Raw genomic sequence first — 331,266 nt, forward strand, 5'->3', positions numbered from 1 at the left:
CCAGGATCGTCCCCGCCATCCGGATCGACGCCACCATCAGCGATCCACCCATCTCGTCGAACTGCTCACGAGTGGTGGGCCACTCCACACCGCGAGCCCAGAACGAGGTGGCCTCGCCGCCGTCGATGCGGCTCACGTCCTCGGGGATCTCACCGACGTTCGAGCAGCCCACCGACTTGTCGACGCCCTGAGCCATACCGCCGAGCCGGCGCAGCAGGCGCTTGGAGGTCAGCGGGATCAAGGGCAGCGGCGCGATCAGCTTGTTGCTTTCCTTCTCAAGGCTCTTGAACCCTTCGCGGACGCTGGTGCGCAGACCGGTGAGGCTGGTCGTCACCTCGTCGGGGTTGCCTTGGATGGTCATCCCGGTCAACGCGTTGGCCCGGGTGTCGGTCAGGGTCCGCTCGCTGACCGGGAAGTTGATCGTGACCAGGCCGTCGGGTCCGATCCGGCCGCGCGCCTTGCCCAGCCGGGTGGCGACCGCGGCCACCAGGGAATTGCTGGTCCCGCCGAGGCTCGCGGCGTGGGCGTCCCACACCTCACAGGGCACGTAAGCGGCCACCGTCGGGATGATGGTCAGGTCTTTGGCTCCCGGCGAGTGGTCTACCGGCGGCTTCTCGCCGGGTGCCGGCTTGGGCCCCGAGCTCTCTTCGCGGCCCAGCTTGATCGCCGCACCGAGGGCCGTCTTCATCTCCGGCAGGGCTCGGACGATCTCGCGGAGGTCCTCGCGCAGCGCACGCCCGCGGGGGCGGGATCGCGGCGGCGGGTATCCCAGATCGATCTTGTGGCCGTGCAGCGCCGCCACGACGGACAGCACCGCCGCGCTCCCGTCGGCCACCGAGTGCGACACGATCAACGTCACCGCACCGCCACCGTCGGTGAACGGCAGGACCGCCATCCGCCAGGCCGGGCCGTGCTCGGGGTCGATCGGCTTGTACATCTGCTCGTCGAACCAGGCCAGCATCTCCTCGCGCGGCCTGGGTGCGGGCGCGACGTCGAGGTCGGCCTGGTGCGCTGCGGCCACCCAGCGATGCCGCCCGAACGGCAGCGGCGAGCGCTCGATCAACCGGCCGAGCAGGGTGTAGCCGAGATTGGCGTGCAGGCGGCGCAGCGCGTCGATATCAATGGGCCGGTCGTAGATCCAGCAGAACTGCTCCTGCGGGCTGTGTCCGAGGGCTCGCAAGCCCAGAAAGGACGCCTGATCGATGTAGGCCAGCTGGTTGTCCACCGGATCATGCTAGACGCCGGTCGGGCCAACTCGGCTCAATCACCACCGCTTCGGCGCCGCACCGAAACCCCCAGCTCGTCGGGCGGTACCGGATGCCCCTGCGCACAGCGGATTTCGACGGTGGCCTCGGCGCCGCAGCCGACGTGGGTCAGATGCAGCCGGGTGTCGTCGGGCAGATGGCGCTTGCCCCACTCGAACATGCCCCACACCACCGGCATCAGATCGGTGCCCGCCTGGGTCAGCACGTATTCGTCACGCACCCGCTGGCCCGGCTCGCGGTAGGGCTGCCGGGTCAGCAGACCGGCCTCGACGAGCTCGGTCAGTCGTGCGGAGGTGGCCGCCTTGGTGATGCCGACCCGGCGGGCGAAGTCGTCGAAGCGGGTGGTGCCGTAGTAGGCCTCCCGCAAGATCAGCATCGCCGATTTGGTGCCGACGACAGCCATGGTCTTCTCGATCGGGCATCGCCCCACGGCCGACCAGCTGGCCCGGTCGGTCAGGGGCCCTTGCAGGACTGTCACCGACGTCACCTTTCGTCTGGGTTGTTCGAAGTATACCTAGGTGGTATAGCTAGGTATATAACACAATACTCAGCGAAGAGTTTCAGGAGGACCTCATGACCGGATCGTCAGGACGCGACGCCGTCATCGTCGCCGCGGTGCGCACACCGGTGGGCAAGGGCAAGCCCGGCGGGGCACTGCACGGTGTCCTACCCGCCGACCTGCTGGCGCACAGTCTCACCGCGCTGGTGACCCGCGCCGGGCTGGATCCGGCCGAGGTCGACGACGTCATCGCCGGCGCGGTGACCCAGGTCGGCGACCAGGCGGTCAACATCGCCCGCAACGCACTGCTCGGCGCCGGGTTCCCGGAGTCGGTGCCCGGCACCACCGTCGACCGTCAGTGCGGCAGCAGCCAGCAGGCGATCAGCTTCGCCGCCCAGGGCGTGATCGCCGGCGCCTACGACATCGTGATCGCCGCCGGCGTGGAGTCGATGAGCCGGGTTCCGATGGGATCCTCGGTCCTGCCGGGCAGCGACCCGTTCGGGGTCGGGTTCGCCCACCGCTACTCCGAAGGCCTTGTACCCCAGGGCATCAGCGCTGAGCTGATCGCGGCGCGCTGGAACCTGTCCCGCGCCGAACTCGACGAATTCTCGGCGGCCAGCCACGACAAGGCCGCCCGCGCCACCAAGGACGGGCTGTTCGACAACGAACTGGCACCGGTTGCCGGCCTGCAGACCGACGAGATCATCCGCCCGGGAACCACCGTCGAGACGCTGGCCGGACTCAAGCCGGCGTTCTACAGCGAGGCGGTGGCCCAGCGGTTCCCGCAGATCGGCTGGAACATCACGCCCGGCAACTCCTCTCCCCTGTCCGACGGCAGCGCCGCGGTGCTGATCACCACCAGCGAGGTGGCGCGGTCACACGGGTGGAAACCGTTGGCGCGCATCCACACCACCACGGTGGTGGGCTCCGATCCGCTCTACATGCTCACTGGGGTGATCCCGGCGACCGAGAAGGTGCTGGCGCGGGCCGGACTCACGATCGCCGATATCGACCTGTTCGAAGTCAACGAGGCCTTCGCCCCCGTGGTGCTGTCGTGGGCCCGCGACACCGGTGCTGACCTCGCCAAGACCAACGTCAACGGCGGGGCGATCGCGATCGGACATCCGTTGGGCGCCAGCGGCGCCCGCATCATGACAACCCTGGTCAACGCACTCGAACAGCGGGGCGGTCGCTACGGTCTGCAGACGATGTGCGAGGGCGGCGGCATGGCCAACGCCACCATCGTCGAACGGCTCTAAGGCGCGACTTCGGCGCGCTTACCGTCGCCTGGCGACGGTAAGCGCGCCGAAATCACCCGCCCATCATCGAGCGCACGGTCGGCCCGGCGGTCCAGCCGCCGTCGACGGCGATCTCCGATCCCGTGGTGTAGGTGGCGTCGTCGGACAGCAGGTACGCGACCGCGCCGGCGACCTCCTCGGCAACACCCACGCGCTCCATCGGCGCACCGGGAAAGTTGCCCTCCCCCACCTGAATTCCGATGCCGGACGTCATCGGCGTGTAGACCATGCCGGGGTGCACCGAGTTCACCCTGATGCGGTCGGGGCCCAGCTCGACGGCGGCCACTTTGGTCAGGCCGCGCACACCCCACTTGGAGGCGCCGTATCCGGCGGTCAGGGCCAGGCCCATCAGGCCAGCGGCCGAGGAGATGTTCACGATCGACCCGCCACCGGCCGCGCGCATCGGTGCGATGACGGCCTGCATTCCGTTGAACACACCCACCAGGTTGACCTCGAGCACCGACCGGAAGTGGTCGACCGGTTCGTGTTCGATGAACTGCCCCGTCGACACCCCGGCGTTGTTGACCAGCCCGGTCAACGACCCGAACTCGGCGAGGGTGAAGTCCACCACGGCCGTCCAGCGCTGCCGGTCGGTCACGTCGAGGCTGATGTAGCGGGCCGCCGATCCCAGCTCCGCGGCGGCTGCGGCGCCGTCGTCGTCGAGGACGTCGGCGATCACCACCTGACCGCCGCGGTCGACCACCGTGCGGGCGAAGGCGGCGCCCATCCCCCGCGCACCGCCGGTGACCACGACGACCTTGCCGTGCAGTGTGTCGGTCATTGAGTCCCTTCCTCTGTGCCAGCTTCTCTGTTCGAGCGATGCCCACCTGCTCAACCCTCGGCGCCGGAGGCGACTCGGTGAGACGAGGACCGGCGTTTCATGTGACAGCGCCCACATCCCATGCTAGAACTATATGACTAATAGTCATATACCTATCGGGTATGTCTCGGACACTGGGAGGACTGATGACAACGGCTGTCGACAAGGCTGGCGAGACTCCGAGCGCGGTCATCGATCGGATTTCGCTGGTGCTCGAGTCCTTTGACGGACCGGGACGGCTGACCCTGGCGCAGATCGTGCGCCGCACCGGCTTGCCCCGGTCGTCGGCACACCGGATGCTGGAACGCCTCGTCGCCTTGCGCTGGCTACGTCGCGACGGCCGCGACTACGAACTGGGGATGCGACTGGTCGAGCTGGGTTCCTTGGCGCTTCACCAGGACCGCATTCACCGCGCAGCCATTCCGCTGCTGCGCGATCTGCACCGGGCGACCGGATTGGTCGTGCACCTGGCGGTGCTGGATGGGTCCGATGTGGTCTACCTGGAGAAGATCGGCGATCAGCTGGGAACCGCGATCCCGACCCGCGTCGGCGGCCGTCAGCCGGCGCACTGTACGGCGGTCGGCAAGGCCATCCTCGCCGACAAAGAGATCACCGACGTCGACCTGTCCGACCGCAAGACGCGATTCTCGATCGCGACGACCGCCCAGCTAGCCCTCGAGTTGCAAAAGGTCCGCGCGCACGGGGCGGCCTTCGAGCGGGAAGAGTCGTTGCCCGGTTTCGGTTGCGTGGCCGCGCCCATCGGTCCGGCAGGAAAGGCGGTGGCCGCCGTCTCGGTCTGCGGCCCGATGCGACGGATGGCGTTCGAGAGCCTGGTGGCGCCGGTACGGATGACCGCGATGGGGATCTGGCGACGAGCACAGGAAGGTCCCGGGCGCGTCGCACCGACCCTTCAGCCACTGCGACCGCTGGCACCCGGGCCGCGCCCCATCGGCCCGCGCCAGCCGGCGACCCTGCAACCGGCGTGACGCTCGATCCTCAGATCGCCGGCCTGCTGGAGAACCTCGACTCGGGTTTCCCCCCGGTGCACACGATGACCGGCGCGCAGGCCCGCGCGACGATCCGCGGCCGCTTCGTCCCCAACCCGAACCCAGAACCCGTGTTCGAGGTCAGCGACCACCGGGTCGGTGTCGCCGGCGGCAGCATCGGCGTCCGGACCTACCGCCCCAGCTCGACGGAGAAACTGCCGATTCTCGTCTACGCACACGGCGGCGGCTTCGTCTTCTGCGACCTCGACAGCCACGACGGGTTGTGCCGCAGCCTGGCCAATCTCGTTCCCGCCGTGGTGGTCTCGGTCGGATACCGGCTTGCACCCGAGCACCGCTGGCCCACCGCAGCACAGGATGTCCTCACTGCCACCCGATGGGCCGCCGAGCACGCTGACGCACTCGGCGGCGACGCCACCAGGATTGCCGTTGGCGGAGACAGCGCCGGCGGCAACCTCGCCGCGGTGACCGCGGTGATGGCGCGCGACCAGGGCGGCCCGGCCCTCACCGCACAGATGCTGCTCTATCCGATGATCGCCGCCGACTTCGACACCGCGTCCTATCACCGCTTCGGACAGGGCTACTACAACCCACGCCCGGCCCTGCGGTGGTACTGGGATCAGTACGTGCCTGCGGTCGACGATCGTCGCCATCCCCATGCCTCCCCGCTGGAGGCGGACCTGACCGGACTGCCGCCGGCTGTCGTCGTGCTGGCCGGCCACGACCCGCTCCGTGATGAGGGCATGACGTACGCGGATGCGTTGACGGCGGCCGGAGTACCGACCAACATCAGCATGTTCGAGGGCGGAATCCACGGATTCATGACAATGCCCATCCTCGACATCGCTCACCAGGCCAGGCGGCAAGCCGCCCAGGCGCTCCGCGACGTATTCGACCGACCATGACCGAGGTGTTCGTCATCGATCGCGTGGTCACCGCCCCGGGCTGCGCGCGGGAGTTCCTCGACGCGTATCTGACCGGCTATGCACCGGGCGCACGCGATCGCGGGATGGACTTACGCGATGTCGTGGTGAGCCCACCGATACTGGCCGGCGAGCAACCGAACACCGTCACCATCACGTGGTCGCTACCCAGCCCGCAGGCCTGGTGGCAGATGACGTGGCAGGCTCGCCCCGATCCGGCGGTAGCGCGCTGGTGGCAGGACATCTCAGGACTTGTGCTCGAGCGCAACCGCAGTGTTGCCTCCCGCGCCGCGCATCTGGATACCGAGACACCCCAGGTGAATCTGCCGGACTCCGCCGGCACCACCACGGTTGGGATCACGCGGTTGCTCGATGTCGTCGAGTCCGAGCGTGGCCGGGTACTAAGCGCGCTCACCGACGCCGCCGCGGCCAGTGGTTCACTGCGCGCCGTGGTACAGCCGACGCTGCCCGGGTCACGCAACGGCGGCGATATTCTTGTCCACCTTCGCTTTTCCGACCAGAACAGCTGGGCTGGCAGCGGATTCGACGCCGCCTTGCGTGATCCGGCGATCACGAGGGCCAATGGGGTCACCTATCGGGGAACACCCCGGCGCCGTGGTGTCGGCAGCGTGTACCGGACGCTGTTGCTGCGAGTACCGCCGGAGGTGCCGGCTGCCAATCTCGCTGCCTTCGAACGCGAACTGGGAATGATGCCCGGCTATGTGCCGACGATCCAGGCATGGCAGTTGAGCCGGGTCGACGAGGCGATCGGTGCGACGCAGTGGACCCACGTCTTCGAACAGGAATTCACCGATGTCGACGGTCTGATGGGCCCTTACCTGATGCACCCCATCCACTGGGCGGTGGTGGATCGGTGGTTCGATCCCGAGACGACGGACATGATCGTGCGGGATCGGGTGTGCCACAGCTTTTGTGACGCACCCGCCGCGGTGCTCTGAGAGCGGCCGGTCACAGTCCCGCGGGCAGGATGTTCGGATTCGCCGTCGACGGCGGCTCCAACGGCGGTAACTCGGTCAGCCCGTCGAGCGTGTGCACCGAAATCCCCTGCGCCCAGGGGAAGTGCAAGCTGAAGGCCACCAGACCGGTCCGCTGCTCGGCCGGTAGATGACACATCGCCAGGACCGTCTCGGCCAGGTACTCCACGGGTTCGGTGGGAAATGTCTCCGGTATCAGTGCCGCAGCACCGGGAGTCCGCACGGCCGTTGACGGTCCGACACAGTTCACCGCGATGTTCGCGTCGAGCAGTTCGGCGGCGACACCTTGGGTGAAGCGGTGCAGGGCCGCCTTGCACGACGCGTACACGACGTCGCCGGCGGTCTTGTTGTAATCGCGGTACGGCCGCACCGGGGCCACCCCTGTCACCGAGCCGATGTTGACGATCCATCCCCCGCCCTGTCTGCGCATATGTGGCACAGCTCTTTTCGTTAGGACGAACGGTGTCTTCAGATAGTGCTCGACGGTCCTGTCGAAGGTCTCCAGCGACATGTCTTCGACCAGTCCGTAGTCGGCAAAGCCGGCGTTGTTGACGACGATGTCGATGCGGCCGGTGCGTTCCACCACCGCATCGATCAGACCGGCGCGGGCCGCGTCGTCTTCCAGATCGGCTGCCAGACCGAATGCTTGGCCACCGGCGGCTTCGATCAGCGCAATCGTCTCGGCGATGGTGCCCGGCAAGGCACTGCTGAGCCCGTTGCGCAGCGACGGAGACGGGGTATACGCCCGTGCCGTCACCGCGACGGTGGCGCCTTCGGCGGCGAGTCGCTGGGCAATCGCGCGCCCGATACCTCGACTACTTCCGGTGACCAATGCCGTTCGCCCGGCGAGTATGCCGCTCATTGGAGAATGAAGTCCTCTTCGACGGGAGCGCGGTGCGCTCGCCACAGATCCACCAGCCGGTACGGCGTGGACACGACAACGCGGCCCGACGCCGATCGGTAATAGGTGTGGGCGTTCGGAGTGTGGCACCACACGGTGCGCGCCATCGCCTCGTCGATTCCGGCGACGTAGTCGTCGAATGCCTGCTGGGTGACTTCGATCGACGTGGCATCGCGTAATGCCATGAGCTGCAGGCATTCCACGATGTAGTGGGCCAGGACTTCCATGGAGAAGTTGGCGCCTGCGCCGTGTCCGGGGCTGTAGTTGGGCGCCGAAGTGATGAACAGGTTCGGGAATCCGGGCACGGTTCCGCCCCGATAGGCCCGCGGACTGTCACCCCACTCCTGCGCCAAGGTCTTGCCGTTTCGCCCGCGGATATCGACCGTCGACAGGAAGTCGAGATGGTAACCGGTCGCGTACACGATGACATCGAGGTCGATCTGGCGGCCGTCGGCAGTGCGGATACCTGCGGCGTTGACCTCGGCGGGCTCACTGGCTTCCACATCGACGTGGTCGCGGGTGAGCGCGGCGTAGTAGCCGCCGGGGTCCCGGATGATCCGCTTGCCGTACGGCGCGAAGTCCGGGGTGACCTTGCGCGCCAACTCCGTTCCGCTGCCGAACATGCGATCGATGTACTCCAGGCACATCTGCAGCAGCACATCGTTGGCCGGCGAGATCGACAGGTGCGTGTGCGCCCACTCCGGATCCCGCAGGATCACCGGGTAGTTGTTATCGGCGGTGGCCCAGTACGACTTGAGCCGGTGCCACATCGCGTAGAACGGCAGCACCCGTCCCAGATAGCGGCGGTGCTCGGGCACGTCGTCGGAAAGCCGCTTACGCGGTGCCACCCAGTGCGGTTGACGTTGGAACACCGTGAGGTGCGCCACCTCGTCGACGCAGGCGTCCACGATCTGGACCGCGGTGCAACCCGCTCCGATCACCGCCACCCGTTTGCCGGCCAGGTCCAGCTCCGGGTCCCACTGCGCCGAATGAATGCTGGTTCCGGAGAACGAGTCTCGGCCCTTCAGGTCAGGGAATCGGGGCCGGTTCAGGTAGCCGGCGGCAGTGACCACAACACTGGCGTAGTCGACGCTGCGAGTGCCGTCAGCCGAGCAGGAGTGGATCTGCCACTGCTGGCGCGGCTCATCCCACCACAGTGCTTCCACCTCGGTACCGAACCGGATGTGGCGACGCAGGTCGTGCTTGTCGGCCAGCGCCACCAGATAGGCCTGGTACTCCGCGCCGGTCGGGTAGTAGCTCGACCAGTCCGGGTTCACCTCTCGCGACAGTGAGTAGTACGCCGACGGGGTGTCCACCCCGATTCCGGGATACTTCGTGGTCAGCCATGTCCCGCCGACCTCGTCGTTGCGGTCGAAGATGGTGAACTGAACCCCGCTTTCGGCCGCGCTCAACGCGACGGCGATCCCGGCGATCCCGGCGCCGATGATCGCCATCGTCGTGGTCGGCGGAATCGGAGCGGTTCTGGGCAAGGTCGGCTGTGAGGGCCGGAACCCGCCCTGCTCGAGCAGCAGGTCCACCTGCTCGTCATCGACATCCGTGCCGAGTGCGATCGGCAGCAACCTGACGAACAGCTCGCGGTCGTCGGGAGCGGTCGCGCCGGCGGGCCGCGGCCGGCCCAGTGCGGCCACGATCTCGTCGGCGAGCGCTTCGGCGGTGACCGGGTTGGGTGGTGCCCGCCTGTTCCGGTGGGTCGGGGACGCGCTCCGTCGCGGGACCCGGCCACGATCTCGTCGGCGAGCGCTTCGGCGGTGACGGGATCGGTGGTGCCCGCCTGTTCCGGTGGGTCGGGGACGTGCTCGATCGCGGGACCGTAGCGATCGATGACCGACTCATCGCCGGTCAGCTGTGCCAGCACCGCCACCAGCACACCGGGATCAGCCCGGAGCAGGTGCTCGCGCAGCACGTTCTTGTCGACCTCGGTGGTCTGCGCAACGGCAGATGGTCCCATGCTCATGGCACCCGAGTATGGGAGCGCGTCCCAACCCCGGGGATGCTGTTGTCTACTCAGCGGGAGATCCGTCGTGGGCTATCGGGGCGCGATCTACAGTCCCGCCATGCAGCGCGTGCACCACAACGACGATAAACGTGGGTTCGCCGACCTGGTTCGCTCCGCCCGCGGCCATGGTCTCGGCGACATTCCGCGGCGCTCCGCCCGACGCTATCCGGACAAGGTGGCGATCATCGACGGCGAGGTGAGGTTGACGTTCGCCGAATTCGAGCAGCTTGTCGACCGCGCGGCGGCAGCGCTGAGCGACAACGGATTGCGGCCCGGGGACCGCGTGGCGCTGCTGGCACGCAACTGTTGGCAGTACGCGGTGCTCGCGTTCGCCACGGCCCGCGCAGCGGTGGTGCTGGTGCCGCTGAACTTCATGCTCACCGCCGAAGAGATCGCGTATATCTTGAGCCACTGCCGCGCAACGGGATTCATCGTTCAAGCCGAGCTCGCCGCCGCGGCCGAGCAGGCCATGGTTCACAGCGGCGACATCGCGACGCGGATCGCGATCGCCACCGAAGGACTGGCGGCGCCACCGGGATGGACTGACTTCGAGCACGCTCTGAGCACCGCGTCACCCGCGCCGACACCGCAGGTGGACGACGACCAACTGCTGCGAGTCATGTACACCAGCGGCACCGAGTCACGCCCCAAGGGCGCCATGCACACCAGCCGCAGTCTGATGTGGCAGTACGTCAGCACGATCACTGCCGGGTCCATGAGCGCTGAGGACGTCGAGATCCATTCGCTGCCGCTGTACCACTGCGCGCAGCTGGACAACTTCCTGGCCACCGATCTGTACCTGGGCGCGACCAGCATCCTGTTGCCTCGCCCCGACCCGGAGGTGGTGTTGCGCACGATCGAGCGTTACGCGGTGACCAACTACTTCGCCCCGCCGACGGTGTGGATCAGTCTGCTCCGCAGCCCGGTTTTCGATGAGGTCGATCTGTCGAGCCTGCGCAAGGGGTACTACGGGGCCTCCGCGATGCCGACGGAGATCCTGCACGAACTTCGGCGTCGGCTACCCAACCTCCAGCTCTGGAACTTCTACGGCCAGACCGAGATCGCTCCGTTGGCCTCAGCGCTGGGGCCGGCTGATCAGGAGGACCACGCCGGTGCCGCGGGACGCCCGGTACTCAATGTGGAGACGGTGATCCTCGACGAGGACGACACACCGGTGGCACCCGGGACGATCGGCGAGATCGCCCACCGCAGCCCGCATCTCATGCTGGGTTACCTTGACGACCCGGCCAAGACGACCGAGGCGTTCCGCGGGGGCTGGTTTCATTCCGGAGATCTCGGCTTCTACGACGACGCCGGGTTTCTGCGCGTGGTGGACCGCAAGAAGGACATGATCAAAACGGGCGGGGAAAACGTCGCCAGCCGCGAGGTCGAGGAAGTCCTCTACCTGCACCCCGGAGTCGAGGAGGTGGCGGTATTCGGGCTCGCGCACCCGGTGTGGGTGGAAGCTGTCGTGGCCGCGGTGGTCCCCCGTGCGGGTGCGGAGTTGAGTGCCGAGGAGGTGCTCGCCCACTGCCGGCAGCACCTCGCCGGGTTCAAGACGCCCAAACACATCTTCTTCGTCGACCAGCTGCCGAAGAATCCCAGCGGCAAGCTCCTCAAACGGGACCTTCGTACCCACTTCAGTCTGCCGACCTGACGGTTCCAGTCCCGTGTTCCACTCACCGGGCGGCGGCGTTCCGGCCCCGGGTGGAGCCGGGTTGACTGCGGCCATGAGCAACGAGATCGCCCTGAGCGAGATTCAGGAGTTCATCGCGGGATTCTGGTATCACTACGACCAGGGGCATTTCGACGAGGTCGGCGCCCGTCTCGGCGAGGAGATGGAGTACCTGAGCCGCTCCGACTCCGGCAACTGCCCGTTCGAGCACCTGCTGGCCGCGGAGTTGCACGGCAAAGCCGACACTCTCGCGTGGCTGATCGCTCACCGCAACGAGAACCCGTATCCCTGTCGGCACCACGCCACCAACGTTTTCCGCACGGGCTCCGACGTTAACGTGACGACCGCGCGGTTCTACCTGTTCGTCAACCAGATCACCAACAACGTGCCGTTCGCGGTGTCCAGCGGTGTCGTCGACGCCGGTATCCGGCGCTCGGCAGACGGGCTGGTACTCACCGCACTGACCGTGGTGCTCGACGCTGAAGACTCGGTGCCGTTCGCGCAGCACGCCGCCACGACCCTGACGTGAGCGCGCGCGAGACGTTCGCGGGCGGCGTCGCGGTCATCACCGGAGCCGGTGCGGGAATCGGCGCCGGCCTGGCCCGCCACGCCAGTCGACTGGGCATGACGGTCGTGTTGGCCGATATCGACGCGGTCGCCGTATCAGCTCTGCGCGACGAGCTCACTGCCGCAGGGGGTTGCGCGATCGACGCCGTGTGCGATGTGCGCGACCCCGACGCCGTCGAGGCACTGGCCGAGCGCGTCTACCGCGAGGTGGGCGAGGTGAGACTGTTGGTCAACAATGCCGGTGTCGAACAATTCGGCTATCTCTGGGATACCCCCGTCCGCAACTGGCAGCGTGTCGTCGACATCAACATCACCGGTGTCTTCAACGGAATCCGGGCCTTCCTGCCCCGCATGATGGCGACTGACGCGCCGGCGTGGGTGTGGAACATGTCCTCGATCGGCGGGGTCGCGGTGGTCCCCCTGCAAGCGCCCTACATCATGAGCAAGCACGCCGTGCTCGCTCTGACCGAGTGCCTGCATCTGGAAGTTCAATCCGCCGGCCACGCCCACCACATTCACGTTCAGGCGGTGCTCCCCGGCGCGGTGAAATCGAACATCTTCGAATCCGCCGGCGGTGTTCAGTCCGGTGACACCGGCGCCGCCGAGGCTCAGCGGTCCGCCATGCTGGACATCAAGGCCGACGCCATGGACCCGCTGACCGCTGCCGAGGTGGTCTTCGAACAAGCCACCAGCCGCGACCGGTTCTACCTGATCACCCAACCTGACTACGTCGGGTCGGCCATGGTGGAGCGCGCCCAGGTGTTGACCGCGCAGGAAGCGCCGCGGCTACGAACCCGGCGCCGATTCGATCCCACCTCGAGCTGACATGCACGGTCCCGACCTCGACCCCGACGCAGCCCGCCGTGTCGCTTCCTTCGGTGAGCTGACGCCGATGCGGGTCCGGGGATTGGCTGCCGTGCGGGCCGGACTCGAGTCTGCGCCACATCCCGACCTGCCAGCCATGGCCGATATCGAGGATCTGACAGCCCCGGGCCCGGCCGGACCGATCCCCCTGCGTCTCTACCGACCCACCGCCGAGCCGTGCCCGCCGGTGGTGGTGTACCTCCACGGTGGCGGACTCGTGATGGGAAGCAATCACTCCTTCGAGCCACTGGCGCGCGAGCTGGCACACGCCACCGCGGCCGCGGTGGTGGCCGTCGACTACCGGCTGGCCCCGGAATCACCGCCGCCCGCGCAATTCGACGACGCCTACGCGGCCACCGAATGGGTTGCCGCCCAGGCCGATACCCTCGGCCTCGACCCGCAACGCCTCGTGGTTGCGGGCGACAGCGCGGGCGGGTCACTGGCCGCGGCCGTGGCACTGGCCGCCCGCGATCGCCGCGGACCGCGGATCTTCGCGCAGGTATTGCTCTACCCCGGCCTCGACCGGGACATGGGCGCCGCGTCGATCACCTCGATGCCCCAGGCCCCGATGCTGCGTCACGACGACATCCTGTTCATGCACGAACTGGTCGACGGCGCGGTGGGACCGCCTCGAGACCCGTACCAGGTCCCGGCCTACGCGCGGGATCTGCGCGGACTGCCGCCCGCCATCGTGGTCACCGGCGAGTGCGACCCGATCCGGGATTGGGCAGAACGCTATGCGAGCCGCCTGCGCGACGCGGGGGTGCAGACGACGGTGACGCGTTATCCGGGCATGTACCACGGATTCTTGATGCGGTCGGATACCACCGCGCGAGGCCGGCTGGCCATCGCGGAAGTGGGCGCGCTACTGCGGGCAAAGTTCGCCCACCCGCTGAACTTCAGCGAGCCTCCCGATCACCGGACAGTCGCCGGCTCGCCGACCACACTGCCCACCACAATCGAGAGCCTCACCACCGAAGGAGACCATCATGCTGACTGACCAGCAGCGTCTGGAACTGTCCGACATCCTGCGCCCGGTGGCTCCCCCGCGGGAGATCAGCAACGTCTACACCGCCGATCAGCGGCAACGACTGCTCGACGTGGTGCACAACAACGGTCCGTGGAAGCTCATCATCGCTCAGCATTTCGCATCGGCCGACGAACTGATGGCCACCATGAGCGGAGCGTTTCCCGAGGGTTTCACCCCGTCGCTGGATCTGTTCCTCACCCCGACGTTCCGCGGCTATCTGGCCAACTACGGCACCGTGCTCTACCCCGAACTGCACGACTGCTTCTACAACTCGGACTTTCTCGAGCACGCCAAGAGCTACTGGAACGCGCAGTACGCCAAGCCGGAGATGATGCTGTTCAACATCAACGGTCCCTGCGCCAACCGCGACCCCGGTCACCTCGACTCGCCGAGTTTCCGCGGGGTGCGCCACGAGAACGCGCCCACCTGGCTGTGCAGCGTGATGGGCAAGTCCGGACTGTTCACCGACTACCTGATCAAGATGGCTCAGGTGATCACCTGGTTCTCACTGGACGAGGGGTCCGGCTTCACCTACTGGCCCGACGGCCCGCTCAAGCCGCCCGCACGAGTTCTGCCGCCCATCAACAACCGCGCCGTCGTGGTGCAGAACGAGATGATGGTGCATCGCGGCGAGGCCAATGGCCCACTCGAGCAACAGGTTCCCGCCGGCCTGCAATTCGACACGGTCTTCGCCGGGGATCCGGACGACCCTGATCGCTGGCTGTTGAAGAACGGCGAGGACGTCATTGCGCGGCACCACACCGACGAGTTGCGATTCCTCGTGCACTGGTCGGCGGAGGTGTTCAGTGACTTCGACGAACTGAAGAAGAACATGGACGGCACCGACGACATGACGATCGAGCGGGCCATCGGCATGATGGTCGACGATCTCAAGGGCAAGGGCATTGCGCTCGACGTCCCGGGCGAGCCGTTGCACGATCCGCAGTTCATCGCCGCACTGAACGCTGCCTACGATCTGGGCGGGCCGGCCAGCTATCCCGATGACGCGCCGGTGAGTGCCTTCCAATTCGCATAATGACTCCGTGGATTCAGACTCTCTGACGCAGTTGGTTGACGAACGTGCCATCGAGCGCGCGCTGATTCTGTTCGCGCGCGCGATGGACGACCGCGATTGGGCGACGATGGAGCGGATCCTCGCCGAAGACGCCGAAGGCGACTTCGGGACGGGTCGAGTGACGGGTCGCCCCGCCATCATTGAGCTCATCCGTGGCTATCTGGACCACTGCGGTGCTACCCAGCACCTGCTCGGCAACATCGTGATCGAGGTTTCGGGCGAGCGGGCCGTGAGCCGGTCCTATATCCGCGACGTTCACCTTGACTCAACCAACGATCCGATCCGGCGCTTGTACACACTGGGCGATTACCGTGACGTCTGGCGGCGGGCAGCTGACGGATCCTGGCACTTGATCGAGCGGGTCAAGATCAATCGTGGATTCGTTGGCTCTCTCGAGGTGTTCGACGGGACATCTCGCTGAGCTCTCCCCCTCATTCCGACACCGTCACATCCATCAGCGGAATGCGCTTCGTAGCAGTCGCGCGCGGATCCGGCGCTGCCGCGGCCGCCGCGTGGTTGTCTTCACCGCGGGTGTAGGTCCACACACAGAAGGGTTCGCCCTTCGCGAAGGCAAAATCCTTGGGCGGCAGGTTGATTGCGAGCTTGCAGCCCGGGAAGAACGGCGCGGAGATGCGTTGCTCGAAGGTGCAATTCATCCACGCCCGCGCCGGCGGGTAAAGGCCCTCATCGGTGTACTTCTGCAGTACCTCGCAACGACGCATGTTCAGTACCACGTGGTCCGGGTTGTAGACGATGTACTCGCCGCCATAACCGAGGGTGCCGTCGATGCTGAGTACTGCCAGCTTGAGGAAGTCCACCACGTGCACGGGCTCGATCTTGAAGACTTTGGCCAGCTTCGGGTACTGGTAGTCGATGATCAGCTGGTACATGTCCGGCAGTCCAAGCCACACCTCCTCCTCGGGGATGAGCTTGGTCCACTGATCGATGAAGTAGTTGTGCCCCTTCAGGTATTGGTCCCAATACGTCTTGATGAGCCGAATCAACGCCGGCTTGGTCAAGTCCTCGGTCTGAACGTCAAACGGAATGGCCTGGTACTGGGCGTCTTTCCAGTCCCAACCGGGAGGTGCGATGAACCGACCCATGGGCATGACCTGTCGCATTCCCGCTCTCGACACCTCGGCCGCGACATCCATGGCCGCGTTGATGCCGACCTTCTCTGAGTAGATCTTGACGTGGGCGTACGGCATGAAATTCAAGACGTCTTCGAAAACGCGGGCCAGCCCGGCGAGGAAGTCGGGAGAGAAGTCCTGGATGTTGCCGACCTTGCCCATGAAGTCGTGGGTGTAGTCGTCGTAGTTCAGCTCCTCGGCGTTGGCGTCGGGTTCATTTGTGGCGGTAGACACTGGTTCCTCCCAGCAGCGTTGGACTGTCCGGCATTGTCAGATTCAGCCTGTGTGGCAGAATCTGACAAAACGGTAGGAGCGGTGCACCTCACTTCACGGCGGGGTTCCCGGTCACCGGGAGATCAGACATCGGATTGGGGACGACAGCTTGGCACCGACCGGTAGACCGGCCACCCTGACGGCACGGCGCGCTGACGACTTGCGACTCGAAGTCGCTATCGCGGCCAGGGACATCTTCCTCGCCGAGGGGTCCTTCTCCGCCACGGTCGAACGCATCTGTGAGGCCGTGGGCATTGCGCCTCGAACCTTCCACCGCCACTTCCCCGTCAAGGAGGACGTCGTCCTGCCACTCTTCGGGAAGTTCGGCAGCCTGAGCCTGCAGGTGCTGACCGAGGCAGAGCCAGACAGTGACCCCGTGGAGGTCCTGGTCCAGGCGTTCGGCAGCGAAATCCCCAAGCGCGACCAATACGACGTGGACCGCGCATTCATGGCACTGGTGCTCGCCGACCCGCAGTATCGGCTGCGATGGCTGGACTGGGGTCAAGACCTCGTTGGGCCGGTCACCAGTTTCCTTGAAGCCAGGTTCGACGTCGGAACAGACACCTTCTCACGAGAATTGCCGGCTCAGTTGGTGATTCAAGCGTGCAGACATGCCTACGTGCAATGGGTTGAACACGGCGACTTCGTCAACCTGCAATCCGCACTGAGGGTTGCGATGCAGATGATCATCGGATCGCTGGACGCGAAACACAGCTGACGCGTGAAGGCGATGCTCAGACCGAATCGTCCAACACGGTTAGCGTCCCCGCCTTCACCGCCTCGACGATCGAATCGCTCAGCGCCGAGCAGGACAGGAACAGACCTCTGTCGGTGCGGCCGGCCAATTGGGCTGCCGTACAGCGTTCTTCGCAGCGCTCCCAGGCCAGTCGCGTCCATTGCACACTGGTCTGGCTCCAGCTGCTCTTGCGCACCTCGACCACCGCACCACAGCGGCCACAGGACACCGGCGCCATCGGCGCGTCGTCGAGCCGGTTGTCCGAGCGGACCGCCATCGTCACCCCACCGGTCCGGATGCCGATGTCCGAGCCGCCAGATTGGCTTCCACCTCTTTCATCCACGCCTCGGTGGGGCGGGTTGTGTCGAGTTCGAATTCGAAGCGGTCCACCATGTCCGGTGCGACATCGGCGACATCGACGTAGAACTGCTCATACCAGCGCCGCAGCTGATACACCGGCCCGTCCTCTTCGACCAGCAGCGGGTTGTCGATCCGGGTCTTGTTGCGCCAGATCTCGACATCCTGCTCGAAACCCATCTTGACGAAGTCACCGAGACCGATCGCCGTCTGCATGGCCAGATCATCGGGCAGCTTCTCGGACTTCTTGACGATGATGCCGTATTGCAGCACAAAGGAATTGGCGTCGATGGGATAGTGGCAATTGATCAGCACGGTGTGGTGGTCGACGTCGGTGTAGTGATAGGTCAGATCGTCGATCATGAAGGACGGGCCGTAGTAGGACGCCACCGACGTGGTTCCCAGCATCTGGGTTTCACCGGGCTCGCCGATATCGGGGCGGCCCGCGCTGTTCATGTACTGCGTGGCGACGTGGCCCTCGAAGATGTTCTTGAACTGTGTGGGCAGCGATCCGTGGATGTAGAAGAAGTGCGCCATGTCGACCACGTTGTCGATGATCTCCCGGCAGTTGGTGTGCACCACCGTGGTGTACCAGTGCCAGTCGGTCCAGTCATCGCTTTCGGCGCCCTCGATGCGCGGGATCGTCACGTCCGCCGGCGGCGGGTTGCCTTCCGGGTCGTTCCAGATGAACAGCATGCCGTCCTGCTGCAGCGTGGGCCAGGAGGCTGTGCGGGCCAGTCGCGGGGTGCGCTTGCTGTACGGCACCAGCTTGCAGCGGCCGTCGCCGCCCCAGCGCCAGTCGTGAAACGGGCACGCGATCTCGTTACCCTTCACCGTTCCCTGGGACAGGTCCCCACCCATGTGCCGGCAGTAGCCGTCGAGCACATTGACGGCACCGTCCGCACTGCGGAACACCACCAGCTTCTTGCCGAACGCATTGATCTGGTGTGGCTTGCCGTCGGCGAAGTCACGCACCAGCCCCACGCAGTGCCAGCCCCGGGCGTAGCGGGTGGGCACCGCACCGGCCTCGATCACTCGAATCTCGTCGGCCCCGGATTGTGTCGTCATGTCGGTCCTTCGGTCGATGGCCTGGTGGCTGTCACTCCATTGAACTGCGCAGCGCGGCCGGGAGAAGCGCCACGTTCCGCTCAAAGGGATATCGGAATCGCACGCCCCGCATCCGGCCCTATCGTTCGGAGTTGTGACCGTCACCAGCCACGACACCGTGCCCGCCGGACTACATGTCGCCGACACCGAGGTGGATCTTCTCGTGATCGGTTCGGGCTGTGGCCTCGCGGCTGCCCTGGCCGCCCACGAGCGTGGTCTGTCGGTCCTGGTCGTCGAGAAGTCCTCTCATGTCGGCGGGTCGACCGCCCGATCCGGCGGTGCGTTGTGGCTGCCGGCCAGCCCGGTCATCGCCGAGGGCGGCGGCCTCGACACCGCAGCCCGAGCCCAGACCTACCTTGATGCCGTCGTCGGGGGCTCGGCCCCCCGGGAGCGATCGGCCGCCTACGTGGCGAACCTGCCGGCGACCGTGCAGATGCTGCGCCGTACCACCCCGATGAAGCTGTTCTGGGCCAAGGAGTACTCCGACTACCACCCCGAGGCGCCAGGAGGATCCGCGGCGGGCCGCACATGCGAATGCCGTCCACTGGATACCGCAATTCTCGGCGAGTATCTGCCTGATCTGCGCCCCGGCATCATGGAGGCGAAGTTCCCGATGCCGACCACCGGCGCGGACTACCGCTGGATGAATCTCGTGAGCCGGGTCCCGCGCAAGGGAGTGCCCACCATCGCCAAGCGGCTGGCGCAGGGACTCGGCGGGCTTGCCCTCGGGCGACGTTATGCGGCCGGCGGTCAGGCACTGGCCGCCGGCCTGTTCGCCGGCGCAATCCGGGCCGGAATACCGATCTGGCTGCGCACTGCGCTGGTCGAACTGGTCACCGATGGCGCGGCCGTAACCGGGGCGGTCGTCGAGCATCTGGGCCAGACCGTGACCGTCACGGCCCGGCGAGGTGTCGTGCTCGCCGCCGGCGGTTTCGATCACAGCATGGAGATGCGCTGGAAGTTCCAGTCCGAATCCCTGGCCCGCGATGCCAGCCTCGGTGCGGAATCCAACACCGGTGACGCGATCCGGATCGGCCAGGACGTCGGCGCCGCGATCGCGCTGATGGATCAAGCCTGGTGGTTCCCCGCGGTGGCCCCGTTGCCCGGCGCGGCTCCCGCCGTCATGCTCGCCGAACGGTCGCTGCCGGGATCGTTCATCGTCGACCAGAACGGCCGCCGATTCGCCAATGAATCAGCAGACTACATGACCTTCGGTCAGCGCATTCTGCAGCTGGAGGCCGCCGGGACACCGGTGGAGAGCATGTGGATCGTTTTCGACCAGCACTACCGCAACAGCTACGTCTTCGCGGCCGACCTGTTCCCGCGCATGCCGATCCCCCAGGCCTGGTATGACGCCGGAATCGCCGTTCGTGCAGACGATTTCACTGACCTTGCGGCGAAGATGGGGGTACCTGTCGACACCTTTTCCTCGACCGTGGCCGTGTTCAACGAGCATGCCTTCGCCGGCGAGGATCCCGACTTCGAGCGCGGCCGAAGCGCCTATGACCGGTACTACGGCGATCCGACGGTCACGCCGAACCCGAATCTGCGGCCGCTGGTCAAAGGTCCGTTCTACGCGGTGAAGATGGTGCTCAGCGACCTCGGCACCTGCGGCGGTTTGCGCGCCGACGAGCACGCCCGCGTCCTGCGCGAGGACGGCACCGTCATCGAGGGGCTCTACGCGATCGGGAACACCGCGGCGAACGCCTTCGGCAACACCTATCCGGGCGCGGGAGCGACGATCGCTCAGGGCCTCGTCTACGGCTACATCGCCGCCCAGGACGCGGCCGACACGACCGCGCGGCGGTGACCGGAGTCAGCCACCGTCTTCGGCGTCGGCCTTGCGCTCGATCTCGTACCAGAACGCCGGTTCGGGCCACGGGATCTTGGCGCCCTCACTGACTTTCGGGAATGTCGACTCAGCTTCGTCGAGGTCTTTGATCATTCGCAGCGTGAGTTCACGCTCGGATGTGTAGTACCGCTCGGCCCACTCCAGCGCGATCTTGGCGTAGGCCCACGAGGGGTCGGCAGCGGCCCACCGTGCTTCCTTGGCGGCCTCACGCTGCATCTCGTCGATGTAGGAAAGATGGTCCTGCAACATCTGTTTGAGCGTCGCCGGATCACTCAGATGCCCGAACGTCACGCGCAGGATTGCCGGGTGCTTGATCGAGGGCGGATCTACCGGGGCTTCCCGCGCCCACCGGGTGACGGCGTCCATACCGTCATCAGTGATCTTGTAGAGCCTGCGATTACGCGTGCCGGTGCCGTCCACCCGTGAGGTCAGCAGACCCATCTTCTCCAGCTTCTTGAGCTCGGAGTAGATCTGACTGAACGCGGGGCTGCCGTAGTAGTGCCGCATGCTCCAGCTGATCCACTTGCGGATGTCGTAGCCGGAGAGCTCCGTCTCGTAGGAGAGCATGCCGAGCAGGGCCCACGCAGTCGCCGACAGCGACGGGTTGACCTGCGGCTCGGGCTCTGTCACGAAGCCAAGGGTAGCAATCGCGGTATCCGGTTCGGGTGGATCAACCGCTGGCCGGGAGACCGCGCCGGACCGTGCCCGGACAGCTGAGACCGGCGATCAGCCCTTCGCTGCGGCCCGCCCGGCCCGCCGGCCGTAGAAGCTGCCGTCACCCAGCGAAACCCCGCTGGCGTAACCCCAGGCCGCCAGTCCGGCCGCCGCGCGGCCGGCGGCGAACAGTCCGGGGATCGGTTCGCCGCTGACGTGCAGCACCTCGGCGTCCAGGGTGGTCAGCAGGCCGCCCAGGGTGAAGCCGCCGGTGTGGCCGCGCAGATCCAGGGCCCCGATCGGTGAGCCGATCGGGCGCAGCCACTGGGGCTTCTTGAACAGCAGCGGGTCCTCCCCACGGGCGGCGCCGTCGTTGTAGGCCGCCACGGTCGCCTGCAGCGATCCCGGCGCCAGGCCGATCTCGGCCTCGAGTTCGGCGACGGTCTCGCAGACCCAGGTGGGCGGGGTCTTGAAGAACGGGGTCGAGGAGGTCGACGCCATCGCCTCCTCATGGGCCTGGGCGTCGAAGACCAGGTACACCGTGTCGTCCTGGTGGTACAGCGACAGCTGCCCGATGCGGCCGGGGTAGGTGTCCTCGGGGACGTAGCGCTGGCCGCGGCCGTTGACCAGGATGCCGCGCGCCACCAGCTGCGGTTCGGCGAAGAACGCCACCTCGGTGGCGTCCATGTGCGCGAGGTCGGCGCCGAGGGCCTGGGCCATCCGGATCGACTGTCCGTCATGCTCTTCCACCGAGGCGGCCGGTTTTCCGGCGATGCGCGGGGCGTACTGGGCGATCATGGCGTCGTTGTAGGCGAAGCTCCCGGTAGCCAGCACCACGCCGCGTCGGGCGCGCACCCGAACCGGGTTGCCGTACTGGCGGGCGGCGATCCCGATCACCCGGCCGTCGGAGGCGGTGAGCAGTTCGTGGGCGCGCACGTCGTACACCGAACGCACCCCGAGTGCGGTCGCCGTGTCGACCAGTGGCTTCATCAGCATGTAGCCACCGCCCTTCTCGCCGGTGACCTTGCCGGTCATCTGCGGCACGTGGCCGCGCGGGGCCGGAGCGGCGATGGTGTTGAACGGATAGGAGTTCTCCCCGCCGGTGTACATCAGGCCCTGATCGCCCGGCGGCTCCCAGCCCGGCTCGCCCCAGAACTCCGGCTTGAACGGCACCCCGCACTCCACCAGCCAGTCGAAGTGCTCGAGGCTGCCGTCGCAGTAGTCTGCGATCCGGACCTCGTCGGCGCCGGGCCCCATCGCCGCGCACAGGAACGCCCGCATCGCCTCGACGGAATCCTCGAAGCCACAGGCCTTTTGGATCGGAGTTCCGCCACCGAGGTAGACGAACCCGCCCGCCAGTGCGGCTGCGCCGCCCCAGCCACCGGCCCGCTCCAACACCAGAACGTCGGCCCCGGCCCGGGCGGCTTCGATGGCCGCGGACACCCCGGCGATGCCGTAGCCGGCGATCACCACGTCGGCTTCGTAGTCCCACTGTTCGGATGCGCTCACTGTCGATTCCTCTCTCAGGCCGGCCCGGCGGCGGCCAGGTTCTCAGCGACCTCGGCTTCCCAGTTGGCCACGGCACGGTCGGTGTCGATCTCGTACTCGAACCGGTTGGTCATGTCCTCGGTGATGTCCTCGACGTCGACATAGAACTGCTCGTACCACCGCCGCAGCTGATATACCGGCCCGTCGTCCTCGGTCAGCAACGGGTTGTCGATCGGCGCCTTGTGCTTCCAGATCTCGACGTCCTGCTCGAAGCCCACCGCGACGCCGTCGGCGAACTGCTCGGCCATGGCCTGCGCTTCCTCGTCACTGACGCCCTGGGGCTTCTTGACGATCGCACCGTACTGCAGCACGAAGGAGTTGTCGGTCACCGGATAGTGGCAGTTGATCAAGACCGTCTCGACGGTGCCGCCGTTGACGTAATTGCACAGCTTGTCGATCATGTAGGACGGTCCGAAATACGAAGCATCCGAGTGCAATTCGGAGTTCGGATCATCGTAGGCGGTGCCGACCATGACGTCTCTGCGCGGGGTCGAGCGCATGTACTGGGTGGCCACGTGACCGTGGAAGATGTTCTTGAAGTACTTCGGGAAGGCGTAGTGCACGTAGAAGAAGTGCGCCATGTCCACCACGTTGTCGATGATCTCGCGGCAGTGCGAACCCTCGACGAGGATCGAGTTCCATTTCCAGTCAGTCCACTCCGGGGTGCCGTAGCCCTCGATATGCGGGATCGTGACGTCCTCGGTGGGCTGGCTGCCCTGCGGGTCGTGCCAGACGAACAGTTGGCCGTTGCGTTCCAGCGTCGGCCACGAGCGGGTGCGGGCCACCCGCGGAACCCGCTTCGCGTACGGGATACCGGTGCACCTGCCGTCCCCGCCCCATCGCCAGTCGTGGAACGGGCAGGCGATGGAGTCACCCTTGACGGTGCCCTTGGACAGGTTGCCGCCCAGGTGCCGGCAGTAGCCGTCGAGCACGTGCAGTTCGTTGTCGCTGTCGGAACGGAACACCACCAGCGTGGACCCGAATGCGTTGATCTGGTGCGGTTTTCCGTCCCGGAAATCCTGGGTCAGCCCGAGGCAGTGCCAGCCGCGCGCGAAGCGGGTCGGCGCCGCCGCCGCCTCGATCTCCCGGACGGCGGTGGCTTCGTCGGTCATGGTCACCCCTGCAAGTCGACATACCTATTCGAATCGTCGTCACCACCCACCCCGGCGGCGAGCCGCCGTCCCGGTGAGCGGACAAATTGCGACCTGCGACCGGATCGGCGGACCTAGCGTCGCTGCCATGGGTGAGCGGATGCGGGACGCGGTGACGGCGGTGACCGGCGCAGGGTCAGGGATGGGCCGATCGCACTGCACGCGGTTGGCTGCCGAGGGCAGCGCGATCCTGGCGATCGACCGGGACCCCGACGGCTTGGCCGGCACGGCCGAGGAGGTCCGGGCACTCGGGGTGCGGTGCGTGACGGCGGTCGCCGACGTGCGCGACCCGGCGGCACTGGCCGCGGCGTTCGGCGCGGGCGTCGCCGAGCTGGGCCGCCTCGACGTGGTGGTGGCCAATGCGGGCATATACGCCGACCTGGCGCCGTCGTGGGAGCTGACCGAGGAGGCCTGGCACCGCACCCTGGATGTGAACCTGACCGGGGTGTGGCACACCGTGCGGGCGGCCCTGCCGGTCTTGGCCGACGGCGGGTCGGTGGTGCTGATCAGTTCCACCAACGGTGTACGCGGCGGCGCGAGTACCGCCCACTATTCGGCCAGCAAGCACGGGGTGATCGGGCTGGGCCGGGTACTGGCCAACGAATTGGGGCCGCGCGGAATCCGGGTCAACACCGTGCTGCCCGGCGCGGTGGCCACCGCGATGGTCATCAACGACACCGTGTTTGCCCGGCTACGACCAGATCTGGAGTCGCCCACCGAACAGGACGCGGCCGCCGTGCTCGGCACGCGCACCATCCTTCCGGTGGCCTGGGTGGACCCGGTCGACGTCAGCAATGCGGTGCTGTTCCTGGCCTGCGACGAGTCCCGCTATGTGACCGGCACCCAGATTGTGGTGGACGCCGGCCTGACCGAGAAGGTGTGATTTCGGCGCGCTTGTCGTCGCACAGCGACGCTCAGCGCGCCGAAATCGCTAGACGCGCTGCAGTTCGAACAGCGGGATGACGCGGCTGGTGTTGGCCTGGTAGTCGCCGAACGTCGGTGCCAGTTCGACGATCTTCGGATAGGTCGCGTCGCGCTCGTCGGCGGGCAACTCGCGGGCCACTACGTCGTAGGCGTCGGTGCCGACCTCGATATGCGCGCGCGGGTTGGCCCGGAGGTTGTGTACCCAGGCTGGGTTGGTGTCGGCACCGGCCTTGGAGCCGACGATGATCATCTTGTCGTCGATGGTCAGGTAGGCCAGCGGGCTGAGCCGGGGCTGACCCGACTTCGCACCGGTACTGGTCAGCAGCAGCAGGGTGGCTCCGGCGAACGGGCCACCGACCACGCCCTTATTGGCGCGGAACTCCTCAATGATGGGCTGGTTGAACGCGTCCAGAGAGGCCTTCGAAGTGTCCATGACTCTTGAAGCTACTCCGGCTTGGCGTCTATTCCGGATTCCTTGCGCTGCTGGGCGGTGATCGGCGCGGGCGCATCGGTCAACGGGTCCACGCCGCCACCGGACTTCGGGAAGGCGATGACGTCGCGGATCGAGTCCGCGCCGAACAGCAGCGCGGTGATGCGGTCCCAGCCGAACGCGATACCGCCGTGCGGCGGGGCGCCAAAGGTGAAGGCGTCCAACAGGAATCCGAACTTCTCCTGCGCCTCGGCATTATCGATGCCCATCACCGCGAACACCTTCTCCTGGATGTCGCGGCGGTGGATACGTATCGAGCCGCCGCCGATCTCGTGGCCGTTGCACACGATGTCGTAGGCGTCGGCCAGCACCGCGCCGGGGTCGGTGTCGACGGTGTCGGCGTACTGCGCCTTGGGCGAGGTGAAGGCGTGGTGCACGGCGGTCCAGGCACCGGAGCCGACGGCGACGTCACCGGCGGCGGTGGCATCGCCGGCGGGTTCGAACAGCGGCGGGTCGACGATCCAGGTGAACGCCCAGGCGCACGGGTCGATCATGTCCAGCCGGCGGGCGATCTCGCCGCGCGCAGCCCCTAGCAGCGCCCGCGACGTCTTGACCGGGCCGGCCGCGAAGAACACGCAGTCACCCGGGTTGGCACCGACGTGGGCGGCCAGGCCGGCTCGTTCGGCGTCGGAGAGGTTCTTGGCGACGGGGCCGGACAGCTCGCCGTCCTCGCCGACCAGCACGTAGGCCAGACCCTTGGCGCCGCGCTGTTTGGCCCACTCCTGCCAGCCGTCCAGGGTGCGGCGGGGCTGCGAGGCACCGCCGGGCATGACGACCGCGCCGACGTAGGGCGCCTGGAACACCCGGAACGGGGTGTCGGCGAAGTACTCGGTGCACTCGACGAGTTCGAGGCCGAACCGCAGATCGGGCTTGTCGGAACCGTAGAGCCGCATCGCGTCGGCATAGGTCATCCGCGGGATGGGCCGCGGCAGTTCGTAGCCGATGAGGGCCCACAGCGCGGCCAGGATCTCCTCGGCCACCGCGATGATGTCGTCGGAGTCGACGAAGCTCATCTCCATGTCGAGCTGGGTGAACTCGGGCTGGCGATCGGCGCGGAAATCCTCGTCGCGGTAGCAGCGGGCGATCTGGTAGTAGCGCTCCATGCCCGCCACCATCAGCAGCTGCTTGAACAGCTGCGGGCTCTGCGGCAGGGCGTAGAAGGAGCCGGGCTGCAGCCGGGCGGGCACCAGGAAGTCACGCGCCCCTTCCGGAGTGGACCGGGTCAGCGTCGGGGTCTCGATCTCGACGAAGTCGTGACCGGCCAGCACGGCACGGGCGGCGGCGTTGGCCTTCGAGCGCAACCGGATCGCCTCGCCCGGGCCGCCGTCGCGGCGCAGGTCCAGGTAGCGGTACTTCAGCCGGGCTTCCTCGCCGGCCGGCTCGTCGAGCTGGAACGGCAGCGGGGCGCTCTCCCCCAGCACGGTCAGCGAGGTCGCGTTGACCTCGATCTCACCGGTGGGGATCTCGGCGTTGGCATTACCTTCGGGACGGATCTCCACCACGCCGTCGACGGCGACGCAGAACTCCGCGCGCAGCCGGTGGGCCTGGTCCAGCACCCCGGCGTCGCGGAACACCACCTGCGTCACGCCGGTGGAGTCGCGCAGGTCGATGAAGATCACGCCGCCGTGGTCCCGGCGACGGGCGACCCAGCCGGCCAGAGTGACCTTCTGTCCGGCGTCGGTGGCCCGCAACGAACCTGCGGCGTGAGTGCGCAGCACTGGCTGACTCCTGGGATAGGGAATGGGAAACCGGGTGATCAGTCTATGAGGTCGAGCGGACCACACAGTCGACGCCTCAGTGTATGGTCAGCGCGGAGGTGCGCCCGTGACCACGATGTATCCCTGTGAGCTCGTCGATCTGAGCTTCATCAAGAACGCCAAGTACCGCTACTCCAACAGCGTCGACCTGGCCATCACGCCGGAGCAGGTGTTCGAGGTGCTCGAGGACGCCGAGTCCTGGCCGCAGTGGGCCAAGGTGATCACGAAGGTGACCTGGACCAGCCCCAAGCCCTACGGCATCGGCACCACCCGCACCGTCGACATGCTCGGTGGTCTGGTCGGCGACGAGGAATTCCTGGCCTGGGAGCCCTACAGCTATCTGGCCTTCCGCTTCAACACCTCGTCGAACAAGGCGGTCGCCGCGTTCGCCGAGGAGTACCGGGTGGAGAAGACCCCGGGCGGCAGCCGGCTGACATGGACCGTGGCCCAGAAGCCCAACGGCGCGGCCAAGTGGGGACTGATCCTCGGCGGGCCGGCGATGAACCTGGCGTTCAAGTGGTTCCTGTCGAACCTGCGCCGCTACACCGATAAGCGGTACGGCTGATCAGTACAGCCCCGACCACGCCTGGCGGCGCATCGCATCGGGGTCGTCGACGCTGACGTCGCGGGCCGAGCCGATGATGCGGGTTGCCCGCCGCGGGGTGTCGTAGCGCGGCCAGTCCTCCAGACCGTCGCCGGTGGCGAACCGCAGCCAGGTGCGCTGCATACGGCGGCCGACCGAGGGCAACACCCGGCGTCCCAGTGGGTGCAGTTTGCGCCCGATGAACGAGCCGTAGCTGTGCTGGATGTGCACGATCTCGCTGCCGTGAGTGGCACCCAACCCGATGGCCCGCAGATGCCAGGCGGCGTGGTCGAAGCGGTAGACGTGGGTGAGCGCATGCGCGCTGTAGGCGTCGGCGAACGCCCATGTCGGAGCGCCGAACATGACATCGGAGCCGACGGCGATCAGGGCCTGCCGGCGCGGATAGCCCGGGTAGGCGGCCAGCACCCGGTCGCGGGCCGCCGGAGCCACCCGGGCGAAGTAGGCGTCGATCCCGGCGACCGTGGTGGGCAGCATGGGCGGTTTGGACCAGGCGAACATCGAGGCTTCGTGGGTGTTGGTGCCGACAATGAGCGGCACCGGGTTGAGTTCACCGCGCCGCGCGGCCTCGATCGGGTGGTGCGGCAACAACTCGCTGCCGAAGGTGAGACCGTACGCCAGTGTCGGCGTGGACTCCGCGCTGCGGCGCTGGATCTCCCCCGCCGCACGGCGCAGCACCCGCTGCGGCAGACCCGCCAGTTCGGTGGGGCTGGCGCCGACGAGGTCGAGGAACTCGTGCGCGCGGCGGGCGCGGGTGTCGCGGTCGGCGATCAGCGGTAGCGCCGGGCTCTGCGCGATCGCCCGGGCGAACAGGCCGCGCGAGGCCGGGCTGGCCAGCAGCGCCAGCACCGAGGTGGCGCCGGCGGATTCGCCGAAGATGGTGACGCACCGCGGATCTCCACCGAAGGCGGCGATGTTGTCACGCACCCACTGCAGAGCGGCGAGCTGATCGCGCAGACACAGGTTGTCGACGAAACCTTCACCGAGATCGCCGAGTTCGAAGCCGCCGAACACCCCGAGCCGGTAGGTCACGTTGACCACGACCACATTGCCGTTGGCGGCCAGCCGGGACCCGTTGTAGAGCTGGAGCTGCCCGGCGCCGTAGACGAACGCCCCGCCGGGAATCCACACCATCACCGGCAGCAGCGTTCCGGGCTCACGCCGCGGCGACCACACCGTGACGGTCAGGCAGGCCTCGTCGCGGATCTTCGGATCATCACGGCCGCCGCCGACGAACGAGCGGCCCTGGGGTGGGACCGGGCCGTGCTCGACGGCCTGCCGCAGTCCCGACCAGGGTGCCAAGGGTTCGGGAGCCCGGAACCGGCGTTCGCCGACGGGTTGCTCGGCGTAGGGGACCCCACGCCACACGTGGACCTCGCCCTCGGTGGTGCCGCGCAGGGCGCCGGAAGACGTGTGCGCCACGGTCGACGGATCTGCGACGACAGCCACCAGCGAATCGTAGTGTGGCAAGCTGAACGCGACTGGTTGCCAGCCTGAACGGTCCATCTCAAGGAGCGGCGATGACCTTCAACGAAGGTATGCAGATCGACACGAGCACCACCTCGACCGGTGGCGGCGGTGGTGGCGGTCGCGGTATCGCCATCGGCGGCGGTGTCGGCGGCCTGGTGATCGTGTTGCTCGCCCTGTTCCTCGGGGTCGACCCGGGCCGCGTCATCAGCCAGCAACCGGCCCTTCCGCCAGGCGCCGAGCAGTCCGAGTCCTACGACCTGAGCAAGTGCAAGACCGGTGCCGATGCCAACAAGTACGTCGAGTGCCGCGTGGTGGCGACCGGCAACTCGGTGGACGGGGTGTGGGAGCAGCTGTTGCGCGGCTACAGCCGGCCGAAGATGAAGCTGTTCAAGGGGTCGGTGCAGACCGGCTGCGGTCCGGCCACCAGTGATGTAGGCCCGTTCTACTGCCCCGTCGACCGCACGGCGTACTTCGACACCGACTTCTTCGACGTTCTCAAGACGCAATTCGGTTCCAGCGGTGGACCTTTGGCCCAGGAGTACGTGGTCGCCCACGAGTACGGCCATCACGTGCAGAACCTGCTCGGGGTGCTGGGCCGGGCTCAGCAGGGCGCTCAGGGTGCCACCGGTAACGGCGTGCGCACCGAGCTGCAGGCCGACTGCTACGCCGGCGTGTGGGCGCACTACGCCGCGATCACCAAGCAGCCGGGCACTGACGTGACCTACCTGGAACCGTTGAGCGACAAGGACATTGCCGACGCGCTGTCGGCCGCGGCATCCGTCGGCGACGACCGGATCCAGAAGCAGGCCACCGGCCGGGTGAACCCCGAGCAGTGGACGCACGGCTCCTCGGCCGAGCGCCAGAAGTGGTTCACCGTCGGCTACCAGACCGGTGACCCGAACCAGTGCGACACCTTCAAGGCGCGCGATCTGAATTAGATCCTGGCCTCCACCGCCACCGCGGTGTCCACCGCCCGCATCGGCCGGATCAGGCCGTCTTGGGTGAATGAGGCAAGCAGTTCGCCTTCTTCGGTGTGCACCGCACCGCGGATGTAGGTCATCCCGGCGCCGGCCTGGGTGCTCTCGTGGGTGTAGAGCAGCCAGCCGGTCCAGCTGACCGGCTCGTGGAAGCTCACCGTCACGGTCATCGGCGCGGTCGAGACGGTGATGTGCGACAGCGCGGTGCCGATTCCCTCGTGCGGGCGCATGCTCGTCGAGATTCCCAAATGACCGGTGAAGTAGGCGATCAGGGCCTTGGCCAGATCATCGCGGGTCGGGACCGGGTCGTAGTGCAGCCAGGCGTACACCTCGGGCGGACCGAGTTCGTCGGGGCTGTTGATGTCGACGACATCGACGAGCTTGATTTCCCTTCCCGCCATGGGCATTTCGCAGACATTGGCCTCTCCCGGGCCGGGCACTTGGGGACGGGGCAGGTGGTGGCGGATCACGTCCGGGCTGGGCACGTCGCAGAACACGGTGAACGTCATGCACCGCTTGTCGTTCTGCGAGGCGTTGATGATCGCGGTGGCGGTGCTGCGCCCCTCGGAGACCACGTCGACGTCGAGGATCACCGGCGGCCCGACCAGCACCGCGCGGGTGAACACCGAGTGCACCGAGCGAACCGACTTGTCCGGGAAGCGTTTAGCCGCCGCCACGATGGCCTGGGCGAGCACCTGGGTTCCCTCCACGACCTGGCGTTCGTCGGAGGCGGCGAGGCCAGACCTGCCGACGAACCGGTCCGGTCCGTCGGACTCGACGTCGAAGAGGTCCAGCAGCAGATCCAGCGTCCACGGCGTGCACTGGTCGGTCATGGCTCCTCCTGGTTAATGCGGATCGGCGGATGTGCTCAGTGCTGTTCTACCAGAACGGTAACGTCATTCTCCACCGGATGGTAGGACGATAAGGTGTGTCCATGGCCAAGGCCGCCGACGAGTCACCCGTGCGCGCCGACCCGGAGTCCCGGGTCGGTCGCTTCATGCGCTCCGCGCTGTCGATCCTGGCCGAGACCGGCCGCACCGACTTCACCGTCCTGGAGGTCGTCGAACGTTCCAAGACCTCGCTGCGCTCGTTCTACCAGCACTTTTCCACCAAGGATGAGCTTCTGCTGGCGTTGATCGACACGATCATGACCGAGTCGACGAAGACCTGGCGCACCGAGACCGAGTCGCTGCCCGCCGCCGAGGCGATGCACGTGCTCATCGAGCGGATCTGCACGCCGGCCGAAACCACCAAGCAGGACAGCATCAACCGCGGCCTGACCTACTACAACGACCACCTCGCCGAGAGCCTGCCGCAGGAATACGCCCGCGTGCTCTCCCCACTGCACGAATTGATCGGCGAGATCCTGCAGCGCGGGATCGGCGAGGGCGTGTTCCGGGCCGACCTCGAAGTCCAGACCACGGCCGCGCTGATCATGCAGGCGGTCCTGGGCGCGATGCGATTGCGCAGTCTCGGCGTCGAGCTCAACGGCGTGCCGATCACCGGCGAGCACATCTACGACTTCTGCGTCCGCGGCCTGCTTCCGCCGCCCGGCGCCTAGCCGTTCGCCCAGGTAGACGCACTCCCCACGACGTCACAAATCCGGTGGTGTTTAGCCTGCTCATCCCGTGGTAACGTCATTACCGCTACCGACCAAGCACACTTCCAGGAGGCGGAGATGCCCTCGCGCGAGCTGCCCTACCCGGTGTTCGATGCCGACAACCACTTCTACGAGCCGCAGGAAGCGCTGACCCAGTTCCTGCCCGAGAAGCGCAAGGGCGTCATCGACTACCTCGACGTCCGCGGCCGCACCAAGATCGTGGTGCGCGGACACATCAGCGACTACATCCCCAACCCGACCTTCGAGGTCGTCGCGCGCCCCGGTGCGCAAGAGGAGTACTTCAAGCACGGCAGCGGCGGCAAGAGCTACCGCGAGGTGATGGGTAAGCCCATGAAGGCCATCCCCGCGTTCCGCAATCCCGAGGCGCGTATCGAGGTGATGGACGGCCTCGCGCTGGACTACACGATCATGTTCCCGACGCTGGCCAGCCTGGTCGAAGAGCGCCTCAAGGACGACCCCGAGCTGATCCTGGACATCGTCCATGCGCTCAACCAATGGATGTATGAGACATGGCGTTTCGACTACGAGGGCCGGATCTTCTCGACGCCGGTGATCAACCTCAGCATCGTCGACCGCGCGCTGGAGGAACTCGAGTGGTGCCTGGAGCGCGGCGCCAAGACCATCCTGGTGCGGCCGGCACCGGTGGCGGGTTTCCGGGGCACCCGGTCGATGGGCCTGCCCGAGTTCGACCCGTTCTGGGATGCCTGCGTCAAGGCCGGCATTCCGGTCTGCATGCACGCCTCAGACAGCGGGTATGCGCAGTACCTCAACGACTGGGAGCCCGCTGAGGAGTTCCTGCCGTTCAAGCCGACGGCGTTCCGGATGGTGGCGATGGGTAAGCGGCCCATCGAGGACACCATGGCCGCGCTGGTCTGCCACGGCGCGTTCACCCGCAATCCGGGGCTGCGCATCCTGTCGATCGAGAACGGCGCCTCCTGGCTGCCCTACCTGTTGCACCAGTTCGAGGATGTGTTCGCCAAGCTCCCCCAGGAGTTCCCGGAGGATCCGGTGACGGCGTTCAAGCGGGGCGTGTATGTGGCCCCGTTCTGGGAGGACAACTTCAAGCAGATGGCCGACCTGATCGGCATCGACCGCATCATCTTCGGATCGGACTGGCCGCACCCCGAAGGCCTGGCCAACCCGATCAACCTGGTCGACGACCTCGTCGCGCAGGGCCTCAACGAAGAGGAACAGCGAAAGGTGATGGGCGGCAACCTGGTTGACCTCTTCGGAGTGCCCAACGTCTCGGTCCATAAGCCCGACGTACCCGCGCTCGTCATCGCTTGAGCGAATCCGATCGTCAGAGTGGACGTGCGCGCCGGGTCACCGGCGCGCACGTTCTTTCCATGAAAGCGAGAACGGCGTCATGACCGCTTCCCCCGAGATCCAGCTGTTCGCCTCCACCACTCAGTCGTTCCTGGACAAGGAAGTTCCCCTGAGCCGGATCCGCGAACTGCACCACGACGGGCTGTCCTTCGAACGCGACTGGTGGCAGCGGGCCGCCGAACTCGGCTGGGCCAGCCTGCTGGTCCCCGAGGAACTCGGCGGCGGCAGCGTGTCCGGTGACGGCGTGGCCGACCTGGCCCTGGTGGCCGAGCACACCGGCAAGACGGTGGCCCCCGGACCGCTGCATCCGGTGAGCATCGTGCTGGCCGGCCTCGCCGACGCCGAGGACGCCGACCGGCACACCGAGACCATCGAGGCACTGGTGTCCGGCGAATCGGTGGCCTCGTGGGCCGTCTACGAGCCCGGATCACCCTGGAATCCGTTGCAGCCTACAGTGACTGCGACAGCGTCAGGAAGCGGTTTCCGGATCGACGGCGTCAAGGACCGGGTGGAGGCCGGTGCCGACAGCGACATCCTGCTGGTGGTGGCCGACGTCGACGGCGCCGCCCGGCAACTCCTGGTGCGCACCGACTCCCCGGGTGTCACCGTCGAGCCGCAGCGCTCGGTGGACCTGGTCAAGTCCTACGCCCGGGTCACCTTCGACGGGGTCGAGGTCGACGAGTCGGCGGCGGTCGGCACCGCCGAGCAGACTGCGGCAATGGTGGCCCGCCAGACACAGATCGCCTTGATCCTGCAGTGCGCCGAGACCGTCGGCATTCTGCAGACCGTCTTCGATATGACCGTGCAGTGGGGTTTCGACCGCCATTCATTCGGCCGGCCCCTGGTGTCGTATCAGGCGCTCAAACACATCTACGCCGACCTCAAGATCTGGCTGGAAGCCTGCCGGGCCACCACCAAGACCGCTGTCGCAAAGGTGGGTGAGCGGGAGCCCGACGCCGACTTCGCGGTCAGTGTGGCCAAATCCTATGTGGCCGAACATGCCCCGGACATGGTGCAGCGCTGTGTGCAGATGCACGGCGGCATCGGTGTCACCTGGGAGCACGACCTGCATCTGTATCTGCGACGGGTGACCCTGTACCGCTCGCTGTACGGCACCCCCGAAGAACACAACCTCCTCGTGTACCGGATGACCAAAGAGCTGGAGTCCGCCTGATGACCACGACCACCGCCACCCAGACCGAATCGGTCGTCGAGTTCGCCGCCCGCGCGCGCAAATGGCTGTCGGAGAACATGCCCTCGATCGACCCCAACAATCCGCCGGAGGCCGACCGCGGCGAGGAGGGCCCCTGGCTGCGCGCCCGGGAACTCCAGAAGAAGCTGTGGGAGGGCGGTTTCGCCGGCATCTGCTTCCCGCGGGAGTACGGCGGGCTGGGCCTGCCCATCGAGTATCAGCGGGCCTTCGACCTCGAGTCGCGCACCTACGAGATGCCGATCATCCTCAACACCCCGACGTTCACCATCTGCGCGGCCACCATCCTGGACATGGGCAGCGAAGAGCAGAAGCGCCAGCACATCGGTGGGGCGCTGCGCGGCGACGAGGTTCTGGTGCAACTGCTCTCCGAGCCCAACGGCGGCTCGGATCTGGCCGGAGTGATCACCCGCGCTGACCGCCGTGGCGACAAGTGGATCGTCAACGGCGCAAAGACCTGGAGCACCAGCGCTTTCGCGGCGGACTACGGGCTGATGCTGGCCCGCACCAACTGGGACGTGCCCAAGCACGAGGGTCTGACGATGTTCCTGGTGCCGATCAATTCACCGGGTATCACGTTGCGCCGCATCAAGCAGGTCAACGGTTCGATCGAATTCTGCGAGGAGTTCTTCGACGGTCTGGAACTCGGCGACGATGCCGTGGTCGGTGCGGTCAACGACGGCTGGGCGGTGGCCTCCCGCCAGCTCTACCACGAGCGGCGGGCCGTCGGCGGCGGCTCGGAGTTCTCCAGCGGCATCGGCGCCGAAGGCAAGACCGACAAGCCGGTCGACTATGGCGCACTGCTCGAGCAGACCGGCCAGGCCGACAACACGCACCTGCAGGAGCTGGCCGGCCGCGCGCTGGTGCACCGCGCCGTGCAAGAGCAGTTGATCGACCACGTCTATCACGGCGTCAACGATGGATCGCTGCCGCCGGCGGCGGGCTCGATCATCCGGATCTCCCACGCCGAGACCCTCAACCTCGAACTCGACACCACGCTGGCGATCACCGCCAGCTCCGGGGTGATCGACACCGGGGATGATCTGTTCGAGATCGGCAACCGCTACCTGTCCCGGCAGACGGCGTCCCTCGGCGGCGGCACCACCGAGGTGGCCCGCAACGTGATCGGTGAACGGGTGCTGGGCTTTCCGCGCGAGCTCGCCGCCGACAAGGGTGTGCCGTTCAATCAGGTCAAGCGCGGCCGCAGCTAGCTTCGGGCGCCACTGTGGGTGCTGTGCACACCTTTTCGCCGTTTCCCGTGCATATCCCCCACACTCGCCGCAGCTAGAACAGGCTCAGTTGCGGCTCGACTGGCACAGGCTGCGGCACGGGGGCGGCCGACCGGAACGGCCGGTGGTCTCCGGTGAGCCGGTACTTGGCCACCAGGGGCGCCGCCCGCTGACGCAGCATCTCCCGGTAGTCGGCGGGCAGGTAGGCGCTGCGCCGGTACAGGTTTCGGTAGGTCGGCACCAGCTCGGGATGGGAGCGGGCCAGCCAGCTCATGAACCACCCGCGGGTCGAGCTTCGCAGGTGCAAACCGAACACCGTGACACCGGTGGCACCGGCGGCGGCGATCTGGCCCAGCAGGCTGTCGAGATGCTCCTCGGAGTCGGTGAGATGCGGCAGTACCGGTGCAACCATCACGTGGCAGTCCAGTCCGGCGTCGCGGACTGCCGAGATCAGGCCGAGGCGCGCAGTCGGTGACGGCGTGCCGGGCTCGACATCGTGGTGCAGCTCAGGGTCGGCCACTGCCAGTGAGATCGCCACCGACAGCGGAACCCGTTGTGCCACCTCAGCGATCAGCGGAAGATCACGGTGTAGCAGGGTGCCTTTGGTCAGAATCGACATCGGCGTCCCGGAATCGGCGAGCGCGGTGAGGATGCCGGGCATCAGTTGGTAACGTCCCTCGGCCCGTTGATAGGGATCGGTATTGGTGCCCAGCGCGACGGTCTCCCGACGCCACGACGGCCGGGCCAGTTCGCGCCGCAGCACCTCGACGATGTTGGTCTTGACCACGATCTGGCTGTCGAAGTCCCCGCCCGGGTCGAACTCCAGATACTCGTGGGTGGGGCGGGCGAAGCAGTACCGGCAGGCGTGTGCACACCCGCGGTAGCCGTTGACGGTGTACTGGAACGGCAGCATGGCCGCCGACGGGATCTTGTTCAGCGCCGACTTGCACAGCACCTCGTGGAAGGTCACCCCGTTGAACTGCGGGGTGCGCACGGTCCGGACGAACCCGATGCGCTGCAGTCCGGGCAGCGCTCCGTCGTCGACCCTGATCCCCTGGTCCGACCACCGCACCCCACCATTCGAACGCGTGTTCGATGATCTGTCAACCCCGGTTGTCGGACATCCATGGACCCGCCGGCTGTGGTCGGCCGAGATAGAAGCCCTGACCGTATTCAACGCCCAGACCGATCAGCGTCTGCACCTGATTTGCTGTCTCGACAACCTCGGCCACGGTGATGGCGTTCAACTCCGACGCCAGTGCGTTGAGGGCGGTGGACAACGCCCGTTTGGCGGGATCGGTATCGATGTCGGTGATCAACTCACCGTCGATCTTGATGACGTCGGGGTGCAGCCGCAGTATCTGGGTGAAGCTGGCGTAGCCGGCACCGGCATCGTCGACGGCGATCCGGATGCCGCGATCGCGTATCCGGGTGAGACTCTCGGCAAGGTCGTCGGGGAACGGTTCATGCTCGGTGAGTTCGACGACCAGAGGCCGGTCCTGCGATAGCAGCATGTCCTGAATCGCCGGCTCGCACGCGGCTCCCGGGCTCAGGTTGACGGTGACGGGCCAATCGCCGGGAATCCGGGGGGCGGCGGTCAGGACAGTGTGTAGCGCGGCGTGTTCGAGGTCGATACCGCGGCCAACCCGGCGGGCAGCACCAAACCACTGCATGGGTGTCAGGTCCGGCGAAGCGGGAAACCGCGTCAGGCCTTCGTAGGCGACCGTTGCGCTACTGGGCAGATGGACGATGGGCTGGAAGACCGCACTGAGAGCGTCAGGCTGCATGAGCAGGGCATCGAGCTGGTCCTGCAGCCCTTGGGCCTCCACCACTTCCGGCAACAGAATCGAAGCAACGAATCTCGCTGTGAGGGTGCGCTTTCCGGTCTCATCAACGTCCGCCATCGCGTACGTCACGGCAGAAACGAACTCGCTGATCTCAAGCATGAGATCGACGTCTGATTCGTCGAAGGCATGTGGTGCCCGGGCGACCAGGAGCAGCGATCCGAAGGGCTGATCGCCATGCACCAGGGGAATCACCGCCCATGACCGGGTTCCCCACTGCTGGTTCATGGCGCGTACGCGCGGCGACAACCGCGAGTCGACCCTGGCGTCATCCACCAGCTGGGGCTTTCGCTCGCTGGCCGCCAGGCCTTGCAGGCTGTTGTCGCTGGGCACGGCGAAACCTGTCGTCGCCGCCGCCACCACCCCGTAGGCGGAGACGGTGACATACGCGTCATCGGAGGCACGAAGTAATGCGACGGCTGCTCCATCGGCTTTCGGCATGAGGGCACACGCCTGCTGGGCTATTCGGCCCATCAACGACGCTGGATCCATCACGGTCGCCAGCGCCGGAACCAACTTGTCCACGTGCCCCCTCGCCACGAGCTAACGCGATGGAACTTGTCGCCGCAAATTGACGATACCGATGTTTCGGCGCTACGAGCGCTTATTTGCCGGTGCTAGCCGCGACCGTCGGCGATTCCTCGAGTGCGCCTGGGCCTCGCATGGCGCAATGTAGGGCGCTACCCGTCGACTAACGCCGCGCGGCTTGCGTGAAGGCGTACAGGGCATTCATCGTGGCCATCGCCGAGGGTATCGAGGGAATGATCCAGTACCGCAACGATGTTTGCGCTCGGCCCGCAAGCGGCCGGCACAATTCCAACGATCTATCCACGTCCCTCGAGGGGTCAACGCGGGGCACCCGCCACCGGGTGAATAGCCCGGTTACTTCTTGCGCCAGACAAACTTGAGGCCGGAATACACCTCTGATACGGCGCACACCTTGACGTCGACAAGTCCGGTCGGAAGCAATACGTCGCGCAGCGTCTGTTCGGTGACATCAGTGGGAATCTTGGACGCTTTCTTGGGCCATGAGATCCAGAACATCTGCTGTGGTTGCTCCAGCTGCTGGACTCGCTCGGCAATGTCAACGAGTTCAGAGCTCGTCGAAATGAAATAGTGCAGATAGTTCGCACACCGTTCGTCGGTCGTCACTGTCGTGTCGTTCTGCACATCGCCGAGTTCCGCCCACACGTCCGGCGGCATGTTGGAGACGTACACCTGCATGCCGGGTTTGATACCGAGTTTGTCGCGAAGGGAACGGTGCGAATAGCCGGCCATCGGGAAATTATGCGGCGCGCTCAACAGAATGGTGAACGCTCCCTGGGGCGCTGCCCACTCAGTCGTCCAACTCCCCCGCGATCCCCCGCTCCAACGCCCCGCGCGTTCGGTCCGGCAGCACCACCAGCCCGTCGAGTTCACCGCGGGCCAGGTCGTAGGCGCGCTCGCGTTCCTGCGGCGTGGCCCCCCGGTCGGCGGCCACCCGCAGCAGGCTCTGCGCACGGGTCAGGCGCTGCTGGTCCTCGCGGCTGAAATCGCTGCGCCGCCGGCGCACCGCCTCGGCTTCGGCGGCCTGGAACGCCGTCGCATAGGCCTCGACAGCATCGAGGTACTCGCGCGCGGCCTCGGGATCGTCCAGCAGGTCCTCGGCCTTGGCCGGCCGCAGCAGATCCGCCCGCAGCTTGGCCCGGTGAAACGCCACCGTCAGCGGCTCACGCATATCGGTCATCACCGGGAAGTCCAGCAGTTTGGCGGCATCGAGTTCGTAGTCCAGCCACCGCGAATCGGTACGGCTGTGCTGGTCGAGCACCCGGGTGATGGTGCGCCATTGCGCGGCTTGGCTTTTCGGCTCGGAGCGCACCACAGTCGGCGCCTCCACCTCCGGCGGCGACTGGCCCTGGCGCCGGTTGATCGCGCTGACACCCTTGACCGCGGCATAGATCGCGCCCGCCAACGGCACCAGGATGAGCAGCAGCTCGGCCAACCGGAAGATCATCCCCACCACTTCAGCATGCCACCACAGGGTATTGGCATGATGCCCATCATGTGATTAGCATGATGAACATCATGCGAAAAGCACCGTCTCGCCGGCAGCTCGGCAAGCAGCAATCACTGGACCGGATCCTCGACGCGGCCGCCCGCCGACTGCGCGAGGAGGGCCTGGAGGGCACCGCGATCGTCCCGGTCATGCAGGACGCCGGGCTTACCCACGGAGCCTTCTACTCGCACTTCGACAACAAGCGCGAACTCGCCGACGCCGCGTTCGCCCACGCCATCACCACCGGGCGCTCGCACTGGATCAAACCGGGACCGAAGGAACCCTGGAACGAGCGGCTCACACGCCTCGCCCGGCGCTACCTCACCCCCGCCCACCGCGACGACCTGGGCACCGCCTGCGGCTTCGCCGCGCTGAGCTCGGATGCCGCCCGCGCCCCGAACAGCTTTCGCGAGACCTATCAGCGGGAACTGGAGAAATCACTGGCCGCCGTCTGCGACGGCGACGAAACGCCGGAGCGCATGGACGACGCCATCGCGCTGGCCATCATCTGCTTCGGCGGGATCGCCCTGGCCCGCGCGGTCCCCGACGACGAGTTCTCCGCACGCGTCCTTCGGATCGCCCGTCAGACCGCCGCGACCTACGCCGACCACTCCCGACACGAAGGAGACCGATGACCAACGCCAAGCCCTACGGCCACACCCAGTACGCCGAGGTTCTCGGGCGCAGGATGGCCTACATCGACGAGGGCGCCGGTGATGCGATCGTCTTCCAGCACGGCAACCCCACCTCGTCGTATCTGTGGCGCAATGTCATGCCGCACCTCGAGGGCGTCGGCCGGCTCGTCGCGTGCGATCTGATCGGAATGGGCAATTCCGACAAGCTGCCCGACTCCGGTCCCGACAGCTACCACTACCAGCAGCAGCGCGAGCACCTCTTCGCGCTCTGGGATGCCCTGGACCTGGGTGACAATGTCATTCTGGTGCTGCACGACTGGGGCACCGCACTCGGTTTCGACTGGGCCAACCAGCACCGCGACCGGGTGGCGGGCATCGCGTTCATGGAAGGTATCGCCACACCGATTAGCTGGTCGGACTTCCCCAACCGGGTGCGCCCGGTGTTCCAGGGCTTCCGCTCCCCCGAGGGCGAGCAGATGGTCCTGACCGACAACATGTTCGTCGAGGGGGTGCTGCCCGCCTCGATCCTGCGCACACTGTCCGACGAGGAGATGGACCATTACCGGCGGCCCTTCGCCACCCCCGGTGAGGACCGTCGGCCCACACTGTCCTGGCCGCGCAACATCCCGGTCGACGGCGAGCCCGCCGAGGTCGCCCGCGTGGTCGCCGACTACGCCGCCTGGCTCGAAACCAGTGACGTGCCCAAACTTTTCGTCAACGCCGAACCGGGCGCGCTGATGCGCGGCAAGGTCCGCGACTATGTGCGCACCTGGCCCAACCTCACCGAGGTCTCAGTCCCCGGCATCCACTTCATCCAGGAGGACAGCCCCGACGAGATCGGTGCGGCCGTCGCGCAATTCGTCCGCACGGTGCGCGCTGGGCGATGATGGCCGTCATGGCCACCAGTGAGCTGCTCTTCTCCTACGGCACCCTGCGCCAGCGCGAGGTTCAGCTGGCCACCTTCGGACGCGCACTCGACGGCGAACTCGACGCCATCGCCGGCTACGAACTGGACTATGTGACGATCACCGACCCGCACGTCATCGAAACCAGCGGCAGTGACCGCCACCCGATCCTCAAACCGGCCGACGCCGACGCCGCGGTTGAGGGCACCGTCTTCGCGATCACCGAGGCCGAACTGGCCGCTGCCGACGACTACGAGGTCGACGACTACGTGCGGGTGGAAGTGCCGCTGCGCTCAGGGCGCACGGCGTGGGTGTACGTCTTCGCGGGCTAGCGCGTCACCACTGCGAGCCGAAGCACTGCGGGCTGTAGGGCGCGTCCTGGGCGATGGCGACCGCGCCGTCGACGTTGATCTCGCAGTGTGCGTTCGGCGCAGCCTGCCCACCCCGGGTGGTGCTGCTGACCTGCAGGAAAGCCCACTGCGGGTCGTCGAGCGTGGTGGTGAAGACCCACGGCGCGTCCGGCGCGACGGTGATGGTCTCGCGCTTCATGAAGGAGTACGAGTCGGCGTTGTAGGCAGCCTTGCTCGGCGGCTGGGCGGTCAGGTAGGTCACGGTGAACTCGTAGGTGCCACCGGTGGCCAGTGTGTAGGTCACCTGATGCCCGGCGGGCGGCTCAGCCGCGGCGATGGCGTGAGTGCCGGCAACACCGGCGGCCGCCAACACCAGCGCCGCCCCAACCCTTGCTGTCACTGTTCGCATATCGGCCATATCGGCCACCGTACCCAGACCGTTACGCCGTGCGGCGGCCGGATCGGCCCAGCGAAGTAGATAGCACGTTAATACGTTCGTCACATACAGACATTTCACAGAAACTTCTTCGCTCTAACGTCCGGTGTCTATATCGCCGTGAGTCCCGTCTGCTTGACCGCCGTCGGGACTCAATGATTTTCACCTACAACAGGAAAGGGCATCCATGCACCTTCGACGATCCGCATTGAACCGATCGGCTCTGGCCGCGGGAAGCGTCCTTTTCGCGACGAGCCTGGTGCTGGCCGGCTGCGGCAGCAAGGCCAGTGAGACCGATTCAGCAAAGTCGGAATCGTGCGTGGACACCTCCGGATCCAGCATCAAGGTGGGCTCGCTGAACTCGCTGTCGGGAACGATGGCCATCTCCGAGGTCACGGTGCGGGACTCGATCAAGCTGGCCGTCGACGAGATCAACGCCAAGGGCGGTGTGCTGGGCAAGCAGATCCAGATCGTCGGTGAAGACGGTGCCTCTGACCCGGCCGTTTTCGCCCAGAAGGCCGAGAAGCTGATCAAGGACGACTGTGTGGCCGCGGTGTTCGGCGGCTGGACGTCCTCGAGCCGCAAGGCCATGCTGCCGGTCTTCGAGAGCAACAACTCGTTGCTGTACTACCCGGTCCAGTACGAGGGCCTGGAGTCGAGCAAGAACATCTTCTACACCGGCGCCACCACCAACCAGCAGATCGTCCCGGCGCTGGACTACCTGAAGGAGAAGGGCGTCAAGTCCCTCTACCTGGTGGGCAGTGACTACGTCTTCCCGCAGACTGCCAACCGCATCATCAAGGCCTACTCGGCGGCCAACGGTATCGAGATCAAGGGTGAGGACTACACCCCGCTGGGCTCCACCGACTTCTCCACGATCGTCAACAAGGTCCGGGCGTCCAATGCCGGCGCGGTGTTCAACACCCTCAACGGCGACTCCAACGTGGCGTTCTTCAAGGAGTACACCAACGCCGGCCTGACCGCGCAGAAGATGCCGGTGGTCTCGGTGTCGATCGCCGAGGAAGAGGTCCAGGGCATCGGTGCGCAGAACATCGAGGGCCAGCTGACCGCCTGGAACTACTACCAGACCATCGACACGCCGGTGAACAAGGCGTTCGTCGAGGCGTTCAAGGCCAAGTACGGCGCCAACCGGGTCACCTCGGATCCGATGGAAGCCGCCTACGTCTCGGTGTACCTGTGGAAGAACACCGTCGAGAAGGCGAAGTCGTTCGACGTCAAGGCAATTCAGGACAACGCAGGCGGCGTGACCTTCGACGCCCCGGAGGGCCTGGTCACCATCGACGGCGAAAACCACCACATCACCAAGACCGCGCGCATCGGTGAGATCCGTCCCGACGGCTTGATCTACACGATCTGGTCCTCCCCCGGGCCGATCACCCCGGATCCCTACCTGAAGTCCTACCCGTGGGCCAAGGGCCTGTCGGGCTAGAAGGGGCGAGCGAAGCGACGGGGAATTAACACCGGGGCGAGCGAAGCGACGGGAAAAGACTCAGTATGGATGTCCTTGTCGGGCAGCTGGCGACGGGATTGAGCCTCGGCTCAATCCTGTTGCTGGCCGCACTGGGACTCTCACTGACCTTCGGTCAGATGGGCGTCATCAACATGGCGCACGGCGAATTCATCATGGTCGGCTGCTACACCGCCTACGTGGTGCAGAAGGTGATCGCCAATGCCGGTGCCTCCCTGCTGGTTTCCCTCCTAGTCGGCTTCGTGGTCGGCGGACTCCTCGGTGTGCTGCTGGAGGTCACGCTGATCCAGCGGATGTATGACCGCCCGCTGGACACCCTGCTGGTGACCTTCGGTGTCGGGCTCATCCTGCAGCAGGCCGCCCGCAGCATCTTCGGCGCACCGGCGGTCAACGTCACGGCCCCGTCGTGGCTCTCGGGTGGGGTGGAGATCCTGGGCGCCGTGGTGCCCAAAACCCGTATCTTCATTCTGTTGCTGGCCGTGGCCGCGGTCGCCGCGCTGACCGTGCTGCTCAAAACCAGCCCGCTGGGCCGGCGCATCCGGGCGGTGGTACAGAACCGCGACTTGGCCGAAACCAGCGGCATTTCCAGCCGCAAGACCGATATCACCACATTCTTCATCGGCTCGGGTCTGGCCAGCGTGGCCGGTGTGGCGCTGACGCTGATCGGATCCACCAGTTCGACGATCGGACAGAGCTATCTGATCGACGCGTTCCTGGTGGTCGTGGTCGGCGGGCTCGGTCAGATCAAGGGCACCGTGATCGCGGCGTTCGCGCTCGGCCTGCTGAACTCGTTCATCGAGTACAGCACCACCGCGTCACTGGCCAAAGTCATCGTCTTCGTGATCATCGTGATCTTCCTGCAGGTTCGCCCGCAGGGCCTGTTCACGGTCCGGACCAGGAGTCTCGTATGAGGACCGTCATCGGCCGCTGGCAGACCTGGGCCGGATTCGCGGTCGCCGCCGCGGTCCTGTTCGGCCTGGCGCCCGCGGTGCTCAGCAGCTTCCGGCTGGGCCTGCTCGGCCAGTACCTGTGCTTCGCGATCGTGGCCGCCGGCATCGGATTGGCCTGGGGCCGTGGCGGAATGCTCACCCTGGGCCAGGGCGTGTTCTTCGGCCTCGGTGCCTACATGATGGGCATGCACCTCAAGATCGCCGACGCCGAGATCCGCAAGCAGGCGGTCCCCGACTTCATGCAGATCGCGGGAATCCCTGTGTTGCCGGCCTATTGGGAGCCGTTCTCCTCAGCGGCGTTCACGTTGTTCGCGATCGTGGTGATCCCCACCGCGATTGCCGCCCTGCTCGGCCTGGGCGTGTTCAAGCGCCGGGTCAAGGGCGCCTACTTCGCGATCCTGTCCCAGGCACTGGCCGCCGCCCTGGCCATCCTGCTGGTCGGGCAGGCCACTCTCGGTGGCAGCAACGGGCTCAACGGCTTTCGCACGTTCTTCGGGTTCAAGCTGTCCGACCCGGTGAACCGGCAAATGCTGTACTTCATCGCCGCCGGCACCCTACTGGTGGTCGTGGCGGTGGTGCGTCAGCTGATGCACAGCCGCTACGGCGAACTACTGGTGGCGGTGCGCGACGGCGAGGAACGGGTCCGCTTCCTCGGGTATGACCCCGCCAACATCAAGGTGGTGGCCTACACGCTGGCCGCGCTGTTCGCCAGCATCGCCGGCGCCCTGTTCGCCCCGATCATCGGGTTCATCACCCCGGCGCAGGTGGGTGTGGTGCCCTCGATCGCCTTCCTGATCGGGGTGGCGATCGGCGGGCGCACCACGCTGCTGGGCCCGATCCTCGGCGCCATCGGTGTGGCGTGGGCGCAAACCGCGTTCTCCGAACGCTTTCCGTCGGGCTGGACCTACGCGCAGGGCCTGCTGTTCATCGTCGTCGTCGGGTTCTTCCCGGCCGGCCTGGCCGGCCTCGGCGCACTGCTCAAGCGACGCAAGCGCGCCGCCGAACCGCCCAGCCCCGACCCGGATCCGCTCGACGAAACCGAGAAGGTGGGGGCCGCGTCATGACGGTGGCCGAACCGATCGCCGGCGGCAACGCCGGCATGGGCAGCGAATACCTCGAAGTCCGCGATCTCACCGTCGATTTCGACGGCTTCAAGGCCGTCAACGGTGTGGACCTCACCCTGTTCCAGGGTGATCTGCGGTTCCTGATCGGACCCAACGGCGCGGGCAAGACCACCGTGATCGACGCCATCACCGGCCTGGTGCCGGCCAGCGGCTCGGTGAACAAGTCCGGCGCCGAACTGCTGGGCAAGAAGGTCCATCAGATCGCCCGACTCGGTGTGGGCCGAACCTTCCAGACCGCCAGCGTTTTCGAACAGCTCACCGTGCTGCAGAACCTCGACATCGCCGCCGGCGCAGGCCGTTCCTGGTGGACACTGCTGCGCCGGCGCAACGGTGTGCTGCCGGCCATCGAGGAGGCCCTGGAGACCATCGGCCTGACCGATCTGGCCGACCAGCCGGCCGGGGTGCTGGCCCACGGGCAGAAGCAGTGGCTGGAGATCGGCATGCTGCTGGTGCAGAACGCCGACGTGCTACTGCTCGACGAGCCCGTCGCGGGCATGAGCGGCGAGGAACGTGAGGAGACCGGAAACCTGTTGCGCCGCATCGGATCATCGCGCACCGTCGTGGTCGTCGAACATGACATGGACTTCATGCGGGCCTTCGCCACCTCGGTGACCGTGCTGGCCCGCGGCCAGGTGATCGCCGAAGGGTCGGTGGCCGAGGTGCAGGCCAACCCGAAGGTGCAGGAGGTCTACCTGGGCACCGCGGCAGCGGGCACGGCGGACCTGGAGGGTGGCGAATAATGCTGGAGCTCATCGATGTTCGGACCGGCTACGGCCGCTCCCAGGTGATCCACGGCGTCAGCGTCGAGGTGCCCTCCGACGGCGTGGCCGCCGTCATGGGTCACAACGGGGCCGGTAAGACCACCCTGCTGCGAGCGGCGGTCGGACTGCTCAAATGCACGGCGGGCAAGGTGGTGCTCGGCGGAGAGGACGTCACCAAGCTGCGGCCCAGCGCCCGGGTGGCCCGCGGGCTGGCCTATGTGCCGCAGGGTCAGCAGTCGTTCGGCCAGCTGACCACCGCCGAGAATCTGCAGGTGGTAGCCGACGGCCGCAAGAACGGCAAGCAGCTCATCGACGAACAGCTCGACCTGTTCCCCGCGCTCAAGGAGCTACTGAGCCGGCGGGCCGGTCTGCTCTCGGGCGGCCAGCGCCAGCAGTTGGCCATCGCCCGCGCGCTCATCACGACACCGAAGATCCTGATCCTCGACGAGCCCACCGAAGGCATCCAGCCCTCGGTGGTCGCCGAGATCGAGGCCGCCATCACCGCGCTGACCCAACGCGGGGATATGGGTGTCCTGCTCGTCGAGCAGCACATCGGTTTCGCGCTGGAATCCGCCCAGAAGTACTACATCCTGGAAGCGGGACGGGTGACGTCCAGCGGCACCGGCGGATCGGCCTCGGAGGCCGATGTGCGCGCCGCGATGGCGATCTAGGGACGGCATGCCGCCCGCGGTGGCAGACTCCCCCGGCATGGACTCCCCCGAACCCCGCATCCTGCGGGAGGTCGGCGGTCTGGTGATCGCCGAGGACGGTCCGCTGGTGCTCGTGATCGACCGCGGCAACGGGCCACCGGCGATTCTGGCGTTCGTGACCGGTGTCCTCGCGCTGGTGTTCGGCGGGTTCGGCGCCGTCAGCCTGATAGCCGTCGCAACCGGCCACGGCGCGGGCCTGCCGGCATGGTTGTGTGCCGCACTGCTGGCCGTCGGGCTGCTCGCCGCCGCGATCAGCGCCGTCGTCGTACGCCGAATCCGGGCCAGCCGCGCGATACCGCTCAGCCGGTACCGGCCGGTGGCGGTATTCGACCGCGCCGCACGCATCTATCGCGGCGCCGACGGGCGCCCGATCGCCCCGCTGGATGCGGTCAGCTTTCACCGCCGGGTGCAGATGGGGTCGAGTTCGCTCAAGCTGGTGGCCCAGACTCCCGACGCCGCCTACACCCTGGTGCGTGGCAATCCCTTCACCGGCGGACTGGGCGATCTCGCCGCGGTGCTGACAAGCGCCGTCCACGGCGCGCCGCGCTGAGGCATCATGGCCTGATGCGCGCGACACGGCTGTTCGCGGCGGTCCTGCTGGCTGCCGGAATGCTGATCGGCAGCCCCGGTGGCCCAGCCGGGGCCTGTGCCTGCGGCGGCATCGTCAGCCCTGATCTGGATGCCAGGGTCACCGGTGAGCAGGCGCTCATCGCCCGCACCGGCGGCAAAGAAACGATCGTCATGGCCCTGGACGTCGAGTCGATCGCCGACAACGCCGGGCTGATCGTTCCCACCCCGGCGCCGGCCACCGCCAGCAGCACCGACCCGGGGATTTTCGCCGAACTGGCGCGGCTCAGCGCACCCCGGGTGGAACCCGGTGCCGCCTTGGGATCGGGTCTCGACGAGGCCGGCGCCCGGCCGGGCGGCACACCCACCGTCGTCGCGCAGGTCCAACTCGGCCCGCTGGAGGCCACCACGCTCACCGGCGGCGACCTCAGCGGGGTGCGCGGCTGGCTGGACGGGCACGGCTACCGGATGCGCCCCGAGGTCACCGCCCAACTCGACCCGTATCTGCGGGAGGGCTGGTCGTTCGTGGCGATGCGGCTCACCGGCACCAAACCGCTGAGCGGACAACTGGATCCGGTGCGACTGGACTTCGACTCCGATCAGCTGGTGTACCCGATGCGAATGTCGGCCGCCGCCAAGGACACTCAGCGCGTCGTGGTGTACACGCTGGCCGATCACCGGATGCAGCGCACCGACGCCGACGCCAACCGCCAGGCGGTCCGGGTGGACTACGCCGGGCCGATTCAGGGGCGCACCAGCGACCCGACGCTCACCGCGCTGAGCGACGGCAATCCCTACCTGACGAAGATCTCGACCACGATCACCGACCCCGCGGCCATCGGCACCGATTTCACGTTCGGGCCGGCCCCCTCCGACGATCCCTATCAGCAGGTGATCCGCAACGGCGAACCCGAGGACAACACCGCCCTGCTGGCGGCGGTGGGTGCCACGGTGCTCGTCGCCGTGGCGGCCGCCCTCATCGCCGTCGTGTGGATCCGACGCCAACGCAGGGCTGCGCGCTAGCGGTCAACCCGCGTCGAGTAGATGCGACGTGTCACCGGGCGTCGCACTGACCGAGGCCTTCAACCGGCCGAACAGATCGATCGCCGACTGGATGCTCTGGTCGACGACGGTCCCGAAATCGACACCGGCAGCGGTGCTGTAGCGGCGCTCGGCGACGACCCCGACCAGGCGCGGATCCGAGGACGCGAACACGGTCGCCGTCACCGGCGGGGAGGTCTCGTTCCACTGAGTGGCCAGCGCGGCCACCTTGGCGCGTGCGACGGCCGGGTAGTACCGCTCGGCGGTGATGCTGATCTTCACCATGCGGCGGTCCGGGCCGCACGGCTCGAGGTGCACGTGCAGCCGACCGTGATAGGCGTTGACGAGGAAGAAGTACTCATCGTCGTGGTGGCCGCGGAAGTACCGCACCTGCCGGGTGTGCAGGTAGCGCTCGATCAGTTCAGCACCGAACTCGATGGTCATACCCAGCAAACGTGTCGCGGACCGCCCGCAGTTCCCGAAAACACCAAGGTAGAGCGAAGAATCTGGTGAGAATTCGATAAGTCTACGGCCGCGACGGCGCGCTAGGTCAACCGCGAAAGCACCTCGGCGACAACCGAATCCGCGGACACATCGACCTGATCGCCGGTGGCCAGATCCTTGATCCCGACGGTGCCGGCCTCGATATCCCGGTCCCCGGCCACCAGGGCAAACCGAGCGCCGGAGCGGTCAGCGGCGCGCATCGCACCCTTGACCCCCCGATCGCCGTAGGCGAGATCGACGCGCACCCCGGCCGCGCGCAGCGCCGCACCCACCTTGGCCAGCTCCAGCTTGGCCTGCTCCCCCAGCGGGACGCCGAACACGTCGCAGCGTGTGGTGTTGCCGACCGTCTTGCCTTCGGCGCGCAGGGCCAGCACGGTGCGGTCCACGCCGAGGCCGAAGCCGATGCCGGAGAGGTCTTGGCCACCCAACTGCCGCATCAACCCGTCGTAGCGGCCACCGCCACCGATCCCGGACTGCGCGCCCAGGCCGTCGTGGACGAACTCGAAGGTGGTCTTGGTGTAGTAGTCCAGCCCGCGCACCATCCGCGGGTTGATGACATACGGGACACCGAGCGCGTCGAGGTGGGTCAGCACCGTGCGGAAGTGCTGCTCAGCGGAGCGTGACAGGTTCTCCAGCATCACCGGGGCGTCAGCTGTCATCTCCCGCATGTGCGGGCGCTTGTCGTCGAGCACCCGCAGCGGGTTGATCTCGGCGCGCCGGCGGGTGTCCTCGTCGAGGTCGAGCTTGAACAGGAACGCCTGCAGCAGTTCGCGGTACTGCGGGCGGCAGGTGTCGTCACCGAGCGAGGTGATCTCCAGCCGAAAACCGTCCAGGCCCAGCGAGCGGTACCCGGCGTCGGCGATGGCGATCACCTCGGCGTCCAGGGCGGGATCGTCGACGCCGATGGCCTCGACCCCGACCTGCTGGAGCTGGCGGTACCGGCCGGCCTGCGGGCGTTCGTAGCGGAAGAACGGACCCGAGTAGCAGAGCTTGACCGGCAGCGCGCCGCGGTCCAGGCCGTGCTCGATCACCGCGCGCATCACCCCCGCGGTGCCCTCGGGGCGCAGGGTCACCGACCGCTCACCGCGGTCAGCGAAGGTGTACATCTCCTTGGACACCACATCGGTGGACTCGCCCACGCCGCGGGCGAACAGCGCGGTGTCCTCGAAGATCGGCAGCTCGACGTCGCCGTAGCCCGCGCGGCGGGCAACGGCCAGCAGGCCGTCGCGCACGGCGACGAACTCGGCCGAGTCAGGCGGCAGGTAATCAGGGACACCCTTGGGTGCCTGGAATTCGCTCACAGGGGCAGACCTTCGAGGAACGGGTTGGTGCGACGTTCGAGACCGATGGTGGTGGAGTCACCGTGTCCCGGTAATACCAGAGTGTCGTCGTCGAGCACCAACAGTTTGTTGACGATGGACCCCAGCAGCGCGTTACCGCTGCCGCCGGGCAGATCGGTGCGGCCCACCGACTGTTTGAACAGCGTGTCACCGGTAAACGCATGATCTTGAACCCGGAACACCACCGAACCCCGGGTGTGTCCGGGGGTGTGGTCGACGGTCACGGACAAACCCGCGAAGTCCAGCACCGCGCCGTCGGTGTCGAGTTCGACGACCTGCTTGGGCTCCCGGAACAACGCCCCGAAGGCGATCTGGCCCAGTCGCGGGCCGAACCCCTTGATGGGGTCGGACAGCATGAACCGGTCCTCGGGATGGATGAAGGCCGGGCAGCCGAAGGTGTCGGCCACCTTCTGGGCCGACCAGATGTGGTCGATATGCCCGTGGGTCAGCAGCACCGCCGCCGGGGTCAGCCGATTGTCATCGAGAATGCGCCGCAGGGTCCCCATCGCGCGCTGACCCGGGTCGACGACGATGGCGTCGGTCCCAGCGCGCGGGGCTAGCACGTAGCAATTGCATGCCAACATGCCGGCCGGGAACCCGGTGAGCAACATGTGCACCAGTTTCCCATCCCCTGTTCGTGAGGGTCGCAGCCCCTGGTTTCAGGATGAACTGGCACACTCGGTGCCGACTGATCCACACGAGGACACGGAGGCTTCCCGCGGTGCCCACCAACGAACAGCGTCGTGAGACGGCCAAGCGCAAACTCGAGCGACAGCTGGAGCGCCGCGAGCAGCAGGCCAAGCGCCGCCGGCTGCTGGCCATCATCGGTGGCATTGTCGCGGTCGCCGCTGCGGTCGCCCTCGTCGTCACCTTCGTCCTGACCGATAAGGACAAGAAGAACGACACCACGGCCAGCGCGGCGCCGAGCAGCACGGCCGCCCCGGAGCCCTCAGGGTCGACCACCCTGGTCCGCGGCGGTCCCGGCCAGCTTCCGGCGTTCAAGGCTCCCGCTGATCTCGGCGCGAACTGCCAGTACCCGGCCGCCCAGCCGGCCAGCAAGCCGGTCGAGGCACCCAAGACCGGCAAGGTGCCCACCGACCCGGCCACCGTCAGCGCCAGCATGGCCACCAACCAGGGCAACATCGGCCTGCTGCTGAACAACGGCGAGGCGGCGTGCACCGTCAACAGCTTCGTCAGCCTGGCCCAGAAGGGCTTCTTCAACGACACTCCCTGCCACCGGCTGACCACCTCGCCGTCACTGGGTGTCCTGCAGTGCGGTGACCCGACCGGCAGCGGCTCGGGCGGGCCCGGCTACGAGTTCGCCAACGAGTACCCGACCAACCAGTACGCCAAGAACGACCCGGCACTGCAGCAGCCGGTGCTCTACCCGCGTGGCGCCCTGGCCATGGCCAACGCCGGCCCGGACACCAACGGCAGCCAGTTCTTCCTGGTCTACAAGGACTCGCAGCTGCCGCCGAACTACACCGTCTTCGGCACGATCGATGCCACCGGCCTGGCCACCCTGGACAAGATCGCCGCCGCCGGTGTGGCAGGCGGCGGCCAGGACGGCAAGCCGGCCACCGACGTGACGATCAAGTCGGTGCTGCTCGACTAGGCGGCGATGACCCAACCTCCGTACTACCCGCCGCCACCCGGGCCCTACCCGTATCAGCCGCCGCCGACCACCAACGGAATGGCGATCGCGTCGCTGATCTGCGCGTTCCTGTTCGCCCCGCTGGGCATCGTGTTCGGCCACATCTCGCTGTCGCAGATCAAGCGCAGCGGCGAGGAGGGCCGCGGCCTGGCCATCGCGGGCCTGGTGATCAGCTACCTGGTGACGGTGCTGACGATCCTGGCGGTGATCGCCGGTGTGGTGTTGTTCGGGTGGGCAGCCAAAGTGGTGCGCGAGGAGGCCGCCCGCAACGGCGGGGCGGGTATTCCCAGTGCGCCCGGCCCGGGCGGTACCCAGTTACCGCCGTTCAAGCCGCCGGCCGGGTTGGGTGCCAACTGCACCTATCCCGCGACGGTCACCCCGGCCGACAAAGCGGTGCGCCCGCCGCGACCCGGCAAGGTGCCCACCGTTCCGGCCACGGTGAACGCGACGATGACGACCAACGCGGGCGTGATCGGCCTGATGCTGGACAACGCCAAGGCGCCGTGCACGGTCAACAGCTTCGTCAGCCTGGCCCAGCAGGGCTACTTCGACGGCACTCCGTGCCATCGGCTGACCGCTTCGGCCGCACTCGCGGTGCTGCAGTGCGGGGACCCGACGGGCTCGGGGCAGGGTGGTCCGGGGTACCGGTTCGCCAACGAGTACCCGACCAACCAGTACCGGCCGTTCGACCCGGCGCTGCAGCAGGGCATCGAATACCCGCGCGGCACACTGGCCATGGCCAATTCCGGGCCGGACACCAACGGCAGCCAGTTCTTCATCGTTTATCGGGATTCGCTGCTGCCGCCGACCTACACGGTGTTCGGGCGGGTGGACGAAACCGGACTGGCGACGGTGGATGCCATCGCCGGTGAAGGCATCACCGGCGATCCCGACGACGGCCGCCCGAAGAACAAGGTGATCGTCAGCTCGGTCCGGCTGGACTGAGCTACCCGCTGCGTGGCGGCAGGCCCAGGATGTCGGCGGCCTGATCGGGGGTGGCCACCGCACGACCGGCCTGCGCGCACAGTTCGACGGCCTCGTTGACCAGTTCGACGTTGGTCGGGGTGCGCTCACCGCCGTAGAACTCCAGCCCGACATGAAGATGCCCGCCGTGTTCGAGCGCGAGCGTGGCGACGCGGTTGGCGCACAGGTCACCACCGACCACCGAGACCGCCCACGGAACATCGCATCCCTCAAGCAATTCCAGGTAGGCCTCGAAGGCCCGCTCGGTGGGCGGCAGGCCGAACGGGGCACCCATGTATCCGCGTTCGGTGGAGAAGTAGAGCTTGATCATCGAGCCGCGCGGCAACCGGCCCGCCCGCCACCACGCCAGGGTGGCACGCAGGAAGCCGGGCTCGTAGATCGCCAGGCTCGGGCCGACTTTCGCGGTGTGGCAGATGTCGAAGGCGTGGGCGATGGTGTCGAAAGAGTTGCGGTACACCATCGGCCCGGCGGGCAGTCCGTCGGCGTTGGTGTAGCCCAGGTTCACCGACCCCGGGTCGGTCACCCCCAGGCGCATGCCGCGCCCGGCCAGCGGTACCAGATGCTCATAGGACGGCGAGAAGGTGCTGTCGAGGTGAATCGTGGGATACAGCAACGCATCCGGGCGCTGCGCCAGGATCGGTTGCCACGCTTCGACATACCGGTCGGCGGCCTCGTCTACGCTGATCCCGACCCGGTCGATGTGATTGTGGATGATCGCGGCACCGGCCTGCATACAGGCCAGCGCGTCCTCGACGATTTCCGCCGGTTCGATCGGCACATGCGGGTTGGTCTTCTTGGTGGTGACACCGTTGATCGCGCATTCGATGATGACCGGTTTCATCTGCGCTCCTCTCCGTCAGCCGCGAGCAGTCCCAAAATCGCATCCCGCGGGCGCATTTGTGCGACTTTGCCTCTACTCGCACCTGAGCCGTCCTATCGTTCTTGACGTAAGCGTCAGTAACGACGGACACCGCGGGGGTCAGCATGCGGAACCGTACACATCTCATCGGCGCGGCGGTGGCGGCCGCGGGACTGTTCGCCACACTCATCACCGGGCCACCCGCCGGGGCCGCACCCGGGCAGTGCCAGAACACCGCGTTCGCCGGTTTCGGGGGCGGGTACTGCGATCAGGCCGCCGAGGCCGACGGCAGCTTCAACCACTGCGAGACCTACACGGCGTTCGGGTTCAGCCAGCAGAACTGTTACCAGGCCTGCCTGGACGGCGGTGGGCACCCCTTCCCCACCGACATGGACTTCACCACACCCTGCTGAGCGCGCTCAGGTGTGGCAGGCGCCGCCCTTGGTGGTCGGCGGGGCGTCGATCGACGGGTTCTGGTCGAAGAATCCCGATGGCTTGAGCCAGAACGACACCGTGTCGACCGACATGATCGGCCACTCCTCCACCCGGGTGATGTGGTTGATGCCGAAGACGTACCACAGCACCACATCCGTGTTCTCCAGCGGCGCATCGTCTTTGATCCACTCGGTCATCCCGGCGCAGGCCTCGGACTGGGTCGGGTACGCACCGGCGGGCCAGCGTTCGTCGGCACTGTTGGCCGTCACCCACAGGGTGTGCCCGATCACCGGCGCCCGAAGATATTGCGGCGTCGAGGGATCCATCAACACCGGGAAGCTGGCGGTCGGCACCAGCTTGTAGGACACCGGGGTGCCCAGTCTGTTGGTCTTGTTGGGGTTCACCACCTTCCACGACCGCTGGGTGGCCCAGTCGAAGTCACGCGCAGCCTCCGATTCCGAGCGGATCGGCGTCGAGCGGGTCACCATCGCCAGACCGTAGGGGTTCTCCGGGGAGACCGGCGGGGCCACCGAGTCGACCTCCATCACCGTGTTCTGATCGCCGTCGACATCCATGTCGAGCCGGGCGACCAGGAAGTGCTGATGGAACGGGGCGTAGGTGTTGGTGTCGACCAGCGTGCCGTACGGCGGGGCCTGCTCGCCGTCGGGGAACGGCGTGGTCACCATGATGCCGGTGGCCCGGATCTCACATTCGATGTTGCCGTCCTGGTAGAACCGCCAGTACACCAGGTACTCGTAGTTGGCCACCGTGGCGTGAACCGAGATCACCAGCCGGCGCTGGCGGCGCACCTCGGCCCCGGTCTTGTGGTCGACGTGCTTCCACAGGACGGCGTTGTCCTCCTCGTGCAGACAGATCGCGTTCTTGACGGTGTAGGGCTCACCCTTGGTGTCGGGCAGGACGGCGTCGACGTAGACGATCTCACCCAGGCAGTCGCAGCCCAGTTCCAGCGAGGTGGTCATGAAACCGAGCCCCCACTCGCCGATGTCGTAGGCGGTGCGCCGGTAGTGGTCGAAGCTCGGATCGCGGTAGGGCACCACCATCTCGGCCAGTGACATCCGGTAGGCCACCTCGCGGCGGGTGCCGCGGTCATCGAAGCTCACCTGGTAGAGCACCGGGCCCTCGCGGTAGTTGAAGCCGAGCCGGATACTCCAGTTCTGCCAACGCAATTCGGTGCCGTCGAGGGTCAACGACGTGCCTTCGGGCTGAGTGATGTGAAGTGGCTTGAGATCGTCGCGCGGCGGGATCCCGCGCACCGACGGCACGTACTCGGAATCGACCTCGGGATGGCCGTAGTCGTGATTCTGCTCGATCTCCACCAATTCCAGGGTGTTCATGTCGACCAGCAGCTTGATCCCCGAGATCGGATGGCCGTAAGGGTTACCGTCCGGGGTCTCGCGCGCCCACAGGTCACACCAGCCCAGCCGCCGGTGCCGGTGCTGTTCGGGCATCAGCGCTTTGCCGTAGGTCCACACGTCGATGAGGATCAGGTCCATATCGGTGAACCCGCGCTGCGCCAGGGCGGCGATCACCTCCGGGTGCTCGCGCATCGCGTGGTCGACATCGTGGAATTCGTCGACGGTGAAATTGGGCATCACGCCGGGGATGTGCTCGACCGAGACGACGGCATCGCCGGTGAGGTCGACGGTGGCCTCGTAGGTCTTGTTCTCCTTGCGGTCCAGCAGCACCGCGAACGACGTCCTGGGGATCGCGTCGCCAGGCCGCCAGGCCTTCACCTCCGCCTTGGGCGGCTCCTTCAGCTCGATCGAGGTGAACCGGTAGCCGTCGTCGACGTGTCCGTCACGGCGCAGGATCTCGGCGGTCTGCCGGAACTCCTCTGCGCTGAGCGGCTCAAGTGGATGCTGGGCCATCGCTACCTCCTGGGTCGAGAGCATTAGTCAACCGTTTGGCAGTCATCTTTGTCTCCGTCATGACACAATTCGCCGCGAGGCAGATGTGAGTGAACGACAGAGCTTGATATCACGAGTCTTCGGATCCCGCGGGCTGAAGGGGATCTCGGAGATCCGGACATTTTTCCGGACCAACGAGCAACCGATTTTCTTCATCGGTCCCACGGCCTTCAATCTGCTCGGAATCGACCGCTGGGTACGGGGTTTCGAGTACATCGTGTACTACGACTCCTGGGACGGCGCGCATCCGCGGGTGTTCGCCCCGACCAGCCGACCCTATGTTGAATTCAATTCCAGCGAGGAGATCAACAACTACCTGCTGCGCGATGCCGAGGTGCAGCGGTTCATCGAGAAGCGCTGCGCCCCGCACAAGGTGCGCCCGATGGTCGCGATGGTGTTCTTCGACGAAGAGACCGAAGAGATCTGCGCCGAACTGGACTACGACCTGATCCTGCCGCCGGACTCGCTGCGCCGGCACCTGGACTCCAAGATCGTCACCACCAAACTCGGTGAGGAGGCCGGCGCCCCGTCGGTGCCCAACGTCCTGGACCGGGCCAGCACCTACGCCGAACTCACCGAGCTGGCCAGCAAGGCCGGTCTGGGTTCGGACCTGGTGGTGCAGACGCCGTACGGCGACTCGGGCAAGACCACATTCTTCATCACCAACGAGTCCGAATGGGATCGCGACAGCGAGGACATCATCGGCCAGGACCTCAAGATCATGAAGCGGATCAACAACCACGCCGTGGCGGTCGAGGCCGTCAACACCCGGCACGGCACCGTCGTGGGCCCGTTCATGACCGACCTCACCGGCTACCCGGAGCTAACCCCCTACCGGGGCGGCTGGTGTGGCAATGACCTGTTCCCCGAAGCACTTTCGGAGGAGCACCGCGCCACCGCCATCCGGCACGTGCAGCGGCTGGGTGACCGGCTGCGCAAGGAGGGCTACAAGGGCTTCTTCGAGGTCGACGTCCTGGTGGACCTCGACAGCGAGGACGTCTACCTCGGTGAGCTGAACCCGCGGATCTCGGGTGCCTCGTCGATCACCAACGTCACCGCCGGCGCCTACTCCGACATCCCGCTGTTCCTATTCCACCTGCTGGAGTTCATGGACGTCGACTACACGGTGGACGTCGACGAGATCAACGAACGCTGGCGTGAACTGGCCGCCGTTGATGTCTGGGCGCAGCTGATCATGAAGGAGCCCAACGACTCCGTCGAGCGCATCCTGGCCGCCCCGCGCACCGGCCGCTACCGCCTCGACGAGGACGGTGCGCTGCACTTCGTGGCGGTGACCAACGACTGGCATGACGTCACCCACGAGGACGAGTGCTTCTACATGCGGGTCTACGGGCCCGGTGACTACCGCTTCAAAGGGGCTGATCTGGGCATCCTGGTCACCAAGGGCCGGATGCAGACCAGTGATGGCCTGACCACGCGGTGCCGCCAGTACATCGACGGGATCCGGTCGATGTATCAGAGCGAGGCACTGGCCGAACCGCCGACGGTGATCCCGATCGGCTACGTGAAGTAACCCGGCTCAGCCGTGGCCGCGTTCGCGGCCCTCGACCACCCCGATCGGCCCGCTGAGGTTGGCCCGATGCCGGCCCACGCTCGGCAGACCGGCCGCATGCTGACCCGCGGCGACGAACGCGCGCACCGTGTCGAGCAGGTACACCGGGTTCTGTGCGGTCGGCCAGGTGGACAGCTTCACCGAGACCGTCCGGGTGGCACGGTCCACCAGCACCATCTGACCGTGGATGCCCAGGCACAGTTGCAGATCGCCGAGCACCCCGGGCATGAACCAGAACTGGTTGCGGTACCAGCCGCCGGTGAGGAACGGTTCGGAGTCCGAGGACGCAAACGCCGCCCTGATGTCCGGGTCGATGGTGCGCGCCTGGGTCAGCCACGCTTTGGGCACCACCTGCTTGTCGCCGACGAGCCCGTCGTCGAGCACCAACTGACCGAACCGGGCCAGATCCCGGGCCCGGGCCGACATCCCGCCGTCGTGGATCGCCGAACCCACGGCGTCACAGGTGATTTCAGCGTCGAACTCGGCGCCCAGCGGCTGCCAGATCAGTTGGGAGATCAGGTCGGCCATCCGCACGCCGGCGGCGCGCTCGCAGACCCAGCCCAGCATGTCGGTGTCGGCCGAGCGGTAGACGAACGGCCCGCCGTGCGGCGAGGACGTCGCCAGCGTGGTCAGGTAGGTGTACATGCCGCGGCCCTCGTCGCCGTTGGACCACGGCCGCCAGCCCATGTAGCGCTCCATCACCCGGACCTCGGCGTCGGGGTCGGTGTACTCCTCGCGGAACTGCACACCGCTGCGCATGTCGAGCAGGTTGCGTACGGTGGCGCCGTCGTAGCCGGACCCGGCGACCTCGGGCACGTAGGTGGTCAGCGGCTTGTCGGGGTCCAGGTGACCGTCGGCGGCCAGGATGCCGGTGATGCAGCCGACGAACGACTTGGTCACCGACATCAGCAGGTGCGCGCTGTCCGGGGCCATCGCGCCGTAGTAGTTCTCCAGCACGATGCGCCCGTCGTGGACGATCACCACGGCGTCGGTCCAGGTGTCGGCCAGCACGTCGGCCAGTGTCCCGGTGGCGCCCTCGAGGCGCTGGACCGCGACGGCCTGCGGCACCAGCGGATGCTGGTGGTAGTCCAGGCGGCGCAGCGGGCCCCAGCCGCGGGAGATGCGGTGGGTGGGGATGACCTCGCGCAGGTGCTGGAACGCCCACCGGTTGAACGGGGGGTCCTGCCAGTTCGCCAGGGTCACCTGCGACGGCTCAGCCGGGGGGAATCCGGCCATCAGAGACACATCCGCCATGGAAGAAGACCCTACAGGGACAGGCCCCGGCGATCGCCGGTCAGCCCTTGCCGCCCATCAGCTTGCCGGTCACCGTGATCAGCAGCCGCCGCGGCGCGATCCGGGTCAGCAGGTGGGCGGTGACCGCATTGGCCAGGCCGTCGACGAAGCTGGGCTTGCCCCCGTCGAGTTCCCGTAGCGTGCGCTCGACGACCTGGCGGGCGGTGCGCTTCTTGCCCAGTGCCGCTGATTCGCCTGCGATGTCGAAGAATTCGGTGTCGGTGGCGCCGGGGCAGACGGCCAGCACCCGGATGCCGTGCGGCTTCTCCTCGGCCCATAGCGCCTCGCTGAACGACAGCACGAACGCCTTCGTCGCGCCGTAGACGGCCATGTGCGGCACCGGCTGGAATCCGGCGGTGGAGGCGATGTTGATGATCGTGCCCCGCCCGCGGGTGCGCATCCCGGGTAGGTAGCGCACGGTCAGGTCGACCAGGGTGGCGCAGTTGAGCTGGATCTCGTCGGCCATCCGCTGCGGATCGGCGTCGATGAGGTCGCCGTGGGTGCCGAAGCCGGCATTGTTGACCAGCACGTCCACGCTGATACCTGCGGCGTCGGTGGCCGCGACCAGCTCGGCGCCGGCCGCCGCGGTGGCCAGGTCGCGGGCCAGCACGGTGACGGTGACGCCGTGGGCCGATCGCAGTTCCTCGGCCAGCGCCTCCAGGGACTCCTGGCGCCGGGCGACGAGGACCAGGTCGTGGCCCTTCGCGGCGAACGCCCGCGCGTATTCGGCGCCCAGTCCTGCTGATGCTCCGGTGATCAGTGTCGCCATGGCTATGCCGCGCTTGTCACTCGATAGACGTCGTACACGCCTTCGACATTACGCACCGCATTGAGCACATGACCCAGGTGTTTGGGGTCACCCATCTCGAAGGTGAAGCGGCTGATGGCAACCCGGTCGTTGGAGGTGGTCACCGACGCCGACAGGATGTTGACCCGCTCGTCGGCCAGTACCCGGGTGACATCAGAGAGCAACCGGTGCCGATCGAGTGCCTCGACCTGGATGGCCACCAGGAACACCGACGTCGGGGAGGGCGCCCAGTGCACCTCGATGATGCGCTCGGCCTGCTGCTGCAGGGAAGCCGCGTTGGTGCAGTCGGTGCGGTGCACACTGACCCCGCCGCCGCGGGTGACGAAGCCCATGATGTTGTCGCCGGGTACCGGGGTGCAGCACTTGGCCAGCTTGGTCAGTGTGCCCGGCGCACCGGGCACCGCCACCCCGGTGTCGTCGGTGCTGCGCTGACGCACCGGCATGGTCGCAGGCGTATACCGTTCGGCCAGTTCATCTTCGGCGCTGTCGGTGCCGCCGAGCTGGGCCAGCAGCCGCTGCACCACGTGCCGTGGCGAGACGTGCCCCTCGCCGACGGCGGTGTAGAGCGCCGAGACGTCGGCGTAGCGCAACTCCTGGGCCAGCGCGGCCATTGCCTCGCCGTTGACCAAGCGCTGCAACGGAAGTCCGCCGCGGCGCACCTCCCGGGCAATGGAGTCCTTACCGGCCTCCAGCGCCTCCTCGCGGCGCTCCTTGGCGAACCATTGCCGGATCTTGGCCTTGGCGCGCGGCGAGACCACAAAGCTCTGCCAGTCCCGCGACGGTCCGGCGTTGGGGGCTTTGGAGGTGAAAACCTCCACCACTTCCCCATTTTCGAGCTTGCGTTCCAGCGCCACCAGCCGGCCGTTGACCCGGGCGCCGATACAGCGGTGGCCGACCTCGGTGTGCACGGCGTAGGCGAAGTCCACCGGGGTGGACCCGGCGGGCAGCGTGATCACGTCCCCCTTGGGGGTGAATACGAAGATCTCCTGGACGGCCAGGTCGTAGCGCAGCGACTCGAGGAACTCGCCCGGGTCGGCGGCTTCCCGCTGCCAGTCGAGAAGCTGGCGCATCCAGGCCATGTCGTCGATCTCGGCGGCGGCGTGCGGATGCGGAACTCCGTTGCGGCCCTTGGCTTCCTTGTAGCGCCAGTGGGCGGCGATGCCGTACTCGGCGGTGCGGTGCATGTCGCGGGTGCGGATCTGCACCTCCAGCGGCTTACCCTCCGGGCCAACGACGGTGGTGTGCAGCGACTGGTACACCCCGTAGCGGGGCTGGGCGATGTAGTCCTTGAACCGGCCCGGCATCGGCTGCCACAGCGAATGCACCACGCCCACAGCGGCATAACAGTCGCGGATCTCGTCGCACAGGATGCGCACACCCACCAGGTCGTGGATGTCGTCGAAGTCACGGCCCTTGACGATCATCTTCTGGTAGATCGACCAGTAGTGCTTGGGCCTGCCCTCGACGGCGGCGCTGATCTTCATCCCGGACAGCGCGGTGATGATCTCGGCGCGCACCTTGGCCAGGTAGGTGTCGCGCGAGGGCGCCCGGTCGGCGACCAGGCGCACGATCTCGTCGTAGCGCTTGGGGTGCAGGATCGCGAAGGACAGATCCTCCAACTCCCATTTGACGGTGGCCATTCCGAGCCGATGAGCAAGGGGGGCAATGACTTCCAGCGTCTCGCGGGCCTTGCGGGCCTGCTTCTCCGGCGGCAGGAACCGCATGGTCCGCATATTGTGTAGCCGGTCGGCGACCTTGATGACCAGCACCCGGGGGTCGCGGGCCATCGCGATGATCATCTTGCGGATGGTCTCGCCCTCGGCGGCGCTGCCGAGCACCACCTTGTCCAGCTTGGTCACACCGTCGACCAGGTGGCCCACCTCGTCGCCGAAGTCGGCGGTCAGCGCCTCCAGCGTGTAGCCGGTGTCCTCGACGGTGTCGTGCAACAGAGCGGCCACCAGCGTGGTGGTGTCCATCCCGAGTTCGGCGAGGATGTTGGCCACCGCCAGCGGGTGCGTGATGTAGGGGTCACCGGAGCGACGCAGCTGGTCGGCGTGCTTGGCCTCGGCCACGTCGTAGGCCCGCTGCAGCAGCGCCAGGTCGGCCTTCGGGTAGATCTCGCGGTGTACCGCCACCAGCGGTTCGAGCACCGGGTTGAGGGTGCTGCGCTGGGAGGTCATCCGGCGGGCCAGCCGGGCGCGCACCCGGCGCGACGCGCTGCTGGTGGTCTTCGGGGTGTCGACCCGCGGTTCGGCGGGTGGGATGTCGGCGACCGGCATGGGTTGGACCGCCGCGCTCCGGCCCGGTTCGTCCGCCATGGTCACCTCCTCGCGCTCGCCCCCGTAGAGCGAGGATATCGCCTCAGATGCTGCGCAAGCTGCGCACCGGCAACGGGGCCACCTTCTCGCGTCCGCCCAGCGCGGACAGTTCCAGCACCACCGCCGCCACCGGCACCTCGGCGCCGCCGGTGACCAGCAGATTGTGCGCAGCGGCGATGGTGCCGCCGGTGGCCAGCACGTCGTCGATGATCACGACCCGCCGGCCGCGCAGGTCGATCCCGTCGGCCGGGATCTCCAGCGTGGCAGTGCCGTACTCGAGGTCGTAGGTCTGGCTGTGCACCGGCGGCGGTAGCTTGCCGCCCTTGCGGATGGCCAGCACCCCGATACCGAGGCGGTGCGCCACCGCGCCGCCAAGCAGGAACCCGCGGGCGTCGATGCCGGCGACCAGGTCGGCCCCCGCCGAGATCTCGGCCAGCGCCGAGGTGACCACGGCGAAACCGTGGGTGTCGGCGAGCACCGGGGTGAGGTCCTTGAACTGGATGCCCGGCTCGGGGAAGTCGGGGACCTCGCGGGTCAACCCGGCGATCACGTCGGCGACGGATTCGGAACTCACTGCTCGTACACCCATCGGTCCATGTTCCAGCCCGCGCCCCACTTGGTCGGATTGCCTTCCACGGCATACATCTTCTTCGACGCCATCACCGTGCGCTGCTGACGGTACAGCGGCAGTGTCGGCATGTCGCCCCACAGGATCGGCGAGCTGTCCCCCAGTAACCGGGCCTGTTCCTTCGGATCGGTGGTGACGGCCAGTGCCGAGATGATGCCGTCGATCTGCGGGTTGGAGTAACCGGGCAGGTTGTTGCCGTTGCCGCTGAAGAACGTGTACGCGTCCATCGCCGAGGAACCGGTGGAGCCACTGCCGGTCGCCCCGCCGGTACTGGCCAGCAGCACGTCGATCCCACCGTCGCGCAGGGTCTGCGGGCCGGTGGTGTCGGAGGTGGCGTCGACCACGGTGATCCCGGCGGCCGCGCACGATTTGGTGATCGCCCCGACGGTGGCGGCCAGCCGCGGGTTGGGTGCCTGATAGCCGATCCGCACGGTCAGCGGCTGACCGTTGATCGAGGCCCGCGCGGCATCGGGGTTGGCCGCACCGAACTGGCCGACGACGGCCGCACCCTCGACACCGCTGAAGGCGTTGTCGTCGGCCGGGTTGAGCCGGGCGTTGGAGATCGGCGCCTCGGCGTTGAGCGCGATCAGGTCCCGCGGCGTGCACAGTGCGACCGCGCGCCGGGCCGGCGGGCCGGCCAGCGGGCCCTGGGACGCGAAGATCAGCTGCTCCACACCGCCCGACGGGATCTCCGAGCGGTCGTAGTCGTCCGGGGTGGTCAGGGTGCCCGAGGATCCGGTGGCCACGTCGACCACCTGGAACGAGCCGTTGTTGAGCCGGTCCTGCACATCGACCCCGCGCGGCCACACGGTGATGCGCTTGGTGATCGGTTTGGCCCCCCACCACCGGTCGTTGGCGGTCAGCACCACCGCGCCCTCGGGCAGCACCGAGTCGATCTTGTAGGGACCCGACGACGGGAACTTCTTCAGATCGTCGCCCTTCATCCCCGGCTTGAGATCCCAGGTGGTGTTCCAGGCCTGGGCGATGCGGTCGACGGCAGCGGGATCCCCGGCCTGCAGTGTCTGCGCGACGCTGAGGCCGAGTTCGTCGTCGAGAACGTGCGAGGGCATCAGCGAGGTCGCGGTGAACAGCTGCAGGTAGTCCACGACAGCGCGGCCGGGGGCGAAACTCACCCGCGCCTTCTTCTGGCCGGGCTGGCATTCGACGTTCTCGATGTCGATGTAGCCGGCCCGGCTGGCCGCGGCGAACGCCGGGAAGCGGCCGGACTGGGCGGCCCACGCCAGCACCATGTCGTCACACGTCACCGGTTTGCCGTCGGAATACACCGCGTTATCGGCGATCTGGTAGTCCAGCACCAGCGGGTCGCGACCCACCACCGACACCGACCCGAAGTCGTGGTCGGCGAGCGGCTGCCCGTCCGGGCCGTGGATGGTGAAACCGGTGAGCACCCGGGCGAAGGCTTGCGGACCTGCCGAGGCGGCCCCGCTGACGGTGTTGGTGTTGTAGCTGATCAGCCGGCCGTCAACGGCGTAGTTGACCTGCTCGGCCGCGCTACCCGTGCACGCTGCCAACACCCCGGGCGCGAGGATGCCCAAGACGGCCGCCACTGAGACAGCGGCGGCGCGCCTGCGCCGGACAGCCATGTCGCGCTAACGCCCTCGGGTACTGCGCTTGCCCGTCGGCCGGCCCGCGCGGGAGCCTGACGGCCGCACCGGGCGGGCACCGGGCGCCGGCTTGTTGCCGGCGGCCACCGGCACCGGTTCGGCGTCGTCGCTGCCGTCGGTGACCTCCGCGGCGGTCGAAGCCGGCTTGCGCCGGTTGAGCACCCGGCGGGTGTGGGTGCGCACCTTGTCGGTGCGCTCCCGCATGCTCACCAGCAGCGGCGTGGCGAAGAAGATCGACGAGTAGGTGCCCACGATGACGCCGACGAGCTGCACCAGCGCCAGGTCCATCAGCGTGCCCACACCCAGCAGCCACACCGCGACCACGATCAGCGCGAGGATCGGCAGCACCGAGATGAGGCTGGTGTTGATCGAGCGCATGAAGGTCTGGTTGACCGCGAGGTTGGCCTGTTCGGCGTAGGTGCGTCTGGTCGTGTGCTCGAAACCGTGGGTGTTCTCCTCGACCTTGTCGAACACGATGACTGTGTCGTAGAGCGAGAAGCCCAGGATGGTCAGCAGACCGATGACGGTCGCCGGGGTCACCTCGAAGCCGACGATCGAGTACACGCCCGCGGTGACCACGAGGTCGAAGACCAGCGTCACCAGCGCCGAGATGGCCATGTACTTCTCGTAGCGGAAGGTGATGTAGATGGCCGCCAGGACCAGGAACACCACTAGGGCGATCAGGGCCTTCTGGGTGATCTGGCCACCCCAGGTTTCCGAGACCGCCGAGTCGCTGATCGCCTTCTCACTGGGCTGGCCGTCGGAACCCTTCGGCTTGAACGCGTCGAACAGCGCGGTGCGCAACTGCTCGGTCTGCGGGTTGGTCAGGGTCTCCGAACGGATCTGGATGGTCGCCGTCGCCCCGTTACCGACCTGGACCACCGACTCCGGGCTCTTGCCCAGGGTCTTGCTGAAGACGTCCTCGACCTGCTGGGTGGTGGCGATGCCGGTGGCACCGTTCACCGGCAGCGACATCTTGGTGCCGCCTTCGAAGTCGATGCCGAAGGTGAAGCCCTTGACCACGATGCTGATCACCGCGGCGGCCACGATCAGACCGCTGATCGCGTACCACATCTTGCGCCTGCCGATGACCTCGAAGGCGCCGGTGCCGGTGTAGAGGCGGACGAAGAAGTTGTGCTTGGGCGCAGCGGACTCGAGGTTGGGCGCCTCGACGGCGCTGGACTCGGTGTCCTCGGCGATGTCGGTGTCGATGTCGGTGTCGTCCTTGGCCATGGGCTTACCCCCGTCCCGTCACAGAAGCGGCAGCGCGACGTTCCCGGGCGATCTGCTGCACCGCCCCGAGACCGTTGAGCGACGGCTTCGCCATCGTCGGCGACTTCGACGCCAGGTAGATCAGCGGCCAGGTCACCAGGAACACCACGACCACGTCGAGGATGGTGGTCAGGCCGAGGGTGAAGGCGAAGCCCTTCACCTGGCCGACCGCCAGGAAGTACAGCACCGCCGCGGCCAGGAACGTCACCGCGTTACCCGACAGGATCGTCTTGCGGGCGCGCGCCCAACCGCGTGGCACCGCCGAGCGGAACGACCGGCCTTCGCGGATCTCGTCCTTGATGCGTTCGAAGAACACCACGAACGAGTCGGCGGTGGTACCGATACCGATGATCAGACCGGCGATACCGGCCAGGTCCAGGGTGTAGTTGATGTATCTGCCGAGCAGCACCAGGATGCCGAACACCATGGCACCGGAGGCCACCAGCGACAGCGCGGTGAGCACACCGAGCACCCGGTAGTACAGCAGCGAGTACACCAGCACCAGCGCCAGACCGATCGCACCGGCGATCAGGCCGGCCCGCAGCGAGGCCAATCCCAGTGTCGCCGAAACGGTTTCGGCCTCCGACGATTCGAACGACAGCGGCAGCGACCCGTACTTGAGGACGTTGGCCAACTGCTTGGCGGTCTCCGCGGTGAACGGCGGGTTGCCGCCGCTGATCTGGGTGCGCCCGCCCGGGATGGCTTCCCGGATCTGCGGAGCGGAGACCACCTGCGAGTCGAGGGTGAACGCCGTCTGGGTGCCGATGTTGGCGGCGGTGAAGTCAGCCCACGTGGTGGCGGCCTGCTCCTTGAACTCCAGGTCGACGACGTAGGCGCCGCTCTGGTTGTCCAGCCCGGAGGTGGCGTCCTTGATCTGATCGCCGCTGATGATCGACTTGTCCAGGACGTAGACGTACTTGTGGTCTTCCGAGCAGGTCACCAGCGGCAGGTTCGGGTCGTCGTTACCGGCGAGCACGTCTTCCTGGTCGCAGCGGCCCGCCATGTACTGCACAGCCAGCAGCAGCAGGTTCTGGTTGGTGCTCTGGCGCAGTTCCTTTTCGAACTTGATGCGCGCCGCAAGATCCTTGCGCGGGTCCGGCGGACCGGGCGGCGGGGCCGGCTGACCCGGCGCGGGAGCAGGTCCGGCGCCCGGCGGTGCGGGCGCGGCGGGCTGACCGGGGGCCGGCTGAGCGCCGGGCGGCGGTGCGCCGGCGCCGGGACGCTGACCGGCCTGGGCCTTGATGGCCTCGACAGGGATGGGCTGACCGATCACCGGGCGGACGTAGAGCCGCGCGGTCTGGCCCAGGTTGCGGGCCTCGTTGCCGTCGTTACCCGGAACGGTGATCACCAGGTTGTCGCCATCGATCACCACCTCAGAGCCCGACACACCCAGCCCGTTCACACGCGCGCTGATGATCTGCTGCGCCTGATTGAGGGCATCGCGGGTGGGTTTGGAGCCGTCCGGGGTGCGCGCGGTGAGCGTGACGCGGGTACCGCCCTGCAGGTCGATGCCCAGTTTGGGTTTGGCCTGCTTGTCGCCGGTGAGGAAGACGAGCAGGTAAACCCCGATGAGCAGGACCAGGAACAGCGTCAGGTATCGGTACGGATGCACCGGCGCCGAAGACGATGCCACGTTGTTGTCTCTCCTAGGTGTGTGCCGCGATCCGCTCCGCAAGGTGCCTGCGAGATCCGCCGTCGGTTCTCGGTAGAGGGTACGGGGTCAGCCTGGCGATCAGTCTTTGGTCAGGCGGTCCGCGTCGCTTTCGGTGATTTCCGCAGCTCCGGACGCCGAATCCTCGACCTCGGGTGTTTCGGGCTCGATGCGATCCCGGATCGCCAGTTTCATCCAGGTGGTGATGACGCCGGGAGCGATCTCCAGGTCGACGTAGTCGTCGGTGATCCCGGTGATGGTGGCCTTCAGACCGGAGGTGGTGTGCACACGGTCGCCGACCTGCAGCGACTCGTGCAGGTCGATCGTGGCCTGCATGGCCTTGCGCTGACGGCGCGAGGCGAACCACATGAACGCGCCCATGATGATGATCAGGGGCAAAAAGACAACTAGATCCATGACTGCACTTTCATATCGGGTGCGGGGGTAACGCTCCGGGGCCGACCGGCCCCGGGCCTCATAGCTGACCAGTCTGCCATTGCGCGGTTGCCGCTGTGACCGCCACCGTGTTGATTCCCCGGTCGCTTCGCTCTGCCCGCCGTGCCGATTCCCCGGTCGCTTCGCTCTGCCCGCCGTGCCGATTCCCCGGTCGCTTCGCTCTGCCCGCCGTGCCGATTCCCCGGTCGCTTCGCTCTGCCCGCCGTGCCGATTCCCCGGTCGCTTCGCTCTACGCACCGCCGGGAGAAAATGGCCGGATGGACCTGATCGAGACGCTGCGCAGCACCGGCACGGTGCGTGAGTTCACCGACGAACCGGTCGAGGACGCGGTGCTGGCGCGGGTGCTGGACACCGCCCGGTTCGCCCCCAGCGGCGGCAATGCGCAGGCCTGGCGGGTGGTTGTCGTCAAGGACCCCGAAATCCGTACCCGACTGCGTGACCTCTATCTCCCCGGCTGGGCCGACTACCTGACGATGAGCGCGGCCGGCCTGCGCCCGTGGTCGCCGGTCAACGATCCGGCCGCCGAACGCGACGCGCTGGCCACCGGCGCCGGGCAGGCCGCCGCAGCCCAGGGGTTCGCCGCCCACCTCGACACCGTCCCAGTGCTGCTGACGGTGTTCGCCGACCTCGCCCAACTGGCAGCCGTGGACCGCGACCTGGACCGCTACACCTTCGCCGGCGGCGCCTCGGTGTACCCGTTCGTGTGGAACCTGCTGCTGGCTGCGCGGGCCGAAGGCCTGGGCGGGGTGCTCACCACGATGCTCATCCAGCAGGAGGACGAGGTGAAGCGGCTACTCGGGGCGCCCGAGCAGCTGGCCCTGGCCGCCGCTGTCGCACTCGGCCATCCCGTGCACCAGCCGACGAAGCTGCGCCGCGGCGCGGTGGCGTCGTTCACCACGGTTGACCGGCTCGACGGGGCGCCGTTCCCGACATAGTGCAACTGATATCGTTGATAACGAGTGTCAGGACGACGTAATCCATTACATCTAGCGCCTTCGAAGCGGGTTTTCAGTTGAACCGTGTGCTCGCACCGATAGGCTCTGATCGCCCGCCTCGTGCCGCGCCGCATCGCCTAGGAGAACAGCTGTGACCACCCTCGAGCAGAGTCGCAAACTCGTCACCGAGATCCCCGGACCCGCGTCGATCGAACTGTCCAAGCGCCGCGTGGCCGCGGTGTCGCACGGCGTCGGCGTCACCATGCCGGTGTTCGCCGCCCGTGCCGGCGGCGGGATCATCGAGGACGTCGACGGTAACCGACTGATCGACCTCGGCTCGGGCATCGCCGTGACCACCATCGGCAACTCCTCCCCCCGGGTGGTCGACGCCGTGCGCGCCCAAGTCGCCGAGTTCACCCACACCTGCTTCATGGTGACGCCCTACGAGGAGTACGTGGCAGTCGCCGAGCACCTCAACCGGCTCACCCCGGGTTCGTATGAGAAGCGCTCGGCACTGTTCAACTCCGGCGCCGAGGCGGTCGAGAACGCCATCAAGATCGCCCGCGCCTACACCCGCAAGACCGCGGTGGTGGCCTTCGACCACGCCTACCACGGCCGCACCAACCTGACGATGGCACTGACCGCCAAGTCGATGCCCTACAAGAGCGGGTTCGGCCCGTTCGCGCCCGAGGTCTACCGCGCGCCGATGTCCTACCCCTACCGCGACGGCCTGATCGACAAGGAATGGGCCACCGACGGTGAACTGGCTGCCGAGCGGGCACTGACCGTCATCGACAAGCAGATCGGTGCCGCCAACCTCGCCGCGGTCATCATCGAGCCGATCCAGGGTGAGGGCGGCTTCATCGTTCCCGCACCTGGCTTCCTGCCCGCGCTGCGCGCCTGGTGCTCGGACAACAACGTGGTGTTCATCGCCGACGAGGTGCAGTCCGGATTCGCCCGCACCGGTGCGATGTTCGCCTGCGAGGACGAGGGCATCGAGCCCGACCTGATCGTCACCGCCAAGGGCATCGCCGACGGTCTGCCGCTGGCCGCGGTGACCGGTCGTGCCGAGATCATGGACGCGCCGCACGTCTCCGGTCTGGGCGGCACCTACGGTGGCAACCCGGTGGCGTGTGCGGCAGCACTGGCCACCATCGAGACCATCGAGCTCGACGGGCTGCTCGACCGGGCCAAGCACATCGAGAAGGTGATGAAGGACAAGCTCGGCCGAATTCAGGCCGACGACGACCGCATCGGCGACGTGCGTGGCCGCGGCGCCATGATCGCCGTGGAGCTGGTGAAGTCCGGCACCTCCGATCCGGATCCGGATCTGGCCAAAACCCTTGCCGCGAAGGCCCATTCGCAGGGTGTGCTGGTTCTGACCTGCGGCACGTTCGGCAACATCCTGCGTTTCCTGCCGCCGCTGACCATCAGCGACGAGCTGCTGGTCGAGGGCCTCGACGTGCTGGCCGGCATCCTCGCCGAAATCTAGGGGGCCCGCGGTGACGACCGTCCGCAACTTCATCGGCGGCGAGCTCGTCGATTCGGTCAGCGGTGCCACCATGCCGGTCGTCGATCCGTCGACCGGCGAGAAGTACGGCACCGCACCGGTGTCCAACGAACAGGACATCGACAACGCCTACGCGGCGGCGGCCACGGCGTTCGCCGACTGGAAGCGCACCACGCCGTCGCAGCGGCAGAAGGCGCTGCTGGGGTTTGCCGACGACGTCGAGAAGGCGGCCGCCGAACTCGTTGCGGCCGAGGGCCGTAACACCGGCAAGCCGAATCATGTCACCGCAGCCGAAGAGATCCCGCCGATGGTCGACCAGATCCGGTTCTTCGCCGGCGCGGCCCGCATCCTGGAGGGCAAGTCGGCCGGCGAGTACCTGGAGAACCACACCTCGTGGATCCGCCGCGAGCCGGTCGGGGTGATCGGTCAGGTGGCGCCGTGGAACTACCCGATGATGATGGCGATCTGGAAGTTCTGCCCGGCCATCGCGGCGGGAAACACGGTGGTGCTCAAGCCCAGTGACACCACCCCGGTCTCCACCGTGATGCTGGCCGAGATCGCCGCCAAGCACTTCCCGCCCGGTGTGCTCAACGTGGTCTGCGGCGACCGGGTCACCGGTGCGGCGGTGGTGGCGCACCCGACCCCGCAGATGGTGTCGATCACCGGCTCGGTGGCGGCTGGACGTGCCGTCGCGGTGAGCGCCGGCGGGCATCTCAAGCGCACCCACCTCGAACTCGGCGGCAAGGCCCCCGTCATCGTCTTCGACGACGCCGATATCGCCGCGGCCGCAGAGGGTATCGCCACGGCGGGCTACTTCAACGCCGGGCAGGACTGCACCGCGGCCACCCGGGTCCTGGCCCATGCCGGGGTGGCCGAGGAGTTGACCGCCGCGCTGGCCGAGCAGGCCGCCGCCGCGGCAACCACGTTCGGCCGCGCCCCCGGTGACGAGGACGCCTGGGTGCCGCCAGTGAACAATGCCAATCAGTTGGAGCGGGTGCTGGGCTTCCTGTCCGACGTGCCGGCTCATGCCACCGTCGCAGCCGGCGGAAACCGGCAGGGCGACAAGGGTTTCTACATCGAGCCGACGGTGATCGGTGGGCTGCGCCAGGAGGATCGGCACGTCCAGGAGGAGATCTTCGGCCCGGTGATCACCGTGCAGTCGTTCTCCGACGAAGACGAGGCGGTCACCTGGGCCAACGGCGTCGAGTACGGCTTGGCTTCCTCGGTGTGGACCAAGGATGTGTCGCGGGCGCTGAGGGTCTCGGCCGCATTGGATTTCGGGTGCGTGTGGATCAACACCCACATCCCACTGGTGGCCGAGATGCCGCACGGCGGCTACAAGTCCTCCGGGCACGGCAAGGACCTGTCGATGTACGGCTTTGAGGACTACACCCGCATCAAGCACGTGATGGCCTACATCGGCTGAGCCACTCCCCCGCGCGGTGCAGGGTCGCAGGACTCAGCCGAGTCGGGCCTGCACGGCCTCGACCGTCTCCACCACCGCCGCCGGGTCGTAGAGCATCACGTTGTGTCCACTGTCGGCGATGACCCGGTTGGTGGTGCGCAGTGCGTCGGCCAGCATGTCGTTGGCCCGGTGGATCTGGGCCTGGGTGTAGTTCTCCGGCGTGAGCATCTGCGGCGGGAAGAACTTGCCCGAACTCAGCACTGCCGCAGGGACATTCGGCAGCGGCGGTGCATTCCGGACGATCGCGAAGGCGTCGTCGAACAGCACGCCTTCCCCATCAGGAGTGGCCGGCACCCGCCCGTCGCGGTCGAACGCGGCGTTCTGCGTGGGACTGCCCACGGCCGGCAGGAACTCCGACACCGGGTCCACCATGACCAGGGCCGCCACCAGTTCGGGGTGAGTACGCGCGAACAGGTCCGCAACAAGACCGCCGTAGGAATGCGCCACGACCACGAACGGGCCGGACAGCCGTGCCGCACCGATCAACGCCACCAGGTCGTCCACATCATCGGTGATGTGGTGGGGTTGCGCGACCGACGTTGAGCGATCGGTCCCGTCGGGACGCGTATCGGGCCGATCGTAGGCACACACCATGGTGTGTGCGGCCAGAGTCGGCTGCACCGCCTGCGGACTGGGTCCGAGCCGGGCCTGCTCGATGATGTCGTACGGCGAGGACCGGATCGGGTCGTCGGGCGGGACCACGACGTTCCACGCCTCGGCGTAGCTGCCCTTCCCGGGAATGATGAGCACCGGCGGCGACCCGTTGCCCTGGCAGTCCAGGAACAACGAGCGACCGTCACCGACCGCGAACAGACCGTGCGGGGGCTTGTCGGCGCGGTACCCACACCCGGCCGCGAGCATGACGGTCGCCGCGGCCAGGGTGGCGAGGCGACGCGACGTCATCCCGCGACGCTACGCCGCCGCGACGCCTCCGCGGGCCTAATGCGCCACGGGTGTGCGCGGCCGCGTTCCCCTCAACCGGTCCCGCCAGCTGCGCTTGGGCTCCGGCTCGTGCGTCACCGGCTGTGCCGCAACGGGTTCGGCGGCCACCGGCGCGGTCGCCATGACCGGACGCTGGGCGTAGCGGACGTCGCGCAGGCTGCGCACCGACAGCCGGCCCAGGGCCGCAGCACCCAAGAAGATGATCACCGCACCGAGTCCGCTGAAGAACGTCAGCTCCAGCGCGATCTGCCCGGCCATCGTGTCGGCCACCGGCGCACCGACATCGCCGAGGCCCCACGGCCCGGCGAACAACCGGCCCACCACAAACCATGCGCCGGCGACGACGCTGATCCAGCCGCCGAGCATCGCGGTCGCCCGATTGCCCGACACCAGCAGGAGTAATCCTCCGAGCACAGTGAGCAGGCCCGGTAGTACCTCCAGCCAGCCCCTCCCGGTGGTCCATGTCCACGGCGTGTCCGGGTCGTAGGCAAAGGCGAAGTACGGGCCGATGAACGGGATGAGCGCACCCCACAGGCCCAGCAGGATGAGCAGAAAACCACTGGCCGCACCGCGGGTACGCGGAATGTCCAACCGTCCGGCGCGAGTGTCCACGTCAGTCATGACGCCTCCTGTCGTTGCCCAGCGCGGCGCGCTGGTGATGCACGTCGCATACCCGCCCGGTCGCGGGCCCTAACGCCACGAACTGACAGCAACCTCACAGCCCCGAGCAGGCGCAATGTTGAACGCGCCGGGAATATCGTTAGCCTCGCTAACGTCATTCCGGTCGGGCGCAGCGTGGCGTCCCGACAGATTCCGATACGTAATTCTTGGAGATTCGCCATGCCGCTTGATACCCGCGAAGACCGATTTAGCCGCCGAATCGCCGACCTGTACGCCACCGATTCACAATTCGCCGCCGCGAGGCCACGGCCCGAAGTCAGCGCCGCCGCACGTGATCTGCCCCTGCCCCACATGATCAAGGCCGTGTTCGACGGCTATGCCGACCGCCCCGCGGTGGGTCAGCGCGCCACCCGAGCGCAGCGCGACCCCGACACGGGCCGCAGCATCCGAGTCCTGGAGCCGGCCTTGGAGACCCTGACCTACGCCCAGCTGTGGGATCGCGTCGATGCTGTCGCCGGCGCCTGGGCGGCGCTGGTCCAGCCCGGCGACCGGGTGGCCGTGCTGGGATTCACCAGCATCGACTACACCGTGGTGGACCTCGCTCTGACCCAACTCGGCGCGGTGGCCGTGCCGCTGCAGACCAGCGCCGCGCCCGCTGCCCTGGCCCCGATCGTCGCCGAGACCGAACCCACCCTGATCGCGGCAGGTGTCGACTACCTCGACGACGCCACCCAGCTGGTGCTCGGCGGTCCGGCCCCGAAACGGTTGGTGGCCTTCGACGTTCACGCCGACGATGACGGGCACCGTGAAGCCCTCGAGTCCGCGACGACCACCGTGGCCGGCACCGGAGTCACGGTGACGACCCTGACCGACGAGATCGGCCGCGGACTGCGCCACACGGCTGCTGCACCGACCGACCCGGATGCACTGGCACTGCTGCTGTACACCTCGGGGAGCACCGGCGCACCCAAGGGCGCGATGTACCCGCAGCGCAAGGTCGCCGACATGTGGAATGCCGCCGCCGCGCACTGGGATGCCGAGCACGGCAGCTTCCCGGCGATCGTGCTCAGCTTCATGCCGATGAGCCACGTGATGGGCCGCGGTGCCCTCTACGGTGCGCTGAGCACCGGTGGCACAGTCTATTTCGCCGCGCGCGCCGACCTGTCAACCTTCCTCGACGATCTCGCCCTGGTGCGCCCGACCCAGCTCAGCCTGGTGCCCCGGGTATGGGACATGATCCATCAGGAAGTGCAGCGCGACGTCGACCGCTCCGGCGCCGAGGAAGATGCGGTGCTCGCCGAGAAGCGGCAGAGCCTGCTGGGTGGCCGGTACGTCACCGCGATGAGCGGATCTGCCCCGATGGCATCGGAACTCAAGGACTGGGTGGAGCGCTTCCTCGACATGCACCTGGTCGAGGGGTACGGCTCGACCGAGGCGGGCGCGGTGTTCGTCGACGGTGAGATCCGTCGCCCTCCGGTCATCGACTACAAACTCGTCGACGTCCCCGAACTCGGCTACTTCGGCACCGATCTCCCCTACCCGCGCGGTGAACTGCTGGTGAAGTCCGAGCAGTTGTTCCCCGGCTACTACCGCAGGCCCGAGGTCACCGCTGAGGTGTTCGACGCCGACGGGTTCTACCGCACCGGTGACATCGTGGCCGAACTCGGCCCGGACCGGGTGCAGTACGTCGACCGCCGCAACAACGTCCTCAAGCTCTCCCAGGGCGAGTTCGTCACCGTCTCCACGCTGGAGGCGGCGTTCACCGCCAGCCCGCTGATCGCCCAGATCTACCTGTACGGCAACAGTTCCCGGCCTTATCTGCTGGCCGTGGTGGTGCCCACCGAGGAAGCCCAGTCGGGCCGGACCGAAGCCGAACTCAAGGCCGCCATCGCCGAGTCACTTCAGGAGGTGGCCCAGACCGCGGGCCTGCAGTCCTACGAGATTCCCCGCGACTTCCTCATCGAGACCACACCGTTCAGCCTGCAGAACGGTCTGCTGACCGGGATCCGCAAGCTGGCCTGGCCCCGGCTCAAGGAGCGCTACGGAGCCGCCCTCGAACAGCGCTACACCGAGCTGGCTCAGGCGCAAGCAGACGAACTGCGAGCGATCCGGCTCAGCGGAGCAGACGGCCCGGTGCTGCCGACACTGATCCGTGCCGCCGCAGCCCTGCTGGGGACGGCGTCCAGTGATCTGGACGCCGAAGCCCACTTCACCGATCTCGGCGGAGACTCGTTGTCAGCGTTGAGCTTTGCCAACCTCCTCAACGAGATCTTCGACGTGCAGGTGCCGGTCGGGGTGATCGTCAGCCCGGCCAGCGACCTGCAGTCGTTGGCCCGGTACATCGAGACGGAACGCACCTCGGGCACCACCCGGCCGACCTTCGGGGCGATCCACGGCGCACAAGCGACCGAGGCACACGCCAAAGATCTGACGCTGCAACGGTTCCTGGACGCCGACACGTTGGCTACCGCGCCGTCGCTTCCGGGACCGGCCACTCAGATCCGCACCGTGCTGCTCACCGGGGCGACCGGCTTCCTCGGCCGCTACCTGACGCTGGAGTGGCTGGAACGGATGAGCCTGGTCGACGGCACGGTGATCTGCCTGGTACGCGCCCGCTCCGACACCGAAGCCCGGGCCCGGCTGGACGCCACCTTCGACAGCGGCGATCCCGCCCTGCTGGCCCGCTACACCGAACTCGCCGCACAGCACCTCGAGGTGATCGCCGGCGACAAGGGTGAGCAGAACCTGGGACTGGACGCGCACACCTGGCAGCGACTGGCCGACACCGTCGACCTCATCGTCGACCCGGCCGCACTGGTCAACCATGTGCTGCCCTACCGGGAGCTGTTCGCGCCCAACGTGTTAGGGACCGCCGAGTTGATCCGCGTCGCGCTGACCACCCGGATCAAGCCGTTCGTCTACGTCTCGACCATCGGGGTGGGGGCCGGCATCACGCCGGGCCGGTTTGTCGAGGACGCCGACATCCGGCAGATCAGCGCGACCCGCGCGGTCGACGATTCCTACGCCAACGGCTACGGCAACAGCAAGTGGGCCGGTGAGGTGTTGCTGCGTGAAGCTCACGACCTGGCGGACCTGCCGGTCTCGGTGTTCCGCTGCGACATGATCCTGGCCGACACCTCCTACGCCGGTCAGCTGAACCTGCCCGACATGTTCACCCGGATGATGCTGAGCCTGGTGGCCACCGGCATCGCTCCGGTGTCGTTCTACCAACTCGACACCCAGGGCAACCGGCAGCGCGCACACTACGACGGTCTGCCCGTCGAATTCGTCGCCGAGTCGATTTCGACGCTGGGTGCGCTGGTGACCGCCGGGTTTGAGACCTATCACGTGATGAATCCCTACGACGATGGCATCGGTCTGGACGAGTTCGTCGACTGGCTGATCGAGGCGGGGTATCCGATCCAGCGGATCGCCGACTACGGCAGCTGGCTGCAGCGGTTCGAGACCGCGATGCGGGCGTTGCCGGAACGGCAACGGCAGTACTCACTGCTGCCACTCCTGCACAACTATCGGCGCCCCGAGCATCCGGTGCGGGGGTCGATCGCACCGACCGACCGGTTCCGCGCCGCCGTACAGGAAGCGAAGATCGGCCCGGACAAGGACATCCCGCACGTGAGCGCCGAGGTGGTAGCCAAGTACGCGAGCGACCTGCAGCTGCTCGGGTTGCTCTAGTCCAGTTCGCGACATCGTCACCAGGGCTGCCGCCAAAGTGGACAAACGACCCTGGTGACGATGTCGTGGCCCGCCGATAGGATTGGCCGAGGCGGTCAATCCTCGGGGGGGATGCACAGGGACGTGGGGTTAACGGCCTCGCTGAGGCACTGGTGGGCGCAGCCAGATCAGTACCACTGGTTCTCGGAGTACCTCGCCTCACGGCAACTGCAGGGATTCGCCCGCGGCATGGCAGCGTCCACCGTCGCTTTCCTCGGGGTGGTGCCGATCGTGATGCTGTGGAGCCCGTCCGGCCCGCAAGGCCGCGTCAACACCGCTGCCGCCATCGGGATCTCAGTGCTGTGCACCGCCGGGGCGATTCTGTGGCTCGCGCGCTGGCCGAGCCAGCGCCAGTCGGCGCTGTTCGCGATCGGCGCCAACGTCTGCGTGACCACCAGCTGTCTGATTGCGGGAAGCCCGGTGACCGGTCTCCTGGCCTGCACCACCTTCGCGCCGCTGGCCGGGTATGTGGCGCTGTTCCACTCCAGCCGGCTCTTGACGGCCACCCTGGCCAATGCGGGCCTGACGACGGTGTGGTCGGCGGTCCGGATTGCTGCCGACGGTGATATCGCCTTGGCGGCAGGGCATTTCGTTGCCGTCGCCGTCGCCGTGCTGGCCGTCCCCTTCGCCGCGCAGGTGCTGCTGCACCTGATGACCGTGGACGCGTTGATGTCGCACACCGATCCACTGACCGGCCTGCGTAACAGGCGCGGCTATGACCGGTCGGCGGCCCAGCTGATCGCCACCGCAGGCGGTGGCATGATCCCGCAGTGCCTGGCGGTAACCCTGATCGACCTCGACGGGTTCAAACAGATCAACGACCGCCACGGCCACGGCTTCGGCGACACGGTGCTGATCGCCGTCGCCGACAACTTGCGGCGGGCGAGCGCGATGAACGCGGTGGTGGCCCGGTTGGGCGGCGAGGAGTTCCTGGTCGCTGAACTCACCGCACCCGACGAGCCGGCCGCCCGCGCCGAACTCCTTCGCGAAGCGGTGGCCTCGACGGCGGGCGGCGTGACCGCGAGCTTAGGGGTGGCGTCGGTACTACTGACCGACGCCGAACTGGGTGCCGCCCACCAGGTGATCCGGCACCTGGTGGAGGAGGCCGACGCGGCCATGTACGAGGCCAAACGGGCCGGTGGCGACCAGGTGCGGCACCGGCCGACCCTGAGCCCGCTGAGCGGCTGAGGCTTACAGCACCGCGATCGCGAGCAGTACGACAGCGATCAACGGGAACGCGCCCTGGGTGATCGCAGCCCGCGCCTTGTCCGGTGAGGCGGCCAGCAGCACGACCGCCGCGGCCAGCATGGAGCCCACCCCGGCGAACACCAGCGCGGCACCGACAGCCTTGTGCCCCAGCGCAATTGCGGCAATACCGATACCGCTGACGATGGCGAGGAACAGGTTGTAGAAGCCCTGATTGAAAGCCAGCAGCTTGGTGGTCTCGGCTTCCTCAACGGTGGTGCCGAACACCTTCCTGGTGCGCGCCGAGGTCCAGGTGAACGACTCCATGACGAAGATGTAGACGTGCAGCAGCGCGGCCAGCGCGGCGAAAACCAATGCGGCAGCAGTCATGTGGTGCTCCGTTCGTCAGTGCGGTGGTTCACTCGAAAAGGCCGGGCTGCCCGAGGCCGCTGGCCCGCGGCGGCGGCACCATTCCGAGGTGCGTCCAGGCTAATGGGGTGGCGACCCGGCCGCGGGGCGTTCGGGCGATCATGCCCGCGCGCACCAGGAACGGCTCGCACACCTCCTCGACCGTGGTGGCCTCCTCGCCGACGGCCACCGCCAGCGTCGACACACCCACCGGTCCCCCGCCGAAACTCTTGGTGAGCGCGGTGAGCACTGCCCGGTCCAGCCGGTCCAACCCGAGTTCGTCGACGTCGTAGACCGCCAGCGCCGCTTTGGCGATATCGCGGGTGATGACACCGTCGGCCCGGACCTCGGCGTAGTCGCGCACGCGGCGCAGCAACCGGTTGGCAATGCGTGGGGTGCCGCGGGACCGGCGGGCGATCTCGGCGCCGGCCTCAGCGCCCAGTTCGATACCGAGGATGCCCGCGGAGCGGCCCAGCACCCGTTCTAGTTCGGCGGGTTCGTAGAAATCCATGTGGGCGGTGAACCCGAAGCGATCGCGCAGCGGGCCGGTCAACGCACCGGACCGGGTGGTTGCGCCGACGAGGGTGAACGGTGCGACCTCCAGCGGAATCGACGTGGCGCCGGGGCCTTTGCCCACCACGACGTCGACGCGGAAGTCCTCCATCGCCAGATAGAGCATCTCCTCGGCGGGCCGGGCGATGCGATGGATCTCGTCGATGAACAACACATCGTGCTCGACAAGATTGGACAGCATGGCGGCCAGATCACCGGCGCGTTCCAGCGCCGGGCCCGAGGTGACCCGCAGCGAGGAGCCCAGCTCAGCGGCGATGATCATCGCCAGCGATGTCTTGCCCAGGCCGGGCGGCCCGGACAACAGGATGTGGTCCGGGGTGCCACCGCGGTTTTTCGCACCTTCGAGCACCAGCTGCAGCTGCTCGCGCACCCGCGGCTGGCCGATGAACTCCCGCAGCGAACGCGGCCGCAGGCTGGCGTCGATATCGCCCTCGCCGACGCTGAGCATCGGTGAGACGTCGCGCTCGAAATCCTCGGCGGCGTCGTCGTCCTCGAACCGGCTCACTTGGTCTTCCCCAGCAGCGACAGCGCGGCACGCAGGGCACTGGAGGTGGTGGCGTCGGGATCACCGGCCAGCACCTTGTCGCAGGCCTCCTCGGCCTGCTTGATCGCAAAGCCAAGTCCGACAAGGGCTTCCACCACCGGCCCGCGCACCGCGTGCCCGACCGCCGAAGCCACCCCCGCCGAACTCGACACCGGGCCGATCTTGTCGCGCAGTTCCAGCACCATGCGCTCGGCACCGCGTTTACCGATGCCGGGCACCCGGGTCAGCGCGGTGACGTCGCCGTCGGCCAGCGCCTGGCGCAGCGCGTTGGCGTCGTAGACCGCCAGCGTGGCCAGGGCGATCTTGGGCCCGACCCCGGACACTCCGAGCAGCGTCAGGAACAGGTCGCGGGCATCGGCGTCGGCGAATCCGTAGAGGGTCTGGGAGTCTTCGCGGACGATCATCGCGGTGATGAGCCGGCTTTCGGCGCCACGGCGCAGTGTCGCCAGCGTCGACGGGGTGGCCATCACCTTGTAGCCGACTCCGGCCGCTTCGATCACGGCATGGTCCAGGGCGATGTCGATGACTTCACCGCGCACCGAGGCGATCATCTGGCCGCCTTCAGCTTGGCCGCATAGAGGCGCTTCTGTTCGGCGGCCATGGCCTCGGCCTTGGCCATCCGCGCGATCATCGGCGCCCGCCAGCAGTGGCAGATCGCCAGCGCCAGCGCGTCGGCGGCGTCAGCGGGGGTGGGCTTCTGCTGCAACTGCAGGATCCTGGTGACCATCGCGGTGACCTGAGCCTTGTCGGCACGGCCATTGCCGGTGACGGCGGCCTTGACCTCGCTGGGGGTGTGGAAATGCACGTCGATACCGCGGCGGGCAGCGGCCAGCGCGATCACCCCACCGGCCTGCGCGGTGCCCATCGCGGTGTTGGCGTTCTGGTTGGCGAACACCCGCTCGATGGCGATCACGTCCGGGTGGTGGGTGTCCATCCAGTGGTCGACGGTGTCGCTGATGGTCAGCAGCCGGCGTTGCAGCGGCTCATCGGACGGGGTGCGCACGACGTCGACATCCAAGGCGATGACCTGCCGGCCACCGCGCCCCTCGATGACCGAGAGCCCGCAGCGCGTCAGCCCTGGGTCGACACCCATCACCCGCACGGATCGCCTTTCGCCTACGAACAGCTGTTCGATACCTTAGCGGCTGCGACCGACAGCGCCGCGCAGCGACATACCCCTCAGCGTTCCAGCACCACCGCGTTCAGCGCCGGGTCCGACGGGCCGTCGGAATGTCCGGGCACCGGCCGCCAGATCAGGGCTGCCGCCAGCAGCACCACGAGCACGGCCCCGGAGGCCACCACGAACGGCAGCCACACGGCGTGGGCGAACAACGCCCCGGCCACGCTCGCCCCGACCGCGATAGCCGACATCTCACTGACCCCGAACAGCGATTGCGCCCGGCCCGAGACGGCGGCCGGCACACTGCGGGACAGCAGGGACAGCGCCGCCGGGTAGGCGACGGTGAACCCCGCTGCTTCGAACGCCCCGAGCGCGATCAGCAGCAGCGGGCTGTCCAGGAACGGATAGACGGTCAGGAAGGTCGCCGACAGGGCCAGCGCCGCCAGCGCCAGCACCCGCTGGTCGTAGCGGTCGACGAGGCGGCCGGAGAACGGCGCGACCACGATGAACGGGATGGCGTAGGCGGCGAAGGACAAACCGATCTGGAACGTCGAGGCGCCCTTGCTCTGCAGCAGCAGCGACCAGCACGCCTCGTACACCCCGGCGCACAAGCCACCGGCGAGCCCGGCCAACATCGCCCCCTGCAGTCCCCGGCGGCGCAGCAGATCTACCACCGTCACCGAATCCGTTGGGGCCGAATCACTCTCATGGTCAGCGATCCGGATGAACACCATCGGTAGGCAGGCCAGCACCGAACAGACCGCGGTGCCGATGAACATCGCGTCGACGTGGCGTTCCGGCACCAGGCTGCCCACCACCGGACCGATCGCCATGCCCGCGAGCTCACTGGAGTACAGCCAGGCGAACCCGACCCCGCGCCGTTCGGGGGCGATACAGCGGCCGACCATGCTCAGCGCCGCCACCCGCACCGCCCCGGATCCGAAGCCCTGCAATGCGCGCAACAGCGCATAGACCCCGCCGGCGTCCACCAGCACGAAGGCCACGCTCGCAGCGCCGTAGAGCAGCAGTCCGGCGACGATGACCGGCCGATGCCCCCACCGGTCGGCAGCCCAGCCGCTGGGGTACTGGGCGAGCACCGCCGCGGCGAAGTAGGCGCCCATCACGATGCCGACGGTGCCCACCGACACGTCCTGGTGAACGAGGAACAGCGGCAGGATCGGCAGGATCGCGGTAGCACCCAGGAACTGCAGGCCCATGGTGGCGGCCAGGCTGCCGAGCAGGAGACGCTCGGAGCGCCGGGTGTCAGTAGATGACGGCACCGGACTCCGCTTCGGGGCTGCCGTGCCGGCGCGCCTCGGCCATCATCTCGGCCATCCGTTCGCCCGAGGCCGTCCAGCCTGTGACCTTTTCCCGGTGGATCTCATCACCTTTGCGTTTGACCACGATCGTCCACGGCGCGCCGAGGAATCGGGCGAGCAGCCAGAACGGCCAGATCACCACCAGCGGCAGGGTCAGCAGCATGCCCAGAGCGAACAGCCAGTCCCAGTCCGGAAGGTTGAGCATCCAGGTGCCGAACGGCCACCAAACACGGCGGACCGTCCACCGGGTGTTGGTGGCGTCGCGGACCGCCGGCATGTCAGTCCTCCCCCATGGACCGACTCCTCCTCGCCGCTCGTACCTCGCAGCGCATCGTCGTCAGTCTTCCCCCCATCGACCGACTCCTCCTCGCCGCTCGTACCTCGCAGCGCATCGTCGTCAGTCTTCGTCGAGCTGCGCGGCGACGTCGTCCGGGATGTCGATGTTGGTGTAGACGTCCTGGACGTCGTCGCTGTCTTCGAGTGCGTCGACGAGCTTGAGTACCTTGCGGGCGGCCTCGAGGTCGACGGGCACGGTCACCGACGGCTGGAAGCTCGCCTCGGCGGAGTCGTAGTCGATGCCGGCATCCTGCAGGGCGGTGCGCACGGCGACCAGATCAGTGGGCTCGGAGATAATCTCGAAGCTGTCGCCGAGGTCGTTGACCTCCTCGGCGCCGGCCTCGAGCACGGCCAGCAGGACGTCGTCCTCGGTCAGGCCGTTCTTCTCCAGGGTCACCACACCCTTGCGGGAGAACAGGTACGACACCGAGCCCGGGTCAGCCATGTTGCCGCCGTTGCGGGTCATGGCGACGCGGACCTCACCGGCGGCGCGGTTACGGTTGTCGGTCAGGCACTCGATGAGCACGGCGACGCCGTTGGGGCCGTAGCCCTCGTAGGTGATGTTCTGCCAGTCGGCGCCGCCGGCCTCTTCACCGGCACCGCGCTTGCGGGCCCGCTCGATGTTGTCGTTGGGCACCGAGGACTTCTTGGCCTTCTGGATGGCGTCGTACAACGTCGGGTTGCCGCCCGGGTCCCCGCCGCCGACGCGAGCAGCGACCTCGATGTTCTTGATCAGTTTCGCGAACATCTTGCCGCGCTTGGCGTCGATGACGGCTTTCTTGTGCTTGGTGGTGGCCCACTTGGAATGGCCGCTCATCGGGTTCTTCCTCTTCCTCGAACATCTCGCGCCGAAGCCTCGTAACCCGACGAGTCTACGTGCTGGGGTCGAGGTCACCGTCGACATAGTGCTGCAATACCGGGGTCATCGCGGCCAGCACCTGCTCTTCGGTCATGGAGGCCAGCGGTTCGATCTTCCAGACGTAGCGCACCAGCGCGAAACCCATCAGCTGGCTGGAGATCAGGCTGCTGCGGGTGAGCCGCTCGGCCTCGTCGTCACCGAGGGTCGATTCGCCGATCAGACTGCGTTCGACGATGGTGCGCAGCTTCTCCCGGGTGGTGGGTTCGTGCGCCGCGGTGAGGACGACGGCCCGCAGCGTCGGGCCGATCTCGTCGTCCGCCCAGCTGCTCATCACCGTGCGCAGGAGTTGGGCGGCCAATTGGTCGCGCGGCGTGGCCCAGGTGGCCGCGACCTTCTCGAGCCACCGCGGTGGCGGTGCGGTGGCGGCGTCGAGCAGCCCGTCCTTGGACCCGAAGTAGTGGTAGACCAGCGCGGGGTCGACGTCAGCAGCCCGCGCTACGGCCCGGATCGTGGTCCCTGCGGAGCCGTGTTCGGCGAACGACTCCCGCGCCGCAGCCAGGATGCGCGCGGAGAGAACCCCGCGTTCATCGCGCGGACCTGGGGCGACGGACTTGGCCACCCCGGAAGCATACCCGGAGATTCACGTTGCGTTGAAACTAGTTTCATCGTACGGTGAAACTGTCTCAACAGAGCGTGAAACAGGAGCCGCCATGCCGACCGCATCCGGAACCGAACCCGGCCAGCGCCGGCTCAACGGTCCCCAGACCACCGGGCGCACCTACCGCAACCTCAGTGACCCGACGCACCGGATGCGACACGACCGCAACATCGCGGTGCGGATGCGCGACGACGTCACGCTGCTGGCCGACGTGCACCGACCCGATGACGACGGGCGCTTCCCCGCACTGATCGCCGCCTCCCCCTACCCCCGGCAGATTCAGGATCTCGGCGCCCCGATGGGCTTCATCGAGGCCGGCGCCACCGACTTCTGGGTACCGCGCGGCTACGCCCACGTGATCGCCAACGTGCGCGGCACCGGCGGCTCGGGTGGCGAGTTCGGGTTCTTCGACGCCCAGGAACGCCGCGATATGTACGACCTCGTCGAGTGGGTGGCGGCCCAGCCGTGGTGCGACGGCACCGTCGGGATGATCGGCATCAGCTACTTCGCCATGACCCAGTTGGAGGCCGCGGTCGAACGCCCACCGCATCTTCGGGCGATCTTCCCGGTGGCGGTGACCGCCGACCTGTACGAAGCGGCCTCCCATCACGGTCTGTTCAGTTCGTCGTTCGTCTCCCCGTTTCTCGCGCTGACCGGCATCACCGCCGAGCGTGGTGACCGGTTCTGGCGCAGCCTCCCCTTTCAGGCAGCCCGCTCCGTCCTGAAAACCCCGGCAGTACACACCAAGTTCGCCACCCTCAACGGTGAGGCGGCACTGACGGTGGTCAAGGCACTGGCCCGCGCCCCGCACGATCCGCAGCCGTGGGATCAGTTGTGGCTCGACGCGGCGGTACGCCATCCGCTGCGCGATTCCTGGTGGGATGAGCGCGATCTCACCGCCCTGCTGCCCAACGTCGACATCCCCGTCTACCTCGGCTGCGACTGGCAGAACGTGCCGCTGCATCTGCCGTCGACCTTCACCGCCTGGCGGCACCTGACCCACAGTCCGTGTGTCCGGATCGGCATGCTCGACGAGTACGGGCTCACCTGGCCGTGGGAAAGCTTGCATGTCGAAGCGCTGGCCTGGTTCGACCACTGGCTCAAGGGCCGCGATACCGGCATCCTCGACGGACCGCCGGTGCGCTACGTCGTGCCCGGTGAAGGTCAGTGGCACGAGTCCGAAACCTGGCCTCCACCAGCCCAACTCACCGAGTTCGCACTGCGGGCCGACGCCGGATTGGCCATCGAGGAGGGCACGCCGGGCAGCCGGGATCTCCTGGTGCTCGGCGCCGGCCTGAACCGGGCCAAGGCCAGCCCACTCGATCCCCCGTCACAGCTGACCTGGACCAGCGATCCCCTGACCGCACCGCTGGATGTGGTCGGCGAGATCGAACTGCGACTGGTGGCCGCGGCCACGGCCAGCGACACCGCCTGGATCGTGACGCTGTCCGATGTGGCTGCCGACGGGTCGAACACACCGGTGACCGCTGGGTGGCTGCGGGCCAGTCTGCGGGAGGTCGACGAGGGGGCCAGCCGGCCGGGGGCGCCGGTACTGTCGTGCCGACACGCCACGGCGGTACCAATCGGCGAGGCCGTCGAATACCGAATCCCATTGGTGCCCAACGCTCGCCGGTTCGCCGCCGGACATCGCATCGCCGTCACAATCACCAGCGACGACCAGAACCCCGACACCCCGGCGATCATGAACTTCCGGCACGCCAGCGTGGGCACCAGCAGTATCAACACCGTCGCGTCTGCGTCGCGGCTGGTGTTGCCGGTCGTGGGCTAGAGCGCCCGCCACCACCCGGTGGGCTTGATCGCGGCATCGCCCTGCCAGGGCAGCTGCACCACGCGGCGGGGTTCACGCACATCGCGGGCATGACGGGCCCGCCGACCGAACCAGATTCGTGAAAACATCACGACCTCCGTCCCTCGCCGCGAACCTCGGACCCGGCCAGTATGGCCGCCGTTCACGGCAGGACGTGACTGCCCACATTGACGTCGGGTAAACGTCCATGGACAACTTGGTGGGCCGAATCGGCCTCAGAGGGCGCCTGCGACGATGTCAGCGAACAGCTTGTGCACCCGCCGGTCACCGGTCATCTCCGGGTGGAAAGCCGTGGCCAGCACCGCTCTCTGGCGGACGGCGACGATGTGCTCGTCGGCACGGGCCAGCACCTGCACGTCGGGCCCGACCCGTTCCACCCAGGGCGCCCGGATGAACACCGCGTGGGCCGGGCCGTCGAGGCCCTCGAAGTCGATATCGCCTTCGAAGGAATCCACCTGGCGACCAAAAGCATTGCGCCGCACGGTCATATCGATGCCACCCAGCGGAACGGCCTCCCGGCCCGGCGCTCCCGCATCGAGAATCTCACTGGCCAGCAGGATCATCCCGGCACACGAACCATAGGCCGGCATCCCGCCCGCCAGGCGCTCACGCAACGGGTCGAGCAGGTCGAACGCCCGCAGCAGGTGACTCATCGTGGTGGATTCCCCACCGGGAATCACCAAACCGTCGACGGCGTCGAGTTCGGAACGCCGCCGCACCGTCGAGGCGTCCGCACCGGCCTCGCGCAGCGCAGCCAGATGCTCACGGGTGTCGCCCTGCAGGGCCAGCACACCGATGCGAAGGCTCATTGACCGTCCCGGTAGCCCCGCTGGTAGCGGGTGAGCCCCTCCTGCATGACGGCGGCCACCATTTCCCCGTACTGGTTGAAGATCCGGCCGTGGGTCAGCGCGCGGCCGCCGCACGCCGAGGGCGAGGACTGGTCGTAGAGCAGCCACTCGTCGGCCCGGAAGGGGCGCATGAACCACATCGCGTGGTCCAGCGACGCGACGTTGAGGTGCTTGCGCTCCTCGGCGTGGTGCACCTGCGCCGAACCCAGCAGCGTGAGATCGCTCATGTAGGCCAGGGCACAGATGTGCAGCACGTGGTCATCGGGCAGCGGGTCCCGGTGCTTGAACCAGACCTGCTGCTGGGACACCTTGCCGGGGTGCGTCGTCACCTGATCACGCGGGACGATGCGCACATCCCACTCGGCGAACTGGGAGAACCCGGCGTCGTCGAACACGCCACCCTTGGCGGTGAAGCCGGGCAGGTCGTCGGGCGGCGGGGCCTCGGGCATGGCGTCCTGATGCTCGATGCCGCTCTGGTCGGTCTGGAACGACGCCGACATCGAGAAGATGGTCTGACCGTGCTGGACGGCGTTGACCCGGCGGGTGACGAACGAGCCGCCGTCACGCAGCCGCTCGACGATGTACACCGTGGGCTTGGTGGCATCGCCGGGACGCAGGAAGTAGCCGTGCAGCGAGTGCACCTGGAAGGCCGGTTCGACGGTGCGCACCGCGGACACCAGCGACTGGCCGGCGACGTGACCGCCGAAAGTGCGCTGCAGGAAACCGGATTCGGGGCTGAACACGCCACCGCGGTAGATGTTGACCTCGAGCTGCTCGAGATCGAGGATCTCTTCGATCGCCACCCGGTCTACCAGCCGCGCTCGGCGAGCCGGTGCGGCTGGGCGATGTCCTCCACGTTGATGCCGACCATGGCCTCACCCAGGCCACGCGACACCTTCGCCAGAACGTCAGGGTCGTCGTAGAAGGTGGTGGCCTTGACGATGGCGGCCGCACGCTCGGCCGGGTTTCCGGACTTGAAGATGCCGGAGCCGACGAACACGCCCTCGGCGCCGAGCTGCATCATCATCGCCGCGTCGGCGGGGGTCGCGATACCGCCCGCGGTGAACAGCGTCACCGGCAGCTTGCCGGCCCGGGCCACCTCGACCACCAGGTCGTAGGGCGCCTGCAGGTCCTTGGCCGCGACGTAGAGCTCGTCCTCCGAGAGCGACGTGAGACGGCGGATCTCGCCGGCGATGGTGCGCATGTGGGTGGTGGCGTTGGACACGTCACCGGTGCCGGCCTCGCCCTTGGAGCGGATCATCGCCGCGCCTTCGGTGATGCGGCGCAGCGCCTCACCGAGGTTGGTGGCACCGCACACGAACGGAACGGTGAACTTCCACTTGTCGATGTGGTGGGCATAGTCGGCCGGCGTCAGCACCTCGGACTCGTCGATGTAATCGACCCCGAGGCTCTGCAGGATCTGCGCCTCCACGAAGTGCCCGATGCGGGCTTTGGCCATCACCGGGATGGTGACGGCCTCGATGATGCCCTCGATCATGTCCGGGTCGCTCATCCGCGACACCCCGCCCTGGGCGCGGATGTCAGCGGGAACGCGCTCGAGTGCCATGACCGCGACGGCGCCGGCGCCCTCGGCGATACGCGCCTGTTCGGGGGTGACGACGTCCATGATGACGCCGCCCTTGAGCATCTCCGCCATACCGCGCTTGACCCGGGCCGTACCGGTCTGCGCGTGGCTGCCCGTGCCGTTACGTCCAGCTGCGGTATCCACAGTCGATCCCTTCTTTTGATACGGATCCAGTGTAAGGGAGGCACCCAAACTGAATATCTCCGCGGTTAAGCGCTCCGTCGACCACGCTTCCGCCCGCTGGGGGCGGGTCGGCCGGACCCTTCGGAGGCAGATCGCCGATGGCGTGAATCTACCGCAACGGCCGAGGGTGACGCCCCGCCAGGGACGGCGCCCGCAGCCGGTACTGCACTGCGTTAGTCGGTGAACTGGATCCGTACCGACACCGGGGTCGTTTCCAGCGCCTTGACGACCCGGGAGCCGAGGCGGCCGAAGCCGCGGGCGCGGGCGACGACGTCGTCATCAGGCCTGAACTCGGCCACTCCGGTGCGCCAGCGGTCACCCTGGCGGATACGAACAGCGGCGTTGGCCGTGATGTTGCTCCCCCACCCGGACCGGCTGCCGTGCTGGCAGATCACCCAGGCACCGGCGCTGTCGAACTGGGCCGATACCGGGACCCGCCGCAGCTGGCCGGTCTTGCGGCCGACGGTCTCCAATTCGGTGGCCAAGGTGGTGCGCACACCGACCTTGCTCAGCCCCTTGACCACCGGATTGAGCAGATAGCGGCCGATCAGCCGCTCTCTGCGGAACTTCCGCAGCGTCTTGTCGTCACCGGTGATCGCCATATCGGCCACCGTAGTAGACCAATCGGTATACTTCAAGGGGTCCACTGCCGGGAAAGGTGCCGAAGATGTCCGCACGAGATGTCCTAATCACCAGCGTTACGGGTTTGGTGCGCCGGCGCGGGGTGGCCGGAACCGGCCTCGCCGCCCTCTTGGAGGACAGCGGTGTTGCCCGCCGAACGCTGTATCTGAACTTTCCTGGTGGTAAGGCCGAGCTTGTCGCCGAAGCCACCCGGCGTGCCGGCCAGGACCTGGCCGCCGCGCTCCGCGCCATCGACGGCGGTGACGCGGCGCAGGCTGTGCAGACGTTCATCGATGGCTGGAAGGCTCAGCTCCAGACCACGCACGTCCAGGCGGGCTGCCCGATCGTCGCCGCGATCCTCGGCCGGTCCGAGGCTCCGGCCGCCGCGCAGGCGGCCAGCGCGGCGATCCGAGAATGGCAGGACATCCTGGCCGATCGGCTGATCGACGGCGGCACGGACCCGGGTTCGGCGCGCTCGCTGGCGACGCTGATCGTCGCGGCGATCGAAGGCGCGGTGATTCTCGCGATCGCGACGGAGTCGACCGATCCGCTCGACGATGTCGGCCCTCACCTGCTCGAGGTCATCAGGCTGCATCTGCCGGGCGCCTGACGATGACGCGCGCGGCTCCTCAGTGGATCGGGTGGAACACCGGCAAGGCGCCGCCCTCGATCTCAAGGAAGCTCACCTCGACCGCCATGCCGACCCGCACCTCATCGGGATCGCAGTCGACGATGTTGGTCATCATCGACCAGCCTTCTTCGAGGTCGACCACCGCCAGAACGTAGGGCGCCTCGAAGTCCGGTGACGGCGGCCGCGTCACCACCGTGAAGGTGTAGACCGTCCCGACACCTGAACTCGCGGCATATTCCCAGTCGGTGCTCGTCGTGCCGGGGACACAGCGCTCCGGCGGAAAGAAGTAGCGCCCTGAGCTAGTGCACCGCGGCGCGACCAGGCGGTGCTCGGCAGCCGCAGCCCAGAACGGGGCGGACAGCTCGGACGGTTCGGTTGCAAGGCGACGCATGGCGACCTAGACCCCCAAAACCGCGATCTCGTAGTGTCCGGCAGCCGAACCGGCGTTCGCAGCGATCGCCACCTCGACATTGGCAAGCTGGTTGACCGCAGTACCCCGAATCTGTCGGACGCACTCGACTGCCTTGAGCGTCATCTGCTGGGTTCCGTTCCACGCATAGGACAGACACCCGCCGTCGGGATTGACCGGATGCGCACCATCGAGGGCGATGTTGCCGTCGGCCACGAAAGGTCCACCCTCACCCTCAGCACACAGACCGAGTGCCTCGACCTGGCGGATGATCTCGAAGGAGTTCGGGTCATAGAGGTTGAACACGTCGATATCGGCGACGCCGACGCCGGCCATAGCGAGCGCCCGTGTCGCACTGTCAGCACCGAGGCGGCCGACTTCGCGGTATTGCGGCGGCGAAACATAGGGTGCGCCACTGAACTCCATCGCGCCCCCCAGCACGCGCACCGGGATATGCGGTAGATCGCGAGCGCGCTCGACAGTAGTGAGCACGACGGCGGCCCCACCCTCGCCGGCCAGGCATATCTCCAACCGGTGCAGCGGTGAGGCGATCATGGGCGAGGCCAGTATGTCCTCGACGGTGTACGGACCCTTTCCGTACATCACGGCTTCGGGGTTGACGTGGCCGTTGTTGCGGATCGTCGCCGCGGCCGTCGCCACCTGTTCGGCGGTGGTGCCGAACTCGTGCATGTGGGAGGTGGCAACAAGGGCGAACAACGGCACCACGTAAGCGCCCCAGACATCGGTGAATTCGATGGCCTGCAGGCTGCCGCCTACGGACCCGCCACGGAACATGCCGGCCATTCCACCGCCCACGACCGCGGTGTGGCACAGACCCGCGTCGATCGCCGCTGCCGCTTTCAGGATCCCGCGGCTGCCCGCGGCGTCGAGCATGCCGTCATTGATCCACCGCAACGGATGACCCAGCACCCTGGCCCAGGACGCCGGTTCCCCCGGATGCCCGCCGGGCCCCGGCCAATCCGCCGCGACACCGTCAATGTCGGCCGGCGTCAGCCCGGCGTCGGCGATCGCACCGAACACCGCTTCCTGCGCGAGTTCGAGACCCCCGCGATCGGGAAACATCCGACGCTGGTCGGTGGCGTAGACACCGACGATTGCGACGTCACGCAGCGCCATCGAACCTCCCGTCCCTAGGATCGCATGCTCGTTGAACTGTGTCAGCCATCACGCTACAGTACAAATCATTGCACTATTTAAACGCTCATCCTCAACCAGCGGTCCACCAGCCAGGAAAGGCACCACATGGCTTCCTCATCCCCCGAAGGCCGACTCTTCATCGACGGCGAGTTCCGAGAAGCCAAGTCCGGCAGTCGGTATGAGGTCATTAATCCCGCCGACGACTCGATTGTGGGCACCGCGGCCGATGCCGCACCCGAGGACGTCTACGACGCCATCACCGCAGCGCGACGCGCCTTCGACGACACATCCTGGGGCACCGACCACAAGTTCCGGCGGCATTGTCTCGAGCAACTGCAGGCGGCACTTCGTGAGGAGCGGGAGAGCTTTCATGCGCTGATCACCGCCGAGGCCGGGGTGTGCGCGTCGGTGCATCCAACCCACGTCGATCTGATGATCGAAGGCATGGACTACTGGAACGAACTCACCACCTCATTCGACTGGGAACGCGACCTCGGGCCCTACACCATCCTCGGCATGCCCAGCGATCGTCGGGTGCGCTACGAACCCTACGGCGTGGTCGGTGCCATCACCCCGTGGAACGCGCCGTTCATGACCGCGATCTGGAAGGTCAGCCACGCCTTGGCCACCGGAAACACGGTGGTGCTCAAAAGCGCACCCGATACCCCGTTCACCGGGGCGCGGATGGCCCAGATCGCCGCCGAGAAAACCGACATCCCGCCCGGTGTCTTCAATGCAATCAGTTCCGAGGACAAGGCGATTGCCGGCGATGCCATGACCGGTGACCCCCGGGTGGACCTGTTCCACTTCACCGGTTCACCCGGTGTCGGCCAGCGCATCATGGAACGGGCCGCCACCGGAATTCGGAAAGTGGTCCTCGAATTGGGCGGCAAGTCGGGCAACCTCCTGCTCCCCGATGCTGACCTGGATCTGGCCTGTGGACTGGGCACGATGATGTGCATGTCCAGCAGCGGGCAGGGGTGCGCCCTGGCCACCCGGATGATCGTCCACGCCGATATCTACGACGATGTGGTGGCCCGACTCGAGGCGCTGATCGGCGGGCTGCCGTGGGGAGACCCAAGCGATCCGGTCAACCTTGTCGGTCCGATTATCCGCAAGGAACAGGTGGACCGGATGGCCGGACTCGTCGAGCGGGCGATCGATGCGGGCGCGCGCCTGGTGGTCGGCGGTAAGCGGGCCGATCGCGACCGCAAGGGCAATTGGTATGAGCCGACCCTGCTCGCCGATGTCGACGAGAACGCCGAGATCGCCCAGACCGAGGTGTTCGGTCCGGTGCTGTCGGTGGTGCGCTACGACGGCGACGACGACGAAGCGGTGCGAGTGGCCAACAATTCCCGGTACGGGCTGGCCGCCTATGTCCAGTCCAGCGATCAGGAGAGGGCGCTCCGGGTAGCCAACAAGCTTCGCGCAGGCACCGTCAACATCGGCCCGGCGTTCTATCTGTCTCCCGACGGCCCGTTCGGCGGCTGGGGCATCAGCGGCGTCGGGGTGGAGCACGGTATCGACGGCTTCCGGGAATACCTGCGTATCAAGACGATCGCGACGCCGCACACGTGAGCGACTTCGACTACATCGTGGTCGGCGCCGGGTCAGCCGGCTGCGTGCTGGCCAACCGGCTCTCGGCCGACCCCGCCAACCGGGTGCTCCTCGTCGAAGCCGGCCCCAAGGACAGCAGTCCCCTGGTCCGGATCCCCAAAGGATTCGGCAAACTGATCGGCAGCCCAACTCTGGCCTGGCACTTCCCCGTTCGACCGATCGGTCCGTCCCATGTGGTCGAACAGTGGACCCGGGGCCGACTGCTCGGTGGTTCCAGCGCGATCAACGGAATGGTCTACAACCGCGGCTCGGCGGCCGACTACGACGCCATCGTCGAATTCGGCAATCCGGGCTGGGGGTGGAGCGACATCCTGCCGATCTTCCGCGCGATGGAGAACCACAGCCTGGGCGCCAGCCCGACCAGAGGCGCAGGCGGACCGCTGGATGTGTCCATTGACACCGCGCAGCCCGAAATCTGTCGGCAATTCATCGACGCCGCCGCCAAGATCGGGATGTCGGCCACCGACGACCTCAACGCCGACGACACCGAGCGCGTCGGGCCGGCGACCCGCACTATCAGCAACGGACGCCGGATCAGCGCCGCTTGGGCCTTTCTCCGGCCGGTCCGCCACCGGCCCAACCTGACCGTCGCGGTGGACACCACGATCGACAGGGTGACCTTCGAGGGCGACAAGGCCACCGGTGTGGTGGGCAGGTCCAAAGGCCACGCAGTCAGCTTCACCGCCGCATGCGAGGTGATCCTCTCGCTGGGCAGCATCGCCACCCCGAAACTGTTGCAACTCTCCGGCATCGGCGAGGAATCCCTGCTGCGCCGCCTGGGCATCGACGTCATGGTGGACAGTCCCAATGTTGGCGCGCGCATGCGCGAACACCGTTGCGTCGCAGTCCAGTACCGGCTCAAGCGCAACATCGGCTACAACCGCAAGTTCTCGACACCGTTACGGCAGGGCTTGTCGGGCATCGAGTATCTCGCCACCCACAAGGGCCCGATGTCGACCTCGGCGTACGACGTACTGGCCTTCTTCAAGACCTCGCCACAGCTGCCGAGGCCGGATGCGCAGCTGTTGATGGCCCCGTTCTCGGCCGCGCCCTTCGAACCGGGGAAGGATCTCGGTGTCGAACGCCTGCCGGGAATCCAGGCCATCGGTTACGTCCTGCGGCCCGACAGCGAGGGCACCATCGCGATCACCTCCCGCGAGCCCGACGCACCGCTGGACATCGACCCCAACTTCTTTGCCACACAGCATGATCGAACGGCATTGGCGGAGCTGACCCGAACCATCAGGGCCGTGTTCGCGCAGTCGCCCATCGCCGGCGAACTCGCCGAGGAGACCCGACCGGGGGCCGGGGTGCTCACCGACGACGAGATCGTCGACTCCGCACTGGACGAGGGCTATTGCGGCTACCACGCGATCGGCACCTGCGCGATGGGCCCGAATTCCGACGATGTGGTGGACCCGACACTTCGAGTGCGCGGAGTGGACAACCTCCGCATCATGGATTGTTCGGTGATGCCGACGATGGTGTCGGGCAACCTCAACGGTCCGGCGATGGCGATGGCCTGGCGGGCGGCTGACCTGATCGCGGCGGACCGCTGAACGGCTCACACCTTGGTGGCGCCCATGTCCAGCGTCAACTGTGTTCCGGTGACGGTTCGGGACAGGTCGGATGCCAGCCACACCACCGCATCGGAGATGTCATCACTGTCGGCCAACGGAATCCCGGTCAGGATGTTGCCGAAGGACACCAGATAGTTCGGATGGGCGCCCAGGAACTCCTGCATGCTGGCATCTTCGGTGGCCATCGGGGTCGCGACGCCCCACGGGTGGATGGAGTTCACCCGGATGCCGTACTCCCCCAGTTCGATCGCAGCCGACTTGGTCAGGCCGACGACGCCGTGCTTGGCTGCGCTGTAGTGCGCCTGGCCGCCCAGAGACTTCAGTCCCGCGACTGAGCTCACCGTGATGACGGACCCGCCATGTCCCGCCGCGATCATGTGCGGGACTGCGGCTTTGAGCGTCCGCCAGACACCGGTGAGGTTGATGTCGAGGAGGGTCTGCCACTGCTCGTCCGGCATCTCCCAGAACCGGCCCCAATTCACGATTCCAGCGTTGGCGACCACCACGTCCAGGCGGCTGCCGAATCTGTCGACGGCAGCAGCCAGCACCTCTTCCAGCCCAGGTGAATCCCGAACATCGACCTCCGCCACCATGTGGGACGGACCCGTGCCGGCCAGTAGCCGTTCGGTCTCCCGCAGATCTGCCACGCTGGCAGGCGGGTAACCGTTGAAGTCCGACAACGGTTTCGCGGCGTCGACAGCGATGACCGCCGCGCCTTCGCGGGCCAGCCGCAGGGCGTGACTACGTCCCTGACCGCGTGCCGCACCGGTGACGAACGCCGTTCTACCCTCCAGCAATCCCACCGTGAACTCAGAGATCGAAGGTCACAGAAACGCCCAGTGGAGTCTGGGCGCCCCACCGGCCCTTGATGCCGGTTCGAATGTCGGTGAAGGTGTGGGCACGGTCGCCGATGGTCGACACCAGAAGTTCGCCCTCGACAGCTCCGGGCGCCCATTCATCAGCATTGACTACGGCATCCGCACCCGGTGTTCCCATCGCCAGGGCCGGCCCCAGCGGTACGAACGGCATCGCCGTCACACCCATCTCAGCAAGCCGACCCAGCGCGTCGTGGCGGGCCCACACCAGCTCGATTCCACCGAGCAATTCGGTGGCGTCCCTACCCAATCCGGCAAGCCCGTCGAGGGTTTCGGCGCACAGTCCGATGAAGATTCGCGGCCTCATCGAATCCACGAGGTGAGCGACGCGGCGCGCGTCCCACGAGTAGTGCTCGGCAGGTAGGTACACCACGCCACGATCACGCAGTGCCCGGATAACCGGATTCCCCCACGGCAGTTCCCAATTAGGCAGGGTGATCAGGGCGCGGTCGCCGGACCGCACGCCCGACGCCTCGAGAAGTGACGCGGCCCAGGCGGTGTCGCGCTCGATCTCGGGCCAGCCGATTTCGAAGTCCCGCACCTCGGTTCCCACCCGGCAGGCTCCGATACCGAACAAGGGTGCACGTGGGAGGGCGCTCGCAGTGTCGGCCATCGTTGCGCGGCTCATGCTTTCACCGTCCTGGGGAACTTGGCGACACTGGTGGAGGACTCGAGAATCTTGTCGACTGCCAGCAGCTCGGCGTCGACCGGGACCCCTAGTGCGGTCTCGAGTTCTACGGTCGCCCGTTTGCTCAGTTCGTCGATGTCGGCCGTGCGATCGGGTGCGTAGCCGATCCTGATCCGCAACCTGTCCATGGCGTCGGCATACTTCACCACCTGAAACAGTGCATCACTGCATTCAGGCTGGGCCTCGACCGCTTTCCAGATATCGGCCAGCACCAAGGATCTGTCCGCAATTCTCAGTTCGTCTCCAACTCTGCCCAGCACCCACATACGAGCATGGGTCCGCCCACTCGGTGCGGGTGCCCGGCTGACGCGAACCAGATCCTCGGAGCGGAACCGGATGTAGGGGGCGGCCGCGTTGTCCAGGTCGGTGGCCACCAATTCACCCACCTCACCGTCGGCGATCGGCAGACCCGTTGCAGGATCGAGAAACTCAGGGAAAACCGTGTCCTCCTGGAGGTGGTAGCCGTCGTGATCGGCCGACTCCCACGCCAGGCCGGTGTCGCCGGCACTGGTGTAGGTGAAGAGGTTGACGCCCCAGTCCTCGCGGACCTTGCGTGACAGTGCGGCACCGAGAGGCTGGCCGGCGAAGGCCGCGCCCTTGAGCGAGGACAGCATGGCGCGAACGTCGTACTTGGCTTCCAGTGCCTCGAATTCCATCACGGTGGGGAGGAACAGTTGAAGGTAGGCGATACGGTGGCGTTCGATTGTCTGCAGGATCTCTTCACCCTGGCCGATCCAGCAGTCGGTGAAAACCGGAACGAGGCCGAGCATGTGGCAGAAGGAATCCCAGTAGTTGCGAAACGAACCGGAGGGAACCAGGACCCGGTCACCGGGCCGCAGGCCGATCTCCCATAGCGCCCGTGCCCCCATCATCGGGAGCGGCGGAGCGACATCCCAGACCTCGGGCAGCGGCTCGGGCAATGACGTGGTGCCCGAGGTCGACGTGATCGAGGTCAGCTCGGCAGGATCGACGCACAACAGCCCGGCGAAGGGATCACCGGTGCGATCCCGGTAGGCCTTGAGGTCCGACTTGGAGAATGTCGGCACGATGCTGGTGAAGTCGTCCAGCGAGCGGATCGCGGAGGGATCGACACCTGCGCTGCTCCACAGTTCGCGATAGAACGCTGATCGCTCCCATGCGTACGGCACCAACTCCAGGATGCGCCGTTCCTGCCAGCCCGTGATCTCCGCACGACGTGCGGTCTCGATGCCTGGCTCGAAAAATCGGCGTCCGAGATCGTCCTGTCCGGCCACTACTCTCCTTTGAGTCCTTGCTGAATCACCCTGTGGTCAAAGGCTGTGTGGGGTGAACCTGATGGGCAGACTGGTCGCGCAGCGAACCGCGACGTTGTCATAGGTGAGCGGCTCCTGGGAGTCGATCTCATAATCCGGGACTGCGGCCAGTAGTTCCTCGACCGCAATCCGCAGCTCCAGTCGCGCCAGATGCGAACCCAGACAGCGATGAGTGCCGCTGGCGAACACAATGTGGTTGGTGCGTCCTCGGTCCAGGTCGACGGTCAGCGGATTCTCGAACGTTGTGGGGTCAACATTGGCGGCCGCCCAGAACGCATGCACGGCCTCGCCGGCCCGAATCACGAGTCCGTCGCCCAGGTCGATGTCCTCCTCGGCGTAGCGCATCCCCGACGGCACCGGCGATTCGAACCTCAGCAGCTCCTCGACCGCCACCGGGATCAGTGACGGGTCGGCCACCAGCCGGTCGCGCTCCTGCGGATGCTGACCCAGCCAGGCGAAGATGCACGACAACGACGAGGTGACGGTGTCCAGCCCGGCGAACATGAACAGGAACATCACGTTGTAGAACTCTTCGTCGGTGATCGGCCTGCCGTCGACGTGAGAGTGCAACAGTGTCGAGACGACATCGTCCTTCAGTTCGGTCTCCGCGCGGCGCTCGGCCAGGAACCCGACGAAGTACTCCAGGATCTTGGCGCCGGCGATCGCCATGTTGGCGTTCATCTCATCGACGGTGTCGCCCTCGGGATGCACCACGCCGTCCTTGAACTCCAGGAAGAAGTCGAGCTTGTCCACCGGCGCGCCGAGCAGGCGGAGAAACGTCAGGCACGGCAGCGGCACGCAGAACGAGTCGTGCAATTCGGCGCGGCCGGTGCCGGCGAAGTCGGCGATCAGTTCGCGAGCCAGCGCCCTGATCTGGTCCTCGAGGAATGCGATCTTCTTCGGCGCGAAGATCGGGTCGAGTAGCCTGCGCCAGGCCCGGTGGGCCTCACCGTCGACCTCCAGCGGGATGAGTGCGGCATCCTGGCCGAAGCTGCCACCCCGCCCGCCGTTGCCCAGCACAGCGGGATGGCGGTTGACCGCGGTGATGTCGCTGTGCCGGTAGAGCACCACGACCCCGTCCTCGGATCGCTCAAATCGAACGTCGGCCGCCTTCTGCGCGTAGACCCGCTGTGGGTGCGGGTCATCTTTGAGCTGCAGGGTCAACGGGGCGATTCGAGGGTCGTACTGGGTGGTCTGGGACATCTAACCTCGCTTGCCGTGGGTGCCGGTGGCTTGCCGTCACAGTACCAAAGCCGAGGCTAAACAGTAAGATGATTTATCTTGAAATCATCCCTCCAGGAGAAGGGCCCGCTCCGGGCAGGCGGCGACACCCCGCCGGGCCACCTCTTCGTCGCCCGGATTCACGACGTGCGGTTCGAGGATGCAGTAGCCGGCGTCGTCGATGGGGAACAACTCGGGGTCGACGGCGTGACACTGGGCATGGCCCACACACTTTCCTGCGTCGAGGCTGATCTTCATTCGCTCACCTTTCGAATCGTGGAATCACCCTGTGGCTCAGCCATTCTGATCCTGGGCTGCCAGCCACTGCTGATGACGCGTGAAGTGCGACCGGTCGCGCGCCACCCAGATGCCGGTAGCTCGCGCCAGCACGCTGCAGCCCGGCAGTAAGGTCAACTCGCCCGACACGAACCACTTCGAGCCCTCCACCTTGTCCACCCAGGCCCGGGCCCGCAACGGCCGTTCGATGGGGACAGGCCGGACGAAGTCGACGGTCAGGGTTGCCGTCACAGAGAGTTGGTCATGGTGCAGCGGCAGGTGCCCCAGCATCTCGTCCATGACCGCGGCCGTCCAGCCTCCGTGCGCCACCCGGGGGCCGCCTTCCTGGCTGGCCGGGCACATCAGATCCGAGGTCACCACACCGTCGGCCATGACCTCCTGGTGCACTCCTAGCCGGCATTGTCCGGCCAGGCGGCAGGCACCGCACAACGGGACGCCACCGTCGCTCTTGGGCATCGCCTGGAAATCCGATCCCACCCAGGCCAGCAGGCCCGCTTCATCTGCGTTGTCATTCATTTCGCAATACACACTTCCCGGCGCCCGGTTCACGGAGTACTTCTGAAGCGGGGGCAGCACGTCGCTGCACCCAGCGCCTTACAGTGTAAACTTCACCCGGCTGCCATGCCGGCACCGGTGGCCGATCATCGATTCGTCGAGGAGATCCATGCCCGACCTGACGCTGTCTGATATCTGCGCCGAGCACCGCAGACGCTTTCCCGACCGACTTGCGGTCATCGACGGCGACACTCGGCTGACATGGCCGCAGTTCGACGACCGGGTGAACCAGGCCGCACGACTACTCGCCGACCGCGGAGTGGGCCGAGGCGACCGGGTGTTGTGGCTGGCCCAGTCCTCGTCACGTTTCCTCGAGTTGATGCTCGCCTGTGCACGACTGGGTGCGATGATCTGTCCGGTCAACTGGCGGCAGTCCGGCGATGAATTGGCCTTTGTCATAGAGGATTTCGATCCGGCGGTCATCGTCTGGCAGGAGATGGAGATCGGCGAGCAGGTATCTGCCGCCCGCAGCCTGGCAGGTGCCGAGGCACACTGGATCCAGCACGACTCCGATGAAGCCGACGGCTACGAGCAACTGCTCGCCGGCTACAGCCCAGACCCGGTGGCGACGGTCGCAGAACGCCACGATGCCGTCCTGGTGATCTACACCGCGGCCATCATCGACCGGCCCGCGGGATCGATGCTCTCCCATCACAATCTGCTCTCCATGGCGATGCTGACGGGGCGCGCCACCGAGGCGGACCACGAAAGCGTGTTCATCAACTCCGGTCCGCTGTTCCACATCGGGAACTTCCAGTTCGATTCCTTGCCGGTATTCGTCATGGGCGGGACCAACATCTACGTTCGGCGGGTCGACGAGGCAGAGTTGCTGAATCTCATCGCCGAGGAGAAGGTGACGTCGGCGTTCCTCATGCCGCCCACGATCTTCGCGATGTTGGAGATGAACAAGACTGCCCAGCGGGACATTTCGTCGTTGAAGGCCGGCCCCTTCGCGCCGGTGTGGGGCGATGCACTGCCGCCGGACACCCGACCGTGGGCCAGGTACACCGGCGGCTTCGGGCAGACCGAGGTGACCGGCCTGTCGCTGTTGAACGCCTGGGGTGGCGGCGGGATCGGCAACGCGGGCCGGCCCTCTCCCTTGTGCCAGGTTCGCATTCTCGCCGCTGACGGCACCGAGGTACCCGACGGCACCGCCGGCGAGATTGCGGTCCGCGGCGACACGGTGCACCTGGGCTACTGGAACAGGCCTGCGGTCAACGCCGAACGCTTCCAGGACGGTTGGTGGCTCACCCGCGATCGGGGCCGCCGGGAAGCTGATGGAACGATCGAGTTCATGGGCACGTTGACCAGAATGATTAAATCGGCGGCCGAAAACATCTATCCACCCGAGGTCGAGCGCTGCCTGCTGTCGCATCCCGCTGTCCGGGATGCCGCCATCATCGGAGTGCCTGATCCACAGTTCGCCCAGTCGGTCAAGGCGATCCTCGTGCTCGAACCCGGCCAGGAACTGCGCGCCGAGGACGTGATCGACTACTGCCGCAGCCGGATCGCCTCGTACAAGAAGCCGAAGTTCGTCGAATTCGTCGACGAGATCCCGAAGGTCAACGGCCGAGCCGATTATGACCTTCTTGACGAGCGGTTCGGCGGTGGCGGATATCCGGGCGGAGCCAACGTCGCCCGCTGATCGCTAGAGCGCCGAGTACCAGCCGACCAGCCTGTCCCACAGCAACTTTCGGGTGGACGCGAAGTTGTGCATGTGCGCCATCTGCGGGCAGATGTAGAGCGTTACGTCGCTCGATGAGATATAGGCGCCCGGCTCCGCGTGTGACCTAGGTGCCGTATCGCGCTCACCGAGACCTACGAAGACCGGACAGCGCACCGCCGCCGCTTCCTCGGCCACTACTCCTTCGGTGAGGAGGGTGACCGCGCACGCCGGGACGGTGGCGCTGCCGAATACCGGCGCATCCGCGCGGATCGGGTATCCGCCCTCGGTGTCGGCCCGCAGGATGTCCGGCGGAATGTCCGACCAGAAGAAGGGGTAGAAGAAGTCCGGTATCAACGCCGAGGCCTGCGCCACGGCGGAAGCCGACAGGCCGACGGATGTGGCTGACTGCTCCACACGTTCGGCAACCAATGTCGCTTCGGCCATGTCGGGGAAGGGCAGCACAGTGTGGATCCCGCTGAAGCCGAGGACTGCGATCGCGTCGTAGGTGTTGTGTCTGGCGGCCATCACGATCGTGACGCCGCCGCCCATGGACTGGCCGATGCCGATGCGGCGGCCAACGACGATCGCCGGATATCCGGGCACGGCGGTGCCGGTCTCCAGGCGCTCACTGATCCGCTCCACTGCGGCATGGTTGGCGGCGGCGATCTGTTCGACGGTCAGCTCGTTGCAGACCTCCGGCGTGCTCTCGCCGACGCCGAGATGGTCGATGGCGACAACCGCGTACCCACGCTCTGTGTGGTGAGCGGCCTGCGAGTAATCGGTATGCCCGTCAAAGTGCATGTCGTAGTAGCCACGGCTGTAGCCTCCGCCGGGCAGCGCGAAAACGACTGTGGCAGAGGGAGGAAGCCGCTCAGGCGGCGGCAGGAAAACCGTGGCCGCGATATCCAGCCGACCGGCGATCCCGCAGCTGCCCGAGACGTCGACCCATAGCTGCGCGCTCTGCACGCTTACCCGGTGGTCTGCGTGCTCAGGTGCTCAACACTCGGAACTTCGAACAACTCCTCGAAGCTGCCGCGCAGCACCCGATCGGTGATCCGAGGATCCACGCCATCAAAGACGTGATGCAACGTCTCCTGGGTATGGCCGTAGGTACCCTCGAGATGCGGGTAGTCGTCACCCCACAACACGTTGTCGTAGCCGGTGTTCTCGATGATCTGCACAGCGCTGATGTCGTGCTGGAACGAGGCGTACACCTGTGCGCGAACGATCTCGCTTGGCAGGCGGCCCAGCTGCGGCCGGACAAACATCCCGTGCTGACGGTATGCCTCATCCATTCGATCACCGATGGCCGGTACCCACCCTGCACCACCCTCTGCCATCAGCACTTTCAGCTCAGGTCGACGATCCAGGGCACCACTGGCCACCAGATGGGAAACCACCCTCATGCCGGGGTAGGTCGTCTCCATGTAGTTCACCACAGCGCCGCCGGGTCCCCGGTAAACGACGGTCTCCGCGCCGGTGCCGATGTGGTAGGCCAGCACCATCTTGTTCGCCACCGCGGCATCCCACAGCGGTTCCCAGATGTCCAGACCCCATTCCTTGTCTGCCGACATTCCGCACGGGAGGAACACCGCCTGAAAGCCGTTCTCCGCAGCCCATTCCAACTCACGCACACTGTCGGCGACCTCTACTAGTGGCAGGATCGCCGTGGCCATGATGCGATTCTGCCGGCTCATGATGTCGTCACGAGCCCATTCGTTCCACGCGTGCGCAACCGCTCGGGACAACTCGGCATCGACGATGTTGGCGCTCCAGAAGCCGATCGACGGGAAGGCCAGCTGGCAGCGGACGCCCTCGCGGTCGAGATCACTGAGCCGAATGTCCAGGTCCCTCATCCCCGGCGGCCGCATGGCGTCCATGAAATCGTTGAGTTGCCGACTCATGCTGTGGCCGTCAACGGAGATGATCTCGAACTTCTCACCGCGCTCGGTGCGAGGGGCGCGATCCGCCAATGCCTTCGGAAGCCGCGAGGTCCACAGATCGTCCGGCTCCATCAGGTGCGAGTCCGCCGAGTGCGCCCAGATCTTGGCTCGCGCGTCCGCCGCGCTTGCGGCCGAGGACGACATCGTTTCGGTCATGTCATGACTCCTTTGGCTTCGCCATGGGGGTTGCGCGGCTGGGTATTCAACGCTCCTTCAACTATACGTTGTAATGTTGACGGTGTACAGGCCTTCCGACATGCGGTTTCAGAAACCTCAATCGGAGGGAACCGCAGCCCACGTCCGCATCTCGGCAACCAACTCAGCCAGGTCGGCAGTCGATGGGGCGCTACGACCCGGCTGCCCGAATGTCGTGGCGAGAAGCGCCCCAACGAAGGCCCGCACCAACCAGGTCACGTCCCCGCTTCGCACCTGGCCGGACTTCTGGGCAGCTTTGAAGGCTCGGGTCAGGGCGTGGGACATCGGCCGCTCCACCCGGCGCTGAAGCTCCGCGTAGATCTCCGGATGGTCGAAGGCGTCGGCCGTCACCCGGAGCTGGAGATCCAACGCACCCGACTCCAAGCCCGAAATGAACAGTGCCCCAAGCTCCATGAGATCACTCGCAAGATCCCCGGTCGGTTCAAACTGCAGTTCGTCGATAGCTCCGAGAGCGGCCCGAAGCAGTTCCTCGGCGTTCGACCAGCGCGCGGCTACCGCCTTGCGCGTAACGCCGGCTCGCTGCGCCACTTGACGGATGCTGAAGTTGTCGACGCCCGCGATGGCGAGCTCCTGGCGGGCCGCCTGCAGAATCCGCTGCGTTAGTGCGCCATCCCGCGGTCGGCCGACGCTCGGACGGGTCGCATGGTCGGCAGTGCCCACGCCCGAAGCATCCCACCCCTTGACGCCCGCGCCAACTCTCGACATCATTAGGGGACCATACTGGACCCTTAATTGATTCGAGCGACCCGATGACCGGATGCCCTGAGTACAACCCGTTCGACCCCGACGTGCTCGAGGATCCGTTTCCCCGCTACGCCGCCATGCGGGCGGCCTGCCCGGTGCACCGATTCACCGACCACGAACCGCCGTTCTACACCGCGTTCAGGTACCAGGACGTGGTCGAGGTCGTGATGAATCGAGATGACTGGACAGCCCGCTACGGTCTGTCCCCACAGTTTCAGCGCGGAGTGGGCTTCAACAATGACGGTCCCGAGCATCTGAGATTCCGGCGCGCAGTCATGGCGGGTCTCACGCCGAAGGCCGTGGAGGCGCTGACGCCAACCATCACCGCATTGACCGACGGCTTGGTCGCTGACATGCGCGCCCACGGCCCGGGTGACTTCCACGACCTGTTCGCCTCGCCCCTTCCGGTCGCGGTGATCGCGAAGCTACTCGGTGTCACCGGCGACACCGTCCAGTTCAAGGAGCTGTCCGATTCGCTGATGGTGGAAGGGATGAACAGTACCGACACCAGCGAATTCCACCGCATCGTCGGTGAACTCGAGAACTACTGGAACCAACAGCTCGCTCCTCGCAGGCAAGTGCTGGCATCAGTCGACAACCCGGGGCCCGAACATCTCGGCACTGTGGTTCCCGACGACTTGATGTCAACCCTGCTGGTCTTCCAGGCAGACGACGGTCGGCGGCTGACGGATTTCGAGGTCAGCAACTCGTTGATGAACCTCCTCCTCGCCGGCAACGAGACGACGACGTCACTGCTGACGAACCTCATCTGGCGGCTCCTGGAGGTACCGGAGCGGTGGGCGACACTGGTGGCCGACAGATCGCTCATCGACACGGCCATCGAGGAGAGTCTGCGCTTCGACGCGCCGGTGCTGGGTATGTTCAGAACCAGCGTGCACGACGTCGAACTGGATGGTGTTGCGATCGCTGCGAAGTCGAAGATCCAGGCCAATTACGCTGCGGCCAACCGGGATCCGGAGATCTTCTCAGATCCAGATGAGTTCCGGCTGGACCGGTCACCTGAGGAGTTGCGTCGCCACATCGCTTTTGGGCGGGGCGCGCACGTGTGCCCGGGCGCTCAGCTTGGCCGCCTCGAGACGCGGGTGGCACTCAGTGCTTTGCTCGAGAGCTTTCCGACGCTCAGGCTTGACGGAACTCCCGAGCGGATTGCGCCCTTCAACTTCTGGGGCAGGCGAGCAGTCCCAGTCTCGTGGTGAGAAAAGCCGCTCAGGCCGCGGGTTGACCGTAGACCGCAACCACGACCGTGCGGTCAAGGCTGTTCTCCGACCACACCCCGATAGCCGTGTTGCCGCAGTCCTGCATGATCGCCAGATAGGCGGGGTTGTCGTTCCACTGTCGCAGTAGTTCAAGACCACTGATTGCCAAGGCGGGATTGATCGCCACGGTCTCAGCAACGACACCGCGAAATCCAGCAGCCTGCGCGCGCTGTTGAGGAGCCGATCCGTCCGACCCGATGTCCCCGTCGAGGCTTCGGTTGGCCATCATGTCGTTCGTGTGCCATTGCGCCGCAAGCTGAAGCTGTGGGTTCACCTTGATGGTGTCGGTGCAGCCGGCCTGGTGCTGGATCGTGTACACATTCGACACAATCCCTGCGTTGAGCCGCTTGTTGTCGGCGTCGGCGTTCGGCGCTCCAACGATCATCGTGATCATCGCCGTCGCCACGATGCTCACAGCAAGGCTCAGTGACCTAGACGCCCAGCGGCCTGGCAGGCGGTAGTAGTCCAGCGACTGACGACTCTGACCTATATGGGCAGGCACTGCGCCCTCCTTGCGTCGACGACCAGGCAGCCACGGAGACACGGCGCCCTTCAACTATGTCCACACCACGCACGATATAGATTAATTGTATATCTGTTTATGTCGCCGGTGGCTCGTAGCCGACTTCGATGTATTGCCCGCAAGTTCCGCCGTCGCGAGGCGGGCGCCATGGCAGTGGGCGTCATTCTTCCCCGAAGCCACAAACCCACTCCGGGCAGTCCGACAATTAGATAAATAATTGTTCGCTAACGAGCACTGGTCGGCGCCGCCGTCCGGGCTGAGTCCGCCCCATCACGACCGACAGCCACTTAGTGAACCCGGCACTAGCGTGCGGTTTTGTCCCGTCAACCGCGCCCGTGCAGCAAGAAGCGCCGGGCGCAGGTCACGACAAATCGGGGCCGAAGAGAGCAACTCTGCACTTTGCTGAACACATGGTGCAACCATTTCGAACGAGACCGTGCAGATCGGCGCGCATTGCTTGAAATGACGAAATCGATTCGGCAAAACCGTGGAGGCTCAACACGCTTATTTGAATTTGCTGGAAAACATTCCACTACCAATCTCTAGGAAACACCATCGCGTCCGAGTGGACTGCGTATGGCAAATACTAGTGCAGCTGCCCGCAAGCCGGATTCGCTCCCGAAGGCCCACTGTCTCACACAGTATTCGCACCTCATAGGGCAGAAACGCCACTGCGTCTTCAGCTTCGGAGGCCACCCCGTGGCCTCACCACAGCTAACCAATTGGAAATCTGATAACCGCGATTCAACACGCGCTGACACGCGTTCCGATAGGGTTGCTCCACGCGAATTGGATGGTGTAGCGTCCATCCGCATCCGGGATGTGGTTGGCGTCACTACACGGATTGCGCCGGAAAGCGCATCGATGACTCAGGAGAAGGAGGGCTCAGCGCGTTGGCCGCTTCAGACATTGCCCTCAAGCCCGTACGAAGTGTGGGTGAGTTCTTCGCAATGACGCTCGACACCTTCGTCGCGATGCCACAGCCCCCGTTCGCGTTCCGGGAGTTCATCCTCCAGACATGGTTCGTCGCCCGGGTGTCCCTGCTGCCGACGATGCTGCTCGCGATCCCCTTCACGACGCTCGTCGTCTTCATGCTCAACATCCTTCTCGGCGAGATCGGTGCTTCCGATGCATCCGGAGCCGGTGCGGCGCTGGGTACCGTCAACCAGATCGGTCCGATGGTCACCGTCGTGGTTGTTGCCGGCGCAGGCGCCACCGCGATGTGCGCGGACATCGGCGCACGCACCATCCGTGAAGAGATCGATGCGATGAAGGTGCTCGGAATCGATCCGATCCAGCGGCTCGTCGTGCCGCGAGTACTGGCAGCCACGATCGTTGCGCTGATGCTGAACGCCATCGTGACCCTGGTGGGATTGGTCGGCTCGTTTCTGTTCTCGGTCTACGTCCAACACATCACCCCGGGAGCCTTCGCGGCGAGCCTGACCCTCATCGTCGGCTTGCCGGAAGTGGTGGTCGCGATGATCAAGGCCATGCTGTTCGGCCTCGCCGCGAGCCTGATCGCCTGCTACAAGGGATTGTCGGTGGGCGGCGGCGCACAGGGTGTCGGCAACGCCGTCAACGAGACGGTCATCTACACCTTCATGGCCCTGTTTGTGATCAACGTCGTCGTCACGGCCATCGGAATCAAGGCGGCACCGCATTGACCGCGGGAGCGCCGAGCCATCTCGGTGGCCGGGTGTCGGGCTGGTGGCGAAACATTGTCGACGGCTGGAATCGGCTGGGCCTACAAAGCCAGTTCTATGCCAAGACGCTGCTGTCCACCGGCGACGTCCTCAAGAACTACCGCATCGAGCTGATCCGTGCGGTCGCCGGAATGAGTTTGGGTACAGGCGCATTGATTCTCATCGGCGGCACCGTTGTGATCGTCGGCTTCCTCACACTCTTCGCCGGCGCTGTCGTCGCGGTGCAGGGCTATAACGCCCTCGCCGACGTCGGCGTGGAAGCCCTGACCGGGTTCACCGCCGCGTTCATCAACACTCGTCTGGCTGCACCGCTGATCGCCACCGTCGGCTTAGCAGCGACCATCGGCGCCGGCGCCACAGCGCAGTTGGGAGCGATGCGGATCAACGAGGAGATCGATGCGCTCGAGGTGATCGGTGTCCGTTCGGTGGCCTACCTGGCGTCCAGTCGCGTTGTGGCCGGCGTGATCGTCGTCATCCCGCTGTTCTGCGTGGCCGTGCTGACCTCATACTGGGCCGCGAAGTTCACCACGATCCTCTACGGCCAGTCCGCCGGTGTCTACGACCATTACTTCAACACGTTCCTGAATCCAACAGATCTTCTGTGGTCGTTCCTCGTGGTCATCGTGTGCGCGGTGGTCATCATGCTCGTGCACACCTACTACGGCTACAACGCCACCGGTGGGCCTGCGGGCGTCGGCGAGGCCGTCGGCCGAGCTGTTCGCGCCTCCCTGGTTTTTTCAGTTTTCGTCAATCTGTTTGTGTCCCTGGCCATCTACGGTCCAACCGGCAACTTCCACCTTTCAGGATGAACGAGTGAAGCCACGGAAGGGAGAAACGCGCATCACACCCGCCTGGTCCGCGCTGATCATGGTGACGGTCCTCATCGGCGGAGTCGTCCTGTCATGGCTGGTGTACAACAGGGCCTTCACCCACTACGACACGATCACACTGACCTCTGACCGGGCAGGCCTGATGATGGAGCCCGGCAGTGTGGTGAAAATGCGCGGTGTTCAGGTCGGCAAAGTGGCGGCGGTGGTCGGCGAGAGCCAGCGCGTCAGTCTCCAGCTGGACATCTCCCCCAGTCAGCTGAAGTACATTCCGGCCAACGTCGAGGCGCAGATTACCGCCAGTACCGCATTTGGGCCGAAGTACGTCGAGTTCGTCACTCCGCAGGATCCGAGTAGTCAGCCACTTGCCGCGGGCGCGGTGCTGAGGTCCAAGAACGTCAGCACCGAGGTCAACACGGTGTTCCAGAACCTGGTTGAACTGCTACATCAAGTTGACCCTGCGAAGTTGAACGGCGTGCTCACAACACTGTCAGACGGCCTGCGGGGCAAGGGAAACGCCATCGGCACGGCGATCACCGACAGCAATGACGTTCTGGACTCACTGAACTCACGCAGCGACACTCTCACGCGCGATTGGCAGTCCTTCGCCGGATTCACCGAGACATACGGCGCGGCGGCGGGAAATCTACTCGCAACCCTAAGGTCAGCGACCATTACGAGCCAGACCATCACCCAACACGCCGGTGACCTCGATGCGTTACTGCTCAACACCATCGGTCTGGGCCAGTCGGGCGTGGAACTTCTCGCACCGGCCAAGGACACCATCGTCAAGGCGATCAACGTTCTCGACCCCACCACCAGCCTGCTCATGAAGTACAACCCCGAACTCACCTGCACCCTGGTCGGCGCCAAGTGGTGGCTGGACAATGGCGGCGCGTCATCCAGCGGCGGCAACGGCAAATCGACGATTGTCGATTCTGGGCTGCTCCTCGCCAACGATCCGTATGTCTTCCCTGACAATCTGCCGATCGTCGCCGCCAAGGGTGGACCCGGTGGAAAGCCCAGCTGCGGCTCACTCCCGGACGCCACGAAGAATTACCCGGTCCGCCAACTCGTCACGAACACTGGATGGGGCACTGGCATGGACCTCCGCGACAACGTTGGGCTCGGCCACCCATGCTTCGCCAACTACTTCAATGTGACACGCGCCGTACCCGGACCCGACACATACCGCTGCGACGGCCCGCCGTCGCCGGGCCTGGTGCTACCCGCCGAAGGGCCTCTGCCCTTCGCTGGACTACCCGGAGCGCCCCCACCATGACAGTCAGCGATACGAGGTGCCGACGATGAGAGAGAACCTGCGAGGCACACTGTGGCGTGTCGCAGCGTTTCTCACGCTGTGCGCAGTAGGCATATTCGCGATCGTTGCCGTGTTCGGTCAGCTTCGCTTCGAGCGCCAACAGACCTACAACGCCCTCTTCAGCAATGTGAGCGGTCTCAAGGGCGGCAACTTCGTCCGCATCGCCGGTGTCGAAGTGGGCAAGGTCAAGAAGATCACGGTCCGCGACGACTCCACGGTCGATGTGGTTTTCGGCGTTGACAACTCGGTCGAACTGACCGAGGGCAACCGAGCAGTCATCCGGTACCAGAACCTGACCGGTGAACGCTATCTCGCGCTCGAGGAGGGCCCCGGCGGCGTAAGGCGGCTGCAGCCGGGCCAGACGATCCCCTTGGACAGAACACAGCCGGCATTGGACATCAACGCACTGATCGGCGGTTTCCGCCCGCTGTTCCGCGCCATCGACCCTGAACAAGTCAACGCGCTGTCCAATCAACTGATCCAGGTATTTCAAGGTCAGGGAGACGTGATCAATTCCTTCCTTGACCAAACCGCCGCTTTGACCAACACCCTTGCCGATCGCGACCAGTTGATCAGCCAGGTGATCGACAACCTCAATACGGTGCTGGACTCCATAGGCGGCCAGGCAAAGCAACTCGACAAGGCCGTCGACTCGGTCAGCCAACTCGTTCGGGGTCTCGCTGACCGCAAGAGTGACGTCGCCAACGGCATCGCCTACACCAACGCGGCAGCCGCGTCGGTCGCAGACCTGTTGGCCACCAACCGCGCACCGCTCAAAGAAGTTGTCCACCAGACAGACCGGGTGGCCGGCACCACCATGTCGGACAAGGATTACTTCGACCATCTGCTAGATGACCTGCCGAACAAGTATCAGATCTTGTCCCGGCTCGGCCTCTACGGTGACTTCTTCAGCTTCTACCTTTGCGACCTGATCCTCAAAATCAACGGCAAGGGCGGTCAGCCGGTATTCGTCAAGGTCGCCGGACAAGACACGGGGCGGTGCGCACCCAAATGAAGCGGTTCTCCGAACGTAACCCCATCGTCATCGGCGCCGTCGGCACGGCTGTGACGGCCGCACTGGTGCTCGGCGGCCTGACGTACGACAAGATTCCACTATTCGCCCAGGCCGAGACCTATCACGCTTACTTCGCCGATGCCGGCGCCTTGAAAACCGGTGCCGATGTCCAGGTCTCCGGTGCCAAAGTCGGCAAAGTGACCGGAATCAAGCTCGACGGGGCGAAGGTTCGCATCGACTTCACTGTCGACGACGGTATCCGGTTGGGTGACCGGACCGAAGCCGCCATCAACACCGAGACGCTGTTGGGAACGAAGATCGTCGCGGTCACGCCCCGCGGCGAGGGGCGGCTGTCGCAACCCATTCCCCTCGAGCGCACGACCTCGCCATACCAGCTTCCCGAAGCACTGGGCGAGCTGACGAACTCGATCCGGGATCTCAACACCGACACGCTCTCCACGTCATTGCAGACGCTGGCAGAAACCTTCAAAGACTCCCCACCCAAACTTCGGATGGCGGTCGACGGGATTACCCGCTTGACCCGCGCGGTGAACAGCCGCGACGAACAACTCCGCAATCTGCTGGCCAATGCGAACAAGGCGACAGGAGTGTTCCGAGAGCGAAGCGATCAGGTGGTGCGCCTGATCGGGGATGCCAACTCCCTACTACTAGCTTTGCAGTCGCAGAGCGGTTCCCTCGACGAGATCTCGAACAACATCTCGGCACTCAGTGAGCAGTTGTCGGGCTTCATCGCCGAGAACAGAGACCAAATCGGACCGGCGCTGGACAAACTCAATGGCGTCCTCTCCATCGTCGACAACCGCAAGGAGCGGGTGCAGAAGTCGCTCAAACTGCTGAACATGTATGCAATGTCGCTGGGCGAGTCGGTGGGATCCGGCCCGTTTTTCAATGCCTACATCGTCAACCTGTTGCCGGGGCAGTTCGTCCAGCCGTTCGTCGACGCTGCGTTCTCCGACCTCGGCCTGGACCCCAATGTGTTGTTGCCGTCGCAGTTACACGATCCCCAGGTGGGCCAGCCGGCGACTCCGGCACTGCCGTCGCCATTCCCGCGTACCGGCCAGGGTGGAGAGCCGAGATTGACTCTGCCCGATGCGATCACGGGCAATCCGGGTGACCCTCGCTATCCCTACCGGGAGCCGCCCCCGGCGCCCGCGCCCGGTGGCCCACCCCCCGCCGCCCACGCCGACGCCGGTTTATCAGCCGGCGCCAGGAGAGGTGCCGCCGAGTTCACCCGTACCCAATGACCCGGAGGCCGGCCGATGAGGATCTCGCGGACTGCTCGAATCCTGCTGGGGCTCATGCTTACTGGAGTGTTGGTCGGCGGCAGCGTTCTCGCGCTCCACTCAGTTCAGCGTGCTGACCAGACCCGCATCGTCGCGTACTTCGAGAACACCAACGGCGTGTATGTCGGCGACGATGTGATGATCCTCGGAGTGCCTGTGGGCAAGATCGAGAAAATCGAACCTTTGCCGATGGACGCCAGGGTGACGTTCAGCGTGGATTCACAGTACAAAGTGCCAACCAATGTCAACGCTGTCATCATCTCGCCCACTCTGGTGACTGCCCGCGCCATCCAGCTGACCCCCGCCTATACCACCGGCCCCACCATCGGCAGCGGTGACGTCATCCCCAAGGAACGCACCGCAGTCCCGGTCGAGTACGACGACTTGCGTGCCCAACTGCAGAAGCTCACCGACGCACTGCAACCGACCGAGCCAGGCGGGGTGAGCACGCTCGGCTCGTTCATCAACACTGCTGCCGACAACGTTCGCGGCCAGGGCGCTCAGATCCGTGAAGCCCTGATCCAGATGTCACAGACCTTCTCAGCTCTCGGCGATCACAGCGGCGATCTCTTCGGCACGATCAAGAGCCTCTCCACGCTGGTCAAGGGCCTGCAGTCGAGCACCGATCTGATGCGCCAGCTCAACGTCAACCTGGACACCGTGACAGGCTTACTGGCCAACGACCCCAGCGAAGTCGACCGGGCGATCGGCGACCTCAACGCGGTCGTCGCAGATGCCACCACCTTCGTATCCCAGCACCGGGAAGCTCTCGGAACGACAAGCGACAAGATCGCGTCGATCAGTCAGGCGCTGAACAACAGTCTCGACGATCTCAAGCAGACACTGCACATCACCCCGACCGCCTTCTCGAACTTCATCAACATCTACGAGCCCGCGTCGGCGTCCATCACGGGTGCGCTCGCCTTCGCGAACTTCGCCAATCCAATCTCGTTCATCTGTGGCGCCATCCAAGCCGCATCTCGCTTGAACAATGAACAATCGGCCAAGCTGTGCGTGCAGTACCTGGCGCCCATCGTCAAGAACCGGCAGTGGAACTTCCCCCCGATCGGCGGTAACCCCATCGTCGGCGCCGAGGCCAGGCCCAATGAGGTGACCTTCAGCGAGGACTGGCTGCGCCCCCTCACCGAAGCCGGCCGGGTGAGAGATTTCTATGAAGGTGTCTATCCCGCGCCGGGGCCGGGCGAGCCCGCCGCCGCTCCCACGGCCGGTGCACCGCTTCCCGCCGAGGCCGCGCCGGCTCCCGCGGTCACCGATCCCGCCGCCGGGCTGCCCGGACTGATGGTTCCGCAGGGAGGCGGATCATGAAGGTCAGCAGAGTGATTCGCTTGTTCGCAACCGTGCTGTCTGCGGTAGCGGTGCTGGCCACGCAGGGCTGCGAATGGCGCGGCGTGAACTCGCTGCGGCTGCCTGGCACAGCGGGCGGTGGCCCGGGCTCGTTTACCATCCAAGTGCAGTTGCCAGATGCCATCAACATCGAACCGAACTCCCGGGTCCGGGTCGCAGACGTGACGGTCGGCAGCATCACCAAGGTAGAGCGGCAGGGTTGGCATGCCCTGGTGACGGCACGCCTTGCCGGCGACGTCAACCTTCCGGAGAACGCCACCGCGAAGATTGGTCAAACCAGCCTGCTCGGCTCGCTTCATCTCGAACTGGCACCGCCACTTGCGGCCGCGCCCCAGGGCAGACTGCACGAGGGATCGTTCATCCCGCTGTCCTCGACCGGGGTGTATCCGACCACGGAACAGACACTTTCGGCGGTCTCGCTCCTGCTGAACGGCGGCGGAATCGGCAAGGTCCAGGACATCACCGAGGCGCTGTCGACGGCAATGCGGGGCCGAGAGCAGGATCTGCGGAACCTCATCCAGCAGATCGACACATTCGTCGCGAAGCTCAACGATCAGTCCTCCGATATCATCCACGCCAACGACAGCCTCAACAATCTCGCGGGGCAGTTCGCAGCGGACAAGCCGACACTCGACGGTGCCCTCAAGACGCTTCCCGACGCGCTTGCGGTCATTAATGAACAGCGGAACAACCTCACAGATGCGCTGACCCGGCTGGGCCAGTTCAGTGCCTTGACCACCGACACCGTCAACCAGACCAAGGACAGTCTTGCCTCCGAGCTCAGGAGTCTGGGTCCGGTGTTGGACTCCTTGGCCAACGCGGGACCGGCACTCACTCGTTCCCTCGGCGTCCTGGCGACCTATCCGTGGCCGCAGGAGAATCTCGAGAACTGGGTCCGCGGCGACTATGCGAACCTGACCGCCGTTCTGGACCTGACGCTCAGTCGGATCGACGCCACGATCTTCACCGGAACCCGTTGGGAGGGAAAGCTCACCGAGCTCGAGATGCAGTGGGGACGCACCATCGGCATGCAGCCCACGCCCTACACAGCGGGCAATCCCCTCGTCATTCCCTACAGATGGGATCAAGGACCGTAGACGATGGACCAGCTGACGAAGACAGTCAAGATTCAGATCGTGATGTTCACGGTGGTCGCCCTGGCGGCGTTCCTCGCGGTCGGTATCGGCTACATCGGCCTACCGGCAATGCTTTTCGGCGTCGGCCGTTATACCGTGACGCTGGAACTTCCCTCGTCGGGCAACCTGTACCCGACCGCCAATGTGTCCTACCGGGGCACAGAGGTGGGCCGGGTGGAGTCTGTAGACCTGACGCCCACCGGGGTGATGGCCACGCTGTCCATGGATTCGGGTGTCAAGATCCCGTCGAATCTCGACGCCGCGGTTCACAGCCAGACGGCGATCGGCGAACAGTACGTCGCCCTGACCCCGCGCGACGCCACATCTGCTCCACTGCGCAATGGCGACGTCATCCCGGAGAGCAGAACGAACGTACCGCCCAGTCTGAACTCATTACTCGACGCGACCAACAAAGGCTTGCAGGCCATCCCGAACGACAGCGTCAAGACCCTCATCGACGAGAGCTACACAGCGCTGGGCGGTCTCGGACCGGAATTCTCCCGATTCGTCACCGCGGCAACGACGTTGGCCAGTGGCGCCAAGCAGAACCTGAACGATATCAACGCGCTCATCGACGGCTCAGCGCCGGTTCTCGACAGCCAGACCCAGACGGGTGACGCGATCTCAGACTGGACGTCGCATCTGGCCACCATCACCGGTGAACTCCGTGACCGGGACACCGCGGTGGCCGGTCTGCTGCACAACGGACCCGCGGCAGCCGACGCCGCCCGGCAGTTACTCGACCGACTCAAGCCGACCCTGCCGGTTCTGATGGCGAATCTGGCGAGCGTCGGTGACGTGGCCGTGGTCTATCAGAACGACATCGAGCAGTTGCTGGTGCTGCTGCCGCAGGGTGTGGCTAACCTGCAGGGCAGCCTGATTCCCAATCTGAATACGCCCTATGGCTACAAGGGCAGCTTCCTGAGCTTCAACACGATGAACCAGAATCTGCCTCCCCCATGCTTGACAGGCTTCCTTCCTGCGCAGCAACGGCGCACTCCGGTTGAGGTCGACGCCCCCGACCGGCCCACCGACGACCTCTACTGCCGACGTCCGATGGACTCGCGCTGGAATGTGCGCGGGGCGCGCAACATCCCGTGCGAGACACGCCCGGGCAAGCGGGCCGCAACCGTCAAGATGTGCGAGAGCGATGAACCATACGTGCCGCTCAACGACGGGATGAATTGGAAGGGGGACCCCAATGCGACGTTGTCGGGCGGGGACGTACCCGCCCCCCGCTCAACGACGGGATGAATTGGAAGGGGGACCCCAATGCGACGTTGTCGGGCGGGGACGTACCCGCCCCCCAGCCCGGCTCAGCCCCGGCTCCCCCTACCCTGGTCCCGGCTTTGGCTGCGGCCGAATACGACCCGGCCACCGGGGCGTACGTGGCACCGGACGGCAACACGTACTACAACGCCGACCTCGCCAAGGGGACCGACAAGCCCACCCTGCAATCCATGCTGATGCCGGGTGCCGAATGATCCGTGTTCCGCTGCGTACCTCGGCAGCCGGCTACCGGCCGCCACGGCCATGAGGAGGAATTCGATGCGCGTGTTCAACTCCGCCGCAGACATCACGGCGGCCGTCGGCGAGGAACTCGGCGTCACTGACTGGTTGACGATCACGCAGGATCGAGTCAACACATTCGCCGACGCCACCGGTGATCATCAATGGATTCACGTCGACGTCGAACGAGCGGAGAAGGAGTCACCGTTCGGTGGCCCCATAGCGCACGGCTACCTGAGTCTGTCGCTGTTGCCCATGCTGGGCTGGCAGATCTACACCATCGATGGCGCGAAGATGGGCATCAACTACGGCTCCAACAAGGTTCGTTTCCCGGCCCCTGTACCGATCGGTGCACGGGTACGGTTGCGCTCGACGCTGCAGGCTGCCGACGTGCTGCCCGACGGCGCGGTTCAGATGGTGGTCAGCCAGGTCTTGGAGATCGAGGACCATCCCAAGCCGGCGTTGGTGGCCGAGACTCTCAGCCGTGTCGCATTCTGATGGCGCGGAGGCGCTTCCTCGTCCCGAACATCAGTAGCGCATATGGGAACCTGCGGCGACGTTGAGGATCTCACCGGTAGTCGCCCGAGACTGATCCGAGATCAGGAACGCCGCCGCCGCGACGATATCGTCGACATTCGGTAACACTCCCATCGGCGATTTCGCGCGCTCCAGTTCTTTGAGATCGGGATGCAATGCATCGATGAACCGGGTACCGGTCACCGCGCCCATGGTCAGTGTGTTGACCCGGATCCCGAACGGGCCACCCTCGTGCGCGCAGCTTCGGGTCAAGACGTTGAGTCCCCCCTTCGACACCGCGTAGGGAGCTTCGATACCCAGTCCCCCCACGTCCGGCGCATAGGTGGAGACGTTGAGGATTACCCCACCATGGCCGGCGTCGCGCATCTGACGCATCGCCTGACGTGACAGCATCCACGGCCCGCTCAGATTCACGGCAAGCACCCGATCCCAATCGGCGGGGTCGTAGTCGAAGATGGGTCCGATCACGTTGTGTGCCGCATTGTTCACCAGGATGGCAATCGGCCCCACCTCGTCGAGCACCCAGTCGGTGACTTCCACGATCTGGTCCCGGACGCCGACGTCCAGGCAGCGGGCGTATACCGTCGCCCCCGTCTTGTCGGCAATCTCGTTGGCAGCGCTCACAACCCGGGTCGGATGGGAGTCGGTGACCACGACCGTGGCGCCGTCCTCGGCCAGCCGCGTCGCGATTGCCTTGCCGATTCCCTGCCCAGCAGCGGCAGTGACAAGGGCAACCCGACCCTGATGTTCCCTGGGCTCGCTCATCGGTCGAATCTATCCGATAAATGATTGAGTGTGTTTTCGGGCACGCTTCGTGATGCCGTCCACCGCGAACCCACGTTGCTATCGTCAATGACCAGCAACACCGGCCACAGACGAGAGTGCACATGACATCCCTGCGCGAGCGGAACCGCTCCCGTACCAAGCGGGAGATCGAGGCGGCCGCCATCGAGTTGTTCGAGTCCGCCGGATATGCCGCGACCACGGTCGAACAGATCGCGCGGAAAGCCGGGGTGTCCAGCGCTACGTTCTTCCGATACTTCGGATCAAAAGAGGAGGTCCTGTTCACCAATGAACAGGACGCCGTCGACGAGATGGTGGCGCTTGTTGCCGCGCGAGAGGACCGCGCCGCCACCCTGGCGGCTTTGAGCGAACCCATCGCCTGCTTCGCGGAGGGCTATCTCGACGATGCCGATTCCGAGACCCAGCGAGTCACGCGCCTGGTGATGACCACGCGCGACGTGGAATCGCGCAGTATGCGGATGCGGCTGCGCTGGGAGCACGCCGTCGCTCACCAGCTCGCCGACGAGCGCGGGGGCGACATCGAGCCCGGGGATGTGTTGATCGCCAATCTGGCCATCGCGTGCTTGACTGCCGCGCTCTGGCAATGGCAGTCCGCTGCGCGTCCCGCAGCGATCGGTCCGGTGGTTCGACGGATGTTCGCGGAGGCGGTTCGCCAATAGTTGTGCGAGAGTCTCTCAATTTGATAGCGTCTCGCCAAAGACGCTCTGATGAAGGAGAGGCCATGGCGCTCATTCCAAACTCGGTAGGCACCCTGCCCTATCACATGGCGGACTTCGACCAGCACGCCCAGGAGACCGAGGATGCGTTCACCCGGTTCATGCCGAAGGCGAAGCTCCATACCGCGGTCCGACCGGTCAACGTTCCCGGATATGCGCACAAGATGCTGCTGGCAAACGATCGCCTGGTGACCGCGCTGGAGAACGACCTCGACATGGCCTACGTCCCGGGCTCACTGGTAGAGATGCTCAAGCAGCGCGCCTCGGGAGATGCTGCAGAAGCGGAGCGCTTTTTCGAACCGATCCAGGAGGAGTATCTGGATCGCGACAAGCGTCTGCTCCAGCTCGAGGAGCAACAGATCGACAAGGCGATCATGTATCCCAGCGGATGGGGCCTGCTTGCCGAGGCGTACCTCAACGACTCCGAGGTGCTCTATGACAATCTCACCGCATTCAACAAATGGATTGAGGAAGATTGGGGTTTCGCCTACAAGGACACCATCTACGCGCCCGCGATGCTGTCGATGCGAGACCTGGGCCGGGCGTGCGCAGAACTGGACCGAGTGCTCGACGCGGGTGCACGTTTCATCCTCCTTCCCGCTGGCCCCGCGTACGGCCGCTCGCCAGGTGACCCCTACTTTGATCCGTTCTGGGCACGAATCAATGAGGCCAAAGCCGTTGTCTGCTACCACATCACCGAGTTCTACTACCAGGAGAACGTCGCTGCGGACTGGGGCTGGAAGCTCTGCCCGCCGTTCGGCTTCTCAGCGTGGCAGTGGCAGAACTCCTACGGCGAGCGGCCCATCACCGACACGCTCTCGGCGCTCATTTTCGATAACCTCTTCGGCCGGTATCCGAACATCAAGGTGCTGGCGAGTGAATTCGGCGCGGAATGGATCCCGCACTTCATTCGCCACATGGACAAGAGCCGGGGAATGGCACGCGGCGGCACCTGGCTCGGCGGCCAGCTGAGCGAGCGGCCCAGCACCATTTTCAAGAACCACGTTCGGGTGGTCCCGTATCCGGAAGACAATGTTCCCGAGCTAGCCGATCGCCTGGGGACCGTGGACTGCTTGGTGATGGGCTCAGACTGGCCGCACGCCGAGGGGCTGCGGGAGCCGGCCGAGCTGTTCTCTCGGGTTGCCGGGCTGGGTGACGATCGGCGCAAGGCTTTCCTGCGCGACAACGGGGTTGCCCTGGTCGCGGGGACCTAGGAGAGGACCTCGACCAACGTTGAGTCAGACTCTCCCACCATGAATTTTTCGACGGCCTCAAGATGGCGACGCCAGTGCCGCTGGGCGGCCTCGGTGTCGCCGTCGGCGAGGAGTTTGACGAGCCGAACGTAGGCTTTCTGTGCGGTGACGTTCGCCTCGGCCTCGAAGCCTTTCGGGTGTGCAGCGATGAAGACGGCGTTGTGGGCGTCGATGATCTCGAACAACATCTGGCCCAGTGTCGCCATGGTCGCGCTTCCGGTGGCCCGGACGAGTGCCAGATGGAACTTCACGCTGTAGTGCGCGAACTTCTCTTCGTCCTCGGTCAGGCCGTCACCTTCCTGAATCAGCTCCTTGAGTTCACGGATCGCCGACTTGCTGCGGCTATTGCCTAACAAGCCCACTGCGGAGACCTCGATCTCGGTGCGGGCCCGGTAGACGTCGCTGAGCGGTGTTCCCTGATACTGCAACAAGATTCCCACGTATCGAGCGGCCACGGAGCCGTCCGGCTCGAGGACCCGACCGCCGCCACGCGCGCCGCGCAACACCGTGATGATGGCCTCGGATTCCAGGATGCGGAACGCCTCGCGCAGCGTCGGGCGTGAGACACCAAACTCCTGCATCAATGCGGCTTCGTTGGGCAGCAACTCGCCCGGTTTGAGATCTCCCGTGACGATGCGACGGCGTAAGTTGGCCGCGACCAACTCGCTGGCCTTGGGAACCTTGACCAACGAGGACTTCTGCATGTGCGGTGCCGTGTTTCTCTTCAACGAATCGTCTAGTTCATTGATTGTAACTGTTTAGATGATGAAGGCACGGTTCAGGCTCCAATCGCTAGGTTGGGCGCCGGCGCGCTTCCGCGCGGTCGATCATCTGTTGCACCAATTGCCCGTGCTCGTCCGACTGCACACTGTGACGTTCGGCGGCGATCGCCTGATCGAGGACTCCGGCCAGCGTCCGCAACGGCAGCGCGTTCATCAGCCGTTTGGTGTCCTGCAACGCCCGCTGCGGTATCGCGGCGAGCCGCTGCGCGATCTCCATCGCGGTGTCGACCGTCTTGTCCTGCGGGACAACCCGACTGACCAGACCAAGCTCCATCGCCCTGGTGGCACTGATGCGCTCGCCCAGGAACACCAGCTCCTTGGCCCGCGCGAGGCCGACCAACAGCGGCCAGAGCATGGCGGCACCATCGCCGGGGACAAGTCCGACGCCCAGATGCGGGTCGGAGAGGAACGCCGTATCGGCAGCCACCGCGATATCGCACAGCGCGGCCAGACTCGCGCCTAGCCCGACCGCGGGACCATTGATCGCCGCAACCAACGGCTGTGGAAGGTTCAGCATGCTCATCACGGTGCGCCGGGCTTCCTCGAACACGGTATGGCCGACGGCTGGGTCGCTGCGGGTGGCAACCATGAGCGAGAAGTCACCGCCGGCGCTGAACGCCTTTCCGGCCCCGGTCAGCACCACAGACTTGATCGTGTGGTCGTTCGCGATCTCGTCCCATACCTCCGCAAGCCGGCGGTGCAGAGCCGCATCGGCGGCGTTGGTGTGCTCGGGCCGGTTCATGCGCACCAACGCGACTCCACCATGCCGTTCGACCACAAGTACGTCGGTCATTGCCATCCTTCCGTCAGATGAGCCCGTCGCGGCGCCACTGTGTGATGCGGTTGTCGCCGAACCCGAGTTCCTTCAGCAGAACCGTGGTGTCCGCGCCCAGCGTTGGGGCAGGGCCGCGAACGTAACCGGGGCTGTGCGACAAACCGACTGGGAAGTCGGCGATCGGCGCGGGAACTGGAAGCCCCGGATAGGCAACGCCGACCAGATGACCGCTGGCGCGCACGCGCGGATCCTCAAGAAACTCCCCGGGACGCAACACGGGGGCCGCAGCAATACCGGCTTCCTGCAGTTCGGCCATGACATCGACGTTGGCGCGGGTCGAACACCAGTCCCCGAAAATCCGGGATAGTTCTACGCCGTTGACACCCCGATCGGTGTCCGTGGCGAACCGCGGATCGTCAAGGAGATCGGGCCGACCAACGAGTTCGCACCACCGTTGGAATTGCCGGTTGCCGACAACCGAGGCCATCACGTGGCCGTCCTTGGTGGCCAACACGTCGAACGGCCCCGACGTCTGACCCCGGTTCCCGGTCGGCTCACGTTGGACACCACGCACCCGGGCTTCCACCGTCTCCCTGTTCGTCATCAACAGCCCGGTCTTGAGCAGCGAGCCCTCCACGTGTTGCCCCACACCGGTGCGGTGCCGATCCAGAAGAGCCGCAAGAGTTCCCATAGCAAGAAGACTTCCGGTGGTGAAGTCGACGTAGGGCACCCAGCATCGTGTCGGTGCTCCAGGCTCACCGGTTAGGGCGATGGCACCGCTGAGCGCCTGAATGGTCCCGTCGAAACCGATCTGGTCGGCGTAGGGACCCCCCTCGCCGAACGCCGTGGCGGTGACGAGCACTGTCCTCGGATGACGCGCATGCAACGCGGCCCACTCGATGCCCATCCGCGTGCGGGTCTCAGCGGGCAGATTGGCTACGACCACATCGGCGGTGCCCAACAGGGCATCGATGATCTCGGACGCCTCGGGCCGGTGCGCCTGCAGCGTCAGCGACCGCTTGCCACGGTTGCAGACGAGATACATTGCGCCCGAACCGTCTTCGGCCACCGGCGCGATATAGCGATCGTCGCCGCCGGACGGTCGCTCGATTCGGATGACCTCCGCGCCGAGGTCGGCGAGCAATGCCGCGCACCACGGCCCGGCGACGTGTTTGCCGAAGTCGAGCACCCTGGTGCCCGAAAGCACGCCGTCGCCCGCCGTCGTCGATGCCACGTCAGACCAGCTGGACCAGACGGGCAATCCTCTCCCGATGAACCGACGGCGAACCGAACAGAACTTCCGAGGACTTCGCCCGTTTGAAGTACAGATGCGCCGGATGCTCCCAGGTGAAGCCGATTCCGCCATGCATCTGGATGCTTTCCGCGGCAACGTGGTAATACGCCGTGGAGCAGTACGTCTTGGCGATGGAGGCCGCCGTCGATACGTCCTCGGCGCCCGAGGCCACCGCGGCGCTGGCATAGCCTGCGGCCGACCGGGCCGACTCGAGTTCGACCAGCATGTCGGCGCACCGGTGCTTGATCGCCTGGAACGACCCGATCGCCCTACCGAACTGCTGGCGCACCTTGAGGTAGTCGATCGTCGACTCCAGGACGAAAGCCGCACCTCCGACCTGCTCGCATGCCAGCGCAACCAGGGCGCGGTCGAAAACCTGCGACAAGGTCCGCCACCCATCACCGTCGGCACCGACCAGCGCGGCCGATACGTTGTCGAGACGCACTGTCGCCAACCGCCGGGTCAGGTCCATCACCGGCAGGTTGGTCGTCGTCAGGCCGACAGCATCGCGTTCTACGGCGAACAGCGACACCCCGGCGTCCGTGCGGGCCGCAACCAACATCAGCCCGGCCTGCGATCCGTCCAGCACATAGTTTTTCGTACCATTGAGCACCCAGCTGTCCCCTGCGCGTTGAGCGCTGAGCTGGATGTCGCTGTCGGACCATTCGGCGGTGCTTTCGGTCACGGCGACGGTAGCGGTCAACGTACCCTCGGCGATCGCAGGCAGATAGCGCTGGCAGGCCTCGTCGTCACCCGAGAGGAGCAGAGCGCCGGTGGCCAGCGCCACCGTCGACAGCAGCGGGCCGGTGAACAGGCAGCGACCTGCTTCCTCCATCACCACTGCCAGTTCGTCAAAGCCGTAGCCGGCTCCCCCGAGCTCCTCGGGGATGATCAGCGACTGCAGGCCGATCTGTTCGGCGGCGGTACGCCAGGCGTCAACGTCATAGCCCAACTGCGAGTCGATTTGTTCACGAACCTGCTCCTCGGCGGAGTACTTGCGCAGGAAGGCACGCATCACGTCACGCAGGGCCTCCTGCTCGGGGGTGGTGATCAGCGCCATACAAGTTCCTGAGGATCGTGCCAGAACAATGGGAGGTTAAACAGTAACATATTTATACTCATTGGGGATCAGCGCGGCAGCCCGAGCACCCGCTCTGAGATGATGTTGCGCTGGATCTCCGAGGTGCCGCCGTAGATGGTCTCCGCCCGCGACAAGAGGAAAAGCTTGCGCGCGTCCTCAGCCGAGCGCTCGGTGGCTTCGTAGACCGCCTCCACACCGTGGACGTCCATCGACAACTCCCCGATCCCCTGGTGCAGTACCGAGGCGAACAGCTTGGAGACCGTCGCCGCGGCCGCCGTAGCCGCACCCGGCGCCGGACTATCCTCATCGAGGAGGTCCGCGACGATCCGCAGGTTGGTGAATCGCATCAGGTTGACTCCGATGTAGGCGTCGACCAGGCGCCGACGCAGCCACGGATCATCAACGGCGCCGCTTCTTTTCGCAGTCGCAATCAAATCGGAGACTTCCCGCTGCATGGCCAGCTGCATGGGCATCAGCGCACTGCCGCGTTCCATTCCCAACGTCGCCATGACGACCCCCCAGCCCCGGCCCACGCCACCGACAACCATATCGGCGTCGGCCCGAGCGTCGTTGAAGAAGCACTCACTGAACTCTTTTGAGCGCGCGAGGTTCTCGATCGGACGGATATCCACGCCGGGTTGATCAACCTCGACCAGCAGCAGGCTCAAACCCTTGTGCCGCAGGGTGATATCCGGATCGGTGCGGCACAGAACATACAGCCAATCGGCATGGTGCCCGAAGGTGGTCCACACCTTCTGGCCGTCGATGTGCCAGCCGTCGGCGTCGAGCGCCGCTTTGGTGCGGACCGCGGCGAGGTCCGATCCCGCGCCGGGTTCACTGAAACCCTGTCCCCACATCTCCTCGACGGCCAGGATTCTGGGCAGGAAGCGTTGCTTCTGGGCCTCGGTGCCGAATTCCAGCAGGGTCGGGCCGAGCAGTTCCAACGCCTGCGTGTTGACCCGGGCGGGCGCGGCGGCGCGCGCGTACTCGTACTCGAAGATGATTTCCTCGGCCAGGCCGGCGCCCCGGCCGCCGTACTCCCGCGGCCAGGTCAGGCCCAGCCAATTGCCTTCAGCCAGTTCCCGTTCCCAGGCGACACGCACGTCCCATGCGGTGTCGTCGGTGGGACTTCCCACTCCGCCATGCTCGGCGAACTCACCCACGAGGTGCTCGGCCAGCCAGGTGCGGACTTCATCGCGGAAGTCGGCATGGCCCGGTGCGATATCGATGTCCATGGTTCTCTTCAGAAGTTCAACGGTGAGTAGGGCGGGAACCTGGGCGGCCGCTTCTCGGTCAGACTGGCCACCCCCTCGGTGAAGTCCGGTTGGGCCTTGGCCAACGTCAAGAGATACTGGGCTCGCACCCTCGCGGCGTCCATCGTCGACTCACTGTCGTGCCAGATCTGCGACTTGATCATCGCCATTGCGACCGGTGACACCGTGGACGCCAACCGATGTGCGAACTCCATCGCGTCGGCGACGACATCGGTGCTTGAAACATGTTGGACCACACCAAGGTGTTCGGCCTCCTCGGCGAGAAATATCCGGGCGGACGCCAGCAGGTCGAACGCGTGGGCCGGCCCCACGAGTCGCACGAGCATCCAGGCCGTGGCGTCCTCGGCGGGTAGCCCGCGTTTGGCGAAGGCGGTGCTGAATTTTGCTCCGGCGGCGGCGAACCGGTAGTCGAAGGTGAGTGCCTGAGCAAGTCCGATCCCGGCACAGGAACCGTTGATGGCGCCGATGATCGGCTTCGGGATGGTGGTGGCGTAGGTCTGGGGTCGCCGGTTGGCCGTGTATAGGGCGCCGCCCTGGACGTCGGCAAGCACCTGGGGGTCCAGTCCGGGAACGAACGAGTCACCGGCACCTGTCACCACGATGACGCGTACTCGATCGTCGGCAGCGGCGCGATCCAGCGCGTCGTAGAACTCGGCCTCCATCTGCGCGGTCCACATGTTGCGCCGCTCCGGACGGTTCAGCGTCAGCAGAACGGCTCCGCCGTCGTCGACCTGGTAGAGCACGGTGTCAGTCATCGCCGGTCCAATCGCCGCTGAACTCCGGTAGTTGGGCGTACTTCGGCCCGCTGAACCGCGGAGCCCGCTTGCCGAGAAAGGCTTCCACTCCTTCGGTGGCGTCGGCCTGGCGGCCGGTCCACCGGAACGTTTGCCACTCTCGGCAGAACGCGGCCTCGCGATCGGTGTCGCTGAGCATGGCGTAGAGCATCTGCTTGGTGATTCCCACCGCGGCGGGTGCGGTGTTGTCGGCGATGTCCTGAGCGATCTCGCGGGCTCTGGCAAGCACGCCATCACCCGGCACAGCCTCGTGCGCGACTCCGAGTTCCTTTGCTTCAGCACCGCTGAACAGCCGCCCGGTAGTCAGCAGCTCGACTGCCTTGCCGATGCCGATCAGCCTGGGCAACAGCCACAGTGAGTTCTGTTCGGGGATCAATCCCCGCCGGGTGAACACGAAGCCGTACTTGGCGGTCTCGTTGACCACCCTGATGTCCCATTGCAGGGGAAAGGTGAGGCCGATTCCCACCGCCGAGCCGTTGAGCGCCCCGATGATCGGGGTGCGTAGCTGCCACGGGCGGGGCCGGGCAGCCATGTCGGCTTTGGCCCGCCGGTGCTGCTCCGGATCGAAGGCGAAGTTGGTTCCGCCGGGCTCCATGTCGGCGCCGGCCGAGAACAACTTTCCCGCGCCGGTCACGATAATGGCGCGAACCGTGTCATCGCGGTCGAGCCTGTCGAGTTGGCGGTGCAGTTCGACCTGCATGGCAGATACGAAGGCATTCCCCCGCTCCGGGCGATCAAGCCAGACCGTACCGATGCGACCGTCGACATCCACCCGGATGCCGTCGACGATGTCAGGCACGGGGCTTACCGGACCCGTCGGAGTTAGGTCGCGCCTGCGCGAGCAGACTGGGGATGACCTCGCCGAGTTCGGCTGGGTCCCAGCGGGCCTCGCGGCTGATGCCCGGGCCGGCCACCCATCCTTCGGCCACCGAGATCCCGCCACCCTTGACGTTGAACACCCGGCCGGTGACCTCTGCCGCTTCGGGCGAGGCCAGCCAGACGACCAACGGTGAAATGTTGGCAGGCGATCCGGCGTCAAACCCGGTGCGCTCTTTGATCTCCGCCATCGCCGCGACGTAGGCATCCAGACCCTGTGTCATCTGGGTCAGCGCGCTGGGCGCGATCGCATTCACCGTGATGCCCAGCCGAGCCAACTCGTCGGCGAGGATGACGGTGAACGCCGCAATCCCGGCTTTGGCTGTGCCGTAATTGGATTGGCCGACGTTACCGTATAGCCCCGAGGGCGAGGAGGTGTTCACGATCCGGGGGTTGTCGACAGGATCCCCGGCCTTGTGCCGTTCCCGCCAGTAGCTCACCGCGTGCTTGGTTGGGGCGAACGTCCCCCGCAGATGCACCTTGATGACGGCATCCCACATGTCGATATCCATGTTGACGAACATCTTGTCGCGCAGGATGCCTGCGTTGTTCACCAGCACGTGCAGACCGCCGAACTCGTCCAGCGCGGTCTGGATCAGGCGACCTGCACCATCCCAGTCGGAAATGTCGTCGTTGTTCCCCACCGCCTGACCACCGGCCGCGACGATCTCGTCGACGACCCCTTGTGTCGGCCCCAGGTCGTTGACGACGACCTGGGCGCCCTGGCGGGCGAATTCCAACGCGTGTTCGCGGCCGATACCGCCGCCGGCACCGGTGACGACGACGACCCGTCCGTCATGCAGGCCCATCTGATCCCCTTCCTCTGATGTCTCTAGCGAGGCGGTCCGAAGACCGCGCGGGCGTTGGCGCCCAGGTATCCGGTTCGGGACTCACCCGTCAGCGCTAGCGCCGCACCCTCGGTCACCGTGCGATCGAACGGCAGGATCGGGTAGTCCGAGGCCCACATCAACTTGCGGGGGTTGCGCTTCTGGGCGAAGCGCAGGATGTCGTCGGGGATGTACTTGGGTGCCCACCCGGCGGTCATCGCGTACACGTTGGGATGTTTGATCAGCATCGCGACGGTTTCGGAGATCCACGGGTCGCCGAGGTGGCTCATCACGATCTTCAGATCCGGAAACGCCAACGCGACTTCGTCGATGAGAATGGTGCGTTGCAGTTTGGCCGGTTTCATCGGGCCGGGGACGCCGACGTTGATCGACACCACCGCCCCCTCGTCACAGGCCGCGGTGTACAGCGGATAGGCCAGCTTGTCGTCGATGGCGATGCCGGTGAACATCGGGATGATCCGTAAACATTTGATGCCGTACTCGCGCACCGCGATTCGGACATGGCGGGCCGCCTCGTAGGCCAGCCGCGGATCGATGCCCACCGAGGTGACGAATCGGCCCGGGTATTCGGCCTGGATCCCGGCGAGCCGTTCACAGGTCTCCCGTAACACCACCTCACCGGTTTTGGTGCCGTGCACGTACGGTGCGGTGATATCGCGGGGCGCCTTGGACAGCACGCCGCCGGCGATGCCGAGCCGATCCATCTCGGCGATCACGTCGGCCATCGTCTCGCCGCCTTCGTAGGCGGAGTTACCCCGCTTGAAGCGCGCCACCACCGACGGATCGGGAGTCACCTCACCGGGCAGGTACGGCAGATTGATCCAGGCATCGAAGATGTCCGGTGCGGCGTCTGTGGACACCTGCTGAACTCCTATCGGCCGATGTAGTGGGGAGGGCGCTTGTCGGTCATGGCGGCCAACGCCTCGGCGGCGTCCTCTGTGGCGGCCACCACGGCGAAATGCGACGAGATGAGATCCAGCGCGGTACGAAGGTCGGTGTTGGCCGACTGGTAGGTGGCCCGCTTGATCATCCGCACGGTAACCGGGGCTTGATCGGCGATCGAGCGGGCGAACCTCATGGTCTCGGCTTCGAGTTGTTCGGGCTCGGCCAGCCGATTGACCAGGCCGATCCGCAATGCCTCGTGAGCGTCGATGAAGTCGCCGGTCAGAAGGAGTTCGAGCGCCTTGGACGTGCCCACGATGCGGGGCAGGTAGTACGCCCCGCCGTCGCCTGGCGTCAGGCCCACCTTGACGTAGCCCTCCGACACCCTGGCCGAGGTGGACATGATGCGAAGGTCGCACATCAGGGCCATGTCCAGTCCCGCCCCGACGGCCACCCCGTTGATCGAGGCGATCACCGGTTTGTCAAGATCCGCCAGCGCAAGGGCCACCTGATGAATCTCGTCGTGCAATTGGCTCTTGCGCTGCAGCGGGGTCAGGTCGGGGTTGGCGTTCGATATCGACGACAGGTCGACACCGGAGCAGAATGCTTTGTCTCCCGTTCCGGTCAGCACGACGACCCGGACCGAATCGTCATTCTTGGCGTCCCGGATCAGCTGCGCCCAGCGGTGAATCATTGGGAATGTGAAGGCATTTCGCGCCTGCGGGCGGTTGAGCCGAATGGTCGCAACCCCATCCTGCACCGACCACAACAGTTCCTCCACGGGGAACCTCCTTGCCGGCGGCGACGGGACGGCGAGACCGACCTGGACAGGGGCTCGCTTTAATCAGCTAACTGATTGTACTATACGACACATGCCCGCTCCGATGGACAGCATTGCCTCGCTGCCGCTGTCGCCCGACGACCTCGAGTTCCGCGACGAGGTCCGCACGTGGCTCGACGAGCACCTGGTGGGCGAGTTCGTCGGGACGGCCGACCGTGGTGGGCCCGATGACGACGACAACTGGGAGCTGCGCAGGGACTGGGAGCGCCAACTCGCCGCCGGCAACTGGCTGGGACTCTCGTGGCCGCGGGAGTACGGCGGCCGAGCGGCGACGATGACGCAGGAGATCATCTTCGCGATGGAATGCGCCGCCGCCCAGGCACCGCCCAGGGCTGCCTTCCACGGCGAGACGCTGATGGCACCGACCGCGCTGGTCTACGGCACCGAAGAGCAGAAGCAACGGCTGCTGCCACCGATGGCTGCCTCCGAGGTGGTCTGGTGCCAGGGCTACTCCGAGCCCGGCGCCGGTTCAGACCTGGCCAATATCTCGACGCGCGCCCACCGCGACGGTGACGAGTGGGTGGTGTCCGGCCAGAAGATCTGGACTACCTTCGCCCAGCATGCGGATTGGATCTTCGCGATCGTGCGCACCGACGCCGGCTCGGTACGTCACGCCGGGTTGTCCTATCTACTGATCCCGCTGGACCAACCCGGCGTGGAGGTGGTGCCGATCCGCAGCATGCTCGGCGACAGCGGGTTCAACGAGGTGTTCTTTGACGAAGCCCGCACCTCGGTCGACAACATCCTGGGTGCCCAGGGTGACGGATGGAACGCCTCGATGACCACCCTGGGCCACGAGCGAGCCACTTCGGTGCTCAACTATCAGTTCTCGTTCGGCCGGGAGATGAACCAGCTTCGCGCCCTGGCCAAGCGCCGCGGCGCCGTGGAAGACCCGATCATTCGCCACCAGTTGGTGGACTCGTTCATCGGCCTGGAGATCATGGCCTACAACAACATGAGAACCCTGTCGGCGGCGCTACGGGACGGCAAGTTCGGCCCGGAGGCGTCGCTCGGCAAGTACTACTGGTCACGGTGGCACAAGGAATTCACCGAGATCGCGATGGACATCCTGGGTCCCGATGCGCTACTGGGCACCGAGTGGACAACCGGACCCGACACCGAGTCCGAGGCGGTACGGCGCGGGTTCATCCGGGCCCGCGCCGAGACGATCTACGCAGGCACCAGTGAGATCCAGAAGAACATCATCAGCGAACGTGTCCTCGGGCTGCCCCGAGAGCCGAAAGTCACCGCGTGAGCGGCCCGCTCACCGGTGTCCGGGTGCTCGATCTGAGCCGAATCCTGGCTGCTCCCCTAGCTTCTCAGTTGCTCGGCGATATGGGCGCAGATGTCATCAAGGTGGAGCGCCCCGGCGCCGGGGACGATGCGCGTCAGTACGGCCCACCTTTTCTCGGCGACCCCGGCAACAACCAATCTGGCTTCTACCTGAGCGCCAACCGCAACAAGCGGTCGATCACTATTGACCATGCCACCACCGAAGGGGCGGCGGTCATCGCCGAATTGGCGGCCCGATCCGACGTTCTCATCGAGAACTTCCGCAGTGGTGTGCTGGCCAAGTACGGCCTGGACGAGAAGAGCCTGCGGGCCGCCAACCCCAGGCTGGTGTACTGCTCGGTGACCGGCTTCGGCCAGGACGGCCCGTACGCGATGCGGGCCGGCTATGACGGCGTATTCCAGGCGATGAGCGGGATGATGAGCGTTTCGGGCCTGCCAGACGGAGAGCCGGGCGCAGGCCCGATGAAAGTCGGGGTGTCCATGGTCGACGTCCTGACCGGACTGTATGCCGCCTCGGCGATCCTGGCCGCGCTGCACCACCGTGACACCGTCAGCGGCCGTGGCCAGTACATCGACCTGGCACTTCTGGACTGCGGGCTGGCCTCGCTGTCGCACTACGCCCAGAACTACCTGATCTCCGGTGTCGCCGCACCGCGACGGGGCAACGGTGGCTTCGGCGGGATTCCCTCGCAGGCCTTCCGGTGCGCCGATGCCGAGATCTTCGTGGTCGCTTCGACACCGAAGCAGTGGGCTGGCCTCAGCGCCGCGCTGGGCCGCCCAGAACTGGCCGACGATCCCCGATTCGCCACTGTTTCGGCGCGGATCGCCAACCGCGACCTGGTGCTGGAAACCCTCGACGAGATCTTCGCCCGCCACGACGCGCAGTACTGGGTGCGCCGCCTGGAGGAGGCCGACGTCCCGGTCAGCCCGGTCAACACGATGGATGGTGTCTTCGCCAATCCCCAGATTCGGCATCGCACCATGCGCTGGCACGTGAACGCCGCCGACGGGGAGCCGCTGGACCTACTCGCCAATCCGATCCGTTACTCCGACACACCGATCGACTCGTACACACCGCCGCCCCGACTCGGGCAGCACACCGACGAAGTGCTCGAAACCGTGCTGGGCAAGTCCGAAGCCGAAATCGAACTGCTGCGGAAGGCACACGCGATATGACCCACCTCCAGGAAGGACCATCGATGGTCAGCACCAAGTTCCCCGATACCCGCAGCGCAACAGGGACATTTGACCACACGGCCATCGCCTCCGGACGCCGCTTCGACGCCCGCGAATTCGTCGAGAACACACCGGTTCTGGGCCTCGAGCGCGAGGCGGGCTACATCTGGGGGACGCTACGCGACGATGAGGGCACCCTATACAGCACGATGCGTCGGATCGCCGCAACCCCACCGGAAGCGACCGCGGACGGCCGGCAATCACTGGGTGGCAAGCACATCGTCGTCTCGAGCGGAACCGGTGAGCCCGGTCTGCACTTGCGCCGCGAGCCACGCGGCGCCGTCGACAGCGCCCACATCAGCGCGACCCTGACCGACGAGGACACCGTCACCTACGCGTCGGCGCCGGGCGTCGACGGTAGGCCGATGCGACTGAGGTTCAGCGAGGATGATTTCTCCTACAGCGAAGCCGATGTCCTGGAAGCCAGCGGATACATGGTGGCACCGCCGCTGCAATGGTTCCTGCCTGGTCGCGACGCCGCATTGCTCTACATCACCCAGACCTTTCTGGTCGACGGCATCATCGCAGGCCGCCCGATGCGGGGATTCCTCTTTTGGGAGGAAGCATGGATGTATCCCGGCGGACGGCTGTACCGGGACAAGGATCCGCTACACGACGCGGAATACCTCACGTGGTACTCGTGGGCCAATCACTACGACGATGGCAGCTGCGAGATCGGCCACTTCCTGTTCGGCCAGCAGAACTACCACGTCGGCGTGACCGCGCACAGCGATGGCACCGTCACCTCGGCCCGCCAAATGGACGCCGTGATCACCCGCGCACCCGACGGGCACTGGCATGACGGGATTTCCTACGAGCTCGACGGTGTGCGCTGGGTCTGTGAACCCGACCCCGAGGGCCATATGCGGGGCCTGGGCCCGATGCCGAATCCCCAGCAGGAAGGCAGAATTCACCGCGTCGATGACCTGCGCGTCCCTGATGTGTGGATGGCTTGGGGTGAGACCGTCCCCGGCAACGGCAATGCCAGGCGGCGGTAGCCTGCGCTCATGATCAGCAGGCCGGTCGACGGTTATGCCGGCTATCTCACGCGGGCTGCCGCCCGCTGGCCGGCCAGGGTCGCCTTGCGATTCGAGGGCGCCACGTGGACCTACGCCGACCTGGATTCCACGGCGTCTGTGGCAGCGCGGCGCCTAGCGGCCGCGGGGATCACCACCGGGACCCGGGTACTGCTGCTGGTCGAGAACTGCCCGGAATACTTGATCGCGCAGTTCGCTCTTGCTCGGCTTGGGGCCGTCTTCGTCACCCCCAACCCGTATTGGACCGACACCGAGGTAAGCCATGCCATCGGCGCATCGGGGGCCACGGCAGCGATCCACACACCACGCTTCGACTCGGCGGTATCGGGGTTGGACGTCACGATCCCAGTCGACACGCTCGTCGACGATATGCCGCCTGCAAGCACGGAACACGCTGCGCAACAAGATGATCAGCCCAGCTACATCCCGTTCTCCTCAGGAACCACCGGTATGCCCAAAGGCGTGGTGCACACCGTCGGCAGTCTGTGCGGCGCAGTGGAGCAACTGCGCCATCACCTGGCCCTCACCGACCGGGACCGGCTACAGATATCGCTGCCGCTATGCCACATCTTCGGAACCACGATGAGCGGAGCAGCGATCAGTGTGGGCGCCGAGATGACCCTGTTCCGGCGCTTCGACCTCGACCGTGCACTCGCTCACATCCGCCAGGCGGGTGTGACAATCTGGCCGCTGGCCGGAGCCGTCGCCCACCAACTGGCCGAACGGACCGATCTACGTCCGGAGGACTTCACGTCGTTATGTTTCTTCATGTGGGGCGGTAGTGCCGTCCCGACCGCACTGGCCGACCAGATCACCGTCCGGACGGGGGTGCGGTTCCTGTGCTCCTACGGCATGACCGAGGCCATGACGGTCGCCTTCAATCCGGTCGACGAGCCCGCGCAGTGGCGACTGGACTCCCCTGGTTACCCCACCCTGGGCACCCAGCTGCGGCTGGCGGACAACGGTGAACTCGAAGTCCGTGGACCCAGCGTGGCCAGCGGGTACGCCTCGGGTGAGTCATCGGCTTTTGGCGCCGATGGTTGGTTTCGCACCGGTGATGTCGCCGCCATCGATGACGACGGCCGAGTCCGAATCATCGACCGCGCCAAGGACATGCTCAAGGTGTCCGGATTCCAGGTGGCACCGGTCGAGGTCGAGCAGGCGCTCATGGAGCATCCCGGCGTGATCGATGCCGCCGTCGTGGGTCGCAGTGACGAACGCGCCGGCGAGATACCGGTGGCGTTCGTCGTGAGCTCCGACCCGGCCCTGACGTCGACCACGTTGGACGGCTGGCTCGCCGGGCGGCTGGCCACCTATAAGCGGCCCCGGGAGTACCGATTCGTCGAGTCACTACCCCGCACCCCGGGTGGCAAGATTCGCCGCGCCGAGTTGCGCCCCCCCGGTTGATCGATCAGCCGATGCGTTCGTAGATCGTGGCATTGGCGGTGCCGCCGCCCTCGCACATCGTCTGCAATCCGTAGCGAGCGCCAGTGCGGTGTAGGTGATGGATCAGCGTGGTAGCCAACCGCGCGCCGGACGCACCCAATGGATGCCCGAGGGCAATGGCCCCGCCCACCGGGTTCACTCGGTCCCGGTTCACCCCGGTCGCGGCCTGCCACGCCAACGGTACCGACGCGAACGCCTCGTTCACTTCGAAGAATTCGATGTCGTCGATGGCGAGCCCGGATCTCTTCAGCGCCAACGCGGTAGCGGGGATCGGACCGGTCAGCATCTTGACCGGGTCGTCGCCGGTGACAACCGCAGTATGGATCCGGGCCAGGGGGGTCATGCCGAGTTCGGCTGCACGTTCGGAGGTGGTGATCAGCACGGCGGCGGCGCCGTCGGAGATCTGCGAGGCGTTGCCTGCAGTGATGACACCGCCATCGAGGAAGGGTGTCTTCAGCACGGCCAGTTTCTCGATCGTCGAACCGCGCCGGATTCCCTCGTCGACCCGCACCTCACCAGACCCCGTCTGAATCGTGAGGATCTCGTCGAGGAACAGACCGTCGTCCTCCGCCGACCCGGCCCGCTCGTGGGACTCGATGGAGTACTCATCGAGTTGGGTGCGGCTCAGGCCGTACAACGACGCAATCAGCTCGGCGCCGGCGCCCTGGTTGAATCGTCCGTTGAAACCGGGGGCTTCGGCCAGAACGTGGTGGTAGCGCGCCACCGCCGGACCACCCATGTCCCCGGTGCCGGGTACCGATGCGGCTCCCATCGGCACCGCCGACATCATCTCTACGCCGCCGGCCACGATGATGTCGGCCTGCCCGGAGATTACTGCCGCGGCAGCCGTCGAGATGGCCTGTTGGGAGGAGCCGCACTGCCGGTCGACGGTGAAGCCGGGCACTGACTCCGGCCAGCCCGCGCCGAGCACCGCCATGCGGCCGATATTGCCGGACTGCTGGCCGATGCTGATCACGTTGCCCCAGTGCACATCGTCGACAACGACGGGGTCCACACCCGCGCGGCGCACCAGTTCGTTGAGGACCGCTGCCGACAGTTCCACCGCATGGGTACCTGCCAGCCCACCGTTCCGTTTGCCAATCGGCGACCGAACAGCCGCAGTGATCACGGCATCACGCATGCTCCACCTCATCCTCGATACAAGACCGGTCACAAACCTCGTCGCTAATCCGCTTAATATATAAGCTATATTGATTGAATCCGATCTGGTCCGCCTGAACTGTCACGAAGGGCTGTTGGTGATCCGTTGAGCATCCAACTCGTTCCCCCCTACCGGCCACTGCCGGCGGCCACCGCGCAGTTGCGAGGACAGGTTCGCGATTTCATCGCCGCAGATCGGGCAGAGTTCGGCTGGCTACCACGGGTGGATTCCTGGATCTCGTCGTGGGATCCTGCGTTCAGCGCGCGACTGGCACGTCGCGGCTGGGTGGGCATGACCATTCCTCGAGAGTTCGGTGGCCGCGGGCTCGGGCACATCGACCGGTTCGTCGTCATCGAGGAACTCCTTGCGGCGGGGGCTCCGATCGCCGCGCACTGGGTAGCCGATCGTCAGGCGGGGCCCTCGCTGCTCAAACACGGGACCGATGAACAATGTCGGCGCTTCTTACCCGCGATCGCAGCCGGCGAGTACTTCTTCGCCATCGGAATGAGCGAGCCCGAGGCGGGCTCCGACCTGGCCGCAGTGCGAACGCGCGGCGTCAAAGTGGACGGCGGCTGGGAGTTAACCGGAACAAAGGTATGGACGTCAGGAGCCCACCACGCCCATGCCTTCTTCGTTCTCGCCCGGACCACTGGACTGGAGGAGTCCGCACGCCATCGCGGACTCAGCCAGTTCATCGTGCCCTTGGATTCAGCTGGTATCGAGATCCGGCCGATCCAGCTGCTGACCGGCGCCCACCACTTCAACGAGGTGGTGTTGTCCAAGGTATTCGTGCCCGACGAGATGGTGCTCGGCCAACCGGGAGACGGCTGGGCGCAGGTGACCTCGGAATTGGGCTTCGAACGCAGCGGGCCGGAGCGGATACTGTCCACCCAGCCGCTGCTCGACGCCTATCTAGAGCAGCAACGCGGACACGATGTTTCGGCGGCGACCACTGTGGGCGACCTCATCTCACAGCTGACCACCCTGCGCCAGCTGTCGGGCTCCATCGCCGCCGCGCTGTCCGAAGGCGATGAGGTCGGCATTGCGGCCGCCCTGGTGAAAGACTTGGGCACCCGCTACGAGTCCGCGGTGGTCGATGCGGTGGCGACCTCGAGCGACATTGTGCCGCAACCAGACTCCGAGGATCCGTTCTCGCGCCTACTGGCCGAAGGCATACTGCACGCACCCGGCTTCACGCTGCGGGGCGGAACCAACGAGATCCTCAGCGGCGTGGTGGCCCGCGGACTAGGACTGCGCTGAACATGACAACAGAGACGGGCGCATCCGCCGATCTGCTCGCCCTACGCGAGCTCGCCGACGACATCTTCGATGCCGCGACCGAGCCCATCCTCGACGCTCAACAGGTCGCCCTCCCCTATGACACCAAGCTTTGGGTGACGTTGTCGGAGTCGGGCCTGACTCTGCTGACCACACCGGAGTCCCTGGGCGGCAGCGGAGCCGGGATCCCCGAACTTGCAGTAGTGCTGGAAAGCGCCGGCTACCACGGTGCAGCGGTGCCACTGGCGGAGCACGACCTGCTGGCAGCATGGCTGCTCCGGATGTCCGGCCAGGAAATCCCGCAGGGGCCCATGGTGGCCGCCGCCGCGCCCGATAACGGCGATGGGCCGCCGACTGTAAACGGGCTGTCGTGGGCCGACGTGGCCGAGACCCTGGTGCTCCTCGGCGACGGCCTCGTCACCGCAGTGCCCCGCGAGCAGTGGACGATCATCGACGAGACTCATGACATCACCGGCCAGACGCGAGCGACGGTGCGCATCGAGACCACGCTGGATACCGGCCATCCTGTCACCGACGACGTGAGTGGTGAGTTCCGACTGCGTGGCGCGCTTGGCATCGTTCTGCAAACGTGCGGAGCGCTGGCGCGCGCCCTCGACCTGTCCCGGGAGCACGTGCAGAAACGTGAACAATTCGGGCGGCCTATCGCCAAGTTCCAGGCGGTCCAGTCGCTGCTCTCATCCGCGGCCGGCGCACTGGCTATGGCCAAGACTGCAGCGGCGTTCGCCACTGAAGTGACGGCCGAGCAGGGATTCTCCACCACAGCGGGGCAGTTCGCCATCGCGGTGGCCAAGATCGAGTCGGCTCGAGCCGCGACGGTCGTGGCGCGCAACGCCCACCAGGCTCACGGAGCGATCGGGTTCACCCTGGATCACCGGCTGCGGCATTTCACAAACCGAGCCCTGGCCTGGCGATCGGAATTCGGAAGCCAGCGCTATTGGCAGGAGTACCTGGGCCGGCTCGCCATCGAGTCCACAGGCACCGCCTGGGATCTGGTGACCGCGCTGAGTTCAGCTTCCTCACAACATGATTCAGGATAGGAAAGACCGTGCGCAGAGACATCTTCGAAGCAGAACACGACGAATTCCGCGCCTTGGCGCGGTCATACTTTGAAACCGTCTGCGTTCCGCACGCCGACGAATGGGAGGAACGCGGCTACGTCGACCGCGAGGCCTGGCTGGAGGCCGGAAAGCTCGGACTCATCGGCTGGGAGATGCCCGAGGAGTACGGCGGGGCGGGCATCAAGGACTTTCGGTTCAACGCGATCGTCGACGAAGAGTACTGGCTCACCGGAACGGTCGGTATCGGGCTGGGTGTTCAGAACGATATCCTGGCGAGCTATTTCTCCGAACTGACCACCGACGAGCAGAAGAAGCGCTGGCTGCCCGGATATGTGTCTGGTGAGTTGATCACCGCCGTCGCGATGTCGGAACCGGGCGCCGGCTCCGATCTGGCGAACATCAAGACCTCGGCCCGGCGCGACGGCAGCGACTACATCGTCAACGGGGCCAAGACGTTCATCTCCAACGGCCTGCTGGCCGACCTCGTCGTCGTGGTGTGCCGCACCAACCCCGATGCCGATAAGCCGCACAAGGGCATCAGCCTACTGGTGGTCGAAGAGGGCATGGCGGGATTCTCCCGTGGCCGCAAACTGGACAAGATCGGCCAGAAGTCCGCCGACACAGCAGAACTCATCTTCGAGGACGTCCGTGTCCCAGCCGAGAACCTGATCGGTGTGGAGAACCAGGGCTTCTACCACCTGATGCGCAATCTGCCGGCTGAACGCCTCGGCATCGCCGTGCACGCCGTGGCCTCGGCGCGCCGGGCGGTAGACCTCTCGCGCCAGTATGCGGGTGATCGCAAGGCATTCGGCCAGGCAATCGGCACCTTCCAGGTCAACCGGCACGCCCTTGCGCAGATGCAGACCGAGGTCGATGTGATGCAGGCCTACGTCGACAAATGCATCATGGCGGTCAACAGTGGCGAACTCACCGCCGACGAGGCTGCCGGCGCCAAGTGGTGGTCGACCGAAACCCAGTGGCGCATCATCGACCGGTGCCTGCAGTTGCACGGCGGCTACGGCTACATCAATGAGTATGAGATCGCCCGCTTATGGCGGGATGCCCGTGTGCAGCGGATCTACGGCGGTACCAACGAAATCATGCTCGACATCGTCGGCAAGGGAATGGGCTTCTGAACCCCGCCTACTCCATAAGGTCGATGACCTTATCGGCCACCCCGGTTCGCCGCAGCTGCTCGCCGGTGGCGATGATCTGGCGGCGCCACAGCGCCTCGGCCTTGCCCGCGTCCTTGGCCTCGATGAGCTCGACGAGCTTCTCGTGAGCCCGGATTCCAGCGTCGGAAGCCGGAATTCGGTCCTCGGCGCGCAGGGTGGGGCTACCGAGGTAACGGCGAGTAGCGACCTCGATGATCTGGCGAACCACGTCGCTGAGCACCCGCAGCGTGTTGTTGTCCACGAGTTCGACAACGAGGCGGTGAAAATCGTTCTGCAGCTGCAAGAGTCGGTCAGGGTCGTCGCGGGCATCACGTTCGGCGGCGACAGCCTCCCTCAGCCGCTTGAGGTCTTTGGCGCTGCGCGACCTGGCCAGCATCGCCGCACACGGGGCTTCGATAGCCGCCGCCGCAAGGAACACATCCGCCGTCGTCGCCTGCCGGTATTCCAGGACCAGACCCGCGTAGTGGGCCGCCGTCGCGATTCGGGGCACAGCGACTTCGATACCGCCACGCGATCCACGCTTGACCGTCACCAATGACTCGGACTCCAGGACGCGGATAGCCTCTCGCATGGTCGGCCGCGACACTCCGAATTCGAGGAGCAACTGCTGCTCGCTGGGAAGCAGGTCGCCTTCGGCCAATTCGCCGCGCACGATGCGACGACGGATCTGGTCGGCAATCACGGTAGCGGCCCTGCCTACCTGGCCTTCGCTGGCCTCCGCACCCAAGGACATCGCTCTACAGTAGCGACTGCGGCGCCGAACGCAGGGACATCGTCCGTCAGCGGGACAGGATCGACACCGCAGAGGCACCGGGCGCGCCATAGAGATGGGTGTAGCCCACCCGCGGCGAGTTGGGCACCTGCCGTTCACCGGCGCGACCCTGCAGTTGCAGAACGATCTCGTAAACCTGCCGAAGTCCGGACGCACCGATCGGCTCACCGTTGGCGATCAGTCCGCCATCGGTGTTCACCGGCAGCCGGCCGCCGATCTCGGTCATCCCGTCGGCGATCCACTTCTCCTGCTCGCCGTCGGCACAGAAGCCGTTCTCCGCCATGTGAATCAGCTCTGAGCCGGCATCGGTGTCCTGGAGTTGGGCGACGTCGACGTCCGATGGTCCCAGGCCCGCCGCCTCGTAGGCGGCCTTTGACGCATCCACGGTAGGACTCGGCGCACTCTGCAGTGGTAGCGACGGGCTCTGCACCTCAAATGCGCCGTCACGGCGGCTGCGCAGTTCGGCGGCGCGTACGAATACCGGCGTGGAGGTGAACTGCCGGGCCAGATCGGCTCGGCACAGCACGAGGGCCGCGGCGCCCTCGTCCGGCCCGCAGTACATGTAGCGAGTCAGTGGATAGTTGACCATCTCCGAGGACAGCACCTGCTCGACCGAAACCGGGGTCCGACGCCACGCGTGCGGGGTGATCGAACCGTTGCCCAGGTTCTTGGCCGCGATCCGCGCCAGACTCTCGTGGCTGATGCCGTGCTCGTGCATGTAACGATTGATCTTGGTCCCGAAGAAGTGCGTCGTCAGGAACATGCCGGTTTGGCCGTACCACTGCGGCAGGCCCACTACCGATGGGTCGGCGGCGAACGCTCCGCGCGGATGCTTGTCCATGCCGATTGCCATCGCGATGTCGGCCTCACCGTGTCGGATCGCCTGGACTGCCATCTGCAGTGACGTACCCCCCGTCGCACAACCGTTGAAGACGCCGCGCACCGGGATCCCGGTCAGGCCCAACCAACTCACCACGGCATCCGGGTTGGACACCTCGTAGCTGCCCACGTAGGCGGACTGCACCTGCGCCCAGTCGAGGCCGGCATCGGTCAGTGCGAACTGCGCGGCTTCGGCACCCATCTGAAGGCACAGCTTGTCGCCGTAACGACCGAACGGGTGCAGACCCACGCCGACGATTGCGACTTCGGTCACGACGGTTCTCCTTCTACTGGCGCGAACATGTAGGTCAGGACTTCGGTCCCGTCCGACCTGGTGGTGTACGGCAGAATGCGCAGTTCCATCGGCTGGCCGATCCGGAGCCGGGCCGGGTCGGCTTCAGTGAACCGCGCCTGCACGAGCAGGTAACCGGGCAGTTCGACGTAACCCACGGCATACGGCCGAAACGTCTCGGGCGTGTCGTCACCGTCGTAGGGCGGCGACGGTGGGCGGAACTGCTGGGTGGTGAAACCCCAGAGGGTCCCGCGCCGAGGCAGTGGAATCTGCTCTTCACCCAGCCGGGCCGGAAAGGAGAACCGGCCATCACGAACCGAACCGAGCAGGTGCGGCTCCTCGGTCGGCCAAGTGAACAGCCCTTCGGCGACCGGCGCCTGCTTCGGGGTCATGGCGACACCCCTCCCCAAATCGATAAATGATTAAGATGACTCGCCGACCACTATAGACCGTGAGATTACGGTGTAAAGCGCGGCCCCGTCGGCATGGGGCCGCGCCGCGGCCGACCGTCACATACCATCGGATGACTGACAGTCGATGGGAGTGGACGATCGCCGCCGCCAATGCCTCGACAGCCCAGGGTGACAAACCCGCTCGGCGGGCCAAGCAGCCTCCGCTGACCGAGGACCAGATCGTGGATGCCGCGCTGGCGGTGATCCGCAGCGAGGGTCTCGATGCGCTCTCAATGCGCCGCCTGTCCCGGGAACTGGGCCGGTCCCAGATGGCCGCCTACTGGTACGTGGCCGACAAGGGCGAACTGCTGGACCTGGTGGCCAGACGGCTGCTGGCCGAGGTGTCGATACCGGCGCCGGAGGACGGCGGGTGGGACAGCCGGCTGCGGACGCTGCTGACCGACATCGACGCCCGCCTGCACGATCATCCGGGGATCGCCGGCATCCTGCTCGAGCGCATGCGCAGTACCGACCGCGGGCTGATGAGCGCAATCATGGAGATCCTGATCGGCGCAGGGTTCGACGACGCCGATGTGTTGCTCGCCTACGCGATGATCCACACCTATCTGTTCGGCCGCTACCAGGTGGTGTTGCAGGGTGAGGACACTCCCGACACCGACGACCTCGAGGACAGCGTCACCCGGTTGCTACCGGTTCTGGAGACGCTGCGCGGCCGGGATTTCTTCCGGTTCGGAGTCGACACGATCATCGAAGGATTGCGGGCGCGGCTGCCGGCCCGGTGAAACTGATTTAGAGCTGTCAGTGGATTGGGTGCAGTTCGGGGCGCCCGGCCCCGGCATCGGCCATCGCGGCGGCCTCGGCGAGCAGCTCACCGAGCTGCAGCGGGTAGACCGTCTGCCCGCCGGCCACCAGGGCCTCGATCGTGGCGGTGTCGCACCAGCGGTGGTCGTGGATGTAGCGCAGTTCCAGTTCGGTGCGCCCGGTGACGACGGGCTCGAACCGGCGGGTGCGGTGCACGAAGTAGAACTCCTGGCTCTGCACCACGGTGCCGTTGAAATCGATGACCTTGTCACGCCGCCATACCGGGCCGACCATTGCCGCCGGGTCCACGCGCAGCCCGGTCTCCTCGGCGATCTCCCGGACGGCCGCGTCGATCAGCCGCTCCCCCGGGTGCGCCTGCCCGCCGACGGTGAACCACCACCGCGGCGCGGTGCCGTCGGTGATGGCGGGATCCGAGCCGCAGAACAGCAGCACCGCACCGGACTCGTCGAGCAGCACCACCCGCGCCGAGGTGCGCCGGTCGACGGCCTCGGCCGCCACCGGCGCGGCTTGACCAGCCCGCTCGGCGATCTCGAAATAGCTTGGTAGCGGCGCGGTTCCGCCCAGACGCAGCCAGCGCACCGGCCGTCGCTCGCGCAGCGCCAGTGTGTCGCGGACGGCGTCGTTGTGGAAGCGCCGCGCCAACAGCACCCGCGCCTCGGCGTCGGCCATCTCGGCGACCAGTGCCACCGGGATGGCTGACGGGTCAACCGTCGCCAGTGCGGTGGACAGTTCGTTCTCGGCCGCCTCGCGCGACGACCGCGGGGCGCGTTCGGCGGCATCGGCCAGCGCTGCCAGCCGCCTGCCTTCAGGGCGCCCCCGGTAGGCGTCGGCGGCCACCGCCCGGGCCACCACCGCGCGACGGCCCAGCGCGCTGTCGAGGGCCTGCCAGGACAGGTCGTAGCGCACGTGCAGCCGGTCCAGCCGGTTCGCGGTTTGGTACGCCCACGCCGCACTGAGCACCAGAACGAGTACCAGGACGGCGGTCAGTGACCAGTACAGGGGCCCCGACATTTAACTAGCCACCTGCACTTTGACCCCCGAGCCCGCGACCGTCTCATACACCCGCATGATCTGGTCGGCCACCACCGACCAGTCATAGCGGCGCACCGCCGCCTTGGCCGCCTTCACGTAGCCGGCCCGCAGCTTCTCGTCGTCGAGGACGGCGATCAGGCCCTGCGCCAGCGCGTCGGAGTCGTCGACGGTCACCAGTCGGCCGGCCTTGCCGTCGACCAGCACCCGGCGGAAGGCGTCGAGGTCACTGGCCACCACCGCAGTGCCGGCCGCCATCGCCTCCACGAGGACGATGCCGAAGCTCTCACCGCCGGTGTTCGGGGCGCAGTACACGTCGGCGCTGCGCATCGCCGAGGCCTTGGTGGCGTCGTCGACCAGACCCAGGAACCGCAGATGGCCCGCCAGCGCGCCGGCCTTCTCCCGCAGCTCGTCCTCGTCACCGCGGCCAACGATCAGCACCTCGACATCGGCGAACCGCTCGACCAGTGCGGGCAGCGCACCGAGCAGCACGGCCATCCCCTTGCGGGGCTCGTCGAAACGGCCCAGGAACAACACCGTCTTACCGGCCCTGGGGTAGCCGTCAAGCAGGGGCGCATCGGCGAACGACGCCACGTCCACACCGTTGGGAATCTCCACGGCATCGGAGCCCAGCGCCTCCATCTGCCAGCGCCGGGCCAGGTCCGACACCGCGATCCGGCCGACGATCTTCTCGTGGAAGGGTCGAAGAATTCCCTGAAAGACGCTGAGCGTCAACGACTTTGTGGTCGAGGTGTGAAACGTCGCCACAATCGGGCCCTCGGCGGCCTGCAAGGCCAGCATGGACAGGCTCGGGGCATTGGGCTCATGCAGGTGCAGGACGTCGAAGTCGCCCTGGGCCAGCCACTTCTTGACCTTGCGGTGGGTCGCCGGGCCGAAACGCAGCCGGGCCACCGAGCCGTTGTACGGGATCGGCACAGCCTTGCCGCCGGAGACCACGTACTCGGGCAGGTCGACATCCGCCGATGCGGGTGCCAGCACGCTGACGTCATGCCCCCGTTCGCGCATCACCTCGGCAAGCTGCAGCACGTGCGACTGCACCCCGCCGGGAACGTCGAACGAGTACGGGCAGACCATGCCGATGCGCATCAGCTCGGGTCGTCCCCCTGTATTCGGGCCCGCCGCTCGGCCGACAGGTCGGCGAGCCACTGCGGTTGCAGCATGTGCCAGTCCTCGGGGTGGGCGGCGATGTTCTTCCCGAACTCGTCGGCCAGCAGCTGGGTGATGACGCCGACGTCGCCGCTGGAGCAGTCCAGCGGAGCGCCGATCTGCACGACGCAGTCCGGCCCGTCGTAATAGACATGCGCGGGCAGCAGCACCGCACCGGTCTTGATGGCCAACTTGGCCGGGCCGCCAGGCATTCTGGTCGGCTCACCCAGAAGATCCACCTGCACACCGGATCTGGTCAGGTCGCGCTCGGCCATCAGACACACCGCGCGGTTGGCTTCGAGGCGTTCGGCGAGCACATCCATCGGCGGGCGCTCGCCGCCGTTAAGAGGCAGCACCTCGAATCCCAGACTCTCCCGGTAGTCCAGGAAGCGGCGGTAGAGCGATTCGGGCTTGAGTCGCTCGGCCACCGTGGTGAAGGTGCCGCTGTGGTGCACCAGCCAGACCCCGGCCATGTCCCAGTTCCCGCTGTGCGGCAAGGCCAGGATGACGCCGCGACCGGCCGCGTACCCGGCATCGACGTGTTCGGCGCCGATCACCACCGCGTCGAGCCGCTCCGCCAGAGCTTCGAGATCCATCGTCGGCAACCGGAACGCCTCCCGCCAATACCGCGCGTAGGAGGCCAGCGAAGCACGGATCAGGGAATCCGGCACCTCGGCGGGCGTGGTGCCGATCACCCGGGCCAGGTTCTTGCGCAGCTGCTCGGGTCCACCGCCCAGCGCGGCGTAACGGGCGCCGGCGTCGAAGGCGTTGCGCGCGAAGAACTCCGGCATGGTGCGGACCACCCGCCAGCCGGCGGCGTAGCCCCAATCCGCCAGGTTGTCCCCGGACGGCAATCGTTTCAGAGGCGCGCGCAGCAGGTCGGTCGGCCTGGCGATCACTGCTCGGTGCTTCCGGTCTCGGCGGCGGGTTCGATCTTGTCCATCGCCCCCGGCGAACTGCGCACCGAGTGCACCCGCTGGCCTACGGTGACCAGGCTGGCCACCGCGAGCAGCCACATCGCGATGTGCAGCAGGATCGGCATCGGGAAGAACGGCAGGTCGGACAGACCGGCACCGACCAGGACGATGATCAGGCGCTCGGGCCGTTCGATCAGGCCACCGCCACCGTTGAGGCCGCTGGCCTCGGCGCGGGCCTTGATGTAGGAGATCACCTGCGAGGTGACCAGGCAGATGAGCGTCGCGACCACGAGCGAGGAGCTGTGCAGCCCGAACGCCGCCCACCACAGCAGGCCGCAGAACACCGCGCCGTCGCTGATCCGGTCACAGGTGGCGTCGAGCACCGCACCGAACCGGGTGCCGCCGCCGCGCTGGCGGGCCATCGCCCCGTCGAGCATGTCGGCGAGTACGAAGAACCAGACCGCGACCGCACCCCACCACAGCTGCCCGATCGGGAACAGCGTCAGCGCCGCGAGCACCGACCCGGCGGTGCCGACGATCGTCACGATGTCGGGGGTCAGACCGATCTTGAGGGCCGCCTTGGCCACCGGCGTACTGAGCTTGGTGTACGCCGCGCGGGTCATCAGGTAGAAGTCGCTCACGGCTGGCCGGCCCACTCGGTGGCCAGCAGCGCGCGCGTGTCGCGCAGCAGCTGCGGGATGACTTTGGTCTCACCCACGATCGTGATGAAGTTCGCGTCGCCCGACCACCGCGGGACTACATGCATGTGCAGGTGCTCGGCCAGCGACCCGCCGGCCGACTTGCCGAGGTTGAGGCCGACATTGAAACCGTCCGGGCTGGAGACGGCCTTGATCACCCGAATCGCCTTCTGGGTGAACGCCATCAGCTCGGCGCTCTCCTCGCCGGTGAGGTCTTCGAGCTCCGAGACCCGCCGGTAGGGCACCACCATCAGATGGCCCGGGTTGTACGGGTAGAGATTGAGCACTGCGTAGACCTGCTCACCGCGGGCCACCACCAGGCCCTCTTCGTCGGACAGCGTCGGGATGTGGGTGAACGGCTGTGCGGGCTCGGCGGACTTCTTCTGGGCGGGGACGTCGACGATGTAGCTCATCCGATGCGGGGTCCACAACCGCTGCAGGCGGTCCGGCTCCCCCACCCCCCGATCGGTGATGGCCTCGCGGTCGTCAGTCACTGTCGACCTTCACCAATTCGGCTGTCGGAACGGCGTTTTCCCGTTCGGCGATCCATTTGAGGATGGCGGCCGCCGCCTGTGCCCGCGGCACCCCGTTGATCTGGGTGCGGTCACCGAACCGGAAGCTCACCGCACCGGCCTCGACGTCGCGGTCACCGGCGAGCAGCATGAACGGCACCTTTTGGTTGGTGTGGTTGACGATCTTCTTGGCCATCCGGTCGTCGCTGGCGTCGACCTCGACACGCACGCCCTGGGAACGCAATTCGGCGGCCACGTCCTGCAGATAGGGCACGTGATCGTCGGAGACCGGGATGCCGATCACCTGCAGCGGGGCCAGCCAGGCCGGGAAGGCACCGGCGTAATGCTCGGTGAGGATGCCGAAGAACCGCTCGATGGAGCCGAACAGCGCGCGGTGGATCAGCACCGGCCGCTGGCGGGTGCCGTCGGCGGCGGTGTATTCCAGCTCGAAACGTTCGGGCATGTTGAAGTCGAGCTGAATGGTCGACATCTGCCAGCTGCGGCCCAGCGCGTCACGCACCTGCACCGAAATCTTCGGGCCGTAGAAGGCCGCGCCACCCGGATCGGGAACCAGGTCCAGCCCGGAGGCCTCGGCGACCTCGCGCAGCGTCTCGGTGGCCTCCTCCCACACCTCGTCGGAGCCGACGTACTTATTGGGGTCCTTGGTCGAGAGCTCCAGGTAGAAGTCGGACAGGCCGTAGTCGGCGAGCAGGTCGAGCACGAACCGCAGCAGTGAGGCCAGCTCGTCGCGCATCTGCTCGCGGGTGCAGTAGATATGCGAATCGTCCTGGGTCATGCCGCGCACCCGGGTCAGGCCGTGGATCACACCGGACTTCTCGTAGCGGTACACCGTGCCGAACTCGAAGAGCCGCAACGGAAGTTCACGATAGGACCGCCCGCGCGACCGGAAGATCAGGTGGTGCATCGGGCAGTTCATCGGCTTGAGGTAGTAGTCCTGCCCGGGCTTGCGTAGTGCGCCGTTCTCGTCGAACTCGGCGTCGATGTGCATCGGGGGGAACATGCCGTCGGCGTACCACTCGAGGTGACCCGAGGTGATGTAGAGCTGTTCCTTGGTGATGTGCGGGGTGTTGACGAACTCGTAGTCGGCCTCGATGTGCTTACGCCGCGAGTATTCCTCCAACTCGCGGCGCACGATGCCGCCCTTGGGGTGGAAAACCGGTAAGCCCGAACCGAGTTCGTCGGGAAAGCTGAACAGGTCCAGCTCCACGCCCAGCTTGCGGTGATCGCGGCGCTGGGCCTCCTCGAGCAGTTCGAGGTGCTTGTCGAGAGCCTCCTGCGACTCCCAGGCCGTGCCGTAGATGCGCTGCAGGCTGGCGTTGTTCTGATCACCGCGCCAGTACGCCGCCGAGCTGCGGGTGAGCTTGAAGGCGGGGATGTACTTGGTGGTCGGGATGTGCGGACCGCGGCACAGATCGCCCCAGACCCGTTCGCGGGTGCGCGGATTGAGGTTGTCGTAGGCGGTCAGCTCGTCGCCGCCCACTTCCATGATGTCGGCGTCGCCGGACTTGTCGTCGACGAGTTCGAGCTTGTAGGGCTCGCTGGCCAATTCGGCGCGCGCCTGGTCTTTGGAATCGTAGACCCGGCGGGCGAACAGCTGGCCTTCCTTGACGATGGCGCGCATCCGCTTCTCGAGCTTCTCGAGATCCTCCGGGGTGAACGCCTCCGGCACGTCGAAGTCGTAGTAGAACCCGTCGGTGATGGGCGGGCCGATGCCGAGTTTGGCCTGCGGGAAGAGTTCCTGCACGGCCTGGGCCAGGACGTGGGCGGCGGAGTGCCGGATGACGCTGCGCCCGTCCTCGGTGTTCGCGGCCACCGGCACCACCTCGGCATCGGCGTCCGGCGCCCAGCTCAGGTCGCGCAGCTTGCCCTCGACATCGCGCACCACCACGATCGCGTCGGGCTCGCCGCGACTGGGCAGGCCGGCGTCGCGGACAGCCGCACCCGCGGTAGTCCCGGCAGGAACCCGGATCGGGGCTGCTGGGGCGGTCGTCGCGGGGGCGCTCATCACGGGTGCTCTTTCGGGTGACGGGGACAGGGATGACCGCCACGAGGACTCGCGGTCGGTCGCGACCATGCTATCGGGGCGACGGTCAGGCTCCGAGGCCGATGGGGCTGTCCAGTGCCGGGTGATCCAGACCGAACAGGCCCGCCGTCCACCCCACCGCGCCGACCAGCCACAGCGTGGCCACCACGACAGCCGCGGTGAAGACCGCCCCGAGCGCCTGCACCCACCAGCCCTGCCGCTTGAACCACGCCATCGCATTGTTGTAGTGGCCGCGGGTGAACGTCAGGGTGCGATGCGCCCAGTAGAACTCGGTGGCCAGGATCGCCAGGCCGACGAACAGGATGGCCCAGCCCGGCCCGGGGTACGGGATGGCGACGATGCCGATGAGCAGCACGGTAACCCCGACCACCCCGACGGCGACGCGGTAGACGAAGTCGGCCACCGGACGGTCCCGGAGCCCGTCCCGTTTGCGCGCCCACACGCGCGCATAGCGCTTCACGGTTGCCCCGGTTTGAGCAGCACGAACAGCCCCTCCCCGTCAGCCAGGACGGTGTCGCCATCGGACAGCCGGATGTCGACGAAGATCTTGCGGCCCTCGGTGCGCAACACACCGGCCTCGACCTGGAGTTCCTTCTCGATGGGCACGATCTGGCGGTAGTTGACGTGCAGGTAGGCCGTGCGCTGGTAGGGCCCGCCGGTGAGTAGGAACGACGTCTTGCCCAGCACGCTGTCGAAGAGGTGGGCGATGATCCCGCCGTGCACGGCGCCGTTGCGGCCCAGGTGGAACCGGCGGAAGCGGGCCCAGCCGCGCAACCGGCCGTCCTCGCAGGGGTCGACCTGATTGGGGATGCTCAGGATGTTGCCGCGCATCGGCACGTCGGTGCGGCGGCCTGACGGGGTGGTCCATTCGTCGACGTCGTAGGGAGCCAGCAGAGCGCAGGCTTCCTCGATGAGAGCGGCAGCGCGGGTGACGACGTCGTCGGGCGCGTCGGCGGCGCGGGCGTGGTCCTGCAGATCGCGGACGGCGTCGATGAACCGGCCGTAGTCCGGCCCGCCTTTGGCGGTCGGTACGGGTGGGTTGAAACCGCCGCCGGGGTGGGTCGTGCCCATCACGGTCATGTCGTCTGCCACCTGGTTACCGTATGCCGCCGGGTTGGCGGCCCTGCCTACGACGGTACGTGTGTCGATGGCATGGTGGATCGGGTGAAGCTCAGCGACCTGGCCGGCCGGCCGTTGACGTACACCGAAGTGGGGGCGACGGCAGGTCAGCTGCCCCCGGGCTATCACCACGTCCGGTTGTCAGCGCCCATCGGCCACGGCCGAGACCGTTTCGAGCGCGCCGCCGCATCCGTAATGCGCTACGGCATGCTGCGCGGCGCAGGATTGCGGGTCACCGCCAGCACGGACGTCGCCGAGGTCGGCACCGACGTGCTGGGCAAGCTGGGCCCGTTCGTCGCACCCTGCCGGGTGGTCTACGTGGTCGATGAGCACAACCGCCGCGGTTTCGCCTACGGCAGCCTGCCCGGCCATGCGGTGGCCGGTGAGGAGATGTTCGGCGTGCGCTTCCAACCGGCCGACGAGTCGGTGCACGCCGAGGTGGTGGCGTTCTCGCGCCCGGCGACGTGGTGGAGCCAGATCGGCGCGCCGGTGGCCTCGGTGGTGCAGCGGGTGATCACCCGGCGGTATCTGTCCGTCGTGTGAGTGTGCCCGTCGGCCCCGAGTGTGTGGCCAGGGCGACGAGTGTGTCACCAGGGCGGCGAAACGCCGAAAAGCCCGCCGTCAGCGCACTCTCGGCGCCCACGATTCACACTCGTCCTGCGGTCATGGTGAGCCGCCATCGGTCTGCGTGGCCACGTCGACCTGGTACGACAGGATGGCCAACCCGAACAAGCCGATGGACAGCGTGATCAGCGCCGCGAACCCTTCAGTGGCGAAGTCCACCAGCGCGGTCAGGAAGGTGAAGACCAGCGCCGCACTGCGCAGCAGCCGCAAGGGCCAGACCTTGGTGGTGCGCCGCAGGGCGATCATCGCCGGCCGATCTGGGGGTATCCGGTCAGCCGCAGGTAGAGCCGGGTCACCAGGATGGTCACGATGGCGACGATGACGAAGGCCTCCGCCGAGTTCGGGCCCAGCGCGTTGCGGGTGATCGGGCCGCGGCGGGTCCTGGTCTGATCAGTCACCGAATCTCACTCGCTTCCGATGTTGAGCCGCCCGCGGTGGCGGGTATGGCACAGCCATGTCGGTCGATGATGGCCCAGACCCTGTCGATGCGCCCGTTCGCATCGCCGAAATCGCCCGCCGGTTGTATCAGCGCCGCGGTGTCCACGGCGGCGTGGTCGCCGAACTCGTCGAGCACGCGGCCGCGGAGTTACCGGGCGTCGACTACGCCAACGTGACGGTGACGGCAGGCGCCTCGGCCATCGACACCCCCGCGGCGACCCACCCGTGCGCAATCCTGCTCGACGACATCCAGCGCCGGCTCTGCGAAGGTCCGTGCCTGTCCTCGGCGTGGCACAACAAGACCGTGCATGTCGAGGACCTCGACAGCGAGAGCCGTTGGCCCCGGTTCAGGGCCGAGGCGCTGTCCAGCACCCCGGTGCGCAGCATCATGGGCTTCCAGCTGTTCGTCACCGGCAAGTCGATGGGGTCGCTGAACGTGTTCGCCGAGCGGCCGCACGCCTTCGACGCGAAGACCCGCAGACTCGGTTCACTGTTCGCCACGCACACCGCGCTGGTGTGGGACGCCGCCCGCCGCGAAGTCCAGTTCCAGGAGGCGCTGGCCAGCCGCGACATCATCGGCCAGGCCAAGGGCATGATCATGGAGCGCTATCACCTCGACGCCGCCCAGGCCTTCGACATGCTGCGCACGCTGTCCCACGACACCAACACCGCACTGGCCGACGTGGCGGCGCGCATCATCGAAGCCGCGCAGTCCGACTCGGGATGAGTGGGGGCCGCTCGATCCTGTCAGGGCGCTGCCACGCTCGGCATTCACGACTTGGAAGTGACTGGGAGAGCGGCCTTCCCCTGCGGAAAATCCCTACCTACATGACTACCGGCTGTGCAGCAGCGCCCAACGCTCTGCAGAACACTGCTCCCTCGGCAGCACGGACCTACCCTCGAAACACAGCGTCGTGTTCGACGAGAGGAATAGAGAATGAGGACAACACGGATCACCGGTGCGGTAATCGGCAGTGCGACAATCGCTCTGATGGGCATCGCATCTCTGATGGAAACGAGTTCGGCAGCACCGGCGACCGCCGTCGCCGGCAAGGGCCCCTACGTGTCCTTCCCGACGCCCAGCGCGTCCGCGGAGGCGGTAGTGTCCACGACGACGAGTACCGCTGTGCCACTGGTGAATACGACAGGGCACTGATTCATCATCGACTAGACGATCGACGCGACCGGCTGATCGGAGATGGGCGAGATGAAGGCGGTTCGAGGCTGTACTGGTCGAGGTAGGCGCAGACCGCATCGGCCAGTACCGCCAGCTCGCGGCTGGTATCCACCGGGACCGACATGATCAGCTGCGAGATCACCAGACCGCGCATGGTGGCCCAGATCAGCTCTCCGATCGCCGCAGCGTGCGGATTGTCCAGATCACCGGCGATCTCACTACTGAGATCGGTGATCGCGCTGTGCAGTTCGACGAGGTGCCGGGTGCCGCGCTTATCTCGCATCGCGCGGGTTCCGATGAGAATCTCGAGGGAGGCGCGGGAATTCTCACTGGAGAACACCCGCCACGCTTCGTCGACCAGAAGTTGGACCCGCTCACGGCGGGCCAGTGCGCCAGACGGCGGCGGCAGGGCGCGCAGCGATTCGAGCAGTTCGCCGAATCCCCGGTCCACCACCGCCATCAGCAGTCCGTCGCGGTCACCGAAGTGGTACTGCACCACACCCCAGGTCACCCCGGCCCGCTCGGCGATGTGCTTGGCGCTGGCCGCGGCGAACCCCTCCTCCACCACGCAGCGCACGGTCTCGTCGAGGACCCGGTCCCGGGTCCGGTCGGCGCGAACCTGACTACCACCCGGCGGTCGTCGCGGCTCGACCTTAGGCGCCACCGACGCTCACCACATCACGTTGTCGGCATGTGCGGCAGGCAGATCCTTGACCGCCAGCAGACCCGGCGGCGCCGCACACACATCGTGAATCGCGTTGACCGCCCGCGCGGCGGTCGAGATCACCCCGCCCTGGTTGTGGTCGACGCCGTCGAGGCCCAGGTGGGTGTTGATCTCCACGCCCGGGTTGCCGCGCACCACCACCCGGTGCACCCCGGGCCGGTTGTCCGGCGGGCAGGGCCAGTCCGGTGCCGCCGCGGACGTGAGCCGGTTGACGTGCTCCATGGTGATGACGGGTTGCCCGTCACGCATTCCCTCGACCGCGAACCGCACCGCGGCCACATGCCCGGGCGGAACGGTCATCATGGTGCACTCGATCTGTTCGGGGGTGACCCAGCTTTCGTGGCGTTCGCGCACCTCGTCGAGGGTGATGCCGAACAGCGCGGCCAGAGACCGGACCTGGCCACCCCACAGCGAGGACAGCACACCCGGGGCGAACATGATCGGGGTGTGATCCGGCGTGGTTCCGAAACCGAAACTGACACCGGTGAATTCGGCGTCATCGTAGGTGCCGTAGTCGCAGATCTCCGAGACGGTGACCGAAGTGGCACGCCCGGTGAGCGACAGCGCGGTGTAGACGAGGCTGTCCCCGGAGAAGCCCGGATCGACCCCGTTGATGTAAAGCGAGGTGCCGCCGGCCTCGCACGCCTTGGCCAGCGGGGCGCGCATCCACTCGTCGGCCTGGTAGGGCGCCACCAGCCAGACCATCGAGGTGCCAACCACATTGGTGCCCGCGCGCAGGAACCGGGAGATCTCCTCGATGGCCTCCTGCGGGCGCATCTCGGCCTGCGAGGTGTAGACCACGCAGTCGGCGTCCAGTGCCAGCAGTGCGTCGATGTCGTCGGTTGCCAGGACGCCGGTCGGTTCGGACAGCCCGCACAGTTCGGCGGCGTCGCGCCCGACTTTGTCCGCACCGTGGGCATGTAGGCCCACCAGGCGCAGATCGGGGCGCTCGATGATCATCTTCAGCGCGTGGATGCCGACGTTGCCGGTGGAGAATTGGATGACATTTTTCATAGCAGGTCCGTAATCGTCTTGAGGCCCGCCTCGTAGAGCACGCCGGGAAGCATCCCGCCGTCCATCTCGATGGTCGTGCCGTTGATGAAATCGGCTGTGCCACTGCACAGGAACACCACTGCGCGGCCCACCTCGGCCGGCTCACCGGCGCGGTGCAGCGGAACGTCGCGGAAGTACCTCTCCCCCGTCGGATCATCCTTGGGGAGAACGAACGACTGGAAGTTGTCGGTCATCGTCGGGCCCAGCGCCAGACAGTTCACCCGAACCTTCGGTCCCCACTCCTCGGCCAGCGAGCGCGTCATGTGGTTGAGACCGGATTTCGCCGCCCCGTAGGACACCAGGGTCGGCGAACCGGCCGGGTGCCCGGCCCCGCTGGAGATGTTGACGATCGACCCGGTGCCGTCCTGCTCGCGCATCTGGCGATACACCCGGATGGCGAACCACAACGGGCTGGTCAGATTCATCTGAATGGCGAACTGGTGGAACAACACCGTGCGTTCGAAGTCGTCGGCCGCCGCGGGCGCTCCCTGGATACGTGCGACAAGCGCGGGGACGTCCTCGACATGCGGTGTGGGCACCGTGCCGCCGGCGTTGTTGACCAGGATGTCGATGCGGCCGTAGTCGGCGACCACCCCGGCGACGAACTCGTCGACCGCGCGGAAGTCACCTTGGTCGCAGACACGTTGCGAGGAGCGCGCCAGCCACTCGGGGTTCTCGGCCGCCCCGGGCAGGGCGTCCAGTGGCCCGCGCGAGCAGCCGATGACGGTGGCACCCGCGCGCAGTAGTTCTTGGGCGATCCCGAGGCCGACACCTCGAGACGTTCCGGTCACGACGGCGACTTTGCCGTCCAGTGGTGAGACATCGCTCACAATGGTGGACCCTTTCCCGGACGACGATTTTCATAGAGCGCTCAATATGATTACATGCTCAATGTTCTTGGGCAATTACGGAAGGGCTGCCATGGGTCTTCGAGGGGATGCCGCAATCGTCGGGTACACCGAGATGCCCTCCACCAAGCGCCCCACCGGCCCGCTGCTCTTCAGCCTCGAGCACTGGGCCAAGCTGGCCGCCGCAGCACTCGACGATGCGGGCCTGTCGGCCACCGACGTCGACGGCATCTGCACCACGTATCTGCAGGAATCGCAGATCTTCGCACCGTCCACCGTCATCGAATACCTCGGCATCAAGGCCAATTTCGCCGAGATGGTCGACCTCGGCGGCGCCAGTGCGGTGGCCATGGTGTGGCGGGCGGCCGCGGCCATCGAGCTGGGGTTGTGCAACGCGGTGCTATGCGTGATCCCCGGTACGCCGATGTCCCCGGTGACCGAGAAGCGCCCGCCTGATTTCGGCGACATGCTCTACTTCGGTGCCTCGAGCAACCGCTACGGCTCGCCGCAGGCCGAGTTCGAGATCCCCTACGGCAACCTCGGACAGAACGGCCCCTACGGCCAGGTCGCCACGCTGTACGCCGCCACCTACGGCTACGACGAACGGGCGATCGCCAAGATCAGCGTCGACCAACGCGTCAACGCCAACCACACCCCCGGCGCCATCTTCCGCGACACGCCGATCACCGTCGACGACGTGGTGAACAGCCCGGTGATCGCCGCACCGCTGCACATGCTCGAGATCGTCATGCCGGTGATGGGCGGAGCAGCCGTGGTGGTAACCAACGCCGAACTGGCCCGACGCGCCAAGAACCGGCCGGTGTGGGTCAAGGGATTTGGGGAACGGGTGCCCTACAAGACCCCGACCTACGCCCAGGAGCTATTGCAGACCCCGATGATCAAGGCGGCGGCGTCGGCGTTCTCGATGGCCGGGCTGGCGCCCGCCGACATGGACATGGTGTCGATTTACGACTGCTACACGATCACCGCGCTGCTCAGCCTGGAGGATGCGGGCTTCTGCGAGAAGGGCAAGGGGTTGCAGTTCGTCGCCGAGCATGACCTGACCTTCGGCGGCGACTTCCCGATGAACACCTCGGGTGGCCAACTCGGCTACGGCCAGGCCGGTACCGCCGGCGGCATGCACCACGTGTGCGATGCGACCCGCCAGATCATGGGCCGCTCGGCGGCCACGCAGGTGGCTGACTGCAACCGGGCCTTCGTCTCGGGCAATGGCGGCATCCTGTCCGAACAGACCACTCTCGTGCTGGAGGGCGACTGAAATGGCCGCGTTCGCCAAACCGATGCCGATCCCGACGCCCACCGCGCAGCCGTTCTGGGATACCTTGCTGGAGCATAAGATTCGCATCCAGTACTCGCCGTCGGCCGACAGCTACGTGTTCTACCCGCGCGTGCTGGCACCGGGAACGCTGGCCGATGATCTGCAGTGGCGGGAGATCAGCGGCGAGGGCACGCTCTACACCTTCACCGTGGCCTACCGCCCGGTGGCACCGCATTTCGCCGACGACGTGCCGCAGATCCTGGCCGTCGTGAAATGGGATGAGGGCCCGCACTTTTCCACTGAGATCGTCAACGCCGACCCGGCAACGCTGTCGGTGGGGATGCGGGTGAAACCGGTGTTCTTCGACTACCCCGACGACGGGGTCACGATGCTGCGGTACGAACCGGCCTGACAGTTAGGCGTTGACGTCGGCGGGCTGCAGAGCCGGCACGCTGTCGAATCGCAGGCATACCGTGGTGCCCAGGGCCGAAGTGTCGATAGTGACGTCATCGGCCAGTGCCCGCATCAGCGGGATACCGCGGCCACGGATGCGGCCCTGTTTGGCAGGGTCGGGCTCACGCCAGCACCCCTGGTCGGCGATCGTGACGGTCAACGTGTGGGCCGCGCGGTTGTGCACGGCCTCCACGTCGAGGGCCCCGGATCCGCCGCGCTGGAGATAGGCGAATTCCGCCGCGTTGGCCAAGGCTTCGTTGACGGCGAGCAGGATGTCGCTGAACCGGATGTCATCGAGTCCGGTATGCGCGCGCAGCCAGCGGGCGAAATCGTCGCGCACTCGGCCAGCGTTGCGGGCGTTGGCGTCAACTCCGCTGTCAGCGAACCTGTCGCCATCTTCTGGGACGTGATAACTCGGATTCGTCATGGCAAATGTCGTATACCCACCTGAGCGGGTTTACTCACCCACTGCCGCGCGCGCCTCGTCCAGAGTCGGATACAGGCCGATGATGTCAGCCAATCCCACGAGCTTGAGCGGCCTGCTGGTGGCCGGTCCGCTGGCGACGACACCGAAGCCGACGTCCGGTCCGGCGTGATCGCGGACAGCGACCAGCACGCCCATGCCCGCCGAGGCCAGGAACTCCACCTCGGTCATATCGATGATGACGGCTGCCGGGTTCTTGTCCAGCGACGTCATGATGCTGGCCTCGAGCTGGGGCGAGGTGAGCATGTCGATCACCCCGGAAGCCGAGACCACTACTGTTCGGCCGAACCACTCTTCACTGATCAGGCACCCGGTGTTGGCCGTGGTGGTGGTCACGCTGTTGGTGGCGATGGCTTGTTCGTCCAAGATTCACACCTCACTTGACGCACCACACGTGGCGCGCCTCGAGTTAGGTCAAGCACTGCAAGGCTTCTGTCTGAACCTGGCAAGAACTCACTGCAGTTACGCGCCGATCTGCTTGCGGCGCCGCGTCGACGCTCCGGTCAACGGGCTGCGTGACCTCTCCAGGTTAACCCACATCAACCGCAGACGCGGATTCCGCCGTCATCGCCGGCAGTGCCACGTCATCGCCGGGGCGACGTTCAGCGACCGGTGCGGCCTCGCCGATCGGTCGGGCCGCGCCTACCCCGCCAGTCCCTCGAGCACCGCCAGCAGGGTGGTCGTGGCCGGCTCCAGAAGGTCGGTGGCGGCCTGGCCGGCCCGCTGCGGATCGCCTGCCTCGATGGCATCGATGATTGCCAGGTAGGCATCGGATCGGCCGACTTCATCGGCCATCACCGCGCTCAGTGCGGCCAGCGCGGGTTCGTAGGTGGTGCGCAAGGTGTTGTACATCAACCGGAAGACGATGGAGTCCGCACCGTCGACGACGTGATCCCAGAACGCCAGAGCCAGTCGTTGGCGCTGCACCGGGTCGGACTCAGAATCCATGGCGTGCACCGACTCTCGCAATGTCGCAACGAGGTCGGGCCGACGGCGCTCGGCGGCCAGCGCGGCAACCTTGGGGCCGTTGTGCAGCCGGGTCTCCAGGATGCTGCGCACCACCTCAACATCGAGCTGGCCACCGCGAATCACCAACCGCGGCAGCAGATCCAGGCCCGCGTGCCGGCGAAAGTCGCGCACCGTGGTGGCGTCACCCTGACGCACCTCGATGAGTCCTGCGGCGAGCACGCCACGCAGGGCTTCGCGCACCGCCGGCCGGGACACGCCCAGCAATTCGGCGAGCTGACGCTCGCTGGGCAGCACGTCACCGGGCTGCATCTCACCGCTGAGCACGTCGGCGATGATCTGTTCCACGACTTCCTCCGGAACGGATTTGCGTTGCACCGGTTGAAGCGCCATGGGCCGATGATGACCGCCGCGCACAGCAGACGTCAAGTGGTCAGACCAATTCGGCGTGGCGGTCGAGGATGGCTCGTATGCTGGCGTTATGACCGAAGCCGCGTCGGCAGCGTTGCCGCCCGGACCTCCCCTGCCCCCCGCCATCCAGGCCGCCGTGCTGTGGCGCTACTGGCCACGATTCGTCGCCGCCTGCCGACGTCGCTACGGCAACGTCTTCACCTTGCGGGTGGCGGGACTGGGCACCATCGTCTACCTGTCCGATCGGCCGGAGATCAAGAAGGTGTTCGCCGGTGATGCCGCGACTTTCCATGCGGGAGAAGCGAATTCGATGCTGACCGGACTGCTGGGACCGGCGTCGGTGCTGGTGGTCGACGAAGAGGTGCACCGCGACCGACGCAAGCTGATGCTGGAGCCGTTCACCCGAGACGCCGTGGCGCGCCAGACCGCGATCATGGCCGAGGTCGCCGCCGCCGATATCGCGTCCTGGCCGGTGGGCAAGCCGTTCGCGGTGGCACCGCGGATGTCGCAGATCACCTTGGAGGTGATCCTGCGAACGGTGATCGGGGCAACCGACCCGGCCCGGTTGGCCGCCCTGCGCGCGGTGATGCCGCGGCTACTCAACCTCTCGGCGGTCCAGCTGCTGGCCATCGCCTCACCGCGGTTGCAGAGCCGGTTGCCCTGGCGTGGGGTGCGCCGCCGCATCGAGGAGGCGGATCGGCTGTTGTACGCCGAGATCGCCGAACGTCGCGCCGACCCCGACCTGGCGTCACGCACGGACGCGCTGGCCATGCTGGTGCGCGCCGCCGACCAGGACGGCCGCACCATGACCGACGCCGAACTGCGCGATCAGCTGATGACCCTGCTGGTCGCCGGACACGACACCACCGCCACGGGGCTGTCCTGGGCCCTGGAACGGTTGACCCGCCACCCCGCGGCGCTGGCCAAGGCGGTTGCGGCTGCCGAGGCCAGTGCCGCCGGTGACCCGGCCGGCGATGAATACCTGGATGCGGTGGCCAAGGAGACGTTGCGCATCCGGCCGGTGGTGTTCGACGTCGGCCGGATCCTGACCCGCCCGGTCGACATCGCCGGCTACCACCTGTCGGCGGGCATGATGGTGGCCCCCGGGGTCGGACTGGTGCACTCCGATGGGGAGGTCTATCCCGACCCGGATCGCTTCGACCCCGATCGGATGGTGGGCGCCAGCCTGAGCCCGACGACGTGGTTGCCGTTCGGCGGCGGCGCCCGCCGCTGTTTGGGGGCCACCTTCGCGATGGCCGAGATGAGAGTGGTGCTGCGCGAGGTGTTGCGGCGCACCGAGCTGGCCACCACCACCGCCGCGGGTGAGCGTCAGCGGGTCAAGCACGTCATCCTGACGCCGGCGCGCGGTGGCCGGATCCAGGTGAATCGCATTCGGGTGCCATCGGATTCGGCTCCCGCGGTCAGTGCGCAGGCCGACGCTGCTCACCCACCGTCATAGCCGTTGTCGCCGTTGGCCTTTCACTCAGGGCGGGTGGGGCGTCGATAGAACCCCGGTGTGACGTCGACGCGAATCCTGGTGAGCGTGCGAGAGCTGATGAGCCATCGTCCGTCGACGTTGCGATAGGTCTCGTGGTAGTGACCCCAGCCGTGTAGGTGTTCTTCCACATCGCCGTTGGTCCACCACAGCCGGTCCTCCATCGCCCACACAGCCCGGGCCGTGGTGTCGGAGGTGAGTTCGATCTGTGGGGTGTGGCCGTGATGGACCGAGGTGATCGGCACCGGTCCGTCGAGGGTGGCGCGGATGGCCGCCACCAATGCCTGCCGGCCGGTCACGACCGGCGCGGGGCCGGTGCGGCGGGCGTCGCGCCAGGTGTCGCTGACGATGTCGTCGGTGTGGAAGTCGCCGTAGTGGTCCCAGTCCTTGGCGTCCATGCACCGCAGCCGCCCGGCAAAGACGGACTTGATCTCCTCGAGGGCGAGGAGTTGTTCGACGGGGCTCAGGGTGACAGGTGCGCCGCTCATGGGCTGGATCGTCGGTGGTGTTGTGGCCCGCCTCAAGGGCGGGTCCCGATCACTGGCGAGATCACGCCAGTCCGAGGGCGATGAAGATACCGCCCAGGATGACGCCCGCGGACGCCACGATGCCCGTCTTGCCCAGATTGGCCCCATCCAGCGGCTTGATCGGCAACAACGTCGAACCCGCCATGATGATTGCGGCGATAGCCAGCGCCAGGGTCAGCGGAACGCCGAGCCAAGCAGCTTCGACGAACAGCACCACACTGAGGGCGGCGAGCGCCGCCGGCGCCGCTAGGTGCACATGATTGGATTCGGCGTCGGTGTTCGCCACCGGCAGCGGCGCCCACGGCGTCCCAATGGCTCCGGTGACCAATCCGAGCGCCAGACCGGGCGGCCACGCACCTTGCGTCACGACAACGTCGCGGCGATCCGCGACGACCTTCCGGGCATGCAGAGCCAGACCGGCGATCACTGCCACCCCGACGGCGTAAGCCACGATCTCCGTCGGTCCACTGGTATGACGGAAGTAGGTCATCAGGAAGGCCAGGACCGTGACGATCATGGCCACTGCGGCCCGGCGCAGCCAGTGGGGTCCGCGAATCTTGTTGAGCCGCTCCGAAAGTGGTTCGAGCCACTGTCGGGCCAGATCACCGCCGCCACCGCCCGAGGACCGAACAAGACCAAGTGCGATGAGGGCGGCGGCAAGTAGTCCGACGCTGGCGACGGGCGCGGTCTTCTGGGATTGCGCCAGGCTCCATTGCGGTGGCAGCGGCTTGGACAGGTCGAGCGCGGTCCGGTAGACGGAGTCGTCGATGAGCAGTTCGCGGCGCCGGTCCTTGAGGCTGGGGTCGAGCCGAAACGCGCGCGCGAACGCACCCTGGGATGTCAGCAGGTGTAACGGTCCTCGCCGGCTTTCCACGACGGCGAGGTTGAACCAGCCCAGCGCATAGTCGGGTTTGGCCCCGACGGCTTGCTGCAGGGCCGCCGCGGCGGCACCGTTATCGTGGCTACGGGCAAGCTGTACGCCGAGATCGTTGGCGGCGGCGAACGCTCCGGGGTCGGACATCAGCGCGGCGCGGTTGTCCCCGATTGCTCTGCCGGTGTCGCCAGCACGCTCGGCCACGAAGCCTGCCGACATCAGGAACACCGGGTTCTTGGGATCGGAGTCGACGGCCTTGGCGATGCTGGCCTGCGCGTGTTCGATATCTCCCAGGCCCAGGTAGGCCAGGGCGAGGTTGTTGTGGACGACCTCGGGTCTGATGCCCTTGTCGAGGAGTTCGGACGCCACGGACAGCGCCGCCCTGTAGTTGTCGACGGCGCCGTTGAGATTGCCGGTGGCGCTTTGATGATCGGCCAGCTGTACCGACGCGTGGTAGACCAGCGCGGCGAACTCGCCCGCCGTGTCGCGATTGCCGCGCGACATCTGATAGGCGTAGCCCCTGGTGCCGTTCTGCTGGAGCTCGACGAGCAGCGGCACGGCCTCGTCGTTGCGGTCTGCTTTCACCAGCGCGGCGGCCCGACCGAGCTGTGCCCGGCTCACACTCAGATCGTCGTTCCAGTCCGCCAAGCGGGCCAGACGGGCCGCATCGCCGAAACTCGCTGCGGCCTCGTTGTAGTGACCGTCCAGGAACTCCACTTCGCCCAGTCGAAGCAGTGGCAGCGAGCTCTTCTCGCCGACCTCGATCTCCCAGCGCGCGATGGCCTGCCGTGCAGCTCCCAGATCCCCCGCCCAGCGCAGCAGGTTCTGCCAGCTGTCGAAGGCTTGATCGGTGGTGATGTTCATCGACACATTCGACGTAACCGGTTGCCCGGCAGCGACTTGCGCGACAGCGAAGACAGGAGCGTCGTTTCCAGGGCAACCACCACCCGCCGCCAGGTTCGGTCTGCTGGCCGGAAAGACCTGGGGCCAACGCCGAAGCACCTCCGCGGCGCGGCCCGCGGCGATCGCATCCCGTCGCCACGCCAGCGCCGGACACAGCGTCAGGGTCGCCGTCACCGGTCCGTCGTCGCGGTACTGCGGGATGAAGGACAGATCCTGCACCGCGCCGCCCGCGCCGCCTCTGGGCACCAGGAGCACCTGCAGGGGCGCCAAGGTGTCCGCGCCCGCCGACAGGGGAACACTTGCATCGAACGGCAGGCCGCGGTCCCAGGATTCCAGCACCGGGAGGAATTGTGCCGCAGGCGGATACGCGGAGACGCCAGCCCGCTCGAGCCGACGCGCGGCATCCTCGGCCGCTGGCATGTCGTGATCAGCCTGCTGTGCGCTGAGCAGAACCTCCATGGCCACGCCGGGACGCCGTGACTGCACCGCGCTGTCGGCGAGCTCGACCGCACGTTCGGGTTCGCCGAGACCGATGAAGGCGCGGGCCCGGCCGAGGTCGGCGCTGAGTGGGTCACCGAGTTCGGCGACCCGGTTGTATTGCCGAAGGGCCTGCCTGAGGTAGTCGCGGGCGGTGAACGGCTCGCTGTAGAGCAATCGCAGGCCGGTGCGCAGGTAGGCGTCGCCGAGGCCGCTGCGCACCCAGGCGTCGTCGGGGAACCGTTGGGCGAGTTGCTCGAAGGTGCGGCGCGAAGCTGCCAAGGCGCCGCGGGTCCGAGAGTCGGTCTGGGAAGGGCGCGGGTCTGAGTCGGCGATCTGTCCGCGCAGCTGCGTCTGCCCGACAATCCATGCCGGTGTCGGGTCATCGGGACAAGCCGCCTCAGCGCTGCCCAGTTCGTCGGCGAGGATCCTCGCCGACGTACTCGGATCCGAGGCCACCAGCAGCAGCAGGTTCAGCGCCGTCTCACAGCCACCGGTCGACCGGGTGCGATCGAGAACCGCGTACGCCGCGCGTGCGGCATTAGCGGCGGTGGACTCCGCGTTCGGTTCGCCCGCCAGTTTGATCAGCGCGGCTGCCAGTTGTGTTGCGTTACTGCGTAATTGGTCCGGCGGTGCATTGGTGAGGATCGCGTCGAATGGAGCGTAATGGTAGGGGTAGGCGAAGTCGAGCGACGATTCCGGATTGGCTCTCGTCAGCGGGTAGATCTCGTCGTTCGAGGAGAGCAGATCCGTGAGCTCCGTGGCACCCGGAAGTCCCAGTGCGGCAACGGCATGGGGCTCGATGTCCTGGACCCGGCTGACGGTCACATCGGCTGATAGTCCGATCGGCAGGGTACGGACAGCGGTCGCATCGGCACGTGGCGCGCCCGCGATCACCCTTGGAGTCGGATCGACCGGCTTCACGGGTAGCAACGTGGCGGCCAGGCACGCCAGCGGGGCGAACGCGACGAGCAGCACGGCGCCGAGGGCGGCAAGCGCTATCGCCCCGCGTCGGCTTGAGGCGACGGCCGGCGGCGTCGGCCCGGTCGGGGGTGTCTGCCCAGGCGGGGGCACCACAGCGCAAGTAAATCGCAAGTCAAGGATGTTTGCGATCGACATCGACCGAATGGGGTCGGTGACGAGATGCAAGCCTGAGCGGCGAACTCCTGAAGTGGTCCCGGCTGGGATCGAACCAGCGACCTTCCGCGTGTGAGGCGGACGCTCTCCCGCTGAGCTACGAGACCAAGTGGCAGACCGCCCTGAGGCGGCGGTGACGCCGAGGAGGAACACTAGCACGACCCGGGGATCGGCTCGGAATGCGCTCGTCACCGGACGTGACCATAGGGATTTGTGTGGCTTCGGTTGCGTCGACTATTGTCGTGCATCGCACCGAGTGACGATCTCATTCGGAGCACGCGGATGTAGCGCAGTTGGTAGCGCATCACCTTGCCAAGGTGAGGGTCGCGGGTTCGAATCCCGTCATCCGCTCGAAGGTGCAACTGGCATCAGACCCAACGGTGGAGTGGCCGAGTGGTGAGGCAACGGCCTGCAAAGCCGTGCACACGGGTTCGATTCCCGTCTCCACCTCCAAAGGATCTAACGATCTACCCGCGCGATTAGCTCAGCGGGAGAGCGCTTCCCTGACACGGAAGAGGTCACTGGTTCAATCCCAGTATCGCGCACCAGAGCGACCCGACGAGCCCGGCTTCGGCCGGGCTTGTGTCGTCTTGGGTCACCGAGCGGCGTTGCACGCGAGCACGACGCCGACCCCGAACTCCACGTCAACTCCGGCGGCCGATCGTAGACTCGACTTTGCCGGTGATCCTCGTGCCGGCCGGGGATGGGGGTCCACCGTGGCAGTGCAGGCCCGGGCTGAGGCAACGCGCCAGAAGATCGTCGAGTCTGCTGTAGACCTGTTCGACAGCGTCGGCTACGGCGATACCGGCCTGGCCGACATCATGTCCCACGCCGAGATCACCAAGGGCGCTTTCTACTACCACTTCAGCAGCAAGGATGCGGTGGCCAGCGCCATCATCGAGCAGTCCGAGGACGACTTCCGCGAGTCGATGATCCGGATCATTAGTGCCACCGACTCCCCCGCACTCGACAATCTGATGCGCGCCACCTTCGCGGTGGCCCACATGCACACCCGAGACCCCCTCACCCGCGTCGCCAACCAGCTGCGGCAGTCGCTGTCCCAGGTCACCGAAACCGGCGCCGAGGTCTACACGCGCCGCCAGTCCGAGATCTTCGGGGTGATGACCGACGCCATCCGCCGCGGCATGGAGGCCGGCGACCTCACCGAGGATGTCGATGCCGACGCAGTGGCCCGAACCCTGTGGGCGGCGTCGCTGGGCAACCGCATCCTGTCCGATGCCCTCGGTGACGACATCTTCGCCCACCTGTCGCACATCTGGCAGGTGCTGGTGCGCGCGATCGTGCCTACGACATCGGTGCGGTATTTCCACGAGCTCGCCAGCCGCATGGGGCAGCAGTACGCAGATCACGGGATCGACCGATCAACCCGGTGAGCTGATTTAGGCTGGGGCTGGATCCCGGTACTTGAGGGGGTGAATGGGTGGCGCAGGCCAGAGCCGAGGTGACGCGTCAGTCCGTCGTCGATGCGGCCATCAGCCTGTTCAGCAAAAAGGGTTACGGCGAAACAACTTTGGCCGAAGTGCAACAGCTCGCCGGGGTGACCAAAGGCGCGTTCTACTACCACTTCGACTCCAAGGATGCGCTGGCCGCCGCCGTGATCGCGGAGTTCCACGACAAGATCCGCACCGCGTTCCGACAGGCCATCGACCCACCCGCGCAACCGACGATGGAGAACATCATCCGCGGCACCTTCGCTGTCGCCGAGTTGATGCAGAACGACGAGTCGGTTCAGGTGGGCAACGAGCTGTCCCAAGCCCTCGGCCAGGTCAGCGATGCCGGCCGAAAGATTTTCGCCCAGACCACGGTGGCGTTCGTCGGCGAGGTCGCGAAGGCCTTCGCCGGCAGTGATCTGCGCTCTGACGTCGACCCTGCCGACGTGGGCGAGTGCATCTGGGTGGGTGTGATCGGCTGCCAGTTCCTGGCCGCGGCCCTCGGCGATGACCTCGTGGACCGACTCGCCCGAGCCTGGCGCGTTCTGCTGCGGGCGATCGTTCCTGCCGAGTCGCTGCCCTACTTCGACGAGGTGCTGCGCCGCGCTGCCGCCGAGCGCGACTGCTAGCACGCCAAGTCTTACCTTGTCGTCAATTTTGTCGGCCGAAGCGGCCCCGAGTGGGACGGTAGTGGCGTAAATTTTCGCGAGGTTGAGAGAACAGCCGATCTGCCGGTTCTGCGCCGACGCGCCGCGAGGAACGCGACCGCGAACCGCCACATGCAGGTCTCCAGGGGCGGGACATCGTAGCCATCCCCTTGCGCTATGCGCGCCCGCCTCTGGAGACCATCTGGACGGCTGCCGGTTCGCCGGCCGGGGGGACGAGATGGACGGGGTACCGGGCGCGGCGCTGACCCAGCGCGTCATCACGGCGGCGAACGAGGAACTCGCTCTACGCGGCATCGACAACTTCACCATTGAGGGTGTGGCCGCGCGGGCAGGTGTCGACGCCGACTCGATCAAGCAGGTCTGGGGTGATCGACGGATACTGCTGATGGACGCGCCTCTGCGCGGCGCGGAGAAGACCGTGCCGATCCCCGATACCGGTTCGCTGCGCTCCGATATCGCGATCTACGCCCACTTGGTGACGGCAGCATCACGCAATCCGCGGGCGCGGGCGGTGTTCTTCTCCCTGATTCCACCGAGCAGGGATTGGGACCCCACCGAGGTCAGATCGGATTACTGGGACATCCGCTTCCAGGAGCTGGCCACCATCCTGCACCGGGCCGCCGCACGCGGGGAACTGCGCAGTGACGTGGACCCGCTGGAAGCGGTGCGGTTGTTGAGCACTGCCCTGCACCACGACGTCTTCTTCGCCGACAGCCCCATCCGCCCGGAATACGTCGAGCAAGTTCTCGACATCTTCATCAGAGGGATTGTTCGAGAAGACGGAAATCACAAGGCATTTCATACCTTCGGTCTTTTGCCCCGGATTGCCGCCACCGCGCGCTCGAAGCGGTTTATCGTCGAATCGTGGACATGGCCGAAAAGGCTGAACAGATTCGCATTCACGAGGCGCTGGAGGATGCCGAACGTGATCGCGGATGGACCCGCACGCGCGAGGCGTTAGACGAGCTGGCACCGGAGGTGGTCGCCGAGTGCGCGCGGCGACACGTCAAGAAGACCCGTCTGGGCCGGCTGAGAGCAGCCAGCGGTTGGGTTTTCACCCTGTGCGCCGACCACCGTCCCGGCGAACCCCACATCTGCATGCATGTGGCGTTCCACCCCAACGCCACATGGACGCTCCTGGGATGCCATGACGGAGTGTGCATTACGCCTGTCGATACGAACGGACCGTTTCATCCGGGGCTACGACAGGGCTTCGTCTACGACAAGTACCGCCACGAGGCCGACGTTGTCGTGAGCTTCACCCGGGACGAACTGCGCCAGCGCATCCTGGGCCAGCTTCCGCCGGGGGGCAGTGCTTAGGTTCCGGCCGAAAACCCTTGCGGGGCGAACGACGCCACGGCGGTGACCGCCAGGGCTGTCAGGATCACGCTGGTGAGGATGACTGCCAGGATCATCTGAGTGCTGAGGTGAAAGCTGGGTTCCGGCGCATCCTCGACCTCGTCGCTGGCCTCAGTCTCGTCGGCGACCTCGGCGACGGCGGTGTCGGCAGGTGCCTCGGCAACCGTAACGGTGGGGAGCTCCGGGATCACGAACAGCGTGTGAATGGTCTGCGCGGACGGCGCATCGACGGGAGCGTCGACTTCAGCTGTCAAAAGGTTCATGTCGGTGCCTTGCTGAGGGGGAGCAGTTAGGGCCCCTTCATTAGCGCACTTATGACAGCAAATTTCTAGAGGTTTGCGGAAATTTGTTACCTAAACCACACCATCAGCGGATGGCAAGCTGAGAGGCTATCAGTCGTTGAGGGATATTTCCGCAGCTAGATCAAGATCATTCCCTGAGAAGTGACAGATTCTGCCAATTGGAATCCGCAGCCAGAGTGGGCATCCATCGAGGTTCGATCGACTGATTTTCCCGCTCGTGCAGTTTCAGCAAATCCTTAGTGGAGCTTCTTAAAAATCGACTCGGAAGCCACCCGCGGTGAGGACGTCACCGGGCCCGAGCTGGCTCTTGTCCAGATCGCGAAACAACACCCCGACGTTGTCGCCCGGTCCCGCTTCGTCGACCGTCTTGCGGAATTGCTCGATGCCGTCGACGCGCACCTGCTGGCCGCCGTTGATCTGCACCTCATCGCCGACACGCAGTGAGCCGGACTCGACCCGACCGGTCGCGACCAGACCGCGATTGCGAATGAAGAACACGTCCTGCACAGTCAGGCGAAACATGTCGCATGAGGCTACTCGCCAGGGCGGTCGGCGCCTACCAATCGAAGCCGAATCCAGAATCCTTGGCCCACAGGCAATCACCGGCCAGGCTCACCGTGAAGAGCTTCGGTAGCAGCTCGACCGGGAGCGGGACACCCGGCTCGCCCTGCGCGCGCTGTGGTGGGGCGAGCACCCCGGCGCTGACCACCGTGACCTGCTCGGCGCTGCAGACGGTGTCGGGCTCCAGCGGAGTGGCCGTCCACTGCCCGGAGCGCAGGTTCGGGTTGCGGAACCCCTGACCGTGCAGGGTGATCGCCGGCCCGTAGCTCAGCCACGCATCGTGGGGGTCGAACGGCGTCACGACCGGACTCCAGCGGTTGGCGCCGTCGGGGCCGGCCTGGCACACCAGGTAGTCGCTGCCGCCGGGAAGCTGGGTCATGACGTCAGCCTGTTCGGCGGGGCAGTCTGCCCCGGCCTGCGGCGTCGCCGTGTCTGCGGACGCGACGCCCGAGGCGAGCAGCAGCGCCGCTACGGCCACAGGGACGGCAGCTCGCTTGACCATCTTCACTCCCCCACCATCGCGCCAGCGTTCTGCAAGGTTACGTCCAGCTTTTCTGACGATGCCGTTAATACCGCGGCGCTACGATCCGCCTGACTGGGGATATGTGGGGGGCGTCATGTCGTTCGTGAAGTTGCTGCTGTCGTTCGCGCCCTGGATCGCGTTTCTGATCATCGCCAGGGACACCCTGGCGCGGGTGGAGATCGGTCTGGTGGTGGCACTGGTGCTCTCCGGCGTGATGGCGGTGCTCAAACTGCACCGCGGCATCATCATGTGGGTCGGCTTGGTCTTCTTCAGCCTCGCCACGGTCGCGGTGCTGGGTTTCCACGACATGTGGACTGTGCGTCACCTCGGCGTGCTGGCCAATGGGGCGCTGGCCCTCGGCGCCTGGGTGACCCTGGCGATCGGCAAACCGTTCACCCTCGAGTACGCCCGCGCCCACACCGACCCGGCCAAGTGGAACGACCCGTTGTTCATCCGGGTCAACGTGCTACTCACAACGGTGTGGGCCGCGGTGTTCAGCCTCAACACCGCGCTGGCCTGGGTGCAGATGAAACATCTGCTGCCCGAATGGGCCTGTCACACAGCCAGTTACGCGGCACTCATCGGTGCCGCCGCCTTCACCTCGTGGTATCCCACGCTGGTTCGCCGTCGAGCGCAGCGCGCAGCGCAATCCTAGGCGTACAGCTCGTCGAGGTTGTCGTGGAAGTTGTCCACCACTGCCTTGCGCTTGAGCTTGAGGCTGGGGGTCAGATCACCGGCTTCGACGGTCAGCTCGCGGTCGATGATGGTGAAGCGCTTGACCTGTTCCCACCGGTTGAGGTGCTTGTTGAGCTGGTCGACGTACTCCCCGATCATCTCCCGCGTCTTGTCGTCACGGGCGATCTCGGCGAAGGACTTGCCCTCCAAGCCGTTTCGGTCGGCCCACTCCCGGATCGCCTCGCCGTCGAGGCTGACCAGCGCCACACAGTAAGGCTTGCTCTCGCCATAGATGATGATCTCGCTGGCGAACGGGCACAGGCCCTTGAACGTCGCCGAGATCGCCGAGGGCGCGACGTACTTGCCCTGCGAGGTCTTGAACATGTCCTTCTTGCGGTCGGTGATCCGCAGAAAGCCCTCGGCGTCGAGCTCGCCGATATCGCCGGTGTGGAACCAGCCGTCGGGGTCGATGGCCTCGGCCGTCGCCTCGGGCAGGTCGTGATACCCGCTCATCACGCCGGGACCCTTGAGCAGGATCTCACCGTCCTCGGCGATCTTGACCTCGGTGTAGGGGAACGTCCACCCCACCGTGCCGAACCGGTAGGCCTGCGGGCGGTTGAGCGACGACGCCGCGGAAGTCTCGGTCAGGCCGTAGCCTTCCAGCACGATGGCGCCGACGGCGTCGAACCACTGCGCGACGTCGCGGTCCAGTGCCGCCGATCCGGAGATGAAGAACCGCAACCGGCCACCGAATCGCTCGCGAATCGTGGTGAACACCAAGCGGTCTGCGATCTTGTGCTGCAACGCCAGCAGCGGGCCCACCCGGTGACCGGCCTGCTTGGCCCGCGACACCTGCAACCCCACGTCGATAGCCCAGTCGAAGAGACGCTTCTTGACTCCGCCTTCCTCGGCCATCATCTCGGTGATCCGGCCATGCACCTTCTCGAAGATGCGCGGGACAGCACCCATGAACGTCGGTCGGATGATGGCCAGGTTCTCGACGATCTTGTCCACGCGGCCGTCGATCACGGTCGGGAATCCGATCACCAGCGGCAGCGCCAGCATCACCTTGCCGAACGAGTGGGCCAGCGGCAGCCACAGGTAGTTCAGGTCCTTGTCGCTGAGCACGCCCAGCGAGTCCAGCGCCGTCGCGGTATAGGTCCACGCCTCGTGATTGAGCCGCACGCCCTTGGGCTTACCCGTGGTGCCCGAGGTGTAGATCAGGGTGGCCAGCTGCTCGGGGCGGATCGCGTCGATCCGTTCGGTCACCGCGTTGGGGGTGTCGGCCAGCAGTTGCTTGCCGCGCTGCTCGAGTTCGTCGAGGGTGATCACCCAGTCGCCATCAGCGGCGCCGTCGATGATCACCACCTTCTCCACCGCGGGCAGTTCCGAGCGGTGCGCGATGAGCTTGTCCACCTGGGTCTGGTTCTCGGCCACCACAACCCGACTGCCCGAGTTGGCGACGATGAACGCCACATCCTCGGCGTTGGTGGTCGGATACACCGTCGTCGTGGCTGCCCCCGCCGACAGGATGCCGAAGTCGACGGCCACCCACTCGTACCGGGTCCCCGAGGCCAGCGCCACCCGGTCCTCGGCGTTGATTCCCAACGAAATCAGCCCCGCGGCGATCAACTCGACGCGATCACCGACCTGCTGCCAGGTGACACCGGTCCACCCGTCGTTGTCGGGGTAGCGGAATGCTTCCGCGGTGGGCGTGGCCGCGACACGGTCAAGGAACATCCGCGGCACCGACGGCGCCCGGTTGTCGATCTTGCTGATGTCGGGCCGCTCTTGGGATTTATGCAGGCCTGCCATGGTCGCGAGTTTATGAAGGCCGCACCCCTGCCGGTGGCGGAATGGGCAAGCCGACCGTTCGCGCTACGCGAATTCTCCCGGATCGCGCTGCTCGGCGAGGTTGGCCAGCCGCCACGTGCATTCCTTGTTGCGCGGCCAGACCCCGGCCAGCTGCAACCGGTCCGGCACCAACCGCGTCGGGCCCTCGACCGCCACCTCGGCCATCTCGAGCCGGCATCCCTCCGGAATATCGCTGAGCCGCAACGTAATCCGAGCGGCACCGAGGGGTCCGAGCCGGGCCAGCAATACCAGCTCCTCGTGGGGCGTGCAGCGCAGCACCACCGTCTCGTCGTTGATGACAGCGGGCCACACCCCGATCGAATGCAGGATGCGGGTGCCGGCGGCCGGCCAATCGGAGTCCACCGCCCGCATCCGGCTGTTACCGACCACCCATTGGGAGTAGGTCCAGCCGTCGGCGAGCACCTCCCACACCCTGGCGCGTGGCGCGGCGATGTCACGAGTGACGCTGGTCGGCATGGATCTCCCCGTCTGTCGGCTATCCAGCCGGGGTACCCGGGCGCCGCCGGATCACACGCCGGGCGTCACATCTGCGGAATCTGCGGCGCCTGCGGGATCTGCGGGGACAACGCCGGCGGCGGCACCCCGGGCGGGGCCACGCACGTATCGCTCTCCCCGTCGTACAACATCCCGGCCGGGCATTCGTGCACGCACTGCCAGCGGTCGGCATCGTCGGCGGCTTCGCCGCTGGGACAGTCATCAGCGGCGAACGGCGCGGATACGGGCATCGTCGCCGCGACGGGTGCGCCCGCACCGAATGCGACGAACAGTGCGGCCGCCCCGAGTCGCAGCCCGCTCTTCGCCCCCACCGGATGCCTCCCCTCCGCGGCTGGTCGCCGCAGCGAGCCTAACGCCGGGGTCCGCCGCTGCCCTGTATCCGCGGAGGCGCGCCGAGACCGACCTGGCCACCATGCTGGCCGCGATCACGTCCACGTCGCAGGACCGCACAATGGAGCCGTGACGCTGTCGATCGGACCCGCCACCGCCGCTGACGCCGCCGAACTGGCGCAGGTGGCGGCGGCCACCTTCCCGCTGGCCTGTCCCCCGTCATCACCCCCGGACGACGTCGCCGCCTTCATCGCGGCCAACCTGTCGAATGCCCGGTTCGCCGACTACCTCGCCGACCCGGCGCGGACCGTGCTGGCCGCACGGGAGGACGGCGCGATCCTGGGCTACGCGATGCTCGTGCGCGGCGCCGGAGACGACCCGGACGTCACCGCCGCCGTGACCCTTCGGCCCGCGATGGAGCTGTCCAAGATGTACGTGCTGGCACACCGGCACGGCGCCGGGGTGGCCGGTTCGCTGATGAAGCACGCGATCCAGTACGCCACCGACTCCGGAGCCCAGTGTGTGTGGCTGGGCGTCAATCAGCAGAACCAGCGCGCGCAGCGCTTCTACGGCAAGCACGGCTTCACCGTCGCCGGAACCAAGACCTTCACGTTGGGTGCGCACACCGAACACGACTACGTGATGGTCCGTCCACTCTGAGCGCCGACCAGCCCACTGTTTGCCGAGCGCCACGTAGGGTTACTTATGGGCTGACCGCTCGACGCTGAGTTCGGGGGTGTTTGCCGCCCGACGCCGAGTCGGGTCACGGCGAAAGGACACTTGGTGGGCGAGCGGGTCTTCGGCGCCGACAGCGAGGTCGGCGGTGATCTCTCCCGGGTGGATTGGTCGGCGACCCCGCTCGGGCCCCCGCGCGACTGGCCGCAGAGCCTGCGCACCGCCGTCAGCATCCTGCTGTCCACCCGATTCTCGATGTGGATGGGCTGGGGCCCCGACCTGACGTTCTTCTGCAACGCCGCCTACCGCCGCGACACCCTGGGGCGGAAGTATCCGTGGGCACTGGGCCGGCCGGCCAGCGAAGTCTGGGCGGAGATCTGGGACGACATCGCCCACCGCGTTGACCAGGTGCTCACTACTGGCACAGCGACCTGGGATGAAGCGCTCATGCTGATCTTGGAGCGGTCCGGCTACCCCGAGGAGACCTACCACACGTTCTCCTACAGCCCGCTGCGCGACGACGATTGGCAGGTTGTCGGACTGCTGTGCGTCGTCAGCGAGGACACCGACCGCGTGATCGGCGAGCGCCGGATGACCACCCTGCGCGACCTCGGATCAGACCCCTCGGTGGTGCGCACCGAGGAGGAGATGCTGGCTTTCGCCGCGCGCCAACTGGGCCGCAACGCCCGCGATCTCCCGTTCACCCTGACCTACCTGTTCGACGACGACGGCAGCGCGCGGCTGGCCGGCCTCAGCGGGATGGCTCCCGGCCATCCCGCCGCACCGCCCTGGCTGGCGGGTACCGGGCCCTCGGTGTGGCCGCTGGAGGCCGCCGCCCGCGGCGAGTCGGTACTGGTCGGGCTTGATGGGCCGCCGTTCATGGACCTGCCCACCGGAGACTGGGCCGAGCCGCCGCAGGGCGCCCTGGTGACGCCGTTGCCGGTTCAGGGCGGCGCGCCATGCGGATTCCTGGTGGCCGGGTTGAACCGCTACCGGCCGCTGGATGACGAGTACCGGGGATTCATCGACCTCGTCGCCGGGCATATCGCCACGGGCATCAGCAGCGCGCGCAGCTACCGCGCCCAGCAGCGCCGCGCCGAGGAACTCGCCGAGCTCGACCGCGCCAAGACCGCGTTTTTCTCCAACATCAGCCACGAGTTCCGCACCCCTATCACGCTGATCCTGGGACCGGTCGGCGAGCTGCGTGATCGCGCCGAGGGCGTCGACGACCACGCCCGTCAGGAACTCGACGTGGTGCACCGCAACGGCCTGCGGCTGGCCAAGCTGGTCAATACGCTGCTGGACTTCTCCCGGATCGAGGCCGGCCGGATGCGGGCCCGCTTCGAGCCGGTCGACCTCGGCGAGGTGACCGCGGAGCTGGCCAGCGTGTTCCGGTCGGCGATCGACCGGGCCGGACTGCACCTGGTGGTGGAAACCGAGCCGGTGGAACAGCCGGTCTATCTCGACCGCGACATGTGGGAGAAGGTGATCCTCAACCTGCTGTCCAACGCGCTCAAATTCACCTTCGACGGCGCGATCACCGTGCGCGTCGCCGCCGAGGACTCGCACGCCGTGGTCAGCGTGGGCGATACCGGCATCGGGGTCCCTGAAGCCGAGATGCCCCGGCTGTTCGAACGATTCCACCGCATCGAAATGGCCCGGGCCCGGTCCACCGAAGGCAGTGGCATCGGGCTGGCTCTGGTGCGCGAACTCGTCGGGCTGCACGGCGGCACCATCACCGCCGAGAGCGCCGAGGGCACCGGCACCACCTTCACGATCCGGCTGCCGCTGGGTGCCGGTCATCTGCCCGCCGACGCCGTCAGTACCGCGGGCTCGAGCTGGACGTCCTCCGGCGCCGAACCGTTCCTGCAGGAAGCCTTGCGCTGGCTGCCCGGTGACGGGCGGCCCGGCGGCGACACCGGCCAGTTGACCGCCCTGGCCGGGCCGGCGGGGCAACTCGGCTCACCGGCGCGGGTCCTGGTGGCCGACGACAACGCCGATATGCGCGAGTATCTGGTGCGGTTGCTGCACAACGCCGGCTACCAGGTCGACGCCGTCAACGACGGGCGGGAAGCGCTCGAGCGGATCCGGTCCGATCTGCCCGATTTAGTGGTCAGCGACGTGATGATGCCCCGCCTGGACGGCCTGTCCCTGGTGACGGCGCTGCGGGCCGAGGCACGCACCGTTGCGGTGCCGGTGCTGTTGCTCTCGGCACGCGCCGGGCAGGAGGCCTCCATCGAGGGGTTGCAGGCCGGGGCCGACGACTATCTGGTCAAGCCGTTCGCCGCGGCCGAACTGCTGGCGCGGGTGCGGGCCAACATCGAACTCGCCCGGCTGCGCAACCACCACAGCCGGTGGCGTACCGCTCTGGTGGAATCAATGCAGGAGGCGTTCTTCGTGGTCGACGAGCGCGGGGCGGTGATCGAGATCAATGCCGCGTTCACCGACATCCTCGGCTACGGGCCGGAAGGGCTGCCGTATCAGCCGATGCACCCGTGGTGGCCGGACGCCGGAGCCGAACCGGAGGCCAACCGGCAGATCGTCACGGCGTTCGCCGGCATCCCCGACGATCCGGACGGCACCTACACGGTGCCGGTGACCCACTGCGACGGGCACCGGCTGTGGATCACCGCCAACATCGCTCACGCCGAGGATCCCGACACCGGGCGCTCAGTCATGGTCGGCACCTTCCGCGACGTCACCGCCGAGCACTACGCCGTACAGCGCCAGACCGCACTGGCAACGCTCAATGCTCAACTGGCACAGGCAGATACCGTCGAGGATGCGCTGCACTCCGCACTCGATCAACTATGCCGGCAATGGTCGGCGGTGCGGGTGCTAGCGGCGACGTTCACCGCCCAGGGCGTCACCCCGGACGGCCAGGCCGAAGTACCGGAACTGATCAGCACACCCACCGACGCCCAATGGTCGGCCCTGTCCGAGCAGACCCGCGACCGGATCAGTGCGCTGGCCGACAGCGGGAGCCTGCTCACCGTGGACACCGGCAGCGCGGGATCGGCGGGCATCGCACTGCAGCATCCCCAAGGGATTCTCGTGGTGTGGATCGACCTGCCCGAGCAACGGCCGTACACCGCCGAGGACCAGACCCTGCTCAGCGTGCTCGCCGGTCGCCTCGGCCAGGGATTGCAGCGCGTCCACCAACTTGACCAGCAGCGCGAAACCGCACTGGCACTGCAGCATTCGATCCTCGGGCCAGCGGACCTGCCCGAGGGTTTCGCGGTCCGCTACCAGCCGGCGTCACGGCCGCTGCAGGTCGGCGGCGACTGGTACGACGTCGTCGACCTCGAGGACGGCCGGATCGCACTGGTGGTGGGTGACTGCGTCGGCCACGACCTCACTGCCGCCACGGTGATGGGCCAGTTGCGCAGCGCCTGCCGAGCACTCCTGCTCGAAAAGTCAAGCCCGGCAGCCACCTTGGCGGGCCTGGACCGTTTCGCCGCGAGGCTGCCCGGAGCACAGTGCACCACGGCGTTCTGCGCGGTGCTCGATCCGGAGACCGGCGAGCTGACCTACTCCAGCGCAGGCCACCCGCCACCGATTCTGGTCGACATCGACGGCCGGACAACCCTTCTCGAAGACGGTCATTCGATCTCGCTGGGTATCCGGCCGCAACAGGTCCGCCCCCAGGCCCAGGTGACGGTGCCCGCCCAGGCCACCCTGCTGCTCTACACCGACGGGTTGGTGGAGCGCCGGCGCCGGTCGCTGGACGACGGGATCACCGACGCCGCCGACCTGATCCGCGCGGACAGCGCACTGGACCTCGATTCGCTGGCCGACCGGATCATGTCGAAACTAGCGCCGTCCGGCGGCTATCAGGACGACGTCGCACTGCTGCTCTACCGCCATCCGGCACCGCTGCAGGTCAGGATCCCCGCTGACGCGACGCACCTGGCACCCGCCCGCGCGGCCTTGCGAAGCTGGTTGATCGCGGCCGGGATCGATCACGAGCAGGCCCAGGACGTCCTCGTCGCGGCGGGCGAAGCCGTGACCAATGCGATCGAACACGGCTACCGCAACGCCGACGGGGAAGGCACCATCACCCTGCACGCCATCTCGGAAGTGGACCAACTCCACCTGACCATCACCGATGGCGGTACCTGGAAGCCGAAGGACTCACCCGCCCAATCTCACCGCGGCCGGGGCATCCAGATCATGCGCGCGCTGATGGAAGATGTGGATATCCTTCCCGAGACCACGGGCACCACCGTCCGACTCTCCACAAGGATCCGCCGTTGAGCACGCCGTTGACCGTTCACACCCGACGTGACGACGACGTCATCGTGTTGCAGGCTATCGGCGAGATCGACGCCAGTAACGTCACCCGGTTCGCCGAAGCGCTCGACACCGTGGCATCGCAACGGGCCGCTGCACGCGTCGTCGACCTCAGCGCGGTGGAATACCTCGACAGCGCGGCGATCAATGTGCTTGTCCCGCATGCTGAATCGCTGCAGATCGTCGCCAACCCGCTACTCCTGCGCGCGTTTCAGGTCAGCGGGCTGGACAAGCTGACCACGGTGCGCACCGACCCGGCGAGCTGATCAGAGGCCGCCCTGGCGGCTCAGTGCGAGCAGTCGCGAGGTGGCGCGCAGGTACTTCTTGCGGTAGCCGCCGGCCAGCATCTCCTCGGTGAACAACGTGTCGAGCTTCGAGCCGGAGGCCACCACCGGGATCCCGGCGTCGTAGAGCCGGTCGGTCAGCGCCACCAGTCGCAGGGCGACGTTCTGGTCGTCGAGGGGATGCACGCCGGTGACATAGACCGCCGACACTCCTTCAATGAGGGTCAGGTAGCGCGACGGATGCATGGTGGCCAGATGCGCGCACAGCGCGTCGAAGTCGTCGAGCGTGGCACCAGGAGTGGCCGCCGCGCCCGCGGCGACCGCGTCGTCGGACAGCGGATCGGGCGCCGGCGGCAATCCGCGATGGCGGTAGTCCGGGCCTTCGATGCGGACTGTGGTGAAAATGCTTGCCAGCGTGTTGATCTCACGCAAGAAGTCCTGGGCGGCAAACCTGCCCTCACCGAGTTGCTCGGGCAGCGTGTTGGACGTCGCGGCGATCGACACCCCCCGCTCGACCAGTTGGGACAGCATCCGCGAGATCAACGTGGTGTTGCCGGGATCGTCGAGTTCGAACTCGTCGATGCAGAGCACCACATAGTCGGCCAGCAGGTCGATGCACTCCACGAAACCGAACACCCCGGCCAGTTGGGTCAGCTCGCCGAAAGTGGCGAACGCCCGGGGATGCTCGCTGGACTTCGGCAGTTCCCGGTAGGTCGATGCCAGCAGGTGCGTCTTGCCGACACCGAACCCGCCATCGAGATAGATGCCCACCCCCGGCAGCGTCTCGCGCTTGCCGAACATCTTCTTCTTGCCGGCCCGGCGCTGCTGCGCCTGCACACAGAACGCCCGGCAGGCGTCGAGCGCCGCGGCCTGGCTGGGCTCGGCAGGGTCGGGCCGGTAGGTGGCGAAGGTGACATCGGCGAAGGTGGGCGGCGGAACCAGTTGGGCGATCAGGCGCTCCGGCGAGACCGTGGGATGCCGATCGACGAGATGGTCAAGCCCCGGTACCGAATTGGCTTCGGCTGGGCGGCGGTCCATGGACGAACTGTAACGACGTGTTGGAATCGTTGACATGGCATGCCCACCCCACGACGGGCCGGATGGGACGTACTTCACATTGCTGGGCCCGGCGGGCCCGGTGGATGACGACGGGCTGTACGGGCTGTACGCCTATCCCGCCGACGTGGCGCAGTGGGTGCGCGGAAACATGATCAGCAGTCTCGACGGCGGGGCCGCGACCGACGGGACATCGGGCGGCCTGGGCGGATCGGGTGACCGGCGACTGTTCAACGTGTTGCGGGAGCTGGCCGACGTGATCGTGGTGGGAGCCGGGACGGCGCGCACCGAGAACTACTCGGGTGCGCAGATGACCGTCGCGCAGCGGCGCAATCGGCAGCACCGCGGTCAGACCGAGATCCCGCCCATCGCCCTGGTGACCCGATCCGGGCGCCTGGACCACGATCTGCCCGTGCTCACCCGCACCGAGGTTCCACCGTTCGTGCTCACCTGTGCCGATGCCGCCGAGCAGTCCCGCGCGCTGTTGGGGTCGGCGGCCGAGGTGATCGCCTGCAGTTCCGACGATCCGGCGCAGGTCGATCCGGCGGTGGCGGTGGCGGCGCTGGCACAGCGCGGCCTGCCGCGGATTCTGTGCGAGGGCGGCCCGAGCCTGATGGGCACCTTCCTGGCCGCGGGACTGCTCGACGAGATGTGCCTGACCAGCGCCCCGGTGCTGGTCGGCGGTGACGGGCCCCGCATCACCGCCGGGGCGGCACAGGCACTGACCCGGATGCAGCGCGCCCATCTGATCTCCGACGACGAGGGTTACCTCTACGCCCGGTACACGCGCGTGCGCTGAGCGGACATCGCCGGGCCGGTCGCTACTGTGGTGGGCATGCGTGATCGCCGGGTGCTCGCCGCGGTCGGCGTCGGGACCGCGGCGCTGACGGCTCTGCTGACCGGGTGCGCCCCCTGGCTGGCGGCAAACCCGCAGTTCGCCAGCGATTCGGCGCACAATCCCGGCAGCGCTCCGACTTCTGCCAAACCGGCGGGCGGCCCGCCGGACATCGCGGCTCCCAAGAATGACCTGGCGTGGAAGGACTGCACGTCGAAGGTGTTCGGCGACGCCGGCACACCGGCCGCGCCCGGCGTGGTCCTGGAATGCGCCAACTACGACGCCGACCTGGATCCGATCGCCGGGGCGACGGGCACCATCAGCATCGGCGTGGTGCGCGCCCGATCCGTGCAGACCCCGCCCGACGCCGGCCCGGTGGTGTTCACCACCGGCACCGACATTCCATCTTCATTGCAGCTGCCGATCTGGCTGAGCCGGTCGGGAGCCGACGTCCTCAAGACCCATCCGATCGTGTCGGTGGACCGCCGCGGTATCGGCCTGTCCAGCGCGGTGGACTGCCGCGACGCCTTCGACCGCCAGGAGATGCGCGACCAGGCGCAGTTCGAGTCCGGTGACGACCCGGTGGCCAATCTCGGTGCGATCACCATGACCGCTACGACCGGCTGCACCGACACCATCGCACCCGGCGACTCGGCCTATGACAACGCCCGCGCCGGCGAAGACCTCGAGCGGCTGCGCAGCACCTGGGACGTGCCGGCGCTGGCGATCGTGGGCGTGGGCAACGGTGCGCAGGTCGCGCTGGCCTACGCCGGATCCCACCCGGACAAGGTGGCCAGGCTGGTGCTCGACTCCCCCGTCCCGCCCGGAATCAGCGCCGAGGCCGAAGCCGAGGACCAGGTCAAGAGCCAGCAGGGCGCCCTCGACGCGTTCGCCGCACAGTGCATCGCCGTCAACTGTGCGCTGGGGCCCGACCCGAAGGGCGCCGTGGACTCGCTGCTGTCGGCGGCCCGGGCCGGCCGCGGCCCCGGTGGGGTGTCAGTGGCCGTGCTGGCCAACGCGATCGTCACCGCGCTGGGCTACCCCAGCGGCGATCGCATCGGCAGCACGGTGAACCTGGCCAATGTGCTGGCCGCTGCCCGCACCGGCGACAACAACCCGCTGAACAACCTGATCACCCAGGCTGAAGCCACCCGCGACACCGACGGCCAGTTCGTCAACTCCTGCAGCGACGCGCTGAACCGGCCCACTCCCGACCGGGTCCGCGAACTCGTCGTCGCCTGGGGCAAGCTCTACCCGCAGTTCGGCACCGTCGGCGCGCTCGATCTGGTCAAGTGCCTGAACTGGCCCAGCGGCGCCGCGCCGAAGGAACCCAAGAACCTCAAGGTCAACGTGCTGCTGATGGGTGTGCAGAACGACCCGATCGCCGGCGGCCAGGGGGTCGCGGCCTCGGCGGCCACCATCATCAACGCCGGCGCGGCCAGCAAGCGGGTGATGTGGCAGGGCATCGGCCACGGCGCCAGCATCTACTCGGCCTGCGCGCTGCCGCCGATGCTGGGCTACATCGACAGCGGCAACCTGCCGCCCACCGACACCTACTGCCCCGCCTGATCGGTCCCGGCGCGCCGTCGGTGTACGGTGCGGACGTGGCGGTAGCTGACTCCCTTCGTTCCGGCCTGCGACAGGCGTTCGCCCCCCGAACCGGCCCGGCCAGTGCTGCCTCGGTGCTGCGCTCGGCGCTGTGGCCCATCGCGATCATGTCGATCATCCACCGCAGCTATGTGCTGTCGTCCAACGGCTACATCACCGACGACTTCGGACCGGTCTACCGGGCGGTGTCGAACTTCCGGCGCGGACTGGACATCTACAACGAGCACTTCGACCACGTCGACCCGCACTACCTGTACCCGCCCGGCGGCACCCTGCTGATGGCGCCCTTCGGCTACATGCCGGTGTTCGCCTCGCACAACTGGTTCGTGTTCTTCAACACCGTGGCGATGATCGTCGCGGCCTGCCTGATCGTGCGGCTGTTCAACTTCTCGCTGACCTCGGTGGCGCTGCCCGCGCTGCTGCTGGCCATGTTCTGCACCGAGTCGGTGACCAACACGCTGGTGTTCACCAACATCAACGGCTGCATCCTGCTGGCCGAGGTGCTGTTCTTCCGCTGGCTGCTCGACGGGAAGGTCAGCCATCAGTGGCTGGCCGGTGTGGCGATCGGGCTGTCGCTGGTGGTCAAACCACTGCTGGGAGTGCTGTTGCTGCTGCCGCTGCTCAACAAGCAGTGGCGGGCGCTGGTGGCCGCGTTCGTGGTGCCACTGGTGTTCAACATCGCCGCCTGGCCGCTGGTGTCCGACCCGATGAACTTCGTGCGCCGCACGCTGCCCTACATCTTCTCCACCCGGGACTACTTCAACTCCTCGGTGCTGGGCAACGGGGTGTACTACGGCCTGCCGATGTGGCTGATCCTGACCCTGCGGGTGGTGTTCCTGGCACTCGCGGTGGCCAGCCTGTGGCTGCTGTACCGCTACTACCACCAGCGCGATCAGCTGTTCTGGATGCTGACGTCCTCGGGCGTGCTGCTCATCACCTCGTGGCTGGTGCTGTCGTTGGCCCAGGGCTACTACTCGATGATGCTGTTCCCGTTCCTGATGACGGTGGTGCTGCCGAACTCGGTGCTGCGCAACTGGCCGGCCTGGCTGGCGACGTACGGGTTCCTGACGATGGACCGGTGGCTGATGTGGCGGTGGCCGACGACGGGCCGGTTCCTGGAGTACATGAAGATCACCTACGGCTGGTCGCTGATGCTGATCGTGGTGTTCTGCGTGCTCTACTTCCGCTACTCCGACGCCAAGGCCGACGGCCGGCTCGACGAGGGTATCGACCCGCGCTGGATGCGCGAGGACGCCGCGGCCACAGCGCCGAACGCCACGCCCGCGTGACGCCGGGCGCCGAGAGTCGCTCCGGCGTGACGCTCGGCGGCGGGTCGCGCGCACGCGGTACCGTGAACGTATGAGTTCGACTCCCGCCCCGAAGCTGGAACTGACCGACGACGAGTGGCGCACACGGCTCACCCCGGCCGAGTATCACGTGCTGCGGCAAGCCGGCACCGAGCGTCCCTTCACCGGCGAATACACCGACACCAAGACCGAAGGCATCTACCAGTGCCGGGCCTGCGGTGCCGAATTGTTCCGCAGCACCGAGAAATTCGAGTCGCACTGCGGCTGGCCGTCATTCTTCGACCCCTCGCATTCCGACGCGGTGATCCTGCGCCCGGACGACACGCTGGGCATGCACCGGGTGGAGGTGCTGTGCGCCAACTGCCACAGCCACCTGGGCCACGTGTTCAGCGGCGAGGGCTACCCCACCCCGACCGACCAGCGCTACTGCATCAACTCGATCTCACTGAAACTGGTGCCTGACGCCTGAGCAGGTCGAGTAACTGCTCAGCGGTCACCGGCCTGCTGAAGTAGAAGCCCTGCCCGATATCGCTGCCGTACTCGCGGACCTTCGCGGCGGTCTCCGCGTCCTCGACGCCCTCGACCACGGTGACCAGACCGAGCACATGCGCCAGACCGACGACCGCCTCCACCACCGCGGCGGCGCGCTCGTCGGTCAGGATCGGTTCGATGAACGTGCGATCGAGCTTCACCTCGTCGATCGGCAACTCGCGCAGATACGACAACGCTGAGTAGCCGCTGCCGAAGTCGTCGATGGCCACCCGAATCCCGTTGTGCCGCAACTCTTCCAAGACGGCTCGGGTCCGATCCAGGTGATCGAGGAACATGTCTTCGGTGATCTCGACAGTGATCGTCGCCGGGTCCAGGCCGCGCTCGGCGAGCGCCTGGCTGATCTTGGCCGGGATGCCCAGGTTGGCCAGCGACGGTGCGAACAGGTTGACCGCGACCGGGATGTCGAACGACGCCCGCTGCCACACCAGGGCATCGTCGAGAGCCCGGTTGATGACGAAATCGGTGACCGGACCCATCATTCCGTGCCTTCGCACCAGCGGCAGGAAGTCGTCGGGGGTCAACACCTGACCGTCCGGCCGCGGCCAGCGTAACAACGCCTCGGCACCCACGATGCGCGCGGTGACCAGCTCGAACTTCGGTTGGTAGACCAGAGTGAGGTCGCCGTTGGCGATCGCGTGTCGCAGATCCCCGAGCAACTGGATCGCCAGCACCCCATCGGATTCCCGGGCCGCCGCCGACTCGCTGAGCAGCTGGGCGTCGACGGCCTCGTCGGCCAGTTTGAGCTCCGGGTCATAGCTCTGCACGTTGCGGCTGCGCGACCGCTTGGCGGTGTACATCGCCGCGTCAGCGCGCCGCACCAACTCCTCGGCACTGAGCAGAGGCTCCTCCCCGTCCGCGACGGCCAAACCGACGCTGGGCCGCACCAGCAATTCGTGACCGGCCAGCACGAAGGGACGCTCGAACGCGTCGACCACCCGGTGGGCGACCAGATGCGCGGCGTCGACGCCGCCCCACACCAGGATGGAGAACTCGTCGCCGCCGAGGCGGGCCACCGTGTCACCGCCGCGCACACAGTTGCCCAGCCGGTTGGCCACCCCCACCAATAGATCGTCTCCCACGGGGTGACCGAGGTGATCGTTGACGAGCTTGAAGTCGTTGAGATCCAACGTGATCACCCCCACCGCGATACTGTCGCGCTCCCTCAGGGCCATGGCGGCATCGAGCCGCTCGTTGAACACCGCACGGTTGGCCAGACCGGTCAGCGGATCACGCAGGGCCTGCTCGGCGACCGTCGACAACAGCTGGCGATTCTCGCTGACCGCCAGGAACTGGCGTGCCAGCACCGCGATCACCAGAAGCCCGGCGATGATCTCGACCGGCTGGGATCGCAGCAGGTTCGGGGGCTTGGCGGCCGCGACGATACCGGCCAGCAGCAGCGGGGCATACGGCAGCCAGATCGAGGCCCAGCCGGGGAGTTCCGGGGTGTCGGAATCGTCCCGCGTGGACTGCCGGCTCGCCGCCGCGGCCACGGCGATGAGCAGCAGACCGGCGGCCCAGCCGATGTCGATGACGTCCCCGCTGGCGTACTGGTTCTGCACCGTCAGATACGTCCACACGCTGTCCGACAAGGCAATACAGGCCACCCCGACGGTCACCAGCGTGAGAGCCAGCCGGTGCTCGGTGCCGGACCGGACCAGGACGACGGCGGCGACCGTGAGCACCACCAGATCCGATCCGGGATAGGCCAGCGAGACGAAGAACGACAGCTGATCGGTACCGCCGCCGGCGTACAGCGGTCCCAGGACGGTCACCCAGCTCACCAGGAACAGCGAGCCGGCGATGATGAGCCCGTCGAGGAACACCCGCCCACGAAAGGGCCCGAAGTGCTCGGTGGGCATCAACAGGAGTCCGACACACGCACCGACAGGAAAGATCAGGTACGCGGCATCAGCCGGTGACGGGAACGGCGTGCGGTCCAGCACCAGCTCATAGAACGACCCGATCGCCTGGCCCACGGTCCAGCCCAGCAGGCCCACGGTGATACCGAGCCAGGCCGCCCGCAGCCGGCCGCGCGCGGATCGGGCCGCCAGGGCGGAGAACACCGTGGCCGCCGCGGCGGCGGCGAACAGCGCGACGTCGGAGACGGCCAGCCGCACCCGGCCCGACGCCCAGTCGCCGAGCACCCAGACGGCAAAGGCGAGGAAGAAGGCGCCACACACCGTGGCGACGCGTCCAGTCCTCGGCAACCCAGTAACCCCCTACGACTCGTGTGCACCGCAGCCGGCGGGCGAATCATTGGCCAGCAACGCCGTCAGCGTCGCCGAAGCCAGCGGTGGGCTGAGGAAGAACCCCTGTCCCACCTGGCAGCCGTGATCGCGTAGCCACGCCACGGTCTCGGCGTCCTCGATCCCCTCGGCGACGATGGACAGGCCCAGTTCGTCGGCCAGCGATATCACCGCACGGACCACCGCAGCCGCTCGCGGATCCACCAGGATCGGCGCGATGAACGTGCGATCCAATTTCACCTCGTCGATCGGCAGGTCACGCAGGTAGGACAGCGCCGAGTAGCCGCTGCCGAAGTCATCGATGGCGATCCGAATACCGTTGTGCCGCAACTGCTCCAACACATTCTTGGTGCGTTCAAGGTTGTCCAGGAACAAGTCTTCGGTGATTTCGACCGTCACCGCAGCGGGGCTCAGGCCCCGTTGACTCAAGGCGCGGCTGATCATCGCGGGAATCCCGAGGTTGGCCAGCGACGGCGCGAAGAGGTTGATCGCGACCGGCAGGTCGATCGACGCCGCATGCCAGGACTTCGCGTCGTCGAGCGCGCGGTTGAGCACGAAATCAGTGATCGTCCCCATCAGTCCGTGCCTGCGCACCAGCGGCAGGAACTCCTCCGGGGTCAGGATCTCCCCGCCGGGGCGGGGCCAGCGCAGCAGGGCTTCCACGCTGACGATCCGCGACGTCATCAGATCGAACTTCGGTTGGTAGACCAGGGTCAGGCTGCCATCGGCAATGGCCTGGCGCAGGTCGGCAAGAAGCTGGATCGCCGCCACCCCGCCGGGCTCGGTCGTCGTGGCCGTCTGGACGAACATGTCGGCGGGCACGGTCAGCTGCATCTCGGGGTGATAGGTCTGCACGCCATGCAGCCGCGCCCGCTTGGCGGAATACATCGCCGTGTCGGCGCGGGTCAGCAATTCGTCGGCGGTCAGGGTGGCCTCGTCGGGTTCGGCGACCGCCAGCCCGATGCTGGGCCGCATCAGCAACTCGTGGCCGGCGATACGGAACGGCAGGTCGAAGGACTCCGACACCCGATGTGCCACCAGATGGGCGGCGTCGGCGCTGCCCTCGACCAGAACCGAGAACTCGTCACCGCCGATCCGGGCCACCGTGTCCCCGGCGCGGATCGAGTTCATCAAGCGGTTGGATACCCCGACCAGCAGTTCATCACCGACGGGATGGCCCAGGTTGTCGTTGACGAGTTTGAAGTCGTTGAGGTCCACCGCGACGACGCTGACGGTGGTGCCGTCGCGCTCCCGCAGTTCCATGGCGTGGTCGAGGCGCTCGTTGAACAGCGCGCGGTTGGCCAGCCCGGTCAACGGGTCCCGCAGCGCCTGCTGGGCGACGGTGGCGAGCAGCCGCCGGTTCTCCCGCACTGCCAGGAACTGCCGGGCCAGCACCGCCACCACCAGCAGCACCGCCACCACTTCGACCGGTGCCGATTTCAGCAGCGGCACCGGCTGCGCCGCGGCGATGATCCCGGCCAGCAACAGCGGCGCGTACGGCAACCAGATCGAGGCCCAGCCCGGCAGCTCGGGCGCGTCGGTGGCCTCGTGGGTGGTCTGTCTGCTGGCCGCCGCCGCCACCGCGATCAGCAGCAGACCGGCTGCCCAGCCGATGTCGATGACGTCTCCGCTGGAGTATTCACCCTTGGCCGCCAGATAGGTGAACAGGCTGTCCGACAACGCAATACACGCCAGCCCGACGGTCAGCAGGGTCAGTGTCAACCGGTGCTCGGGGCCGGCCCGGACCAGCACGACCGCCGCCAGGGTCAGGACGACGACATCGGAGACCGGGTAGGCCAGTGAGACCACGAACCCGAGCCGGTCGGTGCCACCCGCGAAGTAGAGCGGGCCCAGGATCGTCACCCAGCTCACCAGGAACAGCGAGCCCGCCACGATCAGTCCGTCGAGGAACACCCGGCCGCGGAACGGTCCGGCATGTTCGCTGGGGAATAGCAGCAGCGCCGCGCAGGCGGCGACCGGAAAGACCAGGTAGGCAGCGTCGGCAATGGAGGGGAACGGCACCTGGTCCAAGACCAGTTCGTAGTAGGTCCAGATCGCTTCGCCGATCCCCCAGGCCACCAAGCCGACCGTGATGGCCAGCCAGGCCCGGCGCAACCGGCCTTGCGCGGAGCGGGCCGCGATCGCCGAGAAGAACGCGGCCGGCAGCGTCAGGACGAGCAGGACGATGTCGTCGATGGTGGCCAGCGCCTTCCCCTGGGACACTCCGCTGAGGATCCAGACGACGAAGGCGACGAACACCGCACCGGAGACGGCAGCCACATGCGCAGCCTTGGGCACTTCACCGCCCCCTCCCCTAGGCCGCCGCGGTGTGACGACGGGAAAAGCTTAACCGAGGACACCCCTGCCGGTATGCGTCTCGCCGTACTCCGCGGAGCGCCGTGCCAGCAGAGACAGCAACTCCTGCGAAGTCAGCGGCGGGCTCAGGAAGTGGCCCTGGGCCAGCCGGCAGCCGTTCTGGCGAAGCCAGGATTCAGTCTCGGCGTCCTCTACCCCCTCGGCGACGGCCGCCATTCCCAGCCCATCGGCCAACCCCAGTAGCGCACACACCACGGTGGCCGCACGCGGGTCGGCGACGACGGGTGCAATGAAGTGCCGATTCAGCTTCACCTCGTCGATCGGTAACTCCCGCAACAGCGGCAGCGCCGAGTCGCCACTGGCGAAGTTGTCGATCGCGATGCGAATACCGTTGCGGCGCAGGTCGTCCAGCACCGCGCGGGTGCGCTCGACATTGTCGAGGAACACCTCTTCGGTGACCTCCACCGTCAACGCCTGCGGTGCCAGTCCGCGCTCGGTCAGTGCTGCCATGAGCTTGTCGGGGATTCCGCGGTTGGCCATGGACGCCGCGAACAGGTTCACCGCGACCGGGATGTCGAAGGACGCGGCATGCCAGGACACCATGTCGTCGAGGGCGCGGTTGAGGACGAACTCGGTGACGGGCCCGGTCAGGCCGTGCCGGTGCACCAACGGCAGGAAGTCCCGCGGCGTCACCACCCTGCCGTCGGGCCGGTGCCAACGCAACAAGGCTTCGACACCGACGATGCGCTCGGTGATCAGGTCGAACTTGGGCTGGTACACCAGGGCCAGCTCAGCGTTGGTGAGCGCGCCGCGGAAGTCACCGAGCAGGGCGATGGCCGCCACCCCACCGGTTTCCGACTCGGCGGGGACCTGGGCGAACATCTGCCCGCCGTCGGCGTCGGTGGCCAGGTGCATCTGCGGGTCATAGGTGACCACGCCGCGATTGCCCGACCGCTTGGCGGCATACATCGCGGTGTCGGCGCGCTCCATCAGTGCATCGGCATTCAGCGCCGGCTCACCGGTATCGGCGATCGCCAAGCCGATGCTGGGCCGCATCGGCAGTTCGTGACCGGCGATCACGAACGGCTGATCGAAGGCCTGTGCCACCCGGTCGGCGACCAGGTGCGGGGCGTCGGCGCCGCCGGAGACCAACAGGCAGAACTCGTCACCGCCGGGCCGGGCCACGGTGTCCACCGACCGCACCGCGTGGCGCAGGCGCTCGGCGACACCGATGAGCAGCTCGTCACCGACCGAGTGGCCGAGATTGTCGTTGACGAGCTTGAAGTCGTTGAGGTCCAAGGAGATCACGCCGACCGACGAGCCGTCGCGCTCGCGCAGTCGCATCGCGTGCTCGAGACGCTCATCGAACCGGGCCCGGTTGGCCAGACCGGTCAGCGGATCGCGCAGGGCCTGCTCGGCGACCGCCGTCACCAGCATCCGGTTCTCGCTCACCGCGAGGAATTGGCGGATCAGGACCGCGACCACCAGCAGGCCGGCGACCATCAGGATGAGGTGATGCCGGAACAGGTCGGGCGGGTTGGCGGCTGCGACGATGCCGGCCAGCAGCAACGGCACATAGGGCAACCAGATCGAGGCCCAGCTCGGAAGTTCCAGGACGGTCCTGTTCTCCCGGGTGGTCTGCATGCTGGTGACGGCGGCGATCGCGATGAACAGCAGGCCTGCCACCCAGCCGATGTCGACAGCCCGGCCACTGTTGTACTCGCCCTTGGCGGCCAGGTAGGCGAACGCACTGTCCGACAATGCAATACAGGCCACACCCACCGTCGCCAGGGTCAGCGGAAGCCGGTCGCGGGCTCCGGAGCGGACCAGCACGACGGTGGCCATCGTCAGCACCACCACATCGGAGAGCGGGTAGGCCATCGCGACCACGAACGCCAGCCGGCTTGTTGCGCCGCCGGCGTAGAGCGGACCCAGCACTGTCACCCAGCCGACCAGGAACAGCGACGCCGCCACGATGAGCCCGTCCATCAGCACCCGGCCGCGGAACGGTCCGGTCTCCTCGCCGGGCAACACCAGCAGCGCGATACAGGCCGCGACCGGGAAGACCAGGTAGGCGGCATCCGCCAGGGACGGGAACGGGCTCGTCTTCGCGATCAGCTCGTAGTAGGTCCACAGCGCCTCGCCGATGGACCAGCTGATCATGCCGACGGTCAGCGCCGCCCAGGCCAACCGCACCCGCCCGCGCGCGACGCGGGCGGCCAGCGCGCTGAAGATCACGGCGGGCACCGTGAAAACCAGCATCACGATGTCGGAGACGGCCGCCAGGGTGGTGCCGCGCGACACGCCGCCCACGATCCAGACGGTGAACGCGACGAAGAACGCCCCGGCGACGACGGCCACGTGCGAAGCCTTGGGCACAGCACCTCCCGGCTCGGGCTCGACAGGGCGGACAGTAATTGACGCTGGTGGAACTTTAGCGGAGGCTTCCGGGCGGGACGGGTCCGTCGCCGACCCGATCTACCAGGACGGCGTGGGTCCGAGCGCGGCGACGTGGTGCGGCCGGGCGCTGCTGGCGGCACACCGGCGGAACAGATCGATCAGCTTGTCCGAGGACACCGGCGGGCTCAGGAAGAAGCCCTGCCCGATGGTGCAGCCGTGCTCACGCAGCCAGTTGGCCGTTTGCACGTTCTCAATCCCTTCGGCGACGGTGGACAGCCCCAACTCGGCGGCGAGGTCGATGACGGCCCGCACCACGGCGGCGGCACGCGGGTCGCCGAGCATCGGCGCGATGAAGTGCCGGTCGAGTTTGACCTCGTCGACGGTGAGTTCACGCATGTAGGACAGCGCCGAGTAGCCGCTGCCGAAGTCGTCGATGGCGATCCGGACGCCGCGTTCGCGGAGCCGGGCCAGCACCAGCTTGGTGCGTTCCATGTTGTCCAGGAAGAGGTCCTCGGTGATCTCCACCGTCAGGATCGAGGGATCCAGTCCCCGGTTCCCCAGGGCGAGGCTGATGGTGTCGGGCAGACGCAGGTCGGCCATCGAGGGGGCGAACAGGTTGATGGCGATCGGAGCGGGGATGGCGGCAGCACGCCACTCCAGGACGTCGTCGAGCGCCTTGTTGACCACGAAGTCGTTGACCCGGCCCATCAACCCGTAGCGGCGCACCAGCGGCAGGAACTGATCCGGTGCGAGCACACCCCGGTCGGGGTGCGGCCACCGGACCAGTGCCTCCACCCCGACGATCGCCCCGGTGCGCAGGTCGAACTTCGGCTGGTAGACCAGGGTCAGCTCGAAATGGTCGATGGCCTGGCGCAATTCGCCGAGCAGGCGGACTGCCTCGGCGCCGCGCCCGCGGGTGGCCGACACCTGCTTGTCGAACAGGTTGCTGTCGGGTGATTCGGCCAGCAGCATCTCGGCGTTGAAGGTGTGGACACCGCCGGTGCGGGACCGCTTTGCCCGGTACATGGCGATGTCGGCGCGCTTGAGCAGTTCCACCGCGGTGACGTCGGGGTCGTCGGCGTCGGCGACAGCCAGCCCGACACTAGGCCGCACCAACAGCTCCTGCCCGTCGACCAGGAACGGCCGGTCGAACGCCTCGACGACGCGATGCGCGATCAGCTGGGTCCGGTCGTCGCGGCCCTCCAGCAGCACCGCGAATTCGTCGCCGCCCAGGCGCGCCACGGTGTCGCCGTCCCGGACGCATCCCGAGATCCGCTCGGCGACCAGGTTGAGCAGTTCATCGCCGACCGGGTGCCCCAGGGTGTCGTTGACGACCTTGAAATCGTCGAGGTCCATGGCCAGCACGCCGACGGTCAATCCATCACGCTGGCGCATCTGCATCGCGTGGTTGAGATGATCGCGGAACACGATGCGGTTGCCGACCCCGGTCAGGGGGTCGCGCAGGGCTTGTTCGGCGACCGCGCCGAGGAGCCTGCGGTTCTCGCTCATGGTCAGCAACTGGCGGCCCAGGAACGCCACGACGAGCACGATGCTGGGGATCAGGATCTGCGGCTGGCGCACCTCCTCCGGTGGCTCGAGCAGCGCGACCACACTGGCCGCCACCACCGGGATGAATGGCAGCCACACCGATGCCGACGAAGGTGGTTGCGCCACAATGGTTTCCCGAAGCGTGAACGTGCGCCCGGCGACGGCCGCGGCGGCCATCAACACCAGCCCGGCCAGCCAGCCCAGATCGAGAAGTTCGTTGGTGTCATGGCGTTGGGTGGCCGCCAGATACACGAACATCGAGTCCGAAACCGTGATGCACGCCATCGCCGCCGTCAGCAGCACCAAGGTTCGGCGCTGGCCGGGTAACGCGCGAGCGAGCACCAGGATGGCGATGGCCATGACGGCGGCATCGAGCACCGGATACGTCAGCGACACCGCAATCTTGAACTGGCTGGGGCTGTCCGCGCGCAGCACCTCGTCAAGCACGACGACCCAGACCACGATGGTGAACGACGCCGCGACGATGAGCCCGTCGAGTAACAGCCGCGTCCGCGACGTACGGGTCAGACCGGTGGCCAGCAGCACCAGTGCCAGGCCCGCCGCCACCGGCAGGATGAGGTAGGCGATGTCGGCGACCGAGGGGAACGGCGGCCTGAGGCCCTGCACTTCGTAGTAGCGCCAGATCGCGGCCCCGACGGTGAACCCGGTCAGCCCGACGGTCATCGATAACCACGCGGCCCGGACCCTGCCCCGGGTGACCCGGGCACTGACCGCACAGACGAACGCCGCTCCGGCAGCCAGCACCACCAACAGAGTGTCGGAGTCGAAGATCAGGGACAGCGTCTCGGTGGTCGGGCGTCCTGACAGCAACCAGCCGAAGTAGCCGACCAGAACGAGGCCGACTGCGGCAGCACTCAATCCCACCTTCGGTGTCGCCTGAGGTTGACCCACCCGGCCCCCGATCGTCGTGGCATTACTCGCCCAAAATTGACCGCAGCAAAAATCGTAACGACATCGGGCGCTCCACGAGCGATTTAGGGCAGCTTGGCGACGAGTTCCTCTACGCCGACGCGCGGCCCGGTGAAGAAGGGAATCTCCTCGCGCACGTGCCTGCGCGCTTCGGTGGCCCGCAGATCACGCATCAGATCGACGATGCGGTGCAGCTCAGGGGCTTCGAAGGCCAGGATCCACTCGTAGTCGCCGAGTGCGAAAGCCGGCACGGTGTTGGCGCGGACGTCCTTGTAACCGCGTGCGGCCATCCCGTGATCGGCGAGCATCTTGCGCCGCTCTTCGTCAGGCAGCAGGTACCAGTCCAGCGAACGGACGAACGGGTAGACGCAGACGTAGTTGCCCGGCTCCTCACCGGCCAGGAACGCCGGCACATGGCTCTTGTTGAACTCCGCGGGGCGGTGCAGCGCCACACTGCTCCAGACCGGCTTGCTGGCCCGGCCCAGGGTGGTGGTGCGGCGGAAATCGCTGTAGGTGGCCTGCAGCGACTCGATGCGCTCGGCGTGGGTCCAGAACATGTAGTCGGCGTCGGCGCGCAGCCCGGCCACGTCGTAGATGCCGCGGAAGACGACCCCGCTCTCCTCCTGCTGCTTGAGGAAGGTGGCGGTCTCGTCGACGACGGCGGCGCGGGCGTCCTCGTCGTAGCCCAGCGCCCCCTGTTCCACGGCGAATGCCGAGAACATGACGTATCGGATGGTGGCGTTGAGCTCGTCGTAGTCCAGTCGTGCCATGGCACCATCGTGCCACGCGGACCGGGGCTTATCGGCGCGTGGTGGCGTCCACCACAGCGGCGGCCGCAGCGCCGGCGACCGCCAGGCAGGCGGGCACGCCGATGCCGTCGAGATAGTTGCCCGCCAGGGCCAGTGTCGGCGGCAGATCGGCCCGCAGCCGGGCGGCCAGCCCGGCGTGGCCCGGGCCGTACTGCGGCATCGCGTCGAGCCAGCGGTGCACCAGGATCTCGACCGGATCGACGTCGATACCGAACACCGTCTTGAGGTCGGCCTCGGCCCACGCCTGCAGCTCGGTGTCGGAGGTCACCCGCGCCGGGTTCTTCTCGCCATCACCGAAGCGGCCGAACGACATCCGCAGCAGCTCGCAGTTGCCGCGCGCGCCCCACTTGCGGCTCGACAGCGTAATGGCCTTGGTGTGCAAGCGTTCTCCGGTCGCCACCAGCACACCGGACTGCGGCGGGAACGGAGTGCCGCCGGGTGCGGCCATCGCTAGCACCGCAGCCGAGGCGACCGGGATGCCGGCCGCGACCGCGGCCGCACCCGGTGCGATATCACCGATCAGGGCGGCCAACCGCGACACCGGGACAGCGACGATCACGGCGTCGGCGTACCACTCGGTACCCTCGTCGTCGCGCAGCGACCAGCCCGCGCCGTCGGCCGCGATGTGATTGACCGTGGTCTGGACCCACTGCAGCCCGCTGCGCTGGATCAGCGCGTCGAGCAGGACCTGATAGCCGCCCTCGATGGCTCCGAACACCGGGCCCCGGCTTCCGCCGGGCAGAGCCCGCCGGGCCGCTTCGGTGAGGCTGGTCGCCCCGGCATCCAGCGCCGCGGCGACGGTCGGGGCCGCCGCGCGGATGCCGATGGTCGCCGCCGACCCGGAGTACACCCCGGTCAGCATCGGGTCGACCGAGCGGGCCACCACCTGCTCGCCGAACCGGTCGGCCACCAGCGCGCCGACGGACGGGTCGGCACCGGCCTGCCACTGGATCCGGCGATGCGGTTCGGCGGCCATCTGGGCGATCGTCGCGTCATCGACCAGACCGGTCACCGAGGCCGCCGAGGTCGGGATGCCGTTGACGGTGTCGGGCGGCAGCGGATGAATCCGGCCCTGGCTGTAGATCGTCGGGCGCACCCCGGTGGTGGTGATCTGGCGGCCGGCCAGGCCGAGTTCGGCCAGCAGCGCGGGCACCTCGGGGCGACGGGCCACAAAGGCCTCGGCGCCGATGTCGACGGGTTGGCCGCCGAGCCGTTCGGTGCGCAGGATGCCGCCGAGCCGGTCGGCCGGGTCGAACAGGGTGATGGTGGCTTCCGGACCGACCGCGGCGCGGATGCGATAGGCGGCGACGAGTCCCGAAATACCGCCGCCCACAACGCAATAGGAGCGAGCTGTCACAGCGAGTGCACCAGGGCCACCAGATCGGTCAGCAGCTGGGGGTCGGTCGCGGGCAGCACCCCGTGACCGAGGTTGAAGATGTGCCCGGCCGCACCGACGTCGATCGCCAGGCGGCCGTCGTCGACCACGTTGCGGGCGGCCTTCTCGACCACCGGCCACCCGGCCAGCAGGGTCACCGGATCGAGGTTGCCCTGCAAGGCGATCCCGGGGCCGACCCGGGTCGCGGCATCGGCCAGCGAGGTGCGCCAGTCGACCCCGACCACGGCGGGTGCCCCGTGTCCGGACACCGCTTCGGCCATCGCGCCCAGCAGTTCGGCGGTCCCGACCCCGAAGTGGGTCATCGGCACGCCGTAACCGGCCAGCGCGGTGAACACCCGGGTGCTGTGCGGCAGCACATGGGTGCGGTAATCGGCCAGCGACAACGTTCCGGCCCAGGAGTCGAACACCTGGATGGCGTCCACCCCGGCGTCGAGTTGCACCGTGAGGAAGGCGATCGTCAGATCGGTCAGCACACCCATCAGCGCGTGCCAGGTATCCGGCTCGCCCAGCATCATCGCCTTGGTGCGCTCGTGCAGCTTGCTGGGCCCGCCTTCGACCAGGTAGGAGGCCAGGGTGAACGGGGCTCCGGCGAACCCGATCAGCGGCACCTCGCCCAACGCGCCGACCAGCATGCCGACCGCGTCGGACACCGCACTGACCCGCTGCAGCTCAAGGCCTTTCAGTGCGTCGACGTCGGCTGCGGTGCGCACCGGGTTGGCGATCACGGGACCGACGTCGGGCACGATGTCCAGGTCGATGCCCGCCCCGCGCATCGGGACGACGATGTCGGAGAACAGAATCGCCGCATCGACATCGTGCCTGCGCACCGGCTGCAGGGTGATCTCGCAGATCAGCTCGGGGTCGAAGCAGGCCTGCATCATCGTGTTCTTGGCCCGCAGCGCCCGGTACTCGGGCAGCGAACGGCCGGCTTGGCGCATGAACCACACCGGGACACGGCTGGGTTTACGGCCCGTGGCGGCGGCCAGAAAGGGGGCCTCGGGCAGTGCGCGACGCGTACTCATCGCGTCCATGCTGCCACGCTGGGCGGAGCCCGGAACCAGCCGCTGGTACGAATTCGGCGCGCCTGCCTCCCCGACCTCGCCGATGGGGCTAGCGTCAATCGACGTGACCACTGCGGAACCGGCGCAATTCCGCGAGGCGGTGGCGGCGATGAACGCCGCAGAGGTGCGGTCCGAGATCGAACTGGGGCCGATCCGTCCACCTCAGCGTCTCGCGCCATACAGCTATGCGATCGGCGCCGAGGTCAAGCACCCGGAGACCGACATCATCCCCGAGCGTTCCGAGGGCGACGCCTTCGGACGGCTCATCCTGCTGCACGATCCGGACGGCTCGGAGGCCTGGGACGGCACCATGCGGCTGGTCGCCTACATCCAGGCCGATCTGGACTCCAGCGAGGCCGTCGACCCGCTATTGCCCGAGGTGGCGTGGAGCTGGCTGGTGGATGCCCTGGAGGCCCGCTCCGAGCACGTCACCGCGCTCGGCGGCACCGTCACCGCCACCACCTCGGTGCGCTACGGCGACATCTCCGGTCCGCCGCGTGCCCACCAGCTGGAGCTGCGGGCGTCCTGGACGGCCACCTCCCTGTCGCTGGAAACTCATGTGCAGGCCTTCTGCGAGGTCCTCGAGCATGCTGCCGGACTACCGCCGGTCGGGGTCACCGATCTGAATTCCCGCACCCGCGCCTGAGATGGATTTTGACGACGAGGGCGCCGCGGCGCCCGACACCCCTGACGAGGACGTCCCCGAGGCCACGCCGCTTCTGGAGCCCGCCGAGGGCGTGCCGCCACTGTCGATCAGCGTCACCGAGATCGCCGAGGCCGCCGAGAAGCTGGCCGCGGGCCGCGGGCCGTTCGCCATCGACGCCGAGCGCGCGTCGGGGTTCCGGTACTCCAACCGCGCCTACCTGATCCAGATCCGGCGCTCCGGGGCGGGCACCGTGCTCATCGACCCGGTCAACCACGGCAGCAGCCCGATCGACGTGCTCAAGCCCGTCGCCGACGTGCTGGCCGAAGACGAGTGGATCCTGCATGCCGCCGACCAGGATCTGCCGTGCCTGGCCGAGGTCGGTCTGCGCCCACCCGCGCTCTACGACACCGAACTGGCCGGCCGGCTCGCCGGATTCGACCGGGTGAATCTGGCGGCCATGGTGCAGCGGTTGCTCGGGCTGGGGCTGGCCAAGGGACACGGCGCGGCCGACTGGTCCAAACGTCCGCTGCCGGATGCCTGGCTGAACTACGCCGCGCTGGATGTCGAGGTGCTGATCGCGCTGCGTGAGTCGATCGCTGACGTGCTGGCCAGCCAGAACAAAAGCGATTGGGCCGCAGAGGAATTCGAGTATCTACGGTGCACCAGCCTGGCCGGCGCACAGATCACCCGGCGGGACCGCTGGCGACGCACCTCGGGTATCCACAAGGTGCGCAGCAGCCACGGCCTGGCCGCGGTCCGCGAGCTGTGGACGGTGCGCGACCAGATCGCGCGCAGCCGCGACATCGCGCCCGGGCGCATCCTGCCGGACTCGGCGATCATCGCCGCGGCGACGGCTGACCCGAAGACCGTCGAGGAGCTGACCAAGCTGCCGATCTTCGGTGGCAGCAAGCAGCGGCGCAGCGCCCATGTCTGGCTGGCCGCGCTGGAGACCGCACGCGCCAACCCTGAGCCGCCCGATTCCGGCGACCAGCAGAACGGTCCGCCGCCCGCGGTCCGCTGGGCAAAGCGCAAGCCGGAGGCCGCCGCCCGGCTCGATGCCGCGCGCGGTGCGCTGACCGAGCTGTCGGCGCGGGTCGGGGTGCCGACCGAGAACCTGGTGTCCCCCGAGCTGATCCGCCGGCTGTGCTGGGACTGGCAGGACCGTCCCGACCGGGAGACGGCGATCGACGAGTTCCTGCGCGACGGTGGCGCGCGGGCCTGGCAGCGTCAGCTGGCGGTGCCGGTGTTAGCCGCCGCGCTGACGCCTGCCGGGGCGGAGTGAGCCTCGGTGACCCGCCCAGCCTGTCGCTGTCGTGCTTGTTACTCGGACTTCGCCGCGATGGCGACAGCTTCGGTGATCGACCGGCTAGCCTGACACCAGAACCTGGTATGGCGTTGGGGCACGGCAACTTCGAACGGCGGCAGCGGTGAACGAAGATCAGACCACCGACGAGACCCCCGACGAGCGGGAGCGACAACGCTTCGCCGACCGGGTACTCAGCGTGGTGGAAGACGCCGTGTACTGGGCGATCGCGCTCCTGCTGGTAGCCGGATCAGTGGCCCTGCTGGTAGCCCAGGTCAACACGTTCTTCAAGCTCCAGGATGCGGCGACCAGCACGGTGATGCTCGAACTGCTGGACGGACTGCTGCTGATCTTCATCTTTGTCGAGCTGCTGTACGCCGTCCGCACCAGCCTGCGCTCCCACGAAATCGCCGTGGAGCCGTTTCTCGTCGTCGGAATTCTGGCCTGCATCAAGGAGATTGTCGTCCAGTCGGTCGAGGCGGCCAAGCTGCTGGCGGACGGACCGCAGTTCGCCCGCGCCATCGTTCAGACCGGTGTCCTCGGCGGCCTGGTCCTGGTACTGGCCACCGCCGTGCTGGTACTCCGAGTCCGCAGGCGGCCCGAGGACCTCTCCTAGTCGACCTGTTCGCTGACGGTCTCGTCCAGAGAGCCCTGTGCGGCCACCCAGCCGGTGACCTGACGGGCCACGTTCTGCTCGGTCAGGCCGACCTGGGTCAGCACCTCACCGCGGGCGGCGTGGTCGAGGAACTGCTGGGGCACACCGATATCGCGGCACGGCACGTCGATCTCGGCGGCGCGCAGCGCGGCCGAGACCGCCGAACCGATACCGCCGCGCACCCCGTTGTCCTCGAGGGTGACGACCAGCTTGTGCGACTTGGCCAGCGGCTCAAGGGCTTTCGGAACCGGGATGACCCACCGGGGGTCCACCACGGTGACGCCGATGCCCTGGTTGCGCAACCGCTCGGCGACCTTGAGGGCCATCGAGGCGAACGAACCCACCGCGACCAGCAGCACATCGTCACCCAGACCGTCGGCCGGGGCGGCCAGGATGTCCACCCCGTCGCGCCGCTCAAGCGCCGGAATATCATCGCCGACAGCGCCTTTGGGGAAGCGCAGCGCGGTCGGTCCGTCATTGATGTCGAGAGCCTCACCGAGTTCCTCGCGCAGCCGGGCACCGTCGCGTGGGGCGGCCACCCGGATGCCGGGCACGATGTTGAGCATCGACATGTCCCAGATGCCGTTGTGGCTGGCGCCGTCGTTGCCGGTGACACCGGCCCGGTCGAGCACCATCGTGACCGGCAGCTTGTGCAGGGCCACATCCATCATGATCTGGTCGAAGGCCCGGTTGAGGAACGTCGAGTAGATCGCCACCACCGGGTGCAGGCCGCCCATCGCCAGGCCGGCCGCTGATGTCATCGCGTGCTGCTCGGCGATACCGACGTCGAAAAGCCGGTCCGGGAAGCGCTCCCCGAACTTCGACAGGCCGGTCGGGCCGGGCATGGCCGCGGTGATCGCGACGATGTCGCGCCGCCTGCCGGCATAGGTGATCAGGGCGTCGGAGAACACCGAGGTCCAGCCGGGCGCCGAGGCCTGGGTTGCCAGTCCGGTCACCGGGTCGATGACGCCGGTGGAGTGCATCTGCTCGGCCTCGTCGTTTTCGGCCGGAGCATAGCCCATCCCCTTGCGGGTGACGACGTGCACGATGACCGGCGCGTTGAAACCGCGGGCGTGGCGCAGCGCGTTCTCGACGGCGTGCTCGTCGTGGCCGTCGATCGGGCCGACGTACTTCAGGCCGAGGTCGGTGAACATCGCCTGCGGCGACAGCGCGTCCTTGAGGCCGGCTTTGACGCTGTGCAGGGCCTGGTAGAACGCCTCACCCACCAGCGGCATGCCGCGCACGGCGGTGCGGCCGCGCTCCAGGACGCGTTCGTAGCCGGGCTGCAGACGCAGACCCGCCAGGTGGTTCGCCAGGCCGCCGATCGTCGGCGCGTAGCTGCGGCCGTTGTCGTTGACGACGATGACCACCGGGCGCCGGGACGCGGCGATGTTGTTCAGCGCCTCCCAGCACATTCCGCCGGTCAGTGCGCCGTCGCCGACAACGGCGACCACGTGCCGGTTGCGATGCCCGGTCAGCTCGAAAGCCTTGGCCAGGCCGTCGGCGTACGACAGTGCCGAGGACGCGTGGCTGGATTCGACCCAGTCGTGCTCGCTCTCGGCGCGTGACGGGTAGCCCGACAGACCGTCCTTCATCCGCAGCGTGTCGAAGTCGGCGGCGCGCCCGGTCAGCATCTTGTGCACGTAGGCCTGATGCCCGGTGTCGAAGATGATCGGGTCGTGCGGGGAGTCGAAGACGCGGTGCAATGCCAACGTCAACTCGACCACGCCGAGATTAGGGCCCAGGTGCCCACCGGTCGCAGCGACCTTGTGAATGAGGAACTGGCGAATCTCTGCGGCCAGTTCGCTCAACTGCTCTTGCGACAGGTGTTGCAGATCAGCGGGGCCGCGGACCTGTTCAAGCATCAGCTCAGTCTACGCACGGCCGATGCGATCAGTCCTGCTGAGACTGATAGATGTCGGGCACTCCGTCGTGGTCTGCGTCACGTGTCTCCATCAGCCAGATCGACCGATAGTGCCGGTTGCGAAGCCTCAACACGACCGCCGCCAACAGGGCAGCCAGCAAACTTCCTGTGAGGACTGCGACCTTGACGATGTCGTCGCGCGCGGAGCCCGATTCGTAGGCCAAATCCCCGATCAGCAGGGATACCGTGAAGCCGATGCCGGCCAACATGGACATCCCGAACACGTCGATCCAGCGCAGTGTGGAGTCCAGGCTGGCGCGGGTCGCGGCGGCCAGAATCCAGGTGGTGCCGAACACTCCGAGGGTCTTGCCCAGCACCAGGCCGCAGACGATGCCCAGGGCGATCGGATGCTTCAGCGCTGTCACCAATCCGTCATAGCCCCCGAAGGTCACGCCAGCTGCGAAGAAGGCGAATACCGGCACGGCGAAACCGGCTGAGACCGGCCGCATGACGTGCTCGAAATGTTCGGCCAGCCCTGGCCCGGTTTCGCCGGCGTCGCGGTCGTTGCGCAGCACCGGCACGGTGAAGCCGAGCAGGACACCGGCCACCGTCGCGTGCACGCCGGACTCGTGGACGAAGGCCCAGGTGAGTGCGGCCAGCGGCAGCAGCAGCCACCAGGACTGGATGCGGCGCTGCACCAGGATCGCGAACAGCGCCAGCGGGATCAGCGCCACCAGCAGCGGCACGACCTTGATCTTCTCGGTGTAGAACACCGCGATCACGGTGATGGCCAGCAGGTCGTCGACCACCGCCAGGGTCAGCAGGAAGGTGCGCAGCGCGGTGGGCAGGTGGGTGGAGATGACGGCCAGCACAGCCACCGCGAAGGCGATGTCGGTGGCGGTCGGGATGGCCCAGCCGCGGACCGCGCCCTCGCCGCCGTGGACGGCGAACGCGACGAAGATGGCGGCCGGCACCACCATGCCGCCGACGGCGGCCGCGATGGGCAGGGCCGCGCGGCTCGGGTCGCGCAGGTCGCCGGCGACGAACTCACGCTTGAGTTCGAGCCCGACGACGAAGAAGAAGATGGCCAGCAGGCCGTCCGCGGCCCAGCCGCCCAAGCTCAGGTCCAGGTGCAGGCCGAGCCGGTCGGTGCCGACGTGGAAGGCCGTCAGGTTGTGATAGGCCGCCGACCACGGTGAGTTGGCCCAGATCAGCGCGACCGCGGCGGCGAACAGCAGCAGCGCCCCGCCGACGGTCTCCTTGCGCAGGATGCCGGTGATCCGCGAGGTCTCCGACCACGACCCGCGCGAGAACAGTGCGCGCTGCAGCAGGGGCTTGCGTTCGGCCACGATTCACCTCGGCATCGACGGGTCGGTGTGACAGTAGGCGATCTGCGGGATACCCGTCATCTGGTCAGCAGTGCGACACATTCGACGTGGTGGGTCAGCGGGAACGAGTCGAAGACCCGGATCTGCTCGACGGTGTAGCCGCGGGCCCGGTAGAGCCCGATGTCGCGGGCGAACGCGGCGGCCTCGCAGCCGATGTGGATCACGCGCGGCACCCCGGCCGCGGCGAGCTGGTCGATGACCTCGCGGCCGGCTCCGGCGCGCGGCGGGTCCAGCACGGCGACGTCGGCACCACCCCGGGCCGCACCCAGCGCCCGGCGAACCGACTCGGTGAGGATCTCGACCTGCGGCAGGTCGGCCAGCGCGGCGCGGGCCGCGCGGGATGCACTGCGCGCGGTATCCACGCTGAGCACCCGGCCCTGGTCGCCGACCACGTCAGCCAGGACCGCCGCGAACAGCCCCGCCCCGCCGTAGAGATCCCATGCCGACCGTGCGCCGATCCCGTCGGCCCATTGCCGCACCAGTGCGCTGTAGGTGGTCGCCGCCTCGCGGTGCGACTGCCAGAAGCCGGTCACCGGTACGCGCCATACCCGCTCACCGACCCGCTGGACGGCATCCTCGGCCCCCTCCACCAGGCGGGTGCGCCGCGGCTGGCGGGTGGTGGCGACGATGTGCCGGTTCCCGTCGTCGTCGAGCACCACATGCACCTGTTCGCCGGGCTGCCAGCGCTGCGCCTCGATGCCGTCGAGCATGCCCTTGGGAAGCTGTCCGCAGCGCAGATCGGTGACCAGTTCGTCGCTGTGGTAGCGGTGGAACCCGGCCCGGCCGTCGGCTCCGACGGCCAGCCGCACCCGGGTGCGCCAGCCGGTGGCCGCGCCGTCGCCGACCGGTTCGGCCACCCCGTCCCAGACGAAGTCACCGAGGCGGGCCAGCTGATTGGCCACCACCTGTCCCTTGAGCACCCGGGTGGCCGCCGGATCGGCGAAAGCCAGATCGCAACAGCCCGCGCCGTCCACTCCCGCGATCGGGCACAGTGAGTCGATCCGGTCGGGTGAGGGCTCGAGGATCTCGAAAGCCTCAGCGTGCCAATAAGATCCGCGGTCACCGGTGATGCGGGCCCGCACCCGCTCCCCCGGCAGCGCGTAGCGGACGAACACCACCCGGCCGTCGTGCCGAGCCACACAACTTCCGCCGTTGGCGGCCGGACCGGTGTCGAGAATCAGTTCGGCGGACAGGGTCTGATGTCGCCGGCCCGGCGGCTCCAGGGCTTCGGTCACTCCACGAAACCGCGACGAACGTCACCGGGCGCGTTCTGCGCTTGCAGCTCGTGCAGCCGCTCGGACGAATTCAACTGCCACGGAACGGAAGTCACCATCACGTTGGGCATGAACAGCAGCCTGCCCTTGAGCCGCAGCGCGCTCTGGTTGTGCAGAATCTGCTCCCACCAGTGGCCGACGACGTACTCGGGGATGAAGACCGTCACCACCGTGCGCGGGGCTTCCTTGCTGATCCGCTTGACGTAGTCGAGCACCGGCCGGGTGACTTCGCGGTACGGGGAGGCGACGACTTTCAGCGGCACGCTGACGTCGCTGTCCTCCCATTTGTGCACCAGCTGGCGGGTCTCGGCGTCATCGACATTGACGGTGATGGCCTCGAGCACATCCGGCCGGGTGGCCCGCGCATAGGACAGCGCCCGCAGCGTCGGCAGATGCAGCTTGGACACCAGCACCACCGCGTGGTTGCGGCTGGGCAACACCATCTCGCCCTCCTCGGCCTCCTGGGAAGCCAGCTCGCGCGACACCGTGTCGTAGTGCTTGTGGATCGCCTTCATCAGGATGAACAGGCTCGACATCGCGACAATCGCGATCCAGGCGCCCGCCACGAACTTGGTGACCAGCACCACGATGAGCACCGCACCGGTGGCAACGAATCCGATCGTGTTGATCACCCGGGCGCGCATCATCCGGCGCCGGGCCGCGGGCTCGGTCTCGGTGCGCAGATGCCGGGTCCAGTGCCGCACCATGCCGATCTGGCTGAGGGTGAACGAAATGAACACACCCACGATGTACAGCTGGATGAGCGCAGTGACCTCAGCCCGGAAGGCCACCACGAACGCGATCGCGGCCAGCGCCAGGAACACGATTCCGTTGGAGAAGGCCAACCGGTCCCCGCGGGTGTGCAGCTGGCGCGGCAGGTAGCGATCCTGGGCCAGGATCGACCCCAGCACCGGGAAGCCGTTGAACGCGGTGTTGGCAGCCAAGACGAGGATCAGCGCGGTGACACCGGTGATCAGGAAGAGTCCCGGGGGGAAGTTGTGGAAGATCGAGTCGGCCAGCTGCGCGACGAGAGTCTTCTGCTGGTAACCGGCTGGTGCTCCGATCAACTGCTCCTCGGGGCGCTCAGCGACCTTGGCTCCGGTTTCCAGGGCCAGCACGATCATCCCGATGAACAGGGTCACGGCGATACCGCCCAGCAGCGCCAGAGTTGTCGCGGCGTTCTTGGACTTCGGCTTGCGGAAGGCCGGCACGCCGTTGCTGATGGCCTCCACACCGGTCAGCGCGGCGCAGCCGGAGGAGAACGAGCGGGCGACCAGGAACACCAGCGCCAGGCCCATCACGTCGCCATGTTCCGAGCGCAGGTCGAAGCCGGCCGACTCGGCACGCAGCTGGTGACCCAGGACGTGAATCTGGAAGAAGCCCCAGGCCAGCATCGCGAACATGGCGATCATGAAGGCGTAGGTGGGAATGGCGAACGCGGTGCCCGATTCCCGGATACCCCGCAGGTTGGCCGCGGTCAGCAGCACGATGGCCGCGACCGCGAAGAGCACCTTGTGCTCGGCGATGAAGGGCACCGCCGATCCGATGTTGGACATCGCCGAGGCCATCGACACCGCCACGGTCAGCACGTAGTCCACCAGCAGGGCGCTGGCCACCGTGAGCCCTGCGGTGGGGCCCAGGTTGGTGGTCACCACCTCGTAGTCGCCGCCGCCGGACGGGTAGGCGTGCACGTTCTGCCGGTAGGAGGCCACCACGACGAGCATCACCAGGGCGACGGCCACGCCGATCCAGGGGGCCATCGAGTAGGCGGCGAGCCCGGCGACCGAGAGCACCAGGAAGATTTCCTCAGGCGCGTAGGCCACCGACGACATGGCGTCCGAGGCGAACACGGGCAGCGCGATGCGCTTGGGCAGCAGGGTGTGACTCAGCTTGTCACTACGAAACGGCTGCCCCAGGACCAGCCGACGTGCGGCGGTCGAAAGCTTAGACACGAGTGCCAAGACTAAGCCCATCGCGCTTTGGCTGTAGCGTTCCCCATACGGTCGTTGCCCGCACGCCTCGGTCAGCCACTTTCCGGCCCCCGTTGCGGTGGGCCGACGCACGACGTAGCCGAGAGGACATCAGGTGCGGATAGTGGTGATGGGGTGCGGCCGAGTGGGCGCCTCGCTGGCCGACGCGCTGTCTCGAATCGGGCATGAGGTCGCGATCATCGACCGCGACCCGACGGCCTTCCACCGGCTCTCCCCCGAGTTCACCGGCGAACGGGTACTCGGGATGGGCTTCGACCGAGAAGTGTTGACCCGCGCAGGAATCAAGGACGCCGACGCCTTCGCCGCGGTGTCCTCCGGCGACAACTCGAACATCATCTCCGCCCGCGTCGCCCGCGAGACGTTCGGCGTCAAGCGGGTGGTGGCCCGCATCTACGACGCCAAGCGCGCCGCAGTCTACGAGCGCCTGGGCATCCCGACGGTGGCCACCGTCCCGTGGACCACCGACCGGCTGTTGAACACCCTCGTCGGCGACGCCGAGACCACTAAGTGGCGCGACCCGACCGGCACGGTGGCCGTCGGCGCGGCCTCACTGCACGAGGGCTGGGTGGGCCATCGGGTGACCGATCTGGAGGAGGCCACCGGCGCGCGGGTGGCCTTTCTGATCCGGTTCGGCACCGGGATCCTGCCCGAGCCGAAGACCGTGGTGCAGGCCGGCGATCAGGTGTACCTCGCGGCGGTGTCCGGCCGGGCCGCCGAGGCGCTGGCGATCGCCGCGCTACCACCGGGCCCGGACGTCGGAGAGGGGCACTAGCGAGATGGGCGAGAAACGGTTGAAGGTCGCGATCGGCGGGGCCGGTGCGGTCGGTCGGTCGATCGCCCGCGAGCTGGTCGACAACCAACACGAGGTGACGCTCATCGAGCGCAACCCCGAGCACGTCGACGTCGACGCCATCCCGGCGGCGCACTGGCGTCTCGGCGATGCCTGCGAACTCAGCTTGCTGGAGTCGGTGCACCTCGAGGAATTCGACGTGGTCATCGCCGCCACCGGCGATGACAAGGCCAACGTGGTGCTCTCGCTGCTGGCCAAGACGGAGTTCGCGGTATCCCGCGTGGTGGCCCGGGTCAACGACCCGCGCAACGAGTGGCTGTTCGACAGCGCGTGGGGAGTCGACGTCGCGGTCTCGACACCCCGGATGCTGGCCTCCCTGGTCGAGGAGGCCGTCGCGGTCGGCGATCTGGTGCGCCTGATGCAGTTCCGGCAGGGGCACGCCAACCTCGTCGAGATCACCCTGCCCGACGACACCCCCTGGGGTGGGCGGCCGGTGCGCAAACTGGTGCTGCCCCGCGACGCGACGCTGGTGACCATCCTGCGCGGACAGCGGGTGATCGTGCCCGAGCCCGACGAACCGCTCGAAGGCGGTGACGAGCTGTTGTTCGTCGCCGCACCGGAGGTCGAGGGCGAATTGCGCACCACGGTGCTCACGCCCACGAGCGGCTAGCGCTCACTCCTCGGCGGGTGTGACCTCGGCGTCCTTGTCGGCGTGGTGGTCGGCTTCCTCGGCATGCCGGGCATGTACCGCTCGCTGCGCCACCCGGATCGCCAGATAGGTGACCAGGGCCGCGACCGCCGTCAGCGGCCAGCCCATCGAGATGCGGGCCACCCCGAGCCAGCCGGTGCGGTCGGCGTCGTAGAGATGGTGCTGCACGACGAAGCGGGCGCCGAACACCAGCACCCAGGTCAGGGTGGCGATATCGAAGGCCAGCACGGCGCGCCGGCTCTGTCGCCAGGCGCGGTCGTGGCCGTTGACCCAGCTCCACACGTAGCCGACCACCGGGCGCCGGATCAGGATCGACAGCGCGAACACGGTGGCCCACAGCAGCGACGTCCAGATGCCGAGCAGGAAGTAGCCCTTGGACGCCCCGACGATCCAGGCGATCAGCGCACTGATTCCCACCCCGATGAAACCGGAGACGGCGGGCTGCACCGAGTCACGCCGGATCAGCCGCCACACCAGGATGAGCGCGGCCACCCCGAGGGCGGCACTGATCGCGGGCACCAGACCGAAGGCGGTGTTCACCGGGACCAGGACGGCCACCGGCAGCGCGGAGTAGATCAGGCCACTGACGCCGCCCATCTGGGCCAGCAGCGCCTGAGCGGGAGTTTTCTTGTCTTCTTCGTCCACGGGCTCGGAGGTGACCGGTGGTCCACTCACCGCTGAATCTCGTAGTGCGGGTTGTAGATGGCCTTGCTGCCGTTCTCCAGGGTGCCGAGCCGGCCGCGCACCCGCAGGGTGCGTCCGGACTCGATGCCGGGGATGCGGCGCTGGCCCAGCCAGACCAGGGTCACGGAGTCGGTGCCGTCGAAGAACTCGGCGCGCACACCGCCGGCACAGCCCTTGGCGTTGGTTTCCACGCTGCGCAGCATGCCGACCATCGTGACTTCCTGTCCGCGACAGCAGTCGGCAGCGCGCTGCGCGCCGGTGCTGTCGGCCTCGCCGGTCAACTCCTCGGCGTCACGCTGCTCGGGATCTTCCGTCAACCGACGCGTGATGCGGCGAACAAAACCTTCGGCCGTAGCCATGGCCTCTCCTGAACTTCGATCACACTGCCAACGTCACGGTAGACCTCTTGGTTCCCCAATGCCACGCGGCATACCCGGACTCGCGGTGGCGAACACGGCACAGGGCACGATTGCACGATGGCCACCACTCTCGACGGCGTCACGACGGTCCTGATGCCCGGCACGGGATCCGACGACGACTACGTGTACCGGGCCTTCGCAGCGCCCCTGCACGCCGCCGGTGCGGTGGTGGTCGCCGTCGCACCCCGCCCGGCCCACCTGGTCGCCGGATATGTGCAGGCACTCGACGAGGCCGCCCGGCGCGGGCCGATCGCCGTCGGCGGGGTGTCCATCGGCGCGGCGGTGGCGGTGTCGTGGGCCCTGGCACATCCGCAGCACACCGTGGCGGTGTTGGCGGCGCTGCCGCCGTGGACCGGCGACCCGCAGCAGGCGCCGGCCGCGCTGGCCGCCCGGCACACCGCGGCTCAGCTGCGCGCCGACGGTCTGGCGGCGACCACCGCGCAGATGCGGGCCTCCAGCCCGTCCTGGCTGGCCGATGAGCTGACCCGCAGCTGGCTGGCGCAGTGGCCGCAGCTACCGGATGCCATGGAGCAGGCGGCCGGCTACGTGTCCCCCACTGTCGCTGAGCTCGAAGGGCTGGCCGTGCCGATGGGTGTGGCGGCCGCCCCCGATGACCCGATTCACCCGTTGGAGGTGGCACTGGAGTGGGTGGCGGCGGCGCCGCGGGCGGCGTTGCGGACGGTCACTCTCGACGAGTTCGGCCCGCAGCCCAGCCTGCTGGGCGCCGCCTGCCTGTCGGCACTGCAGGAAGCCGGGGCCTAGGGCCGGGTCAGCCGCCGGTGCTGGTGCTGCGCAGCTGCTGCATGGCCGACCCGTCGGCGCCGCGGCGCTCGGCCGTCTGCAGGCCCTGGGCCTGCTGTTGCTGGATCAGCGCCTGCTGGGCCGCCACCATCTGCGCCTGCTGCGCGGCGGCCTGCCGCAACTGCTCAGCCATCGGCTCGGGCAGCTGGATCTGCAGCGGTGTACGCACCGGCAGCGGTGTGTCGCCGCGGCGAACCACGGTGTCGGCCAACGCTTCTCGCGCCTCAGCGGTCAGCCGCTCCATCGACTCCGGGGCGCCGTTGACCACGCACCGGATCATCCACCGGAAGCCGTCGACGCCGATGAAACGCACCACACCCGCACCGGTGCCCACCACTTCGCGACCCCACGGGCCGTCCTGGATGGATACCTGAGCGTTGTCCTTGCGCAGCGAGTCGGCCAGTTCACCGGCCACCTCGCGCCACAGCCCGGGCGACTTCGGGGCGGCGTAGGCGGCGATGGTGAAGCGGCCATTGGGGGTGACCACCCAGATGGCGCTGGGCACCCCGGCCTCGTTGAGTTCCACCTGGACCTGGCCGGCCGGCGGCATCGGAATGAGCACCGAGCCCAGATCCAGGCGCGCCTGCACGGCGTCTTCGGGGTTGTCGAAGTCCTCGATGTCGAAGGGGCCGCCCTCGAAGTCGTCGGCGTCGTCGATGTCCGGGTCGGCCGGCACCACGGGCTTCTCGGTGGTCTCGTCGAGAGAGTCGTCGTTCTTACGTCTGCCGAATGCCATCACAAACTCGCATGTCCGCCGGAGGATCCGTGGCCGCCCTCGCCACGGGTGGTGTCTGCCAGTCCGGCCTCGTCGAACGAGGCCACTTCGACCAGCTCTGGTAGTTCGACCCGCTGGACCACGAGTTGGGCGATGCGGTCACCACGCCGGATCTCGATCGGCGTGGTGGGGTCGAGGTTGATCAATGCGACCTTGATTTCCCCGCGATAGCCCGCGTCAATCGTGCCGGGGCTGTTCACGATCGAAAGTCCCACGCGCGCAGCCAAACCGGAACGCGGGTGAACCAGGCCGACCATGCCGTGCGGGATGGCGACGGCGATTCCGGTGCCCACCAGGGCGCGGTGACCGGGAGCCAGGTCGAGGTCCTGGGCGGAGTACAGGTCGACGCCGGCGTCGCCGTCATGAGCACGGCTGGGCATCGGGAGATCGCGGTCCAGGCGAACCACCGCGAGACTGGTCGGCACGATGCCACAGACTACCCTTGGCCCCGTGTCTGGTTCGCGTGTGACCTCGCAAACCGTGCGCTATCGCGAGCGGTTGTGGGTGCCGTGGTGGTGGTGGCCGCTGGGTCTGGTCCCGGCGTGGATCCTCGCCAAGGAAGTGACGATGGGCGTGCGCTCGCTGCCCACCTGGCTGCCCTACGTGGTGCTGGGGCTGGTGGCCGTCGGGGTGCTGTTGTGGCTGTCACGCACTGAGGTGCGGGTGGTCGCCGACGGGCCCGACGTCGAACTGTGGGCCGGGCAGGCGCACCTTCCGGTCTCGGTGGTGACCCGCTCAGCGGAAATCCCCCGGTCCGCGAAGTCGGCCGCCCTGGGCCGACAGCTGGATCCGGCCGCTTTCGTATTGCACCGGCCCTGGGTGGGCCCGCTGGTTCTGCTGGTCCTCGACGACCCGGACGATCCCACGCCGTACTGGTTGGTGAGCGCACGCCACCCCGACAAGGTGCTCTCGGCGCTGCGTAGTTGACGGTGCGGGTTAAGCCGCGCAGTCGGTGCAGATCATCACGCCGTTCTTCTCGCTGGCCAGCCTGCTGCGGTGATGCACCAGGAAACAGCTCGAACAGGTGAACTCGTCAGCCTGCTTGGGCACCACCCGCACCGACAGTTCCTCACCGGACAGGTCGGCGCCGGGCAGCTCGAAGTTCTCGGCGGTGTCTGATTCGTCAACGTCGACGACAGCTGACTGCGCCTCATTGCGACGTGCCTTGAGCTCCTCGAGGGAGTCCTCGGACACCTCGTCAGTTTCGGAACGCCGTGGGGCGTCATAGTCGGTAGCCATCGTCTCGTCCCCTCGTAACCTCAGCAGAGCTTTGTATCAGCGTCGAACGCATCCGCCAAACGATTCGTGCCCATATCACAGCGCGTTGAAGTGTGATTTACGTCATATTCATTGATATGCCGTGTTGGGCGTGTTCCACCCCGGTGCCTGAGGTGGTTCTAGAGTGCTTCCGTGGTCGCACACATAACCGAGGGCACCGCCTTCGACAAGCACGGTCGCCCCTTCCGCAGGCGCAACTATCTGCCCGGGATCATCGCGCTGGGCGTGCTGTTCGTGATCACCGCCCTGGTGTGGGGGATCGTGCTGACCCGGCCGGTCGACGTCCGGGAAGCCGCCGCCTGCAATCCCCCACCGGCGGCCGATGCCAATGCCCCCAAGCTGGGCCAGCAGGTTTCCCGGTCCACCCTGATCGACGTGGCACCGGCCAAGCTCGCCGAGGCCAAGATCCGGGTGCTCAACGCCAGCGGCCAGGGCGGTCAGGCCGGCGAGGTGGCCGGCGCCTTGCGCGACCTGGGTTTTGCCCAGCCCACCGCGGCCAACGACCCGGTCTACACCGGCGAGCGCCTCAACTGCCAGGGCCAGATCCGGTTCGGCCCCAACGGGAAGCCCGGCGCCGCCGCGGTCTGGCTCGTCGCGCCCTGCGTGGAGCTCTACCAGGACGACCGTCAGGACGACTCCGTCGACCTGGCCATCGGCACCGACTTCACCACGCTGGCCCACAGCGACGACATCGACGCCGTCCTGGCCGGCCTGCGGCCCGACGCCACCGAACCGGCGGACTCGGCGCTGATCGCCAAGATCCACAACGGAACCTGCTGACCCTCACGGCAGGGGGCGCAGCCCCCCGAAGCCGTCGAGCGCCTCGATCAGCGGGGTGAACACGCCCGGCGCGGCGGCTACCAACAGGGCGCCGTCACCCTCATCGGGTTCTGGAAGGCGCACCAGCGCACCGGATTCGACGGCCACCAACGCGGCCGCAGCCCAGTCCCACACGTGCAGACCGTGCTCGTAGTGCGCGTCCAGTCGGCCTTCGGCGACCAGGCACAGATCCACCGCCGCCGAACCGATCCGCCGCACGTCGCGGACCACGGGCAGCATCCGGGCCAGCAGCGCGGCCTGCTCGGCGCGGCGCGCCGCCGCGTAACCGAACCCGGTGCCCACCAACGTCATCGACAGCTCGCTGACCCTGCTGCAGCGCAGCGTCTGCCGACTGCCCCCGCGCAGCACGTGTGCTCCCCCGCCGCGGGCGGCCGAGTACACGTCACCGCTGACCACGTCGGCCACCGCCCCGGCCACCGACACCCCGTCGATCTGGGCGGCCACCGAGATGGCGTAGGCCGGAAGGCCGTAGATGAAGTTGACGGTGCCGTCGATGGGATCGAGCACCCAGCACACCCCGGCGCCGGAATCGGTCTGCGGGCCGCCACCCTCCTCGCCGAGGATCGCGTCGCCCGGGCGCTGCGCGGCCAGCCGATCCCGCAGCAGCCGTTCGGTTTCGGTGTCGACCACCGTCACCGAATCGGTGGGCGTGCTCTTGGATTGCACGGCGTTCGCCGACTCCGGGGTATCGCTGCCGGGCCGCTGGCCGAAGATCTCGGCGCGTCGTCGTCGCACGAAGGCCGCCGCCTCGATCGCCAGCGCCTCGGCGAGCGCCCTGAGGTGTTCGGGACCGTCATCGCTCACCGGACCATCGCAGCACACACCGTGTGACACCGACACATCAAGCGGTGGGTACGCACTAGTGTGTGGATCGCGCAGAGACCCCGCCTCGCCCAGGAGCAGCCATGACCGACACCGAGACCGGCCCAGGACAACATCGAGGATTCGGCGTCGACGTCGGGGGCAGTGGCGTCAAGGGCGGCATTGTCGATCTCGACACCGGCCAGCTCATCGGCGAACGCTTCAAGCTGCTGACCCCGCAGCCCTCGACTCCCGAAGCGGTGGCCAAGACGGTCGCTGAGGTGGTCAGGCACTTCGAGTGGACCGGGCCGCTGGGGGTCACCTATCCCGGAGTCGTGGTCAACGGGGTGGTGCAGACCGCAGCCAACGTCGACAAGGGCTGGATCGGGACCAACGCCTCGGAGATCATCGGCGCCGCCCTCGACGGTCAGCAGGTGACCGTCCTCAACGACGCCGACGCGGCAGGACTCGCCGAAGAGCGCTATGGCGCCGGACGCGCCGAGAGCGGTGTTGTGGTGCTGCTGACATTCGGCACCGGAATCGGCTCGGCGGTGATCCATAAAGGCGTGCTGCTGCCCAACACCGAGTTCGGCCACCTCGAGGTCGGCGGCAAGGAAGCCGAGCACCGGGCGGCCTCCTCGGTCAAGGAGCGCAAGGACTGGAGCTACGCGCGCTGGAGCGAAGAGGTCACCAAAGTGCTGGTCGCGATCGAGAATCTGATCTGGCCGGACCTCTTCATCGCCGGCGGCGGGATCAGCCGCAAGGCCGACAAGTGGATTCCGCTGCTGAAGAACCGCACCCCCGTGGTGGCCGCCGAGCTGCTCAACGAGGCGGGCATCGTGGGCGCGGCGATGGCGGCCGCAGGCAACGCCCGGCACTGAATTTTGCCCGCGGAGCGCGGTGCAGGGCGCAGCAGTAGTTACAATGGTCGATGGCGGCCGCCTACCGGATAGCGGCAAGTATCCCCCACGAGATCCACGCCGATATTCCTGATAGCCGACGCTTTCGGTCGGGCGCGCCCACGCCCGCCGACAGCCAGCACGACCGAAAGGGTGTACGTGGCAGCGACCAAAGCAAGCCCGGCAACCGACGAGCCGGTGAAGCGCACCGCCACCAAGTCCCCCGCGAAGAAGGCGGCGGCCAAGGCACCCAACGGTTCCGCCCCCGCCAAGCGGGCCACCAAAGCCCCCGCCGCACGGGCTGCCAAGCCCGAGGGCGAGGACGCCGAAACCACCATCAAGACCCGGCCCGCCGCCAAGGCCGCAGCCAAGAAGGCCACCAAGGCTCCCGCTGGGCGCGCCAAGAAGGCCGACCCCACCGGTGAGGCGGGTGTCGAGGGCGACGTCGTCGCCGAGGATCTGGACACCGACCTCGACGCCGATCCCGAACTCGACGTCACCGACGACGACCTGGAGCTCGACGACCTCGAAGACGTTGCCGAGGACGAGGTCGAGGAGGTAGCCGACGAAGAGGCCACCGACGAGGAGGCGGCCCCCGCTGCCGAGACCGACGAAGCCGCCGAGGACGACGACATCGCCGAGCCGTCCGAGAAGGACAAGGCCTCGGGAGACTTCGTCTGGGACGAAGAGGAGTCCGAGGCGCTGCGCCAGGCGCGCAAGGACGCCGAGCTCACCGCCTCGGCCGACTCGGTCCGCGCCTACCTCAAGCAGATCGGCAAGGTCGCGCTGCTCAACGCCGAGGAAGAGGTGGAGCTGGCCAAACGGATCGAAGCCGGTCTGTACGCCACCCAGAAGCTCGCCGAGCTCGCCGAGAAGGGCGAGAAGCTGCCGGTGCAGCAGCGCCGCGACATGCAGTGGATCTGCCGCGACGGCGACCGCGCCAAGAACCACCTGCTGGAGGCCAACCTTCGTCTGGTGGTGTCGCTGGCCAAGCGCTACACCGGCCGCGGCATGGCGTTCCTGGACCTCATCCAGGAGGGCAACCTCGGTCTGATCCGCGCGGTGGAGAAGTTCGACTACACCAAGGGCTACAAGTTCTCCACGTACGCCACCTGGTGGATCCGTCAGGCCATCACCCGCGCCATGGCCGACCAGGCCCGCACCATCCGTATCCCGGTGCACATGGTCGAGGTGATCAACAAGCTCGGCCGTATCCAGCGCGAGCTGCTTCAGGATCTGGGTCGCGAGCCCACTCCCGAAGAGCTCGCCAAGGAGATGGACATCACGCCGGAGAAGGTGCTGGAGATCCAGCAGTATGCGCGTGAGCCAATCTCGCTGGACCAGACCATCGGCGACGAGGGCGACAGCCAGCTCGGTGACTTCATCGAAGACAGCGAGGCCGTGGTGGCCGTGGACGCCGTGTCGTTCACGCTGCTGCAGGATCAGCTGCAGTCGGTGCTCGAGACGCTCTCGGAGCGCGAGGCCGGCGTGGTACGGCTGCGGTTCGGCCTGACCGACGGCCAGCCGCGCACCCTCGACGAGATCGGCCAAGTGTACGGGGTGACCCGTGAGCGCATCCGTCAGATCGAGTCCAAGACCATGAGCAAGCTGCGCCACCCCAGCCGCTCGCAGGTCCTGCGCGACTACCTGGACTAAGCGCCGCCACCCACATCGGCTAGCCCGATCAGCTTGGGCTGCAACACAATCCGCTGACCATCAGTAGCCAGCGCGTTCTCATCGCCCGTTCCGTGGGCACGGCGGGCGACCCTGGGCGTTTGCTGGACTTTGTTGCATCACGGTCAAATACCTGTACGGCGGGGTCCCCGCGATGACATGATCATCAAGATCAGCTCTTCCCGGACCTCCCAGTCGAAGGGTTTTCTTGTGTCATCACAATCCGATTCGCGGCCGATTCACCCTGTCTCACGTTCAGCTCTGTCCTTGGCGATCGGTACGGCGTTTGCCGGCGCCGGTCTGCTCCTGGCCACCGCGGGCACCGCGCAGGCGGCACCGGCCGAGGAATCCTCACCCAGCGGCTTGCAGTGCCTGATGACCAACACCGACTGCCCGTCCGGTCAGGCGGCCGCGAAGACCGTCGCGTTGGCGACGCCGGTCGCCAACGTCAACATCCGCGACGTCCCGATCATCGGCATCTTCATCGGCAACGGCGCCGACGCCCAGCCCGGCTGCGTCGGCACCGCCTGCAACGGTGGCAACGCCGGTCTGCTGTTCGGCAACGGTGGTAACGGCCTCGACGGCGGCACCGGTGGCAACGGTGGCTTCTTCTTCGGCCGCGGCGGCAACGGCGGGGCGCTGGGTGGCGGGGGGCGCAGGCGGGACCGGCGGCGCGGGCGGTAAGGGCGGATCCGGCGCCAACGGCGCGAATCAGGGCAGCACGGGCGGCACCGGCAGCACCGGAGGGTCCGCAACAGGCGGCGTCGGCGGCAAGGGCGGCACCGGCGGCTCGGGCGGTTCCGGCGGGGCCGGCAGCAGCTGATCCGGCCAGGTCGACCTACGGGCGGGAGCGGCCTCATGTCCAGCACGCTTCAGTTGCTTGGACTTCGAGCACTGGAAGGAAAACCGCCCCCGCGTAATTGACGCTAGCGGTCGCAGACCACTGGCGACAACCGACGCGAAAAACTCGGATGCGCAAGCGGTTCCGGTCGGCCTACCCTGAGCGCCGTGACCGCGCGGGTGAATCTGTCCTCGGAATCCGTCTACGAGCCGGAAGTCGGGTACTCGCGTGCTGTCCGCAGTGGGCCGCTGATCGTGGTCTCCGGCACCACCGCGCCGGGCCCGGATATCACCGAGCAAACCCGAAAGGCGTTGCAGCGCATTGAATCTGCGCTGCAATCACTGGGTGCTGAGCTCTCCGACGTGATTCGCACCCGGATCTACGTCACCGACATCTCACAGTGGCGGGAGGTCGGTGCGGTGCACGCCGAGTTCTTCGGCACCGTCCGGCCGGCGGCAACCATGGTCGAGGTGTCGGCTCTGATCGAACCGGACCTGCTCGTCGAGATCGAAGCCGACGCCTACGTCGGTGACACCAGCGGCGGGAAAAGGCCGTCCGCACCCGGGGTATAGGTGGTGACCTCGACGACGGCGTCGACCGGTAGCGGGCCGTACAGGTGCGGGAACAGCATCGACTCGGGATCGGTTGCCACACCCGGCTCCCACCGCAGCGGGGCGGCCAGGCGGCTCGGGTCGATGTGCAACAGCACCAGGTCGGTGCGACCGGCATACAGGCGGTTGGCCGGCAGGTGCACCTGATGCGGTGCCGACAGGTGGACGAACCCGACCTCGGCCAGTGACGCGGGGCAAAGTTCGCCACCGGCCTCGGCGTTGTCCCAGTCACACCGTCCGCACAGGTGGAGTAAGAAATCCGGATTCGGGTACATACGACCACACTGCACCACCCGCAACACGAGGAAGCGTGAGACACGACACAACCTCAAACCCCCGGGGAACAAGGCCGGAACGCAAAACGTCTGAGACAGTAGAGATACGCGACGGTGGCGCCGAAACCGCCGGCGCGCTGAGCACCTTACGGAGGAGCCCATGAACGCAACCCTGACCAGTCCCGAATTGACCAGGGCTGATCGCTGCGACCGCTGCGGTGCGGCGGCCCGGGTGCGAGCAAAGCTTCCTTCCGGTGCCGAACTGCTGTTCTGCCAGCACCACGCCAACGAGCACCAGGCCAAGCTCATCGAGCTGGCTGCGGTGATCGAAGTGAGCCCCGCGGACGCATGACCCGGCCTGACGGCCGCGTCGCTGGGCAGGACCGGCACCGTCAGGAATGCTGGACTGGTCATGACTGACCAGCCTGTGAAGCCATCCCGCCATCACGTGTGGCGCATCACCAAGAGAACCCTGTCGAAAAGCTGGGACGATTCGATCTTTTCGGAGTCTGCCCAGGCGGGTTTCTGGTCGGTGCTGTCACTGCCGCCCCTGCTGCTCGGCATGCTCGGCAGCCTGGCCTACATCGCCCCGCTGTTCGGGCCGGACACGCTGCAGCGGATCCAGGACCAGCTGATCGGGACCGCCAACAGTTTCTTCTCCAAGAACGTGGTGGCCGAGATCATCGAGCCGACGGTCCGCGACATCGTCGCCGGCGCCCGCGGTGAGGTCGTCTCAGTGGGCTTCGTCATCAGCCTGTGGGCGGGCTCATCGGCTGTGTCGGCGTTCGTCGACTCGGTGGTCGAGGCCCATGACCAGACCCCGCTGCGCCACCCGGTGCGGCAGCGCTTCTTCGCCCTCGGCTTGTACGTGGTGATGCTCGTGGTGGTGATCGCCGCAGCGCCGTTCGTCGCGCTGGGTCCGCGCAAGGTCTCCGAGTACATCCCGGACAGCTGGGACAACGTGCTGCGCTACGGCTACTTCCCTGCCCTGATCCTTGTCGTGATCGTCGCCGTGACCGTGCTCTACCGGGTCTCGCTGCCCAAGCCGCTGCCGACCCACCGGCTGATCTGGGGCGCCGTGCTGGCGGTGGCGGTGTTCGTGGTGGCCACGATGGGCCTGCGGTTCTACCTGACCTGGATCACCAGCACCGGCTACACCTACGGTGCGCTGGCCACCCCGATCGCGTTCCTGCTGTTCGCGTTCTTCCTGGGCTTCGCGATCATGTTCGGCGCCGAACTCAACGCCGCCATCCAGGAGGAGTTCCCCGCGCCGGTCCCCCGCGGCCACCAGTTGCGGACCTGGCTGCAGCGCAAGGCCCGTTCACTGGGCGAGAACACCAACGGCGCGGCCAAACCATCCGAGCCGAGTCCGGAGCCCCAGGGCGAGCCGGTCAGCCCTTCTTGAGCGACTCGTAGACCCGCTTGCAATCCGGGCAGACCGGCGAGCCCGGCTTGGCCGCCCGAGTCACCGGGAAGACCTCCCCGCACAGGGCCACGACGTGGGTTCCCATGACCGCGCTCTCGGCGATCTTGTCCTTCTTGACGTAGTGGAAGACCTTGGGGGCGTCGTCGTCGGTCCCGTCGTCGACGCGTTCGTCGCTGTCGGTGCGTTCGATCGTCTGGGTCTGCATGAACACCATTCTGCCCGGTTAGACAGATGTAAGAAACCGACCGGCTTAAACGCCCCCGAATGTGGAACAGTAGAGGCATGAAGCATGAGGTGGGTTTCGACGACGACGGTCGGCCCGTGCTCATCACCGCGGCGGCACCTGCCTACGAAGAGCAGCACCGCGCGCGGGTGCGTAAGTACTTGAAAATCATGTCTTTTCGCATCCCGGCCCTGCTTCTGGCGGCGGTCGCCTACGGAATCTGGCACAACGGCCTGATCTCGCTGGCCATCATCGCGGTGTCGCTGCCGCTGCCGTGGATTGCCGTGCTGATCGCCAACGACCGGCCGCCGCGCCGCGCTGAGGAACCGCGCCGCTACAACGACATGCCCAACCGCACCCAGCTGTTCCCGCGGCCGGACCGCCGGGCCATTGAGGCCGGCTTCACCCCCACCGCGCAACCGCATCAGACCGGACCGGCCGACGCCGGTTCCCACTGAGCGCCAGCACGCCCCTTTCTCAGCACATTCTCAGGACCTCGCCGCATTTGTGCACGTCAGGGGGTGTGAGACGACGGAACCGTGGGAACTCTTAGCTCCGATCAGACGTTGGACAGTGTGACAGTCGGAGCCGATCAGGAGGCCACCATGGCAAATGCCACCACAAGCCGGGTTGACAGCGATCTGGACGCTCAGAGTCCAGCAGCCGACCTCGTGCGCGTGTATCTGAACGGCATTGGCAAGACCGCACTACTGAGCGCCGAGGATGAGGTCGAACTGGCCAAGCGCATCGAAGCCGGCCTGTACGCCCAGCACCTGCTGGAGACCCGCAAGCGCCTCAGCGAGAACCGCAAGCGCGATCTGGCGATCATCGTGCGTGACGGCCAGGCCGCCCGCAGCCATCTGCTGGAGGCCAACCTCCGCCTGGTGGTGTCGCTGGCCAAGCGCTACACCGGTCGCGGTATGCCGCTGCTGGATCTCATCCAGGAAGGCAACCTGGGCCTGATCCGCGCGATGGAAAAGTTCGACTACACCAAGGGATTCAAGTTCTCGACGTACGCCACGTGGTGGATTCGCCAGGCCATCACCCGCGGTATGGCCGACCAGAGCCGCACCATCCGGCTGCCCGTCCATCTCGTCGAGCAGGTCAACAAGCTGGCCCGGATCAAGCGCGAGATGCACCAGAACCTGGGCCGCGAAGCCACCGACGAGGAACTGGCCGAAGAGTCCGGCATCCCGGTCGAGAAGATCAACGATCTGCTCGAGCACAGCCGCGACCCGGTGAGCCTGGACATGCCGGTCGGCAGCGACGAGGAAGCCCCGCTGGGTGACTTCATCGAGGACGCCGAGGCGATGTCGGCGGAGAATGCCGTGATCTCCGAGCTGCTGCACACCGATATCCGCAGCGTGCTGGCCACCCTCGACGAGCGCGAGCATCAGGTGATCCGCCTGCGGTTCGGCCTTGATGACGGCCAGCCGCGCACGCTGGACCAGATCGGCAAGCTGTTCGGTCTGTCCCGCGAGCGGGTCCGCCAGATCGAGCGCGAGGTCATGGCCAAGCTCCGCAACGGCGAGCGGGCCGACCGGTTGCGCTCGTACGCCAGCTGAACCACCCCTCTCCTGTGTGCCCGTCGGCCCCGCCGGCGGGCACACAGCTGTCTGCCGACGGTGTTGTCCGACCATTCGCCCAGCAGCGCCAGTAGACTCGTCGACGACGAAGGGTGACCTATGAACGACTTGGTCGATACCACCGAGATGTACCTCCGGACCATCTACGACCTCGAAGAAGAGGGTGTGACGCCGCTGCGCGCACGCATCGCGGAGCGGCTGGAGCAAAGCGGCCCGACGGTCAGCCAGACCGTCGCCCGGATGGAACGTGACGGACTGCTGCACGTGGCCGGTGACCGCCACCTCGAACTGACCGAGAAGGGCCGCGCGCTGGCCATTTCGGTGATGCGCAAGCACCGGTTGGCCGAGCGCCTGCTCGTTGACGTGATCGGGCTGCCCTGGGAGGAAGTCCACGCCGAGGCCTGCCGCTGGGAGCACGTCATGAGTGACGATGTCGAGCGCAGGCTGGTCAAGGTGCTCGACGACCCGACGGTGTCCCCGTTCGGCAACCCGATTCCCGGCCTGGCGCTGCTGGGCCTGGACAGCCGCGTCCAGCACCCCGACTACAACCTGGTGCGCCTCACCGAACTGCCTGCCGGCTCGCCGGTCGCGGTGGTCGTGCGGCAGCTCACCGAGCATGTTCAGGGCGATGTCGCGCTGATCAGCCGACTCAAGGATGCCGGTGTGGTGCCCAACGCCCGGGTGCAGGTGGAGAACAACCCGAACGGCAGCGTCACGATCATTATCGGCGGCCACGAGAACGTCGACCTGCCGCATGAGATGGCCCACGCGGTGAAGGTCGAGAAGGTCTAGCACCACCTAGACCGCCCGGCGCCCGAAGATCCGGCGCGGCGGTAGCTGCACCCCGAGGCGTTTGGCCAGCCGGTATCCGGTTCCGGCGAGTTCGCGAATCTGCTCGGGGCGCATCCCGGACTGCAGCGCGGTGTCGAGCATGCCCGCCATCCGATGCTCGGGATCCACACGCAGCGCCGCCTCCAACGACAGCCCCGCCAGCGGCCCGTCACCACGCGCATAGGCCGAAAAGGCCAGCAGGACAAGCGCTTCCACGCGCCACAGGCTGGGCAGGCTGCGCGCCAGCAAGGCCCACAACGTCTCGGCCTCCCCCGCTCCCGACCCGACCGCCAGCGCGTAGAGCGTGTCGCGCACCGCGACGTCGGTGATCGCACACGCTAGCGCGGCCAGCTCGTCGTCCTCGAGGTGTTCCCCGGCGCTGACCCTGGCGGCCGCGGCGATCGTGGCCTCGACGTCACGGCGCACGCAGGCGTCGGTGTCGGCACGCCAGGCCGGGTCCTTCTCGATGGCGCAGCGCCCGATCAGGTCGATCAGCGACTCGGCGTGCGCCGGGTCGGCCAGCGCGATCACCGCCTGCAGGTCGGCGCGCCGCCCGTAGAGCCGTCGGCCGTCGAGTACCGCGGCGGCGGCCAGCGGGGACGCCATCGGATCCTCGACCGGCCCGCTCTCCTCGCAGCCGTCAGCGCAGTGCCACGTGCCACCGGCCTCGATCCGGTCGACCACATGCGCGGCGTACAGCGACATCTGCTCGTCGGCCAGTGCGGCGCCCAGCGCATCGCACAGTTCGCGGTAATCGTCGTTGCACATCGGGCAGGGTGCGCCCTTGTCGTCGACGATGACGGCGATCACGGACTCGGCACCCGAGCCGGAGGCCAGGTCGACGAGATGCCCGACCCCGCCGGCCAGGGCATCGGTGAGGTCGGCACGCATGACGGCACCCATCTGGCCGTGCTCGAGGGCGATGAGCACCAGGGAGTGCTCAGGGACGAATCCCAGGACAGCGGGAATGGCGGCGATGAGGGCGCCGGGACGATTGATCCGGTAATCGGGGCGGTAGGTGGTCATGGCCCCGACGCTGTCAACAATCCCCGTCAGGACCCCGTCCGCCGACCTCCTTCGCCCGTCAACCTGTGGATGAAATCCGGTCTGGGGATGACGCAGTGTTCACGTCGTATTGACACCGTCGGCATGCGAGATTCGGCAAACCGGCGTACACCTGTTGCTCATGGGAGTGGAATACGACCTCGTCGTCATCGGCTCGGGTCCCGGCGGGCAGAAGGCTGCCATCGCCGCGGCCAAGCTCGGCAAGACGGTGGCGATCATCGAGCGCGGCCGGATGCTCGGCGGTGTCTGTGTGAACACCGGAACCATCCCGTCGAAGACACTGCGCGAAGCGGTGCTCTACCTGACCGGCATGAGCCAGCGCGAACTGTACGGTGCCAGCTACCGGGTCAAGGAGAAGATCACCCCGGCCGACCTGCTCGCCCGCACCCAGCACGTCATCGGCAAAGAGATCGACGTGGTGCGAAACCAGTTGATGCGCAACAAAATCGAGCTGTACACCGGTCTCGGCCGATTCCTCGACGACCACACGATCCTGGTGGAGGATCCGACCCGCGCCGAGCGCATCACCGTCAGCGGCCGCTACATCATCATCGCGACGGGCACCGTTCCCGCTCGGCCCCCCGGCGTCGCGTTCGACGAGAACCGGGTGCTGGACTCCGACGGCATCCTGGACCTCAAAACCATCCCGTCGTCGATGGTGGTCGTCGGCGCGGGCGTGATCGGCATCGAGTACGCCTCGATGTTCGCCGCCCTGGGAACCAAGGTCACCGTGGTGGAGAAGCGCGACTCGATGCTGGAGTTCTGCGACCCCGAGATCGTCGAGTCGCTGCGCTTCCACCTGCGGGACCTGGCGGTGACGTTCCGGTTCGGCGAAGAGGTCACCGCGGTCGACGTCGGCGAGAACGGCACCGTCACCACCTTGGCCAGCGGCAAGCAGATCCCGGCCGAGACGGTGATGTACTCGGCGGGACGCCAGGGCCAGACCGACGGGCTCGACCTGCCCAATGCCGGCCTGGAGGCCGACAACCGCGGCCGAATCTTCGTCGACGACAAGACTTTCCAGACCAAGGTCGATCACATCTACGCTGTCGGCGACGTCATCGGCTTCCCGGCGCTGGCCGCCACCTCGATGGAGCAGGGCCGGCTGGCCGCCTACCACGCCTTCGGCGAACCGACCGCCGGCATCACCGCCCTGCAGCCGATCGGCATCTACTCCATCCCCGAGGTGTCTTACGTCGGCGCCACCGAGGTCGAACTCACCAAGGACTCCATCCCCTACGAGGTCGGCGTCTCGCGCTACCGCGAACTGGCCCGCGGCCAGATCGCCGGCGACTCCTACGGCATGCTCAAGCTGCTGGTGTCCACCGAGGACCTCAAGCTGCTCGGCGTCCATATCTTCGGCACCAATGCCACCGAGATGGTGCACATCGGCCAGGCCGTGATGGGCTGTGGCGGCACCGTGGAATACCTGGTGGACGCGGTGTTCAACTACCCGACGTTCTCCGAGGCCTACAAGGTGGCCGCGCTGGACGTGATGAACAAGATGCGCGCACTGAGCCAGTTCCGGAAGTGAGCGGCTAACACTCGCTGGCGAACGTGTTGGGCGCGGCATCGCCGGGTCCGCCGGCCTCGGCACGCTTGAGCAGGGCCGCGGTCGCGGCATCGAACGGCGCCGAGAACGAGACGCTGTCCTGGCAGCCGCCGGCGTCGCGGCCTCCGATCACGCCGACCACCTCGGGTCCCTTGATCCACGGGGCCCCGCTGGTGCCGTCCACCAGGCCGCCGCACTGCAGGGTCTGGAAACCGCCGGTGTCGACGCTGGCGATGGTGTCGCAGCTGATCGGGTCACCGCCCACCCCGAGCGGATAGCCGACGATCGTCACCTGGCTGAACTCCGTCGGGGTGGCCCCGAGATCCAGGGCGGCACCGGCCGCGGTCTCGATCGAGCCGCCGGACGGCCGGCTCACCCGCAGGAAGGCGTAATCGGCCATCGGGTCCTGGGTGGCCACCCAACGGGGGTCGAGGTAGACGGCATCGACGGTCCAGATGTTCGCCGGGTCGGCCTTGTCGGCGAATCCGGGCACGAACGTGGCGGGATAGCCGTCGGCCAGGCAATGCGCGGCGGTCAGCACCAGATTCTTGGAGGCCGAACGGACCACCGATCCGGTGCAGGTGTGGGTGTCGGTGGCGCCCAGGAACAGCGCTCCCACCGCAGGCCGGGGTGTCACCGCCCGGGCCGTGATGGCCTCCCCTTCGGGCTCGGTGCGCCCGGCAGCCTTGGCCGGGGGCTCGGCAGCCTGCTGACAGCCCGCCAGCAGCACGGCGGCCGCTGTGATGCTCACCGCCGCCACAACCGTCCGCATCAGGAGATCATGCCTGATCTCGCCTGCGAGCAGGGAACGAGCGCACCGGCGCCTGCGTTGTGCAGACGAGGGCTCCCCCCGATGGCGCCCGGCCGGATCTGCGAGACACTAGGGGTCACGGTATGCGGGCGACGACGACGTCCCCAGACACCGCGAGGAGGCGAAACGATGGCTGACGAGCACGGACAGCACTATCAACCCGAGCCGACCGGGATGTACGAGCTGGAGTTCCCGGCACCGCAACTGTCCTCGTCCGACGGGCGCGGACCCGTCCTGCTGCATGCCCTGGAGGGGTTCTCCGACGCCGGCCACGCCATCCACCTGGCTGCCGAGCACCTGCGCAACGTCCTGGACACCGAGCTGGTCGCCTCGTTCGCCATCGACGAGCTGCTGGACTACCGGTCACGCCGGCCGGTGATGACGTTCAAGACCGACCACTTCACCAACTACGAAGAGCCGGAGCTGAACCTCTACGCCCTCCACGACAGCATGGGGACGCCGTTTCTGCTGCTCGCGGGGCTGGAGCCGGACCTGAAGTGGGAACGCTTCGTCACCGCGGTGCGCCTGCTGGCCGAGCGACTCGGGGTGCGCCAGACCATCGGTCTGGGCACCATTCCGATGGCGGTGCCGCATACCCGCCCGGTGTCGATGACCGCCCACTCGAACAACCGCGAACTCATCGCCGACATCCAGCCCTGGGTCGGTGAGGTGCAGGTTCCGGGCAGCGTGTCGAACCTGCTGGAGTACCGGATGGCCCAGCACGGCCACGAGGTCGTCGGCTTCACCGTGCACGTCCCGCACTATCTGGCCCAGACCGACTACCCCATCGCCGCCGAGGCGCTGCTGGAACAGGTCGCGAGGACGACTTCGCTGCAGCTGCCGCTGCGCGCCCTCACCGACGCCGGTGCGGCCGTCCGGACCAAGATCGATGAGCAGGTAGAGGCCAGTCCCGAGGTCGCTCAAGTGGTGACGGCGCTGGAGCGCCAGTACGATGCATTCGTTGCCGCGCAGGAGAACCGGTCGCTGTTGGCACGCGACGAGGAACTCCCCAGCGGGGACGAACTCGCCGGGGAGTTCGAGCGATTCCTGGCCCAGCACGCCGAGGACTTCAAGGACGGTTTCACCGACGACGGCGAGACCTGACGACAGTCCCCGCACCGACAATGAGGTTGGAGATGCCGCAGCGAAAGCCCAATCTGCAGCCGGTGCGGGAAGTCACGCCCACCCTGCACTTCAAGACCATCCACGGTTACCGTCGTGCCTTCCGCGTCGCCGGTTCCGGACCGGTGCTACTGCTCATCCACGGGATCGGCGACAACTCGACGACCTGGCATTCGGTGCACAGCAAGCTGGCGCAGCGGTTCACCGTGATCGCACCCGATCTGCTGGGTCACGGCCAGTCCGACAAACCCCGCGCGGACTACTCGGTGGCCGCCTACGCCAACGGCATGCGTGACCTGCTCAGCGTGCTCGACATCGACAAGGTCACCGTCGTCGGGCACTCCCTGGGCGGCGGGGTGGCCATGCAGTTCGCCTACCAGTTCCCGCAACTGGTCGAACGGCTGATCCTCGTCGGCGCCGGCGGGGTGACCAAGGACGTCAACATCGCGCTGCGGCTGGCGTCGCTGCCGTTGGGCGGCGAGGCGCTGGCACTGCTGCGGCTGCCGATGGTGCTCCCCGCGCTGCAGGTGGCCGGCCGCGCGCTGGGCACCGTGTTCGGGTCCACCGGCCTGGGCCGCGATATCCCCGATGCGCTGCGGATCCTGACCGATCTGCCCGAGCCGACCGCATCCTCGGCGTTCACCCGCACACTGCGCTCGGTGGTGGATTGGCGTGGCCAGGTGGTGACCATGCTCGACCGATGTTATCTGACGGAATCCGTTCCCGTGCAACTGATTTGGGGCGAGCAGGACGCCGTCATCCCGGTGGGTCACGCCAAGATGGCACACTCCGCCATGCCCGGTTCGCAGCTGGAGATCTTCGCGCGATCCGGGCATTTCCCGTTCCATGACGATCCCGACCGGTTCGTCGAAGTGGTGGAACGGTTCATCGACGCCACCGCACCTGCCGAATACGACCAGAATGCGCTTCGGGATCTGTTGCGGACCGGGATCAGTGAGCGATCGGTGACCGGCTCGCTGGACACCCGGGTCGCAGTTCTCGACGCGATGGGCACCGACGAACGCAGCGCCACCTGATCGATGCACTGGCGCGGGACAGCGCCGTAGAGTCGGTTCATGACCGTCGACGTCGCCGTCCTGCGGGTATTCACCGATTCCGCGGGCAATCTCGGTAATCCGCTCGGAGTGGTGGACGCCGCGACCGTGCCACCTGCCGACCGGCAACGCATCGCCACCGAATTGGGTTACAGCGAAACGATTTTCATCGATCTACCCGAACCCGGGTCGACAACCGCACACGCCCACATCTTCACCCCCGCCGTCGAGTTGCCCTTCGCCGGGCATCCGACCGTCGGAGCCGGGTGGTGGCTGCGCGAGCGGGGCACACCGGTGCACACCCTGCAGGTGCCCGCCGGCATCGTCCAGATCGGCCAGGACGGCGAGTTCACCACGGTGCGGGCGCGCGCCGAATGGTCTCCGGAGTTCGTGATCCACGACCTGGACTCCGTGGACGACGTGCTGGCGGCCGACGCGGCCGACTACGCCGATGACGCCTATCACTACCTGTGGGCCTGGACGGACCGAGAGCGCGGCCACATCCGGTCCCGGATGTTCGCCAACGAGGTGGGCGTTCCGGAGGACGAGGCGACGGGGTCTGCTGCGGCCAGGATGACCGACTATCTGAGCCGCGACCTGGCCATCACGCAGGGCAAAGGGTCGCAGATCTCTACGACCTGGAGCCCGGAGGGCTGGGTGGTGATCGCCGGACGGGTGGTCGCCGACAGCTCGCGCCAGATCGACTGAGTCGGGTCAGCCCGAGGTGCCGACCTTACGGTGGGCCCGCAGCGCCTCGATCTCGCGTTCGAAATCCTCCGCTGAGCTGAACGACCGGTAGACCGAGGCGAATCGCAGGTAGGCGACCTCGTCGAGCTCGCGCAACGGACCCAGGATGGCCAGCCCCACTTCGTGACTGGGGATCTCCGGCGAACCCGCCGCGCGCACGGTGTCCTCGACCTGCTGGGCGAGCAGATTCAGGGCGTCGTCATCGACCTGCCGGCCCTGGCAGGCCCGGCGGACGCCGCTGATGACCTTCTCCCGGCTGAACGGCTCGGTGACGCCGCTGCGCTTGACGACCGCCAGCACCGCGGTCTCCACGGTGGTGAACCGTCGCCCGCATTCCGGACAGGAGCGACGTCGGCGAATGGCCTGGCCCTCGTCGGTTTCGCGGGAGTCGACAACCCGGGAATCGGGATGACGGCAAAACGGACAGTGCATGACCGCTCCTTCGCCGCCGCAGCCGGGTGATGTGAACCACCCAGAGCCTACCCGCGGCGTCCACCGGGGTGCGCCGACGCCACCCATGGTGGTGCGGATCAGCCGATGGGGGCGATAAGGGTCTGGCCGGCGTCCAGGGCGGCCGAGTCGAGCTTGTTGAGATCGCGGATCCGCTCCACCACCTGCGACACCGGCGCGTCCGGGGCGACCCGGGAGGCGACCTGCTGCAGCGTCTCACCGGCCTGCACCCGGACCACCGCCAGCTGGTCGGGCACCTGCGCGGGCGCCACTTCGGCCGAACTGAAGTGGAAGACCGAACCCAGCCACAGCGTGATCAGCGCCGCGAGGCCGGCCAGCACGATGGTCACCGTGGTACTCACCGGCTTGCGGGTGTGCACTGCCCGGGAGACCCCGATCCCGCTGCCCTGGTAGCGCAGGGGCGCCACCGCCGGACGCGCCGGCCCGGGGCGCTGGCTGCGGTTCCGCGCCGGGCGTACCCGGTACCCGGTGACCGGACCGTCGGCCTGCCGGCGGTACTCCGACGGCCATGCCACCACCTGCCGATCGTCGATGACTGTCATGTCCGCTCCTTCCTCCGAGGCGCCCACTGTTCGCTCTTGTGTTCGAAATATACTCGATCATCTGTTCGATACTCGAACATGCGAGCGAGCGTGTCGGAAGAATAAAACGGGCCACCGACAAGTTTCGGCGGCCGGGATTCGAACACCGCGACACGATGCGACACGGTCGAACAAATGTTTGATTGTGTCCCCGCGGGGGACTACATTCGGCGCTATGAGTGACCGCAGTGACACATCGTCTTCTTCGTCGGGTACCGACACCAGCCGCCGCGACGGGGGTCCCGATTCAGGTTTGACCGAGCGGCAGCGGACCATTCTCGAGGTCATCCGCACCTCCGTCACCACCCGTGGCTATCCCCCGAGCATCCGGGAGATCGGCGACGCCGTGGGACTCACCTCGACGTCCTCAGTGGCCCACCAGCTGCGCACCCTGGAGCGCAAGGGCTACCTGCGCCGGGATGCCAACCGGCCCCGCGCCGTCGATGTCCGCAGCGCCGATGATCTGCCGACGCCGCCGGTCACCGAGGTCGCCGGCTCCGATGCACTGCCGGAGCCGACGTTCGTACCGGTGCTGGGCCGCATCGCCGCCGGCGGTCCGATCCTCGCCGAGGAGGCCGTCGAAGACGTCTTCCCGCTGCCGCGTGAGCTGGTCGGCGAGGGTTCGCTGTTCCTGCTGAAGGTGGTCGGCGAATCGATGGTGGATGCCGCCATCTGTGACGGCGACTGGGTGGTGGTGCGTCAGCAGAACGTCGCCGACAACGGCGACATCGTGGCGGCGATGATCGACGGCGAGGCCACGGTCAAGACGTTCAAGCGGACCGGCGGCCAGGTGTGGCTGATGCCGCACAACCCGGCGTTCGATCCGATCCCCGGTAACGACGCCGCCATCCTGGGCAAGGTCGTCACCGTCATTCGCAAGATCTGACGGGGCGCCGGGCTACTCGGCTTTGTGGAAGCCGTTGGCCTGGGCCAGTTCCTCGCTGGCGAACCACACTTCCGGAATGGTGTGGTCGTAGAGCTCGGAATCCGGCGTGTAGTACAGCCCGGAATGGGTGTTGGCCTTGATCACGTAGCCTTCGGGCGCCTGATACGGATCGGCCAGTGGCAGGTGGATCGCCGGGCGCGCCTGGCCCTGGTCCACGTCCGCATCAGACTGCAGATCCTCGGCGGGCTCCATGGTGACGTCCTCGTCCGGAACCACCGGAACCTCGTCGGGTTCCTCGGCGGCACGGCGGCGGCGCGGCGCGCCGAACTCGCCCATGTCCAGACGCCACATCGACTGGGACTCTTCGAGATTCACCGCGGCGTGGCGGCCCGAGTCGCTGGCCTCGTCGGCCGACTCCTCCTCGATGTCCTCCTCGACCTCGGCGTATTCGACGTAGTCGGGATGGGCATCGTCGGGTTCGAGGTCAGGTTCGGCGACCTCGTGCTCGACCGGAATGCGGGTCGGCGTGGTGTCGATCGAATCCTGGTCGCCGTCGAAGACGTCGTCGGGACCCGGCATGGTCTTGGTGTCCGCACCGGCGGCCGACCAGCTGAAGCCGGACGAGTCGGGAACCTGAACGCGGCTGCCCTCGGGGTATCCGGAGTAGCGCGACGACTCGGACTCACCGGGCCAGCGATCGTCGTCGTCGTAGTCGGAGTCCTCGAAGTCGTCCTCGTCGTCGTAGGCCGCGGCCCGGCGGCGCTGCAGCCACAGCAGGCCCAGCGCGATCACACCGACGAGCAGCACGGCCGGAATGATGACCAGCAGCCACCACCAGTGCCAGGTGAAGCCCTTGCCGCTCTTGGTGTCCGAGGTGGCGGGCGTCTGCGGCGCGGTGCCGCTGGGCAGCTCCAGGCCCGCCAGCTGTCCGGCCAGCTCCGGCGGCTTGGTGGTGAAGGCGTTGGTCGCCTTGTTGAACGACAGCTCGCCGCCGCTGAACTTCTGCGTGACGGTGTCGCCGTCGGCGGTCTGCTCGCCGGTGGGCACGCCGAGCGAACCGGTGGCGCCACCGAGCTTGGCCCAGGCCGCGTTGATCGCTCCGCGCACCACGATCGCGCCGTTGTCCGGCGTCCAGAAGATGACCGGCTTGTCCGGTGCGCTGAAGGCGCTCACCCGGCTGTTCGGCGCGCCGCCGTCGGCCTCGGTGCCGGTGGGCAGACCGAGATCACCGGTCGGGCCACCGGCCGAGTCGTACTTCGCCAGGATCGCCCCGGTGACCGCATGCGCGCCGGTGGCCGGCGAGTAGAAGATCTTGCCGCCCGCGTAATCCTGCGCGGCCCCGTCGGTCCCGACGGTGTACTGCGCACCCTGGCGGGCGCCGAGCACGCCGGTCAGACCGCCGGCCGCACGCCACGCCTGGTTGATCAGGGTCGCGGGATCGGAAGGAACCTCGACACCGGCCAGATTGGCGGCCAGGTCCGGCGGATCGGTGGTGAAGACCTTGGTGGCGTTGTTGTAGGACACCGTGCCGCCGGTGAACTTCTGGCTGACGACGTCGCCGTCGTAGCTCTCGTCCCCGGTCGGCGCGCCGAGCGTGCCGCCGGAACCGCCCAGCTTGTCCCAGGCGGCGTTGATGGCGCCGCGCACCACCCACGCGCCAGTATCGGCGGTCCAGAAGATGGCGGGCTTGTCGCTGGCACTGAAGGTGCTGACCCGGCTGTCCGGCCCCAGCAGGCCGGCCACCTCGTCGATGGTCGGGAAGCCGAGGTCGCCGTCGGCGGGACCGCCGAGCGCCTGGTACTTGTCGAGGATCGCGCCGAACAGCAGGTGAGCGCCGGTGGCCGGGGTGAAGAAGATCTTGCCGCCGCTGAAGTTCTGGGCGAATCCGTCGCCGACCGGGTAGACGTCGCCGTCCTTGGTGCCGACCGGGGAACCGTCGCCGCCGGCGGCCTGCCACGCCTGATCGATGGCCGCATTGGCCGCATCGCTTTCCGGTGAGGCCACCGCCACAGGGGCTACCAGCACCGCCGCCGCAGCCGTCGCGAACACGCCGAGCGCGAGCCGCCCGACGCCTCTGGTGAGACGACTTCCAAGCCAGGTCATGTAACTCCCCGCCGTTCCGGTCAAGATGCCTCTAGTTATAGTCCGCGTCAACTCTGCGTCAGCAGATCACGACACGCGGCTTTATCCGAGATACGGCACGCACAAACACTCGAAAACAGCACAAAGTCGTGACAAAACCGCAGGAGACGGTCCCCGGACAGCACGAAGCCCGGGCCAGTGGCCCGGGCTGTGCCGTCGAACAGGCTAAACACCCAGGCTGCGCCCGATGATCTCCTTCATGATCTCGGTGGTGCCGCCGTAGATGGTCTGGACGCGGGCATCCAGGTAGGCACGGGCCACGTTGTACTCGCGCATGTAGCCGTAGCCGCCGTGCAGCTGCAAGCAGCGGTCGATGATCCGGACCTGGGCCTCGGTGGTGTACCACTTGGCCATCGCGGCCTGCTCGGCGGTCAGCTTCTCATCGAGGTGCAGCCGGATGAACTCGTCGGTCATGATCCGCACCGCAGTGGCCTCGGTGGCCAGCTCGGCGAGCAGGAAGCGGCTGTTCTGGAACGAGCCGATCGGCTTGCCGAACGCCTTGCGCTCCTTGGTGTACTGGATGGTCTCCTCGAGCACGGCCTCGATGGCCGCGGCGGCCATGATCGCGATCGAGATGCGTTCCTGCGGCAGGTTCTGCATCAGGTAGATGAAGCCCTGGCCCTCTTCGCCGAGCAGGTTCTCCACCGGCACCTTGACGTCGGTGAACGACAGCTCGGCGGTGTCCTGGGCGTCCAAGCCGATCTTGTCGAGGTGACGGCCCCGTTCGAAGCCCTCCATACCGCGCTCGACGACCAGCAGCGAGAAGCCCAGAGCACCCTTGTCGGGGTCGGTCTGGGCGACCACGATCACCAGGTCGGAGTTGATGCCGTTGGTGATGAAGGTCTTCGACCCGTTGAGGATGTAGTGGTCACCCTGCTTGACCGCGCGGGTCTTGATGCCCTGCAGGTCGCTGCCGGTACCGGGCTCGGTCATGGCGATCGCGGTGATCAGCTCACCGGTGCAGAACTTGGGCAGCCAGCGCTGCTTCTGCTCCTCGGTGGCCAGCCGCAGCAGGTAGGGCGCCACCACGTCGTTGTGCAGGGAGAAGCCCAAACCGCTGTAGCGGCCGGCCACGGTCTCCTCGACGACGATGGTGTTGTAGCGGAAGTCGTCGTTGCCGCCGCCGCCGTACTCCTCCGGCACCGCCATCCCCAGGAAGCCCTGCTTGCCCGCTTCCAGCCAGACGCCGCGGTCGACGATCTTCTCCTTCTCCCACTGGTCGTGGTACGGCGCGACGTGGCGCTCGAGGAAGGCCCGGTAGGACTCCCGGAACAGTTCGTGCTCCGGCTCGAACAGCGTCCGGTCGTACTTGATGGCAGTGCTCATGACATATACCTCCGAGGAATCGCTGACATCGCTACGCGTGCTTGCCCACGAGGATAGACCAACCGAGTGGTTGGTCGAGAATCGGCACGGTTCGATGCTGACGTCCCTGTTCACCGCGAGTTGGGCCGCCGGCGGTCTGCCGCCGTTAGGGTGGCGACAAGTCGGGACGGTGAAGATGGGTACGACGGTGCGATCCGGTGCACGCGGGTGGCTGTGGGCCGCCGCGCTGACTGCCGGGGCGGGCGCCGCCCTGCTGATCTGGCCGGCGACGGCGACCGCCGACAGCGCGTCGAGCACCACCGCCCACCATGCCACCGGCGGGCACGCCAAGGCCGCCGCCACCGCGGCCAAACCCCACCGCTCCGCGGCCACCACCACCGTGGCCCGCTCGGCCCGGTCCACCGCGCGGCCCGCCGTGGGCTCCGGCGGATCCGGCCAGGGTTCGGCACAGCAGCGGACGCTGATCCGTGGCCCGCTCGGCCCGGTCCACCGCGCGGCCCGCCGTGGGCTCCGGCGGATCCGGCCAGGGTTCGGCACAGCAGCGGACGCTGATCCTGTCCGCCTTCCCCGCCGAGACCGACGCGATCCTGGCCCGGACCACGCTGGATTCGACCGCGCCGATCGTTGTCGACGGGTCGCACTTCTACCTCGGCGAGATGGGCGGGCGCCAGGTCGTGGTCGCGATGACCGGCATCGGCATGGTGAACGCAACCCGCACCACCACAACGGCTTTCGAGCATTTCACCGAATCATCGGGGACGACCATCGGCGCAGTGGTGTTCGCCGGGGTCGCCGGCAGCTTCGACGGCGCACAGATCGGGTCGGTCACCGTCCCCGCGCGCTGGACCGCCGATGACGGAACCACCTGGAACCCGGTGGATCCCGGACTGCTCAGCGCGGCAGGCACCCTGGCAGCCGACCTGATGAGTTCGGACACCATCGGGGACCCGGCCTGCCCGTGCAGCGGACTGACGTCGGGGCTGCGGGTCGACCTGGGCCGTGAGCCCACTCTCATCGTCGGCGGCGACGGCTCCAGCGACGACAGCAACGGTGGCGTCGCCTTTCCCGCAATTCCCTTCGGCGGTGCGATATTCGGGCCGCAACCCTGCGCGGCACCCGACTACTCACCGTGGTCCACCGGCAACTTCCTCCCGGCCATCGGACCGTTCCTGATCCACGGACTGCTCAGCAACCTCACCGGTCTGTCGGCCAACCCCAATCCGGCCGTCGACGCCGTCGACCAGGAGACCGCCGCCGCGCAGCAGGTAGCCGACGCCTACGGCGTGCCGTTTCTCGGCATCCGCGGTATCTCCGACGGCACCGGCGATCCACTGAACCTGCCCGCCATCCCGTTCCTGCAGTTCTTCGTCTACCGCCAGATCGCCGCGGACAACGCAGCCATCGTCACCGAGGCACTGCTGCGGCACTGGCCCAGCACCTAGGCCTCCCACCCCCTTACACTTTCACCCATGGGCCGAGCACCCACGAGCCTCACACACTGGGGTGCATTCAGCGCCAACGTCGCCGACGGCGAGATCACCTCCGTCACCGCACTTCCCGGCGATGCCGACCCTTCTCCCCTGCTGGGCAACATTCCCGGATCCGTGCGCCACCCGTCCCGCATCGCCGGCCCGGCCGTGCGGCGCGGCTGGTTGCGCGACGGGCCGGGCCCCAGCAGCGCCCGCGGCGCCGAGGAATTCGTCGCGGTCAGCTGGGCGGAACTGACCGACCTGCTGGCTGGTGAACTTCGCCGCGTCGTCGACACCTACGGCAACGAAGCGATCTACGGCGGTTCCTACGGCTGGGCCAGCGCGGGCCGCTTTCACCATGCTCAGAGCCAGGTGCACCGCTTCCTGAAGATGCTCGGCGGCTACACCTACTCGCGGCACTCCTACAGCCTGGGCGCCACCGGCGTGATCATGCCCCGGGTGGTCGGTACCCACGACGACCTGTTCAAGCGCTCCACCCAGTGGAGCGTCATCGCCGAGCACACCGAACTATTGGTGTGCTTCGGCGGGATCAACCTGAAGAACACCGGGATCAATCACGGCGGCACCACCGACCATCCAGCGCGCGACGCGCTGAATCGGTTCCGCGCCAAGGGCGGCCGCATCGTCTCGATCAGCCCGCTGCGCTCCGATATCGAGGGCGACTGCCAGTGGCTGCCCGCCAGACCGGGCACCGACGTCGCGATCATGCTGGCACTGGCCCACGTACTGGCCACCGAGGGACTGGCCGACCACGCCTTCCTGCAGACCTACTGCACGGGCTACGACCGCTTCGAGCGTTACCTGCTGGGCGTCGACGACGGGGTGCCCAAGTCACCGCAGTGGGCCGCCCCGATCTGCGGGCTGGACGCCGGCGACCTGACCGCACTGGCTCGCCGGATGGCCGCACAGCGCACCATCGTCACGGTCAGCTGGTCGCTGCAGCGGCTGCGGCACGGCGAACAGGCGCCCTGGATGGGGCTGACGCTGGCCGCGATGCTCGGCCAAATCGGGCTTCCCGGAGGCGGTTTCGGGCACGGCTACGGCTCCATGAACGAGCCGGGGCTGCCACCGCTGCGCTGCCGGCTGCCCTCGCTGCCTCAGGGCCCCAACCCGGTGCAGACCTTCATCCCGGTCGCTGCGATCAGCGACATGCTGCTGCACCCGGGCGAGCCGTTCGATTTCAACGGCCAGACCCTGACCTACCCGGACATCAAGTGCGTGTACTGGGCCGGTGGAAATCCGTTCCACCATCACCAGAATCTGCCCCGGCTGCGCCGCGCCCTGGCCCGGGTGGACACCGTGGTGGTGCACGACCCGTACTGGACGCCGATGGCCCGGCACGCCGACATCGTGGTGCCCTCCACGACCGCCTTTGAGCGCGACGACTTCTCCGGATCCCGCAACGACCCACTGCTGGTGGCCATGCCGGCGCTCACCGAGCCCTATGCCCAGGCCCGTGACGACTACACCACGTTCGCCGCCCTGGCCGACCGCCTCGGCTTCGGCGACCAGTTCACCGAGGGCCGCACCGCCCGGCAGTGGTTGGTGCACATGTACGACACGTGGTCGGCCGAAATCGACGTCGCGGTGCCGGATTTCCACCAGTTCTGGGCCGACGGGATGCTGCGGCTACCGGTCGAAGACGGACTGACCCTGCTGGCCGACTTCCGCGCCGACCCGCAGACCCACCGGCTGGCCACCCCCAGCGGGCGTATCGAGATCTTCTCCGAGACGATCGAGAGCTTCGGCTACGCCGACTGCGGCGGACATCCACGGTGGTACGAGCCCACCGAGTGGCTCGGTGGGCAACGCGCCGCTCGTTTCCCGCTGCATCTGATCGCCAACCAGCCCGCCAGCAGGCTGCACAGCCAGCTCGATGGTGGGGCCACCAGCCGGTCCTCGAAAGTGCAGGGCCGCGAACCGATTCGGATGCATCCCGGTGATGCCGCGCTGCGCGGCCTGGCCGACGGTGACGTGGTGCGGGTGTTCAACGATCGCGGCGCCTGTCTGGCCGGCGTGGTGCTCGATGAGGGTCTGCGCCCGCAGGTGGTGCAGTTGTCGACCGGCGCCTGGTATGACCCGCTGGACCCCGCCGACCCGGATTCGCTGTGTGTGCACGGCAATCCGAACGTGCTGACCGATGACACCGGAACCTCGGCACTGGCCCAGGGGTGCACCGGCGCGGCGGTGCTGGTCGAGGTGGAGAAGTTCGACGGGGTGCTGCCGCCGGTGCGCGCCCACCAACCGCCGGTCGTCAGATGAACTTCGCCATCGGTGGATGTCAGCAATCGTTGGCAGTCACCGCCGGGCACTGATCGAGCCGCGATTCACCGAGGCACCCACTGCGTCGCAGCGTCACCGCGAGACTCGGTCGACCGGTTGAATAGGGAACGGCCGCAGATATATCTACCCGGCCTTCGCGTCGGACATCACGACAACGTCACACATTTTTCTCAGCTTTTTCTCACGTTTGTCTGGTGTGGCCGCGGCGCGAGTGCGAGGATTCCAGCAAGCCCGGAGAATCCCGAAGAGAGTTTGCTGATGCGTCAATATCTGAAGGCCGCCGCCCGCAGTGTCGTGGTCGCGGTCATCGCGATCGCGGCGGCTTTGGCCACCGCCCTGGGTGCCACGATCACCGCCGCGGTCAACCTCGCCGCCGTCGCCCTGATCGTCCCGGGCACCGGCACACCGAATCCGGCGGTGCCGCCGCAGGGCACCAACTACATGCAGAACGCGGTGGCCTACTACATCGCGCCGAAGGCGCCGTCGTGCGCGGTGGTCTGCACCCCCGAACCGGTCCCCTACATCGCCCAGTTCTGGCCGTTCCCGTTCGCCGGGTGGGGCGGACTCAACGGAGCCAAGTGGAACGTGTCGGTGGCCAGTGGCGTCCAGAGCCTCAACGACCAGATCGACGCCGTCGACCCCGCCGACGACATCGTGATCTTCGGCTACTCCCAGGGCGCCACGGTGTCCAGCATTGTCAAAAGCCAACTCGCACAAGACAACGGCGGCGTCATCCCGGACCGGTATTCGTTCGTCCTGATCGGCAACCCGAACCGGCCCAACGGCGGCCTGTTCGAACGGCTCGCCGCATTCGGCACCGTGCCGATTCTGGACGCCACGTTCGGTCAGCCGACCCCCACCGACACCACCGTGCTGCCCGCGGTGAACACCACCGACATCGCATTCCAGTACGACGGGGTCGCTGATTTCCCGAAGTACCCGATCAACCTGCTCGCCGACCTCAATGCGATCGCCGGTTTCTGGTACATCCACGGGACCTACCTGTCGCCCCGGGGCACCGAACCGGTCACCGCGACGCCCTATGGCTACACGGTGCCCGAACTGGAGCAGGCCATCGACTGCAGCCAGAGCCCCAAGAACTGCCAGACCTACAACGACACCCTGTACATCACCATCCCGGCCAAGACACTGCCGATCATGCAGCCGCTGCTGGATCTCGGCGCGGCCACCGGCACCACCGCGCTGATCAAACCCCTGGTGTCCCTGATCTCCCCGGTGACCCGGGTGCTCATCGAAACCGGCTACGACCGCACCAATTACGGCCAGCCCTCCCCGTTCGGCCTGATCCCGGTGATCAACCCGGTCACGCTGACCGTAGACCTGGTCACCGCGGTGGGTCAGGGCATCCATGACGCGCTGGGCGACCTGGGTGTCTCGACCCCGTCGCCGAGTGCACCCTTGGTGCCGTCCTCGCCGGCCGCCACCCTGGCCGCCGCCACCACCACCTCTGACGGCCAGAAGAAGTCGGTCACCGAGGGGACCGGACCGACGGAACCGACCGTGCCCAAGGCCTCCCAGATCCGCAGTTCCGTGGCGACAGCCGCCAAACCTGCTCGGCCGCAATCACATCCGACCACCACGTCACCGCTGTCGGATGTGGTGTCCGACATCAAGGACGCGGTCGGCAGCCTGGCACCCAAGCCGGTCGACAAGACCCCGGGCAGCGAATCGTCCGGCACCACCGCCGCCTCGGGCCGTGGCGGCACCGGAGCCGCAGCGGCCTAGGTCGCGTACTGGCGCAGGCCCGCGGCCAGTGCCGCGGGCACCCGGGCCTTCAGCCGGGTTCCGGCTTCGGTGTGCTCGGTGGCATCGACGTGACCGTCATTGTGCAACCGGGCCACCAGATCACCGCGGTTGTACGGGATCGTCACGTCGACGGATACCTCGCGCGGTTCGACCAGCTCACCGAGCCGGGTGCGCAGCCGCTCCAAACCCTCGCCGGTGTGCGCGGAGACGAACACCGCACCCGGCAGGGCACGGCGCAACTGGGCCAGCGTCAGATCGGCCGCGGCATCGATCTTGTTGACCACCAACAGTTCTGGCGCGGGTGCCGAGTGGTGATCGTTCTGCACCTCGCGGATGACCTGGCGCACCGCCTCGATCTGGGCCATCGGGTTGCTGTCGGAACCGTCCACGACGTGCACCAGCAGGTCGGCGTCGACGACTTCCTCCAGCGTCGAGCGGAACGCCTCGACCAGCTGGGTGGGTAGGTGCCGTACGAAGCCGACCGTGTCGGTGAGCACGAACTGCCTGCCGTCGTCGAATTCGCCTCGGCGCGTGGTGGGTTCGAGGGTGGCGAACAGCGCGTTCTGCACCAGCACCCCGGCGCCGGTCAGGGCGTTGAGCAGGCTCGACTTGCCGGCGTTGGTGTAGCCGATGATCGCGATCGAGGGCACGTCGCTGTGGAGCCGGCGGCTGCGCTGGGTGTCGCGGACCTGCTTCATCTCCTTGATCTCGCGGCGCAGCTTGGACATCCGCTCGCGGATGCGGCGGCGGTCGGTCTCGATCTTGGTCTCACCCGGACCGCGGGTGCCCACGCCGCCGCCGGCGCCACCGGCACGCCCGCCAGCCTGCCGTGACATCGACTCACCCCAGCCACGCAGCCTGGGCAGCATGTACTGCATCTGGGCCAGCTCGACCTGCGCCTTGCCCTCCCGGCTGCTGGCGTGCTGGGCGAAGATGTCCAGGATCAGAGCGGTGCGGTCGATGACCTTGACCTTGACGACCTTCTCCAGCGCGTTGAGCTGCGCCGGGCTCAGTTCACCGTCGCAGATCACGGTGTCGGCGCCGGTGGCGATGACGGTCTGGCGAAGCTCCTGGGCCTTGCCCGAACCGATATAGGTGGACGGGTCCGGCTTGTCGCGGCGCTGGATGAGACCTTCGAGGACTTCGGATCCGGCCGTTTCGGCCAGCGCGGCAAGCTCGGCGAGGCTGGCGTCGGCGTCGGCGGCACTGCCCTCGGTCCACACGCCGACCAGCACCACGCGTTCCAGGCGCAACTGGCGGTATTCGACCTCGGAGACGTCGGCGAGTTCGGTGGACAGCCCGGCGACGCGCCGCAGCGCGGCACGGTCTTCGAGTGCGAGTTCGCCGAGGCTCGGGTCGGCGGAAGGATCAGGTGTGGTCATAACTGGTACCGATGGTGTCACGCACAGACAACGTCGCGCACCTCAATAACGTGCCCCGGCGCGCGCTCAGTGCTGGGCCGCCCACCATGCGTCGGCCAGCTCACCCTGGGCCACCAGCACCGACGGTCCCCGCAGGAAGCTGGTGGTGTCGGTGACCTCAACGCTGACCTCCCCGCCCGGAATCCGCACCCGCAGCTCGCCGGTCGGCGTACCGAGGTGATCCAGGGCAGCCACTGCGGCGGCAACGGTGCCGGTGCCGCAGGAACGGGTCTCCCCCACACCGCGTTCGTGCACGCGCATGGACACCGCACCGTCGACCGGTGACGTCAGGACTTCGACGTTCACGCCCTCGGGGAACTGGGTGTGGTCGAACTGCACCGGGGCGGCGACGTCGAGGGCGGCCAGGTCGGCTTGGCTGAGCGTCGGGTCCAGGCAGGCCAGGTGCGGGTTGCCCACGTCGATCCCGACACCGCTGAAGGTCCGGCCGCCCACGGTGGCGGTGCCGATCCCGAGCCGGTTGATCTTGCCCATCTCGACGGTGACCTCGGCGTCGACGGCGTCGGCGCGGTGCACGATCACCGGGCGCGGGCCGGCCAGCGAGCCGACCACGAACTCGTCGCGCTGCTCCAGGCCGCTGGCCCGCAGGTAGTGGGCGAACACCCGCACCCCGTTGCCGCACATCTGGGCGAATGAGCCGTCGGCGTTGCGGTAGTCCATGTACCAGTCACCCGGCGCGACGCCCTCGGGCAGCCGCTCGAGAACCCCGGCGGCCACCACGGCCCCGGCGGTGGTGACCCGCAGCACCCCGTCGGCGCCCAACCCGCGGCGCCGGTCGCAGAGCGCGGCGACCGCGGCCGGTGCCAGGTCCAGGCATGCATCCAGGTCCGGCAGCAGCACGAAATCGTTCTGCGTGCCGTGCCCCTTGCTGAAGATCACCTGATCAGGATACGTCGCGCCACCGTGCGATCACCTCGTCGGCAAGCCCGGCGGCCGCCCCGTCCAGCCAGTGGATCCGGTGGTCGCGGCGAAACCAGGACCGTTGCCGGCGCACATAGCGCCGGGTTCCGATGAACGTCAGCTCATGGGCTTCGGCGAGATTCTCGGCAGTTCCACCGGCGTCCAGCGCGTCAATCACCTGCGCGTAGCCCAGCGCCCGGGCCGCGGTCACCCCATCGCGCAGCCCGCAGTTCAGCAGCGTACGCACTTCGTCGACCAGTCCGTCGTCGAACATGGTGTCGGTGCGCGCCGCCAGCCGCTCGTCGAGAACCGCTGTGTCCCAATCTAATCCGACGATCAAGGCGTCCCAGCGGGGTGCGCCGATCCGTGGCGCCGAGGCGGCGAACGGCTGGCCGGTCAGCTCGACCACTTCCAGTGCCCGCACGATGCGACGGCCGTCGGTGGCCAGGATCGCCGAGGCGGCAGCCGGGTCACGGGTGGCGAGTTCGGCGTGCAGCGCCGACACCCCCACCTCCGCCAGCCGCGCTTCCCAGCGGGCCCGCACCTGCGGATCGGTGGCCGGGAAAGCCCAGTCATCGAGCAGCGACTGGATGTACATCATCGAGCCGCCGACGATCACCGGCACGTGCCCGCGGCCCATGATCGCCTCGACGTCGGCGACAGCGGCCTGCTGGTAGCGCGCGACGGTCGCGGTTTCGATGATGTCGAGGACGTCGAGCTGGTGGTGCGCAATACCGCGCCGCTCCTCGACCGGAAGCTTCGCGGTGCCGATGTCCATCCCCCGGTACTGCTGCATGGCGTCGGCGTTCACGATCTCCCCGCCGAGCCGCTCGGCGACGTCGAGGGCCAGCGCCGACTTGCCGGTGCCGGTAGGGCCGATCACCGCGATGGGGCGAATGCCGTGCCTTTCCCCCGGGTCGCTTCGCTCCTGCCCGCCGTGCCTGTCCCCCGGGTCGCTTCGCTCCTGCCCGCCGGTGGGTGTCACGGCACCCAGAAACCGACGAAGTAGCCCACCCCGTACGGCGCGCCGCGCACCAGTTCCCTCGCCGAGCGCGGGCCCGCCCCGGCCAGCCCGGCCAGCACCTGGTAGGCCGCCCGGCCGACGATCCCGGCCGGCGCCTCGGCCAGTGCGGCGGTGTCACCGGCGGCCAGCGCGTCATCGAGGGCGGCCTGCACCGGTTCGGCGTCGGGGTCATAACCGCCCGGCGCGGGCGGGGTCAGGGTGTTGGCACCGTCGGCAACCACCAGCACACCGACCGCCGCGTCGCGGGCGTTCAGCTCGGCGCGCAGCGCCCGGCCGGCGGCCAGCGCGGCCTGCGCATCCAGATCGGCGGCGTAGACCCGCACCTCGGCGCGGGCGGCGGGGTTGGCCTGACCGCGCAACCAGCCGGCGAACAGGGCGCACAACGGCAGAGCGCTCACCGCAGCCGGAGCTTGCGGTGACAGCGCGACGGGAACGTCGACCCCGTAACCGGCGAAGGTCCCGGCGGTCTGCGGCCCGATCACCTCGGTGGCCGGGCCGACGCCGAGCACCACCCACTGCGCGGGCAAGTCGGCGGCCGCCGCCAGCGCCGCGTCCCGGAACTCGGCCACTTCGGCGGCTGCCGTACCGGCGAGTTCAGGCACCAGAACCGGGGCCGAGGGGGTCAGTGCGATGGCCGTCAACACGCCACACACGCTAGCGCGCCGTCGGTCAGGCGGGCGCCGGCGCTGGCTGGCCGGAACTCACCTCGCCGCGGGCCAGTGCGACGGTCGCCGCGATCATCACCGCGACGGCCACGATCAGCACGAACCAGCCCGCATCATCCGGGCGCAGGGTCTCGCCGAGCACGAAGATGCCCAGCACCGACCCGACCATCGGCTCGCTGACCGTCACCGCAGGCAGGGACGCCGCCAGTGAGCCGGCCCGGAAGGCCGACTGTTCCAATGCGGTGGCGGCGACCGCGACAAGCGCCCACGGATACAACTCCGGGGTTTTCAGCAGCGCCCAGATCCCGTCGTCCACCCGGTGCACCACCGCTTTGGTCAACACGGCGAACAGTCCCCACAATGAGCCGGACACCACCCCCAGCAGGGCTGCGGCGGCCGGCCTTCCGGCCAGCACCCGCGAGCCCAGCAGGCACAGCGCCAACGCCGGGCCCAGGGTGGCGATCACCCAGGCCCACAGCTCCCAGCCGGCGCGCGAGTGACCTTCGGTCGGGTTACCGACGGTGACGATCACGGCGACGGCCCCAGCCAGCAGTACCGCCCAGATCCACTGCCAGCGGGTCACACTGCGACCGGCATACCGGGCACTGATCGGCAGGGCGAACAGCAGTGAGGTGACCATCAACGCCTGGACCAGCAGCACCGACCCGAACGCCAGGGCGGCGGCCTGGAACCCGAAACCGCCGGCGGCGACCAGGCTGCCCAGCCACCACTTCCAGTCCTTGAGCAGGTGCAGGAACAGCGCGACATGCCCGACGGGCTCGTCGGTGACGGTCTGTGCCGAGCGCTGCTGAATGACGTCGCCGATCGCGACGCACAACGCCGCGCACAGGGCGAGAACGGTGGCGATATCCGCCTTGTCCATGGTCTCCCTCCCGCGCCTGGAGTGGTCAGATTGCCCGCCTGCCGGTGCGGTGTGCAAGCGGGACCGCCGAACCCGGGGGCATTGGCGGGGCCGAACTGGTTCAATACGTTCGAGGAAGGCTGACCTCAGTGTGGCCGACCTTTGACAGCATTGGCGCCGCGTCGCGCGGCAGGTGCGCGGGAACTACCGCGCGGAGGGTAGGTGAGGCGAGTTCATGACGATCGACGAACCCCATGGCGGCGAATCGCCCAAGCCGACTCCCCGACCGGGTCCCGCCCGACCGGTCCCGCGGCCGCATCCCCCGGCCGCGCCGGTGGTCGTTCCCCCGTCCAGTGACCCGCACCGCTTCGGCCGGGTCGACGACGACGGCACGGTCTGGCTGATCACCTCCGCCGGTGAGCGCACCATCGGGTCGTGGCAGGCCGGTGACCCCGAGGCCGCCTATGCCCACTTCGGCCGGCGCTTCGAGGACCTGGCCACCGAGGTCACTCTGATGGAAACCCGGCTGGCCTCCGGCACCGGCGATGCCCGCAAGATCAAGGCGGCCGCCGCGGCACTGGCCGAAACCCTGCCCACCGCAAGTGTTCTCGGCGATGTCGACGCGCTGGCCGACCGGCTGGCCGCGATCCGCGACCACGCCGAGGAGACCGCGGCGGCGGATCGGGCGCGACGCGACGAGCACCGCGCCGCGCAGACCGCTCGCAAGGAGGCGCTGGCCGCCGAGGCCGAAGAGTTGGCCACCAACTCCACGCAGTGGAAGTCGGCAGGTGACCGGCTGCGCGCCATCCTCGACGAGTGGCGCACCATCACCGGTCTGGATCGCAAGACCGACGACGCGCTGTGGAAGCGCTACTCGGCGGCGCGCGAGACGTTCAACCGTCGCCGCGGTTCGCACTTCGCCGAACTCGACCGGGAACGCGCCGGCGCGAAGCAGGCCAAGGAGAAGCTGTGCGAGCGGGCCGAGGAGCTGTCGGGCTCCACGGACTGGGCCGCCACCTCGGCGGCCTTCCGCGACCTGTTGACGCAGTGGAAGGCGGCAGGCCGCGCGGCCAAGGACGTCGACGACTCGCTGTGGCACCGGTTCAAGTCCGCGCAGGACACCTTCTTCGCCGCCCGCAACGCGATCAACTCCGAGCGGGATGCCGAGTTCGCGGCCAACGCCACCGCCAAGGAGGCGCTGCTGGCCGAGGCCGAGAAGATCGACACGTCCAACCCGGACGCCGCCCGGGCGGCGCTGCGCACGATCACCGACAAATGGGACGCCATTGGCAAGGTGCCCCGCGAGCGGCAGGCCGATCTGGAGCGACGGCTGCGCGCGGTGGAGAAGAAGGTCCGCGACGCCGCCGATGCGGGCCGGGTCGACCCGCAGGCCCAGGCCCGCGCCGAGCAGTTCCGCGCCCGCGTCGAACAGTTCGAGAAGCAGGCCGAAAAGGCCGAGGCGGCGGGGCGCACCAAGGAGGCTGCCGAGGCCAGGGCCAGTGCCGAGCAGTGGCGGCAGTGGGCCGACGCCGCCGTCGAGGCACTGGGCAAGAAGCGCTGATCTCTGCGCGCCGAGATCGACGTTATGGCGCGCTGCTCTCGTACTTTCGCGCCCACACGTCGGTTTGGGCCATCTGGTGAGATAGCCGCTGTCCTTTAGGTGCGGAACAGTGCTTCTGAGCAGTCCTGATACCCGTTTTCGACTACGACAGACGCTGTCAGACAGTGACTTTCTGAGACAGACAACCTGACACTCAGATGGCACAGGAAAGCGTCAGATCATGGCTGGCTTCGCTGTTCCACCCTTTCCCGGTTAGCCTCACCCGACCCCTGGAGCTGGCCAACGGCGCCGCGCGCAGCAGCTGGATCGGCTGCGACTTCGTCGAGCTGGACACCTGGCACGCTCCCATGCTCAGCGCTGGCGGGAACTCCCTCACGGACCGCGGCGGCGTCGTCGATGCGTTGGGGCGCTGCTGGCCAGCACCCCAGCGGGCGGGGCTGTGCCCGAGGATCCACCAAGCCGGGAAGGACGGCAACACCCTGCGGGGATCCACGGCCTTCAAGGCCGCCGCCAGAGACCGTCTGTCACACGTCAATGACGTAGGCGGTCTGACCACCCTGGGCTGGAGAAGCGCACGCCGCGCTCATTTCGGAATCACCCATTGAATCTGGCCGTGGTCCTAGCCGGACGGTGTCGTTCATCAATCCTGGATGAACATCATCATGTCGTCAGGGTGCCCTTGCCCCAGACTGCCCGGGGGTCTGCCCTTCACGAGTTGGACATTTTTCCTCTGTCCATTGATGGTGACATTTATTGGTCCCTCTGAAGGAAGCGCCTGGGGGCTGGATTGCACATTGATTTTGACGCCGTCCACCGTCGCCGACATTTTCTTCGGCCCATTCCTCACTGCCTCGCACAATGTAAAGGTTGCCTCTGGACCGGGCGGAAACACTTGGGGGGCAGGCGGATTCTGAAATCCCACCTCGTCGGTGTCGGGTGGCCAAAACCGTGTCAGCGAGCGCAAGTGGCTCTGGCTGTAGAACTCGTCGAAGCCGTCCTTGAAAGCGTCAAACATGTCCTCGTGCGCGAAACCAACGACGACGACCCAGAATTGCCCTACGACGAACGTCGTGACATGGCCTGCACTTTCGGGTACGTCGAGGCTTAAACGAAACCGGTGATGATGGTGGTATCCGTTTGGGGTGTTCTCGACCTTCCCGAAAAACATGAGCATTGCGTTTGGCGGGCTGACATGGTCGTGAAGCCAGCGGTACTGCCATTCGGGGATCGACAGATCGCCTCGGCGTCCTTCCTTGTCGAGTAGCTCCTTCGTCATAGCCGTCTTGGCCGCCCACGTCGCCATGTGCTTGACCGAATCTGCGTTGAGGGTTACCGCGCGCCCCTCCCTCATCTCCTTGAATACCGCCTCAAACGGCTTCTCGATCTTGTTGTTCAAGATCTTCGTGTTGCACGTTATACAGATCTCGACGGTGGCCTGATAGCCGTTCTTGTCGCCATTTTCCCAATATTCGATGCGGGTCTGGCCGGTCGCGGGGTCTCGGTAGCTGGACATGCTCCGCATCCCACTTCCCGGAGTTGTGAGGTACTTCAGCGAGTTCTTGAGGACGTGCTCGTCTGATCTCTTGACCTCGGGAGGTTGCCTGCCGCAGAACGCACACGTGAACGTGCTCTGTATGGCTGGCCGGTGCCGTTTGCCCATCCGTCAATTGTCTCAGTTGCGACCGACAAACCCGATTGACGAAGACGGGCCGAAAGGCATGCAGATGGCACAACCCCATGCCCAGCTAGGCCAAATTGGGCTCCGACCTGCGTTGGAGTAGTTCCTACTGCCACACGTCGGTTTGGGCGATCTAGGTGGAGCCCTCGGCGGGCGGGGGCGTCTGGTCACCGCGTTCGCGCCGGTCGACCTCGTCGAGCAGCGTGCGGGATTGACGTTCAGAGGCCTCCTGGCGCCGCTGTTCCTCGACCGCCAACTGCAGGGCGGTACGCGTCCACACCACGCGAGCCCAGTGGAAGGTCAACAGGATCACCGTGATCCAGCCCAGGATCAGACCGATACCCGGACCCGGGTGACCGCCCACCGCGGTCTGGCGCGACCACACCGCAAGCATCCCGAGCGCGCTGGCCAGCCCGCAGCCGATCAGGGCCAGCCAGGCCAGCACCCAGCGTCGGGTCAGCAACGCCAGCATCGAGAAGCCGACACCGAAAACCAGTGCCAGCCAACTGAAAATCCGCGACGGCAGCGCGATTCCCACGCTGATCGCCTTGTCGTTGCCGATGAGGACATCGACGCCGCGGGCACCGCCGGTGTGCGGCAGGATCAGCGACACCAGCAGCACGAAGACCAGGATCGCCACCACCATGGCGCGCGCACCGGGCTGGATCTCACCGGCCACCTTGCGTTCGGCCGCCTCGATCTCGGCGCGGTAGGACTCGAAGTCACTCATTGGCCACATCCCGTCGGTTCGACCGTGACGGGCTTACCCACCGTCGGCAGGCCCAGTCCGGTGGTACGCGGGCGCTGTCCCGCGGCGTGGGCGTCGCCCGCGCGGGTGCGCCGGTAGCTGAGCACCGGCGCGTCGGCGATCAGGTGGTGCGGCGCGGCGCCGGTCACCGTGGTCGTCAGGACGTCGCCGGGACGCACCTCGGTCTCCCCCGGGCTGAAGTGCACCAGCCGGCCGTCGCGGGCCCGTCCGCTCATCCGCGCGGTGGCGGCATCCTTACGGCCCTCGCCGGTGGCGACCAGGATCTCCACCTGGGTGCCGATCTGTGCGGTGTTCTCCTCCCAGGAGATTTGCTCCTGCAGCTCGAGCAGACGCAGATACCGTTCTTGCACAACCTCTTTGGGAAGCTGGCCGTCGAGTTCGGCAGCCGGGGTGCCGGGACGCTTGGAGTACTGGAAGGTGAACGCCGCCGAGAACCGGGCCGCACGCACCACGTCGAGGGTGGCCGCGAAGTCCTCCTCGGTCTCCCCGGGGAAGCCGACGATGATGTCGGTGGTGATCGCGGCGTGCGGCATGGCCGCGCGCACCCGGTCGATGATCCCGAGATACTTCTCGGCACGGTAGGAGCGGCGCATGGCGCGCAGCACCCGGTCCGAGCCGGACTGCAACGGCATGTGCAGGGCCGGGCAGACATTCGGCGTCTGCGCCATGGCCTCGATGACGTCGTCGGTGAACTCCGCCGGATGCGGCGAGGTGAAGCGAACGCGTTCGAGGCCCTCGATGTCACCGCAGCTGCGCAGCAGGGCGGCAAAGGCGCCCCGGTCACGCGGGGTGTCCGCGTCTGCGAAGGACACCCCGTAGGCATTGACGTTCTGGCCGAGCAGAGTCACCTCGAGCACGCCCTGATCCACCAGTGAGCGCACCTCGGCCAGGATGTCGGCGGGCCTGCGGTCCACCTCCTTGCCACGCAACGACGGCACGATGCAGAACGTACAGGTGTTGTTGCAGCCCACCGAGATGGAAACCCATGCGGCGTAGGCGGATTCGCGGGCGGCAGGCAGGGTCGAGGGGAATTCCCGCAGCGATTCGGCGATCTCGACCTGGGCCTCGCGGTTGTGCCGGGCGCGTTCGAGCAGCGCAGGCAGCGACCCGATGTTGTGGGTGCCGAAGACCACGTCCACCCAGGGCGCCTTCTTCAGCAGGGACTCGCGGTCCTTCTGGGCCAGACAGCCGCCCACGGCGATCTGCATGTCGGGGTCGGCCTGCTTGCGCGGCGCCAGGTGGCTGATGTTGCCGTACAGCTTGTTGTCCGCGTTTTCCCGGACCGCGCACGTGTTGAACACCACCACATCGGCGTCGGCCCCTTCGGGGGCGCGCTGATAACCGGCGGCTTCCAGCAGACCGGCCAGCCGCTCGGAGTCGTGCACGTTCATCTGGCAGCCGTAGGTGCGGACCTGGTAGGTGCGCCCGGCCGACGACTGGGCAGGATCGCCCGCGTCATGCCCCTGGGTCAGCACCGATGTCACGCACCTCATCGTACGGAGCACCCACGGGCACCGAGAAATCCGCCGGATCCGTCAACGGCGGGCAAACTGAGGGTTACCTGGGTATGGTCTGAACGCATGGGGCGCGACGGCGAGAAGCCGATGATCTCGATCAAGGGCGTCAACAAGCATTTCGGCGACCTGCACGTACTCAAGGACATCAACCTGGAGGTCGACCGCGGCCAGGTGATCGTGGTGCTGGGCCCGTCCGGATCGGGTAAGTCCACACTGTGCCGCACCATCAACCGCCTGGAGACCATCGACAGCGGCAGCATCGCCATCGACGGCGAGGAACTGCCCGCCGAGGGCCGCAAGCTGGCCCAGCTGCGCTCCGACGTCGGGATGGTGTTCCAGTCCTTCAACCTGTTCGCCCACAAGACGATCCTGGAGAACGTCACGCTGGCACCGCTGAAGGTGCGCAAGGTCAGCAAGGACAAGGCACGCGAGAACGCGCTGGCGCTACTGGAGCGGGTCGGGGTGGCCAACCAGGCCGACAAGTACCCGGCGCAGCTTTCCGGCGGCCAGCAGCAGCGGGTGGCCATCGCTCGGTCGCTGGCGATGAACCCGAAAGTCATCCTGTTCGACGAGCCCACCAGCGCCCTGGACCCCGAGATGGTCAACGAGGTGCTGGCCGTGATGACCTCGCTGGCCTCGGAGGGCATGACGATGGTGGTGGTCACCCACGAGATGGGGTTCGCCCGGCGGGCCGCGAACCGGGTGGTGTTCATGGCCGACGGGGCGATCGTCGAGGACGCCGCACCGGATGAGTTCTTCGACAACCCGCGCTCGGAACGGGCCAAAGATTTTCTCGGCAAGATCCTCAACCACTAGGGCGAAAGGAACACCCGATATGCCGTCCACTTCATGGCGCCTCCTCGGCGCCGCCGTGCTGGCCGTCGCACTCCCGTTCGCCGCAACCGCGTGCGGTGGCGGCGAACGGGAGTGCGACGGCCAGCACGGCGGCCCGCCGCAACCGCGTGCGGTGGCGGCGGGGGCGGCGGTGGCGACACGATCGTCATCGGCACCAAGTTCGATCAGCCCGGCCTGGGTCTGAAGAACCCCGACGGCACCATGAGCGGCTTCGACGTCGACGTGGCCAAGTACGTCGCCAAGGAACTCGGCTACCCCGAGGACAAGATCGAGTGGAAGGAATCACCGTCCGGGCAGCGTGAGACGCTGATCCAGAACGGTCAGGTCAAGTACATCGTGGCGACCTACTCGATCACCGATGCCCGCAAGGAGAAGGTCAGCTTCGCCGGCCCCTACCTCGTGACGGGTCAGAGCCTGCTGGTCAAGGCCGACAACACCGACATCACCGGCGCGGAGTCGCTGCAGAACAACAAGAAGCTGTGCTCGGTCAGCGGTTCGACGCCCGCGCAGCGCATCAAGGACAAGTACCCGGGTGTTCAGCTGCAGCAGTACGACACCTACTCGGCCTGCGTGGAGGCTCTGAAGAACGGCGCGATCGACGCGGTCACCACCGACGAGGTCATCCTCGCCGGGTACGCCGCCCAGTCGCCGGGCGTGTTCAAGATCGTGGGCAAGCCGTTCTCCGAGGAGAACTACGGCATCGGTCTGAAGAAGGGTGACACCGAGTTGTGCACCAAGATCACCGATGCGCTCAAGAAGATGGAGGCCGACGGCGCCTGGAAGGCGGCGTTCGAGAAGAACCTCGGCCCGGCCGGCATCGCCACCCCGGCACCGCCCGTACCCGCTTCCTGCTGAGACGCGGGGCACGTGGAGGTCTTCAGCGAGTACCGCGGCCAGATCTTCGAGGCGTTCTGGACCACGGTGCAGCTCACGGTGTTCTCCGCGGTCGGAGCGCTGATCCTCGGCACGGTGCTGGCCGCGATGCGGCTGGCGCCGGTGCCGATGCTCAACTGGCTGGGCACGGCCTACGTCAATGTGGTGCGCAATACCCCGCTGACGTTGATCATCCTGTTCTGCTCGTTCGGCCTGGCGCAGACCCTGGGCATCACGCTGGTGGACCCGAAATCGCCAACGTCCATCGAGGACAGCAACTTCCGGCTCGCAGTACTTGGCTTGACGGTCTACACCGCGTCGTTCGTCTGCGAGACGGTGCGATCCGGGGTCAACACCGTGCCTCTGGGGCAGGCCGAGGCGGCCCGCTCGCTGGGGTTCACCTTCGGGCAGAACCTGCGGATGATCCTGCTGCCGCAGGCTTTTCGGTCGGTGTTGATCCCGCTGGGTTCGGTGCTGATCGCGCTGACCAAGAACACCACCATCGCCTCGGCGATCGGGGTGGCCGAGGCGGCGTTGCTGATGAAGGAGATGATCGAGAACACCGCGGCGTTGCTCACGGTCGGCACGATCTTCGCGCTGGGCTTCGTCACCCTGACGTTGCCGACGGGCCTGCTGTTCGGCTGGCTCGGCAAGCGACTGGCGGTGGCGCGGTGATGAGCGCTCGCGCGAAGAACAGAGGCGTGATGAGCGCTCGCGCGAAGAACAGAGGCGTGATGAGCCGGGGGTCCAGATGAGTACGGCGTCGGTTCTTTTCGACGCACCGGGACCCCGCGCCCGGGTGCGCAACCGGGTGATCTCGGTCGTCTCGATCCTGGTCGTCGCACTGGTGGCGTGGGCGGTGATCGCCAAGCTCGCCGGCAAGGGTCAGCTCACGGCGGCCAAGTGGGAGCCGTTCCTGACGGCCAACCTCTGGAAAACCTATGTGCTGCCCGGTATCGAGGGCACCCTGACTGCGGCGGGCCTGTCGATCGTGCTGGCGGTGATCCTCGGATTCCTGCTCGGTGTCGGGCGGCTGTCACCCTCGGGCATCGTGCGCTGGCCGTGCGCGATCATCGTGGAGTTCTTCCGGGCCGTCCCGGTGCTGATCATGATGATCTTCGCCTACTTCCTCTACGCGCTCTACGACACCTTCCCGTCCAAGCATCTGGCGCTGGCCGGTGTGGTGACGGGGTTGACGCTCTACAACGGTGCGGTGATCGCCGAGATCGTGCGCACCGGGGTGGCCTCGCTGCCCCGCGGGCAGGGTGAGGCGGCCTCGGCGCTTGGCCTGACCTGGGGCCAGACGATGCGGTCGATCCTGTTGCCGCAGGCGATCACCTCGATGCTGCCGGTGCTGGTGTCCCAGCTGGTGGTGGTACTCAAGGACACTGCGATCGGCTACCAGATCACGTTCGTCGAGATGGTGCGCCAGGGCACGGTGGTCGGCTCGTCGTATGGCAACTACGTGCCGGCGCTGATCGTCATCGCGATCCTGATGATCAGTGCGAACTTCGCCCTGTCATCGGCCGCGACCCGACTGGAACGGCGGCTACGCCGGTCCAAACGCGGACCCGCACCCCTGCATGCGCAAGGCGAGTTGGAACCCGGAGATTAGAAAACTCTGACGGGCGTCGTGGATCGGCGATTCGTGGTGTCAGCGCCGCTACACTTGCGCCGACTTTCCACGAAAGGTGACGCATGACAACGCTGTCCGCTGATCTGCGCACGTTGAGCCACGAGGCCTTCGTCTACTTCTATCCGCTGGTGACGATGGACGTCACCCGGCTGCAGACGATCAACCGCGACGGGCTCGGAGCCGGGCCGCCCAATCAGTTCAACCACATTCGGCAGTACCCGGGGGCGGACTTCCGCGCGGTGGTGCGACCCAACTTCGACACCCTGTACTCGTCGGCCTGGCTGGACCTGACGCACGGCCCGGTGCTGCTCGAGGTGCCCGACACCGATGACCGCTACTTCATGCTGCCGATGATCGACATGTGGACCGATGTGTTCGCCAATCCCGGCAAGCGCACCTCGGGCACCGGACCACAGAAGTACGTCATCGTGGGGCCGGGCAAGGTGGGCCCGCTGCCCCAGGGTGTTCCGGTGATCAACGCCCCCACTCCGTATGTGTGGATCATCGGGCGCACCCAGACCAACGGACCGGCCGACTACGCCGCGGTGAATGCCGTCCAGGACGGCTACCGGCTGAGCCCGTTGGTGCCGCCGTCGGCGCCGTTCGTCAAGGACGAGGGTTACGACGTGACGACCGAGCCGCTGCGCAAGGTCAACGCGATGAGTGCCGTGGAGTTCCTGACCTATGCCGCCGAGCTGTTGGCGGTCAACCCACCGCACCCGACCGATTTCTCGATCCTGGCCCGCCTGACCAACCTCGGTATCGAAGCGGGTAAACCTTTTGATGCACAACGGTTCTCGCAGGAGGAGATCGACGAGATCGAGGCGGGCAAGAAGGACGGGCTGACGGCCATCTCCGAATCCGCCCCGACGCTGGGCGATATCGTCGACGGCTGGATGAGCCTGGTCGAGGGTATGGGTGTGTACGGCAACTCCTACCTGCGCCGGGCCGTGGTGACCCTGGTCGGGTTGGGCGCCAACCCACCGGAGGACGCGGTGTACCCGCTGCTGGTCACCGACGCCGACGGGCAGCCGCTGACCGGGGACAACAACTACGTCATCCACTTCGACGCCGACAAGCTTCCGCCCGTCGACGCCTTCTGGTCGGTGACGATGTATGACGCCGAGGGCTATCAGACGGCCAACGAACTGGACCGCTTCGCCATCGGTGACCGCGACGCACTGCAGTACAACGCCGACGGCTCGCTGGATCTGTATCTGCAGCACACCAATCCGGGTCCGGAGCGCCAATCCAATTGGCTGCCCGCACCATCGGGCGCCCTCGGCGTCACCATGCGGCTGTATGCGCCGCGTCCGCCGGTGATCAACGGGACCTGGCACCCGCCGGCGGTCCGCAAGGTCTAGCCGAGCTGCGTGCAGCGTTCCAGCAGTTCGATGGGCGGCGGCTGGTAGAACGACAGCACCGCGTGCTGGCAGCCGAGTTCCTCGTACTGCGGCAGCAGTGCGAGTTGGCCGTCGACCTGCTCGGGATCACGAGGGTGCAGGAATAGCTGGACACCTCGAGCGATATCGCCTGGGTCCCGGCCGACCTCGGCACAGGCCTCGTCGAGGCGGGTGTTGACCTCGCCCCACTCCTGCGGACCCTGGTGGCTGGGCATGTTCCACTCGTCGGCGTGCCGGGCGATGACGCGCAGCATCTTCGGGCCGGATCCGCCGACGACGATCGGCGGGTGCGGACGCTGGATCGGTTTGGGCTCACAGATGGCGTCGGCCAGGGTGTAGAAGCGACCGTCGAAGGTCACCGACTCCTCGGTCCACAGCCGGCGGATCACGGTCAGGGCTTCGTCGAGCATCGCGACTCGTGTTCCCGGGCTGGGGAATTCGATGCCGTACCCGCGGTGTTCGGCCTCGTGCCAGCCCGCGCCGATACCGAAGTCCAGCCGCCCGCCGCTGATGTGGTCGACGGTGACGGCCATCTTGGCCAGGATGGCCGGATTGCGATAGGTCACCCCGGTCACCATGCAGCCCACCCGCGCCTGTCGGGTCACCGCGGCCATCGCCGCCAGCGTGGTCCAGCCTTCGTGGGTGGGCTTGCTGTTCTCGACCAGGCCGTAGAAGTGGTCGTAGTTCCACACCGCCTCGAACCCGAGGTCGTCGGCGGCCCGCCAGAACTGTTCGAGTTCGGGATAGGTGAACGTGGGCGCCAGCTTGACCGAGATTCGCATGCGTGCAGCCTAGACGGAGCGCCCGAACGGTATCGTCAGCGTCGTGGCCACTAGCGACGGCTCGTAGTGCCGAATCCGCTCGACGTCCTACCGGTCGCCGACGGCGTCGGGCTGCCATGGGATGTCGCGGTCGACGACGCGGTGGGGGCGATCGCGGCGGCACGCGAACGATGTGGCGACACGTTCGTCCTCCGCAGCGGGAGTGCGCACTACCTCTTCACCTTCTCGCCGACCGGCGTCGAATCGTTCTATGCGCTGGCCGAGGAAGCGGCGAGCAAGGGTGTCGCGGACTTCCTCATGCTGAGGCGAAAGCTGCCCGACGAGGTTTTCGTCGGTAGACGACTCCTGCCGAGTTCACTGTTTCGCCGTGACGACGTCACGTCATACCTTGCGAACCTCGACCGTGCTCTCGACGCGACGGAAGCCGAACTCGGCGAGAGCGGCACCGTCGATCTGTTCGCACTGACCCGACGGCTCGGCCATCGCATGGGTTTGGCGTCCTGGGCGGGGCCTGGCTGCGCCGATGGCGAGGCGTTCGAGCGGCTGGTTCGCGCATTCGATGTGCTCGACGGTTCTGACGCCTTTGTTCACCCCGATGCGATGGCGGCCGTAGCCGCCTCGGGGATGCGGGCCGAGCGGGCTGCCCTGGAAGAGGTTTCCGAGGTGGTGGAAGCATCTCTGCGACACTATGGTTCGACAACCGCGGCCCGCGCGGGCTTGTTCAGCCGAATCGTCGATGCCTGGTCCTCTGAACCACCAGAGGTCCGCAATCGCGGTATTGCGATGGACGTAGCGCTCATCCACATCGCCTCGATGTCGAACCTGATGGCAGCCCTCGGGTGGGCACTCGTCGACCTCATCCTTCATCCCGACCACCTGCTTCTGGTCGCGGGCGGCGATCGCGATCTCGCGGCCAGCTGCGCCCTCGAAAGCACCCGGTTGGCGCAGCGTTCCATCATGGCGCGCGCCGTGCTGGAACCGGTCGCATTCGACACCGGCTCAGGTGTGGTTGATGTCCCGAAGGGCTGGATCATCGCGACGCTCCTGCCGCTACTGAACACCTCCGCGGCCGCCGGCCTGGCGGAATGGGATCCCAGTCGGTGGCACCGGTACCGGCTTGTCGATGCACATGCCTTGGCCTCACCGATGCTGGTCACCGCCTTCGGGCACGGCAGGCATTCCTGTCCGGCGCAGCCCTTTTCGTTGGCCGCGATGGCGATGGCGATGACCCGCCTCGCGGGTCGCTACGACCTGAGGCCCGAGTGGAACGATTACCCACGTCCGGTGCCCGCCCAGATCGGCGGCGTGGCGCGTGCGGCCGATCCGTGCGCGGTGCGCTACACAGCGCGCTGAACGTCCGGGGCGGCTAGACCCGGCGGCGCTCGCGTTCTGCCGCCAGGCCTTCACTGACCACGGCGACCGCCAGGTTCTGGCTGTAGCCGCGCCGGGCCAGCATGCCGACCAGCCGGCGCATCACCTTGGTGTCGTCGGTATCGGCCAGCGCCTCCCGACGCAGCTTGCGCTCCACCAGCTCCTCGGCCAGCTGCCGCTCGGCACCCGCGTCGATGTCCTGCAGTGCGGACGCGATCACGTCGTCGTCGACACCCTTGGTGCGCAACTCAGCAGCCAAGGCGCGCTTGCCTTTTCCGCCCCGCGCCCGCCGCGACCGCACCCACTGCTCGGCGAACTCGGCGTCATCGATCAGCCCGACAGCGGCCAACCGGTCGAGCACCGACTCGGCGACATCCTCGGGATAGCCGCGCTTATCGAGCTGGCCGGCCAACTCCGAGCGGGTTCGCGACCGCACGGTGAGCAGGCGCAGGCACACTGCATGCGCCTGCTCAGCGCGCTTGTCAGAAGTCGACTGGGGCGGGCAGAACGTCATCGATGGCGAGATCATCGGTCATCACCGCACCGATACCGAGCTTCTCTTTGATCTTCTTCTCGATCTCGTTGGCCACGTCCGGGTTCTCGTTGAGGAAGTTGCGGGCGTTCTCCTTGCCCTGCCCCAACTGCTCACCCTCGTAGGTGAACCACGATCCGGACTTGCGGATGAAGCCGTGCTCGACACCCATGTCGATGAGCGAGCCCTCACGGCTGATGCCCTTGCCGTAGAGAATGTCGAACTCGGCCTGCTTGAACGGCGGCGACACCTTGTTCTTGACGACCTTGACGCGGGTGCGGTTACCCACCGCGTCGGTGCCGTCCTTGAGCGTCTCGATGCGGCGCACGTCCAGCCGCACCGAGGCGTAGAACTTCAACGCCTTACCGCCCGTGGTGGTTTCGGGTGAACCGAACATCACGCCGATCTTCTCGCGGAGCTGGTTGATGAAGATGGCGGTGGTGCCCGAGTTGTTCAGCGCACCGGTCATCTTGCGCAGCGCCTGGCTCATCAGGCGGGCCTGCAGGCCGACGTGGCTGTCACCCATCTCACCCTCGATCTCGGCGCGCGGCACCAGTGCGGCCACCGAGTCGATGACGATGAGGTCGATGGCGCCGGAGCGCACCAGCATGTCGGCGATCTCCAGGGCCTGCTCACCGGTGTCGGGCTGGCTGACCAGCAGCGAGTCGGTGTCCACCCCGAGCTTCTGGGCGTAGTCCGGGTCCAGCGCGTGCTCGGCGTCGATGAACGCCGCGATACCGCCGGCGGCCTGGGCGTTGGCCACCGCGTGCAGGGCGACGGTGGTCTTACCCGAGGATTCCGGGCCGTAGATCTCGACGATGCGGCCGCGGGGCAGACCGCCGATGCCCAGCGCCACGTCCAGGGCGATGGAGCCGGTCGGGATGACCGAGATGGGCTGGCGGACCTCGTCACCGAGGCGCATCACCGAACCCTTGCCGTGGTTCTTCTCGATCTGTGCGATCGCGAGCTCCAGTGCCTTCTCGCGATCGGGGGCTTGCTGCGCCATGGTGTACCTCTCCGGTAGTCATTCGGTTTGACCGGGGTTCCGGCCGGTTGGGTCTGACGCTAGGACAGGCCACCGACAAACTCGGTCGAACGTCACCACCATAACGAACAGGTGTTCGAAAGCAAGCCGACGCGCCGGGCGTGTCAGACGACGCGATCCAAAACCTCGGCCAACGCCGAGGGCCGCGAGTAGAACGGCGAATGGCCGCCCGGCAACTCCACCACCGGCGCCTCGAGCAGCTCGGCGGCCACCCGTCGTGACCAGGCCGGATCGACCATCCGGTCGTCCGCACACAGCACGGAGGTGGCCGGCACCGCGGGGAGCCGGTCGAACGGGCAGCGCTGCATCATCGGACTGAAGGCCTGCGTCCGCAGCCTGGGGATCGCCGCGGCGACCACGTCGTCATCGCAGTCGGAATAGAAAATCTGCCGGGCCAGAGCGAGGTCCGCCCACCGGGTGCCGCCGTCGACCTTGGCCAGGCCGGCCGTGTAGCCCGGGCTGAGGATGTGCTGCTCCCGATCAAGCTCGGCACACGTGCGGCCCGGCTCGGCGACAAGACCGCACAGGTACACCAGATGGCGCACCGGCCGGCGCTCGGCGATCCACGGGAACGCGAAGCTGCCCAGCGAGTGACCGACGGCCACCACGTCGTCACCGGCGTCCTGCAGCGCGGCGGCGAAGGTGTCCGCGTGGTCCTCGAATGTCGCGGCGGGATCGTCGAACCGGACGTCGACGGTGACCACCCGATGGCCTCGGCGCTGAAGTTCGGGGGTCAGCCGTTCCCAGCACCAGGGCCCGTGCCAGGCGCCGTGCACCAGCGCGAAGGTGCTCATCTGCTCACCATTGGTCGCGGGGCACGTCGAAGTCCGCGCACAGTGCCCGCCAGACTTCGCGGGGCTCCACACCGTCCTCGATGGCCTGCGCGGCGGTCCGCCCGCCCAGTTTGGTCAGTACGTGGTCGAGCACCATGGAGGCAGCGCGAACCGGGCCGAACTGAGCTTCGACCAGCTCGTTGAATTCCGTCAGCCGCACGCCACCAACTTACCCAGGCAGCGATTCATGGCACACCTGTACCGGATCGGCGACGCCCGCGACGCTCTCCCCCGCCCGCCGGGCCGCCTGCCGGTAGCGCAGGGTGGACAGCACCTCGTTGACCTCGGCCACCAGCGCGTCACCGGTCAACGGCCGGATCAGCCGCGCACTACCTTGGCGCACAACACGATTCGCCAGCTCCCACTGATCGCCGCCGCCGGGGATCACCACCATCGGCACTCCGGCCAGCAGCGTCTTGGACAGCATGCCGTGCCCTCCCCCGCAGACCACCACATCGGCGTGGGTGAGCAGCTCGTCCTGACGGCCCAGGCCCACCGCAGCCCACGGCGGCACGTCAAGATCGTCGCCGCCCAGCCGGGAGATCACCACCCGCGACCCGGCGGGCAGGGTGTCACCGGGGATCAGGTGCCGCAGTGCCAGTTCGGCCACCCCGTCGGCCCCGGTAGTCGCCGTCGAGGGCGCGATGAGGACGACCGGGCCGTCCCCGTCCGGGATGGGCAGGATCGCCGAGGTCGGCTCGACGTGCAATGGGCCGACGACGACGGCCTCGGCAGGCCAGTCCGGCCGCGGCACCTCCAGGGCGGGCAGGGTGGCGACCAGCCGGCGCAGTGGTCCCGGATCGCGGGCCGGCAGCCCGATCCCCACCCTCGCGGCCGCGCGCTGACGGTCACCGTCGCGCACCGACCGCGCCGTCAGGGCGCGCATGACCGCGTCCCGCAATCGGCCCCGCAGGCCGGTTCCCGGAGCCAGACCACTGCCGATCGGGGGCAGTCCCTTCGACGGCAGGTACAGCGGATGCGGGCAGAGTTCGATCCACGGCAGGCCCATCAGTTCGGCTGCCATCCCACCGCATGAGGTGATGACGTCGGAGACGATCAGATCCGGTGCCAGCTGCTGTAGCACCGGCACATTGAGCACCGCCATCCGGGCGGCCCGCTGGTGGAGCTTGGCGCCGGCGTCGGCGTCGTCGTCGTCCTCGGTGGGGTCCAGGCCCGCGAGTTCGACGGCCTCGACACCGACCGCCCGGGCCAGGTCAAGCCGTTCGGCCCCGGTGAGCAGAACCGGCTGGTCACCGGCGGCGGCGAACCTCAGGCACAGCGCCAGCGCCGGGAATGCATGGCCGGGATCCGGGCCGGCCACCACCGCGACGCGCATCGGCCTACCCTGCCACAGGCCGCACGCCTACCCTGACCTACATGACTGAGCAGACCTCGAATGTGAGCACCGACGTCGACAACGCCCATACCGTCGAGGTGTTCCTGGCCGCGTTGCAGAACAAAGATCTCGATACCGCCGGCGCGCAGCTCGACGCCAATCTGGTCTACGAGAACGTCGGCTACCCCACGATCCGCGGCCGGGCGCGCGCGATCAAGCTGTTCCGCGGTCTGCAGCGACCGTTCCTGGGCTTCGAGGTAAAGATTCACCGGATCGCGGTCAACGGCGCATCGGTGCTCACTGAGCGCACCGACGTGCTGGTGGTCGGCCCGGTGCGGATGCAGTTCTGGGTGTGCGGTGTGTTCGAGGTGCACAGCGGCCGAATCACGCTGTGGCGGGACTATTTCGACATGTTCGACTTCACCAAGGCGATTGCCCGCGGCGTTCTCGGCGCCGTCGTGCCCTCGCTACGCCCGCGGTTGTGATTTCGGCGCGCTTAACGTCGGTATGCGACGACAAGCGCGCCGAAATCGCGAGCCCGTCAGGCGCGGCGCAGCTGACCCAGCTCGTCGAACGCCTGCGACCAGCCCAGCAGCCGGTCGGTGGCACCGGCCAGTTCGTAGCGGTAGCGCTGCGCCGACATGGGCGAACTCGACAACGACCCCGAGTTGGCCGCTGACACCAATTGTGCTGCCGCAGTGACCATCTCGTTGTACTGACGCACGCCGGCGTTGAGCTGGGCGGTGAACGCATTGATGGTGGGCGCCAGGTACTCGCGCGAATTCGGGGTGTCCAGCGCGGCGCGCTCCATCGACACCACCTCAGCCGCGGTGGCGGCCATCGTGGCCGCACTATGGTTGGCCGCCGCGGTCAGCTCCCGAATCTCCTCGGGCGGCAGCATGTTTCCGCGCTCGAGCACCCCGAGCAGCGAATGCAGGCCACGCTCGGAAGCGCCGAGTGCCGACATCGACGGCCGGGCCGCCGAGCCGTGCGGCGGCATCCGCCTGCCGCTGAGCTGACGCTGCGGCGGCAGCGGCTCACCGCGCAGGAAGCGATAGCGCAGCAGGAACAGGGTGGCCGGTACCGCGGCACCCGCGGCGATCACCCCGGTGATGATCAGCGCCCACACCGGTGTGCTCCAGGTGGCCAGCAGGCCGGTCACGAGGATCCAGAACACCGTGGCGAAAGAGAAGAAGGCGCCGAACCGCAACGCCCACCGTCGTTTCCGCAAGAGCCGGGCGCGGGGATCGGACGCGGCGCTGAGCTTCTGCGCGGCCACGTCGACGTACTCGCTGGCGGAGTCGATCCCCCGCTGCAGGGCTGAGCGCCACTGCCGCGAGAGGAATCCCGGCTTGTCGGGTTTCGCCGCCATCGAGACGTTCGCCTCCTACTGTCCGAGGGGTTTTTCAGGTTCGGGGGTGGCGGCCGGCGTCGCCGGGGTGGCCGGAGCGGCGGCACCGCCGGACGGGAGGGCATCCCCACGCATGGAGGCGCGGATCTGCTCGAGCCGCGAGTGGCCGGCCATCTGCACGCTGGCCTGCTGCACCTCCAGCATCCGGCCCTGCACCGAATTCTGTGCCAGCTCGGCCTCGCCCATGGCGTTGGCGTAGCGGCGCTCGATCTTGTCGCGCACCTCATCGAGGCTCGGCGTGTTGCCGGGGGCGGCGATCTCACTCATCGACCGCAGCGAAGCGCTGACCTGCTCCTGCATCTTGGCCTGCTCGAGCTGGCTGAGCAGCTTGGTGCGCTCGGCGATCTTCTGCTGCAGCATCATGGCGTTCTGCTCGACCGCCTTCTTGGCCTGGGCGGCGGCCTGCAGCGCCTGGTCGTGCAAGGTCTTGAGGTCCTCGACGCTCTGCTCGGCGGTCACCAGCTGAGCCGCGAACGCCTCGGCGGCGTTGTTGTACTCGGTGGCCTTGGCGGCATCACCGGCGGCCACGGCCTGATCGGCCAGCGTCAGCGCCTGGCGGACGTTGACCTGCAGCTTCTCGATGTCAGCGAGCTGGCGGTTGAGCCGCATCTCGAGCTGACGCTGGTTACCGATCACCTGGGCGGCCTGCTGGGTCAGCGCCTGGTGGGTGCGCTGCGCCTCCTCGATGGCCTGCTGGATCTGCACCTTGGGATCGGCGTACTCGTCAACCTTGGAGTTGAAGAGCGCCATCAGGTACTTCCACGCCTTGACGAACGGATTGGCCATCAGTCCCGCCTTCGATTCGAGTGCCGCATTCGGTGATCGTTGCCCAATTTATCGGTTCGCGATGCCCGACCACACCCTTACGGCATGTCGGCCGGTCAGGGGATCAGGCAACAGCCATCGCGACGGGGTGCGGGATGACGACCTTGGTGGCCACGTCGACGACGGGCTCGTTCGGGACGGCGGTCAGGGTGGCGATCCGTTCCTGGACGGCCATCTTCTCGCCGGCATCGGTCAGAACCCGCGACAGCGGCACATCGAGCGCGGTGCAGATGGCACTGAGCAGCTCGCTGGAGGCCTCTTTGCGGCCGCGTTCCACCTCCGAGAGGTAGCCGAGGCTCACCCGCGCCGTATCGGACACCTCGCGCAGGGTGCGTCCCTGTGAGGTCCGGGCATCGCGAAGCACGTCACCGATCACTTCGCGCAGCAGTACCGCCATCAGGCTGTCCTCCTCCATCAGTTGCAGCCATCAGTGAAACGTCAGGACGGGCCGATTTGGTTCCCGAGGCGTTCAGTGCTGACCGAGTGCGGTCCGCAACGCCGCGATCGCCTGGTGGACGGCGGCCAGCCGGATCTCCCACCGGGAGCCCTCGAGCTGCAGCTTCACGGCATGCGACCCGCCGGGACCGGCCACGCCGAGGAACACCGTGCCCACCGGATGCCCGCCGTGCGGTTCGGGCCCGGCCACGCCGGTCAGGCCAACTCCCCAGCTGGCCTGGCAGCGGTCGCGGGCGCCCTCGGCCAGCGCAACGGCGGTCGGCGCCGCCACCGGTCCGACGTCATCGAGCAGCTCGCGCGGCACCCCGGCCAGGGTGATCTTGGTCTCCACGGTGTAGGTGATCAGGCCGCCGAGCAGTACCGCGCTGGCGCCGGGCACCCCGGCCAGCGTGGCGGCCAGCAGGCCTGCGGTCAGCGATTCGGCGGTCGCGACGGTCTGCCCGCGGCTGGTGAGCTCGGCGATCAGCGCGCGGGCGTCGTCATCGACCAGCGGATCGGGCACGGGAGTCCTTGACCGCGGAGACGACGTAGTCGATGCCGGTGGCCACCGTCAGGACGATCGCCGCCCACATCACCACCCAGGCGACGGTGAGCCAGGCCGGCGGCCAGTGGTGCAGCGGCAGTACGAACAATCCGATCGCGACGGCCTGGACCAGGGTTTTGAGCTTGCCGCCGCGGCTGGCCGGGACCACACCGTGGCGCAGCACCGCGATGCGCAGCACGGTGATGCCGAGCTCACGAACCAGGATGACGATGGTCACCCACCAGGGCAGGTCGCCGAGCATCGACAGACCGATCAGCGCGGCACCGATGAGCATCTTGTCGGCGATCGGGTCGGCCAGCTTGCCGAACTCGGTGACCATTCCGTAGGTGCGCGCCAGCGAACCGTCGAGCCGATCGGTGATCACCGCGACCGCGAAAATGACGAATGCCGTTATCCGGCTGGCAGATTCGTGACCGTCACCGGCGAACAGAAAGAGCAGGAAGATCGGGACCAGGACAAGCCGGATGCCGGTGAGGAAGTTGGCGAGGTTGGCCACCGGCACACGCGGGACCGCCGGACCGGTTTGGGGTTGTCCCGACACGGCAAACAGAATATCGGTTGGCAGGAAGGCCTCCCGCGCCCGATACTCTGCACCCGTGAGCGAGAGCCCGGATCAGACCAGCACCCCCGCTGTAGTCGTACGCCGCGCCCGCACCTCAGATGTTCCCGATATCAAGCGTCTCGTCGACACCTACGCCGGCAAGATCCTGCTGGAGAAGAACCTGGTCACGCTGTACGAGGCGGTGCAGGAGTTCTGGGTGGCCGACCTGGCCGGGGAGATCGTGGGCTGCGGTGCACTGCATGTGCTGTGGTCGGATCTGGGTGAGGTGCGCACCGTCGCGGTCGACCCGAAGGTGAAGGGCACCGGCGTCGGGCATGCGATCGTGCTGCGGCTGCTGCAGGTGGCCCGCGAATTGGAGCTGCAGCGGCTGTTCGTGCTGACCTTCGAGACCGAATTCTTCGGCCGGCACGGGTTCACCGAGATCGAGGGCACCCCGGTCACGGCCGAGGTCTATGAGGAGATGTGCCGCTCCTATGACATCGGTGTCGCCGAATTCCTGGACCTGAGCTACGTCAAACCGAACATTCTGGGAAACACCAGAATGCTGTTAATCCTCTGACCTGCGGCGTATCGTTTTCCCATGCGCATCCGCGCAGGGGTGTGCCTCCTGGCGGCCGCATCGGCGGTCGCAAGTGCACTGGCCTTCAGCCCAGCAGCTGGGGCCGACCCGGACTGCACGCTTCGGCAGTCCGTGAGTCACAACTGTGCCAACACCTCCTGCCCCAGCGGAGCGGTGGTCAGCTCGTCCGGTGAATGCGGCAGCCAGCGGCTCTATCCGCCGGCTCAAGCCGAACCGGCGCCGGCGCCGCTGATCGGCGTCATCTGACGTCGGGGCGCACCCGGGTTCCGGCCGAACCGGCCACGATCGCGTCGATGTCGGTCAACGAGCCGATCACCGCCTCGTTGCCCGTCGTGGTGGCGAAGTCGCAGGCCGCCGCCACTTTGGGGCCCATCGATCCGGCGGGCAGATCCAGCCCACGGACATCACTGACCGTCACCGAACCCAGCCGGCGCTGCTGGTCGGTGCCCCAGCCGGTGTAGACACCGTCGACGTCGGTGGCGATCACCAACAGGTCGGCGTCGAGTTGTTTGGCCAGCAGCCCGGCGGCCAGGTCCTTGTCGATGACGGCCTCGACACCGCGCAGGGTGCCGTCCTCGTCGTACATCGTCGGGATTCCCCCGCCGCCGGCGCAGATGACGATCACGCCCTGTTCGACGAGCAGGCGGATCGGCCGGATCTCGAAGATCCGCTGCGGCTTCGGGCTGGGCACCACCCGCCGGAAGGAATCACCATCGGGCGCGATCGCCCAGCCGTTGTCGGCGGCCAGCCGCCGCGCGGTCGGCTCGTCGTAGATCGGTCCGATCGGTTTGGTCGGGTGGGTGAACGCCGGATCGTCCGGGTCGACCTCGATCATCGTGAGCACGGTGGCCAGCGGCTGTTCGAACGGCAGCAGGTTGCCCAGTTCCTGTTCGATGACGTAGCCGATCATCGCCTCGGTCTCGGCACCGAGCACGTCAAGCGGGTACGGCGTGACCGAGGTGTAAGCGGCACTCTGCAGGGCCAGCAGCCCCACCTGGGGTCCGTTGCCGTGCGCGACGATGATCTGGTTGCCGGGCGCGATGGAGGCGATCCGCTGGGCGGCCAGCCGGATGTTGGCCCGCTGGTTGTCGGCGGTCATCGGCTGGCCGCGTTGCAGCAGCGCGTTGCCGCCCAGGGCGATCACGATCCGCATGCGCGGTGCGCCTCAGCCCAGCGCGGCCACGAGGACCGCCTTGATGGTGTGCATCCGGTTCTCGGCCTGCTCGAAGCAGATGTTGATCGGGCTCTCGAACACCTCGTCGGTGACCTCGATCCCGTTCTTGAGTGCGGGGTACTGCGCGGCGATCTGGGCACCGACCTTGGTCTCGGAGTTGTGGAACGCCGGCAGACAGTGCATGAACCGCACCCGCGGATTGCCCGCGGCCGCAACCAGTTCGGCGTTGACCTGATACGGCATCAGTTCGTCGATCCGTTCGGCCCAGCTCTCGATCGGCTCCCCCATCGACACCCAGACGTCGGTGTGGATGAAGTCCACGCCCTTGACTGCCTGCTGCGGGTCGTCGGTGACGGTGATCCGCGCACCGGACTGCGCGGCGAACTGCCGGCACATCTCGATGTGCTCATCGGTGGGCCACAGATGCTTCGGGGCACCGATGCGAACGTCCATGCCGAGTTTGGCGCCCACCAGCAGCAGCGAATTGCCCATGTTGTTGCGGCCGTCACCGACGTAGGCATAGGCGATGTCGTGCAACGGCTTCGAGCTGTGCTCACTCATGGTCAGCACATCGGCCAGCATCTGGGTGGGGTGGTACTCGTCGGTGAGCCCGTTGAACACGGGCACCCCGGCGTACTCGGCGAGTTCCTCGACGATGTCCTGGCCCGCGCCGCGGTACTCGATGGCGTCGTACATCCGGCCGAGCACCCGGGCGGTGTCCTTCATCGACTCCTTGTGCCCGATCTGGGAGGAGGTGGGGTCGATGTACGTGACATGCGCGCCCTCGTCGTGGGCGGCGACCTCGAACGCGCACCGGGTGCGTGTCGAGGTCTTCTCGAAGATCAGCGCGATGTTCTTGCCGTCGAGGCTGCGCCGACGGTCGCCGGAGTATTTGGCGCGCTTGAGGTCTCGGGCCAGGTCGATCAGGTACAGCAGGTCGCGCTCACTGTGGTGGACCAGGCTGAGCAGGCTGCGGTTGCGCAGGTTGAACGCCACGGAAATTCTCCTTCTGGCTAGTCGTAGCCCGGGTCGCGCAGGATCGGGCAGGTCATGCAGCGGCCGCCGCCGCGGCCGCGACCCAGTTCGCTGGCGTCGATGGTGACGACTTCGATACCGGCCTTGCGTAATGCGGTGTTGGTCAACGTGTTGCGGTCATATCCGATGACGACACCGGGCTCCAGGGCGACGACGTTGTTGGCGTCGTCCCACTGCTCACGCTGGATGCCGTAGACGTCACCGGCGGTGTCGACCACGCGGAAGTTCACGCCCAGCGCATTGCCGATGGTCTCGACCAGGCCCTTGGTCTCCTTGCGGATGTCCAGTCCGGTGGGCGACTTCTCGTCGGGCCGTAGGGTCAGCGGCACGATGCCGTCGACCACCGGAGCGTAGGCGGTCAGCACGTCGCGGTCGCAGAAGGTGAAGACGGTGTCCAGGTGCATCGCCGACCGGGTCTTGGGCAATCCGGCGATGATGACCTGGTCGGCCGCACCGGCGTCGAAGAGCCGTTTGGCGACGATGGTGATGGCCTGCCGGGAGGAGCGCTCCCCCATGCCGATCACCACCACACCGTTGCCGATCGGCATGACGTCACCGCCTTCGAGGGTGACCGAGCCGTAGTCGTGGGGTTGCCCGTCGAGGTCACCGAGCCACACCTGGTAGTCCGCTCCGGTGAAGGCCGGATGGAACCGGTAGACCGCGGTGGTCAGCAGCGTCTCCTGGCGGCGGGCCGGCCAGTACATCGGGTTGAGGGTGACCCCGTTGAAGATCCACGACGAGTTGTCCCGCATGAACTGGGTGTTGGGCAGCGGGCTCAGCACGAATCCGGCAGGGTTGAACTCGCTGAAGGCGGTGAGGAATTCGCCTTTGAAGTCCTGCGGCACTTCGTAGTACGCGATCCCGCCGATCAGATACTCGGCCAGATCGGCGGCGGGCAGTTCGTCGAGCCAGGCCCGGATCTCCGGGCCCACACCGGCTCCCACCAGATTGTCGGTGATCTTGCGGTCCAGCAGCCAGGCCCGCTGAGCAGGTTCGGCGACGACATCGGTGAGCAGATCCTGCAGTTCCAGCACCTCGACGTCACGGTCTTCCATCTTCGCGACGAAGTCGAAGTGGTCGCGGCGTGCCTGCTGCACCCAGATGACGTCGTCGAAGAGCAGTTCTTCGCACGTCTCCGGGGTGAGCCGCTGGTGGGCCAGTCCCGGCGCGCACACCATCACCCGCCGCAGCTTGCCGATCTCCGACCAGACGCCTACCCGGGAGTCCTTGTCCGACATGGTGTTTCCTCCCCGATCAGATGACGCTGAGCTCACCGGTGGCCATCAGCACGACTGCCAGCACCGAGACCGCGGTCACGACGGCGAACACCGCCCACTCGGCCCGGGTGAACACCGGCAGCCGGTGCTCTTTCCGGGCCCACACGTACAGTGCCGTGCCGACGAGGTAGAACAGCGCCGCGGTGAGCAGGTACTCCCAGCCGCCGGCGTACACCAGCCACACCGCGTAGACCAGACCCACCAACCCGATGATCAGGTCGCGGGTGCGCCCGCCGCCGTGCTCGTAGGTGTCCCCGCGTACCGCGATCAACACCTGGTAGGCCGCCGACCACAGGTAGGGCAGCAGGATCAGGGAGGTCGCCAGCAGCACCAGGTTCAGGTAGGTGCTGTCGTTCTTCAGCGTCCACAGCAGCATCAGCTGGACGCAGCCGTTGGTCAGCCAGAGTGCGGCCGACGGTGCGCCGTGGGCATTCTCGCGGCCCAGCCGCGCGGGCATCACGCTGTCCAGGGCGGGCAGTTGCAGGATCTCGGCGCACAGCATCACCCAGGCGAGCAGCGCACCGAGCAGCGAGATCACCAGGCCCACCGAGATGAACCCGGCACCCCAGCTTCCGACCTGTTGCTCCATCAGGCCCGCCATCGACGGGTCTTCCAGACCGGCCAGCTTCGCCTGCTCCATCAAGCCGTAGGACAGGAAGTTCACCAGCAGCAGCAGGGCCAGCACGCCGGCGAATCCCAGCACGGTGGCACGCCCGACGTCCTTGCGGCGCGCCGCGCGCTTGGAGTACACCGAGGCACCCTCGATCCCGATGAACACCCACACCGTCACCAGCATCATGTTCTTGATCTGAGTCAGGGTGTCGCCGAGCGGGTTTCCGTCGATCTGGGTGCTGCGCCCCCAGATGTCGGCGGTGAACAACCCGGCCTTGAACCCGACCGCCGCGACGGCCACGAAGGTCAGGATCGGCACCACCTTGGCGACGGTGACGATGACGTTGACGAACGCCGCGGTCTGCACGCCGCGCAGGGTCAGCGCATGCACGATCCACAGCAGGATCGAGGCGCCGATGATCGCCGGCAGTGTGGCACCGCCGGCGAAGGCGGGCACGAAGTAGCCCAACGTCGAGAACAGCAGCACCAGGTAGGCGACGTTGCCGATCCACGCCGACATCCAGTAACCGAAGGCCGAGGTGAAGCCGATGTAGTTGCCGAACCCGGCGCGCGCGTAGCCGTAGACGCCGCCGTCGACCTCCGGTTTGCGTTGCGCCAGCGTCTGAAACACGAAGGCCAGCATCAGCATGCCGACCCCGGTGATCACCCAGCCGATGAGCAGCGGCACCGGTGCCGCACTGCCGGCCATCTGGGAGGGCAACGCGAAAATCCCGCTGCCGATCATCGATCCGACCACGATCGCGGTCAGGGCGGCCACGCCGAGACCGGCCCGTGGCGCCCCGGCCGGTGCGGCCGGTGGTGTTGTCAGTTGCGTCTCGGACATGGCCCCGCCTCCACCTAGCGCCTCGTTGCGCTTCGGTGATCAGCGTCCGGCCAGGGCCATCTGATCAACTAGGGAAGAAAGTCACCGACCCTTCGGTCAGAAGTCGTCGTCGTCCCCATCACCGTCATCGTCGGCTTCGCCGCCGCCGCGGATCAACATCAGCGTCGCCGCCAGTTCGTCGGGCTTCACCAGAACCTCGCGGGCCTTCGAACCTTCCGAGGGCCCGACGATGTTGCGGGTCTCCATCAGATCCATCAGGCGGCCGGCCTTGGCGAAGCCGACCCGCAGCTTGCGCTGCAGCATCGAGGTGGAGCCGAACTGGCTGGACACCACCAGTTCGACGGCCTGCAGGAAGACGTCCATGTCATCGCCGATGTCGGGGTCGACGTCGGTGCGCTCACCGGAGGGCTTGGCTGAGGTGACACCGTCGGTGTACTCCGGCTCGGCCTGATCCTTGCAGGCCTGGACGACGGCGTGGATCTCCTCATCGGTGATGTAGGCGCCCTGCAGTCGCTGCGGCTTGCTGGCGCCCATCGGCAGGAACAGGCCGTCGCCCATACCGATCAGCTTCTCGGCACCGGGCTGGTCGAGGATGACGCGGCTGTCGGTGAGCGAGGAGGTGGCGAACGCCAGGCGCGAGGGCACGTTGGTCTTGATCAGACCGGTGACGACGTCGACCGACGGGCGCTGGGTGGCCAGCACCAGGTGAATACCTGCCGCACGGGCCTTTTGGGTGATCCGCACGATGGCGTCCTCGACGTCCCGCGGTGCGGTCATCATCAGATCGGCGAGCTCGTCGACGATCGCCACGATGTACGGGTAGGGCTTGTACACCCGCTGGCTGCCCAGCGGTGTGGTGATCTCCCCGGAACGGACCTTGGCGTTGAAGTCGTCGATGTGACGCACCCGCGAGGCCTGCATGTCCTGGTAGCGCTGTTCCATCTCCTCGACCAACCAGGCCAGCGCGGCGGCAGCCTTCTTGGGCTGGGTGATGATCGGGGTGATCAGGTGCGGAATGCCCTCATACGGCGTGAGTTCCACCATCTTGGGGTCGATGAGGATCATCCGCACCTCGTCAGGTGTGGCGCGGGCCAGCAGGGAGACCAGCATCGAGTTGACGAAGCTGGACTTACCCGAACCGGTGGAACCCGCCACCAGCAGGTGCGGCATCTTGGCCAGGTTGGCGGAGATGAAGTCACCCTCGATGTCCTTGCCCAGGCCGATCACCAGCGGGTGGTGGTCGCGACGGGTGGACGGTGCGGTGAGAACGTCGGCCAGGCGCACCATTTCCCGGTCGGTGTTGGGCACCTCGATGCCGACGGCGGACTTGCCGGGAATCGGGGCGAGCATGCGGACGCTCTCGGTGGCCACCGCATAGGCGATATTGCGTTGCAGCGCGGTGATTTTCTCGACCTTCACCCCGGGGCCGAGTTCAACCTCGTACCGCGTGACGGTCGGTCCGCGGGTGCAGCCGGTGACGGCGGCATCCACCTTGAACTGCTGCAGCACTGAGGAAATGGCGTCCTCCATGTGCTCGTTCGCCGCGCTGCGCCGCTTGGGCGGATCGCCGGCGATCAGCAGGTCCAGCGAGGGCAGGTGGTAGGGACCCTCGACCACGCGGTCGACAACTTTTTCGAGGACCTTGGTTTCCTGCTTGGCAGCGGCCGGCTTCTTGCGCCGGGTCTTGGCGGCCGGCTCCGGGACGGTCGGGGCGTCCTCGTCGAGCGGGTAGTTGTCATACGGCGTGCCAACGGGTTTCGGGGTACCCGGCCACGAGGCGGCTTCGTCCTCATAGGCGCGTGGGTCGTCGTAGTAGCCGTCGGAGAAGTCGTCGGGCTCAGCCGCCGCGGCGGGCTGCGGGTCCTCGTCGTCGTAGTATTCGTCGTCGTCGTAGCGCCCGCGAGTGCTGAACATCGCGTACAGCGTCTCGGGTACTTCGCGGATCGTGGTGCCCGACAGCAGCAGCACACCGAAGAGCGCGGCCATGATGAGCAACGGGGTGGCGATCCACGGTGTGACCCCGTCGGAGAGCGGTCCGCCGATGGCGAACCCGACGAAGCCGCCGGCGTGCTGACGTCCGGCCGGGTCCATCGGCGCGCCCGAGAACAGGTGCCACAGGCCGAGCACCGGCAGGGCGATCATCGCCACGCCCAGGATCAGCCGGGGCCGGGCCTCCGGGTTGGGTTCGGTGCGCATCAGCAGGACAGCGATGACGGCGAGCACCAACGGCAGCAGCACCACCGCGCCACCGACGAAGGTGCGCAGTACGGAGTCGATCCAGGCGCCGACCGGGCGGGCGGCGTCGAACCAGGAACTAGCCGCGATGACGACGGCAACGGCGATCAGGCCCAGGGCGATGCCGTCGCGGCGGTGGTGCGGTTCGATGTCGCGGGCGCGGCCCACCGAGCGGGCGGTCGAGCCTGCCCCCTTGGCCACCATCAGCCAGGTGGCGCGGGCGGCCCGGCCGCTGGCGGCCGCGGCTGAGGCCACCGGGGAGGCGGTGCGTTTCTTGGCGGGGGGCTTGCGCCGGGGCGCAGCCGGCTTCGCCGGTCGCGCTGCACCCTTTGACCTGGTCGTTCGCGCGCCAGAGCGAGCGGCCGTCTTATTCGCCATGGTCGCAAGACTAGTCGCATCTGCCCCATCTGCACCATCCGCCACACTCATTTCAGGGTGGCTGTTGCCAACCTGCGACCATCGGCCTTTTCGGCGCGGGACCGGCCTGCGAGCCAGATACGAAGCCCGTCTAATGTAAGCGCCATCACACCCCCTATCTCTCAGCGAGGAGCGCCCCCGATGCCCGTGGTCGTCGTTGCCAGTTTCACCGCCAAGCCGGAGTCCGTCGACGCCGTGCGCGAGTCCTGCAAGAAGGCCATCGCCGCCGTCCACGATGAGCCGGGCTGCCAGCTGTACGCCCTGCACGAGACCGACCGCACGTTCGTCTTCGTCGAGCAGTGGGCCGACGAGGACGCGCTCAAGACGCACAGCACCGCCCCGGCCATCGGCGCGCTGTTCGGTGAGATCGGTGAGCACCTCGACGGCGCCCCCGACATCAAGATGCTGGCGCCCGTGGTCGCCGGTGACCCGGCCAAGGGTCAGCTGCGGGCCTGACCGTGGGTGAACTCGACGGCAAGGTCGCGTTCATCACGGGCGCGGCCCGCGGCCAGGGCCGCGCGCACGCGGTGAAGCTGGCGTCGGAAGGCGCCAGCATCATCGCGGTCGACCTGTGCGACCAAATCGCCAGCGTTCCGTATCCGATGGCCACGCCGGAGGACATGGCCGCCACGGTCAAACTCGTCGAGGACACCGGTGCCCGCATCGTGGCCCGCGAGGCCGACGTCCGGGACCGGGCGGCGCTCAAGGCCGCCCTCAAGGACGGCATCGCCGAACTCGGCCGCCTCGACATCGTGATCGCGAACGCCGGAATCGCCCCGATGGCCGACGAATCCGCCTGGCAGGACGTCATCGACGTCAACCTCACCGGCGTCTACCACACCGTCGACGTCGCGATGCGCCCGCTGATCAAGCAGGGCGAGGGCGGCTCGATCGTGCTGACGAGTTCGGTGGCCGGGCTGGTGGGTATCGGTGCACCGGTCGCCGGTTCGCTGGGGTATACGGTGGCCAAGCACGGCGTGGTCGGGTTGATGCGCGCGTACGCCAATTTCCTTGCGGCATTTAATATTCGGGTGAACTCGGTGCATCCGGCCGGGGTGAACACGCCGATGATCGACAACGAGTTCACCCGGTCGTGGCTCGACGGGCTGGCCCAGCAGAATCTGGGCGGCCCGGATATGAGCAACGCGCTGCCGGTGCAGACGCTGGAGCCCGAGGACATCGCCAACGCGGTGTATTTCCTGGTCGCCGAGACCGGCCGCTACATCACCGGGGTCTCGCTGCCGGTGGATGCCGGCTTCGTCAACAAGCGCTAGCCGAGGGTGAACAGGCCGTCACCGACGGTGACGGCCTGCCCAATGATGTCGCGCGCCAACGCGGTTGCCATCAGCTGCGCATCATGGCTGCGCACGACGGTGCGCCGGCCGTCGGCCAGGTCGACCACGGCGATGGCCCGCTCGGGCGCCTCGCCGTCGAACACCACGGTGTAGGCGACGACCCGGCCCGGCCCCGCGGCGTCGACGACGACGGGGATGGCGGGTTCGGCCTCGGCCACTGCCTCGGTGACGTCGACGGTGTCGAACGGCGCGCGGGCCGGTGCCGCGGCGATCACCAGGACACCCTGCTTGGTGTAGAGCCCACTGACACAACTGATCAGCGCGCTCGGCGTATCGGGGTCGCCCAGCCGGTCCGCGGCGGCCGCGATCGCATGCAGCACATAGCTGTTGAGTGGTCCGCCGGCGAAGGACATGCCGCCGGTCAGCGTCAGATCCCGCCCCGGCGGCACGCCGAGGGCCTGCGCCCCGATGAACGCCGGTGCCGGGAACGCGGAATACAGATCGAGCAGCGGGATCGTTGCGGCAGCCAGACCGGTGCGGCGCGCGATCTCCTCCCCGATGATCCGCATCGATGCGGGCTGGCTGAGCCGGGTTCGGCCCGACACCGGCACGACGTGGTTGGACTCCACCGCGATCACCGGGTAGCGCCGCTGGTGCGCGGGCACTCCGAGTTCGTCAGCGTGGGCCTCGGTGGTGATCAGCAGTGCGCACCCCTGGTCGACGGTCCAGGTGGTCACCATGAGCTTGGTGTACGGAAACGCCACCATCGGGTTGGCCGGGGACGGGTCGCGCAGCTCGGCGGCCCGGTAGCCGGAGCGTCGTACCGCGTCCGGGTTGGCGGCCGCGATCTCGGCGAAGCGGGCGTAGGTCGCGGCGAGCCGGTCGCGGTGCTCCTCGATCCCCAGGCCCTGCTGGCTGCGCCAGAAGCTGTCGATCAGCGCGTAATAGGCGGGGGTGGCCGCCAGGCCGGCCGCGGTTTCGGCGGGGTGACTCATCGCGGCGTCGAACTCCGGGGACCGCATCGACTCGTCGGGCACCACCGTCTCGTCCTGGGCGGTGACCGGGGCTTCCAGCCCGGCCGCGGCCATCCGGACCTTGCGATAGTGCGCCTCGGCGCCCACCACCAGGGCCAGCCGGTGCCGGCCGGACTGGACCGCCCGGCAGGCGGCGCTGACCAGGGTGTGCTGCATAACGCCGATGTGGGCGAGCACGGTGTGGGCCCCGCCGGCGCCGATCCGTTCCCCCACCAGGCGGCCCGGGTCGGCATACCGGGTCAGACCCGCGGTGGCCCCGATCCAGTCCACCTCCGCGCCCGGAACCCCGCCCAGCGCACCGCGGGCGGCCTCAACCATCAATTCGACGGGTTCCTTGCCGTCGCGGGGGTCGTGATCGCGGCGGCTCACCGCATGCCAGCCGATCAGCACGGGTGTCGACGGGTCGGCGGACATGACGAGGTTTCTACCACCGGCCGGGCCGGCGTCGTCCAGCAGGCACACCAGGCCCTCCCGCGGATAGGATCGCGGGGCGATGAGTCCTCACCTGGCCCTGACCAGCGTCCCGCCGTGGGCCGTGGATCTGGTTCGCCCGCCGGCCGACCTGTCCGGGCGGTCCTGGACGGTGCTGGCCATCGGTGCGGCCGCCGAACCGATCGCCCGGCAGTGGTTGGCCGAGATCGCCGAACAGCGTCCTGATGCCCCGGTGCGGGTGCACCAGGTCCCCGATGCCGAGGCGGCCTGCGCCGCGCTGCACGCCGATCTGGCCGGCGCGGTGGTCGGCTGGCGACTGCTGCTGGCGGGTCCGGCCCATGCCTGTCTGCGGGTGCGCTCGGCGGCGATGGCCGCTGGCGTGGGCGATGACGAGATGACGATCGCCAGCACCGAGGTGAGCACCCGCGAGATCTTCTGTCCGCACTGCAAGCACACCACCGTCGCCGAGGTCGAACTGACCGACGAGATGCCGTGTGCGGGCTGCGGCCGAGTGTTGTTCGTGCACTATCACGTATCCCGGCGGCTCGGTGCACACCTGGGCTTCGCGATCCACGCCGACCGTCAGGTGACACCGTGAGCCTGAGCATGCAGGTCGTCGGTATCGACGACGCGGTGCCCGGAATCCGGACGCTGACCCTGGCCCGGCCCGACCGCGGCCCGCTGCCGTCGTTCACCCCGGGCAGCCACATCGTCATCGAATACGACGGCGGCGCCAACGCGTACTCGCTGACCGGTGACACCGCCGCGCCGCGCGAGTACACGGTGTCGGTGCTGGAATGTGTTGACGGGCGCGGTGGTTCGCGCTGGATCCACACTCTGGCGCTCGGTGACACCGTCGAGATCCGGGAGCCGCGCAGCGCGTTCGCGCCGGTGCTGGGCGCCAGCCGGCATCTGCTGATCGCGGCGGGCATCGGCATCACCCCGATGGTGTCGCACCTGCGCAGCGCCAGGCGGTGGGGCCGGGAGGCGCAGCTGCTCTACGTCCACCGGGAAGGTCGCGGCGCCTATGTCGAAGAGATCAAGTCGCTGACCGACAACGCCCGGTTCTTCACCGACCGTGCCGCGTTTCTCGCCGAACTGTCGGCGACACTGGGCGATTCACCGTTCGGCACGCATGCCTATCTCTGCGGCCCGGCGGTGTTCCTCGACGACGTGACCGCGATCGCGGCCGGCCTCGGCTGGCCGGCCAGCCGTATCCACGTCGAGCACTTCGGTGGCGATCTGGCGCCCGGGGATCCGTTCGAGGCCGAATTGGTCAGCACCGGAGAGCGTTTCGTTGTCGACTCCGGAGTGTCTCTGCTCGAGGCACTGGAGGCACACGGGGTGGCGGTGCCGAACATGTGCCGCCAGGGGGTGTGTGGTGAATGCCGGATCCCGGTGCGCTCCGGTGCGCTGCTGCACCGTGACGTGTACCTGAGTCAGGCTGAACGCGAGGCCGGCGACGCGGTGATGGCGTGTGTATCGCGGGCGGATGGTCTTGTGGAGGTGGATCTGTGAGCGCGCTGGTGTCGGCCCCCGATCTGGTGGCGTCGTTCCCGTTCCCGTACTCCGGGGACGCCTACCGCTACAGCACGAATATCGAGCCGGCGGGCACGACGGTGAGCACCCGCGTCGGCCAGTGGGGCCAGCAGGTCATCCACATCGACAGCGAGTACCACCACGAGCTGGCCGAGCGGCAGCGGATCCTGGCCGCCGATCCCACCCGGCATGCCGCGCTTCCCCATATGCGGGTGGCGTGCTGGGACACCATGCTGGCGCTGATGACCGAGCTGGCCACCAGCTACCCGGAGACGATGACACTGACCCGCGACGGTGACGTATGGCACTGGCGCAACGCATTACTCGGCATCGAGCAGGATTTCGTGCTCGGCGACGAATCGAGCCTGCCGTGCGAACCGCTGGCCTATATCGCCGGGCAGGTACAGGACGACATCGTGCTGCTCGATCAGCGCGACGGTGATCTGTTCGCCGATGCCGGGGTGGTGACGTTCGCGGCGGGCTGGTCCTTCGGTTTCGACGTGGGCATGACGTTCCTGGAGATCCACGGGCCGGTGCCGCGGCTGCGCGAGTCGGGTGTGATCACCCGCGCCCGGGAATTCCTGATGCGCTTGCAGCCCAACCAGATCTACCGGCGCACCAACTGGTCGATGACCATCGGCAGGACCCTGGACGTGTCCACCGAGGCCATCCCGGAGTGGTTGACCGACAAGGCCGAACTCGATGCCGTCGACGACGATGCGTTCGGCAGGCTGGTGCATCTGCGGGTGGAGGTGCAGCACCTGATCCGGCTGGCCGAGTCGGGTGCGATCTGCTTTCTGATCCGCAGCTACATGCTTCCGATCGCCGATATCGCCACGGTGGACGAATGGCGGGAGCGGATGGCCACCGTGCTGGCGGAGCTCCCCGAGGATATGGCCGACTACAAGGGCATCAGCCCGTACCGCGACCGCACGGTGTCGTGGTTGCGGGCGCACGGCCCGGCGACGATCAGACCTCGATGACGGTGGGCACGATCATCGGTTGGCGGCGGTAGGTCTCCCCCACCCACTTGCCGACCGTGCGGCGCACCGCCTGCGCGATGCGCACCGGGTCGGTGACGTTGTCGGCGGCCAGGGCTTCCAGCTCGGCCTCGACCTTGCGCGTCACGGGCTCGAGGGCCTTGGGATCCTCGGAGAATCCGCGCGAATGCAGTTGCGGGGCGGCGGCGATGCGGCCGGTGCCGCGCCGCAGCACCACGGTGATGGCCACGAAACCGGAACTGAGGATGAGCCGCTCGCCCAGGGTCGCGTCGCCGACGTCACCGGTGATGAGGCCGTCGACGAACATCTTGCCCACCGGCACCGCCCCGGCGATGGTGGCCACCCCACCGACGAGGTCGACGCTGACACCGTTCTCGGTCAACAGGATTCGATCCTCGGGCACACCGGTGCCGGCCGCCAGTTTGGCGTTGGCCCGCAGCATCCGCCAGGTGCCGTGCACCGGCATCACGTTGCGTGGCCGCACCCCGTTGTAGAGGAACAGCAGCTCACCGGAGTAGGCGTGGCCGGAAACATGCACCCGCACTTGCTGGTTGGTGACCACCCGGGCGCCGATCTTGGCCAGCCCGTCCATGACGCCGTACACGGCCTCTTCGTTGCCGGGGATCAGCGAGGACGACAGGATGATCAGATCGTCGGCGGTGACGGTGATACTGCGGTGCTCACCACGCGACATCCGCGACAGGGCGGCCATCGGCTCGCCCTGGGTGCCGGTGGTGATCAGCACCACCTGGCCGGGCAGCATCTCCTCGACCGCACCGATGTCGACCACGTCGCGGTCATCGATGCGCAGCATGTCGAGGTCCTTGGCGATGCCCATGTTGCGGACCATCGACCGGCCGACGAAGGACACCTTGCGGCCCAGCGCCACAGCGGCGTCGATGATCTGCTGCACCCGGTCGACGTTGGAGGCGAAGCACGCCACGATGACGCGCTGGCCCTCGGCACCGCGGATCAGCCGGTGCAGATTGGGGCCGACTTCACTCTCCGAGGGCCCGACACCAGGCAGCTCGGAGTTGGTGGAGTCACACAGGAACAGATCCACCCCGGCGTCACCGAGGCGCGACATGCCGGGCAGGTCGGTGGGCCGGCCGTCCAGCGGCAGCTGGTCGAGTTTGATGTCACCGGTGTGCAGCACCGTGCCCGCGCCGGTGTGCACCGCGATGGCCAGGGCGTCGGGGATGGAGTGGTTGACCGCGAAGTACTGGCATTCGAACACGCCGTGCGTGCTGCGCTGGTTCTCGGCCACCTCGACCGTCACCGGCGTGATCCGGTGCTCGCGGCATTTCGCGGCGACCAGGGCCAGGGTGAACTTCGAGCCTACGATCGGGATGTCGGCGCGCAGTTTGAGCAGGAACGGGATCGCGCCGATGTGATCTTCGTGGGCGTGGGTGAGAACCAGGGCTTCGACGTCATCGAGGCGGTCCTGGATGAGGCGGATATCCGGCAGGATCAGGTCGACGCCGGGCTCGTCATGGGTGGGGAACAACGCACCGCAGTCGATGATGAGCAAGCGGCCGAGATGCTCGAAAACCATCATGTTGCGGCCGATTTCGCCAACTCCACCCAGCGGGGTGACGCGCAGGGCACCCGGTGCCAGGGGGCGCGGGGGTGTCAGTTCGCCGTTCATCGCAGAATCACCGGAGGACGGCGGCGGCCCGCAGGTCGGCGGCCAGTAGGTCGAGTTCGGCGGCGGTGGCCGGCATCTGCGGCAGCCTCGGCTCGCCGACGTCGAAACCCTGCAGTCGCAACCCGGCCTTGGACAGCGTCACGCCGCCGAGGCGGTTCTGCGCGTCGTTGAGCGGGCCGAGGGCCACCGCGATCTTGCGCGCGGTGGCGATGTCACCGGAATTGAAGGCGCTCAGCATGTCTCGGAGCTGACCGGCGGCCAGGTGCCCCCACACGCTGATGAAACCGACCGCGCCCATGGCCAGCCATGGCAGGTTGAGGGCGTCGTCGCCGGAGTAGTAGGCCAGCCCGGTTTCGGCCATGATCTGGCCCGCCCCGTGCAGGTCGGCCTTGGCGTCCTTGACCGCGACGATGTTGGGATGCTCGGCAACCGTGCGCATGGTCTCCCAGGAGATGGGTACCACCGAGCGCGGCGGGATGTCGTAGAGGATCACCGGCAGGTCGGTGGCGTCGGCGACGGTGGTGAAGTGCGCCACCAGACCCGACTGCGGCGGGCGCGAGTAGTACGGGGTGACGACCAGCAGACCGTGCGCCCCCTCGGCCGCGGCGGCCTTGGCCAGATGCACGCTGTGCGCGGTGTCATAGGTGCCGACGCCGGCGATGATCCGCGCCCGGTCTCCGACGGCCTCGATGACCGCGCGAAGCAGCTCGCTCTTCTCGGCGTCGGTGGTGGTCGGCGACTCACCGGTGGTTCCGGAGACCACCAGGCCGTCGCAACCGCCGTCGACCAGCCGGGTGGCCAGCCGGGCGGCCGTCTCGGTGTCCAGTGAGCCGTCGGGCTTGAACGGGGTCGCCATCGCGGTCAGAACCGTGCCCAACCGGGCGCTGGCGTCGAATCCGCTGATGCTCACGGGCGTCTAGATTACCCGCTCCGCCTCAGACCTCCGTCGCCAGCGGCGACGTTGCCACCTCGGTGCCATCTGCCAGCTCGGTGATCTCGAAGTCGGCGAACACCGACGGCGCCACCTGCACCAACTCGCGCAGGCAGGCGATCGCCAGGCGGCGAATCTCCACGTCGGCGTGCTCGCTGGCCCGCATGGCGATGAAGTGGCGCCAGGCGCGGTAGTTGCCGGTGACCACAATGCGGGTCTCGGTGTCGTTGGGCAGGACCGCGCGGGCGGCCTGCCGGGCCTGCTTGCGCCGCAGCACCGCGTTCGGTTGATCGGCGAACTTGGCTTCCAACTTGTCCAGCAGCTCGACGTAGGCGGCACGGCTGGCGTCGGCGGCATCCAACAGGATCTGCTGGAGTTCGGGATCGTCTTCCAGGCCGGGCGGGACGACTACTTGGGCTTCGTTCTCCGGTACGTAGCGCTGGGACAGCTGGGAGTAGCTCAGGTGGCGGTGCCGGATCAATTCGTGGGTGCACGAGCGGGAGATGCCGGTGATGTAGAAGCTGACCGAGGCATGTTCGAGCACCGAGAAATGCCCGACGTCGATGATGTGTTTGAGGTAGGCCGCGTTGGTGGCCGTGCGCGGGTTGGGTTTGGACCAGCTCTGGTAGCAGGCCCGGCCGGCGAACTCCAGCAGCGCCTCACCGCCGTCGGCATCGGTGCTCCAGGGCACGTCGGGCGGTGCCAGGAACTCGGTCTTGGCGATCAGCTGTACGCGCAGCGGCGCAGTCTCGGCCACGGGAGAACAGTAGCCCCGAGGGGGTATGCGCAGTGAACTGACAGGCGCGAGGCGCGCTCGTAGACTCAGTGAGATGACCACACTGGCCGACCTCGAAGCGCGCGTTGCCGCGCTCGAGGCGTCGCAGGCCGACTACCGCGCAGTCCTGGCGGCGGTGAACGCGTTGGGGGCGAATCAACGCGAGATGGCGGGCGCTCTCGCTGAACACGGGGTGCGACTGACCTCGCTTGAATCGACACTCGACGACACCAACGCCCGGGTCCGTTCACTCGAGGACACCACCTTCGAGATCAAGGAACTCCTGATCCGCGCGCTCGACCGCTGACGATTTCCCAACGCGCGCGCGGCACCCACCCGCGTTAACGTGGGCCATGCCGACGATCGCCGCGCGCCTGCTCGACGTGATGGAACACGACATCCTGCCGCTGACCGATCGTGGTGTGGCCGCGGGCAACAAGGTGTTTGGGGCCGCCTTACTCCGCAAGGCGGATCTGTCGGTGGTCGTTGCCGAGACCAACGGGGAGACCGAAAACCCGTTGTGGCACGGCGAAGTTCATACGCTCAAGCGGTTCTACGAGCTGCCCGAGCGGCCCGCGACGGGCGAGCTGGTCTTCCTGTCCACCCACGAACCGTGCACCATGTGTATGTCGGCGATCACCTGGGCCGGCTTCGACAACTTCTACTATTTCTTCAGCCACGAGGATTCCCGGGACAGTTTCGCGATCCCCCATGACCTGAAGATCCTGTCCGAGGTGTTCGGGCTGGAACCGGGTGGCTATCGCCGCAGCAATGCCTTCTGGACCGCGTACTCGATCCCCGCGCTCGTCGACTCCGAAGCTGAGCCGCTGCGCGCCGAGCTTGAGGCGCAGCAGCAGCGTATCCGCGAGCAGTACGACGTGCTGTCGGCGCGGTATCAGGAATCCAAGAGCGACAACGATATTCCGCTGAGTTGATCGCTTCGCGGGCTAAAGGACGGCGCGCAGCGGGGCGGCCAGCTCGCCGCGCTCCCCCACGTTCACCGCGCCCAGGCCCAGCCAGTCCGCCATCGTCTGCAACTGCGTGCCGAGCGCCGGCGCCACCCGGGTCAGGTCGGCCCCGTCTTCGGCGAACGCTCCCAGCACGTTGAGCGCGCCGGCGCCGCGGTCGGCTTTGAGGTCCACCCGCCCCACCAGCCGGCCGTCGAGCAGGAAAGGCCACACGTAGTAGCCGAACTTGCGTTTGGGGGCCGGGGTGTAGATCTCGATGCGGTACTCGAAGCCGAACAACCGCTCGACGCGTGGCCGGAAGAAGATCAGCGGGTCGAACGGACACAGCAGGGCTGTTCCGCGCTCGGCACGCGGGACGGTGAGCCCCGACCGCAGATACCCGGGCGCCTGCCAGCCCGCTACCTCCACCTGCTCCAGCTCCCCTTCGGTAACCAGTTGCGCGAGTGCGGGTTTCACCTCGGCTGGCCGCAGCCGGAAGTAGTCGCGAATATCGGCCTCGGTGCCGACACCCAGCGCGGTGGCGGCCCGCAGCGTCAGCTCGCGCAGCGCCTCGGCGTCGTCGACTTCCCGGGCCAGCACCTCGGGCGGCAGCACCCGCTCGGTCAGGTCGTAGTGGCGGGCGAACCCGACCCGGTGCGCAGTGGTCAGCACCCCGGAGGCGAACAGTGCCTCGGCCACCCACTTGGTGTCGCTGCGGTCCCACCACGGCCCTTTGCGGCCCCGCGGTTCGGACTCCAGGTGCGCTTCGATCTGCCCGGCGGTACAGGGCCCGTGCTCGGCCAGCGCGGCCACGATGTCGTCGGCCAGCCGGGCGTTTTTCTTGACGATCTCGGTGCCCCACCGGCCGTGCACGTACTCGCGCATCCGCCAACGCATCAGCGGCCAGTCCTCGACCGCCAGCAGCGCGGCCTCATGCGCCCAGTACTCGACGAGCAGGCGCGGCGAGCGGGCGCTGTGGCTCCACGCGGCTTTGTCCAGGACGTCGCGGTCGTAGGGCCCCAGGCGGCTGAAGACCGGCGCGTAGTGGGCGCGCACCGCCACCGACACCGAATCCAGTTGCAGCACCTGGATGCGGGAGATCAGCCGGCGCAGGTGCGCGCGGGTGACAGGCCCGCGCGGTGGGGGTTCGGCCAGACCCTGGGCGGCGACGGCGACGCGGCGGGCCTGGTCGGCGGTCAGCCGGGTCATGCCCGCAGGTAGTGGTGGAACCGGTAGCGTAGCCCCGAGGTGCTGGTCTGCCAGGCCCCGGAGGCGCCCACCCACGATTCGTCGAGCATCGGGGCCAGGGCGTCCTCGTCTTCCACCCGCAGATCGACCTCGACTTCGGTGACCTCGCAGCGGGTCGCACTGGGCAGCGCGAGGTGGTAGATCTCCGCGCCGCCGATCACCCAGGCATTCTCATCGAGGGCGTCCTCGAGGTCGCCCACCACCGTCGCTCCGTCAGCCATGTAGTCAGCTTGCCGGGTCAGTACGACATTTCTGCGTCCCGGCAGTGGGCGGACCTTGGTGGGCAGGGATTCCCAGGTGCGCCGGCCCATCACCACGGTGTGGCCCATGGTGAGTTCCTTGAAGCGGGCCAGGTCTTCGGGCAGGTGCCACGGGATGCCGCCGTCGCGGCCGATGACCCCGGAGGTCGACTGCGCCCAGATCAGGCCCAGGCCCACCGTCATACCGCGACCGGCGCTTTGATGGCCGGGTGCGGATCGTAATGGCGGATCTCGATGTCGTCGTAGGTGTAGTCGAAGATCGAATCACGCGGCGCCAGAACCAGTTCCGGGTACCGTCGCGGGTCGCGGCTGAGCTGCTCGGTGACCTGTTCGACGTGATTGTCGTAGATGTGGCAGTCGCCGCCGGTCCAGATGAACTCCCCCACATCCAGCCCGGCCTGCGCGGCCATCATGTGGGTCAGCAGCGCGTAGCTGGCGATGTTGAACGGCACGCCGAGAAACAGGTCCGCGCTGCGCTGGTAGAGCTGGCAGCTCAGCTTGCCGTCGGCCACATAGAACTGGAACAGCGCGTGGCACGGCGCCAGCGCCATCTGCGGGATCTCGCCGACATTCCACGCCGAGACGATGTTGCGCCGGGAGTCCGGATCGGTGCGCAGCAGTTCCAGGGCGTTGCTGATCTGGTCGACGTGCTCACCTGACGGAGTCGGCCATGACCGCCACTGCACGCCGTACACCGGGCCGAGATCGCCTGTCGGGGAGGCCCATTCGTCCCAGATCGTGACGCCGTGCTGCTGCAGCCACGCGACGTTGGAGTCACCGCGCAGGAACCACAGCAGTTCGTAGACCACCGACTTCAGGTGCACCTTCTTGGTGGTGATCAGCGGGAAGCCGGCCGCCAGGTCGTAACGCAACTGGTGACCGAAGAGGCTGCGGGTGCCGGTGCCGGTGCGGTCGGCTTTGGGCGTTCCCTGCTCGAGGACGAGGCGCAGCAGGTCCTCGTAGGGCGTTGGGACTGGCACTGCGATCGGCACGCCGATCAGCTTACGTCCGCCGCACAGGAGTAGAAACGATGCCATGCCGACCATCTCTGACACCGTCACCACCGCGGACGGAACCTGCCCCGTCACCGTGGCCATCCCCGAGGGAACGGGCCCGTGGCCCGGCGTGATCATGTACCCCGACGCCGGTGGTGTCCGCACCGCGCTGCGCGAGATGGCCACCCGTTTGGCCGACCTGGGCTATGTGGTGCTGCTTCCCGACGTGTACTACCGCCACGGCGAGTGGGCGCCGTTCGACATGAAGAACGTGTTCAACGACGCCGCCGAACGCCAGCGGCTGTTCAGCATGCTCGGCAGCGTCACCCCGGCGGCGATGGAAACCGACGCCCGGGCGTTCTTCGACTACCTGGCGGCCCGCCCCGAGGTATCCGGCGAGACCTTCGGCACCACCGGGTACTGCATGGGCGGGCGGACGTCGCTGATCGTGGCGGGCCGGGTGCCCGAACGGGTGGCCGCGGCGATGTCCTTCCACGGCGGCGGGCTGGCCTCTGAGGACGACGGCAGCCCGCACCTGCTGGCCGACAAGATCCGCGCCGCCGTCTATGTGGGCGGGGCCGCAGATGACGCGTCCTTCACCGAAGAGCACGCTGCGACGCTGGACACGGCGCTGACCGACGCCGGGGTGGACCACACCATCGTCTGGTATCCGGCGCTACACGGCTTCGCGGTGACCGATAACGCGCCGTACGACGAGGGCGCCGCCGAGAAGCACTGGGCCGCGATGAAGGACTTCTTCGGGGCGCACCTAGCCCACTGACTCGCCGAGGCTGTCGCTGTCGAGAACAAGTTCGAGTAACCAGCACGACAGTTACAGGCTGGGCGCACCTAGCCCACTGAGCCCTTCTTGCGCAGCGTGCGCACGGCGCGGATCAGGCCGCGGCTGGCGTAGAAGAACACCAGCACCGACAGCAGGATCAGGAAGATGAAGGTCGGCAGCCAGTTGGTGCGGCTGTGCGGGATGTTCCACCACACGATGGTGAACAGCACCGCGCAGACGAACAGCACGATGTCGCGCCAGTTGCCCTTGTAGCTGGCCGCCACGTCGAGCAGTTCGCGGCTCTTCTCGGTGCTGACGATCACGTCGTGGATGCGCCGGTCGATGCTGGCCTTCAGGGCCGCCCGCAGTTCGACGTCCTCGGGCGGGAGCTTGTCCAGCAGCTCCATGTCGGACTTGATCATGCCGCGGATGTCGGGGCCCTTCATGGTCCCTGCCGCGATCCCCAGCAGCGCGCCACCGGCGATCGGCGCCGCACCCAGCGCGATCTCTGCGATTCCCGGCATCTCACCGTCCTTCCGAGCGTTCGTTCCCCCAGAGGGTAGTGCCCGGTTGTCCTAGTGTTTGGGCCATGAGAACAATGGCCATCGCCGCGCTGCTGAGCGCCGGGGTGCTCGCGTCGGCCGGGGTGGCGCACGCCGAGTCCGGCCAGCTGGTCCACCTGGTCAACGACAGCTCCAGCGAGTTCACCTTCGACGGGTGGGACCGCTTCTACAACATCGCCGACCGCAGCCAGACCATCGCGCCCGGCACCACCGGATTCGTCCTGAGCACCGCACCAACCGACGGGTCGAGCTTCACCTACATCGTCGGCGACACCGTGCCGGCCCCGCAATCGGTGTACGTCACGACGGTGCTCGAAGACGGTGCGTGGATCACCAAGTGCTACCCGAGTGACGGCCTGCTGTGCACCATCGATGCGCCGCAAGGCAATTGGCCGCGCACGGTGAGGATCACCGACCGACCGCCGGCTTAGTCCATCAGCTGCGCGGCGACGCTCGCACCCAGGTTCCAGCACGCCTCGAGATCAGCCTTGGTCGGCTTCCCGGAGACGACGACGGTCTGTGCCGCCTTCTCCCAGCCCAGGCCGGTCGTGATGGCGTCGACGCCGCGTTCGGCCCCTTCGGTGCCCTCGTTGCCGTGCAGGTACAGGCCGAACGGGCGGCCGCGGGTGGCATCCAGGCACGGGTAATAGCAGACATCGAACGCGTGCTTGAGCGCCCCGCTCATGTAGCCGAGGTTGGCCGGGCTACCCAGCAGGTACCCGTCAGCGGCCAGCATGTCGGCAGGCGCCACGGTCAGCGCAGGCCTGCGCACCACTTCGACCCCCTCGATCTCGGGATCGGTGGCACCGGCCAGCACCGCCTCGAACATCTCCTGACAGTGCGGCGACGGGGTGTGGTGGACGATCAGCAGACGCTTCACCAGCACCCCTCTCTCAGTCAGCCCTGCGCCACGACCCTCGTCGGCCGCAGGGTCACGGCAACCCGGCCCTCGCGGGGCGCCGGGAACGTGTCCGGATCCTGACCGTAGTGGCGCACGACCCGCTCGTACAGTTCGAGATTCGGATCCTCGCCGACCTCCACGGTGCCGCGGATCTCCAGCGTCCGGAACGGGTTCTGCGGATCGATGATGAAGAGCGTCGCCTGCGGGCGGGCGACCACGTTCTTGTACTTCTGGCGTGCGGTCACCAGCGAGGTCTGAACGGTGTCACCGTCGCTGACGAACCAGATGGCGGTCACCTGCGGAGTTCCGTCGGCGCCGATGGTGGACAGCGAAGCGACGTGCGGAGCCTCGACGAGGTCGTGGTGCGATTCCGGGATGGCGGTCATGCGGGAAACAAACCGCGCCGAACACCGCGGCATTCCCGCGACTACGTCGAGCCGGCCTGCATGCTGACGGCCCTGCGCATGGTCTCCCGGGCGCGGGTGCGATCCCCGGCATAGTCGTAGGCCCGCGCCAGCCGGTACCACCGCACCCAGTTGTCCGGGTCGGCCTCCAACTCCGCGCGCACCGTGCCGAACAGGGCGTCAGCGGCATCGCGGTCGATCCGCCCCGAGGGCGTCCGCGGCAGGCCGCTGACGTCGAGCTCCATCCCGCTCTCCTGGGCCAGCGCCGCCAGCCGCTGATGGGCGAAACCCGCCCGCAGGGTGGCGACCATCGCCCACAACCCGACGATCGGCAGCAGCAGCACGCCGATGCCCAGCGCGATGCCGGCGGCCTCGCCGGTGCCGATCAACGTCACGCCGGTCCGGCCGAGCACCACGAAGTACACCAGCAGGGCCAGGCACATCAGCCCGATGAGCAGCTGGATGCGCAGCGCTCGGTTCACAGGTCCAGCAGTGGTTCGATCCCGATGGTGAGGCCGGGCCGGTTGGCGATCTCGCGCACACCGAGCAGCACCCCCGGAACGAACGAGGTGCGATCCAGGCTGTCGTGGCGGATGGTCAGCGTCTCCCCCAGCGTTCCGAACAGCACCTCCTGGTGGGCCACCAATCCGGTCAGCCGCACCGAATGCACCGGGATGCCGTCGACGTCAGCGCCGCGCGCCCCCTCCAAGCCGGTGCTGGTGGCATCGGGGTTGGGCGGCAGGTCTTTTCGTGCCTGCGCGATGAGCTTGGCGGTGCGGGTGGCAGTGCCCGAGGGTGCGTCGGCCTTGTGCGGGTGGTGCAGTTCGATGACTTCCACCGATTCGAAGTACGGCGCCGCCTTCTGCGCGAAGTACATCGACAGCACCGCGCCGATGGCGAAGTTCGGGGCGATCAGCACCCCGGTATCCGGCTTGGCGTCCAGCCAGGCCTGCACCTGCTCGATGCGCTCGTCAGTGAAACCGGTGGTGCCCACCACGGCGTGGATGCCGTTGTCGATGAGGAACTTCAGGTTGTCCATGACGACGTCGGGGTGGGTGAAGTCGATGACCACCTCGGTGCCGCTGTCGGTCAGCAGACTCAGGTCGTCACCGGCGTCCACCTCGGCACTCAACGTCAGATCGTCGGCGTCGCGCACCGCGCCACACATGGTGGTGCCGACCTTGCCTTTGGCGCCCAGAACCCCAACTCGCATCCGTTCAGCCTAATTGCCGCAGGTTAGTGTGCGGGAATGCAGGTACTGCGCACCCCCGATGAGCGGTTCGCGAATCTCCCGGACTACCCGTTCGAGCCGAACTACCTGGAGGTCGAGACCCGCGGCCTGCCCGCCCTGCGGATGCATTACGTCGACGCCGGACCCACCGATGGCCCGGTGGTGCTGCTGATGCACGGCCAGCCCACCTGGTCCTTCCTCTACCGGCACGTCATCGCCGCCCTGACCGCAGCGGGCCTGCGGGTGATCGCCCCGGACAACATCGGCTTCGGCCGCTCCGACAAGCCCGACGATCCGACGGCCTACACCTTCGCCCGCCACGTCGGCTGGGCCCGCGCCCTGGTGACCGGGTTGGACCTGACCGACGTCACCCTGGTGGTCCAGGATTGGGGTGGCCCAATCGGTTTGAGTGTGCTGGCCCGCGAACCGGACCGGTTCGCCCGCGTCCTGGCCACCAACACCATCCTGCACACCTGTGACCCGGCATTGGCCGGCACGCTGCGGTGGGCCCACCACGGCATCGACGGTGACCGGATGGTGTTGCAGGAAACCCTGCTGGACTACCTGGCCTTCTACCTGCGCACACCCGACATCACCGCGAGCATGTTCGTCGACGCAGTCGCCGGGCCACTGAGCGCCGACGTGCTGGCCGGTTATGACGCGCCCTTCCCCGAACCGCGCTTCCAGGCGGGCCTGCGACAGCTGACCGCGTTGATTCCGCTGACCCGCAACGATCCGGGAGCAGCGATCGGCCGGGCTACGATGGCCGCGCTGGCGGAATGGGAAAAGCCTTTCCTGACAGCCTATTCCGACGGCGATCCGGCGACCCAGGGTTGGGAGCGGGTGTTCGCCGAGCACGTGCCCGGCGCCCGGGGACTCGAACATCCGACGATCGCCGGCGCCGGCCACTTCGTTCAAGAGCAGCAGGGCGCCGAACTGGCCCGCATCATTACCGAGTTCGTCGGCCGACAGTAACGCTGCAGCGATTTCGGCCTCGATCCACCGCCGTGGGGTTACTGTCGGCGAGGGGAGGTCGGGATGTTCAGACGCACAGCACTGGCGGCAGGGATGATCACCGCACTGGTGGCGACCGCACCCGCGAGCCAGGCCGCGACCGTGCTGACCCTGGAGGGTGGACTGGTCGGCATGCAGAATCTGCTGCATTTCACCCCGCTGCAGCTGCAGGGCGACCTCTGCACGTCGCCCAACCACTGCCAGCCGGTCGACTACTTCGCCTTCCCGACAGGCACTTTCACCGATCAGGGAGCCGCCAACGTGCGGGCGGCCATCGCAGCACTGCCCGCCGACGAACAGGTGGTGCTGTTCGGACATAGCCAGGGCGGCCAGGTCATCTACTCCGACCTTCGGACGTGGGCGGCCGACCCGGCCCACGCGCCGGATCCGGCCCGGGTGTCGTGGGTGTCGATCGGCAACCCGGAGAACCCCTACGGCGGGCGACGATTGAGCACCGACGGCAAGGGGGTGACGTGGCTTCCCCCCGACACCGCCTACCAGGGCACCGAGGCGATCCGGCAGTACGACGGCTGGGCCGACTGGCCGGATGACACCTCGAACCTGCTGGCCGTGGCCAACGCGCTGGTGGGCATGTTCACGGTGCACTCGCGGTACTGGAACGTCGACCTCGCCGATCCCCGCAATGTCCGCTACACCCCCGAGGTGAACGGGGCACCGGGCAAGGTCACCTATGTGTGGGTGCCCAATGACACGCTGCCGCTGGTGGCCTGGGCCGGTCCCCTGGCCCCGGCGCTGGACAACGCGCTGCGCCCGATCGTGGAAAAGGCCTACCACCGCCCCGTCGACATTCCCGACCCGACACCACCCCCGGCCTCAGCAGCCGCAACCGCGCGGCACACGACGAGCCCGAGGCGCACCACGGGCGCGACCAAACGTCTCGCCGAACGTCACACCAGTGCAACGGCCGGCGCGCAGCGTCGCGCTGGGGTGACGGTCGGGCGTCACTCACAGCGGGGCAGCGCCCCGTAGGTGCTCGAAGATCAGCGAGGTCTGGGTACCGGCCACGTCGGCGTCGGCATTGAGGTTCTCCACCACGAAGGCCCGCAGATCGTCGGTGTCGCGGGCGGCCACGTGGATGATGAAGTCGTCGGCGCCGGCCAGAAAGTACACATCCATCACCTGTGGCTTGCGCCGGATCTGCTGGATGAAGGTGCCGATCTTGCCGCGGGCGTTGGACTGCAGGCTCACCGAGATCATCGCCTGCAACGAGAGCCCGATCGCCGCGGGATCGATATCGGCATAGAACCCGCGGATGACGCCCAGATCCTGCAGCCGGCGCACCCGGCCGTGGCAGGTCGAGGCGGCGATGCCGACGGCGTCGGCCAGGGCACTGTTGGAGATCCGGGCATCGGCGTGCAGCAGCGCCAGGATGCGCCGATCCACCTCGTCCAGATCGGCCCGAACATCCTTCGGCGCAGACACCGAAGGAGCCGTCGATTTCGCAGATCCTTCGACCATGACCACAGTTTAATGAATCTTTGTCAACCTCGTTGCTTAAAGTCCGCAGCTTCTTCACAATTCTTCTAAGCCAACATCCGACCAAGGAGCGATCATGCGCGTCGGCATCCCGACCGAGATCAAGAACAACGAGTACCGCGTCGCCATCACCCCGGCCGGCGTGTCCGAGCTGGTCCGCCGCGGCCATGACGTCATGGTTCAGGCCGGTGCCGGTGACGGCTCGGCCATCACCGACGCCGACTTCAAGGGCGCCGGTGCGCAGATCGTCGCCAGCGCCGACGAAGTGTGGGCCCAGGCCGATCTGCTGCTGAAGGTCAAGGAGCCCATCGAGGCGGAATACAGCCGGATGCGCAAGGGCCAGACCCTGTTCACCTACCTGCACCTGGCCGCCTCACGCCCGTGCACCGATGCGCTGCTGGCCTCCGGCACCACCTCGATCGCCTACGAAACCGTCCAGACCTCCGACAACGCGCTGCCGCTGCTGGCCCCGATGAGTGAGGTTGCCGGTCGGCTCGCAGCCCAGGTCGGCGCCTATCACCTCATGCGTACCCAGGGTGGTCGCGGCGTGCTGATGGGCGGCGTCCCCGGTGTGGCCCCGGCCAAGGTCGTGGTGATCGGTGGCGGTATGGCCGGCGACAACGCCGCCGCCGTCGCCTGGGGCATGGGCGCTCACGTCACCGTCTTCGACCTCAACATCAACATCCTGCGCAAGATCGACGCCGAGTACGGCGGCGCGATCGAGACCCGCTACTCCTCGCGTCTGGATCTCGAGGACGCTGTGAAGCAGGCCGACCTGGTGATCGGCGCCGTGCTGGTGCCGGGCGCCAAGGCGCCCAAGCTGGTCACCAATGAGACTGTCGCACAGATGAAGCCGGGCTCGGTCCTGGTGGACATCGCGATCGACCAGGGTGGCTGCTTCGAGGACTCCAAGCCCACCACCCACGACAACCCCACGTTCACCGTCCACAACTCGGTGTTCTACTGCGTGGCCAATATGCCGGGCGCGGTGCCGCGTACCTCGACCTACGCGCTGACCAACGCGACCATGCCGTACGTGCTGAAGCTGGCCGACAAGGGCTGGCAGGACGCCTGCCTGGCCGATCCGGCGCTGGCCAAGGGCCTGTCGACCCACGAGGGTCACCTGCTCAACGCCGAGGTGGCTCACGACCTGGAGCTGCCCTTCACCGATCCGGCTGGCCTGCTGGCCTGAAACCTCATGTGAGCCAACGGCTCACTCCCACACAGCGGACCGGGACAGCTCATGGAGCGTCCCGGTTCGTTGCATTCGGGGTCAGCCCATGCCGGCCGGCGGGTGGCCGAGGCAGATCAGGGCGCCCATCGGGTCCTTGATCGCCGCCAGGGTGCCGTACGGCGTCTGCTCGACCGGCATCAGGAGCTTGCCGCCGAGTTCCTCGGCGCGTGCCGCCGTCGCGGCCACATCGTCGACCGTGATGTACACCTGCCAGAAGGACGGCACCTCGGGCGGCATCAGCGGGGCCGCATCCATGATTCCCGAATACGCACTCTCACCGGCGAACACCTGTCCGTAGCGATCGGGGCCGACCGTGTCGGGGTCGCCGCCGGTGCCGATCTCCTCGATACGGGTGTTGAGGAGCGTGCGGTAGAACGCCAGCGATGCCTCGTAGTCCTTGCTCTGGCATTCGAACCAATACGGCGCCCCATGCTCACCCCACTCGACGAACCCGGGATGCGTTCCGGGCTGCCAGAATCCGATGACGGCACCGGCCGGATCGACGATGACCATCATCGACCCCAGGTCTCCGACCGGCATCGGGGGCACCATCACCTCCGCACCGGCTGCTTGCGCCGCCGACACTGTGGCGTCGCCGTCGGCGGTGTGCAGGTAGACCGACCAGATATCGGCCGGACCGTCTTCGGACATCCGCGGTGCCAGGCCGGCGACCCGCTTGCCGTTGCGGGTGAAGTTGCGGTACCCACCGAACTCCGGATGGGCGGGTTCTTCGAGCGTCCAGCCGAAGATCTCGCGATAGAAGTCCGCGGCGCGCGAAGGATCGCTGCTGACCAGGTCAAACCAGATGGGAGCCCCGACGGGGGCGCTGTACTCACTCACGGGCTAGTCCTTTCGGCACGGTGTCGACCCTAGGATTGACCGTCTCGGCGCCGAAAAATCATCGCGCCGCGCAACGTCAGTCGAACAGGTCGCCGTCGACGTAGAACCAGCGGCGGGCCCGGACGGCAAAGCGTGAGCGCTCATGCAGCGCCCCGGTCCGGTCACCGTCGCGGTAGTGCGCACGAAACTCGACCTCACCGCTCTGGTCCCCCGGGCCGCCGTCGACGGTGTCGAGGATCTGCAGACCGGTCCAGGTCAGACCGCCGGCGAGCTCGGGGGGCCGGGTCCGCGGATGCCAGGTCTGCCAGATGTAGTCGAGGTCGCCGACGGCATAGGCGCTGTAGCGGGCGCGCATCAGCTGTTCGGCGGTGTCGGCTTGTCGCTCGCCGCGGTGCAGTGGCAGGCAGCACCGGCCGAACGGTTCACCGGAACCGCAGGGACAGGCGTCTGTCGCGAGCACCGCGACTAGCCCTGGCCCCGCAGGGTGGGCAGCACCAGCGTGGTGACCTCGCCGATGAGCGGCCGCAGCGACTCGGCGTCGGCGTTGTCGGACTGGGTGCGGGTCATGATCGCCAGCAGAATGCGTTCGCCGTTGGGCCCGAACACAATTCCGATGTCGTTGGTGCTGGCGAAGTCGCCGCTGCCGGTCTTGTCGGCAGTGGTCCAGCCCGGCTGCAGACCGGCCCGCATGCTGGAGGTGACGTTGCCGCGCATCCAGTCCTCGAGCTGGCGGCGGTGTGCCTCGTCGAGGACGTCACCGGTGAGCATCGCCCGGAACCCGCCGCCGAGGGATCGCGGGGTGCTGGTGTCCCGCGGATCGCCGGGCAGTGCGGAATTGAGTTCGGTCTCCCATCGGTCCAGCCGGGTGCGATCGTCACCGATCGAGCGGGCGAACTCGGTGATGGCCGGCGGCCCGCCGATGACCGCCAGCAGCATATTGGCGGCGGTGTTGTCACTGCGCTGTAGTGCGGCCTGGCACAGGTCGGCAAGCGACAGTGCGCCGCCCGCCTTCGGCCCGGTGATCGGCGAATTGGGCAGCACCGCAGTCGGATCCACCATCCGGGTGTCGGTCATCCGCAGTTCGCCGCGTTGCGCCTTCTGCAGTACCCGGGCCGAAAGGTAGGCCTTGAACGTCGAGCACATCGCGAACATGTCGTTGTCGCGGTGAGCCACAGTGTGGTCGGCATCGAGGTTCTGCCCGTACACGCCGACGAAGGCGTTGTGGCGCTTCTCCAGCAGGCCGATCCGCTCATCGAGCGGCGGCAGCGGTTCGGCGGGATCGCTGTTGCGAGGCGGAGTGTAGGTGGTGTTCCCGCAGGCCGCGGCGACGGTCATGGTTGCCGCGCCCAGCAGCACCTGGCGGCGGGAGAACGTCATTGCAACTCCTCAGTGAGGGCGGCCACGATGTCGGCGGCGCTGCCCTCCTGGGTAGCCCGCCAGGCGGTGCCGGCCCACAAGTTGGTGCCGTGCGGGTCACCGGCGGCCACCGCGGCCCGCCGCATCGCCCCGGTCATCTGATGAATCTCCGGATAGCCCAGCGGGGCAACCGGATCGAAACGGTCGGTGAAGCCGTTGGCCAGGCCGCGGGCGTAGCGGCCGGAGAACGCGCACGTGACGACCGTGTGGGTGAACTGTGGGTCCGACAGTGCCTGCCGGTGAACGGGATTGGTGCCTGCTTCGTCACACAAGAGGAACGCGGTACCGACCTGCGCGGCCGATGCACCCAGCCCGAGCACCCGTCGCACATCGGCGGCCGTGGCGAGTGCGCCCGCGGCGATCGCCGGGATGTCGTGCGCCGCGACCACCGACGCCAGCAGCGAATCCAGCGGCTCGTCACCGGGCATGCGCGCCGGATCGAACGTGCCACGATGACCGCCGGCTCCGGGACCCTGCACCACCAGCGCGCCGGCACCCGCCGCCACGGCGGTCGCCGCCTCCTCGGCTGACGTCACGGTGACCGCGGTCAGCACGCCCCGGCCGGCCAGTGCCGCAAGGACGTCCGGCGAAGGGCAGCCGAAGGTGAATGAGGCCACCTCGGGTGCGGTGTCGGCGACGACGTCGAGCTTGGCCTGCCACGCATCGTCGTCGGGACGGGTGTCACCGGGTTCGGCGCCGTAGCGCTGCGCCAACGGCGCCAGCTGCTCGCGGTAGCGCTGCAATGCCTGCGCATCGGCCACCGAAGGCTGCGGGACGAACAGGTTCACCCCGATCGGCCCGCTGGTCAGCGCCCGCGCCGCAGCAATGGCGTCGGCGAAGGCCTGCGCACTCAGATACCCGGCAGGCAGGAAACCCAGACCGCCGGCATTCGATACCGCGGCGGCCAGGGCCGGAGTGCTGGGACCGCCTGCCATCGGCGCTCCGAGAAGGGGAACGGCCAGATCATGCAGGCTGAAAGTCAAGCTGCTAGCTCGCTATCCGTCGAAGAGGTTGGGGCAGTGATCGTTTCGAGCGTACCGGGCCCAGCACCGCCGCCCCGAACGGGTGCGAGAGCACCTCGCGGGCCACGGCGTTGACCTCGTCGAGCGTGACGGCATTGATCTGGTCGAGGGTGCTGGCCACGCTGCGGTACTCGCCGTAGTTGAGCTCGCTGCGGCCCAGCCGGTTCATCCGGGACGCGGAATCCTCGAGGCCGAGCACCATACCGCCGCGGATCGATCCCTTGGCGATGCGCAGCTCGGACTCGGTCAGACCGTCGCGGGCCACGCTGTCGAGCACCTCGGTGGTCAACCGGACCACCTCGTCGAATCGTTCCGGCAGGCAGCCGGCGTACACCGAGAGCGCGCCGCTGTCGCAGAACGTGTCGATGCTCGAGTACACCGAGTACGCCAGGCCGCGGGATTCCCGGATCTCCTGGAACAGCCGCGAACTCAGGCCGCCACCCAGTGCGGTGTTGAGCACCGACAGCGCCCAGCGGTGCCGCCAGTGCCGGCCGGGCACCCGCACACCCAGCGACATGTGAGTCTGCTCGGCGTCCCGGTTGATCAGCACCAGCCCGGGCCGCCCGGTCAGCCGGCCGGCGCCCTTGCGCGGCGGCTGCGGCTTGCGGCCGCGAATCAGCTTGGCGCCGAAGTACTCCCGCACCAGCCGGACAACCTCGTCGTGGTCGATATTGCCGGCCACGGCCACCACCATCCGCTCCGGGATGTAGCGGCGGACGTGGAACGAATGCAGCTGGGAGCGGCTCATCGAGGACACCGAGTCGACGCTGCCGATCACCGGGCGTCCGACCGGATGGTCGCCGAACATAGCCGACAGGAAGACGTCGCCGAGGGCGTCCTCGGGATCGTCGTCGCGCATGGCGATCTCTTCGAGCACCACGTCGCGTTCCAGCTCGACGTCGTCGACCGCGCAGCGGCCGTTGAGGACCACGTCGGCCACCAGGTCGATGGCCAGTTCGAGATCCTCGTCGAGCACGTGCGCGTAATAGCAGGTGTGCTCTTTGGCGGTGAACGCGTTCAGCTCACCGCCGACGGCGTCGACGGATTGCGCGATGTCCACCGCGGTGCGCGTCGGGGTCGCCTTGAACAACAGGTGCTCCAGGAAGTGCGCGGCACCGGCCACGGTAGGGCCCTCGTCGCGGGAGCCCACATTGACCCACACCCCGACCGACGCCGAACGCACCGACGGTACGAACTCGGTGACGACCCGAAGACCGCCCGGAAGGACGGTGCGCCGCACCGCAACCGGCGCGTCAGAGACGCGCCGGCCGCGGCGGAGCGATGCCCCTGAGGACTTAGCTGCTGGCGGTTGCGGCATCGACAGGAGCCGGTGCGGCGTCTTCGGCAGCGGGAGCAGCATCGTCGTCGACCAGGATCAGCGAGATCTTGCCGCGGTTGTCGATGTCGGCGATCTCCACGCGGAGCTTGTCACCGACCTTGACCACGTCCTCGACCTTGTTGATCCGCTTGCCCTTGCCCAGCTTCGAGATGTGGACCAGGCCGTCACGGCCGGGCAGCAGCGAGACGAAAGCACCGAAGTCGGTGGTCTTGACCACGGTTCCGAGGAACCGCTCGCCGACCTTGGGCAGCTGCGGGTTGGCGATCGCGTTGATCCGGTCGATGGCGGCCTGCGCCGACGGTCCGTCGGTGGCGCCGACGAACACCGTGCCGTCGTCCTCGATGGAGATCGAGGCGCCGGTCTCCTCGGTGATCGCGTTGATCATCTTGCCCTTGGGCCCGATGACCTCGCCGATCTTGTCGACCGGGATCTTGATGGCCGTCACGCGCGGGGCGTACGGGCTCATCTCGTCCGGGGCGTCGATGGCCTCGGCCATCACCTCGAGGATGGTCAGACGCGCATCCTTGGCCTGCGACAGCGCACCGGCCAGCACCTGCGACGGGATGCCGTCGAGCTTGGTGTCCAGCTGCAGGGCGGTGACGAACTCCTTGGTGCCGGCGACCTTGAAGTCCATGTCGCCGAAGGCGTCCTCGGCGCCGAGGATGTCGGTCAGCGCGACGTAGCGGGTCTCGCCGTCGACCTCGTCGGACACCAGACCCATGGCGATACCGGCGACCGGGGCCTTGAGCGGCACACCGGCGTTCAGGAGCGCCAGGGTGGAGGCACACACCGAGCCCATCGAGGTGGAACCGTTGGAGCCCAACGCCTCCGAGACCTGACGGATGGCGTACGGGAATTCCTCGACGCTGGGCAGCACCGGCATCAGGGCCCGCTCGGCCAGCGCGCCGTGGCCGATCTCGCGGCGCTTGGGCGAACCGACGCGGCCGGTCTCACCGGTCGAATACGGCGGGAAGTTGTAGTGGTGCATGTAGCGCTTGGAGGTCTCCGGTCCCAGCGAGTCGATCTGCTGGGCCATCTTGACCATGTCCAGGGTGGTGATGCCCAGGATCTGGGTCTCGCCACGCTCGAACAGCGCGCTGCCGTGCGCCCGCGGAACCACGGCCACCTCGGCGCTCAGCGCACGGATATCGGTGATACCGCGGCCGTCGATGCGGAAGTGGTCGGTGATGATGCGCTGGCGCACAAGCTTTTTGGTCAGCGAGCGGAACGCGGCGCCGATCTCCTTCTCGCGGCCGGCGAAGTTCTCACCGAGCTCGCCGAGCACCTCGTTCTTGATCTCGTCGGTGCGATCGTCGCGCTCCTGCTTGCCGGCGATGGTCAGCGCCTGCGACAGCGGCTCGGAGGCCACGTGGGCCACGGCGTCGTAGACGTCGGAGGCGTAGTCGGGGAACACCGGGTAGTCGGCGGTCTCCTTGGCAGCCCGGCCGGCCAGCTCGCTCTGCGCGGCGCACAGCGCGGCGATGAACGGCTTGGCGGCCTCCAGGCCTTCGGCGACCACGGTCTCGGTGGGCGCCTGCGCGCCACCGGCGACCAGGTCGATGACGTTCTCGGTGGCCTCGGCCTCGACCATCATGATCGCGACGTCACCGTCAGCGACCACCCGGCCGGCCACGACCATGTCGAACACAGCGTTCTCGAGCTGCTCGACGGTCGGGAAGGCCACCCACTGGCCGTTGATGAGAGCGACGCGCACGCCGCCGACCGGGCCGGAGAACGGCAGGCCGGCGATCTGGGTGGACGCCGAGGCGGCGTTGATCGCCAGCACGTCGTAGAGATCCTTGGGGTCCAGGCTCAGCACCGTGACCACGACCTGGATCTCGTTGCGCAGACCCGAGACGAACGACGGGCGCAGCGGCCGGTCGATCAGGCGGCAGGTCAGGATCGCGTCGGTGGACGGGCGTCCCTCGCGGCGGAAGAACGAGCCGGGGATGCGCCCGGCGGCATACATGCGCTCCTCGACGTCGATCGTCAAGGGGAAGAAGTCGAAGTGCTCCTTGGGGGCCTTGCTGGCGGTGGTCGCCGACAAGAGCATGGTCTCGTCGTCGAGGTAGGCGACAACCGAGCCCGCGGCCTGCTGGGCCAGCCGGCCGGCCTCGAAGCGGATGGTGCGGGTGCCGAAGCTCCCGTTGTCAATGACGGCGGTCGATTCGAACACGCCTTCGTCGATTTCTGCGACAGACATAGACGTCCGTACAGCCTTTCTGCATTCAGCTGTTTCGCGATGTCACAGATGAACCCAGCGGAACTGGGTGCGACGAGGCTTGCACCGTGATGCGGCTACGGCCGTCGATCGAAGCGGCCGGGCACTCCCCGGTTGAGATTGGGGCCCGGCAGCCACTACCGAAGACCGCCCGATCAGGGAAGCTTCGCTATGACACGCGGGAACGGGACACGCGGATGTGCGTGAACCGCACCCGATTGTTGGCGCCGCTAAGCGGCGCGTAACGACCCCATGTTACACGGCGGGGTATGCGCTCAGCGGCGCAGACCCAGCCGTTCGATCAGCGAGCGGTAGCGCGCGACGTCGACATCGGCGACGTATTTGAGCAGCCGGCGGCGACGGCCGACCAGCAGCAGCAGACCGCGCCGCGAGTGGTGGTCGTGCTTGTGCTGCTTGAGGTGCTCGGTGAGGTCGGAAATCCGCTTGGTCAGCAGCGCGACCTGGGCCTCCGGCGAACCGGTGTCGGTCTCGTGCAGGCCGTAGGAGCCCAGGATTTCCTTCTTCTGCTCGGCAGTCAACGCCACGAAAACATCTCCATCAATCGGTACCGCGTGGGGAATTCGGTCAAGGCCGCCGCGGACTGCAGCACATGCCGTGTCGGGGTGAACTCTAGCAGCGGGACCGCCGGGAACCGAAATCGCGGCAGGTCAGCGGCCAACCCCTTGACAACATACAACCAATTGGTTGTATGTTGTTGATGTGATCGTGGACGACGAGGAGCGGGCCGACGCCCTGTTCCATGCGCTGGCTGACCGGACCCGACGCGACATCCTGCGCCGCGCCCTGGCCGGCGAACACTCGGTGTCCGCGCTCGCACTGAAATACGAGATGAGCTTCGCCGCCGTCCAAAAGCACGTCGCCGTGCTGGAGAAGGCGGGGCTGGTGACCAAACGGCGCCGCGGCCGTGAGCAGTTGGCCCGCGGCGATGTCGATGCCGTGCGGTCGGTGGCCTCGATGCTCGACGAGCTAGAGCAGATCTGGCGGGGACGTGTCGCGCGCATCGACGAACTCATCTCATCCGACCCGACGGACCCGATTCAGGAGGACTGACCCATGCCCGTGACCGATGTGCAGCACGATCTCGACAACCTCACCCTGACCATCACCGCCGACTTCGCCGCCCCGGTGGCCCGCATCTGGCAGGTCTACGCCGATCCGCGGCAGCTCGAGAAGATCTGGGGCCCGCCGAGCTACCCGGCGACCGTCGTCGACCACGATCTGCGCCCGGGCGGCCGCGTCACCTACTTCATGACCGGACCCGAGGGCGACAAGCACGCCGGCTACTGGGAGATCACCGCCGTCGACGAGCCGGCCAGCTTCTCGTTCGTCGACGGCTTCGCCGATCTGGACTTCAACCCGAATCCGGAGATGCCGGTGTCACGCAATGTCTTCACCTTCACCGAGCACGACGGCGGCACCCGGGCCACCTACGTGAGCATCTACGCCTCGGCCGAGGCCCTGCAGCAGGTGCTGGACATGGGTGTGGTCGAGGGCGCGTCGTCGGCGATCAACCAGATCGACGCACTGATCTGAGACGGGTTACGACGAGGACAGGATCTGGCGGGCTTTGTCGGTGTCTTTGCCCATCGCTGCCACCAGGTCCTGTACCGAGTCGAACTTGAGCTGACCGCGCAGGCGGCTGACGAAGTCGACCGCGACGTGCTGGCCGTAGAGGTCGGCGTCGGAGTCCAGGACGAACGCCTCCACTGTGCGGGTGCGACCGGAGAAGGTCGGGTTGGTGCCCACCGACACCGCGGACTGATAGCGCTCCCCTGGGATCACCGATCCGGTGATCGGTCCGTGCCCGAGCACCGTGAACCACGCGGCATAGACGCCGTCGGCCGGGATCGCCGAGTACATCGGGGGTGCGACGTTGGCGGTCGGGAAACCCAGGCCCCGGCCGCGGCCGTCACCGCGGACCACCACACCTTCCACCCGGTGCGGACGGCCCAGAGCCTCGGCGGCGGCCACCACGTCGCCGGCGTCGACGCACGAGCGGATATAGGTCGAGGAAAAGGTGACGGTCTCGCTGCGGTGGTGCTCGGCAACCAGCGACATGCCCTCGACGGCGAACCCGAACCGCTCCCCGGCCTTGCGCAGCGCCGAGACGTTACCGGCGGCCTTCTTGCCGAACGTGAAGTTCTCCCCTACCAGCACCTCGACCACGTGCAGGCGCTCGACCAGCAGCTCGTGGACGTAGCGGTCCGGGGTGAGCTTCATGAAGTCCGTGGTGAACGGCATGACCAGGAAGACGTCGATACCGAGTTCCTCGACCAGCTCGGCCCGACGCGCCAGCGTGGTGAGCTGGGCCGGATGGCTACCGGGGAACACCACTTCCATCGGGTGCGGGTCGAACGTCATCAGCACCGTGGGCACGCCGCGCTCGCGGCCCGCTTTGACCGCACGGGCGATCAGCTCGGCATGTCCGCGGTGTACACCGTCGAACACCCCGATGGTCAGTACGCACCGGCCCCAGTCCGAGGGGATGTCTTCCTGTCCCCGCCACCGCTCCACGTGGGCAAGCCTACGACCCGCGGTTGCCGACCGAGGCGCTAGATCCCCAGATCAGGTAATGAATGCCTAAACTTTCGGGTGTGAGTCCTGACCAGAACCCCAACACCGGGGTGCGCGACCTGACCATGGTTGCCCAGGACTACCTCAAGGTCATCTGGACCGCCCAGGAGTGGTCGCACGAGAAGGTCAGCACCAAACTGCTCGCCGAACGGCTCGGCGTGTCGGCCAGCACCGCCTCGGAGTCGATCCGCAAGCTGGCCGATCAGGGGCTGGTGCATCACGAGAAATACGGTGCGGTGACGCTGACGGACCGGGGCCGCGATGCCGCGCTGGCGGTGGTGCGCAGGCACCGGCTGCTGGAGACGTTCCTGATGCGCGAGCTCGGCTACAGCTGGGACGAGGTGCACGACGAGGCCGAGATCCTCGAGCACGCCGTCAGCGACATGATGCTCGATCGCATCGACGCCAAGCTGGGCCATCCGACCCGCGACCCGCACGGCGACCCGATCCCGGGCGCCGACGGGCAGGTGCCCACCCCGCCGGCGCGGCAGCTGTCGGCCTGCGCGGACGGCGATGTCGCCACCGTGGCGCGGATTTCGGACGCCGACCCGGAGATGCTGCGCTACTTCGACGCCGTCGGCATCAGCCTGGACTCCCGGCTGCAGGTGCTGGCGCGGCGCGACTTCGCCGGGATGATATCGGTCTCGGTCCAGGCGGCCAACGGCGATCTGAGCACCGTCGAGCTGGGAAGCCCCGCCGCCCAGGCGATTTGGGTCGTCGCCTCCTAGGTTGCCCTACGCGCCGAGTGTGCGCTCAGCGCGACTCTCCGAGCGATTTTTCGCACTGAACGCACATTCGACGCCTAGAATCGGCCCATCGCCAGCGGAGGGCGGGACGCATGGGGTGGTTTCCGGTCGATCCGCAATCCATCACGCCCGAATGGCTCGGCGGGGTTCTCGGCGCCGAGGTTCGCGACCTCCGGATCGAACAGATCGGTATCGGCATAGGGATACTCGGGAGGCTCTACCGCGCCCATCTCGCCGGTACGAATGTTCCCCCCTCGGTGGTCGTCAAACTTCCCACTCTCGACCAGCAGGCCCGCACGGGGATGTGCGAGCCGCTGGATCTCTATCGGCGGGAGGTGTGTTTCTACAAAGAGATTGGGCTTGCTAACCCGCTGAAACCGGCCACCCCGTACTTCGTTGCCTTCGACGAGGACACCCACGATTTCGTGCTGGTACTCGAAGATCTGCGGGACCGACGGCTAGCCGACCAGACTGTCGGATGCTCCGCCGGCGATGCCCAGACCGTCATCGACGCGATCGCTGAGCACCATGCGTACTGGTGGGACAGCGATCAATTCAGCGCATTGCCTTGGCTGAGGGCCTACCAGACGCCACCGTTTCCCCAAGTGCTCGCGGCGGCCTTCGAGCAACGTTGGCCCCCTTTCCTCGAGCTGGTCGGCACCGACCTATCCGCCGAGATGCGGTCATTTGGCGACCGTCTACCCGTCTTGATGCCGTGGTATCTCGAACAGATTGCCCGCCCACCGATCACGTTCTGCCACGGCGATCTTCGCCTCGATCAGTTGTTCTTCGCCGTCCAGCCCAGCGATCCGCCTGTGACGGCGCTGGATTGGCAAGTCGCATCGCTGGCGCGCGGCGCCTACGACCTGGCCTACTTTCTGTCCCAAAGCTTGACCACGGAGACCCGCCACACCTGCGAAGCCACCCTGATCGATCGGTACCGACAACGCTTGGCGGAGCATGGAATCGATTACCCAGCAAACGAATTGCAGAGGGACTATCGACTCACCGCGGCATTGTGCTTTATCTACCCGGTGCTGGCGGCCGGCCAGATCGCCAACGACCGCCAGGTTGATCTGCTGCGAGTCATGGCGACCAACGCCGCGGCCGCTATCGAGGACAACGACGCCCTGGCGTTGAAGCCGGACTGACAGATGACGGCCCGCCCCTGTGCCGCGTGCGGCACCAAGAACGAAGCCGACGCCCGCTTCTGTGAGGGCTGCGGCGCGCCGATGGAGCGTTCCTGCGACTCCTGCGGTGTCATCGTCAGCGCGACGGCGCGGTTCTGCAAGTCCTGCGGCGCGGCTCTGGATAAGCGGGGCGGGCACAGCACGGACGGCCCGACCCGCAAGACCGTGACGGTGATGTTCGCCGACCTGGCCGGGTCGACGGCGTTCGAGGAGATCGTCGACGCCGAGACCGCCCGGGAGGTGATCGGCCGTTACCACGACCTCCTGGGCGCGACCGTCGAACGCCACCGAGTCGGGGTGACCAAGTACATCGGCGACGGGTTTATGGCCGTCTGGGGGGTACCTGAGATCGGACCCGACGATGCTGCGCGCGCCGTGGAAGCCGCCGTTGAGTTGCAGGAGCATTTCGTCGACTTCGCGCGCGAGGTCGACAACGTCCACGGGGTGTCGCTAGCACTGCGCGTCGCGGTCAACACCGGCGAGGTGGTGGTGGGGGCGGCCGATGCCGACCTTGTGGGCGACGCGTTGAATGTCGGAGCGCGGCTGGAGTCGGAGTGCCCGCACGGACATGTCGTGGTGGGTGAAGAAACCTGGCGCTCCACGCGGGGTCGGCACCGCTACGAACCGCTGGGCGCCGTCAGTGTGAGGGGCCGGCAAGCTCCGGTGTCGGTATACCGGTGGCTCGCACATCGATCCGAGGCAACCGAAGCGCTCACCTTTGTCGGCCGCGACGACGAATTGGGTCGCATTCGAAGGGTTTTCGATAACGCCGTCGCATTACGAACGGTACGCCTGGTCACTGTCACCGGCGATCCGGGTGTCGGCAAGACCCGGCTCGCCTCCGAGTTTGCCGGATCGCTACCGGGTACCCGGGTCATCGAGGTGCGATGCGCGGTCGAGGGCAGCCCGGCGCTGGCACCGGTAGTCGAGGTGTTGCGGCCGCGAGACCTGGACGCCGACATACCAGCCGACACCGCGGAGCGGGAACGTCTGCTGCGCGACCTGGCCGGTATGACGGCCGGTGTCCCTGGCTCAGTTGAGGAAACCTTCTGGGCGTTGCGTCGTTTCGTCGAAGTACTCGCCTCCGCCGGCCCGGTAGTCCTGATCGTCGACGACATCCAGTGGGCGGACAGCCTGCTGCTCGACTTCATCGAGCACCTCGCGGAGTGGATCCACGGCGTGCCGGTCCTCATGGTCGCACTGGCCCGCCCCGAACTCCGCGAGACCCGCCCCGACCTCGTTACCGTAGGCGGCTGGGTCACCGAAGCAGTCCGGCGAGACCCGCCCCGACCTCGTTACCGTAGGCGGCTGGGTCACCGAAGCAGTCCGGCTACGCGGTCTGGAAGCCGGCGCTACCGCCGAGCTGGCCGCGCAGGTCCTGGGCGGCGACCAGCTGCCCGACGAGCTGGTGAGCCGACTGCCCATCTCGACAGGTGGCAATCCGCTGTTCGTCCGAGAACTGGTCGGCATGCTGGTCCACGACGGAGTACTCGACCGTGACCCCGGTGGCTGGCGGCTGACGGTGCATGCAGCCGATATCGCCATCCCGCCGACTATCCAGGCGCTGCTGGCATCTCGGCTGGAGCGCCTCAAGTCCACCGATCGCCGAGTACTCGAGGTCGCCTCGGTGATCGGCACCGACTTCGCCGCGAGCGCAGTGTCGGAGCTGTCTGGACTCCCCGAGGTTGAGATCCTCGCCGTGCTGTCCCGGCTGCGCAGGATCGAGCTCGCGCAACCCACCGGAACCTACGTCGGAAACGAACCCGTCTGGCGGTTCCACCACGTGCTGATCCGCGACGTCGCTTACCGCAGGTTGCTCAAGTCCGAGCGGGCCGACCTCCACGAACGACTGGCGAACTGGGTCGAGGCCGGCGGCCCTAGTTTTGCCGTCGAATCGAACGAGGTGATCGCGCGCAACCTTGAAGCTGCTCATGGCTATCGAAGGGATCTCGGCCTTCGCGACGCCCACAGCGCCGAACTCGCCGTACGTTCCGCCCGAAGCTATCTCACTTCGGCGCGACGCGCCCTGGACCGCGACGAGCTCGTCTCGGCCGGCGGCCAAGCCGCGCGCGGGGCCGCCCTCGCCGCGGCCGACGGCACGTTGCATGCCGACCTGCTGTTGGTGGGCTGCGAGGCGTTCCTGTCCGGGGGCGACGTCGCAGCAGGATCCCCGTTCGTGGAGGAACTGGAGCGCATCGCCGGGGACTCCCTCGCGCCGTGGGCGATCTGCTATCGCTGCCAACTGGTGGTCTTGACCGATCCAAGCCGCCTACCTGAAGCCGACAGACGGTTACAGGAGGCCATCGACGAGTTCACCCGCCGCACCGACGCCGCCGGGCTCGCCAAGGCTCATCGAGTCCGAGCCAACACCCGGGCCCGGTTGGGCCGTATCGGCGACTGTGAGGCAGACCTGTTCGAGGCATTGATCGCAGCCCGTCGAGGTGGTGATCACCGGCAGATCACCGCAGCCCTCAGCGCCGCACCGAACGCCGCCCTGTGGGGGCCGAGTCCGGCGCCCAAGGCCGGTGGCCGCTGCCTGGATGTGGTTCGGATGCAACGGATGACCACGGCTGCGCCGTCATTGGAGGCGACCTCGCTACGTTGTCTGGCCGTGCTGGAACTGCTGCGCGGCCGTCCGGACAAGGCGAGGTCGATGCTCGCCGAAGCGCACAAGGTCGTTGCCGAACTCGGTCTGCGGCACGGCCTGATGGAGACCGAACTGTACGCCGGAATCATCGAGCTGATGGTCGGCGACGAGGCGGCAGCCGAGCCGCACTTCCGTACCGCACTCGAAGGCCTCGATGCACTCGGTGTCGGCGCCGACGCCGGTCAGGCCGCAGCGTTGTTGGCCAGATCCGTTCTGGCCCAGGGCCGTACCGAGGAAGCCGACCGGTATGCCGCCGAGAGCGAACGAATCGCCGGGCACAATCTCAAAACAGCAATTGCCTGGCGCGCGGTCCGCGCGGAGATCCTCTCCGCCCAGGCCCGCCACCTGGAGGCGGTAGCCAAAGCTCGTGAAGCCGTTGCGGTAGCGTCAGAAACCGACCTGGTTCTTGACCATGCCGACGCCTGCCTCGCGCTCAGCCGAGTACTGGCAGCCGCCGGTGATGCCAGGGCAGCCGATCGTGCCCGCCGCGACGCCGAGTCGCTCTATACCGCCAAGGATGCGGTGTTCATGCTGGGCCGGACCGCACCTGCGACAGCTGAACACCGGCCACCGGTCGGAGCCGCGCCCCCACGGCGACTGTCCGTCAACAACCGCGCAAGTCGGACCACCGACCTTCCTTCTCGCGCCGCCGAAACCGACGACGCTGATGTCATCTTCGCGATCTACTCCGAAGATGTCGTCTACGAGGATCACCGCGGCCTGCGCGGGGATCCCATCACAGACAGCGTTGAGTTCCGGGAAGCCGGGATGCGGAAGTATCAGCAGTACCCGCACGTCGATTGGCAGCCCGTGGCGGTGCGGGGCGAACGCTTGGTCCTGGTGCACGTGCACTGGACGGACGATTCCGGCAACGAAACGGCCTCCCTCGACATGTTCGAGATCGGCGAGGACGAGCTGGTCTGCTACCACGGGCGATTCGATGCTGATGATATCGAAGGTGCCTGCCGGGAGTTGGACAGGCGCTACTACGCCGGTGAAGGCGCACCGTATGCCGAGAGTGGGCACGGAACCTGCGCATTCCTCGAGGCCATGTGGAGCCGCAACGTGGAGGCAGCGCGCCGCGTGTGCCAGCCCGATTTCCGTTGGCGGGCATCGGCCGCGGCACTCAAGCCCACCGAGCGTTCACTCGACGAGTTCTTCGACTGGCTCGACGAACGCGCGCGACAGGTGTCCTCCCTCAAGGTGTGGACATCGGCTATCCGGTGGCTGTCGCCAGACTGCTATCTGGCACTGATTGAGATCCGTGGCACCGGCCAAGAGTTTGCTTGGAGCCGGATTGCGGTGGGTGAGTACCGCAGCGGCCTAGGAGTCTCGGTCCGCGAGTTCGAGGTCGAGGACGAGGACTCCGCGTTCTCCTACGCTGAGTCTCTTATCACCCAGCGTCCGCGCGGGCTCGTCGTGGACAATCAGGCCAGCCGGGTATCCGACCTGGTAATCGAAGCGTTCCAAACCCATGATGCTGAGGCGGCGATCAGTCAGTTCTCCCCCTGGATTAGCTACGAAGTCAGGCGCTCGATCTCCGGAGATCTGACAGCAGGTATCGAGTACCTGCGCGAGAGCGTTCCCGCCCTGCTCGAGCAATACGCTCATTTCGATGGCCACACCGTGGCTGTGCGCGGTGATCGACTCTGCCTCACACGGAGTCGCTGGTGGGACGACGCCGGAAACGAAGCAAGCAATCTGCACGTCGCAGAACTTGGCGAGGACGGGCTGGTGTCAGCGCTGATCTACTTCGACGGAGACGACTTCTGGACTGCCTATCGCGAATTGGAACGTCGCTACTACGGCGCAGAGGGCTCCGAATTCGCGGTCAATGGCCACGCCACCACCGACTGGGTGACGGCAATCAGCACCAACGATATCGAGGGCGTGCGCCGCGCCTCCCACCCGCAATTTCGCTGGATCGCTTCACCTTCCGCGCTGAAGGATCCCGAACGTACCGTCGAGGATATGTTCCGCTGGATGCAGGAGCGGGGACGGCAACTGGTGTCCCAACGACACTGGGTGCCGGTCCTGCGTTGGCTGTCGCCGGACTGCGCGGTCGGACAGGGAGAGATCGCGGGAGTCGGCACAGACGGCGAAGAGTACAGCTGGAACTTCCTATATGTGAGCGAGTGTCGCGACGGATTGCTAGTGACGATCCGGGAATTCGACAACGAATGGGCGGCATTTGCACACGCTGAATCCGTTGTCGCGCAGGGCCATACCAGGCTCGTATTGAGCAATACCGCTTCGCATGCGATAGATCGGATCGTCGCCGCCGCCGTGGCCGGTGACCTTGATACCATTGTCGATAGCTACGCCGAGCATTTCGACCATGCCGATCATCGCGCGATCAGCGGCGGACCTGTGACTGACAGGCCAGAAGTTCGGGCTGCGTGGCAGCGAATCACCGCCATGTACAACCGATTCGAGCACCACACCGTTGCCATTCGAGGCGATCGGCTCCACCTCGGGTTGTATCGATGGTCGGACGACTCCGGGAACCAGTCGAGCGGCTACGCACTCACCGAAGTGGGCGATCACGGTCGGATCATCTTTCAGGACCGCTTCGACGAGGAAGCTTTCGATGCTGCTTATCGTGAGCTGGAGACCCGCTACTACGCCGGACCAGGCGCAAAGTTCGCCGGACCGGGCATGACGACGGCCAGGTACGTCGAGACCAAGAACCGCGGCGACCTCGACACGCTCTTCGACGAGTTGAGCACACCAGACGTGCACATCGAAAGCCACTCTCGTTCAGTCTTTCTGGACCGCTCGGCCGAGGAGTACCGGGCCAGCCTTGAGGAGCTCACCGAGCTCGTCGAGTCGGTTCGGGAATGGCTGGCCGCCATCGAGTGGGTTTCGGCGTCCTGGTTCGTGGCGTTCCTCAAGCGTGACGCCGCCGGCCGCGAGGGTGAGCAGTACACCTGGACCCGCATTGTCGTGGGCGAAGTACGAGGAGGACGGTTCGCCGGTGCGTGCCAGTTCGAATGCGAGGACGAGGACGTCGCTTTCGCCTATGCCGAGGATCGGGTGCGGGATGCCGCGAACCCTCTGGCGGTGCGAAACTCAGCCGGTATCACGGCCCGGCGCCTCGTCGCCGCACTGAACGCCGCCAGCGTCACGAAAGTACTGGAATGCAGCACAGAAGACTTTGTCATCGACGACCGGCGGCGGATGGCCGGCGATACACTCCGCGGCCACGAGGCACTGCGCGCCGCAACGTTACGAGTCCTGGATCAGTTCAACACCTTCGACGGAAGCCCGTTGGCAGTTCGTGGCGAGCACCTGGTGCTCTACCGGACCAGATGGTCAGACGCGTCCGGCAACGAGTCAACGTATCTGCACGTTTTCGAACTCGGTGACGGCCGCCTTTCCGGCGAGGTCCGTTTCGAAGAAGACGATTTCGAGGCGGCGTATCGGGAGCTGGAGTCGCGTTACTACGCCGGCGAAGGGACCGCGTCGATGACATACGGCCAGTTCAGCACCGAGTACATCCTCACCATGAACCGGGCCGACTGGGACACCCTGTTCACCCAGATGACCACGTCCGACTTCCGGTTCGAAAACCATTCCCGCTCCGTGTTTCCCGATCGAACGGCCGACGATCTTCGCCGTAGCTTCGAAGAGCTCTACGGGATGCTCGAGTCGGCGCGTTCCTGGTTCTCTGCGCTTCGGTGGGCGTCGACAACGGTGTTGGCCGGCCGGCTGGAACGTCAGGGACTGGGTCGCGACGGTGAGCGGTACACATGGACACGAATCCTGGTCAACGAGTACCGCGACGGTCGGCTCGCCGCTGTTAGTGAATTCGATGCCGACGACGTCAATGCTGCGCTCGCCCATGCCCGTCAGCGTGCGGGTGAGGACTAAGAAACCCTGGGAAGTGCCCGGCGCCGCAGCGAAGTCAGCGCCGGATGCGCACCGGCAACGACGCCGGGCCCTGTAGCGAGGGCGTGGTCCCCCATCGCACCGGCCCCGCCACTTCCAGGCCGTCGACCGCGTCGAGCAAGTGATTCACCGCGGTAATGGACTCCAGCCGCGCGAGGTGGGCCCCCAGGCAGAAGTGCAGGCCGTGTCCGAAGGCCAGATGCCCGGTGGTGTCCCGGTGGATGTCGAGCCGGTCGGGCTCGGCGAACTTGTCCGGGTCCCGGTTGGCCGATGCGTACAGAAGCATGACCCGGCCGCCCGCCGGAATCACTGTCCCGCCCACCTCGTAGGGCCGGGTGGCAACCCGGGTTACCCACTGCACCGGAGACCCCCAGCGGGCGGCTTCCTCCACAGCGTTCGGGACCAGGCTCCGATCGGCTTTCAGCTCGTCGAACAGATCCTGGTCCTGGGCCATCCGCATCAGCAGCATGCCCAGCAAGTTGGTCGTGGTCTCGTTACCGGCAACCAGCAGGATCATCGAATACAGGAAGGCTTCGCTCGCGGAGAGTTCGCCACTGCTGCGCGCCTCGTGCAGTCTGGTGAGCAAGTCGTCAGCCGGATGCATTGCCCGGTGACGCATTTCCGACTCCATCAGGGCATGCATCAGCAGGTACCCCTGCAGGCTCGAGCCGATGATCCGGGTCACCTCCAGCAATGACCGGGGCGCGAACACTTGGGCGAAGCGGTTCGACACCTCGCGGAAGGTCGGCCACTGCTCGCGCGGGACTCCGAGGATGGTGGCGATGACGTTGATGGGCATCGGGACGGTCAAGGCGCTGACCAGATCGACAGTCTCGCCGCCGCGCAACGCGGCGATGGACTCGTCGGCGAGAACCTCAATATCCGAGGTCAACTGGTTGACAGCACGCTTGGTGAACGCCGGCGCCACGATATGGCGCAATCGGGTGTGATCCGGCGGATCGGCGAGCAGCACCACGCTCGGGCTGTAGCCGCGCAGGGTGATTCCGTCACGCGACGACAATGCTTCGCTGTTGCGAGCCGCGGCGTGTACATCCTCGTGACGACCGAGCATCCACACACCGAGGCGTTCGTTGACGACGACGGGGTGTTCACGGATCCGTCCCAGCGCGGGATACGGGTTGACGATGTTGTCGGGCAGGGTGGGATCAAAGGTACTGCGCGGCAGCATTTTCGGCGCTGCATGGGCACGCGGTCGGCGGATGTCGCGATACGCCCCTGCGGCGACCGGTCGCCACAGGTCGGACAGGGATGATCGGGCAGCCGCGGCAATAGCGCGAGGTGGGGGCGTTCTGAGAACGTCAGTCGGCATAACCATCAAGTTAGGAGCCCGCAAGCGCCGAAAGAATGTCCTTATCGGACACCAACTTGATAGTTTCGGACACATGGCAGCCATTTCCGGACTCGATATCGCCCGATCGTCGGCCACCGGACGGCATATCGTGGACGTCGCCGAACAGCATGGCCTTGACGCCATGGCGTGTCTGGCCGGCACCGGCCTGTCGCCCGATGACCTGAGCAATCCCAACGGCGAGATCAGTCCCGCCCAGGAGCTGGCCATCATCCGAAATGTCATCGCCCACTTGGGTAACCGCCCCGGACTGGGTATGGAGGCCGGCTCGCGGTACAGCCTCGCCGACACCGGCATCCTCGGCTACGCCTTGATGTCGAGCCCGACGTTCGGGGATGCCATCGACGTGGCCTGGCGCTACAGCGCGCTGTCGGCCTCCTATCTGAGTCTGGCCGCACCCGAGCTCGTCGGGGACGAGGCAGTCGTGGCGATCGACGACACCCAAATCCCCTCGGACGTCCGGCAATTCCTGATCGAACGCGACTTCAGCATGGCGGTACGGCTCTTCCCGATGCTGATCGGCTCGCACCATCCGCCGATGTCGTTTCGGATCGAACTGGCCGAGACCACCTTGCCCGTCGACAACGTCGAGATCGACGACCTGACGATCCGGGTGACAGCCGGGGACCGCAATGCGTTGGTCTTCCCCGCCGACCTGATCGACCAGCCGATGCCCGCGGCCGACCCCCAGACCGCGGCGATCTGCATCCGGGAATGCGAGCAACTGCTGGACCGGCGGCGTACCCGTCGCGGAATCGCGGCCGCCGTGCGATCGCGGATCATCCAGAACTCCGCACAGATTCCGTCGATGGCCGAGGTGGCCAAAGGACTGTGCATCACTGAACGGACGTTGCACCGCAAGCTGACCGCAGAGGGCACCAGCTTTCGCGCTCTACTCGACGAGGTGCGTGCCACGCTGGCGGCCGAACTGCTCGACTCCGGTTTCACCGTCGAGGAGACCGCCCGGCGGCTCGGCTATTCCGAGACCGCGGCCTTCACCCGCGCGCACATCCGTTGGAACGGTCATCCCCCGAGCCGGCGCGGCTAGAGCGTGGCGGGCCGGATCACGACTACCGACTTCGTGCGAGATCCCTTGTCTTTTAACAGCGCGATCACCCGTCCATCCGGATCGGTCGCGGCGTAGACCCCGTCGATGCCGGCCGAGGGCAGCGGTCTGCCGTGGCCGCAATCATCGGCCTGCTCGGTGGTGATGTCGCGGCGTGGGAACGCCAGCAGGCAGGCTTCGTCGAGCGGATAGCTGAGCTGAGGATCCTCGGCCAGCGTCTCGAGTGTGCGGGCGTGCTCAAGGCCGTAACCGCCGACCCGGGTGCGCCGCAGCGCCGTCAGGTGTCCCCCGACCTCAAGGCCGTCGCCGAGATCGCGCGCCAGCGCGCGGATGTAGGTGCCCGACGAGCAGTCCACCTCGACGTCGAGGTCCACGAACGGGCCCTCCCGGCGGACGGTGCGGATCTCGAAGCGGTCGATGCGGACCGGCCGCTGGGCCAGCTCCACCTCCTGGCCCTCGCGGGCCAGCTGGTAGGCGCGCTTGCCGCCGATCTTGATGGCGCTCACCGACGACGGCCGCTGCAGAATGTCGCCGCGCAATGCCGCGACGCCGGTCTCGATCTGCTCGTCGGTGATGTGCTCGGCCGAAACATCCTGCAGCACCTCACCTTCGGCGTCGTCGGTCGTGGTGGACCGGCCCAGGCGGATCGTGGCGGTGTAGGTCTTGGAGGTGGCGGTGAGCAGACCGAGGATCTTGGTGGCCCGCTCGATGCCGATGACGAGCACGCCGGTCGCCATCGGGTCCAAGGTGCCGGCGTGGCCCACCTTGCGGGTGCCGAACATGTGGCGGCAGCGGCCGACCACGTCATGGCTGGTCATGCCGGCCGGTTTGTCGACGACAACGATGCCGGGTGGGGGGCTCACAGCACGATCGCCGTCAGCGCCAGACCACCGCCCACCGACCAGCGGCCCTCGAGCTGTGTCAGCGGTGGTCCGGACCGGGCGGCCGGGTCGATGAGAATTCGGGAGACGAAACTGCCGCTGAGGCCGCTGGCGTCGACGTCGAAGGTGATGTGGGCGTCCTCGAATCCGAGCCAGCGCTCGGTGAGCGGGAACCACGCCTTGTAGGTTGCCTCCTTGGCGCAGAACAGAACCCGGTCCCAATGCAGCCCGCCGGGCAGCTTGGCGATCTCGTAGCGTTCGACCGGCAAACTGATGGCGTTGAGCACCCCGTCGGGAAGCACCCCGTGCGGTTCGGCGTCGATGCCCACCGAACGCACCGCCTCGCTGCGGCCGACCACCGCGCCGCGATAGCCCTGGGTGTGGGTCAGACTGCCGACCACTCCCTCGGGCCAGCAGGGTTCACCCTTGTCTCCCTTGAGAATCGGCACCGGCGGCAGACCCAGTTGCTGCAATGCCACCCGCGCGCAGTGCCGCACGGTGACGAACTCGTTGCGCCGCTTGGCCACCGACTTGGCAATCAGCGGCTCCTCTTCGGGTAGCGGCGTCAGGTCCGGCGGGTCGTCGTACAACTCCGCATAGACCAGACCGGTGACCTCGGGCAGCACCGCCCGCATCAGCTCGCTCATCCGCGTCGGCTGCGCAGCCGGTCCCGGAACTTCTCCGACTGCTCCTTCATCTCCTGGGTGATCACGAAGTGGCCGCCGAAGTCGTTGAGATATCCCGGCGCGTACTGCGGATCGGGCAGGATCTGCCGCATCCACCGATAGGGCTTGCGGCGCCGCCATTCTCGCGGGTAGCCGACCGAAACCTCTTCGAAGCGCACACCGTCGTACCAGGTGGTGCGAGGGATGTGTAGGTGGCCGTACACCGAGCACACCGCGTTGTAGCGGGTGTGCCAGTCGGCGGTCTCGACGGTTCCGCACCACAGCGAGAACTCCGGATAGAACAGCACGTCGCAGGGTTCGCGGCGCATCGGAAAGTGGTTGACCAGCACGGTCGGCGTCATCCAGTCCAGCTCTTCGAGACGCTTACGGGTGTAGGCCAACCGATCTCGGCACCACGCATCGCGCGTTGCGTACGGCTCGCTCGACAGCAGGAACTCGTCGGTGGCCACAATGTTGGCGGCCTTGGCGATCGCCAGCCCCTCGGCCTTGGTGGTCGCCCCGGCCGGCAGGAAGGTGTAGTCGTAGAGCAGGAACATCGGCACGATGGTCGCCGGGCCGCCCTGCTCGGTCCAGACCGGGAATGGGTGCTCGGGGGTGATGACGCCCATCTCGTCGCACATGTTGACCAGGTAGTCGTAACGGGCCCGGCCGAAGATCTGCATCGGGTCCTTGCCGGTGGTCCACAACTCGTGATTGCCCGGCACCCAGATCACCTTGGCGAACCGGCGCCGCAGCAGATCCAGTGACCACCGGATGTCGTCAGTGCGCTCCGCCACGTCGCCGGCGACGATCAGCCAGTCGTCCGGTGTTGACGGGTACAGCGATTCGGTGACCGGCTTGTTGCCGGTGTGACCGGTGTGCAGGTCACTGATCGCCCAGAGTGTGGGAGCCACAACCAGCCAGCCTACTGGGCGTCCCCGAAGTCGTGTGATGCGCCGCGACGGGCAGGCGAAGCCACGCGCCTGATCCGCATTGCGGAACAAATTGCTCCGTTGTTTAACGTAGGCCACCTACTGAGATTCACAATGCGGTCCAAATGCCATGGTTTTCGCGGTATTTCGAGATTTTTCATCCGGATTCTGAATCTTTCCTTGGAATTTCCTTGCGTTCGCCATCAGTGAATGGTCCTATTGGTTCCGCATTACGGATCACAGGATCCGCATCGAGAACTCGGAGGACGTCATGGCCATCCACTGCTCCGACCGCGACCTGGGATTCGCGACGACGTGGCATCGCGCCGACCGAACGCCGGCCACCACCGGGTGCGGCAGATACGTCGGGCGGGTAGGAGCGCTGGCCGTAGCGCTCGGCATCGGCGTGGCCGTGACGACCGCCGGCCCCGGAATCGCGGCAGCCGCACCGTCGGAAGCCGGTTCCTCGACAGCGTCCTCCTCCTCCGGAAAGTCGACCGGATCCTCCAAGCGGTCATCGAGCACCAAGAAGGCCGAGACGACCGCTTCGAAGTCGGACAGCGACACCGACACCTCGACACCCACCACCACGTCCGAGTCGGATGCCACGACGGGGCGTGTCCGTGTGAGCGGGGGTTCGGAAGGCGGTGCAGTCGAGCGGGACTCCGACACCGTGGAGAGCCAACGCGAGACGGTCTCGCGAGCTCCGGTAACAGCGACGACCGACACCGACCCGCAGCCCGAGTCCGTTGATGCCCCCGCCGCCGCAGCCCAGAGCGCCCCGGCCGCGGCGACGGCGCTCACGGTGACGACGGTGCAACCGGCCGCTGCACAGACCGCCGCAGCGACGACTGCCAGCACCCCGTTCCGGCCCATCCGAGCGCTCGTCGCCGGTGTTCTCACGGTGTTCGGCTACAACCCGCTAGCCGCTCCGGTACCGGGCGCACCGGAACCCAACCCGATCCTGGTCGGGATCTGGGGCCTCTACCGGCGCATCGAATCGTTCATCGCCAACGAAACCCCCACGGCCGGAACACCCACCGTCAGTTCGACCCTCAACTCCCAAGGTCAGATCACCGGCGCCCTCAACGCCACCGACTTCGACGGCGACCCCCTGGTCTACGAGGTCGTCCAGGGCCAGCATGGCACCGCTGTCGTGAATGCCGATGGCACCTTCACCTACACCCCCGTCCCCGGCTACACCGGAACCGACACCTTCCAGGTGACGATCGCCGACACCGGCTTCCACCTCCACCTGCACCTGTTCGACCTGTTCCACCCCACCTGGCACTCGACGACGGAGACCGTCACCGTAGTGGTACCCCAGGTCGCGCCCGTCATCACGGTCGTCTCAGGTCCGAGCACTCCGGCCGACGACGGCTCAGTACAGGGCACCTTCACCGTCATCGACCTCAATCGCGAACCCGTCACGGTGTCAGTCGCCACCGGCGGTGAACCTGATTACGGCACTGTCGGTTTCAGCTACAACGCCACCAGCGGCATCTACACCTGGACCTACCGCCCATACCAGAGTGAACAGATCGCGCTGGGGCTGACCGGCGGCACCCTGACCGACACCTTCGTGATCGCGGCCACCGACGGCCATACCGACCCGGTCACCACCGACCCCCAGACCGTGGTTGTGGCACCGGCGCACCTCGGCCTGGACGCACCGATCGAACTGGGCACCAGGACCGGCGCCAGCAGCGTGACCGTGAGCACCGACGGCACCCGCGCCTACGTCACCAACTCCGGCAACGCCACCGTCATGGTGGTGAACCTGGTCAGCGGTGCGGTGGAAGCGACCTACACCGTCGGTGACTACCCCATCGGCATCGCCGCCGGATCCAACGGACGGATCTATGTGGCCAACTCCGACGGCCACAGCATCTCGGTGATCGACACCGCCACCGGGCAGACCACTGCCACCGTCGCCGTGTCCAACGCACCCGGCCTGCCGGTGCTGTCCCCTGACGGCACGCGCCTCTATGTTCCGATCTACGAGGGCGCGATCGCGGTGATCGACACCGTCTCCAACACCCAGGTCGGCTCAATCAACTACGTCGCCGGCCGGCTCACGTTCGCCGGTGACGACAGTTCGACCCTCTACGCCATGGGGTTCGACGAGCTGGCGGTCATCGACACCACCACCGGCACGGTGCTCGACGCCATCGACACCGCGGACCGTTCTTTTGATCTGGCCGTCAGCCCGGACGGAACCCGGGTTTACATCGCCGCCTTCCTCAACGGGTCGGTCCAGGTGTTCGACACCTCCGACCCGACCGACCTCACCGAGGTCACCCTGATCGCGATTCCGCCGGCGCCGACGAACTTCGACAACGAACCGCTGTCGGTCACGCTGAGCCCGGATGGCAGCCTGGCCTACGTCGGAACGCTGGGCGGAAAGGTGTTCGTGGTCGACACCGCCACCAACACGCTGCTCACCGGGGCGACCCAGCAGCTACCCGGAAAACCGGACGGATTGGCCGTCAGCCCGGACGGACTACACCTGTACACCGTCAACGATCTGCACCAGACACTCGCCGTCATCACCCTCAAGCTGGGTGCGGATGCCAACGAATCACCCATCGTCACAGCGATTTCCGCGCCGAGCACACCCGACGCCGACGGCGTGGTGACCGGATCGTTCCGGGTCACCGACCCCGAAGGCGACCCCACCACGGTGACCATCGGCCAGCCGTCCGACGGCGCAGTCGTGGTCGACTATGACGCGATATCCGGGATCTATCGCTGGACCTACACCCCGACCGAAGCGGACCAACTCGTCTCCGGTCTGGGCACCACGGCGCTGGCCGACGCGTTCACCGTAACCGCCACCGATGGAACCAGTGCACCCGGATCGCTGACGATCAGCGGTATCACCATCGCCCCAACACATCTGACTGTGGATGCCTCGATCGGCGCAGTGCCCGGCAAGCCGAGCGCGGTGGCGATCTCCGCCGACGGCACTCAGGCCTACCTCGCCGACAGAACCCAAGACACCGTTGCGGTCGTCGACCTGGCCACCGGTCAGGTTGTCCATACCTACACCGTCGGTGACAAACCGGCCACGATCGCCGTGCACTCCGATGGCCGGATCTATGTCGGCTACAGCGGCGGCGTCAACGTCATCAACCCGACCACTGGGGCGGTCACAACGCTCACCATTGCCGGCGGGGTCAAGCAGATCGTCGTCAGCCCGGACGGAACCCGGGTATACGCGACCAAGACCGGATCCGTCATGCCCGGCATCGTCGTCATCAACACCGCAACCGACACCGTGGCAACGACATTCGGTTATCCGGCCAGCTATCTCGCCTTCGCGGGTAACGACAGCTCGACGATCTACGCCACCGATACCGCCGGACTGGCACTCGCAGTGCTGAAGGCGTCCGACGGGTCGCTGCTCGGAGTCACCTATGTGATCACCGATCCCGGGCCGCTGGCGGTCAACGAGGCCGGTACCCGGGCCTACGTCACCACACCTACCGCGATCAAGGTCTATGACGTCGCAGACCCGAGCCACATGAGCGTGGTTCAGACGATCGCGCTGTCCAGCTCTCCCAACGCGATTGCGCTGAGCCCCGACGGCACGCTGGCCTACCTGTCCAGCGCTACCAGCGGCCACATCACAGTCGTAGATCTCACGGACGGGAACGTCTTGGACACTGGCACCGAACTCGCCGGCAGCCACAGTGGTCTCGCGCTCAGCGCTGACGGCACGATCTATGCCGCGAACACCACCACCCATAAGCTCTCGGTGCTGACGCTGAACTCCGGGTCCAATGCCAACCAGGCGCCCGTCATCACCGACGTCCTGGACCCGACCGCGCCGACGGAGACCGGCGTGATCTACGGCTCCTATGTGGTCGCCGACCCGGACCGGGATCCGACAACAGTGACCAATGCCATCACCCCCGGCAAGGGTCCCTTTCTGGTCGACTACGACCCGGTGCTCGGCGTCTACAACTGGACGTACTCCCCCACCCAGGCCAGCCAGCTGATCTCGGGGCTCGCGGCGACACCGTCGATTGACGGCTTCTCCATCAACGCCACCGACCTGACGAATTCAGCTGTCGCAGTGGTGAACCTGACCGTGCCTCAGGCTCATCTCGAGGCCGGTACTCCCATCGCGACGGACGGCAATCCGGGCGGGTTCCTCGTCAGCGCTGACGGCACCCACGGCTACGTCACCGACGCAGGCGCCTCCGAGAGCGACCCGAACACCGTCAAGGTGGTGAACCTCGCAACCGGTGCGGTCGAGGCGGAGTACGCGGTAGGCAGCGGTCCTACCTCGGTGGTCGTTCGAGGCGACAGGATCTACGTCAGCAACGGGGGCTCGGACAGCATCTCGATCATCGACACCACCGCCGGCATCGTGACGACCATCAGCGTGGCGGGCCAACCGAACGCGCTCGCCCTCAGCAATAACGGTGAGCGGCTCTACGTCACGACCGACGACGGAGGCATCAAGGTGGTCGACGCGCTGGCCAAGACGCTGCTCACCGACGAGACCATCGATCTGCCATCGCGCGACATAGCGCTGAGTGCGGACGGCGCGCTGCTCTACTCGCTCAACCGGAACGGCACGATCTCGGCGATCGACACCGCCACCGGGGCCGTCACCCTGCAGAAGCCGATCAACACCGACGCCGTGGCCACCCGCAGACTCGCACTGAGCCCGGATGGCCAGCACCTCTTCATCACGCTGTTCTACCCGGGTCAGAGCAAGGTCGCCGTCTATGACGCCGGCACCCTCACGCTCACCACGACGTTGGGGCTGTCCGATCTGCCCAACGGTGTCGCGGTGAGCAATGACGGCAGCGTGGTGTACGTCGGCGGCGCCAACGGCGGGCTCGCGATCATCGACGCGGCCACCACCACTCTGATCGGCACAGCCCAGGGCGTGAGCTCCAACAGTGTCGCCGACGTGGTCATCAGTCCCGACGGGCAGCACGTCTATGTAGTGGACACCGCGAGCGATCGGGTGATCGATCTCGTCGTAACGCCCGGTCCCGCCAGCCTGTCCACCTAACCAGACCATCCAAACAACCCGACCACCAGCCACTCTCACGATAGGGGAACACCATCATGACCACCACCTCGCTGCCGACCGGTTCGCGTTATGCCCAGCATGTCGGGAGGGTCGGCGCGCTGGCTGTCGCCCTCGGCGTCGGCCTCGCGGTGAGCACCGCCACGCCGTACGTCGCCTCCGCGGCGCCGGCGAACTCTGACTCGTCATCGAGTTCATCGGCACCGTCGAAGAAGACCACCGGTTCATCAGCCAGGAGCCGGGGTAAACAATCGTCGGACTCCGATTCGGGCAATCAGAACAGCTCCCCTGCCGCCGCGGCGGCCAGCACCGGCAAGGTGAGTACCAGAGTCATTTCCGAGGTGGACGACCAAACTTCCAGCGACACAGCCGAATCCGATTCGACGCCGAGCGCCCACACAGACTCGACGCCACCGGCGTCGACGAACCCGGCTCAACAGACCAGCGAAGAGTCGGCGCTGGCCAGCACCGCACCAGCTGCCGCATCCGCCACCGCCGTCGTCACCACCGTTGCGCCCCTGGCCGCCAAGACCACCGCAGCGGCCACCACCAACACCCCGTTCCGGCCGATCCGGGCCCTGGTCGCCGGAGTGCTCAGCGTGTTCGGTTACAACCCGCTGGCCACCCCGTCGCCCGGCGACCCCGCACCGAATCCGATCCTGGAAGGCATCTGGGGCCTCTACCGGCGCATCGAATCGTTCATCGCCAACGAAACCCCCACCGCCGGAACACCTACCGTCAACGCGGTGAACGCCCAGGGCCAGATCACCGGCAGCCTCAACGCCACCGACTACGACGGCGACACTCTGGTCTACACCGTGATCCAGGGCGAGCACGGGTTGGCCACCGTCGACGCTGACGGCACGTTCACCTACACCCCGGTGATCGGCTACACCGGCGCCGACACCTTCCAGGTGCAGATCAGTGACACTGGCTTCCACCTGCACTTCCATCTGTTCGATTTGTTCAATCAGACCGGGCACTCGACCACCGAGACCGTGAATGTCGTTGTCCCCGATGCCAGCAACGCCGCACCGGTGATCACGGTGGTCTCCGGCCCCGGTACACCGGGCGCCGGCGGGGTGGTCTCCGGATCCTTCACCGTGACCGATGCCGATGGCGACACCGTCAGCGTGAGCACCACTGACCCGACCCGGGGCGGTGTCGTCGTCACCTACGACATCGGCAGCGGCCTCTACCACTGGACCTACACCCCCACCCAGGCCAGCCAGATCCTGGCCGGGCTGAGCGCATCGCCGATCACCGATGGCTTCACGATCTCGGCCTCCGACGGGACAGCTGCCGCCGTCACCACCGATGTCACCGGAATCACCGTTGCGGCAAAACAATTCACCAGCTCCACGCCGATCTCGATCCAAGACGGCACGCCGGTGTCCATCGTCCTGAACAGCGCAGGCACCCTGGCCTTCGTGACCATCCAGAGTTCCTCAAACAACAACGGCACCCTGGCGATCTATGACACGAAGACCGGAACCAAGCTCCGGGATTACACCGCCGGCAGCTCTCCGCTCGGCCTGGCCGTCAACGCCGATGGCACCAAGGCCTACGTCGCCAACCAGGATGACACCATCACCGCAATCGACATCATCACCGACACCGTCACCACCATCACCACCGGCGGACAGACCGAACGGCTGGTGCTGACCCCCGATGGCGGCAAGCTGTACGTGACCTCGGCGACCGGCGGCATCATCGTGGTCGACGTCGTCAACAACATGGTCGGCCCGACGATCAGCCTGAACGCGAAGACGCTCCTGATGAGCGCTGACGGCAGCACGCTGTACTCGGTGAACAAGAACGGGACGCTTTCGCTGGTCGACACCAGCCTGGAGATGGTCAGCCTGACCAAGCCGATGGGCTCATTGGGGTCGGCCCTGATCCAGTCGGGCGCGCTGAGCCCGGATGGCAAGTCGCTGTGGGTCGCGGGGGGAATCCCCGGAACCCTGTCCGTGTTCGACGCCCAGACCCTGGAGTTCATCAGCAAGATCTCGGTCTCGGGATTGCCCGGCGCCATCGCCGTGAGCCCGGACAACAGCGTCCTCTACATCGCCGGCCTGGCCGGTGGCGTCACCGTGGTCGATGCGACGACCAATACCGTCATCACCACGCTGGGATCGCTCACCGACGGAGCCCTGGTCGGGCTGACCACCAGTGCTGACGGCACCACGCTCTACTTCGCCGAGGCGGACAACGATCAGCTGACGGTGCTGACCGTCTGATCGACGCGCTGGCGTGGCCCGCATGCAGACCGTTGTCATGCGGGCCACGTCCGTGTCCCGGCTCTCCCTATCCTGGACAGCGTGACCAACACCGTCGCGCGCGCCAACTACCGGCCCGCCCGCACCCGCGTCCGCCAGTTCGCCGACCGGGCCGTGGGGCGGGCCCTCAAGCTGCCGCCGCCGAGCACCGACTATGTGGTGCACCGCGGCGTCGCGATCCCGATGCGCGACGGTGTCACACTGCGGGCCACCCACTATGCCCCGCTGACCACCGAGCCACTGGGCACCATCCTGGTTCGCGGGCCCTACGGCCGGTCGTTCCCGTTCTCGCTGATCTATGCACAGCTCTACGCGGCCCGCGGCTACCACGTACTGCTGCAAAGCGTGCGCGGCACATTCGGTTCCGGCGGCGAGTTCGTGCCCATGGTCCACGAGGCCCCCGATGCCGCCGACACCGTGGTCTGGCTGCGCGAACAGGCCTGGTTCACCGGGTCTTTCGCGACCATCGGCTTGTCCTACCTGGGCTATACGCAATGGGCCCTGCTGTCGGACCCGCCACCGGAGCTGGCCGCGGCGGTGATCACCGTCGGCCCGCACGACTTCCACGAATCCTCCTGGGGCACCGGCTCGTTCTCGCTCAACGACTTCCTGGGCTGGTCGGACATGGTGGCCCACCAGGAGCACCCGCTGCTGCGACGGCTGGCCTACCAGGCCATCGCCGGGCGCCGGCTCGAGCGCGGCGTACTCGGCCTGCCGCTGGGTGGGGCCGGCCGCGAGTTCCTGGGGTCGGGCTCACCCTGGTACGAGTCGTGGATCGAGCACCCCGAGGTGGACGACCCGTTCTGGGAGACCATGCGGATGACCGCTGCGCTCGACCGCTGCGAGGTGCCGGTGCTGCTGCTGACCGGCTGGCAGGACCTGTTCCTGGACCAGACCATCCACCAGTTCCAGCATCTGCACGGCCGGGGTGTCGATGTGGCGATGACGATCGGTCCGTGGACGCATTCGGACATGGTCACCAAGGCCGCCGGGCAGGCGGCCAACGAGACACTGGCCTGGCTGGGCTCCCATCTGGCCAAGAAGCCGACGCAGCAGCGGCCGAGCCGGGTCCGGATCTACGTCGCCCACCACGGCTGGGTCGACCTGCCGGACTGGCCGCCGGCCACCGGCGAGGGCGTCATGTACCTGCAACCGGCGGGCCGCCTGGCCGCCGCGCCACCCGCCGGTGACGCCGCCCCCTCGACGTTCCGCTACGACCCGGCCGATCCCACGCCGACCGTCGGTGGGCGGTTGCTGGCCCGTAAGAGCGGCTACCGCGACGACTCCGCCCTCGCCCAGCGCGCCGACGTGCTCAGCTTCACCAGCGGGCCGCTGGATTCCGATCTCTACGTGGCCGGTAATCCGGTGATCGAGCTGGTCCACGAATCCGATATCGCGCACTTCGACCTGTTCGTGCGGATCAGCGAGGTCGACGACCGTGGCCGCAGCCGCAATGTCAGCGACGGCTATCGCCGGTTCAGCGCCAACCCGGACGGACCGGTCCGCATCGAGCTCGACGCGACCGCGCACCGGTTCCGCGCCGGCACCCGCATCCGGGTGGTCGTGGCCGGCGGCTCACATCCCCGCTACGCCCGCAACCTCGGCACCGGCGAACCCGCCATCAGCGGTCACCGGATGGTGGCCTCGGTGCACACCGTGCACCACGGGACGGGCGGCGTCTCGAAGCTGATCCTGCCCGCCTCGGACGTACCGCCAAGCTAGCCGGAGACGCTGTCATCACGGCGGCGAGCAGCCGCGATCGGAATCCGAGAAGACAACCCGCCCCTTGGCGACATCGATGTAGGTCTGGACCAGCGGCAGCTGCAGTCCCCACCGGGCATTCACCGCGTCGGCGAACCGCTGGGCCTTGATCCGCGACGCTGCGCAGTCCCAGCTCTGGTCGCCGCGCGCCAGATACCCGATGGCGAGCACAGATTGGGGACTCCACTGCGCCTCGAGCTGATTCTCCAGGCAGTTCTTCGGGTCCGCGGTGCAGTCACGGGCATAGGCGGCAAGCATCTGTTCCTGCTCGCCGGCACCGAACTGGCATTGTTCGTCATCGGGCTGCACCGTGCACAGCGGACGCGGCTGACCCACGGTGAAGGCGCCGTTCTCATTGCAGCCGTTGCGGCCCGCGTCCTGCGCATAGGAGCAGTGCACATCCACCGCAGCCGGGTCCATCACCATGAAGACACCATCCGGCTTCCAGTTCGTGTCGGTGATGGTGCCGAGCACAGCGCAGTCCTTGGCCGCTTTCTTGGCGCATACGCCGAACAACCGCACCGGTAGGCCGTTGCGCAGCAGTGTCAGCGCGCCGGTCACCACCGGGCAGTTGTCGTGCGTGCCGTCGGCGACCGGGTCGCTACCCGCGCAGTCGAGGGGCTGGCTGAACTCGAACCTGTTCTCGGCCGGGACGAAGTCGGTGGCAGATCCACCGGAGGACGGGCCGCCGAGCGCCCCGAACGGGTCCTTGACCGCGCAGTAGGCGAGAGCAGCGGGATCCGCGAAGGGGTCCGGCGCGGTGTCGCTGACGCAGTTCTCGGGCCCACGCAGGATGACGCCGGGACCGTCGAGAAGCGAATTGAGCTGGGCGGCAACATCATTGGAGCTCGGCTCCGCGGTTGCCACCGGCATGGAGACGAACGCGAGAACCAGCAGACACGATAACCACAGACCCTTAAGCCTCATGAGCAGTGGACGCTAGCAGCCCGCCGCACTCTCGGCCGTCTTCAGTGCGTCATCCGGGCCCGGACCTCAGGCCGACGCAGCGGCGGCACGGACTTGGGCGGCTGGCGCCGCGGCGGTAGCTCGTTCAGTAGCCGGCTGGTGGCCGCGGCGACGTCGGTGACCGCGGCCTCGAAGGCTTCGGTCACCGCCTCGGTGGGCCGGCTGATCCCGCTGACCTTGCGTACATACTGGCGGGCGGCGGCGGTGATCTCCTCGGCGGTGGCCGCCGGTTCCAGGCCGCGCAGCTCGGTGATATTCCTGCACATCTGTCCAGCATGCCTCTGAGTTGATTGCTAGGCCGTACACATCTGGCTCACACATTCGCGTCTTACCGTGGCGCCATGGCTTCCAGGCTGGCTCTGGCCGACGCACCGTATACCGCGCAGCAACGCCGTGCCGAGCGCGCCCTGCGGCCGGTGCCGCCGGTGGGAACCCGCCGGGTCGGCCGCCCCCGTGGCTCCAACAGCGACGCGCGGCGCCAGATGATTGTCTCGGCGGGCATCCAGGTCTTTGCCGCCCGCGGCTACGACGCGGCCACCCTCAAGGAAGTCGCCGACCTCGTCGACGTCACCCGTCCCGCGGTGCATCACTATTTCGCCGGCAAGGCGCCGCTCTATCAGGCCGCCCTGGAGCGGGCCCGCGAGATCGTCCTGGCCAACTGGTCGGGTTCGACCACCGGCCTGCTGGATGGCCGGACCTGCGACGATGAGGTCCGCTTCGCCTGCGCGCTGCTGGGCACGTCGCTGGCACAGAGCCGCCGGCTGGCCGAAATCGCACCCCTGATCACCGAGATCGCCGACGAGGTCCGGCAGCTGTGCCGGTCGGCCACCGCTGGTGCCAGCCCGGACTCCAGCACCGAGATCCTGACCGCGACCATCATCGGCCAGTGGGTGCTCACCGCGGCGGCGCTGCCGCAGCTGGACCCCGCCGGGTCCTGAGCCCGGACCGCTGTCCTGGGAATACGCGGATCACACCTGCTCGATGGTGGCAACGTTCCACCTTTTTATCTGTCGCACGTGTAGATTTACCGCCGACTGTCTTTACTAAGAGGCTGGAGGCGCAGGTCCGTGAATCCGGCACGTTCGGGCGCCCGAAATCGACGCGGAATCCGCGTCGCCTCGGCCGTCGCCCTGATCGCCGGCGTCACCGCGGTGGCTCCCGGCTGTGGTTCGCCGGGCAGTCTCACCCAGGCCGCTAATGACCTGCAATCGGCGTTGCTGTCGATGCCCGGCGTCACCGACGCGTGGGTGTACCACGAGGAGAGCTACGCCGAGGGCGTCATCTTCAACATCGCGGTCGACGTTCCGGCCGCCACCCGCCAGCAACTTGTCGACATCGCCGACCGCATCGACACCAATCACATCGGCCTGATCTCGAACTACACCCAGAATGTCGAATTCTGGGTGACGCCGGACCGGCCGGTGACATTGCGCCGTCAGGCCCACTTCGACCCGACCCAGATCGCCGACGATGCCCAGCAGCTGCGCGCGCTCGCCGCGGGCACTGACGGCCGCATCGACTGGTTCCGCAGCGAGGACGGGTCGGCCAACCAGCTCTCCATCGACTCCGGTCGCGGCCCGGGTGCGACGCTTCTGGAGGCGGTGCGTCAGACCGCAGGCCAGGCCGGTGTGACCATGTCGGTGTCCCCGACGGTGCCGTCCCGGCAGAATCCACGGCTGGTGGTCAGCTACCCGTTCAACGCCGACCAGCAGACAGCGGTGACGCAACTGGTCAATCAGGTTCCTGTCGACGTTTTCGGCATGCGGATCGACGCCGGCGCGCTGCGCGCGATGGAGGTGATGACGCCCGATCCGGCGACCGCCGAGAAGGATCTGACCGCCGTCATCGATGCCAGCCGGGCGGTGGCCGCCAAGCCGATGTGGCTGGCCTGGTACTACCCCACGTTCACCGGTGCCCCGGCGTACGGCGGCGTCGTCGAACTGCACGACTGCTCGGTGAACCCCGCGACCGGTGTGCAGAACGTGGCCGCGCATGTTCAAGCCGACGCCGGAGTCGACACACTGCAGGCCCGCCTGCAGACCGCGATCGACACCTGCCCGGCACCGGCATCCTCCACCCCGGCTGAATCCTCAACGGGGACAAGAACTTCCAGTGACACTGTCCAGGTGGCCGTACCTGAGCTGCGCAACCAGATCGCCGAAGGCACCCGCGGGGCGGTGCCACCGAAATCGGCTCCGTGCATCGGCCAGCCGGGCTGCGTGACCGCCGGGCCGGGACGGGTGGCCGCCGGTGGCGGTGGTGCTCGACCCAGCTTCCCCGCACCGCGTCCGCTGCTGCCCGGATCGGGCCTGCCTGACCTGAACCTGCCGCTGCCGGCTGCGGGTCTGCCCTTCTTCCCGGTACCGCCGCCGTCGAACGTCACCGCGGATCCGTCGGCGAACTCCTCGAGCCGCAGCACTGCGCCGAAGCGGTCCAGCACCGCCGGTTCGGCCCGCGACTCCGACGACTGAGCTGGGCGTTCCTCAAAGCTGACGCTTAAGGAGCGTGGCTATCGTCGGCCATGTCCCCACGGGTCCCCTCCCATTGGATCGGGGACAGAAGGGCCTGGCCGTCCCCTCGAGCCAGGCCCTTCCTGATGCCGCACAGCGCTGCCGATACGGTGTCGCTATGACCAGCGACGACATTCTGCTCATCGACACCACCGACCGGATTCGCACGATCACCCTGAACCGGCCGGGTTCGCGTAACGCGCTGTCCTCGGCATTGCGCACCCAGCTGTTCGCGGCGTTGCGCGCCGCGGAAGCCGACGACGACGTCGACGTGGTGATCTTCACCGGAGCCGATCCGGTGTTCTGCGCCGGTCTGGATCTCAAGGAACTCGGCGATACCACCGAGCTGCCCGACATCTCGCCCAAGTGGCCGCCGATGACCAAGCCGGTGATCGGCGCGATCAACGGGGCCGCGGTGACCGGTGGGCTCGAATTGGCGCTCTACTGCGACATTTTGATCGCCTCGGATCAGGCCCGCTTCGCCGATACCCATGCCCGGGTGGGACTGCTGCCCACGTGGGGTCTGAGTGTGCGGCTGCCGCAGAAGGTCGGTGTGGGCCTGGCCCGCCGGATGAGCCTGACCGGGGACTATCTGTCCGCCGAGGAGGCGCTGCGCGCCGGGCTGGTCACCCAGGTGGTGCCACACGGCGATCTGCTGCCGACCGCGCGCGCCGTGGCCTCCTCGATCGTGGGCAACAACCAGAAGGCGGTGCGCGCGTTGCTGGCGTCGTATCACCGCATCGATGAGGACCAGACCAACTCCGGGCTGTGGATCGAGGCGATGTCGGCCAAGGCGTGGATGGCCTCGACGAGCGGTGACGACATCGCGGCCAGCCGCGCCTCGGTGATCGAACGGGGCCGGGCCCAAGTCAACTGACGCCCGGCGAATCCGGGATTCAGGTGCCCGGCGCGCGAGCGTGGCTTATGTTCTCCGACAGACAGTGACATGTCCTGCCCCGGAGGCTCGACCCATGGTCCGTACACCTGAACCCCCTACCTTCGCTGCCGCCGGCGTCCTGGGCGCCGCGATCCTCGGGGCCGCCGTTGCACTGTTCCCGTCCCCCGACACCGGGGCTCGCCATGTCGAGGGTTCGGCGATCACCTTGGTCTCCGTCGATGCGGCCCTGGCTCCTGCCGACCTGTGGTGGCTCGGCGACGGGTCGCACCGGGTCGGGCGCAGCGCTGCCCAGCCATCCGCGCTGGCCATCGACCCCCACGTGGAGTTGTTCGGAACTCTGATCATCGGCAACGGCGCCGATGGCACCGCGGCAAATCCCAACGGCGGCAACGGAGGTCTGCTGTGGGGCAACGGCGGCGCCGGGTACACGCCCGCCGGCGCCTCGGGGGCGCAAGGGGGCAACGGCGGCAATGCCGGTCTCTTCGGCACCGCCGGAGCGGGCGGCACGCGGTCCACCACCGGCGGGACCGCCACTGGTGGCACAGCCACCCAGGGTGGAGCCGGCAGTAACGGCTCGAATGGCAGCGCGGGCAGTCAAGGGGCGTCCGGCGCCAACGGCTGAATCACCCTGCGGCTAGCGCGTTCCCGTCACCAGCCATCGTCCCGAGAGCGCCCGCCAGCCCACGAACGCCAGGCGCAGCACCATGAAGGAGCTGAGCCCGGCCCAGATGCCGAGCAGACCCCAGCCGAACGCCAGCGACAGCCAGATCAACGGCAGGAAACCCACCAGCGCGCTGATCAGCGTCGCGCTGCGCATGAATGCCGCATCACCGGCACCCAGCAGCACCCCGTCGAGAGCGAAGACCAGGCCGGCGATCGGCAACTGCGCCACCATGAACCACCACGGCACCCCGATCGCGTCCAGCACCGACCGGTCGTCGGTGAACAACGCCGGCAGCACCGAGGACCCGGCGGCGAACACGGTGGCCAGAGCCGCCGCCGCGATCGTCGAGAAGACCGTCACCCGCCAGGCCACCGACTTGGCATGCTCGGTGCGGCCCGCGCCGAGGGCGGCACCCACCAGCGACTGCGCCGCGATGGCCAGTGAATCCAGCACCAGCGCAAGGAAATTCCACAGCTGCAGCACCACCTGGTGGGCGGCGACGGCGGCGGCACCGAACCGGGCGGCCACCGCGGCGGCCGAGACGAAGCACGCCTGGAACGCCAGCGTGCGCACCACCAGGTCGCGACCCATGACGACCTGCGCCCGCAGCACCGAGAAGTCCACCCGCAGCGGCACTTTCTCGGAGAGCAGCGCGCCGCAGAACAACACCGCGGCCAGCCACTGCCCCACCAGGTTGGCGACCGCCGAGCCGGCCAACTCCAGCCGCGGCAGACCGAGCCAGCCGTACACCAGCAGCGGGCACAGCACCGCTGAGGTGCCAAACCCGATGAGCACGTAGCGCAGCGGCCGCATGGTGTCCTGCACACCGCGCATCCACCCGTTACCGGCCGCCGACACCAGGATCGCCGGCACCCCGAAGATCGCGATCCGCACCCAGGGCAGCGCGGCGGCCGCGATGTCCCCGCCTGCCGACTTGCTGCCGGCCAGAGCCGACACCAGTGGCACCGCGGCCAACTCGACGCCGATCACGATCACCGCGCCCATCGCGAACGCCAGCCAGGTGGCCTGCACCCCCTCCCCGACGGCCGCCGACCGGTGACCGGCGCCGTAGAAGCGCGCCGCCCGGGCGGTGGTGCCGTAGGACAGGAAGGTCAGTTGGGAGCTGACCACCGACAGGATCAGCCCGCCGATCGCCAGCCCGGCCAGGGCCAGCGCACCGAGCCGTCCGACGACGGCGATATCGAACAACAGGTACAGCGGTTCGGCGGCCAGCACCCCGAGCGCGGGAAGGGCCAGTGCCGCGATGCGTCTACCGGAGGCGTCGTCGCCTGAGTCAGTCAAGCCAGACCACCGTCGTCATCGAGATCGAGTTTCACGTTTTGCACTCGAAGTGCGAGTAGATCGCGACCAAAGGTGAAATTCGATTGTGGGTGAGGGCCCGGTCAGCCGAGGGCGGCGGTCAACTCCGCCACCACATCGTCGATCGGACCGGCCGTCGAGTAGCCGGCCGCTAAGCGGTGGCCACCGCCACCGAAGCCGCTGGCTACCGTGGTGAGGTCAAAGCTCTTGGCGCGCATCGACACCGACCAGTGCTGCGGCTCGATCTCCTTGAACACCGCGGCCACCTCGGCCTCATGCGCGGTACGCACGATGTCGACGATGCTCTCGATCTCCTCCGACCGGCTGGTCATCCAATCCTGATGGCTGACCACCACGTACACCAGGCCGTCACCGGCCAGCGCGTCCGGCACCAACTGGGCGGTGGACAGCACCCGGGACAGCAGCGGCAGCCACCCGAACGGATGGGTGTCGAACAGCTCCCGGCTGATCGCCGCATTGTCGACACCCAGCTCGACGAGCCTGGCCGCCAGCCGCAGCGCCCGCGGGGTGGCCCACCGGAACGAACCGGTGTCGATGGTCAGCCCGGCGTACAGGCAGGACGCGACATCGCGGTCGATAGTCTTGCCCCACGCGTCGAGCAGCTCGGCCACCAGCATGGTGGTCGAATCCGCTTTCGGATCAATGAAATTCGCGCTGCCGAACAGGGTGTTCGACTTGTGGTGGTCGATCACCAGGACTTCGCGGTCGCCGTCGGCCAGTGAAGCCAGCCCACCGAGCCGGTTGAGGCTCGGCGCGTCGACGGTCACCACCAGGTCCGCATCGCGGCGCATTTCACCCGGCGCCACCATGAGGTGACCACCGGGAAGCATCTGCAGCGACTCCGGCAGTGTCGAGGGGGTCGCGAAGCTCACCTGCACCTGGGTGCCCGCACGTTCCAGGATCAGCGCCAGCGCCAGGCCGGCACCGACACTGTCGGCATCGGGATGAACATGACAGATCACGGCGACCGACCTGGCGGCGGTCAGTACCTCAACCGCGCCATGGGCATCCACCCGCCTACCGAGGCGAGTGATCTCAGTCGTCGAATCGATCGCGGTCACCGGTGTCCTGGTCGTCGTCGTCGCCGCTATTAGTTCCCTCTTCTCCTACCACACGGTAGGGCTGCGCGTCTCCCGCAGGAGTCGCACCAGCACGAATACGGGCCACATCGGCGTCGGCGGCGCGGGCCTTGGCCAGCAGCTCTTCCATCTTCTGCGCGGTGTCGGGCACCTTGTCCAGAACGAACGACAGGGTCGGAGTGAATCTCACCCCCGTGCCCGCACCGACCTTGGTGCGCAGCGTCCCCTTCGCCCGTTCCAGCGCTGCGGCGGCACCTGCGTAGTCCGGCTCGTCGTCGAGAGTCTTGCCCCGCACGGTGTAGTACACCGTCGCGTCGTGAAGGTCACCGGTGACCTTGGTATCGGTGACCGTCACGAACGCCAGCGGCGGGTCCTTGATCTCGTACTCGATCGCCGACGCGACGATGGTGGCGATGCGCTTGGAAAGCCGCTTCGCCCGTGCGGGGTCGGCCACTAGCTCAGCCCTTCGGTCTGACTCACTTCGTTCATCAGACGCGTTCCTTCTCGACCAGCTCGTAGGTCTCGATGATGTCGCCCTCCTTGATGTCGGAGTACGTCAGCGTCAGACCGCATTCGTAACCCTCGCGCACCTCGGTGGCGTCATCCTTCTCGCGCTTGAGCGACGAGACCGTGAGGTTCTCGGCGACCACGACGTTGTCACGCAGCAACCGCGCCTTGGCGTTGCGCCGCATGATGCCCGACTGGACGAGGCAGCCGGCGATGTTGCCGACCTTGGACGACCGGAAGATCGCCCGGATCTCGGCGCGGCCGAGCTCCTTCTCCTCGTAGATCGGCTTGAGCAGACCCTTGAGGGCCTTCTCGATCTCGTCGATGGCCTGGTAGATCACCGAGTAGTAGCGGACCTCCACGCCTTCGCGGTTGGCCAGCTCGGTGGCCTTGCCCTCGGCGCGGACGTTGAAGCCGATGATGATCGCATCCGAGGCCGACGCCAGGTTGACGTTGGTCTCGGTGATACCACCGACACCGCGGTCGATGACCCGCAGCTCCACCTCGTCGTCGACCTGGATGCCCAGCAGGGCCTCCTCGAGGGCCTCGACCGTACCGGCGTTGTCGCCCTTGAGGATCAGGTTGAGCTGACTGGTTTCCTTCAGCGCCGACTCCAGGTCCTCCAGGCTTATCCGCTTGCGCGCCCGGGCCGCCAGCGCGTTGCGCTTGCGCGCGCTGCGCCGGTCGGCGATCTGACGGGCGATGCGGTCCTCGTCGACAACCAGGAAGTTGTCACCGGCACCGGGCACCGACGTGAAGCCGATGACCTGGACCGGACGCGACGGGAAGGCCTCTTCGACATCCTCGCCGTGCTCGTCGACCATGCGGCGCACGCGGCCGTAGGCGTCGCCGGCCACCACCGAGTCGCCGACCCGCAGCGTGCCGCGCTGGATGAGCACCGTGGCCACCGGACCGCGACCGCGGTCCAGGTGCGCCTCGATCGCCACACCCTGGGCTTCCATATCGGGGTTGGCCCGCAGGTCCAGCGCCGCGTCGGCGGTCAGCAGCACCGCTTCTTCCAGCGCCTTGATGTTGGTGCCGTTCTTCGCCGAGATGTCGACGAACATGGTGTCGCCGCCGTAGTCCTCGGCCACCAGGTTGTACTCGGTCAGCTGGGCCCGGATCTTGGCCGGGTCGGCGCCTTCCTTGTCGATCTTGTTGACCGCCACCACGATCGGCACGTCCGCGGCCTGCGCGTGGTTGATGGCTTCCACCGTCTGCGGCATGACACCGTCATCGGCGGCGACCACCAGGATCGCTATATCGGTGGCCTTGGCGCCGCGGGCACGCATGGCGGTGAACGCCTCGTGACCCGGGGTGTCGATGAAGGTGATCAGACGCTCGACACCGTCGTGCTCGACGCTGACCTGGTAGGCACCGATGTGCTGGGTGATGCCACCGGCCTCGCCCTCGCGGACGCTGGCCTGGCGGATCGTGTCCAGCAGGCGGGTCTTGCCATGGTCGACGTGACCCATGACGGTGACCACCGGCGGACGGATCACGAGATCGTCCTCGCCGCCCTCGTCCTCGCCGTAAGTCAGGTCGAAGGACTCCAGCAGCTCGCGGTCCTCGTCCTCGGGCGAGACGACCTGAACGTTGAAGTTCATCTCGCTGCCCAGCAGCTCGAGGGTCTCGTCACCGACCGACTGGGTGGCGGTCACCATCTCACCGAGGTTGAACAGCGCCTGCACCAGGGCCGCCGGGTTGGCGTCGATCTTCTCGGCGAAGTCGCTCAGCGACGCACCGCGGGCCAGCCGGATGGTCTCGCCGTTGCCGTGCGGCAACCGCACGCCACCGACGACCGGGGCCTGCATGTTCTCGTACTCAGCGCGTTTCGCCCGCTTCGACTTGCGACCACGCCGGGGCGCGCCGCCGGGACGGCCGAACGCACCGGCCGCGCCACCGCGCTGACCGGGACGGCCACCGCCGCCGCCACCACCGCCGCCGGGGCGACCGCGGAAACCGCCTGCTGCGGCGCCGCCACCGGCACCGCCGCCACCACCGGGACCACCGGTGCGGTAGTTACCGCCGCCACCGCCACCGGGGCGCCCGCCGCCACCACCGGGACCACCGGTGCGGTAGTTACCGCCGCCACCGCCACCGGCCCGACCGCCGCCACCACCGGGACCGGGGCGAGGTCCGCCGCCGGGCCGCGGAGCTCCGGGACGACCGGGCGCACCCGGACGGGCGCCGGGCGGACGCGGAGGCATGTTGCCGGGCGTCGCGCCACCGGGACGCGGCGCACCCGGACGCGGGCCACCGGCGCCGGGGCCGGGACGCGGACCCTGCGGACGCGGGATCGGGCGCTCGACCGGCTGGGCGCTGGAGAACGGGTTATTGCCGACCCGCGGGGGCTTGGGCATGCCGGGCTTGGGTGCGGCCGGGCCGGGACGCGGGCCGGGCGTGGGGCCAGGCTGCGACGGCGCAGGTGCAGGAGCCGCAGCCGGGGCTGCCGATGCTGCGGGTGCGACCGGGGCGGCCGGGG

319 protein-coding genes, 4 tRNA genes and 4 pseudogenes (1 of these 327 running past the window's edge) are annotated in these 331,266 nt (G+C 67.3%); 145 read left to right on the top strand and 182 right to left on the bottom strand.

Going from position 1 to position 331,266, the window contains the following annotated elements; all coding sequences use genetic code 11:
* Together BN3385_RS22145 and BN3385_RS22150 are read right to left on the bottom strand one after the other, a co-directional pair.
* Positions 1-1,225 carry the 5' portion of a hypothetical protein gene (locus BN3385_RS22145; protein WP_059020035.1) on the bottom strand. The gene continues 107 nt to the left of window position 1, outside the view, so the window shows 1,225 of its 1,332 coding nt (coding positions 1-1,225); it begins with the start codon at positions 1,223-1,225; the stop codon falls past the left edge of the window.
* Positions 1,226-1,260: 35 nt separating this feature from the next.
* A complete protein-coding gene (locus BN3385_RS22150) occupies positions 1,261-1,743 on the bottom strand; it encodes a winged helix-turn-helix transcriptional regulator (protein WP_059022310.1) in 483 nt (160 codons plus the stop codon).
* A gap of 95 nt (positions 1,744-1,838) precedes the next feature.
* Here BN3385_RS22150 and BN3385_RS22155 point away from each other — a divergent pair, with 95 nt between their 5' ends.
* A complete protein-coding gene (locus BN3385_RS22155) occupies positions 1,839-3,023 on the top strand; it encodes a thiolase family protein (protein ID WP_059020037.1) in 1,185 nt (394 codons plus the stop codon).
* Between the two features lie 52 nt (positions 3,024-3,075).
* Here BN3385_RS22155 and BN3385_RS22160 read toward each other — a convergent pair whose 3' ends face one another.
* Positions 3,076-3,843, bottom strand: coding sequence for an SDR family oxidoreductase (locus BN3385_RS22160; protein WP_059020039.1), 768 nt, complete (start codon positions 3,841-3,843; stop codon positions 3,076-3,078).
* Positions 3,844-4,028: 185 nt separating this feature from the next.
* On the opposite strand from BN3385_RS22160, the gene BN3385_RS22165 reads away from it, so the two are divergent.
* The 3 genes from BN3385_RS22165 to BN3385_RS29380 all read left to right on the top strand — a co-directional run bounded on the left by BN3385_RS22165 (position 4,029) and on the right by BN3385_RS29380 (position 6,768).
* Entirely contained in the window at positions 4,029-4,868 is an 840-nt protein-coding gene (locus BN3385_RS22165; protein ID WP_059020041.1) for an IclR family transcriptional regulator, read from the top strand.
* Positions 4,865-5,791 carry a LipP1 family hormone-sensitive lipase gene (gene lipP1 / locus BN3385_RS22170; protein WP_059020043.1) on the top strand — a complete coding sequence of 309 codons (927 nt, stop codon included), beginning with the start codon at positions 4,865-4,867 and terminating at the stop codon, positions 5,789-5,791. The genes BN3385_RS22165 and lipP1 overlap by 4 nt, the downstream gene beginning before the upstream one ends.
* A gap of 374 nt (positions 5,792-6,165) precedes the next feature.
* Positions 6,166-6,768 carry a Dabb family protein gene (locus tag BN3385_RS29380; protein ID WP_059022312.1) on the top strand — a complete coding sequence of 201 codons (603 nt, stop codon included), beginning with the start codon at positions 6,166-6,168 and terminating at the stop codon, positions 6,766-6,768.
* A gap of 10 nt (positions 6,769-6,778) precedes the next feature.
* Here the strand turns inward: BN3385_RS29380 and BN3385_RS22180 are convergent, their stop codons facing one another.
* The gene (locus tag BN3385_RS22180; RefSeq protein WP_059020045.1) at positions 6,779-7,666 is read right to left on the bottom strand and encodes an SDR family NAD(P)-dependent oxidoreductase; all 888 of its coding nucleotides are present in this window, start codon (positions 7,664-7,666) and stop codon (positions 6,779-6,781) included.
* Positions 7,663-9,680: pseudogene (locus BN3385_RS22185) on the bottom strand (flavin-containing monooxygenase). Before BN3385_RS22185 ends, BN3385_RS22180 begins: the two are co-directional and overlap by 4 nt.
* Before the next feature lie 100 nt (positions 9,681-9,780).
* Between BN3385_RS22185 and BN3385_RS22190 the strand changes: the two are divergent.
* From BN3385_RS22190 to BN3385_RS22215, 6 genes are all read left to right on the top strand, one after another.
* Positions 9,781-11,379, top strand: coding sequence for a fatty acyl-CoA synthetase (locus BN3385_RS22190; protein ID WP_059022314.1), 1,599 nt, complete (start codon positions 9,781-9,783; stop codon positions 11,377-11,379).
* A 73-nt stretch (positions 11,380-11,452) separates the two neighbouring features.
* Positions 11,453-11,926 carry a hypothetical protein gene (locus tag BN3385_RS28735; RefSeq protein ID WP_059020047.1) on the top strand — a complete coding sequence of 158 codons (474 nt, stop codon included), beginning with the start codon at positions 11,453-11,455 and terminating at the stop codon, positions 11,924-11,926.
* Complete coding sequence (locus BN3385_RS22200; RefSeq protein ID WP_059020050.1) at positions 11,923-12,789, top strand: SDR family NAD(P)-dependent oxidoreductase; 867 nt, start codon at positions 11,923-11,925, stop codon at positions 12,787-12,789. Before BN3385_RS28735 ends, BN3385_RS22200 begins: the two co-directional genes overlap by 4 nt.
* A gap of 1 nt (position 12,790) precedes the next feature.
* A complete protein-coding gene (locus BN3385_RS22205) occupies positions 12,791-13,828 on the top strand; it encodes an alpha/beta hydrolase (protein ID WP_059022316.1) in 1,038 nt (345 codons plus the stop codon).
* Entirely contained in the window at positions 13,818-14,894 is a 1,077-nt protein-coding gene (locus BN3385_RS22210) for a hypothetical protein (RefSeq protein ID WP_059020052.1), read from the top strand. The genes BN3385_RS22205 and BN3385_RS22210 overlap by 11 nt, the downstream gene beginning before the upstream one ends.
* A gap of 7 nt (positions 14,895-14,901) precedes the next feature.
* Positions 14,902-15,354 carry a nuclear transport factor 2 family protein gene (locus tag BN3385_RS22215; protein WP_286141844.1) on the top strand — a complete coding sequence of 151 codons (453 nt, stop codon included), beginning with the start codon at positions 14,902-14,904 and terminating at the stop codon, positions 15,352-15,354.
* Positions 15,355-15,364: 10 nt separating this feature from the next.
* Here BN3385_RS22215 and BN3385_RS22220 read toward each other — a convergent pair whose 3' ends face one another.
* Complete coding sequence (locus BN3385_RS22220) at positions 15,365-16,297, bottom strand: hypothetical protein (RefSeq protein ID WP_231748790.1); 933 nt, start codon at positions 16,295-16,297, stop codon at positions 15,365-15,367.
* A 199-nt stretch (positions 16,298-16,496) separates the two neighbouring features.
* On the opposite strand from BN3385_RS22220, the gene BN3385_RS22225 reads away from it, so the two are divergent.
* On the top strand, positions 16,497-17,054 hold the full coding sequence (locus tag BN3385_RS22225; protein ID WP_231748791.1) for a TetR/AcrR family transcriptional regulator: 558 nt from the start codon (positions 16,497-16,499) through the stop codon (positions 17,052-17,054).
* Between the two features lie 16 nt (positions 17,055-17,070).
* On the opposite strand, the gene BN3385_RS22230 is transcribed toward BN3385_RS22225, so the two are convergent.
* Entirely contained in the window at positions 17,071-17,349 is a 279-nt protein-coding gene (locus BN3385_RS22230) for a hypothetical protein (RefSeq protein ID WP_059020056.1), read from the bottom strand.
* A 2-nt stretch (positions 17,350-17,351) separates the two neighbouring features.
* Positions 17,352-18,497, bottom strand: coding sequence for a 3-ketosteroid-9-alpha-monooxygenase, oxygenase component (locus BN3385_RS22235; RefSeq protein ID WP_059020058.1), 1,146 nt, complete (start codon positions 18,495-18,497; stop codon positions 17,352-17,354).
* A 133-nt stretch (positions 18,498-18,630) separates the two neighbouring features.
* On the opposite strand from BN3385_RS22235, the gene BN3385_RS22240 reads away from it, so the two are divergent.
* Positions 18,631-20,346 carry a 3-ketosteroid-delta-1-dehydrogenase gene (locus BN3385_RS22240; protein WP_059020060.1) on the top strand — a complete coding sequence of 572 codons (1,716 nt, stop codon included), beginning with the start codon at positions 18,631-18,633 and terminating at the stop codon, positions 20,344-20,346.
* A gap of 6 nt (positions 20,347-20,352) precedes the next feature.
* Here the strand turns inward: BN3385_RS22240 and BN3385_RS22245 are convergent, their stop codons facing one another.
* The 3 genes from BN3385_RS22245 to BN3385_RS22255 form a co-directional block, all read right to left on the bottom strand.
* A complete protein-coding gene (locus BN3385_RS22245; protein ID WP_059020062.1) occupies positions 20,353-21,018 on the bottom strand; it encodes a PadR family transcriptional regulator in 666 nt (221 codons plus the stop codon).
* A 96-nt stretch (positions 21,019-21,114) separates the two neighbouring features.
* Positions 21,115-22,551: an FAD-dependent oxidoreductase gene (locus BN3385_RS22250; RefSeq protein WP_231748792.1), complete on the bottom strand. Its 1,437-nt coding sequence runs from the start codon at positions 22,549-22,551 to the stop codon at positions 21,115-21,117.
* Between the two features lie 14 nt (positions 22,552-22,565).
* Entirely contained in the window at positions 22,566-23,702 is a 1,137-nt protein-coding gene (locus BN3385_RS22255) for a 3-ketosteroid-9-alpha-monooxygenase, oxygenase component (RefSeq protein WP_059020065.1), read from the bottom strand.
* Positions 23,703-23,829: 127 nt separating this feature from the next.
* Between BN3385_RS22255 and BN3385_RS22260 the strand changes: the two genes are divergently transcribed.
* Positions 23,830-24,624, top strand: a complete 795-nt coding sequence (locus tag BN3385_RS22260) for an SDR family oxidoreductase (protein WP_059020068.1) — start codon at positions 23,830-23,832, stop codon at positions 24,622-24,624.
* A 48-nt stretch (positions 24,625-24,672) separates the two neighbouring features.
* Here BN3385_RS22260 and BN3385_RS22265 read toward each other — a convergent pair whose 3' ends face one another.
* Together BN3385_RS22265 and aspS are read right to left on the bottom strand one after the other, a co-directional pair.
* Positions 24,673-25,098, bottom strand: coding sequence for a nitroreductase family deazaflavin-dependent oxidoreductase (locus BN3385_RS22265; RefSeq protein ID WP_059020070.1), 426 nt, complete (start codon positions 25,096-25,098; stop codon positions 24,673-24,675).
* 11 nt (positions 25,099-25,109) lie between these two features.
* On the bottom strand, positions 25,110-26,873 hold the full coding sequence (gene aspS / locus BN3385_RS22270; protein ID WP_059020071.1) for an aspartate--tRNA ligase: 1,764 nt from the start codon (positions 26,871-26,873) through the stop codon (positions 25,110-25,112).
* Positions 26,874-26,988: 115 nt separating this feature from the next.
* Between aspS and BN3385_RS22275 the strand changes: the two genes are divergently transcribed.
* Positions 26,989-27,477, top strand: coding sequence for an SRPBCC family protein (locus BN3385_RS22275; RefSeq protein WP_059022320.1), 489 nt, complete (start codon positions 26,989-26,991; stop codon positions 27,475-27,477).
* On the opposite strand, the gene BN3385_RS22280 is transcribed toward BN3385_RS22275, so the two are convergent.
* Positions 27,478-28,962 carry a carboxylesterase/lipase family protein gene (locus BN3385_RS22280; protein ID WP_059022321.1) on the bottom strand — a complete coding sequence of 495 codons (1,485 nt, stop codon included), beginning with the start codon at positions 28,960-28,962 and terminating at the stop codon, positions 27,478-27,480.
* Between the two features lie 71 nt (positions 28,963-29,033).
* Here BN3385_RS22280 and ypfJ point away from each other — a divergent pair, with 71 nt between their 5' ends.
* A complete protein-coding gene (gene ypfJ / locus BN3385_RS22285; protein ID WP_059020074.1) occupies positions 29,034-29,921 on the top strand; it encodes a KPN_02809 family neutral zinc metallopeptidase in 888 nt (295 codons plus the stop codon).
* Here the strand turns inward: ypfJ and BN3385_RS22290 are convergent.
* Positions 29,918-30,793 carry an acyl-CoA thioesterase gene (locus BN3385_RS22290; RefSeq protein ID WP_059020076.1) on the bottom strand — a complete coding sequence of 292 codons (876 nt, stop codon included), beginning with the start codon at positions 30,791-30,793 and terminating at the stop codon, positions 29,918-29,920. The genes ypfJ and BN3385_RS22290 overlap by 4 nt on opposite strands.
* Positions 30,794-30,894: 101 nt before the next feature.
* On the opposite strand from BN3385_RS22290, the gene BN3385_RS22295 reads away from it, so the two are divergent.
* The 4 genes from BN3385_RS22295 (at position 30,895) to BN3385_RS22310 (ending at position 35,328) form a co-directional block, all read left to right on the top strand.
* Entirely contained in the window at positions 30,895-31,521 is a 627-nt protein-coding gene (locus BN3385_RS22295) for a TetR/AcrR family transcriptional regulator (protein ID WP_059020077.1), read from the top strand.
* Positions 31,522-31,638: 117 nt separating this feature from the next.
* The gene (locus tag BN3385_RS22300) at positions 31,639-32,868 is read left to right on the top strand and encodes an amidohydrolase family protein (protein ID WP_059020079.1); all 1,230 of its coding nucleotides are present in this window, start codon (positions 31,639-31,641) and stop codon (positions 32,866-32,868) included.
* Between the two features lie 79 nt (positions 32,869-32,947).
* Positions 32,948-34,081: an acyl-CoA dehydrogenase family protein gene (locus BN3385_RS22305; protein WP_059020081.1), complete on the top strand. Its 1,134-nt coding sequence runs from the start codon at positions 32,948-32,950 to the stop codon at positions 34,079-34,081.
* Complete coding sequence (locus tag BN3385_RS22310) at positions 34,081-35,328, top strand: acyl-CoA dehydrogenase family protein (RefSeq protein ID WP_059020083.1); 1,248 nt, start codon at positions 34,081-34,083, stop codon at positions 35,326-35,328. The genes BN3385_RS22305 and BN3385_RS22310 overlap by 1 nt, the downstream gene beginning before the upstream one ends.
* Before the next feature lie 73 nt (positions 35,329-35,401).
* On the opposite strand, the gene BN3385_RS22315 is transcribed toward BN3385_RS22310, so the two are convergent.
* The 4 genes from BN3385_RS22315 to BN3385_RS22330 form a co-directional block, all read right to left on the bottom strand.
* The gene (locus BN3385_RS22315; protein ID WP_059020085.1) at positions 35,402-36,418 is read right to left on the bottom strand and encodes an Rv2578c family radical SAM protein; all 1,017 of its coding nucleotides are present in this window, start codon (positions 36,416-36,418) and stop codon (positions 35,402-35,404) included.
* 31 nt (positions 36,419-36,449) lie between these two features.
* Complete coding sequence (locus BN3385_RS22320) at positions 36,450-37,715, bottom strand: sensor domain-containing phosphodiesterase (RefSeq protein WP_082690595.1); 1,266 nt, start codon at positions 37,713-37,715, stop codon at positions 36,450-36,452.
* 357 nt (positions 37,716-38,072) lie between these two features.
* Positions 38,073-38,468, bottom strand: a complete 396-nt coding sequence (locus BN3385_RS22325; protein WP_059020089.1) for a hypothetical protein — start codon at positions 38,466-38,468, stop codon at positions 38,073-38,075.
* Positions 38,469-38,526: 58 nt separating this feature from the next.
* Positions 38,527-39,189, bottom strand: a complete 663-nt coding sequence (locus BN3385_RS22330; protein WP_059022322.1) for a hypothetical protein — start codon at positions 39,187-39,189, stop codon at positions 38,527-38,529.
* A 65-nt stretch (positions 39,190-39,254) separates the two neighbouring features.
* Between BN3385_RS22330 and BN3385_RS22335 the strand changes: the two genes are divergently transcribed.
* From BN3385_RS22335 to BN3385_RS22345, 3 genes are read left to right on the top strand one after another with little or no spacing between them, the layout of a single operon-like run.
* Positions 39,255-39,860, top strand: a complete 606-nt coding sequence (locus BN3385_RS22335) for a TetR/AcrR family transcriptional regulator (protein ID WP_197415256.1) — start codon at positions 39,255-39,257, stop codon at positions 39,858-39,860.
* Positions 39,857-40,747: a haloalkane dehalogenase gene (locus BN3385_RS22340; protein ID WP_059020094.1), complete on the top strand. Its 891-nt coding sequence runs from the start codon at positions 39,857-39,859 to the stop codon at positions 40,745-40,747. Before BN3385_RS22335 ends, BN3385_RS22340 begins: the two co-directional genes overlap by 4 nt.
* Before the next feature lie 8 nt (positions 40,748-40,755).
* Positions 40,756-41,097: a gamma-glutamylcyclotransferase family protein gene (locus BN3385_RS22345; protein ID WP_502688085.1), complete on the top strand. Its 342-nt coding sequence runs from the start codon at positions 40,756-40,758 to the stop codon at positions 41,095-41,097.
* Between the two features lie 4 nt (positions 41,098-41,101).
* On the opposite strand, the gene BN3385_RS22350 is transcribed toward BN3385_RS22345, so the two are convergent.
* Positions 41,102-41,617 (bottom strand): Rv2576c family protein, encoded by a 516-nt coding sequence (locus BN3385_RS22350; protein ID WP_353612234.1) that lies wholly within the window; start codon positions 41,615-41,617, stop codon positions 41,102-41,104.
* A gap of 121 nt (positions 41,618-41,738) precedes the next feature.
* Between BN3385_RS22350 and urtA the strand changes: the two genes are divergently transcribed.
* The 7 genes from urtA to BN3385_RS22385 all read left to right on the top strand — a co-directional run bounded on the left by urtA (position 41,739) and on the right by BN3385_RS22385 (position 48,175).
* Complete coding sequence (gene urtA / locus BN3385_RS22355; RefSeq protein ID WP_059020095.1) at positions 41,739-43,001, top strand: urea ABC transporter substrate-binding protein; 1,263 nt, start codon at positions 41,739-41,741, stop codon at positions 42,999-43,001.
* A gap of 65 nt (positions 43,002-43,066) precedes the next feature.
* The gene (gene urtB, locus BN3385_RS22360; RefSeq protein WP_059020098.1) at positions 43,067-43,951 is read left to right on the top strand and encodes an urea ABC transporter permease subunit UrtB; all 885 of its coding nucleotides are present in this window, start codon (positions 43,067-43,069) and stop codon (positions 43,949-43,951) included.
* Positions 43,948-45,054, top strand: coding sequence for an urea ABC transporter permease subunit UrtC (gene urtC, locus BN3385_RS22365; RefSeq protein WP_059020100.1), 1,107 nt, complete (start codon positions 43,948-43,950; stop codon positions 45,052-45,054). The genes urtB and urtC overlap by 4 nt, the downstream gene beginning before the upstream one ends.
* Positions 45,051-45,854, top strand: a complete 804-nt coding sequence (gene urtD, locus BN3385_RS22370; RefSeq protein ID WP_059020102.1) for an urea ABC transporter ATP-binding protein UrtD — start codon at positions 45,051-45,053, stop codon at positions 45,852-45,854. Before urtC ends, urtD begins: the two co-directional genes overlap by 4 nt.
* Complete coding sequence (gene urtE, locus BN3385_RS22375; RefSeq protein ID WP_059020104.1) at positions 45,854-46,546, top strand: urea ABC transporter ATP-binding subunit UrtE; 693 nt, start codon at positions 45,854-45,856, stop codon at positions 46,544-46,546. The genes urtD and urtE overlap by 1 nt, the downstream gene beginning before the upstream one ends.
* A gap of 37 nt (positions 46,547-46,583) precedes the next feature.
* The gene (locus BN3385_RS28740; protein WP_197415257.1) at positions 46,584-47,135 is read left to right on the top strand and encodes a hypothetical protein; all 552 of its coding nucleotides are present in this window, start codon (positions 46,584-46,586) and stop codon (positions 47,133-47,135) included.
* Positions 47,136-47,149: 14 nt separating this feature from the next.
* On the top strand, positions 47,150-48,175 hold the full coding sequence (locus tag BN3385_RS22385) for a DUF2330 domain-containing protein (protein WP_059020106.1): 1,026 nt from the start codon (positions 47,150-47,152) through the stop codon (positions 48,173-48,175).
* A gap of 3 nt (positions 48,176-48,178) precedes the next feature.
* Here BN3385_RS22385 and BN3385_RS22390 read toward each other — a convergent pair whose 3' ends face one another.
* From BN3385_RS22390 to BN3385_RS22400, 3 genes are all read right to left on the bottom strand, one after another.
* A complete protein-coding gene (locus BN3385_RS22390; RefSeq protein ID WP_059020108.1) occupies positions 48,179-48,637 on the bottom strand; it encodes a hypothetical protein in 459 nt (152 codons plus the stop codon).
* 101 nt (positions 48,638-48,738) lie between these two features.
* Entirely contained in the window at positions 48,739-49,998 is a 1,260-nt protein-coding gene (gene hisS / locus BN3385_RS22395; RefSeq protein ID WP_059020110.1) for a histidine--tRNA ligase, read from the bottom strand.
* Positions 49,995-50,648: an MBL fold metallo-hydrolase gene (locus tag BN3385_RS22400; protein WP_059020112.1), complete on the bottom strand. Its 654-nt coding sequence runs from the start codon at positions 50,646-50,648 to the stop codon at positions 49,995-49,997. Before BN3385_RS22400 ends, hisS begins: the two co-directional genes overlap by 4 nt.
* A gap of 110 nt (positions 50,649-50,758) precedes the next feature.
* On the opposite strand from BN3385_RS22400, the gene BN3385_RS22405 reads away from it, so the two are divergent.
* A complete protein-coding gene (locus BN3385_RS22405) occupies positions 50,759-51,652 on the top strand; it encodes a peptidylprolyl isomerase (RefSeq protein WP_059020114.1) in 894 nt (297 codons plus the stop codon).
* A gap of 6 nt (positions 51,653-51,658) precedes the next feature.
* Entirely contained in the window at positions 51,659-52,636 is a 978-nt protein-coding gene (locus BN3385_RS22410) for a peptidylprolyl isomerase (RefSeq protein WP_059020116.1), read from the top strand.
* 1 nt (position 52,637) lies between these two features.
* On the opposite strand, the gene BN3385_RS22415 is transcribed toward BN3385_RS22410, so the two are convergent.
* Positions 52,638-53,516 (bottom strand): beta-keto acid cleavage family enzyme, encoded by an 879-nt coding sequence (locus tag BN3385_RS22415; RefSeq protein ID WP_059020119.1) that lies wholly within the window; start codon positions 53,514-53,516, stop codon positions 52,638-52,640.
* A gap of 143 nt (positions 53,517-53,659) precedes the next feature.
* On the opposite strand from BN3385_RS22415, the gene BN3385_RS22420 reads away from it, so the two are divergent.
* Positions 53,660-53,947, top strand: a complete 288-nt coding sequence (locus BN3385_RS22420; RefSeq protein ID WP_059020121.1) for a hypothetical protein — start codon at positions 53,660-53,662, stop codon at positions 53,945-53,947.
* A 6-nt stretch (positions 53,948-53,953) separates the two neighbouring features.
* On the opposite strand, the gene BN3385_RS22425 is transcribed toward BN3385_RS22420, so the two are convergent.
* Positions 53,954-55,882 (bottom strand): primary-amine oxidase, encoded by a 1,929-nt coding sequence (locus BN3385_RS22425; protein WP_286141845.1) that lies wholly within the window; start codon positions 55,880-55,882, stop codon positions 53,954-53,956.
* A gap of 79 nt (positions 55,883-55,961) precedes the next feature.
* Between BN3385_RS22425 and BN3385_RS22430 the strand changes: the two genes are divergently transcribed.
* Positions 55,962-57,431, top strand: a complete 1,470-nt coding sequence (locus tag BN3385_RS22430; RefSeq protein ID WP_197415258.1) for a biotin carboxylase — start codon at positions 55,962-55,964, stop codon at positions 57,429-57,431.
* Between the two features lie 6 nt (positions 57,432-57,437).
* On the opposite strand, the gene BN3385_RS22435 is transcribed toward BN3385_RS22430, so the two are convergent.
* The 8 genes from BN3385_RS22435 to yajC form a co-directional block, all read right to left on the bottom strand.
* Positions 57,438-58,724, bottom strand: coding sequence for a serine hydrolase domain-containing protein (locus tag BN3385_RS22435; RefSeq protein ID WP_231748793.1), 1,287 nt, complete (start codon positions 58,722-58,724; stop codon positions 57,438-57,440).
* Between the two features lie 40 nt (positions 58,725-58,764).
* Positions 58,765-59,532: an SDR family NAD(P)-dependent oxidoreductase gene (locus BN3385_RS22440; protein WP_059020123.1), complete on the bottom strand. Its 768-nt coding sequence runs from the start codon at positions 59,530-59,532 to the stop codon at positions 58,765-58,767.
* 2 nt (positions 59,533-59,534) lie between these two features.
* The gene (locus BN3385_RS22445) at positions 59,535-61,889 is read right to left on the bottom strand and encodes a RelA/SpoT family protein (RefSeq protein ID WP_059022328.1); all 2,355 of its coding nucleotides are present in this window, start codon (positions 61,887-61,889) and stop codon (positions 59,535-59,537) included.
* Positions 61,890-61,932: 43 nt separating this feature from the next.
* Positions 61,933-62,478 carry an adenine phosphoribosyltransferase gene (locus BN3385_RS22450; RefSeq protein WP_059020124.1) on the bottom strand — a complete coding sequence of 182 codons (546 nt, stop codon included), beginning with the start codon at positions 62,476-62,478 and terminating at the stop codon, positions 61,933-61,935.
* Positions 62,460-64,121, bottom strand: a complete 1,662-nt coding sequence (locus BN3385_RS22455; protein ID WP_059020126.1) for an ABC transporter substrate-binding protein — start codon at positions 64,119-64,121, stop codon at positions 62,460-62,462. Before BN3385_RS22455 ends, BN3385_RS22450 begins: the two co-directional genes overlap by 19 nt.
* Positions 64,122-64,127: 6 nt before the next feature.
* Entirely contained in the window at positions 64,128-65,375 is a 1,248-nt protein-coding gene (gene secF, locus BN3385_RS22460) for a protein translocase subunit SecF (RefSeq protein ID WP_059020128.1), read from the bottom strand.
* A gap of 4 nt (positions 65,376-65,379) precedes the next feature.
* Positions 65,380-67,047: a protein translocase subunit SecD gene (secD, locus tag BN3385_RS22465; protein ID WP_059020130.1), complete on the bottom strand. Its 1,668-nt coding sequence runs from the start codon at positions 67,045-67,047 to the stop codon at positions 65,380-65,382.
* A 99-nt stretch (positions 67,048-67,146) separates the two neighbouring features.
* The gene (gene yajC, locus BN3385_RS22470; RefSeq protein WP_059020132.1) at positions 67,147-67,482 is read right to left on the bottom strand and encodes a preprotein translocase subunit YajC; all 336 of its coding nucleotides are present in this window, start codon (positions 67,480-67,482) and stop codon (positions 67,147-67,149) included.
* A gap of 296 nt (positions 67,483-67,778) precedes the next feature.
* Between yajC and BN3385_RS22475 the strand changes: the two genes are divergently transcribed.
* The 3 genes from BN3385_RS22475 to BN3385_RS22485 all read left to right on the top strand — a co-directional run bounded on the left by BN3385_RS22475 (position 67,779) and on the right by BN3385_RS22485 (position 71,392).
* Positions 67,779-68,456 carry a nitroreductase family protein gene (locus tag BN3385_RS22475; RefSeq protein WP_059020134.1) on the top strand — a complete coding sequence of 226 codons (678 nt, stop codon included), beginning with the start codon at positions 67,779-67,781 and terminating at the stop codon, positions 68,454-68,456.
* 151 nt (positions 68,457-68,607) lie between these two features.
* On the top strand, positions 68,608-69,948 hold the full coding sequence (gene gabT, locus BN3385_RS22480; protein ID WP_059020136.1) for a 4-aminobutyrate--2-oxoglutarate transaminase: 1,341 nt from the start codon (positions 68,608-68,610) through the stop codon (positions 69,946-69,948).
* A gap of 10 nt (positions 69,949-69,958) precedes the next feature.
* The gene (locus tag BN3385_RS22485; RefSeq protein WP_059020138.1) at positions 69,959-71,392 is read left to right on the top strand and encodes an aminobutyraldehyde dehydrogenase; all 1,434 of its coding nucleotides are present in this window, start codon (positions 69,959-69,961) and stop codon (positions 71,390-71,392) included.
* 33 nt (positions 71,393-71,425) lie between these two features.
* Here BN3385_RS22485 and BN3385_RS22490 read toward each other — a convergent pair whose 3' ends face one another.
* Both BN3385_RS22490 and BN3385_RS22495 read right to left on the bottom strand, forming a co-directional pair.
* Positions 71,426-72,334: an alpha/beta fold hydrolase gene (locus tag BN3385_RS22490; RefSeq protein WP_059020141.1), complete on the bottom strand. Its 909-nt coding sequence runs from the start codon at positions 72,332-72,334 to the stop codon at positions 71,426-71,428.
* Positions 72,335-72,370: 36 nt separating this feature from the next.
* Entirely contained in the window at positions 72,371-72,994 is a 624-nt protein-coding gene (locus BN3385_RS22495) for a hypothetical protein (protein WP_059020143.1), read from the bottom strand.
* A gap of 219 nt (positions 72,995-73,213) precedes the next feature.
* Here BN3385_RS22495 and car point away from each other — a divergent pair, with 219 nt between their 5' ends.
* Positions 73,214-76,687 carry a carboxylic acid reductase gene (gene car / locus BN3385_RS22500; RefSeq protein WP_059020145.1) on the top strand — a complete coding sequence of 1,158 codons (3,474 nt, stop codon included), beginning with the start codon at positions 73,214-73,216 and terminating at the stop codon, positions 76,685-76,687.
* A gap of 228 nt (positions 76,688-76,915) precedes the next feature.
* Positions 76,916-77,914, top strand: a complete 999-nt coding sequence (locus BN3385_RS22505) for a GGDEF domain-containing protein (protein WP_231748794.1) — start codon at positions 76,916-76,918, stop codon at positions 77,912-77,914.
* 3 nt (positions 77,915-77,917) lie between these two features.
* On the opposite strand, the gene BN3385_RS22510 is transcribed toward BN3385_RS22505, so the two are convergent.
* The 8 genes from BN3385_RS22510 to BN3385_RS22545 form a co-directional block, all read right to left on the bottom strand.
* Positions 77,918-78,301, bottom strand: a complete 384-nt coding sequence (locus tag BN3385_RS22510; RefSeq protein ID WP_059020150.1) for a DUF1304 domain-containing protein — start codon at positions 78,299-78,301, stop codon at positions 77,918-77,920.
* Between the two features lie 28 nt (positions 78,302-78,329).
* On the bottom strand, positions 78,330-79,340 hold the full coding sequence (gene ruvB, locus BN3385_RS22515) for a Holliday junction branch migration DNA helicase RuvB (RefSeq protein WP_197415327.1): 1,011 nt from the start codon (positions 79,338-79,340) through the stop codon (positions 78,330-78,332).
* A gap of 53 nt (positions 79,341-79,393) precedes the next feature.
* Positions 79,394-79,987: a Holliday junction branch migration protein RuvA gene (ruvA, locus tag BN3385_RS22520; RefSeq protein WP_059020154.1), complete on the bottom strand. Its 594-nt coding sequence runs from the start codon at positions 79,985-79,987 to the stop codon at positions 79,394-79,396.
* Positions 79,984-80,538, bottom strand: coding sequence for a crossover junction endodeoxyribonuclease RuvC (gene ruvC / locus BN3385_RS22525; protein WP_059020157.1), 555 nt, complete (start codon positions 80,536-80,538; stop codon positions 79,984-79,986). The genes ruvA and ruvC overlap by 4 nt, the downstream gene beginning before the upstream one ends.
* A gap of 77 nt (positions 80,539-80,615) precedes the next feature.
* A complete protein-coding gene (locus BN3385_RS22530) occupies positions 80,616-81,836 on the bottom strand; it encodes an MFS transporter (RefSeq protein WP_156432850.1) in 1,221 nt (406 codons plus the stop codon).
* Entirely contained in the window at positions 81,820-82,152 is a 333-nt protein-coding gene (locus tag BN3385_RS22535; RefSeq protein ID WP_059020161.1) for a hypothetical protein, read from the bottom strand. Before BN3385_RS22535 ends, BN3385_RS22530 begins: the two co-directional genes overlap by 17 nt.
* Before the next feature lie 120 nt (positions 82,153-82,272).
* Positions 82,273-83,028: a YebC/PmpR family DNA-binding transcriptional regulator gene (locus tag BN3385_RS22540; protein ID WP_059020163.1), complete on the bottom strand. Its 756-nt coding sequence runs from the start codon at positions 83,026-83,028 to the stop codon at positions 82,273-82,275.
* A gap of 55 nt (positions 83,029-83,083) precedes the next feature.
* Positions 83,084-83,689 carry a TetR/AcrR family transcriptional regulator gene (locus BN3385_RS22545; protein WP_059020165.1) on the bottom strand — a complete coding sequence of 202 codons (606 nt, stop codon included), beginning with the start codon at positions 83,687-83,689 and terminating at the stop codon, positions 83,084-83,086.
* 91 nt (positions 83,690-83,780) lie between these two features.
* On the opposite strand from BN3385_RS22545, the gene BN3385_RS22550 reads away from it, so the two are divergent.
* Positions 83,781-85,517 carry a CocE/NonD family hydrolase gene (locus BN3385_RS22550; protein ID WP_059020167.1) on the top strand — a complete coding sequence of 579 codons (1,737 nt, stop codon included), beginning with the start codon at positions 83,781-83,783 and terminating at the stop codon, positions 85,515-85,517.
* Here the strand turns inward: BN3385_RS22550 and BN3385_RS29225 are convergent.
* From BN3385_RS29225 to BN3385_RS22570, 5 genes are all read right to left on the bottom strand, one after another.
* Positions 85,514-85,645 carry a hypothetical protein gene (locus tag BN3385_RS29225; RefSeq protein ID WP_286141846.1) on the bottom strand — a complete coding sequence of 44 codons (132 nt, stop codon included), beginning with the start codon at positions 85,643-85,645 and terminating at the stop codon, positions 85,514-85,516. The two genes, BN3385_RS22550 and BN3385_RS29225, sit on opposite strands and share 4 nt — an antisense overlap.
* Before the next feature lie 126 nt (positions 85,646-85,771).
* A complete protein-coding gene (pdxT, locus tag BN3385_RS22555) occupies positions 85,772-86,365 on the bottom strand; it encodes a pyridoxal 5'-phosphate synthase glutaminase subunit PdxT (RefSeq protein ID WP_059020169.1) in 594 nt (197 codons plus the stop codon).
* Positions 86,362-87,207: an acyl-CoA thioesterase II gene (gene tesB / locus BN3385_RS22560; RefSeq protein ID WP_059020170.1), complete on the bottom strand. Its 846-nt coding sequence runs from the start codon at positions 87,205-87,207 to the stop codon at positions 86,362-86,364. The genes pdxT and tesB overlap by 4 nt, the downstream gene beginning before the upstream one ends.
* Positions 87,208-87,212: 5 nt before the next feature.
* Positions 87,213-88,133, bottom strand: coding sequence for a pyridoxal 5'-phosphate synthase lyase subunit PdxS (gene pdxS, locus BN3385_RS22565; RefSeq protein ID WP_059020172.1), 921 nt, complete (start codon positions 88,131-88,133; stop codon positions 87,213-87,215).
* A 212-nt stretch (positions 88,134-88,345) separates the two neighbouring features.
* Positions 88,346-88,774, bottom strand: a complete 429-nt coding sequence (locus BN3385_RS22570; protein ID WP_059022329.1) for a nitroreductase family deazaflavin-dependent oxidoreductase — start codon at positions 88,772-88,774, stop codon at positions 88,346-88,348.
* Between the two features lie 65 nt (positions 88,775-88,839).
* On the opposite strand from BN3385_RS22570, the gene BN3385_RS22575 reads away from it, so the two are divergent.
* Positions 88,840-89,403 carry a TetR/AcrR family transcriptional regulator gene (locus BN3385_RS22575; RefSeq protein ID WP_059022330.1) on the top strand — a complete coding sequence of 188 codons (564 nt, stop codon included), beginning with the start codon at positions 88,840-88,842 and terminating at the stop codon, positions 89,401-89,403.
* 19 nt (positions 89,404-89,422) lie between these two features.
* On the opposite strand, the gene BN3385_RS22580 is transcribed toward BN3385_RS22575, so the two are convergent.
* Positions 89,423-89,815 carry a Zn-ribbon domain-containing OB-fold protein gene (locus tag BN3385_RS22580; protein WP_059020174.1) on the bottom strand — a complete coding sequence of 131 codons (393 nt, stop codon included), beginning with the start codon at positions 89,813-89,815 and terminating at the stop codon, positions 89,423-89,425.
* 6 nt (positions 89,816-89,821) lie between these two features.
* Positions 89,822-90,970 (bottom strand): thiolase family protein, encoded by a 1,149-nt coding sequence (locus BN3385_RS22585; RefSeq protein ID WP_059020175.1) that lies wholly within the window; start codon positions 90,968-90,970, stop codon positions 89,822-89,824.
* Positions 90,971-91,096: 126 nt separating this feature from the next.
* Between BN3385_RS22585 and BN3385_RS22590 the strand changes: the two genes are divergently transcribed.
* Entirely contained in the window at positions 91,097-92,569 is a 1,473-nt protein-coding gene (locus tag BN3385_RS22590) for an aldehyde dehydrogenase family protein (RefSeq protein ID WP_059020177.1), read from the top strand.
* Positions 92,566-94,167 carry a GMC family oxidoreductase gene (locus tag BN3385_RS22595; protein ID WP_059020179.1) on the top strand — a complete coding sequence of 534 codons (1,602 nt, stop codon included), beginning with the start codon at positions 92,566-92,568 and terminating at the stop codon, positions 94,165-94,167. The genes BN3385_RS22590 and BN3385_RS22595 overlap by 4 nt, the downstream gene beginning before the upstream one ends.
* Positions 94,168-94,172: 5 nt before the next feature.
* Here the strand turns inward: BN3385_RS22595 and BN3385_RS22600 are convergent, their stop codons facing one another.
* The 6 genes from BN3385_RS22600 to BN3385_RS22625 all read right to left on the bottom strand — a co-directional run bounded on the left by BN3385_RS22600 (position 94,173) and on the right by BN3385_RS22625 (position 99,077).
* Complete coding sequence (locus BN3385_RS22600; protein ID WP_059020181.1) at positions 94,173-94,991, bottom strand: mycofactocin-coupled SDR family oxidoreductase; 819 nt, start codon at positions 94,989-94,991, stop codon at positions 94,173-94,175.
* A 7-nt stretch (positions 94,992-94,998) separates the two neighbouring features.
* Positions 94,999-95,691 carry a hypothetical protein gene (locus tag BN3385_RS22605; protein WP_156432851.1) on the bottom strand — a complete coding sequence of 231 codons (693 nt, stop codon included), beginning with the start codon at positions 95,689-95,691 and terminating at the stop codon, positions 94,999-95,001.
* Positions 95,688-97,004, bottom strand: coding sequence for a phenylacetate--CoA ligase family protein (locus tag BN3385_RS22610; protein ID WP_059020185.1), 1,317 nt, complete (start codon positions 97,002-97,004; stop codon positions 95,688-95,690). The genes BN3385_RS22605 and BN3385_RS22610 overlap by 4 nt, the downstream gene beginning before the upstream one ends.
* Before the next feature lie 36 nt (positions 97,005-97,040).
* Positions 97,041-98,246: a cytochrome P450 gene (locus BN3385_RS22615; protein WP_059020186.1), complete on the bottom strand. Its 1,206-nt coding sequence runs from the start codon at positions 98,244-98,246 to the stop codon at positions 97,041-97,043.
* An 84-nt stretch (positions 98,247-98,330) separates the two neighbouring features.
* Positions 98,331-98,522, bottom strand: a complete 192-nt coding sequence (locus BN3385_RS22620; protein ID WP_059020188.1) for a ferredoxin — start codon at positions 98,520-98,522, stop codon at positions 98,331-98,333.
* Positions 98,523-98,558: 36 nt separating this feature from the next.
* Positions 98,559-99,077 (bottom strand): PaaI family thioesterase, encoded by a 519-nt coding sequence (locus BN3385_RS22625; RefSeq protein WP_156432852.1) that lies wholly within the window; start codon positions 99,075-99,077, stop codon positions 98,559-98,561.
* 148 nt (positions 99,078-99,225) lie between these two features.
* Here BN3385_RS22625 and BN3385_RS22630 point away from each other — a divergent pair, with 148 nt between their 5' ends.
* Positions 99,226-100,761 carry an AMP-binding protein gene (locus BN3385_RS22630; RefSeq protein WP_059020190.1) on the top strand — a complete coding sequence of 512 codons (1,536 nt, stop codon included), beginning with the start codon at positions 99,226-99,228 and terminating at the stop codon, positions 100,759-100,761.
* A gap of 3 nt (positions 100,762-100,764) precedes the next feature.
* Here BN3385_RS22630 and BN3385_RS22635 read toward each other — a convergent pair whose 3' ends face one another.
* From BN3385_RS22635 to BN3385_RS22645, 3 genes are all read right to left on the bottom strand, one after another.
* A complete protein-coding gene (locus tag BN3385_RS22635; protein WP_059020192.1) occupies positions 100,765-101,748 on the bottom strand; it encodes an alpha/beta hydrolase in 984 nt (327 codons plus the stop codon).
* 2 nt (positions 101,749-101,750) lie between these two features.
* Entirely contained in the window at positions 101,751-102,881 is a 1,131-nt protein-coding gene (locus BN3385_RS22640) for an amidohydrolase family protein (RefSeq protein WP_231748795.1), read from the bottom strand.
* A gap of 117 nt (positions 102,882-102,998) precedes the next feature.
* The gene (locus BN3385_RS22645) at positions 102,999-103,601 is read right to left on the bottom strand and encodes a TetR/AcrR family transcriptional regulator (protein WP_059022333.1); all 603 of its coding nucleotides are present in this window, start codon (positions 103,599-103,601) and stop codon (positions 102,999-103,001) included.
* Positions 103,602-103,729: 128 nt separating this feature from the next.
* On the opposite strand from BN3385_RS22645, the gene BN3385_RS28745 reads away from it, so the two are divergent.
* Entirely contained in the window at positions 103,730-104,902 is a 1,173-nt protein-coding gene (locus BN3385_RS28745; protein WP_231748796.1) for a cytochrome P450, read from the top strand.
* A gap of 10 nt (positions 104,903-104,912) precedes the next feature.
* Here the strand turns inward: BN3385_RS28745 and BN3385_RS22655 are convergent, their stop codons facing one another.
* Positions 104,913-105,356, bottom strand: coding sequence for a CAP domain-containing protein (locus tag BN3385_RS22655; protein ID WP_059022335.1), 444 nt, complete (start codon positions 105,354-105,356; stop codon positions 104,913-104,915).
* A gap of 1,079 nt (positions 105,357-106,435) precedes the next feature.
* On the opposite strand from BN3385_RS22655, the gene BN3385_RS22660 reads away from it, so the two are divergent.
* The 9 genes and pseudogenes from BN3385_RS22660 (at position 106,436) to BN3385_RS22700 (ending at position 116,163) form a co-directional block, all read left to right on the top strand.
* Positions 106,436-107,149, top strand: coding sequence for an ABC transporter permease (locus BN3385_RS22660; RefSeq protein WP_059022336.1), 714 nt, complete (start codon positions 106,436-106,438; stop codon positions 107,147-107,149).
* Positions 107,146-107,997 (top strand): ABC transporter permease, encoded by an 852-nt coding sequence (locus BN3385_RS22665; RefSeq protein ID WP_059020194.1) that lies wholly within the window; start codon positions 107,146-107,148, stop codon positions 107,995-107,997. The genes BN3385_RS22660 and BN3385_RS22665 overlap by 4 nt, the downstream gene beginning before the upstream one ends.
* A 4-nt stretch (positions 107,998-108,001) precedes the next feature.
* Positions 108,002-109,297 carry an MCE family protein gene (locus BN3385_RS22670; RefSeq protein ID WP_059020196.1) on the top strand — a complete coding sequence of 432 codons (1,296 nt, stop codon included), beginning with the start codon at positions 108,002-108,004 and terminating at the stop codon, positions 109,295-109,297.
* Positions 109,298-109,322: 25 nt separating this feature from the next.
* Positions 109,323-110,351 carry a virulence factor Mce family protein gene (locus BN3385_RS22675; protein WP_059020198.1) on the top strand — a complete coding sequence of 343 codons (1,029 nt, stop codon included), beginning with the start codon at positions 109,323-109,325 and terminating at the stop codon, positions 110,349-110,351.
* Positions 110,348-111,635, top strand: a pseudogene (locus BN3385_RS22680) (MCE family protein). Before BN3385_RS22675 ends, BN3385_RS22680 begins: the two are co-directional and overlap by 4 nt.
* On the top strand, positions 111,632-112,981 hold the full coding sequence (locus BN3385_RS22685; RefSeq protein ID WP_059020200.1) for an MCE family protein: 1,350 nt from the start codon (positions 111,632-111,634) through the stop codon (positions 112,979-112,981). Before BN3385_RS22680 ends, BN3385_RS22685 begins: the two are co-directional and overlap by 4 nt.
* Positions 112,978-114,117 carry a virulence factor Mce family protein gene (locus tag BN3385_RS22690; RefSeq protein ID WP_059020202.1) on the top strand — a complete coding sequence of 380 codons (1,140 nt, stop codon included), beginning with the start codon at positions 112,978-112,980 and terminating at the stop codon, positions 114,115-114,117. The genes BN3385_RS22685 and BN3385_RS22690 overlap by 4 nt, the downstream gene beginning before the upstream one ends.
* A 3-nt stretch (positions 114,118-114,120) precedes the next feature.
* Positions 114,121-115,640 (top strand): annotated as a pseudogene (locus BN3385_RS22695) (MCE family protein).
* A 64-nt stretch (positions 115,641-115,704) separates the two neighbouring features.
* Complete coding sequence (locus BN3385_RS22700) at positions 115,705-116,163, top strand: MaoC family dehydratase (RefSeq protein ID WP_059020205.1); 459 nt, start codon at positions 115,705-115,707, stop codon at positions 116,161-116,163.
* Positions 116,164-116,193: 30 nt separating this feature from the next.
* Here BN3385_RS22700 and BN3385_RS22705 read toward each other — a convergent pair whose 3' ends face one another.
* On the bottom strand, positions 116,194-116,967 hold the full coding sequence (locus tag BN3385_RS22705) for an SDR family NAD(P)-dependent oxidoreductase (protein ID WP_059020207.1): 774 nt from the start codon (positions 116,965-116,967) through the stop codon (positions 116,194-116,196).
* A gap of 122 nt (positions 116,968-117,089) precedes the next feature.
* On the opposite strand from BN3385_RS22705, the gene BN3385_RS22710 reads away from it, so the two are divergent.
* Positions 117,090-117,665, top strand: a complete 576-nt coding sequence (locus tag BN3385_RS22710) for a TetR family transcriptional regulator (protein WP_059020209.1) — start codon at positions 117,090-117,092, stop codon at positions 117,663-117,665.
* A 62-nt stretch (positions 117,666-117,727) separates the two neighbouring features.
* A complete protein-coding gene (locus BN3385_RS22715) occupies positions 117,728-118,936 on the top strand; it encodes an amidohydrolase family protein (RefSeq protein ID WP_059020211.1) in 1,209 nt (402 codons plus the stop codon).
* Here BN3385_RS22715 and BN3385_RS22720 read toward each other — a convergent pair.
* From BN3385_RS22720 to BN3385_RS22765, 10 genes are all read right to left on the bottom strand, one after another.
* Entirely contained in the window at positions 118,933-119,679 is a 747-nt protein-coding gene (locus BN3385_RS22720; protein WP_059020213.1) for a FadR/GntR family transcriptional regulator, read from the bottom strand. The genes BN3385_RS22715 and BN3385_RS22720 overlap by 4 nt on opposite strands.
* An 88-nt stretch (positions 119,680-119,767) precedes the next feature.
* Positions 119,768-120,550 carry an enoyl-CoA hydratase/isomerase family protein gene (locus BN3385_RS22725; RefSeq protein WP_082690598.1) on the bottom strand — a complete coding sequence of 261 codons (783 nt, stop codon included), beginning with the start codon at positions 120,548-120,550 and terminating at the stop codon, positions 119,768-119,770.
* Positions 120,551-120,563: 13 nt separating this feature from the next.
* Positions 120,564-121,766: a CaiB/BaiF CoA transferase family protein gene (locus BN3385_RS22730; protein ID WP_231748798.1), complete on the bottom strand. Its 1,203-nt coding sequence runs from the start codon at positions 121,764-121,766 to the stop codon at positions 120,564-120,566.
* A gap of 1 nt (position 121,767) precedes the next feature.
* Positions 121,768-122,886 (bottom strand): acyl-CoA dehydrogenase family protein, encoded by a 1,119-nt coding sequence (locus tag BN3385_RS22735; protein WP_059020216.1) that lies wholly within the window; start codon positions 122,884-122,886, stop codon positions 121,768-121,770.
* A gap of 68 nt (positions 122,887-122,954) precedes the next feature.
* Positions 122,955-124,142: an acyl-CoA dehydrogenase family protein gene (locus tag BN3385_RS22740; RefSeq protein WP_059020218.1), complete on the bottom strand. Its 1,188-nt coding sequence runs from the start codon at positions 124,140-124,142 to the stop codon at positions 122,955-122,957.
* An 8-nt stretch (positions 124,143-124,150) separates the two neighbouring features.
* Entirely contained in the window at positions 124,151-124,936 is a 786-nt protein-coding gene (locus BN3385_RS22745) for an enoyl-CoA hydratase-related protein (RefSeq protein ID WP_059020221.1), read from the bottom strand.
* Positions 124,929-125,774 carry an enoyl-CoA hydratase-related protein gene (locus BN3385_RS22750; RefSeq protein WP_156432853.1) on the bottom strand — a complete coding sequence of 282 codons (846 nt, stop codon included), beginning with the start codon at positions 125,772-125,774 and terminating at the stop codon, positions 124,929-124,931. The genes BN3385_RS22745 and BN3385_RS22750 overlap by 8 nt, the downstream gene beginning before the upstream one ends.
* Positions 125,767-126,660: an SDR family oxidoreductase gene (locus BN3385_RS22755; protein WP_059020223.1), complete on the bottom strand. Its 894-nt coding sequence runs from the start codon at positions 126,658-126,660 to the stop codon at positions 125,767-125,769. The genes BN3385_RS22750 and BN3385_RS22755 overlap by 8 nt, the downstream gene beginning before the upstream one ends.
* A gap of 23 nt (positions 126,661-126,683) precedes the next feature.
* Entirely contained in the window at positions 126,684-127,559 is an 876-nt protein-coding gene (locus tag BN3385_RS22760; protein ID WP_059020225.1) for an amidohydrolase family protein, read from the bottom strand.
* A gap of 11 nt (positions 127,560-127,570) precedes the next feature.
* Complete coding sequence (locus BN3385_RS22765) at positions 127,571-128,362, bottom strand: enoyl-CoA hydratase/isomerase family protein (protein WP_059020227.1); 792 nt, start codon at positions 128,360-128,362, stop codon at positions 127,571-127,573.
* Between the two features lie 91 nt (positions 128,363-128,453).
* On the opposite strand from BN3385_RS22765, the gene BN3385_RS22770 reads away from it, so the two are divergent.
* Genes BN3385_RS22770 through BN3385_RS22785 form a run of 4 tightly spaced genes read left to right on the top strand, consistent with a single transcriptional unit; the run spans position 128,454 to position 133,395 of the window.
* On the top strand, positions 128,454-129,677 hold the full coding sequence (locus tag BN3385_RS22770; protein WP_059020229.1) for an acyl-CoA dehydrogenase family protein: 1,224 nt from the start codon (positions 128,454-128,456) through the stop codon (positions 129,675-129,677).
* Positions 129,674-130,891, top strand: coding sequence for a CaiB/BaiF CoA transferase family protein (locus BN3385_RS22775; RefSeq protein WP_059020231.1), 1,218 nt, complete (start codon positions 129,674-129,676; stop codon positions 130,889-130,891). The genes BN3385_RS22770 and BN3385_RS22775 overlap by 4 nt, the downstream gene beginning before the upstream one ends.
* 23 nt (positions 130,892-130,914) lie before the next feature.
* Entirely contained in the window at positions 130,915-131,949 is a 1,035-nt protein-coding gene (locus BN3385_RS22780) for a hypothetical protein (protein ID WP_059022339.1), read from the top strand.
* A 9-nt stretch (positions 131,950-131,958) separates the two neighbouring features.
* Complete coding sequence (locus BN3385_RS22785; RefSeq protein WP_059020233.1) at positions 131,959-133,395, top strand: class I adenylate-forming enzyme family protein; 1,437 nt, start codon at positions 131,959-131,961, stop codon at positions 133,393-133,395.
* A gap of 4 nt (positions 133,396-133,399) precedes the next feature.
* Here the strand turns inward: BN3385_RS22785 and BN3385_RS22790 are convergent, their stop codons facing one another.
* Entirely contained in the window at positions 133,400-134,575 is a 1,176-nt protein-coding gene (locus BN3385_RS22790; RefSeq protein WP_059020235.1) for a thiolase family protein, read from the bottom strand.
* 126 nt (positions 134,576-134,701) lie between these two features.
* Here BN3385_RS22790 and BN3385_RS22795 point away from each other — a divergent pair, with 126 nt between their 5' ends.
* Genes BN3385_RS22795 through BN3385_RS22805 form a run of 3 tightly spaced genes read left to right on the top strand, consistent with a single transcriptional unit; the run spans position 134,702 to position 138,089 of the window.
* On the top strand, positions 134,702-135,856 hold the full coding sequence (locus BN3385_RS22795) for an acyl-CoA dehydrogenase family protein (RefSeq protein ID WP_059020237.1): 1,155 nt from the start codon (positions 134,702-134,704) through the stop codon (positions 135,854-135,856).
* Positions 135,857-135,858: 2 nt separating this feature from the next.
* Positions 135,859-136,932, top strand: a complete 1,074-nt coding sequence (locus BN3385_RS22800) for an acyl-CoA dehydrogenase family protein (protein ID WP_059020240.1) — start codon at positions 135,859-135,861, stop codon at positions 136,930-136,932.
* Between the two features lie 8 nt (positions 136,933-136,940).
* A complete protein-coding gene (locus tag BN3385_RS22805) occupies positions 136,941-138,089 on the top strand; it encodes an acyl-CoA dehydrogenase family protein (RefSeq protein ID WP_059020242.1) in 1,149 nt (382 codons plus the stop codon).
* A gap of 7 nt (positions 138,090-138,096) precedes the next feature.
* Here the strand turns inward: BN3385_RS22805 and BN3385_RS22810 are convergent, their stop codons facing one another.
* From BN3385_RS22810 to BN3385_RS22820, 3 genes are read right to left on the bottom strand one after another with little or no spacing between them, the layout of a single operon-like run.
* Positions 138,097-138,861: a FadR/GntR family transcriptional regulator gene (locus BN3385_RS22810; RefSeq protein WP_059020244.1), complete on the bottom strand. Its 765-nt coding sequence runs from the start codon at positions 138,859-138,861 to the stop codon at positions 138,097-138,099.
* Between the two features lie 46 nt (positions 138,862-138,907).
* Positions 138,908-140,053, bottom strand: coding sequence for a thiolase family protein (locus tag BN3385_RS22815; protein ID WP_059020246.1), 1,146 nt, complete (start codon positions 140,051-140,053; stop codon positions 138,908-138,910).
* Positions 140,050-140,463, bottom strand: coding sequence for a Zn-ribbon domain-containing OB-fold protein (locus BN3385_RS22820; RefSeq protein WP_059020247.1), 414 nt, complete (start codon positions 140,461-140,463; stop codon positions 140,050-140,052). Before BN3385_RS22820 ends, BN3385_RS22815 begins: the two co-directional genes overlap by 4 nt.
* Positions 140,464-140,594: 131 nt before the next feature.
* On the opposite strand from BN3385_RS22820, the gene BN3385_RS22825 reads away from it, so the two are divergent.
* Positions 140,595-141,266 carry a TetR/AcrR family transcriptional regulator C-terminal domain-containing protein gene (locus BN3385_RS22825; protein WP_082690599.1) on the top strand — a complete coding sequence of 224 codons (672 nt, stop codon included), beginning with the start codon at positions 140,595-140,597 and terminating at the stop codon, positions 141,264-141,266.
* Positions 141,267-141,282: 16 nt separating this feature from the next.
* Here BN3385_RS22825 and BN3385_RS22830 read toward each other — a convergent pair whose 3' ends face one another.
* The 8 genes from BN3385_RS22830 to BN3385_RS22865 form a co-directional block, all read right to left on the bottom strand.
* On the bottom strand, positions 141,283-142,317 hold the full coding sequence (locus BN3385_RS22830) for an NUDIX hydrolase (RefSeq protein ID WP_059020249.1): 1,035 nt from the start codon (positions 142,315-142,317) through the stop codon (positions 141,283-141,285).
* Positions 142,318-143,442, bottom strand: coding sequence for a glycosyltransferase family 4 protein (locus BN3385_RS22835; protein WP_059020251.1), 1,125 nt, complete (start codon positions 143,440-143,442; stop codon positions 142,318-142,320).
* Complete coding sequence (locus BN3385_RS22840) at positions 143,442-144,380, bottom strand: phosphatidylinositol mannoside acyltransferase (RefSeq protein ID WP_231748880.1); 939 nt, start codon at positions 144,378-144,380, stop codon at positions 143,442-143,444. Before BN3385_RS22840 ends, BN3385_RS22835 begins: the two co-directional genes overlap by 1 nt.
* Positions 144,381-144,397: 17 nt before the next feature.
* Positions 144,398-145,060 (bottom strand): phosphatidylinositol phosphate synthase, encoded by a 663-nt coding sequence (pgsA, locus tag BN3385_RS22845; RefSeq protein WP_059022342.1) that lies wholly within the window; start codon positions 145,058-145,060, stop codon positions 144,398-144,400.
* Entirely contained in the window at positions 145,057-145,611 is a 555-nt protein-coding gene (locus tag BN3385_RS22850; protein WP_059020253.1) for an ATP adenylyltransferase, read from the bottom strand. The genes pgsA (BN3385_RS22845) and BN3385_RS22850 overlap by 4 nt, the downstream gene beginning before the upstream one ends.
* Positions 145,604-147,655, bottom strand: coding sequence for a threonine--tRNA ligase (gene thrS / locus BN3385_RS22855; RefSeq protein WP_059020255.1), 2,052 nt, complete (start codon positions 147,653-147,655; stop codon positions 145,604-145,606). Before thrS ends, BN3385_RS22850 begins: the two co-directional genes overlap by 8 nt.
* 85 nt (positions 147,656-147,740) lie before the next feature.
* Positions 147,741-148,097, bottom strand: a complete 357-nt coding sequence (locus BN3385_RS22860) for a TIGR02611 family protein (protein ID WP_231748799.1) — start codon at positions 148,095-148,097, stop codon at positions 147,741-147,743.
* A 53-nt stretch (positions 148,098-148,150) separates the two neighbouring features.
* Positions 148,151-148,774, bottom strand: a complete 624-nt coding sequence (locus BN3385_RS22865) for a PaaI family thioesterase (RefSeq protein WP_502688112.1) — start codon at positions 148,772-148,774, stop codon at positions 148,151-148,153.
* Positions 148,775-148,858: 84 nt separating this feature from the next.
* Here BN3385_RS22865 and BN3385_RS22870 point away from each other — a divergent pair, with 84 nt between their 5' ends.
* Entirely contained in the window at positions 148,859-149,356 is a 498-nt protein-coding gene (locus tag BN3385_RS22870; RefSeq protein ID WP_059022344.1) for a DUF1990 domain-containing protein, read from the top strand.
* A gap of 120 nt (positions 149,357-149,476) precedes the next feature.
* Here the strand turns inward: BN3385_RS22870 and BN3385_RS22875 are convergent, their stop codons facing one another.
* The gene (locus BN3385_RS22875; protein ID WP_059020259.1) at positions 149,477-149,683 is read right to left on the bottom strand and encodes a hypothetical protein; all 207 of its coding nucleotides are present in this window, start codon (positions 149,681-149,683) and stop codon (positions 149,477-149,479) included.
* The gene (locus tag BN3385_RS28355; RefSeq protein WP_156432854.1) at positions 149,680-149,835 is read right to left on the bottom strand and encodes a hypothetical protein; all 156 of its coding nucleotides are present in this window, start codon (positions 149,833-149,835) and stop codon (positions 149,680-149,682) included. The genes BN3385_RS22875 and BN3385_RS28355 overlap by 4 nt, the downstream gene beginning before the upstream one ends.
* 56 nt (positions 149,836-149,891) lie before the next feature.
* Between BN3385_RS28355 and BN3385_RS22880 the strand changes: the two genes are divergently transcribed.
* Together BN3385_RS22880 and BN3385_RS28360 are read left to right on the top strand one after the other, a co-directional pair.
* Entirely contained in the window at positions 149,892-150,602 is a 711-nt protein-coding gene (locus BN3385_RS22880) for a GAF and ANTAR domain-containing protein (protein WP_059020261.1), read from the top strand.
* Between the two features lie 264 nt (positions 150,603-150,866).
* The gene (locus tag BN3385_RS28360; protein ID WP_156432855.1) at positions 150,867-151,031 is read left to right on the top strand and encodes a hypothetical protein; all 165 of its coding nucleotides are present in this window, start codon (positions 150,867-150,869) and stop codon (positions 151,029-151,031) included.
* Between the two features lie 4 nt (positions 151,032-151,035).
* Here the strand turns inward: BN3385_RS28360 and BN3385_RS22885 are convergent, their stop codons facing one another.
* Genes BN3385_RS22885 through BN3385_RS22895 form a run of 3 tightly spaced genes read right to left on the bottom strand, consistent with a single transcriptional unit; the run spans position 151,036 to position 153,659 of the window.
* Positions 151,036-151,716, bottom strand: coding sequence for a TetR/AcrR family transcriptional regulator (locus tag BN3385_RS22885; protein WP_082690601.1), 681 nt, complete (start codon positions 151,714-151,716; stop codon positions 151,036-151,038).
* Positions 151,717-151,722: 6 nt separating this feature from the next.
* Complete coding sequence (locus tag BN3385_RS22890; RefSeq protein ID WP_059020263.1) at positions 151,723-152,790, bottom strand: NAD(P)H-dependent amine dehydrogenase family protein; 1,068 nt, start codon at positions 152,788-152,790, stop codon at positions 151,723-151,725.
* Positions 152,787-153,659 carry an SDR family NAD(P)-dependent oxidoreductase gene (locus BN3385_RS22895; protein ID WP_059020265.1) on the bottom strand — a complete coding sequence of 291 codons (873 nt, stop codon included), beginning with the start codon at positions 153,657-153,659 and terminating at the stop codon, positions 152,787-152,789. The genes BN3385_RS22890 and BN3385_RS22895 overlap by 4 nt, the downstream gene beginning before the upstream one ends.
* A 91-nt stretch (positions 153,660-153,750) precedes the next feature.
* On the opposite strand from BN3385_RS22895, the gene BN3385_RS22900 reads away from it, so the two are divergent.
* Together BN3385_RS22900 and BN3385_RS22905 are read left to right on the top strand one after the other, a co-directional pair.
* The gene (locus BN3385_RS22900) at positions 153,751-154,956 is read left to right on the top strand and encodes a thiolase family protein (RefSeq protein WP_059020267.1); all 1,206 of its coding nucleotides are present in this window, start codon (positions 153,751-153,753) and stop codon (positions 154,954-154,956) included.
* 1 nt (position 154,957) lies between these two features.
* Positions 154,958-155,368: a Zn-ribbon domain-containing OB-fold protein gene (locus BN3385_RS22905; RefSeq protein WP_059020268.1), complete on the top strand. Its 411-nt coding sequence runs from the start codon at positions 154,958-154,960 to the stop codon at positions 155,366-155,368.
* Between the two features lie 3 nt (positions 155,369-155,371).
* On the opposite strand, the gene BN3385_RS22910 is transcribed toward BN3385_RS22905, so the two are convergent.
* The 3 genes from BN3385_RS22910 to BN3385_RS22920 all read right to left on the bottom strand — a co-directional run bounded on the left by BN3385_RS22910 (position 155,372) and on the right by BN3385_RS22920 (position 157,252).
* A complete protein-coding gene (locus tag BN3385_RS22910; RefSeq protein ID WP_059020270.1) occupies positions 155,372-155,836 on the bottom strand; it encodes an ATP-binding protein in 465 nt (154 codons plus the stop codon).
* A 30-nt stretch (positions 155,837-155,866) separates the two neighbouring features.
* Positions 155,867-156,259, bottom strand: coding sequence for an STAS domain-containing protein (locus BN3385_RS22915; protein WP_082690602.1), 393 nt, complete (start codon positions 156,257-156,259; stop codon positions 155,867-155,869).
* A 276-nt stretch (positions 156,260-156,535) separates the two neighbouring features.
* Entirely contained in the window at positions 156,536-157,252 is a 717-nt protein-coding gene (locus tag BN3385_RS22920; RefSeq protein ID WP_059020272.1) for a FadR/GntR family transcriptional regulator, read from the bottom strand.
* Between the two features lie 88 nt (positions 157,253-157,340).
* On the opposite strand from BN3385_RS22920, the gene BN3385_RS22925 reads away from it, so the two are divergent.
* A complete protein-coding gene (locus BN3385_RS22925) occupies positions 157,341-158,729 on the top strand; it encodes a cytochrome P450 (RefSeq protein ID WP_059020274.1) in 1,389 nt (462 codons plus the stop codon).
* A gap of 20 nt (positions 158,730-158,749) precedes the next feature.
* Here BN3385_RS22925 and BN3385_RS22930 read toward each other — a convergent pair whose 3' ends face one another.
* From BN3385_RS22930 to BN3385_RS22940, 3 genes are all read right to left on the bottom strand, one after another.
* Complete coding sequence (locus tag BN3385_RS22930) at positions 158,750-159,253, bottom strand: nuclear transport factor 2 family protein (protein ID WP_059020276.1); 504 nt, start codon at positions 159,251-159,253, stop codon at positions 158,750-158,752.
* A gap of 61 nt (positions 159,254-159,314) precedes the next feature.
* Positions 159,315-162,524, bottom strand: a complete 3,210-nt coding sequence (locus BN3385_RS22935) for a tetratricopeptide repeat protein (RefSeq protein ID WP_059020278.1) — start codon at positions 162,522-162,524, stop codon at positions 159,315-159,317.
* A gap of 194 nt (positions 162,525-162,718) precedes the next feature.
* Positions 162,719-162,790: transfer RNA gene (locus BN3385_RS22940), tRNA-Val, on the bottom strand.
* A 171-nt stretch (positions 162,791-162,961) separates the two neighbouring features.
* On the opposite strand from BN3385_RS22940, the gene BN3385_RS22945 reads away from it, so the two are divergent.
* The 7 genes from BN3385_RS22945 to BN3385_RS28365 all read left to right on the top strand — a co-directional run bounded on the left by BN3385_RS22945 (position 162,962) and on the right by BN3385_RS28365 (position 166,122).
* A tRNA-Gly gene (locus BN3385_RS22945) sits at positions 162,962-163,034 on the top strand.
* A 28-nt stretch (positions 163,035-163,062) separates the two neighbouring features.
* Positions 163,063-163,136, top strand: a tRNA-Cys gene (locus BN3385_RS22950).
* 20 nt (positions 163,137-163,156) lie between these two features.
* Positions 163,157-163,231: transfer RNA gene (locus BN3385_RS22955), tRNA-Val, on the top strand.
* Between the two features lie 168 nt (positions 163,232-163,399).
* Entirely contained in the window at positions 163,400-164,077 is a 678-nt protein-coding gene (locus tag BN3385_RS22960) for a TetR family transcriptional regulator (RefSeq protein ID WP_059020280.1), read from the top strand.
* 47 nt (positions 164,078-164,124) lie between these two features.
* Entirely contained in the window at positions 164,125-164,763 is a 639-nt protein-coding gene (locus BN3385_RS22965) for a TetR family transcriptional regulator (RefSeq protein WP_059020282.1), read from the top strand.
* A gap of 256 nt (positions 164,764-165,019) precedes the next feature.
* Entirely contained in the window at positions 165,020-165,763 is a 744-nt protein-coding gene (locus BN3385_RS22970) for a TetR-like C-terminal domain-containing protein (RefSeq protein ID WP_059020284.1), read from the top strand.
* Positions 165,667-166,122 (top strand): hypothetical protein, encoded by a 456-nt coding sequence (locus BN3385_RS28365; RefSeq protein WP_156432856.1) that lies wholly within the window; start codon positions 165,667-165,669, stop codon positions 166,120-166,122. Before BN3385_RS22970 ends, BN3385_RS28365 begins: the two co-directional genes overlap by 97 nt.
* Here the strand turns inward: BN3385_RS28365 and BN3385_RS22980 are convergent.
* The 3 genes from BN3385_RS22980 to BN3385_RS22990 form a co-directional block, all read right to left on the bottom strand.
* Complete coding sequence (locus BN3385_RS22980; RefSeq protein WP_059020288.1) at positions 166,119-166,424, bottom strand: hypothetical protein; 306 nt, start codon at positions 166,422-166,424, stop codon at positions 166,119-166,121. The two genes, BN3385_RS28365 and BN3385_RS22980, sit on opposite strands and share 4 nt — an antisense overlap.
* A 288-nt stretch (positions 166,425-166,712) precedes the next feature.
* Positions 166,713-166,985 (bottom strand): EF-Tu/IF-2/RF-3 family GTPase, encoded by a 273-nt coding sequence (locus BN3385_RS22985; RefSeq protein WP_059020290.1) that lies wholly within the window; start codon positions 166,983-166,985, stop codon positions 166,713-166,715.
* A gap of 34 nt (positions 166,986-167,019) precedes the next feature.
* On the bottom strand, positions 167,020-167,526 hold the full coding sequence (locus BN3385_RS22990) for a hypothetical protein (protein ID WP_156432857.1): 507 nt from the start codon (positions 167,524-167,526) through the stop codon (positions 167,020-167,022).
* Between the two features lie 115 nt (positions 167,527-167,641).
* Here BN3385_RS22990 and BN3385_RS22995 point away from each other — a divergent pair, with 115 nt between their 5' ends.
* Positions 167,642-168,202: a hypothetical protein gene (locus BN3385_RS22995; protein ID WP_059020293.1), complete on the top strand. Its 561-nt coding sequence runs from the start codon at positions 167,642-167,644 to the stop codon at positions 168,200-168,202.
* On the opposite strand, the gene BN3385_RS23000 is transcribed toward BN3385_RS22995, so the two are convergent.
* The 3 genes from BN3385_RS23000 to BN3385_RS23010 form a co-directional block, all read right to left on the bottom strand.
* A complete protein-coding gene (locus BN3385_RS23000; protein ID WP_059020295.1) occupies positions 168,199-170,037 on the bottom strand; it encodes an AMP-dependent synthetase/ligase in 1,839 nt (612 codons plus the stop codon). The two genes, BN3385_RS22995 and BN3385_RS23000, sit on opposite strands and share 4 nt — an antisense overlap.
* A gap of 63 nt (positions 170,038-170,100) precedes the next feature.
* Positions 170,101-170,553: an SRPBCC family protein gene (locus BN3385_RS23005; RefSeq protein WP_059020297.1), complete on the bottom strand. Its 453-nt coding sequence runs from the start codon at positions 170,551-170,553 to the stop codon at positions 170,101-170,103.
* Positions 170,554-170,618: 65 nt separating this feature from the next.
* A complete protein-coding gene (locus tag BN3385_RS23010) occupies positions 170,619-170,903 on the bottom strand; it encodes a hypothetical protein (RefSeq protein WP_059020299.1) in 285 nt (94 codons plus the stop codon).
* A 148-nt stretch (positions 170,904-171,051) separates the two neighbouring features.
* On the opposite strand from BN3385_RS23010, the gene BN3385_RS23015 reads away from it, so the two are divergent.
* The 3 genes from BN3385_RS23015 to BN3385_RS23025 all read left to right on the top strand — a co-directional run bounded on the left by BN3385_RS23015 (position 171,052) and on the right by BN3385_RS23025 (position 176,156).
* The gene (locus tag BN3385_RS23015; protein WP_059020302.1) at positions 171,052-171,582 is read left to right on the top strand and encodes a GNAT family N-acetyltransferase; all 531 of its coding nucleotides are present in this window, start codon (positions 171,052-171,054) and stop codon (positions 171,580-171,582) included.
* A 123-nt stretch (positions 171,583-171,705) separates the two neighbouring features.
* Positions 171,706-175,854, top strand: coding sequence for a SpoIIE family protein phosphatase (locus tag BN3385_RS23020; RefSeq protein WP_231748800.1), 4,149 nt, complete (start codon positions 171,706-171,708; stop codon positions 175,852-175,854).
* A complete protein-coding gene (locus BN3385_RS23025) occupies positions 175,851-176,156 on the top strand; it encodes an STAS domain-containing protein (protein WP_059020306.1) in 306 nt (101 codons plus the stop codon). The genes BN3385_RS23020 and BN3385_RS23025 overlap by 4 nt, the downstream gene beginning before the upstream one ends.
* Here BN3385_RS23025 and zapE read toward each other — a convergent pair whose 3' ends face one another.
* Complete coding sequence (gene zapE, locus BN3385_RS23030) at positions 176,157-177,248, bottom strand: cell division protein ZapE (RefSeq protein ID WP_082690606.1); 1,092 nt, start codon at positions 177,246-177,248, stop codon at positions 176,157-176,159.
* Here zapE and BN3385_RS23035 point away from each other — a divergent pair.
* The 4 genes from BN3385_RS23035 to msrB all read left to right on the top strand — a co-directional run bounded on the left by BN3385_RS23035 (position 177,247) and on the right by msrB (position 181,449).
* Positions 177,247-178,029, top strand: a complete 783-nt coding sequence (locus BN3385_RS23035; protein WP_059020310.1) for a pyrimidine reductase family protein — start codon at positions 177,247-177,249, stop codon at positions 178,027-178,029. The two genes, zapE and BN3385_RS23035, sit on opposite strands and share 2 nt — an antisense overlap.
* 36 nt (positions 178,030-178,065) lie before the next feature.
* Positions 178,066-179,634 carry an alpha/beta fold hydrolase gene (locus tag BN3385_RS23040; protein WP_059020312.1) on the top strand — a complete coding sequence of 523 codons (1,569 nt, stop codon included), beginning with the start codon at positions 178,066-178,068 and terminating at the stop codon, positions 179,632-179,634.
* Positions 179,635-179,654: 20 nt separating this feature from the next.
* Entirely contained in the window at positions 179,655-180,962 is a 1,308-nt protein-coding gene (gene aftC, locus BN3385_RS23045) for an arabinofuranan 3-O-arabinosyltransferase (RefSeq protein ID WP_059020314.1), read from the top strand.
* 70 nt (positions 180,963-181,032) lie between these two features.
* Positions 181,033-181,449, top strand: coding sequence for a peptide-methionine (R)-S-oxide reductase MsrB (gene msrB / locus BN3385_RS23050; protein WP_059020316.1), 417 nt, complete (start codon positions 181,033-181,035; stop codon positions 181,447-181,449).
* On the opposite strand, the gene BN3385_RS23055 is transcribed toward msrB, so the two are convergent.
* The 7 genes from BN3385_RS23055 to hemE all read right to left on the bottom strand — a co-directional run bounded on the left by BN3385_RS23055 (position 181,412) and on the right by hemE (position 194,199).
* Positions 181,412-183,739 (bottom strand): putative bifunctional diguanylate cyclase/phosphodiesterase, encoded by a 2,328-nt coding sequence (locus BN3385_RS23055; protein WP_082690607.1) that lies wholly within the window; start codon positions 183,737-183,739, stop codon positions 181,412-181,414. The two genes, msrB and BN3385_RS23055, sit on opposite strands and share 38 nt — an antisense overlap.
* 12 nt (positions 183,740-183,751) lie before the next feature.
* Positions 183,752-186,058 (bottom strand): putative bifunctional diguanylate cyclase/phosphodiesterase, encoded by a 2,307-nt coding sequence (locus BN3385_RS23060; RefSeq protein ID WP_231748801.1) that lies wholly within the window; start codon positions 186,056-186,058, stop codon positions 183,752-183,754.
* 66 nt (positions 186,059-186,124) lie between these two features.
* Complete coding sequence (locus tag BN3385_RS23065) at positions 186,125-188,473, bottom strand: putative bifunctional diguanylate cyclase/phosphodiesterase (protein WP_059020321.1); 2,349 nt, start codon at positions 188,471-188,473, stop codon at positions 186,125-186,127.
* A 99-nt stretch (positions 188,474-188,572) separates the two neighbouring features.
* Positions 188,573-190,927, bottom strand: a complete 2,355-nt coding sequence (locus BN3385_RS23070; protein ID WP_059020323.1) for a bifunctional diguanylate cyclase/phosphodiesterase — start codon at positions 190,925-190,927, stop codon at positions 188,573-188,575.
* Positions 190,928-191,037: 110 nt separating this feature from the next.
* Positions 191,038-191,742 carry a hydrogen peroxide-dependent heme synthase gene (hemQ, locus tag BN3385_RS23075; protein WP_059020325.1) on the bottom strand — a complete coding sequence of 235 codons (705 nt, stop codon included), beginning with the start codon at positions 191,740-191,742 and terminating at the stop codon, positions 191,038-191,040.
* 28 nt (positions 191,743-191,770) lie between these two features.
* Positions 191,771-193,138 carry a protoporphyrinogen oxidase gene (locus tag BN3385_RS23080; RefSeq protein WP_059020327.1) on the bottom strand — a complete coding sequence of 456 codons (1,368 nt, stop codon included), beginning with the start codon at positions 193,136-193,138 and terminating at the stop codon, positions 191,771-191,773.
* Complete coding sequence (hemE, locus tag BN3385_RS23085; RefSeq protein ID WP_059022346.1) at positions 193,135-194,199, bottom strand: uroporphyrinogen decarboxylase; 1,065 nt, start codon at positions 194,197-194,199, stop codon at positions 193,135-193,137. The genes BN3385_RS23080 and hemE overlap by 4 nt, the downstream gene beginning before the upstream one ends.
* 82 nt (positions 194,200-194,281) lie before the next feature.
* Here hemE and BN3385_RS23090 point away from each other — a divergent pair, with 82 nt between their 5' ends.
* From BN3385_RS23090 to BN3385_RS23100, 3 genes are all read left to right on the top strand, one after another.
* Positions 194,282-194,884, top strand: coding sequence for a DUF3000 domain-containing protein (locus BN3385_RS23090; RefSeq protein ID WP_197415331.1), 603 nt, complete (start codon positions 194,282-194,284; stop codon positions 194,882-194,884).
* Between the two features lies 1 nt (position 194,885).
* The gene (locus tag BN3385_RS23095) at positions 194,886-196,166 is read left to right on the top strand and encodes an HRDC domain-containing protein (protein ID WP_059020331.1); all 1,281 of its coding nucleotides are present in this window, start codon (positions 194,886-194,888) and stop codon (positions 196,164-196,166) included.
* 145 nt (positions 196,167-196,311) lie between these two features.
* On the top strand, positions 196,312-196,803 hold the full coding sequence (locus tag BN3385_RS23100) for a phosphate-starvation-inducible PsiE family protein (RefSeq protein ID WP_059020333.1): 492 nt from the start codon (positions 196,312-196,314) through the stop codon (positions 196,801-196,803).
* Here BN3385_RS23100 and dxs read toward each other — a convergent pair.
* From dxs to BN3385_RS23120, 4 genes are read right to left on the bottom strand one after another with little or no spacing between them, the layout of a single operon-like run.
* Positions 196,800-198,707 (bottom strand): 1-deoxy-D-xylulose-5-phosphate synthase, encoded by a 1,908-nt coding sequence (gene dxs, locus BN3385_RS23105; RefSeq protein WP_059020335.1) that lies wholly within the window; start codon positions 198,705-198,707, stop codon positions 196,800-196,802. The two genes, BN3385_RS23100 and dxs, sit on opposite strands and share 4 nt — an antisense overlap.
* Positions 198,708-198,735: 28 nt before the next feature.
* A complete protein-coding gene (nhaA, locus tag BN3385_RS23110; RefSeq protein WP_156432859.1) occupies positions 198,736-200,055 on the bottom strand; it encodes a Na+/H+ antiporter NhaA in 1,320 nt (439 codons plus the stop codon).
* A 56-nt stretch (positions 200,056-200,111) separates the two neighbouring features.
* Positions 200,112-201,329, bottom strand: coding sequence for a class I SAM-dependent RNA methyltransferase (locus BN3385_RS23115; RefSeq protein ID WP_082690608.1), 1,218 nt, complete (start codon positions 201,327-201,329; stop codon positions 200,112-200,114).
* Entirely contained in the window at positions 201,326-203,320 is a 1,995-nt protein-coding gene (locus BN3385_RS23120; RefSeq protein WP_059022348.1) for an APC family permease, read from the bottom strand. The genes BN3385_RS23115 and BN3385_RS23120 overlap by 4 nt, the downstream gene beginning before the upstream one ends.
* Before the next feature lie 133 nt (positions 203,321-203,453).
* On the opposite strand from BN3385_RS23120, the gene BN3385_RS23125 reads away from it, so the two are divergent.
* Together BN3385_RS23125 and BN3385_RS23130 are read left to right on the top strand one after the other, a co-directional pair.
* Positions 203,454-204,131, top strand: a complete 678-nt coding sequence (locus BN3385_RS23125; protein ID WP_082690609.1) for a potassium channel family protein — start codon at positions 203,454-203,456, stop codon at positions 204,129-204,131.
* A 19-nt stretch (positions 204,132-204,150) separates the two neighbouring features.
* A complete protein-coding gene (locus tag BN3385_RS23130; RefSeq protein WP_059022349.1) occupies positions 204,151-204,819 on the top strand; it encodes a potassium channel family protein in 669 nt (222 codons plus the stop codon).
* A gap of 3 nt (positions 204,820-204,822) precedes the next feature.
* Here the strand turns inward: BN3385_RS23130 and BN3385_RS23135 are convergent, their stop codons facing one another.
* Both BN3385_RS23135 and BN3385_RS23140 read right to left on the bottom strand, forming a co-directional pair.
* Positions 204,823-205,455 (bottom strand): DUF3159 domain-containing protein, encoded by a 633-nt coding sequence (locus BN3385_RS23135; protein ID WP_082690771.1) that lies wholly within the window; start codon positions 205,453-205,455, stop codon positions 204,823-204,825.
* Positions 205,456-205,529: 74 nt separating this feature from the next.
* The gene (locus tag BN3385_RS23140; RefSeq protein ID WP_059020343.1) at positions 205,530-205,901 is read right to left on the bottom strand and encodes an OB-fold nucleic acid binding domain-containing protein; all 372 of its coding nucleotides are present in this window, start codon (positions 205,899-205,901) and stop codon (positions 205,530-205,532) included.
* A gap of 117 nt (positions 205,902-206,018) precedes the next feature.
* Between BN3385_RS23140 and BN3385_RS23145 the strand changes: the two genes are divergently transcribed.
* Positions 206,019-206,723: a hypothetical protein gene (locus tag BN3385_RS23145; RefSeq protein ID WP_059020345.1), complete on the top strand. Its 705-nt coding sequence runs from the start codon at positions 206,019-206,021 to the stop codon at positions 206,721-206,723.
* 7 nt (positions 206,724-206,730) lie between these two features.
* Here the strand turns inward: BN3385_RS23145 and BN3385_RS23150 are convergent, their stop codons facing one another.
* Both BN3385_RS23150 and dut read right to left on the bottom strand, forming a co-directional pair.
* Complete coding sequence (locus BN3385_RS23150; RefSeq protein WP_502688086.1) at positions 206,731-207,501, bottom strand: DUF3710 domain-containing protein; 771 nt, start codon at positions 207,499-207,501, stop codon at positions 206,731-206,733.
* The gene (dut, locus tag BN3385_RS23155) at positions 207,498-207,962 is read right to left on the bottom strand and encodes a dUTP diphosphatase (protein WP_059020349.1); all 465 of its coding nucleotides are present in this window, start codon (positions 207,960-207,962) and stop codon (positions 207,498-207,500) included. The genes BN3385_RS23150 and dut overlap by 4 nt, the downstream gene beginning before the upstream one ends.
* Before the next feature lie 25 nt (positions 207,963-207,987).
* Here dut and BN3385_RS23160 point away from each other — a divergent pair, with 25 nt between their 5' ends.
* Positions 207,988-208,464 (top strand): DUF3093 domain-containing protein, encoded by a 477-nt coding sequence (locus BN3385_RS23160; protein WP_059020351.1) that lies wholly within the window; start codon positions 207,988-207,990, stop codon positions 208,462-208,464.
* A 9-nt stretch (positions 208,465-208,473) separates the two neighbouring features.
* Here BN3385_RS23160 and BN3385_RS23165 read toward each other — a convergent pair whose 3' ends face one another.
* Positions 208,474-208,776 carry a DUF4193 domain-containing protein gene (locus tag BN3385_RS23165; RefSeq protein WP_059020353.1) on the bottom strand — a complete coding sequence of 101 codons (303 nt, stop codon included), beginning with the start codon at positions 208,774-208,776 and terminating at the stop codon, positions 208,474-208,476.
* A gap of 171 nt (positions 208,777-208,947) precedes the next feature.
* On the opposite strand from BN3385_RS23165, the gene cei reads away from it, so the two are divergent.
* Positions 208,948-209,595, top strand: coding sequence for an envelope integrity protein Cei (gene cei, locus BN3385_RS23170; RefSeq protein WP_059020355.1), 648 nt, complete (start codon positions 208,948-208,950; stop codon positions 209,593-209,595).
* A gap of 3 nt (positions 209,596-209,598) precedes the next feature.
* On the opposite strand, the gene BN3385_RS23175 is transcribed toward cei, so the two are convergent.
* Positions 209,599-210,459, bottom strand: a complete 861-nt coding sequence (locus BN3385_RS23175) for an inositol monophosphatase family protein (RefSeq protein ID WP_059022350.1) — start codon at positions 210,457-210,459, stop codon at positions 209,599-209,601.
* 101 nt (positions 210,460-210,560) lie between these two features.
* Here BN3385_RS23175 and ppgK point away from each other — a divergent pair, with 101 nt between their 5' ends.
* The 4 genes from ppgK to BN3385_RS23200 all read left to right on the top strand — a co-directional run bounded on the left by ppgK (position 210,561) and on the right by BN3385_RS23200 (position 214,442).
* Positions 210,561-211,337, top strand: a complete 777-nt coding sequence (ppgK, locus tag BN3385_RS23180; protein ID WP_059020356.1) for a polyphosphate--glucose phosphotransferase — start codon at positions 210,561-210,563, stop codon at positions 211,335-211,337.
* Between the two features lie 177 nt (positions 211,338-211,514).
* Positions 211,515-213,011 carry an RNA polymerase sigma factor gene (locus tag BN3385_RS23185; protein ID WP_059022351.1) on the top strand — a complete coding sequence of 499 codons (1,497 nt, stop codon included), beginning with the start codon at positions 211,515-211,517 and terminating at the stop codon, positions 213,009-213,011.
* A 285-nt stretch (positions 213,012-213,296) separates the two neighbouring features.
* The gene (locus BN3385_RS28750; RefSeq protein ID WP_059020358.1) at positions 213,297-213,713 is read left to right on the top strand and encodes a hypothetical protein; all 417 of its coding nucleotides are present in this window, start codon (positions 213,297-213,299) and stop codon (positions 213,711-213,713) included.
* Positions 213,714-214,037: 324 nt separating this feature from the next.
* Positions 214,038-214,442: a RidA family protein gene (locus tag BN3385_RS23200; RefSeq protein ID WP_156432860.1), complete on the top strand. Its 405-nt coding sequence runs from the start codon at positions 214,038-214,040 to the stop codon at positions 214,440-214,442.
* Here BN3385_RS23200 and BN3385_RS23205 read toward each other — a convergent pair.
* Entirely contained in the window at positions 214,391-214,756 is a 366-nt protein-coding gene (locus tag BN3385_RS23205; RefSeq protein ID WP_059020364.1) for a DUF952 domain-containing protein, read from the bottom strand. The two genes, BN3385_RS23200 and BN3385_RS23205, sit on opposite strands and share 52 nt — an antisense overlap.
* Positions 214,757-214,916: 160 nt before the next feature.
* Between BN3385_RS23205 and BN3385_RS23210 the strand changes: the two genes are divergently transcribed.
* Positions 214,917-215,108 carry a DUF7455 domain-containing protein gene (locus BN3385_RS23210; protein WP_059020366.1) on the top strand — a complete coding sequence of 64 codons (192 nt, stop codon included), beginning with the start codon at positions 214,917-214,919 and terminating at the stop codon, positions 215,106-215,108.
* A 60-nt stretch (positions 215,109-215,168) separates the two neighbouring features.
* The gene (locus BN3385_RS23215; protein WP_059020368.1) at positions 215,169-216,161 is read left to right on the top strand and encodes a YihY/virulence factor BrkB family protein; all 993 of its coding nucleotides are present in this window, start codon (positions 215,169-215,171) and stop codon (positions 216,159-216,161) included.
* Here BN3385_RS23215 and BN3385_RS23220 read toward each other — a convergent pair.
* Positions 216,148-216,387, bottom strand: a complete 240-nt coding sequence (locus tag BN3385_RS23220; RefSeq protein ID WP_059022352.1) for a DUF3039 domain-containing protein — start codon at positions 216,385-216,387, stop codon at positions 216,148-216,150. The genes BN3385_RS23215 and BN3385_RS23220 overlap by 14 nt on opposite strands.
* A 59-nt stretch (positions 216,388-216,446) precedes the next feature.
* Here BN3385_RS23220 and BN3385_RS23225 point away from each other — a divergent pair, with 59 nt between their 5' ends.
* From BN3385_RS23225 to BN3385_RS23235, 3 genes are all read left to right on the top strand, one after another.
* The gene (locus BN3385_RS23225) at positions 216,447-216,863 is read left to right on the top strand and encodes a DUF3099 domain-containing protein (protein ID WP_059020370.1); all 417 of its coding nucleotides are present in this window, start codon (positions 216,447-216,449) and stop codon (positions 216,861-216,863) included.
* Between the two features lie 147 nt (positions 216,864-217,010).
* Positions 217,011-217,970, top strand: coding sequence for a sigma-70 family RNA polymerase sigma factor SigB (gene sigB / locus BN3385_RS23230; protein ID WP_059022353.1), 960 nt, complete (start codon positions 217,011-217,013; stop codon positions 217,968-217,970).
* Between the two features lie 120 nt (positions 217,971-218,090).
* Positions 218,091-218,783 (top strand): iron-dependent transcriptional repressor DtxR, encoded by a 693-nt coding sequence (locus BN3385_RS23235; RefSeq protein ID WP_059020371.1) that lies wholly within the window; start codon positions 218,091-218,093, stop codon positions 218,781-218,783.
* A gap of 6 nt (positions 218,784-218,789) precedes the next feature.
* Here the strand turns inward: BN3385_RS23235 and BN3385_RS23240 are convergent, their stop codons facing one another.
* Entirely contained in the window at positions 218,790-219,848 is a 1,059-nt protein-coding gene (locus BN3385_RS23240) for a DUF4192 domain-containing protein (RefSeq protein ID WP_059020373.1), read from the bottom strand.
* Between the two features lie 160 nt (positions 219,849-220,008).
* Here BN3385_RS23240 and sthA point away from each other — a divergent pair, with 160 nt between their 5' ends.
* Positions 220,009-221,421 carry a Si-specific NAD(P)(+) transhydrogenase gene (gene sthA, locus BN3385_RS23245; RefSeq protein ID WP_059020375.1) on the top strand — a complete coding sequence of 471 codons (1,413 nt, stop codon included), beginning with the start codon at positions 220,009-220,011 and terminating at the stop codon, positions 221,419-221,421.
* A 4-nt stretch (positions 221,422-221,425) separates the two neighbouring features.
* Here sthA and BN3385_RS23250 read toward each other — a convergent pair whose 3' ends face one another.
* Positions 221,426-222,211: a trypsin-like serine peptidase gene (locus BN3385_RS23250; protein WP_059020377.1), complete on the bottom strand. Its 786-nt coding sequence runs from the start codon at positions 222,209-222,211 to the stop codon at positions 221,426-221,428.
* A gap of 168 nt (positions 222,212-222,379) precedes the next feature.
* Here BN3385_RS23250 and BN3385_RS23255 point away from each other — a divergent pair, with 168 nt between their 5' ends.
* The 3 genes from BN3385_RS23255 to BN3385_RS23265 are packed head-to-tail and all read left to right on the top strand — an operon-like array spanning position 222,380 to position 225,135.
* A complete protein-coding gene (locus tag BN3385_RS23255; protein WP_059020378.1) occupies positions 222,380-223,354 on the top strand; it encodes a proteasome assembly chaperone family protein in 975 nt (324 codons plus the stop codon).
* A gap of 32 nt (positions 223,355-223,386) precedes the next feature.
* Complete coding sequence (locus BN3385_RS23260; RefSeq protein ID WP_059020380.1) at positions 223,387-224,409, top strand: alpha/beta fold hydrolase; 1,023 nt, start codon at positions 223,387-223,389, stop codon at positions 224,407-224,409.
* Between the two features lie 39 nt (positions 224,410-224,448).
* Positions 224,449-225,135 carry a PhzF family phenazine biosynthesis protein gene (locus BN3385_RS23265; protein ID WP_059020382.1) on the top strand — a complete coding sequence of 229 codons (687 nt, stop codon included), beginning with the start codon at positions 224,449-224,451 and terminating at the stop codon, positions 225,133-225,135.
* Positions 225,136-225,141: 6 nt separating this feature from the next.
* On the opposite strand, the gene nrdR is transcribed toward BN3385_RS23265, so the two are convergent.
* The gene (gene nrdR / locus BN3385_RS23270) at positions 225,142-225,606 is read right to left on the bottom strand and encodes a transcriptional regulator NrdR (RefSeq protein WP_059020385.1); all 465 of its coding nucleotides are present in this window, start codon (positions 225,604-225,606) and stop codon (positions 225,142-225,144) included.
* 98 nt (positions 225,607-225,704) lie between these two features.
* Complete coding sequence (locus tag BN3385_RS23275; RefSeq protein ID WP_059022354.1) at positions 225,705-226,187, bottom strand: LysM peptidoglycan-binding domain-containing protein; 483 nt, start codon at positions 226,185-226,187, stop codon at positions 225,705-225,707.
* Positions 226,188-226,401: 214 nt separating this feature from the next.
* Between BN3385_RS23275 and lexA the strand changes: the two genes are divergently transcribed.
* Positions 226,402-227,112: a transcriptional repressor LexA gene (lexA, locus tag BN3385_RS23280; protein ID WP_059020387.1), complete on the top strand. Its 711-nt coding sequence runs from the start codon at positions 226,402-226,404 to the stop codon at positions 227,110-227,112.
* Positions 227,113-227,124: 12 nt separating this feature from the next.
* Here the strand turns inward: lexA and BN3385_RS23285 are convergent, their stop codons facing one another.
* Both BN3385_RS23285 and BN3385_RS23290 read right to left on the bottom strand, forming a co-directional pair.
* Positions 227,125-229,215 (bottom strand): LGFP repeat-containing protein, encoded by a 2,091-nt coding sequence (locus BN3385_RS23285; RefSeq protein WP_082690611.1) that lies wholly within the window; start codon positions 229,213-229,215, stop codon positions 227,125-227,127.
* A 204-nt stretch (positions 229,216-229,419) separates the two neighbouring features.
* Positions 229,420-230,580: an acyl-CoA dehydrogenase family protein gene (locus tag BN3385_RS23290; protein ID WP_059022355.1), complete on the bottom strand. Its 1,161-nt coding sequence runs from the start codon at positions 230,578-230,580 to the stop codon at positions 229,420-229,422.
* A 467-nt stretch (positions 230,581-231,047) separates the two neighbouring features.
* On the opposite strand from BN3385_RS23290, the gene BN3385_RS27850 reads away from it, so the two are divergent.
* The 3 genes from BN3385_RS27850 to BN3385_RS23305 all read left to right on the top strand — a co-directional run bounded on the left by BN3385_RS27850 (position 231,048) and on the right by BN3385_RS23305 (position 236,099).
* Positions 231,048-232,022: a 5'-methylthioadenosine/S-adenosylhomocysteine nucleosidase family protein gene (locus BN3385_RS27850; RefSeq protein ID WP_082690612.1), complete on the top strand. Its 975-nt coding sequence runs from the start codon at positions 231,048-231,050 to the stop codon at positions 232,020-232,022.
* A 27-nt stretch (positions 232,023-232,049) separates the two neighbouring features.
* Positions 232,050-234,332: a molybdopterin guanine dinucleotide-containing S/N-oxide reductase gene (locus BN3385_RS23300; RefSeq protein WP_059020391.1), complete on the top strand. Its 2,283-nt coding sequence runs from the start codon at positions 232,050-232,052 to the stop codon at positions 234,330-234,332.
* A gap of 279 nt (positions 234,333-234,611) precedes the next feature.
* Positions 234,612-236,099, top strand: coding sequence for a PE-PPE domain-containing protein (locus BN3385_RS23305; RefSeq protein WP_059020393.1), 1,488 nt, complete (start codon positions 234,612-234,614; stop codon positions 236,097-236,099).
* On the opposite strand, the gene hflX is transcribed toward BN3385_RS23305, so the two are convergent.
* From hflX to BN3385_RS23330, 5 genes are all read right to left on the bottom strand, one after another.
* The gene (hflX, locus tag BN3385_RS23310) at positions 236,096-237,502 is read right to left on the bottom strand and encodes a GTPase HflX (protein ID WP_059020394.1); all 1,407 of its coding nucleotides are present in this window, start codon (positions 237,500-237,502) and stop codon (positions 236,096-236,098) included. The genes BN3385_RS23305 and hflX overlap by 4 nt on opposite strands.
* Positions 237,503-237,568: 66 nt before the next feature.
* A complete protein-coding gene (gene dapF / locus BN3385_RS23315) occupies positions 237,569-238,438 on the bottom strand; it encodes a diaminopimelate epimerase (protein ID WP_059020397.1) in 870 nt (289 codons plus the stop codon).
* A gap of 4 nt (positions 238,439-238,442) precedes the next feature.
* Positions 238,443-239,357 (bottom strand): tRNA (adenosine(37)-N6)-dimethylallyltransferase MiaA, encoded by a 915-nt coding sequence (gene miaA, locus BN3385_RS23320; RefSeq protein WP_059022357.1) that lies wholly within the window; start codon positions 239,355-239,357, stop codon positions 238,443-238,445.
* An 83-nt stretch (positions 239,358-239,440) separates the two neighbouring features.
* Positions 239,441-240,127 carry a class III extradiol ring-cleavage dioxygenase family protein gene (locus BN3385_RS23325; protein ID WP_059020399.1) on the bottom strand — a complete coding sequence of 229 codons (687 nt, stop codon included), beginning with the start codon at positions 240,125-240,127 and terminating at the stop codon, positions 239,441-239,443.
* 25 nt (positions 240,128-240,152) lie between these two features.
* Positions 240,153-241,031 carry a DMT family transporter gene (locus tag BN3385_RS23330; RefSeq protein ID WP_059020401.1) on the bottom strand — a complete coding sequence of 293 codons (879 nt, stop codon included), beginning with the start codon at positions 241,029-241,031 and terminating at the stop codon, positions 240,153-240,155.
* Between the two features lie 214 nt (positions 241,032-241,245).
* On the opposite strand from BN3385_RS23330, the gene BN3385_RS23335 reads away from it, so the two are divergent.
* A complete protein-coding gene (locus tag BN3385_RS23335; protein ID WP_059020403.1) occupies positions 241,246-242,571 on the top strand; it encodes a DUF349 domain-containing protein in 1,326 nt (441 codons plus the stop codon).
* Positions 242,572-243,211: 640 nt separating this feature from the next.
* Here BN3385_RS23335 and BN3385_RS23345 read toward each other — a convergent pair.
* The 3 genes from BN3385_RS23345 to miaB form a co-directional block, all read right to left on the bottom strand.
* Positions 243,212-244,084 (bottom strand): hypothetical protein, encoded by an 873-nt coding sequence (locus BN3385_RS23345; RefSeq protein WP_156432861.1) that lies wholly within the window; start codon positions 244,082-244,084, stop codon positions 243,212-243,214.
* A gap of 298 nt (positions 244,085-244,382) precedes the next feature.
* On the bottom strand, positions 244,383-244,979 hold the full coding sequence (locus BN3385_RS23350; RefSeq protein ID WP_059020409.1) for an Rv2732c family membrane protein: 597 nt from the start codon (positions 244,977-244,979) through the stop codon (positions 244,383-244,385).
* The gene (gene miaB, locus BN3385_RS23355; protein ID WP_059020411.1) at positions 244,976-246,511 is read right to left on the bottom strand and encodes a tRNA (N6-isopentenyl adenosine(37)-C2)-methylthiotransferase MiaB; all 1,536 of its coding nucleotides are present in this window, start codon (positions 246,509-246,511) and stop codon (positions 244,976-244,978) included. Before miaB ends, BN3385_RS23350 begins: the two co-directional genes overlap by 4 nt.
* A gap of 111 nt (positions 246,512-246,622) precedes the next feature.
* Here miaB and BN3385_RS23360 point away from each other — a divergent pair, with 111 nt between their 5' ends.
* From BN3385_RS23360 to BN3385_RS23380, 5 genes and pseudogenes are all read left to right on the top strand, one after another.
* On the top strand, positions 246,623-247,351 hold the full coding sequence (locus BN3385_RS23360) for an amino acid ABC transporter ATP-binding protein (protein WP_059022358.1): 729 nt from the start codon (positions 246,623-246,625) through the stop codon (positions 247,349-247,351).
* Positions 247,352-247,370: 19 nt separating this feature from the next.
* Positions 247,371-248,245: pseudogene (locus BN3385_RS23365) on the top strand (glutamate ABC transporter substrate-binding protein).
* Positions 248,246-248,257: 12 nt separating this feature from the next.
* On the top strand, positions 248,258-248,938 hold the full coding sequence (locus BN3385_RS23370; protein ID WP_059020413.1) for an amino acid ABC transporter permease: 681 nt from the start codon (positions 248,258-248,260) through the stop codon (positions 248,936-248,938).
* A 76-nt stretch (positions 248,939-249,014) separates the two neighbouring features.
* Positions 249,015-249,878 carry an amino acid ABC transporter permease gene (locus BN3385_RS23375; protein ID WP_059020415.1) on the top strand — a complete coding sequence of 288 codons (864 nt, stop codon included), beginning with the start codon at positions 249,015-249,017 and terminating at the stop codon, positions 249,876-249,878.
* Between the two features lie 83 nt (positions 249,879-249,961).
* Positions 249,962-251,263, top strand: coding sequence for a DUF1254 domain-containing protein (locus tag BN3385_RS23380; RefSeq protein ID WP_059020416.1), 1,302 nt, complete (start codon positions 249,962-249,964; stop codon positions 251,261-251,263).
* On the opposite strand, the gene BN3385_RS23385 is transcribed toward BN3385_RS23380, so the two are convergent.
* A complete protein-coding gene (locus BN3385_RS23385) occupies positions 251,260-252,084 on the bottom strand; it encodes an LLM class F420-dependent oxidoreductase (protein ID WP_059020418.1) in 825 nt (274 codons plus the stop codon). The genes BN3385_RS23380 and BN3385_RS23385 overlap by 4 nt on opposite strands.
* A gap of 66 nt (positions 252,085-252,150) precedes the next feature.
* On the opposite strand from BN3385_RS23385, the gene BN3385_RS23390 reads away from it, so the two are divergent.
* Complete coding sequence (locus tag BN3385_RS23390; protein WP_059020420.1) at positions 252,151-253,437, top strand: cytochrome P450 family protein; 1,287 nt, start codon at positions 252,151-252,153, stop codon at positions 253,435-253,437.
* Between the two features lie 13 nt (positions 253,438-253,450).
* Here BN3385_RS23390 and recX read toward each other — a convergent pair whose 3' ends face one another.
* The 5 genes from recX to BN3385_RS23415 all read right to left on the bottom strand — a co-directional run bounded on the left by recX (position 253,451) and on the right by BN3385_RS23415 (position 257,201).
* A complete protein-coding gene (recX, locus tag BN3385_RS23395; protein ID WP_059020423.1) occupies positions 253,451-253,969 on the bottom strand; it encodes a recombination regulator RecX in 519 nt (172 codons plus the stop codon).
* Positions 253,938-254,993 carry a recombinase RecA gene (gene recA / locus BN3385_RS23400; protein WP_059020425.1) on the bottom strand — a complete coding sequence of 352 codons (1,056 nt, stop codon included), beginning with the start codon at positions 254,991-254,993 and terminating at the stop codon, positions 253,938-253,940. Before recA ends, recX begins: the two co-directional genes overlap by 32 nt.
* 143 nt (positions 254,994-255,136) lie before the next feature.
* Positions 255,137-255,826 (bottom strand): alpha/beta fold hydrolase, encoded by a 690-nt coding sequence (locus BN3385_RS23405; protein WP_059020428.1) that lies wholly within the window; start codon positions 255,824-255,826, stop codon positions 255,137-255,139.
* A 4-nt stretch (positions 255,827-255,830) separates the two neighbouring features.
* Positions 255,831-256,025 (bottom strand): DUF3046 domain-containing protein, encoded by a 195-nt coding sequence (locus BN3385_RS23410; RefSeq protein WP_059020430.1) that lies wholly within the window; start codon positions 256,023-256,025, stop codon positions 255,831-255,833.
* 9 nt (positions 256,026-256,034) lie between these two features.
* On the bottom strand, positions 256,035-257,201 hold the full coding sequence (locus tag BN3385_RS23415; RefSeq protein ID WP_059020432.1) for a glycosyltransferase: 1,167 nt from the start codon (positions 257,199-257,201) through the stop codon (positions 256,035-256,037).
* Between the two features lie 41 nt (positions 257,202-257,242).
* Between BN3385_RS23415 and BN3385_RS23420 the strand changes: the two genes are divergently transcribed.
* The gene (locus BN3385_RS23420; RefSeq protein WP_059020433.1) at positions 257,243-257,686 is read left to right on the top strand and encodes a limonene-1,2-epoxide hydrolase family protein; all 444 of its coding nucleotides are present in this window, start codon (positions 257,243-257,245) and stop codon (positions 257,684-257,686) included.
* A gap of 56 nt (positions 257,687-257,742) precedes the next feature.
* On the opposite strand, the gene pspM is transcribed toward BN3385_RS23420, so the two are convergent.
* The 5 genes from pspM to pgsA (BN3385_RS23445) all read right to left on the bottom strand — a co-directional run bounded on the left by pspM (position 257,743) and on the right by pgsA (BN3385_RS23445) (position 260,978).
* Positions 257,743-258,573, bottom strand: coding sequence for a phage shock envelope stress response protein PspM (pspM, locus tag BN3385_RS23425; protein ID WP_059020435.1), 831 nt, complete (start codon positions 258,571-258,573; stop codon positions 257,743-257,745).
* A gap of 15 nt (positions 258,574-258,588) precedes the next feature.
* Positions 258,589-259,398 (bottom strand): phage shock protein PspA, encoded by an 810-nt coding sequence (gene pspA / locus BN3385_RS23430; RefSeq protein WP_059020437.1) that lies wholly within the window; start codon positions 259,396-259,398, stop codon positions 258,589-258,591.
* Between the two features lie 103 nt (positions 259,399-259,501).
* Positions 259,502-259,834: a transcriptional regulator ClgR gene (clgR, locus tag BN3385_RS23435; RefSeq protein WP_059022359.1), complete on the bottom strand. Its 333-nt coding sequence runs from the start codon at positions 259,832-259,834 to the stop codon at positions 259,502-259,504.
* A 72-nt stretch (positions 259,835-259,906) separates the two neighbouring features.
* Positions 259,907-260,395: a CinA family protein gene (locus tag BN3385_RS23440; RefSeq protein ID WP_059020439.1), complete on the bottom strand. Its 489-nt coding sequence runs from the start codon at positions 260,393-260,395 to the stop codon at positions 259,907-259,909.
* Positions 260,373-260,978: a CDP-diacylglycerol--glycerol-3-phosphate 3-phosphatidyltransferase gene (pgsA, locus tag BN3385_RS23445; RefSeq protein WP_059020441.1), complete on the bottom strand. Its 606-nt coding sequence runs from the start codon at positions 260,976-260,978 to the stop codon at positions 260,373-260,375. Before pgsA (BN3385_RS23445) ends, BN3385_RS23440 begins: the two co-directional genes overlap by 23 nt.
* Positions 260,979-261,033: 55 nt before the next feature.
* On the opposite strand from pgsA (BN3385_RS23445), the gene BN3385_RS23450 reads away from it, so the two are divergent.
* On the top strand, positions 261,034-261,558 hold the full coding sequence (locus tag BN3385_RS23450; RefSeq protein ID WP_059020443.1) for an amino-acid N-acetyltransferase: 525 nt from the start codon (positions 261,034-261,036) through the stop codon (positions 261,556-261,558).
* Positions 261,559-261,579: 21 nt separating this feature from the next.
* Positions 261,580-261,825 (top strand): hypothetical protein, encoded by a 246-nt coding sequence (locus BN3385_RS23455; RefSeq protein WP_059020445.1) that lies wholly within the window; start codon positions 261,580-261,582, stop codon positions 261,823-261,825.
* Here BN3385_RS23455 and arcC read toward each other — a convergent pair.
* The 5 genes from arcC to BN3385_RS23480 form a co-directional block, all read right to left on the bottom strand.
* Entirely contained in the window at positions 261,818-262,732 is a 915-nt protein-coding gene (arcC, locus tag BN3385_RS23460; RefSeq protein WP_059020447.1) for a carbamate kinase, read from the bottom strand. The two genes, BN3385_RS23455 and arcC, sit on opposite strands and share 8 nt — an antisense overlap.
* 12 nt (positions 262,733-262,744) lie before the next feature.
* The gene (locus BN3385_RS23465) at positions 262,745-263,749 is read right to left on the bottom strand and encodes an ornithine carbamoyltransferase (protein WP_059020449.1); all 1,005 of its coding nucleotides are present in this window, start codon (positions 263,747-263,749) and stop codon (positions 262,745-262,747) included.
* A 17-nt stretch (positions 263,750-263,766) separates the two neighbouring features.
* Positions 263,767-265,026: an arginine deiminase gene (locus BN3385_RS23470; protein WP_059020451.1), complete on the bottom strand. Its 1,260-nt coding sequence runs from the start codon at positions 265,024-265,026 to the stop codon at positions 263,767-263,769.
* A 16-nt stretch (positions 265,027-265,042) separates the two neighbouring features.
* Positions 265,043-266,521, bottom strand: coding sequence for an arginine-ornithine antiporter (gene arcD, locus BN3385_RS23475; RefSeq protein ID WP_059020452.1), 1,479 nt, complete (start codon positions 266,519-266,521; stop codon positions 265,043-265,045).
* Between the two features lie 96 nt (positions 266,522-266,617).
* On the bottom strand, positions 266,618-269,134 hold the full coding sequence (locus tag BN3385_RS23480; RefSeq protein WP_502688087.1) for an FtsK/SpoIIIE family DNA translocase: 2,517 nt from the start codon (positions 269,132-269,134) through the stop codon (positions 266,618-266,620).
* Positions 269,135-269,314: 180 nt separating this feature from the next.
* Here BN3385_RS23480 and BN3385_RS23485 point away from each other — a divergent pair, with 180 nt between their 5' ends.
* On the top strand, positions 269,315-269,629 hold the full coding sequence (locus BN3385_RS23485) for a putative quinol monooxygenase (RefSeq protein WP_059020456.1): 315 nt from the start codon (positions 269,315-269,317) through the stop codon (positions 269,627-269,629).
* Positions 269,630-269,631: 2 nt separating this feature from the next.
* The gene (locus tag BN3385_RS23490; protein ID WP_059020458.1) at positions 269,632-270,447 is read left to right on the top strand and encodes a mycofactocin-coupled SDR family oxidoreductase; all 816 of its coding nucleotides are present in this window, start codon (positions 269,632-269,634) and stop codon (positions 270,445-270,447) included.
* On the opposite strand, the gene BN3385_RS29235 is transcribed toward BN3385_RS23490, so the two are convergent.
* Positions 270,444-271,916, bottom strand: coding sequence for a TLP1 C-terminal extension domain-containing protein (locus tag BN3385_RS29235; protein ID WP_156432862.1), 1,473 nt, complete (start codon positions 271,914-271,916; stop codon positions 270,444-270,446). The two genes, BN3385_RS23490 and BN3385_RS29235, sit on opposite strands and share 4 nt — an antisense overlap.
* A 79-nt stretch (positions 271,917-271,995) precedes the next feature.
* Between BN3385_RS29235 and BN3385_RS23500 the strand changes: the two genes are divergently transcribed.
* The 3 genes from BN3385_RS23500 to BN3385_RS23510 are packed head-to-tail and all read left to right on the top strand — an operon-like array spanning position 271,996 to position 274,456.
* Entirely contained in the window at positions 271,996-272,532 is a 537-nt protein-coding gene (locus BN3385_RS23500) for a dimethylamine monooxygenase subunit DmmA family protein (protein WP_059020461.1), read from the top strand.
* A gap of 8 nt (positions 272,533-272,540) precedes the next feature.
* Positions 272,541-273,452 carry a PDR/VanB family oxidoreductase gene (locus tag BN3385_RS23505; protein WP_059022360.1) on the top strand — a complete coding sequence of 304 codons (912 nt, stop codon included), beginning with the start codon at positions 272,541-272,543 and terminating at the stop codon, positions 273,450-273,452.
* Positions 273,453-273,457: 5 nt separating this feature from the next.
* The gene (locus tag BN3385_RS23510) at positions 273,458-274,456 is read left to right on the top strand and encodes a heme-dependent oxidative N-demethylase family protein (protein ID WP_059022361.1); all 999 of its coding nucleotides are present in this window, start codon (positions 273,458-273,460) and stop codon (positions 274,454-274,456) included.
* Here the strand turns inward: BN3385_RS23510 and BN3385_RS23515 are convergent.
* Genes BN3385_RS23515 through thyX form a run of 3 tightly spaced genes read right to left on the bottom strand, consistent with a single transcriptional unit; the run spans position 274,443 to position 277,810 of the window.
* Positions 274,443-276,122 carry a ribonuclease J gene (locus BN3385_RS23515; RefSeq protein ID WP_059020463.1) on the bottom strand — a complete coding sequence of 560 codons (1,680 nt, stop codon included), beginning with the start codon at positions 276,120-276,122 and terminating at the stop codon, positions 274,443-274,445. The genes BN3385_RS23510 and BN3385_RS23515 overlap by 14 nt on opposite strands.
* 7 nt (positions 276,123-276,129) lie before the next feature.
* Positions 276,130-277,032, bottom strand: a complete 903-nt coding sequence (dapA, locus tag BN3385_RS23520) for a 4-hydroxy-tetrahydrodipicolinate synthase (RefSeq protein ID WP_059020464.1) — start codon at positions 277,030-277,032, stop codon at positions 276,130-276,132.
* Positions 277,033-277,057: 25 nt separating this feature from the next.
* Positions 277,058-277,810, bottom strand: a complete 753-nt coding sequence (gene thyX / locus BN3385_RS23525) for an FAD-dependent thymidylate synthase (RefSeq protein ID WP_059020466.1) — start codon at positions 277,808-277,810, stop codon at positions 277,058-277,060.
* Between the two features lie 73 nt (positions 277,811-277,883).
* Here thyX and BN3385_RS23530 point away from each other — a divergent pair, with 73 nt between their 5' ends.
* Both BN3385_RS23530 and BN3385_RS23535 read left to right on the top strand, forming a co-directional pair.
* On the top strand, positions 277,884-278,135 hold the full coding sequence (locus BN3385_RS23530) for a hypothetical protein (protein ID WP_059020469.1): 252 nt from the start codon (positions 277,884-277,886) through the stop codon (positions 278,133-278,135).
* Positions 278,136-278,181: 46 nt separating this feature from the next.
* A complete protein-coding gene (locus tag BN3385_RS23535; protein WP_059020471.1) occupies positions 278,182-278,763 on the top strand; it encodes a tRNA-specific adenosine deaminase in 582 nt (193 codons plus the stop codon).
* 12 nt (positions 278,764-278,775) lie between these two features.
* On the opposite strand, the gene BN3385_RS23540 is transcribed toward BN3385_RS23535, so the two are convergent.
* From BN3385_RS23540 to BN3385_RS23550, 3 genes are read right to left on the bottom strand one after another with little or no spacing between them, the layout of a single operon-like run.
* Positions 278,776-279,984 carry a winged helix-turn-helix domain-containing protein gene (locus BN3385_RS23540; protein ID WP_059020473.1) on the bottom strand — a complete coding sequence of 403 codons (1,209 nt, stop codon included), beginning with the start codon at positions 279,982-279,984 and terminating at the stop codon, positions 278,776-278,778.
* The gene (locus BN3385_RS23545; RefSeq protein ID WP_059020474.1) at positions 279,981-280,466 is read right to left on the bottom strand and encodes a dihydrofolate reductase; all 486 of its coding nucleotides are present in this window, start codon (positions 280,464-280,466) and stop codon (positions 279,981-279,983) included. Before BN3385_RS23545 ends, BN3385_RS23540 begins: the two co-directional genes overlap by 4 nt.
* Positions 280,463-281,263, bottom strand: coding sequence for a thymidylate synthase (locus BN3385_RS23550; RefSeq protein ID WP_059022362.1), 801 nt, complete (start codon positions 281,261-281,263; stop codon positions 280,463-280,465). The genes BN3385_RS23545 and BN3385_RS23550 overlap by 4 nt, the downstream gene beginning before the upstream one ends.
* 55 nt (positions 281,264-281,318) lie before the next feature.
* Between BN3385_RS23550 and BN3385_RS23555 the strand changes: the two genes are divergently transcribed.
* Positions 281,319-282,059, top strand: coding sequence for a dienelactone hydrolase family protein (locus BN3385_RS23555; RefSeq protein WP_059020476.1), 741 nt, complete (start codon positions 281,319-281,321; stop codon positions 282,057-282,059).
* Positions 282,060-282,127: 68 nt separating this feature from the next.
* Here BN3385_RS23555 and BN3385_RS23560 read toward each other — a convergent pair whose 3' ends face one another.
* Positions 282,128-282,583, bottom strand: a complete 456-nt coding sequence (locus tag BN3385_RS23560) for a hypothetical protein (protein WP_059020478.1) — start codon at positions 282,581-282,583, stop codon at positions 282,128-282,130.
* Positions 282,584-282,648: 65 nt separating this feature from the next.
* On the opposite strand from BN3385_RS23560, the gene BN3385_RS23565 reads away from it, so the two are divergent.
* Complete coding sequence (locus BN3385_RS23565; protein WP_156432863.1) at positions 282,649-283,053, top strand: hypothetical protein; 405 nt, start codon at positions 282,649-282,651, stop codon at positions 283,051-283,053.
* Here the strand turns inward: BN3385_RS23565 and BN3385_RS23570 are convergent.
* The 4 genes from BN3385_RS23570 to dapB are packed head-to-tail and all read right to left on the bottom strand — an operon-like array spanning position 283,050 to position 285,140.
* A complete protein-coding gene (locus BN3385_RS23570) occupies positions 283,050-283,502 on the bottom strand; it encodes a flavodoxin family protein (RefSeq protein ID WP_156432864.1) in 453 nt (150 codons plus the stop codon). The genes BN3385_RS23565 and BN3385_RS23570 overlap by 4 nt on opposite strands.
* Positions 283,503-283,519: 17 nt before the next feature.
* Entirely contained in the window at positions 283,520-283,909 is a 390-nt protein-coding gene (locus tag BN3385_RS23575) for a PPOX class F420-dependent oxidoreductase (RefSeq protein WP_059020482.1), read from the bottom strand.
* 41 nt (positions 283,910-283,950) lie between these two features.
* Positions 283,951-284,370, bottom strand: coding sequence for a tetratricopeptide repeat protein (locus tag BN3385_RS23580; RefSeq protein WP_059022364.1), 420 nt, complete (start codon positions 284,368-284,370; stop codon positions 283,951-283,953).
* Positions 284,371-284,405: 35 nt separating this feature from the next.
* Positions 284,406-285,140 (bottom strand): 4-hydroxy-tetrahydrodipicolinate reductase, encoded by a 735-nt coding sequence (dapB, locus tag BN3385_RS23585; protein ID WP_059020484.1) that lies wholly within the window; start codon positions 285,138-285,140, stop codon positions 284,406-284,408.
* Positions 285,141-285,176: 36 nt separating this feature from the next.
* On the opposite strand from dapB, the gene BN3385_RS23590 reads away from it, so the two are divergent.
* On the top strand, positions 285,177-286,133 hold the full coding sequence (locus BN3385_RS23590) for a haloalkane dehalogenase (RefSeq protein WP_059020487.1): 957 nt from the start codon (positions 285,177-285,179) through the stop codon (positions 286,131-286,133).
* A gap of 63 nt (positions 286,134-286,196) precedes the next feature.
* Complete coding sequence (locus BN3385_RS23595; protein ID WP_082690614.1) at positions 286,197-287,162, top strand: PE-PPE domain-containing protein; 966 nt, start codon at positions 286,197-286,199, stop codon at positions 287,160-287,162.
* Here BN3385_RS23595 and aldR read toward each other — a convergent pair.
* The gene (gene aldR / locus BN3385_RS23600; protein WP_059022365.1) at positions 287,139-287,651 is read right to left on the bottom strand and encodes an HTH-type transcriptional regulator AldR; all 513 of its coding nucleotides are present in this window, start codon (positions 287,649-287,651) and stop codon (positions 287,139-287,141) included. The genes BN3385_RS23595 and aldR overlap by 24 nt on opposite strands.
* A gap of 94 nt (positions 287,652-287,745) precedes the next feature.
* Here aldR and ald point away from each other — a divergent pair, with 94 nt between their 5' ends.
* Complete coding sequence (ald, locus tag BN3385_RS23605; protein ID WP_059020490.1) at positions 287,746-288,861, top strand: alanine dehydrogenase; 1,116 nt, start codon at positions 287,746-287,748, stop codon at positions 288,859-288,861.
* Between the two features lie 81 nt (positions 288,862-288,942).
* On the opposite strand, the gene BN3385_RS23610 is transcribed toward ald, so the two are convergent.
* The 7 genes from BN3385_RS23610 to rpsO form a co-directional block, all read right to left on the bottom strand.
* Positions 288,943-289,743 carry a VOC family protein gene (locus tag BN3385_RS23610; RefSeq protein ID WP_059020492.1) on the bottom strand — a complete coding sequence of 267 codons (801 nt, stop codon included), beginning with the start codon at positions 289,741-289,743 and terminating at the stop codon, positions 288,943-288,945.
* A gap of 76 nt (positions 289,744-289,819) precedes the next feature.
* Positions 289,820-290,203 carry a YchJ family protein gene (locus BN3385_RS23615; RefSeq protein ID WP_059020494.1) on the bottom strand — a complete coding sequence of 128 codons (384 nt, stop codon included), beginning with the start codon at positions 290,201-290,203 and terminating at the stop codon, positions 289,820-289,822.
* 5 nt (positions 290,204-290,208) lie between these two features.
* The gene (gene bla, locus BN3385_RS23620; protein WP_059020496.1) at positions 290,209-291,120 is read right to left on the bottom strand and encodes a class A beta-lactamase; all 912 of its coding nucleotides are present in this window, start codon (positions 291,118-291,120) and stop codon (positions 290,209-290,211) included.
* Positions 291,117-292,142: a nitronate monooxygenase gene (locus tag BN3385_RS23625; RefSeq protein WP_082690615.1), complete on the bottom strand. Its 1,026-nt coding sequence runs from the start codon at positions 292,140-292,142 to the stop codon at positions 291,117-291,119. Before BN3385_RS23625 ends, bla begins: the two co-directional genes overlap by 4 nt.
* Positions 292,143-292,146: 4 nt before the next feature.
* Entirely contained in the window at positions 292,147-293,499 is a 1,353-nt protein-coding gene (locus BN3385_RS23630; RefSeq protein ID WP_082690772.1) for a M16 family metallopeptidase, read from the bottom strand.
* The gene (locus BN3385_RS23635) at positions 293,477-295,723 is read right to left on the bottom strand and encodes a polyribonucleotide nucleotidyltransferase (protein WP_059020500.1); all 2,247 of its coding nucleotides are present in this window, start codon (positions 295,721-295,723) and stop codon (positions 293,477-293,479) included. The genes BN3385_RS23630 and BN3385_RS23635 overlap by 23 nt, the downstream gene beginning before the upstream one ends.
* A 293-nt stretch (positions 295,724-296,016) precedes the next feature.
* Positions 296,017-296,286 (bottom strand): 30S ribosomal protein S15, encoded by a 270-nt coding sequence (gene rpsO, locus BN3385_RS23640; RefSeq protein WP_059020502.1) that lies wholly within the window; start codon positions 296,284-296,286, stop codon positions 296,017-296,019.
* Positions 296,287-296,461: 175 nt separating this feature from the next.
* Between rpsO and BN3385_RS23645 the strand changes: the two genes are divergently transcribed.
* On the top strand, positions 296,462-296,812 hold the full coding sequence (locus BN3385_RS23645; protein ID WP_059020503.1) for an ArsR/SmtB family transcription factor: 351 nt from the start codon (positions 296,462-296,464) through the stop codon (positions 296,810-296,812).
* Between the two features lie 3 nt (positions 296,813-296,815).
* A complete protein-coding gene (locus BN3385_RS23650) occupies positions 296,816-297,295 on the top strand; it encodes an SRPBCC family protein (protein WP_059020505.1) in 480 nt (159 codons plus the stop codon).
* A 6-nt stretch (positions 297,296-297,301) separates the two neighbouring features.
* Here BN3385_RS23650 and BN3385_RS23655 read toward each other — a convergent pair whose 3' ends face one another.
* Positions 297,302-298,276 carry a bifunctional riboflavin kinase/FAD synthetase gene (locus tag BN3385_RS23655; protein WP_059020507.1) on the bottom strand — a complete coding sequence of 325 codons (975 nt, stop codon included), beginning with the start codon at positions 298,274-298,276 and terminating at the stop codon, positions 297,302-297,304.
* 125 nt (positions 298,277-298,401) lie between these two features.
* Here BN3385_RS23655 and mntR point away from each other — a divergent pair, with 125 nt between their 5' ends.
* The 4 genes from mntR to BN3385_RS23675 all read left to right on the top strand — a co-directional run bounded on the left by mntR (position 298,402) and on the right by BN3385_RS23675 (position 306,792).
* On the top strand, positions 298,402-299,064 hold the full coding sequence (gene mntR, locus BN3385_RS23660; protein WP_231748882.1) for a manganese-binding transcriptional regulator MntR: 663 nt from the start codon (positions 298,402-298,404) through the stop codon (positions 299,062-299,064).
* A gap of 110 nt (positions 299,065-299,174) precedes the next feature.
* Positions 299,175-300,233, top strand: a complete 1,059-nt coding sequence (locus BN3385_RS23665) for an oxidoreductase family protein (protein ID WP_059020511.1) — start codon at positions 299,175-299,177, stop codon at positions 300,231-300,233.
* A 3-nt stretch (positions 300,234-300,236) separates the two neighbouring features.
* Complete coding sequence (locus tag BN3385_RS23670) at positions 300,237-301,772, top strand: AAA family ATPase (RefSeq protein WP_059020513.1); 1,536 nt, start codon at positions 300,237-300,239, stop codon at positions 301,770-301,772.
* The gene (locus BN3385_RS23675) at positions 301,681-306,792 is read left to right on the top strand and encodes a nuclear transport factor 2 family protein (protein ID WP_156432865.1); all 5,112 of its coding nucleotides are present in this window, start codon (positions 301,681-301,683) and stop codon (positions 306,790-306,792) included. The genes BN3385_RS23670 and BN3385_RS23675 overlap by 92 nt, the downstream gene beginning before the upstream one ends.
* Before the next feature lie 34 nt (positions 306,793-306,826).
* On the opposite strand, the gene BN3385_RS23680 is transcribed toward BN3385_RS23675, so the two are convergent.
* Positions 306,827-307,999: a cytochrome P450 gene (locus BN3385_RS23680; RefSeq protein ID WP_231748803.1), complete on the bottom strand. Its 1,173-nt coding sequence runs from the start codon at positions 307,997-307,999 to the stop codon at positions 306,827-306,829.
* 214 nt (positions 308,000-308,213) lie between these two features.
* Between BN3385_RS23680 and BN3385_RS28375 the strand changes: the two genes are divergently transcribed.
* The gene (locus tag BN3385_RS28375) at positions 308,214-309,227 is read left to right on the top strand and encodes an AraC family transcriptional regulator (RefSeq protein WP_059020520.1); all 1,014 of its coding nucleotides are present in this window, start codon (positions 308,214-308,216) and stop codon (positions 309,225-309,227) included.
* On the opposite strand, the gene truB is transcribed toward BN3385_RS28375, so the two are convergent.
* The 4 genes from truB to BN3385_RS23705 form a co-directional block, all read right to left on the bottom strand.
* Positions 309,224-310,108 (bottom strand): tRNA pseudouridine(55) synthase TruB, encoded by an 885-nt coding sequence (gene truB, locus BN3385_RS23690; RefSeq protein WP_059020521.1) that lies wholly within the window; start codon positions 310,106-310,108, stop codon positions 309,224-309,226. The two genes, BN3385_RS28375 and truB, sit on opposite strands and share 4 nt — an antisense overlap.
* Positions 310,105-310,773: a 4'-phosphopantetheinyl transferase PptT gene (pptT, locus tag BN3385_RS23695; protein WP_059020523.1), complete on the bottom strand. Its 669-nt coding sequence runs from the start codon at positions 310,771-310,773 to the stop codon at positions 310,105-310,107. Before pptT ends, truB begins: the two co-directional genes overlap by 4 nt.
* Complete coding sequence (gene pptH / locus BN3385_RS23700) at positions 310,770-311,705, bottom strand: ACP phosphodiesterase PptH (RefSeq protein ID WP_231748804.1); 936 nt, start codon at positions 311,703-311,705, stop codon at positions 310,770-310,772. Before pptH ends, pptT begins: the two co-directional genes overlap by 4 nt.
* A 255-nt stretch (positions 311,706-311,960) precedes the next feature.
* On the bottom strand, positions 311,961-312,332 hold the full coding sequence (locus BN3385_RS23705) for a hypothetical protein (protein WP_059020526.1): 372 nt from the start codon (positions 312,330-312,332) through the stop codon (positions 311,961-311,963).
* 16 nt (positions 312,333-312,348) lie between these two features.
* Between BN3385_RS23705 and BN3385_RS23710 the strand changes: the two genes are divergently transcribed.
* From BN3385_RS23710 to BN3385_RS23720, 3 genes are all read left to right on the top strand, one after another.
* The gene (locus BN3385_RS23710; RefSeq protein WP_059020528.1) at positions 312,349-316,758 is read left to right on the top strand and encodes a beta-propeller fold lactonase family protein; all 4,410 of its coding nucleotides are present in this window, start codon (positions 312,349-312,351) and stop codon (positions 316,756-316,758) included.
* A 56-nt stretch (positions 316,759-316,814) separates the two neighbouring features.
* Positions 316,815-319,016, top strand: a complete 2,202-nt coding sequence (locus BN3385_RS23715; RefSeq protein WP_059020530.1) for a cadherin-like domain-containing protein — start codon at positions 316,815-316,817, stop codon at positions 319,014-319,016.
* An 81-nt stretch (positions 319,017-319,097) separates the two neighbouring features.
* The gene (locus BN3385_RS23720) at positions 319,098-320,777 is read left to right on the top strand and encodes a CocE/NonD family hydrolase (protein WP_059020532.1); all 1,680 of its coding nucleotides are present in this window, start codon (positions 319,098-319,100) and stop codon (positions 320,775-320,777) included.
* 15 nt (positions 320,778-320,792) lie between these two features.
* Here BN3385_RS23720 and BN3385_RS23725 read toward each other — a convergent pair whose 3' ends face one another.
* Positions 320,793-321,683 carry a hypothetical protein gene (locus BN3385_RS23725; protein ID WP_156432867.1) on the bottom strand — a complete coding sequence of 297 codons (891 nt, stop codon included), beginning with the start codon at positions 321,681-321,683 and terminating at the stop codon, positions 320,793-320,795.
* Between the two features lie 101 nt (positions 321,684-321,784).
* Positions 321,785-322,048: a DUF2277 family protein gene (locus BN3385_RS23730; protein WP_059020536.1), complete on the bottom strand. Its 264-nt coding sequence runs from the start codon at positions 322,046-322,048 to the stop codon at positions 321,785-321,787.
* Between the two features lie 75 nt (positions 322,049-322,123).
* Between BN3385_RS23730 and BN3385_RS23735 the strand changes: the two genes are divergently transcribed.
* From BN3385_RS23735 to BN3385_RS29240, 4 genes are all read left to right on the top strand, one after another.
* Positions 322,124-322,720 (top strand): TetR/AcrR family transcriptional regulator, encoded by a 597-nt coding sequence (locus BN3385_RS23735; protein ID WP_059020538.1) that lies wholly within the window; start codon positions 322,124-322,126, stop codon positions 322,718-322,720.
* A 129-nt stretch (positions 322,721-322,849) separates the two neighbouring features.
* Positions 322,850-324,253 carry a hypothetical protein gene (locus tag BN3385_RS23740; RefSeq protein WP_059020540.1) on the top strand — a complete coding sequence of 468 codons (1,404 nt, stop codon included), beginning with the start codon at positions 322,850-322,852 and terminating at the stop codon, positions 324,251-324,253.
* A gap of 157 nt (positions 324,254-324,410) precedes the next feature.
* A complete protein-coding gene (locus tag BN3385_RS23745) occupies positions 324,411-325,169 on the top strand; it encodes an enoyl-CoA hydratase (RefSeq protein ID WP_059020543.1) in 759 nt (252 codons plus the stop codon).
* A 94-nt stretch (positions 325,170-325,263) separates the two neighbouring features.
* Positions 325,264-325,812, top strand: a complete 549-nt coding sequence (locus BN3385_RS29240; protein WP_059020545.1) for a PGRS repeat-containing protein — start codon at positions 325,264-325,266, stop codon at positions 325,810-325,812.
* 12 nt (positions 325,813-325,824) lie between these two features.
* Here the strand turns inward: BN3385_RS29240 and BN3385_RS23755 are convergent, their stop codons facing one another.
* The 4 genes from BN3385_RS23755 to infB form a co-directional block, all read right to left on the bottom strand.
* The gene (locus tag BN3385_RS23755) at positions 325,825-327,156 is read right to left on the bottom strand and encodes an MATE family efflux transporter (RefSeq protein ID WP_059020546.1); all 1,332 of its coding nucleotides are present in this window, start codon (positions 327,154-327,156) and stop codon (positions 325,825-325,827) included.
* Between the two features lie 101 nt (positions 327,157-327,257).
* Positions 327,258-328,256, bottom strand: a complete 999-nt coding sequence (locus BN3385_RS23760) for a DHH family phosphoesterase (RefSeq protein ID WP_059020548.1) — start codon at positions 328,254-328,256, stop codon at positions 327,258-327,260.
* A complete protein-coding gene (gene rbfA / locus BN3385_RS23765) occupies positions 328,231-328,728 on the bottom strand; it encodes a 30S ribosome-binding factor RbfA (RefSeq protein ID WP_059020549.1) in 498 nt (165 codons plus the stop codon). Before rbfA ends, BN3385_RS23760 begins: the two co-directional genes overlap by 26 nt.
* A 34-nt stretch (positions 328,729-328,762) precedes the next feature.
* On the bottom strand, positions 328,763-331,266 hold a 2,504-nt coding region (gene infB / locus BN3385_RS23770; RefSeq protein WP_082690617.1), incomplete at its 5' end, for a translation initiation factor IF-2.

It is taken from the genome of Mycobacterium sp. M26 (assembly GCF_001494595.1).
Taxonomy (GTDB): Bacteria; Actinomycetota; Actinomycetes; order Mycobacteriales; family Mycobacteriaceae; genus Mycobacterium.

What these genes read in the sequence shown, in the direction of transcription:
- BN3385_RS22155 (WP_059020037.1), top strand. Translation starts at nt 1,839, where the DNA reads ATGACCGGATCGTCAGGACGCGACGCCGTCATCGTCGCCGCGGTGCGC.
- BN3385_RS22160 (WP_059020039.1), bottom strand. Translation starts at nt 3,843, where the DNA reads ATGACCGACACACTGCACGGCAAGGTCGTCGTGGTCACCGGCGGTGCG.
- BN3385_RS22165 (WP_059020041.1), top strand. Translation starts at nt 4,029, where the DNA reads ATGACAACGGCTGTCGACAAGGCTGGCGAGACTCCGAGCGCGGTCATC.
- BN3385_RS22180 (WP_059020045.1), bottom strand. Translation starts at nt 7,666, where the DNA reads ATGAGCGGCATACTCGCCGGGCGAACGGCATTGGTCACCGGAAGTAGT.
- BN3385_RS22190 (WP_059022314.1), top strand. Translation starts at nt 9,781, where the DNA reads ATGCAGCGCGTGCACCACAACGACGATAAACGTGGGTTCGCCGACCTG.
- BN3385_RS28735 (WP_059020047.1), top strand. Translation starts at nt 11,453, where the DNA reads ATGAGCAACGAGATCGCCCTGAGCGAGATTCAGGAGTTCATCGCGGGA.
- BN3385_RS22205 (WP_059022316.1), top strand. Translation starts at nt 12,791, where the DNA reads ATGCACGGTCCCGACCTCGACCCCGACGCAGCCCGCCGTGTCGCTTCC.
- BN3385_RS22210 (WP_059020052.1), top strand. Translation starts at nt 13,818, where the DNA reads ATGCTGACTGACCAGCAGCGTCTGGAACTGTCCGACATCCTGCGCCCG.
- BN3385_RS22230 (WP_059020056.1), bottom strand. Translation starts at nt 17,349, where the DNA reads ATGGCGGTCCGCTCGGACAACCGGCTCGACGACGCGCCGATGGCGCCG.
- BN3385_RS22235 (WP_059020058.1), bottom strand. Translation starts at nt 18,497, where the DNA reads ATGACGACACAATCCGGGGCCGACGAGATTCGAGTGATCGAGGCCGGT.
- BN3385_RS22255 (WP_059020065.1), bottom strand. Translation starts at nt 23,702, where the DNA reads ATGACCGACGAAGCCACCGCCGTCCGGGAGATCGAGGCGGCGGCGGCG.
- BN3385_RS22260 (WP_059020068.1), top strand. Translation starts at nt 23,830, where the DNA reads ATGGGTGAGCGGATGCGGGACGCGGTGACGGCGGTGACCGGCGCAGGG.
- BN3385_RS22265 (WP_059020070.1), bottom strand. Translation starts at nt 25,098, where the DNA reads ATGGACACTTCGAAGGCCTCTCTGGACGCGTTCAACCAGCCCATCATT.
- BN3385_RS22275 (WP_059022320.1), top strand. Translation starts at nt 26,989, where the DNA reads ATGTATCCCTGTGAGCTCGTCGATCTGAGCTTCATCAAGAACGCCAAG.
- ypfJ (WP_059020074.1), top strand. Translation starts at nt 29,034, where the DNA reads ATGACCTTCAACGAAGGTATGCAGATCGACACGAGCACCACCTCGACC.
- BN3385_RS22290 (WP_059020076.1), bottom strand. Translation starts at nt 30,793, where the DNA reads ATGACCGACCAGTGCACGCCGTGGACGCTGGATCTGCTGCTGGACCTC.
- BN3385_RS22295 (WP_059020077.1), top strand. Translation starts at nt 30,895, where the DNA reads ATGGCCAAGGCCGCCGACGAGTCACCCGTGCGCGCCGACCCGGAGTCC.
- BN3385_RS22300 (WP_059020079.1), top strand. Translation starts at nt 31,639, where the DNA reads ATGCCCTCGCGCGAGCTGCCCTACCCGGTGTTCGATGCCGACAACCAC.
- BN3385_RS22305 (WP_059020081.1), top strand. Translation starts at nt 32,948, where the DNA reads ATGACCGCTTCCCCCGAGATCCAGCTGTTCGCCTCCACCACTCAGTCG.
- BN3385_RS22310 (WP_059020083.1), top strand. Translation starts at nt 34,081, where the DNA reads ATGACCACGACCACCGCCACCCAGACCGAATCGGTCGTCGAGTTCGCC.
- BN3385_RS22325 (WP_059020089.1), bottom strand. Translation starts at nt 38,468, where the DNA reads ATGGCCGGCTATTCGCACCGTTCCCTTCGCGACAAACTCGGTATCAAA.
- BN3385_RS22335 (WP_197415256.1), top strand. Translation starts at nt 39,255, where the DNA reads ATGCGAAAAGCACCGTCTCGCCGGCAGCTCGGCAAGCAGCAATCACTG.
- BN3385_RS22340 (WP_059020094.1), top strand. Translation starts at nt 39,857, where the DNA reads ATGACCAACGCCAAGCCCTACGGCCACACCCAGTACGCCGAGGTTCTC.
- BN3385_RS22345 (WP_502688085.1), top strand. Translation starts at nt 40,756, where the DNA reads ATGGCCACCAGTGAGCTGCTCTTCTCCTACGGCACCCTGCGCCAGCGC.
- urtA (WP_059020095.1), top strand. Translation starts at nt 41,739, where the DNA reads ATGCACCTTCGACGATCCGCATTGAACCGATCGGCTCTGGCCGCGGGA.
- urtB (WP_059020098.1), top strand. Translation starts at nt 43,067, where the DNA reads ATGGATGTCCTTGTCGGGCAGCTGGCGACGGGATTGAGCCTCGGCTCA.
- urtC (WP_059020100.1), top strand. Translation starts at nt 43,948, where the DNA reads ATGAGGACCGTCATCGGCCGCTGGCAGACCTGGGCCGGATTCGCGGTC.
- urtD (WP_059020102.1), top strand. Translation starts at nt 45,051, where the DNA reads ATGACGGTGGCCGAACCGATCGCCGGCGGCAACGCCGGCATGGGCAGC.
- urtE (WP_059020104.1), top strand. Translation starts at nt 45,854, where the DNA reads ATGCTGGAGCTCATCGATGTTCGGACCGGCTACGGCCGCTCCCAGGTG.
- BN3385_RS28740 (WP_197415257.1), top strand. Translation starts at nt 46,584, where the DNA reads ATGGACTCCCCCGAACCCCGCATCCTGCGGGAGGTCGGCGGTCTGGTG.
- BN3385_RS22385 (WP_059020106.1), top strand. Translation starts at nt 47,150, where the DNA reads ATGCGCGCGACACGGCTGTTCGCGGCGGTCCTGCTGGCTGCCGGAATG.
- BN3385_RS22390 (WP_059020108.1), bottom strand. Translation starts at nt 48,637, where the DNA reads ATGACCATCGAGTTCGGTGCTGAACTGATCGAGCGCTACCTGCACACC.
- BN3385_RS22400 (WP_059020112.1), bottom strand. Translation starts at nt 50,648, where the DNA reads ATGTTGCTCACCGGGTTCCCGGCCGGCATGTTGGCATGCAATTGCTAC.
- BN3385_RS22410 (WP_059020116.1), top strand. Translation starts at nt 51,659, where the DNA reads ATGACCCAACCTCCGTACTACCCGCCGCCACCCGGGCCCTACCCGTAT.
- BN3385_RS22415 (WP_059020119.1), bottom strand. Translation starts at nt 53,516, where the DNA reads ATGAAACCGGTCATCATCGAATGCGCGATCAACGGTGTCACCACCAAG.
- BN3385_RS22420 (WP_059020121.1), top strand. Translation starts at nt 53,660, where the DNA reads ATGCGGAACCGTACACATCTCATCGGCGCGGCGGTGGCGGCCGCGGGA.
- BN3385_RS22425 (WP_286141845.1), bottom strand. Translation starts at nt 55,882, where the DNA reads ATGCTCTCGACCCAGGAGGTAGCGATGGCCCAGCATCCACTTGAGCCG.
- BN3385_RS22435 (WP_231748793.1), bottom strand. Translation starts at nt 58,724, where the DNA reads ATGGCGGATGTGTCTCTGATGGCCGGATTCCCCCCGGCTGAGCCGTCG.
- BN3385_RS22440 (WP_059020123.1), bottom strand. Translation starts at nt 59,532, where the DNA reads ATGGCGACACTGATCACCGGAGCATCAGCAGGACTGGGCGCCGAATAC.
- BN3385_RS22445 (WP_059022328.1), bottom strand. Translation starts at nt 61,889, where the DNA reads ATGGCGGACGAACCGGGCCGGAGCGCGGCGGTCCAACCCATGCCGGTC.
- BN3385_RS22450 (WP_059020124.1), bottom strand. Translation starts at nt 62,478, where the DNA reads ATGGGTGTACGAGCAGTGAGTTCCGAATCCGTCGCCGACGTGATCGCC.
- BN3385_RS22455 (WP_059020126.1), bottom strand. Translation starts at nt 64,121, where the DNA reads ATGGCTGTCCGGCGCAGGCGCGCCGCCGCTGTCTCAGTGGCGGCCGTC.
- secF (WP_059020128.1), bottom strand. Translation starts at nt 65,375, where the DNA reads ATGGCCAAGGACGACACCGACATCGACACCGACATCGCCGAGGACACC.
- yajC (WP_059020132.1), bottom strand. Translation starts at nt 67,482, where the DNA reads ATGGATCTAGTTGTCTTTTTGCCCCTGATCATCATCATGGGCGCGTTC.
- BN3385_RS22475 (WP_059020134.1), top strand. Translation starts at nt 67,779, where the DNA reads ATGGACCTGATCGAGACGCTGCGCAGCACCGGCACGGTGCGTGAGTTC.
- BN3385_RS22490 (WP_059020141.1), bottom strand. Translation starts at nt 72,334, where the DNA reads ATGACGTCGCGTCGCCTCGCCACCCTGGCCGCGGCGACCGTCATGCTC.
- BN3385_RS22495 (WP_059020143.1), bottom strand. Translation starts at nt 72,994, where the DNA reads ATGACTGACGTGGACACTCGCGCCGGACGGTTGGACATTCCGCGTACC.
- car (WP_059020145.1), top strand. Translation starts at nt 73,214, where the DNA reads ATGCCGCTTGATACCCGCGAAGACCGATTTAGCCGCCGAATCGCCGAC.
- BN3385_RS22505 (WP_231748794.1), top strand. Translation starts at nt 76,916, where the DNA reads ATGGCAGCGTCCACCGTCGCTTTCCTCGGGGTGGTGCCGATCGTGATG.
- BN3385_RS22510 (WP_059020150.1), bottom strand. Translation starts at nt 78,301, where the DNA reads ATGACTGCTGCCGCATTGGTTTTCGCCGCGCTGGCCGCGCTGCTGCAC.
- ruvB (WP_197415327.1), bottom strand. Translation starts at nt 79,340, where the DNA reads ATGCTCAGCGTCGGCGAGGGCGATATCGACGCCAGCCTGCGGCCGCGT.
- ruvA (WP_059020154.1), bottom strand. Translation starts at nt 79,987, where the DNA reads ATGATCGCCTCGGTGCGCGGTGAAGTCATCGACATCGCCCTGGACCAT.
- BN3385_RS22535 (WP_059020161.1), bottom strand. Translation starts at nt 82,152, where the DNA reads ATGCCGGCGGTCCGCGACGCCACCAACACCCGGTGGACGGTCCGCCGT.
- BN3385_RS22540 (WP_059020163.1), bottom strand. Translation starts at nt 83,028, where the DNA reads ATGAGCGGCCATTCCAAGTGGGCCACCACCAAGCACAAGAAAGCCGTC.
- BN3385_RS22550 (WP_059020167.1), top strand. Translation starts at nt 83,781, where the DNA reads ATGCCGACCGCATCCGGAACCGAACCCGGCCAGCGCCGGCTCAACGGT.
- BN3385_RS29225 (WP_286141846.1), bottom strand. Translation starts at nt 85,645, where the DNA reads ATGTTTTCACGAATCTGGTTCGGTCGGCGGGCCCGTCATGCCCGCGAT.
- pdxT (WP_059020169.1), bottom strand. Translation starts at nt 86,365, where the DNA reads ATGAGCCTTCGCATCGGTGTGCTGGCCCTGCAGGGCGACACCCGTGAG.
- BN3385_RS22570 (WP_059022329.1), bottom strand. Translation starts at nt 88,774, where the DNA reads ATGGCGATCACCGGTGACGACAAGACGCTGCGGAAGTTCCGCAGAGAG.
- BN3385_RS22575 (WP_059022330.1), top strand. Translation starts at nt 88,840, where the DNA reads ATGTCCGCACGAGATGTCCTAATCACCAGCGTTACGGGTTTGGTGCGC.
- BN3385_RS22580 (WP_059020174.1), bottom strand. Translation starts at nt 89,815, where the DNA reads ATGCGTCGCCTTGCAACCGAACCGTCCGAGCTGTCCGCCCCGTTCTGG.
- BN3385_RS22585 (WP_059020175.1), bottom strand. Translation starts at nt 90,970, where the DNA reads ATGGCGCTGCGTGACGTCGCAATCGTCGGTGTCTACGCCACCGACCAG.
- BN3385_RS22590 (WP_059020177.1), top strand. Translation starts at nt 91,097, where the DNA reads ATGGCTTCCTCATCCCCCGAAGGCCGACTCTTCATCGACGGCGAGTTC.
- BN3385_RS22605 (WP_156432851.1), bottom strand. Translation starts at nt 95,691, where the DNA reads ATGAGCCGCGCAACGATGGCCGACACTGCGAGCGCCCTCCCACGTGCA.
- BN3385_RS22615 (WP_059020186.1), bottom strand. Translation starts at nt 98,246, where the DNA reads ATGTCCCAGACCACCCAGTACGACCCTCGAATCGCCCCGTTGACCCTG.
- BN3385_RS22620 (WP_059020188.1), bottom strand. Translation starts at nt 98,522, where the DNA reads ATGAAGATCAGCCTCGACGCAGGAAAGTGTGTGGGCCATGCCCAGTGT.
- BN3385_RS22625 (WP_156432852.1), bottom strand. Translation starts at nt 99,077, where the DNA reads ATGAATGACAACGCAGATGAAGCGGGCCTGCTGGCCTGGGTGGGATCG.
- BN3385_RS22630 (WP_059020190.1), top strand. Translation starts at nt 99,226, where the DNA reads ATGCCCGACCTGACGCTGTCTGATATCTGCGCCGAGCACCGCAGACGC.
- BN3385_RS22640 (WP_231748795.1), bottom strand. Translation starts at nt 102,881, where the DNA reads ATGACCGAAACGATGTCGTCCTCGGCCGCAAGCGCGGCGGACGCGCGA.
- BN3385_RS22655 (WP_059022335.1), bottom strand. Translation starts at nt 105,356, where the DNA reads ATGATCACGATGATCGTTGGAGCGCCGAACGCCGACGCCGACAACAAG.
- BN3385_RS22660 (WP_059022336.1), top strand. Translation starts at nt 106,436, where the DNA reads ATGACGCTCGACACCTTCGTCGCGATGCCACAGCCCCCGTTCGCGTTC.
- BN3385_RS22675 (WP_059020198.1), top strand. Translation starts at nt 109,323, where the DNA reads ATGAGAGAGAACCTGCGAGGCACACTGTGGCGTGTCGCAGCGTTTCTC.
- BN3385_RS22685 (WP_059020200.1), top strand. Translation starts at nt 111,632, where the DNA reads ATGAGGATCTCGCGGACTGCTCGAATCCTGCTGGGGCTCATGCTTACT.
- BN3385_RS22690 (WP_059020202.1), top strand. Translation starts at nt 112,978, where the DNA reads ATGAAGGTCAGCAGAGTGATTCGCTTGTTCGCAACCGTGCTGTCTGCG.
- BN3385_RS22700 (WP_059020205.1), top strand. Translation starts at nt 115,705, where the DNA reads ATGCGCGTGTTCAACTCCGCCGCAGACATCACGGCGGCCGTCGGCGAG.
- BN3385_RS22705 (WP_059020207.1), bottom strand. Translation starts at nt 116,967, where the DNA reads ATGAGCGAGCCCAGGGAACATCAGGGTCGGGTTGCCCTTGTCACTGCC.
- BN3385_RS22710 (WP_059020209.1), top strand. Translation starts at nt 117,090, where the DNA reads ATGACATCCCTGCGCGAGCGGAACCGCTCCCGTACCAAGCGGGAGATC.
- BN3385_RS22715 (WP_059020211.1), top strand. Translation starts at nt 117,728, where the DNA reads ATGGCGCTCATTCCAAACTCGGTAGGCACCCTGCCCTATCACATGGCG.
- BN3385_RS22720 (WP_059020213.1), bottom strand. Translation starts at nt 119,679, where the DNA reads ATGCAGAAGTCCTCGTTGGTCAAGGTTCCCAAGGCCAGCGAGTTGGTC.
- BN3385_RS22725 (WP_082690598.1), bottom strand. Translation starts at nt 120,550, where the DNA reads ATGACCGACGTACTTGTGGTCGAACGGCATGGTGGAGTCGCGTTGGTG.
- BN3385_RS22735 (WP_059020216.1), bottom strand. Translation starts at nt 122,886, where the DNA reads ATGGCGCTGATCACCACCCCCGAGCAGGAGGCCCTGCGTGACGTGATG.
- BN3385_RS22740 (WP_059020218.1), bottom strand. Translation starts at nt 124,142, where the DNA reads ATGGACATCGATATCGCACCGGGCCATGCCGACTTCCGCGATGAAGTC.
- BN3385_RS22745 (WP_059020221.1), bottom strand. Translation starts at nt 124,936, where the DNA reads ATGACTGACACCGTGCTCTACCAGGTCGACGACGGCGGAGCCGTTCTG.
- BN3385_RS22755 (WP_059020223.1), bottom strand. Translation starts at nt 126,660, where the DNA reads ATGGGCCTGCATGACGGACGGGTCGTCGTCGTCACCGGTGCCGGCGGC.
- BN3385_RS22770 (WP_059020229.1), top strand. Translation starts at nt 128,454, where the DNA reads ATGCCCGCTCCGATGGACAGCATTGCCTCGCTGCCGCTGTCGCCCGAC.
- BN3385_RS22780 (WP_059022339.1), top strand. Translation starts at nt 130,915, where the DNA reads ATGGTCAGCACCAAGTTCCCCGATACCCGCAGCGCAACAGGGACATTT.
- BN3385_RS22785 (WP_059020233.1), top strand. Translation starts at nt 131,959, where the DNA reads ATGATCAGCAGGCCGGTCGACGGTTATGCCGGCTATCTCACGCGGGCT.
- BN3385_RS22790 (WP_059020235.1), bottom strand. Translation starts at nt 134,575, where the DNA reads ATGCGTGATGCCGTGATCACTGCGGCTGTTCGGTCGCCGATTGGCAAA.
- BN3385_RS22800 (WP_059020240.1), top strand. Translation starts at nt 135,859, where the DNA reads ATGACAACAGAGACGGGCGCATCCGCCGATCTGCTCGCCCTACGCGAG.
- BN3385_RS22810 (WP_059020244.1), bottom strand. Translation starts at nt 138,861, where the DNA reads ATGTCCTTGGGTGCGGAGGCCAGCGAAGGCCAGGTAGGCAGGGCCGCT.
- BN3385_RS22820 (WP_059020247.1), bottom strand. Translation starts at nt 140,463, where the DNA reads ATGACCCCGAAGCAGGCGCCGGTCGCCGAAGGGCTGTTCACTTGGCCG.
- BN3385_RS22825 (WP_082690599.1), top strand. Translation starts at nt 140,595, where the DNA reads ATGACTGACAGTCGATGGGAGTGGACGATCGCCGCCGCCAATGCCTCG.
- BN3385_RS22830 (WP_059020249.1), bottom strand. Translation starts at nt 142,317, where the DNA reads ATGTCGGGGCCCCTGTACTGGTCACTGACCGCCGTCCTGGTACTCGTT.
- BN3385_RS22835 (WP_059020251.1), bottom strand. Translation starts at nt 143,442, where the DNA reads ATGCGCATCGGCATGGTCTGCCCGTACTCGTTCGACGTTCCCGGCGGG.
- thrS (WP_059020255.1), bottom strand. Translation starts at nt 147,655, where the DNA reads ATGAGCGCCCCCGCGACGACCGCCCCAGCAGCCCCGATCCGGGTTCCT.
- BN3385_RS22865 (WP_502688112.1), bottom strand. Translation starts at nt 148,774, where the DNA reads ATGACCGTGATGGGCACGACCCACCCCGGCGGCGGTTTCAACCCACCC.
- BN3385_RS22875 (WP_059020259.1), bottom strand. Translation starts at nt 149,683, where the DNA reads ATGATCGCCCTGCGGCGCACCACCAAGGTCTGGCCCTTGCGGCTGCTG.
- BN3385_RS22880 (WP_059020261.1), top strand. Translation starts at nt 149,892, where the DNA reads ATGTCGGTCGATGATGGCCCAGACCCTGTCGATGCGCCCGTTCGCATC.
- BN3385_RS28360 (WP_156432855.1), top strand. Translation starts at nt 150,867, where the DNA reads ATGGGCATCGCATCTCTGATGGAAACGAGTTCGGCAGCACCGGCGACC.
- BN3385_RS22890 (WP_059020263.1), bottom strand. Translation starts at nt 152,790, where the DNA reads ATGAAAAATGTCATCCAATTCTCCACCGGCAACGTCGGCATCCACGCG.
- BN3385_RS22900 (WP_059020267.1), top strand. Translation starts at nt 153,751, where the DNA reads ATGGGTCTTCGAGGGGATGCCGCAATCGTCGGGTACACCGAGATGCCC.
- BN3385_RS22905 (WP_059020268.1), top strand. Translation starts at nt 154,958, where the DNA reads ATGGCCGCGTTCGCCAAACCGATGCCGATCCCGACGCCCACCGCGCAG.
- BN3385_RS22910 (WP_059020270.1), bottom strand. Translation starts at nt 155,836, where the DNA reads ATGACGAATCCGAGTTATCACGTCCCAGAAGATGGCGACAGGTTCGCT.
- BN3385_RS22920 (WP_059020272.1), bottom strand. Translation starts at nt 157,252, where the DNA reads ATGGCGCTTCAACCGGTGCAACGCAAATCCGTTCCGGAGGAAGTCGTG.
- BN3385_RS22925 (WP_059020274.1), top strand. Translation starts at nt 157,341, where the DNA reads ATGACCGAAGCCGCGTCGGCAGCGTTGCCGCCCGGACCTCCCCTGCCC.
- BN3385_RS22930 (WP_059020276.1), bottom strand. Translation starts at nt 159,253, where the DNA reads ATGAGCGGCGCACCTGTCACCCTGAGCCCCGTCGAACAACTCCTCGCC.
- BN3385_RS22970 (WP_059020284.1), top strand. Translation starts at nt 165,020, where the DNA reads ATGGACGGGGTACCGGGCGCGGCGCTGACCCAGCGCGTCATCACGGCG.
- BN3385_RS22980 (WP_059020288.1), bottom strand. Translation starts at nt 166,424, where the DNA reads ATGAACCTTTTGACAGCTGAAGTCGACGCTCCCGTCGATGCGCCGTCC.
- BN3385_RS22985 (WP_059020290.1), bottom strand. Translation starts at nt 166,985, where the DNA reads ATGTTTCGCCTGACTGTGCAGGACGTGTTCTTCATTCGCAATCGCGGT.
- BN3385_RS22990 (WP_156432857.1), bottom strand. Translation starts at nt 167,526, where the DNA reads ATGGTCAAGCGAGCTGCCGTCCCTGTGGCCGTAGCGGCGCTGCTGCTC.
- BN3385_RS22995 (WP_059020293.1), top strand. Translation starts at nt 167,642, where the DNA reads ATGTCGTTCGTGAAGTTGCTGCTGTCGTTCGCGCCCTGGATCGCGTTT.
- BN3385_RS23000 (WP_059020295.1), bottom strand. Translation starts at nt 170,037, where the DNA reads ATGGCAGGCCTGCATAAATCCCAAGAGCGGCCCGACATCAGCAAGATC.
- BN3385_RS23005 (WP_059020297.1), bottom strand. Translation starts at nt 170,553, where the DNA reads ATGCCGACCAGCGTCACTCGTGACATCGCCGCGCCACGCGCCAGGGTG.
- BN3385_RS23035 (WP_059020310.1), top strand. Translation starts at nt 177,247, where the DNA reads ATGGCATGCCCACCCCACGACGGGCCGGATGGGACGTACTTCACATTG.
- zapE (WP_082690606.1), bottom strand. Translation starts at nt 177,248, where the DNA reads ATGTCAACGATTCCAACACGTCGTTACAGTTCGTCCATGGACCGCCGC.
- BN3385_RS23040 (WP_059020312.1), top strand. Translation starts at nt 178,066, where the DNA reads ATGCGTGATCGCCGGGTGCTCGCCGCGGTCGGCGTCGGGACCGCGGCG.
- msrB (WP_059020316.1), top strand. Translation starts at nt 181,033, where the DNA reads ATGAGTTCGACTCCCGCCCCGAAGCTGGAACTGACCGACGACGAGTGG.
- hemQ (WP_059020325.1), bottom strand. Translation starts at nt 191,742, where the DNA reads ATGGCACGACTGGACTACGACGAGCTCAACGCCACCATCCGATACGTC.
- hemE (WP_059022346.1), bottom strand. Translation starts at nt 194,199, where the DNA reads ATGAGTACGCGTCGCGCACTGCCCGAGGCCCCCTTTCTGGCCGCCGCC.
- BN3385_RS23090 (WP_197415331.1), top strand. Translation starts at nt 194,282, where the DNA reads ATGGGGCTAGCGTCAATCGACGTGACCACTGCGGAACCGGCGCAATTC.
- BN3385_RS23095 (WP_059020331.1), top strand. Translation starts at nt 194,886, where the DNA reads ATGGATTTTGACGACGAGGGCGCCGCGGCGCCCGACACCCCTGACGAG.
- dxs (WP_059020335.1), bottom strand. Translation starts at nt 198,707, where the DNA reads ATGCTTGAACAGGTCCGCGGCCCCGCTGATCTGCAACACCTGTCGCAA.
- BN3385_RS23135 (WP_082690771.1), bottom strand. Translation starts at nt 205,455, where the DNA reads ATGGGCGGCGTCAGTGGCCTGATCTACTCCGCGCTGCCGGTGGCCGTC.
- BN3385_RS23140 (WP_059020343.1), bottom strand. Translation starts at nt 205,901, where the DNA reads ATGGCTACGGCCGAAGGTTTTGTTCGCCGCATCACGCGTCGGTTGACG.
- BN3385_RS23145 (WP_059020345.1), top strand. Translation starts at nt 206,019, where the DNA reads ATGGCCACCACTCTCGACGGCGTCACGACGGTCCTGATGCCCGGCACG.
- BN3385_RS23165 (WP_059020353.1), bottom strand. Translation starts at nt 208,776, where the DNA reads ATGGCTACCGACTATGACGCCCCACGGCGTTCCGAAACTGACGAGGTG.
- ppgK (WP_059020356.1), top strand. Translation starts at nt 210,561, where the DNA reads ATGACCGACACCGAGACCGGCCCAGGACAACATCGAGGATTCGGCGTC.
- BN3385_RS23205 (WP_059020364.1), bottom strand. Translation starts at nt 214,756, where the DNA reads ATGTACCCGAATCCGGATTTCTTACTCCACCTGTGCGGACGGTGTGAC.
- BN3385_RS23210 (WP_059020366.1), top strand. Translation starts at nt 214,917, where the DNA reads ATGAACGCAACCCTGACCAGTCCCGAATTGACCAGGGCTGATCGCTGC.
- BN3385_RS23215 (WP_059020368.1), top strand. Translation starts at nt 215,169, where the DNA reads ATGACTGACCAGCCTGTGAAGCCATCCCGCCATCACGTGTGGCGCATC.
- BN3385_RS23220 (WP_059022352.1), bottom strand. Translation starts at nt 216,387, where the DNA reads ATGCAGACCCAGACGATCGAACGCACCGACAGCGACGAACGCGTCGAC.
- BN3385_RS23225 (WP_059020370.1), top strand. Translation starts at nt 216,447, where the DNA reads ATGTGGAACAGTAGAGGCATGAAGCATGAGGTGGGTTTCGACGACGAC.
- sigB (WP_059022353.1), top strand. Translation starts at nt 217,011, where the DNA reads ATGGCAAATGCCACCACAAGCCGGGTTGACAGCGATCTGGACGCTCAG.
- BN3385_RS23235 (WP_059020371.1), top strand. Translation starts at nt 218,091, where the DNA reads ATGAACGACTTGGTCGATACCACCGAGATGTACCTCCGGACCATCTAC.
- BN3385_RS23240 (WP_059020373.1), bottom strand. Translation starts at nt 219,848, where the DNA reads ATGACCACCTACCGCCCCGATTACCGGATCAATCGTCCCGGCGCCCTC.
- sthA (WP_059020375.1), top strand. Translation starts at nt 220,009, where the DNA reads ATGGGAGTGGAATACGACCTCGTCGTCATCGGCTCGGGTCCCGGCGGG.
- BN3385_RS23250 (WP_059020377.1), bottom strand. Translation starts at nt 222,211, where the DNA reads ATGCGGACGGTTGTGGCGGCGGTGAGCATCACAGCGGCCGCCGTGCTG.
- BN3385_RS23255 (WP_059020378.1), top strand. Translation starts at nt 222,380, where the DNA reads ATGGCTGACGAGCACGGACAGCACTATCAACCCGAGCCGACCGGGATG.
- BN3385_RS23260 (WP_059020380.1), top strand. Translation starts at nt 223,387, where the DNA reads ATGCCGCAGCGAAAGCCCAATCTGCAGCCGGTGCGGGAAGTCACGCCC.
- BN3385_RS23265 (WP_059020382.1), top strand. Translation starts at nt 224,449, where the DNA reads ATGACCGTCGACGTCGCCGTCCTGCGGGTATTCACCGATTCCGCGGGC.
- nrdR (WP_059020385.1), bottom strand. Translation starts at nt 225,606, where the DNA reads ATGCACTGTCCGTTTTGCCGTCATCCCGATTCCCGGGTTGTCGACTCC.
- BN3385_RS23275 (WP_059022354.1), bottom strand. Translation starts at nt 226,187, where the DNA reads ATGACAGTCATCGACGATCGGCAGGTGGTGGCATGGCCGTCGGAGTAC.
- lexA (WP_059020387.1), top strand. Translation starts at nt 226,402, where the DNA reads ATGAGTGACCGCAGTGACACATCGTCTTCTTCGTCGGGTACCGACACC.
- BN3385_RS23285 (WP_082690611.1), bottom strand. Translation starts at nt 229,215, where the DNA reads ATGACCTGGCTTGGAAGTCGTCTCACCAGAGGCGTCGGGCGGCTCGCG.
- BN3385_RS23290 (WP_059022355.1), bottom strand. Translation starts at nt 230,580, where the DNA reads ATGAGCACTGCCATCAAGTACGACCGGACGCTGTTCGAGCCGGAGCAC.
- BN3385_RS23300 (WP_059020391.1), top strand. Translation starts at nt 232,050, where the DNA reads ATGGGCCGAGCACCCACGAGCCTCACACACTGGGGTGCATTCAGCGCC.
- BN3385_RS23305 (WP_059020393.1), top strand. Translation starts at nt 234,612, where the DNA reads ATGCGTCAATATCTGAAGGCCGCCGCCCGCAGTGTCGTGGTCGCGGTC.
- hflX (WP_059020394.1), bottom strand. Translation starts at nt 237,502, where the DNA reads ATGACCACACCTGATCCTTCCGCCGACCCGAGCCTCGGCGAACTCGCA.
- BN3385_RS23330 (WP_059020401.1), bottom strand. Translation starts at nt 241,031, where the DNA reads ATGGACAAGGCGGATATCGCCACCGTTCTCGCCCTGTGCGCGGCGTTG.
- BN3385_RS23335 (WP_059020403.1), top strand. Translation starts at nt 241,246, where the DNA reads ATGACGATCGACGAACCCCATGGCGGCGAATCGCCCAAGCCGACTCCC.
- BN3385_RS23345 (WP_156432861.1), bottom strand. Translation starts at nt 244,084, where the DNA reads ATGTCCAGCTACCGAGACCCCGCGACCGGCCAGACCCGCATCGAATAT.
- BN3385_RS23350 (WP_059020409.1), bottom strand. Translation starts at nt 244,979, where the DNA reads ATGAGTGACTTCGAGTCCTACCGCGCCGAGATCGAGGCGGCCGAACGC.
- miaB (WP_059020411.1), bottom strand. Translation starts at nt 246,511, where the DNA reads ATGAGGTGCGTGACATCGGTGCTGACCCAGGGGCATGACGCGGGCGAT.
- BN3385_RS23360 (WP_059022358.1), top strand. Translation starts at nt 246,623, where the DNA reads ATGATCTCGATCAAGGGCGTCAACAAGCATTTCGGCGACCTGCACGTA.
- BN3385_RS23375 (WP_059020415.1), top strand. Translation starts at nt 249,015, where the DNA reads ATGAGTACGGCGTCGGTTCTTTTCGACGCACCGGGACCCCGCGCCCGG.
- BN3385_RS23380 (WP_059020416.1), top strand. Translation starts at nt 249,962, where the DNA reads ATGACAACGCTGTCCGCTGATCTGCGCACGTTGAGCCACGAGGCCTTC.
- BN3385_RS23385 (WP_059020418.1), bottom strand. Translation starts at nt 252,084, where the DNA reads ATGCGAATCTCGGTCAAGCTGGCGCCCACGTTCACCTATCCCGAACTC.
- recX (WP_059020423.1), bottom strand. Translation starts at nt 253,969, where the DNA reads ATGACGTTCTGCCCGCCCCAGTCGACTTCTGACAAGCGCGCTGAGCAG.
- recA (WP_059020425.1), bottom strand. Translation starts at nt 254,993, where the DNA reads ATGGCGCAGCAAGCCCCCGATCGCGAGAAGGCACTGGAGCTCGCGATC.
- BN3385_RS23405 (WP_059020428.1), bottom strand. Translation starts at nt 255,826, where the DNA reads ATGAGCACCTTCGCGCTGGTGCACGGCGCCTGGCACGGGCCCTGGTGC.
- BN3385_RS23415 (WP_059020432.1), bottom strand. Translation starts at nt 257,201, where the DNA reads ATGCGCGTCGCGGTGGTGGCCGGCCCGGATCCCGGCCATGCATTCCCG.
- BN3385_RS23420 (WP_059020433.1), top strand. Translation starts at nt 257,243, where the DNA reads ATGACTGAGCAGACCTCGAATGTGAGCACCGACGTCGACAACGCCCAT.
- pspM (WP_059020435.1), bottom strand. Translation starts at nt 258,573, where the DNA reads ATGGCGGCGAAACCCGACAAGCCGGGATTCCTCTCGCGGCAGTGGCGC.
- pspA (WP_059020437.1), bottom strand. Translation starts at nt 259,398, where the DNA reads ATGGCCAATCCGTTCGTCAAGGCGTGGAAGTACCTGATGGCGCTCTTC.
- clgR (WP_059022359.1), bottom strand. Translation starts at nt 259,834, where the DNA reads ATGGCGGTACTGCTGCGCGAAGTGATCGGTGACGTGCTTCGCGATGCC.
- BN3385_RS23455 (WP_059020445.1), top strand. Translation starts at nt 261,580, where the DNA reads ATGCGCATCCGCGCAGGGGTGTGCCTCCTGGCGGCCGCATCGGCGGTC.
- arcC (WP_059020447.1), bottom strand. Translation starts at nt 262,732, where the DNA reads ATGCGGATCGTGATCGCCCTGGGCGGCAACGCGCTGCTGCAACGCGGC.
- BN3385_RS23470 (WP_059020451.1), bottom strand. Translation starts at nt 265,026, where the DNA reads ATGTCGGACAAGGACTCCCGGGTAGGCGTCTGGTCGGAGATCGGCAAG.
- arcD (WP_059020452.1), bottom strand. Translation starts at nt 266,521, where the DNA reads ATGTCCGAGACGCAACTGACAACACCACCGGCCGCACCGGCCGGGGCG.
- BN3385_RS23480 (WP_502688087.1), bottom strand. Translation starts at nt 269,134, where the DNA reads ATGGCGAATAAGACGGCCGCTCGCTCTGGCGCGCGAACGACCAGGTCA.
- BN3385_RS23485 (WP_059020456.1), top strand. Translation starts at nt 269,315, where the DNA reads ATGCCCGTGGTCGTCGTTGCCAGTTTCACCGCCAAGCCGGAGTCCGTC.
- BN3385_RS29235 (WP_156432862.1), bottom strand. Translation starts at nt 271,916, where the DNA reads ATGTCCGCCGACCCGTCGACACCCGTGCTGATCGGCTGGCATGCGGTG.
- BN3385_RS23500 (WP_059020461.1), top strand. Translation starts at nt 271,996, where the DNA reads ATGAGTCCTCACCTGGCCCTGACCAGCGTCCCGCCGTGGGCCGTGGAT.
- BN3385_RS23505 (WP_059022360.1), top strand. Translation starts at nt 272,541, where the DNA reads ATGCAGGTCGTCGGTATCGACGACGCGGTGCCCGGAATCCGGACGCTG.
- BN3385_RS23515 (WP_059020463.1), bottom strand. Translation starts at nt 276,122, where the DNA reads ATGAACGGCGAACTGACACCCCCGCGCCCCCTGGCACCGGGTGCCCTG.
- BN3385_RS23530 (WP_059020469.1), top strand. Translation starts at nt 277,884, where the DNA reads ATGACCACACTGGCCGACCTCGAAGCGCGCGTTGCCGCGCTCGAGGCG.
- BN3385_RS23535 (WP_059020471.1), top strand. Translation starts at nt 278,182, where the DNA reads ATGCCGACGATCGCCGCGCGCCTGCTCGACGTGATGGAACACGACATC.
- BN3385_RS23540 (WP_059020473.1), bottom strand. Translation starts at nt 279,984, where the DNA reads ATGACCCGGCTGACCGCCGACCAGGCCCGCCGCGTCGCCGTCGCCGCC.
- BN3385_RS23545 (WP_059020474.1), bottom strand. Translation starts at nt 280,466, where the DNA reads ATGACGGTGGGCCTGGGCCTGATCTGGGCGCAGTCGACCTCCGGGGTC.
- BN3385_RS23555 (WP_059020476.1), top strand. Translation starts at nt 281,319, where the DNA reads ATGCCGACCATCTCTGACACCGTCACCACCGCGGACGGAACCTGCCCC.
- BN3385_RS23560 (WP_059020478.1), bottom strand. Translation starts at nt 282,583, where the DNA reads ATGCCGGGAATCGCAGAGATCGCGCTGGGTGCGGCGCCGATCGCCGGT.
- BN3385_RS23565 (WP_156432863.1), top strand. Translation starts at nt 282,649, where the DNA reads ATGAGAACAATGGCCATCGCCGCGCTGCTGAGCGCCGGGGTGCTCGCG.
- BN3385_RS23575 (WP_059020482.1), bottom strand. Translation starts at nt 283,909, where the DNA reads ATGACCGCCATCCCGGAATCGCACCACGACCTCGTCGAGGCTCCGCAC.
- BN3385_RS23580 (WP_059022364.1), bottom strand. Translation starts at nt 284,370, where the DNA reads ATGTGCCTGGCCCTGCTGGTGTACTTCGTGGTGCTCGGCCGGACCGGC.
- dapB (WP_059020484.1), bottom strand. Translation starts at nt 285,140, where the DNA reads ATGCGAGTTGGGGTTCTGGGCGCCAAAGGCAAGGTCGGCACCACCATG.
- BN3385_RS23590 (WP_059020487.1), top strand. Translation starts at nt 285,177, where the DNA reads ATGCAGGTACTGCGCACCCCCGATGAGCGGTTCGCGAATCTCCCGGAC.
- BN3385_RS23595 (WP_082690614.1), top strand. Translation starts at nt 286,197, where the DNA reads ATGTTCAGACGCACAGCACTGGCGGCAGGGATGATCACCGCACTGGTG.
- aldR (WP_059022365.1), bottom strand. Translation starts at nt 287,651, where the DNA reads ATGGTCGAAGGATCTGCGAAATCGACGGCTCCTTCGGTGTCTGCGCCG.
- ald (WP_059020490.1), top strand. Translation starts at nt 287,746, where the DNA reads ATGCGCGTCGGCATCCCGACCGAGATCAAGAACAACGAGTACCGCGTC.
- bla (WP_059020496.1), bottom strand. Translation starts at nt 291,120, where the DNA reads ATGACGTTCTCCCGCCGCCAGGTGCTGCTGGGCGCGGCAACCATGACC.
- BN3385_RS23630 (WP_082690772.1), bottom strand. Translation starts at nt 293,499, where the DNA reads ATGCCGCAACCGCCAGCAGCTAAGTCCTCAGGGGCATCGCTCCGCCGC.
- BN3385_RS23635 (WP_059020500.1), bottom strand. Translation starts at nt 295,723, where the DNA reads ATGTCTGTCGCAGAAATCGACGAAGGCGTGTTCGAATCGACCGCCGTC.
- BN3385_RS23650 (WP_059020505.1), top strand. Translation starts at nt 296,816, where the DNA reads ATGCCCGTGACCGATGTGCAGCACGATCTCGACAACCTCACCCTGACC.
- mntR (WP_231748882.1), top strand. Translation starts at nt 298,402, where the DNA reads ATGGTTGCCCAGGACTACCTCAAGGTCATCTGGACCGCCCAGGAGTGG.
- BN3385_RS23665 (WP_059020511.1), top strand. Translation starts at nt 299,175, where the DNA reads ATGGGGTGGTTTCCGGTCGATCCGCAATCCATCACGCCCGAATGGCTC.
- BN3385_RS23670 (WP_059020513.1), top strand. Translation starts at nt 300,237, where the DNA reads ATGACGGCCCGCCCCTGTGCCGCGTGCGGCACCAAGAACGAAGCCGAC.
- BN3385_RS23680 (WP_231748803.1), bottom strand. Translation starts at nt 307,999, where the DNA reads ATGCTGCCGCGCAGTACCTTTGATCCCACCCTGCCCGACAACATCGTC.
- BN3385_RS28375 (WP_059020520.1), top strand. Translation starts at nt 308,214, where the DNA reads ATGGCAGCCATTTCCGGACTCGATATCGCCCGATCGTCGGCCACCGGA.
- pptT (WP_059020523.1), bottom strand. Translation starts at nt 310,773, where the DNA reads ATGAGCGAGCTGATGCGGGCGGTGCTGCCCGAGGTCACCGGTCTGGTC.
- BN3385_RS23715 (WP_059020530.1), top strand. Translation starts at nt 316,815, where the DNA reads ATGACCACCACCTCGCTGCCGACCGGTTCGCGTTATGCCCAGCATGTC.
- BN3385_RS23730 (WP_059020536.1), bottom strand. Translation starts at nt 322,048, where the DNA reads ATGTGCAGGAATATCACCGAGCTGCGCGGCCTGGAACCGGCGGCCACC.
- BN3385_RS23735 (WP_059020538.1), top strand. Translation starts at nt 322,124, where the DNA reads ATGGCTTCCAGGCTGGCTCTGGCCGACGCACCGTATACCGCGCAGCAA.
- BN3385_RS23745 (WP_059020543.1), top strand. Translation starts at nt 324,411, where the DNA reads ATGACCAGCGACGACATTCTGCTCATCGACACCACCGACCGGATTCGC.
- BN3385_RS29240 (WP_059020545.1), top strand. Translation starts at nt 325,264, where the DNA reads ATGGTCCGTACACCTGAACCCCCTACCTTCGCTGCCGCCGGCGTCCTG.